We start from the raw sequence: 461,373 nt of genomic DNA, 5'->3' as shown, positions 1-461,373 counted from the left end.
ATTGGTATTGACGATGGTGTTGATCGACTCGATGACCGCCGCCGACGGGTCAATGCCGTCGACCAGGGCCAGGCAGGCTTCCTTGTAAGGCATCGACACGCCACAGCCGCGGATGCCCAGGGCACGGATACCGGCAACGGCTGCCGGAAGGTCGTCGGTAGTCATGGCCTTGTAGTAGAAATCCAGATCCAGCTGCTGATACAGATGGTTGTGAAAGCGCACGCCAAAGGTGCCCGGACGCCCGGCCAACGAGATGCACAGCTGGGTGTCTTTGCCTGGAAATGTTGCCATTGAAATCTCCTCAGGAAACGGACTGGCACTGCGCCCTCGCCCGCCGCAGACCGCTGATCGGCCCTTACATAACCTTTACTCTGAACCTGTGTGATTTTTTCGGTTCCCGCAGTCTTATAAATATCCCCGACGTCGGCGTTGTGCTGTGAGGAGTGGCTATGAACTGTCGTGGCTGATGATCACTATCAAGCGCGTTGATTTCAACCACCCGGCACTCGACGCTAAGGTAGGCCCATGACTCACGGGAGGAACCCCAATGGCCCCTATCAATATCATGTCCGTCATCGGCAGCGCCGTCCCCACCTCGCTCAGGGAGTTGGGCTTGCTGGCCTGCTGGTACCTGGTGCGCAATGGCGAAGCGATTTCCGGGCCATTGACCTCCTTGCCGGCCGCCCAGGCCCTCGCCGAGCGTCTCGAGGGCCCCGGCCTGCAAGCCTGAGGCCTGCCCACCGTTTTATCGTGCGTTGCTCCGCACAGCCCCTTGCCCCGCCCTTTGGCGGGGCTTTTTATGGGCCGCTGAAAGGCACTTGGATTAAGTTTTTTTCATCTGCACGATAGCGCTGTCCGGGCAATCGACAGCAACTAGGCCATACTCCTAAAATGCAGCGGTTTTTGGGGGAAAACCCTTGCACAGCCAACGACATAACAACTTCTAGTGAGCCTCAACGTGAAAACTTCCCTTTCGATTCTAAGCCTGCTGCTGTTGCTCACAGGTACTGCGACTGTCACGTCGACCGCTGCTGCTCAACCCCCGGCCCAGCAACAACGCGATCCAGCGAAATTGCACCTGGCCTCCGGCAGCGCCCTGCTGATCGATCTGCAAACCAACAAGGTGCTCTACGCCAACAACCCTGACCGGGTGGTGCCGATCGCTTCGGTGACCAAGCTGATGACCGGCATGGTGGTGCTCGACGCCAAGCAGAACATGGACGAGATGCTCACGGTCACCATCGCCCAGAACAAGGAAATGAAAGGGGTGTATTCGCGGGTCAAGCTGGGCAGCCAGCTCAACCGCAAGGACATGCTGCTGATCACCCTGATGTCGTCGGAAAACCGCGCGGCCTCAACATTGGCGCACAACTACCCGGGCGGCTACAACGCCTTCATCAAGGCGATGAACGCCAAGGCCCGTGCATTAGGCATGAGCCACACCCGTTATGTAGAGCCGACGGGGCTTTCGACCAGCAACGTTTCCACTGCCCGCGACCTCAGCAAGCTGCTGATGGCGGCGCGCAACTACCCGCTGCTGAGCAGCTTGAGCACCACCCGCGAGCAGACCGTGGCGTTCAAAAAACCCAACTATACCCTGGGCTTTCGCAACACCGACCACCTGGTCAACAAGAGCAACTGGGACATCAAGCTGACCAAGACCGGCTTCACCAACGATGCCGGCCACTGCCTGGTGCTGTTGACCAAGATGGACAACCGCCCGGTGGCCATGGTGATCCTCGATGCCTTTGGCAAGTACACCCACTTTGCCGACGCCAGCCGCATGCGCCAGTGGCTTGAGACCGGCAGCACCAAGCCGGCCCCGGCAGTGGCCATGCGCTACAAGTCAGAGCGCACGCAGAACCGTCAACTGGCTGACTGAAAACAAAAGGGCCTGTGCATGCACAGGCCCTTTTTCGTTTCAGGCGTTGGTGCTGACCAACGAGCCCGAGCTGCTGCCACCGGCTTCGGTCAGCGCCTTGAGCAGCGTTGCCGTGGCGCTGGCGATCGACGCCGTGGTCGCGCCCACCGCCGATTGCGCGGCAGCGACAGCGGAAGCCTTGAGGATCGGCTCCATGTCGCTGGCCAGGACTTCCTGCAAGCGTTTCTGCTGCTCGGCCAACTGCTTTTGCATTTTCTTGATCATCTCGCGCAATTGCTTGATGTGCGCCGGTTCTTCGCCGGCACTGGCCTCTTCCTTTTCCTTGGCCTCTTCGGCCTTGCCGCTATCACGCAGCTTGGACAGGTCGACGCTGACCGCGCCCGCCGCTTCCATCCCGGCCTGCCTTTCCTGGCCGGTGACGGTGATGCCGGTGTTGATGCCGCTGTTCAATGGGGTCCCGTTGATTGATACGGCGCTAAAACCTGCCATGTTTCTATCGTCCTGATGGTATTGGGGTTAACCCGGCTATCGGCCGCAGACGCTGAAACTTGAACCCGGCGCTCGCCCGGATAAATTTGCCCGCACGCCACTCGTCCCTCCTGATACCCAAGCTTTGCCCACGGCACGCCTGTGCACCGGGCAAACCGCTCCGATCAGCCTAACGTCGAGATGGCAATGACCACATCCCGTTCCCGCAAAGCCCTCTACATCGGCCTGCCCCTGGCCCTGGCAGTGGCCGCTGCCACCGCCGGCTACCTGTACTTCAAATCCCAGCACGGCTACCCGCGCCCGATCGTCGAACAGGCCAATGCCCTGCACGAGCACATGCTGTCGTTCGATAGCCATGTCACTGTGCCGCTGAACTTCGGTAACGCCGGCAACGAGATCGACAAGGACGGCCACGGCCAGTTCGATCTGGTCAAGGCCGGGCAAGGGCGTTTGTCGGGTGCGGCGTTGACCATTTTCGGCTGGCCGGAGCTGTGGAACGGCGCCAATGCCCCGCACCGCCCGACCCCGGGCTTTGTCGACGAAGCCCGGCACCAGCAGGAGGTGCGCTACAAGATCATCAGCAACATGGTCCGCGACTTCCCCAACCAGGTCGGCATTGCCTATACCCCGGATGATTTCCGGCGCCTCAATGGCGAAGGCAAGTTCGCCGTGTTCATCAGCATGCTCAACGCCTACCCGCTGGGCCACGACCTGTCACAGCTGGACCTGTGGGCCAAGCGCGGCATGCGCATGTTCGGTTTCAGCTACACCGGCAACAACGATTGGGCCGACTCCTCGCGCCCGCTGCCGTTCTTCAACGACACCGCCGACGCCCTCGGCGGCCTGTCGCCACTGGGCGAGCAGGCGGTCAAGCGCCTCAACGCGCTGGGGGTGATCATCGATGTGTCGCAGATGTCGACCCTGGCCCTGGAGGACGTCGCGCGCCTGAGCCAGGCGCCGTTCGTGGCCTCGCATTCGGCGCCGCGGGCGCTGGTGGATATCCCGCGCAACCTCAGCGACAAGGAAATGCAGCTGATCAAGGACAGCGGCGGCGTCATCCAGGTGGTCGGTTTCGGCCAGTACCTCAAACCGCTGAGCAAGCCGACCCTGGACAAGCTCGAAGCCCTGCGCCTGCGCTTCGACCTGCAACCGCTGCAAGGCCTGGCCAACGCCCTGATGCCCGGCGACGCGGTAATCGCCATCTGGCCCGAGGCACGCTTTGGCGAGTACGCCAGCAGCCTCTACGGCATCCTCGATCAAGAACCCAAAGCCACCCTCAAGGACTTTGTCGATGCCATCGACTACACGGTGAAGAAGGTCGGCATCGACCACGTCGGCATCAGCTCCGACTTCAACGACGGCGGCGGCCTGGAGGGTTTCAAGGATGTCAGCGAGATCCGCAACGTCACCGCCGAACTGCTCACCCGCGGTTACTCCGAGGCCGACATCAGCAAGCTGTGGGCCGGCAACTTCCTGCGGGTGTGGGCGCAGGTGCAAAAAACTGCCCAGCCCGTTGCCGCCACCGCCACCCCTTGAGCCGGAAGCCGCCAGCCATGACAGATCGCCGTACCTTTCTCAAGCAGGCCGGCCTGCTCGCCGCCAGCCTGCCGTTGCTACCCGAGGCGCTGGCCACCCCGACCGCGCCGCTGAGCGGCAGCGACAAATGGCGCAACCTGCGCCAGCTGTTCCCCCTGGATCCGGACTACGCCCACTTTGCCAATTTCCTGGTCACTGCCCACCCGCGCCCGGTGCAGGAAGCCATCGATTACTACCGCGCTGAAGTCGACCGCAACCCGGCCAGCCGCATGGACTGGGAGAGCCAGTACGAATGGCAGCGTGAAGGCGAGGTCCGCCAGTGGGCGGCGCGCTACCTGCAAGTCAGGCCCCGGCAGATCGCCCTGACCGGCAGCACCACCGAAGGCCTGGGGATGATTTACGGGCGCTTGCAGGTCAGCCCGCAGCAGGAAATCCTCACCACCGAACACGAGCACTATTCCACAAACCGCACCCTGGCCTTTCGCCAGCGCCACGAAGGCACCCAGGTGCGCAAGCTGCGCCTGTTCAGCCAGCCCTGGGGAATTTCCACCGACCAGGTGCTAAGCACGATCGACCAGGCCATCACCCCCAACACCCGGGTGCTGGGCATGACCTGGGTGCACTCGGGCAGCGGCGTAAAGCTGCCGGTCGGGCAGATCGGCGAACTGGTGCGCCGGCACAACCGTGACCGCGATGAAAACCAGCGGATCATTTACGTGGTCGACGGCGTGCATGGCTTCGGTGTCGAGAACAGCACCTTCGCCGACTTCAACTGCGACTACTTCATCGCTGGCACCCATAAATGGATGTTCGGCCCGCGTGGTACCGGGATCATCTGCGCCGCCTCGGAGAAGATGCAGCACCTGACCCCGACCTTCGCCACCTTCTCCGAGGACGAAGATTTCGCCACCATCATGACCCCCGGCGGCTACCACGCCTTCGAGCACCGCTGGGCACTGGGCAAGGCCTTCGAGCTGCACCTGCAACTGGGCAAGGCCGATGTCCAGGCGCGCATCCACCAGCTCAACGACCTGCTCAAGCAGCGGCTCAAAGAGCACAAGGCCATCGAACTGGTCACCCCGCTCAGCAGCGAACACTCGGCGGGCTTCACCTTCTTCAGGGTCAAGGAAGGCAACGCCGATGCCATCGCCGCCTACCTGGTGCAGAACCGGGTAATGGTCGACGCCGTGTCGCGCGACGTCGGCCCGGTGATTCGCTTCGCTCCGGGCCTGCTCAACAACGAGCAGGAAATCGATCGGGCCATGGCCCTGCTGATCAAAAAACTCTGAAAAGGCCTTCGCATGTCTTCACCACTGCTCTACCCGCTATCCGTACTCGCGCTGCTGACCAGCATCGCCAGCGCCCAGGCCGCCGACGCGGTACAACCGGGCAAGGTCTTTCGCGACTGTAAAAGCAGCTGCCCGGAAATGGTCATGCTGCCGGCCGGCCGTTACACCATGGGCACCCCGGACGACGAAGTCGGCCGCCAGCCCGACGAAGGCCCGCAACACACCGTGACCTTCGCCAAGCCGTTCGCGGTCAGCCGCTACCAGGTAACTGCCGGTGAATGGGACGCCTACTTGCGCGAGTCCGGGGCCAAGATTGCCGACGGCGACACTCGCCCGGGCCGCGAGTGCAAGGCCAGCAAGCCGCGCTACCAGCAAGGCCCGCGACAACCGGCGGTGTGCATGAGCTATCACGATGCCCAGGCCTATGCCGACTGGCTGACGAAAAAGACCGGCAAGCGCTACCAGTTGATCAGCGAAGCACAGCGCGAATACGCCGCCCGCGCCGGCAGCAACGGGCCGTTCCCGTTCGACATGGACCCGGACGGCGACTACCAGATCAGCCGCAACGCCAATGTCTACGGGCCCAAGGATGGCTTCAGTTTCAGCTCGCCGGTGGGCAGCTACCCGGCCAACGCCTTTGGTGTGTACGACATGCACGGCAACGTCTACGAATGGGTCGCCGACTGTTATCACGACAGCTACGAAGGCGCCCCGAACGACGGCAGTGCCTGGCAGCAGGCCGACTGCAAGGTGGTGGTGATTCGTGGCAACGACTGGGGCGAGGCGCCGATTTTCTCGCGCTCCGGCAACCGCAACGCCAACCTGCCAGGCAACCGCGGAGACTGGATTGGCGTACGCCTGGTCCGCGAACCGTGACGGGCCAACGGCGCTAAATTGTCCCGCAAGCCACTCGTCCTATCGTTGTAATCCCCAAGCCCCGGGGGCCGCCTTCGAGGCTATCGGCCCCGACACTGAAGGAACCGATAGCATGAGCCAGATCCATTTCCCCCAGAAGGTCCACGACCTCGTCGGCGTGGGCTTCGGCCCTTCCAATCTGGCCCTGGCCATTGCCCTGGAAGAGCTCGCGCAAACCAATGGTCACGCGCTGGATGCGCTGTTCATCGACAAGCAGCTGGACTACCGCTGGCACGGCAACACCCTGGCGACCCAGAGCGAACTGCAAATCTCCTTTCTCAAGGACCTGGTGTCGCTGCGCAACCCCACCAGCCCCTACAGCTTCGTCAATTACCTGCACCAGAAGCAGCGCCTGGTCGACTTCATCAACCTCGGCACCTTCTATCCCTGCCGCCTGGAGTACAACGACTACCTGCGCTGGGCCGCCGAGCACTTCGCCACGCAGGCCAGCTACGGCGAAGAAGTACTGCGCATTGAGCCGGTGCTCGACAGCGGCAGGATCCGCCACCTGAAGGTCATTTCGCGTGACGCACAGGGCCAGGAGCATGGCCGCCTGACCCGCTCGGTGGTCGTCGGCAGTGGCGGCACACCGAAAGTCCCCGGCATCTTTGCGGCCTTCAAGGACGACCCGCGAGTCTTCCACCATTCTCGCTACCTCAGCAGCCTGGCCGGCTTGCCCTGCACCGAAGGCAAACCCATGCGCATTGCGATCATCGGCTCGGGGCAAAGCGCCGCGGAAGCCTTCATCGATCTCAATGACAGCTTTGCGTCGGTCAAGGTCGACATGATTGTGCGTGCCTCGGCGCTCAAGCCGGCCGACGATAGCCCCTTCGTCAACGAAGTCTTCGCCCCTGTGTACACCGACCTGGTGTTCAACCAGAGCAGCCCGGAGCGCAAGAAGCTGATTGACGAATATCACAACACCAACTATTCGGTCGTTGATATCGACCTGCTCGAACGCATCTACGGCATCCTCTATCGCCAGAAGGTCGCCCATCAGTTCCGTCACGCCGTGCTCTGCCGCCGCCAGGTGCAGGCGGCCACTGCCACCGCCGATGGCATCGAGCTGACCCTGGAAGACCTCTCGACCGGGCAACAGCAGACCCATCGTTACGATGCCGTGATCCTCGCCACCGGCTACGAGCGCCGCTCGCACCGGGAACTGCTGGCACCGCTACAAGACTACCTGGAGGACTACAGCGTCGGCCGCGACTACCGCGCCCTGGCCAGTAGCGACCTGCAGGCCGCGGTGTACTTGCAGGGTTTCTGTGAAGCCACCCATGGCCTGAGCGACACCTTGCTCTCGGTGCTGCCGATTCGCGCGGCCGAAATTGGCCAGTCGCTGTACGACACCCTGGGCAAGCAGGCAGTACCTGCTTTTGCCACTTCCCATGCGCCGACTGCGCTGACCAGCGCCTGAGCCAGGAACCCTTCATGAGCAAGCAATACCGTGGCGCAATGCGCGAGCTGTTGGCGCTGTTGCGCCCTTTCTGGCCGCAGGTGGTCGTGTCGATTGTCCTGGGCATGATCGGTGGCTTGAGTGTCACCGCCTTGCTGGCGACCATCAACGATGGCCTGCACAGCCCGCAAGGCCTTGGCCCGTCGCTGATTGCCAGTTTCGCCGGGCTGTGTGTGGTGGCGTTACTGAGCTCGATTCTGTCCGATATCGGCAGCAACCGCATCGGTCAGAAGATCATCGCCAACCTGCGCAAGGAGCTGGGGGAAAAGGTCCTCAGCGCCCCGATCGGGCAGATCGAACGCTACCGCAGCCATCGCTTGATTCCGGTGCTGACCCACGACATCGATACCATCAGCTCGTTCGCCTTCGCCTTTGCGCCCCTGGCCATTTCCCTGACCGTGACCCTGGGCTGCCTGGGTTACCTGGCAATGCTGTCCTGGCCAATGTTTGTCATGATGCTGCTGGCAATCGGCATCGGCACGGTGATCCAGTACGTGGCCAGGGCTCGTGGCATCAAGGGCTTCATGGCCGCTCGCGAAGCCGAGGATGAACTGCAGAAACACTACAGTGCGATCGCCGAGGGCGCCAAGGAGCTGCGCATCCACCGCCCCCGGCGCCAGCGCATGTTCGTCGCGGGGATACAAAAGGTTGCCGAGCATATCTGCAATACCCAGATTCGCTCGATCAATACTTTCGTGATTGCCAAAAGCCTCGGCTCGATGCTGTTCTTCGTGGTCATCGGCCTGGCCCTGGCCCTGCAGTCGTTCTGGCCGAGCGCCGACAAAGCGGTAATGAGTGGCTTCGTGCTGGTGTTGCTGTACATGAAGGGGCCGCTGGAGCATCTGGTCAGCACCCTGCCCATAGTCAGCCGGGCGCAGATCGCCTTTCGCCGGATCGCCGAGTTGTCCGAGCAGTTTTCATCGCCCGAGCCGCACCTGCTGCTCAGCGACCAGGGCGCGCCGACAGTGAGCGTCGAGCGCCTGCAACTGCTTGATGTCTGTCACAGCTACCCGACCCGGGACGGCTGCGCGCCCTTTCACCTGGGGCCGGTCAACCTGGATATCCGCCAGGGCGACATTGTCTTCATCGTCGGCGAAAACGGCTGCGGCAAGACCACGCTGATCAAGCTGTTACTGGGGCTCTACCCGCCACAGCAAGGCCAGATCCGCCTCAACGGCGAGGTCATCGACGATCGCGCCCGCGATGACTACCGGCAACTCTTCACCACCATTTTTGCTGACTATTACCTGTTCGACGACCTGGTCAATGACGGCCTGCAGGTACCTGCCCAGGCCTCGCAATACCTGGAACGCCTGGAGATCGCTCACAAAGTCAGTATCCGTGACGGCGCCTTCAGCACCACCGACCTGTCGACCGGGCAACGCAAGCGCCTGGCCCTGGTCAATGCCTGGATCGAAGAGCGCCCGGTGCTGGTGTTCGATGAATGGGCCGCCGACCAGGACCCGACGTTCCGGCGCATTTTCTACACCGAGCTGTTGCCCGACCTCAAGCGCCTGGGCAAGACCATCATCGTCATTTCCCACGACGACCGTTACTTCGATATCGCCGATCAACTGATCCGGATGAAGAACGGACAAGTCGTGGCCGAACGTGCCATGGCTTGAAAAAGAAAAAAGTTTTCCGGATTTGGCCTGCTAGAGCGTCTTACAAAAAATACTAATCATTCTCACTTGTTTGCCTTCGCGCTGGAGCCTCCGTTGACCACTGCATACCGCTTGCCACCCTTCACCAGGGCTTTGCTGATTCGTCGGACTTTAACCAGGCCACTGGCACTGAGCAGCCTGGTCGGCCTCAGCGCCCTGGCTGTCACTGCCCAGGCCCATGCGCAGATGGTCGCGTTTGCAATTCCAGCGCAATCGCTGGCCAGCGCCCTGCAGGCGTTCGGCACCCAGGCCAACATCCAGATTCTCTACAGCCCCGACGACGTCGCCGGGCTTAGAAGCCGCGCACTGAACGGCACCAAGGAGCCTGCCCAGGCGATTGCCGAACTGCTCGGCGGGACCAGCGTGCGCTACAACCTGCAAGGCGATGTGCTGACCATCCATGGCAACAAGGGCGGCGCCGACCTGACCCTGGATGCCACCACGGTCAACAGCTCATCCCTGGGCCTTACCACTGAGGGCACCGGGTCCTACACCACCGGTGAAACCAGTACGGCGACCAAGATGAACCTGTCGCTGCGCAAGACCCCGCAGTCTGTCAGCGTAATCACCCGTCAGCAGATCGAAGACCAAGGGCTGTTGAGCATCGCCGATGTGCTCAACCAGACGCCCGGGGTGACGGTCAGCCAGGACAATACCGAGGTCAATACCTTTTATTCCCGCGGCTTTGAGATTTCCAACTTTCAGTTCGACGGCCTGCCCAGCCTCAGCACCAATGCCCCGTTGCGCGACAACTACGGTTTGATCGGCACCGCCATTTACGACCGTATCGAGATCCTGCGCGGCTCGGCCGGCTTGCTCAATGGCACCGGCTACCCGTCGGGCGTGGTCAACTTCGTGCGCAAAAAACCGACCGCGCAGTTCCAGGGGCATGTGACCGCCGGCGCGGGCAGCTGGGACCAGTACCGCACCGAAGTCGACCTGTCCGGCCCGTTGACCGACAGCAAGCATATTCGTGGCCGGATGGTGGCTGCCACTCAGGATGAAAAAAGCTACATCGACTACCTGCGTCGTGAAGACCACGTGTTCTACGGCATCATCGAGGCCGACCTGTCCGACAGCACCACCTTCGCTTTCGGCATGGACTATCAGAAAGGCAATGCCGACGGCTCGACCAACTCCAACCTGCCGGCGTTCTACACCAACGGCGCGACGGTCAAGCCGTCGCGTTCGACCAACTCCGGGGCAAAATGGTCGTACAGCAACACCGAAACCCAACGCTACTTCGCCAACATCGAACACCATTTTGAAAATGACTGGCTGCTCAAGGTCGAGACCAATTTCCGCCGCTATGACGTCGACAACCTCACCGCCACCGCCAACGGCCAGATCGACGCGGTCACCCACTCGGCCAACGCCTTTACCAGCAAGTACTACTCGACCTCCAAGGAAGTCGACGTAGCGGCTTACGCCACCGGCCCTTTCCAGCTGTTCGGGCGCACCCATGAGATGGTCATGGGCCTGAACTGGGCACGCAACGAAAACGAATCCGGTACCCATTCGTTCGGCAGTTACAAGATCGATGACTTTTTCAACTGGGACAACAATCCGGTCAAGCCCAGCAAACTGCTGTTCACCGTGCCTTACGACACCGTTGCCCGTGAGCGTGCCGGGTACTTTGCGACCATCCTCAAACCGACGGACCGGCTGAACGTGATTCTCGGTTCACGGGTGACCGACCACTACTGGAACCAGGATGGTTTCAACCCGTTGCTGCCCAACCCCAACACCCATTACAACTCCCGCGAAAGTGGCGTGGTCACCCCTTACGCGGGCATCACCTATGACCTGGACGACTACCACACCGTTTACGCAAGCTACGCCGATATCTTCAAACCGCAACCGTTCAACCCCGATCGCAACGGCACGCCGCTGGAGCCACTGACCGGTGAAAGCTACGAAGTGGGGATCAAGGGCGAATACTACGAGGGCCGCCTGAACGCCAGCCTCGCGCTGTTCACCTCCAAGCAGGACAACGTCGCCGAAGCCGACGGCCTGCGTGTGGACATTCCCAACGCCACGGCTTACAAGGCGGTGTCAGGCGCCACCACCAAAGGCTTTGAAATCGAAGTCTCGGGTGAACTGCTTCCCGACTGGAATGTTCATGGCGGCTACACCTACCGCACCTCCGAAGACAAGGACGGCAACAAGGTCAGCACCACCCAGCCTGAACAGATCGCCCGGTTCGCAACCACCTATCGCCTGCCCGGCCTGCTCAACCGCATGACAGTGGGTGGCAACGTCTCGTGGCAGAGCAATATCTACTACGACACCACCCTGGGCTTTGGCCCCGGCGCAATCCCCGCCCGCTTCGACCAGAAGGGCTACACCCTGGTCGGCCTGCTGGCCGGTTACGATTTCAGTGACAACCTGCGCGGCAACATCAACCTCAACAACCTGACCGATCGCAAGTACTTCAGCGGCATGGGCTCCTACGGTTCGACCTTCTACGGCGAGCCGCGCAATGTGATGGCCAGCCTCAAATATTCGTTCTGATCCAGGGCACAGGAAAAAGGGGCACTGAACGTCGGTTCAGTGCCCCTTTTTCATGGCCAGGGTGAAACCTTTGCCTCAACGCTCGAACGCCTGGCGCAGGTCTGCGCATAACTGCGTGTAGATGTCCGTGACCTGGCCAACCACCGAGCCCAGGCGCAAAAAGTCATGGGTCAGGCCGGGGTATTCCCTGAGCGTTACAGGTACGCCCTGCTCCTGCAGCCGGCGTGCATAGGCCCGGCCCTCATCAAGCAGCGGATCAAGCCCGGCCAGGGCAATGCAGGCGGGGGCAACGTTGCTCAGCTTATCTGTCAGCAACGGCGAAAAACGCCAGTCACAGCGGTCTTGCGCAGCACTCTGGTAGTGCTGGTAGAACCACTCCAGCGTCTGGCTCTCGAGCAAGTAGCCTTCGGCGAACAGCTCCATGGAGGCGCTGCGCCGGGAGGCATCCGTCACCGGATAGCACAGGAGTTGCAAGCGCGGCTGCAGCGCCGCGTCCGGCCCTGCCTGGGCAGCCTGGGTCGCCAACACGGTGGCAATGGTCGCGCCGACACTGTCGCCGGCAAACGCGACCCGGGCAAGGTCCAGCTGCAGGGCCCGGGCCTGGCCGGGCAACCAGGCCAGGACATCCTCGCCATCGAGCAGCGGCTGCGGAAAACGGTGTTCGGGCGCCAACCGGTAGCCCACCGACAGCACCGCACATTGGCCGCCTGCGGCAAACTCGCGACAAACGCCATCGTGCGAATCCAGGCTGCCCACCACGTAGCCACCGCCGTGGAAGTACACCAGCAACGGCAAGGCCCCCTCGCATTGCCGGGCACGATACAGGCGCACCGGCACCGCGCCGCCGTCGCGGCTGGTGACCGTCAGTTCCTGACAGTCGAGCCGCTGCTCGACGGGCCAGCGCAGTTGCTGGGTAGTCTGCTCGAACGCGGCCCGGGCCTGCTCCGGGGTTTGTTGATGAAAAGGCAGATCGAGCGGGCCGCGGCTTTCCTCGGCCAGGTCGAGGAAATCAGCAAGATCAGGGTGCAAAGACATTTGAGCTTCCTAAACGGTGTATCGAATCGTGCCGGCAAAGGTTTGCCGGCACACAGGTTGACGGCTCAGGCGGCCTGGGCCAGGCAATGGCTGATGATCGCCTGCAGCTCGCGCTGATAGTCGTCCATCAACTGGCGAATGGTTTCACGACGATAGCGCCGGGTACTGAACACACAACGCAAGGCCAGGCGGCCGTCGAACACCTGGCCGACAATCTCCAGCCAGTTGCCCAGCGGCGCTTGCAGGCTGTAGCACGCCCCCACGCTTTGCTCGGCCGGCACCAACAAGGCACGCTCGTCAAAGCTCTGGTCGAACTGGCCCAGGTAGTTGAAGGTCACCCTGGCCTGGGCCAGCCCGGCAAACTGCTGCCTGAGGCTGTTGCCCGCCAGGTAGCGCAACACGCCGTAACCCAGCCCCTTGTCGGGGACTGCCGCCAACTGGCGCTGAACCCCGAGCAGGCTGGCGCGGATGTCATCCTCGGCACCGGGCACCAGGCGTACCGGGTACATGCTGGTGAACCAGCCCAGGCTACGGCTCAAATCCAGCTCGTCGAACAGGTCTTCACGACCGTGACCTTCAAGCTGGATCAACGCCGCATCCTGCCCGCTCCAGCGGCACAGCACGCGACTCAAGGCGGCCAGCAACAGGTCATTGATCTGCGTCTGGTAGACCGCCGGCACCTGGGTCAACAGTTCGCTGGTGCGCTGGGCGTCGAGTTCCATGCGCTCTACCGCATGGAAGCCGACCAGGTTCTTGCCGCGGGGGTTATCGCAAGGGAAAGGCTGCCCCGAGTCTTGCAGTTGTTCGAGCCAGTACCCCAGCTCGCGCTCCACCAACAGCGGCGCTTGTTGTTCAAGACGGGTCGCCCAGGCCTGGTAGCTGCTGGTGCGAATCGGCAACGCTGGGCTGTTGCCCTGGCTGCAAGCCTCGTAGGCCAGTTGCAAATCCTGCAGCAAGATGCGCCAGGACACCGTATCAATCGCCAGGTGGTGAATGACCAGCAGCAAGCGCTGCTCGCCGGCAAAGGTGATTTGCAGGGCGCGCATCAATGGCCCTTGCTGCAGGTCCAGGCTACGTTGCACCCGGGCGGTCAAGTCTTCCAGCGCCGCCTCATCGGCCACGCTCACCTGCTCCAGCAGCGGCTTGTCGGCCTGGGCCTGCTGTGGCCGATACGCCTGATACCAACGTTCGCCCTCCTTGGCAAAGCACAAGCGCAAGCCATCATGCTGCTGCACCACAGCCTGCAAAGCCTGCTCCAGCGCCTGCGGATCGAGTGCCTGGCGCGAGCGCAGCATCAATGCCTGGTTGAAGTGGTGCGCCTCTGGCATGTTCTGGGCGAAGAACCATTCCTGGATCGGCAACAGGCTGAACCGGCCATCGCTGACCCGGTGGCTCAGGTCCTCCTGCTGCGCAGCACCGGCAAAGACCTGCTGATCGAACAGGCCGGCGATGGTCTGGTAGCGCATCAGGTCGCGCAGCTTGAGGTTGATGTCCAGCTGCGGGTGATTACGCACGCGGGAAATGACCTGCAAGCTGAGAATCGAGTCGCCGCCCAGCTCGAAGAAGTTGTCACTGATGCCAACCCTGTCGACTTGCAGCACCTCGGCCCAGACCTGCGCCAGCAGGTGTTCTTGCTCGCTGCGCGGGGCCAGGTAGCTATCGGCGCTGAAATCCGGCTCTGGCAAGGCCTTGCGGTCGAGTTTGCCGTTGAGCGAGATGGGCAGTGCCGCGAGGCAGATTACCTGTGCCGGGACCATGTAGTCGGGCAGCACCGCGCGCAGACCGCTGAGCAGCGCCGGCCCCTGATCGATGCCGTGCGGGGTGACCGCGTAGGCAATCAAGCGCTTGCCGGCGGCAAAGTCACGGGCAATGACCAGCGCATCGCTGACCCCGGGTTGCTGGCGCAGGCAGGCCTCGACTTCGCCCAGCTCGATGCGAAAGCCGCGAATCTTTACCTGGTGATCGATGCGACCGACGTAGTCGATGATGCCGTCCTCACGCAGGCGCACCAGGTCACCACTGCGGTAGGCCCGGGTTCCTGGCTGGCCGAAAGGGTCCGGTACGAAGCGCTCGGCGGTCAGGCCCGGGCGACGATGGTAGCCTCGGGCGACCCCCTCGCCAGCAATGTACAGCTCGCCGGCGAAGCCTGCAGGCAACGGGTTGAGGTCATCGTCCAGGACCTGCAAGGCGCGCAAGCCGACCGCGCGGCCGATCGGTGCATACGCAGCTTCACAGGTCGAATCGGCCGGCACTTTCCATAGCAGCGGGGTGACCACGGTCTCAGTCGGTCCGTAGCCATTGGTGAAGTACTGCGGGCGCAATGCTGCCTTGACCAGCTCGAAGGTCTGTTCGGGTACGGCGTCGCCGCCAAAGCAGTAGATGTTCACCGCAGGCGCAGGCTCGCCACACTGGCGGGCATACTCGGCAACCTGCTTGAGGTAGGCCGGCGGGAAGCAGGCGATGGTGATTGCCTGCTGCCCAAGGGCCTTGAACGTCTGCTCCGGTGTCCACAGTTCGGCGTCGCGAATGACCAGCGCCCCGCCGCTGCCGAGGACGCTCAACCAACGCTCATGGGCACCGTCGAAGGCAAACGACATAAAGTGCAGTTCGCGGGTGCTGGCGTTCATTTCGTAGCGTTCGATAATTGCCTGGCAGTGCATGCTCAAGGGCCCGCGGGTAACCGCCACGCCCTTGGGCTGACCGGTGGAACCGGAGGTGTAGATCAGGTACGCCAGGTTGCGATCATCGCCGCAGGCAAGCGCTGGCCCGACGCGCTGTTCATCGAGCGGCAGTCGATCCATCTCTACCCGTGGCAACAGCGCCGGCAGCGGCAGGCGCCCGAGCAGATCGCTGTGGGTAATGACCAGGGCCATGCCCGAGTCCTCGATCATGTAGGCCAGGCGCTCGCTCGGGTAATCGATGTCCAGCGGCACATACGCCGCGCCGCACTTGAGCACGGCCAGCAGTGCCACGATCATCTGCGGCGAACGCTCCAGGGCCACCCCGAGCAGAACTTCAGGGCCCGCGCCCTGCGCCATCAAGGTCGCGGCCAGAGCATTGCTCTGGCGCTGCAGGGCGGCATAGTCCAGGCGCTGCCCCGCACATTCCACCGCAATCGCCCCGGGCTGACGCCGGGCGTGTTCGTCAATCAGCTCGACCACCGACAGCGGACGGTACTGCCGCGCCGGCTGTGCCCCCCAGGCTTGCAGTTGCTGCCACTGCGCGGTATCCAGGCGTTGCAGGTTACCCACCCGCTGCAGCGGTGTCTCGAGCATGGCGGTCAGTAGCCCCTCCATGGCGTGACGGATGCTTTCGACGGCCTGCTCGCTGAAGGCACTGCGCAAATGCAGGTATTCGATCGACAGGCTGTCGTTGAGGTGGACGGCCAGGTCCATCGGGAAGTTGGTGACATCGTGATTGCGTGACTCGCCAAAGTGCAGGCCGCTGTCCCGGGCCTCGCCAAGCCGCTCATCGATCGGGTAGTTCTCGAACACAATGATGCTGTCGAACAACGCCTGTCCGCCCATGCCTGCCCAACGCTGGATATCCGCCAGCGGCACATGGGAATGATCGCGCACGTCCAGGTTGTAGGCTTGCAGGTCGCGCAACCAGGCATCCAGCGCTTGTTCCGGCCTGATGCGGTGAATGACTGGCAAGGTATTGATAAACAGGCCCAGCAGGGTGTCGGCATTGGCCAGGCCCTCCGGTCGCCCGGCAACCGTGGCGCCGAACACCACGGTGTCCTGGCGCGTGTAGCGTTGCAGCAAGAGCAGCCAGGCGCCCTGAATCAGGGTGTTGGGGGTGATACGCAAGTCACGGCACACCTGTTGCAACCGTGCAGTGCGCGCTGCATCCCAGCGGGTGTACAGCGCCCGGTGACCGGGCTCGCTGCTGCTGTGCCGCGGATGCACCGCCTGGCTCAGCGAAGTCGGCTCGACCAAGGCCTGCAGGCGCTGCTTCCAGAACTGTTCGAGGCCCTTGGCGTCCTGCCCCTGCAGCCAGCCGATGAAGTCGCGAAAGCGCCCGCCTGGCGCCGCAACCTGCGCGCCACAGTAGTGCTGCAGCACTTCTGCGAGCAGACGTGAATTGCTCCAGCCATCCATCAGGATGTGGTGGCTGGTCCAGATCATCCGGTATTGCCCGGGGCCGGTACCAATCAGTAACAGGCGCAGCAACGGCGCGGCGCCGATATCAAAGCCGCGGGCCCGTTCGGCGCTGGCACATTGCGCGACGCGCTGTTCATCCCAGGGTTGATCCTGCCAGTCGAGGGTCTGTACGTGCAGCTTGACCCGGCGCTGCACGACTTGCAGCGCCGGCGTCTGCCGATCGGGCCAATGAAAGCTGGTACGCAGGGCCTCGTGGCGGTCGATTGCCGCCTGCCAGGCCTGGCAGAATCGCTCGACATCCAGGCCCTGCACCGGCAACTGCACCTGGTTGATGTAAAGCGCCGACTCGTTGTCTTCCAGGGTGTGCAGGAGCATGCCCTGCTGCATCGGCGAGAGCGGGTAGATGTCTTCGATTTCGCCGGCGGCAATCGGCAGTTGGTCAAGCCAGGCCTGCGAAACCTGCGCCAGCGGGAAGTCCGAGGGGGTCACCGCGCCAACGCCCTGATCGCAGCAATGCTCGATCAGACGCTCGAGCTCCTCGCTGTACTGCGCGGCCAGGTGCGCGATCGTCGCCTCATCGAACATGCTGCGGCTGAAGGTCCAGCCTATGCTCAAGGCCGAGTCGTACACCTGGCCATTGAGGCTCAACCAGTTGCCCAGCGGCGCGTCCAGGCTGCGCTCAAGCCCTCGGTTTTCAGCGGCGGGAACGAACAGTGCCTGATCGCTGCTGAAACTGGCGTCGAACTGCCCAAGGTAGTTGAAGGTCACCCGCGGCACCGGCAATTGCGCCAGGCTTTCACGCGCCGGCTGATCACCCAGGTAACGCAGCACCCCGTAGCCGATGCCTTTGTCCGGCACCGCCCGCAGTTGCTCCTTGATCCCCTTGAGGGTGTCGCTCCACTGCTCGAAGGCCTGCAACTTGAGCGCAAACATGCTGGTGAACCAACCCAGGGTGCGGGTCAGGTCGACCTCATCGAACAGCTCTTCACGGCCATGGCCTTCAAGCTGGATCAGGCAATGGTCGGCGCCGGTCCAGCGCTGCAACACCCTGGCCAGGGCTGCCAGCAGCAGGTCGTTGATCTGCGTGCGGTAAGCCGCGGGAGCCTGCTGCAACAGCTTGCGCGTCAGCTGCGGGCTCAACTGGCTGTACAGCGTCAGCGCATCGCGACTGCGCAGCGTGCCGTCGGCGTGATCCTGGGGCAGCTCGGCGCATGCGCCCTGCAACTGCTGCTGCCAGTAGCCGAGTTGCGCCTGCAGGTTGTCGCCCCGCGCATAGGTTTGCAGACGTTCGGCCCAGGCTTTGACCGAAGTGGTCTTGGCCGGCAAGGCCACTGGCTGGCCTGCCGCCAACTGTGTGTAGGCCTGTTGCAAGTCTTCGAACAGGATGCGCCAGGACACACCATCCACGGCCAGGTGGTGGACCACCAGCAACAGCCGTTGCTGACCGTCGGCCAGGGTCGCCAACAGCGCCCGCAGCAACTGCCCTTGTGCCGGCTGCAGGCTGCGCTGGGCCTCGTCGCAGTCGACTGAAAGCGCGGCCAGGTCGACTGGCGCGGTTTGCCACAGCAGCGGGGCCTGCGCCCAGTGCGCAAGCAGGCGCTCGGGCTGCAGATAGCGCACCTGTTCGGCGCTGAAGCACGAACGCAAGACATCGTGGTGCATCACCAACGCTTGCAGCGCACGCTCCAGCAGGTCGGCCTGCAGCGGCTGCGATGGCTTGAGCAGCACCGACTGGTTCCACTGGTGACGCTGGGGGATGTCACTGGCAAAAAACGCCTGGTGGATCGGCAGCAGCAACGCCGCGCCACTGACCAGGCCCTGGTCCACTGCGTCGCCTTCGCCGACCTCGCGAGACCGGGCGACAGCCGCCAGGCTCTGCACCGTCTGGTGCTGGAACAGCTCTTTGGGGGTGAACACGATGCCCTGGCGCCGCGCGCGGCTGACCAGTTGAATGGACACGATGGAGTCGCCGCCGAGTTCGAAAAAGTTGTCGTTCAGACCCACCCGTTCAACCTTGAGCACCTCTTGCCAAAGCGCCGCCAGCGCCACTTCCACGGCACTGCCCGGGGCTACATAGGCCTGCTGCATCTGCTCTGCATCAGGCAGCGGTAGCGCCCGGCGTTCCAGCTTGCCGTTGGGGCTCAACGGCAGGCTGTCGAGGAACATCAGTTGGCTGGGTACCATGTAGTCGGGCAAGGCCGCCAGCAAGCGCGACCGCAGCAGCTCGCGCGCCTGCGCCTGGCGCTGGCGGTCGTCGCCAGGCCAGTCGCGCCGGGCCGGCACCAGATACGCCACCAGTTGCTGGCCATTGCCAGTGGCAACGGCCAGAACAACCGCCTCGTGGATTTCATCCTGTTCCAGCAAGCGTGCCTCGATCTCGCCCAGCTCAATGCGCAGTCCACGGATTTTTACCTGATGGTCGATCCGCCCGCGGTACTCGATCACCCCGTCACTGCGCTGACGCGCCAGGTCGCCGGTGCGGTACATACGCTCGCCGCTGGCGAACGGGCTGACGACAAACCGTTCGGCGCTCAGGCCCGGACGGCGATGATAGCCGCGCGCAAGCCCGATACCGGCCAGGTACAGTTCGCCCGTTACCCCCACGGGCACCGGCGTCAGCTCGTCGTCCAGCACATAGGTGCCAAGGTTGGCAATCGGCTGGCCAATCGGCACGCTGTCGCGGCCTTCGTCGCGACAGGTCCAGTGGGTAACATCGATTGCCGCTTCGGTCGGTCCATACAAGTTGTACAAGCTGGCTTGCGGCAAGCGGCTCAGAACCTGTTGCTGGGCATCCGCCGGCAACGCCTCGCCACTGCAAATCACTCGGCTCAGCGAGGTGCACAGACCCGCCTGGTCATCGAGCATGAACACCTGCAGCATCGAGGGCACAAAGTGCAACGTGGTTATCTGCTCACGGCGGATGACCTCGATCAGCCGCGCAGGATCCTTGTGATCACCCGGCGCCGCCAGCACCAGGCGTGCCCCCGTCATCAGTGGCCAGAAGAACTCCCACACCGAAACGTCGAAGCTGAACGGCGTCTTCTGCAAGACCCGGTCCTGTTCGCCGAGGCCATAGGCCTGTTGCATCCAGCACAGCCGGTTGGTCAGGGCCAGGTGGCGGTTGGCCGCGCCTTTTGGCTTGCCCGTGGAGCCGGAGGTGTAGATGACATAGGCCAGGTTCTGCGGGTGCGGGTAGCACGCCGGGTTGCTGACAGGCCAGCCATCCTGAGGTTGATCGAGCAGCAGGCATTCGACATCGGCCGGCACCGGCAAGCGCTCACGTAGCGATTGCTGGGTCAGCAGCAGGCGCATGCCGCTGTCCTGCATCATGTAGGCCAGGCGCTCCGCGGGATAATCCGGGTCCAGCGGTACATAAGCGCCGCCAGCCTTGAGCACCGCCAGCAGGCCGATAACCATTTCCAGGCTGCGTTCGGCGGCAATACCCACCAGCACATCGGGCCCGACACCTGCGCCCAGCAAGCGGTGTGCCCACTGGTTGGCGACTTCATTGAGCTGGCGGTAACTGAGCTGCGCAGCGCCCAGGACCAGGGCTACCCGGTCGGGTGTGGCCTGCGCCTGTTGTTCGATCAACTGATGCACGCAGCACGCCAAGGGGTAGTCCATCGCCGTGTCGTTCCAGCGCACGACCTGTTGCTGCCACTGATCGCTGTCGAGCAGGGGCATGGCCGCGACGCGCTGATCGGGCTGTTGCACGATCGCCTGCAACAGGCCCAGCCAGTGCGCAGCCATGCGCTCGACGGTCGCGCGTTCAAACAGGTCGCTGGCGTAGGTCAGGCCGGCGGCAAGCCCGCTCGGGCTGTCATGGGTATCGAGCATCAGGTCGAACTGAGCGGTGTGCTTTTCCCACGCCAGCGCCTCGATCGTCAGGGGCCCGCCCTGCCCCGCCAGCTGGTGACGCTTGCGCGCGTCGCTCTGGTGGTTGTACATGACCTGGAACAGCGGGCTGTGGCTGAGGCTGCGCTCCGGGCGCAACGCCTCGACCAGTTGTTCGAACGGCAAATCCTGATGAGTCTGGGCATCGAGCACTGTCTGGTGCACGGCCTGCAGCAACTGGCGGAAGGTCAGCTGATCGTCAAAGCAGGCCTTGATCACCTGGGTGTTGACGAAAAAACCGATCAGCCCCTCGGTCTCCACCCGGTTGCGGTTGGCCGAGGGTACCCCGACACGAATCTCGGCCTGGCCACTGTAGCGGTGCAGCAACAGCTCGAAGCTGCTCAGCAGCAGGGTGAACAGGGTGACATTCTCCTGCCCGGCGAAACGCTTGAGCGCATCGGCCAGGCCATCGGGCAGGCTTAGCGCCAGCCGCGCACCGCGATAACTTTGCTCAGCCGGACGCGGTCGGTCAGTGGGCAGTTCAAGCAAGGGATGCTCGCTACCCAGCTGCGCAGTCCAGTAGGCCAGTTGCCGTTCACGTTCACCTGCCTCCATCCACTGGCGCTGCCAGAGGGCGTAGTCGGCGTACTGGATCGGCAGTGGCGCAAGGTCCGGGGCCAGGCCCTGGGTGAAGGCGCTGTAGTACTCGATGATCTCGCGCAGCAGGATCTCCATGGACCAACCGTCAGAGACAATATGGTGCTGGATGAGCAGCAATACGTGTTCATCGGCATCAAGGCGCAGCAGGCAGATGCGCAACAGCGGCCCCTGGCGTAAATCGAACAGCTGGCCGACCTGCTCCTCGACGAAGGCCTTCAGCCGCGCCTCAGAACGCGCCGACGCTGGCTCGTTCGACCAGTCCAGGCAGGTGAAGTCCGCAATCATGGACGGGTGGACGACCTGCAGGGCCTGCAGGTCGTCGTCGACAAAGGTGGTGCGCAACGCTTCATGGCGCAGATGCAACGCCTCGACACTGCGCTGCAAGGCGCCAAGGTCGAGCTCGCCGCGCAGGCGCAGCGCGAGTGGAATATGGTAGTTGGCGCTGTCTGGCTCCATCTGCCAGAGAAACCACTGGCGCTCCTGCGCATAGGACAACAACAAGGGCTCGTCGGCTTTGCGCTTGAAAATCGGCGCGACATTGAAGAGGTTGATCCCTTTTTGCTTCAGCAGTATCGCCAAGGCTTTGCGTTCCTTCGACGAAAGCGCTCCAACTGCCCCGATCAGCTCTTGCACACCCAGACCCTCATTAGGAAATTAGCTTTTCAAGTTCATCTCCAGTTAAACGTTTGAGGGCCTGCAGAGATTTAGCCAATTCGTCTTCCAGCGGCGAGCTCTGCGCCTGAAGCGTTGCCACCAGCGCACAGAAAGCCTTGAAGTCGCGGGCCTGAAACAATTCACGCAACGGCACTTCGAGGTTCACCTGCTCACGGATGCGGACAATCACCTGGGTGGCCAGCAGCGAGTGCCCGCCAAGGCTGAAGAAGTCATCGTCGAGGCCAACCTGGGGCACCTGCAGTACCTCTTGCCAAACCGCTGCCAGTTGCAACTCGAGCGCGCTCTGCGGGGCGCGATAGCGGCGTGATCCCTGCAATTGGCCCGGCCCCGGCAGGGCCTTGCGATCAAGCTTGCCGTTGGCGGTCAACGGCCACGCCGCGAGGAAGACCATGTGGGTCGGCACCATGTACTCGGGCAGCGCCTGCAACAACAAGCCGCGCAAACGCTCCACGGCCTGAGCTTGATCCTCGGCGCTGGCCAGGGCGATGTCCGCGCGCGAAGCGATCAGGTAGGCCACCAGTTGTTGCCCAGCCACGCCCTGGTGCGCCAGCACCAGGGCCTGGTCGACCTCTGCCAGGGTTTGCAAACGCTCCTGGACCTCCCCCAGCTCAATGCGAAAACCACGGATCTTCACCTGGTGGTCGGCACGCCCGGCATACTCGACCGTGCCGCTGGCGGTGAAGCGCGCCAGGTCTCCAGTGCGATAGAGACGCCCGCCGGGGTTGCCGAACGGATCGGGAACAAAGCGGCTGGCACTCAAACCACCGCGATTCAAATAGCCACGGGCCAGCCCCGCGCGCCCGACATACAACTCACCCACACAGCCGTGAGGTACCGGGTTGAGGTCGCCATCGAGCACGTACCAGGACAAGTCGCCAATCGGTTCGCCAATGGGGCTGCCCTGGGCACTGCCCAGATCAGCCCTGGACAACGGTCGATAGGTCACGTGCACCGTGGTCTCGGTGATGCCATACATGTTGATCAGGCGCGGTGCCTCGTCACCAAAGCGCTCGAACCACGGCGCCAGGCTGCTGACCTCGAGGTTTTCGCCGCCAAACACCACATAGCGCAAGGCCAGGTCCAGCGTCCCGGCGGGCGCGGCGCAGGCAACCTGGGCCAGCACCTTGAACGCCGAGGGGGTCTGGTTGAGCACCGTGACCCGCTCGCGCTGCAGCAGCGCCAGGAACGCCTCGGGCGAGCGGGCAGTGTCCTGGTCGACCATGACCAGCCGGCCGCCGTGCAGCAAGGCACCAAAGATTTCCCACACCGAGAAATCGAAGGCGAATGAGTGAAACAGGCTCCACACATCGGCACTGTTGAAGGCGAACCACTGCTCGGTGGCCGCGAACAGACGCACGACGTTGGCATGCGCCAGCAAGGTGCCCTTCGGTAGCCCGGTCGAGCCCGAGGTGTAGATCACATAGGCCAGGTTGTCCGGGTCGAGCGTGAGCTGCGGGTTGCTGCAATCACCGTCATCCGCCACGTCCAGCAGCAGGGTTGGTACGCCTTCCGGCACCGGCAGCTGCGCCAGCAATTGCTCCTGCGCCAGCAACATCGACATGCCGCTGTCCTGCATCATGTAGGCCAGGCGGTCCTGCGGGTAGTTGGGGTCGAGCGGAACATAGGCGCCACCGGCCTTGAGGATGGCCAGCAGGCCGACGATCATCGGCAGGTCGCGGGTCGCCGCCAGGCCCACCCGGACATCGGCCCCCACCCCCATGGCAATCAGCCGATGGGCCAGCTGGTTGGCGCTGTTGTTGAGCTGGCCGTAACTCAAGCACTGCTCACCGCGCGACACCGCCAGCGCATCCGGGTTGCGTTCGACCTGGGCTTCGAACAGTTCATGGATGCAGTGGCGCACAGGGAACTGTTGCGGCGCCGGGTTCCAGCAGCGCAGCGTTGACTGCTGTTGCGCCGGGTCGAGCAACGCCAGCTGGCCCAGACGTGCCTGCGGGTCAGCGGCCACCGCCCGCAGCAGCGCTTGCCAATGCCCGAGCATCCGCTCGATGGTGGCCGCGTCGAACAGGTCCGTAGCGTAGTTGAGGCTGGCGCCAATGCCTTGCGCGGATTCATGGGTGGTCAGGGTGAGGTCGAACTGTGCATCCTGGCTGTCCTGGCCAACCGCCTCGACCTGCAGGGCCAGCGCGGCCTGAGGCGCCGCGCCCGGGGTATCGCTGCGGTGATTGAACATCACCTGGAACAACGGGCTATGGCTCAGGCTGCGCTCCGGGTGCAGGGCTTCGACCAGTTGTTCGAAGGGCAGGTCCTGGTGCGCCTGGGCGCCCAGCGCCCGCTCGCGAACCTGGGCCAGCAGCTCACTGAAACGCAGGTGCCCGTCAACCTCGGCACGCAGCACCTGGGTATTGACGAAAAAGCCGATCAAGCGCTCGGTTTCCGGGCGGTTGCGGTTGGCCACCGGTACTCCGACGCGAATATCCCGCTCGCCGCTATAGCGCGCCAGCAGCGCCTGGAACGATGCCAGTAACAGCATGAACAGCGTTGCACCCTGTTGTCGCGCCAGCCCTTGCAGTGCCTGGCTCAGGTCGCTGTCCAGCTGTATCTCCACACGTGCACCGCGAAAGCTCCTGCTGGCCGGGCGCGGCCGGTCGGTGGGCAGCGCCAGCACCGGCTGCTGATCGCCCAGTTGCTCAAGCCAGTAGGCCAGTTGGCGTTCGCGCTCACCAGCTTGCATCCAGTGCCGCTGCCAGATCGCATAGTCACTGTACTGCAGCGCCACTGCCGGCAGGCTGCAAGGCTGTCCTTGCAAGCGGGCGCTGTACAGGGCCACCAGCTCCTCGACCATGACCTGCATGGAGCGCGCATCCGAGACGATGTGATGCTGGGTCAGCACCAGTACGTGATCGTCGTTGCCCAGGGTCAGCAGCTTGATCCGCAACAAGGGCCCTTGGCGCAAGTCAAACAGCTGCGCGGTTTCGGCGCTGATGAACTGCCTGAGCGCCTGCTCGGCCGACTGCCCCGGTGGCACACTCAACGGCTGCACCGCAATGCGCAAATTGGCCTGGGCATCAATGACCTGGCAAGTGCCACCTTGGGCGTTCTGGACAAACCGCGTGCGCAATGTGGCATGCCGCGCGCCCAGCAGGTCGAAGGCCTGCTGCAGGCTGGCGATGTCCAGCGGGCCACGTAGACGCAGCGCGGTGGGGATGTGGTAGGCGGCGCTGTCAGGGTCCAGTTGCCAGAGAAACCACTGGCGCTCCTGGGCAAAAGACAGTGGCAGTTGTTCGAACTCGTCGCTCACCCGCGGTATCGGCAGGTTGGCGGGCGAGATGCCCTCTGCCTGCATTTTTTCCAGGTACAGCCGGCGTTTTTCCAGCGGCAGAAGAATGAAACGCTGAGCAATCTTCAAGGCGACCTGCTGATCCATCAGATGGCCTCCATTTCGTCGAGCAACGCATCGAGCCTGCTGAGTTTGTCACTGTTCAGCGAACACCCACTCTGTTCCAGCTCGGCGACCAAGGCGCCGAGGACCGGGAATTGAAAAACCGTTTGCGCTGTCAGTTTCATACCAAGCTCAAGTTGAATTCGCGACACGACGCTCACCACCAGCAAGGAGTGACCGCCCATTTCGAAGAAGTTATCGTTCATGCCAATCCGCTCGACCTGCAGCACCTGCTGCCAGATCTGCGCCACCTGACAGGCCAGCTCAGTGCCTGGCGCAATGAATTCGCTGCTGCCAACCTGGCTGTCGACTGCCGGCAGCGCCTTGCGGTCAAGTTTGCCGTTGGGGGTCAGCGGCAACTGTTCAAGGAACAGCACGTGGGCTGGAATCATGTAGTCGGGCAGGTCGGCTCGCAGCGCGTGCCTGATGGCTTCGCCGGCCTGGGCGTAGGCGCTTGGCGCGAGGTCGCCATCCACCACCAGGTAGGCCACCAGGTGCGCGCCCCGCGCCCCCTGCAGCGCCAGTACCGCAGCCTCGCGCACCTGGGCCAGGGCCTGCAGGCGTGCTTCGATTTCGCCCAGCTCGATGCGGAACCCGCGGACCTTGACCTGATGATCCAGGCGGCCGATGTACTCAAGCTCGCCGTCGTCGCGGTAGCGCACCAGGTCACCGCTGCGGTACAGGCGGGCGCCGGGCACACCGAAGGGATCCGGCACGAACTTCTCGGCGGTAAGACCCGGGCGCAACAGGTAGCCACGGGTAACCCCGTCGCCGGCCAGCAGCAACTCGCCGGCCACCCCAAGGGCGGTCGGCTGCAAGCGGCCATCGACGACGTAGGCGCGGGTGTTGGCCAACGGCCGGCCGATACTCGGTGTGCCGCCAGGGTGACGGCGCGTCCAGGTCGAGTAGGTGGTGTCTTCCGACGGTCCGTACAGGTCGTAGACGTGCTCGATGGTGCCGCTGGCATACAGCTGCTCCACCAGCGCCTGCCTGAGCGGCTCGCCGGCCAGGTTGACGATGCGCACGCCCGGCGGAATCTGCCCGGCACGCTGCAGGGCCGCGACTGCCGAGGGCACACTGTTGAGCAGACGTACCCGCTCGCGGGCCGCCAGCGTCGGCAGCTCCAGGGCATTGCGCGCCATGATCACCTGACCGCCATTGGCCAGGGTGACGAACAGCTCCCACACCGACAGGTCGAAGCAGATCGACGTCGACGCCAGCACACCCTGGATATCTTCCTGGCTGTAAACCTGCTGCGACCACTGAATCAGTGCGCCGACGTTGCGATGGGTAATCGCCACGCCCTTGGGTTTGCCGGTGGAGCCGGAGGTATAGATGACATACGCCAGGTTCTGCGCCGAGACCGCTGTCTGCGGGTTGCCAGGCGTGGTCGCCGCCTGCTCGCCATAGCCACGCTCCACCGGCACGACCTGAACGCTGGCGGGCACGCTGAGGTGCTCCAGCACCTGCTGCTGGCTCAGCAGGACGCGGGCGCGACTGTCTTCAAGCATGTAGGCCACACGCTCGGCCGGGTAGTCGGGGTCCAGCGGCACATACGCACCACCTGCCTTGAGCACCGCCAGCAAGGCCACCAGCATTTCACTCGAGCGCGGCATCGCCACGCCGACCCGCACCTCGGGGCCCACGCCAAGCTCGATCAAGGCACAGGCCAGAAGATTGGCCCGCTGGTTCAACTGGGCATAACTGATGTGCGCCTGACCGTCGATCAATGCTGTTGCGTCAGCCCTGCGCGCGGCCTGCGCTTCGATATGCTGATGGATACAGCGCTGGTGAGCAAAGGCCAGGGTATTGCTGTTGCAGGTTTCGAGCAGCAGCCCGCGCTCGTTGCCGGTTAGCATGTCCAACTCGCCGAGGACCCGTTGCGGCGCCTGGCAGAGTTGCTCGAGCAGGTTGTCCAGGTGGGTGGCGATACGCTCGATCTGGGCATCGCTGAACAACGCGCAGGCATAGTTGAACTGCAGCACCAGCTCCTCGCCCGTCGAAACCAGCAAGGTCAGCGGGTAGTGCGTTTGCTCGTGGCTGTTGAGCCGGCCGAAACGCAAGTCCTGGGTTGCGCCCTGCTCCAGGGCCTGCGACACCGGGTAGTTCTCGAACACCAGAATGTTGTCGAACAGCGATTCAGCACTGTGTCCGGCCCAGCGTTGAATGTCGAACAGCGGGGTATGTTCATGCTCGCGCAGGCTCAGGTTTTTCGCCTGCAGCGCCTGCAGGAAGCTGCCGACGCTTTGCTCCGGGCGCGGCGTGGTGGCAACCGGCAGGGTATTGATGAACAACCCCATCTGCCGTTCGGCATCAGGCAGTTCGACCGGACGTCCGGCTACCGTGGCACCGAACACGACCGTTTGCTGGCCGCTATAACTCTGCAGCAAGAGTGCCCAGGCGGCCTGAACCAGGGTGTTGAAGGTCACCTTCTGCTCGCGGGCAAACCCATGCAAGCGTTGGCTGCGCGAGCCTTCCAGCACGTGCCGGTACTCGCGCTGGTGGCGGTTGCCAGCGTCATGTGCCGTGCTTGCGGCCAGCCGGGTTGGGCCGACCAGGTCCTGCAGTTGCGCTTTCCAGAACGCTTCACTGGCCTGCTCGTCCTGAGCCTGCAGCCACTGGATATAGTCACGGTAACGGCCGTGCAGCGCAGCCGGTTGCTCGCCACGATAGCGTTGCAGCACCTCCCCCATCAGTTGTGAATTGCTCCAACCGTCCATAAGGATATGGTGGCTGGTGTAGATCAGCTGGTAGCGTTGCCCGTCGCAGTGCACCACATGCAGGCGCAGCAGCGGCGCGCAGCCCAGGTCGAAACCGCGCTTGCGCTCACTGGCCGCCAGCGCGCCCAGCGCCTCGTCCAGGTCGGCACGCTGACGCCAGTCAAGAACGGTAAAGGGCACCTCCACCGATGCTTGCACTGCCTGCAAGGGACGTGCGCCAACGCCCTGCCAGATGAAACGGGTTCGCAGGATGTCGTGGGCCTGCACAGTGGCCTGCCAGGCGGCGGCAAAAGCCTCTACATCAAGGCCGAAAACCTCGACGCTCATCTGGTTGACGTAACTGCCCTGCTCGCGACCATCGAGGGCATGGAACAACATGCCCTGCTGCATCGGTGACAGCGGATAGAGGTCTTCGACTGCGCTCAGGTCCAACTGATCGAGCTGTGCCTGAGTCAGTTGCGCCAGGGCAAAGTCCGATGGCGTGGCGCCCTGGCTGCGTGGGTCACAGCAATGGGCGACCAGCGCTGCCAGTTCCTGCTCATAGTCATCGGCCAGGCGCTGCACCGTCGAGGCAGCGAACATTTGCGTGCTGAACGTCCAGCCGATACTCAGCTCGCCATCAAACACCCGGCCATTGAGCATCAACCAGTTGGCCAGTGGAACATCAGCGCCCTGCTCGGCCCCCCGCGCCTCACCAGTCGGGGTGAACAGTGCCGCGTCGTCGGTGAAACTGCTGTCGAACTGGCCCAGGTAGTTGAACGTGATGCGCGGCACCGCCAGCCCTGTGAGCCGGGCGCGATCGCCTGGTTCACCATAATGGCCGAGCACGCCATAGCCCAGCCCCTTGTCGGGGATCGCGCGCAACTGCTCCTTGACGGTTTTCAGGGTCGCGCCCAGGTCATCACGGGCACTCAGGCGCACCGGGAACAGGCTGGTGAACCAGCCAACCGAACGGGTCAGGTCAATGTCATCGAAGAGGTCTTCGCGGCCATGCCCTTCCAGCTGGATCAGCGTATCGGCCTGCCCGCTCCAGCGCGCGATGACCCGCGCCAGCGCCGCCAGGAGCACATCGTTGACCTGCGTCCGGTAAGCATTCGGCGCCACTTGCAGCAATTGCCGGGTGAGCCCGGCATCCAGGCGAGTGACCACGCTGTGGGCGTAACGGCTATGCAGGCTGGCGTCCGGATCGTCGCAGGGTAGCGCGCTGCCCGCCACCGACAATTGCGCCTGCCAGTAGTCGACCTGCCCGCGCACGGCCTCGCTTTGGGCATAGCGCTGCAAGCGTGCCGCCCAGGCCTGCACCGAACTGGTCTTGGCCGGCAGGTTGCCGGGCGTGCCCGCCAGGGCACTGGCGTAGGCTGCCTGCAGGTCCTCAAAGAGGATGCGCCAGGAAACCCCGTCCACCACCAGGTGGTGGATGACCAGCAGCAAGCGCTGCTGCTGGTCAGGCAGGTCGAGCAGCAACGCTCTGAGCAGCGGCCCCTGTGCAAGGTCGAGGCTGCACTGGGCCCGTTCACAGGCTGCGGCCAGTTCGCTTTGGTCGTGCACGCTTGCCTGCCACAGCAGCCCTTCGCGCCGCCAGTGCTGCGCCTGTTGTTGCAGGCTGCGGTAATCGGCCCGCCATTGCCCGTCTGCCGCGCTGAAGTTCAGGCGCAACGCGTCATGATGCTGCACCAGCGCTTGCAGGGCCTGCTCCAGTGCTGGCGCCTGCAGGCGTTCGGCGGGCTTGAGCAGCACCGACTGGTTCCAGTGCTGGCGTGTCTGCATGTCTTGTTCGAAGAACTGCGCCTGGATCGGCAGCAACTGCACCCGCCCGCTGGCTGGCCCCTGATCGATCTCAAGGGCCGCGGCGCCGGTTGCCGCAACCGCCGCCAGGCTTTGCACGGTCTGATGCTGGAACAGCTGTTTGGGGGTGAAATGGATACCCGCCTGACGCGCGCGGCTGACCACCTGGATGGAAATGATCGAGTCACCGCCCAGTTCGAAAAAGTTGTCGGTCAAACCGACGCGCTCGCACTTGAGCACGCTTTGCCAGATCTGGGCAATCTGCCGCTCCAGCTCCGCCACCGGTGCCACGTACTGCTGGCTCGGTTCCAGGTCAGGCGCAGGCAGGGCCTTGCGCTCCAGTTTACCGTTGGGGCTGAGTGGCATCCGCTCGATCAACTGGATGCGAGCGGGCACCATGTAGTCGGGCAGGTTTGCCTTCAAGTGCTGGTCCAGCGCCTGGCGCCAGGTGCCTTGCTCGGCCTGGGCGCTGGCAAAGTCCGCGCTCGGTACCACATAGGCCACCAGGCGTTGGGCGGCGTTGTCGCCCACCGCCAGCACCGCGGCCTCGCGAACCGACGCGTGTTCGACCAGGCGTGCCTCGATTTCGCCCAGCTCGATACGCAGCCCGCGAATTTTTACCTGGTGGTCGATGCGACCGGCATATTCGATCACCCCATCGGCACGGTAGCGCGCCAGGTCACCGGTGCGGTACAGGCGCTGAGCAGCGTCGAACGGGCTGGCGACGAAACGCTCGGCGGTCAGTCCTGGACGCAGATGATATCCCCTGGCCAGGCCTTCGCCGCCAAGGTACAGCTCGCCTATCACCCCCGCCGGCAGCAATTGCAGGCTCGCATCGAGAATCCAGGTTTGCAGGTTGGCGATCGGCTCACCGATCGGCACGCTGTCCCCCGGCTCTTCCCGGCAGGTCCAGTGGGTGACGTCGATGGCCGCTTCAGTCGGCCCATACAGGTTGTAAAGCGCCGCACCGGGCAACAGGGCAAAAACTTGCGCCTGGGCATCCACCGGCAGTGCTTCGCCACTGCAGACTATCCGCTTGAGCGAGGTACAACAGGCCACCGCCTCGTCCTGCATGAACGCCTGCAACATGGACGGCACAAAATGCAGGGTGCTGACGCCCTGGTTGCGGATCAAAGCAACCAGCCTTGCAGGATCCCGATGATCGCCGGGCTCGGCAATGACCAGGCGGGCACCGAACATCAGCGGCCAGAAGAACTCCCAGACCGAGACGTCGAAACTGAACGGGGTCTTCTGCAGCACAACATCGTCAGGTGTCAGGCCGTAAGCCTGTTGCATCCAGTTAAGGCGGTTGCTCAGGGCCACATGGCGGTTACCGGCGCCCTTGGGTTTGCCGGTCGAGCCTGAGGTATAGATCACGTAGGCCAGGTTCTGCGCATCAGGCGTGCACGGCACTGGCGCCATGCCCTTGGCGGGCGTCAGTGCCTCGGGCCGGTCCAGCAGCAAGGTCTGCAGACTGCCCGGCAGGCTCAAGCGCTCGAGCAGTGCCGACTGGGTCAGCAACAGCCCGATACCGCTGTCCTCGATCATGTAGGTCAGGCGTTCGGCGGGGTAATCGGGGTCCAGCGGCACATAAGCGCCGCCGGCCTTGAGCACCGCCAGCAAGCCGACGACCATTTCCAGGCTGCGTTCGGCAGCGATGCCGACCAGCACCTCCGGGCCCACGCCTGCGCCAACCAGGCGCTGGGCCCATTGGTTGGCCTGCAGCTCCAGCGCCGCGTAGGACATGGCCTGACCGGCGAAGACCAGGGCAGTGGCCGCGGGCGTGCGCTGGGCCTGGTCGGCAATCACCTGGTGCACGCAGCGCGAGTCGGCATAGTGCTGCGCGGTATGGTTCCAGCCGTCGATAACCTGGCGTTGCGCGCATTCACCCAGCATCGGCAACTGGCCAAGCGGCTGATCGACCTGCTCGACAAAGCCTTGCAGCAGTTGGGTCAGATGGCCGCACAGGTTCGTCACCGCAGTGTCATCGCACAGCGCCCGGTCGTAGCTGAACTGCAAGGTCAGCACCTCGCCGAGCCCCACCGCAAGGGTCAGCGCAAAGTGCGTCTGCTCCTGCATCTGCACCTCGCCGAACTGCAGCCCTTCAGGCGCACCTTGTTGCAGCGCATCGGCAATAGGATAGTTCTCGAACACCAGGATGCTGTCGAACAGCGGCTCGCCCGCCCGTCCAGCCCACCGCTGAATATCGGCCAGCGGCACCTGCTCATGTTCACGCAGCGCCACGTTCTGCGCCTGGACCTGTTGCAGCCAGTGCCCGACGCTGAGCTCTGCAGCCGGGCTGGCAATGACCGGCAGGGTGTTGATGAACAGGCCAACCTGCTGTTCGATGCCGGCAAGCTCCGCCGGCCGCCCCGCCACCGTGGCACCCAATGCCACGGAAGGCTGGCCGGTATAGCGCTGCAGCAATACCAGCCAGGCTGCCTGTACCAGGGTATTGAGGGTGACTTTCTGTTGCCGGGCAAACTCGCTCAAGCGAGCGCTTTGCGCCGGCGTCAGGCTCGCCTGGTACTGGCCCTGACCGCTAGCGGCCTGCCCGTGCGCGCCAGCCAGGGCTGGTGCCAGCAGGGTCGGCGCGGCGAGGTCAGACAACTGCGCCTCCCAGAACACGCGGCTGCGCGCATCATCCTGCGCCTGCAACCAGCCGATGTAATCGGCATAACGCCCAGGCCGCGCTGGCACGGCGTGCCCTCGGTAACGCTGGAGCACTTCGCCCATCAGCAACGAGCTGCTCCAGCCGTCCATCAGGATGTGATGACTGGTGTGGATCAGGTGATAGTCATGCTCGCCGCTACGCACCAGCAGCAAACGCAGCAATGGCGCGCAGCTCAGCTCGAAACCCCGTGCGCGCTCAGTGTCCGCCAATTCCTGCAGGTCCTGGGCACTGCCCGGCCGCCCGCGCCAGTCAAGGACCTCAAACGGCAGCTCGACCTGTTTGAGCACCACTTGCACAGGTGTGTCGGCATCGTCAGGCCAGATAAAACCACTGCGCAGCACTTCATGGGCCTGCAGGCACGCCTGCCAGGCATCGCGGAAGCGCTGCAGATCCAGCCCGCGAATATCCACGCGCAACTGATTGATATAGTCACCCGACCCCTGCTCATAGAGGGAGTGGAAAAACATGCCCTGCTGCATCGGCGACAGTGGATAGAGGTCCTCGATATCCGCGCCATTGCACGCCAGCCGGTCCAGTTGCGCCTGGCTCAAGCGCGCCAGCGCGAAGTCGGACGGGGTAACCCCACGGTGGCGTGGATCACAGCAATGGCTGATCAGGCTGCGCAGCTCGTCGGCATACTCATCGGCCAGCGCCTGCATCTGCGCGCGGTCGAACATCTGCTCGCTGAAAGTCCATTCCAGGCTGAGCTCGCCCGCGTAGACCTGGCCGTTCAAGGTCAGCCAGTTGCTCAACAGTGCCTGCGGGCTGCGCTCCTCGCCCTTGTCCTCGGTACTGGGGACAAACAGGCCTTGCCCATCGGCAAAACTGGCATCGAACTGCCCCAGGTAGTTGAAGGTGATCCGCGGTTGCGCCAGGCCACGCAACTGCAGGCGCGTCGGCTCATCGGCCAGATAGCGCAGAAGACCGTAGCCGATGCCCTTGTCAGGCACCTGGCGCAGTTGCTCCTTGATCTGCTTGATCGATTGCCCAAGGTCGTCGCAAGCCGTCAGACGCAGCGCAAACACGCTGGTAAACCAGCCCAGGGTCCGGCTCAGATCGATATCGTCAAACAGCGCTTCACGGCCGTGGCCTTCCAGGCGGATCAAGGTATGCCGGTCGCCGGTCCAACGGCTGATGACACGGGCCAGGGCCGTCAGCAGCAAGTCGTTGATCTGCGTACGGTAGGCAGCAGGCGCCTGTTGCAGCAACTGGCGCGTCGCGGTGCTGTCGAGCCGGGTCTGGACGCTGCGGGCGTGACTGGCCAACAGGCTCGCCTGCGGGTCACGGCATGGCAAGTCGTTGGCGCAGCTCAACTGCTCACGCCAGTAAGCCAGCTCGGTGTCCATGCGCCGCTCGCGGGCTCGCACCTGCAAACGCTCGCTCCAGGCCTTGAGCGAACTGGTCTTGTCCTGCAAGCGCAGCGCTTGGCCAGCCATCAGCTGCTGGTATGCCTGCTGGATATCCTCGAGCAACAGGCGCCACGACACACCATCGACCGCCAGGTGGTGAACCACCAGCAGCAGCCGCTGCGAGCCATCGGCCAAGGTTGCCAGCAACCCGCGCAGCAGCGGCCCGTGCTGCAAGTCCAGACTGCGCTGAACCTCGTTGCAGCGCGCGGTCAGGGCCTGCTCATCCGCCACGTCAGCCTGCCACAGCAATGCCGCTGGCAGGCGCGTCAACGCACCGTAGGTGGCCTGCCAGCTACCGTCGGCCTGGCGCTGGAAGTTCAAGCGCAGCGCATCGTGATGCACCACCAGCGCTTGCAGCACCTGCTCCAGCAGCTCGGCTTGCAAGGGCGCTCGCGGTTGCAGCAGGACCGATTGGTTCCAGTGCCCAGGGGCCTGCAGTGACTGCTCGAAAAACGCCTGGGCAATCGGCAGCAATGGCACCTCACCGACCACCGGCGCTTGTTCGAAGCGCTGCACACCACCCAGCCGGGCGACACTGGCCAGGCCCTGGACAGTCTGCTGCTGGAACAGATCGCGCGGGGTGAAATGAATGCCGGCCTGGCGTGCGCGGCTCACCACCTGAATGGAGATGATCGAGTCGCCACCGAGCTCGAAGAAGTTGTCCTGACGACCAATGGCCTGGCGCTTGAGCACCGCCTCCCAGATCGTTGCAATGCGCTGCTCCAGCTCATTGGCCGGTGCCTGATAATCTTCCTGCGCGCGCTCCAGGCCGGGCTGCGGCAAGGCCATGCGGTCGAGCTTGCCATTGGCCGTCACGGGCAGTTGGTCAAGCAGCACCACGTGCGCGGGCACCATGTAGTCCGGCAGCACTGCCTGCAATTGCTCGCGCAGCTGGCTTGGCGGGGTGCCAGCGTCGGCGACCACGTAGGCAACCAGCTGTTTGCCAAGGCTGGCGTCAACGGCCAGCACCACCGCTTCGCGCACCGGTGCCAGGGCCAGCAACTGCGACTCGATTTCCCCCAGTTCGACACGCATGCCGCGGATCTTCACCTGGTGATCGATACGGGTAACAAACTGCAATTCGCCGTCAGCCCCCCGCCGCACCAGGTCACCGCTGCGGTACAGGCGTGCGCCCGGGCTGCGGCCGAACGGATCGGGGACAAAGCGCTCGGCCGTCAGCCCAGGGCGGCGGTGATAACCACGCGCCAGCGCCGCGCCGCCGATGTACAGCTCACCGATGGCCGCCGGGGCCAGCACCTCAAGACCGCCACCGAGCACGTACAAGGCGGTATCAATCAGCGGCCGGCCAATGCCTACCCGTGTATCGCTGGCGGTTGCGCGTTGGCTGTGGCTGGCATTGATGGTCGCCTCCACGGGCCCGTAACGGTTGTACAAGGCTACGTGGGGCAGGCGTTGCAGCACCTTGTGCTGCAGCTCGCGGGACAACGCCTCGCCCCCACTGAACAGATTGCGCAACGACGTACAGCCTTCAAGCCCAGGGGTTTCAATGAACGCCTGGAGCATCGAGGGAACAAAGTGCAAGGTACTGACCTGATGAGCCTGGATCAGCGCCAGCAAACGCTCCGGGTCTCGCTGGTCGCCCGGTTGCGCCAGCACCACCGGCGCACCACAGGTCAACGGCAGCAACAGCTCCCAGACCGAGACATCAAAACTGCTTGAGGTTTTCTGTAGCACCGCGTCTGCGGGGCTCATGGCATAGGTATCGCGCATCCATTGCAAGCGCCCGCTCAAGGCCCCATAGCGATTACCCGCCGCTTTCGGCCGGCCGGTGGAACCGGAGGTATAGATCAGGTAGGCGAGGTTCTCGGCCTGCTGCACAATCGGCAAAGGCTGGTCGCTACACTGCTCCAGAGACGGATCGTCAAGCAACTGCACAGGCAACGGCAGGTCGGCGGGCAGGCGCGCGAGCACCGGCGCCTGGCTCAGCAGCAGGGCAATACCGCTGTCCTCGATCATGTAGGCCAGGCGCTCGCGCGGATACTCAGGGTCCAGCGGTACATAGGCGCCACCGGCCTTGAGCACGGCAAGCACGGCCACGACCAACGCCATCGAACGCTCGACGGCGATGCCCACCAGAACGTCCGGCCCAACCCCCGACGCCCGCAGGCGCTGCGCCAGCCGGTTGGCCTGGGCGTCGAGCTGCGTATAACTCAAGGTCGCCTCGGCAAACACCAGCGCGGTTGCCTGGGGCCGGGTTGCGACCTGCTCGGCGATCAGGCTCAGCAGGCAAGCCGGGACGCTGGCTTGCGGGTCATTGCAGGCGTCGAGCAACTGACGAGTCTGGGCATCGTCGAACAGCGACTGTTCCGCCAGGCGCTGGTGCGGCTCGGCAAGGCAGCGCTCAAGCAGGTAACGCCAGTGCTCGCCGAGCCGCTCGATGGTGGCTGGCTCGAACAGGTCACAGGCATAGGCCAGCGACGCCTTGAGTATCCCGCCCTGGTCCTCGGTGTTGAGGGTCAGATCGAAACGCACCGTGTCGCTGCCTCGATCGAGCGCCTCGACGGTCAATCCCGGCAGGCGCCACTGGTCAACCGCCGGTTGCGCCACCTGGTGGTTGAACATCACCTGGAACAGCGGGCTCTGGTTCAGGCTGCGCTGCGGCTGCAAGGCATCGACCAGGTGCTCGAACGGCAGGTCCTGATGGGCCTGGGCCTCGAGCACGCGCTGCTTGGCCTGCTGCACCAGCTCGACGAACGACATCTGCCCATCGACCTGTGCCCGCAGTACCTGGGTATTGACGAAGAAACCGATCAGCGGCTCGACCTCGGCCCGTGTCCTATTGGCGATCGGCGTGCCAATGCGGATATCCGATGCGCCGCTGTAGCGATGCAGCACCGCCTGAAACGATGCCAGCAGCACCATGAACGGCGTCGCGCCCATGCTCGCGGCGAATGCGCGCACCGCTTGCGAAACGCTCTCGGACAAGGCAATCGGCACCCGTGCGCCACGTGCACTGCGCGACGCCGGGCGTGGGTAATCGAGGGGCAGCTCGAGGTTGACCGCCTCCTCTCCAAGGTTGGCTTTCCAGTACGCCAGCTGCCGTTGCGCTTCACCGGCGTCCAGCCACAGGCGCTGCCAACGTGCATGGTCGGCATATTGCACGGCCAGCGGCGCGGGTACGGCCTGCTCGGCGTCCGCGACCAGGCGCGCATAGCCGTGGGTCACTTCTTCGACCAGAATCGGCAGGGACCAGGCATCACAAACGATGTGATGGGTGCAGAACAACAGCACATGTTGCTCGGCATCCAGCCTGAGCAGCGTGGCCCGCAGCAACGGCCCCTGCTCCAGGTCGAAGGCTTGCCGGGCCTGGCGTTCAATCTCCTGATCCGCCAGTGCCTGGCCGTTCTCGCCGCTAAAGTCGAGCAGTTGCAGTTCAAAGCGCGCAACGGCCTCGACCTGCTGCAACACCTGGCCGTCCTGCAGCACAAAACGGGTGCGCAGGACTTCATGGCGGGTCACCAGCGCCTCGAAGCTTTGCCGCAGGCTTTCGACATTCAACTGTCCGCGCAAGCGCAGCACGGCCAGTTGGTTATAGGCCGTGGAGTCCGGCTCCAGTTGCCAGAGAAACCACATCCGTTGCTGGGCATGCGAGGCGGGCGTCGCCTCGCTGGGGTCTTCGCGCCGGGGAATCGGCAGGCTTTCCAGCGACAGGCCTTGCTCAAGCATGCGCGCCTGCAAGGCGCGCCGTTCAGCAGCGGAAAAACGGGTGAAGCGCTCAGCCAGCGCCAGCATTCGTTGCTCAAGCATGCTCATTGCTCCTGAGCCTCGGCAAACAGCGCTTCGAGCGCCTGGATCTTGTCTTCGCTGACCGCCTCGTCACGGTGCATCTCGATCTGCCGGGCCAGCAGCTCCACGGTTTCGCCCTCGAAGAACACCTTGAGCGGCAAGGTGACATTGAGCCGCGCCTGAACCTGAGAACGAATCCGCGTGGCCAGCAACGAATGCCCGCCCAGGGCAAAGAAGTTGTCGTTGATACCCACCCGCTCCAGTTGCAAAGCCTCCTGCCAGACCTCGGCCAACAATTGCTCGAGTTCATTGCCCGGCGCGACGTAGGCAACACCGTCCAATGCCCGCGCAGCCAGGGCGGTCCGGTCAAGCTTGCCATTGGGGGTACGGGGCAGGCTTTGCACCGCCTGCAACGTCGAGGGCACCATGTACTCAGGCAACTGCTCTCGCAACAGTCCCAGCAATTGCACGGTCCGCGGCTGCGCATCGGCCATGGCGGCCAACACCACATAAGCCACCAGTTGCTTGCCGGCGGCGGTGTCGCGGGCGATGGCCACGGCCTCGCGCACGCCCTCCTGCGAACCCAGCAGCGCTTCGATCTCACCCAGCTCGATGCGGTGGCCACGAATTTTCAATTGATGATCCAGCCGACCGAGGTAATCGACCAGGCCGTCGGCGCGCACACAGGCAAGGTCGCCGGTGCGATAACAGCGCTGGCCCGGCTCGCTGGCGAACGGATCCGGAACGAAGCGACTGGCCGTCAGCCCGGGCCTGTTGAGATATCCCCGGCTAAGCCCGGCACCGGCAACGTACAACTCACCCTCCTGGGCAACCCCCGCCCAGCGCTGTTGATCATCAAGAACATACAGGCGAGTGCCGGCAATGGGCTCGCCGATGGCGACGCGCAGTTCGTGATCAACGCGATCCTCTGGCGCCACCTGGTAGGCGCAGCACCAGACAGTGCTCTCCGAGGGCCCGTATTCGTTGACCAGCGTTACCCCCGGCAGTGCCTGGCGGTGGCGGCGCAGCAGCTCGGGAGGACAGACCTCGCCGGCAACAATGGCGCAACGCAACGCGGGCGCCGCCTGCAGATGCTCAAGCACCTGGGCGTGCAGCGACGGCAGGGCGAGAAAGTGCGAGATGGCCTGGCGCTCTATCAGTTGGGCAATGGCTTGAGGGTCCTTGTGCGCCTGCTCAAGCGGCAGGCACAGGCTGCCGCCCTGCCCCAGGGACCAGAAAATCCCCGCCACGGAGCTGTCGAACGAGAACGACGAGAGCATCAGGAAGCGTTGCACCGGCTGCTGATAGAACTGCACCCGCGCCTGGGTCGAGGCCAGCGCATTGGCGTGGCTGACCATCACCCCCTTGGGTGTGCCGGTGGAGCCTGAGGTGTAGATCACGTACGCCAGGTCATCCGCCTCGCCGCAACTGGCCAGCGGGCTGTCATCGACCTGATCGAGCGCCTCGTCATCCAGGCTGAGCAGGGTTGTCGTCGCCGGCATGGCGATAGCCGGATCAAGCGCCTGCAAGGCAATCAGGCACTCTACCCCAGCGTCCTCGAGCATGAAGGACAGGCGCTGCGCCGGATACTGCGGGTCCAGCGGCAGGTACGCCGCTCCCGCCTTGAGGATAGCCAGCAACGCCACGACGATCTCCACCGAACGTGCGCCGTAGACGCCAACAATCGCCTCACGGCCGATTCCGCGCTGGTTCAGAACGCGGGCCAGCTGGTTGGCACGGCGCTCAAGCTGGGCATAACTGACCTGCTGCTCGCCGATCTGGATCGCTGTCCGTTCGGGATGCTGCTGCGCGTGGCGCTCGAACAACTGGTGCAACTGGCGGCTGGGGCTCTCGCCCAGCGACTGGCTGCGGTCCAGTGCCTGCTGCAACGGTCGGGCCTGGGCGGCATCCACCAGGGCAACCTTTTGTGCTGCTTGCCGGGGGTCAGCCACGGCTTGAGTGACGAACTCAGCAAACTGAGCCAGCCAGGCGCGGCCCAGTTCGGCGCTGAACGAGCCGGCCGGCGACAGCAGGCGCAACAGCAGATCATCACCGCTGGGAGCTACCTGCAGGTGGAGTTTTTCCAGGCTGGGGCGATCCAGCCGGCCCCCCTCAAGCGGCTGATCAGCCCAGGAAAAACCGAAGTCCAGCCCCGCGCCCTGACCACCGAGCATGTCCAGTTCGTTAAAGCAGTCCTGCCAGGACTGGCTCAACTGCAGCTGCACGGCAAAGTGCTCGGCGTAGCCGTCCACGGACAGATCAGCCTGGCGACTGAAGGCAACCGGCAAACGCCAGGCCAGATGCCCCAGGGTAGAGTGCAACTGCTCGTTGCGCCCGCTCATTGCGCAGGCCACCAGCCAATGCTCGCGGCCACTCAGGCGACCGACGAACAGCCCCCAGAGCAACAGCAGTGATGCTGCGTCCGAGTCCAGTCGCCATTGCTGGCGCAGGGTGCGCAGCGCCGGCATAACCGCTGGCAAATGCTGCTCGTGTTGCTGCAATGCCCCCATGAACGGGGTGAGCCGTTCATAAGGCAGACGCGAGTCGACCTGCATGTCGCGGTACAGATTGCGCCAGAACTCGCCCCCCTTGCGGCCGATGTCCTCCTGCGCAAGACCGGTCTGCCAATCGGCGTAGTCGGCGTATTGCAACCCGTCGAAGGGGGCCAGCGACTGCCCCTGGTAGAGCGCGCGCAATTGCTCCTCCAGCAAGCCCAGGGCAACCTCATCCAGGCTCGCCAGGGGCGCAGCGACTCGTAAGCGGTGTGCATCCTCGCCACTGCCCAGGCCCAGCACCAGGCTGTGGCTTGCCAATTGCGCCAGGCACGCTTGACCCGCCTGTTCGAAGGTGCCCGGCGCCACCGACAGCAGGCACAGGCGCGGCTGGGCATGAATCACCTGAACCGGACGTTTCATCCCCGGCATGTTTCGGTACTCGGTGCGCAGGATCTCGTGCCGTTCACTCAGGTCAATCGCCGCCTGCTCGAGCCGCTGGCGATCGATGGGGGCATCGAACGTCATGATCAGCTGGGCGCCGAGGATCGTGCCGCGGGCTTGCTGGGCATCGAGAATGGACGCTTGCTGGGCGGAAACCTGGAAAACTTCGGAAGGGTCGACTGGAGCGTTCATGGGGAATCCTTAACCAATTGCCACATCGACGCTGTTCAGCGCGATAGCCATTGCAGTGAGTATTTTTCGCGGCCCGGTGTATTCGTTGCGCGCGTGAACCGTAAGAATGTTGTCGAGGATCACCACGTCGCCCTGCTGCCAGGGGAACTCGACCATGACCTCTCGATAGATTTGTTGCAGGTGGGTGATGTAGTGCTCGGGGATTGCCGAGCCGTCACCGAAGAAGGTGTTCTGCGGCAGGTCCATCGGCGCGAACTCGGCCAGCAGGCTGGTGCGGATACTGTCTGGCAGCGTCAGCGCATTGAAAAAGGTCGCGTGATTGAACCAGACCGTCTCGCCCGTACGCGGATGACGGACCATGGCCGGACCGCGCTGGCGCGTGCGCAGCCGGTTACCGGGCTTCCACTGCGGCTCGACGCCGATCTTGCGGCAGTAGGCTTCAACCGCCTCGCGGTCTTCGGTCTGGAACACGGTCTGCCACGGCAAGCCCATGCCATCCCCATAGTTGCGCACATACAGCACGCCTTTGCGGGCAAACGCTTCACGCACCTGAGGATCGATCCGATCGAGAATCAGCCGTGTATCACCCAAGGGCGTCTCGCCCCCGGTCTGTGACGCCAGGTCACAGTAGAAATACAGGTGCAAGGGAAAGACTGGCGAATAGGAGTGCTCGTTGTGCGGGAAGATCTTCTCCACCGCCGGGTAGTCTGTGGAGCTGTAGACATTCAACTTGCGGGTAATCTGGGTACGTGGCGAAGCCCGGAACAAATATTCGAGCGCGCCGCCGGAGATCACATCGACACAGCGGTTGAAGGTTTCAATGTCCTGTACATCGAAACCACGAAAAAGAATCGCCGCGTGCTTGTCCAGCTGTTGCTCGATCAGTTCGCGGTTTTCGCTGGCCCATTGCACCAGGCCCACGCCGGGTACGGTCGGGCGACACAGCAAGGGCATGGAGCCGCCTTCCAGCAGCGGCGAAAACGCCACCAACTGCTGGGCGCTGGCACCAAGGCTCTTTCTTCTGCCTTTGGCCAGTGCCGGTATGACGTGAGACTGGAAATCCGACATTTAACACCTTCCATTCGCTGATTCGACATTGGCGGCAAAGCCAACCGATAGATCCGTCCGGGCGCTGCTTCAATTCACCTGGTTACTGCCTGCGCGCTGAGGCGAGCGCCGGCGAATCGGGTGCTGCTGCAGCAATTGCGTTCTGCGCGCTAGCGCCTGATCCTTGCCGGCCTGCTCCTGCACGGCCCGCGAGGCGTCGAGCAGAGCCTGGAGCGGTTGCTCTGGCGCCTGAATCATCTGTTCGAGTACCAAGGCCGTCTGCGCAAACAGACAGGCCATGTCATTGCTTTCGTACAGCCCGGCAATGCATTTGAAGCCAACCCCGATGGTCGTCGACGAGTTGACGAACTCGGCGATCAGGTCCAGCTCCGCCGCCGCCTGCCCCGCGGCCCAGGGCCTGATCTGCAGCCCATCGATAGCCACCGGCTGCGCCCCTTGTTCCTGGTAGATGAATTTGATCGCGAACAACGGCGACTTGCCTGAACGACGCGGCAACCGCAGCGCCTCCACCAGGCGATCGAACGGCAGGTCCTGATGGTCCGAAGCACCGATGACCGTGGTGCGGCAGGACGCCAGGAAACTGCCGATCGTCTGTTGTTGATCCACCGAGAGTTGCAGTACCAATTGATTGACGAAGAAGCCGACCATTTCTTCAACGCCGGCGTGATTTCGGTTGGCGACATCCGTCCCCAGGCGGACCCGGGCAGCGCCACAGCGCTGGCTGACGACCAGGGCAAAGCCGGCCAGCAGGAGCATGTACAGGGTCAGGCCCTGTGCCTTGGCAAACTGACGCAAGCGCTCGCTCAAGCCCTGCTCAAGGGCAAACTCGTACACCTCGCAGTCTTGCTGCTGATCGGCGGATGCGCCGCTGCCACTGGCCGGCAAGGTAGTGAAGAAATGCTCGCTGCCCAGTTGCTGCTGCCAGTACTGCAACTGCCGGTCATGCTCCCCAGCCGCCAGCCATTGACGCTGCCACACCGCAAAATCGAGGTACTGCAGGCCTGGCGCGCTCAAGCCAGGCGCCACACCGGTGGCAAATGCCTGGTAGAGCGCGCTGAACTCGCGGATCAAAATGGCAAACGACCAGTGGTCGGCGACGATGTGATGCAGCGTCACCAGCAACACGTGGCGCTCTGGCTCGGTGCACAGCAACTGCACCCGCAGCAGCGGCCCACGCTGCAGGTCGAAGGGACGCAGGGCCTCTTGCTGCACCTGTTGCGCCAGCACCACCTGCCGGTTGGCGCTGTCCAGGGCCTGCAGATCAACACTCTCGAACGGCACGGGCAAGTGCGCCTGGACCCGCTGCCAGCTTTCGCCCTGATCCTCGAAGAACGTCGTGCGCAGCACCGCGTGGCGCGCAACCAGGGCTTCGAAGGCCAGGCGCACGGCCTCGACCTGCAATGGCCCGAGCAACTCCAGCGCGCGCGGAATGTTGTACATCGAACTTTGCGGTTCAAGTTGCCAGAGGAACCACAAGCGCTGCTGAGCATAAGACAGCGGCTGCGGCTGCGAAGCATCGACCCCATGCAAGTCCGGCAGCACGCGTCGGCTTCCGGTTGCCGGTAACTGCTCGACGAATGCCTGTAGCGACGGGCTGTCGAACAGCGCGCGCAAAGGCAGGTCCAGCTGCAGTTCATGGCGCAGTCGACTGATCACCTGGGTCGCCAGCAATGAATGGCCGCCCAGCTCGAAGAACTGGTCGTCGAGCCCGACCCGCTCAAGCTTGAGGACCTCCTGCCAGACCTGGGCGACCTGCTGCTGCAGCGCGGTGCTGGCGGGCCGATAAGGCTTGCTGGCGACGCTGCTGTCGGCCAGCGCCAGCAAGGCCTTGCGGTCGAGCTTGCCGTTCGGGGTCAGGGGCAGATGGGCAATGACGCTCAGGCGTGTCGGCAGCATGTGCGCCGGCAGGTTCAAAGCCAGGGACTGGCGCAACTCGCTGCACAGTTGCTGGCCCTGCGCCGCGTCCTCGAACAGCTGCCGGTCGGCCCCCACCAGGTAGCCCACCAACTGCTGTACACCTTGCTCTTGCTGGGCCACAACCACCGCATCACGGACCCGCGCATCGGCCAGCAAATGACGCTCGATCTCACCGGTTTCGATACGAAAGCCACGGACCTTGACTTGATGATCGGCGCGCCCGGCATACTCGATCTGCCCATCTGCCGCGTAGCAGCCCAGATCGCCAGTGCGGTACAGGCGCCCGCCAGGTTGCGCGGCGAACGGGTCCGGCACAAAGCGTTCGGCCGTCAACCCGGGCCGCGCATGGTAACCCCGCGCCAGTGCGTCGCCGGCAATGCACAACTCGCCAACCACGCCCGCAGGCACTGGCTGCAGGGCCGGCCCCAAAACCAGCAGCCGGACGTTATCGAGCGGCCGCCCGATCGGCACCATGACCCGTTCCAGCGCCCCGGTGAGCATGGCGAAGGTGACCTCGATGGTGGCTTCGGTCGGCCCGTAGAGGTTGACCAGCGTACCCGGCCAGCGCTGCAACAGCTGGTTGGCCAGGGTTGCACTCAAGGCCTCGCCCCCTGCCATCAGATAGCGCAAGCTGGCCATGCTCTGCGCCGTCGCCGCCGGCAGTACCGCCTGCAGCAGCGAAGGCGCCGCCTGGACAATGGTGATGCCCAGTGCTTCGACCCGGGCCCAGAGCCTGGACATATCGGCTGACAAGCCCGGCTCGGCAATGACCAGTTGCGCCCCGCAGATCAATGGCAGCCAGCACTCCCAGACCGAAGCGTCGAAGCTCAGGGCGGTCTTTTGCAGAACCCGGTCGGCAGGCTCCAGTTGCAGGGTGCGCTGCATCCAGTGCATGTGATTGGCCAGCGCCCCGTGCCGCACCTGCACGCCTTTCGGGGTGCCGGTGGAGCCTGAGGTGTAGATCATGTAGGCCAGGTTGTCCGGGTGCAGGCAGGTGCTGACATCGGCGATTGGCGGCCCGGCGTAGGCTGCGCTGTCGAGCACCAGGCGGGTAACGCCCGCCGGCACGTCCAGCGCAAGGCCCGGCTGAACGAGCAACAAGCGCGCGGCGCTGTCGTCGAGCATGAAGCGGATGCGCGCCTGCGGATAACCGGGGTCCAGTGGCAGATAGGCGCCACCGGCCTTGAGGATCGCCAGCAAGCCAATGATCATCTCCAGGCTTCGCTCGACAGCAATGGCGACGACCACCTCGGCCCCTACCCCAGCCTCACGCAAACGGACTGCCAACTGGTTGGCTGCGCTGTTCAATTGCTCGTAGCTCAGGCGCTGGCCGGCATACTCGACGGCACAGGCCTGCGGTGTGCGCGCCGCCTGCTGCCGCACCCAGTCATGGATAGCCAACGGCGGCACGTCCACCGGCGGCTCAGGTTGAGCCCGCTGCAACACCGCCTCGCGTTCGGCCTGCGCCAACATCTGCAGTTCGCCCAGCGGCGTCGACAACGCGTGCGGCAATTGCTCGAGCACAGTGCGCAAATGCTCGGCCAGGCCCTGCAGCGCCTGCTCGCCGATGGCGTCGCAGGCATAGTCGTAATCGAGCTGCAGCTCATCGCCCACGCTCACCGCCACCGACAACGCGTAGTGGGTCTGCTCCTGGTTCGCCACCGCACCAAACCGAGGGCCCTGCTGTTGTTGCAACGCCTCGGCCAGCGGGTAGTTCTCGAACACCAGAATATGGTCGAACAACGCATGGGCCTGATGCCCCGCCCAGCGCTGGATTTCGAACAGCGGGGTTTGCTCGTGCTCGCGCACCGCAAGGTTGAGCGCCTGCACCCGCTCCAGCCACTGCGCCAGGGTCTGCTCGGGCCGCGGGCTGGCAATGATCGGCAGGGTGTTGATGAACAGGCCAATCTGCTGCTCGATCCCCGGCAGCGGCAGGCTGCGCCCGGCCACCGTGGTGCCCACCACCACGCTGCGGCGGCCGCTATAGTGCTGCAGCAACAGCAACCAGGCCGCCTGCACCAGGGTATTGAGGGTGATTTTCTGCTGACGGGCGAAGGCACTTAGCTGCGCGGTGTGCTGCGCGTCGAAGCGCTGGACCAGGCTTGCACGCAGGCCCTGGGCCTGTGCCCGGCCCGCTTCGGGCAGGTAGCGCGCCAGGTGCAGCGGCTCGTCCAGCGCCTGCAGCTGCGCAGTCCAGAACTGCTGGGCTGCCCGTCCATCAAGACCCTGCAAATGCTCGATGTAGTCGCGGTAGCGGCTTGCCGGCAAGGCGCCAGGCTGGTCGTTGTAACGCGCCAGCACTTCGCCGAGCAGCCTGGCATTACTCCAGCCATCCATCAGGATATGGTGGTGGGTGTAGATCAAGTGATGCCGCTGCTCACCGGTGCGCACCAGATCGAAGTTCAACAAGCCCGCGACCTGCAGGTCGAAGCCGTGTTGACGCCGGCTCAGGGCCAGGCCCTGGAGCCTGGACGCCAGCCCGGCATCGCCGCGCCAGTCATGCTCGCGCAGATCAAGCCGGACCTGCTTGCAGACAAACTGCAGCGGCTGTGCCAGGCCGCCGTCCCAGATAAAACCACTGCGCAGAATATCGTGGGCCTGCACCGTCGCCTCCCACGCCTGGCGAAAGCGTTCCGGCTCCAGGCCGTCGACGTCAACCCGTAACTGGTTGACGTACTCGGCGCCGTTGTTGCTGTACAGGGCATGAAACAGCATGCCCTGCTGCATGGGCGACAGCGGGTAAAGCTCATCGACCTGGCCGAGCAGCGGCGCAAGCTGATCGAGTTGCGCCTGCCCAAGCCTGGCCAGGGGGAAATCCGATGGTGTCGCCTGCGCGCCTGGCAGCTGGCAGCAATGCCCGATCAAGCCTTGCAGCTCATCGAGGTAGGCATCGGCCAAGGCCTGGACGGTACTTGCCTGGAACATGGCTTGACTGAACGTCAGGCGCAGGCCCAGTTGCCCTTCATAGACTTGCCCCTCGATACTCAGCCAGTTGGCCAATGGCGCATCGCCGGCCTGCCCGGCGCCACCCGGCTCACTGGCCGGATACAGCAAGGCGCGCTCGTCGAACTGACTGTCAAAGCGCCCCAGGTAGTTGAAGGTGATGCGCGGTGCAAGCGCATCGCCGCCCAGGCTTGCGCGCTGCTGCGCGCTCCCCAGGTAACGCAGCACGCCAAAGCCCAGGCCTCGATCAGGCACCGCCCGCAACTGCTCCTTGATCGATTTGATCGAAGCCCCAAGATCATCCTCGGGTACCAGCCGAAGCGGGAAAATACTGGTGAACCAACCCACGGTACGGGTCAGGTCCAGGTGTTCGAACAGATCTTCGCGGCCATGGCCCTCCAACTGCAGCAACGCACTGTCATGCCCCGTCCAGCGACACACCGCCCGCGCCAGTGCGGTCAGCAGCAGATCATTGATCTGGGTGCGGTAAGCGCCCACGGCGTCCTGCAACAATTGCCGGGTGTGCTGCACATCGAGGCGGATTTCAATGCTTGCCGCGTCGCGGTTGTACAGCGTGCCCTGGCGGTTGTCACAGGGCAGGTCCGCAGCGTGTTCAAGCTGCGCTTGCCAATATGGCAGTTGCTCGCCGGCACGCTCGAGGTAATCCTGCAGCTGCACAGACCAGGCCTGATAGGCACTGGTCTTGGCGGGCAGTTGAACAGCTTGCCCGGCCTGCAACCGGGTATAGGCCGACTGCAGGTCTTCGAGCAGGATCCGCCAGGAAACCCCGTCGACCAGCAAGTGATGAACCACCAGCAACAGGCGTTGACTGCCATCGCCCATGTGCACCAACAGGGCCCGCAGCAACGGCCCCTGCTGCAGATCGAGGCTGCGCTGGGCAGCCTCGCACAGCTCAAGTAGCTGGGTCGGCGTATCGGCCTGACGCTGCCACAGCTCAAGGGCCGCTGGCGGGGCCTGGTGAAACTGGCGCCAGCTCGCGCCCAGCGGCTCAAAGCGCAAGCGCAGGGCATCATGGTGATCGACCAGCGCCTTGAGCGCCGCTTCCAGCAACGCAGGCTCCAGCGTTTGCCGCGCATTGAGCAGCAATGACTGGTTCCAGTGCGCCGGTTGCGTCAGTGACAGCTCAAAAAAGCCCTGTTGCACCGGGGTCAAGGCTACATCGCCATGCACCGGCCCCTGCTCGATTTCGCGCACCGTACCGGCTTGCGCCGCCTGCGCCAGGCTGCGCAACGTCTGGTACTGGAACAGATCGCGCGGCGCCAGCAGCAGGCCGGCCTGGCGCGCGCGGCTGACCACCTGGATGGCAATGATCGAGTCACCGCCCAGCTCAAAAAAGTTGTCATCCAGACCAATGCGTTCATGCCCCAGCAGGGTCTGCCAGATCTGCGCCAGGGCGCGTTCACGTTCACTGCCCGGGGCCTGGTAGGCGCCTTTGGGGGCAGCCTGGGGCGCAGGCAACGCCTTGCGGTCGAGCTTGCCGTTGGGTGTCAGCGGCAACGCCGGCAAGACCATCAGGTGATTGGGCAGCATGAACTCGGGCAGGCTCTGCAGCAGCCAGGCCTTGAGCCGGGCTTGCCAGTCGTCTGGCGCCTCACCTTCAAACACCAGGTACGCCACCAGTTGCTTGCCCTCCGGGGCCAGCACCACGGCCTCGCGCACCAGAGCATGCTGAACCAGGCGCGCCTCGATTTCGCCCAGTTCAATGCGCAGGCCGCGGATCTTGACCTGATGATCAAAGCGCCCCAGGTACTCGATAACCCCGTCGACCCGCTGTCGCACACGGTCGCCAGTGCGGTACAAGCGCTCGCCACTGCCAAACGGGTCAACCACAAAACGCTCGGCGGTCAACCCCGGGCGGCGGTGATAACCGCGGGCCAGGCCTTGCCCCCCGAGGTACAGCTCACCCGCAACACCGGGCGGTACGGGCGCGAGGCTAGCATCCAGCACCAGGGTACGCAGGTTGGCGATCGGCACCCCGATCGGCACGCTGTCGCGGCCCTCGTCCACACAGCTCCAGTGGGTAACATCGATGGCCGCTTCGGTAGGGCCGTAGAGGTTGTAAAGCCCGGCCTGCGGCAACCTGGCAAACACCTGTTGCTGGGCATCCACCGGCAGCGCCTCGCCACTGCAGACGATACGCTTGAGGCTGCGACAACCCTCGACACCCGGCTCATGAATAAATGCCTGGAGCATCGACGGAACAAAATGCAGGGTAGTGACCTGATAACGCTCGATCGTGGCAATCAGCCGCGCAGGCTCGCGGTGTTCGCCCGGCGCGGCCACCGCCAGGCGGGCACCGCTGAGCAGCGGCCAGAAGAACTCCCAGACCGACACGTCAAAGCTGAACGGGGTTTTTTGCAGTACCGTGTCGGCGGCCTCCAGGCCATAAGCCTGTTGCATCCAGCACAGCCGGTTGACCAGCGCCGCGTGGCTGTTGCCGGCGCCTTTGGGGCGGCCGGTGGAGCCCGAGGTGTAAATCACATAGGCAAGCTGCAGCGGGTCGACGACGATGTTCGGGTTGCTCGTGGCGTAGCCACCCAGCCAGGCACCGGCCTGGTCCAGCACCATCACCTGCACCGCCTGCAGCGGCAAGCGCTCGGTCAGCGCCGCCTGGGTCAGTACCAGGCGCACGCCGCTGTCCTCGATCATGTAGGCCAGCCGCTCGGCCGGGTAGTCGGGGTCGAACGGCACGTAGGCGGCGCCGGCCTTGAGGATCGCCAGCAGGCCGACAACCATCTGCAGCGAACGCTCGACAGCAATGCCGACCAGGCTGTCGGCACCGATGCCGGCTTCGATCAGGCAATGGGCAAGCTGGTTGGCGCGGGCGTTGAGCTCGGCATAGCTGAGCGTTTGATCGGCAAACAGCACCGCCGTGGCATGGGGGCTGCGCTCGACCTGGGCTTCGATCAGCCGGTGCAGCGGTTGCTGCAGCGGATAATCAACGGATGTCGCGTTCCAGTCGACGACGATACGCTGCAACTCTTGAACATCAAGCATGCACAACTGCTCGACAGGCGCGTGCGGTGCGGCCAGCATCGAACCCAGCAGGTTCTGCCAATGCCGGCCCATGCGCTCGATGGTTGGCGCCTCGAACAGGTCGCTGGCGTAGGTGATTACAGCCTGCAGACGCCCGCCCTGCTCAAAGGTATCCAGGCTCAGGTCAAACTGGGTGGTGCGGCTTTGCCAGTCGACCTGGCTCATCTGCAGCCCGCCCGCCAGGTGCAGCGTGGTGACGTCGGCGACCTGCGGCTGATGGTTGTACATCACCTGGAACAACGGCGTGTGGCTGAGGCTGCGCTCAAGGGCAAAGGCCTCCAGCAGTTGCTCGAACGGCAGGTCCTGGTGCGACTGGGCCCCCAACACCGTGTCCTTGACCGCCGCCAGCAGTTGGCTGACGGTCGTCTGCCCGTCGAGCCGGGTGCGCAGTACCTGGGTGTTGACGAAGCAGCCGATCAGGCCTTCGATCTCACTGCGGTTGCGGTTGGCAATCGGCACGCCAACGCGCAGGTCACCCTGACCGGTGTAGCGGTACAGGAGAATGTTGAACGCACCGAGCAGCAGCATGAACAGGGTCACGCCCTGGCTGCGGGCAAACGCGCCCAGGGCCTCGGCCAGTTGCGGGTCCAGGCTCAAGCGCTGGCGTGCACCGCGATAGCTGGGCAACGCCGGGCGCGAATGATCCAGCGCCAGTTCCAGCGGCGGGTGCTCCTCGCCCAACTGCGCGCGCCAGTAGTCGAGCTGACGCTGCTTCTCGCCCGCTTCCAGCCAGCAGCGCTGCCACAGGGCGTAATCGCTGTACTGGATGGGTAGCGCGGCCAGGGCCGGCACCTGCTTGCCCAGGTGCGCGGCGTACAACTGGCTGAACTCTTCAATCAGGACGTTCATCGACCAACCGTCGGAAACGATATGGTGCAAAGTCATCAACAGCACGTGCTCATCGGCCTTGAGCTTGAGCAGCAGCACCCGCAGCAACGGCCCCCGGGCCAGGTCGAAGGGCTGCAGCGACTGTTGCTCGGCCAGGGTCCGCACGCGCTGTTCACGTTCGGCGGCATCCAGCACACCGAGGTCCAGGTGCTCGACCTGCGGCCATTGCGCCGCCGGCATCAGCGCCAGGCGTTCATCGGCTTGCTGAACAAACACGCTGCGCAGGGTTTCGTGGCGCTGTACCAGGCTGGCAAACGCCTGCTCCAGCGCCTCGACATCCAGGTTGCCCTGCAGGCGCACGGCGCTGGGCAGGTTGTAGGCCGCGCTGCCAGGCTCCAGTTGCCACAACAGCCACATGCGCTGCTGGGCATAGGACAAGCCGCCCTGCCCGGCCACCGGCACCTGGGCCGGGATCGGGAACTGGGCAAAGTCGACCCCTTCACGGGCCAGCCCCTGAAGAAAGATGCGGCGCTTTTCCAACGGCAACTCTATGAATCGGCGGGCAAGCTTGCGGGCATCTTCGGCATTCATCGACTTTCATCCATCCAGGGGAACAACGAGCCTGCAGGCCCGGTAATTCAAGAAAAACGGATGACCGCGAATGAAAATTAAGCGCATCGGGCTGATGACCCAGCAGCTTTGAAACATTTGCTTTCAACTAACCCTGCGGGTTTTACGATTCTCGTTCGTCTTATCTATTGCAGTCCCAAGGCTGAGCATTGGCTCGACCTCAATTTCTCTGAAAAGACACCTGCAATGTCCCAGAAAGCGAAAAAGTCCAAATCCAGGCTGTGGTTCCTGGTCCATAGCTGGCTCGCCCTGCCGATCTGGTTTTTCGTCCTGATCGTCTGCGTCACCGGTACCCTGGCGGTGGTCAGCCAGGAAATCGTCTGGCTGGCCAACCCTGATGTGCGCGCCAGCAAGCCTGACGGCGACGCCGAGCGGCTGAGCTTCCAGCAGGTGCTCGATGCCCTGCACAAGGCCGAGCCGGACATGGCCGTGCGCTTTATCAGCCAGCCGGACGGTTCGCACTTTGCCCTGACCGCGGCGGTCACCTTCCCCGACGGCAGCGCCCCGACCCTGTACGTCAACCCCTATACCGGGGCGATCCAGGGCAAGAGCCCGGCGTTCAACTTCGAGGGCTTCACCCGTGCCCTGCACGGCTGGTGGCTGGTGCCGTTCACCAATGGCTACAGCTGGGGTTGGTATCTGGTGTCGCTGCTCGGCCTGCCGATGCTGGCCTCGCTGGTTACCGGGCTGGTGGTCTATAAACGCTTCTGGAAGGGATTCTTTAAGCCGACGTTGCGTTTTAACCATGGCGCGCGGATCTTCTGGGGCGACTTCCACCGCCTCAGCGGCATCTGGTCGATCTGGTTCATTGCGGTGATTTCCATCACCGGCACCTGGTTCCTGATCCAGGCGATCCTCGGTGACAACCACATCACCATTTCCACCGAACCGGTGGTGCCGGTGATTGCCCGCGAAGACGTGCCGCGCACCGAATCCGGCGCACCGGCACCGCGCATCAGCCTGGATGACGCCACGCGCATCGCCAAAGAGCAGATCCCCGGCCTTGATGTGAGCTTCGTGTCGCTGCCCGGCAACGCCTACGCCCACGTCTACCTGGGCGGGCGCGGCTGGTACCCGCTGATGTTCCAGACCGTCAACGTCAACCCGTACAACAGCAAGATCGAGGCGCAGTTCCTGATCAACGACCGCTCGACCCTGGAGTTCGTCACCGAATCCATGCGCCCGCTGCACACCGGTGACTTCGGCGGCCTGGCGATCAAGCTGATCTGGGCGTTCTTCGGCCTGGTGCTGTCGATGATGGTCTTGAGCGGCCTTCTGATCTGGACCAAGCGCACCGCCCAGGCCACCGCTGCCGCCCTCAAGCGCGAGCAACGGCCGCGCAAGCAAACCGCCAGTGCTACCGACACCGCCACGGAGGCCAGCCTATGAGCAAGGCAGCAGTTGCGCCGCAAAGCCCGTTGAGCCGCTTCTGGCACAAGTGGCGCTTTCACCTGAACATCCTGCTGTTGCTGATCCCGCTCGGCTTCATGCCCAAGTACTTTGCCGATGCCGCGCTGTTTCGCGGTGACAGCGGCCTGGGCGAGCGCGAGCTGGGCGAGATCAAGGTCGGGCCGTGGAGCGTGCAGTTGGCCGAGTTGCGCGATGAAGCACCGCGCGCCGATGGCCCTGCCGGTCACTTCAAGGCCTTCAACATTGCTCTGTGCCAGGCCTGCATTCCCGAGGTCAAGGCCGCTTACCTGCGCATCGGCAAGCCGCGCAGCCTGCGCGCCGCCGGGACGATTTTCTTCGGCACCCCGTACCGCATGAGCACCAGCCTGCCAGTGCCGGCCAAGACCCGCGCCGATGCCGAAATCTGGATCACCCTCGAAGGCTGGGACGGCAGCATGCAGCAGGCTGCCGTGCCGCTGAGCAAGGCCTCGCCGGCCACCGTCGCCTGGCTGAACAAACAAGGAGGCAAATGATGACGTTGCGCAAACTGCTGCTGGCGTTGCTGCTGCTTGGCGCAAGCGGCCAGGCCATGGCCCACAACCCGATGTGCGAATGCAAGCCGATCGATGGCGGGCAAATCGAATGCACCGGCGGCTTTTCCGACGGTAGCGGCGCACCCGGGGTAACCCTCGACGTGATCGGCTACAACGAAGAGATCCTGGTGCCGGGCAAGCTGGGGGAAAACTCCAAGCTGACCTTCAAGCGCCCTGAAGGCGAGTTCTATGTGCTGTTCGACGCAGGCCCCGGCCACGTGGTGGAAATCGACTACGCAGATATCGAGCAATGAGCCGCGTGCAGGTGGTGCGCCCGGCCGGTGCCGGGCATGAAACCCTGTACGTGCTGCTGGTCAGTTTGTTGATCCTGGCGGTGGCCGCCGGCATCGTCGCCCTGCGCGGCGAGCGCCATGACGAGGTCAGCATCGAGGCCCACCAACTGGATGCCCGCCGCGACCTGACGGCCGCCGAGCAAGGCGTGTATGCCGACCTGCGGGTGGCCTTCGACGAGATCCAGGCACGCCGCGAAGAAGCCCCACAGTTGCTGGCCGTCGAAGACCTGGCCGAAGAAGGCTTCCCGCCCTTCGTCGCCGATGCCAGCGCCGCCAGCCGCGGCCAGCACCACTGGCAACTGCTGCAGGAACGCGCCTACCTGGGCCTGAGCCAGGCCAGCACGGTGGCCGGCAGCTTCCTCTTGCTGGTGCCCGAGGCCCACGATGGTGTCGCTGATGTCTGGCTGCAGCGCAGTCCTTCCGCCAGCGCCCCTGCCGACTTCAGCCAGGCCGCGCTGATCGCCGCCGGCTGGCAACAGATCGCCGCCCACTACGACGCCGGCGTCACCCGCCAGCATCGTCACTGACACAAGGACGCCCCATGTTTCGCGCCACCCTCGCCCGTCGCCTTCTAAGTGTGTTCCTCGCCTGCGCCCTGCCCGCCCTGGCCGTGGCCGATAACGGCAAGCCGCTGCGCATCGGCATCACCCTGCACCCGTACTACAGCTATGTAAGCAATATCGTCGGTGACAAGGCCGAGGTGGTGCCGCTGATTCCGGCCGGCTTCAACCCCCATGCCTACGAGCCACGGGCCGAGGACATCAAGCGCATCGGTACCCTGGACGTGATCGTGCTCAACGGCGTCGGCCATGACGACTTTGCCGACCGGATGATCGCCGCCAGCGAAAAACCCGCCATCGCCACCATCGAATCGAACAGCAACGTACCGCTGCTGGCCGCCACCGGCGTGGCCGCGCGCGGCGCCGGCAAGGTGGTCAACCCGCATACCTTCCTGTCGATCAGCGCCAGCATCGCCCAGGTCAACAACATCGCCCGCGAACTGGGCAAGCTCGACCCGGACAACGCCAAGTACTACAGCCAGAACGCCCGCGCCTACGCCAAGCGCCTGCGCAAACTGCGCGCCGAAGCCCTGGCCCAGGTCACCGAAGCGCCGGGCGCCGAATTTCGCGTGGCGACCATCCACGCCGCCTACGATTACCTGGTGCGCGAGTTCGGCCTGGAGGTCACCGCCGTGGTGGAACCGGCCCATGGCATCGAACCCAGCCCGAGCCAGCTGAAAAAGACCATCGACCAGCTCAAGGCCCTGGATGTGAAGGTGATCTTCTCGGAGATGGACTTCCCTTCGGCCTATGTCGAAACCATCCAGCGTGAGTCAGGGGTGAAGATCTACCCGCTGACGCACATCTCCTACGGCGAATACAGCAAGGAGAAGTACGAAGTCGAGATGAAGCGCAACCTCGACACCGTGGTGCGGGCGATCAAGGAGTCCCAGGCATGACCGTGGCCCAGCCGCTGCTCAACCGCGCCTGCGGGCCGGACATTGCCTTCGCCGAGGTCGACCTGACCCTGGGCCGCACGCGCATCCTCGACAAAGTCAGCTTCAACGTTGCCGCCGGCAGCGTGCATGCGCTGGTCGGGCCCAATGGCGGCGGCAAGAGCTCGCTGATCAAGACCCTGCTCGGGCAGATGCCGCACCAGGGCCAGTTGACCCTGACCTGGCCGGGCGACCAGCAGATCATCGGCTACGTACCCCAGGCCCTGGAATTCGACCGTGGCCTGCCAATGACCGTGGACGACTTCATGGCCGCCATGTGCCAGCGCCGCCCGGCCTTTCTCGGCCTGTCAGCCAAGGTGGCGCCGGCCATCGACGCGGCGCTGCAGCGGGTGGGCATGCTCGACAAGCGCAAGCGGCGCATGGGCGCCCTCTCCGGGGGCGAGCGCCAGCGCGTGCTGCTGGCCCAGGGGCTGATCCCGGCGCCGCAATTGCTGGTGCTCGATGAGCCGATGTCGGCGCTGGACGAGGCCGGTATCCAGGTGTTCGAGCGCCTGCTGCACGAGTGGCGCGCTGCCGGCACCACGGTGCTGTGGATCGAACACGACCTGGAAGCCGTGGCACGCCTGGCCGACCGCGTTACCGGCCTGAGTCGCCGGGTGCTGTTCGATGCGCCGCCGAAACAGGCACTGACCCCGGACCGCCTGCTCAGCCTGTTCTCCATCCACCCGCGCAGCGAGAGCACCGCCTGATGAACTACGAAGAATTTCGCCTGCTGATCCAGGGCTGGGCCACTGCCGGTTACCTGCCCGAGGCCCTGGCCTACGGCTTTGTGGTCAATGCCCTGCTCGCCGGCCTGATGATCGGCCCGGTGCTCGGCGGCCTTGGCACCCTGGTGGTGGTCAAGCGCTTTGCCTTCTTCTCCGAAGCGGTCGGCCACGCGGCACTGACCGGCGTTGCCATCGGCATCCTGCTTGGCGAACCCTACACCGGTCCCTATGGCAGCCTGTTTGGCTACTGCCTGCTGTTCGGCATCCTGCTGAACTTTCTGCGCAACCGCACCGGGCTCTCGCCCGACACCCTGATCGGCGTGTTCCTCTCGGTATCCTTGGCCCTGGGCGCCAGCCTGCTGCTGATGCTGGCCGGCAAGATCAACGTGCACATCCTCGAGAACGTGCTGTTCGGCTCGGTGCTGACCGTCAGCGGCCAGGACCTGCTGGTGCTCGGCATCGTCGGCAGCCTGGTGCTGGCCCTGGCCTTGCCGCTGTACAACCGCATCATGCTGGCCAGCTTCAACCCGCAACTGGCGGCGGTGCGCGGCGTTGCGGTGAAGAGCCTGGACTACCTGTTCGTGGTGCTGGTGACCCTGGTCACGGTGGCGGCGGTGAAAGTCATCGGTGCAATTCTGGTCGGCGCCTTGCTGGTGATTCCGGCAGCGGCGGCGCGCTTGATCAGCCAGTCGCTCAAGGGCTTTTTCTGGGCTTCGGTGCTGATCGCCACCCTGAGCACTTTGGTAGGCATCCTGCTGCCGATCGTCTTCGACCTGCCGGTGCCTTCGGGTGCGGCGATCATCCTCGTCGCCGGCTGCTGCTTCGCCCTCGCCGCCCTCGCCCGCGGCCTTGTTCCACGCCTGCAAGGAAACCCGGCATGACCTTCAAACTCCAGCACCTGTGCCTGGCCCTGGCCCTGGCCGGCCTGCCGACCCTGAGCCTGGCCCAGAGCGCCCCGGCGGCGGCCAAACAACAAGCGGCCGGGGTGACCGTCCTGGCCTCGCTGCCGGTGACCAACACCTTGGCCAGCGCCCTGCTCGACGGCACCTCGGTAAAACTGCAACGGGCAGCGCCGGCGAATATTCCGGCCTCGCGCCAGCCCTCGTACTTCAGCGGCCGCGGTGGTGCCAGCCTGCAAAAGGCTGCTGTCGGCGCCGATGCGGTGATCGGCCTGCGCTCGATCTGGAGCGACGACCCGTTGTACCCGGTGGCGCGGCGCAGCAATATCCGCATCGTCGAGATCGACGCCGCGCGCCCGGTCGATGGCGCCCTGCCGGGCATCGCCGTGCAGGGCAACAATGCCTTTGCCGGCTACCCGTGGCTGAACCCGAGCAACCTCGGGCGCATGGCCGATGTGCTGGCCAACGACCTGGGGCGCTTGAGCCCGGCCGACCAACCGAAAATCCAGAGCAACCTGGCGGCGCTCAAACGCCAGTTGCTCGAGCTCAGTGCCGGCAGCGAAGCGCGCCTGGCCGAAGCGGACAACCTCAGCGTGGTCAACCTGTCGGATCGCCTGGATTACCTGGTCAGCGGCCTGAACCTGGACCTGATCGACCACCCGCAGGTGGCCGATGACCAGTGGGATGCGGCGGCGCTCAAGCGCCTGGGCGATGAGCTCAAGAACCAGGAGGTGGCGCTGGTGCTGCATCACAAGCAGCCGAGCAAGGAAGTCGCCGAGGTGATAGCAGCCTCCGGGGCCAAGCTGCTGGTGGTGGAGACCGATGCCCAGGATTCACTGGCGGGGTTGAAGGCCAGTGTCGAGCAAGTGGTGGGGGCGTTGGTGGCGGGCAATAGCTGAGGGCCTCATCGCGGGTCAAGCCCGCTCCCACAGGTCCGGTGTACGCAGATCTACTGTAGGAGCGGGCTTGACCCGCGATGCTCAACGTTTCATACAGCGCTGATAACGCTCATCAACGCGCTTGGCAAACCACGCCGTGGTCAGTTTGCGGGTGATCTTCGGGCTTTTCAGTTCGATCCCCGGTAGCTGCGCCCGCGCCACCGCCTTGCCCGCCGCACCGTCGGCCAGGGCATACACGCCCTTGTACAGGCGGGTGTCTTCGAATTCCAGGCTATCGCCCTTCTCCAGCTGGTTGCGGATGCTGACATTGCGCAAGTCCAGCTTCTGCCCCAGGCGCCTGGCCGCCTGCTCGGTGCTGCCGGGCATGATCGCCCCCGGCGCGATCAGGTCGCCGTCGAGCGCCAGCTTCACCCCGGTAGCGCGGCTCAGAGCACTCTGGAACGCCGCATTGCGGCTGGCGTACCAACCGGCATTGAAGTCGCCGAAGCGGTACAGCTGACGGTCATAGTGGGTGGGGTAACCGAGCAGGTGGGCGATGCCGAAATACATGCCGCCACGGCGGCTGAAGACCTCCTGGCGAATGGTTCCGGCATAGGTGTAGGGATAACCCTTGGCATGCTGCTCGGCAAAGTCGATGCTGACCTGCATCGGCCCGCCGGTACGCACCGGGTTCAAACCACCGAGCAGGGTCTTGCCCATGGGCAAGGCGCCGATCAGTTCGTCAAACAGGTCACTGAGCTGTTTTTCGCTGCGCACCGCATCAAGGCGCTGGCCGTAGGTTTTGCCACTTGCCGAGCGGGTCTGCAGGGTGGCGTCGATCAGCAGTTTGGGGATGTGCAGGCTGGCGGCGCGGCGGTCGATCTCTTGCCGGGCGATGCGACCCAGGCCCGGTACTTTCGGGTCGGCCTGGAAGGTTGATTCCTGCTCGGTGACCGCCAGTACCGCGCACAGGTTGCTCTTGCTGGCGCTGAGCTGCTGCGCGGCGAAGGCGCCCTGGATATCCCGCGCCCAACCTTCACGGTCGTTGGCGCTGGCCGGCAGCAGGCGCACGATCTGCGCGCGCACCTTGGCCTGGTCCTGCTCAGGGGCTTCACCCTGGGTGACGCAACCCTGAAGCGCCAGCAGCGCGCTGATCACAACCAGCCAACCAGTTACCTGCATAAGCCCTCCCGCCGCATCGGGCAATAGCTGCACAGTAGCGGCGCGCGGACACGACTGCAATCAGCAGCCTGGTTTGCTCAGTTGCGTGCCGATGGTCACCGCCGTGATCGCCACCGGCTTGAAGCTCTGCAGGGCAGCCGGATCGAAGCTGCGCTCGCAGTTGTATTGGTTTTCCATGACGAAGTCTTCGCCCTTGTGCTTCTTCATCTCGTCTGCCCACTTGCTCGAGGCGGCGATGGCTGCGTCGTCGGTGAGCATGACCTCGGCCAGGACCTGGGTGAAGCCCACCGCATGCGGCCCTTCCCACAAGGCATACACCGACGGGTCGGCGGCGTTGCCACACATCTCCAGGCAGTCGGCGTAGAACTCCAGCGGGCCACCGGTGGATTCATGCAGGGCGGCGATGGTCAGCGGCTGGTTGGCCGCTGGCGCGAAGGTGCCGATGAACGAGCTGAGGTCGGCCTTGCAGGTCGGCGACAGCTCCAGGCGCAGGTCGTTGATGCTGCCGCCGGCGGCGTCGGCAGTAATTTCGCAGCCCTGTACCTTATAGGTGTGCTTGTCACCGAAGCTGGTGCGGGCAATGCCTGCGACCGACTCGAAGTACTTGAGGTTGGTGCCGAGCATTTCACCATTGAAGACCTGGGCAACGGTGGCCTGGGCCTGGGCAAACAAGGGCAGGCAGGCCAGGGCCAGGGTCGAGCCGATAGTCAGCAATGCACGCGGTTTCATCTGAACATCCTGTAAGTAATGAAGTGGCGCGCACTGTAATGCACAGCAGCGCGCAACACCACCACCTGCGGCTCAGGACAGGATGAGGTAGTCGCTGTACTGGGCCAAGGCTGCGTGCGGCCCCGGCTGCAGCGTCACATAGCGCCCGCCGACCTGGTCGACCGCCACGCAGTCGTCGACATCCAGCAGCGCGTCAGTGTGCGGTTTGCTCCAGTGCCGGGCCATCTGCTGCTTGCCCTTGGCCTTGGCTTGCTCTTTGTTGCTGGCGACCACCAGCAGGTAGCGATGCGCCTCGCCAAAGCAGCCCGGCTCGTAACCGCCAAGGTTGATGAAGTACAGGCGCGGCTCGCCCGGCGCCGGTTGCAGGTCCGACCAGCCCAGCTTGAAGCCCTCTACCCCGTCGACCTCAAGCCAGGAGTCGATATGCAGGCCCTTGGCGCTGCCGAACCACTGCTCGCGCAACTGCGGGTAACAGGCCGCCAGCGACGGCCCGACGACAAAGGCCACATCGTGCACCTCGATCCTGGCCCGCGGGTGCTTGCCGCCGAGCATCACCACATACAGCATCGAAGGTGTAGCGCTCACGGCTGTTCGCCCACCATGTAGGTCTTGCTGATGTGGCGAAACTGTTCATGGGCCGAACTGCCCATCAATTCGAACACCACCATCTCGCGGGTGACGATCTGCGCCCCGGCGGCGCGCATGCGGGCAATGCCGGCGTCACGGTTGTGGGCACCGCGACAGTCGCAGGCATCCTCGACCACGAACACCTGCTTACCCAGCTCAAGCAGGCCGAGCACGCTTTGCAAGACGCAGATATGGGTTTCCATGCCGCAGACGATCACCTGCTCGCGGGCCAGCAGCGCTGCCGGCAGGCACTCGGCAGCCACGCAGGAAAAGTGCAGTTTCTCGACCACCGCAGCGCCGGGCGAAGCCTCCTTGAGCTGCGCCACGGTCGGCCCCAGGCCCTTGGGATACTGTTCGGAAAACACCGTCGGCAGGCCCAGGGTAGCGGTCGCCGCCAACAGCCAGCGGGTGCGTGCGAGGGTGCCGGCCGGGTCGCTGACCGCGCCAATGAGTTTTTCCTGAACATCGATGACCAGCAAGCTGGCCTGATTCGGCTTGATCAACATCCTCTGCCCCTGGGTTGCGGGTAAAGCCCAAGGCTCGCCCATCAGACCGCGCTGCGTCAATGCTCAAGCCGACAGCCGATGGGGCTCCAGAGCAGCGCTGAGCACGCCGAGCACGCGCGCTTCATGCTCGTGAATGAAGAAGTGGCCACCGGGGAAAATCTCCAGCGAGAAGTCGCCGACACTCTCCTGACGCCAGGCCAGCAGTTGCTCTTCGCTGGCCTTGTCGTCTTCCCCGCCGAGCACATGCACGGGGCAACGCAGCGGCGGGCGCTGGCGATATACGTAGCGCCCGCACAAGAGGAAATCGGCGCGCAGCACCGGCAGGGTCAGGCTCATCAGCTCCTGATTGGCCAGCACCTCTTCCGGCGTGCCTTGCAAGGTGCGCAACTCGTCGATCAATACTTCATCGCTCTTGGGCTCGCGCCACTTGCCGCCGTCGTAGTCTTCACGCCGGGTGGGCGCGGCCGTGCCGCAGGCGAACAGCGCCACCGGCGGCGGACAGCCCAGCGCCTGCAGCTCGTGGGCCAGCTCGAAGGCCAGCAAGGCGCCCAGGCTGTGGCCGAGCAAGGCATACGGCTGGCTGGCCGCCAGCCGTTGCTCGCTGGCCAGCTGGCGGGCCAGCACCTGCATGTCGGTCAACAGCGGCTCGCCCAGGCGCGCGCCGCGCCCGGGCAGTTCCACCGGGCGCACCTGCAACCAGGCCGGCAGCTTGCGCCGCCAGCGGCTGTAGACCATGGCACTGGCGCCGGAATACGGCAGGCACAGCAGGGTCAATGCAGACACGGCCGCCCCTTACTGCGCCGCAGCGGTTTCGGCCATCTTCTGGCGCAGGCTCAAAGGACGCATATCGGTCCAGACTTCGTCGATGTAGGCCAGGCATTCTTTTTTCAGGCCGCTTTTGCCCACGGTCCGCCAGCCCGCCGGGATCGCCTTGTAGTCGGGCCAGATCGAATACTGCTCTTCGTGGTTGACCACCACCTGGAACACGATGTCTTCGCGGTCGAATACCGATGTCATTGCCTGTCTCCTCGATTGATTGGGCCCGTCACGCCAATGGCGTACGGTGGCTTTCAAGAGAACGAACGACAGGTGCAATAAATTAAGTGGAGTAAACATCTCTGGATGAGATGATGGCCTTTTAGTAGCATTTATGCCTTTCATCCCCCATGGAGCGGGTTGCATGCAACAGATCGAACAAGACTTCATGACTCTGTTCAATTGCCACTGGTACAAGGACTTCCCCGTCGTCACAGGCCAGTACACCAACCCGGCAAACTGGACAGCCCATGTGGGCTTCGTGGTGCGCGAATGTGGCAGTCTGCTGGGAGCGCGCACGTTGTACGAAAAAAACGGTCGCCTCGATGCAGTAATGTCCTATCCCAATGGTCAGGTCGTCTCGCACATTGAATGGGAATGGATCGAAGCGCAGAAGGATACCGTCAACGAAATCCGCAAACTGCATGCTCGAAAAGACCAGCCGCTGTTTTCGACCTTTATCTCCTATTGCAATGCTGCGGCGCTTGAATCTGTGCTCGAAAAGGCTCAGAGCGAATGGCAACAGGCCGACGAATCACTGTTGCTGTTCATCGTTACCTTCGAGAAGGACGGCGGCGACCGCTGGTTCAAACATCTGAACAGCTATCGTCTCAGCGGGACCCGACTCGATTTGGTACGCACCCAGCCAGCGCTATCCTGGGAGCGCCCGGGAGCAGTCGAAGCCCGCCCCGAATCAATCCATCTGTAGCTACACGCCTCAACTGCGGAGTTTCAATGCCCCCTCCACTCTCGGCACCAAGTTTGCCTGCAGGCAGTTTTGTTACGCACAACGCAGGTATTTGGTCACCCAGTCCGGTGTTGGTAGACCTGCTGCTTACAGCACGCCACGGCTACGCCTGGCCGCTACACGACAGTAATGCCTGCAGCCAGCAACGCATCATCAACCTGGAGTCCCAGGTCGCCGCTTGGCTAAATCCGCTTACCCCAACAACAGCACATTTGATTGTCCTGAATGTCTCGGCCTGGGCAGGGAACCAGGCCAACATTCACCAGTTGATCGCTCAAGCTACAGCTCATGAGCGACTGCTGATGCAAAATGCCTTGCAGCTTTGCTCGTCACCAAACTCTCTAACCGCTGGCTTGCACGCGCTTTGCCAACTGCCGGGAGTAAGCCTGGTGATTGCGTCGAAAATCTACCGGTTCTGCCAGCCAGTGAAAGGTGCCGCTGTCGACCGCCATGCCTCCTACTTCACCAACTCCTTGTCCCCCCCAGGTGTGCAAACCGAATTTCTACGCAGATGGAGCACCGCAAACCATGATCGTTCCCGCCTGGAAACATTCAACGCGCCAGACCTCAACCGCAATCTGAACCACTACATCGACGCTTATCTTCCGCTGCTCGACGGTATTGCCGCTGCCATGAACGCAACCGGCCATTACTTCCAGTGCGCCGCTAGCGGGCATCTTCAGCAATGGACGCCTGCTGACGTAGAGATGGCCGCCTTCTACTGGTGGGCCTGCAACGGCGCTCAGTGATGCTACTTAAGTCACCAGCACACTGACCAGCTCACAACGCTGGAACGGTCCCGAAGCCTGGCTTTCGCCGCTGACCACCACCTGCACGCTGTAGGAGCCCGGCACCGGGGTATCGAGCCAGGTACCGAGTTGACCGGCGCCGCTGCCCAGGTGCACCACCCGTTCCTGATGGGCGAGGATGTCCAGTTCCGGCAGCAAGGTATGACGCAGCGCAGCCAGGCGCGCCAGGGGTTCGGCGATGCCCTGGGCGCGGTCGAACGGCAGCGCCTGCACGGTGTAGAGCTGGTCGTCGTATTTGATCAGGGCGTCGGCCAGGCTGATGGTCGGCCCCTGCACGATGGCATGGGCGCGGACATTGCTGAGCACTTCGCCACCGGCCTCCAGGTGCACCGTCAGCGGCAGCGGCTGGCCGGCCGTGTGCCGCGCGGCCATCTCCACGCTCAGGCGGATGTCGGCCAGGCCGCTGCGCACCGTTGCCCCGTGCTGCAACGCCCCGGCGGTGCAACTGATCGATTGCCCGCTGCCGGCGAACTCGACCTGCAGGTACCACTGCCCCGGTGCCGGCTGGGGAATATTGAAGATGACAAAACCGGCACCGATGATGCTCGGCGCCCGCGGGCTGACGGCGCCGCTGGGGTCGACCAGGCTTACTGAGAGCTGATTGCCGCGCGGGCTGGCGCTGGTGTAGCTGACTTCGCGGCGCGACCACACCAGCGACAACTGCGCAGCACCCGGGCGCTGGCCGATCACCACCGGAATCAACTGGTAGCCATGCTGGGCGATATCGCACAACTGGTTGTTCAGTAGCGCCGCCCTGGCACTGGAGGCGCGGATCTGGTTGTAGACCTTCATCAAGTCCACCGCCCGCGGCGCATAGAAGTAGCGACCACCGGTGCGTTGGGCAATTTGCTGCAACAGGTGTTGGTCTGCCTGCGGGCCGAGGGCGCAGGCCATCACCGGGTAGATCGGCAGCACCTCCAGCGGTGGAGGCCCGTCATTGTGCTGACCGTCGCTGAGCAGCACGCAGGCGCGGGACAGCCGCGAGGCGTCGAGAAAACTGCGACTGTGCTGCAGGCCCAGGCCGATGGCGCTGGACAGCCCGTCAAAGGCCAGCCCGGCGACCGCAGTGGCAGCGCTGGCGGTGATGTTGAGCAGCGGGTCGACCGTGGCCAGGCCGCCGTTGCCGGTGAACACTGTGCGCGCCTTGTGGTCACAGGCGACCACCGCGAGCTTGTCGCCGGCCTTGTGCAAGCGCAGGAACGCCTGGGTGTCGATCAGCGCCTGCTCGACGTGCCCATATTGGCTCATGCTTTCCGATATATCGATGATCGGCACAACTGAAACGGTGCTCATGCCCTGTGCTCCCTGCTCATGGGCTGTTTCTGGATCATAGCCACGGTGAATACCCTGTCAAACCGCTTAACTGACATAACGCCACCATTGGTCGCCTGAGGCTACGGCCGGCAAAAGTCGCCCGGGTAGCTATATTGAAGCGCTGAGCTTGCCCTCCGTCCGCAACCTTCAGAGGTGCCTATGTACACCATCGGATATGCAGCGCAACGGCCCGACGCGCCCCTCGCCCCCTTCCCGTTCGAACGCCGCGAACTGCGCGCCAACGATGTGGCCATGGAGATCCTCTACTGCGGGGTGTGCCACTCCGACCTGCACCAGGCCCGCGACGACTGGGGCATCAGCCGCTACCCGATCGTGCCCGGGCACGAGATCGTCGGCCGGGTCACGGCAATCGGCAGCGCAGTAAAACGCTACAAGGTCGGCGACGCCGTGGCGGTGGGGTGCATGGTCGACTCCTGCCAGCAGTGCGACCAATGCCGCAAGGGCGAAGAACAACTGTGCCGCGAGACCAACACCCAGACCTACAATGGCCTGGACCGCATCACCAGGGCGCCGACCTACGGCGGTTACTCCAAGCACCTTGTGGTGCGCGAGGAATTCGTCCTGCGCGTGCCCGAAGGCCTGGACCTGGCCAAGGCAGCGCCGCTGCTGTGCGCCGGGATCACCACCTACTCGCCGCTGCGCACCTGGAATGTCGGCCCCGGCAGCCGGGTGGCGGTGCTGGGCCTGGGCGGCCTGGGCCATATGGCGGTGAAACTGGCTGCTGGCATGGGCGCCGATGTCACCGTGGTCAGCCGCAGCGCCGACAAGCTCGCCGACGCCCTGGCCCTGGGTGCCGACAAGCTGCTGGTGTCTGCCGACGCCAAGGCCATGGCCAGCGCCCGTTCAAGCTTCGACCTGATCATCGACACCATCCCGGTGCGCCACGACGTTTCGCCCTACATGGCCTTGCTCGACATCGACGCCACCCTGGTGATCGTCGGCCAGGTCGGGCCGATCGACGAGCAACAGACCGTACCCTTGATCCTCGGCCGCCGGCGCCTGGCCGGCTCGCCGATTGGCGGGATTGCCCAGACTCAGGAGATGCTCGATTTCTGCGCCAAGAAGAACATCCTGCCCGACTGCGAAATGATCCGCATGGAGCAGATCAACGAGGCCTTCGAGCGCATGGAGCGCTCCGATGTGCGCTACCGCTTCGTCATCGACATGGCCTCATTGCAGGCGCCTGCCAAGACCTGACAGCGCCTCGGGGGCTCAGGTGTTGGACTTGAGCCTGGTCCACAGCCGTGTGCCCAGGCGGGCGATGGCCGGCGGCAGGTCTTCGACGGTGAAGAGTTTTTCCATCACGCGCTTGGGTGGGTAGATCGCCGCATCGTCCTTGACCGCCGGCGCCAGGAACGCATCCGCCGCGCTGTTAGGGTTGGCGTAGTGGATGCTGTTGCTGACGTTGGCGATCACCTGCGGGTCGAGCAGGTAGTTGAGGTAGGCGTAGGCGTTTTTCTCATGGGGCGCGCTCTTGGGGATGACCAGCATGTCCATCCACAGGGTCGAGCCCTCCTCCGGGATCGAATAGGCGATCTCGATGCCATTGTTGGCTTCCCTGGCGCTGGCCGCGGCCTGGACCACGTCACCGTTGAAGCCGATCACCGCGCAGATATTGCCGTTGGCCAGGTCACTGATGTACTTGGAGGCATGAAAGTACTGCACATAGGGGCGGATCTTCAGCAGCGCCTGTTCGGCCTGCTTGTAGTGCGCAGGCGTGTGGCTGTGGTGCGGCAGGGCCAGGTAGTTGAGGGTGATCGGCAGGATCTGCGTCGGGTTGTCGATGATCGCCACGCCGCACTGGCTGAGCTTCTTAATGTTCTCAACGTCAAACAACAGCTTCCACGAACGGGTGACGTCGGTACTGCCGAAGATCGCCTTGATCCTCTCGACGTTGTAGCCAATGCCGGCGGTGCCCCACATATAGGGGAATCCATACTGGTTGCCCGGGTCGTTGACCTCGAGCTTTTTCATCAGCAGCGGGTCGAGATTCTGCCAGTTGGGCAACTGGCTGCGGTCCAGCGGCTGGATCGCCCCGGCCTTGATCAGCCGCGACATGAAGTGGTTGGAGGGGCTGACCACGTCATAGCCGGTGTTGCCGGTCATCAGCTTGGACTCGAGCACCTCGTTGCTGTCATGAATGTCGTAGGTGGCCTTGATACCGGTCGCCTTGGTGAAGCTGGGCAAGGTGTCGTCGGCGATGTAGCCGTTCCAGTTGGAGATGTTCACTTCTTCCACGGCCTGGGCGGCAGTGGCACAGGTGGCGAGCAAGGCAACCAGGGGCAGGGTTTTGCATGACATGATCAATCACCTTTTGGCGAGCTTTGTTTTTGTTGGGCTAGGTGGGGTCAGATTTCAGTCCTGGCTCGCAGCGCTTCCACGCGCATACGCAGCATGGCACCGATGTCGAGCAGCGGCTTGGGCGGTAGCCAGCCGGGTTGCGCGCGGGCCATGACCGAGGTCAGCAGCGGTGAGCTTTGGCCGCTGGCAAGCTCTGCCAGCAAGCGCCCCCACAGGGTGCCGCGGGCGACACCCGAACCATTGCAGCCGGCCACGGCAAACACGCCCTCCTCGACCCGGGCGAAATACGCCTGGCCGGAGCGCGAGGCGCTGAGGTGGCCGCTCCAGGTGAACTGGATGTCTTCGGCGCCAAACCACGGAAAGCGCCGCTGCAGGCCGCGCAGGTGGTGCCGCTGACGCTGGGCCAGTTCACTCGGGTTGAGGTCGCGGGCACGGTATTCGGCAGTGTTGCGGATCATCACCCGGCGGTCCGGGGTCAGGCGTACTGTGGCGCCCAGCGGCCGGGTCGAGAGCACGCCCCAGGGCTCGACGTTGCCGATGGCGCGGAACTCGGCGTCGGTCATCGGCCGGGTGAGGCTGGCGCTGAGCTCCATGGCAAAGGTGGCGCTGTGATCGATGCCGGCACGCGGGATAAAAGCGTTCAGGCACACCAGCACCTGCTTGGCTTCGATACTGCCATCGGCAGTATTGGCGCGAATCCCGCCCTGGCCGAGGCGCTCAAGGCCGCTGATATCGGTGTCTTCGTACAGCGTGACACTGGCTGGCAATGCATCGAGCAAGCCTTTCACGTACTTGGCCGGTTGCAGCAAGGCATTGCCGTTGCCGCACCAGATCGCAGCCTGGTAATGACCGCTACCAAGCCTGTGCTTGAGCGCCGCGCCTTGCAGGAACTGCGCCTCGGCACCCACGGCACGCAGGGTTGCCAGCTTGGCTTCGACCTGGCTGAGTTTGTCTGGGTCGTTGACCGCAAAAAAGTAGCCGTCGTCACGAAACTCGCAGTCGATGTTGTGGCGCGCGATGCGCTGGCGCACTTCGTTGCTGGCGGCCTGGCCGATCGTGGTGTCGATTTCGTAGTCGGCAAAGCCCGGGCGCCCCAGTAGTTCGCTGTCTGCCGGGTGCTCATGGGCGACGACAAAACCGGAATTGCGCGCCGACGCGCCTTGCGCAGCGCTCTGGCGATCGACCACGACAACCCGCGCCTGCGGGTGCATCTCGGCCAGGGCATGGGCGGCGCTGAGCCCGGTGATGCCGGCGCCGATCACCAGCCAGTCGGCTTTTTGTGCGCCGCTCAGCCGAGCGCGTGCCGGTGAACTGCCCGCCAGGGCAATCCAGCCACATTGGTTTTTCATGCATTACCTCTCGACCTGTATGCACACAGCGCATGGACGTTTTATGCTGGTGGCGGTTGCCATGGCCAGAATTTAAAAGGTCTGTGCCGATTCAACCAACGTTATAAATTCATCGGGGCATTCGAAAAACGCATGGATAAAGTTCGCCACCTGCCTTCACTGCAAGCCCTGCAGGCGCTGGTCGCCGTTGCCGATGCAGGCAGCTTCACCCAGGCCGCGCACCGCCTGTGCCTGACCCAGAGCGCGGTGAGCCGCAAGATTCAGTTGCTGGAGAGCCACTTTGGCGTGGCCATGTTCGTGCGCAGCAGCCGCAGCCTGCAGCTCACTGCCGAGGGCGAGCAGGTACTGGCCAGCGCGCGGAGCATTCTCGAGCAACTGCAAAGCCTTGAACAACGCCTGTCGCCGCAACAGCGCCCGTTCCGCATCCGCATGCATGTGTCGCTGGCGGTGCGCTGGCTGCTGCCGCGGCTCAACGAGTTCTATCGCTTGCACCCGGACATCTCGCTGTCGATCGAGACCGTGGCCACAGAGCTTGTCGAGCCGGGCAGTGAAAGCGATGCCTACATCGTTTACCTGCCGGCGCCATCCAGCGATCCTGCCTGCACGACGCTGTTCGAGGAAACCCTGGTGCCGGTGTGCAAACCCGGCCTGGGGCTGGGCTCAGAGGCCGGCCTGAGCCGCTTCGCCTTGCTCCATGGCTCCACCGACCAGCAGACCTGGAGCCAATGGCTGGCGGCGCGGGGTAACAAGGCGCTGGCGGATTACCGGCACCTGCCCTTCAACCTCGACGAACTGGCCCTGGATGCGGCAGCGCGTGGCCTGGGGGTGGCGATGACCGACCTGACTCTGGCGCAGGAGTCGATCGATCGTGGCGTGCTGGTCGTGCCGTTCGGCCAGCCGCTGAAAACCGGCGGGGTCTATTCGTTGTGCCTGCAGGCGGCAGGGGCCGGGCATCCGGCGTGTGCGCTGGTGATGCAGTGGTTTGCCGAGCAGAGCGGTGGCTGATCCTGTTACATTCTGTGCCTACTCCACCTTCTAGAGCCTGAAAATGGATCTTCACGCACTGCTTGCCTTCACCCTGGTTGCCGCGATTGCCATCGCCAGCCCTGGCCCCGCCACGCTGATGGCGATCAACAACAGCCTGGCCTATGGGCCGCGTTTCGCGGTGTGGTCTTCACTGGGCAATGCCAGCGGGCTGTTCTGCCTGTCAGCGGCGGCCATGCTCGGCCTCGGTGCCCTGCTGGCCAGCTCCGAATGGCTGTTCAACGCGGTGAAGATCCTCGGCGCCGGCTACCTGTTCTACCTCGGTGCCAAACAGCTGATGAAAAAGAGCCCGATGCTGGCGAGCGACGTTGCCGCAGGCCAGGAACAGGTCAAGCCATCGCGCTTGAAGCTGTACAAATCGGCGTTCCTCACCGCTGCCACCAACCCCAAGGCAACGATGTTCTTCACCGCGCTGTTCCCGCAGTTCATCGACCAGAGCGCCGCGCTGCTGCCGCAGTTCCTGATCCTCACGGCGATCTTCATGGCCTTGTCGCTGACCTCGCTAAGCCTGTACGCCGCCCTCGCCTCGCGGGCCAAGGGCGTCCTGACCCGGCCGGCGTTCTCACGCTGGGTCAGCCGGGTGGTGGGTTCGACGTTTATCTGCTTTGGCGCGGCGATCCTGACCATGCGCCGTCAGGGCGCTTGATCCGCAGAGCAGCGTAAACCTTGTGGGCGCTGGCCTTGCCAGCGATCGAACGGGTAGCGGTCGCAAATCGGGCAATAATTGATGTGTTGACTGAAACGGCCGCCTCACACCACGCTGGCGCGCTGCAGGCTGCTGACATGCCCCACTCCGGCCGCCTGTAGGCGGCTGACCAGATCGGCACGAGCCGCGCCGCCGCCGGCGCGGATGTATTCAAGCTCCGCCGCGGTGATCAGCACCACCGGTACCAAGGTGACGGGCGATAGCGGCATGTCTTGAAGGCGGGTCGGGAAGTCTGGCGCCGGGCCGCCCAACAGTACACCGATGCTGTCGTCGTCGGTGACGAAGTGTTTGGGCACCTGACTGGCTATGTGGTGCGATTCACTGAACCCGGGCAGTTCCAGGGACAGCGCGCCGTAGCGCTCCAACTGCTGGGTGATGCCACCGGCATCGGCCACGGTCTTGGCGATGTTCTCGATCAGCTCGAAGGCCCAGCTGCGCTTGAACGGGTCGACTTCGCCCAACGGCCCACGGGCATGTTCGGGAATGTCCGGGGTTTCGACGAACAACTCCATCTCGAAACCATTGCCCTGCCCCTGGTCATCGTCGAAGGGGTCGGACAAGCCTTCGGTTGCCAGGATGATCGAGTCGCCACGGCGCACCACGCGGTAGGCCTGGCGGGTCGAGGGCCAGTGCGGGCCACCGGCAAAGCTGGGGCTGATGAGGTAGGCCAGGACATCGCGCTCCACTGTGCCGACACTGCTCCAGTGACGATCCAGGCAGGCTTCGCTGGCAAGCCTGGCGGCCTGGTTGTCGGCTTCAGCTTGCAGGATTGGCGGGGTTTCCTGGGACGCTGGCTGTTTAAATGCGTCGAGCAGTTTTTTGAAGATGTTCATCGGCGATCCTTGCTAAGTGGACAGCAATGCTAACCACTCACTAGCATCCGTACTACCCTTGGCCAACCAGCAAACCGATCTGATGCCTCCTGCGCTGAAAACCTGCTGGCCCTCAAGCTGGCGCAACGTGCCCGGCATTGACTACAGCGCGCTGACCCTCGACCTGCAGGCCCTTGTGCCGAAAGCCGGCGACAAGACCTGGGCGCAGTTCGACCGGCACGATGCTGTGCAGGCTGGCGAGACCGTGCAACTGCTATGGTGCCCGCCGCTGTCCGCCGTCAATGGCTGGAGCGAACAGCCTTCGGAAATTGCCCAGAGCTACTTGCTTAAGGCAAAGGTGCTCTGCAGCAGGGGCGACAGCCATGAACTCGACATCCTTGGTAGCGAGCAACTACTGCCCATGCTCAGGTCGCTGCCACGCGAGCAGAGCGCCTGGTCGCTGGGGCAAATCGCTACTGAACAAGGGCCGATCATTGCCCTGGAGGAAGCCTGCTGGAGTGCCAGCGCGGTGGTCGGGGGGCTGACCTACCTGAGTGCCTGCACGCCGTTTGAAGCGCATATGGAACTGCTGCTCGAGGTGACAGGCGATGAGGTTTTCGGGCTGTTCTCGGCGCATGTCGACCCGGGCGGCGCTTTCTATTCGTTTGGCCGGCGCACGCTGGAAGGTCGGGAGCTCATGGCGGTTGAGCAGGCGCTGAAGGTTGCTCGGCCACTCAAAGACCTACACGACAACTACCTGCGAAGCTAGGGTTTGTACGAAAAGTCGCCGAGCGGCGATCAGGCAAGGCGAAAACAGGCGAGGAACGGCCGGGGTCGCGCACGACTTTACGAGTTGTAAATGAGCATTCCGAGCCTGTTTTCAACGCAGCATGATCGTCGCGCAGGCACTTTTCGTACAAAGCCTAAGGGCCTACTGGCCAAGCAACTCCCGCGACATCAACCACTGCGCCTTGCCCCACGCCTCGAACTGCTCGCGCACGCTCCAGCCGCGTTTGGCGTAGTACGCGCTCTGGTCATGGGTGTGCAGGTACAGGGTGGCCACGCCGCGCTCCCGGGCCTGCTGGCAGATTCCTTCAATCAGTTTTTCCGCCAGGCCTTGCCCGCGCGCTTGCGGTTCAACCAGCACACACGCAAGCCAGGGCCCAAGCTCCGGGCGCCCGGGCAAGTCGTCGCGGGCCAGCGCGGCGCCACCGAGCAAGTGGCCGTCTTGCAGCGCCACCAGGCATTGCCAGTCGCCATTGCGCTGGCCCTCGGCAAACTCGCGCTGCCATTGCTTGAGCGGGATACCGGCGTATTCGTAGCTGAACTGCCGGTACAGCCGTTCAGCGAAGGTGTCGCAGTGCTGCATGTGCTGTTCAAGCCATTCCAGGTTCGGCATGTGATGTCCTTTTTTGTATTTTGGCTCAGGCGCCAGAGCGCTCGGGCAACAGGCTACGGTCAAACACGAACGGCGTCTCGGCTTTTGGCGTGTGTTCGAACAGTTGCTGCGGCCGGCCCATTTTCGGGAAGTTCTTTTCGCCGGTGTCGCGAATCCAGCCTTCGTCCTTCATGCGCTCCAGGCGCTTGCGCAGGGAGGTGTTGTTGACCGGGTGACCCAGGCAAGCCTGCACCGCGTTCAAGGCATCGAGCACGGTGAAGCGCTCCGGCGCCAGGTACAGCGGCAGGTTGGTGTACACCGCCTTGGAGGCCAGGCGCTCGCAGGCCAGTTGCACCAGCAGGTTGTGGTCGAACGGCAGTACCCGCTTGCGGCCGATGACGCTGGCGACGTCGACAAAGCACAGCTGCTCGCTGCCGGCCTCGACCTGCGGGCCCAGCAAGGCCAGGTAGTAGGTGCTCATCGACCAGCCGCGCGGGTCGCGAAAGGCATTGCCTTCGGTGCCCACCTGTTCCAGGTGACGCGGCAAAATCCGCGCTTTTTCGCTCATCGCCCGGTCCGCCGCGGCCGCCAGGGTGTTGTCCGGGGTGCGGCCGTTGACGATCACCCCCGGCAGCGCCCATTCACCTTCGTGGGGCGCGCGCTCGCGCCGGTACAGCAACACTTGCAGCTGTTTGCTTTCGGGATGCAGGCGCAACGCGACGATGTCGACGCTGGCCAGTACTTCTGCAGCACTCACTGTGGACTCCTATACACCTCAAACTCGTCAACGATGTCGGCCAGGCACCAGGCCGCCGGCAGCGCCTGGCCACTGCGCAGGCCGGCGCGGATCGCCGAGCTGTGCACGCCCAGTTGCTCCTCGGCTACCAGCAGGCCGAAGTCCGCCAGCAGTTCCTGGCCTCGGTAAAAGCCCGCGACATTGGCCTGGTTATCCTCGCCGATGACCAGGGCGATATCAGCGCGGGCAATACCGCTGCGCTCGCTCAAGGCACAGAGCAAATCATAGCTGTACACCGCCCCGCCCTCGCCGCCCAGCTCTCGCTCCACCGCCGAGCAACTGACCCGCGGGTTATCCAGGCGCGCGATCAGCCGCTGCAACCAGCGCCAGCGCAGGTCGAAGTCGACCATGCGCTTGCCATGGGCATGCCGGTAACTGGGCACCACGAGCACCTGCTCGGCCCACTGCAGCGCCCGGGTGATCACGCTCAAATGCCCGGGGTGCGGCGGGTCAAAGGCCCCACCGTAGACCGCCAGGCGAAACCGTACCGGAGCCGACTCATATATTTCACTATGCATACTATATCCACCATGATTGCTTGTGAAAAAGAAAAAGCGGTTGACATACATATTATACCTAGTGAATTATGTGTCCACACCCAGCGCAGGAGGCACCGCATGAAAATCGCCAGCTTCGATGTCGACGCCCAGAACGGCTTCACCGACAACGCCCCCAATGAGTTACCGGTACCCGGCGGCGCCGAGATCGCCCCGGCCCTCAACGCCATGGCCGAACGCGCCAGCCTGCGCATCGGCAGCAAGGATGCGCACACGCCAAAAGCCGCCTGGGTGGTCAGCAGCCACGCCGAGATGCTGCAGCCGCTGGGCATGGCCAACGCCGACCTGACCTGGGTCAGCCACTGCGTACCGGGCACGCCGGGCTTCGAGCTGCTGGCCGGCCTGCCCGCGCCGATCGACTACGACTTTTTCGTGTGGAAAGGCATCGAGCCCGACCTGCACCCTTACGGCGCCTGCTACCACGACCTGGCCAACCGCCGCTCCACCGGAGTCATCGAATACCTCAAGGTGCATGGCGTGCAGGCGGTGATCGTCGGCGGCCTGGCCCTGGATTTCTGCGTCAAGAACACCGCCCTGCAATTGCAGGCTGCAGGCTTGCAGGTGTTCCTCTATCAACCGGCGTGCCGGGCGATTTGTGCCCAGGGCGGCGCCGAGGCCCTGGCCGAGATGACCGGGCACGGCGTGATCGCCTGCGCCGACCTCGCCAGCCTCGACCAGCAACTGAACGCATTCAAGGGAGCATGAACATGAGCGAGAGCGTCTTCGGCCCAAGCATCATCCAGAACCTGCTGGACACCGACTTCTACAAAATCACCATGATGCAGGCGGTACTGCACAACTACCCCAACGCCGAGGTGGAATGGGAGTTCCGCTGCCGCAACAGCGAAGACCTGACCCCGTACCTGGCCGAGATCCGCTACCAGATCGAGCAACTGGCCGAGGTCTCGATCACTCAGGATCAACTGGCGTACCTGGGGCGCATCCCCTTCATCAAGCCGGACTTCATCCGCTTTCTCAGCCTGTTCCGCTTCAACCTGCGCTACGTGCACGTTGGCATCGATGACGCCGGACAACTGGCAATCCGCCTGCGCGGACCCTGGCTGCACGTGATCCTCTACGAGATCCCGTTGCTGGCAATCGTCTCGGAGGTGCGCAACCGCTACCGCTACCGCGAAGTGGTGATGGAGCAGGTCGGCGAGCGCCTGTACCAGAAACTCGACTGGCTCAAGGCCGAAGCGTCGCCAGCGGAACTGGCCGGCCTGCAACTGGCTGATTTCGGCACCCGCCGGCGCTTTTCCTACCGGGTCCAGGAGCACGTGGTACACACCCTCAAGCAGGATTTCCCGGGGCGTTTTGTCGGCACCAGCAACGTGCACCTGGCCCGCGAGCTGGACATCAAGCCGATCGGCACCATGGCCCACGAATGGTTCATGGCCCACCAGCAACTGGGCCCGCGGCTGATCGACAGCCAGGTCGCCGCGCTGGAATGCTGGGTCAAGGAATACCGCGGGTTGCTGGGCATCGCCCTGACCGATTGCATCGGCATGGACGCCTTCCTCAAGGACTGCGACCTGTACTTTGCCAAGCTGTTCGACGGCCTGCGCCACGACTCCGGCGACCCGTTGCTCTGGGCCAACAAGGCCATCGCCCACTACGAAAAACTCGGTATCGACCCCAAGAGCAAGACCCTGGTGTTTTCCGATGGCCTGAACTTCGCCAAGACCCTGCACCTGTACCGCGAGCTCAGCCCGCGGATCAACGTCAGCTTCGGCATCGGCACCAACCTGACCTGCGACATTCCAGGTGTTGAGCCGATGAACATCGTGATCAAGATGACCGCCTGCAACGGCGCGCCGGTGGCGAAGATCTCCGACAGCCCGGGCAAGACCCAATGCCGCGACGAGAACTTCGTCAGCTACCTCAAGCACGTGTTCAAGGTCGAAGGCCAGTGAAGGAGCAGCACATGAACAGTCGTCAGATCGAGATTGCCCAGGCCCTGGGCGTGGTGGCGCCCTTCGCAGACGGTGCGGCAGTGGCGAGTGAGATCCGCCAGCGCATCGACTTCATCAAGCAGACCCTGCTCGAAGCGCGCCTGAAAGTGCTGGTGCTGGGCATCAGTGGCGGCGTCGACTCGTCCACCGCCGGGCGCCTGGCACAGTTGGCGGTCGAGCAATTGCGCAGCGAACAGGCCGACAACGGCTACCGCTTCATCGCCATGCGCCTGCCGCACAACACCCAGCATGACGAGCCCGATGCCCAGGCGGCCCTGGCCTTTGTCGGCGCCGATGAGTGCGTGACGGTGAACATTGCCGATGGCGTTCAGGGCCTGGCCGGGCAACTGCCGCAACTGGCCACACTGGCTGACAGCCAGCGGGATTTTGTCCTCGGCAACGTCAAGGCACGCCTGCGCATGCTCGCTCAGTACACCCTGGCCAATGCCCGCCATGGCCTGGTGATCGGCACCGACCATGGCGCCGAAGCGGTGATGGGGTTTTTCACCAAGTTCGGTGACGGCGCCTGCGACCTGGCGCCGCTGAGCGGGCTGGGCAAAGGCCAGGTGCGGGCCATCGCCGCCGCCCTCGGTGCGCCTGAACACCTGGTACACAAGGTGCCGACCGCCGACCTTGAAGAGCTACGCCCGGGCCTGGCCGACGAGCAGGTCTACGGCGTCAGCTACGCGCAGATCGATGCCTTTTTGCACGGCGAAGAGGTCGATGACGCCGTGGCCACAACCATCATCAGTGCCTACGACAAGACCCGGCACAAGCGCGAATTGCCCAAGGCACCCAAGACAAGTTTCGCTACAATGCCGCCACCTTGAATGGACTCACCGGAGCTTGTTGTGCAACGTCTGATCATCACCACACTGGCAGCCGCGACCCTCACGGGCTGCGCGACGCCTTCCAAGGACAGCCTCGACCAGTACATCGGCAACATGCTCGCCCAGCCGCTGTCGGCCAACAGTTTGTATCGCGAAGGCGATGTGCTGAGTTTCCAGATCAAGGTACCGGCCAACAACGGCCTGAGTGATCGCAGTTTCCAGCTCGAAGCCTCGTGCATCGAGCCGAACGTGGCGATCATGTACCTGGACGCCGACCAGCGTGCCTACTTCAAAAGCACCAGCGGCTATGCCCCACCGCAGCCGATGCCGGCTCGCTACCATGCCACCCTGCTGAATAACCCCAGCTTCGCCCAGGCCTGCAAGGCTCAAGCAAAGCCCGACTGGCGCAAGCTTAAAGGTGAAGAGGGCGAGCCATGGGTGCTGGTCGAGCGCAACAGCATCGCCAAAATCGGCGACGAGGTCAGCCTGTGGGCCGCCTTCGACCAGCCGAGCATCCTCCTCGACCTGCCGTACAACGCCCCCTACGCGCAAAAGCGTGAGCATCACCGCTTCAACTGCAGCACCGGCACCTACACCCTGCTGGCCGGCTACGATGTCGATGCCGACAACCGGGTCACCGACGGCATGGTCCCGTCACTGCCCAAGCCCGCGCCTGTGGCCGGCAGCAACGCCGATTACCAGGCGCTGTACGATCTGGCCTGCGCAACGCCGGACAAACTCGCGCAACTGGCGCCGTTCAGCCCGCGCTTCAAGGCACCGATCGTCACCGGGGTGATACCGCCGGTCAGCCCGTCGGTGATGGTCGCCCTCGAGCGCCTGCAACTGCCCAAGCCGGTGCAGCCGCTAACCTACCTGGAAACCGTCGGCACCTCGACCATGAAAGGCAAGACGTCGCCCATGCGCGAAGAGCACTTTCTCTCCGTCGATGCCAACAGCCGCCAGCAAGTGCTGATCCTGCGTGGCAAAGGCTATGAGGCGCAAAAGGTCACCTGGCGCGGATTGATCCCGCTGGTAAGCAAAAGCGACTTTACCGGCATGAGTGAAAGCAGCGCGCTGACCAGCCTGAGCTTCAAGGGTGACTGGAAGACCATGGCGGTGGGCAGCAAACTCAGCTATTCACAGCAAGGTGTGACCAACAACAGCGTGATTGGCCAGTACGACAAGGATCTGAAGATCACCGAGTGCACCGTGCAACAGCAACTGCCGGCCAACACCCTCAACGCCAGCTTGAGTGGCAATGCCAAGGCACTCGACTGCAGCGTAAAGGGTGACGAGTACAAACGCGTGAATCACCTGTTCTACCTGGAAGACTACGGCTACTTCTTCAATGCCAGCACCGACAAGAACGCCTTTTACTACAGCGATCTGCGCCTGCAGACGGTGAGGTGAACCCCTTGGGGCCCTCTCACCTCCAAGGCACGAGTTGATCACAACCCTGGCACAATGATTTGCACCGACGGCGATCCTTGTACAGAATCGCCGCCTTTGCCTCGAAAGGATGCGTGCAATGAAGTTCGAAGGGACTTTCCAATACATGGGCCAACACGGGATCGTCTTCAACGTCTCGCAGATCACCCTCACCGACAGCGAACGCGGGCGCCTGCGTGAGCTGCATTTTGGCGAAGCGAAAAGCGCTCACTATGAAGTGAACAGCAAGGTGGTCGAGGTCTACGACAAGATGCTCGCCAAGAACCTGCCGTGCACCATGATGATCGGCATCTCCAAGCCGTTGACCCGCCAGCAGGGCGACGTGCTCAATGCCCAGCGCACCAAGGTCGCCAACCTCGCCGCCTCGGCCTTCGCCGGCGCCGCCAGTTCCGTCGCCTCGCCCTATGTCGGCGTCCCGGTGGGTGCCGGTGTGCGCATGTACGCCAACGAAATCCTGCCCACCTACCATGCCGGCGACGTGCTGGTCAGCATTGAAGCGCGGGTCAACGGCGGCATCGGCCCGCAAAGCACCATTTCGACCCTGATCATCAAGACCTGAGTGGAGCCGCACATGTCCGAGATTACCCAGCTGGTTCTGGCCCTGGTGCTGTTCTTTTTGCTTGATCGCTTTCTCAAGCCCTACCCGCTGCGCAAGTGGCTGGGCCTGGCGCTGGTGGCCGCTGGCGCGGTCGGCTGCGTAGCGGCAAGCCAGGCCCGCCTGCTGGGGGCCGACCTGGGGCTGCTGTCGATCTTCGCCGTCGCCCTGGGTGTAGGGCTGTTCCTCAAACGTCGTCGGTTTGCGCCGGTTGGCTGAGCGTTTCCTGGGGCTGATCGCTAATTTGGGATCGGTCCTACCTTGATACCGGAGTAGTACGACATACGCCCGAAATTGATTTGGGCATCTTTCCCTGCACGTCGATGAGGTGCGCCTGGCGCGTCTGTATTACACAGGGAAGGTTGTTGTGCAGATCGAAAAAACCTATGAGTACGCCGGCAACTTCGGCATCGTTTTCCACGTCTCGCAAATTGTGGTCCTGCCGGAAGATCGCACGAGGCTGCGCGAGTTGCATATCAGCGAGGCGAAGGGGGCACACTATCAAGTCAACACAATGCTGGTGGCGCTATACGACAGAATGCAGGCCGGTAATCGTGTTTGTGAGATGAGAGTCGCTGTTTCTCGAGCGTTGAGCCGTCAGCAGGCGGATAGATTGAACAGTCAGCGCTTTGACGTAATCGCTGTCATCGGAGGTTACTTTGGGGGCGCCGCCACTCTGCTCCTAACGCCAGTTTTCGGATCCCTCGTTGGATCCGCCGCTGCCTCCCTCACCGAACCACACCTACCGATTTATCATTCCGGCGACATAATTGTCAGCATCCAGGCATCTGTCAGTGGGGGTATCGGCCCCCAACGATCAGCGTCCTCAATGATCATCAAGAATCAAGGTTGAAGACGCCATGGCAGAATTCAGCCAGCTATTCATCGCCTTCTTCATCTTTGTTGTGGTCGAGCGCCGGCTCAAACCCAGCACACTCCGAAAATGGTTAAGCCTGACGTTATTGCTCGGCGGCCTTATCGGTAGATTCACGTTGGAAGGCAGCTACTGGCTCGACGTCGACCTGCACCTTATTGCACTTTTTGCGATTCTCGGTGGCGTGGAGTTGTTCTTCAGACGTAATCGATTCGATGAGGACGCTTGAGTGCCACTCGTGTCTGACGTTACCCAACTGTGCTACGCACTGATCCTGATTTCATTTATGGATCATTGCCTTAAACCCTATTTACTCCGCAAATGGCTGGGCCTGGCGTTGATGATAGCCGCCGTTACATTGCAGTTTGTGCCGGGCGGCCTCTATTGGCATGAGTTGAATCTGAAACTGTTCCCTTTGTTCGTACTATTCGCGGGCATGACTCTGGTCAAGGGACGTCGAAAGTTTCAACGGGGCGAATGAGAGAGCCTCTTCGACAGACCGTCATCCGCTAATTTGGGATCGGTCCTACCTTCATGCCGGAGCAATACGGCAAACGCCCGAAATTGATATGGGCATCTTTCCCTGCACGTCAATGATGAGGTGCGCCTGGCACGTCTGTATTACACAGGGAGGGTTGTTGTGCAGATAGAAAAAACCTATGAGTACGCCGGTCCTCACGGAATAGTTTTCTATGTTTCCAAGTTCGTTGTTACGGAGGGTGATCGCGGAACCTGATCATAAGCATTGAGGCTCGTGTTGACGGGGGCATCGGCCCACAATTTTCAGCTGATTCGATAATCATACCGACCGCAGGTCTGGCCCCATGAATGAGTATCTTCAGTACACAATCCTCTTGATTCTATTTTACCTGCTGTACTTCTTAGTCAAACCTTATCGCCTACGAAAGCGCTGTGGCATCGTACTGTTTTTCGGCGGCACGATTGCCAGCTACCTGCTCCCTACCCGGGCAGGTTCATTGGACATCGAATTCATCGCCATCTGCATATCTGGAGCCGGCGGTGCGCTTTTCATGACACGACGCAAGTACCTAGAGCATGGCTGAGCAGAGCACACATCATGTCTGAAGTTACCCAGCTATGTTACGCGTTGATCCTCATCGCCTTTCTGGATCACTGCCTGAAGCCCTACCTGATTCGTAAATGGCTAGGGTTGTTCCTATGGGCTGCAGGTATTACTTTACTGTTCAAACCGGGTGGTAGCTATTGGGAGGCAATGGATCTGTTCCTAGTGCCTGTGCTCGTATTCTGCGCAGGTACGACGCTGATCATCGGACGCCGCAAGTTTCAACCTGACGAATGAGTGAGTATCTTCAATACACCGACTGAATAGCTCTTTACCCGCACCGCTCTGCGCCCTAAGCTGTCCCCTCCCCCATCTCCCCGAGGTATTCGTCCAATGCGCAATTAATGCCGCCGTCTTTGCGACGGCCAGTCTTCAGCCCCTTTGCGGGGGACGTCGCGGGCATTTCTTGGAGTTTTGCATGACGAATACGTCGATCCTGACGCTGGACAGCGTCACCCTGGCCTTGCCGGATGGCCGGCTTTTGTTTTCCGATCTTGTCGAGACCTTCGACCAGCGCCGCACCGGCCTGGTCGGTCGCAATGGCGTGGGCAAGTCGTTGCTGGCGCAGGTTTTGGCCGGGCGCTTGCCGCCCAGCGAAGGCCGCTGTTTGCGTCGTGGCCGGGTGCACTATGTGGGTCAGCATCTGGCCGATGCCGATGCCACGGTGGCGGACCTGGCTCAGGTACGCGAGGTGATCGATGCCTTGCTGCGCATTGAGGCCGGCAGCACCCAAGACGCGGACTTCGATTGCGTCGGCGAGCGCTGGGACATTCGCGAACGCCTGCAGGCGCAGCTTGATCTGCATGGCCTGGGGCAACTGAACTGGACGCACTGTGCAGCGGCGCTGAGCGGTGGCCAGGCGATGCGCGTGGCGCTGCTCGGGGCCTTTGTCAGTGATGCCGATTACCTGATCCTCGACGAACCCAGCAACCATCTGGACGCCACCAGCCGGGAGGCGCTGATGACCCTGCTCGAGGGCTGGAACAAGGGCCTGCTGGTGATCAGTCATGACCGCGCGCTGCTTGAGCGCATGGAGCGCATCGTCGAACTCTCGCCCCTGGGCCTGAGCAGCTACGGCGGCAATTACAGCGTCTACGCCCAGTGCAAAAGCGCGCAGACCGAGCAGGCCGAACGCACCCTGGAACGCCTCAAGCTCGAACGCCAGCGCCAGGCCCGCGAGCTGCAGCAACAGCGCGAGCGCCTGCAGCGCCAGCAGTCACGCGCCAGCAAGGCTGCGCGTTCGGCCAACCAGGCGAAGATCCTTCTCGACCGCCAGCAGCAACGCAGCGAAACCACTGCCGGCAAACAGCAGCGTGATCATCTGGCGGCGCGTCAGGCGCTTAACGCACAGGTGCGCGATGCGGCGCAGCAGGTTGAATCTGCCAGCCCGATCGTGATCCATGCGCCCGCGCCGCTACAACCGAGCGGCAGTCAGGTAGTCGTATTTCAAGACCTGCAATTACCCTTCGCCCACCAAGGCCTGGTCGATCTCAGCCTGTATAGCGGCGAACGCCTGGGCCTGGTCGGCGCCAATGGCAGCGGTAAATCCACCTTGCTCAAGGTACTGGCCGGGCAATTGGCGCCGGCCGCGGGGACGTGTGAAGTACGCAGCGAAGTCGCCTTGCTCGACCAGCACTGCAGCCTGCTGCCCGCCGGGCAATCGGTGCTCGATTACCTGCGCAGCGCCAGCGCCAACCCGGACGAGAGCCTGCTGCGTACGCGCCTGGCGCAACTGGGCCTGGGCGCCGAGCGCATCAGTTTGCCCAGCGGCGTGCTCAGCGGCGGCGAACGGCTCAAGGCAACCCTGGCCGGGGTGCTGTACCGCGACACCCCGGTGGGCCTGCTGTTGCTTGACGAGCCGAGCAACCACCTCGACCTGCCCTCCCTCGCTGCCCTTGAAGCGATGCTGCGCCAGTATCGTGGGACCTTGCTGGTTGCGTCCCACGACCGGGTGTTCATGCAGCAACTAGAGCTGGACGGCTACCTGCAACTGGGCGAGGGCTCAGAACTGCACATCCGCGCTTGATTGCAGGCGGGCAAAGGCGCCGCCCAGGGTCAGGTTGTGGTGGGCGATGATCGCCTCGGCGGGCAAGCCTGGGGTGTCCATGCAGGTGTGGGCATCACTGACCAGTACGACGTTGAAGCCAAGCTCGCGGGCAACCCGGCAGTTGGTGTCGACGCAGTACTGGGTCTTGAGGCCGACGATGACCAGTTCATCGATAGCGGCTTCACGCAGTTGATCGGCCAGCGTGGTAGCAAAGAAGGCACTGGGCCGGGTTTTATCGAAGACCGTGTCGCGTGCGGGATCAATCGCCAGGGCCGGCAACAACTGCCACGCGGGGCTGCCGGCGGCAATCGGCGAACCTTCGGGCCCGGTGTGGCGAACCGCAAAAACCGCTGCCTGGGCGTTATGCGCAGCGCCGATCAGGCTGTTGATCCGGTTGAGCACCTGCTCACCCTGCCAGGGTTGTTCGGGGCCGTGGAACAAACCCACTTGCATATCCAGGACCAGCAGTGCGCGTTTTGCTTGCATCTTCATCTCCGTGTGATTGGCCAGCCCGGACGGAGAAAAGACAAGGCCCCGTCCATTGCTGGCGGGGCCTTGGATTACCTGCTGCCTAAGGTTATGCAGCCGTACCCGCCCCGCGTATGGCGGTGGTAGTGGTACGCGACGAGGTCAGCAGGCAAATCTTCATAGCTCGATAATGCGCCCGGGCCAGGCAGCGGTCAACGCTTGTTTTCCTCGGCCAGGCCCAGGTGATCCAGCGGCAACGGCCCGTGCGCCTTGACGGTCTGGATGGCGAAGTTGCTGCGGATATCGCTGACGCCGGGCAATTTGAGCAAGGTGTCGATGAGAAAGCGCTCGTAGCTGCGCAGGTCCGGCACCACCACTTGCAAAAGGAAGTCCGACTCGCCGGACACCAGGTGCGCGGCAATTACCTGCGGTAGCGCCAGCACCGCCTGCTGAAAGGCCTGGGCGGCTGGCTCGTGGTGGCGCTCGACCTTGACCCCGACGAACACGGTCAGGCCCAGGCCGACTTCATCGCGGTCCAGTTGCGCGGCGTAGCCCTTGATCAGCCCCGCCTCTTCCAGCAGACGCACCCGGCGCAGGCACGGCGACGGCGACAGGCCAATGGCTTCAGCCAGCTCGACATTGCTCAGGCGGGCATTGCGCTGCAAAGCTTCGAGAATCTTGCGATCAAAAGCGTCGAGGGTGAGTTTTGGCATGATCTTAATTCTGAGCGGTAGATCGTGGCAGTTTATAGCAATACAGCCAGGCAAACACGCAACAATCGCAAGCACCTGCCAGGCCTTTCGCGCTTAGAATTTTCTCGTCCCGTTATTTGCGCAGGAGCCCGTCATGTCTCAATACAGCCTGTTTTGCGCCGCCTTGCTGGTGGTCTACCTGGTGCCCGGCCCGGACATGTTCCTGCTGCTTAATACCGGCGCCAGCCAGGGCAAGCGCCAGGCCCTGGTGACCGCCTTGGGCCTGGCCCTGGCCCGCGCGGCGCACGTAAGCCTGGCGGCACTGGGCCTGGCCGCCCTGCTACGCAGCCACCCCTGGGCGTTTGACCTGCTGAGCATTGCCGGCGGTATTTACCTGGCCTGGCTCGGCTGGCAATTGCTCTGCGCCCCGGTTGCGCCGCTGCCGCCGCGTCACAGCGGGGTGCAGCAGCGCGGGCACTGGCAGGCAGCATTGCGCCAGGGCCTGTTGACCAACCTGCTCAACCCCAAGGCGCTGCTGTTCTGCTCGGTGCTGTTGCCGCAGTTCATCGACCCGCACGGCGCTGCGGTCGGCCAGCAGTTTGCCGTGCTCGGCACGGTGCTGGTGGTGGTCGGCCTGGGTTTTGACGGGCTCTATGCCCTGAGTGGCGATCGCCTGGGGCGCTGGCTGGCCGCCAGCCTCTGGAAGCAGAAACTGCAGAACCGCGTGTTCGGCACCCTGCTGATCGGCTTCGGCATGCGTCTGGCACTGCTGCGCCAGCTCGGTGGCTGAAGATTTTCACTGCGACCAAGGTCCAATCTATGACTGGGCGTTCCCGATCTGCACGGGATGTATTATCGTGGCCGAGTGCGCAATAAGAACCGCCTGCCTGAGCAGGCATCTGCAACCGAATCGAGGGTGCCATGAGTAACGAAAGCATTAACTGGGACAAGCTGGGCTTCGACTACATCAAGACCGACAAGCGCTACCTGTCCTATTTCCGTAACGGCGAGTGGGACAAGGGCACCCTGACCGAAGACAACCAGTTGCACATCAGCGAAGGCTCGACCGCGCTGCATTATGGCCAGCAATGCTTCGAGGGGATGAAGGCCTACCGCTGCAAGGACGGCTCGATCAACCTGTTCCGCCCGGACCAGAACGCCCTGCGCATGCAGCGCAGCTGCGACCGCCTGCTGATGCCGCAGGTGCCGACCGAACAGTTCATCGACGCCTGCAAGCAAGTGGTCAAGGCCAACGAGCGTTTCATTCCGCCGTATGGCAAAGGTGCGCTGTACCTGCGTCCGTTCGTCATCGGCGTGGGCGACAACATCGGCGTGCGGACCGCGCCGGAGTTCATCTTCTCGATCTTCGCCATCCCGGTCGGCTCGTACTTCAAGGGCGGCATGACCCCGCACAAGTTCCTGATTTCCGACTACGACCGCGCCGCGCCACAAGGCACCGGCGCTGCCAAGGTCGGCGGCAACTACGCGGCCAGCCTGCAACCGGGCTACAAGGCCAAGCAAGCCGGCTTTGCCGACTGCATCTACCTTGACCCGCTGACCCACACCAAGATCGAGGAAGTTGGTTCGGCCAACTTCTTCGGCATCACCGCCAACAACGAGTTCATCACGCCGAAGTCAGCCTCCGTGCTGCCGGGCATTACCCGCCTGTCGCTGATGGAACTGGCGCAATCGCGCCTGGGCCTGAAGGTCATCGAAGGCGACGTGCTGATCAACAACCTGGACCGCTTCGTCGAAGCCGGCGCTTGCGGCACCGCTGCGGTGATCACCCCGATCGGCGGCATCCAGTATGGCGACAAGCTGCACGTGTTCTACAGCGAAACCGAGGTTGGCCCGGTTACCCAGAAGCTCTACAACGAGCTGACCGGTATCCAGAGCGGCGACATCGAAGGCCCGGCGGGCTGGATCGTCAAGGTCGCCTGATGCGCTGAACCGCCATCGCGGGCCAAAGCGGATCGCGGGTCAAGCCCGCTCCCACAGGTGATCGCAAATCCTGTGGGAGCGGCGGTGCGGCGATCCGACTTGACCCGCGATGCTCTCCTCCCTAGATGAATTTTTCTTTAACCCGGGCACCGCCTATTCTTTGGCACAATCAAGTCTCTACCCGCCGCCCAGGTAAAAGCATGCCCCGCGTACTGACTATCGAAGACGACGCTGTCACCGCCCAGGAGATCGTCGCCGAGCTTTCCAGCCATGGCCTGGAAGTGGATTGGGCCGACAACGGCCGTGAAGGCCTGGCCAAGGCGATTGCCGGTGGCTACGACCTGATCACCCTGGACCGGATGCTGCCGGAAGTCGACGGCCTGACCATCGTCACCACCCTGCGCACCCTGAAGATCGCCACGCCGATCCTGATGATCAGCGCCCTTTCGGATGTCGACGAACGGGTCCGTGGCCTGCGCGCCGGCGGTGATGACTACCTGACCAAGCCGTTCGCCTCCGATGAAATGGCCGCCCGCGTCGAGGTGCTGTTGCGCCGCAACAGCGTGCCGCTGGCGCAGACCCGCCTGCAGGTTGCCGACCTTGAGCTGGATTTGATCAGCCACGAGGCCAAGCGCGGCGAGCAGACCCTCAACCTGCTGCCCACCGAGTACAAGCTGCTGGAATTTCTCATGCGTCACGCTGGCCAGGTGATTACCCGGATGATGATTTTCGAGGAAGTCTGGGGCTATCACTTCGACCCGGGCACCAACCTGATCGACGTGCACATCGGACGCTTGCGCAAGAAGATCGACGCCGCCGGCCAGACACCGCTGATTCGCACCGTGCGGGGCTCGGGCTATGCCATTGCCGAACCCGTCTAAGGGCTGGAGCTCGTCCACCAGCCGCCTGCTGGCGCTGTACAGCTTTCTGTTCGTGGCCTGGAGCAGCATCCTCATGGGGGTGCTGTACTTCGAGGTATCAGGCTACCTGAACAAGCTCACCCGCCACTCCCTGCTGCAGCGCCAGCACCTGTTCGCGCACATGAGCGGCAAGCAGCTCGATGATGCGCTGATTGCCAGCCAGGCCTTCGAAGAGCGCAGTTTTGATGCCTATGGGCTGTTCGACGCGCAGTTCAATGCGCTCGGCGGGCAGGTTCGCCAGATCCCGCCCGAACTCGGCCTGGACGGCAAGATCCACGAACTGAGCCGCTGCCTGGACGCCGACGACCCGCACCTGCCCCGTGACAGCTGCGATGCAGTGGCGATCAAGGTCCGCGATGGCCGCTGGCTGGTGCTGGTGCGCGACAACGGCTCGCTGTTCGTGGTCACCCGGATCATCCTCCACGCCCTGCTCTGGGGCCTGTCGCTGACCATCATTCCCGGCATCGCCGGCTGGTACCTGCTGCGGCGCAGGCCGCTCAAGCGTATCCGCGCGATCCAGGCCAGCGCCGAGCAGATTGTTTCCGGCGACCTGACCCGGCGCCTGCCGTTGTCGTCGCGGCGCGACGAGCTGGACATGCTGGCGGCCATCGTCAACGCCATGCTCGACCGCATCGAGCGCCTGATGCATGAAGTCAAAGGCGTCTGTGACAACATCGCCCACGACCTGCGCACCCCGCTGACCCGCCTGCGCGCCCAGCTCTACCGCATCCGCCAGCAGGCCGGCGATGATTCGCCGCAGGCCGAAGCACTGGAACAGGCGATTGGCGAAACCGACACGCTGATGGCGCGCTTTCGCGGGTTGCTGCGCATCAGCGAGCTGGAAGACCGCCAGCGCCGCGCCGGGTTTGTCGAGCTTGACCCGCACGGGCTGCTGCAGGAGCTGCACGACTTCTACCTGCCGCTGGCCGAAGACGGCGAGATTGGACTAACCCTGGAAATGCCCGAACAATTGCCGGCGCTGCACGGTGATCGCGAGTTGCTGTTCGAGGCGCTGGCCAACCTGGTCGGCAACGCGATCAAGTTCACCCCGGCCCAGGGCCAGGTGCTGATGCGCGCGTTGAGCGATGCCAAGGGCTTGCATATCGAGGTGCACGACAGCGGCCCGGGGATTCCCGTGGACGAGCGTGGGGCGGTGTTGAAGCGCTTTTATCGCAGTGAGGAAGGCCAGCGTCACCCGGGGTTCGGGCTGGGCCTGTCGATTGTGGCGGCGATCGTTGACCTGCATGGCTTTGAACTGGAGGTCGGCGAGAGTGAGCTGGGTGGGGCGAAACTGGTGTTGCACTGCAGGACGGGTGTAGTCAGTTAGGGCCTCATCGCGGGGCAAGCCCGCTCCCACAGAGGATTGCAGTCTTCTGTGGGAGCGGGCTTGACCCGCGATTACTTAGTCAGCCAAGCGCCAGGTCGTGCCGCCCTTGCCGTCTTCCAGCACCACGCCCATGGCGGTCAGCTGGTCGCGGATGCGGTCGGATTCGGCCCAGTTCTTGTCGGCACGCGCTTGCAGGCGCGCCTGGATCAAGGCTTCAACCTCGGCAGCATCGACCTTGCCTTCGGCGCCGGCACGCAGGAAGTCATCGGCGTCCAGTTGCAGCACACCGAGCAGATCACCCAGTTCGCGCAGGCGACCGGCCAGGCCGGCAGCGGCCTGTGGATCGTTCTCGCGCAGGCGGTTGATCTCGCGCACCAGGTCGAACAGCACGGCGCAGGCTTCAGGGGTGCCGAAGTCGTCGTTCATCGCCGCGGTGAAGCGCTCGACGTACTCCTCGCCACCTGCAGCCGCCACCCGTGGCAAGCCGCGCAGGGCGTGGTAGAAGCGCTCGAGGGCACCCTTGGACTCGCGCAGGCTGTCTTCGGAGTAGTTGATCGAGCTGCGGTAGTGGCTCGACACCAGCAGGTAGCGCACCACCTCCGGGTGATACTTGTCGAGCACGTCGCGAATGGTGAAGAAGTTGTTCAAGGACTTGGACATCTTCTCGCCATTGATGCGAATCATGCCGCAGTGCATCCACGAATTGGCGTACTGCTTGCCGGTGGCGGCCTCGCTCTGGGCGATTTCGTTCTCGTGGTGCGGGAACTCCAGGTCGTTGCCACCACCGTGAATGTCGAAGCTCTCGCCCAGGCAGCAGGTGGACATCACCGAGCACTCGATGTGCCAGCCCGGACGGCCCGCACCCCAGGGCGATTCCCAGCTCGGCTCGCCGGGCTTGACGCCCTTCCAGAGGACGAAGTCGAGCGGGTCCTGCTTGGCTTCGTCAACCTCGATGCGGGCGCCGATGCGCAGGTCTTCGATCTTCTTGCGCGACAGCTTGCCATAGCCGACGAACTTGCCGACCCGGTAGTACACGTCGCCGTTGCCCGGCGCGTAGGCATAGCCCTTGTCGATCAGGGTCTGGATCATCGCGTGCATGCCGGCGATATGGTCGGTGGCACGCGGCTCCTGGTCCGGCGGCAGGATGTTCAGGCGGCGCTCATCTTCGTGCATCGCGTCGATCATGCGGGCGGTCAGGGCGTCGAAGCTTTCGCCGTTTTCGTTGGCCCGGTTGATGATCTTGTCATCGATGTCGGTAATGTTGCGCACATAGGTCAGGTCGTAGCCGCTGTAACGCAGCCAGCGGGTCACCAGGTCGAAGGCGACCATGCTGCGCCCGTGGCCCAGGTGGCAGAAGTCGTAGACGGTCATGCCGCAGACGTACATCCGCACCTTGTTGCCTTCAAGCGGTTTGAAGACTTCCTTGGTCTTGCTGAGCGTGTTGTAGATGGTAAGCACGAGAGTTCCTTAGCTGCCCCACGAATCGCGCAGGGTCACGGTGCGGTTGAACACCGGGCGACCCGGCTGGGAGTCTTTCAGGTCGGCGCAGAAGTAGCCTTCGCGCTCGAACTGGAAGCGGTCTTCTGGCTGGGCCTGGCCCAGGGAAGGTTCCGCACGACAACCCGTCAGCACCTGCAGCGAATCAGGATTGATGTTGTCAAGGAAGTTGCCGCCATCTTCAGTCTTTTCGGGGTTGGCCGAGCGGAACAGGCGGTCGTACAGGCGTACTTCGCATTCGACGCTGGCCGCGGCCGGCACCCAGTGGATCACGCCCTTGACCTTGCGGCCTTCAGGGTTTTTGCCCAGGGTGTCGGGGTCGTACGAGCAGCGCAGCTCGACGATGTTGCCGTCAGCGTCCTTGATCGCCTCGTCGGCGCGGATCACGTAGCTGCCGCGCAGGCGCACTTCACCGGCCGGCTCCAGGCGCTTGTAGCCCTTGGGCGGCTCTTCCATGAAGTCGTCGCGGTCGATGTAGATTTCGCGGGCGAATGGCAGTGCGCGCACGCCCATGTCTTCTTTGGGGTGGCGCGGCAGTTCGAGGTTCTCGACCTGGCCTTCCGGGTAATTGGTAATGACCACTTTCAGCGGGCGCAGCACGCACATGGCGCGTGGCGCGGTGCGGTCAAGGTCGTCACGGATGCTGAATTCGAGCATCGACATGTCGACCACGCCGTCGGAGCGGTTGGTACCGACCATTTCGCAGAAGTTGCGGATCGACGCCGGGGTGTAGCCGCGACGGCGGAAACCCGACAGGGTCGACATGCGCGGGTCGTCCCAGCCGTTGACGTGCTGCTCATCGACCAGTTGCTTGAGCTTGCGCTTGCTGGTGATGGTGTAGTTCAGGTTCAGGCGGCTGAACTCGTACTGGCGCGGCTTGGCCGGCACCGGCAGGTTGTCGAGGAACCACTCGTAGAGCGGGCGATGGCCTTCGAACTCGAGGGTGCAGATCGAGTGGGTGATGCCTTCGATGGCATCCGACTGACCGTGGGTGAAGTCGTAGTTGGGGTAGATGCACCAGGCATCACCGGTCTGGTGGTGATGGGCATGACGAATGCGGTAGAGGATCGGGTCGCGCAGGTTCATGTTCGGCGAGGCCATGTCGATCTTGGCCCGCAGCACGCGCTCGCCATCCTTGAACTCACCGGCTTTCATGCGCGCGAACAGGTCGAGGTTGTCTGCAACCGAGCGCTCGCGGAACGGGCTGTTCTGGCCAGGGGTAGTCAGGTTGCCACGGTATTCCTTGGCCTGCTCCGGGGTCAGGTCGCAGACGTAGGCCTTGCCGGCCTTGATCAGCTCGACCGCCCAGTCGTGCAACTGGTCGAAATATTGCGAAGCGTAGCGCACCGGGCCGGTCCACTCGAAGCCCAGCCACTTGATGTCGCTCTGGATCGCGTCGATGTACTCCTGGTCCTCTTTGGCCGGGTTGGTGTCATCGAAACGCAGGTGACAGGCCCCACCGAATTCCTGGGCCAGGCCGAAGTTCACGCAGATCGACTTGGCATGGCCGATGTGCAGGTAACCGTTGGGCTCTGGCGGGAAACGGGTGACGATGCTGCTGTGCTTGCCCGAGTCCAGGTCTGCCTGCACGATCGGACGCAGGAAGTTCGCAGGGATGGCGGGAGCGCCTTTGGCAGCGGCGTTGGGAGCGGTGTCGGCAGTGGGCTTGCTCATAGGATCCTTGAATACGGGGTGCACGGCCTGGGTAGGCCGACTGAATCAAAGCGCTTATCATAGCCGAAGCGGTCGAGCTGCCGACAGGTCAAATAGCAGCTTCAAGCTACAAGCAACACGCTCCAAGACGAACGCCGTGCGCTTTTTCTTGCAGCTTGCCACTTGAAGCTTGAAGCTACACCACCGCAAAACCCCCGAACAGAGCGAGTTTCAAGCATGTCCAAAGTCAAACTGACTACCAACCACGGTGACATCGTCATCGAGCTGAACGCCGAGAAAGCCCCGATCACCGTGGCCAACTTCATCGAATACGTTAACGCTGGCCACTACAGCAACACCGTATTCCACCGTGTGATCAAGGGTTTCATGATCCAGGGCGGCGGTTTTGAGCCAGGCATGAACGAGAAGCGTGACAAGCGTGCCAGCATCCAGAACGAAGCTGACAACGGCCTGAAGAACGACAAGTACACCATCGCCATGGCTCGCACCATGGAGCCGCATTCGGCCTCGGCGCAGTTCTTCATCAACGCCTCGAACAACGACTTCCTCAACCACAGCGGCAAGAACGTGCAGGGCTGGGGTTACGCGGTATTCGGCAAAGTGACCGAAGGTACCGAGGTTGTCGACGCCATCGAGAAAGTCGCCACCGGTTCCAAGTCCGGTCACCAGGACGTGCCGAAGGACGACGTGATCATCGAGAAAGCCGAGATCATTGAGTGATACTGCTGATCTCTGATCTGCACCTGCAAGAAGAACGCCCGGACATTACCCGGGCGTTTGTTGATCTGCTCGACGGTCGTGCGCGGCACGCCGAGGCGCTGTACATCCTTGGCGATTTTTTCGAGGCATGGATCGGCGACGACGCCATGACGCCCTTCCAGACCTCGATCTGCCAGGCCCTGCGCGCCTTGAGCGACAGCGGCACGCAGGTCTTTGTGATGCACGGCAACCGCGACTTCCTGCTCGGCCAGGCCTTTTGCAAGGCCGCTGGCTGCACCCTGCTGGCCGACCCGAGCGTGGTCGAGATGGGCGGCGAGCCGGTGTTGCTGATGCACGGCGACAGCCTGTGCACCCGCGACCTGGCCTACATGAAGATGCGCCGTTACCTGCGCAACCCGTTGAGCCTGTGGATTCTTCGGCATCTGCCGCTGAGCACCCGGCAGAAGCTTGCACGCAAGCTGCGTAGCGAAAGCCGGGCACAGACGCGGATGAAGGCCAACGACATTGTCGACGTGACCGCCGAGGAAGTGCCGCGGATCATGCAGCAATACGGTGTGCGCACCCTGGTGCATGGCCACACCCATCGGCCGGCGATTCACAAGCTGGTGGTCGGCGATCAACCGGCGCGGCGTATCGTGCTGGGCGATTGGGACCGCCAAGGCTGGGCGCTGGAGGTGGACGAGCAAGGGTTTCAACTGCAGCCTTTTGCTTTTCCCTGAAGACTGATCGCGGGGCAAGCCCGCTCCTACATTCCTGGTAGGAGCGGGCTTGCCCCGCGATTATCAGTGCCCCGCCGACGCCGGCCCGGCCTTGGCCGCAAACGGCGGCTTGGCCAGCCACACCAGTAATATCAAGCCTGCGAAAATCCAGCCCATCAGGGTGAAGTAATCCACCGTCGACATCATGTACGCCTGACTGCTGAGCATCCGCTCCAGCTGCGCATACGACTGCCCGCTCGCCCCGCCCAGCTGGTTCAACGCCTCGCGGGTCGCAGGCTCGTAGTTGCTGATGCTCTCGCTCAGGTAGGCATGGTGCTGGTCTGCCCGGCGAATCCAGATCCAGGTGGTCAGCGACGCGGCAAAACTGCCGCCCAGGGTCCGCAGGAAGGTCGCCAGCCCCGAGCCGTCGGCGATCTGGTGCGGCGGCAGGTCGGAGAGCAGGATGCTCAAGGTCGGCATGAAGAACAGCGCCACGCCGATCCCCATGAACAATTGCACCAGGGCGATGTGCTGGAAGTCGACTTCGTTGGTGAAACCGGCACGCATGAAGCAACTGGTGCCAATCGCCAGGAACGCCAGCCCCGCCAGCACCCGCAGGTCAAACTTGTGCGCGTACTTGCCGACAAACGGCGACATCAGCACCGGCAACAGGCCGATCGGCGCCACCGCCAGGCCTGCCCAGGTGGCGGTGTAGCCCATCTGCGTCTGCAGCCACTGCGGCAGGATCAGATTGATGCCGAAGAAGCCGGCATAGCCGCCGACCAGCACGATGGTGCCGATGCGAAAGTTGCGGTGCACAAACAGCCGCAGGTTGACCACCGGGTGCTTGTCGGTCAGCTCCCAGATGATGAACACCGCCAGGAACACCACCGAGATCAGGCTGCCGATGACGATGAAATTCGACTCGAACCAATCCAGGTCATTGCCCTTGTCGAGCACGATCTGCAAGGCGCCGACGCCGATGATCAGGCTCAGCAGGCCAATGTAGTCCATCGGCTGGCGGCTGGTGCTGACCGGGCGCGTGCGCATCTGCTGGCGCACCACGGCGGCGGCGAACAGGCCGATCGGCACGTTGATGAAGAAGATCCACGGCCAGCTGTAGCTGTCGGTGATCCAGCCGCCGAGAATCGGCCCGGCAATCGGCGCCACCACCGTGACCATCGCCAATAACGCCAGGGCCATGCCGCGCTTGGCCGGCGGATAGACTGCGATCAGCAGGGTCTGGGTCATCGGATACAGCGGCCCGGCAACGATGCCCTGGAGCACGCGAAAGCCGACCAGCTCGGGCATCGACTGGGCAATGCCGCAGAGAAACGAAGCCAGCACGAACAGCAGCGTGGCCCAGATGAACAGCTTGACCTCACCGAAGCGCCGGCTCAGCCAGCCGGTCAGCGGCAAGGCAATGGCGTTGCTCACCGCAAACGAGGTAATGACCCAGGTGCCCTGCTCCGAACTGACGCCGAGGTTGCCGGAAATAGTCGGCAATGCCACGTTGGCGATGGTGGTGTCGAGCACCTGCATGAAGGTCGCCAGTGACAGGCCGATGGTGGTCAGCAACAGGCTTGGCGGGGTAAAGGAAGCCTGATTGGCGCTCATCGCTGCGCCGTCTTGCTGGAACCGGCACTGTTGTCATGGATCAGCCTGGTGATCAGGCGATCAGCCTCGACCAGTTGACGGTCGTACACCTGGGTGGCGAACGAGGCCTTCTGCGGCGGCTGCTGGGCCAGCACCGGGCCGCTCTGGTCATGCAGATCGACCTCGACCTGGGTCGACAGGCCGATCCGCAGCGGATGTTTGGCCAGTTGCTCGGCATTGATATGAATACGCACCGGCACCCGCTGGACGATCTTGATCCAGTTGCCGGTGGCGTTCTGCGCCGGCAACAGGGCAAAGGCGCTGCCAGTGCCGGCGCCGAGGCTGTCGATGGTGCCGCTGTACTTGACGTCGCTGCCGTACAGGTCGGCAACGATGTCGACCGGCTGGCCAATGCGCATGTTGCGCAGTTGGGTTTCCTTGAAGTTGGCGTCGATCCACAGCTGGTCGAGTGGGATCACCGCCATGGTCGCAGTGCCCGGTTGCAGGCGCTGGCCAAGCTGCACGGTGCGCTTGGCAACGTAGCCGGTGACCGGCGCCACCAGGGTGGTGCGGGCGTTGTTGAGGTAGGCCTGGCGCAGCTCGGCGGCCGCGGCCATCACCTCGGGGTGCGACGACACTACGGTGTCATCGACCAGCGCCGCTGTGGTGTTGAGCTGCTGTTTTGCATCATTCAAGGCGCTTTGCGCCGAAGACAGGTCGTCGCGGGCATGGGACAGCTCTTCTTTGGAGATCGCCCCACCGGCGGCCAGGGTTTGTCGCCGGTTGAAGTTCTCCTGCGCTTTTTTCAGCTCGGCCTGGCGCGAAGCCACCTGGGCCTTCTTGCCATCGACGTTGCTGTACAGGCCACGCACCTGGCGCACCGCACGCGCCAGCTTGGCCTCGGCGGCCTGCAGGCCGACCTCGGCATCGCTGGGGTCGAATTCGAGCAGCATCTGGCCTTCGTGGACCAGGTCGCCATCGTCCGCGCCGATGCTGACCACAGTGCCGGTGACCAGCGGGGTGATCTCCACTACGTTGCCGTTGACATAGGCATCGTCGGTCTCTTCGCTCCAGCGCCCGTAAAGCTCGTGCCAGGCCCAGACGCCAGCGCCGGCGACGACGATCAGCAACGCCAGGGCCAACAGCCAGGTCTTGCGCTTGCGCTGGTTGTTGAGGTCCTGCGTGGTGTCGTGCGCAGAAGAAGTAGTGGCCATTGCTAATACCTTGGCTGAGTGAATGGGTGAAATGGGCGCTTACTTGGCGCCCAGGCGCATGGCCGTCAGGGTGTCGCCGGCGGCCAGCAGCACCTTGCTCAGGATCGCTTCGAGGGTGGCCAGCTCACTGGGCTCGAGCACACCGACCAGCTCGTTCATCGCCGCAGCGCCGATCTGTGGCAGCAGGTCGGCGAGCTTCTGGCCTTCTTCGCTCAGACCCAGGCGAATCTGCCGACGGTCGTCCGGGCAACGGCGGCGGATGATCAGGTCTTTCTGTTCGAGACGGTCGAGCATGCGCGTCATCGAGCCGCTGTCCACCGACAGGTAGCGGCACAGCTCGGCCGGGGTGTCGACGCCGTATTGGGCGACGATGATCAGCACCTTGAACTGCGCGGCAGTCACGCCGTAAGGCTGCATGTGGCTGTCGATGATGCGGTCCTTGACCAGCGCGGTGCGGCCCAGAAGCATGCCGAGGGTGCAGTTCTGGAAGTTTTCCGGGGTGTAATGCTGCATGGACACAGATACCTGCTTAGGCAGTAAGTTACATAATGTTACTGCTTAGGCAGCTAACGTCAAGGCATTAATTAGCTAGCTTATTATTTTGTCGATAGAAGGCAATCGCGGGGCAAGTCGGGTCGCCGCACCGCGATCAGGCATTCAAAAGAAGTGAATAATCAAACCGGCACGCCGCTATGAAAACGGAACTCTTCATCCGGGCTGCTGATCAGGTCGGCCTCGACCGCCCTGACCTTCTCCACCACCCGCTCGATATCTGCGCCATCGCCGTATTGATGGGCAAGCTTGAGGTAACCCTGATAATGCCGCGCTTCGCTGTTGAGCAGGCCGTGATAGAACTTGCCCAGCTCTTCATCCAGGTGCGGCACCAGGGCGGCAAAGCGCTCGCAACTGCGCGCCTCGATAAAGGCGCCGACCACCAGGGTGTCGACCAGCTTCACCGGCTCGTGGGTGCGCACCACCCGGCGCAGGCCCGAGGCATAGCGCCCGGCCGACAACGGCCGCAGGGCGATCTTGCGCCGCTTCATCAGGCGCAGTACCTGCTCATGGTGCACCAGCTCTTCGCGGGCCAGGCGCGACATCATGTTGATCAGGTCCAGGTGCGTGTTGTACTTGGCCATCAGGCTCAGCGCGGTGCTGGCAGCCTTGAACTCGCAGTTCTTGTGATCGATCAGCAGGGTTTCCTGGTCGGCGAGCGCCGCCTGGACCCAGGCATCAGGGGTACGGCAACCAAGGAAGGCTTCGATTTCAGGGATAAGGGACATAGGCTCACAAACAGGCAGGGCAAACGGCAAGACCGGCGATTATACCGGCAGCAGCGCCGATCACCAGTGAACTATGCTTGATACATATCAACGCCCGGTGCAGTTGGCGCCGACTATAGTCAGGCATTGGCCGCCATTTATGAAGGGAGTTCACGCTCATGCAAGAAGTACGCAGCATCCTGGTGGTACTGGATCCCGATCACGCTCACAGCCGGGCGCTGACCCGGGCCAAACTGATCGCCGGGGTCACCGGCGCGCGCCTGCACTTGCTGATGTGCGACAAGAAACACGACCACAGCGCCCTGCTCAGCCTGCTGGCCAGCCAGCTGCATGATGACGGCTACAACAACGTAACCCATGAGCAGGCCTGGCACGACACCTTGCACGAGTCGATCGTCAGTGTGCAGCAGGCCGAAGGCTGCGAGCTGGTGATCAAGGAGCATCGCCCGGATAACCCACTCAAGCGCGCCCTGCTCACCCCCAGCGACTGGAAGCTGCTGCGCCAGTGCCCGTGCGCGGTATTGATGGTCAAGAGCGAGCGCCCGTGGACCGGCGGGGTGATTCTTGCCGCAGTCGACGTCGGCAACCACGACGAGGCCCATCGCCTGCTGCACACCAGCATCATCGACCATGGCTACGCGATCGCAAGCCTGGCCAAGGGCGAGCTGCATGTGATCAGCGCCCATCCGTCGCCGATGCTGTCAGCGGCAGACCCGGTGTATCAGCTCAAAGACACCATCGAGCGCAAGTACCGCGAGGAATGCGCAGCGTTCCAGGCCGAGTTCGATATCAGCAATGAGCGCCTGCATGTTGCCGAAGGGCCGGCGGATGTGCTGATTCCCTATACGGCGAAAAAGTACGAAGCGGCGGTGACGGTGATTGGCACCGTGGCCCGTACCGGGATTTCCGGGGCGCTGATCGGCAACACCGCGGAAGTGGTGCTCGATGCGCTGGAGTGTGATGTGCTGGTGCTCAAGACCGAGGAGGTGAAGGTGCAGCTGACGGAACTGGCCAGGGGCTGAGGGCCTCATCGCGGGTCAAGCCCGCTCCTACAGGAGCAGGCTTGACCACCTACCCCAAGGCATCCTTGAGAAAGCCTGGCGCGATATAGCGCTGGTAATGCGCTTCAGACAGCAGGAAGAATTCCCGATCAATGGCATCGCGCAGCTCGGGCAATTCCCAGTCGCGAAACTCCGGCAGCAGCACCATGCCGTAAGCCTCCAGCTCACGGATCACCCGTGCGCCGCGGGCAATCAGTTGATAAGCCCAGCAATATTCGGACTGATGCGCTACGAAGCGGACCTTGCGCAGCTCCAGTTGCTGGCGCAGGCGCGTGGCATCAAAGACTTCAAGTTTGGCCACCATGACCTGCACCAGCAATTGCTCCAGGCGCAGCCACACCGCACGCTTCTCATCTTCGTTGTAGCCGTTCCAGTTGATCACTTCATGGTGAAAACGCTTGCAGCCACGGCACACCAAGTCCCCGTAAACCGTGGAACAGAGGCCGACGCAAGGCGTTTTAATTGACTGATTGGACATGAAAAAACCGACAGCTTGGCGGTGGAACAGGCTGCCATGTTAGCCCTTTGTCTAACGAGGGTCACCCGCTAAAGTCATCCAGCGCGCCTTACCTTTATCGACTTTTTACCGTAGAATCATCCGGCCTTTTTAAGGCAGCAATGTCCGTTAGAAGCTGTTTTCAAAGCGTCACGAGCACAGTTCATCCGGTAGAACGGCGTTGGCCCGGGATATTCGCTTCGCGCATGTCCCGCGCCAGCCCTCATCAGCCTCCGTTCTACAGGCGTAAAACTTTGAAAGCAGCTTCTGTAAGGATTTCCTGCAACCCTGGCTACGCGGCCCAAGAAGCCGTATTGCGCATGGCTGCCGGAATTTCTGGATGAGCGTCCCGGACACCCATTTGGGACCACTGATGAGGGTAATAACTGTGCTTGAAGCCTACCGCAAACACATCGAAGAGCGTGCCGCCCAGGGTATCGTGCCCCAGCCGCTTAACGCCGAACAAACCGCAGGCCTGGTCGAGCTGCTGAAGAATCCCCCTGCTGGCGAAGAAGCAGTCCTCGTCGACCTGATCACCAATCGCGTTCCACCAGGAGTGGACGAAGCCGCCTACGTCAAGGCCGGTTTCCTTTCCGCCATCGCCAAAGGCGAAGCCACCTCGCCGCTGATCGACAAGAAGCGCGCCGTTGAGCTGCTGGGCACCATGCAGGGCGGCTACAACATCGCCACCATGGTCGAGCTGCTGGACAACGCCGAACTGGCCCCTGTGGCCGCCGAACAGCTCAAGCACACCCTGCTGATGTTCGATGCCTTCCACGACGTCGCCGAAAAAGCCAAGGCGGGCAATGCCCACGCCAAGGCCGTGCTGGAATCCTGGGCCGCCGGTGAGTGGTTCACCAGCAAGCCAGCCATCGCTGACAAGTACAGCCTGACCGTGTTCAAGGTCCCTGGCGAAACCAACACCGACGACCTGTCCCCTGCCCCGGACGCCTGGTCGCGCCCTGACATCCCGCTGCACGCCCTGGCCATGCTGAAAATGGCCCGTGACGGCATCGTGCCTGAGCAACAAGGCGCCATCGGCCCGCTCAAGCAGATCGAAGAAGTCAAAGCCAAAGGCTTCCCGGTTGCCTACGTCGGTGACGTGGTCGGTACCGGTTCCTCGCGTAAATCCGCCACCAACTCGGTGCTGTGGTTCTTCGGCGACGACATCCCGTACGTACCGAACAAACGCGCTGGCGGCTTCTGCTTCGGTTCGAAAATCGCCCCGATCTTCTACAACACCATGGAAGACGCCGGCGCCCTGCCGATCGAGTTCGACGTGTCGAACCTGAACATGGGCGACGTCATCGACGTTTACCCGCACGCTGGCAAAGTCTGCAAGCACGGCACCGAAGACGTCATCACCACCTTCGAACTGAAGACCCCGGTGCTGCTCGACGAAGTCCGCGCTGGCGGCCGTATCCCGCTGATCGTCGGCCGTGGCCTGACCGAGAAAGCCCGCGCCGAGCTGGGCCTGGGCCCAACCGACCTGTTCAAGCTGCCTGAAGCACCTGTCGACACCGGCAAGGGCTACACCCTGGCACAGAAGATGGTCGGTAAAGCCTGCGGCCTGCCGGAAGGCAAAGGCGTGCGTCCAGGCACCTACTGCGAACCGAAGATGACCACCGTCGGCTCCCAGGACACCACTGGCCCGATGACCCGTGACGAACTGAAAGACCTGGCGTGCCTGGGCTTCTCCGCCGACCTGGTCATGCAGTCGTTCTGCCACACCGCGGCCTATCCAAAGCCGATCGACGTCACCACCCACCACACCCTGCCGGATTTCATCCGCACCCGTGGCGGCGTGTCCCTGCGTCCAGGCGACGGCATCATCCACAGCTGGCTGAACCGCATGCTGCTGCCGGACACCGTCGGTACCGGTGGTGACTCGCACACCCGCTTCCCGATCGGCATCTCGTTCCCTGCAGGTTCCGGCCTGGTCGCCTTCGCCGCGGCCACCGGCGTCATGCCGCTGGACATGCCGGAGTCGGTACTGGTGCGCTTCAAGGGCAAGCTGCAGCCAGGCATCACCCTGCGTGACCTGGTCCATGCCATCCCTTACTATGGCATCCAGAAAGGCCTGCTGACCGTCGAGAAGAAAGGCAAGATCAACGCCTTCTCCGGCCGCATCCTGGAAATCGAAGGCCTGGACGAGCTGACCGTCGAGCAAGCGTTCGAACTGTCCGACGCCTCGGCCGAACGTTCGGCTGCCGGTTGCACCATCAAGCTGCCGGAAAAAGCCGTTGCCGAGTACCTGAAGTCGAACATCACCCTGCTGCGCTGGATGATCAGCGAAGGCTACGGCGATGCCCGCACCATGGAACGCCGCGCGCAAGCGATGGAAGCCTGGCTGGCCAACCCGCAACTGCTGGCTGCCGACAAGGACGCCGAATACGCCGAGATCATCGAGATTGACCTGGCCGACGTCAAAGAGCCTGTACTCTGCGCCCCGAACGACCCGGACGACGCCCGTCTGCTGTCCTCGGTACAGGGCGAGAAGATCGACGAAGTGTTCATCGGTTCGTGCATGACCAACATCGGTCACTTCCGCGCTGCCGGCAAGCTGCTGGACAAGGTCAAAGGCTCGATCCCGACCCGTCTGTGGCTGTCGCCGCCCACCAAGATGGACGCTCACCAGCTGACCGAAGAAGGCTACTACGGCATCTACGGCAAGGCTGGCGCGCGCATGGAAATGCCGGGCTGCTCGCTGTGCATGGGTAACCAGGCACGCGTTGCGGCGAACTCGACCGTAGTGTCGACTTCGACCCGTAACTTCCCGAACCGTCTGGGTGATGGCGCCAACGTCTACCTGGCCTCTGCCGAGCTGGCCGCTGTTGCCTCGATCCTGGGCAAGCTGCCAACCGTCGAAGAGTACATGGAGTACGCGAAGAACATCGACAGCATGGCTGCCGACGTTTACCGCTACCTGAGCTTCGACCAGATCGCCGAGTTCCGTGAAGCCGCTGCGAACGCCAAGATCCCGGTTGTTCAAGCCTAAGCTGACTTAGCGTTAAAAAAACCCCGCCAATTGGCGGGGTTTTTTATTGAGCCTTGTAGGAGCGGGCTTGCCCCGTGATGAGGCCCTCAGATCACAAACAAATCCACAAACCGCTGCACTGCCGTCGCTTCAAGCGCCTGCTGGTCCTTGCACAGGGCAAATATCTGCGCCGAACGCTGCCCGGTAAACCGCGTCGCCAGGTTGGCCTTGAACTTCTCTTCCAGTAGCGGAATGCCCTCGGCCCGGCGCCGGCGATGGCCGATCGGGTACTCCACCACCACCTGCTCGGTACTCGAACCATCGTTGAAGAACACCTGCACAGCATTGGCGATCGAACGCTTGTCGGCCTCCAGGTACTCGCGGGTGAATCGCGGCTCTTCGACGATCTCCATCTTCTCGCGCAGACGGTCAATGATCGGGTGCGCAGCATGGAAATCATCTTCGTACTGCTCGGCCACCAGGTTGCCGAAAATCAGCGGCACGGCGGTCATGTACTGGATGCAGTGATCACGGTCAGCGGCATTGGCCAGGGTGCCAACCTTGGAGATGATGCGGATCGCCGACTCATGGGTGGTAATGACGATACGCTCGATTTCATGCAGGCGGTTGCGCACCTGCGGGTGCAAGGTGACTGCCGCTTCGCAGGCAGTCTGGGCATGGAATTCGGCCGGGAAGCTGATCTTGAACAGCACGTTTTCCATCACGTAGCTTGCGTACTTCTGACTCAGGCTGAAAGCACGTTTGCCTTCAGGTTTGAGCGCCAGGTCCTTGTTGGTGTGGCTGAACAGCACGTCATAAAAGCCCCACTGCGGCGCCGTCAGCACCCCGGGGATACCCATCTCGCCACGCAGGGCGATATCGGCCAGGCGCACGCCACGGCTGGAGGCATCGCCCGCCGCCCAGGACTTGCGCGAGCCGGCGTTCGGCGCATGGCGATAAGTACGCAACGCCTGCCCATCGACAAAGGCGTGGGACAACGCCGCCAGCAGCTGTTCGCGATTGGCGCCCATGAGCTTGGCGCACACCGCGGTCGAGGCGACCTTGACCAGCAACACATGATCAAGGCCAACGCGGTTGAAGGAGTTTTCCAGGGCAATCACACCCTGGATCTCATGAGCCATGACCATCGCCTCAAGCACTACGCGCATGCTCAGCGGCGCTTCGCCATTGGCCACGCGTTTTTGCGAGAGGTGATCGGCGACGGCCAGGATACCGCCGAGGTTGTCCGAGGGGTGGCCCCATTCGGCAGCCAGCCAGGTGTCGTTGTAATCGAGCCAACGGACGATGCAACCGATGTCCCAGGCGGCCTTGACCGGGTCCAGGCGGTAGCGGGTACCTGGCACCCGCGCACCGAACGGCACCACCGTGCCCTCCACCAGCGGCCCCAGGTGCTTGGTGCATTCCGGGAAGCGCAGGGCCAGCAGGCCGCAGCCCAGGGTGTCCATCAGGCAGTTGCGCGCGGTGTCCAGCGCCTCCTGCGACTCGACCTTGTAGCCGAGGACGTAATCGGCGATGTCCTGCAGCACCCGGTCGTAGTCGGGACGGTTGTTCAGATCAACGTTGGCACTCATTTCACATCTCTCTGTTGACGTAGGTAACAGGGAGCCAAGCGCCGCTACTGGTTAGAAGGCATCACCGGGTACCCGTACCCAGCCCTCCATCAGTACGCGAGCGCTGCGGCTCATGATTGCTTTGGTGACAGTCCACTCACCGTTCACCTGGCGGGCTTCGGCGCCGACGCGCAGGGTGCCCGAGGGGTGACCGAAACGTACGGCCGTGCGCTCGCCACCACCGGCGGCGAGGTTGACCAGGGTGTCAGGCACTGCCGCGGCAGTACCAATGGCAACCGCAGCGGTGCCCATCATGGCGTGGTGCAGCTTGCCCATGGACAGCGCCCGTACCAATAGATCAACGTCGCCGGCGGCCACGGCTTTACCACTGGATGACTGATAAGCCGCCGCTGGCGCGACAAAGGCGACTTTCGGTGTGTGCTGGCGCTTGGCGGCCTCGTCGATATGCTCGATCAGGCCCATGCGCACCGCACCATAGGCACGGATGGCTTCGAAACGGGCCAGGGCCTGCGAGTCGCCGTTGATCGCATCCTGCAGCTCGGTACCGGTGTAGCCGAGGGCCTCGGCCTGGATGAAGATGGTCGGGATGCCGGCATTGATCAGCGTGGCTTTCAGGGTGCCGACGCCGGGCACCACCAGGTCATCGACCAGGTTGCCGGTGGGGAACATCGAGCCGCCCTCGCCGTCTTCGTCGGCGGCCGGGTCCATGAATTCGAGCTGCACTTCGGCGGCCGGGAAGGTCACGCCGTCCAGTTCGAAGTCGCCGGTTTCCTGCACTTCACCGTCAGTGATCGGCACGTGGGCAACGATGGTCTTGCCGATATTGGCCTGCCAGATGCGCACCACGGCCACGCCGTTGTGCGGGATGCGGCTGCCGTCGACCAGGCCGGCGCTGATGGCGAACGAACCAACGGCTGCCGAGAGGTTGCCGCAGTTGCCGCTCCAGTCGACGAACGCGGTGTCGATCGAGACCTGGCCGAACAGGTAGTCGACATCATGCTCGGGCTTGATGCTGCGCGAGAGGATCACGGTCTTGCTGGTGCTCGACGTCGCGCCGCCCATGCCGTCGATCTGCTTGCCGTAGGGGTCGGGGCTGCCGATTACCCGCAGCAGCAGCGCGTCGCGGGCCGGGCCCGGGATCTGCGCGCTTTGCGGCAGGTCGTCGAGGCGAAAGAATACGCCCTTGCTGGTGCCGCCACGAATGTAGGTGGCGGGGATTTTGATCTGGGGTACGTGAGCCATGGCTGAGTTGTCCTGTGAGTGCTTTGGGGGAGCTATCGCGGGTCAAGCCCGCTCCCACAGTTCAGTGGGAGCGGGCTTGACCCGCGATGAGGCCCTACCTCAAACCGCGACCGCCGATTCGAGGAAGTCCTGGGCAAAGCGCTGCAGCACCCCGCCCGCTTCGTAGATCGAGACTTCTTCGGCGGTATCCAGGCGGCAGGTCACCGGCACTTCGACACGCTCACCGTTGGCCCGGGTGATGACCAGGGTCAGGGTCGCCCGCGGGGTGCGCTCACCGAGCACGTCGAAGGTTTCAGTGCCGTCGATGCCCAGGGTCTTGCGGTTGACGCCCGCCTTGAACTCCAGCGGCAACACGCCCATGCCCACCAGGTTGGTACGGTGGATACGCTCGAAGCCTTCGGCGACGATGGCCTCGACACCGGCCAAGCGCACGCCCTTGGCCGCCCAGTCACGGGACGAGCCCTGGCCGTAGTCGGCACCGGCAACGATGATCAGCGGCTGTTTGCGCTGCATGTAGGTTTCGATCGCCTCCCACATGCGCGTGACCTTGCCTTCCGGCTCGAGGCGCGCCAGCGAACCCTGCTTGACCTTGCCGTTTTCCTGGACCATTTCGTTGAACAGTTTCGGGTTGGCAAAGGTTGCGCGCTGAGCGGTCAGATGGTCACCACGGTGGGTCGCGTAGGAGTTGAAGTCTTCCTCCGGCAGGCCCATTTTCGCCAGGTATTCACCGGCGGCGCTGTCGAGCATGATGGCGTTGGACGGCGACAGGTGGTCGGTGGTGATGTTGTCCGGCAGCACCGCCAGCGGGCGCATGCCCTTGAGCGTGCGCTCGCCGGCCAGGGCGCCTTCCCAGTACGGCGGGCGGCGGATGTAGGTGCTCATCGGGCGCCAGTCGTACAGCGGGGTGACCTTGGGCCCTGTGTCTTCCTGCACGGCGAACATCGGGATGTACACCTGGCGGAACTGCTCGGGCTTGACCGCGGCCTTGACCACCGCGTCGATCTCTTCGTCGCTTGGCCAGATGTCTTTCAGGCGGATTTCCTTGCCGTCGACCACGCCCAGCACGTCCTTCTCGATGTCGAAACGGATGGTGCCGGCAATCGCGTAGGCCACCACCAGCGGCGGCGACGCCAGGAACGCCTGCTTGGCGTATGGGTGAATCCGCCCGTCGAAGTTGCGGTTGCCCGAGAGCACGGCGGTGGCGTACAGGTCGCGGTCGATGATTTCCTGCTGTATCAGCGGATCCAGCGCGCCAGACATACCGTTACAGGTGGTGCAGGCAAAGGCGACGATGCCAAAACCGAGCTGCTCCAGCTCGTCATCCAGGCCCGCCTCTTTCAGGTACAGGGCGACGGTTTTGGAACCCGGTGCCAGCGAAGACTTGACCCACGGCTTGCGCACCAGGCCCAGCTTGTTGGCGTTGCGCGCAAGCAAACCGGCGGCAATCACGTTGCGCGGGTTGCTGGTGTTGGTGCAACTGGTGATGGCAGCGATGATCACCGCGCCATCGGGCATTTGCCCCGGTACTTCCTCCCACTGGCCGGCGATGCCCTTGCTCGCCAGGTCGCTGGTGGCGACCCGGGCGTGCGGGTTGGACGGCCCGGCCATGTTGCGCACGACGCTGGACAGGTCAAAACGCAGCACTCGCTCGTACTCGGCGTTGGCCAGGCTGTCGGACCAGAGGCCTGCGACCTTGGCGTAGGTTTCTACCAGCTTGACCTGCTGGTCTTCACGGCCGGTGAGCTTGAGGTAGTCGATGGTCTGCTGGTCGATCGAGAACATCGCCGCGGTGGCGCCGTATTCCGGGGCCATGTTGGAGATGGTCGCGCGGTCGCCCAGGGTCAGGGCGCGAGCGCCTTCGCCGTAGAATTCAAGGTAGGCGCCAACGACCTTTTCCTTGCGCAGGAATTCGGTCAGGGCCAGTACCACGTCGGTGGCGGTGATGCCCGGCTGCGGCTTGCCCGAAAGCTCGACGCCGACGATCTCCGGCAGGCGCATCCACGAGGCACGGCCGAGCATGACGTTTTCGGCCTCAAGGCCGCCGACGCCGATGGCGATCACGCCCAGGGCATCGACGTGCGGGGTGTGGCTGTCGGTGCCGACGCAGGTATCCGGGTAGGCCACGCCGCGCTCGGCATGGATCACCGGCGACATTTTCTCCAGGTTGATCTGGTGCATGATGCCGTTGCCTGGCTGAATCACGTCGACGTTCTTGAACGCCTTTTTGGTCCAGTTGATGAAGTGGAAACGGTCTTCGTTGCGGCGGTCTTCAATGGCGCGGTTCTTCTCGAACGCCTGCGGGTCGAAACCACCGCATTCCACCGCCAGGGAGTGGTCGACGATCAGTTGCACCGGCACCACCGGGTTGACCTGGGCAGGGTCACCGCCGCCTTCGGCGATGGCGTCGCGCAGGCCGGCGAGGTCGACCAGCGCGGTCTGGCCAAGAATGTCGTGGCACACCACACGGGCCGGGAACCAGGGGAAGTCGAGGTCGCGCTTGCGCTCGATCAGCTGGCCCAGCGAAGCATTGAGGCTGGCCGGGTCGCAGCGGCGCACAAGGTTTTCCGCCAGCACCCGCGAGGTATAGGGAAGACGGTCATAGGCGCCGGGCTTGATCGCATCGACAGCCGCGCGGGCGTCGAAATAATCCAGGCCAGTGCCCGGCAGGTTCTTGCGAAATTCACTATTCATGGCACAGGGACTCAATCACGGTAAGGTCGAAAGCCAGCTACAAGCCCCAAGCCACTAGCGGCAAGCAAAGCAGATGAGTGGTGCGTCAGCATTTACTGCCGGGGCACATCCCTGCTGTTACTTGCAGCTTGGCGCTTCAAGCTTGCAGCTCGGCCTGGTCTCAGCGTTGTTCGATTGGCACGAACTTGCGCTGTTCGACGCCGGTGTACTCGGCGCTCGGGCGGATGATGCGGTTGTTGGCACGCTGTTCGAACACATGCGCCGCCCAGCCGGTCAGGCGCGAGCAGACGAAGATCGGGGTGAACAGCTTGGTCGGGATGCCCATGAAGTGGTACGCCGAGGCATGGTAGAAGTCGGCGTTGGGGAACAGTTTCTTCTGCTCCCACATGGTCTTGTCGATGGCTTCGGACACCGGGTACAGCACGGTATCGCCCACCTCGTCCGCCAGCTTCTTCGACCAGGCCTTGATCACTTCGTTACGCGGGTCGGACTCTTTGTAGATGGCATGGCCAAAGCCCATGATCTTGTCCTTGCGCGCGAGCATCTGCAGCAGCTCGGTGACCGCTTCCTGCGGGCTCTGGAAGCGCTCGATCAGCTCCATCGCCGCTTCGTTGGCGCCGCCATGCAACGGGCCGCGCAGCGAGCCGATGGCGGCGGTGACGCAGGAGTACAGGTCGGACAGGGTCGAGGCACAAACCCGCGCGGTGAAGGTCGAGGCGTTGAATTCGTGCTCGGCGTAAAGAATCAGCGAGACGTTCATCACCTTGACGTGCAGCTCGCTCGGCTTCTTGCCGTGCAGCAGGTGCAGGAAGTGGCCGCCGAGGGTGTCTTCGTCGCTGCTGCAGTCGATGCGCACGCCATGGTGGCTGAAGCGGTACCAATAGCACATCACCGCCGGGAACAGCGCCAGCAGGCGATCGGTCTTGTCGTGCTGCTGCGCAAAGGTCAGCTCCTGCTCCAGGGTGCCGAGCACCGAGCAACCGGTACGCATGACATCCATCGGGTGGGCGTTGGCCGGAATGCGCTCAAGCACTTCCTTGAGGGCCTGCGGCAGGTCGCGCAGGGTTTTCAGCTTTTGCTGGTACTCGGCCAGCTGCGCCTTGCTTGGCAGCTCGCCGTACAGCAGCAGGTAGGCGACTTCTTCAAACAGCGCGTGCTCGGCCAGGTCGCGCACGTCGTAACCACGGTAGGTCAGGCCGGCACCGGCCTGGCCCACGGTCGACAGTGCGGTTTGCCCGGCCACTTGACCACGCAGGCCGGCACCGCTGAGTACTTTTGCTTCGGCCATTGTCTTTCTCCACTTTTGAAATTGTTATGGAATCTTGGCTAATCGCGGGGCAAGCCCGCTTCTACAGGTTCGAGCATTCAGCCCTTTTTCTGGGCGAACAGGGCGTCGAGCTTCTGCTCGAACACGTGGTAGTTGATGGCGTCGTACAGTTCCATGCGAGTCTGCATGGTGTCGATGACGTTTTTCTGCGTGCCGTCGCGGCGCAGCGCGGTGTAGACGTTTTCCGCGGCCTTGTTCATGGCGCGGAAGGCCGACAGCGGGTACAGCACCAGCGAGACATCGACCGAGGCCAGCTCTTCGGTGGTGTACAAAGGCGTCGCGCCGAATTCGGTGATGTTGGCGAGGATCGGGGCTTTGACCCGGTCGGCAAAGGTCTTGTACATCGAAAGCTCGGTGATGGCTTCCGGGAAGACCATGTCGGCGCCGGCTTCGATGCAGGCGGCAGCGCGATCCAGGGCCGCTTCCAGGCCTTCAACGGCCAGGGCGTCGGTACGCGCCATGATCACGAAGCTGTCGTCGGTACGGGCATCAACGGCGGCCTTGATGCGGTCGACCATCTCCTGCTGGGTGACGATCTCCTTGTTCGGGCGGTGGCCGCAGCGCTTGGCGCCGACCTGGTCTTCGATATGAATGGCGGCAGCGCCGAACTTGATCATCGACTTGACCGTACGGGCGACGTTGAACGCCGAGGAGCCAAAACCGGTATCGACGTCGACCAGCAGCGGCAGGTCGCAGACGTCGGTGATGCGCCGTACGTCGGTCAGCACGTCGTCCAGGCCACTGATGCCCAGGTCAGGCAGGCCCAGGGAGCCTGCGGCAACACCGCCACCAGACAGGTAGATGGCCTTGAAACCGGCACGCTGGGCCAGCAGCGCGTGGTTGGCGTTGATCGCACCGACCACCTGCAACGGGTGTTCGGCGGCAACTGCATCGCGAAAGCGCTGGCCGGGACTGCTTTTCTGACTCATGACTCACCTCGTGGGCTGGTAGCGTCCAGATAGTGACGCTCGATGTTGCGTTTGGAGGCGCCGATGTGCCGGCGCATCAAGAGCTCGGCCAGTTCACCGTCACGGTCGGCGATGGCATCGAGAATCCGGTGGTGTTCGGCGAACGCCTGGCGTGGCCGGTTGGGCGTGGCGGAGAACTGGATGCGGTACATGCGCACCAGTTGATACAGCTCGCCGCAGAGCATCTGCACCAGGGTGCGGTTGCCGCTGCCCTGGATGATCCGGTAGTGGAAGTCGAAATCGCCTTCCTGCTGGTAATAGCCCAGGCCGGCCTGGAAGGTGGCGTCGCGCTCGTGGGTGTCGAGCACCCGGCGCAGTTCGTCGATCTCGGCTACGCTCATACGCTCGGCGGCCAGGCGGCAGGCCATGCCTTCGAGGGACTCGCGGATCTCGTACAGCTCGATCAGCTCGGCATGGCTGAGCGACACTACCCGCGCCCCGACATGCGGTACGCGCACCAGCAGGCGCTGGCCTTCCAGGCGGTGGATGGCCTCGCGCAGCGGCCCGCGGCTGATGCCGTAGGTGCGTGCCAGCTCCGGCTCCGAGATCTTGCTGCCGGGGGCGATCTCGCCTTTGACGATGGCCGCCTGGATACGCCGGAAGACGTTTTCCGAGAGGGTTTCGCTGTCGTCTGCCACTGTGCCGGGGGCTTGGGCTGTGTCCAGCATATTGTCGACACCTCATAAATCAATGAGGGCAAAACTAGCTAAATCGGCATGCGGAGTCAAAGACAAAATGAACATTGTCGACAATCGTCTAAGAACGAACTTCAAGGTGTCCGCTGTTGTCTGAGTCCAGCCGCTGGCGCCAGCACACCAGCGTGATAGAATGCCGCGCCTCCCGACGGGGCACGAATAGTGTGTCTGTCATCTGTTTATGCAGGTGCCAGGTAAACGAGGAAGCTTGCGCAGTACTGCCAGTGGCCTTGACCCGAACATCGCACAGCACCGCGCCAGGATTTATGAGACTTACGCCCCTCCCCCTGTTGTTCAGCCTCTGTCTGTTGCCGGCCCTGGGCCAGGCTGCGGAAAAGACCGTGTACGGCCTTAATGAATACGCCCGCCTGGCCGATATCGACCTGGAAGTGGCGGCCAAACTCGACACCGGGGCCAAGACCGCCTCGCTCAGTGCCCGCGACATCAAGCGCTTCAAGCGCGATGGTGAGTCATGGGTGCGCTTCTACCTGGCAATTGACGCTGCCCACTCGCATCCGATAGAACGACCACTGGCCCGCGTCAGCAAGATCAAGCGACGCGCCGGAGATTACGACCCGGACGAAGGCAAGGCCTATACCGCCCGCCCGGTGATTGCCATGAACATCTGCATGGGTACGGCCCTGCGCAGCATCGAAGTGAACCTGACCGACCGCAGCGCGTTCCAGTATCCGCTGCTGATCGGCTCCGAGGCCCTCAAGCACTTCGACGCGCTGGTCGATCCAAGCCTTAAATACGCTGCCGGCAAACCCGCCTGCGCCACTGACGCTCACACCGCAGAGTAATCCTGATGCGCTCTCTTACCCTCCATCTGAAAGTCCTGATTACCGTCCTGGTGCTACTGGGCATCCTGGTCACGGCCTATCAGATCTTCTTTCTCGGCATTCCGGTGACCGAGGACGAAACCGATGACCTGTGGAACATCGACGCCAAGGTCGAGTTCGTCGCCAGCCCCAAGGACCCGGTCAAGGTCCAGATGTTCGTGCCGCCGCTGAGCCGCGACTATGTGAGCCTCAACGAGAGTTTCATCTCCAACAACTACGGCGTCAGCGTCAACCGCGTCGACGGCAACCGCAAGGTGACCTGGTCGGCCCGTCGCGCCAGCGGCAACCAGACCCTCTACTACCGTCTGGTGCTGACCAAGCGCTACAGCACCGAAAAAGCCAAGATCAAGGGCCCGACCTTCCGCGACAGCCTGGCGGTAGAAGGCCCCGAGAAGATCGCCGCCGAAGCCCTGATGGCGCCTATTCGCCAGCACTCGGCCGACGTCGAAACCTTCGTTGGCGAGACCATCAAGCGGGTCAACAACCTCAACGACGACAACGTCAAGCTGCTGCTGGCCGGCGATACCTCGTCGCTGAACAAGGCCAAGGTCATCGACCTGCTGCTGTCGATTGCCCACGTGCCGGTGGAGAAGGTCCACACCATCCGCCTGGTCGCCGACCAGCCGCAAACCCCTGAACTGTGGCTGCGCAGCTTCAACGGCAGCGACTGGCTGTACTTCAACCCGGACACCGGCGAGCAAGGCCTGCCGGCCGACCGCCTGCTGTGGTGGACCGGTGACGACAACCTGATCACCGTCGATGGCGGCAAGAAAGCCAACGTCAGCTTCAGCCTCAACAACAGCGAAATGAACGCCATTCGCCTGGCCAAGCTGACCGACGAGAACACCGACGCCGACTTCCTCGAGTACTCGCTGTACGGCCTGCCGCTGCAGACCCAGCAGACCTTCATGATCATGGTGATGATCCCGATCGGCGTGCTGGTGATCCTGGTGCTGCGCAACCTGATCGGCATCCAGACCCTGGGTACCTTCACCCCGGTGCTGATCGCCCTGGCCTTCCGCGAAACCCAGCTGGGCTTCGGCATCATCCTGTTCACGGTGATTACCGCGCTCGGGCTGTCGCTACGCTCCTACCTTGAACACCTCAAGTTGCAGATGCTGCCGCGCCTGTCGGTGGTGCTGACCTTCGTCGTGGTATTGATCGCCGCCATCAGCCTGTTCAGCCACAAGCTGGGCCTGGAACGCGGCCTGTCGGTCGCGCTGTTCCCGATGGTGATCCTGACCATGACCATCGAACGCCTGTCGATCACCTGGGAAGAACGCGGCGGCGGCCATGCCATGAAAGTGGCGATCGGCACCCTGTTCGCTGCCTCCCTGGCGCATCTGCTGATGAGCGTGCCGGAGCTGGTGTACTTCGTCTTCACCTTCCCGGCGGTACTGCTGATTCTGGTGGGCTTCATGCTGGCGATGGGTCGCTACCGCGGCTACCGCCTGACGGAGCTGGTGCGTTTCAAGGCTTTCGTGAAGGCTGACGCCTGATGTTCGGTCTCTGGAAAACCTGGAAAGCCCTGGAGGCCCGGGGCATCATGGGTATCAACCGGCGCAATGCGGACTACGTCCTCAAGTACAACAAGCGCCATTTGTACCCGATCGTCGACGACAAGATCATCACCAAGGAGCGTGCGATCCAGGCCGGCATCCATGTGCCGGAAATGTACGGGATCATCTCCACCGAGAAAGAGATCGACAAGCTCGGCGAGATCATCGGCGGGCGCAGCGACTTCGTCGTCAAGCCTGCCCAGGGTGCCGGCGGCGACGGCATCCTGGTAGTTGCCGATCGCTTCGAAGACCGTTACCGCACGGTCTCGGGCAAGATCATCAGCCACGAGGAAATCGAGCACCAGATCTCCAGCATCCTCACCGGCCTGTACTCCCTGGGCGGTCACCGCGACCGCGCCTTGATCGAGTACCGCGTTACCCCCGACCAGATCTTCAAGAGCATCAGCTACGAAGGCGTGCCGGACATCCGTATCATCGTACTGATGGGCTACCCGGTGATGGCCATGCTGCGTTTGCCGACCCGCCAGTCCGGCGGCAAGGCCAACCTGCACCAGGGCGCCATCGGCGTCGGCGTCGACCTGGCCACCGGCGTGACCCTGCGCGGTACCTGGCTGAACAACATCATCAGCAAGCACCCGGACACCACCAACGCGGTGGACGGCGTGCAACTGCCGAACTGGGACGGCTTCATGAAGCTTGCCGCCGGCTGTTACGAGCTGTGCGGCCTGGGCTACATCGGTGTCGACATGGTGCTGGACCAGGACAAGGGCCCGTTGATCCTCGAACTCAACGCCCGCCCCGGCCTGAACATCCAGATCGCCAACGACTGCGGCCTGACCCTGCGTACCCACGCGGTGGAAGCGCACCTGGAGCAACTGGCCAAAGACGGCCGCCAGGAAAGCCCCGAAGAACGCGTACGCTTCGCCCAGGAGCTGTTCGGCCACGTGCCGAGCTGAGTCCACATCCTGTGCGCGCCAGCCTGCCCGGCTGGCGCGCCCTGGAGCCTCTATGTCGTAGTCAGCGCTAGGAGCATTTCCTACAGAGGACTACAATCGCCTCCCCGCATTCATAGCTGTTACTTGCATGCCGACCTGTACGCTCCACCCCCTGCCCTACCAGGCCGACCCTGCGGCCTACTTCGCGCGTATTCGCCAGGCGCCCGGCGCCGTGTTGCTCGACAGCGCCCGGCCTAGCGCCGAACGCGGCCGCTTTGACCTGCTCAGCGCCTGGCCGCTGCAAACCCTCGCGCCCGCGATGGATGAACGTGGTAGCGCCTACCTGCAACGGCTGCGTGAAAGCCTGGCGCAACTGGGCCAGGCGCAGGTACCGGATGGCATCGAGTTGCCGTTTGCCGGCGGCCTGATCGGTTACCTGAGCTACGACTTTGGCCGGCGCCTGGAGCAACTGCCAAGCATCGCTGTCGATGACCTGGGCCTGGCCGATGCCAGCCTTGGCCTGTATGCCTGGGCACTGATCAGCGATCACCAGCAAAAGTGCAGCCAGCTGCTGTTTCACCCAAGCCTGGCAGCGGCCGAACGCCAGCGCCTGATTGAACTGTTCGAGGCGCCACCTGCTATCGATGCCGCCAGCTTCGCCCTGCAAGCACCGATGCGCGGCGATATCAGCGCACACAGCTACCGCCAGGCCTTCGACCGCGTGCAGCAGTACATCCATGCCGGCGACTGCTACCAGATCAACCTCACCCAACGCTTTCGCGCGCCCTGCCAGGGCGACCCCTGGCACGCCTACCAGGCCCTGCGCCAGGCCTGCCCGACGCCGTACTCGGGGTTCCAGTTGCTGGCCGACGGCAGCGCGCTGCTGAGCTTCTCGCCGGAGCGTTTCATCCAGGTCAGCAATGGCCAGGTCGAAACCCGGCCGATCAAGGGCACCCGCCCGCGCAGCAGCGATGCCGACGAAGATGCGCGCAACGCCGCCGAACTGCTGGGCAGCAGCAAGGATCGCGCAGAAAACCTGATGATCGTCGACCTGCTGCGCAACGACCTGGGGCGCACCTGCGAGATCGGTTCGGTGAAGGTCCCGGAGCTGTTCAGCCTGGAGAGCTACCCCAACGTCCATCACCTGGTCAGCAGCGTCACCGGGCGCCTGGCGGCCGGCAAGGATGCCCTGGACCTGATCGCTGACAGCTTCCCCGGCGGCTCGATCACCGGCGCACCGAAAATCCGCGCCATGCAGATCATCGACGAGCTGGAACCCAGCCGTCGGGCGCTGTACTGCGGGTCGTTGCTGTATGTGGATGTGCGCGGCGAGATGGACAGCTCGATCGCCATCCGCAGCCTGCTGGTCAAGGACGGTCAGGTGTGCTGCTGGGGGGGTGGCGCAGTGGTGGCGGATTCGGACTGGCAGGCGGAGTACGAAGAGTCGATCACCAAGGTCAAGGTGTTGCTCGAGACCTTGCAAGGCCTCTGAAAAGCATCGCGGGGCAAGTCGAGGCGTCGCCCCGCGATGAGGCCCTACAGGCTCAACGAGCGGTTCGAAGCCTTGATGAACTCTTTCTTCAGCGCCGCAAAATCATGCACCGCCGGGAACTGCGGAAACTCGCGGATCACGTTCTCCGGCGCATGGAACAGAATCCCTGCATCTGCCTCGCCGAGCATGGTGGTGTCATTGTACGAATCCCCCGCGGCAACCACCCGGTAGTACAGGCTCTTGAAGGCCAGCACCGACTGGCGCTTGGGGTCTTTCTGGCGCAGCTGGTAGCCGGTCACCCGGTCGTTTTCGTCGGTGATCAATCGATGGCAGAGCAGCGTCGGGAAGCCCAGCTGGCGCATCAGAGGCTGGGAGAACTCGTAGAAAGTGTCGGAAAGAATCACCACCTGGAAACGCTCACGCAGCCAGTCGACGAACTCGATGGCGCCGTCCAGTGGCTTGAGCGTGGCGATCACCGCCTGGATATCGGAAAGCTTCAGGCCGTGCTCATCGAGGATGCGCAGGCGCTGTTTCATCAGCACGTCGTAATCGGGAATGTCACGGGTGGTGGCCCGCAGCGATTCGATTCCGGTTTTTTCCGCGAAGGCGATCCAGATTTCCGGGACCAATACGCCTTCCAGGTCGAGACAGGCAATTTCCACAGCACACTCCTCGAACAACGCCAAAAATGGGAAGCCGCACTCTACATGCGCGGCGTCTACCCGGGCAATTTTTGTTAAGATCAGGGCATTACGAGCGCCAAGCGCCATTCAATGACCGGAAGCCGCCTGATGAGCCAACCCTTCGACGTCGCCGCCCTGGCCGCGACCTACGCCAACAAGTCGCCGCAAGACATCCTCAAGCTGGCCTTCGAGCACTTCGGCGATGACCTGTGGATTTCCTTCAGCGGCGCCGAGGACGTGGTGCTGGTGGACATGGCCTGGAAGCTCAACAAGAACCTCAAGGTGTTCAGCCTGGATACCGGCCGCCTGCACCCGGAAACCTACCGTTTCATCGACCAGGTGCGCGAACAGTACCAGCTGCCGATCGAGATCCTCTCCCCCGATCACAGCAAACTCGAGCCCTTCGTCAAGGAAAAAGGCCTGTTCAGCTTCTACAAGGACGGCCATGGCGAGTGCTGCGGCATCCGCAAGATCGAGCCGCTGCGGCGCAAGCTGAGCACTGTCAGCGCCTGGGCCACCGGCCAGCGCCGCGACCAGAGCCCGGGCACCCGCAGCCAGGTGGCGGCGCTGGAAATCGACAGCGCCTTCTCGAGCCCCGAGCACACCCTGTACAAGTTCAACCCGCTGGCACAGATGAGCAGCGAGGAAGTCTGGGGTTACATCCGCATGCTCGAGCTGCCGTACAACAGCCTGCACGAGCGCGGCTTCATCAGTATCGGCTGCGAGCCCTGCACCCGCCCGGTGCTGCCGAACCAGCACGAGCGCGAAGGCCGCTGGTGGTGGGAAGAGTCGACCCAGAAGGAATGCGGGCTGCACGCCGGCAACCTGATCACCAAGGGTTGACTTCCTCGCGCTGGCAATAGCGCTCCAGGTGCTGCTCAAGGTCGATAATCGCCTGGCGCAGCATCTGCACCAGCTGGCTGATGCGGTGGGCCGGCGCCTGTGTACTGCAGGCCTGTTCCAGCTGCACACAAACTGCCAGCACCTCATGGGCGCGGATCATCCGCGCCCCGCCCTTGAGCCGATGCACCAGGTCGGCCAACGCCACCCGATCCTTACCATCGTGCAAGCGGTCCAGACCGCGCAGGTCCTGGCGATTGCTGCTGACCAGATCGCCGAGCAGGGCCCGGACCTTGTCCTGATCACCGGCGGCCAGCACCAGCAGGCTGGAGATGTCCATGCCCGGTAGCACCGGCGCTGCCTGGGCCACCACCGGCACCGCGATACGGCCCGTCAGGCCCTCCAGCGCCTGCTGCAGGTCGTCGATGCTCAAGGGCTTGAACAGGCAGGCATTCATTCCCGCCGCCAGGCAGCGGGCACGTTCCGACGCCTGGGCATTGGCGGTCACCGCCAGCACCCGGCAAGCCTCGCGGCCGGCGCGCCGCTCATGCTCGCGGATCGCCCTGGCCAGCCGATAGCCATCGAAGATCGGCATGTTGCAGTCGGCGATGACCACATCGAACGACTCGCGCAGCCAGCAGCGCAAGCCCTCGCCGCCGTGTTCGCAGACCCGCACGCGATGGCCCAGGTAACCGAGCTGGTGCATGAGCAGGATGCGATTGGCCGGGTAGTCATCCACCACCAGCACCTTCAGCGGCTTGCTCAGGCTGGCGCTCTCCCGGCGCCGGCCCGGAGCGTCGCTGGACGCCGCCGGTGGCAGGCAGGCCAGGTTCAACTGCACCTCGACACGGGTACCGACACCGATACTGCTGTCCAGCTGCATACGCCCGCCCATCAGCTCGCACAGCATCCGGCAGATGCTCAGCCCCAGCCCGGCACCATTGCGCCCGGCCTGGCGGTTGTTGCTGGCCTGGCAATAGGGCGTACCCAGGCGTGACAAATCGGCCATGGGAATACCGACGCCAGTATCTTCCACCACCAGGCTCACCTCCACGCGGCGCAGCCGGCGCTGGGTGTGCAAGCGCACACGCACCGAGCCTTCACGGGTGAACTTGATGGCATTGCTGATCAGGTTGGAGAGAACCTGCTTGAAGCGCAGGGCGTCGAGCAGCACGTCGCTGTCCAGGGCGCCGGTAACCTCCAGGTGCAGGCGCAGGCCCTTGCCCAGGGCCTGCTGTTCAAACATGCGCACCACCCCTTCGACCTGCTGGCGCAGCTGGGTGCGGCGCGGTTCAAGGAGCAAATGGCCGGATTCGATGCGGGTGACATCCAGCACATCGCCGAGCAGTTCAAGCAGGCCACGCGCCGAGCTTGAGGCCACCTCGATAGCCAGCCGGTCGAGCACACCCTGATCGGCCTTTTCCTGGGCCAGTTCGAGCATGCCCAACAGGGCGTTCATCGGCGTGCGGATCTCGTGGCTCATGGTCGCCAGAAACGTCGTCTTGGCCTGGTTAGCCGCCTCTGCCTGTTCCTTGGCCGCTTGCAGTTCAGCATACATCTCGGTCAGGGCACGCTCGGCCCGTTCGCACTTGCGGATTGACTGGCGCAGGTAGTGAATCCACACCAGCGCCAGCGCCAGCAAGCTGCCGACCACGGCACAAGCCTGGGCAATCAGGCGCCCGTTTTCGTGCCAGAAACTGTCGACAATCGCCAGCGTGGGGTGTTGCGCCACCACCGCATGCGCTTGCGCCTCAAAGGCGTGCAGGCCGCGGATGGCATCCGGCCAGATGCCTGGCGCTACCTCTTCGGCCCCGGCCACTGTGGCCAGGCACTGCAGTACCAGCAACACCAGCGCCTGCAGCAAGCGAGCATGCACACAATTGGGCAACCTAAATGAGCAGGTTGCGCTTGGCGACATCCGCCAGGTCCACCAATGATTTGACCCTCAATTTCTCGATCAGACGGGTTTTGTACGTGCTGATAGTCTTGTTGCTCAACAGCATCGCATCGCCGATGGCCTTGTTGCTCAGGCCGCGGGCCAGTTGCTGCAGCACCAGCAGTTCACGGTTGGTCAGGCTGGCGATGCACTCGGCTTCCGAGGCGCGCACATCGACCCTGCTCACCGAGCTCAAGGCGACTTCAGGGAAGTAGGTGTAGCCGGACATGACCGCATGCACGGCCTTGCTCAGCTCGCATAAATCGTCGGTTTTCGATACATAGCCGACCGCGCCGGCCTTCATGCAGCGCAGGGAAAAATAATCAGCCTGCTGAGAGGTCAGGATCAGAATTTTCAGCGCAAGCTTCATTGCTTTGACCCGGGCAATCACCTCCAGGCCGTCCAGGCCCGGAATGCTGATATCGAGGATCATCAGGTCCGGGCTCAGCTCACGAGCCAGGCGCACGGCATCGATGCCGTTGTCGGTCTGGCCGACCACTTCGAAGCGCTCGCTGACCAGCAGCAGGTTGACGCTTGAGCGAATAAACGGGTGATCGTCCACGATCAGAACACTACTCATACCTTCCCTCATACCACGACGGTGACTCGGTCCGATTCACCCCTTGAAGGCAATTTCGCGACGTTGCTCGCCCTCGACCAGCTCAAAGCGATAGTGGCGCCCGGCCTGTTTCTCGAATGCACGGACCTTGCCCGGCAGCACATGGTGCTTGGTCGCCGGGGCGCAGTCCTTGTTGCCGGCGGCGCAATCATTGAAATGATCGAGGACGATGGTGGTGTTGCCCCGGTTGGGGACCAGGAAGCGCCCGGCCTCATGCTCGACCTCGACCTGGTAGCGGCTGGCCTGGGGCCGCACGAACAGGATCGAGCCGTAGCCGGCCAAAATGTTGACCCCGACCTTGAGGGCGTTTTCATAGCGCTCGGCTTCATCTTCGGTCACGGCAAAACCGTCGTTGACCTCCGGCAGCACCGGGATGAAACGCAGCCTGAAATAGCGCTCGTGCTCACGCTCGCCGCGATACAGCAGGCGCACCGCCTGCATGCCATTAGCGGGGATGATCAACCGCGCCGGGCTCACCACCAGGCCACGCTGCAATGCCTCGCGGCCGTCCATTTCAACCTCGCGCGCCTGGCCCTGCTCATCGTAAACCAGCTCGGCGACGCTGACCTTGACGAAGGCGGTGGTGTCGCCGCCATTGCGCACGCGCTTGAGCAACGTGCTCTTTTCACCGTCGAGGTAATCGTAGAAGGTCCCGATGTTGAGCTCGGGCCCGGCGAGCGCAGCGCTCGCCACCAGTATCCATAGCAGCGGTACCGCCAGTATTCCTTTCATGTCGTTTAGCTCCCAGCTCAACTGGCCAATTAATATCATTCTCATCCACCCGGCCTGTCCGGGCAACCGGCAGAGGCTGTAGGAAACTTCCTTAACTGACAGCGAAACTTCCAATTGCCCCGTTCGGGGGTTGTTTAAAGCGCAGCATCCAGTACCAGCGTCACATCGCCCTGGAAGGTTTCGCCCGGGTACCCGAGCATCGAGGCGGTATCGGCCTGGGACACTTCGAACAGCAGCCGCGCCTGACGGTCGAGCGTGGCCTCGACGGTATCGATGTGCAGCGCCGCCGGCGCGCCAACCGGCACCACCAGGTTGTCCACCGGCGCACCCAGGTGCCTCATGCTGGACGGCAGGGTCAGGGCGACTTTCAACGGAACCTGGTGGCCGTCGCGCCCGCGAATGCCGCAGCGCCCACCCAGGTCGTGTTCGCAGCGGGTGTGCACGCTGATCGCACCCGTGGTCCAGATCTGGAATGGCAGCACCCGGTACAGGCGCTGAGGGGGCGTGCCGCGATTGATCCAGCTTGCCCAGCCTCCAGGCGGTTCGAGTACTGCGCGTTCGGAGCCAGGCGGAAACTCGAGCTTCAAGGGGTGTTTGACGGTGAACTCGAAATTGAAGGTGAGCATGTTGGTGCTGACACTGGTGAATCGATTACCCAGGTCAAAGTCCGCCCCACTGCCACCGACGCTCAATTGCAACTGGGCCCGGTAGACGCCATTTTTCAGTGAGAGCGGCGAAGGCAACTGCAGGTCAAAAGCAAGCCCCTCGATAGTGCTATCTATATTGATAACGGTCCCGGCACTGCCGCTGCGTCCGACCATGTAACAACCGGTTGAAATAGCTGTATCGATTCGCCCCAGATACACCGTAGCGTTTCTGTCCTCGGTCGCTGCAACCCGTTCACACGCGCCATGGGTAGGCCCCGCGACCAAGACCGTCAGGCCCGGCACCATCCTCAGGCCGATATGCGTCGCTCGGAACTGGGTACTGAACGAATCCCCTTGCTCATTAACCAGATTCAACGTCTTGCTTGGGGGAAGCCTGATGAAGTAATTGTCCCGCGGATGCGGTGCACGATGGATGAACGCCGTAGAAAAGCTCAACGGCAAATTGGCCGTAAACCGATACTCGCTGCCGACGCAGGAGACCAATCCCGAACAAAAAGCCGCCCGCGGCGTGGTGTTGGTAAAGCCAGTAGGCGGCCTGCCGCTGTAACCCGGAATGTACTCGCCGGTAATGTCCACCACGCCGGCCTGGGCAACACCCGTGAAAGGTTCCGGACAGAACGCTGCGAACACCGAAAAGAGTGCCCCAAGGGTTGTGCACCGTGGTTGTTTCAGCCATCGCATCAAGCGTCCTCCTTCGATTGTTTCAGCTCAGCCCTGGCCACATTGGCCCCGGCGCAGGTCAGGTCGCCGACCAGCAGAATGTCGTTCTCGCGGGTGTACGTGCCCTGATCGAAGCTGAACAGGCACAAGGCATCAGCGCCCCGGCGAATCTCCAGGGTCGGCGTCGATTCGCTCATCTCGATGGCGAAGAAACCATCCGCCTCGCTCACGCTGCGGCTGGCGTGGTTGATTACCAGCGCGCCCCGCAGCGGCTGGCCTTTGCCATCGACCAGACGGCCGATCACGGTGACGGTCTGCATCACGCGAATCTGGTGATAATCGACCCCGCCGCGGTTGAGGTGATACTCCACCGTAGCGGGCTGGATGACCGCAGCATGGGCGTCCCTGCCTTCGAAATCGAAATGCACCTGGCCGGCCTTGTAGGCGCTGACCGGAATGACATTGCGCCCCGGGCGCAGCACGGCGCTGTGGCCGTGATGGTCGTCGGCGCGCATGCGCAGGCCCTGCAGGTCCGACTCGACATCGACAATCAGGCCGGCCTCGTGGGGCAGGTACTGCCCGGACATCGCCACCTGGCCGGCGCCGATCGCCAGCACGCTGTCGAGGTTCAAACCGGCGGTCAGTTCGCCGTTGTACGACGAGCTCTGGGCATAGGCATCGCCATGCAGCAGCGGGCTCTCGAACAGGGCGCTGCCGCCAAAGCCGGTGCCGTAGCGGTCCAGCGAAACCGTGCCGGCCAGGCTCTGCAACGCGCCGTAGTCGACATCTTGCTGATAGGTCAGCGAAGCGTTCTGATCGCGCCCGCCGTCGCGGGACGTGCGGCTGCCCAGGGTTGCCGAAATCCTGCGTCCCGGCCCGCCGAGGCTCATGCTCATGCTCAAGGTGACGCCGCGGTTGCGCGCATCACCCGAGCTGCTGGTGCCAGGGCGATCGAACACTGACAGCCGCCAGTGGGTATCGGAGTCCAGCAGCTTGCCAAAATAACCCCAGCCGACATCGAAGCCGGTGCCGTTTGCGCCAGTACCACTGCTATGGGAAACCCGTACGGTAGCGGTACTGTGGCGATCGACCCGGTGGTTCAGCGACAGTGCGCTCTGGCGCACCTCGCGCACGCTGAAGTCGCGCTGCGCGCCAGGCTGATCGTCTTCGAACCTGCGGCTGTCCAGCCATGAGCGGCTCTGGCTGAACACCAGCGAGCCCGATGCATAGTTGTAGATGCCTTGCAGGTCGTAGCCGTTACCCTGATCTTCGGTGTGAAAAACACTGCCATAGAGCTTGAACGGATCGAGCACATCCCAGTCCAGCGAGCTGCCGTACTGCATGAGTTCATCGATGCGCTGGGCCGAGAGCCCGAGCACTGCCCGCGGGTGCAACAGGTAATTGGTAAAGACCCCGGCGCTCAGGCTGTTGTCATAGTCCTTGTCCCAATTGCTCCACAAGGTGCTCTGCTGCCCGACATAAACGTTGTAGCGCCAGGGCGACTCGGCGTTGTTCCAGTTCGAGGGTTTGTAGATGAAGGCCTCGCTGCGCGAGGTTTCCTGGTTGTCTTCAATCAGGCGAACTTCTACTTCATAAATGCCTCCCGGCAGCACCCGGGTATCCAGCGCCTGCAAACCGGCCTGCACCGACTGGCTGTTGATCAGCACACCATCACGGTAGATTTCGGCGATAGCCGAGCGGTTCGGGGTGACATAGATGGGCGTGGCGCTGGCCTGGCCATTATTGACCGCCAGGCTGTCGCTGCTGCCGAGCATCAGGCCGCGGGTGGTATCGGGCAGGTTGCCGAGCAGGCGCGGCTGACGGGTCAGGCCTTGGGCGCCCGGGGTAAAGTAGCCCAGGCGAAAGAAATGCTGGTCGTGCACACGCTCGGCATAGAGCTGGTCGACACGGTGCCGGGTTTGCTCGGCGTAGTCGCTGTTGCGGTCGAACTGCGCCTCGCCAACGGCAGTCCAGTTGCCGACGCTGCCCCGCCCCTGCACGGCATAACGCCCGGTGGTTTCCAGGTCGCCCCCGACCAGGTTCAACTGGTTGCGCAACAGCAAGCCGTGGCTGCCGCGTTCCGGCAAGGTGTGGTAAAGCGCCGGCTGGTCGCTGCGCTCCGCCGCCGTGGTGAGGATCGACAACTGTGAATTGACCAGGCTGTAGTGCAAGGCCACCAGCCCCAGCGGGCAACTGGACAGGCAGTTGCCCAGCAACCTCGGCTCCTGCAACTGTTCGCGCCAGCGTGAACGCTCGCTGTCGGCGGCCTGGCTGTCGAAGGTGTCGGTAAAGTCGAGCAGTTGCACCTGCTCATCGCGCGACAGCACCACCAGCGCATCGCCCAGGTAGCGCCCATCAAGATCGACGCGAACCGCCAGGGGCACATCAAAGAAGTGCTCGCCGAACTCTTGCGGCAAGCCTTGCGCCTGGCTCAACACCCCCAAGGGCCCGGCCGCTCCCCGGGCATCGGCCCAGGCACAGGCAGAACTGCAGAGCACAACCCAACCCAGGGCCAGTCGAACGGATGCAGCGAGAGACAAGTAATTGGCCATGTCCATTTTTTCACAGGCAATATTCACCCCGTACTCATCCAAACGAAGGAGCAACGGGGTGAATAGAAGGGGACAAAAAAACGCCGGCTGGCGACTTACGGCGAAACGGTCTCGAACAGCATGTTGACGATGCCCTGGTAGTTGCCTGGCACGTAGCCGCCAGCACCGGCCGACTGCGCGGCCACATCGAAGGCCACCAGGGTGCCCGCCGCCGCTGCGGCTGCCGGCACTACCGGCACCGAGGTGGTGGTCAGGCCGGTGCCGTTGACCGCGACGTCCAGGCCGATGCTGTTGGCGCCGCTGTTGATCACTGCCGGGCTGAGCAGACGGGCAGAAATTGCCCCGGTGGTGCTCTTGACCTGCAATTGCTTGCGGATCGGCTCAAGCGATTCGCGCAGGGCGTTCCAGGCCATGTTCTGCGGTTCGTTCATCCAGTTGCCGCCCACCGGCTCGACATAAAAGTTCTCGGTCGGAACGGTGGCGGTTACGGTGACTTGTTTCTCCAGTGGGTCGGCGGCAAATACATTACCAACGGCCAGCAAGGCGAGCGGCAGGGCCAGAAAAGTGCGCTTCATGAATTGATCTCCTCGAATTGACCTGTGCAATCGTCACAGGCGACGTGCCAACGGCAAATGCCGCACCGCACAGGGCGGTTGGCGAGGAGGATTATTCGGCAGATATCCGACGCAAAAAGTCGGACCACTCCCAGCAGGATTGGGAAATTTCCCAAAGAGCGTTAACGTTCAATCGCACAAAAAAAGGTTCTTCACGGAATCCCGGGGGCTATGATTCTTGGGTTGGGTTGCGGGCTTATCCATTCGGTGTGGCGCTGCTGGCCCCACACTGAATGGATAAACTCGCAGCCTCAACATCCCAACCCGGGATTCCGTGAAGAGCCAAAAAAAAGCGCCCCTTGAAGGGCGCTTTCTGCACATCAGCTATTGAAGACGCAAATCAGTGCACTGGCAACTCGACGCCTTCAAACAGCTCTTCAAGCTCCTGCTTGTTGTGGCAGGCGATCGCCTTGGCCATCACTTCGCGGGTCAGGTGCGGGGCGAACTTCTCGATGAAGTCGCACATGAAACCGCGCAGGAAGGTGCCACGGCGAAATCCGATCTTGGTCACGCTGGACTCGAACAGCTCGCTGGCATCGAGCACCACCAGGTCATTGTCGAGCTTGGTGTCGACCGCCATCTTGGCGACGATACCGACGCCCAGGCCCAGGCGCACGTAAGTCTTGATCACGTCGGCGTCAGCGGCGGTGAACACCACTTTCGGGGTCAGGCCGCGGTGGCTGAAGGCTTCGTCGAGCTTGGAGCGGCCGGTGAAACCAAACACGTAGGTAACGATCGGGTATTCGGCCAGGGCTTCGAGGGTGAGCTTTGGCAGTTTGGTCAGCGGGTGGCCCTGAGGCACCACCACGCAGCGATTCCAGCGATAGCAGGGCATCATCACCAGGTCGCCGAACAGCTCCAGAGCTTCAGTGGCGATGGCGAAATCGACGGTGCCGTCGGCGGCCATTTCGGCAATCTGCATCGGCGAGCCCTGGTGCATGTGCAGGGCCACTTCCGGGTACTGCTTGATGAAGCTGCTGATCACCGGTGGCAGGGCATAACGCGCCTGAGTGTGGGTGGTGGCGATCGACAGGGTGCCCTTCTTCTCGTTGGAGAATTCCTGGGCAATCTGCTTGATGCTTTCGACCTTGCGCAGGATCTCGCCGGCGGTGGTGATGATGCGCTCACCGGCCGGGGTCACGCGGGTCAGGTGCTTGCCGCTGCGGGCGAACACTTCGACGCCCAGCTCGTCCTCGAGCAGGCGGATCTGCTTACTGATGCCCGGCTGGGAGGTGTACAGGCTCTGCGCTGTCGCGGAGACGTTGAGGTCGTGGTGCGCCACTTCCCAGATGTAGCGCAATTGTTGAAGCTTCATAGGTATCCCTCAAATCAGCTGGGCGTCACCGGCAGCAGCGACGATTTATAACTATATTAGTGGTTTGAAGAATAAATCTAGAACTATTTTAGCAGTCTTCAAGGAACCCACCTACGTCACCCAGTTAAGACTTCCTACGACCGAGATGTTGCGCGAGCGGCACCATGTACACCGGCACCGGCGACAGCTGCAGCAAGCGCACAGCGGTGCGGCCAATCGGAATGTCAACGCCGGCGCCCTGGCTGTGGCTGCCGAAGATCAGCAGGTCGACACTCAGGCGCTGGGCCTGTTCGAGAATCACCTGCGCCGGGTCGCCCTGGCGCACGCGCACGGCCTTGATCAGGGCAAGGTCAGCCTCCTCGCCTAATTCGTCACGAAAGTTTTCCAGGACCCGCTGCTCGATGTTGGCCATCACCGTGGTGACGCCTTCGCTATGCAGTTCATCGAGGGTCTGCTCGTCCAGGTAGCTTTGCAGCAGTGATTCGGCGAACTGGCCCATGGGCTCGACTGCATGAATGACGTAGAGCTCTGCGTTGAAGGTCCGCGCCAGCGCCAGCGCGTGTTGCATGACAAAAGGCGCGTACACACCGAGGTCAGTGGCATACAGCATGGAACGGATCATTCGACCTCCTCGACTGCCACGACGGCAGAGCAAGCTTCAGCTTAGCAGCGCCAAGACCGGCCGCAGGGCCGTCCGGCGCCGAGGTTTGCCAGTCAGCCCAGGGTCGGTTCGTTGCTGATCCCATGGGGCACATGGCCAGTGGCGACGACGCTGCGGGCCCGTTCGCAATGGCCGGCCTGATCGTCGAAGAACACATCGGCGGCGAAGGCTTCGAGGAACGCCGATTTGTCCAGGCCGCCAAGAAACAGCGATTCGTCCAGGCGAATATCCCATTCGCGCAAGGTGCGGATCACCCGCTCATGGGCCGGTGCCGAACGGGCGGTGACCAGCGCCGTGCGGATCGGGCAGGCGCCTTCCGGGAACTCCTTTTGCAAAAGGTTCAGCGCCGCCAGGAACGGCTTGAACGGCCCGCCACGCAACGGCTCACGCGCCGATTGACGCTCGCTGGCCTGAAAGGCTTCGAGGCCGCCGAGCTGGTAGACCCGCTCGGACTCATCGGAGAACAGCACCGCGTCGCCGTCAAAAGCGATGCGCAGCTCGTCACTGGCCGCACGCTGGGCGCCACCGGAGAGAATAGTGGCGGCGGCAAAGCCAGCCTCCAGGGCGCTGCGTACGTCATCGGCATCGGTGGACAGGAACAGGTGACAACCAAACGCCGCCAGATACGGATAAGGACTACGACCGCCGACGAAGGCGGCGCGGTAAATACCCAGGCCGTGATGCTCGATCGAATTGAACACCCGCAAGCCGGTATCGGCGCTGTTGCGCGACACCAGCACCACCTCGACCCGCGCCTGGCCAAGATGGGCGTTCAGGCCCAGAAGCTTTTGCACCAGCGGGAAAGCGTCACCAGGTTCAAGCACTTCGTCTTCGTGTTCGATCTGGTACTGGCGATACGCCTCAACGCCCTCGGCCAGGTACAGCCGGTGGCTCTCGCTGAGGTCGAACAGCGCCCGGGAGGAGATGGCGACGACCAGTTTGTCACCGAGGTTCTTGCTCATATGCTGCTCCTTTTGCGCTGTTCTAGCGGGCCTCATCGCGGGTCAAGCCCGCTCCTGCAGGGGCGGTGCTGTTTGCCGGTCAATAAAAGCCAAGGCCTGATACAACACCTGCATCTTCGGCAACTCACAGCCCGCCGCCCGCGCCTGGGCCAACGGCTCGGCGTAGATCGCCGCCAGTTCCAGTGGCCGCTGCTGGGCGAAATCGTGGTACATGCTCGGCCAGTAGTCGGGCATCTTCTCGGTCACCGCAAACAGGTGCTCGGCATAGCCTTGCGGCAGTTCATGGCCACAGGCACGGGCACCCTGCACTACTTCGGCCATCAGCGCCTGGATCAATGCGCGGCTGTCGGCATCGGCCATCAGCGGCGTGGTACTGGCCTTGAGCAGCACAGACAACCCGTTGTAGGGCACATTCCACACCAGCTTCTGCCAGCGCGCCTGGGCCAGGTTGCTCATAGCCTGGGAATCGATGCCGGCGCCATGGAACAGCGCCGCCCCGGCCTCGACAATCTGCTGGCGGCTGCCGTCATCGACCGCCGGGCCGCTGTGGTAGCCCAGGTTCACCGCGCCCAGCGACTGGTGGCGGATCACCCCCGGCGCTTCGCGGTTGACGCAGATAAAGCACAAGCCGCCAAGCAGGTGCAGGTTGGCCGGCAGCAAGGGCCGCAGTTGCTCTTCGACGCCCAGGCCGTTCTGCAGCAGCACCACCTTGGCATCCGGCGCCGCCGCTTGGACAATCAACGGCGCCAGTTCAGCGTTGCTGGTGGTCTTGGCGCCCACCAGCAGCCAGTCGCAGGGCGGCATGTCGGCGGCGTCGGCGTAGGCCGAAACCTTCATCTGCACGATGCCATGCACGGCGCTGTCGAGGCGCAAACCGTTGAGCTGAACGGCGTCGAACTCGCTGCGCAAGAGAAAGTGCACCTCGAACCCGGCACGCGCCAGCATCAGGCCATAGAAGCCACCAATGGCACCGGTGCCGATTACGCCGATACGCGGGCTGCTCGTGTTCATCCTGCTCTCCTCAAGCGTTCATTTTCTGTTCACATTTTTTACACGCAAATCATACGTTTTACGAACCTTCACTATACTGAGGCGAACAAGGTCAAAAAATCGACACGGAGTCGAGCATGCGTGGTTTCTTGCTGCACCCGGACGATGTTCCGGTGGAGCTGACCCTGCGTCAGTCGCCCAAACTGTTCCGCCAACGGCTGCACACTATCAGCCTGGGCGGAATCGCCTGCAACCACCCTCGGGCCTACCGACGCGGCATGGCGGTGGAAATGCTCATCCCCTCCCTCGGCGCCGAGGCGCGCTACCCAGGTTACGTGGCCTGGTGCCAGAAGCACCAGGACGGCTACCGGGTGGGTATTGCCTTTATCGACGAACAGGCGCTGTTTGGCGCACGCATGGGCGAACAGGTGTGCCAGATCCAGCACTTCTGTCAGGCCCGGGAACACGCCGCCAACCCCGATACCGATGTCGAAGCCCTCGCCCAGCAGTGGGTCAGCCTGCACGCCGGCGAGTTCTCCGAGGCCAGCCTTGAGGCAAGCCATACCCGGGAAATCCTCCTTCCGGGGTAAAAACCCCGTGGCTGTGGGCTTTTCCTTGCAGGAAAGCCGCCCTTGCCCATTGTCGAGCCACGGTGTAACGCGCTAAGGTTCGGCTCCCCGCTGCGTACAATTTTCGCTGCTCCGCCGCACGGGGATCGCTGGCGGCCGGCACCCGTGACCTGACGAGTAACACGATGGCTGATTTACCGATCGATGACCTAAACGTTGCCTCCAACGAGACCTTGATCACCCCCGATCAGCTCAAGAAGGAAATCCCCCTCAGCGCTACCGCCCTGCAGACCGTGACTGCCGGCCGCGAAGTGGTGCGCAATATCCTCGACGGCAAGGACCACCGCCTGTTCGTGGTGATCGGCCCCTGCTCGATCCACGACATCAAGGCTGCCCACGAGTATGCCGAGCGCCTCAAGGTGCTGGCGGCAGAGGTGTCCGACACCCTGTACCTGGTCATGCGCGTGTATTTCGAAAAGCCGCGTACCACCGTCGGCTGGAAGGGCCTGATCAACGACCCGTACCTGGACGACTCGTTCAAGATCCAGGACGGCCTGCACATTGGCCGCCAGCTGCTGCTGGACCTGGCGGAAATGGGCCTGCCGACCGCCACCGAAGCCCTCGACCCGATCTCGCCGCAGTACCTGCAGGACCTGATCAGTTGGTCGGCCATCGGCGCGCGCACCACCGAATCCCAGACCCACCGCGAAATGGCCTCGGGCCTGTCCTCCGCGGTCGGCTTCAAGAACGGCACCGACGGCGGCCTGACCGTTGCCATCAACGCCCTGCAGTCGGTGTCGAGCCCGCACCGCTTCCTTGGTATCAACCAGGAAGGCGGCGTGTCCATCGTCACCACCAAGGGCAACGCCTACGGCCATGTGGTGCTGCGTGGCGGCAACGGCAAGCCCAACTATGACTCGGTCAGCGTCGCCCTGTGCGAACAGGCCCTGGCCAAGGCCAGGATCAAGCCGAACATCATGGTCGACTGCAGCCACGCCAACTCCAACAAGGACCCGGCCCTGCAGCCGCTGGTGATGGAGAACGTCGCCAACCAGATCCTCGAAGGCAACCAGTCAATCATCGGCCTGATGGTCGAGAGCCACCTGAACTGGGGCTGCCAGGCAATCCCGAAAGACCTCAACGACCTGCAGTACGGTGTCTCGATCACCGACGCCTGCATCGACTGGGCGTCCACCGAGAAAACCCTGCGCAGCATGCATGCCAAGCTCAAGGACGTGTTGCCCAAACGCCAGCGCGGCTGACAGGCAGGTACAAAAACGCCGGGCAATTGCCCGGCGTTTTTGTTGGTGCGTTGAACAGCAGCGCAAAGGGCTGCCCTTCGTGATCTTCAGGCCTTGTTGGTGGCGTGCTTTTGCTGACGTTCCATGTAGCGCTCAACATAGGAGCACGACGGAATCACGGTATAGCCCATGTCTTCGGCGTACTTGAGCGCCTGCTCGGTGAGCGCCGCAGCGATACCCCGGCCACGCAACGCGTTGGGCACGAACGTGCGGTAGATATCCAGGGTCTGCTTACCCAGGTCCATGTAGGTCAGGTAAGCACGATGACCGTCCACATTGGTCTCGAACTGATGACCAGCCTGGTCATGGTGGATGGACAACGCCTCGCTCATCACTACTCCTCGCGGGTCTTGTGCTATGACCCTACCTTACCGATGTTTGTCCGGCGAAGGAACCTCTACGCCACCCCGTGCCCCATTGGACAACGAGAAGAGCATGGCTGTTCTCTGGCAAATGAGCACGTACAAATAGTAGGCGCCCGATGCCCGGATGCTCAAGGTGGCTGGTCGCAAATTTCACCCACTTGTGGCAAGCGGACACGGCGGCGAGCATCGGCCTGAACAGTTGCCGGATGTTGTAGTGCTATGACGAAGGATGACACTTTAAGTCACTTTTAGTTCAACAAATTACACACTTGCTACACTTGTTAGCACCCGCGCATGCGGCGCCTTCACAGTTTTTCTACATAAGGCTGTGGCGGACCCGGGACAGGCGCATTTTTTTGCAGTTCTTGCGCTCTGTCAGTTTACTTACTACAAGTAATGGGTACTATGTACGCCGGCCAGTTTCTCTTTCTTGAGAGATGGCTATTTAATAGAAAGTCCTTGAAGGGGAACACGATGAACAACGTTCTGAAATTTTCTGCTCTGGCTCTGGCCGCAGTCCTGGCTACCGGTTGCAGCAGCGTATCCAAAGAAACCGAAGCTCGTCTGACCGCTACCGAAGACGCAGCTGCTCGTGCACAAGCTCGTGCCGATGAAGCCTATCGCAAAGCTGACGACGCTCTGGCTGCTGCTCAAAAAGCACAACAGACCGCTGACGAAGCTAACGAGCGCGCTCTGCGTATGCTGGACAAAGCCAGCCGCAAGTAATAGTCCTTCGGGATTGTTATTGGAAGCCGACCCACTTGTGGGTCGGCTTTTTTATTGCCGCCGTGAAAGTGCAACAGCAGAAACGACGAGGCCTGCACGATGGCAGGCCTCAGGTACAGCAGGAATGGCTTACTGCATGTCGTAAGGCACGCTGGACACCATCGGCGCCGGGTTGCCAGCGCCATTGGGCACGGCGATCTCCACCGGCATGCCGTCTTCGGCGGCGACCACATCACGAACCATGTCCCAGTTCATGCGCAGGTTGTTGGCCAGGTCTTCGCGCTTGAGCAGGGCGTTGATGACCGCGGTGTGCTTGTCGACCACCGACGGATCGCCCTTGTCGTCCAGCGGCGTGTGCGCCTCGAGATAGACCTTGCCGGCACTGATACCGAACTTGTACGGCTCGTTGATGATGCGCACCGGCACACCGACCGGGGCCATCTTGGCCAGTTCCAGCACGTTGTTGTTGAACATGCGGAAGCAGCCGTGGCTGGTGCGCATGCCGATGCCGAATTTCTTGTTCGAACCGTGGATCAGATAGCCCGGCACGCCGAGGGTGAACTTGAACGGCCCCAGCGGGTTGTCCGGACCTGCCGGTACTACGGACGGGAGGATGTCGCCGTCTTCGGCGTGCTCCTTGCGGATCGAGGCTGGCGGCGTCCAGGTCGGGTTCGGGGTCTTGGCGGTGACCCTGGTGTTGGCGATCGGCGAACCCCAGCCTTCACGGCCGATGCCCAGCGGGTAGGTATGCACCACGTTCTGCCCTTTCGGGTAGTAGTACATGCGGTACTCGGCAAGGTTGATGACGATGCCTTCGCGCGGGCCCGGCGGCAGGATGAAACGGGTCGGCAGGATGATCTCGGTGCCGGCGCCCGGCAGCCACGGGTCGACGCCGGGGTTGGCGGCGATCATTTCCAGGTAGCCAAGGTCGTTGGCGGTGCCGATGTCGGCAAAGGTGTCTTCGTACTTGGCCTTGATCACCTGGACCTGGCCGATGACGTCTTCACCGGGAGGCGGCAGGGGGAACTCCAGCGCAGCAGCGGGACCTGCCGCCAGCAGGGCGGCCAGGGACAGGCAACGGGTGACGGCGGGAAAGCGCGGCAACATCCGGGAAATCCTTCGCTAATTCAATTGAGTCAAGCAATCGATTGTACACCGCCCCCCGCGGAACAGGGAGATGTCCCGGGCGCAGTTGGCGGTGCAGGGGATGAAAGGTTATATCAGCGCGTTACAGCTCGGGCCACACTGGCCGCGTGCCACGGCGCTGGGCATCGAGGATTGCCCGGCACAGCGAGCACAGGCGGCGGTCACGGTAGATGCTGCGCTCGGCCTGCGACCAGCGCGGTTGCGCCGGCAACAGGGTGCCGCAGAGGGTGCGGTCGGCCGAGCCACCGAGCTCGAGCTGGCGGGCTACCAGGTGGACGCGGATCTCCTGGCAGGCGAACAGGTCAAGCTGTTCGTCAGGCTCGATCAATTGATAGGCATACAGGGACCAGGCGGGACGCGGCATCGGGGGCTCCAAATCGGGGGCGCAACATTAGCCGAAAGCCGGTCACTATAAAAGCGTCAAAGCAGCGGTTTTAGTTGCGGCCAGGCATTTTCCAGCAACCTGGCCTGGGCGCCCTGCGCCGGATGGATGCCATCGCCCTGCATCAGCTCGGGTACACCGCCCACCCCTTCGAGGAAAAACGGCACCAGCGGCACCTGTTTTTCCGTCGCCAGGTTTTCATACACCTGGGCAAAAGCCTCGTTGTAACGCTTGCCATAGTTGGGCGGCAGGCGCATGCCCAGCAACAACACCTTGGCGCCGGCAGCCCGCGAGCGGTCGATCATCGAGGCAAGATTTTGTTGCAATTGCGTTGGCAGCTGCCCGCGCAGGCCATCGTTGCCGCCCAATTCGAGCACCACCAGCTCCGGCTTGTGCTCTGCAAGCAGCGCCGGCAGCCGCGCCTGGCCGCCGGCACTGGTGTCGCCGCTGATCGAGGCATTGATCACTTTGGCGTCGAAACCCTCGCTCTTCAGGCGTTTTTCCAGCAAGGCAACCCACCCCTCACGGGTATCCAGGCCGAAAGCGGCACTGATACTATCGCCGACAATCAGCACGGTCCCCGCGGCTGCGCCCTGGGCCAGGCACATCAAGGCCAGGCCAGCACTCAATAACCACACTCGCATCGGATTCTCCATGGGCCCCAGCATTCTCAGTGCGCGCAACCTTAGCAAAGTGGTCCCCAGCGCGGAAGGCGACCTGACCATCCTGCACGAACTCTCGCTGGAATTGAAACAAGGCGACAGCCTGGCCATCGTCGGCGCCTCGGGCTCGGGCAAATCGACCCTGCTCGGCCTGCTGGCCGGCCTCGACCTGCCTAGCGCAGGCTCCGTGACCCTGGCCGGCCACGACCTCGGCCCGCTGGATGAAGACCAGCGCGCACGGGTGCGGGCCGAGCATGTCGGCTTCGTGTTCCAGTCGTTCCAGTTGCTCGACAGCCTCAACGCCCTGGAAAACGTCATGCTGCCGCTGGAGCTGGACGGTCGCCGCGATGCCCGCGAGCACGCCCGCAGCCTGCTCGAACGGGTGGGCCTGGGCCAGCGCCTGAGCCACTCGCCGCGCCAGTTGTCCGGTGGCGAGCAACAACGGGTGGCCATCGCCCGCGCCTTTGCCGCCGAGCCTGCGGTGCTGTTTGCCGACGAGCCGACCGGCAACCTCGACAGCCACACCGGCGAGCGCATCAGCGACCTGTTGTTCGAACTGAACAAGGAGCGCGGCACCACCCTGGTACTGGTCACCCATGACGAACGCCTGGCCCAGCGCTGCCGTCGCCTGATCCGCCTGGACGCCGGCCACCTGGTCGCGCCGCTGGAGCCCTGATGAAACGCCTGCCGTTGTTCCCCCTGGCCCTGCGCCAGTTGCTGCGCGACGCCCGCGCCGGCGAGTTGCGCGTGCTGTTCTTCGCCCTGCTGGTGGCGGTGGCGGCCAGTACCGCGATCGGCTACTTCGGCGCCCGCCTCAATGGCGCCATGCTGCTGCGCGCCACCGAATTCCTCGGCGCCGACCTGGTGCTGCAGGGCAGCTCGCCGGCCGCCCCCGAGCAGATCAGCCGCGGCACCGCCCTGGGCCTGCAGCATGCCCAGGTGGTCGAGTTCTCCAGCGTGATCGCCACCGACAACGGCATCCAGCTGTCGAGCATCAAGGCGGCCAACGACCGTTATCCGCTGCGCGGTGAGCTGCGCAGCGCCGCCGAACCCTATGCCAGCGAAACCGCCGGTGGCGGCCCGGCACCGGGCGAGGCCTGGGTCGAGCCACGGCTGCTGGCAGCGCTGGAGCTGAAGATCGGCGACAGCATCGATGTCGGCATGAAAACCCTGCGCATGAGCCGGGTACTGACCTACGAGCCCGACCGCGCCGGCAACTTCTATAGCCTGACCCCACGGGTACTGATCAACCTTGCCGACCTTGAGGCCACCGGGGTGGTGCAACCGGGTAGCCGGGTCAGCTACCGCGAACTCTGGCGCGGCGAGCCCGAAGCCCTGGCCAGCTACCGTGACGCGGTGAGTAAAAACCTTGCCGCCAACCAGCGCCTGCAGGATTCGCGCGATGGCAACCAGCAAATCGGCGGCGCCCTGGGCAAGGCCGAACGCTACCTGAACATGGCCAGCCTGGTGGCAGTGCTGCTCGCTGGTGTCGCCGTGGCCCTGTCGGCCAGCCGCTTCGCTACCCGCCGTTTCGATGCCAGCGCCCTGCTGCGCTGCCTGGGCCTGTCGCGGCGCCAGGCGCTGAGCCTGTTCTGCCTGCAACTGGCGATTCTTGGCAGCATCGCTGCGCTGTGTGGCGCGGCGCTCGGCTGGCTGGCCCAACTGGGCCTGTTCCAGTTGCTGCAGGGGTTGATGCCGGCGCAGATCCCGCCTGGCGGCATCGGCCCGGCCCTGGCCGGGATTGCCACCGGCCTGGTGGCCCTGGCCGGTTTCGCCCTGCCGCCGCTGGCCGCCCTGGGCCGGGTTCCGCCGCTGCGGGTATTGCGCCGCGACCTGCTGCCGGTACCGGCCAGCAGCTGGCTGGTGTATGGCGCCGCACTGTTCGCCCTTGGGCTGATCATGTGGCGGCTGAGCCTCGACCTGCTGCTGACCTTCGCCCTGCTCGGCGGTGGCCTGGTGGCCGCCTTGCTGCTGGGCGGCCTGCTGTTGCTCGGCCTGCGCAGCCTGCGCCGCCTGCTCGCCGGCAGCCCGCTGGCCTGGCGCCTGGGCCTTGGCCAGTTGCTGCGCCATCCGCTGGCGGCGGCCGGGCAATCGCTGGCCTTCGGCCTGATCCTGCTGGCCATGGCGCTGATTGCCCTGCTGCGCGCCGAGCTGCTCGACACCTGGCAGAACCAGCTGCCCAAGGACGCCCCCAACTACTTCGCCCTGAACATCCTGCCCGACGACAAGAACAGCTTTGCCCAGCGCCTGAGCGAATTTTCCGCCGAAGCCGCGCCGCTGTACCCGGTCATCCCCGGACGCCTGACCGCAATCAACGGCGAGCCGGTGCAACAGATCGTCAGCAAGGAATCCACCGGCGACCGCGCGGTGCAGCGCGACCTGAGCCTGACCTGGGCTGCCGACCTGCCTCAGGGCAACACTCTGAGCGAAGGCCAGTGGTGGCAGGCCCAACCGCCGGCCGACGCCCTGCCCGGCGTCTCGGTGGAAGCCGAACTGGCCCTGAGCCTCAAGCTCAAACTCGGTGACCAGCTGACCTTCAGCATCGGCGGCCTGCAACGTCAGGTGCAGGTGAGCAGCCTGCGCACGGTCAACTGGGACAGTTTCCAGCCCAACTTCTACATGATCTTCCAGCCCCAGACCCTGCAGGACCTGCCGACCACCTACCTGACCAGCTTCTACCTGGCCCCCGGGCATGACCAGCAGGTGGTAGCGCTGTCGCGGGCGTTCCCGGCGGTGACCATCCTTCAGGTCGATGCGTTGCTGGAACAACTGCGCAGCATCCTCGCCCAGGTCACCCTGGCGGTGGAGTACGTGCTGTTGTTCGTGCTGGCGGCGGGCCTGGCGGTGCTGTTCGCCGGTTTGCAGGCGACCCTCGACGAGCGTATTCGCCAGGGCGCCCTGCTGCGCGCCCTGGGCGCCGGGCGCGGTTTGCTGGTCAAGGCCCGACGCATCGAGTTCGGCTTGCTCGGGGCGGCCAGCGGCCTGCTGGCGGCGATTGGCTGCGAGCTGATCACCCTGGTGCTGTACCGCTACGCCTTCGACCTGCACTGGAGCCCGCACCCATGGCTGCTGTTGCTGCCGGTCCTCGGCGCGCTGCTGGTCGGCGGTGCCGGGGTCTACGGCACGCGCCGGGCGCTCAATGCCAGCCCGCTGGCGGTACTGCGCGAGGGCTGATCAGGGTTTGACGTAGTCGATGGCGTTGACCCACCAGCACATCTCGCCGGAAGGGGTCTGGACGATGACTTCATCGCCGACCTCTTTTTTCAGCAAGGCGCGGGCCATGGGCGAGTCGATCGAGATGTAGTCCATGCGCCCGTAGATCTCGTCGTAGCCAACGATGCGAAAGCGCTTGCTCTCGCCCTCCTCGTTCTCGATTTCGACCCAGGCGCCGAAAAACACCCGGCCTTCCTGCTCTGGCGAATAGTCGACCACGCGCATGTCTTCCAGGCGTTTGCGCAGGTAGCGCACGCGGCGGTCGATCTCGCGCAAGAGCTTCTTGTTGTACTGGTAATCGGCGTTCTCGCTGCGATCGCCCAGCGACGCTGCCCAGGTGACTTTCTGGGTGACATCGGGGCGGGTGACCCGCCACAACTGATCCAGCTCCTGCTTCAAGGCGTCGTAGCCGCCACGTGTGATGATCTTCGTGCTCAACAGTGTTCTCGCTCGGTGACCGCCAGCCAGCAGCCGGCATGTGCTCAGGCTGCAACTGTGCCTCAGAGCAGGCGAACTGCGCCAGCCAGACGGTGTAAATAGCGAAAACTTGACGTGAAGCACGCCACTGCCACTAGCGCGTTGAAACATCTGGAGATATAAATAGAAATCACCTACAGCAAAAAATCACAAGGAATGTGAAGTGCCAGGGTTCTGCCAAGCCTGATACAGGTCAGCACACAGTAGAACCGTCGTTGCAAACATAGGGACCTTTTCAGTGTCTGCCGGGCAGGTCACTGAAGGTGTTTGTTCTGCGTTGGCCTGCCCAAGCGAAGCAGGCCTGAGGTGATGAAATGGACAGGATGACCGGACCTGGCGTACAACCGCCTTTTTTCAAACCACAGCGCCGGGCCATGGCGCTGGAGCAGCGGATCCTGTTCGACGGCGCCGCTGCCGCAGCGGCCGACCAGCAGCACGCTGGCGACGACAACAGCGCGGGCAACAAGGACAGCGCCCTGGCCACCCCCGCCACTCACACCGAAGCTCGCAGCGATGCCCCGGCCCAACCCTCGGCCGCGCGCCACCTGCTGGTGCTCGACAGCCGCATTGAAGGCCGCGAACAACTGCTCGCCCAGCTGCCGGCAGATGTCCAGGTACTGGTGGTCGACAGTCAGCAAGATGGCCTGGCGGCGATTTCCGCAAGCCTGGCGCAACTGGGCCAGGTCGATTCGATCCAGATCCTCTCCCACGGCGCCGCCGGCCAGTTCACCCTCGGCAGCAGCACCCTCAGCGCCGACAATATCGAGCAGTTCGCCACGCCGCTGGGCCAGTGGCGCCAGGCGCTCAGCGAGGGTGCCGATATCCAGCTGTACGGCTGCAAGGTGGGCGAAGGCAGTGCCGGGCGTACCCTGGTCGATGAACTGGCACGCTGGACCGGTGCCGACGTCGGCGCCTCGAGCAACGACAGCGGCAGCGCGCGGCTGGGCGGCGACTGGAACCTGGAGGTGCGCAACGGCAACATCGACCAGGCCATCGCCCTGTCTGCGACAGCCCTGAGCAGCTTCGACAGCCTGCTGGCCAATGCTAGCCCGACCCTGGGCATTTCGTCTGGCGGCTCGGACGTGCTGCTCGGCGGCGCATTCAGCTTTGACCTGACCTTCAGCAACCCCTCAAGCCAGGTCGGCTTCGCGCCCTATATCGACCTGTTCATGCCGGCCACCGGCAAGGATGGCGACGACGGCGTCAGCTTTGTCTCGGCCAGTTATCTTGGCCAGAACGTGCAATCGTATGTGCTTACCTTCGACGCCAATGGCAAGGCCAGCCACCCGCTGGCCAAGGACAGCAGCGGCAACGCACTGATTCTCGATGCCGCAAGCCTCGGATTGCGCGCCGGCGACCAGCTGGTGGTGCTGCAACTGCCGTACGCCAGTGTCTCCCAGGGGCAACCGGGCATCAGCGTGCAGATCAACGCACGCTTGAGCGAACTGGCCGATACCGACTTCTCCAACGGCTCGCCAGACCTGACCATTCGCGCGCGCAGCGGCTTCCAGTTCGGCAACGATGCCCTGGACAACCCGGCCAGTGACCCCAGCCTGGTGGAAGCCAGCCTGCAAAGCTTCGTGGTCCACCCCACGGTGCTGACCCAGACCCAGACCGTCACCACCCCGGAAGGCGAAACCGCGACCGGCCCCAACTACGAACGCACCCTGACCAGCACCGTCACCCCGGCGCCGGGCCAGACCCTGAGCAATGTCGTGGTGACCCAGCCGTTGCCGCCCAATGTCCAGGTCAACGCCATCACCCCCGGCCCCGGCGGCAGCCTGACCTCGATCACCCTGCACGATGGCCGGGTGATTACCGACCCCGCGCAGATCGCCACCCTGATCGCCGCCAGGGACGTGTTCATCGACGCCTACACCGTCACTTATGCCACCCTCAGCGCCGCTACCAGCACCGTGGTGGATTTCTATGTACCGGATGTCGATGCCAACGGCCAGCAGGTCATCGACCCCCTGACCGGCGACGAGCGCACCATCACCGTCGCCGGCGCCACCGTCAGTGGCAACTGGGTGCCGCTCGACCCGCGTGACGTCTCGACTCCGGGTAACGACATCGACTTTACCGCCACCGGCCAGGACACCAACTTTGTTGCCAAGTCGATCACCCTGCTCAAGCAGGTCAGCCTGATCACCGACCTCGGCCAGGCCGGCATCACCCCCGGCGACACCCTGCACTACAGCCTGAACCTGGCGATTTCCGACTATTTTGCCTTCGGCCAGACCCTGTTCCAGCAAGGCCGCTTCGTGGTCGTCGACCAGGTCGGCGATGGCCTGAGCGTCTCCGGCCCGGCCACCCTGACCATCACCTCGGCCGGTCGTACCCAGACCGTGGCGCTGGTGACCGGCACCACGCTCAATGTCGATGGCAGCACCACCTTGACCTTCGACATTGCCCAGTCGCTGCGCAATGCCAACGGCAGCCTCGGCGCCCTGCTGGGCGACCTGGCGTTCCAGGACCTGATCCGCGGCGCCACCACGGCGGTAATCGGCTACAACGCCGTGGTTGCCCAGAGCTACACCACGCCCTACCCGCCGCACAGCGAGATCAACGAAGGCGACAGCCTGGGCAACAATGCCCAGGTCAGTGCAACCCTGATCCAGGATGCCCTCAACCTGACCGGCTACGACCAGAGCGACCGCTCCACTACCACCAGTACCATCCCCACGCGCACCGTGGATATCGAACTGGTGACGGTCAACAACGGCGTGCCGCCGGCCAACGGCGAGCTGCGTCCCGGCGACCTGGTGACGTTCCGCCTGAGTTACGACCTGGTGACCGGCGACTACGAGCAGTTCAAGCTCACCGCCTACCTGCCCTTGCCACTGTTCGACCTGGGCGCCATCAATTGGAGCCAGGGCAACGGTGTCGGCCAGTGGTCGTTCGGTGCTGGCAACAGCAACCCGGACGGCGTCGACAGCGTCACCAGCGGCCCCGGCAACGCGGTAATCTTCGACTTTGGCGACTACACCACGGCGTTGACCAATGGCAGCCGGATCGAGGTGCAGTTCACCCTGCGGGTCGGCGACCAACCCTTCGCCGACCAACGTTCGCTCGACGTCCTGGCGCAATCCAGCCAGCTCACCACCATTGACAACCGGCCGCTGATTTCTTCCGATGTCGCACTGATTGCCTCGATCGCCGAGCCAGTGCTGGCCCTCACCCACGGCGTGGTGTCCAGCAGCCAGGGCAGCGTCACCGGCACCAGCGGCAGCTGGAAAGCACCGGGCACCAGCGGCGTGCCGTTCAGCGGCCAGATCACCAGCCTGAGCCAGATCGACGGCAACGTCAGCGGCATCGATGGCGGCGACACCCTGCGCCTGGCCACCGCCATCGAGAACACCGGCGGCGGCGGCGCCTTCGACGTGGTCACCGGCATCAGCCTGCCCAATGGCCTGGGCTTTGTCGGCGGCAGCCTGGGCGCCGCCAACCTGCAGGTCTATCGCGGCGATGGCAGCCTGCTGGTGCGTGGCGTTGACTACGAGGTCAACGGCAATCAGATCAGCTTCCTCGACGCCGGCGCCGTGGCCAGCCTGTTGCCCGGGCGCAGCGGGACCGCCGCCGACACCACTGGCGCCAACATCGTGGTCATCACCTACGACGTCCAGGTCGTCGCCAGCATCGAGGCCGGGCGTACCCTGCAGAGCACCGCGACTCTGAGCAACTATGCCAGCGTCAACGGCGGCAGCGACTTCACCCCCACCGACCTGCAAGACCTGGCCAACCAGCAAGTGGCCACCCCCGAGGTACGCAAGACCTTCGCCGGCGGCAGCCTCGACAACGGCGACTCCAGCGCCAGCCATACCAGCGGCAGCGACCTGGTGGTCGGCGAAAGCATGCTCTACGACATCAAGGTCACCCTGCCCGAAGGCGACACCCGCAACCTGCGCATCGACGACCTGATCCCGCCGGGCCTGCGCCTGGACACCAGCTTCAATGGCGGCCAGGGCTACCAGTTGATCACCACAGTGGCCGGCAGCGCGGCGCTGACCGCCGACTTCAATGGCAGCCTCGGCAGCCAGGCTATCTCAGCCATCGGCGGCAGCCTTGGCGGCGACGGCGTCAGCTTGCGCCTGGCCTTCAGCAATGCCGGCGCAACCGCCGACAACCGCGGCGACAACAACAGCTTTGTCATTCGCGTGCGCCTGACGGTCAGCAACGTCGACGGCAACCAGAGCAACCGTTCCCTGCAAAACAGTGCGCAAATCCACTTCAGCGACCCCGATGGCGATACCGCCAACGGCAGCAACGCCCTTGACCGTACCGTCGCCCTCAGCGGCGGACGGCCGACCGTCACCGTGCGCGAGCCGACCCTGGTGGTGGACATCGCGGCCGACTTCGGCCCGGGCCTGGGCGTCGATGAAGGCCAGCGGGTGCGCTACTTGATCGTCATCAGCAACGGTAGCAGTGCCAGCGACTTCGATGCCTTCGACATTCGCTTTCTCGACAACCTGCCCACGCAACTGAGCAACCTGCAACTGTTGTCGGTGAACTACAGCGGCGCCAGCAACAACGGCGGCGGCGATTTCGAACTGGTCGGCAACCAGTTGCGCAGCGTCAACGGTGCCAACATCGACATCGCCAAGGGCGGGCGAATCTTCATTACCGTGGTCGGCGACGTGAACGCCAGCGCCGCCAGCGTGGCCAGCTTCGACAACCTCGCCAGCGTGCAATGGAGCAGCCTCAATGGCACCGGCAACATCGGTTTCGACCCGGCCGGCGAGCGCACCGGGGCCGATGGCATGCTCAACAGCGGCGTGCTCAACGACTACCAGACCGCGTTCAGTGTTCGTGTGCCGGTCAACCAGGGCGTGGAGATATCCCGGGTCGGCGGCTTGAGCGATAGCGCCGCGCCGAACCCGACCAACAGCGAGCGCGAACAGGTCGCCATCGGCGAAATCATCCGTTACCGGGTGGTGGCGGTACTGGCCCAGGGCAGCACCAGCGACTACAGCCTGCAGGTCACCCTGCAAAACGGCCTGGGGTTTCTCAACGACGGCAACACCCGCATTGCGTTCATTTCCGACCAGGGCATCAGCAGCAGCATCGCCTCGTTGATCAACGGCGGGCAACTGAACATCAATGGCGCACAGAATGCCCAGGAAGCGCAGCCGATCAGCGCCGACCTGCTCGGCGCCGCACCCGGCGGCATTCTCAATGGCGCACAAATCAGCGTCAGCACCGATGCCAACGGCAACACGGTCATCACCTTTCACCTGGGTGATGTGGTCAACCACGACAATGACCTGGACAAAGAGCTGGTGTCGCTGGAGTTCAACGTACGGGTGCTCAACCAGGCGTCCAACGTCGCCGGCCTGTCGCTGTCGGCGGTTGCCATCGACCAGTCGCGCGGGGTGCAGTTATCGCGCAGCCAGGCGGTTTACGAGGACCTGGTCGAACCGCGCTTCAACAGCCTGGACAAACGCGTGGTCGACTTCGACCCCAACCCCTCGGGCAGCAGTGGCACGGCCACCCTGGCCTTGTCCTTCACCCACACCGGCGGCATTGCCGCCTACGACGCGCAGCTACGCGACAGCTTCCCGACCGGCAGCAGCTACAGCCTGCTCGGCATCGAGCTCAACGGCACGCTGTACACGGCCAGCAACCTGCCGGCGGGGGTGACGTTCGGCACCAGCGGCGGGCTCGGTGTCGACTTTGCCAAGCTCAATGTCGGCGACCAGGTCAAGGTCACCTACCAGGTCACCTTGCCCAACCTGGCCGCAATCGCCAGCAGCAATGCCACTCTGACCTGGACCAGCCTGCCGGAGAGTTTCAACAGCTGGGGCGGCTCCAGCGTCGGCAGCGACGGCAGCGCCGAGGGCGAACGCACCGGCGCTGGCGCCAGCCCCAACACCTATATCCTCAGCGACGCTGCGGGCCTGGGACTTATCCAGGGCACACTCTGGGATGACACCGCCTCGGCCACGACCAGCGCCATCCCCGATGGCCCGGGCCTGGCCGGCCAGACCGTGACCCTGACCTGGGCCGGCCTGGACGGCAACCTCGACAGCAGCGCCGACAACAAGGTGTTTACCACCACCACCGACGCCAATGGCCGTTACCATTTTGGTGTGCTGCCCAGCGGCGTGTTCCGTATCGACGTGCCCAGCGGCACCGTCGCCTATCCGCAGCCGCTGGGCGAGCTGCGCGTACGCATCGACTCGGATGCCGGCAGCGCGCTGGGGCGCATCGACATCAACCTGGGCGAAGGCAGCAGCGCCAACGCCGACGCCGGCTTCGTGCAGCTCAACGACGCCCCGGTCAACCAGTTGCCCGGCACCCAGAACGGCTTTGAAGACACGCCACTGGCCATCGGCGGCATTCGCGTCAGCGATGTCGATATCGGCAACGGCATCATGGACATCACCCTCAGTGTGCTGCACGGCACCTTGAGCCTGTCTGCCCTGCCCGCCGGGGTTTCGGTGGTGGGCAACGGCAGCGGCACCCTGAGCCTCTCCGGCAACCTCACAGCGCTCAACCAGGCCCTGGCCAATCTGGTCTACCTGGGCAATGCCAACTTCAACGGCATCGATACCCTCACGGTGCTCAGCAACGACCGCGGCGGCTTCGGCGATGGCGATGGCGACGGCCTGCCCGGGCAAAACCCGCAGGACGCGCGCACTGATCAGGACAGCCTGCAGATCATCCTCGCACCGGTCAACGATGCGCCACTGGCAGTTGACGATGCCATCGATGCGGTAGAAGCCGGGGGCACCAATAACCGCCTGCCGGGGGTCAACCCCAGCGGCAACCTGCTGCGCAACGACCAGGATGTCGATATCGCCACCAACGCCGACGTGCTGCGGGTCAGCGCCATCGGCCTCGAAGGCCAGCCGGCGCAGAACCTCGCCTCAGGCAGCGCGGTCGTGATCAGCGGTCGCTACGGCAGCCTGATCGTGTCCTCCAGCGGCGGATTTTTGTACCTGGTCGACAACAACAACGCCGAGGTCCAGGCCCTGCGCCTGGCCGGGCAGACCCTGGTCGAACGCTTCGTCTATACCGCCACCGACCTGGCCGGCGCCAGCAGCAGTGCAGCGCTGACGGTTACCGTGCATGGCGCCAACGACACCCCGGTGGCAGTCAATGACGAAGGCATCGCGGTCGAGGCCGGTGGCGTTGCCAACGGCACTGCCGGCAGCGACGCCACCGGCAACGTGCTGAGCAACGACACCGACGTCGATAGCCAGGCCAATGGCGAAGTGCTGAGCGTCACCGGTATCCGTTCGCTGCGCGAGAGTGCGGCCGGCACGATCACCCCGGTAGCTGCCGGTACCACCAGCAGCAACGGTACGCTGCTGGTCGGCAGCTACGGCACCCTGACCATCGGCGCCGATGGCAGTTACCGCTATGTCGTCGACAACAGCAACACGGCGGTGCAGCGCATGGTGCCCGGTGACAGCCTGTTCGAGTATTTCAGCTACCAGGTTACCGACGCCGGCGGCCTGAACGACATCGCCGAGCTGCGCATCACCATCCAGGGCGCCCAGGACAATCCGCTGGCCAGTGACGACCAGGCCGTGGCCCAGGCCGGCTCCGGCCCGAATGCCATCGGCGAGAGCAACCCCCGTGGCAACGTCATCCTCTTCCCCAGCCGCCCGGGCCCGGCCGACCAGCCGGGAGGCAACGGCATCGACCTTGACGTCGACCGCACCGACCGGCCCAACAGCCTGCTGCAGGTCAATGGCATCCGCACCGGCAGCGAACTGGCTGGCGGTGCGCTGCTTGCGGTGGCCGGCGGCACCAGTTCGAACGACGGCACCGTGCTGCTCGGCAGCTACGGTGAACTGCGCATCGGCGCCGACGGTTCGTACTTCTACGACGTCGACAGCAGCAACGCGGCGGTGCAGGCCCTGCTTGCCGGCCAGACCCTGAGCGAGGTCTTCACCTATCAGGTGGTCGACAGCAGCGGCCTGACCGACCGGGCGCAACTGGTGATCACCATTCGCGGGGTCAACGACCCGCCCGTGGCCCAGAACCACTACACCGTCGCCATTGAAAGTGGCGGCGTGGCCAACACCAGCGCCGGCTTCAACCCTTCGGGCAATGCTCTGGCGCAGGACACCGACCCCGATGGCGACCCGATCCGGGTGGTTTCGCTGCGCCACGACCAGTTAGGTACCAGTGCCATTCTCGGCCAGGCCTTCCGTGGCCAGTACGGCACCCTGACGCTCAATGCCGACGGCAGCTACACCTACCTGCTGGACAACGACAACGCCCAGGTCCAGGGCCTGCGCGATGCCTCCGACAACCTCCTGGAACGCTTTACCTTCGCCGTCAGCGATGGCACCGCCACCCCGCAGGAAGCCCAGCTGGTGGTACTGATTTTCGGCCGCAACGACAACCCGGTGGCCACCGATGACCAGGCCGAAGCGATCGAGGCCGGCGGCAGCAACAACAGCCTGCCGGGGCGGGACCCAGTGGGCAACGTGCTGACCAACGACAACGATGTCGACAGCCGGCTCAACGGTGAAACCAAAGCCGTGTCCTCGGTGCGCACCGGCAGCAAAACCGTCACCGGCACCGATGGCGTGCTGGGCACCGAGCTGCGCGGCACCTACGGCTGGCTCACGCTCAACGCCGACGGCAGCTACAGCTACCGCCTGGACAACAGCATGGCGGCGGTGCAAGCCCTGCGCAGCAGCAGCGACACCCTCGAGGACAGCTTCAGCTACACGGTAATCGACACCGCCGGCGCCGAAGACCGCGCCACCTTGAGTATCACCATCCGTGGCGCCAACGACGCGCCGCTGGCGCGCAATGACCTGGCCATCGCCGTCGAGGCCGGCGGCCTGAACAACAGCAGCGCCGGGGTCAACCCGAGCGGCAATGTGCTGGACAACGACAGCGATGTCGACGCCTATGGCGAAACCTTGCAGGTCACCCAGCTCAGCCAGGACGGCCGCATCGCCAGCCTGGGCAGCGCCTTCAAAGGCCTGTACGGCACCCTGGTGCTCAACGCCGACGGCAGCTACCACTACGAGCTGGACAACAGCAACCCGCAGGTACAGGCCTTGCGCACCCCCGCCGACCGCCTGCTGGACACCTTCACCTACAGCATCCGCGACCTGGCCGGGGCCACCAGCAGCGCCGTACTGAGCATTCGCATTCATGGCAGCAACGACAACCCGCAGGCCAATGACGACAGCGCCATTGCCATCGAAGCCGGCGGTACGGCCAACGCCACCGCGGGCCTCAACCCGCAAGGCAATGTACTGGCCAACGACAGCGATGTCGACGCCAATGACCTCAAGCGCGTCGATGGCCTGCGCCTGGGCAGCGAAGCCGCAGGCGGCAGCTTCAGCACCATCAATGGCAGCCTGAGCCTCGCCGGCCTGTACGGCACCCTGACGCTCAATGCCGATGGCAGCTATCAGTATGTGGTCAACAACAACCTGGCCGCCGTGCAAGCGCTCAAGCCCGGCGAAAGCCTGGTGGAGGTGTTCACCTACCGCATGCATGACCGCGCCGGCGCCAGCGACACCGCACAGTTGCAAGTGCAGGTACGCGGTGCCTGGGACGCGCCGGTGGCCCGCGATGATGGCGCCCTGGCCGTCGCCGAAAGCGCCAGCAGCGCCGGCATCGACCCCAGCGGCAACCTGCTGCCCAACGACAGCGATGTCGATGGCGGCGACCGCCTGGTCGTTACCGGCATCCGCGCCGGCAGCGAAGCCGCCGGTGGCAGCCTGGATGCAGTCAGCGACGGCACCGACCTGAGCAACGGCACCTTGATCAACGGCCTCTACGGCCAGTTGATCGTCGGCGCCGACGGCAGCTACATCTATCGCCTGGATTCAAGCAACCCGGTGATCCGTGCGCTGGGGCCGAACCAGTTCATCACCGAGGTGTTCACCTACCAGGTCAGCGACCTGGGCGGGCTGAGCGACCAGGCCCAACTGACCATCCTCATTCGCGGTCGCAACGACGCACCCCAGGCCCGCGACGACAGCGCCGTGGCCATCGAGGCCGGCGGCTTGAACAACAACCAGCCGGGGCTGAACCCCAGCGGTAATCTGCTGAGCAACGATACCGACGTCGACCACGACATTCTCAGCGTTGCCGCCGTACGCACCGGCGGGCGCCTGGAAGGCGGCACCGCCGGTACCCTCGGCAGTGCCTTGCGCGGCCTTTACGGCGACCTGACGGTGAATGCCGACGGCAGCTGGAGCTATGTGGTGGACAACAGCCTCGCCGCCGTGCAGGCCTTGCGCACCGGCAGCCAGACCCTCAGGGAAGTCTTCACCTACACCGTGGTCGACCGCTTCGGCGGGCAAAGCCAGGCGCAGTTGATCGTTACCCTGCAAGGTCGCAACGACACACCGATTGCCCAGGATGACCACGGCGTGGCCATCGAGGCCGGCGGTGTCGACAACGCCACCCCGGGCCAACCGGCCAGCGGCAACGTGCTCGACAACGACAGCGATGTCGACGGCGTCGAGTACGGCGAAACCCGCCAGGTACTTGAGGTGCGCAACGAAGACGGTAGCGTGGCCCTGGCCGGGCAAGTACTGCAAGGTCGCTACGGGCAACTGCTGCTGGCCAGCGACGGCAGCTATCGCTACCAGCTCGACGACAACAACCCACAGGTCCAGGCCCTGCGCACGGCCGGCGAGACCCTGCGCGAAGTGTTCACCTACCGCATGCGCGATACTGCCGGCGCGCAGTCCGAAGCGCGCCTGCACATCCTCATCCAGGGGGCCAACGACAACCCGGTCGCCCGTGACGACCATGCCGTCGCCAGCGACCAGACCGCCGCCCCGCAAGCCACCGGCAACGTATTGCCCAACGACTCCGACGTGGACGCCGCCGACCAGTTGCAGGTAGTCGGCATTCGCACCGGCAGCGAGGCCGCCACGGGCACCGGCGGCAGTGTTGGCCAGCCGCTGGCAGGGCGCTACGGCACCCTGGTGATCAATGCCGATGGCAGCTACCGCTACCAGATCGACCTGAGCAACCCCGAGGTGCTGGCCGCCGCGGGCCTGGGCCGGGTGTTGCAGGATGTCTTTACCTACACCGTCGGCGACCGGGCCGGGGCTACCGACCTGGCCCAGTTGGTCATCGACCTGGACATCGCCGCGCCGTTCATTCCGGCACCGGCTGGCCCGCACCTGGACAGCGCCGGCCGCGACCGCTTCGGGCGCCTGCCGCTGCCGACGCTAGAGCCGGCGATCTTCGTCACGCCGGTGGTCGAGCAGGACGAACGGGACCTGGAGCTGTCCGGTTGGGCAGCCGATGGCAGCGACCTGAGCCTGGGGCGCACCCCCGAAATCCGCAGTGCCACGCTCAAGGCCAGGCTCGGCCTGGTGCCCGGCCAGTTCGTTGCCAGCAGCGTGGCGCAAAGCCGCAACGACAGCGAACAGGACCTGGCCTGGATGCTCGGCCGCCATGGCCGCCTGAACCTGAGTGCCGACGGCCTGCTGGCCGATCCCTCGGTGTTTGCCAGCAGCCGCGACAACCTGACCCGTGGCGACAGCCAGCTCGCCGCAGCGGCCGAAAACCGCACCGCCCCGGGCCTGCGCGCGCAATTGCGCGAGGCCGCGCAGCGCTTGCGCGCCAGCGCCGACCTACCGACCGAACACGCAAGGACCAAGGACTGACCATGCCAAAAGCCCCCCTGAACCTGTTGAGCACCGCCATTGGCTGTGCGTTGCTGCTGGGAGCCTGTTCGGCCATGAAGCCGCATGAGTACAGCAAGGACGAACAGCGTCAGCGAATCGTTGCCGACCAGGCGCAGATGTATGCCGAGCAGGAGCCGGTGACCACCCCCATCACCCTCTATGAAGCCGCCGCGCGCGCCCTCAAGTACAACCTGGATTACCGCCTGAAACTGATGGAAGGCGCGCTGGCCGCTGACCTGCGCGATGTTTCCAGCCACGAGATGTTGCCACGCCTGGTGGCCTCGGCAGGCTACGCCGGGCGCAACAACGACTCCGGCGGCACCTCGATCGGTATCGAAGACCGCGAAGAAAGCCTGCGCGCGTCGACCTCCGAAGAGCGCTACCGCGAACTCTATGGCCTGGGCCTGAGCTGGAGCCTGCTGGACTTCGGCGTCGCCTATTACCGCACCCAGCAGAAAAGCGACCAGATCCTGATGGCCGAGGAGCGTCGGCGCAAGGTGGCGCAAAACGTCCTTCAGGACGTGCGCAACGCCTACTGGCGCGCAGTCGGCGCCCAGCGCCTGATGCCCCAGGTCGACCGACTGCTGGTGCGCACGCACCAGGCCCTGCTCTCGGCACGCCAGGCCGAAGGCAAGGGCTTGCTGCCGCGCCAGGAGGTACTGGCCTATCAACGCGCCCTGCTCGACTCCATCTACCTGCTGACGGTGCGCCGCCAGGACCTGGAGTTCGCCCAGTCGGAACTGGCCGCGCTGATGTCGCTGCCACCGGGCTCGCGGCTGATTCTCGCCGACAGCAGCGAGCCGGCGCTGCCAGTGCTCGATACCGACATTGGCCGGCTGGAGCAGCTGTCGCTGGAAAACCGTCCGGAGATCATGGAAGAGTGGTACCGCAAGCGGGTCAACGAGAACGACCTGAAGATCGCCAAGGCGCAGCTGTGGCCCAACGTCGCCGTCGATGTCGGCTACCGCTACGACTCCAACAAGTACCTGTACAACAGCAACTGGACCGAGACCGGCCTGCAGGTGTCGCTGAACCTGTTGCGCCTGCTGCAGCTGCCGTCCATTAACCGCGCCGCCGAGTCCCAGGGCAAGACCGACGACATGCGCCGGGTGGCCCTGTCGATGGCGATCCTGACCCAGGTACGGGTCGGCACCCTGCGTTACCAGCTGGCGCGCCAGGAAGTGGAATTCGCCGACCAGAGCCTGCGGGTCGACCAGAGCCTGCTCGACTACGCCCAGGCCGCGCGCAACACCACCTACGGCTCGGAACTGGAGCTGATCCGCGCCGAAGGCCGCTACCTGCTTTCGCGTTACCAGCGCGAAGCCGCCTACTCCAGTGCTCAGGCGGCCTGGGGGCGGCTGTACAACTCGGTCGGCCTCAACGTGCTGCCTGAAGAGATCGACAAACACGACATCAAGAGCCTGTCGCAGGCGCTGCAAAAAACCCTGGACACCCAGGAACACCAAAGCCTGCTGCTTAGCCAACAAGGAACCGCCAATGTCGTACGTCGTTGAGCGCCCGCTGCTCGCCCTGCTGATGGCCTGCCTGATGGCGCCGGCCACGGCGCAAGTCAATGCCGGTGACGATGCCAGCGCCATTCGCGTGCTGCTCGCCGCTGACCTGGAAACCACCCTGTCGAGCCAGATGAACGGCACCCTGGGTGAGCTCAAGGCAAGCTTCGGCCAACCGGTTGGCAAGAGCAGCGTGCTGGCCCGCTTCGACTGCGCCGAACCCCAGGCCCGGGCCAAGGTTGCCGGCGCCGAACTGACCATGGCCCGGCAGAACCTCGACGCCAAGCGCAACCTGCGCAAACTCGAGGCGGTGGGCGATCTGGAAGTGGCCATGGCCAGCACCGAGGTTAAAAAAACCGAAGGCGCCCTGGCCCTGGCACAGGCGCAGAACGCCTACTGCCAGGTGCAGGCACCCTTTGCCGGACGGGTCGCCAAGGTGCATGTCAAACCGTTCCAGACCGTGGTGGCGGGTACACCGCTGTTTGACCTGGTCAGCGATGGCGCCCTCAAGGTGCGCCTCAACGTCCCGTCCAACCTGCTGCCCGGGCTCAAGACCGGCAACCCCTTGCAAGTCAGCATCCACGAAACCGGCAAGGCTTACCCGGCGCACCTGAGTGCCATCAATGCGCGGGTCGATGCGGTCGCGCAGACCGTGGAACTGGAAGCGCGCCTGGACGCCGAATACCCGGAACTGATTGCCGGCATGAGTGGCACTGCCACCTTAAGCCCGGCCCATGACTGAACGCCTGCCACCGGCACCGCTGTTGCTGAGCCTGAGCGCCCTGCGTGACCGGGCGCTGGCGGCCGACTCGCTCAACGCCCTGGCGTTCTCCATCGCCAACGACCCCTTCCCCCTCCTGCAGCACCGCCAGGCCCTGGTGTTTGCCCAGCGCGAGCAGACGCTGGAGCTGCTTTGCGTCTCGGGCCTGGCCAAGCCCGCCGAAGATTCGCCCTACCTGGTGTGGCTGCGCCGCGCCAGCCGCTGGCTGGCCGCCCAGGTCACCGATGGCCAGCCGCGCTGGCTGGCCCGTGAAGCCGTCGCGCCGGATGCCGACATTGCCCAGGGTTGGGCCGAGTGGTGGCCGGCCGGTGCCTGGTGCATCCCGCTGAACGACCGCCACGGCACGCGCCTGGGCCTGGTGGTGTACCTGCTGGACAGTCCGCCGACCGGCCTGGCGCCGTTGATGGAAGGTGTCTGGCAGACGTGGGCCCATTGCTGGGCAGGCTTCAGCCGCCAGCCACGGCTGCTGGGCTGGCGACCGAACAAGCGCCAGGTCGGCCTGGCCTTGCTGCTCGGCGCCGGCCTGCTGCTGGTGCCGGTGCGCCAGAGCGCCCTGGCACCGGCTGAGATCGTCTCGCGCCAGGCGCAGAACATCAGCTCGCCGATCGACGGCGTGATCCAGGCCATGCAGGTGCGCCCCAACCAGCCGGTGGAGCAGGATGCGCCCTTGTTCAGCCTGGATGAAACCACTCTGCGCAGCCGTGCCGAAGTACTGGGCAAAGAGCTGGCGGTGGCCGATGCCGAGCTCATGGCCGCCAGCCAGCGTGCCTTCGACAACCCGCAAAGCAAAGGCGAGTTGACCCTGCTCAACGGCCGCGTCCAGCAGCGCCGCGCCGAGCTGGCCGCGGTACAGGCGCAGCTGCAACGTACCCAGGTGCGCTCGCCGCGCGCTGGCGTTGCCGTGTTCAGCGACCCCAACGACTGGCTGGGCAAGCCAGTGGTCACCGGTGAGCGCATCCTGCAGGTCGCCGACCCCAGCCAGCCGGCGATGCGCATCCAGCTGCCGGTGGCCGATGCCATCGCCCTGGAGCCCGGCGCTGAAGTCACCCTGTTCCTCACCGCCTACCCCTTGTCGCCACTCAAGGGCCAGGTACTGGAGACCAGCTACCAGGCCCAGGCCAGTGACGATGGCGTGGTTGCCTATCGCCTGCTGGCGAGCATCGAGGAGGCGCCCGAGCATGCCCGCCTCGGCCTGCACGGCACGGCCAAGCTGTATGGCGAGCGGGTGGTCCTTGGCTATTACCTGCTGCGCCGGCCGATTGCCGCACTGCGGGCCTGGAGCGGCTTGTGATCGCGGCGGCGGCGAGCCTGCCGACCCCCGCCCTGCGCGACGACCTGCGCCTGCATGAAGTGGCACCGGGCAAGGACGGCGAACCGGCCTGGACCCTGCAGGACACGGTGACCAACCGCTTCTACCGGATCGGCTGGCTGGAGTTCGAATGCCTGCTGCGCTGGCAACAGAGCCCGGCACAGATCTGCCAGGACATCCATGCGCGGACCGCACTGCGCCCGGACGTCGAGCAGGTGCTGGAGTTCTGCCAGTTCCTCGACCAGCACCAACTGTTGCGCCCCGGCCCGGAAGCGGTCGGGCGCCTGGCCAGCCGTAGCCAGGGCAATGCCTGGCTGACCTGGCGCTGGTGGCTGCACCACTACCTGTTTTTTCGCGTGCCGCTACTACACCCAGAGCGTTGGCTGCAACGCCTGGCCGGGCGCCTGGACTGGCTGTTCCAACCCCTGACCGCGGTACTGGTGGTGCTGCTCAGCCTGCTGGGGGTGCTGCTGGTAATCCAGCAGTGGGATACTTTCACCCACGCCCTGGTGGAGTCGTTCTCTACCGCCGGGCTGCTCAGCTTTGCCCTGGCGCTGATTCTGGCCAAGACCCTGCACGAGCTTGGCCATGCCCTGGTGGCAACCCGCCTGGGCCTGCGCGTCGGGCACATGGGCATCGCCTTCGTGGTGCTCTGGCCGATGCTCTACACCGACACCGGCGAGAGCTGGAAACTGCGCCATGCCCGGCAGCGCCTGGCCATCGCCGCCGCCGGCATCGTGACCGAACTGGGCCTGGCCGGCCTCGCCACCCTGGGCTGGGCGCTGTGCGACCCCGGCCCGCTGCGCAACGGCCTGCTGTACCTGGCCACCACCAGCTGGGTGCTGTCGCTGGCCCTCAACGCCAGCCCGTTCATGCGCTTTGACGGCTATTTCATCCTCTGCGACCTGCTCGACTTCCCCAACCTTCACGAACGCTCCTCGGCCCTGGCACGGGTAGCCTTGCGCCGCAGCGTGCTGGGCTTGCCGGAAGCCTGGCCGGAGCCCTTCGCCCCCGGCCCGCGGCGAGCCCTGATCGCCTTTGCCATCGCCACCTGGCTGTACCGCCTGGTGCTGTTCCTAGGGATCGCCGTGGCGGTCTACCTGCTGTTCTTCAAACTGCTCGGGATCATTTTGTTCATCGTGGAAATTTCCTGGTTCATCCTCATGCCGGTCGGGCGCGAAATGAAAGCCTGGTGGCAGCGTCGCAAGCTGGTCAGCAACGCCCGACGCTACAGCCTGTGGCTGCTGGCGGGGTTACTGCTGTTGCTGCTGGCGCTCCCCTGGCGCAGCCATGTCCAGGCGATCGGCGTCGCCCGCGCCGAACAGCAACTGCGCGTCTATGCCCCCTACCCGGCGCGCTTGCAAGCCGTGCACCCCAGTGGCGTAGTCGAAGCCGGCAGCACCCTGGTCAGCCTTGAGGAACCGGACATCAGCTCACGGATGAACAGCAGCGAAGCCAGCCTCAAAGGCTATCAGGCACGCCTGAACGGCCTGCTTGCCGACCCGGCCGGCCTCAGTGAAGACCTGGCCACCCGCCAGCGCCTCAACGTACAACTGGAAACCCGCCGCGCCGCCCGCCTGGAAATCGACCGCCTGCAACTGCAGGCGCCGTTTCGCGGGCACTGGCTGGACCTTGACCCGGACTGGCGACCCGGCCAGTGGCTCAACAGCCGCCAGGCCATCGGCGTGCTGGTCGACCCCAGTCGCTGGCAGGTCGATGCCTATATCGAGCAGGACGAGGTGCAGCGCCTGAGCCCAGGTGCTGCGGTGCGCTTCTACCCCGAAGGTGAGGCCAGCGCGATAGTCGGCAAGCTGGTGGCGATCGGCACTACCCGCGTCAGCCAGTTAGCCCATCCAATGCTCGCGGCGCGCTTTGGTGGCCCGCTGAACACCTCGGCAAAAAGCCAGGAGCTGATCCCGACCCCGGCGCTGTTCCATGTTCTGGTGCAACTTGAACAGGCGCCGCCACACCTGGCGCAAACCCGCGGGCGCCTGCAGATCGAAGCTGCCCGGCGCAGCCTTCTGGGCGAGGGGCTGATCCACCTGGCGGCGATTGCCCTGCGCGAAAGCGGCTTCTGAATCGGCGCCAACGTGACTCGTGCATGCCTGTTCCAGTCCCATGAGAGTGCCCTCATGGCACTGCAACAGCAGACAACCACAACAATACGGTCTGACCCGCATGCACGCCCAACGCACCGCCTTGCACAACGAGTTGCACGCCCGCCCGTCGCTGTATTTCGATGAGCCCGCGCATGTTTTCCACCTGGCGTTTCTCGGCGCCGATGCCGACTGCAATGCCCTGTTGCAGCGTTGCTGCCCGGGCGCCTTCGAGCCCGATGCCGCCCAGGGCATCACCACGCTGGACGGCCATCCGTTCAAATGGGAGCGCCATTCCGAGTTCTTCACCCTGACCCTGGTAGTGCCCGCCGCCAGCGCCGAGCTGCGCTGGAGCACTTTGCCCGCCGCCCTGGCTGCAGGTGTGGAGCCCTACCGTGAGCAGATGATCAACTCGGTGCAGGTGCTGGTGCGCGATGAACACAACCTCGACCTCAGCCGTTACGGCTTCAAAGACCCCAGCGGCTCATGCGTGGGCGGTGGCGATGCCGTGGTGTGGAGTGATTTTCGCCTGACTGCCGATGGCACCAACCGCTTCCTGTTCATCAACCGCCGGCTCAATGCCTACCGCCAAGGGCGCATGATCCGCCGCCTGCTGGAGATCGAGACCTACCGGATGATGGCGTCTTTGTCGCTGACCGCCGCCAAGGCCCTGGGCCCGCAACTGGACGCCTATGACCGCAAACTGGTGAGCCTGTCGGAGCGTAACGTCAGCAGCGACGGCGGCAACGCCAAGGCGCTGCTGGCCGATATCGCCCAGTTGTCGCGCCAGGTGGTCGGCAGCACGGTCAAACACCGCCACCGCTTCAGCGCCACCCAGGCCTATGCGCAACTGGTGTTCGAGCGCCTGGGCGAGTTGCGCGAGAGCCATGTCGGCGATTGCCAGCGCCTGGGGGTGTTCATCGAGCGGCGCTTCAAGCCCACCGTGCGTTACTGCGCGGCCAGCGAGCAGCGTCTGGAGCACCTGGCCGAAAGCGTCGCCAACCTCGGCGACCTGTTGCAGGCGCGGGTGCAGGTGGAGATGGAAGAACAGAACGCCGAGATCCTGCGCAGCCTCAACGCCCGCGCCGACACCCAGATCAGAATCCAGCGGGCAGTCGAAGGCCTGTCGATCATCGCCATCAGCTACTACCTGCTGAGCCTGTTCAAGCTCTTTTATGCCGGCCTGCACACCCTCGGCGCACAGATCACTGCCCGCGAAGCGCTGCTGGGCATGGCGCCGGTGGTGATATTGACCCTGCTGGTGATTTTGCTACGGATCAGGAAAGCCAAGGCGCATTGACGCCCGGGCCCGGGCTGCTCAGGCCCGGGTGATCAAACCCTGGCGGGCGACGCGGGTCAGGTGGCCGATAACTTCGGCAGCGTCGTCGGCGCTGGGCGACTGGATCACGGCGAGATCGAAACGGTCGTTGGCAAACTGGCCAAGGGAATCGCGGCTGTCGGCGAACTGGATAAGGAAGGCAGTGTTGCGGCTGTTGCGACGCGGCCAGCCGTCAAGGTAGCGCAGGAGGGTTGGCTGATGGCTGCCGCCCAGAAGAATACGCGGCGTGCGCGTGCCCTGGCTGGCGGGCAACGGGGTCAGGCAAACACTGGAACGTGGACAACTCATGGGGTTAGATCTCCGCCTCGCAAAACCCGCTGGGCTGCGGTGGGAGGCGTCACCGAACCAGCGTTTTAGCGGTATTTGGTGAAACCCCCGAAGAGGTAACCCTGCGCCCCGCAAGTAGCTGTTTAAATCGGCGCAAGTCAGCATCCTAGAGGCGCTGCGGGTGGAATGTCAATATGTGCCCTGCGCAGTCGTCGTACCCACAAAGCAAGAGCGAAGCGAATTGTGCTCTTGATCTTGATCTGCTTTTGATCTTGATCCACCGGCCCCGTTAACCAGAAGGGCCGAGCGCAGGTGTTGCGAAGGGGCGAGTGCGCAGCACCTTCGGCGATAGCCGAAGTTGCGAAACGTAGAGTTGCTTGCAACTCGTAGTTCGCAATGCCCCGTAGCGACACCGGAGCGAGGGGACCCGAAGCGCAGCGCAGGGCCCCTGGTGGGGCAAGAATTTTTGCTTACTTTTTTTTCGACTGAAAAAAGTAAGGCGCCGTAAGGGCGCAAAGGTGACTCAGCATCCCCGCCCCATCCGGACCCTTAATGAGCCATTCCAAACACCCCATTACTAACGCCCATTACCCTTCCCCCCTTTGGGCTCCAGCGAAGCCCGCTCCCGATCAAACGCCAGGAAGTACTTGTTGACACTGTTCACATAACTCACCGGCCCCATGCCCACCTGCTCCATGGCAATGCGCTCGGTCTGGAAAAACCACTGATTACCATTGAGCCCCCGCCGCCGGGCCTCGGCGCGCATCGCCTGGACCCGCTCCGGCCCCAGGTTGTAGGCCGCCAGAGTAAAGGCCATGCGCTCACGCTCGTTGAGCTGGTTACTGGCAAAGAACTTGCGCCGGATCAGCGCCATATAGCGGGCGCTGGCCTGAACATTGCCATCGACATTGGAAATATTGCTCACCCCGACCCGCTGGGCGGCACTGGGAGTGATCTGCATCAGCCCGTGGGCGCCACCGGCGCCGCGCGCGCTCGGGTCAAGGGAAGACTCCTTGAAGGCCACCGCCGCCAGGTTCAGCCAATCGATGTTCTGAGCGCTGGCATGGCGCTGCAGCACCGGGCGCAAGGCCTCCAGGCGCTTGCGGTCGCTACGCGCCAACGGGTTGTGCACCCGGTACAGGCGCCGGTAGATCCGCTCGAACGCTGCGTCCTGGTTGGCCGGCGCCTTGTAGCCCTGCAAAAAACGATCAACGCTGGCGTGCAGCATCACCGCATCCCGGCGCACGTACCAGCGCATGGCCTCGGGGCTGGCCAGGTGCAGTTTGCGCTCGACCCGCAGCTTGGGCATGACCTTGGCCCAGCGTTCGGCAATTGGCTGCTCGACCACGGTCAGGTGAAAGATCCCGGCCTGGACCATCTCCAGCACGTCTTCCACGGCCAGCGTCGGGTCGACCCACTCAACCTTGATCGGCGCAAGCTTACGCAGGGCCAGTTTCTGGTTAATCTCGTGCAGGGTGTCGCCGGCCGCGCTGGAGCTGGTCAGCGCCAGGGTACGCCCGGACAACTGCTCGACGCGCTGGACGCTGCGCTCGCCCTTGCGCCCGACCAGCACCAGCGGCACCTTGTCGACCACCGGATCGCTGGCGCTGAGACCGCGGGTAGAGGTCGGGTCGACCAGCTCGCCAGGCGCCACCAGGTCGGCTTCGCCGCGCTGCAAGGCGGCCAGCAACTGGTCTTTGGCGCGAGGGATGATCTTCAGGCGGATTTCCTCGCCATCGCGGGCGCGGGCATTGAGGTAATGCTCGAACGCGCGCAGGCGGTGATACTCGACCCCCACCGGCTCGCCCTTGACTTCGCCGGAGCTGTTGCGGCTCTGGTTGACCAGTACCTTCAATACCCGGCTGCTGCGAATTTGCGCAAGGTCGCGCGCCGGGGTCTTGGGCACCGCCTGTTGCGGCCCGGCCAGACGCGCGCTGGCCGGCCCGGCAGGCAGCAGCGAGAAGCTCAGCACGATCAACAAAAACAGCGCTCGGGTCATCCGTTGCGAGGTCCGCGCGTGTGGGGTTGGCGCCATAGTTTGCAGTCGTTCCATGACAATTGACCGCAAAAGACCACGACAACTCGTTGAAGTTCTTGGCTTTATCGATTTCGGTCGAGCTTTGTTATGCTGGCCGGCTTCCGGCCTGAGGTAGCACCATGCAACTCATCGACATCGGCGTCAATCTGACCAACCCAAGTTTTGCCGACAAACACCAGGCAATTCTCGAACGCGCCCTGGCCGCCGGGGTGGTGCAGATGATGGTCACCGGCACCAGCCTTGAGGGCAGCGAACAGGCCCTGGAGCTGTGCCAGCAACTCGATGAAAGCGCCCAGCACCTGTTCAGCACCGCAGGCGTGCACCCCCATGACGCCAGCAGCTGGAGCAGTGCCAGCAGCCGTCAGCTGCGGGCCTTGCTTGAACAGCCGCGGGTGCAGGCGGTGGGTGAATGCGGGCTGGATTTCAACCGCGATTTTTCGCCGCGCCCGCAGCAGGAAAAGGCCCTGGAAGAACAGCTGGCCCTGGCGGTCGAGTTGCAGATGCCGGTGTTCCTCCACGAGCGCGACGCCAGCGAACGCCTGCTGGCGATCCTCAAGGACTTTCGCGACCGCCTGCCGGCAGCGGTAGTGCACTGCTTTACCGGCGAGCGCGCAGCGTTGTTCGGCTACCTGGACCTGGACCTGCACATCGGCATCACCGGCTGGATCTGCGACGAGCGCCGCGGCACCCACCTGCACCCGCTGGTCAGCAGCATCCCCCAAGGCCGCCTGATGCTCGAAAGCGATGCGCCCTACCTGCTGCCGCGCAGCCTGCGGCCCAAACCGAAAAGCGGGCGCAACGAACCGGCGTTCCTCACCGAAGTGCTGCGTGAAGTGGCCCTGCACCGTGGCGAAAGCGTCGAGCAACTGGCCGCCCACAGCACCGCCACGGCACGGGCCTTCTTTAACCTGCCCGCGATTATTTGACGCATATCAAAACGTCTTGATGATCGAGTCGGCACAATGATGGCACCTTGCCAACAATGTTTCCGCTCAATCAGAGAAGACCTACCATGGGTGCCTGGCTTAGCAATATCTCCCTGAAATACAAGTTCTGGGCCGTGAACGCGGTCGCCTTTGTCACTACGTTGTTCCTGGTGCTCTATGCCGTGCACCTGGAACAACAGGCGCGGGCCCAGACCGCCCAAAGCAAAGCTGAAGCCGAGGCGCAGTTGCTGGCCGCCTGGCCTGCCGGGCAAACTTTGCCGAGCAACGCCCTGTGGCTGACCTACAGCCCCGGCCAGGTACCGCAATTTGAAGGGCAAAGCCTCGATGCACTGGCCACTGCCCAAGGCTGGGTCGAACTCGAAGGCTTGCCGTTGCTGGGCGAGAACCCTTTGACCGGCGCCCAGGTGATCAGCCGCGGTGACCAGCAGATTGCCGTACTCGCCCCCTCCCCCAGCCTGATCCAGGTGTTCACCGACCGCTTCACCAACTACGCCGTGTGCGTATTGATCCTGATGCTGGCGATGCTCTGTGCCTCGCAATTGTTGATCCGCTTTCTGCTCAGCCAGCTCAACACCCTCAAGGATGTGATGCTGCACGTGGAAAAAACCGGCGACCTGTCGGCCCGCGTGCCGCTGGCCTGTGGCGATGAGGTCGGGCAGATGGCCAGCGCCTTCAATGCCATGCAGACCACCTACCACCGGGTGGTCAACACCGTCGCGCGCACTGCCGCGCAGCTGGATTCCGGCGCCGCGCGCCTGGCCGCGAGCATGAACGATGTGCGCCACGGCATGCTCGGCCAACAGAGCGAAACCGACCAGGCCGCCACCGCCATCAACGAAATGACCGCCACGGTCTACCACATTGCCCAGCACGCCGGCGCCACCCGCGACCTGTCGCAGAGCGCCGACTCCCTGGCCGGCAGTGGCCAGGAGGTGGTCAGCCGGGTGCAGACCTCGATTGCCGGGCTGTCCAGCGGCGTGCAGCAGACCGCCGAGATGATTCGCCAACTGGCCGACGACAGCCAGAAGATCAACGGCGTGGTCGGGGTGATCCACAGCATTGCCGAACAGACCAACCTTTTGGCCCTCAACGCTGCCATCGAGGCCGCCCGTGCCGGTGACCTGGGCCGCGGCTTTGCCGTGGTCGCCGACGAGGTGCGCAACCTGGCCAAGCGCGTACAGGCCTCCACCGACGAAATCACCACCATGGTCTCGGCGCTGCAGGCCGGTACCCGCGACGCCGTGGACTTCATGCAGGAAAGCTCGTTCAAGGCCGACGACTGCGTACAGCAGGCCCAGGAAGCCGGCGCCGCCCTGGCGGAAATCACCAGCGCGGTGGCACAGATGCGCGAAAGCAACACGCAAATTGCCGTGGCCGCCGAGCAGCAAAGCCAGGTGGCCGAAGAAATGAACCGGGCAGTGGTAAGCATCCGCGATGTGACCGAAGAGACCGTACAGCAGACTGTCGACTCGGCCACCACCAGCAGCGAGCTGGCGACCCTGGCCGGTGAGCTGAACAAGGCCATCGGCCAGCTCAAGCTATAGGCGTCATAGCCGCCATCGATTGGCCCCTTCACCGGGGCCGCACTATTCTTCAGGCAAGACCCTGAGGAACATTTCCATGAGCAAACGCCTGCCCAACCTGCCCGCCTGGCAATGGCGTGGCTACCACCACAACCACCGCAACCCGACCAACCTGGTGCTGCACCTGATTGCCGTGCCGCTGTTCATCCTCGGCGTGCTGCTGGTGCTGTCCGGTTTGTTCTCGCTGGACCTGGGGCAACTGGCGGTGGGCATCATCGCCCTGATCGCCGGGCTCGGCCTGCAACGCCAGGGGCATCGCCTGGAGGCCCAGCAACCCGAGCCGTTCGCCAACCGCCAGGACGCCATCGGCCGCCTGCTGGTGGAGCAGTTCATCACCTTCCCGCGCTTTGTGCTCAGCGGTGCCTGGTGGCGCGCCTGGCGCGACCGCCACCGGCATTGAGTGGCGTCAGCCGAACACTGTTACGGTCTGGCGGCTGAGCGCCAGCAACTCGCCCTTGTCGCTCCACAGCGCAGCCGCCGCATGCCCGTAACCATCGCGGGCATGTTCGGTTTCGACGTGATAGCGGCACCAGTCCAGGGTGGTCAGGCTCGCCACCGGCCGGATGAACTCGATGGTCCAGGTCAGGGTGCTGCCAGCCGCCGGCTTGTTCAGGTGTGACAGCAAGGTCGGCGGCCAGGCATCGACCAGCGCCAGCAAGTGCGCCTCGCTGATCGGCTCTTCCCGTTCGCTGTCGCGAAAACGCACCCAGCCGCCCATGTCGCGGGACTTGTTGTTGCTGAACGGAATGCCGCCGATGGCCCAGCGCAGTGACACATGGCGCATGAACTCGGGGGTCACGCCCTTGATGTACGGCAGCTCCGTGCTCGACTGCTCGAGCGGCTTCATGTCTACCGCCGGCAAGGCCGGAACATCGATAAGCGAATCGCGGCCGCTGCCAAAGCTGCCCTGCATCAGGGTAACCACCTGGCCGTTCTGCACGGCGCGGCCCAGCAGCGAACTGACCGCCTTGCCTTCGCGCAGCAGTTCCACTTCAAAACTGATCGGCATTTGCGGCTCGGCCGGGCCGACAAAGGTGATGGCCAGGGAACGCACCGGGCGCCCCGGCGAGGTCTTGGCCAGCATGGCCTCATACAGCAAGGCCGCCATCAGCCCGCCGAAACAGGCGCGGCCCTGGGCCCAGCTGGAATCAATAACTACCGACTGGGGATGCTGGCGGACCGCCGTGAGCAATTGTGAGAAGTTCATGCCGACCTCAGCGATCAGGAAAAAACTGATCTTAACCAGCCAGCAAGCGGTCTACAGCACGCATTTCGGCCATTTCAGCGGGCTATCGCTGCGCAAGCTGCGCCTGCAGGCGTTCGAGGGTGGCGTCGGCGCCTTGTTCGGCTTTGGCCAACTGCGCTTGCCAATGGCTGACGCACGGCGCCAGATCGCGTTGCTGCTCGGCCTGCAGCAGCCACTGCAACAGGTCGTGCCAACTGCCCAGGTCACTCTGGGCACGCTTGAGAGCCTTTTGCAGGCGCGAGTTGGAGTGCTGCAGTTGCGGGTAGGCTTCAGCCGCGTAGCGCACCCGTTTGATCAGCAGGCGCAGACGATGGCGGTCGTGGGCCGGGTCGTCGAGGGCCTGACGCAGTTGCTTCCACTGTTTTACCAGGCGTTTGTCGATGCGCTGTTGCAGCCGGCGGATCAAGCCCTGGCGCTGGGCGGCGCGCAGGAACACCGGGAAGGCGTCGATGATCGCCAGCAGGCGCGCCAGTTCGGCACTGGCGGCAACGCTGGCGAAGGTTTGCCGGCGCTGGGCCAGGCGTGCCTGCGCCGCGGCCACTTGCTGGCGCTCAAGCAGCTGCGCGGCCAGTACCTCACGGTCACGCAACGGCGTCGTCAAGCTGCCCAGGGCCTTGGCCGCAGCTTCCAGCTGATCGACACCGGGCAGTGCCCGTAACGGTCGCAACACACTGCGCAAGCGCCGCACGCCGATGCGCAGGTCGTGCAGCGCCTCGCTGTCGGTATCGGCAACCAGGCGCGCCTGGCAGGCCAAAAGGCGCACCTGCAGGCTCAGCACCTGGGCAATGACGTGGTCGAGCATGGCCGACGACATGGTCTACTCCTGTATCAGCGCCCGGCGCGAGATTCACGAATGTAGAAGCGAGCCTTCTCGGCCTTCTTGCTGCAGCCCTCGAACGCTTCGAACTGCTGCTGGGTCTTGGCCCCGGTCAACAACGACAGGGCTTTTGAATAACTGACAGTACCGGCGAAACCTTCGGCCTTGGCCAGGTCGAGCTCCTTCCAGGCCGAGTCCAGCTGATTGGCGCAGCTGTCGCGGTAGGCTGTCTTGCCAGCGCAACCGGTCAGAACCAGGGCAATCAGGGGCAGGCAAATCCAGGCTTTCATCGGCAATACCTCAAAAGAAAAAGTTCAGGGTGGCGACTTCGACGGTAAACAGCGAGAAAAGTGCCCTGTTCAGCGTAGCCCAGTGCCAGTGACGATTGAAGCACAGACACAATTGGGCGCATTGTTAGACCATGGAAGCAGAACACCGGGGAAGCATCATGAAAAAACGCGTCGCACTGGTTCTGGGTTCGGGCGGGGCCCGGGGCTATGCACACATCGGCGTGATCGAGGAAATCGAACGCCGTGGCTATGACATCGCCTGTATCGCCGGCTGCTCCATGGGCGCGGTGATTGGCGGAATTTATGCCGCCGGCAAGCTCGATGAATACCGCAACTGGATTGAAAGCCTGGACTACCTCGACGTCCTGCGCCTGGTGGACGTGAGCTTTCGCCTGGGGGCGATCCGTGGTGAGAAAGTCTTCGGCCAGATCCGCAAGATCGTCGGCGAGATCAACATCGAAGACCTGCGCATCCCCTACACGGCGGTGGCCACCGACCTTACCAACCAGCAGGAAATCTGGTTTCAGGAAGGCTGCCTGCACCAGGCCATGCGTGCCTCGGCGGCGATCCCCAGCCTGTTCACGCCCGTGGTGCAAGGCAACCGCATGCTGGTCGACGGCGGCATCCTCAACCCCTTGCCGATCATCCCGGTGGTGTCCAGCCACTGCGACCTGATCATCGCCGTGAACCTCAACTCGACCAACCAGAAGCAGTACCAGTTGCCAGTGATCGAACGCCCGGCGGCGTTCAAGCTGCGCTTTGACAACCTGATCAACTCGCTGGGTTCGCACTTGCCGTTCCGGCGCAAACCGGCCGAACAACTGATGCGTATCGAGCAGGGCCTGCAACCGGAGGCGGCGCAAATCCCCAACCCCTGGCTCAGCGATGCTGCCGACCCCGAAGCCCAGCAACCGGCGGCAGCGCCAGAAATTGAAGGCGCGCCGAAATCGGCGACCGGTTCGTTCATCATCGACAACGTCGGGCCGGCGTCATTGCTGGACTTGATCAACCAGAGTTTCGAGGTGATGCAAACGTCGCTTGCGCAGTACAAGATTGCCGGCTACCCGCCGGATGTACTGATCAACGTGCCCAAGCGCGTGTGCCGGTTTTTCGAGTTCTACAAGGCGCCGGAACTGATCGCCCTGGGGCGGGAGATTGCCCGGGACACGCTGGATAACTATGAAGCGGAGCGGCGTTGATGACTAACAGCATCGCGGGGCAAGCCCGCTCCTACACTTGCTGTGGGAGCGGGCTTGGCCCTACTCCGGTCCGATCAGCCTGTACCCCACCCCGGGCTCAGTCACGATGAACCGCGGCGCCGTCGGGTCATCGCCAAGCTTCTGGCGCACATGGGCGACGACGATGCGCAGGTAATGGCTGTCGTCGACATGAGTCGGCCCCCAGATGTCCTTGAGCAGTTGCTGCTGGGTAATCACCCGCCCGGGATGGCTGGCGAGCTGCGCCAGCAGTGCATATTCCTTGCGCGTCAGCGCCACCTCGACGCCGTCCAGGGTCACCTTGCGAAACGCCAGGTCGACGGTCAACGGCCCGAAGCTCAGCGCCGAGGCGCTGGCTGATGCCTGCGGCGCCTGGCGCAGCAAGGCGCGTACGCGAGCGAGGAATTCCTGAATGCCAAAGGGCTTGGTGACGTAGTCGTTGGCGCCGTTGTCCAGGGCTTCGACCTTCTGGACTTCACTGGCACGCACCGACAGCACCAGCACCGGCACCGCGCTCCACTCGCGCAATTCACGCAGCACCTGCTGGCCGTCCATGTCCGGCAGGCCCAGGTCAAGCACCACCAGGTCCGGGCGCGCCAGTGCCGCCTGGGTCAGGCCCTCGGCGCCGCTGCCGGCTTCCACTACCTTGTAGCCCTGGGAGCTCAGGCTGATACGCAGGAACTTGCGGATTTGCGGTTCGTCATCGATGACCAGCAGGGTCGCGCTCTGGCTCATGGGGCTTCGCTTTCAGGCTCGGGTTGGGTCGGCAGCGGCAAGCATAGAGTGATGCAGGTGCCCTTGCCATCGATACCGTCAGCGACGCGGATGTGCCCACCGTGGGCGCCGATCATGCCCTGGCAGATCGCCAGGCCCAGCCCCGTGCCCTGCCCGCCTCGATCACCACGCGCGGCGGTATAGAACATGTCGAAAATCCGCTCGCGGTCGGCTTCGGGAATGCCCGGGCCTTCATCACTGACGGCACAGCACAGCAACTCGCCGTCGACGCTGACCTGCAGGTCCAGGCGGCCAGCCGCCGGCGAAAAGCGCGCGGCATTCTCCAGCACATTGATCAGCGCCTGCTCGATCAACGCCGCGTGCACGAACAACAGCGGCAGGTCGGCCGGCACTTCGGTGCGCAGCTGCAACGGCGCCAGCACCACCCGCAGGCGGTTCAGGGCGCTGCCGACGATGTCGCCGGGCGCCACCCAGTCGCGCGCAAGCTTGAGGCCGCCATGGCCCAGGCGGGTCATGTCGAGCAAGTTCTGGATATAGCGATCCAGGCGCTCGGCTTCATTGCGGGTGCCTTCAAGCAGTTCCTGGCGGTCGGCCTTGGGGATCGCCTCGCCGAGGGCCAGCAGGCTGTCGATGCTGCCGCGCATGGCGGTCAGCGGCGTGCGCAGGTCGTGGGACACCGAGGCCAGCAAGGCGCTGCGCAGTTGCTCGGTTTCGCCGTGCAAACGCGCCGATTCCAGCTGCTCGGCCAAGCGCGCCCGCGCCAGGGCCTGGGCCAGCGGCTGGCTCAGGGCCTTGAGCAGGCGCCGATGCTGAGCGGTGAGTTGCTCGCCCTTGTGCGGGCGCACGCCGAGCAGCGCCAGACGCGCATCGTCCACCGACAGCGGCCACCACCACCAACGACCGTTAGGCAGGGTATCGCTGCCCAGACCCGCGGCCTGGTCGTGCTGCCAGGCCCAGTCGGCGGCGGCACGCTCGTTGTCGCTGAACTGCAGGTTGCCGCCGCTGGCCACCTGCAGACGGCCTTCGGCGTCGCGCTCGAGCAGGCACACCTGCAGGTCCTGCCAGCCATCCAGGTGCTGGCCGGCGGCGGTGAATACCGCCTGGCGATCGGTGGCAGCGGTGAGCTTGCGCGACAGGTCGAGCAACTGGCTGGTCTGCTCCTGGGTTTCGCGCAAAGCCTGCAATTGCCGGCGCTGGCGCGCCGCCAGGTTGCCGGTAAGCGCCGCCATCAACAGGAAGAACAGCGAGGTCAGTACGTCTTCTTCACGCTGGATGCTGAAGGAGAAATTCGGCGGGATGAACAAAAAATCGTAGGCCAGGAACGACATCACTGCACAGGCCAATGCCGGGCCCAGGCTGCTGCGCACCGCCACCAGCAACACCGCCGCGAGGAACACCAGCGAAATGTTCGGCAGCGCCAGCACGCTGGCCACCGCCCAGGCCAGGCCGGTGGCCAGGACCGTGGCGGCGAAGGCCAACAGGTAATGACGCCAGACCCAGACCTTTTTCGCCGCTGCACTGGGCGGCTCGGGCTGAGTGTCGCGGTCGAGCACGTTGATTTCCAGGCCGTGGGCATCGCGCAGCAAGCGCGTCGCCACGCCAGCGCCGAACAACCGCCGGCGCAGGCGATCGCGCGACTGGCCGACCAGCACCAGGCTGGCGCGGCGTTCCAGGGCATGCTGGATCAGGGTCTTGGCCACCTCGCCGGCGCGCAGCAGCACCACTTCGCCGCCCAGCCGTTCGGCCAGTTGCTGGGCCGCCTGCAAGCGCTGGCGCGCGGTTTCGTCACGTAGCCGGCCGTTGTCGACGTGCACCAGGGTCCACGGCAGATGACGCCGCTGCGCCACCCGGCTGGCGTGACGCACCAGGCGTTCGGCCTGGGCATCGCCATCGACGCCAACCAGCAAACGCCCGCGCAAGGCCGGCGCATCCTGGCCAAGCTGGCGGTAACCGTGGGCCAGGTCGGCATCGACCTGGGCCGCAGCGGTTTGCATGGCCAGCTCGCGCAAGGCGGTAAGGTTGGTCTGGGTGAAGAATGCATCGATCGCCGCCCGTGCCTGCTCCGGCACGTAGACCTTGCCCTCGCGCAGGCGCTCGAGCAGTTCGCGCGGCGGCAGGTCGATCAGCACCAGCTCGAAGGCTTCCTGCAGCACCCAGTCGGGCAGGGTTTCGCGCACCTGCACACCGGTAATGCCACGCACCTGGTCGTTGAGGCTTTCCAGGTGCTGGACGTTGACCGTGGTGTAGACGTCGATGCCGGCGGCCAGCAGTTCCTGGACATCCTGCCAGCGCTTGGCATGGCGGCTGCCGGGGGCGTTGCTGTGGGCCAGCTCGTCGACCAGCACCAGTTGCGGACGGGCCTTGAGCAGGCCGTCGAGGTCCATTTCTTCCAGCAGCATGCCGCGGTATTCGCTGCGTAGCAGCGGCTGCTGGGGCAAGCCGCCGAGCAGCGCCTCGGTCTCGGCGCGGCCATGGGTTTCGACCACCGCCGCCAGCAACGCCACGCCCTGGCGCAGCTGGGCATGGGCGGCCTGGAGCATGGCGTAGGTCTTGCCTACCCCCGGTGCCGCCCCCAGAAATACCTTGAGCCGGCCGCGCCCTTCGCGCGGCAGCCCGGCCAACAACGCATCAGCGCGTTCGGAATTGCTCATGCTCACTGCCTGTCCTTATTTCGACGCCGGCGACAGCTGCTCAAGGGCGCTGTTCAGGGCCAGTACGTTGACCACCGGCGGGCCGATCAAGGGGTGCAGGGTGGACTGCTCGACCAGTACTTGCAAGGCCTCGGGGGCAACCTTGCGCGCCGCCGCCACCCGCGGCAGCTGGTAAGCCACCGCCGCCGGCGACAGGTGCGGGTCGAGGCCACTGCCGGAGGTGGTCAGCAAGGCCAGCGGCACCGGCCCCTGCGCTTCGATATACAACTGCGCGGCGCTGCTCTTGACCCGCTCGGCCAGCGCCGGGTTGCTCGGCGCCAGGTTGCTGGCGCTGCTCGATACCGTGGCGTAGTCACCGGCCGACGGCCGCGACTGGAACCAGGCGTCACCCTCGAAGCGTTGCGCGATCAACTGCGAGCCACGCACCTGGCCCTGGCCGTCGCGCAGCAGGCTGCCATTGGCCTGCTCGGGAAAGGCCAGCTGCGCCACCCCGGTGACCACCAGCGGGTACACCGCGCCGGTAATCAGGGTCATCAACAGGATCAGGCTCAGGGCCGGACGAATAGGGTTAGTCATGGTCATCTCCTTGGTTCAGACCAGCTTCAGGGCGGTGAGCAACAGGTCGATCAGCTTGATCCCGGCGAACGGCACGATCAGCCCGCCCAGGCCATAGATCAGCAGGTTGCGACGCAGCAGGTGGGCGGCGCTGGCCGCCTGTACCCGCACCCCGCGCAGGGCCAGGGGGATCAGCACGACGATGATCAGGGCGTTGAAGACGATCGCCGAGAGGATCGCGCTTTGCGGGCTGCTCAGGTGCATCAGGTTGAGCACGCCCAGTTGCGGGTAGATCGCCGCGAACAGCGCCGGGAGGATGGCGAAGTACTTGGCCACGTCGTTGGCAATCGAGAAGGTGGTCAGCGCGCCGCGGGTCACCAGCAGCTCCTTGCCGACCTGGACCACATCCAGCAGCTTGGTCGGGTCGCTGTCGAGGTCGACCATGTTGGCCGCCTCGCGCGCGGCCTGGGTACCGTCGTTCATGGCCATGCCGACATCGGCCTGGGCCAGCGCCGGGGCGTCGTTGGCGCCGTCGCCGCACATCGCCACCAGGCGGCCGTCGTTTTGCTCCTGGCGAATGCGCGCCAGTTTCTTCTCCGGGGTGGCTTCGGCGAGCACGTCATCGACCCCGGCTTCGGCGGCAATCGCGGCGGCGGTCAGCGGGTTGTCACCGGTGACCATCACCGTGCGAATACCCAGCTTGCGCAGTTCGGCAAAGCGCTCGCGGATGCCCGGCTTGACCACGTCCTTGAGGTGAATCACCCCCAGCAGGCGCTTGTCGGCGCAGACCAGCAAGGGCGTGCCGCCGCTCTGGGCGATCTTGTCCACTTCGCGGGCCAAGGGCGCGGGCATTTCCAGGCGCTGCATGGCGACGAAGGCCAGCACCGAGTCCACCGCGCCCTTGCGGTAGCGACGCTGCTGGTAGTCGATGCCGGACAGCCGGGTTTCGGCGCTGAAGGCTACAGGCGTGAACTGTTCGGCGTTGGGTTCGTTGAAGTCGTGCAACTGGCGCAGGTATTCGACAATCGATTTACCTTCGGCGGTGTCGTCGGCCAGCGACGCCAGCAAGGCGCCCTCGCCAAGCTCGCGGGCGGTGACGCCGGGCGCAGCATGCAGGGCGCTGCAGCGGCGGTTGCCGAAGGTGATGGTGCCGGTCTTGTCGAGCATCAGCACATGCACGTCGCCTGCCGCTTCTACCGCACGGCCGGAACGGGCGATGACGTTCAGGCGCACAAGGCGGTCCATGCCGGCGATGCCGATGGCCGACAGCAGGCCGCCGATGGTGGTCGGGATCAGCGTGACCAGCAGCGCCACGAGGAACACCAGAGGGATGCTGCCCCCGGCGAAATGGGCAAACGGTTGCAGGGTCACTACCACCACCAGGAAGATCAGGGTCAGGCCGATCAGCAGAATATCCAGGGCGATTTCGTTGGGGGTCTTCTGCCGCTTGGCGCCTTCGACCAGGGCGATCATGCGGTCCAGGGTCGACTCGCCGGGGTTGCTGGTGATGCTGATCAGCAGCCAGTCGGAGACCAACCGGGTGTTGCCGGTCACCGCCGAACGATCACCGCCGGACTCGCGGATCACCGGCGCAGACTCACCGGTAATCGCCGCTTCGTTGACCGCGGCGATACCTTCGAGCACCTCGCCGTCGCCAGGGATCATCTCCCCGGCCGAGACCTTGACCACATCACCCTTGCGCAGGCTGGTGGCCGGGACAATCTCGAAGCTGCCCGAGGCCGTCCGGCGGCGGGCACTGAGCCCTTGGCTGCCGGCCTTGAGACTATCGGCGCGGGCCTTGCCACGGCCCTCGGCGAGAGCTTCGGCGAAGTTGGCAAACAGCACCGTGAACCACAGCCACAGGGCGATCTGCACCGCCACGGCGGTCGGCACGCGGCTGTCGGGCACGAAGCACAGCAAGGTGGTGAAGATTGCGGTCAGTTCCACCACCAGCATCACCGGCGAGCGCTTGAGCTGGCGCGGGTCGAGCTTGACGAAGGCCTGCACCAGCGCCGGGCGCCACAGGGCGGCAAAGGTAGTGCGCGCAGCCTCGGGGGCCTGCGCCTTTACTTCAGGAATCGGCATGTTCATCAGTTGTTCCTCACAAGCCCAGGCTCAGGTATTCGGTCACCGGCCCCAGGGCCAGGGCCGGCAGGAAGGTCAGGCCACCGACCAACAGGATGGTCACCACCAGCAAGGTGACGAACAGCGGGCCGTGGGTCGGGAAGCTGTTCTGCCCCACCGGTGCGGATTTTTTCAGTGCCAGGCTGCCAGCCAGGGCCAGCACCGGCAGGATGTAGCCGAAGCGGCCAATCAGCATGCCCAGGCCGATCATCAGGTTGTGGAAGGTGGTGTTGGCACCCAGGCCGGCAAAGGCCGAACCGTTGTTGGCGCTGGCCGAGGTGTAGGCGTACAGCAACTGGCTGAAGCCGTGGGCACCGGGGTTGCTGATCGCCGCCGCAGGGCCGGGCAAACTGGCCGCCAGGGCGCCGAGCACGAGCACGCCGACCGGCATCACCAGCAAGGTCGCCACCAGCAACTGCACTTCCCGCGCCTGCAGTTTCTTGCCCAGGTATTCCGGGGTGCGGCCGATCATCAGGCCGGCGAGGAACACCGCGATCAGCACGTTGAGCAGCATGCCGTAGAGCCCGGCGCCGACGCCGCCGAAGATCACCTCGCCGACCATCATGTTGACCAGCGCGACCATGCCGCTGAGCGGGTTGAGGCTGTCGTGCATGTTGTTCACCGAGCCGTTGGAAGCGGCGGTGGTGGTCACCGTCCAGAGCACGCTGGCGGTGGTGCCGAAACGGCTTTCCTTGCCTTCGAGCGGCGCGGTCTGTTCAACCAGCGGGCTGCTCAGGTTCGGGTTGGCCTGGTACTCGCTCCACAGCGCGGTGCCGCCGCCGATCAGGAACAGCGCGAGCATGCCGGCGATGATCGCCCGGCTCTGGCGCATGTCCTTGACGTAATGGCCGAAGGTAAACACCAGGGCCACCGGAATGAGAATGATCGAGGCCACCTCGAACAGGTTGCTCCAGGCCGTCGGGTTCTCGAACGGGTGCGCCGAGTTGACGCCGAAAAAGCCACCGCCGTTGGTGCCCAGTTGCTTGATCGCGATCTGGCTGGCAGCCGGGCCCAGCGGGATGGTCTGGTCGGCGCCTTGCAGGGTCAGGGCATGAACATAATCGGCGAAGGTCTGCGGCACGCCCTGCCACACCAGCAGCAAAGCCAGCACCAGGCACAGCGGCAGCAGGCCGTAGAGCGTGGCGCGGGTCATGTCGACCCAGAAGTTGCCCAGGGTCTGTGCCGAACGGCGGGCGATACCACGGCACAAGGCAACCAGCACGGCGAGGCCGGTGGCGGCGCTGACGAAGTTCTGCACGGTCAGGCCGAGCATCTGGCTCAGGTAACTGACCGAGGCTTCGCCGCTATAGGACTGCCAGTTGGTGTTGGTGACGAAGCTCACGGCGGTATTGAACGCCAGCGACCACTCCTGCCCCGCCAGGTGCTGCGGGTTGAGCGGCAGGTAGCCCTGCAACAGCAGTACGGCGAACACCACCACAAAGCCTGCGAGGTTGAAGGCCAGCAAGGCCAGGGTGTACTGCTGCCAGCTCTGCTCTTTGCTGGCATCGACCCCGGCGAGCCGGTAGCAGCCACGCTCGACCGGCCCCAGCAGCGGCGACAGCCAGGTGCGCTGCCCCTCCATCACCTTGAAATAGAAACGCCCGAGCAAGGGTGCCGGGAGCAGTACCAGCGCAAAGAACGCCAGCAGCAACGCGTAATCGTAACTGTGCATGGTCGCTCCTAACCCCGATCGGCGCGCAGCAGCGCGACCAGCAGGTAGATCATCAAGGCCACTGCCAGCAGCAGTGACACCCCGTCCAGAATGCTCATGAAAACTCTCCGTCCTTACGGCACGTGCCGCTGACGGTCATTGTCGGTAGAGAGGCTGTAAAGGGGCGAGATCGAGAGCCAGGGCCGGGCATAAAGAATGCGTAAATAACGCGATGCGGCGGGGCCTGGATTGCGAGCGCTGCGCGCTCGATCGCGGGGCAAGGCCCGCTCCCACAGAAGGCCCGCCCCTACAGGACTTTCCACTGCGCTGGCTGCTGGTAACCGGCAACCCAGCCGATCACCTGCTCGGCCGGCATCGGCCTTGCGATGCAGTAGCCCTGGGCGATGTCGCAACCCAGGCCCATCAGCAGTTGGCCATGCTCTACCGTCTCCAGGCCTTCGGCGATTACCTGGCGGCCAAAGGCCCGGGCCAGGCCGATGACGGCGCGGGTCAGGGCCAGGTCGTCGTGGTCGTGGAGGATGTCGCGCACGAACGATTTGTCGATCTTGATGGTCCGCGTCGGCAGGCGCTTGAGGTAGCTGAGCGACGAATAGCCGGTGCCGAAATCATCCAGGGAGAACTGCACGCCCAAACGCTGGCAGGCCTCCAGGCACTGGCTGACGCGCTGGATGTTTTCGATCGCCACCGACTCGACGATCTCCAGGTCGAGCATCGCCGGCGCCACGTCCGGATGACGCCCGAGCAGCAACTGCAGGCGCTCGACAAAGTCGTCACGCTGCACATGGCGGGCAGCGATGTTGACGCTGACCGGCCACTGATGGTCCAGCGCCTGCCAGCTTTGCATCTGGCTCATGGCCTGGTCGATCACCCACTCGCCAATCTCGACGATCAAGTCGGTCTGTTCGACTTGCGGCAGAAAATCGCCGGGCAGCACCAGGCCCTTGCCCGGGTGCTGCCAGCGCAGCAGCGCCTCGAAGCCGATCACCACGCCACTGTGCATGTTGACCTTGGGTTGGTAATGCAGGCACAGCTCACCCTGGTGCAAGGCCTGGCGCAGGCGCGCCACGGTCTGGTGGGTGGCCTTGACCTCCTGGTCCAGCGACACGTCGAACAGGTGAAAGCGGTTGCGCCCGCTCTGCTTGGCCACGTACAGGGCCTGGTCGGCGTGGCGCACCAGGGTGTCGGTGTCTTCGTTGTCCTGGGGGAACAGGGTCACGCCGATGCTGGCGCTGACGCGAATCTCCTGCTCGCGAATCCGGTATGGCGCGGCGATCGCGGTCAGCACCCGGTCGAGCGCCGCCTGCAAGTGGGTGGGGTCTTGCACGTGGCGCAGAATCAGCACGAACTCGTCGCCCGACAAGCGCGCCACGGCATCGCCGCCACGCAGGATGCCCTTGAGCCGGGTGGCCACTTCGACCAGCAGCAGATCGCCGCTGGCATGCCCGTAGCCATCGTTGACCGCCTTGAAGCCGTCCAGGTCGAGCATGCACACCGCCAGCGGAATGTCCTCGCTGCGCGAGAACTCCAGGGCCTGGTTGAGCAGGTCAGACAGGTAGGCCCGATTGGGCAGGCCGGTGAGCACGTCGTGGCCGACCCGCCATTGCAGGGTATGCAGCAGCTGGCGTTTTTCGGTGACGTCAAAGCGGATCGAAACGTACTTGCGCACCTTGCCCGTGGCCGGGTCGATCAGCGGCACCATGGTGCTGTCGACCCAGTACAGCGAACCGTCCTTGGCGCGGTTGCAGATCTCGCCCTTCCACACCCGCCCGGCAACCAGCGCGCGCCACATGCCGATGAAGAACTCCGGCCCGTGCAGGCCGGAGTTGAGGATCCGGTGGTTGGCGCCCAGCAGTTCCTCGCGGCTGTAGCCGGAGATGCTGCAGAACTGCTCGTTGACGTAGGTGATCCGGCCGCTCAGGTCGGTTTCAGAAAAGATCGCGGCGGCATCGACTGCCGCGCGGTAATTATCGTCCATGAATTCCTCTGCACCCTGGTGGCTAGCGATTGAAACGCTCGACCAGGGCCCGCAGGCCCGAAGAAATGCTTTCCAGTTCGGCGCCGCGGCTGGCTGCAGCATTGGCGTTGAGCGCGGTGGCCTGCACGGTGCTGGCAACCTTGTTGATCTGCTCGGACACGTCTTCGGCCACCGAGGATTGCTCTTGCGAGGCGGCGGCCATCTGCTGGCTCATGTCGCTGATGCGTTCGACCGCGGCGCGAATACCCTGCAAGGCACGCTGCGCCTCCAGCACCTGGGCCACGCCCTGCTCGGCCTCGTTGATACCGAGGCTGGCGATGCTCACCGCCTCGTCGGCGCCGCTGCGCAGGTTCTCGATGATGCCCTGGATCTGCACGGTCGAGTGCCGGGTCTTGGCCGCCAAGGCGCGAACCTCATCGGCGACCACGGCAAAGCCACGGCCCTGCTCGCCGGCGCGGGCCGCTTCGATGGCGGCGTTGAGCGCCAGCAGGTTGGTCTGTTCGGCAATCGCGCGAATCACTTCAGCGGCGAGCATGATGTCCTGGGTCTGCCCGGCCAAGTGGGTGACCGCCTGGTTGATCTGGCTGACGGTAGTGGCCAGCAACTGGATGGCCTCGCGACTGGTGCCGGCGACCTGGCTGCCCTGCTCGGCCAACTGGTTGGCGGTCTGCGCCTGCACGGCGGTCTGCTGCACATGCTCGGCCACCTCGCCGATGGAGGCGGCCATTTCAGTCATGGCGGTGGCGGTCATGTCGGTTTCGCCGCGCTGCTCCAGCAGTGCCGTTTCAGTGTTGCGCGACAAACGGCTGGAGTCGCTGGCGGCTTCGGCCATTTGTGTGGCCAGGTCGCTCAGGCGGGTGAGCGCGGTTTTCAGCCGCGCTTCTTCGCTGATCAAAATCATCTGCAACTGCGCCGCCGGGCCCAGTAGGTCGCTGTAGGTCAGGGCGCTGATCTGGTCGGCAAAGGTGTGCGTCGAACACCCGACGATCTGCCCCAACTGACGACCCAGACGGCCATGCGCCCACAGGCCGAGCAGCGCGAACAGGCCCAGGGTGATCCCCTGGCCCGGCCAGCCCGGCAGCACCTGGTTGGCCGCCACCGCCAGCGCGCCTGCAGCCAGGGGCAGGCTCATCACCTGGCCGAGCTGAGCCAGCCGGCGCCCGCTCGCCACTGCCGGCTTGCCCTCGCGCAAGCGTGCATACAGTGCTTCGGCACGGCGCACCTGCTCGCGAGTGGGCTTGACCCGCACCGACTCATAGCCGACCAGGCGGCCGTCCTCGAGAATCGGCGTGACATAGGCGCTGACCCAATAGAAGTTGCCGTTCTTGCAGCGGTTCTTGACGATGCCCATCCAGCTCTGGCCGGCCTTGAGGTACTGCCACATCAGGGCAAACACCGCTGGCGGCATGTCCGGATGGCGCACCAGGTTGTGCGGGCTACCGATCAGCTCGGCCTGGCTGAACCCGCTCATGGCGGCGAATTCGGCGTTGCAGTAGGTAATATTGCTGGCAGTGTCGGTGGCGGAAATAAGCCGTTGATCCTCGCCGAAAGTCTGTTCGACCGAGGTAACCGGCATGTTGAGACGCACGATAAAACTCCATTTGCAGGGGTCTGCCAGGTTGTCCTGCGCAGCGCCCAAACCATTCGTCCGACACCGAGATCAGCCTTCTACCGGGGTGCTTTGCTGAATAGTCTCAGCTGGGTCAGCGCGGTTGAAACTCGATGGCTTTTGACCTGTCCAAACGATCAATTCTACGAATTACATCACATTATGCAAACAAAGGTGATGAATTGTGGCGTTGCCTCTTGCCGATAGATATCGTTAAGTTCTTGATTCTAAATGGGAATTAAGCGATGACAATTTCAAGTTTGGGTTCGGCCATCAGACGTTACCGCAAGGTAGCCGGGCTCACTCAGGCTGAACTTGGCGAGAAAACCGGTTTTGACCCCAAGACCATCAGTCGCTTCGAAACCGGCACCTACACTCCCAGCGTGGAAGCCCTGTCGAGCTTTTCCGAAGTGCTGGGGATCAAACTCAAAGCCTTCTTCGCCGAAGAGAACGACGAAGACGAGCAGCGTGCCTACCTCTTCGGCGTCGTTCACAAAACGCCCTCCCAGGACCTGGGAAAGCTGATCGCAGCGGTAGACCTGGCCTTGTCCAAGCCTTAGTGGCGGCAACCCCGAAAAGCGGCAGGTCGACCCTGCCGCTTTTTTTTGGTTCTTCACGCAATCCCGGAGTCTATGATCTTTGGGTTGGGTTGTTGCGGTTACGGCTGCGGGCTTATCCATTTGATGTGGCGCGGCTGCCGGCCCCTTCCGCCCTTACGGCGGGTCCCTTTTGTCTTGGCAAAAGGAACCAAAACCGCTCGCTCCAGCATACGGCCCTACGCTGCGCTCCGGGTTCCTTCGCTACGGTGCCTTCCAGGGGCATCGCGGCCTACGACTTGCTTCGCCAAGTCTACGTCTCGCGACTTCGGCTCAGGCCGAAGGGTGCTACGCACCAGCCCCCTCCAGACACCTACGCTCAGCCTCCTGAAGTCGCGAAGTTACGGGCGGCGCCTGCACTGACGCATCTACGAAAGCAGATGTTGGCGAAGCCATGCTGACGCAGGGGCGGGACAAGCCCGCTGATAAAACGAGCACCAACTTGTTTGGTCTTGATCTTGATGTTCATGCACGTACTTCCAGGCGCCGCGAAAAGCGACTTCAGGAGGCCGAGCGGAGGTGCCTGTAGGGGCGGTGCGCAGCACCTTCGGCGGCAGCCGAAGACGCGAGATGTAGACTTGCAAAGCAAGTCGTAGGCCGCGATGCCCCGGAAGGTGCCGTAGCGAGGGGACCCGGAGCGCAGCGTAGGGCCGTATGTAGGAGCAAGCGGTTTTGCCTACTTCTTCCCAAGAGAAAAGTAGGCCGCCGTAAAGGCGGAAGGGGCCAGCAGCAGCCCCACACTGAATGGATAAACTCACAGCCTCAACAACCCAACCCTGAATTCCGTGAAGAGCTTTTTTTGCCTGGCTATTGCACCGCAACTGGTCAGACCGGTAAAGCCAATTCTTGCCCGCTCAGCCGAAAACCCCTTGCAAACCCAAAAAAATCGCGCCTACACTGCCCACGCACTGGACATACCGGTAAGACCACAATAATTAAGTCCTCCGCTCTTTCGCCCGCCGTGGCATCGAAGCAGGGACACCGACCAGAGATCCCTCCCATGCTCAAATGGTGCTCGCGTTCGATCTTCCTCCAAGTGGTGTTGGGCCTTGTGCTAGGCATAGCCTGCGGCCTGAGCTTTCCTGAAGTTTCCCTGCAACTCAAACCCCTCGGTGACGGCTTCATCAAGCTGATCAAGATGTTGATCGGGCTGATCGTGTTCTGCGTGGTGGTCAGCGGCATCTCCGGTGCTGGCGACCTGAAAAAGGTCGGGCGCATCGGCCTGAAATCGGTGATCTACTTCGAAATCCTGACCACCATCGCCCTGGTGATCGGCCTGGTGTTCGCCTTTACCTCGGGCATCGGCAGTGGCGCCAACATTCATCTGGACCAACTGGCCAGCAGTGAAGCCAGCAACCTGGCCGAACGCGGCCAGCACATCCATGGCACTGCAGCGTTCCTCATGGACCTGATCCCGACCTCGGTGGTCGGCGCCTTTGCCGACAACAACATCCTCCAGGTCCTGCTGTTTTCAGTGCTGTTCGGCAGCGCCCTGAACCTGGTCGGTGAAGCGGCCTCGGGCATTTCGCGGCTGATCAACGAACTGAGCCACATCATTTTCCGCATCATGGGCATGATCGTGCGCCTGGCGCCGATCGGCGTGTTCGGCGCCATCGCCTTCACCACCAGCAAGTACGGCCTGGAATCGCTGCAGCACCTGGGCGGCCTGGTGGCCTTGTTCTACCTGACCTGCACCGGTTTCGTGCTGTTGATCCTGGGCACCGTGATGCGCCTGTCGGGGCTGAAGATCCTGCCGTTCATCAAGTACCTGCGCGAAGAGCTGACCATCGTCCTCGGCACCGCTTCTTCCGACGCCGTGCTGCCACAGATCATGCGCAAGCTCGAGCACCTGGGCATCGGCAGCTCGACGGTGGGCCTGGTGATTCCTACCGGTTACTCGTTCAACCTCGACGGCTTCTCGATCTACCTGACCCTGGCCATCGTCTTCATTGCCAACGCCACCGGCACGCCGCTGGCGATGACCGACCTGCTGACCATCCTGCTGGTGTCGCTGATTACCTCCAAGGGCGCCCACGGCATTCCGGGTTCGGCGCTGGTGATCCTTGCCGCGACCCTCACCGCGATTCCGGCGATCCCGGTGGTCGGCCTGGTGCTGGTGCTGGCGGTGGACTGGTTCATGGGCATCGGCCGGGCGCTGACCAACCTGATCGGCAACTGCGTGGCCACCGTGGCCATCGGCCGCTGGGAAGGCGATATCGACATGGAACGGGCCAACAATGTGCTGTCGGGCAAACAGGGCTTCGGCTTTGCCCAGCGCAAAACCCCCAACGCCCATCAACAAGAGTTCTGAGCAACAGGGCCGGCAGCAAAACTGCCGGCCACAGGAGCAAACCATGCAAGTGTTCTCATGGAGTGACCAATGATTACTTCATCAACCGTCGTCAACTCAGTGGTGGAAAAACTCCGCCAGGCCCTGGCCCGCGGCCAGTGGCGCTCCGGCGACATGCTGCCGGGCCAGCGCGAACTGGCCGAGCAACTGGGCATCAGCCGGCCAAGCCTGCGCGAAGCGGTGACCGTGCTGGAAACCCTCGGCCTGGTGCGCTCGATGCCGGGCAAGGGCGTGCTGGTACTGGACGCCGATGCGGCGCAAAGCACCTCGCCCCAGAGCGGTGTCGCCGAGGCCAGCCTCGAGGATGTGCTGCAACTGCGCTACACCCTCGAGCCGTTTATCGTCGGCCTGGTGGCGCAGTCGATCAGCAGCAAGGAAATCGGTCAGTTGCGCCTGACCCTGATGGACATGCGCGAAGCCCTCGAGGCCGAAGACAGCGAAGCCGGGGTCAACGCCTACATCGCCTTTCACGAAGAGCTGTTCACCCTGACCGCCAACCCGATCTTCCAGAGCGTGGTGCAGCAGACCAGCAACGCCCTCAAGCAAAGCGCCGCAGTGCTGCGCAACTCGCCCGAGCACCTGGCGGCGCGGCTTGAGGAAAACGAAGCGGTGGTGCGCGCCATCCGCAACAAGAACAGCGCCCAGGCCAGCGCGCAGATGCGCCACCATATCCTTCAGGAAGGCCGGCGCATGGGCATCGAACTGAACATCCCGGACGATCATCCGGGCAACTGACCCCAGGAGTGCGACCATGAACGCCAGCGCCCACGCCCATGACACCGCCCTGCCCTCGTTGCTTGCCCAGGGTGAGCGCAGGTTGTCGGCCGAGCAGATCTACCCACGGCTGTTCGATGCCATCCTCGAGCAGCGCCTGGCTCCTGGCAGCGCCCTGACCGAGCAAGCCCTGGGCGATGCTTTCGGGGTTAGCCGCACGGTGATCCGGCGGGTGCTCGGGCGCTTGTCGGACCAACAGGTGATCGTCCAGCGCCCGAGCCACACCGCACGCCTGGCTGCGCCCGACCCGCAGCATGCACGGCAGATCCTCAGCGCCCGGCGCCTGGCCGAAACCACCCTGATCAGCCTCGCGGCCAAACGCGCACGGCCGGCCAAGATCCGCCAGTTGCGCGAACTGGTGGCCCGCGAGCGCCAGCACCATGAACAGGGCCAGCGCTGCACGGCGATCCGCCTGGGCGGCGAGTTTCACCTCAAACTTGCGGACATGGCCGACAACCTGCCGCTGGCGCGTTTTCTCAACGGCCTGGTACCGCAGACTTCGCTGATCATTGCCCAGTACGAAGCACGACCATGCAGCCATTGCGCCTGGCAGGAGCATGCGGCGATCATCGATGCGCTGGAGAACGGCGATGGCGAGGCGGCGCTGGCGTTGATGCATGAGCATCTGGATCATATCGAGGCCAAGCTCGACCTGGAGGGTTGAGCATTTTCGCCTGGGAGCGGGACTTGCCCCGCGATACGATGTGGCCGACAGGACGCTATCGCGGGTCAAGCCCGCTCCTAACAGATGGACCGATGACCGCCTTGGAGGGCACCCTGATGACACCTGCGCCGCACATGACACCGCAGCAGCGCCAGCAAGTGCGCGCAGCAATGTCCGATGCCTTCGTCGACACCCACGTCGAATACCTGTGGATCGCCCGCCACCTGGTGGGTTTTGACCGCGAGCTGCTCAAGGAAATCTTCTACAGCGAAGTCGCCCCCGCCTGCTACGGCAACATCATGACGCCGGTACCGCCGGTCTGGACCGGTTTCGACGAAACCTGGCTGCAGGAGGAGATCGAAGAAACCCTCCAGGCACGCCGCGACAGCTGGTGGCGGCGCCATATCGACCGCCTGTTGAACGCCACCTGGGTGTGGTTTTTCTGCAAGGAGATCTGGGCCGACATCCTCCTGGCCCTGGACGAGGCCGAGGCCGAACAGCAGCGCGAGTGACGGCACCTATACTCAGGTAACCACACCATTCGAGCTTGCCTGACCACAGGGGGGCTGCGCTTTGATTCCGCGTTCCCCGCTCATCGCCCTGCTGCTCGCCGTGCTCCTGGCGCTGGGCGGCTGCGGCTCACGGCAAAAGGTCAGCGAGCCGCCGCCCATCCCGGTCAATGCGGCGACCTGGCAACAGATCGACCGCGAGATCATCGACGCTTCGCTGGCGGTCACCAGTTCAGTCAACGACTATGCCCGGCGCTCCATGCGGGTCTGGAAAGACCGCGTGCAGCAGTACACCGAAAGCGAGTTCATCCCCTGGTTCACCGGCTACTGGACCCAGCAATGGCTGACCATGAAAGTGGCCTGGTACAAAATGAACAGTGGCGACGGCAGCGAAACCCCGGAAAAGCGCCTGGCCCAGTACCTGCAGGAGCAGTACCACGAACGGGTGCTGGACCCGGTGGCCAAGGAGATCGACCCCGAGGCCATTCGCGACCGGGCCATGGAGCTGTATATCCAGCTGCTTGGCCAGCAACTGCAGCAGATTGCCCAGCGCTACCGGGCGCCGCCGGAGCAGTTCAACCTGCACCTGACGCGAATCCAGGCCATCGGCCTCGGCCCCCCGGCAAACAACAATGCCTCGCTCCATCAATTGCTGTTCAGCAAGCCGCTGGAACAGCAACCCGCCTACGCCGCACTGGTCAAACGCCTGCACAGCGCCGTGCGCGCCGGCACCCAGCGCGCCGACATCGGCCTGTCATCGGTCGCCCAGCAAGCCAGTGAAAAGCTCGGCGCCACCCTGGCGCCACGGGGCATCGCCAGCGCCGTGGCGGCAGCCGTCGGGCGTGCGGCGGGCACGGTGATTTCCCTGGCGGCCACCGGCATCGGGGTGATGACCCACAACCGCGAACAACCGGCTATGATCGAGCAACTGCGGGTGATCCTCAACGTCGCACTGAACGAGGAATGGCGGGAACTGATGGAGAACCGCAAGACCGGCGCCATGGCCGGGGTCTACTACCTGTCGGGTGAGATAGAAGACAGCCTGCTGGCCGCCGAAGGCCCCGAGCGCGAGCCGCAACCCGCAGCCCAGGTGATCACCCTGCCGGCCCAATAAACGCGCGGCTTATGCGGCGACGCGGTTGTCGGGCTGAGCCTGGGCCGAGGTCGGCAGGCCGAAGATGCGGTCAAACAGCCAGTTGTAGATGAAGGTGTAGCACGGGATCAGGATGATGAACGCCAGGTCGACGACAAAGGCCTCCAGCAGGCTCATGTCCAGCCACCAGGCAATCAGCGGAATCAAGTACACCACCAGGGTCAGCTGAAAACCGATGGCATGCGCCAGCCGCCGGCCAACACTGCGCCCACGCTTGGCCTGGCGGCTTTCCCAGTACTCGAACAGGGTGTTGTAGATGAAGTTCCAGGCCATGGCGATGGTGGTGATCATCACCGCCAGCGGCCCGGTATTGCTCGGCGCGCTGTCGGCCAGGTAGGCCAGGCCCAGGGTCGACATGCACAGACCGATCAGTTCATAGGCGGTCACGTAGACCAGTTTGCGTTTGACACCTTGCACGTTGCTAACCTCGGTTTTGCCGTAAAACGTCGCCCTCTTGGGCAACTGAGGCGGGCAAGCATGCGTCAATCTTCTTGACAGCCAAAGTCAGCAGCTATCAGATTAGCTGACAGGAGATTGCCATGAACTTTTCCAGCGACAACATCGAACTGTTTCTCGCCGTACTCGACCGCGGCTCGTTTTCCGCTGCCGCCCGGGCTTTGGGCCGGGTGCCGTCGGCGGTAAGCATGGCCATCGGCAACCTGGAAGCGGAACTGGGCTTCACCCTGTTCGAACGCACCCACCGGGAAACCCGCCCCACCGCCATGGCCCAGGCCCTGGAGCCGCACGCACGGATGATCGCCAACCAGCTGGGGCAATTGCAGGTGCATGCCCTGGAGCTGTCCCAGGGGCTGGAAAGCACCTTGAGCATCAGCGTGGTGCCGGACATCGACCACACCCGCCTGCTGGCGGCGATCAGAACCCTCAGCGAGCGCCACCCGTTGCTGAATGTCGAGGTGCTGAGCGCCCCGCAGGAAGATGCCCTGCAACTGCTGCACGACGGCCGCGTCAGCCTGTGCCTGGCCTTCGCCGGGCTGTCGGTGGACGCCCGCCAGCGTTTTCAGAACATCGGCATGGAGTCGCTAGTGGCCTGTATCGGCCCGCAGCACCCGGCCCTGCAACAGCGCCCCCGGCAAATCGTTTACCTCGAAGACCTGGCCAACGTCCGGCAGATCCTGGTGGCCAGCCGCGACCTGCCCCTGAGCGACACCCGCGCGCTGATCGGCAAGGCGTACTGGCGCACCGACAGCCTGGCCATGGCCATCGAAATGGTCGAAGCCGGCCTTGGCTGGGGCGACTTTCCGTTGTCGCGGGTAGCACCGTTGCTCGGCGCCGGGCGCCTGGTGCGCCTGGACTTCAGCAACACCCGCAACGAGTTGCAGTTGCCGGTGCATGCCTTCTGGCGCCAGCACCAGCCACTGCAAAAAGCTGCCCAGGCGCTGGTGCGTTTATTGGGCGTGCAATAAAGCGCCCGGCTGAAACACGCATTCCAAAGCAGGCAGTAGGAAAATCCTGTCAGCCCCTGCGGCAAAAACTCCTATCAATTTTTCAGTTTTGCGGCCGATACCCGTCTGGATAGGTACGAGCACACGCCAAAAGCGCCGCTCGGCACTCCTCTTTACTGGCACAAGGTCTCGGAACATGAACCTGAAATTTCGCCACAAGATCCTGCTGTGCGCCTGCGGCGTCGTGGTTCTGGCATTTGCACTGTTCACCCTTTACAACGATTACCTGCAACGCAACACCATCAAACAGAACATCGACTCGTCGGTCAAACAGGCCGGGGCACTGGCTGCCAGCAGTGTGCAGAACTGGATGAGCGGGCGCATTCTGGTCCTGGAAAACCTCGCCCAGGACGTCGCCCAGCAAGGCGCCAACGCCGACCTGCCGGGCCTGGTCGACCAGCCTTCGTACACCAACAACTTCCAGTTCACCTACGTGGGCCAGGCCAACGGCGTGTTCACCCAGCGCCCGGACGCGAAGATGCCTGACGGCTACGACCCGCGCCAGCGCCCGTGGTACACCGCGGCCGTCGCTGCCAACCAGACCATGCTGACCCCGCCATACATGGCTGCGGTCGGCGGCCTGGTGGTCACCATCGGCATGCCGGTGAAAAGCAAAACCAGCGGCGAACTGCTCGGCGTGGTCGGTGGCGACCTGAGCCTGGCGACCCTGGTGGACATCATCAACGCCGTGGATTTCGGCGGTATCGGCCATGCATTTCTGGTCGACCGTAACGGCCAGGTGATCGTCAGCCCGGACAAAGACCAGGTGATGAAGAACCTCAAGGACATCTACCCGGGCAGCAACCTGCACATCGCCCCCGGCACCCACGAGGTCACCCTGAACAATCAGGAGCGGATCATCTCCTTCGCCCCGGTCAGCGGCCTGCCGACGGCTGACTGGTACATCGGCCTGTCGATCGATCGCGACAAAGCCTACGCCGGCCTGAGCCAGTTCCGTACCTCGGCCATTATCGCCATGCTCATTGCCGTGGCCGCCATCGCCGGCCTGCTGAGCCTGCTGATCCCGGTGCTGATGCGTCCGCTGACCACCATGGGCCGCGCCATGCAGGACATCGCCCAGGGCGAAGGCGACCTGACCCGCCGCCTGGTCGTCGAGAACAAGGACGAGTTCGGTGAACTGGCCGGTGCCTTCAACCAGTTCGTCGAGCGTATCCATGCCTCGATTGCCGAAGTGTCCTCGGCCACTCGCCAGGTCCACGACCTGTCCGAGCGCGTGATGAGCGCCTCCAACGCCTCGATCATCGGCTCCGAAGAGCAAAGCATGCGCACCAACAGCGTGGCCGCGGCGATCAACGAGCTGGGCGCTGCCACCCAGGAAATCGCCCGCAACGCCGCCGATGCCTCGCAACACGCCAGCGGCGCCAGCGAGCAGGCCAACGACGGTCGTCAGGTGGTGCAGGAAACCATTTCGGCGATGACCTCGCTGTCGCAGAAGATCAGCGAATCGTGCGAGCAGATCGAAACCCTCAACGCCAGCACCGACGACATCGGCCAGATCCTCGACGTGATCAAGGGCATCTCCCAGCAGACCAACCTGCTGGCGCTCAACGCCGCCATCGAAGCGGCCCGTGCCGGTGAAGCCGGGCGTGGTTTTGCCGTGGTGGCCGACGAGGTCCGCAACCTGGCCCACCGCACCCAGGAGTCGGCCGAAGAGATCCACAAGATGATCACCACCCTGCAGGTCGGTTCGCGCGAGGCGGTGCACAACATGAACGCCAGCCAGGTCTCCAGCGAAGAAAGCGTGATGGTTGCCAACCAGGCCGGCGAGCGCCTGAGCAGCGTGACCCAGCGCATCGGCGAGATCGACGGCATGAACCAGTCGGTGGCCGCCGCGACCGAAGAGCAGACCGCCGTGGTGGAAAGCCTGAACCTGGATATCACCCAGATCAACGTGCTCAACCAGCAAGGCGTGGCCAACCTCAATGACACCCTGCGTCATTGCGATGCCCTGGCCCAACAGGCCGGGCGCCTCAAGCAACTGGTCGACAGCTTCAAGATCTGACCGCTGTGAAAAACAAAAGGGGCCGCTTGCGGCCCCTTTTTTCATCCCCTCGCGCTACACCGCAAGCACCTGCTTGGCCCGCCCCAGGCGCAGCCAGCCGATCAAAACCGCCAGCATCAGCACAAAACCCAGGTAACCGAAGAACGGATAGACCTGGCCGACCAGGCTGATAAAGCCGATCAGGCTGCAGACAAACGCCGCCCCCCCCGCCGCCACCGAACCCAGGCGAAAACTGCGGGTGCCGGCCGGCAACAGCCGCGCCAGAAACGAATACAGCGTGCCCACGGCGGTGTTGACGATCATGCCGAAGATGATCACGCACATGATCACGCCCAGTGCCGGGGAGATTTCGCTGGCAATCGACAGCATCGGCATCGGCAGCTCGGCCACACTGTCCAGGCGCGACAACAGCCCGGCGCTCATCACCAGCATCAGCCCGCCCAACGCCGCGCCGCCAAGAATCCCGCCCCAGATCGCGGTTTTCTCCAGGCGCGCAGAACCTCCGAGAATCGCCAGGATCGGCGCCCCGGCAACGATGTTGTACGACACATACAGGAACGCACCGAGCAGCCAATGGCGGGTGCCCGCCTCTTGCTGGCTGGCCACCTGGTCAAGCTGGGCAAAGCTCAGCTCGCGGGTAAATACCGCGTACAAGGCAATCGCCGTGGCGACCAGGATCAGGAACGGCGTCACCGCACCGATCAGCAGTATCACCTTCTGTACATCCAGGCACACCACCGCCACCACCAGAACGGTCACCAGCACACTGCCGGCCAGCGCCGGAATGCCAAACTGCTGTTCGAGCAAGGCCCCACCGCCGGCAAGCATCACCACAGTGACGGCGAACATGAAAAATGTGATCAGCAAATCGACGAACAAGCCCAGGTAACGCCCGCAGATGGCGTACACCACGTCCTTGTGCGAGGCCGCCTGCAAGCGATTGCCGAGCCTTGCCAGGGCCATGCCGAGAAAGGTGAACAACGCCGCACTGACCAGCGCCCCAAGCAGGCCCCAGAGGCCGAAGTCGACAAAGAACAGCAACAGCTCCCGCCCCGAGGCGAACCCTGCGCCGACGATCACGCCGATAAAGGCGCCTGCAATTTTCAGCTGCTCTTTCATTTTCAGCCCTCTGGTATCGATGGCCCTGCGGGACCTTTGTTGTTGTTTTTACCCAGTGTTGCCGTGCTGACTCAGTCGTTGCCGAGCCAGGCCTGCACTTCGATCTCGACATCCACGCCCAGGGCCAGACCGGCGCTGACGGTGGAACGCACCGGGTAGCCGTTGGCGAAGAAGCTTTTGTAGACCTCGTTGAAACCGGCGAAATGAGCCATGTCGGACAGCCACACGGTGGCCTTCACCACCTGGTCGAAACCGACGCCGCACTCGGCCAGGGTTTCACCGATACGCTCAAGCGCCGCCCGGGTCTGGACCTGAATGTCGCCGCGCACCACTTCACCGTCGGCGTGCAGGGGGATCTGCCCGGAAAGAAACAGAAAACCGCCGACCTTGACCGCTTTGGAAAACGGATATGGCAGGTGGCTGGGGATACGCTCGATAGTCGAACTCATGGGAAATCTCCTTCGGGAATTAACGAAAACGCGCCGGGGACAAGCGTTGCGGCTCGACCCCTTCGGCGCTCAGGGTTGCCGGTAACGGTTGCTCAAGCAACAGCGCACAGGCCAGTTGCGAAGCGCCAGCGGCGGACTGGATACCATAACCGCCTTGCGCCGCCAGCCAGAAAAACGCCGGGTTGTGCGGATCGCGGCCAATCACCAGGTCGCCATCGGCAACGAACGATCGCAGCCCGGCCCAGCTATGACTGGGGCGGCGAATCGCCAGGGTGGTGATGGCCTCGATGTTGTAGATACCGATGGCGACGTCGAGCTCTTCGGGCATCACGTCCTGGGGCTCGACCGGGTCGGCGTTGGCCGGTGAGCCGAGCAACTGCCCGGCATCGGGTTTGAAATAAAAGCTCTCATCGACGCCGATCACTGCCGGCCAGCGGCTGAAGGCCTGGTCTGGCGGGCCGTCGAAGGTAAAGGCCGAGCGCCGGCACGGCTGCAGGCCGACCGGCTGTACGCCGCAGACCGCCGCGATGTGATCGGCCCAGGCGCCAGCGGCGTTGACCAACTGGCGCGCCTGAATGCAGCTGCCGTCGGCCATCACGAGCTGCCAGTAACCTTCGTGGTAACTGCCCTCGACCACCTCGGCATTGCAGTGCAAGTGCCCGCCGGCCTGGCGGTAACCGCGCAAGAAGCCCTGGTGCAGCGCGTGTACATCCAGGTCCATGGCGCCGGGTTCGAGTACCGCGCCGGCCACCACCTCGGCGCGCAGGCTCGGCACCAGCGCCAGCGCCCCGTCGCGGTCGAGCAAGGTCACTTCGGTACCGTTGGCCTGGCTCTGTGCATAGGTGCTGGCGAGCAGCGCCTGTTGCTCCAGGGTCGCCACATACAGACAACCCCGCGGTTCGAGCAGTGCATGCTCGCAGAAGCCCGGCGGCGGCGACTCATAAAAGGCCCGGCTGGCGCGGGTCAGCGCCTGGATCTGCGGGGTGCCATAGGCCTCCATGAACATCGCCGCCGAGCGCCCGGTGGAGTGGTAGCCGGCCTGGGCTTCGCGTTCAAGCATCAGCACTTGGCGCCCTGGCGCCAGCCGATAGCCCAATGAAGCACCGGCAATACCGGCGCCGATGATCACGATGTCGAAGGTCTGTGTCATAGCCATGCAATCACCTGCGAGATGAAATTATCATTTGTGAGAATTCTAATATCTGAGAATTTCGGATTATGCAAGCGCTCACGGTAAGATGCGCATCCGTTTTACCTGACCGAGATGCTTGATGAGTGCCGACCGCCCCCCTGCCGACACCAGCCCTGGCGCGCTGCCGCTGATTGACCGCGCCGAAGTCGGCGCGCGCCTGCGCAGCGTGCGCAAGGCCCAGCAACTGACGCTCAAGCAACTCTCGGCGCTGTCCGGGGTGCCGGTCTCGACCCTGTCGAAAATGGAACTGGCGCAGGTCTCGGTGAGCTACGAAAAACTCGCGGCGGCGGCGCGGGCGTTGCAGGTGGATATCGCCCAGCTGTTTCGCGCTTCAGGCGTAAGCGATGTGCCAGTGCCGACCACCGTCGTGGTCAACTCCCTGCCCAGCGCCCCCGGCTACAGCACCGGCACCTACGACTACCACCCGATTGCCGGCGAATTCCCGCAGCGCCTGATGACCCCGATGTACGCCCGGATCATCGCTCGCGAGCGGCAACAGTTCGACGAATTCATCCGCCACCCCGGGCAGGAATTTGCCCTGGTGCTCAGCGGGCGTGTGCGCATCGTATTCGAGACCGGTGAGGCGGTGAGTATCGGCCCCCAGGAGACGGCCTACTTCAACAGCAATGTAGGGCATATTTATCTTTCCGAGACGGAAGATGGTGGGGATGCGCATGTGATGGTGGTGATGACGGATCGGTAACAGCGTTGTCTGTAACACCGCATCGCGGGTCAAGTCGGGTCGCCGCACCGCCGCTTGTGTCTTGAGGTTGGAATAGAATCAGAAGTGAGAGCGGTGAATGGCAAGCTGTACGCCGGTAGTGCTTAAAGCACGTGTGGGAGCAAAGCTGCCATTCACCTCTCCACTCTGGCCCGAGCCCGAACAGTTGATTGAGCGCCTCTCGAATCACAAGCGTGGGCCAAGCCAGAGCGCTCTCACAACTGAGTGTAAGAGGGTTCAGCCATGTTGTCTTCTGTTGGAATCGACACTGCCAAAGCCACGTTGGAAATCTGCATCAAACCTCAGAAAATCCGCTTCGAAGTAATCAATGAGCGCCCAGGCTTTGATGTGCTGATCGGGCGACTGAAGGACTTCAAGATCAGCAGAGTGTTGATTGAAGCGACCGGCGGCTACGAGAAAGAAGTGCTGATTGCATTGCGCTCGGCGGGTTTCGAAACCATCTGTATCAACCCAGCCCGTGCGCGGAAATTCGCCGAGGCGATGGGTAAAAAAGCCAAAACCGACAAGATCGACGCCGAGGTTCTTGCGGACTTCGCGGCACACCTCAGCGCTCCTCAAGGCCAACCGATCAGCCCGGAACGCGAAGAACTGCGCGAGTTGGTGAAGCAGCGCGCCCAATTTGTGCAGAGCCGTGATGACTACAAACGGCGTCGCCTGCAATGCCGCTCGGCAATGGTGATGGCCCACTTTGATGAGCACATCGAGCAGCTGAAAGTGCTGATCAAACGCCTCGACGAAGAAATTGACCAGGCGATGGTGCAACTGGACGACACCAGGGCGCGTCAGTTGTTGGCGGTGAGCGGAATTGGTCGGGTAACCGCCGCAAATCTGCTCGCCTCACTGCCAGAGCTGGGGCAATTGGACCGCCGTCAGATCGCCGCGCTAGTGGGCGTAGCGCCTTACAACAACGATAGCGGTAGCCATCAAGGGCACCGCCAGATATGGGGTGGCCGGGCGCATGTAAGGCGAGTCCTGTACATGTCGAGCTGGATCATCATCCGTCATAACACGGAATTTAAAGCACGCTACGAAGCACTTCGGGAGCGTGGCAAGTGTGCCAAGGTAGCCCTCGTGGCCTGTATGCGGGTGCTGATAGTCAGGCTGAATGCAATGCTGCGGGACAATACCCCTTGGCGAGTGCAAACAGCCTGATCAAGACAGTTGCTCCCACAGCGCTACGCGCTCAACAAGAGCGAAGCGAATTGTGCTCTTGATCTTGATCTACCGGCCCCGTTAACCAGAAGGGCCGAGTGCAGGTGTTGCGAAGGGGCTAGTGCGCAGCACCTTCGGCGTTAGCCGAAGTTGCGAAACGTAGAGTTGCTTGCAACTCGTAGTTCGCAATGCCCCGTAGCGACACCGTAGCGAGGGAACCCGAAGCGCAGCGTAGGGCCCCTGGTGGGGCAAGCCCTTTGGTTACTTTGGGGCGACTGCCAAAGTAACCCGCCGTAAGGGCGGAAAGGTGACTCCGCGCCACCATCACAACCGGATAAGCCCCTCCTCTCACAGCCACCACCGGTTATAACCTAATAACGAACAAGTCTATTTGGCTATAAAAAAACCTTTATGCTGGCTGCCATCCGATCACGGGCACGTTGGGCGTTTAGGTTACTTATGGATGTAGGTTCTTTCGGTTTCACCATTGCAGGCCTGGTAGTTGGATTCATCGTCGGCATGACCGGCGTCGGCGGCGGCTCGCTGATGACCCCGATCCTGCTGTGGTTCGGCATCAACCCCGCCACCGCCGTAGGTACCGACCTGCTCTACGCCGCCATCACCAAAGCCAGCGGCGTCTGGGTCCACGGCAAAAACAACAATATCGACTGGAAAATCACCGGCTGGCTGACCCTTGGCAGCGTCCCGGCCGCCGCCCTGACCCTGTGGTTCCTCGCCAGCCTCGATGCCGACACCCAGGCCGCCAACGCCATTATCAAGCAAGGCCTGGCCGTGGTCCTGGTGCTCACCGCCCTGGCCATCCTGTTCAAAAGCAAACTCCAGGCCTTCGCCAGCAAACACGCCGGCGACCGCTACCACCTGAGCGGCACCAGCCTCAACCTGCTGACTGTGGTCACCGGCGTGGTGCTCGGCGTCATGGTCTCGCTGACCTCGATCGGTGCCGGCGCCCTGGGCACCGTGGCGCTGTTTCTGCTCTATCCGTACCTGGTCACCCGCCGCCTGGTCGGCACCGAAATCGCCCACGCCGTGCCCCTGACCCTGGTGGCAGGTCTCGGCCATGCGAGCATGGGCAACATGGACTGGTCGCTGCTCGGCTACCTGCTGCTCGGCTCGCTGCCGGGCATCTACATGGGCAGCCACCTGACCGGGCGAATTTCCGACAGCATCCTGCGCCCGTGCCTGGCGGGCATGCTGCTGATGATTGGCTACAAGCTGGCGTTCTGATCAAGGCTATCAGGCAACACCAATCCCTGTGGAAGCCGGCCTTGCCGGCGATGGGCTACGCAGTAGCCCCAGGGTCAATCCTGCGTACGCCACAGCACCGGCCACTTGTCTGGCCAGTTCCCAGTGCAACTGCCCATGCGTGACAGCGAGCGCGGTCGCATGCGCTCCCCGTCAAAACGCCAGCTCTGTTCCATGCCGCAATCGCCAATGCCCCGCGCCAGGATGAAACTGCTGAGCACCCCGGTGTCCGGGTCATAGCCCACCGAACCGCCAAAATCGTCCCACTGCTCCTGCGCCGCAATCTTCTCCAGTTGCAGCGCCTTCGCCTGCTCGGGATGCGCCCGCGAAGTGGTGTACAGCGCGTACTCGCAGTTGTAGGCACCGCAGCCGAAACGAAAGCTGACCAGCGCCGTGTCCTTGCTCAAGGCATAGGCCTGGGCACTGTCCGGGGTCCAGTCCGCGTCGGGATCGCGCCAGTCGTTTGCGGTGGCGGTCATGACCACCTCGCTGATGCGCCTGGCCTCTGCTTCACCCATCGGCTCGGGGCGTACGAATGGCGCCAGTTTGGGCAGCACTGGCGCAGGTGGCACGGCGCTATCCGGCGCATCCCCTGTGCGCACCAAGGCGCTGCGATGCCCTGCCCGCCCCTGCACCGAATCGATCAGCAACAACGAAGCCGTCAGGCCGTTCAGAGAGCTACCGAGCTCACCATCATTGCTCTGCGAGGTCAGGCGCGCGCCGTTGCGCATGGCCTTGAGCAGGGCCATGGCCTGCTCGCCGCTGGCGTGCCAGAACACCACGCCGTCCTCCTGAGCCTCGCTCAAGGGTAGTGCCAGCGGCTGGCCATCGAGCTGCAACGGCGCCTCCAGCGAGCTGTTGCTGAAGATCGTCACCTGCAGTTGGCCATCGAGGCCGGCCCCGCGCATTACCTGGATGCCCAGCGGCATGTCCGCCCGGGTATCGGCCGCCAGCGCCGTGCACTGGCGGGTATTGTCACAGCCAACCACCCAGTCCTTGAGGGGCTGGTACAGCGGTACCGGTTCTGCCGCCGCAGCGTGGGCAGCACCGGGCAAGGCCAGCAAGGTGAAAAAAGCGGCGTGCAACGGTGCGCTCATGATGAATTCCGTTTCTGGTAAACGGCGCATTCTAACGCTGGGCATCCTGAAAGTACTGCTCCAGGGTAATGATGCTGAGTTCACCAGCGGCTGGCTGATTAGACAACCGGCTTGCCAAAAACATATGGAAATCCATATATTCGAATTTCCATATATAAAAGGCCGATTCGATGCTCAGCCCCACCGCCCTGTTCAAATGCCTCGCCGATGAAACCCGTGCCCGCGCCACGCTGCTAATCGCCCGCGAAGGTGAGCTGTGCGTCTGCGAGCTGATGTGCGCGCTCGACCACAGCCAGCCAAAGATCTCCCGCCACCTGGCGCAACTGCGCAGCTGCGGCCTGTTGCTCGACCGCCGCCAGGGCCAGTGGGTGTACTACCGGCTTAACCCGCAACTGCCGGCCTGGGTCAACCAGGTATTGCAGTTGACCCTTGAAGCCAACGGCCAGTGGCTCAGCGCCGACAGCACCCGCCTCGACGGCATGGGTGATCGCCCTGCCCGCGCAACCTGCTGCTAAGGAGTCCGCCCCATGCGAATCCTGTTCATGTGCACCGCCAACAGCTGCCGCAGCATTCTGTGCGAAGCGCTGTTCAACCACCTGGCCCCGGCCGGTTTCGAAGCGCTCAGTGCCGGCAGCTTCCCCAAGGGCCAGGTGCATCCTCGCAGCCTGTCGACCTTGCAACGCGCCGGCATCGATATCAGCGGCCTGACCAGCAAAGGCAACGACACCTTCGTCGACAACCCACCGGACATCGTCATCACCGTCTGCGACAACGCCGCTGGCGAAGCCTGCCCGCTGTACTTCGGCCCGGCACTGAAGAGCCACTGGGGGCTGGCGGACCCGTCCGAAATCCACGGCACCGACACCCAGCTCGATGCCGCCTTCGACGCCACCCTGGCGCGTATCGCGCTGCGCTGCACAACCTTCCTCGCCCTGCCCTTCGAGCGCCTGAGCCGCGATCAACTGCAGGCTGAAATCGACCGCATCGGCACCCTGTAAAAGGACTCTCCCATGAACGATCAACTGCCCAATCTCGACCTCGACCTGATCCCTGCCAACGCCGACCATGACGGGCACAAGCCGCGCATCCTGCTACTTTACGGCTCGACCCGCGAACGCTCGTTCAGCCGCCTGCTGACTGAGGAAGCTGCGCGCCTGCTGGAGCACTTGGGCGCCGAAACCCGGATTTTCAACCCCAGCGGCCTGCCCCTGCCCGACGACGCGCCCGAGGACCATCCCAAGGTGGTCGAACTGCGCGACCTCATGCAATGGTCCGAAGGCCAGGTGTGGTGCTCGCCCGAGCGCCACGGCGCCATGTCGGCGGTGTTCAAGGCGCAGATCGACTGGGTGCCGCTGGCCATGGGCGCGGTGCGTCCGACCCAGGGTAAAACCCTGGCAGTGATGCAGGTGTGTGGTGGTTCGCAATCATTCAACGTGGTCAACCAGCTGCGGGTACTGGGGCGCTGGATGCGTATGTTCACCATCCCCAACCAGTCCTCGGTGCCCAAGGCCTGGCTGGAATTCGACGGTAACGACCGGATGAAACCTTCGGCCTACTACGACCGCGTGGTCGACGTCATGGAAGAGCTGGTCAAGTTCACCCTGCTGCTGCGCGGGCGCAGCGAGCATTTGGTCGATCGCTACTCCGAGCGCAAGGAGTCGGCCGAGGCTTTGTCACAGCGGGTTGGCCAGCGTTCGATCTGAGCGCCTGACGATAGCCAGCGAATAATCGCACCGGCTGTCGTCATCCAGGCTTACCAGTTCCATGGCCAGTGCGAAGCGCTCGGTAATCCCCAGCTCATCCCCCAGCCCACGGAAAAACTCGCGCAGTACCGGCCACTGCAGCACGTCTTCGAAGCCCAGTTCACGGGCGATGCGGTGGTAGCGATCGGCGCCGGTGATGCGTATAAACACCTGCTCGGCGCCGAATTCGAGGATGTGCAGGCGGTATTCCGGACTGGAGGTAAAAATCGCCGCCACCACCAACCGGCCGAGGCCACGGGCGTCGCGCTCCAGTTGCACCTGGCTGGCCATGTGCCGCGCCGCCATGCGCCGGCCGAGGCGATAGAACATGCGCTCGGACAGGCGATTGATGTGCTCGCGGCCAAACATTTCCCCGGCCTGCTCCAGCATCAGGCCATAGAAGGCTCCGGTGATGTTCGACAGCGACTGGGCCATGCCGACCACGCTGTCGGGGAAAAACGCATGGACCAGCGCCTGCCAGTCCATATCCTCGGGGTAGCGGTCGTGCTCGCGCAGGGCGGCGGCTTGCAGGAAGGTCTCGGGAAGTCCTTTTCCGGGCGAATTCATTGCCACTGATCTCCATGAAATGGCCCCATGCATCCATTGCACAGGCGACCGATGAGTGTAGGCAAGCCTTGCTGGCGCTACCTCACCAACCGACGTCCGGCATGCTCACGGCCCATGACGAACTGCAGCAAGCGGTCCATCGGCAACGGCCGGCAGAACCAGAAGCCCTGGCCCAGGCTACAGCCCTGGGCCTTGAGGTAATCGAGCTGCTCGCGGGTTTCGATGCCCTCGGCCACCACCTGGAGATCCAGGCTCTCGGCCAGCATCAGGTAGCCATTGACGATAGCCTGGTCGATCGGGTTGCTCTGCACCTCGCTGATGAACACCCGGTCGATTTTGAGCTTCTCGAACGGCAAGGCGCGCAAGGTGCTAGGCGATGAGTAACCGGTACCGAAATCATCGATCGACACCTGCACGCCCATGCCTTGCAAGCGCAAAACGTTCTGCCGGGCCTGCTCGATATCCTTGAGCGCGACGGTTTCGGTCACTTCGATTTCCAGGCGGTTGGCCGCCAGGCCGCTGCGCTCGAGAACCGCGGCCAGTTTGCTGACAAAATCGCACTGCATGAACGAGTAGCCACTCATGTTCACCGCCACCGGCACATCCAGCAGGCCGGCTTCGATCAGCGCCCGGTTGTCGGCGCAGGCACGGGTCACCACCCAGACATTGAGCGCAGACATCAGCCCGTTCTGCTCAGCCAGGGGGATGAACACCTCGGGCGATACCGGGCCGTTGGCGCCGTCGTTCCAGCGCAGCAAAGCCTCAAGGCCGGTGATCCGTTGCGGGTCGGCCAGCTCGAACTGCGGCTGGTAATGCAGCTGCAATTGCTCGGTCTCGATCGCCTGGCGCAGACGCTCCAGGCGCTGCTGCTCGCGCTGCTGGGTGATGCGCATGGCCGGGTTGAAACAAGCGATGCGATTGCCGCCGGCCTTCTTCGCCTGGTACATGGCAAAGTCGGCATCGATGATCAGTTGATCCGGCGCCGGCGCTTGCCCTTCCCGGCAATTGGCGCAGGTACTGACGCCAAGGCTTGCGCGCACAGCCAAGGCCATGCCGTCGATCCGCAGCGGCGCCTGCAGGCACTCGAACAGCCGTGTGGCCAGGCCCATGCCACCCTGTTCGGCAAACGGCTGACGCACCACCACCACGAACTCATCGCCGCCAACCCGGGCCAGCAACCCCGCACCGGTCAGGCACTGGCGAAAGCGCTCGGCGACGCCAACCAGCACCCGGTCACCGACGTAATGACCATGGTTGTCGTTGATGATTTTCAAGCCATCGAGGTCGATGAACACCAGCACCAGTTGCTGCACCTGCGCTTGCGCCAGGGCGATCTCCTGCTGTAGGCGCGTATGCAGGGCGCTGCGGTTCATGCAGTGGGTCAGGGTGTCATGGCTGGCCAGGTGGTTGATGCGCCGGTGCATCTGCAGCTGTTCACTGATGTCATAGCACACCCCGATCAGCAGTTGCCGGCCACCCAGCAACAGCTCGCCGACACTTACGTGCAAATCGAACAACGAGCCGTCCTTGCGCTTGCCGAGCAGCTCGCGTACCAGGCCGTTGAGCTTGCGCCCGCCGCCCGCACGGTAGGACGCCAGGCACTGATCATGGTGCTCGGCGTAGGCCCTGGGCATCAGCCGGGAAATATTCGCACCGGCAAGTTCGGCGAAGCTGTAGCCGAACAGCTTCTGCGCCGCGGCATTGATCGCCTGCACCCGCCCCCATTCATCGGTGATGACAATCGCATCGGCGGCGGCCTCGAAAATCGCGTAGGGAATGCTGGTCAGCTCGCGCTCGGCGTTGGCCGCGAGCTTGTCGAAATCCTCTCGGGTCATGATCGCGGCCTAGCGGTTGAAGCGGTCCACCAGCGCATACATTTCATGCGCCGTGTGTTCAAGCTCACGGCCGATGCTGGCGGAACTGGCGGCTATGTCGACGTTCTGCTCGGACACCTGGGCGATGGTGGTGATCTGCCGGCTGATGTCTTCGGCGACATGGGCCTGCTGTTCGGAGGCGGCGGCCATCTGTTCGGTCATCTGGTGGATATGCTCGACCGCCACGCCGATGCCTTCCAGGGCGTTCTGGGTGGCGATCACCTGATCGACACCGGCATGGGCCTCGTCACTGCCCTGGCGGGCGATATCCACCGCCTGGTTGGCGGCGCTGTGCAGCGACTGGATGATGGTCTGAATGGTTTCGGTCGACTCCTGGGTCTTGAACGCCAGCGCCCGCACCTCATCGGCGACCACGGCAAAACCACGACCCTGCTCGCCGGCCCGGGCCGCTTCAATGGCGGCGTTGAGCGCCAGCAGGTTGGTCTGGTCGGCGATCTGCCGGATCATGTTCGAGGCGATCTGGATCGACTGGGTCTCGTCGGCAAAATTTTCCACCGACTGGCTGATCTGGTTCACCGTGTCCTGCAGTTTCTCGATCACCAGGCGAGTCTTGCCGGCTTCTTCGGAGCCGACCCGGGTCAGCTGGTTGACGTCGTCGGCCTCACGGGCGGTGTCGTGGATGTGGGTCGAAACCTCGGAGATAGACGCCGCCATCTGGGTCATGGCAGTAGCGGCCATGTCGGTCTCGTCGCGCTGGCGCTGCAACGACGACTCGGAGGCCTGAGCCAGCTTGCCGCTTTCGCCGGCCATGGTTTCGGTCTTCTGCGCGTAGTCGCCGGAACGGCTGAGGGCGGTGCGCACCTTGGCCTGTTCGCTGATCAGCGACATCATCAACTGCGCCACGGCGCCATGCTCGTCGGTGTAGGTGCGGGCAATCAGTTCGCTGTCGAAACTGTCGGCGGTGGCACGCCGGGCCAGGGCGAACTTGCGCTGCAGGTTCCAGTGCGCAGCCACCTGCATGCCGACAAAACCACAGGCCAGCACGGCCAGCGCCGCCCAGCTATCGAGGTACCACACGGCGGCAAGGCAAGGCACGCCAAGCGCCACCGGCGCCAGCGCCTGCTCTTTCACAGCCTTGGCCAGGTGCTTGAAGCTCCAGCTCTTTTTGCCCGTACGGATGCGCTGGTAAAGCGCGGCGGCACGCTCGATATCGGCACGCTGCGGCTTGACCCGCACCGACTCGTAGCCGACGACCGTCGCCCCCTCGAGGATCGGCGTGACATAGGCGCTGACCCAGTAGTGATCGCCGTTGCGGCAGCGGTTCTTGACGATGCCCATCCAGCTCTTGCCGGCCTTGAGGTACGACCACATGTGGGCGAACACCGCTTCGGGCATGTCCGGGTGGCGGACGATATTGTGCGGGCTGCCGATCAGCTCTTCACGGCTGAAGCCGCTGATGGCCACCAGCTCGTCGTTGCAGTAGGTCAGGTTGCCGTGCAGGTCGGTGGCAGAAATCAGCCGCTGTTGGTTCTGGAAGATGACTTCCTGCTGGGTGACCGGCAGATTGCTTCTCATGCGCTGGGTATCCGTTATTACGAGATCAATCGGGTGTAATTACCCGCATTGTAGGTGTGGCAATTGGCCATACCTCATGAATAGAGCGGCTGTAGCTATAGCGATATGGAATACCTGGTTAATTTTGCTCGCCGGGCTGGTTGGCCAGGGTCAGGCATTCACGGAACAGCCGGCTGGCCGGGTCGAGGCTGCGATTGGCCGAGTAGAAGCAGCCGATGCTGCCAAAGCTCAGCGGCTTGCCAAGGTCGAAGGCCTTTAGCTTGCCGCCCTGGGCCAGTTGCTGGGTGGTTTGCAGGGGGAAGAAGCCGACGGTCTGTTGGTCCTGCATCAATTCGTAGTTGGTCAGGGCCGCGATCGACTCGATGACGTTGGCCGGCGGGCCCAGGTCCAGTTCCTCGAACAGGCGGTCGACGGTACGCCGCAACAGGCCGCTGCGCGGCGGCAGAATCCACGGGAACGGATGCAGCTCGGCCAGGCTCAGCGGCCCGCCGCTGGCGTGCAGCGGGTGCTCGGCACCGGCGACGATGCACAATCCCTCCTCGCACAGCACATCGACTTTGAGCCGCGGCTCGTGCTCGTGCCAGCGCCAGTCATCGGGAATGCGCCCGACGACAATATCCAGCTCACCGGCCAACAGGCTTGAGAACAGCTGGTCCATATGCCCGACCCGCACCGTCACCAGCACCCCTGGCGCGCTCTCCTTGAGCAGGCGCAGGGTATGCGGCAACAGCAAGGCCGATGACGAGGTCAGCGAGCCGACCATGACCTGGCCGGTGGTGCCGCTGTGGTAGGCATTGACCTCATCGGTGAGGCTGCGCAGTTCGGTGAGCATGGCATGGGCGCGGCGCACCACCACCCCACCCAGCTCGGTGGCACGCACCCCGCGGTTGCCGCGCACCAGCAAGGCGGCGCCAAGGAAGGCTTCCATTTCGTGGATGATCTTGGTCACGGCCGGCTGGGTCAGGTTCAACGCCTGGGCCGCGCCCACCAGCGAGCCGCTACGCAGGACCTGGTCGAAGACCACCAATTGATAGAGTTTGAGTTTGCGCGCAACAGAGACAACGGTCGACTTCATGGGTAACACCGGATGATGATCGAGCGCCGTAAAAACAGCACTCAACCTAACGGGCGATTCCTTATTGTTTTATAAACTTTCACACCAGAACTTCGCAGCGTGGCGGGGAGAGTTGTTCATTCCTTTAAACTCAATATAGAGCCCGCAGGCGAGCAAAAAACTGATGTAGATCATCAATTTAGGCGAGAAAAACAGGTAGGGAGAGAGGGTGCGGCGGGGGTTATTTTCCGAGCATAACATACTTTCAGACATCGGCAAGGCAGCGGCTTCCTTGTTATTCCAAACAGCCTATAAAGCAGTCGATTAAAGTTGAAATAAAAATAACGAACACAACTATAACAACTTGGAATATCAGCAGAATTCAATATCGCTACTTGGCTCAACGATGGATTGGGCGCTTGACCCTGCCCTTGACACAGCCAAAAGCCCCCAGGCGGTGGGGTTTTATCTGCATTACGGCTTTGTTCAGACTGGCCGTTCGCCGCTGGATGGCGAAGGCCGGCCGTTCCCGTTGTTGCACATGAGCTTGCCGGCTGCAACGGCCTGAAACGGTTCTGGGTTGCCAAGCAGGAATTGGGTCAGTGCGCCAGTGACGGTTGGGTAGCGACCGAGACGGTGAAGATCAAGACAAACAGCACAACGAGTACCCAGAACACCACCACGATTGTCAGCATGACAACCTTCAGGCTTTGATAAAGCCAGCGCAACCAATGACCTTCGGGTCTTGCTGCTGAGCGGGTTCTGAGTACGCCCTTCAAATAGAAACCGAGCAGGGCCAACAGTGCGCCATCCATCAACAGCGCGGGCAGCCCGGCTACGGGAAAAATGCTTTCCCACCGATAGAATGGCGAGCGGCTCAGGAACAGCACATAACAGGTGAGGCTGCCGTAGGGGATGGCTCGCCACCCTTTACCGGCCAGCGCCCCGACCATCAGGCACATAACCACCATGAACGGGTTGAGGAGAATATCGATCATCCATTCCAGTACGTTGGGGAAGTAGCCCGGGGAACGGATGCTGCGCCAGATGTGTTCGAACAATGTTCAGGCTCCTGCCTTTTATGGACTTTCCGCAGCACGGTATCGGCGCATTGTCGGGTTACATGAGCCCTGTTCAGGGGCTGTACGAAACGCCTCTCGTCGTAGACTGCTTACGAGCGAACGCTCGGTACTCTTGGTAGACTATTGCACCTTTGTTTTTGATTAGCGCCGGCATGCTTTAGCAAACCCCGCAAAGCAAAAACACCCCTGAATGGCTGCAAATGCGTCGTAGAACATGCCCCTAGAATCTGCATCAACCCCAGTAAACCCGCGCCCTGAGCCGTCCCGCCGGTTCAGCGTTGCGCCTATGATGGATTGGAGATACTTTTCTCAAGACCTCCGTTTTTACTAGAGATTTTCAATCCAATTCGCGCCCCGTACCATTTTTTTACCACGCTCTTTGTAATTTTTTACTATCTCAATCAGGAAGGAACCTAACGCAGCGTCCTCTCGCCATGATAGTCCCGCGGGTGTGCTGATCCCTCCAAATAGTTGCACCTGTGAGCGCTTGCTATTATCTTGCCTGCAATCGCCAAGCGCCATCATTGAAGGATCCAAAATGGCCGCCACACATAAAATTGCTCCCAGCAACCCTCGCCTGTCCGCTCTCCTGTCAGACGTCGCCCGCGGAAATATTAAGATTCCTGTATTCCAACGAGAATATGTCTGGTCCGACGAGCAGATTATGAGCCTTCTGGACTCCATTTATCGGGGCTACCCAGTAGGATCACTACTACTATGGTCCACGAAAGAAAAACTAAACCATGAACGTGATGTCGGCGGTTTTAAACTACCAACGACACCGGAAGATTATCCTGTGAACTATGTCCTTGATGGACAACAGCGCCTAACTACGCTTTATGGTGTATTTAACTCCGACGCTGATACGGCCGATGCAGAGCTTGCGGCCCGCTTTGATGTCTCATTTGTGCCCGCAACAGGCGAATTCGTTCACAGCTCACTCGCCCCTGTAAGCTCAATCAACCTTCGAAATATCTTGGACACCACTAAACTCCTGCCGGAGCTAGGGCGGTTCGACCAAGCAGATAGCAAAACAATCGCGGAACTAACTGAACGATTCAAGGATTATGAGTTCCCTGTCGTCACCATCAAAGACCGCACCAATCAAGAAGTCTGCCGAGTATTCCAGAGAATCAACTCATCCGGCACCAGTCTTAGCACGCTTGAACTGCTAGCGGCTTGGACTTGGTCCGAACAATTTGATCTTCGCAATGAAATCGAGCAACTACTAGACACCTTAGCTGACAAGGGATATGAGCAAATTGAGGAATCATTGCTCATGCGATGCCTTGCGACGATCACGCTTAACCGAATTGATGCAGACGAACTGGTAGATGTGCCAGCCGACCGGCTAATTGAAGGGATGACGAAACTTAAGCAAGCTATGTTCTGCTGCACCGACTTTCTTGAAAAGCAGCTTCATATCAAAAATTTCGTATTCATCCCCTTCCCTATTATGCTTGTCCCACTCGTGACGTTTTTCTCACGCACCTTAAAACCTAGCGCCCTGCAAGTAATTGGCCTCAAAAAGTGGTTCTGGCATTGTGCGTTCACGCAAAGGTACAAGGCCGGCACTAACAAGCAGGTCTTGGCAGATATTGAGAAAATGGAAAGACTTTCTCAAGGCGAAGGCCCTTTCGACGACTTAGACGACAAAATCGAAAGCAATTTGTTCAAAAAATCATGGCGCATTAACACAACTGCTGCCAAGACCACTATTTGCTTACTGGCACAGCTGCAGCCTAAGAGCTTCCTTAATGGTCAAAACATCGAGCTGGGCACGACGTTAGCGTCCTACAACTCAAGGGAATTCCATCACATTTACCCTAAATCTTACTTGCTTGGCCAGGGCATTGGCTTTCACGAATCAAACATCATTGCGAACATCTGCCTTCTGAACTCCTCAGACAATCGGACCATATCCGATAAAGCCCCGGACATCTATTTCAGCGAGATCAATGAGCTAATCAAAGCCAATGTATTCAAAGCCGCGCTGATCCCAGAAGGATTTCACGACGGAGATAGGTCTTATGTAGACTTCATCAATGCCAGGGCAGAACTATTAACAACCGCGGCAAAAAATCTAATCAAGAATGGCTCATACCCATAATTTAAGCTAACTGCATATAGCTCAGTGTGATCTCAGCAGAAAGCCCCTCGCCCCGCAAAGTAGGCGGACTCGAGGGGCTCAAACGAAACCTCTAAGCCATGGTACTTTACATTAAATTTTAGAGTAGCATACTAATTACTCAACCCCCTACTAAACGCGAAACCGAACGACTTGAGCATATGACTAGAAGCCACGTTCGCCGCCTAGCACCAATTTAAAGCTCCGAAGTTCCTCCGAGCTTAACTTTTCTTCAAACGCACTTTGACCAACAATTCGCACCATGCGCGAGCAGATGGTTGAATATTTTTCAATCCAGTAACTTTTTTCTAATTGACCTAGCCAGTGGTTGTCTCTCTCATCAGAAGGATGGGCACCTAAAAGATCAATATAGTACCTTATGGATGTAGTCATTATTGCCATATTGTGCAGTAATGCTAATATCGCCTTATTCACGGCTTCGGTTGTAGCAATTTCATTATTTGACAGCGCATAGAGAACGAGCCTAAGCGGTTGACCATAGTACTCTGCGCCCAAGCCGACATTATTGAATGGCATCTCTAGCTTTTTCTCAACTACCAAATCCAATCTTGAAATCGACTCGCGCGCCAACAACAATTTTTGCTGATACGCACTTGAAGCGAAGCTTTTATATACCAAGTACCCTGCTAGAAGCGACGCCACAGGAGCTACAACCCCACCAATATACGAGCCAAAACCACCCCAGTCTTGATTATTTTGGCTGATACTTATATTTCCGACTGCATACATTGCAAACAGATACGTCATTGCAGCAGCCACCGATACAGCAATAAACGCCATGAGGGCAAATCTTAACTCTCTCAATATTTATCCTTTACTTATGATTACAGTTATACAACATGCCTGTTACGTCTAAACGCCAGAGCTTGTCACATAAACACTTGGCGCTCAGTATGTCGTTGTCGAGTCTTCCGATGCTCACGACATAAGCTCCAAGCCCTTTTGTCGATCACTGCAAGGATAGGCTACCGTTTGGCCACTGGGGAGTCCGCGACCGCATTTGACCAATAGCAGATGCTTAGCGAGGAACGCAGATAGGATTTGAACCTGCCTACAGCGGAGCGCAGTCCACTATTGGCTCGCATTTGCTGGACCCAGGACGCATTCTATCGGGCTGCAGCATCCTAGATGCGGACCTAGTTTTTGCCCTAAATCCCCCCCTAAGAAAGCACGCCCCAACACCCGCGTACACGCCTCGATGTAGCAGCGCCTGCCATTTTTTGCGTGGACTATCGCCAGAGCTTACACTGTATAAACATACAGCAACGCGAGAGCACCAATGCCTACAGACGAAGACGACATTCAACCTATTCGATTGGCTCTGGATGAAACACAGAAACTAACCATGGAATGGCTTATGGAGAACCTGCCACTTGGCTTTCGTGGTACCCACTGCGCCGAGGCGCGCACGATGCTTGGCTGGAGCATTGAAGCTTTGGCATTCCGTTCGGGCGTATCACCTGGAGCGATTAGGCGTCTGGAGAACGGGGCCGAGCTGCGCCGCGTCACGATGCAGGCCCTCGCCTACGCCTTGGAGGCAGAAGGATTGTTCTTCCTGCCAGGGCACCAACCAATGAAGGGAGATAATTTAAGGGGCGCTACACCGTGCCCCAGGACCAGGGATGACTTTCATTTGATCGAATGATCTTCACCCAGGGGCAATCACCCAGTGAACAAGAAGCCACCGAGCAAGCCAGAAGCCCTGGCTCGCTGGAACGGATCGCTGCGCAATGAGCACCTCAGGCTGAGCAACCCCGAGGTCTACTTGCAGGTCATGCGTATAGCCACCGCGGATCTGCAGGCTCTCGAGCTGTTCGACCCACTGGAAGTGCACGACTTATCCGAGCAAGCCCAAGCAGCCTACAGCGCTGCTCTGGAGGAGCAGTTCGCCCATGATCTGTACTGCAGAGCATCAAGCTACAACGTTGTGCCGGTGGGTGGGCATCGTCGAATCGGCTGCATCCGCCAGGGCAACTACTATAAGGAGAACCGAACGAAGGCATTCAGCTGCGACGGCATGGTGATCCAGGAGCCGGATCGCATTCGAGTCGTGCTGCGCACCTCAGGTGAGCTGGGGGTGATCCAGGGACTGCAGCTGGTTGGTGCCGAAGGCGGGGTCTACCGCCTAGTTGAGACCGCGAGGATGATTGAAGGCAGGATGCTGCAGGGTGTCGATGATCCTGATGCATACCGGGTACTGATTGATTTGGCGCAGGAAGCGTTTGAGAAGAAAGAGTGGACGTGGTACCGCCTATTGCGGGACCGGTTGAGGTACTCGCCGTTTGAATGTTGTCCGGCGTGCTGTGATTCGTTCGCTCAGCGCGAAGATTGTGAGACCTGCCATGCGCAGGGATTTGTTGCGGATAACCTAGGAGAGCCGGGATGTGCGGAAGACTGAGCCAGTACCGTGGCATTCATGACTTCGTAGACGCCTTGAGCATGAGCAACCCGCTGGCCAACTCCGTCGGCGAGCAGCCACTCGGTCGATACAATGTTGCCCCAACCACCCGCGTTGCTTTGCTGCGGCTGGATGATGGTGTGCTTCATGCCGACCTGGTGCGCTGGGGTTGGCGCCCGCACTGGGCAAAGGATCGCGCAGCTCCGATCAATGCTCGGGTGGAGAAGGTAGCCCACGGCCCCTTCTTCCGACCGATCTGGCCGCACCGCGCAATTGTGCCGATCGACAACTGGTTCGAGTGGGTCGATGAAGGTAGCCCCAAAAAGCAGCCATACCTGATAAGAAGAAAGGATGGCCGCCCTTCCCTGTGCGCAGGTATTGGCCAGTTCAGTGCCGAGCCAAATGAGCATGATGGCTTCGTGATCATCACTGCCGATAGCGTCGGCGGTATGGTCGACGTACACGACCGCCGTCCTGTAGTCCTAGCACCGGATCTGGCCAGGGAGTGGCTTGCTCCGACTACATCCAAAGAACAGGCAGAGCAAATGGCCCTGAATCTAGGCGAGCCCTCAGAGGCATTCGAGTGGTTTCGGGTTGGCGTCTCCGTAGGAAACGTTCGAAACCAAGGTACAGACTTGATTACCCCGCAGGTCGAGAATAGCCGCTGACACATAAACTCAAGCTCACCTCCACCATGGATATCCAAAGGACATCTAAAAAATAACCTTTGGATACTTAATAGATACCCTCTAGATACCTAACGATATTTAGTAATAACAATTGATATCAGAAGATATCCAGAGAATTTTTAAATCAAGAAACCTACACAGCCTACTTAGGCCAACCAGCCTACTTAACTTAAGAAGACTAGATACTTCCCCTGACGCCACCCCTTGACAACGGCGGGCTGCGGCTTAGCGGACCGCATTCAGAAAGTTTCCTGAAGAGCATTGACAGCCCGACCCAAACTTATATTTAATCGCCAAGCCATTTAAAGAAAACCATAGCCGACGCCCAATAACGCGCCGGACGGCCAAACTCATCCCGGAGAATTATATGACCTTTCAACTCATTTTGATCTTGGCAATCGAACTCATCCGATTGATCCGGATGATGGTGATTGGTTAGAACAGGCCGCCAAGTGCAGAGGGCATCCAATTCATGATTACCAGTTCACCGGTCACCTCGGCTTTGCCTTGCCGCTGGTTGGCCGTGGTGTACCGGATATCCAGCGTTTCGAAGTGAAAGCCCTCGAACGCACGTCGGATGTCCGGGTGGTCATTGATGCTGACCATGACCTTGCCCTTGCAGCACCGCATGAACTCAGCCATCCGCTCGTAGTTGTCGAAAGGAAAGTCGACTCCGTAACCGGCAGTCTGCCAGTACGGCGGATCCATGTAGTGGAAGGTGTGGGCTCGATCGTAGCGCTCGGCGCATTCCAGCCAGGAGAGGTTCTCCACGTAGGTTCCGGCCAGCCGCTGCCACGCGGCCGACAGGTTCTCTTCGATGCGCAGCAGGTTGATGGCCGGACCGGTTGTCGCGGTACCGAATGTCTGGCCCGTGACCTTGCCGCCAAAGGCATGCTGCTGCAGGTAGAAGAACCGGGCTGCACGCTGGATATCAGTGAGGGTTTCGGGTCGGGTCATCTTCTGCCATTCGAAAATCTGACGCGAGCTGAGGGCCCATTTGAACTGGCGGACGAACTCTTCCAGGTGGTTCTGCACCACCCGGTAGAGCGTCACCAGGTCGCCGTTAAGGTCGTTGAGCACCTCCACCGGGGCGGGCTGCGGGCGCATGAAGAACAGCGCAGCACCACCGGCGAAGACCTCGACGTAGCATTCGTGAGGGGGAAAGAGTGGGATAAGGCGGTCGGCTAGGCGGCGTTTGCCGCCCATCCAGGGAATGATAGGAGTCGTCATTTGATAGCAAGTCTTTACTGTATGGATAAACAGGTGTTAGGCTCGCCGCGCTTTGTGCACGGAGCAGGAGCCTCGGCTGGACTTGCAGGAAGGGTCTGCGGGTTCGGTGGGCCAGCTGGATGTTGACGCATCCTCCTGGCCCGCTCCTTTTCACTTCAGCGCGTGATAGCGCGCACGTAGGCCTGACAGGCCTTGAGGGCGATCAATCCTTTGTCGCCTCGGTCGGTGATGCTGATAATTCGTTGAGCATGTCTTGGGTCAAGGTTGGCTCGAATGGCTCCATGAACCATGCCGGCGCCGCTGGCGGTGGCTGGCACCCCACAGTCACCACCCTGGGCGGTGGCGTCGAGTAGGACTGACAACCGCAGATCAGCAGTAGCAAGGCGGTCACGCAAGCGAGCTTGAGTGTGTTGGGCATCGAGCAGTTCCTGGTAATGGGTTTGATCACTCGCCTGCAGGCGATCCTCCAGCGCCCGGCGCTGAGTTTGTTCCTGGCCGAGCCGATCGATCGCGGCGATCACGGCGTCTTCTCGCTCCCTCTGATGGTCAGTGTTCTGCAGGGCCAGCGCCTTCTCGTAGCTGTTTGCCTGCCAGACCCAGGTAGCACCGCCGCCCAGGGCAAGCCCCAGCAGCAGCGCCAGGGCCAGCAGTTGCCAATTCAGGCCCTTCACTGCAGCACCTTCAAAGCACGCTCATACAGCTCTTCGCGATCCGCCAGGCCGTTGGTACCGCCGTTGATTTTCTTGGTGATGGCGAGGAAGTCGCCCTTGTCGGCCAAGGAGTTGAGCCCCGACCGCTGCCAGAACCAGCCCGCCGACATCGCGGCATAGACCGGCTGCTCAAGCAGCTCCGGGGTGTTGAGCAATCGGCTGTCGCCAAACAGGGCTTCGCTGCAGGCCTGGTAGTTGGCACGCCCGGTGACCTGAATCAGCCCACGGCCGCGATACTTCTGGCCGTCGCCGTCAGCCTCTGGCGTGTTGCCCAGGCGCTGGGCCAGCCTGCCGGTGTCGTACTTCGCCAGGTAGGTGTCACCACCCAGCTCACGGACATAGCGCAGCTGGCCAGACTCATGGCCAATCTGGGCAATGAACGCGGCCATGCGCAGGCGGGTGATGATGGCGTACTTGCCCATGGTGGCATTGAGGCCAGGAACAAAAACGCCGGCTTGTTTGCCGGCGTTGGGGAGGATCTGCAGTAGCTGCTGCGCGGTGATAGACATCGATGTTTCTCCAGTGATGGCCACGTCAGGCCGATGGGGACAGCTCGACCACTTTCAGTGGTTTGGTTTGTTTCTTTTTCTTGCCTTTGGCCTTGGCCTTGCCCTTCTTGCCACCGTTGCACTCGACCGTGGTGCTCCACCCGGACTGGGTGAACACCTGCTCCACCGAGTCCACCAAGTACTCACCGTCGAGACCGACCTTGAAGCCCTGGGCGCTGATCATCCGTTCGGCAAACAGGTCGGTTCGCCCGGGCATCTCCAGTCGCACCCCGGCAGTGCTGCGGTTGAACGCGGCCAACCGGGCCTTGGCGGCTTGCTCGGCGGCGCTCTTGTTCGGGTAGATATGTCGATCGGTATGCACCGGCGGCAGGCCGTCCGGTGCCTCGTCGTTGCCAAGCTCGACCACCCTCAGCGCCCCGCTCTTCTTGTCCTGGTGCTTGGCTTGCACCGCCTTCTGGGTCGACTTGTCCCCCAGGCGGAACTGGTAGCGGCTGACGTCATGACGGGTGATGGTGACCGTGCCCAGGGCCTTGCCGCTCGCGCTTTGCCCGGCCTGTCGCGGCAACACCAGCAACTTGCCGTCGCCGACCTTGGCGGTGCAGTCGTACTGCTTGGCCAGGCGGGTGATGAAGTTGAAGTCCGACTCGTTGAACTGGTCGACGCGGGGCACCTTGGTGGTCACCGGGCAGACCGGCTGCCAGCCGTTGCGTGCCGCCACGTCACGAACAATCTGTTGCAGCGGCACGTCTTCCCAACTGCCACTGCGTGTGGTCTTGCCGCTCCCGCGCATGTCGCTGGCCTTGCCGCGTATGACCAAGGAATCGGGCGGGCCGGACAACTCGACCTCATCCACGGTGTAGCGGCCCAAGCGGGCCAGAGGCTGACCTGCATAGCCGAGGAACACCTCGATATGTGCGCCCCGCGAAGGCAGCGCCACGCCCTGATCGCGGTCATCGATGCGCAGCTCGAACTCATCCGACTCCATGCCGGGCTTGTCCGAGGTGCGCAACGTCAGCAGCCGGTCGTTGATCAGCGCGGTAATGTCCTTGCCGTCAGCGACAAGGCGGAAAACGGGTTGCATGGATTGCTCTCCAGAAATGCAAAACCCCGCACAAGGCGGGGCTTCGTTGGTGACCAGGTGACGGCGATCAATCCCAGAGCCGCATCAGTGCCTCGGTCGAGGTCGGCAGATCCGGCAGCACGATCAGCACCCCCGCACGGTAGGGTTGCGGTTCGTCGGCTAACCCCTGGTTGGCATTGAGCACCGCCTCGACTGCGCCATTGAGGTGGCCGTAGTGGTACTGACAGAGGGTGTCGAGCAGATCCCCGTCAGACGTTCTGCATGTCATCGCCATAGCTCACGAACTCCAGGCTGAAGGTTTGTTTACGCGGGATCCCGCCTGCCAGCAGGTTGCTCTGCTCTTCGTCTAGGCTAAGCAGGCACCAGTTACCCAGCACTTCGCCGTACCCTGTGGTCAGGCTCAGCGGCTGCAGGCGCCGACCGATACTGCGCAAGGTGTCGAGCTGTTTGAGGCCACCCTTGTGCCCTGGGAAGATCGCGCCCTTGAGGCTGAGCTTGTCTTCCCCCTGGCCGATGGCCTGCTGGGCAATGCTACGGCTCAGGCGTTCCTGCCCCGCCCATCGGAACGCGGTCTGCCGCCGTAACTCATCGAACGCGGCAGTGTCGAGGTTGAAGAAGTACGGCTGCGCATTGGCCTGTAGGGGCTGCAGGATCAGCAGGTGCGGGAAGGGTTTCACCGCCTCGGCCGCCGGGGTGGTCGACGGGGCCAGCGCGCCCGTGGGCATGATGTTGCCCAGAGACGGACTGACCTTTCCGGCCAGCCGGTTGATCTCCGCTCCGGCCTTGGACGCCTGCTCTTTGAGGGTGCCGATCCGCTCCTGGATCTGGGCGGCCGCCGCTGTGGCTTGGCCGTACTTGGCCGCGACCTCACCGACCTTTGACTGGGCCGCGTTGATACCGCGCATGGTGCGCTGCAGCTTCTCGCCCAGAGCGGGACCGATGAACGGGATGTTTTCCAGCTCTGACGCCGCACCGGTCATGTCGCTGATCGCACCGTTGAGCGGGCCCAGCATGCCATCGAGATTGCGGCGGCCCGCTTCTCCCGCCGCGACCAGGGACTTCAGCCCGGACTGCATTTGTTCCATGTAAGGCATGGCACCTCCTTATACGTGGGGAGCGTCGAACAGCTGTCGCCCCATAACTTGACGGGCAAACTCCTCGAACTGCGGCCGCAAATGGGGGGCCAGGTCGCGGGCCAATTGGTTCGCGTCCTTCACATCGCCTTGCACCGTGACCGAGAAGCTCGGCGACCAGGTGAACTGCTGGTCCACCTGCGGCTGCACCGGCTTGGCTGGCTCCGCCGCTTTGGCGATGGCCTGCACCGCTGCCGGTGCCGGAGGCGCCACGGCCATCGAGCGGACAACATCCCCCGGCGCGTTGGCCGGCGCTTTCGTGATCGGTTCTGCAGCCTTGACCGGCACGGCAGGCGATGGCGCCGTCGCGGCAATGGCACGCACAGCATCCCCGGGCACCGCTGGCTTGGCGGCTTTGTCAGGTTCGTCCGCCTTGGCCACCGCCGTGTCCTTGTCATCACTACCGAACCACGCCTTGCCCAGCATGCCACCCAAGCTGTCGCCACCCAGGCCACCGAGTAGCGCCCCTACGGCGCCACCAATGGCGGTACCGATCACCGGTACCACCGAGCCAATCGCGGCCCCGGCAGCCATCCCGGCCATGGTCCCGGCCAGTCCACCGGCCGCGCTGCCGTAACCCTCGGCTTTTTCGTCCTGGGTTTCGGCATTCATGAAGGTATCAACGGCGGTCACCCCAGCATCGATCAGGCCACCGCCCGGCACCCCCTTGGCGAACTTACTGACCTTGCCAACGGCACCGAGCATCTTGCCGAGGGCGCCCGGCGCAGCGACCGGCGGCACCACAGGCCGGGGAACCGGCGCACTCGAGGTAACTGGACGAGCGCCCTTTGAGCGAGGGCCCGCCGAGCGTTGCTGCGTGTTGGTTGATGTCCGCCCTCGGCGTTTGCGCCTCGAGGAGCGCTGACCACCTGATCGCTCGTTGCCGCCTGCGCCTCCCAATCCGCCCATGGCATTAGCATTGACCACAAACACCCGCTGCGGATCGCGGCTGTTGCCGCCATCGCCATCGTTGCTGGCCCCGAGCAGGCCGCCCAGTACCTTGAGGCCGGTATCCACCGGCTTGATACCGGTCTTCCCTCCCTTACCGGTGATGGCGTCACTGATGCGGCTCCCACCGCGTGAACCGCTACGTTCCATCATCACCCCGCGACCGATGTTGGCCAGCCCTCGGGCAATCTTCAGGCTGTTGAGCACGGTCTTGAAGGCGACGAATGCGGCACCGATGGCTGTGATCCCCAGCACCACCGATTGCGAGCCGTCCGACAGATTGGTCAGCACATGGGCGACTTTCGTGATGCCCACCGCGATCATGTCAGTTACCGGGGCAATTGCCTCGCCAAGGCTACGCATCGAATCGTTAATCGCTTGCGTTGCTTCCGCCCACTTTTGCGCCGATGCCTCCCGCCGCTCACGTAGGTTCTTGTCGAGAATGCCCTTGGCGTTCTGCGAATCCTTCTTGAGCTGTTCGTACAGGTCACGGTTGCCGGCATAGGCAGTCAGCGCCGCCTTAACCTGCATATCAGCAAAGATATCGCCGGTACGCAGCGACTGCTCCAGGGCGTTGAGCATCGCCTTGGCTTTCTCGGGGTTGGCCTCCTTGCTGATCTTGGCCTGAGCTTCGGCCATCGCGGCCGCCTTGGCGGGATCGGTCGCTTGGATGTACTCCATAGCCAAGGAAAAGCTCGACTCAAGGGTAGACATACCCTTTTGAATGCCGGTGTTGAGAGATTTTTGATAGTCAATGCCAGCGTCCTTGTAGGCCTTGACCACGTCGCCCGAACCGATTTTTTCCATCCAGTTCTTGAGGTTGTTGGCCGCCTCATCGGAACCGCCGGCGGTCTTCATCTGCACCTGCAGCATCGCACCCAGGGAACTGACCGACTCCATGCCGATGCTGCCGTTCTTCTCCATACCCGCCAACAGCTGCGGGAACCACTTGGCCATGTCGGAGGCCTCAAAGCTTCCTGCCTGACCCTGCAGGGCGATGGCTTCCAGGGCCTGCTCCATGACCTTGGGGTCGGTGATCTTGGCGTTTTGCTGCAGCGCCTGAATCATGCTCGCCGTGTCGACGCCGCTGGCCCCCTGGCCAATGGCGAACTTGGCCGCCACTGGCGCATACGACATAGCCTGGCTCAAGTCCATGCCAGCGCCGACCAACTGATTGATCAGGTCGGCTACATCGTTGCGCGCCATCCCGGTTTCTTGCGAGGTCTGAATAACCGTGCGGCTCATCTGGGCCTCTTGCGGCTGGTTGACCACATCGGCCTTGATCGCAATGTCGCGGATGATCGCCTGATAGTCCGCGCTGATCTTGCCCGCCACGCCCAAGGCACCAACGCCGACCACCGCCTGGCCGACCGTCGACTTCAGCCCTTCCTTGCCCTGCTGGATCTGCTGTTGGCCCTTGATCTGCAGATCCGTCGCCTTGGCGGTACGGCCGAGGCGCTGGTACTCCTGATTCAACTTGCCAACCGCGACCCCTTGCTTGCGCAGGCCGTCGAGGTTGCTTTCCAGCTTGCGCAACAAACCGGAGGCCGAGGCCGAGCCGCTGTCGTGCGCCTTCTTCCATTCCTCGCGCAGGCGAATGGTCTCGCCAATGGTGCTCTTGAGCACCTTGGCTTTGTTGCCCTTCTCTTCCAGCTTCTTGATATGGCCCTGGACTTCGGTGAACGCCGAACGCACCGTCGCGCTAACGGCGCCGCCGATCACCAGTCCCAGTGATAGCTTGCCTGCCATGGTCTACCCCTTGTGTGCGGGCTCAGTCCGTGAGCCACCAGACCACGCGATCAAACGGCATGGCCTCGATTTCAGCAGCCGAGAAATTCAGCTCTGCGGCCAATCGCTTGGCCGCTCGCTTCTGCACCACTGGGTCAAACGCTGTCATCCTGCACCAGGCGAAAATAGCCAGCCTGCAGGCGGTTGTAATCCTTGAGGGTCAAGCCCTCCAGGTCCTTGGTGCCAACCTCGGCCAGCGAGGCGAACAGGGCCAGCTCGCGCTGTTCGTCATCACCACCCGCAGTGGCCCCGGCAGCGCGTACATCGCGGACGGTAGGGGCCCGCAGGTGCAGCTTGTCGACCAGCACGCCGTTGGCTTCCGTTGGCTTACTCAGGGTGATGTGTACGCCCTCGGCACGCAGTTCCATCCAGACCGGGGTTTTGATTCCATTGCTCATCGATAGATCTCCTTACAGGCCCAGGGCCGAACGTTGGGCGGCGAGCTGGTCGACGCCGTTGATGACGCGTTTCATGCCAAGTGGATCGATCTCGTACACCAGGCGGCCGTCGACCTCGAGCTTGTAATAGGTGACCGCGACGTTGTGCTTGATCTCGGCCTTGTCGCCGGGCTTCCAGTCGCCCATGTCGACCTCTTTCAGTGAGCCGCGCAGGGTCACCACCACCGGCGTCACCTTGCCTTTGAGGCCCTTGAAGGCGCCCCGGAAGGTGCCGTTAAAGGAGGTGCCGTCGGCCAGGCCGAAGAACTTCAGCGACTCGCGCCGTACGCCGGTGGTAACAAAACCGGCCTCCTGCTTTTCCATGCCCTGGTCCAGCTCGATCGGCGCATCCATGCCACCGGCGCGGTGCTCTTCCATCTTCAGGGTTAGCTTGGGCAGTGTCAGGCTGGGCACATCGCCTTGAAAGCTGATGCCATCAACGAACAGGTTCAGGTTGGCCAGGGTTTCGGGAATCATTGCCATGGGTTCAGCTCCTTAGGCGTTTTGGTCGAGGACTTCGGTCAGCCACTGGTTGGTGACCTCGACGCGAAAGTTCGGGTTTTCGGCAGGCGGCACGTCGGTAAAGCGGATGTTCCAATACACCTTGCCCTGCTCCAGCTGGCTGGCCGTGTTCAGCTCGGGGTCAGCGAAGACTTCAAAGTTGATGATTGCGCCCTGGGCCTTGAGGTCGCGCATGAACGCCTGCAGGCCCTCGGTCACGTCCTTGACGTAGGTCGCGGTAATCGAGCGGTCGACCGCCCATTTGTGCCCGTACAGGATCGCGTCCATGACGATGTCCATGGTCCGCACGCGGGTAACGAACGCCCACTTAGGATCACTGCTCAGCGTGCGGTTGCCCCACAGGCGGTAGCCGTCATCACGGATGATGGTGGTGATGTTGGCGTTGTTGAGCAGGTTGGCCCGGCAGGTTTCGTCACCGTCGAGAAACTCGATCGGCCGGCCGGTACCGGTGATGCCGACGAACTCCTTGTTTGACGGCGAGGCCCAGAAGCCGTACTCGCTGTCGGTCCAGGCAAACAGACCAGCAACCCAGGCCGAGGCCGGGGCATCGACGGTCGCGTCTGCCGTGGTGTCCCAGGACTGGACGCCGGGGTCGACCAAGTAGGCGCGCTTGGCACCGAAGTTTTCCGCGTAGGCAATGGCCGCTTCGTCGGTGGTGTTCGGCCCGTCGATGATGGCGATGCCGCGCAGCTTGTCCGCCAGGGCTACCAGCGCGGTACCGACCGCCTGGGTGGCACTGTGCTTGGGCGTCACCAGTAGCCGCGGCTGCGCGTTGAACCGGCTCTTGCCGTCCAGCAGCGCTTGCAGGCCGGTGCGTTTGCCGTCGGCCAGCACACCGCCGATGATCGCCGAGGTTTGTGCTGCTGCCTCTTCGACCTTGGCCACGCCACAGGCGACGATCACGGCCTTGGCACGCATGTAGATGGCCTGGCAGGCCTTGGTGATCGCCGAGTCGGGACCGAAGGCGGCAACCGCCTCGCGCTCGCTGGTGATCAGCACCAGGTCGTTGGCCTTGGCGCTGGCCGTCGGGCCCGGGGTGAAGGTATCGACCAGGCCGATGATCGAGGACGATGGCAGGCCGATGGTGCGCGACCCGGTGTCGACGTTGGTCACGGTCACGCCGTGGAAAAAGCCACTCATAAGTGATGCTCCAGAAATGAAAAAACCCCTTACGGGGCTGGGGTTGTTGTGGGGTGGTTAACCTGCGGGGCTACTCGATCCGCGCCACGACCTCATCCATGGCCGCCGTGATCTCCTGCGCGCGCACCAGCGCATCCTCACCGTCCAGGGCGAGCACCTCGCGCTTTCGCATGCGCAGTGCCGCCAGCTGGGCGAATGCATCGGCCAGCGCCTCGGCCTGGCTGATGATGCGATCTGCAGCCGATGCCGGTTCGAGTCCGGCTACCTCGGCAAACGAGGTGATCCAGATCCCCGGCTCACCGCTGTAGCCAGCCTCGCGATAGCTGCGCGCTGCAGCTGCGCGCTCGCGGTACTCGACTTCGAACCGGTTGAGGTAGGTGTACTGGGTCACGGCGTAGGCATCGATCCGCTGCACCAGTTCTTCCGGGGTCGGCAGGCTGGTCGGACGCTCCAGCAAGCGCGGGTAGCCGTTGTCGTCGGCGACGATCTGTTTCATGTCCGACTGCCCCTGCAGCAGCGCCTGGTGATCCTCTTCGGTGATCTCGACCACATCGGCCGGCAGGGTGTCGGCATCAAACAGCGCGTCGTCAAAGAAGCCACCGGTTGAAGCACTGTAGAAAATAGTCATGTGGACTCCTTACCAGCCATAGGAAACGTATCGGGCCGCCACGACGTTGTTGACCCAGGGGCCACCTGCCGCTGCCTGCGATTGCGTGAGCAAGCGGAAAAAGTTCGTGCCCAGCTCGCCGATGTAGCAGTTGTCGATATCGCCGGTGGAGTTGTAGGCACAGACGACGGTCTGAAAGTGTTCGTTCGGGTAGGTCATGGGCAGGGTGATAAGCGTGCCGTTCACCATGTCGCCGTTGTTGGCGTAGCCCCACTGGCGAATGATTCCGCTCGGTGACTTCTCCCAGCCGTTGGGCTGCTTGAGGCTGGCGAAGCTGGCCAGCTTGTCCAGAACTGCCGTGCCGTTGACGAACCAATCACTGGTACCCACGCGGGTGAAGTACGCATCACCACCGGTGGGGATCACCACTACCGGTGTCAGCACACCCCCTACCTGCACCGTGTCAGTGCCGGCGCGACTGACAAACACCTGATTGGGCGCCATGTTCTGGAAGTGCAGCTTGCTACCCACCGGCAACGAGCTGGCCGGAGGCAGCGTCAGCGTCTGGTTTTGTGCGGAACCGGCAAAGTAGATCAGCTTGCCTGCGTCCGTCGCCGGCAATTGCGCCGATGCGGTGTATACGCCTACGCCGCCGAACTGGTTGCCGAAGCGCCGGACAAAGGCCGTCGACGCCAGCAGGCTGGAGTCGTCGAACAATGCCGCCAGCGGCGTCGTCGGGGTGCCGGTCAGGGCCGGGCTGGCCAACGGCGCCTTGAGCGACAGGTAGTAGGTCATGGTCGCGGCAAAGTTCGGGTCGTTGCCCAGGGCGGCGGCCAGCTCTTTGAGCGTGTCCAATGCGCCCGGCGCCGAGTCCACCAGCGCCGCAACCACCAGTCGGCAATAGTCCAAACTGGCCGCCTGGTCACCCGTGGCGCTGGCTGCTGCCGTGGGCACGCGGGGCACCCCGGTAAATACCGGCGATGCCAGCGGCGCCCGACTGGTGTCGGTCGGGTGCCGATGATCCTCTCGCGCTTTCTTGACCGCCGTACCGGCAGCGGCCACGCCATCCATCAGCGGGGCAGCACTGCCACGTTCGACCACCAGTTCCTGCTGGACAAAGGCTGTGCTCGCCAGTCGGCCGTCATTTGCGCCTGTGCCCACCAGCGGCATGCTGTTCAGCCGGTAAAGGGTGCCGGTGCCCTGGGCAAACCATTCGGTGGAGCTGACCCGCACCAGCTCGAGCTCGGTGCAGGGATACATTGTCAAACTGGCAACCGTACTGGCACCGACCCAGATCCGCTCAGTTCCAAACGCGGCAAGCTCACAGGGCACGCCGCTCATGCTTTGCAGGTTGAGCTTACCGCCCGTGGGGAAGTCGGCGGCGCTAGGTAAGGTCAGCACCTGGCCGGTCGCGCCACCGTAGAAGTAGATCAGCTTACCTGCCTCAGCGGTGGTAATCGGGCCACCCACATTGCGCGGAGCGATTCCGCTGTACCCGGCAGCCACGTTTTGGAACTGCAGCGGCGTGGTGCCCACCACGATGGGCGCGTCGGTGACCAGTTTCCATTGGGTATCGGCCAGCTTGGCACCTTGCTCGACCGTCACCGTCAAACCCGGAGTTACCTCGGCATTGCCATCCGCGTCTTGCGCCCGAGCCCACAGGCCAGGGCCGACGACGTACAGTCCGTTCTCCCGCCCTTGTACCTGGTCCTTGACCAGTACCCGATCACCGGCCTGCAGGGCCACCCCGTCCAGGGTGGGGATCCCGCCGAGATCAATAGGGCCGAGGGTCGCGACACGTACGCTGTTCTTGCCATCGAGCTTGCCGATCTCTTCGCTCAGGCGCAGTTCGACAAACTCCCGCGTGGCCAGCACCACGGCCGGGTCGATCTTCAGGGTAACGTTGGCGGCGCTGGTGACGATGAAGTTCATCCGCACCACCTGGGTCTTGCCAGTGCCCTGGCTCAGCAGCGGCTTGAAGCTCGGCGCGCAGTTGGCCACGGCCACCAGGTCGTTGTCTGCGTCATACAGGCCGATCTCGCGGATCCACCAGCCGCCGACGTCGGGCGGAATGATCTGCTCGGCGATAACGATGTTGGCGTTGGCTGGGTCAACCTTGACCTGGTTCAACGGCGCCCGGCGCCGCTCGTTGATCAGACGGGTTTGCGTGCGCGAGGGGATCGGCTCGGTGCCGTTGGCATCACCAACGCCCATCTGGCTGAAGGTCCAGGGCACACCCAGGGCATCGGCGTTGGCCTGCTTGGCCTCTCCTACCGCCGTGAGAATGGCAAAGAACTGGCTGTTTTGGTCGGTCATGGGTAAACGTCCAGGGTTTCAATAGTGTGTTCGCGGCCTGCAGGGCCATAGCTGCCGATGACCTCGATGTCGCGGGAGGTCGGCGGGTAAACGTCGATTTCGTCGCCTTCGTACAAACAACCCGGCAGGCGAAGGTAGCCGGTGCTGGCCAGGGTGATTGCCAGCCCCGTGAGGTGGCGGCTGACCGGCTTGGCGTCATCGATCAACCGGGTCAGCTCCTGGTACATCTCCTCGGTGATGCCGGTATCGAGCACGCCGACCTGCAACGCGAAGGTGCCAGGCACGCCCGGTGGCAAGGTCTCCCACCACTCCTGCACTTCAATCAGGTAGCCCAACGGCTCGACCACCCTGCGCAAGGCACCGATGGTGCCCTTGTGGGCATGCACGTAGAACGCAGAGCGGATCACCGAACGCTTGACCGCCTCCGTCCACTGCTCGTCCCAGCGGTCCACGGACCAGGCCCAGGCCAGCTGGTGCAACAGGTGCGCCGGGCATGTGTCGGGGTTGTACAACACCCGCAACGGCACCTCGGGGGTATTCTCGGTGGCCGTCTCGATCGCTCGCTCAAGCTGGGTACTGTTCAGGGGGAGCAGGCTTTTCATCTCAGCCACCCCGCTTGACGGTGATGTCCTCACACCAGGCCGCCTGCGACTTGGTCGGGCGAATGTCCGTCCAGTTGATCAGCTCGACCCGGCTGACACCGGCGATGTGCAGCTGGGCGTCCACACCCGAACGGGCCACCTCGACCGCCAGGCGACGCCGAGGGTTGATCCATGCCTTGAGTCGGCGGCGGCATTCGGCTAGCGTGGCTTCGATCTCCGGGCCACTGCCAGCCATGTACACCACAGCGTCGATTCGGTATCGCAGGATTTCGGCGCCCTGCACCGTCAGGCGATCACCTACCGGCCGCACGTCATCGTCGCTGAGCCGGGTGCGGACCGTCTCCAGCAGCTCTGGCCCGGCCTGGCCTTCTCCCTCCAGGCTCAACACCGTGACCACTACCACTGCTGGTGTGGGGCTTTCGGCGGTGGCATCAGCGACCAGGCCCGAGGCGTTGCGCGCATGCAGGATGTAACTGTTGCGGGGCCCTGCCGTGGTCAACCCTTCATACACCAGCTGGATCCGCTCCCGTAGAGCATCGTCCGCCTCAAGCACAGCCGGTACCGGTGGTACAGCAGCCAAGTCTTCGGCCTGAACCACCAACCGCTTAAGCCGCACGTTGGCTGCCAGGTGATCGAGGTCAGTGCCCTGGGCGTAGGCCAGCAACAAGGCCTTGGCCGCGTCGTTAACCCGCGCCCGGTCCTGCAGACGCCGGTAGGCTCCCAGCTCCAGTAGCTTGGTGACCGGATCGCTTTCGAGAAGGGCCGACCAGTTATCGCCCATGAACTGGCGAAAGACTGCCAGCTCGGCCTGGTAGACCTCTTCAAAGTCAAGATCCTCCAGCACTTGCGGCGCGGGCAGCGCCGTCAGTTCGATGGTGCTCATGCCGTTACCTCAACTATCGCGCTCTCGCCCAGATACTGGCCGGTCAGCTGCAGGGTGATCTGGCCACCGACAACGGCGGTGACCCTGACCCGCTCCAGCTTCAGGCGTGGCTCCCAGCGGCCAAGCGACCGGGCCACCTCCGCCTGCACTGCGCTCTTCCAGCCTTCGTTAACCGGCAGATCGACATAGCGGCGCAGCTGGCTGCCGTACTCCGGCCGCATACGGCGGCTGCCCAGCGGGGTGGTCAGGATGTCCTCTATGGACTGCCGCAAATGCGCCAGACCGGAAAGAGGCTGACCCAGGCGGCGGTCCATTCCGATCATGGGGTTACTCCGGCTGCAGCTTCAGGTCTGGGTGTTTGCCCAGATAGGCCTGTGCGACGGTGTCGCCTGCCTCGGCGATCACCAGCGCCCCGGTCACTGCCAGGGTGCGGCCGTCCGGCAGGATCAACACGCGGGAGGTGTAGACCGTGTCGCGGTACACCTGAGCTGCCGCTTGTGGAACGGCTAACGGGGGATCTAGCTGCTTGTTCACTTCTTTGGCCATGATGCCTCCAGGCACAAAAAACCCGCAAAAAGCGGGCATTGAAAAACTTCGATAAACAGCTCCTATGGAAGAGCGTCAGCCAACACGTACCAGAATTTGATTTCTTACCTCGCTAACGCATTCCTTCAATCGGCTTACTGTGCATCCTCTAAGGCCGTATCGGTACGCTACTTCCGTAATTGCGACCCCCTCAACCAGAACAAGACGCACCAATGTCTTCGCATCGTTGCGCCGTCCAGTTAAGGGGTGACCACCGAGATCATCTGGCCTGGTCGGGCTTAAAATCCAAGCAAGTTCAAAATCCGACGCTGTCATCTTTTCAGCCATGACTGAGTACTCAATGTTTGTGATTGGCCGTGTTGCCACCGGTATCGATGATCTTGCCGCCGCCGTTGATGTCGCCGGTAACGCGCAAAGGCCCGTTGACCTGCACCTGGCCCTCCAGGGTGATGCTCGCTGCCTTGGCGGTGATCGCGGAGTCCGTCACCACCACCGTGCTGCCACCAACCTTGACCGTCGCGGTCCCGCCCGGCAGTTCGATGGTGTAGCTGTTGGCCTGCCAGTCGTAGACCAGCGAGCCACCGTCATCGAAACGCCACACCTCGACGTGGTCGCGGTTGTCTGGCTGGGCACCGGCATTGCCGTACAACCCCGGCACGAACGTGCCCTGAGCTGGCTCACCGCTCGGGCTGATCAAAGCGCCCTGTTCGTCCAGGCTTGGCGCACGCCAGTGCCGGGCCTTGCCAGCAGCTTGGCTGTGCCAGCGGACCCAGGCGCTGGTCCATCCAGCACCGTCGGACACGCGGACCATCGCGGCAGCCAAATCGACCGCCACCACCCGGCAAGGAATGATCAGCCCCGCCAGCATACGGTCATGGGCTGCGCTCGCGTAGCTCATGTCATGGCCTCCGGGGGCTGGTAGTCACCTTCGGAGATCGGGCCGCCGTCTGGGCTGATACCCCACAGCAAACTGCCGGGGGGCTGATTGGGCCAAGGCCACTCTTCCTCGCCGAGGTAGATGCCCTGCGTCCACTCGACGACCCACACGGCGTAACTGTCCAGTTCGGGTCGGGTCCAATCCTGCGCCGAATTCACGAACTCGGCCTGGTCGACCGGCAGCCCCCACGATTGAGTGCGCAGTAGCACCGCCATTTGCGCCGCCGCGAAGGCGGCTTTCTGCTGGCATTCCACATCCTCACCAGCGACGATGAAGCGCACTTCCAATCGGGCAATCAGCGCCGTTTCCCCCGTACCTTGATCAAGGCCGGGCTCAAAACCCGCCAACTCGATCACTGCCGCTGGCAGATCTATGCGTTCCTTCATGTGCGGCATAGTGCAAACACAAGCCAAACCAGGGATTGCCCGGTCGATATGTTCCTCAATGGCTTGATAAAACAGCTCCAGGTTGAACTCATCCTCAGACACGGGCAGATCCTCGCAAGTACTTCTGCAGTTCAAAGTTCAGCTCCTGCTCAAGGACTTTCAGCAGGTGCTCATGCGCTTGCTTGGTCCAGCGCTCGAAGTATGGGCGCACGTCATCCAGGGATATCTTGGCTTTGGCCAGCGGGTAGCGGCTGCCGTTTTCACTGATCCAACCCGAACTCGCACCACCACCGCCAGAGACTTCGCTGTCGGGGTAGTCGCTGGCCTTGAAGTGCTTGCTGGCCGTGCGGATCCAGATGTCTGGCTGACCGCCATACACTCTCCGGTAGAACGCCCCCTCATAGCGGCGCCCCGCCACCGAAACGCCCGACCGGCTTTGCCGAGGTCGGCCAGCGCGGCTGGCCTCGATCGGGTTGATACCGAACCACAGCTTGCCCTGACCGTTGCTACCTACCGGGTAGGCCCGCAGACGCTGCCGGACCGCACCAACCGCAATCTTCTCCTGCCGACTGACCGCCCGGGCGACATGCGTTCGCAACCAGCGCAGGGTTTTGTTAATCGCCCGGCGCTGGGCGGCGGCGGCTGCCTTGGGTACTAAAGCAGCGAAGTCGGCAAACGCCTTCAGGTCCGACTGGTCGGCCTGCAGACTGATTAGGCCACTGCTCGCCGACTGCTTGTGATAGCTGCCAACGCTCATCAAACCTCCCGCAATATCAGGTTGATCCAGCCCGTACCGTCCGGCTCCCGCTTGCTGATGACATAGCGTCCACCGCCATCCTCAGGCGCGAGCAGGCAGACCAGGTGCTGCCCCTCCTTGATACCGTTCGCCTCTGCGATCCGTACTGCAAAGACCGGCTCGCGCACACCGGTGTTGATGCGGCCGATCTTGGGTTGCAACCAAGGTGCCGAGAAGAAACCCGGCACCGGCTCGTCACGCCCTTCGATCATCGCCTCATCGCCCAGGACCTCCAGTAGCTGCGTGTCCATCGCTGCCACTTGGTCACGGAAGGCCATGGTTACTCACCGTCGTCTTGTTCGTCCCTGGCGGGGAGCTTCCCGCGGGGCGCGATTTTGCCTTCATCGAGCAACAGCTCAAGGAGCTCCTTGTTCGGCGGCACGTAGGCTTCGCCCTTCTTGTAGATCTTGCTGCCGTCCTGAACGCAACCGTCTACCACCACGTATTCGATTTTCGCCGCCATGTCACACCACCTTCGCGTAGAGGAAAGCGTTGGGTTCCAGCATGCCGGCCAGGGCGGCGCTCTGCAGTTTCAACCAACGTGCGCTCGGATCTGGGGTGACCCAACTTTTCGGGAAGCGCACCGCCTCCACCAGGCCGCTCTCAATGGCGTCGATGTCCTGAATCGCGCCGTACAACATCGCGTTGCGCGTTGAAGTCGCGCCAAGAATCAACCCACCAGCAGGCACCATCTGCTGTTCGTCCCCGTCATCGTCCAGGTACCACTCGTCATACACATACAGGTCGATGCCCGGATCGTTCAGGTAGCCCAGGTAAGTCACGCCGTCGGGCAGCAGCTCAGGCTTGATCAAGCCCATATCTACACGGCGGCTATTGAGCTGTTTCAACACGGTTTCATTACTTTGAAACGCATCCTGAGCCTCACCGCTGAGCACCGCGACGTTGCCGGTGCGCCCGGAGTCTTTGGCGATCTGTCGCTTCCACTGCCGCAGGTTGCCGATGGGGTCAGAGTCCGAACTGTTCCAGCGGCCGGTGGCCAGGGTGACCTTGTGGCTGTCTTCCATCAGGAAGTCGATGGTGTCATCCACGCCCTCGCCAACCACACGAACCCGGCCGGTGCTCAACGCCTGAGCGCACATCCACTCTTCGCGACGGGTGATCTCATCGTCCAGCTCGGCCAGGTCACGCCCCAGTTGCTCACCCGCACGTTCCAGAGGGGTACGGGCAGAAAAGGGGTTGTCACCGGCAGCACGCTTGAGGATCTGTTCGGCGCGGGTCTTACGCTTCGGCTGAATGTACGGCGGGGTATAAGTTTCGCTGCTGAAGCCAGTACGCAGCGAGATACTCCCTGGCAGCGAAGGGTGAACAAACGGCGCCATCGTGCGTTGGCCTTTAACGATATCGATGGTCACCGCTTCGGTACCGAAGGTCACCGGGTTGGCGCCGTTGAAAAAGGTATTCATCAGGAAACGTCGCGGCAGTGTCATCTGCTCGACCGCGTCCAGCATGGTCAGGGTGTCGAAAATATCGGTCATGGGGGCTCCGGTCAGCGAATGAAGAGGCACAGAGGTCGCAGGGCGACCTTTGCGGCGGCCAGGGTCAGGCCCTCGCCGAGAGTGAGTTGACTGCCCAGCACTTGGCCGGTCAGGCGGATCGGGGCGTTCTTGGCGCCACCCGTGGTGTCGACGTCCTGGTCGAGGATCGCTGTCGGCACCTGCGACCCATCATCGGCTGCGGCCTTGCACAGCAGGTATTCCTTGGTGGCGGATACCTGGCCCAGGACGGCGCCACAGCTCAAGGTTTGGCCTGCAGCAATGACACCGGTATCCATCGCGATGGGAAAGTCGCCCGCAGACAACTGCCGTGGCTGGTAAGTAGTGCGTTTGGGGTTGCTCATGGGTGTCTCCAGTTAACGGCGCGAGGCGCCTGAAACAATGGCGCTGACGGCGGCCTTGCGCTCGCCTTGCTTGCCGTCGCCGGTTGGGGTGGTGCCGGTTACGCCCTGGGCATCGCTCTTGATGCTTGCCAGCGAAATACCGCGATCCTGTGCGGCCTTGAACATCACCAGCGCGGTCGCTTCAACAGAGCTGCCGTTATCGATGGCCGCCTCGATTTCCTTCTCGAAGCCCTTGCTGGCCAGCGCATTGATGCCTTTGATCCGCTCGCGCTCTTCGGTAGCAGCCTCGGTACGGATCGAGGCGGTGTCCGGCTGGTCAGCCTGGGCAATCTCGATGGTGTTGACGTCGGTACCGGCAGCCAGTGCCGCACGCAGGTCTGCCGTGGTCTTGACGGTGGTCATGGTGTGTATCCTTGTGGAGGTGATGGCCGGTTTGGCCAGTTCGGTGAGCAGGGCTTCCAGCGAGCCCACGCGATGGGCCAGGCCGTGCTTGACGGCATCAGCGCCGACACGCAACCCGCCGTGGTCGCCCATCTCGGGGACTGTCTCGGCATCGACACCCAGGTTGCGGGCAACCTTGCTCACGAAGACATCGCCCAGGGCGTCGATGGTCTCGCCGAGCTTGCTGCGCCCTTCCTCGGTGGAGAGGTCCAGGCGCTTGTTCGGGGCGTTGCGGCTGACGATCTGGTATCGCTTGCGGCCGCTGGCCGACTCGTTTTCGACAACCGCTTCGACAACGACGCCGATGCTGCCCGCCAGACTGGCCTCGTCGATGACGATTTCGCTGGCTGCCGAGGCGATCCAGTAACCTGCGCTCGCCCCCGTGCCGCCGATGTACGCGACGATGCGTTTGCGGGAGCGACCGGCAAAGATCATCTCGGCCAGTTCGTTGATGCCCGACGCCACGCCACCAGGGCTGTCGATGTTGAGCACAATGGCCTTGACCTTCGGGTCATCCAAGGCGCGCTGGATATCGGTGGCCAGGACCTGAGTACTGGTCGCGCCGCTGATCTCGGTGAACAAGTTGGCGTAGCGAAAGATCGGCCCTATGACCGGTACCACCGCCACGCCGTTGCGCAGGCTGACACTGCGGGTTTCTTCCAGCCGCTCGCCGCGCTTGGTCGCCAGTGCCACCGGATCGCCCATGCGATCAGAGATGGCCAACAGGTTGTCCAGGGCGTCGGGCAGCATCAGCCAGGGCTGCGAGGCAGCCAGCTCAAGTGCTCGCGGCATGTTTAATCCTCTTCGGTTTTGGGCTCAGGCGGGTTTTCCAACCCACCTTTGGGCAGGGCCTGCAGGTTGTGTTTGCGGCGCTGGTCGACCTCGCGCACACGCTGGCGGAACACCTGCTGCCAGGGCTCGCCGGTCATCGCCGCCGTTTCCAGGGTTTCGTTGCTGACGCCGATCTCGATGCGCTTGCCAGCGGCGTTGGCCTCTTTAAGCTCGTCGATGGCACCACGCGCTGGGCCAATCCAGATGGCCTGGCAGTACGCTTTGCGTTTGGCTGGATCGCCGTACCCCGGAAGATCGATCAGGCCCCTGGCCACCGCTTCATCGATGACCAACTCGCGGCTGGGCTGGCAGAAGTCGCAGGCCAGCCACCAGCGGCGCAGGCTGTAGAAACGCCATGCCTGCAGCATCGCGGCGCGGGCAGCGCTGTAGCTACTGCTGTAGTGCAACAGCAGTTCCTCCAGCGGCAGCTCCAGGGCGGCACCAATCTCTTTCACCACGGCGGTGAAGAACGGATCGAACTGGGCGTTGGGCCGACCGGGGTTAGCCACAACTGGTTCCTCGCCCACGCCGAGATCAACCACAGCGCCCTCGCCCAGGGCCAACTCTCCGTCGGTGGTGTCATCCCCGCCGGGGGCCTCTTCCGCCAGGGCACTCATCGGCAGATTGCCAGCCTGGAAGTCGCCGGTCTTTTTAATGAACACCGTAAACATGGCCGAGATCACCGCTGCCATCAGCTCGGCACTGGCGTAGCGTTCGAGCTTCTGTAGGGGTTCGAGGACCGGCGCCAGATAAGGCATGCCCCGCTTCTGGCCGGGCCGTTCCTTGTCCGCTAAGACATGCAACACACGGCGGCGGCCTGTCTCAGCGCCGAACACGCTCAGCCGTTCCCAGCTCAGAGGCTTACCGGCGAGGTGCTCGCCGACATAGCCGGTGCACGCGTGATACGCCACGGGCGAACCCAGCCCGTCGAACTCGACGCCATCGACCAGGTCAACCCGGTCCATCCCGTTATTTGGGTTGCAGACCCGGTCGGATTCGATCAACTGCAAACGGGTGCTGAAGATGCAACCGGGGCGCTCCTGGTCCGGGCTGGCCACGAACACATCGCCCGCGACCATTGACGACACCATTACCAGCGCCTGGAGCTGGTAATGGTTGAGCGTGGCTTCGGCATCGCACTCCCGTGGGTCGTCGGCGTACAACGACCACAGGCGGTCAAGCTCACCGTTCAAATCATCCGCCGCCTCTTCGCTTATGCCGAGCGCCGCATGGTCGACCTGGGCGCGGCAGACCAGACCGGTACCGACGACATTGGTACGCAGCCGTGTGATCGCCGCACGGGCGATAAGGTGGTTGCGCATGGCATCGCGTGAGCGAGCCACCAACATCCGCCGCTCACTCTGGTTGAAGTCGCGGCGCGGGCTGCCCAGGCCTGGAATCCAGCTGGCCATGCTTCGGAGCATGCGCGAGGCACCGCGCCACCGGGTTTCGACCCCGCCACCGCCGCCCTGGGCAACGATCTGCTGGCCACCCACTGTAGCCTTCGCAAGCTTCAGGGCTTCGCGCATCAGTAGGTCAGCAGCGCGCTCAGGCTTTTTGAATGGCCACATGCTCAAACCCTCACGTACGAAACGCGATTGCGGCCACGGCGCTGGAGCGCAGCCGCCTCAGCGGCGACCTGCTCGGCATACTGTTTCTCCAGCAGACGCAGGCTGTTGAGTTCGGCCATCTGGACCTCACGATCCGCCCGGCGCAGGCGCTGGCCGTTTTTCAGGACGGCCGAAATCGCCGCCCGGACTTCCGCAAGGCGTTGTTGTGCTTCTGTCATGGTGAACCTCGATTAGCTGACGCGGCTCCGAGTGCCACGCCCGCGAGTCACTGCGCGGCGCGGCACCGGCGCTACCGCCTGCTCAGTGTTGAAGAGGGTAGGCTGAAGCTGTTGCTGCTCCAGCTGGTCCCATTCGTGATCGCGCAGCAGGTGGGTCTTGAGGCTGCGCGCCGCGTGCAAGGCGTAAACCTCGCAGTCCAGGGCTTCGTTGCGCCGCCCTGCTTTCTTCTGCCAGACCATTTTGCTGGGCTGACGCGGGTGCGGCGCCAGCACCTCGTTGGTCACCTGCTCGTAGTAATCAGCGCGAATCTCGCTGTACCAGTGCATGCGGCCGGGCCCACTGCCCGAGAGCCGCATACGGCCATCGATCAGCGTCTTGGCCTTGTGGGTGCCAACGATGTAGACCCGCAGCCCGTACTTGGCAGCCTTGGTGTTGTCCTGGCTGGTGTCCGCCGACTGGGCCGGCTTGGTGAAGATCTCCCGGTCCCGGCTGTCGATCGATGCGCCCTTGATGGCCATGATATTGAAGCGCTGCCGATCCCGAACGTAGGTGTAAACCGCATCGTTAGTGTTGCCGTCGGAGCTGTCGATACTCACCGCTGACACGGCCAGCTGAGCGCCGCCCTCGGCGGGTATCGGTGTGGCGATGATCTTGTCCAACTCAGTCCATACCGGATCGTGGGGATCAATCGGATTGCCCCCCAACTCGCCCCAGTACAGCCGCCAGGACTCTTCTCCCCTGCCCCAGCCCACGATCACCAGGGCCAGGCGGTCACCTTGAACGTCCACGCCGACGGTGACCAACAGCACGCCTTTCGGCGCGGTCAACTCGGCGTAAGGTTCGGCGCGCTTCTCCAGCTCGTCCGTCTTGGGCGCATTGCTCTTGTACTCATAGCACTCGCCCATCTGGCTGTTGGTGAACGCGATCATCGGTCCGTGGTTGCCGTTCGACGCGGCGTGTTCAGCCTGGAGCTTCTTCTCCATCAGCACTTCGAATCGAGAGCCGTGGAACGTGGCATACAGCTCATTGAGGATGTAACCCGCGATACCCCGAAACTCGGCGGTAGCCTCCCAACGGCCGTGCTGGAGGTTGGCATTCTTCTGGTGGTCGTCCCAGATCTCGCCGCAATGAGGGCAGGCGTAGTACGCCGTTTCAGGCCGACGCTTGCCGTATACCTCGTGGTGATAGCTGGGGTCTTCGTCGCAATACAGGTGCTCGAAGCTCAGCGCATGCGACTGACCGCAGCCATGGCATGGCACCAGGCCAATGCGCTTGTCCGACAGCTCCAGCTCCGCGTCAATCGCCGAGAGCCCCTTGATGGTAGGCGTGCCACCGATAATGATCTTGGAGCGCCTGAACGTTTTGAGGCGCTCCTTAGCCAGCTTGATACTGTCCCCCTGCCCCCGCAGGTTGAGGTTGCAGTCATCTGGCTCCTCGACCGCGACCCGAGGCACCGGCGTGGACTTTACGCTGGAGGGGCTGTTTGATCCGACCATCTTGAGGAAGCCGCCAGGGAAGCGCTTGAAGTCCTGCCGCTGCTGCAGCTTGCGGCTGCGGAGATCGACCTTCTTACGCAAGCGCTTGGTCGCCGCGATCATCGGCTCCAGCTTTTCAGCGACGTACTGCTTGGCCGCTTCGGCCTTGGGAAACAGAATCAGGATCGGGGACGGATCAAGGTCGATCCACTTGCCGATGGCGTTACCCATCACACCCGACGTCCAGGCCACCTGGGCGGACTTGCGGCCAACGATCTCGAACACATTCGGATCGTCCAAGGCTTCCAGCGGGCCACCCGGCCAGACCAGGTGAGGCGTGACATCGAAGCGGTATTTACCAGGCTTGCCCGCCTCTTCAGTTGAGAGGTAGCGGTACTTGGTGGCCCACTCGATGATGCTCATTCGTGGTGGCGGCGCCCATTTTCGGCACGCCCGGCTGATGCCCTTACTCGCCGTCTTCTTCAGAGCCCTCCTCATCGTCCGGCTCGTCAGGATCCCATTCGGGATCATCGTCATCCTCGTCATACGCGGACAACCTCCTGAGTATTAGTTCGATGGGCTCGCGGATCAGTTGGTCGTCAACTTGGACGCCGTACTGCGCGGACAAAGTTGCGGACAACTCATCCGGCAGAGTGTTGAGCAGCTCGATCTTGGCGGCGGTAATGACAGCCTCGAAGCGGGAAACCATCTCTGCCTCGATCACGACTTCGCCCAGGTCCTTGGCCAGCGCCAGCTCTTCGCGGTCGCCGCGTAGCCTGTCTAGCCGATCCCGTGTGCTTTCTTTCTTGCCGTTCAACGCAGCCTGGCGCATGAGCCACTCGATCACCGCCTGGGTGTCGTACTGGTTTTCGTTGCCGCGCCCCACGCCAAACTCGATCACCGGCATTCCGTCCTTCTGCCAGCGGCTGAGGGTGCGCTCATCTCGACCGACGATCTCACCAAGTTCGGCCTTGCTGACTGTCCTTCCCATTGCTAAGTCCTTGAAAAGACGGACATCCCTGCACACACCTCAGCTGCAGAGATTCCGCGAGTCCCCGTACCCGTGTAGGGGGCGGCCCAGGGGGAGGACCCAGAAAATTGGCACCCCCACCCCCACCCCGCCTGGGTCACTGACCAGCACCACCGCTCGATGGCGGCACATCGCAGACACCCAGACGCTTGGCGGCCCAACGTTCGTACAAGCCGATTGCCACGTCGGCACCGGCCATGGCCGTGAGGCAACCAACAGCCCCCGCCGACCAGATCGACAACCCCAAGGAGTACAAGAGCATGATGGTCGAGAGCCCGCAGACGATGCAGGCACCCGACCGCAGGGCGATCCGCCGCACTAGTCCCCAGCCCCGAGCACCGGCCTTGTCTGCCCGCCACATCTCACCTGACACCCCGCCGACCAGGGCCAGTACGATGACCATCCAGATAGGCATATCAATCAGCGTTTGCTGTTCACTAGTCATGTCTTTAACAACTTCTCCTCATGCAGGGTGGATATGGTGCTAATGTCAAAATGCAACCACAACATAGGCTAAGGAGGCCTTATGCAGTTCTTGCACAAACGCGAACACTTGAACGAAGGCGATGTTGTCGAGGTACAGTGCTCTCACCAATGCAATGTTCGACTGACCACCGACTCTCAGTTTTCGAACTTCAAGAATGGTAAGAAGCACACGTACTACGGTGGCTTCTACAAGCAACTGCCTGCACGCATCGCTGCGCCACATTCCGGCTACTGGAACATCACTATTGACCTAGGTGGTGGGTCCGCCCAGATCCGCCACTCGATTACTATCCACCGAAATGACTAGTTCACCTCGACACTGATCAAGCGCCATCATCAGCGCTCGTTCTAAACGCTTGAGGGTTCCATCTGCTCCGTAGGTGTTGCTGGTGAAGCCGCCTACGGGGCTCCTCGACCAAATCAATTCGCCCCCCTCATCTCGTACTTCAACTCGCATCGTCATCTCCTTGCGTACTCCCAAAAGAAAACCCCGCCAAATGGCAGGGTTCTCAATGCACCTAAGACCGGAGCAATTGCATGGCACAGTGGTTGTTGGGTCAGCGCCTAAGCGCACTTTTCATATCGTGGCGCCTTTTTACATGCCACCGGAAAAACCGAAAAGAGGTGATTTTCGGTTCGCAGCCTTGACGCTACTTCGACGCATCCCCGGCGCATACTCGGCGCATTGTTAGCCGACGGACGGTATGCCGTCGATTCGGACCAGAGCGCGCTATAAGAATCGATAACACCTGCAAATGCAGCGCCTTGACCCAGTTACGGTAGGTCCGATCAGCATCTTCGGCGAGCCCCACCTGGTGCATTTGCTCGCGGATCGTTGCGCCATGCAAGTAGCGGAACTGGGCCAGCTTTGCCAACGTTGCACCACGCTGATCACGGCGCTCCAGTTCAGCGACCGCTGCATCGACTTCTGCCGCTGAGTGATCCAGACCAGCTCCGGCTACCAGGATACGCGCACCAGATGATCCGCCTCGGGGGGCTGCCCCCTTCCATTCCATGATGCTGCCCATTTGGCTGCCTAATCCAGCATCCTGCCCAAGCAGGGACCGCTGCCTGCCCCAATGACACATTAAATCCGCTACCGCTTGTAGGCGTTCAGTCTGATCCATTGTCATTGCCCCCTCACCGTAAACTGAACCCGACACACATTCACGCTACCCAACACAAACCCAACACAGTTAAAACTCAATAAAATCAATTGATTGCCTATGGTTGTGTCGAGTGTGTTGGGTTTGTTGAGTTTTTGAAGTTTCGCATGGACTTTGAATTCACCTATAGCGGCGCCACTAAAGTTGGCGCGCCTGCGCGTGCGCGTGCGCAAACCCAACACACCCGCCACGGATGCCCGCCCCCCTGCTGATTCCGGGGCTTGAGACTGTGTTGGCCTGCCAGAACGGACCCAACACCAACCCAACACACCCACCACACTTACTGACGCACTCATGCCGCGATCCCCTTGACGTGCTCCCAAGCGTCCACGTTCCAGCCGGCGAGCTTTGCCCGAGCACGCCACTCGACGACGTTCTTGCCCAGCTCGGCCGACTTCAAGGAAGGGGGCAGGGAGGGATCGCCGTCACTGGGAAAGAAGAACGCGGCGAAACGCCGGTTGTTGCCATCGGTCCAGGGGATCGCCCGCGTCTTCTCCACCGTCGCGCTGAGCATCAGCGAGAACTTGGTCTGACTCATGGAGTGCTCCTTATTGCGTGAGCACCACTCGAGGAACAGTGCATACAGATCGCTGGTGAGGCAGCAACCCCATAGGCCATGCCCCAGCTCGCCAGTACGCCAAAGGAAAAGGAAGGTTTGCCAGGCCGTGCGACTCAGGGCTACCAACCGCTGACGCGCCTCGGTATCAGGCGGACGCGTGCGCTGGTCAAACTCACCCAGGTCTACAGCCAACAGCCAGCCATACAACGCCGCCACCCCGCCGTTGGCCAGTTCATGACTGATCGCCTTTTGCCGTTCGACCGGCAGCGTCTCCATTGGCCACATAACCAGCATTCGGCGGTCAGCGTCGCTGATCGGCCACGGCATGATCTCGTTACTCAGGAAGACCGCGTTCATATGGTTGGCTTCCTCCCAACCATTGATGAACTTGGACTCCATGCGCACCGTCTTACCGGTGATCATGTGCTTGATCTTGCCCACCTGGTTGTAGCGTTGATCCCGGCTGACGACTTCTTCGAACACCGCCCATAGTTTGCGGCTTTGCCAGGCGTTGAAGCTGCCCTCCAGCTGCGTCTGCCCGACGGTCGCCGCGTATTGGCCATACAGCTGGCCGAACACATCAGCAAACAGCAAACTCTTGCCGGAACCCTCCATGATCGAATGCATCAAGACGGCGGTGTCCATCTTGGCTCCCATGTGCTGCAGCGGATACGCAAGCCACTTGACCAGCCAATCCAGCGCCTTGTTGTCATGGTTGCAGAGGAATGAGATCAACCATCGCAGGTTCTCGCATGCGGCGTCATCACGCACCGGCTCCAGGGGCAACCCGTCGAAGGTATTGATGTAAACATTCGGGTCCTTGCGCATGGTCGGGTCGAACACGATATGGTCGACGTCCACCACCCGACGATCCTGGCTGTTCAACCACCACTTGTATTCCTCGCCCAGGGCCATCTTCACAGCGCCTTCAGCGATGCGCCGTTTCTTCTCGCGGTCCCAGACGTCCTTTGTGCCGTCGATGTACACATAGCGTTCAATAGGGTCCATCTTCAACGCTGCGCCTTTTTTGGCCGACAGACGCCGCGCCTGGTCCAGCTCTTGGACCTTCTCCGACGCGATCAACTTCTTGTCGGTCCGCTCCATCCATTCCTTCGCGAGCGGCTTGCCAACCAGGGCCTCGAAACCGGTCCGCTTCATAGGCTTACCCTTGTCGAAGTCCCACACGTTGGTGGTGCTCTCGACCAGGGCGAACCGCCGCATCGCTCCGTCGATGTCCAAACCATTACCCCCCGCGCCCCCTTGGCCTGAGGAGCCGGCCGAGCTGGCTACCTCGCTATCCAATGCTTCGCGGGCCACACCTTCTTCCTGTTCAGTTGTGGCCGCACCGGCTGGCTGCCTCACGGGCTCATTTACCGATGGGGCATGGGGAAGCTCGCCGAGAGGCGGTGGGGCTGGTGGACGCGACTTAACATCCAAACCGAGGGCCTTCGCAGCCGCTCTGGTCGCTGCCCGCTGGTCACCGTCGTGCATCAGGATGCAGAAAACGTCGAAAGCGTCGTTCTTGTGGCCATTGGCAAGCGGATCGGAGCTGTGATGTGAATAGAGCTTGCCATCGATGATGGTCACTCCTGGATCGCCACTGCTGCTGTGCGGGCACAGCCACTTGTCACCTCTACGCTCGTAGCCGTGGGCCTCGATCAGCGTTGCGATGTCGTGACAACGGTTGAACTCGGGAATGACCTCTGGCAGTCGATCTCCAGAACGTTCAGCGGCTAAGTGGGGCCTCGAGGCAGGAAGGGCCGGAGCAGCTGCAGGCTTAGGCGCCCAAGGACACACCGCTTGCGCCTGAGCCTTGAGTTGATCCCATCCAAGCCAAATTGCCAACAATTCAGCTGGCAGCTCAGGCATGCCCTCAGGCGGGGGTGGATTGCGCCAAGTGTACGGCTGGCCAGTACCAGGATGAATGGATGGCGGCAGAACGTCTTGAACAGCACCACCCCGCAGTTCGAACACGGTTGTCCGTTTGAAGGGCTCTGCAGCCATGCGCAGCGCGGCTACCCTGCCCGCGTCACCCGCCTTTTTGGCTGCCACCATCTGAGCGGTGAGAGCCTTCAGAATCGAGCCATCCGGGTCCGCCTGGTTGGGCCAAGTGAGCGAGCGACGACTCAATTCAACGCCTGTAGGCACCCGAAACATAACGCGAAAACGCGCAGGGTTACCCACGGTGGTGGGATGGGCGGCGGCAAGCGCATCGAGGTCCAGCCCGAATGCCTCCTGCAGGACCTGCCGCGACATCTCTACTTCATCAACGTCCAGCGAGCACACCTGGCTTGGGCCAAGCACTACACCAAGGTTGTGGGTTGGATGAGCAGCCCAGAACGCCTCGGCCGCGTCGGCATCAGTGAAGTAACCACCGGGCTTGTTCCAGGCGTCCCCCTTGGGCCCCTTCTCTCCTGGTTCAACGGGTACCAGAGCGAGCCCGAAAGTTTCGATATAACGCCGCGACCATGCCGCAATCGAATGTCCTTTGGGCTCGCTCATCTACGCCGCTCCCGCAGCTCCTGGCAACTCACGCAGGTCTCACAACCCGCGACCAATTGCTGACGCAGCAACGGAATAGCGTCGTCGCAATCCTCACAGAACTGGGCGCTAGGTTTGCTGGGCTTTTGCGTATGGCGCTGAAGCGCCATTTGAAGGAAGTACTCGGCCTGCTCGTTTGCAACGTCGAGAGGATCTGGATGGTTAGCCATTGGTGCGGTCCTCCATGGCCTGACGAGCACCGGCCATGATGGCCAACACCTGCCGGATCACATCCATGCCGCGCTGTTCAAGATGCAGCACCTCATGCAGCTCCCAGATATTGTCCGCCGCACCATCGTGCATGCTGCTAACGAACTCGCCAGCCTCATCAAGCAGCTTGCCGACAGCTTTAAGCGCTTCATTTGTGGCAGGAACTGGCTCCGGGCGGTACCACACAACTCCCGCCGCCCTGCAAATCGCGTCGAGCACCCTTGGATCGGGCCTCAATGCCAGAAACTCTTCTAGCTCATCGGGCGAAAGCCAGCGGCGCTCTTCATTGGGGTTGAGCTTTTTCTGCAGAGCATCGACATCCATGCCCATCTCATAAGCTGCTGAAGTAATGCCGCCCTCTGGATCGCGCCCTGCACGATAGAGCGCCCGCCGAAGCCTGAGGACCACGCCTGGACGTGGAAATAGATCAATACGACTCATAACCGTTAAACCTCGATTAACGGTGTAGCCACAGGATTGGGCAAGCCCTATCCTACGACCACGACCGATGTGCCTGTTCAAGTGTGTTGTGCGACACGGCATGTCGTTCTAGTCATCCGGTGATTCTTGTGGTGAGAGGCAACCGGATGGCGGGTGTAGCGGTGCTAATACATCGTCAACGCTGAGCTGGGAGGTTCTTGTGGTGAGAGGCCCAGCTCAGCACTCCTTACTTTTGGGGCTTATTTGCGATCTTGATTTGCTCTTCGTAGAACTGCTCAACAGCCTTGCCCACCTCATAGCGGACTGCCGCCCCCTTCGTTGCGCGATAGATAGTCGGCTGGGTAACCCCCACCCGCTCAGCAATTGCCCGCTGGGAGAATCCCAACTCAATCAGTTTTTGAAGCATCTCTTGAATGGTCATTGCACCCACCGATGCGTTATCGAATTGAGCGGATAATACCCAAACGAATTAACCAGAGCAATACAATTCCGATACGCAAACGAATCGAGCAATAGCCGTGATTGGAAAACGCATAGCCCAGCGAATGCAGGAACTAGGCTGGTCGGAAGGGGAACTAGGTAGGCGTTCAGGCGTACCTCAACCCACCATCCACAGGATCCTGACAGGGACATCCGCTAGCCCTCGCCAATCGAATGTCGAGAAGCTTGCAAAAGCCCTGGGGGTTACCAGCGAGTGGCTCTGGAAAGGAGGCGAAGCTCCTGACATGACTGTTGGACCTAACTCCAACATCGAGCCAGGTCCTCGCGTTCGCGGCTTTGTCCCTCTGATTTCATGGGTCCAGGCCGGGGCGTGGTGCGAGATGCAGGACGTGCTCGAGCTGCAAGATGTGGAGACGTGGCTTCCCTGCGCCGTATCCCACAGTAGCGGTACCTTCGCGCTACGAGTAAGGGGGCTTTCGATGTTCAACCCCCATGAGCGGCGGTCATTCAGGGATGGCGACATAATCTTTGTAGATCCAGCTAAAGACTACGAGAACGGGTCACTTGTTATAGCCAAGCTACCCGACAGCCGGGAAGCGACCTTCAAGCAGATCGTCTGCGAGGGAACGCGCCAATTTCTCAAGCCACTCAATCCCTCCTGGCCCGACCCAATCATTGAGTTACCTGATAGCGCACTGATCTGCGGCGTGGTGATTTCGAAAGTGGAGATTTTCTAACCAAACCTCCTAACCGATCAATACGAACATGTATTGACCTGATAAATTCGTTTGAGTATTGTCTGGACCGCACCCCCCTCTCACCACTGAGGTCCAGACATGCAACCCATACATATCGCTAGTGAATGCAAGGTCTACTTGCATCCAACCACCTGCACTCGCCCTGCTATCGTGGACGCTTTCCAGCGTCGCACCGGGCTCCAACTGATTGTCTCTCCGACAGGAATCGTTCGCGCCATCCCCGCTGGAGGTGCCGCATGAGCGAGTACATTCTCCCCCTCAAGCGAGTCATGCTGCTTCAGCACGTTCTGGAAAATGGCGGCACAACCACCTGCCCCATGCGCCGACCTGAGACGTCCATTGACGCTCGAATCGACGTTGAGAACGATGACCGCACTCATCGGCTGAAAGTTACCTTCGGCCCTCTCACCGGCTCTCTCACACTGCAACGCGGCGACTCGGCGAAATACATCGCCTTGCGGGACTTTATGCAAGACCTGGCGAATGGCCGGACTGAGTCTGGGCAACTGTCGCAGCAGGCGTTTGCTCTTATGGAAGCACTCGACAGCGTGAACGGCGTGCTTGAAGGGGATCAGATCGCCTACATCACCCCGACTACCAACTCGGAGCGCCCCTTCGGGGTCGTTGTGACCAACGTACAAGGCGAAATCTGTGCGGCTGTCACCGGCAGATGTAAGAACCATCTTGCAGAATCCGTACGCGTCAAGCTCCGGCCCACCCAAGAGGGGGCGGGGAGCACCCATGACTGACACGCTGGCCCAGCTGCGCAAGCAGTTCACCACGCCTTGCCCAACGCTATCAGCGGTGCGAGAGCACTACTTCCCGCACATAAAGACAGACCGCCGGCTGCGCGAGTTGATCAAGACCAACCGGGTCAAACTCAAGCTCAGCAAGGTGCATAACTCGGCACGAGCGCAAACCGTGGTCTACCTGCACGACCTTGCTGACTTCCTCGACTCCCAATCGAAGCAAACGGCGTAAACGGCGGTCCCGGCCTGTTGGGACACCTTGCTCGGCATCGAACCTCACCACGGCTTCACGGCTTGGTGCCGAGCAACACCTGGAGCACAACACATGCAACAGCAACACTACATCCTGGCCCTCGCAGCCCTTTGGCTGTTCACCCTGGCATTCCTGCCTTTCCTTTTCGCAAAAGCCCGGACTCGCGCATTCGACAGCGGAAGAGCGGCAGGGCTTGAAACCCGCGACGCAATCAACTCTCAGCGGATCGCGTCGATACGCATCGAGCGAGACGAGCTCGCCATCCAGCTTGAAGCCGAACAACGAAAGCACCTCACCATCAAAGCCGCTCTCCAGGGCAGGGTCAAAGAGCTTGAAGACCGGATCATGTCCTACACCGACATGCCGGTGACCAGGGCTGACCACGACCTGCTGACCAAAACCGCCAACACTTTGAAGCTGGCCGGCCGCACCTGGAAGGCCCTGCACGTCGACCCTCAGACCCAGCACGCTAATGACCAGCAACGCTACATCGAAGAGCTCGCCGCCCGCGTACATGCCCAGTTGCGTATCACCCCCGCCAAGCCAACAGACACGGGGGAAGCGGCATGACTATCGCCCAACAGATCAGTTTGGCGGGAGCACAGCAGCACGCCCTGCCCTTCCAGCGCGAGCTTTATGTGGATCTGTTCGCCGGCGCCGGCGGGGCCAGCAGCGGCGGGGCCCGCGCCTACCGCGATCCCGACGTGGCCATTAACCACAACCCAATCGCTATCGCAGTTCACCGAGCGAACCATCGCAACACCCGCCACTACATCAGCGACATCTACGAGGTCGACCCACTGCAGGCGACCGGCGGTCAACCTGTCGGCATCCTGTGGGCATCGCCAGACTGCCGCCATTTCAGCAAGGCGAAAGGCGGCGCCCCACGCAGTAAGAGCGTGCGCTCGCTGCCTTGGGTCGTGGTTCGCTGGGTCTACGTGACCCGCCCACGCCTTTTCCTGATGGAAAACGTTGAAGAGTTCCAGGCCTGGGGCCCATTGGACGACCAGGGCAAGCCGATCAAGTCGGAAATGGGCCGTACTTTCAAGGCGTTTGTCGCCTGCCTCACTACCGGCCTCGCAGCCGATCACCCGGACATGGACGAGATCATCGACTGCATCGGCCAGTGGGTGCCAATGGATGCCTTAGTGCGCGGACTGGGCTGCGACGTGCAGTGGCGTGAGCGCCGCGCCTCGAACGCAGGATCACCCACCATCCGTAAGCGTCTGTTCCTCATCGGCCGCACCGATGGCCGTCCCATCGTGTGGACGAAACCGAAACGACACGAGAATCCCAAGTCGGGTCAACTGCCGTGGCGAACCGCCGCCGAGTGCATTGACTTCACTGACCTGGGCAAAAGCCTGTTCACCCGAAAGCGCCCGCTGGTGGACAACACCTGCCGCCGCGTAGCCAAGGGCTTCTGGCGCCATACCGTCATGGCTGAGCAGCCCTTCGTGCTCCAGCTGGACGAGCAACAGCTGGCAGCGGCGAGTCTCACTGAGTTCGCTAACGCGAGCACTCAACGAACGTTCAGTGCCGCCGAGCCGCTGCGTACTCAGGTTGCGCAGATCAAGGGCGGCCACTTCGCTCTGGCCGCAGCACACCTCACCCACCTGACCCATCACGGGGACCGCTCGGGTTACCCAATTACCGAGGCAACCCGCACGATCACCGGCGCTAACCGAGGCGAGCAGGCTTTGGTCACCGCCTCCATGATCACCCTGCGTAAAGGCTCCATCGGCAACGGGATGGGCCAGCCCGTTAATGCCCTTACCACCAGCAGCGGCCACCACGCGGTCGTAGCCTGCCACTTCGAACAGGCGAACGGCGGGTTCTACAAGGGTGATGGCCGAGCAGCCAAGGCGCCACTGAGCACGATTCTTGGGCGCGGCACCAATCAACGCCTGGCCTCTGCGTACCTGGTGAAGTACTACGGCACAGGCGGCCAATGGCAAGGCATGTACGAACCGATGCACACCTTGCCTACCAAAGAACGCATGGCATTGGTCACCGTAGTTCAGGTGCCCGCCGCGATCCTACCTCCCGAGTTGATGGAGAAGGCCCACAAGTGCGCCCGTTTCCTGCACAAGTACCTGCCGGAGCACTTCCCTGAGCCGGTCGACGTGATACTGCTGGGCGAGCACGCCCTAGTCGATTTCACCCTGCGCATGCTCAAAGCCCCCGAACTGAAGCTCGCTCAGGGATTCAGCCCTGACTACATCCTCGATCGCGGCCTGTTCGAGAACGCAGAAACTGGCCATCTGGAATGGCGCCCCATCAAGAACACTGACCAGATACGCCTGATCGGCAACAGTGTTTGCCCCGATGAGGCTGAAGACCTGATCGCCGCCAATGCGAAAGACCTGATCGACCTGTACCAGCAGGAGGCCGCATGAGCACACATAGCCACAATTGGTACACATCCGAAGGTTACGACGGCGGCCTGCATCACTGCAGAAAATGTGGTCGAGACCACCAAGGCCCCCGCCCCAAAAACCACGACTGTCCAGTGTCGGACGCCGAACACAACGCCGTCGCGTGGCTCGGCCCGGCCGGGCTTTACCGCACTCGCCTGGAAGCCCTGCAGAACGGGGAGCAGCGCATAGAGCCCGTATCAGCGGACCAACTGTTTGCATATGCCCGCGCTCTGGTCCTTATGCAGATCGAGGCCCGCCGCAATGCCTAAACCAGAACGCATCTGGCAGTTCATCAGCGTGGTACTGACAGTGGGGCTGGTTGCCGCACTCACTGCCCTATACCAGGTAGTGCCCTGTGCGCTCGCCTCTAAAGGCATGTTACCGACTGTTATCAATGCCGACGCTGCCACCGCTCTAGTGCTGAGCCCTGCAGCCCGCCGCGCTCATGAGAGGTATTCACTGTGAATACGACTATCAGCTATCAACCTGAGACCAGAACGCCCGGGGGCATGCAGTCCCTGCTTCGCCCAGCGATGTCGGCGATCTGCGACGTGTGCGGCAAGTCTCGTACTCGCCCAGGCGGCCACGACAAATGCTCAAAGGCCCGCCAAGCGGCTGGGTTCATCATCAAGCAGGAGAGCAAGGCATGAGCGTCGACATCCTGAAACTGAAGACTCTAGCCGAGGCGGCCAAGCGTGATCAGTATGACTGTTTGGTACTGAACGACTACGGCATGGCGGTACCGCCAGCGGTTGTTCTGGAACTCATCACAGAGATCGAGCGCCACCGCCTAGAAGCCGAGGGCTGTAAGCCCGAGCTCGTCAACGATCATGCTGGCCACTCCACCGCCGATGTGACGGTCGAGCACACTTTGGCGAAAGCGGAGGGCGGCACGCCCGACCACGACATCCATCCTGGCATGCATCTGGATAAGTGTATTTCTGATAGTCAACTTATTGAATGGCTTGATCAGAGAGGCACTATATGGAGCGACCCCGAAACAACTGAAATAAGATTCCCACACACCGAGTCAGAGACCGGCGAATACACGCATGTTCGTGAGGCACTAATTGAAGCGTACCGACAGGACACCTTAGAGAGGGGGTATTTATGAATACGTCCTTCGTACTGATGGCGCAATACAACGGGCTTGCTGTCATCCCTCTGGAGCAGGTGTGCAACGATTACTTCACACACCTAACTGTAAAGATGTTAGAGCGTAAAGTCTTGGCTGGTCAGATCAAAATCCCCATCACTCGACTTGAGTCCAGCCAGAAGAGCGCCAAAGGGATTCATATCGCCGACTTGGCGCTCTATCTGGACCAACAACGAGAAGCCGCATTAAAGGAATGCGCACAGCTCAACGGATACAAGAAAGCCAGCTGACTTACGCCTTGATCCGGGCGCCCAACTCTACGGGCGCCTTCTTTATTTGCTCTAACCACTTCCAATCGCGGTAATTATCACCCCGCCCCCGCAGATGCGTATAACGGCGTAGTGAGTTCCAGTCCCTATGACCCGAAACACTCGCCACTCGCGGAATATCCCAGTCCATCTCAAACAAGCGACTGACCCCCTCATGCCGCAAGTCGTGGAAGTGCAGGTCCTCGATCTCTAGGAACTGGCAAGCCCTGGTCCATGCGGCCGAGATTGAATCACTGTTGTAAGGGAATATCTCATCGCACTCCCGAGGCATGCTGTGGACAATCGCCCAGGCCTCATCCGGCAAATGGCACCAGACATCGTTACCGATCTTCTGCCCCGGGTTCTTCATGTCCCGAACCTTCACTGCCTGCCGCTCTTCATCCAGATCAGCCCAGCGGATTCGCGTGATCTCCTCCTGACGACGCGTCGAGAACAGGGCGAAGGCAAGCACCTTTGGCATGTTGATAGACGATGGCCGACGCTTCTGCATCTCGAAGAAGTGCTCAAGCAGCCTGTCCAGCTCAACCATCGCCGGCCGACGATCACGCTCACGGCTTTTCATGTTGTACCCGAGCTTCTTCAACACGGTACGGGCATCACTCATGGCGTGAGGTTCCACCTCATACCCCCAAGCAGGCCGAGCCACCGATAGCACCGATCCGAGGTGTGCGAGATCGTTGCCAGCCGTCTGCGGCTGTACAGCGCCACCTTCAGGGCTCATGCGCCACAAAGCGTAATCAACCAGGATCTGGCTGTTGATAGCAGAGTCCACTACCTCTCCGAAGTGGCTCGCAGCAATGGCGAGCAACGTAGCCTTCTTGGTTTTCCCAAGCGGCCGGACCTTGGCGCCTTCGACCAGGTAGCGGTCAATCATTTCCCGAACGGTGTGCCCCTTGCGGTTTGCTCGCTCGATCGCACCAGGTTCAGCTAGCTCTGTCTCTCGTCGCTTTGCCCACGCCTGGGCAGCCTGCTTGCGGGCGAATGTCTGGCACTCTTGGTAGACTAGGACACCCTTGTTTTTAAGACGGATCTGGACGGTGTAGCTGACCGTTCCGTCGGCCTTTTTTCGTGCTCTGATCGTTGCCATAGATTCCGGTGGTACAAAGGAGATTGTCGGTGGTACATCGTACCACCGAGGTACAAAAAACGCCTTAAAACGTCCAAAAATGGTACAAAATACGTAACCGAAAATGCCCCTAGAATCCGCATCAACCCCAGTAAACCCGCGCCATGAGCCGTCCCGCCGGTTCAGCGTTGCGCCTATGATGGATTGGACTGACCGCCACTGCCGGTTCTTCCTGCGCCTGCTGTCCAGCAACGCCCTGCTCTACACCGAAATGGTCACCACCGGCGCCTTGCTGCACGGTGATGCCGAGCGTTTCCTGCGTCATAGCGAGGCCGAGCATCCGCTGGCGCTGCAGTTGGGCGGCAGTGTGCCGGCTGATCTGGCCGCCTGCGCCAAGCTGGCCGAGGCCGCAGGCTATGACGAGGTCAACCTCAACGTCGGCTGCCCGAGCGATCGGGTGCAGAACAATATGATCGGCGCCTGCCTGATGGGCCATCCGGCGCTGGTCGGCGATTGCGTGAAGGCGATGCAGGATGCGGTGCAGATTCCGGTGACGGTCAAGCACCGCATCGGTATCAATGGCCGCGATAGCTACGCCGAGCTGTGTGATTTCGTCGGTCAGGTGCGTGATGCCGGTTGCCGCAGTTTTACCGTGCATGCGCGTATTGCGATTCTTGAAGGCTTGTCGCCGAAGGAGAACCGTGAGATTCCGCCGCTGCGGTATGACGTCGCCGCGCAGTTGAAGGCCGACTTCCCGGACCTTGAGCTGGTGCTCAACGGCGGGATCAAAACCCTGGCGGAATGCCAGGAGCACTTGAAGGTTTTCGACGGGGTGATGCTCGGGCGCGAGGCTTATCACAATCCGTATCTGTTGGCCGAAGTTGACCAGCAGTTGTTCGGCAGCAGCGCGCCGGTGATCAGCCGCAGCGAAGCGCTGGCCAAATTGCGCCCTTATATTGCTGCGCACCTGGCCTGCGGCGGCGCCATGCATCACATCACCCGGCATATTCTCGGCCTTGGCCAAGGCTTCCCGGGGGCGCGCAAGTTTCGCCAGTTGCTGTCGGTGGATATCCACAAGAGCAAGGACCCACTGGCCCTGCTCGACCAGGCCGGCGAGCTGCTGCAGGGGCGTTAACCCCGGAACCTGTGCGCGCTTTGGCACTCGAAGGCTTATCCCCTTCGCCCCGCCTGCCAGCCAGCCCTTGAGCGGCTGGCAGCGCTCGGGTAATGTCGATCCATTGCACAGGACAGAGCACGCCCATGACTTCCAAGCTGGAACAACTCAAGCAGTTCACCACTGTGGTTGCCGACACCGGTGATATTGATGCCATCAGCCGCTTGAAACCGGTCGATGCCACCACCAACCCTTCGCTGCTGCTCAAGGCCGCGGCCATGCCTGGCTATGCCGAGCTGCTCCAGCAATCGGTCGCGCACAGCAAGGGCGATGTCGGCCTCGCCTGTGACGCCTTTGCCGTGGCGGTTGGCGCCGGCATTCTCAAGGTGATTCCGGGGCGTATCTCCACCGAGGTCGACGCCCGCCTGTCCTTCGACCAACCGGCGCTGCTGGCCAAGGCCCGGCAGTTGATCGCGCTGTACGACCAGGCCGGTATCGGCCGTGACCGGGTGCTGATCAAACTGGCCTCGACCTGGGAAGGCATCCGCGCCGCCGAGGTTCTGGAAAAGGAAGGCATCCAGACCAACCTGACCCTGCTGTTCTCCTTCGCCCAGGCCCAGGCTTGCGCCGACGCCGGCGTGTTCTTGATTTCGCCGTTCGTGGGGCGCATCTACGACTGGTACAAGAAGTCCACCGGCAAGGAGTATGCCGGCGCCGAAGACCCGGGCGTGCAGTCGGTGACGCGCATTTATGACTACTACAAGACCAATGACTACAAGACCGTGGTCATGGGCGCGAGCTTTCGCAATATCGGCCAGATTGAACAGCTGGCGGGTTGTGACCGCCTGACCATCAGCCCCGAGCTGTTGCAACAGTTGAGCGATGATCAGGGCGAGCTGCCGCGCATCCTCAAGCCTGGCAAAACCGGCGAGGCGCGCCAGCAGTTGACGGAGAGCCAGTTCCGCTGGGCGTCGAACGAAGATGCCATGGCTACCGAGAAGCTGGCTGAGGGGATTCGCCAGTTTGCCCGGGATCAGGAGAAGCTTGAGGCGTTGTTGGCGGCAAAGGCCTGATACAAATCTGGGTTTGCCAGTGAGGTAGATTGCGCGGAGCATCACTCGGTTCGCGTCGTCTGCAATCGCTGGCAAGCCAGCTCCCACAGGTACTGCATGCATAGCAGGCATCCCGGATCAACCTGACCTCCCAATCTTGTGGCGCCTTCTCCGTTGTCGATAACCGATGCATCTTCTTTGCCCTTGGTACTGGCCGGCCCGTTGCTGCGCCGCCTCGAACCCACGCGGATCGTGTTCTGGCTGGTAGCCTGCGAGCCGCTGCAAGCTGAACTGCAACTGAGCTACGCAGGCGTTTGCGCCGACATCCACTGCAAGGTTGTGCCGATCGGCCGCCAGGCCTTTGTCCACCTGCTCGACATCCACCTCGACCACCCACTGCCGTGTGATGAGCAGATCGACTACGACCTGATCTTCAACAACCAGAGCATCGCCGACTACGCCCCGCACCTGCTCTACCCGGGCGCGCAACGGCCGAATTTCGTCCTGCGCTCGCACCTTGAGCACCTGCTCCACGGCTCCTGCCGCAAACCCCACCACCCGGCGGCCGACGGCCTGTTGTGCGCCGACCGCCTGTTGCTGGAACACCCCACGCCATTGCAGCGCCCGGCCCTGCTGATGATGAGCGGTGACCAGGTGTATGCCGACGATGTCGCCGGGCCCATGCTGCGCGCCATACATGCGCTGATCGAGCGCCTGGGGCTGTTTGGCGAGCACCTGCAAGGTGCGGTAGTCGATGACAGCGCCGCGCTCTACCAGCACCCGGCCAGCTATTACCACCGCGCCGACCTGCTGCCGGCACTGGAGAGCAACGAAACCCTGCGCGAGCGCTTTTTCGGCGGCACGCGCAAGCCGATCTTCACCAGCAGCAACGCCGACAACCACCTGGTGACCTTCGCCGAAGTCATGGCCATGTACCTGCTGGTCTGGTCCCCGCTGCCCTGGGGCCTGATCGACGTGCAGATGCCACCCGGCCTCAATGCCGAGCGCCAGGCCCGCTACCGCCAGGAACAGCAACTGATCGACGGCTTTGCCAGCGGCCTTGGCGGGGTGGCGCGGGTATTGGCGCATTTGCCGAGCCTGATGATTTTCGATGACCACGACATCACCGATGACTGGAACCTGTCGGCGCAATGGGAAGAAACCGCCTACGGCCACCCGTTCTCCAAGCGCATCATCGGCAACGCCCTGCTCGGCTATATGCTGTGCCAGGGCTGGGGTAACAACCCGGATGCCTTTACCGGGCTACTGGAGCATTGCCAGGCCTTCAGCCACAGTGCCGACGCCGATGACTACCTCGACACGCCGCTGCAGGATGCGCTGATCAACGAAGTACTGCGCTTTCAGGGCTGGCAGTTCGTCCTGCCCAGCAGCCCGGCGCTGCTGGTGCTCGATACCCGCACCCGGCGCTGGCGCAGTGAAAGCAACTTCAACAAACCCTCGGGCCTGCTCGACTGGGAAGCCTTGAGCGAGCTGCAACAGGCGCTGCTCGACCATCCTTCGGCGATCATCGTCTCGCCGGCGCCGATCTTCGGCGTCAAGTTGATCGAGAGCGTGCAGCGGGTATTCAGCTGGCTGGGTTATCCGCTATTGGTCGATGCCGAAAACTGGATGGCTCATCGCGGCGCGGCGCAAGTGATCCTGAACATCTTCCGCCACTCGCGCACACCGGGGCACTACGTGATTCTCTCTGGTGACGTGCACTACTCGTTCGTCTATGAGGTGCTGATCCGCCACCGCCAGCGCGCCCCGCACCTGTGGCAGATCACCAGCAGCGGCATCAAGAACCAGTTCCCCAAGCGCCTGCTGGACACCTTCGACCGCCTCAACCGCTGGCTGTACTCGCCACGCTCACCACTCAACTGGTTTACCAAGCGCCGGCAAATGCAGGTGATGCCGCGCACACCCGCGCACAGCAAGGCCGGCGAGCGGCTGTGGAACAGCGCGGGGCTTGGCCAGGTGTTTTTTAACGAAGCAGGACAGCCGACGCGGATATTCCAACTTAACGCCGATGGCTCACCGGTAACCGAGTTCCCGGCTCGACTACCCGACTAGCTGCGCCCCCCACGCCAGCCTTACTGATCATACAAGCTGCCTGACCCAGCCCTGGATGAACGACTGGCACACCTGCTCAAGTTGACTGCTGACTTTCAGCGCCTCCTGGCGCATGGCATCTGGCTGAATACCTTGAGCTGCTAGTTCAGCCGCATGCCCCACTAGCCATTGCTCAATCCTCCCCGGATCGGCCTCCAGGTGAAACTGCAATGCCAGCACGTTGCTTCCCACTGAAAAGGCCTGGTTGGTACACAAATCGCTTTCAGCCAAACGCGTGGCGCCCGGTGGAATGTCGAACTGATCACCGTGCCAATGCAATACCGGCACATCACCCAATGATGCCAGCGCCGATGCCTGTCCAGCGGCGGTCAGGCTGACCTTGTTGAAGCCGATTTCCTTACTCGCCATTGGGTAGACCTCTGCCCCGAGAGCCCGAGCAATCAACTGGGCTCCCAAGCAAATGCCCAACAGTGGCTTGCCGGATTTCAACCGTGAGCGGATTAACTCAAGTTCCTGCACCAGAAAAGGATAACTGGCCTCTTCATAGGCGCCGATGGGTCCACCCAGAACAACAACCAGATCGGCTCGCTGCGGATCAATATCGGTAAGCTCGGTGGTGCAGACATCCAGATACTGAACATGATATCCGAGCTCGACCAACACCGGCTCCAGGTTGCCAAGATCCTCGAAATACAGGTGACGCAGTGCGAGTAGCGTTTTCATCGGTAAACCTTCTATGTGCATTTTAATAAGTGCGGTACAACGTTCACGGCAATGCGACGGTCATTGACTCACCTGCCGGAAAGGTGCAGCAGGCAAGCACATAACCTGCTTTCCTCTCATGCACGCCTAGGGCGAAATCCATCTCACTTGTACAACCGCCGCGCAGCAGCTTGATACGGCAACTGCCACAGATGCCGGCACGGCATTCGTGGGCTAGCGCAATATCAGCTTCGAGCAGGTGCTCAAGAAGACTCGTACCGGGGCGCAAAGCTATTACCTCGGATAGACCCTCCACCTGCAAACAGTTCGTCGCTGATGATGTTTCTTCAGCGCCGAGCGCGCGAGCAACGGGCGAGGAAAAAGCTTCGATCATGACCTCGCTTGCAGGGTACATCTCGACCCGCTGCTGCATTGAGCGGGCAAAGTCCTGGCTACCGCAGATGACCACCGCATCGGGCAACGGCAGGGAATCAAACAACGCAGTCGTGGGACGTCCTGCGTGGAAGCTGCCGCCGTCATTTTTTTGAGGCTCGCGCGTCAAGCACAGATCGAGCGAAAACCATTGTGCACTGGCTTGCAAGGTCAACAACTCTTGAAGAAAAGGCGTCTCTTCTCTTCGAGGGGAACACAGCACCAGTCGAACCACAGGACCGCTTCCCCGAAGCTTGTGCAGCGCACTGAGCTCTTCAATCAGCGCCATAGGCAGGGTTACTCCAATACCCCCTGCAAGCATCAGTATCTGCTTGCACGACGCCAACCGGTCCACCGTAATGCTGCCAGCAGGTGGCTTGCAACTGACCAGGTCACCAATCGACAACCTGTGAAACAGAGCGTCTGCAACCTGATGTCGACCACTTTTCTGAATGGCGACCTCAAACATGTTCGGCGCCACGATGCGGACAATGGAATAGCAACGATGCTGCAACAGCCCTTCAATGTCTGGAAAACCCAGTGACACATAGCGACCGGCCTTGAATGCACACCAATCCGCTACCGTACCGACTACTCTGAAGCGGAACACTTTGACTAGCGGTGTTTTATCGACCACCGACACACAACTCAATTGCAATGATTCGCTCACGGGTCACCCCATCGATGTATTGAATGCCTGACTACGCACCACCGCAGGTGCATTCAGCCCAACACGCTCAATGAGCCTCTCTACCGAGTCCATGTAGATACCGACCTCGTTACGACTTCCCGTGTCGTGAATGATGGCATCAGCGTCGGGGAACTTGATTAGCGAGAAAGCGGCTTGCCAAGCCCCCAATTCGTTGTTCGCGAACATTTCAACCGTCTTCAACACCACCGATTTAAAATATTTCCTCTCGCGTTCTGAAAGATCCCTGAGAATATCGATAGCAGCAAAACTAAAGACACTTGAGTGACTCCACTCATCACGCGCATGGGTACTCGTCACCTCATGACAAATACTTTGAATGTGCGTGTCCTCCGCCATGACTTTCAAGTAGTCAGTGATCAGCGTTTCGCTGGCACAGGCGATTCCAAAACGGGTGAGACGTCTTTCCCACTCGGCATTACAGCCAGCAAGCAAAGAGTTTCGCCATGTCACGAGATTGAAATCAGTAAAGTCAAGATACTCAATGCCACGCATGGCGTAGATATAATTGCAGGCATCCACCGACATTTTTGTATGTAGCGCCTCATCGAGCAAGGATTCAACCATAACCGACTGCAAGGCCGGGCGATTGCGTGAGCCAACGGGAGGTGATTTGATAACATCCTCGCAGGCTGGCGTTACCACGTTACTCTCGATATAGATGGTTTTGAGGTTATAAATAATCCAGGCATACGACAGGCACTTTGACTTCATCTCATCACTTGCCACCTGCCAGGCAGGGTGATGTTTGAATGGCAGAAGCTCTTCACTGAAATCATTTTTAGCCGGGTTGAAATCCAGCAACGAATAGTCGCGCATGCCGGCATTCACTGCCGCCCGGCTTTTCCATAACACTGAAAGCTTGGACAACATCTGCCCAACCGAGCCCTCTTCAAGCTGCACAGCATTATCACCTGCCATAGGTAAATCTCCACGTGAGTTATTTATCAAAAAGCATAACTGCCACGGAGATAACCGGCACTTGAAAATATGTAAGATTTATCTAGAAACACGCACAGGAGGAAGAACCTCCTCTAGTATGAAGATATAATTATGTATGAAAAATCAAGCTGCTCAGTAGTAAATACACACCTGATAAAACGGGTACAGCGGGCTTTATCAGGTGCGCTCGAGGGCGTTGACCAGGTCGTGGAAGGCTTCGCGGTTGGAATCGTTCAGGCCCATGAGGATCTTGTGCGCCTCAAGCACCTTGGAGCGCACCACGTCTTCGTTCTGATCCTGCGACGGCAGGTCGGTCAGGCATTCCGGGCACGGGATCGGCCGGTCAACGATGTTGAACACCTGGTCGAAACCCATCGACTGCAAGAGGCGGGTGATGTCGGCGTGGGTGGTGACCACCGTCGGCAACAACCCGACCTTTTGCCGCGACAGGATCGAGAGCTTGGCCAGCAAGCCCAAGGTGGTGCTGTCGATGCTGTGGGTTTCTGTCAGATCGATGACGATCGCCGAGAAATTCAGCGCCGTGAAGATCTTTTCAATCGTCGCATCCAGCGCCGAACACAAGGTCAGGCGCACTTCACCGACAAACTTCAGCACGAAGGTGCCATTCTGCTCGGCGAACTGGATTCTACCCGTACTCATTGAAGGTTCCTGCTCAACACCAATAGGGCGATATCATCCGGCATCTCCCCAAGCGTAGCTAATCCGAATCGTTGGCGCAGCCCATCCAGACTACCGCCTGCGGCCTTGATGATTTCAGGCAGGGCCGCCTCTTTATCTTTGAGTGTGTCACCGGGCAAAAGGTCCAGAATGCCATCAGACAGCAGGGTCAGGCTGAACTGCGGCGGCAACTCCAGGACGTGGTCCTGGTAGGTGGCCTCCTCGAACAAGCCGACCGGCAATCCGCGGCCCTCCAGATAACGGCTCTGGCCCGGGGTGTACAGCACTGGCAACGGCAGGTGACCACCGATGCTGTAGGTCATGATACCGGTGTCTTCGTCGATCACGCCGCCGACCATGGTCACATGCTTGCCCAGCTTGCAGTTGATCAGGCCGCGGTTGATGTGTCCGAGTACTTCCGACGGTTTGAAGTCACGCAAGTTGCCGCCGCGCTTGAATTCGAACAGCAGGCGCGTGGTCATGAACTTCAGCAGCACGGTGACGAAGGCCGAAGACGCGCCATGCCCGGAAACGTCTGCCAGGTAAAAGGCAATTCGCCGGTCATCGACACGGAAATAGTCGGCAAAGTCGCCCGACAGGTACAGCGACGGAATAATCTGGTGCTCGAACGACAGGTCGTCGGCCACCCAGGGGCTTTCCGGCAGCATGTTCATCTGCACCTGACGCCCGGCGGTCTGGTCTTCCTGCAGCAGGTGCAGGCTGGCCTCAAGCTCGCGGTTGGCGGTTTCGAGCTTTTCCCGGTAGCGCTGGTTTTCCAGCACCAGACGCGCGCGGTCCAGGGCCCGGCGTACCGAATGCTCGAGCACCGCGAGGTCTTCGAGGGGCTTGATCAGGTAGTCGGCCGCGCCCAGGCGCAGGGCCTCGACGGCGTCGTTCATCACCCCGGCGCCCGATACCACGATCACCGGCAGTTCCGGCGCGCGCTCGGTTACCTGGCGAATCAGCTCCAGGCCGCCCATTTGCGGCATGCGCAGATCGCAGATCACCAGATCAGGATGTTCCTGTTCGAAGACCTGCAGGCCCTGCTGGCCATTGGCTGCCTGCAGGACGCTGAAACCGCTGTCTTCCAGGTAGGCGGCAAGACTCGCACGTACGACGTCGTCGTCATCGATTATCAGCAGCGTTGCACTGGTTTTCTGCATGTGGGCAAACGGCGCCAGGAATAGGTTGGGCGTAGGTGAGCATCGGCCCACGTACTGGATTCACTTCGAGCTACTCTTCTATGAGTTGTAGGACATCAAAACCTGTCCGGCAAATAGCAGAGGTGCCTTGTAAGGCGCAGACGGTACTCCCATCCGCCGGGCGTTTCAAGGGCACACCGATGGTCGCCGATGCTCTTTACAGCCGAAAGCACCGGGAGTTATAAAAACCCCTCCAACCGCAACGCAATGAAAGGATGCCGAGATGAGCTCAGGGCCCATGGACTACAGCGAGAAGCGCGATTTCATTCGCATGCGGGTGGAAGCAGATATCAGCCTGATCCACCAGGGGCAGGTCATCGCCGCCGTCTGCCTCGACCTCTCCAGCAGTGGCATGCAGGTCCAGGCGCCGCAGCCGTTCACGGTTGGCGATCAACTCGAGGTGCGTATCGACTCCGACCATCCGGCACTCAAGGGCCTGGAAGCGAGCACAGAGGTGGTGTGGATTGCCGACCAGCAAGACGGCAAGCAGAAACTCGGGCTGCGCATCCTCAGCATGAAATAATTGCAGACACAAAAAAGGCGACCTGAAGGTCGCCTTTTGTTTACCCGCTCGGATCAGAAGTCGTCGACGACGGCGCCATCCTTGACCTTGAATTCGCGATTTTGCAGGTATGCATTGCGAATGAAGATGTATTTGTCGCCATTGATCAGCTTTTCAGCCGACAGCAGGCTCGCGCGGGTGTCGACCACATCGACGGCGGCGGCGGTGTTGCGGGTCGGCACGTGGTCGATGTAGCGGTAGGGTTCGGTGTAGGTGTCCGGGTACTTGCCGATGGCATCGCGCACGGTGCTCGGGCCGAGCAACGGCAGCATTACGTACGGGCCGCTGCTCACGCCCCAATAGCCGAGGGTCTGGCCAAAGTCTTCGTCATTGCGCTGCAGGCCCATCTTGGTGCCGACATCGAAGAACCCGCCAATACCGAAGGTGGTGTTGACGATCAGCCGCGCAGTATCAACCCCGGCGGCGTGCGGCTTGAGCTGCAGCACGTTGTTGGCCAGGTTGGTGACGTCGCCCAGGTTGCGGAACATGTTGTGGATGCCGTCTTCGAGGAACTGCGGAGTGACCGCCTGGTACCCCTGTGCCAGCGGCTTGAGCGCGTAGGTGTCGAGCGTGTCGTTGAAGCGGAAGATCGGCCGGTTGATGCTTTCCCAGGGATCTTCTTCAGTGGCCGCCTGGGCCGCGACGACAGGCGCCAACAGTAGGCCGGCACAGACACAAGCCCGGGTCATCCGATCGATCAGGCCGATCCTACGCATAGTGTTACTCCTCGAACTAGGCAGACGCCGCGCGTCCTACGCCAAAAAATGAAGCAAGTATAAAGGCTCTGCTGCCGTTAAGCAGCTTGGCATAAACAACGTCGCAAAAATGTGAACAACTGTGTATCGGCAGCGTCACCAAAAAGTAACAACCCAAGCGTAGCCTGCAAAGTATTTCAGGGACGTTGCCATGCCAGACTCCCCCGCCATTACTGCCCTGCTGTTCGGCTTGCGCGGCTGCCTTGTCGAAGTGAACCCGGGCTCTGATGCCCAGGCACCCTGCCCCACTCCGGGCGCGCTGCCCACCCTTGACTGGCTGTATCAGCAAAAGGTTCCCTGTGCCTGGCTCGATGAGCTGCCGGCTGCAGACGGCAAACAAATGGCCAGCCCCTTGCCGGCCTGGCTCAATGCCTTCCCGGCCTGCAAGACCCCCTGGCCGGCACCGGATGCCTGCTGGCAGGCACTGATGAGCCTCAGGGCGGGCAAACTCGACGGTTGCGTGCTGGTCAGTGGCGAACCACGCTTGCTGCAGTCGGGCCTCAACGCCGGGTTGTGGACCATCGGCCTGGCCGCCTGCGGGCCCAGCAGCCAGTGGCAAGCCCTTGGCCCCAAGGAGCAGGAACGCCAGCGTGGCCAGGCCACCTTGCAGTTGTTTGCCCTGGGCGTGCACTCGGTGATCGACCACCTCGAAGCCCTGGCCGACTGCCTGGCAGACATCGGCCAGCGCCGGCGCAAAGGTGAAAAACCCTGAAACAGCACCTTTGATCAGGGTCATGCAAAGCGCTGGCCGGTGGATTACTCTAGTAGACAGGGCATGGACCTTTCACCCGCTAACGGGGTCCATGACTGTGCCTATTCATAGAGGGAGAACACCCATGCCTGCCCAAGAACTGCAAAAGCAACTCACTGAGCTGCGCGAGCAACTGGAGCAGAACCCGCCGCTTTCAGAAGAAGAGCGCCAACACCTGCATGAGCTGATGGAGAAGATCGAGGCCGAGATCAAGCTGGAAGCCGCGACCAAGGACAACAACCTGGTCGATGGCGTCAACCTCGCCGTGGAGCGCTTTGAAGTCGAGCACCCGGGCCTGACCGCCACCTTGCGCAATATCGTTCAGAGCCTGCAAAGCATGGGCATCTAAGCCCGCCGGAATAAAAAAGCCCCGTCATCGAACGGGGCTTTTCGTTACTGGCGAACCAGTCGCAGGTTCTGAAGGGTCACCTGGGAAGTACTGCGGTACGGGTTGATGTCCAGGCCGCCGCGGCGCACGTAACGGGCATAAACCGTCAGGTGCTCGGGGTTGAGCAGGCGCTTGAGGTCAAGGTAGATGCGCTCGACGCACTGCTCATGAAAGTCGGCATGCTGGCGGAAGCTGATCAGGTAGGTCAGCAGGCTGGCGTGATCCAGCGCCGCGCCACGGTAGTGCACGGTGACGCTACCCCAGTCCGGCTGGCCGGTGACCGGGCAGTTGGACTTGAGCAAATGGCTGTGCAGGGTTTCTTCAACAATGTTGGCGCTGTCGCAACGCAGCAACTCCGGCTGCGGTTGCTCGTAGTTGCTGATGCTGACATCCAGCTCATCGATGCACACGCCCGGCAAGCCGACCACGCCCTGCCCTTCGACCTCGGCCAGGCTGCGGACCTGCACGCCCACCGGCTTGCCGGCGGCAGCCGAGAGGTCCTTGACCAGGCATGCCTGCAGGGCAGCGGGCGATTCGAACACGGTCTGGTTCAGCGAGTTGAGGTACAGCTTGAACGACTTCGACTCGATGATGTTCGGCGAGTCGGCCGGGATGGCGAACTCACCGATTGCTACCACCGGCTTACCCGATGGCAGCAGCCAGGACAGCTCGAAGCAGTTCCAGAAGTCGACGCCCTGCCATGGCAGGGTCTGGGCGCTGACGCCCAGCTCGGCCCATTTTGCCGCCCGCGGGATCGGGAACAGCAGCGAGGGTGTGTAGGTGGAGACGTATTCGCTGGATTTACCCAGCGGAGAATGTTCGGCGGCAGGATGCATGGCTAAAACCTGTAGGAGCAAATGCGCCTAGTTTATCGGTTTTAGGCCATGCTTTGGGCAATCGGCTGTTATTGGCCGATGGTCAGCTTGCCGACCATGCCTGCTTGATAATGACCGGGCACGTTGCAGGCGAACTCGATTGGCGCCGACTGGCTAAAGGTCCAGGTCAGTTCAGCGCTTTTGCCAGGTTCGACCATCACCGTGTTCGGATCGTCGTGCTGCATGCTGGCGTGATTCATGTTGCCGTGGCCCATGGCCGAATGGTCCATCTGGCCCTGCATGGCGAGCATTTCTTTCTGGTGCCTGGCGTGCATCACAGCATCGCCGAGGCTGAACTCATGGACTACCGCGCCCTTGTTGATTAGCACGAAGCGCACGGTCTCCCCGGCCTTGACCTCAAGGCTGCGCGGCGCGTAATACATGTCGCCCATCACCACCTCGACGCTGCGGGTGGCCTTGCTCGCAGGCGCAGGCTGGCCGAAGGTGTAGGAATGCGCGGGCGACGCCAAGGCTGGAAGGCTGAACAGCGCCAGTGCGCCAATGATAAAAAGGTGTTTCATTTCAAGCCCACTCCAGGGTTGCGACGGTTCAGGCTTCACTGTAGAAAATCGCCGCTGGCAGTCACCTGACAAAAACATTACAACTTTGTCAGCTTGGCCACCCGCCACGCCCGCCGCGGTATAACCCTGCGGCAATCCACGTAAAAGAGCCAGCCGATGAAATTGTTGATCGTCGAAGACCAGACCAAGACCGGCCAGTACTTGTGCCAGGGCCTCAGTGAAGCGGGCTTTGCCACCGAGCTTGCCAGCGACGGCAATACCGGCCAGCACCTGGCCCTGACCGGCGACTATGACTTGCTGATCCTCGACGTCATGCTGCCGGGCCGCGATGGCTGGCAGATCCTTCAGGCGGTGCGCGCCGCCGGCCTGGAAATCCCGGTGCTGTTCCTCACCGCCCGCGACGCCGTCGAAGACCGCGTGCACGGCCTGGAACTGGGCGCCGACGATTACCTGGTCAAGCCGTTCGCCTTCTCTGAACTGCTGGCACGGGTGCGCAGCCTGCTGCGCCGCGGCAGCAGCCCGGCACAGGAAACCAGCCTGGGCCTGGCCGACCTGCGCCTTGACCTGATCCGCCGCCGGGTCGAACGCACAGGCCAGCGCATCGACTTGACCGCCAAGGAGTTCGCCCTGCTCGAACTGCTGCTGCGCCGCCAGGGCGAAGTGCTACCCAAGTCGCTGATCGCCTCGCAGGTGTGGGACATGAACTTTGACAGCGACACCAACGTCATTGAAGTGGCGATCCGCCGCCTGCGCCTGAAGATCGACGATGCCCACGACAACAAGCTGATCCATACCGTGCGCGGCATGGGTTATGTGCTTGAAGAGCGCAGCGCCTGATGCGCCGCCTGTCCCTCGGTAGTCGCCTGGCACTGCTGTTTGCCGCCTGCACGGCAGTGGTGTCGCTGACTGCCGGTATCCTTTTTAGCCGCGCCAGCGCCACCCACTTCATCGAGCTCGACCAGCAACTGCTCAACAGCCGCCTGTCACTGCTGCGCCAGATGCTCGAAGGCGTGGACGACCCGGCCAGCCTCGCCCCGCGCCTGCCTGCCCTGCAAACCGAACTCAGCCACCAGGCCGACCTTGCCGTGCGCATTCGCGGCCGGGACGGGCGCATCTGGTTCGACAGCCAGGCCGGCCTGCCCGAGTCGCCGCAAGTGCTCGGCCTGAGCACCCTGCACAGCAGCGGCGTCGACTTTCGCAGCCTGTGTGTCAACCTCAACGGTGGCGACGCGCAGCTGACGCTGTTTCTCGACATCACCCACCATCAGCATTTCCTCCAGCGCATGCAGCAGCTGATCTGGCTGACTGTCGGCCTTTCGGCGCTGGCGACCGCGCTGCTCGGCGCCTGGGCCGCGCGCAGCGGGCTGCGGCCACTGCGGCAGATGGGCGAGGTGGCCTCCGGGGTATCGGCACGCTCGTTGACCACGCGGCTGCCCGAAGGGCAAATGCCGGTGGAGCTGGCAGAACTGGCGCAGACCGTCAACGCCATGCTCGAACGCCTGGACGATGCCTTTCAGCGCCTCTCGGCGTTCTCTGCCGACATTGCCCACGAGCTGCGCACGCCGCTGTCCAACCTGCTGACCCACACCCAGGTAACCCTGACCCGGCCGCGCAGCCTGGATGAATACCGCGAGGCGCTGCACAGCAACCTCGAAGAGCTGCAATGGATGGCGCAACTGGTCAACGACATGCTCTACCTGGCCAAGGCTGACCACGGTTTGCTGATGCCCAGCCGCCAGCAACTGGCACTTGAAGACGAGGCCGATGCCTTGCTCGAATACTACGCACCGCTGGCTGAAGATGCCGAGGTAAGCCTGAGCCGTGAGGGCCAGGCGCCGCTTGCCGGCGACCGGCATATGCTGCGCCGGGCGCTGTCCAATTTGCTCGACAACGCCCTGCGCTTTACCCCGGCCGGCGGCGAGATACGTGTGACCATCGAGCGACACCAAGACGGAGTAAGGCTGCAGGTGGCCAACCGCGGTGAGCCGATTGACCCGGCGTTGCTGCCGAAGTTGTTTGATCGTTTCTACCGGGCAGACCCGGCACGGCGCGAAGGCAGCAGTGAGCATGCAGGGTTGGGACTGGCGATTACCCGCTCGATCGTACAGGCGCACGGCGGGCGTATTCGCGGGGAGTCGGCTGAGGGCTGGACGCGGTTCGTGATCGACTTGCCGACGGTGTGAATACCATCGCGGGGCGAGCCCGCTCCTACAGCCGGTGTAGGAGCGGGCTTGCCCCGCGATCAGCCATCACTCGTAACGCAAGGCGTACGCCGGCTCTACCTGCGAAGCCCGCCAGGCCGGGTACAGGGTGGCCAGGAAGCTCATGATCAGGCCGGCGCTACAGATCAGCGCCACGTCGCCCCATTGCAGTTCCGACGGCAAGGTACTGATGAAGTACACGTCCGAGGTGAAGATGTGCTGGCCGCTGACCCGCTCCAGCCAGCCGACGATCTGGCTGACGTTGAGCGCGGCAATCACCCCCAGCACACCGCCGATCAAGGTACCGACGATACCGATCAGGCTGCCCTGGACCATGAAGGTGCCCATGATCTGCGCCGGCGTTGCGCCGATGGTGCGCAGGATGGCGATGTCGGCGCCCTTGTCGTTGACCACCATGATCAGCGTGGCAATGATGTTGAACGCCGCCACGGCGATGATCAGCAGCAGCAACAGGCCGATCATGGTCTTTTCCATCTTCATGGCACTGAACAGGCTGCCCTGGGTGTGGGTCCAGTCATCGGCGCGGTATTGCTCGCCAAGGCTTGTGGTAATCGCCTTGGACACCTGCGGCGCCGCGTACAGGTCCTTGACCTTGAGGCGCACGCCCTGCACCTGGTTCGGCGCCCAGCGCTGCATCTGCGCGGCGTCGGCCATGTGCATCAGGCCCAGCGAGCCGTCGAGCTCGGCGCCAACCTTGAATACCCCGACCACGTTCAGGCGCTGCATGCGCGGGGTGATGCCACCCGGCGCGCTGCTGACTTCGGGCACGATCAGGGTCAGCTTGTCGCCGACATTGAGGCGAAAGCGGCGCGCGGTGATTTCACCGATGACCACGCCGAACTCACCCGGTTTGAGGTCTTCAAGGCTGCCCTGGACGATATGCTGGGCAACGATCGAGACCTTGCCCTCCTCGGCCGGGTCGATGCCGCTGACCTGGATCGGCTGCATCGAGCCCTTGTAAGAGAGCATGCCTTCCATCTCGGTCAGTGGCGCGGCGGCGATCACTTCAGGGTTTTTCAAGGCTTGCGCCGCCACCGGCCGCCAGTCGTCCAGCGGCTGGGCACCGAGCACGCTGGCGTGCGGCACCATGCCGAGGATGCGCGAGCTCATTTCGCGCTGGAAGCCGTTCATCACCGACAGCACCACGATCATCGCCAGCACGCCCAGGGACAGGCCGATCATCGAGGTCATGGAAATGAACGAGATGAAATGGTTGCGGCGCTTGGCGCGGGTGTAGCGCGCGCCGATGAAAATAGACAAGGGTCTGAACATGAACGAAAGCACCCGGGTAAAGAAAAGGAACCAGGTGCCCGCCTGACAGCGGCGGGCACGTTGCGCGGGCAATCAGATCGGTACCAGGTGCCCGTCTTCCAGGCGCAGTACGCGGTCCATCTGGCGCGCCAGGTTAAGATCGTGGGTCACCACCAGGAAGGCCGTCTGCGAAGAGCTGCTGAGCTCCTGCATCAAGTCCTGGATACCCTGGGCGGTGTGATGGTCGAGGTTGCCGGTAGGCTCGTCGAGCATCACCAGCCCCGGACGGTTGACCAGCGCCCGGGCGATGGCCACGCGCTGGCGTTCGCCACCGGACAGCTCGGCCGGCTTGTGGCTCAGGCGATGGCCCAGGCCGACGCGCTTGAGCAGCGCTTCGGCGCGCTCGCGGGCTTCGGGGATGGCGGTGCGACCGATCAGCAGCGGCATGCACACGTTCTCCAGCGCCGTGAACTCCGGCAGCAGGTGGTGGAACTGGTAGACGAAGCCCAGGGCGCGGTTGCGCAGCAGGCCACGGGCGCGTTCGCCCAATGCCGAGAGCTCTTCGCCGGCCAGCCAGACGCTGCCTTCGGTCGGGGTATCGAGGCCGCCGAGCAGGTTGAGCAAAGTACTCTTGCCTGAACCGGAGCTACCGACGATCGCCACCCGCTCGCCCGGGTGCAGCTCCAGCTGCAGGCCGGACAATACCTGGACTTTCTCCGGGCCTTCCTCGTAGGACTTGCCCAGGTTGCGGCAACTCAGCACTGCTTTATCACTCATGCCCAACTCACTCATAACGTAGCGCCTCCGCAGGCTGGGTGCGTGCCGCACGCCAGGCCGGATACAGGGTGGCGAGGAAACTCAGGACCAATGCCGCACCGCAGACCATCCACACGTCCTCGGCCATGACCTGCGATGGCAGGTAGTCGATGAAGTAGACGTCGGCATTGAGGAACTTGTGCCCGATCAGGGTCTCGATGCCGGCAATCGCGGCGCTGACATTGAGCGCGGCGAAAATGCCCACCAGCGCGCCGATCAGGGTGCCGACCACGCCGATCACCGTGCCCTGGACCATGAAGATGGCCATGATCTGCCCCGGCGTCGAGCCCAGGGTGCGCAAGATGGCGATGTCGCCCTTCTTGTCGTTGACCACCATCACCAGGGTGGAAATGATGTTGAACGCGGCCACCGCGACAATCAGCAGCAACAGCAGGCCGATCATGGCTTTTTCCATGCGGATCGCCTGGTACAGGTTGCCGTGGCTACGGGTCCAGTCGCGGGCGTAGAACTCCTGCTCGCCCAGCTTCTGGGCGATGTCCCAGGCAACCCGGGGGGCCTGGAACAGGTCGTCGAACTTCAGGCGCAGGCCCTGCACCTGGTCGGCTTTCCAGCGGTGCAGGCGCGACAGGTCCGACAGGTTGGTCAGGCCCAGGTAGCCGTCGATTTCACCGGCGCCGACATGGAAGATGCCGACCACGGTAAAGCGCTTCATGCGTGGGAACATGCCGGCCGGAGTGACGGTGACCTCGGGGGCGACGAAGGTCAGTTTGTCACCGATACCGACGCCCAGCTTGGCCGCCGCCTTGTCGCCGATCATGATGCCGAAGCCGCCAGGGGCCAGGTCATCGAGCTTACCCTCGCGGATAAAGTCGTCGATGATCGAGACCTTGCGCTCCTGGGCCGGGTCGATGCCGTTGAGCAGCACCTTCTGCACCTTGCCGTCATGGGTCAGCAGGCCCTGCATCTGGGTGAAGGGCGCCACCGCCAGAACCTGCGGGTTCTGCTTTACTTGACTGGCAAGGGCGGGCCAGTCGTTGATCGGCTGGCCGGTTTCCAGTGTGGCGTGGGGCACCATGCCCAACACCCGGGTGCGCATCTCGTGATCGAAGCCATTCATGACCGACAACACCACGATCATCACGACAACGCCCAGGGCGAGGCCGATCATCGAGGTCAGGGAAATGAACGAGACGAAGTGGTTGCGACGCTTGGCACGGGTATAACGCGTGCCGATGAATACGAAGAGAGGTCTGAACATGTCGGGGCTTGTTCGGATGAAAGAGGAACGTCCTTGTGGCGGGGCTTGATTAGCAGCTTTACACTCAGACCACCGCCGCTACCATGGGTTCGCCATGTCGACATTAGATGAAGAAGATCGCCGCGAATACTACCGTATCGAGGATCGGATCGCACTGGAAATTAGCCCGTTGAGCGCCGCCGAAGCGCTTGGCACAGACTTGTTGCAAGATACTTCACCGCTGTTCAACCTGCTCAGTGAACTGCACCTGAGCGAGTTCGAGTCCCAGCACCTGCTGCGCCAGCTCAGTGACAAGGACCGCACCCTGGCGGCCTTTCTCAAGGCCCAGAACAAACGCATCGACCTGCTCAGTGCCGTGGTTGCGCAGACCCTGCTCGGGCAATTGAGCGCGCCGCAGGCGGTAGTGCTGTCCGAGGGCGGCATCGAGTTCAACCGCGCCGAGCCGCTGGCGGCCGGCGAACGCGTGGCCGTGAAGATGGTGCTGATGCCCCAGGCCCTGGGCCTGCTGCTGCGCGCCAAGGTCACCCATTGCGACCGCCAGGCCGACGGCCAGTACGAGATCGGCACCGAGTTCGTCGACACCACCGACGCCCAGCGCCAGCTGCTGGCCCGCTACATCCTGCAACGCCAAGCGCAACAACGACGCCAGGCCCTGGAGCAGAACGACCCAAGCGCCTCCTGAGTTTCACTTATTTGTTGAAGGAACAGACGTGACCACGATTTACGGCCACCGCGGCGCCAAGGGCGAAGCCCCCGAAAACACCCTCACCAGCTTCCAGCAGTGCCTCAAGCATGGCGTGCGCCGCTGCGAGCTCGACCTGCACCTGTCGGCTGACAACCAGCTGATGGTGATTCACGACCCCAGCCTCAAGCGCACCACCGGCCGGCGCGGCAAGGTGGTTGAACACAGCGCCGCCGACCTTGCCACCTACGACGCGCGCAAGGGTGGCCCGGGCTGGGTCTCGCCCTGCCCGATCCCGCGACTTGAGGAGCTGTTTGAAAAGTGCGATTTCGAGCACTGGCAGCTTGAGGTCAAGAGCGCCTCGCGCACCCGCGCCGCCACCACCGTGCTGGCGATCCGCGAAATGGCCCAGCAGTTCGGCCTGCTCGACAAGATCACCATCACCTCAAGCTCACGGGAAGTGCTGGGCGCAGCGCTGGAGCTGACTCCGGATATTTCCAGGGGACTGGTGGCCGAGTACGCCTGGCTCGACCCGCTGAAGGTCGCCCAGAACTACGGCTGCAACTTGCTGGCGTTGAACTGGACACTGTGCACCCCCGAGCGCCTGATCAAGGCCCAGCGCCAGGGTTTGCACGTGTCGGTGTGGACAGTCAACGAGCCGGCGCTGATGCGCAGGCTCGCCGACTTCGGCGTAGACAGCCTGATTACAGACTTTCCCGGTTTGGCCAGCGCCACCCTCGAGAATCGCTGAAATCGGTCTCCCCGGCCGGCTCAGGCCACCGGCCGGAGCCGCTCAAAAAAGCCGGTTGAGGCCGTCGTAAGCCGCTACCCGATAGGCTTCAGCCATGGTCGGGTAGTTGAAGGTGGTGTTGACGAAGTACTTCAGGGTATTGCGCTCACCCGGCTGGTCCATGATCGCCTGACCAATGTGAACGATCTCCGAGGCCTGGTAGCCGAAGCAGTGCACGCCGAGGATTTCCAGGGTTTCGCGGTGGAACAGGATCTTCAGCATGCCTTGTGGCTCACCGGCAATCTGCGCCCGGGCCATGCTCTTGAAGAAGGCCTTGCCCACTTCATAAGGCACCTTGGCCTGGGTCAGCTCCTGCTCGTTCTTGCCGATCGAGCTGATCTCCGGAATGGTGTAGATGCCGGTCGGCACATCGTTGACGAAGCGCCAGCTGCCATTGTCGACGATGCTGCCGGCAGCCGAGCGGCCCTGGTCGTGGGCGGCACTGGCCAGGCTCGGCCAGCCGATCACGTCACCGGCACCGTAAATGTTCGCCACGTGGGTGCGGTAGTTTTCGTCGACTTCGATCTGGCCACGGCTATTGACCTTGATGCCGATGTTTTCCAGGCCCAGCTTGTCGGTGTTGCCGGTACGGCCGTTGCACCAGAGCAAGGCATCGGCCTTGATCTTCTTGCCGGATTTCAGGTGCAGGATCACCCCGTTGTCCAGGCCTTCGACACGCTCGTACTCTTCGTTGTGGCGCACGGTGATGTTGTTGTTGCTGAAGTGGTAGCTCAACGCCTGGGAGATTTCCGAGTCGAGGAAGCTCAGCAACTGGCCGCGGTTGTCTACCAGCTCTACCAGCACACCCAGGCCGCTGAAGATCGAGGCGTACTCGCAGCCGATCACGCCGGCGCCGTAGACGATCAGTTTGCGCGGGGTGTGGCCGAGGCTGAGGATGGTGTCGCTATCGTAGATTCGCGGGTGGTGGAAATCGATATCGGCCGGGCGATACGGGCGCGAACCGGTGGCGATGATGATGTGCTTGGCCACCAGCTTCTCGACCACGCCGTTGGCGCAGACCACTTCGATGGTCTGCTCGTCGGCGAAGCTGCCGGTGCCGAAGAACACGTCGACGCGGTTGCGGGCGTAGTAGCCGGTGCGCGAGGCCACCTGCTTGGAGATCACCTTCTCGGCGCTTTTCAGCACGTCGGGGAACGAGAACCAGCGCGGCTCACCAATGGCCCGGAACATCGGGTTGGTGTTGAACTGCATGATCTGGCGCACCGAGTGACGCAGGGCCTTGGACGGAATGGTACCCAGGTGGGTGCAGTTGCCGCCGACCTGGCGACGGCTATCGACCATCGCCACCTTGCGTCCTGCTTTGGCAGCATTCATTGCCGCCCCTTCTCCTGCGGGGCCGGAACCCAGCACCACTACGTCGTAGTTGTAGACAGCCATGCGTACTCCTTCAGAACAGGCCCACGCGCCACATCGGCGGGCGGGGCTACCTCATGTCGCCAGCGGCGCCATGCAAAAATTCGGGTGCAGTCTAATCAAGCTTGAACGCCGCGCACATTAACCCTTGGTCGCGTCGTAGGCTATTTTTCTCTGCACTACATGTATTCATTGTCAGTTCACCAGCACCTGGGCAAACGCCGGCGTACTGCGGGAGACGAAACCATCGGCAACCCGGGTCACGAACACTGCGCCAATCCCGTGTCGAAGGGCAAACTCCCAGCCGCGCTCAGGCCCGAGAATCAGCAGCAAGGTCGAATAACCATCAGCCATCAGCGTCGAGCGGTCAAACACCGTCACCGAGGCCAGCTCGTGTTTCACGGGTTTTCCCTGGCGCGCATCGAAGGTGTGTGAATAGCGCTGGCCATTCTCCTCGAAATAATTGCGATAGTCACCGGAGGTCGATACACCAAACCCGTCCACGTCCAGCACTTGCTGGGCTATCTGGCGGTCAGCGCGGGGCAGTTCCAGCGCCACTTTCCACGGGCTGCCGTCGGCCTTGCGCCCGATCGCCTTGAGTTCACCTGTCGCCTCGACCAGCAAATTCGCGACCCCCAGGGCTTTTAGCCGCTCCACCAGCAGGTCTACGGCATGCCCGGCGGCGATGCTGTTGAAGTCCACTTCCACCGGCGCATCCTTGCACAGCTGCTCGCCAACTATGCGCAAATGCCCATGCCCGACCCGCTGGCGAGTGGCAGCCAGGGCCTGGGCATCCGGTACTTTTTCCATCCGCGACTGCGGGCCAAAGCCCCACAGGTCGAGTAAGGGCTCCACGGTCAGGTCAAAAGCGCCGTCACTTTGCTGCGCCAGTTGCTCGCCGACCCGCACCAGTTGCAGTACATCGGCCGGCATCGACTGACAGCTATTGGCCGGCAGCCTGTTGAAAGCTTCGGTCAAAGAATCACTACGGTAGGTGGAAAAACGCCTGTCGACACCCTCGAGAATCCGCTCGACCTCGCGCTTGACCAGCTCCGGTGCCGGCCCCTGGGGCGTACGCACATACTGCACGGTGTAGCTGCTGCCCATGGTCGGGCCACTGATGCGCTCCAGGGTGTTGCCCTGCCCGCACCCGGCCAGGCCCAGCATCGCACCGATCAACACTGCCTTGCGCATCCAGCCTCCAGGGAAAATTCAGGCAAAAAAAACGGGAACCCTGAGGTTCCCGTCTTTCACGATCAAGCCAAGCTTAGCGTGGGAAAGCAGGCGGATTGACGCCAGCCATGTCTTCCATCACGCGCACTACCTGGCAGCTGTAACCGAATTCGTTGTCGTACCAGACGTACAGGACAACACGGTTATCGTTGCAGATGGTGGCTTCGGCATCGACCACACCGGCGTGGCGCGAACCGACGAAGTCGGTGGAGACCACTTCCTGGGAGCTCACGTAGTCGATCTGCTTGTGCAGGTCCGAGTGCATGGCCATCTGGCGCAGGTACTCGTTGATCTCTTCGCGATTGGTGGCTTTTTCCAGGTTCAGGTTGAGGATGGCCATCGACACGTTCGGCGTTGGTACGCGGATCGCATTGCCGGTCAGCTTGCCCTTGAGCACTGGCAGTGCCTTGGCGGCTGCAGTGGCGGCACCGGTCTCGGTGATAACCATGTTCAGCGGCGCGGCGCGGCCACGACGGCTGCCCTTGTGGAAGTTGTCGATCAGGTTCTGGTCGTTGGTGAACGAGTGAACGGTTTCAACGTGGCCGTTGACGATACCGAACTTGTCGTTGACCGCTTTGAGCACAGGAACGATGGCATTGGTGGTGCAGGAAGCCGCGGAGATGATCTTGTCATCAGCGCTGATTTCGCCATGGTTGATGCCGTGCACGATGTTCTTCAGCGCGCCCTTGCCAGGTGCGGTGAGGATCACGCGGGCCGCGCCCGGGCAGGCCAGGTGCTGGCCCAGGCCGTCGGCGTCGCGCCATACACCGGTGTTGTCGACGATCAGGGCATTCTCGATGCCGTACTGGGTGTAGTCGACTTCACTCGGGTTCTTGGCGTAGATAACCTGGATCAGGTTGCCGTTGGCGGTGATGGTGTTGTTGGCTTCGTCGATGGTGATGGTGCCATCGAACGGGCCGTGCACCGAGTCACGACGCAGCAGGCTGGCACGCTTGACCAGATCGTTCTCGGCGCCTTTGCGCACGACGATGGCGCGCAGACGCAGGCCGTCGCCACCACCGGTTTTTTCGATCAGGATGCGCGCCAGCAGGCGGCCGATACGACCGAAGCCGTACAGCACGACGTCGGTGCCTTTGCGTGCCGAAGCGTTTTGCTGGCCAACCACGTCAGCCATTTCTTCACGCACGAACTGCTCGGCAGTACGGCCGTTGCCTTCTTGCTTGAACTTGTTGGCCAGCTTGCCCAGGTCGACCGAGGCGGCGCCCAGTTTCAGCTCGCTCATGGCTTTGAGCAGCGGGAATGTCTCGTGTACAGACAGTTCGGTTTCGTCGGTCTGGCGATGACGGGCAAAGCGGTGTGCTTTGAGGATCGAGATCACCGAGCGGTTGATCAGGCTACGGCCATAGATCGAGCTCACCACATTGTTATTGCGGTAGAGCTGACCGATAAGCGGGATCATCGCTTCTGCAAGCGCTTCACGATCAATCCACTCACCAAGACACTGGTCGGGCTTCTGAGTCACGGGAACCTTCCACATGTAGGGACAGAAAAAAGGGGCTACATTATGACGCCCCGCAGCCCATCGGGCAATGAGCGCCTGTCGCCAGCATCGCACTACATGCTTTTAGCCTGCACAAACCTGACAGCGCGGGCCTGCGCCCGGTACAATTGGCGTCTTTGTCGCAACGCTTGGAGCTCGACCTCCCGTGCCTGTTCTGCGTCTACCGCACCTGCCGGCCACTGCCGGCAAACAAACCTGGGGCAACCTGCCGGGCGCCGCCCTGAGCCTGGCCATTGCCGAAGCGGCCAGCGCCGCCAAACGCTTCACCCTGCTGCTGACCGCCGACAGCCAGAGCGCTGACCGCCTCGAGCAGGAGCTGCGCTTTTTTGCGCCCGAGCTGCCGGTGCTGCCGTTCCCCGACTGGGAAACCCTGCCCTACGACCTGTTCTCGCCGCACCAGGACATCATCTCCCAACGCATCTCCAGCCTGTACCGGCTGCCGGAGCTCGATCACGGCATTCTCGTGGTGCCGATCACCACCGCCCTGCACCGCCTGGCGCCGACGCGCTTCTTGCTCGGCAGCAGCCTGGTGCTGGACATCGGCCAGAAGCTCGATGTCGAGCAGATGCGCACGCGTCTTGAAGCCAGCGGCTACCGCTGTGTCGACACGGTCTACGAGCACGGCGAATTTGCCGTGCGCGGCGCCTTGATCGACCTGTTCCCGATGGGCAGCAAGCTGCCGTACCGCATCGACCTGTTCGATGATGAAATCGAGACCTTGCGCACCTTCGACCCGGAAACCCAGCGCTCGATCGACAAGGTCGAGTCGGTGCGGCTGCTGCCGGCCCGCGAGTTCCCGCTGCAAAAAGATGCGGTGACGCGTTTCAAGGCGCGCTTTCGCGAGCGCTTCGACGTTGATTTTCGCCGCTGCCCGATCTTCCAGGACCTTTCCAGCGGCATCACTCCGGCCGGCATCGAGTACTACCTGCCGCTGTTCTTCGACGACACCTCGACCCTGTTCGACTACCTGCCCCAGGACACCCAGGTGTTCTCCCTGCCCGGTGTCGAGCAGGCCGCCGAACACTTCTGGAGCGATGTACGCAACCGTTATGAGGAGCGTCGCATCGACCCGGCGCGGCCGCTGCTGCCGCCGGCCGAGCTGTTCATGCCGGTGGAAGACTGCTTTGCCCGGCTCAAAAGCTGGCCGCGGGTGGTGGTCAGCCAGGATGACCTCGACAGCGGGGTCGGCCGCGAACGCTTCCCGGCCCAGGTCCTGCCCAACCTTGCCATCGAAGCCAAGGCCAACCAGCCATTGGCGGCGCTGTCGGGGTTTCTCGAGACGTTCCCTGGCCGCGTGCTGTTCACCGCCGAATCGGCGGGGCGCCGCGAAGTATTGCTGGAACTGCTCGAACGCCTGAAGCTGCGCCCGCAGACCGTCGACAGCTGGAGCGCTTTCGTCGCTGGCAAGGCGCGCCTGGCGATCACCATCGCCCCGCTGGACGAAGGCCTGCTGCTGGACGACCCGGCCATTGCCCTGGTCGCCGAGAGCCCGCTGTTCGGCCAGCGGGTGATGCAGCGCCGGCGCCGCGACAAGCGCAGCGACGCCAACAACGATGCGGTGATCAAAAACCTCACCGAGCTGCGCGAAGGCGCGCCGGTGGTGCATATCGACCATGGCGTGGGCCGCTACCTGGGCCTGGCGACCCTGGAAATCGACAACCAGGCCGCCGAGTTCCTCACCCTCGAATACGCCGAGGGCGCCAAGCTCTATGTGCCGGTAGCCAACCTGCACCTGATCGCCCGCTACACCGGCAGCGACGACGCCCTGGCGCCGCTGCACCGGCTCGGCTCCGAAGCCTGGCAGAAAGCCAAGCGCAAGGCTGCCGAACAGGTGCGCGACGTGGCCGCCGAACTGCTCGACATCTATGCCCGCCGCGCCGCGCGCAAGGGCTATGCCTTCGCCGACCCGTCGGTGGACTACGCCACCTTCAGCGCAGGCTTCCCCTTCGAGGAAACCCCCGACCAGCAGAGCGCTATCGAGGCGGTGCGCGAGGACATGCTCGCGGCCAAGCCGATGGACCGCCTGGTGTGCGGCGACGTCGGCTTCGGCAAGACCGAAGTGGCCATGCGCGCAGCCTTCATTGCCGTGCATGGCGGTCGCCAGGTGGCGATCCTGGTGCCCACCACCCTGCTCGCCCAGCAGCACTACAACAGTTTTCGCGACCGCTTTGCCGACTGGCCGGTAACGGTTGAAGTGATGAGCCGCTTCAAGTCGCCCAAGGAAGTCGCTGCCGCGGTGGCGGACCTGGCCGAAGGCAAGATCGACATCGTCATTGGCACCCACAAGCTGTTGCAGGACGACGTCAAGATCAAAGACCTGGGCCTGGTGATCATCGACGAAGAACACCGCTTCGGTGTGCGCCAGAAAGAACAGCTCAAGGCCCTGCGCAGCGAGGTGGACATCCTCACCCTGACCGCCACGCCAATCCCGCGCACCCTGAACATGGCCGTGGCCGGCATGCGCGACCTGTCGATCATCGCCACGCCGCCGGCACGCCGGCTGTCGGTGCGCACCTTTGTCATGGAGCAGAACAAGAGCACGGTCAAAGAGGCGTTGCTGCGTGAGCTGCTGCGCGGTGGCCAGGTGTACTACCTGCACAACGATGTGAAAAGCATCGAGAAATGCGCCGCCGACCTCGCCGAACTGGTGCCGGAGGCCCGCATCGGCATCGGCCACGGGCAGATGCGCGAACGCGAACTCGAACAGGTGATGAGCGACTTCTACCACAAGCGCTTCAACGTGCTGATCGCCTCGACCATCATCGAGACCGGCATCGACGTGCCGAGCGCCAACACCATCATCATCGAGCGCGCCGACAAGTTCGGCCTGGCCCAGTTGCACCAGTTGCGCGGCCGGGTCGGGCGCAGCCACCACCAGGCCTACGCCTACCTGCTCACCCCGCCGCGCCAGCAGATCACTCCGGACGCCGAGAAGCGCCTGGAAGCCATCGCCAACACCCAGGACCTGGGCGCAGGTTTCGTCCTGGCTACCAACGACCTGGAAATCCGCGGCGCCGGCGAGCTGCTCGGCGAAGGCCAGAGCGGGCAGATCCAGGCAGTCGGCTTCACCCTGTACATGGAAATGCTCGAGCGCGCGGTCAAGGCCATCCGCAAGGGCGCCCAGCCGAACCTCGACCAGCCGATGGGCGGCGGCCCGGAAATCAACCTGCGCCTGCCGGCGCTGATTCCCGAGGACTACCTGCCGGATGTCCATGCGCGGCTGATCCTCTACAAGCGCATCGCCTCGGCGGTGGATGAAGACGGCCTCAAGGACCTGCAAGTGGAGATGATCGACCGCTTCGGCCTGCTGCCGGAGCCGACCAAGAACCTGGTGCGCCTGACCCTGCTCAAGCTGCAGGCGGAAAAACTCGGGATCAAGAAAGTCGATGCCGGGCCCAACGGCGGCAAGATCGAATTCGAAGCCGAGACCCCGGTCGATCCGCTGGTGCTGATCAAGCTGATCCAGGGCCAGCCCAAACGCTACAAGTTCGAAGGCGCCACCCAGTTCAAGTTCCTGGTGCCGATGGAGCGCCCAGAAGAACGCTTCAACAACCTTGAGGCGCTGTTCGAGCGCCTGACCCCACAATCTGCGTGAAGGAAGATCCATGCGTGCAACGCGTAGCCTGACCCTGCTGCTGGCACTGATTGCCCCGACGGCATTTGCCAACGGCACCTATCAGGTCGAAATGATCCTGGTACGGCAGAACGCCGTGCCGGCGATTACCAGCAAGTCGGCCCCGGAAGACTGGCGCAATGGCGCCCAGATCGTCGCCGAGGGTGACCTGCGCCAACCAGCGCTCACCGACGAGGCGGCCAAGCTTGCCGCCGACCCGAACCAGTACACCGTGCTGCTGCACAAAGCCTGGAAACAGGATGCCGGCACGGTGGCGATCAGCGACGGCGAAGAACACTTCGGCCAGTTCCCCATCGAGGGCAACCTGACCGTCAAGGAAGAACGCTTCATCGCCGTTGATGCCAGTTTCTGGGTCAACCAGTTCGACGGCAATGGCAGCGTGACCTTGAGCGAACCGCTCAAGCAGAGCAACAGCACCATCAAGAATGGAGAACTGACCTTCCTCGACGGCGGCCACCTGGCCCTGCTGCTCAAGGTCACGGCCAACCGGCCAGCCAGCGCTCCCACTGCGCCTGCGGAGATGATGGAGCAGTAACCCGATGCCTAACGATGGTATTGCCCCCACGCCTCACCTGATTCTGGGCAGCCACGAGTTCAGCGCCTACGTGCCGCAAACCGGCAGGATGCAGCGCCAGCACCAGCACCGGGCGGCGCTGTCGTTCAACTATGACGGCATTCGCGCCAGCGGCAGGCAAGTCAAGGACGTCAGCCGCCTGGAGAGTACTGGCAGCCAACGTCTGCAGCGCCACGCCGAGGCCGAAAGCCAAATCCGCCAGACGCTCCAGCGCCTGGGCTTCAAGATCGCCACCCGGCAGAGCAAAGCCCTGCCGGAGAGCGCCGGCGACCTGCTTGAGCTGGCTTCCGAAGCAGCCTGGCTACGCTTCATGCTCAATGACCTGCCGTCCCTGCGCGAACAAGGCTGGGAGATCGAGTACACCGACGACTTCGCCTTCAATCTTGCCGAGGTCGACAACTGGTACGCACAGATCGACGAGGCCAGCGGCCGGGACTGGTTCGACCTGGAACTGGGTATCGAGGTCAATGGCCAGCGCCTGAGCCTGCTGCCGATTCTGCTCAACGTGCTGCGCAGCCACCCGGAACTGCTCAACCCTGCGCAGTTGCACAAGCGCCGGGACGACGAACAATTGCTGGTGCAGATTCCCGCGCCCGTGGGTGAAGTGCGGCGCAACCTGCAAGTGGCCCTGCCCTACGGTCGCCTCAAGCCGGTATTGGCAACCCTGGGCGACTTTTACCTGCGTGAACCCGGCGAAACCAGCGTGCGCCTGCCGACACTGGACGCCACGCGCCTCAATGCCCTGGAAGAGCTGCCGTTGAGCTGGCAAGGCGGTGAGCAGGTGCGCAGCCTGGCCGAGCGCCTGCGCGATATCCGCCTGCAACCGGCGCAAACGCCTGAAGGCCTGAACGCCACCCTGCGCACCTATCAACTCGAAGGCCTGAGCTGGATGCAGGCCCTGCGTGAGCTGGAGGTCGGCGGCATCCTCGCTGACGACATGGGCCTGGGCAAAACCCTGCAAACCCTCGCTCACCTGCTCAGCGAAAAAAATGCCGGACGCCTGACCCGCCCGGCCATGGTGGTGATGCCCACCAGCCTGATCCCCAACTGGCAGGACGAAGCCGAACGCTTCGCCCCCGGCTTGCGCGTGCTGGCCCTGCAAGGCATCGGCCGACGCAAGCATTTCGGCAGCCTGCAGGACTACGACCTGCTACTGACCACCTATGCCCTGCTGCCCAAGGACCTGGCGCACTTCAAGGGCCTGATGCTGCATGTGCTGATCCTCGATGAGGCGCAGTACATCAAGACCCCGGGCAGCAAGGCGGCCCAGGCGGCGCGCCAGCTCGACGCACGCCAGCGCCTGTGCCTGAGCGGCACCCCGCTGGAAAACCACCTGGGTGAGCTGTGGTCGCTGTTTCACTTCCTGCTGCCGGGCTGGCTGGGCGACGCCAAAGCGTTCAACCGCGACTACCGGGTGCCGATCGAGCGCCAGGGCAACGATGAGCGCCTGCAACACCTCAATGCACGGATCAAACCTTTTTTGCTGCGCCGCACCAAGGAGCAAGTGGCCACCGAGCTACCGGCCAAAACCGAGATGATCCACTGGGTCGAGCTCAGCGATGCGCAGCGTGACGTGTACGAAACCATGCGCCTGGCCATGGACCAGAAAGTACGCGCGGAGATCACCCGCAAGGGCGTGGCGCGCAGCCAGATCATTATCCTCGAAGCGCTGTTGAAGCTGCGCCAGGTCTGCTGCGATTTGCGCCTGATCAACAGCCAAGCCTCGACCGCGCGCGGCGCCCACTCCGGCAAACTCACCAGCCTGATGGAAATGCTCGAAGAACTGCTGGCCGAAGGGCGACGCGTCCTGCTGTTCTCGCAGTTCACCAGCATGCTGCGGCTGATCGAGGCCGAACTGCAGCACCGCGGTATCGCCTATGCCCTGCTGACTGGCGAGACCCGCGATCGCCGCTCGCCGGTGCATGACTTTCAGAGCGGCCAGCTGCAAATCTTCCTGATCAGCCTCAAGGCCGGTGGTGTGGGCTTGAACCTGACCGCTGCGGACACCGTGATCCACTACGATCCGTGGTGGAACCCGGCCGCGGAAAACCAGGCCACCGACCGTGCCTATCGCATCGGCCAGGAGAAGCCGGTGTTCGTCTACAAGCTGATTACCCGGGGCACGGTGGAAGAAAAGATCCAGCAGTTGCAACTGGAGAAATCGGCGTTGGCGGCGGGTGTGCTGGATGGGCGTCAGGCGGGGGACTGGCGTTTGGCGGCGGAGGATATCGATGCGTTGTTTGCGCCGTTGCCGGGGAAGCGGCACGGCTCTAGATCCGGTTGAATTCATCGCGGGTCAAGTCGGGTCGCCGTACCGCCGCTCCCACAGAAGATTGCGATCCTCTGTGGGAGCGGGCTTGACCCGCGATTGCCATCAATCGACCAGTTGCGCTTCCTTGAGCGCCCCCAGGGCCTCCAGCCAGCGCGGCTGCTGACGGTAGTCGGTACGGGCAAAGCCCTGCCCACGCATCTGCGCAATCCGCGGCGAAGGCTTGACCTTCAGGCGCTGGGCCGCGCTCAGGGCAAGTTCCGCCGCCGCACGGTCATTGCACACCAGGCCCATGTCGCAGCCGGCACTCAGCGCCGCTTCGATGCGGCTGGCCGCATCGCCGACCACGTGGGCGCCAGCCATGGACAGGTCATCACTGAAGATCACCCCGTTGAAACCCAGCTCGCCACGCAGGATGTCCTGCAACCAGCGGCGGGAGAAACCGGCCGGCTGGTTGTCGACCTGCGGGTAGATCACGTGGGCCGGCATTACTGCCGCCATTTGCCCGCTCAAGCGGGTGAACGGCACCAGGTCGGCTGCGCGGATCTGCTCCAGGCTGCGCTCGTCGGTAGGGATCGCCACATGGGAATCGGCCTCGGCCCAGCCATGACCGGGGAAATGCTTGCCGCAAGCGGCCATGCCCGCAGCGTTCATGCCGCGGATAAAAGCACCGGCAAGCAACGTGGCGCGCTGTGGATCGCCTTCAAAGGCACGGCTGCCGACCACCGCGCTGCGCTGGTGATCGAGGTCCAGCACTGGCGCAAAGCTCAGGTCCAGGCCCACCGCCAGCACCTCGGTGGCCATCAGCCAACCGCACTGTTCGGCCAGATAGTCGGCGTTGTCGTTGTCGGCAATCGCGCGCATCGCCGGCAGGCGCACAAAGCCCTGGCGCAGGCGCTGGACCCGACCGCCCTCCTGGTCCACCGCCAGGATCAGTTCCGGGCGAATGGCGCGAATCGAGGCACACAGCTCACGCACCTGGCGCGGGCTTTCAATGTTGCGGGCAAAGATGATCAGGCCGGCCACTTCGGGCTGGCGCAAAAGCTGGCGGTCCTCGGCGGTCAGCCAGGTACCGGCGATGTCGACCATCAGGGAGCCTTGCAGGCTGGCACTCATAATTGATCCTTCAGTTGACGCTGATGTGAGCCCATTGGGGGCACGCGGCTTCGTCGATCTGCACCGGGCAATGCACCGGCACCTGGTCGAACAGGCTCAGCAGGTCGGCGTTGCGCAAGCGCACGCAACCATGGGACAACGGCACACCCATAGGTTCGCTATCGGGCGTGCCATGCAGGTAGATGTAACGACGAAAGGTGTCGACTGGCCCCAGGCGATTGACGCCCGGCTCGCAACCGCTGAGCCAGAGAATGCGCGTGAGGATCCAGTCGCGACCGGGAAATTGTTCATGCAGCTCGGCCGACCAGGTCTCGCCAGTCCAGCGCCGCCCGCGCAGCACCGCGCCTTGCGGCAGGCCGGCGCCGATCTTGGCACGCACCTGGTGGCGCCCTCGCGGCGTGCAACCTGAACCATTGAGCTCGCCCGCGCCATTGCGCGCGGTGGAGATCTCGAGGCGCAGGCGCAACTGCCCCTGGGCGAACCCATAGAGGCATTGATCAGCGAGGGAAATATGCAGGAAATCGAGACTGGCCATGGGGCGCTAGCTTAGCCGATGCGGCCCGCCGCGCCCAGCCGTGGCATCAGGCCTTGGCGGCGACCGGAGCGCTGGAGGACTTGCTGCGCGGGCGCAGCTGCGCGGCAGCCATGGCCTCGTCGGTGACGCCGCTGTCGGCGCGCATGCCGGCGGCCAGGAACGGCACCATCAGGCGCATGACCTGCTCGATCGAGGTATTGATGCCGAAATCGGTTTCGGCAATGGCGCGCAGGGCCTTGATCCCGGACATGCTGAACGCCGCAGCGCCGAGCATGAAGTGCACGCGCCAGAACAGCTCGATTGGCGGAATGCGCGGCGCGGCTTCGTTGACCAGCAGCATGTAGCGGCGGAATACCTTGCCGTACATGTCTTCAAGGTAGCGGCGCAGGTGACCCTGGCTCTGGCTGAAGGCCAGGCCCAGCAGGCGCATGAAGATCGACAGGTCGTTGCCACTGCGTGGCTGTACCACCAGGGCCTGTTCGACCAGCATCTCCAGCAGCTCTTCAAGGGTGGGCTTTTGCTCGGGGCGAGCCTGGCGACGCTCCAGCTCGCGCTCAAGGCTTGCGCAGAACGGCCCGAGGAAACGCGAGAAAACCGCCTGGATCAGGGCCTTCTTTGAACCGAAATGGTAGTTCACCGCCGCCAGGTTGACGCCGGCCTTGCTGGTGATCAGCCGTAATGAGGTTTCGGCAAAACCTTTTTCCGCGAACAGCTGCTCGGCAGCATCGAGAATGCGCTCTACGGTTTCCGACTGGGCCATGACTTCTCCGCCTGACAAACACTTGTTTGAAACATACGTTTCAAAGTGGTGATTTGTCAAGTCCGCGCAGCCGTTTTGCGGCCATATGGTCACGTATTAAACCATAGCTGCAAGCCACAAGCTGCAAGCTGCAAGAACGCCCCTGTGCCGTTTCTTGAAGCTTGGCGCTTGCAGCTTGCCACCCACTGTATATAATCCCAGTCACTGTATAAAAAGACAGAGCGATCGACATGCTAAAACTGACGCCACGCCAAGCTGAGATTCTGGCTTTTATCAAACGCTGCCTGGAAGACAACGGCTTCCCGCCGACCCGCGCAGAGATCGCCCAGGAGCTGGGCTTCAAATCGCCCAACGCCGCCGAGGAGCACCTCAAGGCCCTGGCCCGCAAGGGTGCGATCGAAATGACCCCCGGGGCGTCACGGGGCATTCGCATCCCGGGCTTCGAAGCCAAGCCCGACGACAGCGGCCTGCCGATCATCGGCCGGGTAGCAGCCGGTGCGCCGATCCTCGCCCAGCAACACATCGAGGAGTCCTGCAACATCAACCCGGGGTTCTTCCATCCGCGTGCCGACTACCTGCTGCGCGTTCACGGCATGAGCATGAAGGATGTCGGCATCGTCGACGGCGACCTGCTGGCGGTACACACCTGCCGCGAAGCCCGTAACGGCCAGATCGTCGTCGCCCGCATCGGCGATGAAGTCACGGTCAAGCGCTTCAAGCGCGAAGGCAGCAAGGTCTGGCTGATTGCCGAGAACCCCGAATTCGCCCCTATCGAAGTCAACCTGAAAGACCAGGAACTGGTGATCGAGGGCTTGAGTGTCGGCGTCATACGCCGGTAAAGGAGGCATCATGCAGTTCCCCCCTGCGTCACAGAACGTACCGCTGCAAGCACAATTGCCACTGTTCGAAGCATTCCTGGCCCAGCCGGTACTGCCCGGACTGAAAAACTCCAGGCCTGCACCCCACCCCGGCGCGGCCCAGGTTTTCAGCGAGCTGTCCTTGCGTGGCGCACTGGGTAGCTGCCAGAGCCTGCTGGCACCGATGCTGCGTGAACTGAGCGAGTTGAGCGAAGAACATGACGCCCGCTGGCTGACCCTGATCGCTCCACCCGCCAGCCTGACCCAGGCCTGGCTGCGCGAGGCCGGGCTGAACCGCGAGCGCATCCTGCTGCTGCAACCGCGCGGCAACCAGAGCGCCTTGCAACTGGCCTGCGAAGCCCTGCGCCTGGGCCGCAGCCACACTGTGGTCAGCTGGCTCAATACCGTCAGCAGCAGCACCCGTCAGCAACTGAGCAATGCCGCCCGTGCAGGAGACGCACAAAGCCTGAACATCCGCCTCGGCTGATATTCAGGTCTGTTTCAAATGTTGATTTCGCCAGGCTTCCTCAGGACGAGGAAGCCATGCAGGCGATCAGTGCAGAACCCGCGGCCCGTCGTCGCGCTCGATCTCGCCTTCCACCAGCTTGCCAGCCATCTGCACGCCAACACTGAGCATGGCCTTGGCCACTTCCACGTGTTGACCCTGCAAAAAGGCTTTGGCGTCCTCGGAGAAATCCAGGGTTACCAACGAACCCTCGTCCTCGGCACGGCGCAGCTCGATCCGGCCATCAGGCAACTCGACAATTTCTAGAAAGGACGTTGGCATAAGGGGCTGTTCTCCACGAAAGGCCGGCATTGTACCAGCCGTTGCCCCAATCAGCACTCACTCAAACCCTCGCGAAAACGAACCGTAAGGCGCTTGAGATTTTGCCGCCAGCTTTCCAGCTCATCGCGCGACAGCGCTGGCGCCTCGGGTTCGTCGAGGCTCACCGCCTGGATCAGCGGCTGGGTGACGTCGGTTTTTGCTGCTTTTTTCGCGACCGGCGGTCGGAACAAATCGGCATAAGCGTCAAGCAGTTGCGCCAGCCAGGTTTCGCGCTGCTCAGCCAGTTCGACCAGTTCGGCCATCTCTGGAATGGCAATGGCCTCAAGCACTTCGCGGGTCAGCAGCAGCTCGGCGCGGGGTGCGCCGGCCTGGGGCAAACGATAGAACCCGGCAATCTCGTGACACAAGCCCAGCAACGCGCCGTACAGGTGGAACAGCGCCGATTCGCGCTCGGCCTGGATCAGCGCCTGGGCGTTCATGGCCCGGCTCTCCTGCGCCTTGCCAAGGGCTTCGAGGGCCAGGCCTGCGAAGTAAATCTTCTGGTTGGTGCGGGTGTAGAGTTCCTGGGCCATCTGGGTGCCCTCCGAAAGGCTGCAAGGCGGTCTATCAATCTACACTAGTGCAGGCCTGAAAAGCATCGCGGGGCAAGCCCGCTCCTACAGACTGTAGGAGCGGGCTTGCCCCGCGATTTTTACCTGACCTGGCGATCAGCGCTTGTCTTCGACCTTCCAGGCATTGCCGTCGTAGAACGCACGCCAGCCAGTCGGCTTGCCGTCAACCTCGGTCTGCACGTACTGCTCCTTGGTCTTGCGGCTGTAGCGAATGACTGCCGGGCGACCGTCCGGGTCCTTCTTCGGCGCTTCGCAGAGGAAGTGGTACTTCGGATCGATCTCGTCCTTGTGCGGGATGATTTCGATCACCAGCGGTGCGCGGGTCTCGCGGTTTTTCGGGAACTGGCTGGCAGCCAGGAACAACCCCGAAGCGCCGTCACGCAGCACGTAGGTGTCGTTGACCTTCTCGCACTTGAGCTCCGGCATCTTCACCGCGTCCATCTTCGGCGGCGCCGCCTCGCCGCTCTTGAGCAGCTTGCGGGTGTTCTTGCATTCGGCGTTGGTGCAACCGAAGAACTTGCCGAAACGGCCGGTCTTGAGCTGCATCTCGCTGCCGCACTTGTCGCACTCAAGGCTCGGCCCTTCGTAGCCCTTGATGCGGTAGTTGCCTTCTTCGATTTCGTAGCCGGTGCAATCCGGGTTGTTACCGCAGATGTGCAGCTTGCGCTTCTCATCGAGCAGGTAGGCATCCATGGCGGTCGAGCAGATCGGGCAACGGTGCTTGTTGAGCAGCACGCGCGATTCCGATTCACCCTCGTCATCGGCGGCGATCTCATCGCCAGGGACCAGGTTGACGGTGGCCTTGCAGCGCTCTTTCGGTGGCAGGCTGTAGCCCGAGCAGCCGAGGAACACGCCGGTGGAGGCGGTGCGGATCATCATTGGCCGGCCACATTCCTTGCAGGCAATGTTGGTCAGGGTCGGCTGGTTGGCACGCATGCCCTTCTCGCCGTCCTCGGCCAGCTTGAGCTTGTTGCTGAAGTCGCCGTAGAACTCGTCGAGCACGTTTTTCCAGTCGCGCTCGCCCTGGGCCACGTCATCGAGGTTCTCTTCCATGCCGGCGGTAAAGCCGTAGTCCATGAGGTTGGAGAAGCTCTCGGACAGGCGCTCGGTGACGATGTCGCCCATCTTCTCGGAGTAGAAGCGGCGGTTGTGCAGGGTCACGTAACCGCGATCCTGGATGGTCGAGATGATCGCCGCGTAGGTCGAAGGACGACCGATGCCGCGTTTTTCCATCTCCTTGACCAGGCTGGCTTCGGAGTAGCGCGCCGGCGGCTTGGTGAAGTGCTGGCTCGGGTCGAGCTGGATCAGCTTGAGCACTTCGCCCTGGTTCATTTCCGGCAGCACATCGTCATCGCCCGGCTTGCTCTGCTGCGGCAGTACCCGGGTGTAGCCGTCGAACTTGAGGATACGGCCCTTGGCGCGCAGTTCGAAGTTGCCGGCGGTGACGCTGACGGTGGTCGACAGGTACTGCGCAGGCGGCATCTGGCAGGCCAGGAACTGGCGCCAGATCAGCTCGTACAGACGCTCGGCGTCACGCTCCATGCCGCTGAGCTTGGTCGGATGGGTGTTAACGTCGGACGGACGAATCGCTTCGTGCGCCTCCTGGGCACCCTCTTTGCTGCCGTAGACGATCGGCGCTTCGGGCAGGTACTTCTTGCCGAACTCGCTTTCGATGTAGCTGCGGGCCATTTCCACCGCATCGACCGAAAGGTTGGTCGAGTCGGTACGCATGTAGGTGATGTAGCCGGCTTCGTACAGACGCTGGGCCATCATCATGGTTTTCTTCACGCCGAAGCCCAGGCGGTTGCTCGCGGCCTGCTGCAGGGTCGAGGTGATGAACGGCGCCGACGGCTTGCTGCTGGTCGGGCGGTCTTCACGCTTGGCCACGGTGTAGCTGGACGACTTGAGCTGCGCAAGCGCTGCCATGGCCTGGGCTTCGTTCAGCGGCTTGAAGGCTTCGCCGTTCTCGCGGGCCACTTCGAAACGCACCTTGGCGTCCTTGGCGGTACCCAGGTCGGCGTGCACTTCCCAGTATTCTTCAGGGATGAAGGCGCGGATTTCGCGCTCACGCTCGACCACCAGCTTCACCGCCACCGATTGCACCCGGCCGGCAGACAGGCCGCGGGCGATCTTGGCCCACAGCAGTGGCGAAACCATGTAGCCCACCACGCGGTCGAGGAAGCGCCGCGCCTGCTGGGCGTTGACCCGGTCGATATCCAGCTCGCCAGGCTGCGAGAACGCCTCCTGGATGGCTTTCTTGGTGATTTCGTTGAACACCACGCGCTTGTAGCGGCTGTCGTCCCCACCGATGGCTTCGCGCAGGTGCCAGGCGATGGCTTCCCCCTCGCGATCCAAGTCGGTTGCGAGATAGATGGTGTCGGCATCCTTGGCCAGGCGACGCAGCTCGTCGATGACCTTCTCCTTGCCCGGGAGAATCTCGTACTTGGCCTTCCAGCCGTGGTCAGGGTCGACGCCCATGCGCGCAACCAGCTGCTTGCGCGCCTTCTCTTTCGGCGACAGGGCCGGCGCTTCGCCCGCGGCGGCCTTGCCGCGCTTGGCGGCAGGCTCCTTGCTGGCGCTGGCCGAACCGCTGGTGGGCAGGTCTCGGATATGGCCGATACTCGACTTCACCACGTACTGGCTGCCCAGGTACTTGTTGATGGTCTTGGCCTTAGCCGGGGATTCCACAATGACCAGCGATTTGCCCATGGATCGGAAAATTCCTGAATACTGAAAATAAAAACACGGCAGGTACCTGACGCGGCACCGCTATATATAGTGGCAACAGAGTGAGGTCAAGCGCGGGGCTTTAGCCACCCTCGGCATCGGAGCGGGAAAACAGCTCGGTTTCAGCCTTGACCAAAGCAAAGCGCGGCACTTGCTCGCCGTCAACCTCGACCGACTCCAGAAACATCGAAAGCGGTCGCACCCACAGGCCGAATTCGCCGTACAGGGCTTGGTAGAACACCACCCACTCCTCGGTTTCGGAATGGCGCGCGGTGCCGAACACACGATACTCAGGCCCCTTGTAATGCCGGTATACGCCTGGTTGTATCTGCATGTTGCTCACCCTCTTGAAAAAAATTTGCTGCAAAAACAAAAACCGGGGCACCAGGCCCCGGTTTCCGTCCAGCGAAGCGTTAAACGCGTTCGAAGACGGTGGTGATGCCTTGGCCCAGGCCGACGCACATGGTCGAAACGCCGAAGGTCCCGCCATTCTGCTTCATGACGTTGAGCAGAGTGCCGGAAATCCGCGCACCGGAGCAACCGAAAGGATGGCCCAGGGCGATGGCGCCGCCGTGCAGGTTAACCTTCTCATCCATCTTGTCGAGCACTTTCAGATCCTTCAGCACTGGCAGGGCCTGTGCGGCGAAGGCTTCGTTGAGCTCGAAGAAGTCGATATCGGCGATCGACAGGCCCGCGCGCTTGAGCGCTTTCTGGGTTGCCGGAACCGGACCGTAGCCCATGATTGCCGGGTCGACACCGGCCACGGCCATGGAACGGATCACCGCCAGAGGCTGGATACCGAGGTCCTGGGCACGCTGGGCCGACATGACGATCATGCACGAGGCACCGTCGGTGATCTGCGACGAAGTACCGGCAGTCACGGTACCACCTTTGGGGTTGAAAGCCGGCTTGAGGGCCGCCAGGCTTTCCAGGGTGGTGTCCGGGCGAATGGTTTCGTCGTAGTCGAAGACCTTGAGGAAGCCGTTCTCGTCGTAACCCTGCATCGGGATGATCTCATCCTTGAACTTGCCTTCGACCGTCGCCTTGTGGGCGAGCTGGTGCGAACGCAGGCCGAACAGGTCCTGCTGCTCACGGCTGATGCCGTGCATCTTGCCGAGCATTTCGGCGGTCAGGCCCATCATGCCCGAGGCCTTGGCGGCGTACAGCGACATGTGCGGGTTCGGGTCGACGCCGTGCATCATGCTGACGTGGCCCATGTGCTCGACACCACCGACGACGAAGACATCACCGTTGCCGGTCATGATCGCCTGGGCGGCGGTGTGCAGCGCGCTCATCGAGGAGCCGCACAGGCGGCTGACGGTCTGGCCGGCAGCTGTGTGCGGGATCTGGGTCATCAGGGAGGCCATGCGGGCGATGTTCCAGCCCTGCTCCAGGGTCTGGTTGACGCAGCCCCAGATGACGTCTTCGACTTCGCTCGGATCGACCTTGGTGTTGCGCTCCAGCACCTTGCTGATCAGGTGCGCAGACATGTCTTCGGCGCGGGTATTGCGATGCATGCCACCCTTGGAGCGGCCCATCGGGGTGCGACCGAAGTCGACAATCACCACGTCTCTTGGATTCAGGCTCATATATTCACTCTCGCTCTATATCGTTGGGCGCTTAACCGAAGAAGCTCTGGCCGTTCTTGGCCATTTCACGCAGCTTCGCGGTGGGGTGATACAGCGGACCCAGATCGGCGTATTTGTCGGCCAGGGCAACGAATTGGGCTACACCGATCGAGTCGATGTAACGCAGCGCGCCGCCACGGAAGGGAGGGAAACCGATACCGTAGACCAGGCCCATGTCGGCCTCGGCCGCGGTGTCGACGATGCCGTCTTCCAGGCAGCGAACGGTTTCCAGGCACAGCGGGATCATCATCCAGTTGATGATGTCTTCGTCGCTGACTTCACGCTGCTCGTAGACGATCGGCTTGAGCACTTCGAGGACTGCCGCGTCAGCGACCTTCTTCGGCTTGCCGCGCTTGTCGGTCTCGTAGGCGTAGAAGCCCTTGCCGTTCTTCTGACCCAGGCGCTTGGCTTCGTAGAGCACATCGACGGCCGAACGACGGTCGTCCTTCATGCGGTCCGGGAAGCCCTCGGCCATGACGTCACGGCCGTGGTGGCCGGTGTCGATGCCGACCACGTCCATCAGGTAGGCCGGGCCCATCGGCCAGCCGAATTTTTCCATGATCTTGTCGATGCGCACGAAGTCGACACCGGCGCTGACCAGCTTGGCGAAGCCGCCAAAGTACGGGAACAGTACACGGTTGACCAAGAAGCCCGGGCAGTCGTTGACCACGATCGGGTTCTTGCCCATCTTCTTGGCGTAGGCCACGGTGGTGGCGACGGCCACTTCGCTGGACTTCTCGCCACGGATGACTTCGACCAGCGGCATCATGTGCACCGGGTTGAAGAAGTGCATGCCGACGAAGTTTTCCGGACGCTTGAGGGCCTTGGCCAGCAGGTTGATGGAGATGGTCGAGGTGTTGGACGCAAGGATCGCGTCTTCCTTGACCTGGCCTTCCACTTCAGCCAGTACGGCCTGCTTGACCTTGGGGTTCTCGACCACGGCTTCGACGACGATGTCGACGTTGCCGAAGTCGCCGTAGGACAGGGTCGGGCGAATCGCGTTCAGCGCTTCGGCCATTTTCGCCGGGGTCAGGCGGCCTTTTTCAACGCGCTTGCCGAGCAGCTTGGAGGCTTCGTTCAAGCCCAGCTGGATGGCGGCTTCGTTGATGTCCTTCATCAGGATCGGGGTGCCCTTGACCGCCGACTGGTAGGCGATGCCGCCGCCCATGATGCCGGCGCCGAGTACGGCGGCCTGCTTCACGTCGTGAGCGATTTCGTCGTGGGCCTTGGCTTTGCGCTTGAGCTCCTGGTCGTTGAGGAACAGGCCGATCAGGCTCTCGGCGACCGAGGTCTTGGCCAGTTTGACGAAACCTGCGGCTTCGACTTCCAGGGCCTTGTCACGACCGAAGTTGGCGGCCTTCTGGATGCTCTTGATCGCTTCGACCGGCGCCGGATAGTTCGGGCCAGCTTGACCGGCGACGAAACCCTTGGCGGTTTCGAACGACATCATCTGCTCGATGGCGTTGAGCTTGAGTTTTTCCAGTTTCGGCTGGCGCTTGGCCTTGTGGTCGAGCTCGCCGCTGATGGCGCGCTTGATCAGGTCCAGGGCCGCAGCCTGCAGCAGCTCGGGAACCACCACAGCATCGACGGCGCCGACCTTCAGCGCGTCTTCAGCACGGTTTTCCTTGCCGGCGGCAATCCACTCGATGGCGTTGTCGGCACCGATGATGCGCGGCAGGCGCACGGTACCGCCGAAGCCCGGGTAGATGCCCAGTTTGACTTCCGGCAGGCCGATCTTGGCGCTGCTGGCCATGACGCGGTAGTCCGCCGCCAGGCACATTTCCAGGCCGCCGCCCAGGGCGATGCCATTGATCGCGGCAACGGTCGGCACGGCCAGGTCTTCGAAATCGCTGAAAATCCGGTTGGCTTCCAGGTTGCCGGCGACCAGTTCGGCCTCGGGCAGCTTGAAGTTGTCGACAAACTCGGTGATGTCCGCGCCGACGATGAACACGTCCTTGCCACTGCTGACAATCACGCCCTTGATCGATGCGTCGGCTTTGATGGTGTCTACGGCCTGACGCAATTCGTTCAGGGTAAGACGGTTGAACTTGTTGACGGACTCACCCTTGAGGTCGAACTTCAGTTCGACGATGCCGCTTTCAAGAGCCTTAACCGTGATGGCTTTACCTTCGTAAATCATCAACTGATCTCCACGATATGGAAGCTGAACTGTACACGCCGATCGCTGGTGAAAGGCCCGGCCGGCCAATGGCCGTTGTTGCCGAACCCTTGCGCCAGGCACACCCGCCAGCGCGATAGTCGGGATTCTGTAAGAGCCGTCTGACAATACAAACGCTCAATTCATACGCCCGTTTGATTTGGGTATGCACACATTCAACGAAAAGATCGCCGTTGTCAAATACCCAAAAGCAGCGGCAAAACGCGACTTTCCGGTCATTTTCTGCTGAGCGCGGATAAACCGCCGTGGCGGTGATGCTGAGCCATTCACTGGCGCGATAGTGTTCAACGGCTTACACGCCGTTACTATTGATCAACACGGAAAAAGTTGGAATTTGCAGCAGATAGCCGCGAGATGGCTACACTGGGAGAGATTGAACCTTAAGCCGGCCTGCCTGGCCTGTCCGCCCGATCTGTGAATCGGGCTTTTTATTGATGATGATCAGGCCAGCGCCTTGAGGACCTCGGCAATATCCTGCAATACAGCCGTTTCACCGCGCTCTCCCCAGTACAGGGCAACCATCTGCGGACCCGCCTCGACCTTGTAGACGCTTTCTGGCAAGCGTGCCAATTGACCGGCATGCACAGCATCGGTGCACGGCTCGCGCCACTGGTTGAGCCATACCCCAGGAGTGGTCTGCCAATAGCTCCAGCTGTCGCTACGGCCCGGGCGCCGCGGTCGCAGGTACTGGGCACAGGGGCTTGGCGGCTCTTTGGGCAGCCAGTGCGGCCACTCCTGGGGCGCCAGTTGCATGGCCAGGCCCATGCGCCGGGCTTCCATGCGCAAGGCCATCTGGCCGCTCTGCTTGCGTGAAGGACGCAACCAGGCCAAAGGGCTGAGAATCAGCGCAAGGATTGACACCACTACCCAGACCGTCATATCTGTTGTTCCCATAAAGCTTTGCAAATGAGCTGGTTAGCCGTGGTTCGAAGCGATCAGCCTGAAACCGACCATACTTTAACTATCGCGACTGTCAGGAGAGCTTCTCATGCCCTACGAACACATACTGGTTGCCGTCGACCTGACCGAAGAATGCGACCCGGTCATCAAGCGCGCCATGAAGCTGGCTGAACCTACCCGCGCCAAGGTTTCCCTGGTGCATATCGTCGAACCCATGGCCATGGCCTTTGGCGGCGACGTGCCGATGGACCTGTCGCAGCTGCAACAGCAGCAGTTCGACCAGGCCAAGGAGCGCATGGAGCGCCTGTACAACAAGTACCCCGACATCAACCGCGGCGATTCGCACCTGACCTACGGCCAGCCGCGCCAGGAAATCCACCAGTTGGCCAAGGAGCAGAAATGCGACCTGATCGTGGTCGGCAGCCATGGCCGCCACGGCCTGGCCCTGCTGCTGGGCTCGACCGCCAATGACGTGCTGCATGGCGCACCGTGCGATGTGCTGGCGGTACGCCTGCAGAAAAAAGCCGAGTAAACCTCTGGCGGACCCGGCGCACTTTCAAGCGCCGGGCCCTGCCCCTCAGCTGTCGAGCTCAGCCCAGCGCTCGACCAGCACGTCCAGTTCGCCCTGCATCTTCTCCAGGCTTGCCAGTACGGCGCTGGTCTGCTCGATCGGGCGCTGGTAGAAGGCCGGGGCAGCAATTTCTTCCTGCACCGCAGCCATCTTCTGCTCCAGTGCGTCGATCTGGCCCGGCAGGGCTTCGAGCTCGCGCTGCAGCTTGTAGCTGAGCTTTTTCTTCGGCGCGTCAACCGCTGCTGGTGCTGCTACCGACGCAGGTGCCACGGCCTCGACCACTGCCGTGTTGAGCTCGGACTTGCCCGACTTGCTTTCGGTGACGCCGAGCAGCTTCGGCGAACCGCCCTGGCGGATCCAGTCCTGGTAGCCACCGACGTATTCGCGCACCTTGCCCTCGCCTTCGAACACCAGGGTGCTGGTGACCACGTTATCGAGGAAGGCCCGGTCGTGGCTGACCATCAGCACGGTGCCCTTGAACGCCGACAGCACTTCTTCGAGCAGCTCGAGGGTCTCGACGTCGAGGTCGTTGGTCGGTTCGTCGAGCACCAGCAGGTTGGCCGGCTTGCTGAACAGTTTGGCCAGCAGCAGGCGCGCACGCTCACCACCGGACAAGGCCTTGACCGGCGTGCGGGCACGCTGCGGGCTGAACAGGAAGTCGCCCAGGTAGCTCAGCACGTGACGGCTCTGGCCGTCGATGTCGATGAAATCGCGACCTTCGGCGAGGTTGTCGATCACGGTCTTTTCCAGGTCCAGCTGATGGCGCAGCTGGTCGAAATAGGCCACTTCCAGACGGGTGCCGGACTCGACCTTGCCGCTGGTGGGCTCAAGATCGCCGAGCATCAGCTTGAGCAGCGTAGTCTTGCCGGTGCCGTTGGCGCCGAGCAGGCCGATGCGGTCTTCGCGCTGCAGGACCATGGAGAAGTCCTTGACCAGCTGCGGGCCGTTGGGGTGGCTGAAGCTGACATTTTCCAGGACCATCACCTGCTTGCCGGATTTCTCCGCGACATCAAGCATGATGTTGGCCTTGCCCTGGCGCTCGCGGCGTTCGCTGCGCTCAACACGCAGGGCCTTGAGGGCGCGTACGCGACCTTCGTTGCGGGTACGCCGGGCCTTGATGCCCTGGCGGATCCACACTTCTTCCTGGGCCAGCTTCTTGTCGAACAGGGCGTTGGCGGTTTCTTCGGCCGCCAGCGCCGCCTCCTTGTGCACCAGGAAGCTTGCGTAGTCGCCGTTCCAGTCGATCAGGCCGCCGCGGTCCAGCTCGAGGATGCGCGTGGCCAGGTTCTGCAGGAAGGAACGGTCGTGGGTGATGAACAGCACGGCGCCGCCGAAACCACTGAGGGCATCTTCAAGCCAGGCAATGGCGCCGATGTCCAGGTGGTTGGTCGGTTCGTCGAGCAGCAGCAGGTCAGGCTCGGACACCAGCGCCTGGGCCAGCAGCACGCGGCGGCGCCAGCCACCGGAGAGCTCGGCCAGGGTCTTGTCGGCCGGCAATTGCAGGCGGCTCAGGGTGCTGTCAACCAGTTGCTGCAGGCGCCAGCCATCGCGCGACTCAAGGTCGTGCTGGACATGCATGAGCTTTTCCAGGTCGGCATCGCTATGGATGTTCTGGCTCAGGTGGTGGTATTCGGCCAGCAAGGCGCCGACGCCATCGAGACCTTCGGCTACCACGTCGAACACGGTACGGCCGTCAGCCACCGGCAACTCTTGCGGCAGCTCGCCGATCTTCAGGCCCGGGGCACGCCAGACGTCGCCTTCATCAGGCTTCTGATCGCCCTTGACCAGGCGCAGCATGCTCGACTTGCCAGTGCCGTTGCGGCCGATGATGCACACCCGCTCACCACGGGCGATCTGCCAGGACACCTTGTCCAACAACGGCGTGGCGCCGAACGCAAGGGACACATCGCTTAATTTGAGCAGGGTCATGATCTTCTCCAAAAACCGGGCGCGCATTCTACCCGACTTGGGCCGGCTTCACATTAAGCAGCGCGTCCTACTGTACCTTCCGACGACGGGCCGCTTCTTTACAACCAGATACAAGCACAATGCTTTCATCCGCCTGTTGCAACCGGCTAAGCTAAGGCAATGCAACTCCAACAGTGCTGGCTTCGCCGTCACTTTTCATGGTCAAACTGCCCGGAAGTCTCATGCGCAGCCGCCTGTTCTGCCTCGTATCCAGCCTGCTTCTCACTGCCTCGGCAGTGGGTGTCGCCCAGGCCACCGACATCACCCAGCAACGTCAATACTACGATGAAGCCAAACGCGCCCTGGCCAAGGGCGACAAGGGCCCGTACCTGCGTTACGCCGATGCCCTGCGCGATTATCCGTTGACGCCTTACCTGGCCTACGACGAACTCACCGCCCGGCTTAAAACTGCCAGCAACGACGAAATCGAGAAATTCCTCGCCGCCCACGGCGACCTGCCCCAGGCTAACTGGATGAAGCTGCGCTGGTTGCGCTGGCTGGCCGAGCGCGGCGACTGGGCGACCTTCACCAAGTACTACGATCCAAAGCTCAATTTCACCGAGCTGGACTGCCTCAACGGCCAGTACCAGCTCAGCCACGGCCTGCGCGCCGAAGGCTTCGCCAGCGCCGAGAAACTCTGGCTGGTCGGCAAGTCGCAACCGGCTGCCTGCGATGCCCTGTTCGAACGCTGGGCCGCCGAAGGCCAGTTGACCGAGCAAAAACGCTGGGAGCGCGCCAAGCTGGCGGCCCAAACCCGCAACTATGCGCTAGCCAACACCCTGGTCAAGAGCCTCAACACCCTGGCGCCGCAGGGCCGCCTGCTGATCGACGTGGCGCAAAAGCCCGAGTTGCTCAACCAGCCTGGGCGCTTCACTCCGGTCAACGAGGCGATGTCCGACGTGGTCAGCCTCGGCCTGCGCCGCTTGGCCCGCCAGGACCCGGAGCGGGCCATGAGCCTGCTCGATGACTACGCCAACCGCATGCATTTCTCCCGCGACGAAAAGGTCGCCATCGCCCGCGAAATCGGCCTGACCCTGGCGCGCCGCTACGACCCGCGGGCGCTGGATCTGATGACCCGCTACGACCCTGAGCTGCGTGACAACACCGTCACCGAATGGCGCCTGCGCCTGCTGCTGCGCCTGGGCCGCTGGGAAGATGCCTACGAGCTGACCAAGCGCCTGCCCCAGGACCTGGCCAGCAGCAACCGCTGGCGCTACTGGCAGGCGCGCAGCCTGGAGCTGGCGCAGCCGAAGAACCCGCAGATCCCGCTGCTGTACAAAACCGTGGCCCGTGAGCGCGACTTCTACGGCTTCCTCGCCGCCGACCGCGCGCAAACCCCCTACCAGTTGAACAACAAGCCGCTGGTACTCAGCCAGCAGCTCATCAACAAGGTTCGCAACACCCCTGGGGTCAAACGTGCACTGGAGTTCCACGCCCGCGGGCAGATCGTCGACGGTCGCCGCGAGTGGTATCACGTCAGCCGGCACTTCAACCGTGACGAGATGGTCGCCCAGGCCAAGCTGGCCTATGACATGCGCTGGTACTTCCCGGCCATTCGCACCATCAGCCAGGCCAAGTACTGGGACGACCTGGACATCCGCTTCCCGATGGCCCACCGCGACACCCTGGTGCGCGAGGCCAAGGTGCGCGGCCTGCATTCGAGCTGGGTGTTTGCCATCACCCGCCAGGAAAGCGCGTTCATGGACGATGCCCGCTCAAGCGTTGGCGCCAGTGGCCTGATGCAACTGATGCCGGCCACCGCCAAAGAGACCGCGCGCAAGTTCAGCATCCCGCTGGCCTCGCCGGCGCAGGTGTTCAACCCGGACAAGAACATCCAGCTGGGCGCTGCCTACCTGAGCCAGGTGCACAGCCAGTTCAACGGCAACCGCGTGCTCGCCTCGGCCGCCTACAACGCCGGGCCAGGCCGGGTACGCCAGTGGCTAAGGGGAGCCGACCACCTGAGCTTTGACGTTTGGGTCGAGTCGATCCCGTTCGACGAGACACGCCAGTACGTGCAGAACGTGCTGTCGTATTCGGTGATCTACGGGCAAAAGCTCAATTCGCCGCAGCCGCTGGTGGACTGGCATGAGCGGTACTTTGACGATCAGTGATTGATGCCATCGCGGGGCGACGCCTCGACTTGCCCCGCGATAGAAGTCCACAGCCGAACTACTCCAGCACCGTCACTGCCATCCCCACCTCAAGCCTTCCTACCCCATCGGCCACCAGGTTCTGGCCAAACAGCACATCGCCTTCCTTCTGCCGGTAGGTTTGCAAAGTCGCCAGTGGTTCACGGTCCGGACTGCGTTCGCCGGTCTGCGGGTCGATGGTGGTCATGATGCAGCGCTCGCAGGGCTTGAGCACCCGGAACTCGACCTCGCCGATACGGATGCGCTTCCAGCCATCCTCGGCAAAGGCAGCACTGCCCTCCACCACCAGGTTGGGACGAAAGCGCAGCATCTGCAGCGGCCGCCCGACCTTCGCTACCAGGTCATCCAGCGATGCCTGGCCAATCAGCAGCAAGGGAAAACCATCGGCGAACGCCACACGGTCGCTGTTCAGGCCATACCCACTGGGCAGGAAGCGTGCACGTTGATCGGGCACGTAAACCAGGCGCACGTCCTTGCCGATAAATGCACTAAGCCACTGCGCGGCCGCATCGCCGGCATCGGGTACGCGAAAGGTGTCGCGCCAGATAGTGATACCGCGCAGGTCGTTTTCGGGCTCGGGTACGGCCACATGCAGCGTGGGATGGCCCGGCGCCTCAAGGGTGAGGCTGCCATCGGCGTTGTGCAGCGCGGCCAGCTGGGTCATCTGCGGGTACATGCGCTGGGTCAGGAAGCGCCCGTTGGCGCGCTCCACGAGCAGCCAGCGGCGGTCCCCGCTCAACCCCAGAAGGTCCAGCGAGGAAGTCTGCAGCGCCTCACCGCGCGCTGATTTGAGCGGGTATCGGTACAACGCACTGAGGCGCATCATGACCTGCCTTGTGTCGGTTAAAGCCCTAGCTTATACCGACTCAGGCCGTGGCTTCATCCAGCATCAGCCGCTGGCGCACGACATCGACCAGCTTGTCGGGCTGGAACTTGGAAAGGAAGTTGTCGCAGCCGACCTTCTTCACCATCGATTCGTTGAAGCTGCCCGACAGCGACGTGTGCAGCACCACGTACAACGAACGCAGGCGCGGGTCGTTGCGGATTTCAGTGGTCAGGCGGTAGCCGTCCATTTCCGGCATTTCGGCATCGGTGAAGACCATCAGCAGCTTCTCGCAGACATCCTCGCCGGCATCGGCCCAGCCCTTGAGCATGCGCAGCGCCTTGAGGCCATCGCTGGCCACATGCATTTTCACTCCCAGTTGCGACAAGGTGTCGCGCAACTGCGCCAGGGCCACGGTAGAGTCGTCGACCAGCAGTACTTCGCGGCCGCGGGCACGGGCCAGCACCGGGTCTTCGAGTTTGTCGCGCGAGACCTTGGCGCTGTACGGGACGATTTCCGCCAGAACCTTCTCGACGTCGATGATTTCCACCAGTTGCTCGTCGACCTTGCTGATCGCCGTCAGGTAGTGCTGGCGACCGGCGCTGGTCGGCGGCGGCATGATGGCTTCCCAGTTCATGTTGACGATACGGTCGACGCCGCCGACCAGGAAGGCCTGCACCGAGCGGTTGTATTCGGTGACGATGATGGTGCTGCCCGGGCCTGGCTCCAGCGGGCGCATGCCGATGGCCTGGGACAGGTCGATCACCGGCAGGGTCTGGCCGCGCAGGTTGACCACGCCGCAGACGTACGCATGGCGCTGCGGCATCAGGGTCAGCTTGGGCATCTGCAGCACTTCCTGGACCTTGAACACGTTGATCGCGAACAGTTGCCGGCCAGCCAGGCGGAACATCAGGATTTCCAGGCGGTTCTCGCCCACCAGCTGCGTTCTTTGGTCTACCGTGTCGAGAATGCCAGCCATCGAAGAGCCCCCAAGGTGTGTCGAAAATGATCCCAATGGCCCTGTATCGGCCGTTTGCCGCAGAGCTTGACCCTGTGAAGAAAATGCTCCGCAGCCCATTGATGTCATTTTACCATCATGCTTTACTGCGCTCACCTCTCCGCTGTCGCAAACACCCGCAAAGGGTCGTATCGAAAACACCGCATCAGGGAATCCCCTAGTGACAATCGGGTGAGACCTGATGTTCGCAATATCCATTAGCCATTAATGTGACGCCATTCTCATTGCATGAACGGAGTCAGGCTTTTGTCAGCGATCGCCTCATGGTGGCCAGCCCCTGCTCCAGCCTTACGCGCTGGAGCCAAATGATGGCTAACGACGCACTGCACAACAGCGCCCTGCAGGATTTCCTGATCGACGCCCAGGTGCTGCTGACCAAGGCAGAGGAATGCCTGCTGCACCTGCAACTGATCGACAACGATCCGGATGCCTGTTACTGCCTCAACGATACCCTGGCCACCCTGGTAGAACGCGCACAGGCCCTTGGCCTGGTCGAGGTCGCAAGCTACAGCCAACATCTGCAGGCACTGCTGGAACCCGCACAGGCGCAACCGGCATTGCAAGGTGAAGCCCTGCAAGCCCTGGAAAGCTGCCTGACCCTGCTGGCCTGGCAGCTGGAGTTGATCGATCCGCACACCGGCCGCCTGAGCCTGGATACCGAGGAACAGGTGCAGTTGCTCGACACCCTGGCCACCGCTCTGAGCCCGCAGGAGGCTCTGGCCTGCGACTCTTGCATCGAAACCCGGCACACTTGCGAACACCCCGCCCCTTCAATGGCTGCGCCCACCAGCGCGAACGCCACTGCACTTTCTTCGCCAACCAGGGGCAACTAAGGGACATAACAATACTGCCCCGGCGAGATTAACCAAGCCTGTGACGAGTGCACACTAAGACCCAACTTAGTGTATTTCCAGGTCTCTCTAATTATCTGCAACAAACATTTCGTTTAATTGATTTCGGGCAAAATCCCAGCCCCGCAAACTGATGGCAAAATGCTAGATTCGAAGACAATCGGAACCGTCGTACCAGCCCGTAAAATCTGGCTATTCAGTCAGTTATCAGAGTTCGCGACCAATTGTATTTGAAGTGATACCATGCGCGCTGATGGACACATGCACCTTACCCGGATCTCCCCAGACACCGCGTGCAGACTTTCATCGCGGTTACCCCGGCGCCGGCATTTAAACGTTATTGAAGGCAATTCGACAAACGCCTCTAGTTCGACCTTTGCAAGGCTTTCAACAGCGATATTTCAGTGGCTTCAATTTCTATGTTCTCAAGCCTCAAGACACTCAAGCGCTGGCACCCCGGAGCCTCTCTGTTGCGCTGGGCAACCGCCCTGCTGTGCCTGGCTTCGGTTGCCGTCAACCTGGCCTTGTACCTGCTTGAGCAACCGCTGCCAGGCATCGCCCTGGCCCTGCAACTGGTTGCCCTGTCGAGCATTGCCTGGCAACTGCGCCAGTGGGCGCGCTCGATTGCCCTGCGCCCGGCGGAACTGGCCGACCGCCTGCTCAAAGTGCAGGAAAGCGAACGCCAGCGCCTGAGCCGCGAACTGCACGACGATATCGGCCAGTTGCTGACCGCCGCCAAACTCCAGGCCGACTGGCTCGCGCGCCGCGCCCCGAGCGAGCTGCAGGAGCACTGCAAAACCTTGCGCAGCACCCTGGACGACACCCTGGCCAGCGTGCGCGATGTTTCGGCCATCCTCAACCCAAGACAACTGTCCAGCCTGGGCCTGGAAGCCAGCCTGCGCGCGCACCTGCTGCGCGCCCTGGAAAACACCGAGGTGCACTGGAGCCTGGAATGCCGCCAGCGCCTGGGCGGCCTCCCGGAAGATATGGCCATCGCCGCCTTTCGCATTACCCAAGAGGCGGTGACCAACATCCTGCGTCACGCCAAGGCAAAGAACCTGGTGGTGCGCATTCAGCGCCAGCCCGAAGGCCTGGCGTTGTCGATCAGCGATGACGGCCTGGGCTTTTCGCCCGCCAGCAGCCCAGCCGATGAAGGCCAGCGCGGCATGGCCGGAATGCTCGAGCGCGTCGGCCTGCTCAATGGCACACTGTCGGTCAACAGCCAGCCCGGCCTGGGCACCCAGATCGACGCCCTGTTCCCCTGGCCTGCGCGCACCCTCGAACGCGCCAAGACAAGTAACGTCCCATGACCTGTACATTGCTGTTGGTCGATGACCATTCACTGATTCGCGCAGGTGTGCGCGCGCTGGTGTCCGACATTCCCGGCTATGCCGTGATCGGCGAAGCCAACGACGGCAGCCAGGTGCCGGAACTGGTCATGCAACTGGACCCGGACATTGTCCTGCTGGATATCTCCATGCGCTGCACCAGTGGCCTGGATGCCCTGACCCGCCTGCGCGCCCTGGGCTGTCGCAGCAAGGTACTGATCCTCTCCATGCACACCGACCCGGAGCTGATCATGCAGGCCCTGGAAAGCGGCGCCCATGGCTACCTGCTCAAAGACACCACCGCCACCGAGCTTGAGCAGGCACTGGCAGCACTGCGCGGCAACGAGCGCTACCTGAGCCCGGCGATTGCCCACACGGTAATCAACCAGGCCCTGCTGCGCGCCCAGTCGGGCAAGCCGGAGACAGCGGAAAAGCACAACCTCACCGCCCGCCAACTGGAAATCCTGCGCCTGATCGTACGCGGCAAGTCGACCCGGGAAATCGCCCAGGGCCTGGGCTTGAGCATCAAGACCGTGGAAACCCACCGCTCGCAGATCATGAAACGCCTGCAGATCTACGACGTCGCCGGCCTGGTGCTGTTTGCCGTGCGCGAGCAAATCATCAGCCTCGACGACTGAGCAGCGGCGAGTCGACCGGCAGGTGCACGCGCAAGGCCGCAGGCAGCACTTCAAAACGCAGGTTGTCGCCCTGCAGGGGCTCACCATCGAGGTTGATGTCCAGGCCTTGCGAGCTTCTGATCTCGACCCATGGCAAGCGCGCACGGACAAACATGCTGTCCAGCCCCAGGCCATCGCTGAGCAGGCCGCGCAAGGTGCCGACCACTTCCTGGGGTGCCGGCAGGATGCTGATGTCGAGCAAGCCATCATCAACCTGCGCCTGGGGGCACAGCGCATGCCCGCCGCCGGCCTGCCGCCCGTTGCCGATGCCCAGCGCCAGCAACTCACCCTGCCACTGGAAATCCGGGCCGTGCAGTTCGACCGACGCCGCGCGCAGCTCGCTGAAGCGCGACAGGCCGGTGAACAGGTAGGCTGCCGCACCCAATACCTTTTTCAGGTCTTCGGAGGTATTGGCGGTAACCTGGCTGCCGAAGCCACCGGTGGCCATGTTCAGGAATACCTGCCCACCCACCTCGCCCAGGTCAATGGCCCGGGCCGGTACTTCCAGCAGCATCAGCGCCTGCGCCGGCTCCAGCGGCACGCCGGCAGCCTTGGCAAAATCGTTGGCGGTACCCAGCGCCAGCAACACCAGGCTGGCGTCAGCGTCGGCACGCACCATGGCCTCGGCGACATCGCGCAGGGTGCCATCGCCACCCGCAGCCACCAAGTGCGGGTAGCCGGCGGCCAGCGCTTCTTCGACCAGGCGCTGGGCGTCGCCCCCCTCCCAGGTCAGGCGCACGTCCAACTGCCAGCCGCGCTCTCGCATGCCGGTCACCGCAGCACGCACCTCTTCGTTCATGGCCTGCTTGCCATGCAGGATCATCAATGCCTTTTGCTGCGCCATGTGTGCGTTCCCCGATGAATTGAGCGTCGAGTATCTCGACCGTTTCCGGCGTCCCTTTACTGCATTGCAGGTAACGTTTCAGCAGAGTTTCGCATGCCATTCACACAAATATCATTGAAAGCTTCGTCGCCGAGGGGCATCATTCGACAAATATTTGGCCTTCATGGACGATGCCGGTGGTAAAAGTCATTTTATTGACTCATTGCGCAAAAGCCTGCCAGGTTGCTCTGTTTACTTTTGCTGCACTGCCCAGGCAGTGCCCCTGACTCGAGGCTGTGAGATGAGTGTTCTGATCCCTTGCATCATCGCTGGCGGCGCCGGCACCCGCCTGTGGCCGGTATCGCGCGAAACCATGCCCAAGCCGTTCATGCGCCTGCCCGACGGCCAGAGCCTGCTGCAGAAGACCTTCGCCCGCGCCAGCCGCCTGGCCGATGTCGAACGGATCCTGACGGTGACCAACCGCGAGGTGTTCTTCCGCACCCAGGACGAATTCCGCCAGCTGAACAAGGCCAACCTGGCCCTGGACTACATCCTCGAACCCTTTGGCCGCAATACCGCCGCCGCCATTGCCGCTGCCGCCCTGCACTGCGCCCGGCTGTACGGTGAGGATGCGCAATTGCTGGTGCTGCCAGCCGATCACCTGATCAACGACCTCAGCGCCTTCGACCAGGCCGTCAGCCAGGCCCGCTTGCTGGCTGCCCAGGGCTGGCTGACCACCTTCGGCCTGCTGCCGACCCGTGCTGAAACTGGTTTTGGCTACATCGAAAAAGGCCAGGCCCTGGATGCCCACGGCTTCAGGGTTGCCCGCTTTGTCGAAAAGCCCGACGCCGACACCGCCCAGCAGTACCTCGATGGCGGCCAGCACCTGTGGAATGCCGGGATGTTCTGCATGCGTGTCGACGCCATCCTGCATGAGCTGGAACAGCACGCCCCGCAACTGCTGGCGGCGGTCAATCACTGCCTGGCCCTGAGCCCGTGCAAGGAAGGCGCCCGCGAGTGTCAGGTGGAACTGGACCCGGACAGCTTCGCCCTGGTGCCAGACATTTCCATCGACTATGCCGTGATGGAGACCTCGCAACAGGTCGCGGTACTGCCCAGCCAGCTGGGCTGGAGCGATATCGGCAGCTGGGAGGCGGTGCGTGAGCTCAAGGCCGGTGATCATCAGGGCAATCGCTGCACCGGCGAAACCGTGCTGCACGATGTGCACAATTGCTATATCGACTCGCCACGGCGCCTGGTCGGCGCGGTGGGCCTGGACAACCTGATCATCATCGATACCCCCGATGCCCTGCTGATTGCCGATGCCGCGCGCAGCCAGGAGGTCAAGGTGATTGCCCAGCAGCTCAAGCGCCAGGGCCACGACGCGTTCCGCCTGCACCGCACGGTCAACCGCCCGTGGGGCACCTACACGGTGCTCGAGGAAGGCCCGCGGTTCAAGATCAAGCGCATCATGGTCCGCCCCGAGGCTTCGCTGTCGCTGCAGATGCATCATCACCGCAGCGAGCACTGGATCGTGGTCAGCGGCATGGCCTGTGTGACCAATGGTGAAGAGGAATTTCTGCTCGATACCAACGAATCGACCTTCATCAAACCCGGCCGGGTACACCGCCTGACCAACCCGGGGGTGATCGATCTGGTAATGATTGAAGTACAAAGTGGCGAATACCTGGGCGAGGATGACATCGTGCGCTTTACTGATATCTATGGACGCGCCCCGGAGCCAGCCGCAAGCTGATTCCCCCGGCGCGTCCATTTTTATCTGCATGCCGTTACCCGCCTGAACACAGAGGAAAGGGGTCATGCGCGTACTCTGGACACTACCCTACCTGCCCTGGCCCACCACCAGCGGCGGTAAAACACGGCAATACCACCTGCTGCGCAGCCTGGCGCAGCGGGGTCACCGCATCACCCTGCTGGTGCAATCGAAAATCCCGCCCAGCGACGCGGCCCGACAGGCCTTGGAACCTTTGCTCGAACGCCTGATCGTGCTACCCAGGCGCCCCTTCCACAGCCCCCTGAACCTGCTGGCGGCGATCTACCCCAGCTATCCGATGCGCGCCAGCATCAATGGCCTGGCGCCGCACCTGCGCCACTGCTTCGAGCAATTGCTGGAAGAGCCCTGGGATGTCATCCAGATCGAGCACAGCTACAGCTTCCAGCCGTTCGAAAAGGCCCTGCAGGCTCGCGGGCTGCCGTTCGTGCTCAGCGAGCACAACATCGAATCGGTCAATGGCGCCGCTTGCCACGACCGCTTGCCACTGTGGCTGCGACCGTTCAATGCCTTTGATCGCTGGCGTTACCGGCGCTGGGAAAACCGCGTGCTCAGCCAGGCCCATGAAGTGGTAGCGGTCAGCCCAACCGACGCCGAACACATCAGCCAGGCGACCGGCGCTGCGGTGTCGGTGGTGATCAATGGCGTGGATTGCGCGCATTACCAGGATATCCAGCCGTCGCTGTGCAGCCAGCGCCTGCTGTTCGTCGGCAATTTCGAATACGGCGCCAACCTTGAAGCCATCGAATGGGCCCTGGAAGACATTCTGCCGCAAGTCTGGCTGAGCAACCCCGCAGTACGCCTGGCCGTGGTTGGCCACGCCTTGCCGCCCAGCTGGAAACTGCGCTGGAGCGACCCGCGAATCGAATGGATTGGCTACCTGCCTGACCTGCGCGAGCTGCAACGCAACTCGGCGATCTTCTTTGCGCCGCTACGTTATGGCGGCGGCTCGAAGATCAAGATACTGGAAGCCATGGCCGCCGGGCTGCCGGTGGTAACCACGGCCAAGGGCGTGTCAGGCCTGCAGGTGACCCATGGCGAGCACTACCTGGCCAGTGACGACGGCGACCAGCTGGCGTTGATGATTAACCAACTGCTCAATCAGCCCTGGCGCCTGCGCCAGCTGTCGCAAGCGGCGCGGGAGTTTGTCTGCAGCCGCCACGACTGGAGCATCGCCGCTGCCCAGCTGGAAAGCGTGCATGCGCGCCCCAGCCTGCGCGCGCCGAGCGGTGCCACCCTGGTGGGCGACACCCTGCTCAGCCGTTCAACCAAGTAGCTCGCTCAAGGGAATGAACTGCACGATATCGCCCTTGCCCGGGGTCTGGCCCTCACGGACTTCGACCAGGCCCTCGGCCCAGGCGGCGCTGCGCAGCACCCCCGAACTCTGGTTCTTGTAGATCAATGCGCTGCCCTGCTCCAGTCGCCCGCGCAGGTATTCGCGGCGAGTGCCAGCCTTGGGCCAGTCGAACCCGGCCGGCACCGCGAACTGCAGCGGCGTGACCTCGGTAACGCCCTGGCGGCGCAACAGGTAGGGGCGGGTCAGCAGGCCGAAGGTCACCAGGGTCGAAGCCGGGTTACCCGGCAAGCCAATGACCGGCACGCCCTTGTAATGACCGAAGGTCAGCGGCTTGCCCGGCTTGATTGCCAGCTTCCACAGCGACAGTTCGCCCTCTTCACGCAGGGCGATGCCCAGGTAATCGGCCTCGCCCACCGAAACACCGCCAGTGGAAAGAATCAGGTCGACATCATGCAGGGCGGCCAGGCATTTGCGGGTTTTCTCCAGGTCATCGGCCAGAATGCCAGCGTCGATCACCTCACAGCCCAGGCGTTGCAGCCAGCTGCCGAGCAGCCGCCGGTTGCTGTTGTAGATCTGCCCGGGCCCCAGGGGCAAGCCGGGCTCGACCAGTTCGTCGCCGGTCGACAGCACAGCGACCTTGACCCGCCGCACGACGCTCAGCTCGGCGCACCCCAAGGAAGCCGCCAGGCCCAGCTCGATCGGCCCCAGGCGCGTACCCGCGGCCAAAACCGCCTCGCCAGCGCGGGTTTCCTGCCCTTGCGGGCGAATGTTCTGACCGACGCGCAGCGCCTCGGTAAAGCGCACGCGCTGATCGTCCAGGACGTCGGCGTTTTCCTGCATCTCAACGCAATCCGCCCCCACCGGCACCGGCGCCCCGGTAAAGATCCGCGCACAGGTACCCGGCTGCAACGGCTCGGGTGAATGCCCGGCGAATACCCGCTGGCTGACCGTCAAGGGCTCGCCCGTCCAGTCGGCCAGGCGCAGCGCGTAGCCGTCCATGGCGCTGTTGGGCCAGGGCGGCAGGTCGAGGCTCGAGACCAGCTCATGTGCCAGCACGCGGCCCTCGGCGTCGGCCAGGGCGACCTGCTCGGTAGCGGTGATAGGCGCGGCTTCGGCCAGCGCCAGCAGTTTTGCCAGGGCGTCTTCGACCGGCATCAGTTGAGTGTGCATGGGCGCCTCAACCACGGCTTTCGCAGGGCGCGGCCTGCTTGAGGTGGGTGACGAAGTTGCACGGGCGATGACGGGCGTCGAGCTGCTCGGCAAGGATGCCGTCCCAGCCGGTGCGCACGGCGTTGGTCGAGCCCGGCAGGCAGCACACCAGGGTGCCGTTGGCCAGCCCGGCCAGGGCCCGGGACTGCACGGTGGAGGTGCCGATATCGGCCAGGGAGATGTGCCGGAACAGCTCGCCAAAGCCATCGACCTGCTTGTCCAGCAGGCAGGCCACGGCTTCCGGGGTGCTATCGCGCCCGGTAAAGCCGGTACCGCCGGTGATCAGCACCACCTGCACCTGCTCATCGGCGATCCAGGTGGCGACCTGGGCGCGAATCTTGTACAGATCGTCCTTGAGCAGCACCCGCGCCGCCAGAGCGTGGCCGGCCTCGCTCAGGCGGTCGACGAACACCTGGCCGGAGGTGTCGGTTTCCAGGGTGCGGGTATCGCTGACCGTCAGGACGGCAATGTTCAGCGGCACGAAAGGTACATCTGCCTTGGCTTTCATGGGACCTTGAATCCATTGATAGGAACGAATGAGCGGTGTTATATCACAGCCCTGCCTGCCTCGCGCCCGCCAGCGGCCCAGGCATTGTTGCCGGTCAATAATGCTAGATTGCCGCTATGCTGAAATCTGCATGGAACTTGCGCAGGCGCCATGCGTCTCAAGAAACATTACGCACCATCCTTTACTGGAGAAACACAATGATTCAACGGACTCTTCCCGCTTTCCTGCTCGCCCTGGGTCTTGGCACTCTGGCTGGCTGCGCTTCGCCGACCGTCATTACCCTGAACGACGGCCGCGAAATCCAGGCGGTCGATACTCCGCAATACGACGAAGACTCGGGCTTCTACGAATTCGAACAACTGGACGGCAAACGCACCCGCATCAACAAGGACCAGGTCCGTACCGTCAAGGACCTGTGAGCTGATCGACAGGCCGCCTCTGGGGGCTTGTCGAGGAGAAGATTTTGAGTAATATTTTCTCCATCGGAGTGTAGCGCAGCCAGGTAGCGCGTCTCGTTCGGGACGAGAAGGCCGCAGGTTCGAATCCTGTCTCTCCGACCACTTTACTCAGCAAAAAGCCCGCCCTCGCGCGGGCTTTTTCGTGCCTGGCAGACGAGCAGCAGTGGCCAGCATTGCGCGGCGGCGACGCTGCCAGCAGAATGCGCGCCTTTTTGAACATTAAGGTTGATTCACATGCGTAAGACTCTTGCCGCCCTGACCCTGGGCCTTTTGTGCGCACAAGGCGCCATGGCCGGTGATGGCCAGACCGCTGTAGGCGGTGGCCTGGGTGGTGTTCTGGGTAACGTGGTCGGGCAGAAGCTTGGCGGCAGCACCGGTGCGGCCATTGGTGCCGGCGTCGGCGGCGCGGCAGGCAGTGCCATGGGCGCGAAAAAAGGCAACAAGACCAAGGCGGCCATTGGTGGCGGCCTGGGTTCGGCCGGTGGCTCGCTGGTCGGCGGCAAGCTCGGTGGCAGCACCGGCTCGGCAATTGGCGCAGGCCTGGGCGGCGCGGCTGGTGGTGCGTTGGGTAACAACCTGGCGGACAGTCATCGCAAGAAACGCCACTGATCCGCAACCGAGTAGCCGGCGATATTTTTGCCAGGCCAGAAACAAACAAGCCCCTGAACAGGGGCTTGTTTGTTTCTGGCAAAGCGAAAGCTTACAGCGCAGGCTCAGCCTGTACCGCAGCCGCTTCTTCCGGCAGCACCGGAACGTACAGCAGGTTCAGACGCGAACTGCTCCACTCACGGGTCTTGTTGGTCAGCTCAAGGTTGTTGTTGAGCTTCTGGCCGTAGGTCGGCACGATTTCCTTCAGCTTGGCCTGCCACTCAGGGGTCTTGATGCGATCCTTGAAGGTCTTTTCCAGCACGCTCAGCATGATCGGCGCAGCGGTCGAAGCACCTGGCGAGGCGCCCAGCAGCGCGGCAATGGTGCCGTCCTGGGCAGCAACGACTTCGGTACCGAACTGCAGGATGCCGCCGTGCTCAGGGTCCTTCTTGATCACCTGGACGCGTTGACCGGCCTGCAGCAGTTTCCAGTCTTCGTTCTTGGCGTTCGGGAAGTACTCGCGCAGGGCCGCCATGCGGTCATCGAAGCTCAGCATCAACTGACCCATCAGGTAGGTGCTCAGGTCGATGTTGTCGATACCGGCGTGGGTCATCGGCATGATGTTGTGGGTGGTCAGCGCAGCGAACATGTCCAGCAGCGAGCCGTTCTTCAGGAACTTGGTCGAGAAGGTGGCGAACGGGCCGAACAGCAGCACTTCCTTGCCGTCGATCACGCGGGTGTCCAGGTGCGGAACCGACATTGGCGGCGCACCAACCGAAGCCTTGCCGTACAGCTTGGCTTTGTGACGGGCAACGATGTCCTGGTTGTCGGTCATCAGGAACTGGCCACCGACCGGGAAGCCGGCATAGCCGTCAGCTTCAGGGATGCCCGATTTCTGCAGCAGCTTCAGCGCGCCACCACCGGCACCGATGAAGACGAACTTGGCCTTGATGCTGCTCTCGACGCCCTTGTTGGCCAGGTCAGCGACGACCACGGTCCAGGTGTTGTCGGCGTTACGGACGATGTCACGGACTTCGTGCTGGACGTGCAGCTTGACGTTGTCGTGCTTGGTCAGCGAGGCGAACAGCTGGCGGGTGATCTCGCCGAAGTTGACGTCGGTGCCGATCGGCATGCGGGTGGCGGCGATCTTCTGGTCGGCAGCGCGGCCTTCCATCACGATCGGTACCCACTTCTTGATCTGCTCGTGGTCTTCGGAGTACTCCATGCCACGGAACAGCGAGCTGTGCTGCAGGGCTTCATGACGCTTCTTGAGGAACTCGACGTTCTTGTCGCCCCAGACGAAGCTCATGTGCGGCACGTTATTGATGAACGAGGTCGGGTTGCTCAGCACTTTCTGCTCGACCTGGTAGGCCCAGAACTGCTTGGAGATCTCGAACTGCTCGTTGACGCCAACGGCCTTGCTGATGTCGATCTTGCCGTCGGCACCTTCGCTGGTGTAGTTCAGCTCGCAGAACGCGGAGTGACCGGTACCGGCGTTGTTCCAGGCGTTGGAGCTTTCTTCGGCGACCTTGTCCAGGCGCTCGTAGATGTCGATCGACCAACCGGGCTCCAGCTCATTGAGGTAGGTACCCAGGCTTGCACTCATGATGCCGCCGCCGATCAGCAGCACGTCTACGGTTTTCTCGGGCTCACTGGGCTTGGAGCAACCGATGACACTCAGGCACAGGAGCGTCAGCAGGATTTTTTTCATAGTTCAATCCAATTGAAGTGAAGTAATTGGCAATGACCGCAGGTCCCGTAGTGCACGCCCGGATTCTTGTTGTTGCTCGCGCAGTCCAAGGCTTAGCGTAGCTGGTGCTCGGGCAATCGGCCCGGACACCCGCGCACTGGATGGCGGCTGGGGTTGTTCGATGGATCGGGAACGGTCGTCACGCCAGACGCGGGGCATGGCCGCCGCTGTCAGGGTGGGTCGCCTTAAAGCAGGAAGCGGGCCAACTTTTACAAGACCAACGGCTAATAGCTAGGACGTGTCGTCGCACCCCAACTTTAACGGTTTAGCTGGCGATAATCCGCCACATTGCCGGGCCTTTACCGCTGGATGTGGCGGATTTCCCCCGCTTTTGCTCAAGCACTCAGGCGCGCAGTGACCTCCCCCAACTGCCCGGACAAGCCGTGCAAGTGCTGCCCGGCCTGCTCGGTCTGCTGCACCGCCTGCTGGTTGGTGGTGGCAATCCGGGTAATTTCCACCAGGTTGCGCGAGATGTCCTCGGCAACACTGGTCTGTTCTTCCGCCGCCGTGGCGATCTGCCGGTTCATGTCGCGGATAGCCTCGACGGCAACGGTGATGCGCTGCAGCATCTGCCCGGCCTGCTGCACCTGCTCGGCGCCCTCCTCGCTGCGTTGCTGGCCGCTCTCGATGGCTTTTACCGCCGCCACGGCGCCGGACTGCACGGCGCTGATGATCTGGTTGATCTCGGCAATCGACGCGGCCGTACGCTGGGCCAGGCTGCGCACCTCATCGGCGACCACGGCAAAGCCGCGTCCGGCCTCACCGGCCCGTGCCGCCTCGATGGCGGCGTTGAGCGCCAGCAGGTTGGTCTGCTCGGCAATCGCGCGGATCACTTCCAGCACCTTGCCGATGCGGTCGCTGTCGGCTTCCAGATGGCGAATCACCTTGGCGGTGTCGGCAATTTCCTGGTTGACCCCGGCAATGGTGGCAATGGTTGCCTGCATCACCTGCTCGCCGGCCTGAGCGCTGTGGTCGGCTTCATCGGCGGCGCGCGCGGCGTCGGCGGCATGGCGGGCGACTTCCTGGGCGGTCGCCGACATTTCATGCATGGCCGTAGCGACCTGGTCGGTACGCTGGAACTGGTCGTCGGTGCCGCGGGCCATGTTGCCGGCAATGCCGCGCAGCTCGCCGCTGGCACTTTCCAGCTCACCGGCATTGCGCTGCAGGCGGCTGAAGGTGTCGGCAAGAAAGTCGCGCAGAGTATTGGCCGCCACCGCCAGCCGCCCCAGCTCATCCTGGCGATCGCTGGCGACCCGCGCGGCGAAGCGCCCCTGGCTCAACTGCGCGACATAATCGATCAAGCCACGGATCGGCTCGATCAGGCTGCGGTTGACCAGCCACAGACTGAACAGCCCGACCAGCAACGCCGAGCCGAACATCACCAGCAGCCCCAGCCAGACCGTACGCTCTGCCGACTGGTTGATGGTCTGGGCACGCGCCTGGGCATCGCTGCGCAACTGGCTGACCAACTCACTCATTTGCTCGCTGGCAGCGCGGTCAACACCTTTGACTGCCTGATCGCCTACAACAGGATCAGCGCCCGCCGCCAGAAACGCCTGACGCCCCTGTGCGTAAGCCTGACCCAACTGTCGGTGGCTGGCCTTGAGTTGCTCGGCACGGCCCTTGAGCGGCTGCTCGCTGCGGGCGATCAACTGGTCAAGGATGCCCTGCACCTGCTGCTCACGGGCCAGGAACTGCTGCCAGTACTTGTCCAGCTCAGCGGGCTGCTTGCCGCGCAGCAGCACGTTCTTCCACTCCTGGACCTGGACCTTGAACTGCAGGTTGGCTTCATCGATCAACTGCGACGCCTGCAATGGCCCGTCGATCAGCTGGCCGTAGCCGCGCACGCTGGAGGACAGCAACTGAAAGCACACCAGGGCGATCAGCAGGATCGCCGCCAGGCTGCCGCCGAGCAGGGCGAGAATTTGCACTCTGAGGGATTTACGCAACATCGAAAGAAGTCCCGGAACAAGGAATAAGGGAGCGGCGCCACTCGGCGCCAACCAGGCAAAGACGTCCCTGTCCTCGTTCGCTGGCCACTGACGGCAGGCCAAAAAAAAGCTGCCATCGATCGATAGCAGCCAGGTTCGAGCATTACGCAACAGCTGGAACAGATAGTCTCAAGGGATTGCTACAGAAATGTGACAGTCTGTAGGACGCTGTCACATTTCCGTCACGTTATTGAACTGCAACGCCGCCAGCCGCGCATACAAGGGGCTCTGGGCAATCAACTGGCGATGCGTGCCGATGGCCACCAGCCGGCCCTGATCAATCACCGCAATGCGGTCGGCATGCTGCACCGTGGCCAGGCGATGGGCGATCACCAGGGTGGTGCGCCCGCTCATCAGGGTCGGCAGCGCCTGCTGGATCAAATGCTCGCTCTGCGCGTCGAGGGCGCTGGTGGCTTCGTCCAGCAACAGAATCGGTGCATCCACCAGCAAGGCCCGGGCAATCGCCAGGCGCTGGCGTTGACCGCCCGAGAGGCCAAGGCCGGCGTCACCCAAGTGAGTCTGATAGCCCTTGGGCAACTGCAAGATGAACTCATGGGCATGGGCGCTGCGGGCAGCAGCCTCGACCTGTTCGGCCGTGGCATCGGCGCGCCCGTAGCGGATGTTGTCCTCCACCGTGCCAAAGAACAGCGCCGGGTTCTGCGCTACCAGGGCGAAGTGGCGGCGCAGGTCCTGCGGATCGAGGCACCTGATGTCCTGACCATCAAGCAGGATGCGCCCTTGCTGCGGGTCGTAAAAACGCAGTAACAGGTCGAACAGGGTCGACTTGCCCGCCCCCGACGGCCCGACCAGGGCCAGGGTTTCGCCGGGCTCGACGGTAAGCTTCAGGTCATCGATGGCCGGCGGTGTTGGCCGTGATGGATAAGCAAAACGGATGTTCTGCAACTCGACCCGGCCACTGACCCGCGGCGCCGAGCGCTGCAGGTCAGCAGGCGCGACTATCTCGCTGCGCGCTGCCAGCAGCTCGGCAATCCGCTCGCCGGCACCGGCAGCGCGCTGCAGCTCGCCAATCACTTCGCTGAGGGTGCCGAAGGCGCTGCCGACGATCAGGCTGTAGAACACGAAGGCGGCCAGCTCACCGCCGGAAATACGCCCGGCGATCACGTCCATGCCACCGACCCAGAGCATTACCCCGACCGCACCCAGCACCAGCACGATCACCAGGGTGATCAGCCAGGCGCGCTGGAGGATGCGTTTGCGCGCCACCTCAAGGGCCGCCTCGACCGTGGCGCCGAAGCGCTGCTGGTCGCTGGACTGGTGGTTGTAGGCCTGCACGGTCTTGATCTGGCCGAGGGTCTCGGCCACATAGCTGCCGACGTCGGCGACCCGGTCCTGGCTCTGCCGCGACAGGTTGCGCACCCGGCGGCCGAAAATCAGGATCGGTGCCAGCACCAGCGGCAAGGCCAGCACCACGATGCTGGTGAGCTTGGGGTTGGTGACAAACAGCAGGACGATGCCGCCCAGCACCATCAGCGCGTTGCGCAGGAACAGCGACAGCGACGAGCCGATCACCGATTGCAACAAGGTTGTGTCGGCGGTCAGCCGCGACTGGATCTCCGAACTGCGGTTACTTTCGAAAAAACCCGGGTGCAGGTAGATCAGATGATCGAACACCTGCTGGCGGATATCGGCCACACAGCGTTCGCCAATCCACGACACCAGATAGAAGCGGCTGAAGGTACCGATCGCCAGGGCCAGCACCAACAGCAGGAACAGGCCGATGGACTGGTTGAGCAGGTGCGGCGACTGGGTCATGAAGCCCTGGTCCACCAGCAGGCGAATACCCTGGCCCATGGACAGGGTAATCGCTGCGGTAACGATGAGTGCCAGCAAGGCCAGCAGCGCCTGCGTGCGGTAAGGACGGATAAAACGCCAGCCCAGGCGCAGGGCCTGGCGCTGGCGTGAAGAAAACCGGTTGAGCATGGAGTACGCCGTTTGTCCGCTATTTACAGCAGCCTACACCGGACCGTTGATCAAGCGCCAAGGAACTGCGGGCAATGATTGGGCGTCGGAACCAGAACCTGGGCATATAAGACCCAGGCCACAGCCGGCTAGACCGTTTCGGTCTAAAGTACTACTGGAGGTTTACTCGGCTTTCTGATGGACTGGACACGTCGCACAGTGATAACCGAAGGAGCTGTCACAGGCCGGTCACGAGGCGATTCTAGTCTGAGCTTGCAACCTGATGAGGAGACAGGAAATGAGCTTGCAACATCAAGGCAACACCCAGGAAAAACCCGCGCCTAACCCGCAGGCATCGGTAGGCGGCACGATCATCGACAAGGATGGCAATGAGATCACCATCACCGAGGAGATGATCCAGCAGGCCTGCGAGAAGCTGGAAAAAAGCCGGGTAGAACTCGCCAAGAAAGACTGACCCACCCGAATTCTTCAACCCGGCGCACGCGCCGGGTTTTTATTGCCCGCTATTTACACCAGCACGCCGCCCAAGGCGCGGACCAGCTGTGCCAGTTGCGGCGCTTCACCGTGCAGGCGCACGGCCAGGCCTTCGATTTCACGGCGCGGTGGGTAGTGCTTGCGCAAGTTGTCGAAGGCGGCCTTCTGCTGCGCCGGGTCGCGGCTCAAGCTGCGGCGAAAATCGGCATCGTCACGGCGCGGGTCATACACCGCACGGCACAGGGTCGCGAGGGCCCAGGCCGGATCGGTCTCGGCCTGCAAGGCGATTTCGGTCAGCCACGGCTGTGGCAGCAGGTCGCTCAGTTGCACCTCGGCAGGTTCGCCACGCCAGGCGCAAAACGCCTGGTAGATCTGCGCGGTGCCGCGCTGCTTGCCGTCCAGGCTGTAGCCGGCAATATGCGGGGTGGCGATCACGCAGAGGTCGGCCAGGGCCAGGTCGACCTGGGGCTCGCCCTCCCAGACGTCGAGCACCGCCTGGATATCGTCGCGCTCACGCAGCAACTGGCGTAAAGCCTGATTGTCGACCACCGGGCCGCGGCTGGCATTGATCAGCCAGGCGCCGGGGCGCAGGCGGGCCAGTTGCGCCTGGCCCAGCAGGTGCCAGGTCGGCAGCTCGCCGCTACGGGCCAGCGGGGTGTGCAGGCTAATGACGTCGCACTGCTCGATGATCTGCTCCAGGCTCACATAGTCGCCGCCTTCGCGCGCCTGGCGCGGCGGGTCGCACACCAGCACCTGCCAGCCAAGGTCGCGCAGCACCTCGACCAGACGCCCACCGACTTCCCCGGCGCCGACCACCCCATAGGTGCGCGCAGGCAAGCTGGCGCCGTCGAGCTCGGCCAGGGTCAGCAGGCTGCCGAGCACATAGTCGACCACCCCGCGGGCGTTGCAGCCTGGCGCGCTGGACCAGTGAATACCAGCCTCGGCGAAATAATCCAGGGCCAGGTGATCGGTGCCGATGGTGCAGGTGCCGACAAACTTCACCTGGCTGCCTTCGAGCAAAGTGCGATCGACCTTGGTCACTGAACGCACCAGCAGCACATCGGCATCCTTGACGCAGGCGGCATCGATCGCTCGCCCGGGGTAGCGGCGGATTTCGCCAAAACCGGCAAAGAAGGCATCGAGCAGCGGGATATTCTCGTCAGCAACAATCAGCATGGCGCTCTCCTATCGGGGTGCGCAGTGTAGGCCGATACGGGTGGGGCGATCCACAGGCAGGCGAGGTTCCTGACTGCCGCGTCAAGGCGTAGACTAGCCGGCTTTGCCCATCTTTCCTGTGGACGCCTGCCTTGTGACACCGATGACCGCCGAGACCCAAACCCCCGCCCTGTCGCGCCCGACGCGGATCCGCAGCGAGCTGCGCGGCCTGCTGATGCTGGCCACGCCAATCATCATTGCCCAGTTGGCGACCACCGCCATGGGTTTTGTCGATGCGGTGATGGCCGGCCGGGTCAGCCCCCGCGACCTGGCAGCCGTGGCGCTGGGTAACTCGATCTGGATTCCGGTGTACCTGCTGATGACCGGCATCCTGCTGGCGACCACGCCCAAGGTTGCCCAGCGCTATGGCGCCGGCCAGCATGCCGAGATCGGCCCGCTGGTGCGCCAGGCATTGTGGCTGGCACTGTGCGTCGGCCTGATCGCCAGTGGCCTGCTGCTCAGCGCCGAACCGATCTTGCAGGTGATGAAAGTCGACCCGCAACTGGTGGCGCCGAGCATGGGCTATTTGCAGGGCATTGCCTTCGGCTTCCCCGGTGTCGCCCTTTATTACGTGTTGCGCTGCTACAGCGATGCCCTGGGCCGGACCCGGCCGAGCATGGTCATCGGCTTGTCCGGGCTGCTGCTGAACATTCCGCTGAACTATGTACTGATTTACGGCCACTTCGGCATGCCGGCTCTGGGCGGCGTCGGTTGCGGCTGGGCCAGCGGCATCGTCATGTGGTTCATGGCCTTGAGCATGGCCGCCTGGACCCACTGGGCCCCGGCCTATGCCCGCCAGCGCGTGCTGGTGCGCCTGGACAAGCCGCAATGGCCGGTGATCAAGCGCCTGGTCGGCGTCGGCCTGCCGATCGGCATCGCGGTATTCGCCGAGTCGAGCATCTTCGCAGTGATTGCCCTGCTGATCGGCAGCCTCGGCCCGACCGTGGTGGCCGGGCACCAGATTGCCCTGAACATCAGCTCGCTGCTGTTCATGATTCCGTATTCGCTGGGGATGGCGGTGACCGTGCGGGTTGGCCAGGCGATCGGCGCCGGGCTACCGCGCCAGGCGCGCTTCGCCGCCCTGGTGGGCCTGGGTGCGGCGCTGGTGTTTGCCTGCTTCTCGGCCAGCCTGATCCTGCTGATGCGCGAGCCCATCGCCTCGATCTACACCCCGGACACGGCGGTGATCCAGATTGCCGCGATGCTGATCGTGTATGCCGCGCTGTATCAGTTCTCCGACGCCATCCAGGTGATTGCCGCCGGCGCCCTGCGCGGTTACCAGGACACCCGGGTGACCATGATCCTGACCCTGTTCGCCTACTGGGGCATCGGCTTGCCGGTGGGTTACGTGCTCGGCCTGACCGACCTGTTCGGCCCGGCAAGCGGCCCTAACGGCCTGTGGGAAGGCCTGATTGCCGGCCTCACCTGCGCGGCGCTGATGCTGGCGATTCGCTTGGCGCGCAGCAGCGCCAAGCACATTCGCCGCGCTGAAAAGCGTTAACCGAGCTTCTTGCGGATCCAGTACAGGTAAGTGCCCGCCTCTTCCTGCTGCTGGACCAGTTCATGGTCGAGGAACACGCAAAACTTGGGGATATCGCGACGGGTCGAGGGATCGGTGGCGATCACCTTGAGCAGGCCGCCGGGGGCCAGGTCGCGAATGTACTGGTGCAGCATCATCACCGGCTCCGGGCAGTTCAGGCCGGTGGCGTCGAGGATGGCATCTGGGGTGAAGTCAGTCATGTAGAACTCCGGAAACAATCAGCTATTGTCGCTCAAGCCGCTCCCGCAGCCTCAGCGCGGTTTCAGATCCAGGCGCCGCAGGTGGCAGGTCACTTCCTCACGGTCGTGATACAGCTGCTTGCAGCCGATCGAGACCTTGACCTTGCGCGCCTTGAAGCCCTCTTCGATGCGCTCGAGCAGGCGCCGCACTTCGGCGTAACGCTGCTTCATCGGCAGCTTGAGGTTGACCACCGCCTCGCGGCACAAGCCCTCGCCGAGCCAGGTTTCGAGCAGGGCGGCACTGCGCGCCGGCTTCTCGACGATGTCACAGACCATCCAGTCCACGGTCTGCCTGGGCTTGTAGGTAAAGCCGTCGGCCATCAGGTGCTGGACCAGGCCAGTGTCCATCAGGCTCTCAGCCATCGGCCCGTTGTCGATGGCGGTCACCAGCATGCCGCGCTTGACCAGTTGGTAAGTCCAGCCGCCCGGCGCAGCGCCCAGGTCTACCCCGGTCATGTCGTCGGACAGGCGCGCATCCCACTGATCGCGAGGGATGAAGTGGTGCCAGGCCTCTTCCAGCTTGAGGGTCGAACGGCTCGGCGCTTCGCGGGGGAACTTCAGGCGCGGAATACCCATCGGCCACATCGCCGAGTTATCCGCCGCCGCCAGGCCGACAAACACCCGCCGGCCGCTGACGAAGGTCAGCAGCAATCGTGGTTTGTGCGCATCCTCAACCAGGCGCCCGGCCTTGCTCAGGGCCTTGCGCAGCGGCACTTCGAACTTGCGACAGAAGGTCGACAGTTCTTTGCCATCGTTGGTGTCCATCACCTCCAGCCACAGGCTGCCACACTGCGGGTAATCGGCCAGGGCCTCGAGCAGAACGCTGATGCGGTCGGTTTCCGGCAGCTCGATGAACGCGCCGCGGGCCCATTGCCGGGGGAAGATCAGTTGGGCAAAACGCAGCTCGCGCATCAGTTGCTCGGCACCTTCGGCGTCGTTGCAGATGAACTCGGCGCAGGCGCTCTGCGGCTTGGCCTTGGCATAGCCGGCGACATTCAGGCGCGCGGCGTGCTCGGCGATTTCGGCACAGACTTCGCTCTCGAAACCGGGCCGGCAATGCATAAACAGGGTATTCATCTTCACTCCAGGACGGCTGACGGCCATTACCGCCAACCCTGACCGGGCGCAATACGCAGCGCCGGTAAATCGGCGAATGATAAAGGAAGATCGGAACCTGCGACACTTCCGGCCGGTCCAGTACATGGTCAGGTCCGCCAAACAGGGCTACCCTGACCGTTCAGCCAGGTCCGTGCCGTGCGGACTGTCACAGAGGCGGTGAACCGGCGACAGCAGGGAAGATTGCCGATCACCGGCGCAGAAGGAGTTGGTAATGCCCTCGCTCGATAGCCTGAAAACCCTCAAGACCCTGACGGTCGATGATCGTCTCTACCACTATTACAGCCTGCCCGACGCCGCCCACAGCCTCGGCGACCTGCAGCGCCTGCCGATGTCGCTGAAAGTGCTGCTGGAAAACCTGCTGCGCTGGGAAGACGGCAAGACCGTCACCAGCGGCGACCTTTCGGCGCTGGCCAACTGGCTCAAGGAGCGGCGTTCCGACCGCGAAATCCAGTACCGCCCGGCGCGGGTGCTGATGCAGGACTTTACCGGCGTACCGGCGGTGGTCGACCTCGCCGCCATGCGCGCGGCCATGGCCAAGGCCGGCGGCGACCCGCAGCGGATCAACCCGTTGTCGCCGGTGGACCTGGTCATCGATCACTCGGTGATGGTCGACCGCTACGCCAGCCAGCAGGCCTTTGCCCAGAACGTCGACATCGAAATGCAGCGCAACGGCGAACGCTACGCCTTCCTGCGCTGGGGCCAGAACGCCTTCGACAACTTCAGCGTGGTGCCGCCGGGCACCGGTATCTGCCACCAGGTCAACCTCGAGTACCTGGGGCGCACCGTCTGGACCCGTGAAGAAGACGGGCGCACCTACGCCTTCCCCGACACCCTGGTCGGCACCGACTCGCACACCACCATGATCAACGGCCTGGGCGTGCTCGGCTGGGGCGTCGGCGGTATCGAGGCGGAGGCTGCAATGCTCGGCCAGCCGGTGTCGATGCTGATCCCGGAAGTGATCGGTTTCAAGCTGACCGGCAAGCTGCGCGAAGGCATCACCGCCACCGACCTGGTGCTGACCGTCACGCAGATGCTGCGTAAAAAAGGCGTGGTCGGCAAATTCGTCGAGTTCTACGGCGACGGCCTGGCCGACCTGCCCCTGGCTGACCGCGCCACCATCGCCAATATGGCACCGGAGTATGGCGCCACCTGCGGCTTCTTCCCGGTCGACCAGATCACCCTCGATTACCTGCGCCTGTCGGGCCGTCCTGAAGCCACGGTGAAACTGGTCGAGGCTTACTGCAAAGCCCAGGGCCTGTGGCGCCTACCCGGCCAGGAGCCGGTGTTCAGCGACGCCCTGGCCCTGGACATGAACGAAGTCGAAGCGAGCCTGGCCGGGCCCAAGCGCCCGCAAGACCGTGTCGCCCTGGGCAATGTCAGCCAGGCCTTCGATGACTTCATCGGCCTGCAACTCAAGCCCTCGAGCAAGGAAGAAGGTCGCCTTGAAAGCGAAGGCGGTGGCGGCGTGGCGGTGGGCAATGCCGACCAGGCCGGTGAAGTCAGCTATGAATACCAGGGCCAGCAACACCTGCTCAGAAACGGCGCGGTGGTGATCGCGGCGATCACCTCCTGTACCAACACCTCCAACCCCAGCGTGATGATGGCAGCCGGGCTGGTGGCGAAAAAGGCAGTGGAAAAAGGCCTGCAGCGCAAGCCCTGGGTCAAGAGCTCGCTGGCCCCCGGCTCCAAGGTGGTTACCGACTACTACAAGGCCGCCGGCCTGACCCAATACCTCGACGCCTTGGGCTTCGACCTGGTGGGCTATGGCTGCACCACCTGCATCGGCAACTCCGGCCCGCTGGACGACGCCATCGAAAAAGCCATCACCAGCGCCGACCTCACCGTCGCCTCGGTGCTCTCGGGCAACCGCAACTTCGAGGGCCGCGTGCACCCGCTGGTGAAAACCAACTGGCTGGCCTCGCCACCGCTGGTGGTCGCCTATGCCCTGGCCGGCAGCGTGCGCGTGGATATCAGCCGCGAACCGCTGGGCGTCGGCAAGGATGGCCAGCCGGTGTACCTGCGCGACATCTGGCCCAGCCAGAAAGAAATTGCCGACGCCGTGGCCAGCGTCGATACCGCGATGTTCCACAAGGAGTACGCCGAGGTGTTTGCCGGCGACGCCCAATGGCAAGCCATCGAAGTACCGCAGGCGGCCACCTATGTCTGGCAGGACGATTCCACCTACATCCAGCATCCGCCGTTCTTTGACGACATTACCGGGCCGCTGCCGGTCATCGAGGATATTCACGGCGCCAGGGTCCTGGCCCTGCTGGGCGATTCGGTGACCACCGACCACATTTCCCCGGCCGGCAACATCAAGGCAGACAGCCCGGCCGGACGTTACCTGCGGGAAAAAGGCGTCGAGCCGCGCGACTTCAACTCCTACGGCTCACGCCGGGGCAACCATGAAGTGATGATGCGCGGCACCTTCGCCAATATCCGCATTCGCAACGAGATGCTCGGCGGTGAAGAAGGCGGCAACACTCTCTATGTGCCCAGCGGCGAGAAGATGGCGATCTACGACGCGGCCATGCGCTACCAGGCCGATCGCACGCCACTGGTGGTGATTGCCGGCCAGGAATACGGCACCGGCTCCAGCCGCGACTGGGCCGCCAAGGGCACCAACCTGCTGGGGGTCAAGGCGGTGCTGGCGGAGAGCTTCGAACGCATCCACCGCTCCAACCTGGTGGGCATGGGCGTGTTGCCGTTGCAATTCAAGCCCGGGCAGAACCGCAAGAGCCTGGCCCTGGACGGCCGCGAGCGTATCGACATTCTTGGCCTGAGCCATGCAAAGGTGCAGCCGCACATGACCCTGAACCTGAAGATCACCCGCGAGGACGGTCGCCAGGAGCAGATCGAAGTGCTGTGCCGCATCGATACCCTCAATGAAGTGGAGTACTTCAAGGCCGGCGGGATTCTTCACTATGTACTGCGGCAATTGATCGCAGCCTGAAGTAACGGCCCGGTCCCTGTGACCGGGCCTTTGCCTGATGGAGCAGACCACGTACGATAAGCAGTAATGGCCAAAGGATGGCCGAGTGGCGTGTCCTCGATTGTAAAAGCGCAGTCGAAGGTTTCACGTTTTGCTTTTCAAAGGATGTCTCATGCTTGCCCCGCAATGGATCGGCCTGGCGCTGCTCGGCCTCGGTTACCTCTTCGCCCTGCTCAAGGGCAACCTCGGCCTGCTGGCCCTGCCCACCCTGATTGCCCTGCTGTGTGCAGGCTTGCTGGTACGCCGCGCGAGCCTCTGGCAAAAGCTGGTCGGCCATGCCCTGTTCGTGCTCCTGGCCTTTGCCCTGGCCCTGCACATGCTGCCCGGTTTCAGCGGCGCCAAGGTCATCGACAAGGTGCGTTTTAGCAGCGAAGCCCTGCCCTTCTCCATGTACCTGAACCTCGACAAGCCGCTGATCGGCTTCTGGCTGCTGCTGGCGTGCCCCTGGGTGCTGGCCCTGAAGAACAAGCGCCCACTGGCGAGCCTGGCCTGGACCTTGCCATTGGTCATCGCGGTCTGCCTGGGCGGCGCCTGGCTGCTGGCAATGATCGCCTGGGCGCCGAAGTGGCCTGAACAGGCGTGGATCTGGGCCATGAACAACCTGCTGCTGGTGTGCCTGACCGAAGAGCTGCTGTTTCGCGGCTACATCCAGGGCGGCCTGCAACGCCTGCTGAAAAACCAGAACCTGGCCCTGCTGCTGGCCGCCAGCCTGTTCGGCCTGGCCCATCTTGGTGGCGGCTGGCAATGGGTGCTGCTGGCTGGGCTTGCCGGTGTCGGCTACGGCCTGGCATACCGTCATGGCGGCATTTTCGCCGCAGTACTCTGCCATTTCGGCCTGAACCTGGCGCATTTCGCCGGTTTCAGTTACCCGATGCTGGCGCCGTTGTGAACTTGCGGTCATTAGCTGACTTTTGTGTCAAAAACATGAAAGAATGCAGCTAATTTGTTGAACTTTGCACGAGTGACTTAGCGCAGGTCAGATCAGGACTCATTGATCGAAATCAAGCCCTGCAAATATTCATTCAACAAAACCCCCGGCGTGCCGATACCTCTCGAAAGCCTTGCGGATTGAACAGCTAATGCGTAACAACCAGCCGATTACCCAGCGCGAACGGACTTTCCCAGCTCAGCAACGGTTGATTTCGACCACTGATGCCAAGGGCGTTATCACTTACTGCAACGACGCCTTCGTCGAAATCAGCGGCTTCTCCCGCGAGGAGCTGATGCGCGCACCGCACAACCTGGTCCGCCACCCGGATGTGCCGCCTGCTGTGTTTGCGCATATGTGGACCACGCTCAAGCAAGGCCTGCCATGGATGGGCATCGTCAAGAACCGCTGCAAGTCGGGTGACCATTACTGGGTCAACGCCTATGTTACGCCGGTGTTCGAGAGCAACCAGGTGGTGGGCTTCGAATCGGTGCGGGTCAAGCCCACCGCCGAACAGGTACGCCGCGCCGAAGCGCTGTACCAGCGCATCAACCAGGGCAAGCCGGCCATTCCGCGCCGCGACAAGTGGCTGCCGGTGGTGCAGGACTGGCTGCCGTTCATCCTCATCAGCCAGATCGGCTTCCTGATCGGCAACTGGCTCGGCCATTCCTGGGGCTTTGCCCTGGCCGCCGGCCTTTCGGTGCCGCTCGGCCTGCTTGGCCTGAGCTGGCAGCAACGCGGCCTCAAGCGCCTGCTGCGCCTGGCCGAACAAGCCACTTCCGACCCGCTGATCGCGCAGATGTACACCGACAGCCGCGGCGTGCAGGCGCGCCTGGAAATGGCCATGCTCAGCCAGGATGCGCGGATGAAAACCTGCCTGACCCGCCTGCAGGATACCGCCGAGCACCTCAACGAGCAGGCGCGCCAGTCCGACACCCTGGCCCACAACAGCTCCTCGGGCCTGGAACGCCAGCGCGTGGAAACCGAACAGGTTGCCGCCGCCGTCAACCAGATGGCCGCCACCACCCAGGAAGTGGCCAACCACGTGCAGCGCACGGCCGATGCCACTCAGGAAGCCAATCGCCTGACCGGGCGCGGCCGTGACATCGCCGGGGAAACCCGCGAAGCCATCCAGCGCCTGTCGGCTGCCGTCGGCGAGACCGGCCTGACCGTGACTCAGCTGGCTCGCGACAGCGACGAAATCGGTGGCGTGGTCGATGTGATCAAGGGCATTGCCGACCAGACCAACCTGCTGGCCCTGAACGCCGCCATCGAAGCGGCCCGGGCCGGTGAGATGGGCCGCGGCTTTGCCGTAGTGGCCGACGAAGTGCGCCAGCTGGCGCAACGCACCGCCGAATCCACCGGGCAGATCCACGGCCTGATCGCCAAACTGCAACAGACTGCCAACAGCGCCGTGCAGACCATGGAAAGCGGTCATCGCCAGGCTGAAGAAGGCGTTGCACGGGTGATGGAAGCCGACCAGGCATTGGTCGGCATCAGCGAAGCGGTAGCCAACATCACCGACATGGCCACGCAAATTGCTGCTGCCACTGAAGAGCAGACTGCGGTGGCCGACGAGATCAGCCGCAACATCAGTACCATCGCCCAACTGGCCGACCAGACCTCGGAACAGGCCCAGCACTCGGCGCTGCTCAGCGAAGAACTGACCCGCACCGCCACCAGCCAGTACTCGCTGGTGGAACGCTTCAACCGCTAAGCCCGGCCGCGCATCGCCATTGGCGGTGCGCGGCTCCCCGCCTTACCAGTCGAGCGTCAGCCGGCTTTCAAAGTATCGCTCTGCACCGCTCAACGGGTCATTGAAACGCAGGCTGTGCGCCAGCAGTTTCAGCGGCTTGCTGTAGTCGTCCGGCCCCTGAACGATGTCCGGATAGAACGGATCGTTGCAAATGCTCGCGCCCAGGGCGGTCATGTGCACGCGCAGCTGGTGCGTCTTGCCGGTCACCGGCGACAGCCCGTAGCGCCACAGCTCGCCATTCTTCTCCAGCACCTGGGCGAGGGTTTCGCTGTTGCTCACCCCTTCCACTTCCTGCATGCGGAAGAACGGCTCGCCATTGACCAGGCGACTTTTGTGCACCAGTGGAAAATCACGCGCGGGCAAGGCGCGGGCGATGGCCTGGTAGCGCTTGTCGATCTGCCGGTTTGGAAACAGCGACTGATAGGCCGAACGGCTCTGCGGGTTGGCCGAGAACAGCACCAGCCCGGCGGTGTGCCGGTCGATGCGGTGCAAGGGCACCAGGTGGGGATTGTCCAGGCGGCGGATCAGCCGGCGCAGCAAGGTCTGCTCGACATACTCGCCGGTCGGGGTGACTGGCAGGAAATGCGGCTTGTCGGCAACCACCAGGTGCTCATCGATGTGCAGGATGGCCTCTTCGACCGGGATCGGTTTTTCGTTCGGCACTTCACGAAAGTAGTGAATGCGCAGGCCCGGACGGTAGGCAAGCGCGGCATTGATCGGCGCACCCTGGGCATCGAGCACCCGGCCGCGGGCGATACGATCGAGCCACTGCTCGCGACCGATGGCCTTGAAGTGCTCGCTCAGGCAATCGACCACCGTCGCCCAGTTGCCGGGCGGCAGGCAGACAGTACTGGCTTGATGCTGTGCCGGATCGAAGGGAGGCGTGGCCATGGGAACACTCAGGACGAAAGGACCGGGCATTATCGCCCATGCCCGCCCGCTCAGCCAGCTTCGGTGGCTGCAGCCTCGGTGAACTCCTTGAGCCAGCGCAGCACCTCGACCGCCTCCCAGCGGCCGGGGTCGTAAAGGGCGTACAACAACCCCTGGTAACCGACCACATCCAGCGGCCGGTGGTAACCCGCGCGCTGGAACAGCGCCTCGATCTCGGCGAAGCAGGTATTGAAATGCACTTTATTGAACGGCGTCTTGCCTTCCAGCACCAGGCCGTCAAGGCGCAACTCGAGCACCGCTTCACTCACGACCTCGACAGCCATGCGATTGACGGAGTATTTCAGTTGTTCGACATTGACCATTGATCCGGACCCTCGACGCAAGCGCCATCCCTTTACTGTATTTATATACAGCATATTCAGAGAAGTCGCCTGCGTCAATCAGACGACAGCTGTCAGACCAGACCCGGCAGGTAGCCACTACCGCGGCGAATGGTCAGCACCTGACGGCGTGGCACTTGCGTGCTGAGGCCAAAGTGCACCCACTGGTCGTATTCGAGGATCAACTGATCGAACATCACCTCACTGTCCTTGATTCGCCTGGCCAGTTCGCTCGGCGCCAGCCCGGTCACATTGATATCCACCGCCAGGCCGAGGGTATGCGCACTCCTGGGCGAGCCACCGATTGCCTTGTTGAGGGCCTGCGAACGGTAGCCGCTGCTGACTCTAATCGGCCGGCCGACCAGGCGGCGAACCTCTTCAAGCACAGTGCACAGTCGTTGCAGGTTACTGATGACCTGCGCTTCGGGGGTATTGTCGATACCACGACGAGCGGCAGTCTCCGAGGTAATCATCTCGGCGAGGGAAAAATGTGCGGACAGCTGCATGGGACCATTCCTTGGCATTGTGTATTCGCCAGGGATTGTCCTCGCACCCTTGAATCAACGCACGACAGGAAGCCGCTCCCCGCGCCCCCTGCTTTACTGCAAGAAGGTCACCACCTGTTCAGGGTCAAACGGCCAGTTCAACTCTGCACCGGTATCACATCTACGCAGCACCGGAATGCGCAGGCCATAGGTGTCGATCATCCCCTCGTGCTCGGCGATATCGACCAGTTCGACCATCAGGCCATGCTCGACAAACGGCATCAGCAGCGCCTCGGCCACTTCGCACAGGTGACAGCCCAAGGTGCCGAACAATTGGCATTCAGGAGGCATTTACGGGTACCAGCATCTGTAGGAACGGATCATTATTCTAGGTCTGCAATCGGGGCCAGTCGAGCGCCGCCCCTGAAGCCGGCCAACGGCAATGAAGTGCTGATGTACATCAACGGCCAAATCGCGTAAGTCGTTCAGACTTAATGGTTTTTCCGCTGTTTTCGCAAGGGAGTGTTTTGTGTTTGCCAACCTGTTGATCATCCTGGCCTCATCGCTGGTCGTCATCGCGTTCTTCCGGCGCCTGAAGTTGCCACCGGTACTTGGCTATTTGTGTGTCGGCCTGTTCGTCGGCCCTACCGCCCTGGACTGGGTCAACGAAAGCGAAGAGCTGCCGGACCTGGCTGAAATGGGTGTGGTGTTTTTGCTGTTTTCCCTGGGACTGGAATTTTCCCTGTCGAAAATGCTCGCCTTGCGCAAGGTGGTGTTTGGCCTCGGCAGCCTGCAGGTGATCTGCACCAGCATCCTCCTCGCCGGCCTGCTGGTGCTGCTCGGTATGCAACCCAACGTCGCCCTGATGCTCGGCGCAGGCCTGGCGCTGTCGTCGACGGCGATCGTCAGCAAGGAGCTGACCAGCCTTGGCGAAATCTTCAGCAGCCATGGCCAGAATGCCATCGGCGTGCTGCTGTTCCAGGACGTGGTGGCGGTGCTGCTGCTGACCCTGGTCCCGGTGTTTGCCGGTCAAGGCGGCCAGGCCTGGTACTGGGCTTTGCCGCTGACCCTGGGCAAGACCGTGATCCTCTTCTTCGGCCTGCTGCTGGCCAGCCGCTGGCTGCTGCCGCGGCTGTTCCATGAGGTGGCCAGCTCGCACTCAGCTGAGCTGTTCGTCTTGCTGGCGCTAGTGATCGTGCTGTTGACCGCCTGGCTGACCCACCTGCTGGGGTTGTCCCCGGCCCTGGGCGCGTTTCTCGCTGGCATGTTGCTGGGTGAAAGCAATTATCGCCATCAGATCGAAGCCGATATCCGCCCGTTCCGCGACATTCTGCTCGGGCTGTTCTTCGTCAGTATCGGCATGCTCATCGACCTGCAGTTGTTCGCCAGCCACGGCTGGCAACTGCTTGCCCTGACCCTCGCCCTGCTGCTGATCAAAGGTGTGGTGGTGGCCGCCCTGGTGCGCTTGCGCGGCAGTGATGCCGAGACCGCCTGGCGCAGCGGCCTGGCCCTGGCCCAGGGTGGCGAGTTCTGTTTCGCCCTGATGGCGCAGATGCAACAGACCCGCCTGCTGCCAGAAGAGCTGGGCAACCTGCTGCTGGCCGCGACCTTCTGCTCGATGCTGGTCACCCCGCTACTGCTGCGCGCAGCGCCGAGCATCGCCGCCCGCCTGCACCGCAAGCCCAACCAGGAGATCCACCTGGAAGAGATCGAAGCGCAAAGCGCGGCAATGAATGGCCACGTGCTGATCTGCGGCTACGGCCGCGTCGGCCAATCGATCGGACGATTCCTGCGGCGCGAGAACATCGCCTTCATTGCCCTGGATGACGACCCGGTGCGCGTTCAGGAAGCTGCCGCCGGGGAAAACTGCGTGCATTACGGCGACTCGCGGCGCGGCGAACTGCTCACCGCCATCGGCCTTGAACGCGCGCGCCTGCTGGTGATTGCCGTGGACAAGACCGACATTGCCCTGAGCGTGTTGAAAGCCGCCCGCGAGCGGCACGCCCAGGTGCAGATCCTGGTGCGCACCCGTGATGACAGCCAGCGTGAAGAACTGCGCGCCGCCGGCGCCACGGCGGTGGTCCCGGAGCTGCTTGAATCCAGCCTGATGCTGGCCTCCCACGCCCTGGTCATGCTCGGCCTGCCGCAAGAGCAGGTGCAGCAGCGTGTCGATGAAGTACGCAAGACCCGCTACCGCTTGCTGCATGCCTTCTACCATGGCGCCCAGACCAGCCCGGTCGACAGCGAGGGCCTGCCCAAGGCGATGATGCACGCAGTCAACCTCGGCGCCGAAGCCTACGCCTGCGGCCGTCCCTTGAGCGAGCTGGGCCTGGAGCAACTGGGCGTTGAGTTGCAGGCGGTACAGCGCCAGGGCGAGGAGCTGAATGTCGACACCGGCACCTGCCTGCACGCCGGCGATGCCGTATTGGTCAGCGGCCCATTGAGCGCGGTAGAAGCCTGTGAGGCGCGCTTGCTCGCCGGGCGCTGAGCCGTTCAGTCCTGACTGGTGGCGCCGATCTTGTGAATCGACAGGTCGGCGCCGTAGTACTCCTGCTCCTGACTCAGGCGCAAGCCGTGCAGCAACTTGATGCTGCCATATACGGCAAAGCCACCGAGCAACGCCACCAGCACCCCGGCCAGGCTGCCGATCAGCTGGCTGGCCAGGCTCACCCCACCCAAACCACCCAGCGCGCTCTGACCGAAGATTCCACAGGCGATCCCGCCCCATACCCCGCACAAACCATGCAGCGGCCACACGCCCAGTACGTCGTCGATCTTCCAGGTGTTCTGCGCGGCAATAAAACACCAGACAAACAAGGCCCCGGCAATCGCCCCGGTGGCCAGCGCCCCCACCGGGTGCATCAGGTCAGAACCTGCGCACACCGCTACCAGCCCGGCCAGCGGGCCGTTATGCAGGAAGCCCGGGTCGTTACGCCCGACCAGCAAGGCGGCGACAGTACCGCCGACCATGGCCATCAAGGAATTGACCGCCACCAGGCCACTAACCCCTTGCAGGGTTTGCGCGCTCATGACGTTGAAGCCGAACCAGCCGACAATCAGAATCCACGAACCCAGGGCAAGAAACGGAATATTCGACGGCGCAAAGGCCACCAGCTTGCCGTCGCGATAGCGGCCGTTGCGCGGCCCCAGCAACAATACCGCCGCCAGCGCCAGCCAGCCGCCCATGGCATGCACCACCACGGAGCCGGCAAAGTCATGAAAGCCTGCGCCAAAGCGTGCCGTCAGCCAGGCTTGCAGGCCGAAGTTGCCATTCCAGACGATGCCTTCGAAAAACGGATAGACGAAGGCAACGATCAGCACCGTGGCGCACAATTGCGGGGCAAAGCGCGCCCGCTCGGCAATGCCACCGGAGATAATCGCCGGAATGGCTGCGGCAAAGGTCAACAGGAAGAAGAACTTCACCAGGCTATAGTCATGCTCCTGGCTCAATACCTGGGCCGGCTGGAGAAAACTCACGCCATAGGAAATCCAGTAGCCGACAAAAAAGTACGCCAGGGTCGAGACGGCAAAGTCGCTGAGAATCTTCGACAAGGCGTTGACCTGGTTCTTGTGCCGCACCGTGCCCACCTCGAGGAAGGCGAAGCCTGCGTGCATGGCCAGGACCATCACCGCCCCCAGCAGGATGAACAGCGTGTTGGAACCGTGGACCAGGGTGTCCACCGCGCTTTGCAAATTTTCCATGGAGTCGGCAGGCCTGCAAAAAAAAAGCACCAAGACAGCCCAGAAGTACTCCTTGGTGCACCAGCCTGGATCGTTGTGACGGCCACCTCCCTGGCCGATCCGGGTGATACGGGAGTTTTTCCTTGGGTTTGTCGTGGATTGGGTTAAGGTTTACAGGTCCGGTAAGGGCCCGCGCCCACAATCGGCGCGGGCACCGGTCCTGGCGCACCAAGGCAAAGCAAAAGCTGTACCAGCCAATTGCACTTGAACCTTCGCCCGCGCCCACGACTCGAAATAGCCACACACACTGTTAGGGAGAGCCCCATGGCCAGCAAATCGGCAAAGACTGCTCAAGACATATTGATGGCTGACTTCCAGGCCCTGGTACGCGATACCGAGAAGCTGCTGGAACACACTGCAACCCTGGCCGGTGATCAGGCCGACGACCTGCGCGAGCAGATCCACGACAGCCTGCTGCGCGCCCGGGAAACCCTGCAACTGACCCAGGACTCGGTCCGCGAGCGCGGCCAGGCGGCCCTGAGCGCCACCGAAGACTACGTGCAGAGCAACCCCTGGCAGTCGATCGGCATTGCCGCCGGCGTAGGGTTTCTGATCGGCCTGTTGGCCACCCGCCGCTGAGGACCGAGCATGGAAAGCGAACCACTGGCCGGTGCCGGCCCCTCCAGCAAGCGCCTGGGCGCGGCAGTGCTGGGCCTGTTGCATGGGCATGTCGAATTGTTCGGCATCGAGCTGCAGGAGCAGAAAGCCCGAACCCTGAGCCTGCTGCTGTTCGCCGGGCTGGCCCTGGTGTTTGCCCTGCTGCTGTTGACCGCCCTCTCCGGCCTGGTGCTGGTGATGCTCTGGGACAGCTACCGCCTGGCCGGCATCATCGGCCTGTGCGTGTTTTACGGGCTTGCCGCAGTGTTTTGCGGCCTGCGCCTGAAGGCAGCGGTGTTCGATGAATCGTCGCCGTTCAGCTCGACCCTCGAAGAACTTGCCAAGGACCGGGAGCGCCTGTTGCCATGAGCCTGCCAGAACTGCCGCAAACCACCAACCGCCGCGAATTGCGCAAGGCCCTGGTACGCCTGCGCCTGGAGATGCACCGCCAGGAAATTCGCCACGAATCCGGGCAACTGCTCAACCCCCTGACCCGCTTGCGCGCCATGGGCGATTCGCTGCAAGGCGGCCTGGGCATCAAGCACGCGCCGCTGTGGGGCATTGGCGCCGTGGTCCTGCTGGGCTTCCTGACCGGCAAAGGCGCCCGCAGCGGCAGCGTCAGCCGCCTGGTGCGCCTGGGGACCAGCTTGATTCCATTGTTGAAGCTGGCCATGCAAGGGGCTGGTAGCAAGCGTTAAGTGCAGCGCCTGAACTACGACCGCTGCGCGCTCGATCGCGGGTCAAGCCCGCTCCCACAGAAGTACACGCTTAGCAAGAGCGAAGCGCATTGCGATCTTGATCTTGATCTTGATCTTGATCTGATCTTGATCCACCGGCCCCGTTAACCAGAAGGGCCGAGTGCAGGTGTTGCGAAGGGGCGAGTGCGCAGCACCTTCGGCGTTAGCCGAAGTTGCGAAACGTAGAGTTGCTTGCAACTCGAAGTTCGCAATGCCCCGTAGCGACACCGGAGCGAGGGAACCCGAAGCGCAGCGCAGGGCCCACTGGTGGGGCGAGAATTTTTGCTTACTTTTTTTTCGACTGAAAAAAGTAAGCCGCCGTAAGGGCGGAAGGGGCCCGCAGATCCCCCACCCCAAACGGATAAGCCCACCAAGCCACTTGCACCCCCAGCGCCAAACCCCGAAGCTACCCCCCTGCCCCCCGCACCGGAGAAATGGCCTTGGATTGGCACACCCTGCTCACCCGCGAACGCCTCGGCAAACCCCTGCACAGCCCCGAAGAACTCGGCCGCAGCCCGTTCCACAAAGACCACGACCGGATCATCTTCTCTGGCGCCTTCCGCCGCCTGGGGCGCAAAACCCAGGTTCATCCGGTGTCCAGCAACGACCACATCCACACCCGCCTGACCCACTCCCTGGAAGTCAGCTGCGTCGGCCGCTCATTGGGCATGCGCGTCGGCGAAACCCTGCGCGCCAGCCTGCCGCAATGGTGCGAACCCAGCGACCTGGGCATGGTCGTGCAGTCCGCCTGCCTGGCCCATGACATCGGCAACCCGCCGTTCGGCCACTCCGGCGAAGACGCCATCCGCCACTGGTTCCAGCAGGCCGCCGGGCGTGGCTGGCTCGACGCCATGAGCGAGGCCGAACGCGCCGACTTCCTCAACTTCGAAGGCAACGCCCAGGGCTTTCGCGTGCTTACCCAGCTCGAATACCACCAGTTCGACGGCGGCACCCGGCTGACCTATGCCACCCTCGGCACCTACCTCAAGTACCCCTGGACCGCCCGCCATGCCGACGCCCTGGGCTACAAGAAGCACAAGTTCGGTTGCTACCAGAGCGAACTGGCGCTGCTTGAACAGATCGCCCGCAAGCTCGGTCTGCCGCAGCTTGAAGAGCAACGCTGGGCGCGTCATCCGCTGGTGTACCTGATGGAGGCCGCCGATGACATCTGCTATGCGCTGATCGACCTCGAGGACGGCCTGGAAATGGACCTGCTCGACTATGCCGAGGTCGAGTCGCTGTTGCTCAGCCTGGTGGGCGACGACCTGCCGGAAACCTATCGCCAGCTGGGCCCCGACGATTCGCGCCGACGCAAACTGGCGATCCTGCGTGGCAAGGCCATCGAACATCTGACCAACGCCGCCGCGCGTGCCTTTGTCGAGCAACAGGACGCCCTGCTGGCCGGCACCCTCGGCGGCGATCTGGTCGAACACATGCACGGCCCGGCCAAACGCTGCGTGCTGCAGGCCAAGGACATTGCGCGCAAGAAAATCTTCCAGGATAAACGCAAGACCCTGCACGAAATTGGCGCCTACACCACCCTGGAGATTTTGCTCAACTCGTTCTGTGGGGCGGCCCTTGAGCAACATGGCGGACGCACGCCGTCGTTCAAGAGCCGGCGCATCCTCGACCTGCTCGGCAAGAACGCACCCGACCCTGACGCCTCGCTGCACAGCTCGTTCCTGCGCATGATCGACTTCATCGCCGGGATGACCGACAGCTATGCCAGCGAAATGGCCCGCGAAATGACCGGCCGCTCAAGCCCGACCTGATCGCGACCACAGCGTACTGCCCGGCATTCGGGCAGTACGATTTCGCCGATAAGATGTGAGAAACCACCTACACACTGCAAACAACAATAAACTTACCTTATCCTTCGCAACATCAACTTACTATCAACACTATTGACACTGCCACCATACAGAAACCCCTGTAATCCTACATTTCAAAACCAGTAGGACTTTTCCTATATATCATTTAACTCCCCTTGAGTTCATGTGCGACCTGTTCTATCTGCGCTAAGGTGCCGTTTCTCCCTCTGGCACCTTTATGGAAACTTCACCATGTACTCTGTATTCATCGTCGACGATCACCCGGTCATCCGCCTGGCGGTGCGCATGCTTCTGGAGAATGAGGGCTATCGCGTCGTCGGCGAATCGGACAACGGCGTAGACGCCATGCAAATGGTCCGCGAATGCCTGCCGGACCTGATCATCCTCGACATCAGCATCCCCCGGCTCGATGGGCTGGAAGTGCTCTCACGCTTTCACGCCATGGGCATCCCGCTGAAAATCCTGATATTGACCGCACAATCGCCGGCACTCTTTGCCATTCGCTGCATGCACTCCGGTGCTGCCGGCTATGTGTGCAAACAAGAAGATCTCAGTGAACTGCTCAGTGCGATAAAAGCGGTGCTTTCCGGTTATAACTACTTCCCCAGCCAAGCGATCAATCCGCCACGCAAACACGAAGATTGCGCCTCGGAACTGGACCTTTTCAAACAGGTCAATGACCGCGAGTTAATGGTGCTGCAACTATTTGCCCAAGGCCGAAGCAATAAGGAAATTGCCCAGGGCATGTTTCTCAGCAACAAAACTGTCAGCACCTACAAGAAACGGCTGATGCAAAAGCTCAAGGCCAGCTCGCTGGTCGAACTGATTGAAATGGCCAAACGCAATGCACTGGTGTGAGGCCACTCATGCTTAGGCAGCGCCTGACCCTGTTGTTGTGCGGCGTATTGGCCTGCCTGAGCCATGTCACGCAGGCAGACGAAGTCGCCGCCAGCCCGTTCACCCTGTTCAGCCGGGCCGGGCCGATTGCCATGCAACTGTCGCTGACCCCGGCCCAGCGCCTGTGGATCAAGGGCAAGGGCCAGCTGGTGCTGGGTACTTCAGCGCCGGACTACCCGCCGTTCGACATGACCGCCAGCGGCCGTGACTACGAAGGCCTGACCGCCGATTTCGCCGGGTTGATTGGCTCAGCCCTGGACCTGCCCATCCAGGTAAAGCGCTTCGCCACCCGCCAGGATGCGGTCAAGGCCCTGGCCCAAGGGCAGATCGACCTGCTGGGCAGCACCAACGGCTACGAGGCGGCAACTCCCGGCATTGCCCTGTCCAAGCCCTACGCGGTCGACCAGCCGGTGCTGGTCACTCGCGAGAACGAGGCGCGCCCGCTCGACATGGGCCTGGCCGGCCTGCGCCTGAGCATGGTCTATCACTACCTGCCGATGGACGAGGTACTGGCCAGTTACCCGGACGCCACCATCCAGTCCTACCCCTCCTACCAGAACGCCCTCAACGCCGTGGCCTTCGATCAGGCCGATGTGTTTCTCGGTGACACCATCTCGACCCATTACCTGATCAACCAGGGCCATTTGCAGAACATCAAGATGGCCAATTTCGGCAAGCACGAACCGGTCGGTTTCAGCTTTGCCGTGCAGCGCAACAACCAGCCTTTGCTGGAACTGATCAACGCCACCCTCGACAGCGTCTCCAGCAGCACCCGCGAAAGCATCTTCAAACGCTGGAGCGCCGGCAGCGACGTGCTGCTCACCGACCGCAAGCTGCAGCTGTCGCAACGCGAAGAGCGCTGGCTCAGCGGCCACCCGGTGGTGCGCGTGGTGGTCAACGAAACCGCCGCGCCGCTGACTTTTTTTGACAGCGCCGGCAATTTTCGCGGCATCGCCGCCGATCTGCTGGAGCTGATCCGCCTGCGCACCGGGTTGCGTTTCGAGGTACAACGGGCCAGCGGCATCAGTGACATGATCGACCGCCTCAACCATGACCAGGCCGATGTCATTGCGGCAATTTCCCCCAGCCCGCGGCGCGCGGGCACCCTGGCGATCAGCCGCCCCTACCTGGAAAACTCCTACGTCCTACTGACACGCAAAGGCAGCGACCAGCCGGACTCGCTGGAGCAGATGAACGGCCGGCGCCTGGCCCTGACCCGCGACAGCCCGCTGTTCGAAGACTTGCGCCAGCGTTTTCCCGGCATCCAGCTGATCGAAACGGAAAGCACCTTCTTCTCAACCTCGCTGCTGGCCAGCGGGCATGTCGATGCGGCCATCACCGCGCTGATCAACGCCAACTTCAGCCTGGCCTCCCAGCGCGACCTGACGATCCGCGCCTCGGTCGGCGCCGAGCCTGCGACCTTCGCCATGGCCACGGCGCGAGGCGCCCAGGAGCTGGCGTCAATCCTCGACAAGGCGTTGCTGAGCATCGCCCCGGAAGAGCTGGGCATCATCAACAGCCGCTGGCGTGGCTACAGTACCGAAACCGACGCCTATTGGCAGAAGTACCAGCGCCTGATCCTCCAGGTTGTACTGGGCACCAGCCTGCTGTTGCTGCTGTCGCTGGCCTGGAACGCCTGGATGCGCCGCCAGATCAAGCAGCGCGAGGCCGCCGAGCGCGCCCTCAACGACCAGCTCGAGTTCATGCGCGCACTGCTCAACGGTACCCCCCACCCGATGTACGTTCGCGATCGTGCCGGGTTGCTGCAAAGCTGCAACGACAGTTACCTGGAAGCGGTGCAGGCGCGCCTTGAGGACGTCCTCGGCAAGCGCATCCAGGACAGCACCCTGGGCGACAGCTGCTATGCCAGCCAGATCCAGGCCGATTACCAGAAGGTCATGCGCGAAGGCATTCCGCTGATCGTTGACCGGCCCCTGCTGCTCAGGGAACGGGAACTGACCATCTACCACTGGATCCTGCCTTACCGCGACTCGCTTGGCGAAGTACAGGGCATCATTGGCGGCTGGATCGACATCAGCGAGCGCCGCCAGCTGATCCAGGACCTGCGCCTGGCCAAGCAACGCGCCGACGATGCCAATCGCGCCAAAAGCGTGTTCCTGGCGACCATCAGCCACGAAATCCGCACGCCGATGAACGCCATCATCGGCATGCTCGAACTGACCCTCAAACGGGGCGACCAGGGGCATATCGACCGACCGGCCATCGAAGTGGCCTACAACTCGGCGAGAGAACTGCTGGCCTTGATCGGCGACATTCTCGACATGGCCCGTATCGAGTCCGGCCACCTGAGCCTGGCACCAGAGCCCGTTAACCTGGCCGAGCTGGTCGAGTCGGTCGGGCGCGTGTTCGATGGCGTGGCCCGCCAGAAAGACCTGCGCCTGAACCTGGACATCGCCACGCAAGCACGCTGCGAAGTATTGCTCGACCCGCTGCGGTTCAAGCAGATTCTTTCCAACCTGGTCAGCAATGCGATCAAGTTCACCGAACAGGGTCAGGTCACCGTGCACCTGGTTCTGGAGCCCGGCCCGCAAGCGGATCACCCGACCCTGAAGATAACGGTCGAGGACAGCGGCATCGGCATTCGCCCGCAAGACCAGCAGCGCCTGTTCCTGCCCTTCGCCCAGGCCGATCCGGACAGCAACCTGGCCCGCAGCGGCACCGGCCTGGGCCTGGCCATCAGCCGCGACCTGTGCCAGTCGATGGGCGGCAACCTGAGCTTGCACAGCGTGTTCGGCCAGGGCACCCGTGCGTGCATCAGCATGCCCCTGACCCTGCTGGCTGAAACTGCCAAGCCGGACTCCCCCGTAGCGGTGCCCTGTGCGGTGCTGCCAGCGCTGCGGATCCTGGTGATCGATGACCATCCGGCAAACCTGCTGCTGATCGCCCAGCAGTTGAACTTTCTCGGGCTCGAACACGCCAGTACCGACAATGGTTTCAGCGGCCTCAATGCCTGGCGTCAGGCGCACTTCGATGTGGTAATCGTCGACTGCAACATGCCGCAAATGAATGGCTACCAGTTCACCCAGGCGTTGCGCGACCACGAGCGACAGTACCAATGGTCACCCTGCACCATTCTCGGCTACACCGCCAATGCCCAGCCGGAAGTGCGCGAACGTTGTCGCCAGGTCGGCATGGATGATTGTTTGCTCAAGCCTATCAGCCTCAACGCCTTGGGCCAGCGCCTGGCCCGGGCGCCACTGATGAGCGCCCGGCCGGCGCCCCCTGCGCAGTTGCCGTTCGATCTGCAAGGGCTGGAGCCTGTGGTCGGCAACAGCATCAACGACCTGCGCCAGTTGCTTGAAGAACTGCTGCGCAGCTTCAAGCGCGACGGCGCCCAACTCAAGGCGCTCGACCCTGGCCGCGATGTAGCGCAAATGATGAGCCAGGCGCACAAGATTCTCGGCCCGGCGCGGATCATTCAGGCCAACGGCCTGATCCACGCCTGCGAACAGCTCGAGGCCGATTGCCAGGCCAACCTGGCGCCGGCCATGCTGGAGCGTCGGCAACGGCAGATCCTGCACATCCTCTCGGTGCTTGAGCAGGCATTACAGGGGTATTTGCACGATCACTTGCCGGAACAACGCTGTTCCAGCGGCACCACCTGAGCAGGCGGCGGGGGAGCAGAAACGAAAACGGCGACCACTGGGGCCGCCGTTTCAGCAGGATCAGGAAGCCGGGATGACCGGTTTTTCCGGATACCAGGCGTCCAGCAACGGGCTGACTTCAATCTTGGTCAGTTCGCTGCGGCCCTTGAGCCAGGCTTCAACAGCAGCGCGCTGCTCTTCAGTGACCGAACCACGGGTGGCCTTGCAGACCAGACCGAAGTCGTCGCCGCCAACATAGTCCAGACCATTGGCATCCATGGCGTCAGCCAGGAATGCATCGAGGAAGGCGTCAATGGCTTCGTCGGACAGATCTTCCTTGAAATCCAGGTTCAGCTCAAAACCCAGCTCCTGGAATTCATCCACGCAGAGTTTTTTGCGCAGACGGCGGGAACGGTTAGTGGCCATGAAACAATCCTCTTGAGTATTAACGCGCGGCACTTTACCAGTTTCACCGCGCGATTGCCGGAATAAAAGCCGATAAGCTGTTGTTTGATCCTGTATTCACAGGCCCATGGGCGTTCTGCTTGGGGCATAATGCGCGCTATATTTTTCCGTATCGGGGCCTTCACCTTTTTTCGCTCCGTTTTTTTCACCCCTCGCTCGCAGGGTTTTATCGCACATGATCAGATCTCTTCGCCCTCTTCTGCTTGCCGGCCTGCTGATGCCCCTGGCGCTTTCCAGCCACGCCGCCGCGGTCAACACCACGCTTTCGCCAAAAGTGCAGCAGGCGCTGAAAACCAACAAATTGCAGGACTCGGCCCTGTCGCTGGTCATGCTGCCGCTCAACGGCCCGGGCACACCGACCGTGTTCAATGCCGATGTCTCGGTCAACCCGGCCTCGACCATGAAGCTGGTCACCACCTACGCCGCCCTGGAAATGCTCGGCCCCACCCACCAGTGGAAAACCGAGTTCTATAGCGACGGCCCGCTGCGCAACGGCGTGCTGCAGGGCAACCTGTACCTCAAGGGCGGCGGCGACCCGAAGCTGAACATGGAAAAGCTCTGGCTGCTGATGCGCGACCTGCGCGCCAATGGCGTACAGACCATCAGCGGTGACCTGGTGCTCGACCGCAGCCACTTCATCCAGCCACAACTGCCGCAGTTCAACGATGATGGTGGCGACGAAAACAAACCCTTCCTGGTCAAGCCCGACTCGCTGCTGATCAACCTCAAGGCGCTGCGCTTCGTCGCCCGCAACGATGGGGGCAAGGTGCTGGTGTCGGTCGAGCCGCCGATTGCCAACATCCGCATCGACAACCAGGTCAAGGCGGTCAACACCAAGCAGTGCAGCGGCGACGTGCGTTACAACCCGGTGGCGCAAGCTGACGGCGTCAGCGTCGTGGTCAGCGGCCAGCTGGGCGATGGCTGCAACTCGCAGACTTACCTGTCGCTGCTCGACCACCCGACCTACGCCGCCGGCGCCGTGCGCGCCATCTGGAACGAACTGGGGGGTAGCATCCAGGGCCGTGACCGGGTCGACAACGTGCCGAAAAGCGCGCGTCTGCTGGCCCGCGCCTACTCCCCGGACCTGGTGGAGATCATCCGCGACATTAACAAATACAGTAACAACACCATGGCCCAGCAGCTGTTCCTGAGCCTGGGCGCGCAGTTCCGTACCGACGCCGACGGCGACGACGCCCGCGCCGCCCAGCGCGTAGTACGCCAGTGGCTGGCGAAAAAGGGCATCACCGCGCCGCACCTGATCATGGAAAACGGCTCGGGCCTGTCCCGCGCCGAACGGGTCAGCACCCGGGAAATGGCCGCCCTGCTGCAAGCGGCCTGGAACAGCCCGTACGCTGCCGAGTTCATCAGCTCGATGCCGCTGGTGGGCATGGACGGCACCATGCGCAAGCGCCTCAAGCGCACCGCCATGACCGGTGAGGCGCACATCAAGACCGGCACCCTGAACACCGTGCGCGCCATCGCCGGCTTCAGCCGCGACAGCAACGGCAACACCTGGGCGGTCGCGGCGATCCTCAACGATCCGAAACCCTGGGGGGCTTCGGCCGTGCTCGACCAGGTCCTGCTCGACCTGTACCGCCAGCCGAAACTGGTCAACAGCACCGCCGCCGTTCAGCCCTGAGCCTGACTCAGGGCAGTTCGCCCTCGACCCGGTCGCGGCCAGCCTGCTTGGCCGCGTAGACCCCCGAGTCGGCGCGTAGCAGCAAGGCATCGGCGCCCTCCCCCGGGCGCCAGCCGGCCACGCCGAAACTCGCCGTGACCATCCCCACCCCGTCCACCGGCACGCTACGCAGGCCCTGCCAGAGCTCCATGGCCAGGCTGTAGGCCTGCTCGGCATTGCTGCCCGGGCACAACACCATGAATTCCTCGCCACCCAGGCGGCAGAACACATCGGTACGGCGCAGGCGGTGATTGATGCGCTGGCACAGGCTGCGCAGCACATGATCGCCCACGGCATGGCCGTACAAGTCGTTGATGCGCTTGAAGTGGTCGATATCGAGCATGATCACCGCCAGGTCCTGGCTGTCGCGCTGGGCCCGCTCAAGCTCGGCCTTGAGCCGCTCCTGAAAGTAGCGGCGGTTGTGAATGCCGGTCAGTGAGTCGGTTACCGACAACGCCCGCAGCTCCTCCTCGACGCGCTTCAGATCGGAGATATCAGTCAGGTAGCCGTGCCACAGAGTACCGCCCTGCTCGGCCGGCTCCGGCGTGGCTTCGCCGCGGATCCAGCGCATCCCGGCCACCGGCAGCAGCACCCGGTACTCTTCGCGCCAGGGCGTGAGGTGATCAGCGGAATAGCGGATCGAGGCGCGCACCCGTTCCAGGTCATCGGGGTGGATACGCTCGAACACGGCCGTGGCGTCCTCGCGCAGGCGCTGCGGTTCGATCTCGTAGATATCGCGCAAGCCCTCGCTGGCATAGCTGAAGCACGAGCTGCCGTCGGGGTCGAGGCGAAACTGGTAAATGCCGCCGGGCACCTCGGCGCTGAGCTTTTCCAGCAACCGGTCGCGGGCCGCCAGGGCCTCATGCACGCGCTTGCGCTCGGTAACGTCGATGCAGATGGCCAGGTGGCCGACCCACAGGCCGTGCTCATCGAGCACCGCGCTGACCATCATGTTGGCCAGCAGGTGGCTGCCATCCTTGCGCAACAGGGTCCACTCACCAGGCTCGCTCTCACCCTCCTGGACGGTCTCGGCGAACATCGCCTGGGCCGGGCTGACCTCGCGCCCATAACGCTGGCTCAAGGCGCGGGCCCGGGCCTGCAGCTCCTCTGGCGAGACCAGCTCTTCCAGGGTCAGGCGGCCGATGACTTCAGCGCTGTGGTAGCCGAGCATGCGTTCGGCGCCGGCGTTAAAGGTACTGATCACCCCGCGCAGGCTGGTGGCAATGATCGCCACCTGGGTGGCGGCATCGAGCACGCTGCGCAGCTGGTTGTGGGTATCGCGCAGCGACTGTTCGCTGACGCGCAACTCGGCGGTGCGCTGCTCGACCAGGGTCAGGGCACGCTGGCGCTGGCCGAACAGGCTGAACAGCAAGGCGCTGAGCAACAGGCTGAGCAGGCCGCCAAGCAGCACCACGGCAACGACCGCCGAGGAGCGATTGGCGTCCATGAAGGCAAGGCTGGGCTGGATATCCAGTTGATAGTCGTGATCGGCCAGGCGCAACAGATGGGTGGCGGTCAGATCGGTGTCGGCCCCCTGGTTGCCGGATTGGAACAACACCTCATGCTGGCCCTGCCCGGACAGGTCAAGAATGCGCACCACCAGGTTGTCCTCGCTCGGGTTGGGCAGCCCCTCGGCCATCAGCTGCTGCAGGCTGATCACCGCCAGTACGTAGCCATCTGGTGGGGCGGCGGCGCTGCCCGGGGCAAAAACGGGCGCCACCATCAATACCCCGCGGGCGAAGGCCGGGTCGACATGGGTCAGGTTCAAGGGTGCCGACACCGCCATGCTGCCGGGCTGGCGGGCACGGTCGAGGGCCGCCTGGCGCAGCGGCTGGGAGAGCATGTCCAGGCCCAGGGGCTGGACCTGGTGGCTGGAGGCCTGGGTGTACAACAGTGGGTAATAGAGCGCACGCTCAGCCGCTACCTGCAGGCTGCCAGCGTCATTCAGTTCGTGGATGGCAAAGGGCTTGCCGAGGAGTTGCGCGGCGCTGCGCTCAAACGCTTGACGCTCATCGCCCGCTACCCGCGGCGCCCAGGCGTAGGCCTGGGTCCGGTACAACAGGGGCTTGGCGTAGCCGTTGAACTCGGCGAGAGTGACGCTTTCGGAGAACACGAAGAAGCGGCGCAGGCCATCGAGACGCTGCACCTGGTCCTCGAAACGCTCTTCGATACGGCTGTAACGCTCACTGGCAAGCAGTTCGAAGCGTTGACGCAACTGCTGGCGGTACAGGTCATGGGTGGCCAGCGCCAGCAGCGCAGTCAACAAGCCGCCGGCGACAAATGCCACGCCGGCCACCAGCCAGGCGGACACTTCCTCGCTGACAAAGCCGAGCATCTTCGGACGAGCGGCGTGCATCGACATAGAAAGCACTCAAAACGCCAGCGTCCAGCGGATCGCGGGCTCTGATTGAGTTATAGCCATTAGCCATTAACGTAGCAATCATCACCCGCGACAATCAGCCAATCAGCGCGCCTGAATTTTCCAGGCCCGGTGAATCTTGCTGTTACGGGCAAAGTCCGGGTCCAGGGTCTGGGCACTGATCTCTTCCACCGCGTAGCGCTCAGCCAGGTTTTCGTCGAGCTGGAACTTGCGGAAGTTGTTCGAGAAGTACAGCACACCGCCCGGCGCCAGGCGCGCCACGGCCAGGTCAAGCAACTCGACATGATCGCGCTGCACGTCAAACACGCCTTCCATACGCTTGGAGTTGGAGAAGGTCGGCGGATCGATGAAGATCAGCTCGTATTCCTCGCGACAGGCTTGCAGCCAGGCCATGACATCGCCCTGCTCCAGGCGATTCTTGTCCGAGAAGCCATTGAGCGACAGGTTGCGCCGCGCCCAGTCCAGATAAGTCTTGGACAGGTCAACACTGGTGGTGCTGCGCGCGCCGCCCTTGGCCGCATGCACACTGGCGGTGGCGGTGTAGCAGAATAGGTTGAGGAAGCGCTTGCCGGCAGCCTCGCGCTGAATGCGCAGGCGCATCGGGCGGTGGTCGAGGAACAGCCCGGTGTCGAGGTAATCGGTGAGGTTGACCAGCAGCTTGACGCCGCCTTCCTGCACTTCGAGGAACTGCCCCTGGGCGCTCTGGCGCTCGTACTGGCGGGTACCGCTCTGACGCTCGCGACGCTTGACCACCACGCGGCTCTGGTCGATGCCCAGGGCCTGAGGGATCGCTGCCAGGGCGTCGAATAGACGCGCCTGGGCCTTTTCCGGGTCGATCGAGCGCGGGGCGGCGTATTCCTGCACGTGCACCCAGTCCTGGTACAGGTCGATGGCCAGGGCGTACTCGGGCATGTCGGCATCGTACAGGCGGTAGCAGCTGACGTTCTCGCGCTTGGCCCACTTGCCCAGTTGCTTGAGGTTCTTCTGCAGGCGGTTGGCGAACATCTGCCCGCCCTCGCTCAGGCGTGCCGGCTCACTGGCCACGGCGGCCGGGGTACGCGGTTCGGCAGCTTCGCCATTGCGCTCGGGCTGACGGCGCTCGCCGGTGACGAACTGGTCGGGCTGAACCTTGATCAGCAGCAGCTTGCACGGCAAGGCGCCGTTCCAGAAGGCATATTGCTTGTGGCTGCGGATGCCCATGCGCTTGCCCAGGTCCGGGGCGCCGGTGAACACCGCCGCTTCCCAGTTCAGGCAGGCCTGACGCAGGCGCTCGCCGAGGTTCTGGTAGAGGTACAGCAGGCTCGCTTCGTCGCCCAGGCGCTCGCCGTACGGCGGGTTGCAGATCACCAGGCCTTTCTGGTTCTGGTCCGGGCGCGGCTCGAAGCTGCCGACTTCGCCCTGGTAGATCTTCACCCAGTCACTCAGGCCGGCGCGCTCAACGTTGTTGCGGCCCGGCTGGATCAGCCGCGGGTCGGCCTCATAGCCGCGAATCCACAGCGGCGGGCGGGCCAGGCCGGCTTCGGCACGGGCCAGCGCCTCATCATGGAGTTTGCGCCAGAGGGCCGGCACGTGGCCGAGCCAGGCGCTGAAGCCCCAACGCTCGCGGCGCAGGTTCGGTGCGATATCGGCGGCGATCATTGCGGCTTCGACCAGGAAAGTCCCCACACCACACATCGGGTCGGCCAGGGCGCCGCCCTCGGCAGCGATGCGTGGCCAGCCAGCGCGGATCAACACCGCGGCCGCGAGGTTTTCCTTGAGCGGCGCCGCACCTTGCTGCAGGCGGTAGCCGCGCTGGTGCAGGCTGTGGCCGGACAGGTCCAGGGACAGGATCGCCTCGCCACGCTCCAGGCGCAGGTGCACGCGCAGGTCCGGGTTGAGCTTGTCGACCGACGGGCGCTCGCCGCTGCTGGTCCGCAGTTTGTCGACGATCGCATCCTTGACCTTCAAGGCGCCGAAGTGGGTGTTGTCGATACCCGAGCCGTGGCCGCTGAATTCCACCGCCAGCGAGCCGCTGGCCTCCAGGTGATCCTGCCACTCGACTTCGTTGACGCCGTCGTAGAGGTCGTCGGCGTTCTTCATGTTGAAGCGCTTGAGCACCAGCAGTACGCGGTTGCCCAGGCGCGACCACAGGCACAGCCGGTAGGCGGTTTCCATGTCGGCCGTGCCGCGGATCGCCGAAGTGTGCTCGCGCACTTCTTCAAGGCCGAGGCCGCGGGCTTCTTCGGCAAGCAGGCCTTCAAGGCCTTTGGGACAGGTGAGGTAAAGTTCGAAACGGTCCGACATGGGGTATCCAGAGCCTTGAGCAATAAAGTGGAGAGGCAAGCGCATCGCCCTTCCGATGTTTAATCGAACGCCTTTCCACAGCGTTCGAGTGGCGCTTTATCTCGCGCCGGGCCGCCCGCCAATCCGACTTTTGCCGAGGGCTGAAAAGTCTTTGATTGCCGGGCAGAACGAAAAATTCAGGCAAAAAACCGGGAAAAATGACCCTTCGTCGTTTTGCCGCTGTTGTTACAAATTATCACACAGCGATGGCCAGATGACTTTGCAGCAGGTCAAACCCTGATCATAGCGGGCTTTGCGCCAGATCCTAATCAGACGCATTTATTTACTTATCCTGTGACCCTATGAAAGGTTACGTCCTTATGACAAAACGATCATTCACACTGTGTCCTGCATTGGTTAGAACTGGTCTCAGGTTGTCACCGCAACGGGGCAACACATCCGCTCGCGACGCCGGCAGCGAGCGCAAACCGGCAGAACGATTCTGCCCGACCTTCTAGAGGTCGACGGGACATTACAGTCAACAAGTGAGGGCAACACCCTATGAGAAGACTTAAGCGTGATCCGTTGGAACGAGCTTTTTCACGTGGCTACCAATATGGGGTCACCGGCAAATCCCGCGAGCTTTGCCCCTTTACTCTACCGTCTGTACGCCAGGCATGGATCAATGGCTGGCGCGAAGGACGCGGCGACAACTGGGACGGTATGACCGGCACTGCGGGTATCCATAGACTCAACGAACTTCACGCCGTTGGCTGAACGAGGAACTGAATCCGATTACCATGCGCGCCCTATCCGGGCGGCGGGCTGAGGCCCAGGGGCCCCTTGAGGGGGCCCTTTTTTATGCCTGCGGTTTCAGCGCCCCATGGCGGCGATGGCGTCCACTGCCTCGCGAATCAGGGCCGGGCCCTTGTAGATGAACCCCGAGTAGATCTGTACCAGGCTGGCACCGGCAGCAATCTTCTGCGCCGCATGCTTGCCTTCGGTAATCCCGCCTGCGGCGATGATCGGCAACTTGCCACCCAGCTCGCCAGCCAGCACCTTGACGATATGGGTGCTTTTTTCCAGCACCGGCGCGCCCGACAGGCCGCCTGCTTCGTCACCATGCTGCAGGCCTTCGACGCCTTCACGGCCGAGGGTGGTGTTGGTGGCGATCACCGCGTCCATACCCGACTCGACCAGGGCTGCGGCGACCAGCGCGGTTTCTTCGTCGCTCATGTCCGGGGCGATCTTGATCGCCAGCGGCACATGCTTGCCGCGTTCGGTCACCAGTTGCGAGCGGCGCTCGGCCAGGGCGTCGAGCAGTTGCTTGAGCGAATCACCGAACTGCAGGCTGCGCAGGCCCGGGGTGTTCGGCGAGCTGACGTTGACGGTGATGTAGCTGGCCTGGTCGTAGACCTTGTCGAGGCAGATCAGGTAATCGTCGACCGCGCGCTCGACCGGCGTGTCGAAGTTCTTGCCGATATTGATGCCGAGGATGCCGCTGTATTTGGCGGCGCGCACACGGTTGAGCAGGTTGTCGACACCCAGGTTGTTGAAGCCCATGCGGTTGATGATCGCTTCGGCTTCCGGCAGGCGGAACAGGCGCGGCTTGGGGTTGCCCGGCTGTGGACGCGGGGTGACGGTGCCGATCTCGACAAAACCGAAACCCAGCTGGGCAAAACCGTCGATGGCCGCGCCGTTCTTGTCCAGACCCGCCGCCAGCCCGACCGGGTTGGCGAAGTTCAGGCCCATGACAGTGACCGGCAAGGAAGCCGGCGCCTTGGTCAGCAAGCCGTTGAGGCCCAGACGGCCACCGGCGCCGATCAGGTCCAGGGACAGGTCATGGGAGGTCTCCGGGGAGAGCTTGAACAGCAGCTGGCGGGCCAGGGTATACATGGGCGGGTTTAGCTCGACGTGAGTGAGGGGGCGATTATAGCGGTGGCGTCGCCCGGGGGACAGGGCCGCCTTGGCATATGCGTTGCTTGCACCCTGATCAAACGCCTGCCACGCGAGCGGTACGGCCTGACCTTCGACACAGGCGCAATGACGTGACCAACCCTATTCCCGCAACCTCGCTGGCCTGGGTCAACGGCAGCGATGCCCCGGAAAAGCCCTGCCTGAATCTCGGTTTCATGGCCCTGAGCGATTGTGCCTCGGTGGTGGTGGCCGCGACCCAGGGTTTCGCCCAGACCTACGGCCTGACCCTGAACCTGCAGCGCCAGAGCTCCTGGGCCGGCCTGCGCGACAAGCTGGCCAGCGGCGAGCTGGATGCCGCGCATAGCCTGTACGGCCTGATCTACGCGCTGCAACTGGGCATCGGCGGTAGTCCGGCCGCCGACATGGCGGTGCTGATGGGCCTGAACCAGAACGGCCAGGGCATCAATCTGTCCGCTGCGCTGCAACGTCAGGGCGTGACCAGTCCCGAGGCATTGGAGCGCTTCGTGCACCAAAGCAGGACAAAACTGACCTTTGCACAGACTTTCCCTACCGGCACCCATGCCATGTGGCTGTATTACTGGCTGGCCAGCCAGGGCATCCACCCCTTGCATGACGTCAACAGCGTGGTGGTGCCGCCAGGCCAGATGCTCGCACACCTGCAAGCCGGACGCATCGACGGATTTTGCGTCGGCGAACCCGGGTCGGCGGGCGCCATCGAACAGGGCCAGGGCTTCACCCTGGCCACCAGCCAATCAATCTGGCCGGATCACCCGGAAAAAGTCCTGGGTTGCACCCGGGCCTTTGTCGAACAGTATCCGAACAGTGCGCGGGCCCTGGTGATGGCGGTGCTGACCGCCAGCCGCTTTATCGAGCAGAGCCGCGAAAACCGCCGCAGCACCGCGCAACTGCTCAGCAGCAAGGCCTACCTGGATGCGCCGTTGTCGAGCATCGAGCCGCGCCTGCTCGGCCACTACCAGGACGGCCTGGGCAACCAGTGGCAGGATCGCCACGCCTTGCGCCTGTATGACCAGGGCCGGGCCAACTTGCCGTACCTGTCCGATGGCCTGTGGTTCATGACCCAATTCCGCCGCTGGGGCCTGCTGCGTGAAGACCCCGATTACCTCGCCGTAGCCCGCCAGGTGCAGCAACTGGCGCTGTACCGCGACGCCGCCACGGCGGTCGGCGTGCCCTGCGCAGGTTCCGACATGCGTAGCAGCCAGCTGATCGATGGCAGCCGCTGGGATGGCAGCGACCCGCACGGCTACGCCCGCAGCTTTCGTCTGCACGCGCTGGCCGAGCCGCCCGCCGCCCTCGCCCGACGCTGAACGGAGACGCTCTCATGCTGCGAATCCTGCTAATCGACGACACCGCGAAAAAAGTCGGTCGGCTAAAGGCTGCGCTGGTCCAGGCCGGCTTCGAAGTGATCGAAGAGTCGGGCCTGACCATCGACCTGCCGGCACGCGTCGAAACGGTGCATCCGGACGTGGTGCTGATCGATACCGAGTCACCGGGCCGTGATGTCATGGAGCAAGTGGTGCTGGTCAGCCGTGACCGGCCGCGACCGATCGTCATGTTCACCGACGAGCACGACCCCGGGGTGATGCGCCAGGCGATCCAGGCCGGGGTCAGCGCCTACATTGTCGAAGGCATCCAGGCTACGCGCTTGCAGCCGATCCTCGATGTGGCCATGGCCCGCTTTGAAAGCGACCAGGCGCTCAAGGCCCAACTGCAGGCCCGCGACCAGCAACTGGCGGAGCGCAAGCGCATCGAACTGGCCAAGGGCCTGTTGATGAAAATGAAGGACTGCAACGAAGAACAGGCCTACACCCTGATGCGCCGCCAGGCCATGAGCAAGCAGCAGAAGCTGATCCAGGTGGCCGAGCAGATCATTGCCATGAGCGACCTGCTCGGCTGAAGCACTCTGGCCCGGCTCTTGCTATCACCACAGCACAGGTAGCCAACGGCGGTTGCCCCCTTCACGACAAAGACGTCGCACCCCCACTCGCGCCAGCGGGTCGGGTGGCGACGTCTTTTTCGTTTCCGTCCCTGTTCAACGAGGTGTTCGATGAATACGAGTTTCTGGAAGTCCGGGCATGTCCCCACCCTGTTCGCCGCCTTTTTGTATTTCGACCTGAGCTTCATGGTCTGGTACCTGCTCGGCCCGCTGGCGGTGCAGATTGCCGCCGACTTGCAACTGACCACCCAGCAGCGCGGGCTGATGGTGGCCACGCCGATCCTGGCCGGGGCGATCCTGCGCTTTGTCATGGGCCTGCTGGTGGACCGCCTGTCACCCAAGACCGCCGGGCTGATCGGCCAGGTGATTGTCATCGTCGCACTGTTCTGCGCCTGGCGCCTGGGCATTCACAGTTATGAGCAAGCCTTGTTGCTCGGGGTGTTCCTCGGCGTTGCCGGCGCCTCGTTTGCCGTGTCGCTGCCGCTGGCCTCGCAGTGGTACCCGGCGCAGCACCAGGGCAAGGCCATGGGCATCGCCGGTGCCGGCAACTCCGGCACGGTGTTCGCCGCCCTGCTGGCCCCGGCCCTGGCCGCAGGCTTTGGCTGGAACAACGTGTTCGGTTTTGCCGTGATCCCGCTGCTGCTGACCCTGGTGCTGTTCAGCCTGCTGGCGCGCAACGCCCCCGAACGGCCCAAACCGAAAGCTGCGGCCGACTACCTCAAGGCCCTGGGCGATCGCGACAGCTGGTGGTTCATGTTCTTCTATAGCGTCACCTTCGGTGGCTTTATCGGCCTGGCCAGTGCCCTGCCCGGCTACTTCAACGACCAGTACGGCCTGAGCCCGGTGACCGCTGGCTACTACACCGCCGCCTGCGTCTTTGCCGGCAGCCTGATGCGCCCGTTGGGCGGCGCCCTGGCCGATCGCTTCGGCGGCATCCGCACCCTGCTGGCGATGTACAGCGTTGCCGCCATCTGCATTGCCGCCGTCGGCTTCAACCTGCCCAGCGCAGTGGCTGCCCTGGCCCTGTTCGTCAGCGCCATGCTCGGCCTGGGTGCCGGCAACGGCGCGGTGTTCCAACTGGTGCCGCAACGCTTTCGCCAGGAAATCGGCGTGATGACCGGGCTGATCGGCATGGCCGGCGGCATCGGCGGCTTTCTGCTCGCTGCGGGCCTGGGGGCGATCAAACAGCACAGCGGCGACTATCAGCTGGGCCTGTGGCTGTTCGCCAGCCTGGGCATTCTTGCCTGGTTCGGCCTGCACGGCGTCAAGCAGCGCTGGCGCACCACCTGGGGCTCGGCAGCGGTGACTGCGGCGCGGGTTTGAGGATGACAACATGAGCCTGCAACTGAGCTTTGCCCAGGCCAGCGCCAGCGGCCCCCGGGAGGAAAACCAGGACGCCCTGCGCCTGGTCACCCCCAACCCGGAACTGGCCGCCAGCAAAGGCTACCTGTTCGCCCTCGCCGACGGCGTCAGCCAGTGCGCCGATGGCGGCCTGGCGGCGCGGGCCAGCCTGCAGGCGCTGGCCCTGGACTATTACGCCACGCCGGCCACCTGGGGCGTGGCCCAGGCCCTGGACCGCCTGCTACTGGCGCAGAACCGCTGGCTGCGTGCCAATGGCGGCGGCCAGCCGCTGCTGACCACGCTGAGCGCACTGGTGCTGCGTGGTCGGCGTTTTACCCTGGCGCATGTCGGTGATTGCCGGATCTACCGCTGGGCCGCCGGGCAACTGCAGCGCATCAGCGAAGACCACGTCTGGGACCAACCCGGCATGCAGCACGTGCTCAAGCGCGCCCTGGGCCTGGACCAGCACCTGCAGGTCGACTACCTGGAGGGCGAGCTGCAGGCCGGTGAGTGTTTCGTACTGCTCAGCGACGGCGTCTGGGCCAGCCTCAGCGAAGCGCAGATTCGCGCGGTGCTGCGCGAGCAGATCGACCTGCAGGACGCCGCCCAGACCCTGGTCAGCTCGGCTCACTACAGCGGCAGCCAGGACAATGCCAGCGCCCTGCTGGTGCGGGTCGAACAACTGGGTGCGAGCAACCTCGGTGATTCGCTGGCGCAATTGCAGCAATGGCCACTGCCGCCCGCCTTGCGCAGCGGGCAGACAATCGACGGCTGGCAGGTCGAGCGGGCGCTTGGCCACAGCCGCCAATCCTTGCTGTATCGCGTGCGCGACCCGCAGCAACAGGCATGGCTGCTGAAAACCCTGCCGGCCGAACGCAAAGATGAACCCGGCGCGCAGCAAGGCCTGCTGCTTGAAGAGTGGTTCCTGCGCCGGGTGGCCGGGCGCTACTTCCCCGAAGTGCACCCGGCCAGCCAGCGCCAGCACCTGTATTACCTGATGCGCGAGTACTCCGGGCAAACCCTGGCGCAACGGTTCGCCGCCAGCGGCCCCCTGCCGTTGGCGCAATGGCAGGCGCTGGCCCGGCAACTGTTGCAGGCGGTAGGCGCGCTGCACCGACGCAACATCCTCCATCGCGACATCAAGCCCGAGAACCTGCTCCTGGGCGATGACGGCCAGCTGCGCCTGCTGGATTTCGGCCTGGCGTTCTGCCCGGGGCTTTCCGAGGACCGCGCCCATGAACTGCCGGGCACGCCCTCGTTTATTGCGCCGGAAGCCTTCGACGCCGAGCCGCCCAGCCCGCAACAGGACCTCTACAGCGTGGCGGTAACGCTGTACTACCTGCTCACCGGACATTACCCCTATGGCGAAATCGAAGCCTTCCAGCGCCCGCGCTTCACCCAGGCGATCAGCGCCGCCCGCTATCGCCCGGACCTGCCCGAATGGCTCGAGCACAACCTCGCTCAGGCACTGCTCGCCGACCCACGGCAACGCTTTGAAACCGCCGAGCAATGGCTGTTGCTGCTTGAACAGGGCGACCGCCAGGCGCTCAGCGTGCGCCCGCGGCCGCTGCTTGAGCGCGAGCCGCTGAAAGTCTGGCGCACCCTGGCGCTGCTGTCCCTGCTGCTTAACCTGATCCTGCTGATCAGCCTGCTAAAAGGCTGACAGCCCCTATGCCGATGAGGAAAACCCGATGCATGCGAAAGTCTGGCTGATTGGTGCGGGCCCCGGTGATCCGGAGCTGCTGACCCTCAAGGCGGTACGCGCCCTGGGGGAAGCCGAAGTGGTGCTGATCGACGACCTGGTCAACCCGCACATTCTTCAACACTGCCCGCAGGCGCGGGTGGTTGCCGTGGGTAAGCGCGGCGGATGCCGCTCCACGCCGCAAGCCTTCATTCAGCGCCTGATGCTGCGCTATGCCCGTCAGGGCCGCTGCGTGGCGCGGCTCAAGGGCGGTGACCCGTGCATCTTTGGCCGCGGCGGCGAAGAGGCGGCCTGGTTGCAGGCTCATGGCGTCGAAACCGAGCTGGTCAATGGCATTACCGCAGGCTTGGCCGGCGCGACCCAATGCGGTATCTCGCTGACCTTGCGCGGCGTCAGCCGTGGCGTGACCCTGGTCACCGCCCACACTCAGGACGACAGCCCGTTGAACTGGCAGGCGCTGGCCCAGGGCGGAACTACCCTGGTGGTGTACATGGGCGTGAGCAAGCTGGAGGACGTGCAGCAGGGCTTGCTGGCAGGTGGCCTGGCGGCGCAGACGCCGGTGGCCATGATCGAGAATGCCTCGCTGCCTCAGCAGCGCGAGCAACGCAGCACGCTGGCGCAGCTGTGCCAGGACGCCGCCCGCTTCAAGCTGTGCAGCCCGGCGATTGTGGTGATCGGCGAGGTGGCAGCAGCGCACAGCGCAGTGCTGCAGCAACTGACAGCCTGAATCGCAGGCAAAGAAAAGCCCGGCCTAGGCCGGGCTTTTCAGTAGCGCCTGGACCAATTACTTGGCTTGGGCTTCTACTTGTGCTTCTACGCGACGGTTAACAGCGCGACCAGCGTCGGTGGCGTTGTCAGCAACCGGACGGGTTTCACCGTAGCCAACCGACTCAACGCGGTTCGACTCAACACCGTACTGGTTGGTCAGAACTTGCTTAACGGCGTTTGCACGACGCTCAGACAGTTTCTGGTTGTAAGCGTCAGGACCGACGGAGTCAGTGTGACCTTCAACAGTGGTGGTGGTCTGTGGGTACTGCTTCATGAAGTCAGCCAGGTTCTTGATGTCGCCGTAGCTGTTTGGCTTGACGACCGACTTGTCGAAGTCGAACTTGACGTCCAGCTCAACACGGACGACTTCAGCAACAGCTGGGCAGCCATCAGCGTCAACGGTAACGTTGGCTGGGGTGTCAGGGCACTTGTCGACGTTGTCGCAGACGCCATCGTTGTCGCTGTCGGAGCAGACTTCAGCGACTGGAGCAGGAGCGGCTTCAACCTTGCCACCGCTACCACCGAAGTTCAGACCCAGACCAACGGTCGGACCCCACTCGGTGTTGCCGTTGTCGATGTTGTACATGGCTTCAACGCCAGCACGGGCGAAGAACATGTCGGTGATGTACCACTTGGCGCCAGCGCCAACGTTGGCGAAGGTGGAGTGGTCACGGCCGTTACGGGTAGCTTGACCCAGGCTTTCGTGAGCGAAACCAGCCGAAACGTATGGACGCAGAGCGTCGCCGACGGTACCGAAGTGGTAGGTAGCGTCCAGCTTGGCCTTGGAACCTTTGATGTCTTTGTTGAAGACTTCGCCACGAGCGTTGTGAGTCTCGTTGTAGCCCAGGTCCAGGGACAGGTCGTCGGTCAGGAAGTAACCGAGGCGAACACCAGGATTGGTGCCGTCGTTCTTGAAGTTACGTTCGCTGTCGTAGTACTGCTTGGTGACGTTGCCTTCAATTTCGACTGCGCCTTGGCCTTGTGCCAGAGCGCCGAAGGAAGTTGCGGCTACAAGAGAACCAATGGCCAAGCCCAAGGTGTTTTTCAATTTCATCCGTTAAATCCCCATCTGGTGATAGTTAAGCAGTCCCACCAACATCCGGGGGACAACTCGACGGCAAGTCTAGCAGAACTTGCCGGTACGTTAGAGATATTTGCGCGCTACTAAGTTTCAGCAAGGCCCGCAAATTTCTCACGTAGCTTGTCAAGCGCACGCTTGTACCGCATTTTCGTTGCGCTCAGGCCCATGTGCATGATATCGGCGATTTCCTGAAATTCCAGTTCTGCGACAAATCGAAGCACCAGAATCTCGCGGTCAATCGGATTGACATGCACTAGCCATTTGTCCAGCCCGCCTTTCTCTTCCGGTTTTGGCGCCTTCTCTTCCGAGGCCTCCTCGAGTGGATCAAGACTCAAGGCATCCATCAGTCGACGTTTGCGCCGCTCCTTGCGGTACTGGGTGATGCATTCGTTGTAGGTGATGCTGTAGAGCCATGTCTTGAACTTCGATTTGCCCTCGAAGTTCTTCAGCCCATAGAGCACCTTGAGCATCACCTCCTGACAGACATCGTCAGCATCCCGATCGTTCCCTAAATAACGTGCACAGACGTTAAAAAGGGTCCGTTGGTAGCGGCGCATGAGCTCCTCATACGCGCGAGTAACATGAAACAGCTCCTCATGCGAACGCGCCACCAACTCCTCATCAGTGAGCTCGCGGGGGTCGTAACGCATGGGCAGCGAGTGAACTTTATTCAAAACGGATCTGGCCGACAGTCAGGTCAATGTCGCCGCATACCCCTGCCTGGGGCATTTTTGCGGCGGCATACATTAGCAGGATTTGCCCGGTTAGCGGCTATTGACTCGCTGCTCAAGCAGAATCCGGTTGGACAACGACACTAGTTCGCCATCATCGGTCAGCAGGGTCGTCTTGACCGTGCCGATCTCTTCGATCTGCCCTTCGACCTCGCCAATCCGCACTTGTTGGCCCACTTGATACAGTTCACGCACGTAAATTCCGGCCAGGATCTGCCCGGCGATTTCCCGGCTGCCCAGGCCCATGGCCAGCGCTACGGCCAGACCAACGGTAATCAAACCGATGACGATCACATGGTTGAGCAGGTCGGTCTTGACCTCAAGCTGGCTGATTGCCACCGAGATACTGATGATAATCACCAGGCCCTGGGCGATGCGCCCGACGCCTGCGGCATATTCCAGGCCGATGCCTTCGGCGGCGCCGCGTACCAGGCCGTTGACCAGTTGCGCCAGCAACACACCGGCCAGCAGTACCAGCGCCGCACCGAACACCTTCGGCAGGTACAGGGCGAGCATGTCGAGGGTCGCCGAGACGCGCTCAAGGCCCAGGGATTCAGCGGCAGAAACCAGGAAAATCAGCAGCACGAACCAGTAGACGATCTTGCCGATCAGGGTCGAGATCGGCACCTGGATGCCGACCCGGCTGAGCATCTTGGTCAGGCCGGTGCCGCCCATCAGGCGATCCAGGCCGAGCTTGGCCAGCAATTTCGACAACAGGGTGTCGAGCAGCTTGGCCACGACGAAACCGAGCAGCACCACAACCAGGGCGCCGAACAGGTTGGGGATGAAGTTCGCCACTTTGGTCCACAACGCTGTCATCGCGGTGACCAGGCTCTGGGTCCAGAGATCAAGTTCCATATTCAATCGGCCTTATCAGCTTTACGGGCGGTAGCGTTACGGCGCACCGGCGCGACATGCGCCGAGCCATTGTTCACGGCAATCATCAGCGCCTGGCTCCAGCGGCCCAGCAGGCTGAACAGATCGCCCGCGCCAACCTGGCGGTTGGCGGTTTTCAGGACCCGGCCCAGGCAGGCGTCGTCGTCGCGGTCCTGACCGGACGGCGATGCCTTGAGCAGGTCTCGCAGGGATTCTTCAAACGGATCGTGCATAGGCACCTCGCGCAATATCTGTCAAAGACGAGGTCGCCAGACAACGGGTCACATGAACCGCCCAGGCAGTTTGTGACTGCATGTTCACAGATTTCATCTTCACACCCAGCGCAGGCGGCGGAACAGCCACCATTGCCCCAACGCCAGGGCCAGTACCAGCAGGCTGGCGAACAGAAAGCCGTAGGGGCTGTCGGAGCCGGGAATGCCGCCGACGTTGATGCCCAGAAGCCCGGTGACGAAACTCATGGGCAGGAAGATGCAGGTGATGATACCGAAGCGGTACATGGTCCGGTTCATCCGCTCGCTGCGGCGCCGGTCCTCGCTCTCGAGCACCAGGGCGGCGCGCTCACGGGTGAGATCCAGCTCTTCGAGGTAGCGGGTCAGGCTGTTGTTGAGCTCGTTCCAGTAGTCGGCATCGTCGGCGGCGAACCAGCTCCACTTGTTGCGCGCCAGTTGTGCGTAGATTTCCCGCTGCGGGTTGAGAAACCGCCGCAGCCCCGCCGCACGCCGGCGGATCTGCTGCAGGCTGCCCTGGTCCGGGGCATAGCGCTTGTCGGCTTCAAGCTGCTCTTCTTCGCCGTCAACCACTTCCGAGAGGTCGCTGATCAGCGCCTGGACCTTTTCGGTCAGCAGTTGGGCCATGCTCAGCAGCAGTTCGGAGGCGGTCTTCGGCCCTCGATTTTCGGCCAGTTGCTGGAGCAGCTCGTCACTGGCGCGCAACGGCCGCAGGCGCAGCGAGATCACCCGCTGGGCCTCGGCGAAGATGCGCACCGAGACCATGTCTTCGGGTTCAGCGCCGGGGTTTAAGTTGACCCCGCGCAAAAACAGCAGCATCTGCGCATCCGGCAGGGGCAGCAGGCGTGGACGGGTGTTTTCTTCCAGCAACAGGTCGCAGGCAAACTCGTTCAGGCCGCTGTCGTGGCGCAACCAGGTGCGGGTTTGCGGGTGGCTGCGGTCCCAGTGCAGCCACAGGCTTTCCTGGGGCTGCAACGCAAGGGCGTCCAGTTCAGTTCGGGCGATCGCACGGGCACCGCCTTTTCCATCCAGCACCAGGGCATGCACCAGCCCCCATTGCGCGTTTTCTTCCTCGAACATCCCTACCCCACTGACCGGTTTCAGAGCTTTACTCAGGCATTTTCAACGGGCTTGGCGAGACGATCACGCCATTGTTGTCGGCGTAGATGTATTCGCCCGGACGGAAGGTCACGCCGGCAAAGGTCACGGGGATGTTGAGTTCGCCAACACCGCGGCGTACCGATTTGAGCGGGTGGCTGGCCAGGGCCTGGACGCCAACGTCGGTCTGTGCCAGGACATCGACATCACGCACGCATCCGTAGATCACCAGGCCTTGCCAGTGATTCTTCGCCGCCTTTTCGGCGAGCATGTCGCCGAGCAGGGCATGGCGCAGCGAACCGCCGCCATCGACCACCAGGACCTTGCCGGTGCCATCGAGCTCGACCTGCTCTTTTACCCGCGAGTTGTCCTCGAAGCACTTGATGGTGACGATCTCACCCCCGAAGGAGTCGCGGCCGCCGAAGTTGCTGAACATCGGCTCCAGCACCTGCACCAGTTCCGGGTAGGCGTCGCACAGATCGGGGGTGATGTAATGCATGGGAAACTCCTGTCGATTATCGAGACGATGAATGTCGCAGTTTCACTCAGTGAACGAGGCCCGGCGATGCGGCTTTAGGCCCAAGGCTACACGTCACTGCCGTTGCGGTCACCTTGGGCAAGGAATCAGCGAACAGATGCTCGCTGAAAAACCCAAAAATGACCAAAACCTTCACAATCGTCATATCTTAACGGCATCAGCTCGCCGGCGAAACGGCCTGCGCCGCCTCCGGCAGCAACGCCGCCAGCGGATCCTGCAACCAACGCTCGACCAACGGCCACACCTGCGCCTGCGCCGGCTTGCTGACCAGCATGTCGACATGACCAAAGTTGTCGAAGCCCTCCTCACGGCCCAGGCGGACAAACTGCTTGTGCTCGCTGCCCAGTTGCTCGAACAGCTTGCGACAGGCCCACACCGGGTCCTGGTGATCACCCGCGCCGGCCACCGCCAGCACTGGCACATCAACTTCGGCCAGCCCCGCCCACCAGTCGCGATCCTTGTCGCCAAAGCGGCCAAACAGACCGAACCAGCGCATGCTTTCCAGCGCCAGGCCAATCGGCTCGTCTTCCGGGCCGCGCTTGAGCCGCGAGCCGGAAATCTGCGCAAAGCGCTTGAGCAGCAGGCGCCCGCCCCACTCCACCGGCGGCAGCTTCAGTGGCCAGTAGGTTCGGCTGACCTGGGTACCGAAGAACGCCACGCCGGCCACCTGCTCGGCGCCCAGGTACTGGCCACCGAGGGCCGCCGCCAGGGTGGTACCGCCCAGCGAGTGACCGATCCAGTGCGCAGGCCTGCCGGCCTGCTCGCAGACGAACGCGGCAATTACCGGCAGGTCGTAACGGGCATAGTCAGCCACGCGGTTGTTGCGATAGCCATGGTTGCGCGGCGACAGGCCGTGGCCGCGCATCTCCGGGATCCACACATCGAAACCGGCGCGCGCCAGGTAGGCGCCCAGGCCAATGCCCCGGGGCGAATACCAGAAGCGCCGGTTGGAAAAGCTGCCGTGCAGCAGAATGACCGGGGTGCCACGCACCTCGGCTTGATCGGCCATGCCCAGGCGGGTGAGCGCCAGCTCGACGCTGCGATCCGGGCTGTTACCGGCTTTGATCCGGTACACGTCCTCGCTCAGGTCGCCACGGCGCTCGGCACTGAGCAAGGCCACGGGAAAAAGGGTACTGCTGCTTTGCATAGGGTTCTTGCACAAAAAAGGGCGAGATCCATCACTGGAACACGCCCTGGAATACGGTCGGAACCCTCACCGGCGTAACCGCCAGGTGAAGGCTCCGGTTCAGCGCATCAGTTCGCGGCCTGGCCTTCAGCCAGGAAGAACCAGGTCTCGAGGACCGAGTCCGGGTTCAGCGAGACGCTTTCGATGCCCTGTTCCATCAGCCATTTGGCCAGGTCCGGGTGGTCGGATGGGCCCTGGCCGCAGATGCCGATGTACTTGCCAGCCTTGTTACAGGCCTGGATGGCATTGGCCAGCAGCTTCTTGACAGCAGGGTTACGCTCGTCGAACAGGTGCGCAATGATCCCCGAGTCGCGGTCCAGGCCCAGGGTCAGCTGGGTCAGGTCGTTGGAGCCGATGGAGAAGCCATCGAAGTACTCGAGGAACTCTTCGGCGAGGATGGCGTTGGACGGCAGTTCGCACATCATGATCACGCGCAGGCCGTTGTCACCGCGGGCCAGGCCGTTTTCGGCAAGCAGGTCGACAACCTGGCTGGCCTCGCCCAGGGTGCGCACGAACGGCACCATGATCTCGACGTTGGTCAGGCCCATCTCGTTGCGCACGCGCTTGAGGGCGCGGCATTCGAGCTCGAAGCAGTCACGGAAGGTTTCACTGATGTAGCGCGAAGCACCGCGGAAACCCAGCATCGGGTTTTCTTCTTCCGGCTCGTAGAGCTTGCCGCCGATCAGGTTGGCGTATTCGTTGGACTTGAAGTCCGACAGGCGCACGATGACCTTCTTCGGCCAGAACGCCGCCGCCAGGGTGCTGATGCCCTCGACCAGTTTCTCGACGTAGAAGCCGACCGGGTCGTTGTAGCCGGCAATACGCTTGTCGACGCTCTCTTTGAGCTCGGCAGGCAGGCCTGCGTAGTTGAGCAGCGCCTTGGGGTGCACGCCGATCATGCGGTTGATGATGAATTCCAGGCGCGCCAGGCCGACACCGGCGTTGGGCAGCTGGGCAAAATCAAAGGCGCGGTCCGGGTTGCCGACGTTCATCATGATCTTGAACGGCAGCTCCGGCATGGCGTCGACGGAGTTCTTGCGCACGTCAAAGCCCAGCTCACCTTCGAAGATGAAGCCGGTATCGCCTTCGGCGCACGACACGGTCACGCCCTGGCCATCCTTGAGCAGCTGGGTGGCGTTGCCGCAACCAACCACCGCCGGAATACCCAGTTCACGGGCAATGATCGCCGCGTGGCAGGTACGCCCGCCACGGTTGGTGACGATGGCGCTGGCGCGCTTCATCACCGGCTCCCAGTCCGGGTCGGTCATGTCCGAAACCAGTACGTCGCCGGGCTGGACCTTGTCCATCTCCGAGACGTCCTTGATGATCCGCACCTTGCCGGCGCCGATGCGCTGGCCGATGGCGCGGCCTTCGACCAGCACGGTGCCGGTCTCTTTGAGCAGGTAACGCTCCATGACGTTGGCCTGGGCGCGGCTTTTCACGGTTTCAGGGCGGGCCTGAACGATGTACAGCTTGCCGTCGTCACCGTCCTTGGCCCATTCGATGTCCATCGGGCACTTGTAGTGCTTCTCGATGATCATCGCCTGCTTGGCCAGCTCGCTGACTTCGGCGTCGCTCAGGCAGAAACGGGTGCGGTCGGCCTTGTCGACATCGACGGTCTTGACCGAACGACCGGCCTTGGCTTCTTCGCCATAGACCATCTTGATCGCCTTGCTGCCCAGGTTGCGGCGCAGGATCGCCGGGCGGCCGGCTTCCAGGGTGCCTTTGTGCACGTAGAATTCGTCGGGGTTGACTGCACCCTGAACGACGGTTTCACCCAGGCCGTAGGCGCCGGTGATGAACACCACGTCACGAAAGCCCGACTCGGTGTCGAGGGTGAACATTACGCCGGCAGTGCCGGTTTCCGAGCGGACCATGCGCTGCACGCCGGCCGACAGGGCCACCAGCTTGTGGTCGAAGCCCTGGTGCACGCGGTAGGAAATGGCACGGTCGTTGAACAGCGAGGCGAACACTTCCTTGGCGGCGCGGATGACGTTGTCGACGCCGCGGATGTTCAGGAAGGTTTCCTGCTGGCCGGCGAACGAGGCGTCCGGCAGGTCTTCGGCAGTGGCCGAGGAGCGCACGGCCACGGCCATGTTCGGGTTGCCCTGGGACATTTCGGCGAAGGCAGTGCGGATTTCGGCGTTCAGGCGCTCGGGGAACTCGGCCTCCATGATCCACTGGCGGATCTGCGCACCGGTCTTGGCCAGGGCGTTGACGTCGTCAACGTCCAGCGCGTCGAGGGCAGCGTGGATCTGGGCGTTCAGGCCGCTCTGCTCGAGAAAGTCACGATACGCCTGAGCCGTAGTGGCAAAGCCGCCGGGGACCGAGACACCGGCGCCCGCGAGGTTACTGATCATCTCGCCGAGGGATGCGTTCTTGCCCCCCACATGCTCTACATCATGGACGCCGAGCTTATCGAGGGAAACTACGTACTCTACCAAGGTGATCTCTCCACTAACTGTGTTGGAAAAGCTCAGGTCGCCCGCCTGCCAGCTCTGGCTTGGCCGGGCGCTTGTGGCCTGGACCTGGAAAATAAGTGAGAATGCCGAACGCAGTGTTCGGTAAACCGAACCTATCATATCCAAGATTCGTCACCAGCTTAAGGCCCAAGGCGCAAATGAAACGATCTGCTTTCTTTATCTCCGATGGCACCGGCATTACCGCCGAGACGCTGGGACAGAGTCTTCTAGCGCAGTTCGATACCATTCCGTTCAATAAATTCACGCGTCCGTACATCGACAGCGTAGAAAAAGCGCGGGTGATGGTACAACAAATCAATAGCGCCGCTGAGAAAGACGGTGTCCGTCCGATCATCTTCGACACCATCGTCAATCAGGATATCCGCGAGGTCCTCGCCACCTCCAACGGCTTCATGATCGACATCTTCTCGACCTTCCTGGCCCCGCTGGAACAGGAACTGACCGCCCATTCGTCCTATTCGGTGGGCAAATCCCACTCGATCGGCGGCAATTCCAACTATATGGAACGCATCGAGGCGGTCAACTTCGCTCTCGACAACGACGATGGCGCGCGCACCCACTACTACGACAAGGCCGACTTGATCCTGGTAGGCGTGTCGCGTTGCGGCAAGACCCCGACCTGCCTGTACATGGCCATGCAATTCGGCATCCGTGCGGCCAACTACCCGCTGACCGAAGATGACATGGAGCGTCTGCAACTGCCCCAGGCCCTGAAAAACCACCAGCACAAGCTGTTCGGCCTGACCATCGACCCCGACCGCCTGACCGCCATCCGCCACGAGCGCAAGCCCAACAGCCGCTACGCAAGCTTTGCCCAGTGCGAGTTCGAAGTGCGTGAAGTGGAGAACCTGTTCCGCCGCGAGAACATTGCGCACATCAACTCCACGCATTTCTCCGTGGAAGAGATTGCGGCGAAGATTCTGGTCGAGAAAGGTGTAGAGCGAAGGTTCAAATAAAATTCACCGGCCTCATCGCGGGTCAAGCCCGCTCCCACAGGTACAGCACGATCCACCCTGTGGGAGCGGCGGTGCGGCGACCCGACTTGACCCGCGATGAGGCCGGGACAGGCACAAAAAAAACCCCGGCAAATGCCGGGGCTTTTTCATTTCAGCTCACGCTCAGGACGGCATCACCGTTGCCTGGCCACTCAGGGCCAGGTCCACCAGTTCGCGGTTGGCCACCGCGTACATGGCGTAGTCGGTGCCGGTAGCGGCACGCAGCTCGTCGAGCATGGCGCGCCAGCGCTCGACCATGACCCGGTGCTGATCCAGCCACAGGGCCACGCGGGCGTCCATGTCCTCGGGTGCGTCGATCATCTGCAGCACCGAGATGGTGATCGCCCGTTGCTGCAGGTCGATATCATCGCGGAAGGCTTCACGGGCCAGGGCCTGCCAGTTGTTTTCCACCGGCAGGTTGCTGATTTCCTGCAGGTACCAGGTCAGGTCCAGGGCGCTGCCAACGGCGAAGAAGGCCTTGGCCACTTCGGCCGGGTCCTGGCCGGTGACGTCGGAAGCCTCGATGATCGGCAACAGGGTGTACAGGTGCGTAGTACCGGCCACCATGCGTGCCAGCAGCTCCGGCACGCCGGCTTCGACAAAGCCCTGGTAACGGGTCATCCAGCGCTCGCGGGTCGGCCCTTCCAGCAGTTCGTCAAGCTTGAGCCCCAAAGCAGCGATCTTCGGCCCGAAGTGCGCCACGTCACGCCCGGCATCCTGCTCGTTGCGACGGCTGCGCAGGAACCAGCGGGTCGCACGGCGGCCCAGACGCATCAGCTCGTCCATCAGGGTCAACTGGATTTCAGCCGGGACCTGGTAGTCCAGCGCCTCGATCTGACGGAACCAGTGCGGCAGGTGGAAGATGTCGCGCACGATCACGTAGGCGCCAGCGACGTTCGCCGGGCTCATGCCGGTGGACTCTTTCAGGCGCTGAACGAAGGTGATGCCCATGTTGTTGACCAGATCGTTGGCGATCTGGGTGCTGACGATCTCGCGTTTCAGGCGATGGCGGCGCATGGCCTCGGCGAACTTGCTCACCAGCGACGGCGGGAACGCGGTTTCCATGTCGCGGGTCAGGTAGTCATCGTCCGGCACCAGCGACTTGAGCAGCTGCTCCTTGAGGTCGATCTTGCTGTACGAGATCAGCACCGACAGCTCGGCACGGGTCAGGCCCTGGCCGGCGGCCAGGCGCTCGGCCAGTTGCTCTTCGGTCGGCAGGAACTCGATGGCGCGGTCCAGCTTGCCACGGCCTTCAAGGTCGGCCATCAGGCGCTTGTATTCAGCGATGCGCTCCTTGGCCCGACGCGCAGCCAGCGACAACGCCTGGGTCTGCTTGTAGTTGTTGCCCAGCACCAGGCCGGCCACTTCGTCGGTCATGCTGCCCAGCAGCTGGTTGCGCTGCTTCTCGGTCATGTCGCCAGCCTGCACCACTTCGTTGAGCAGGATCTTGATGTTGACCTCGTGGTCGGAGCAGTCCACGCCACCGGCGTTGTCGATGAAGTCGGTGTTGGTGGCGCCGCCGTTCAAGCCGAACTCGACCCGGCCCAGCTGGGTCATGCCGAGGTTGCCGCCCTCGCCCACCACCTTGCAGCGCAGCTCGTTGCCGTCCACGCGCAGGGCGTCGTTGGCCTTGTCGCCGACGTCAGCGTGGCTTTCCTCACTGGACTTGACGTAGGTGCCGATACCGCCGTTCCACAGCAGGTCGACCGGCGCCTTGAGCAGTGCGTTGAGCAGCTCGGTCGGGGTCAGCTTGTCGGCTTCGATGGCGAAGCGCTCTTTCATCTGCGCGGTGATCGCGATGCTTTTCGCACTGCGCGGGAAGATCCCGCCGCCTTCGGACATGATGCTGGTGTCGTAGTCGCTCCAGGCCGAACGCGGCAGGTCGAACAGGCGCTGGCGCTCGGCGAAGCTGCTGGCCGGCTCCGGGTTCGGGTCGATGAAGATGTGCAGGTGGTTGAACGCCGCCACCAGTTGCAGCTTGTCGGACATCAGCAGGCCGTTGCCGAACACGTCACCGGCCATGTCGCCGACGCCGACCACGGTGATCGGGTCTTCCTGGACGTTGATGCCGCGCTCGCGGAAGTGACGCTGCACGCCAACCCAGGCGCCACGGGCGGTAATGCCCATTTTCTTGTGGTCGTAACCGGCCGAGCCACCGGAGGCGAACGCATCGCCGAGCCAGAAGCCGTAGTCGATGGCAATGCCGTTGGCGATATCGGAGAAGGTCGCGGTGCCTTTGTCGGCAGCCACCACCAGGTACGGGTCATCGTCGTCATGCCGGACGACGTTGGCCGGCGGCACCAGGGCGCCGTCCTTGAGGTTGTCGGTGATGTCCAGCAGGCCGGAAATGAAGATCCGGTAGCAGGCGATGCCTTCGGCCTGGATATCGTCGCGGCTGCCGCCCAGCGGCAGGCGACGCGGCAGGAAACCGCCCTTGGCGCCGACCGGCACGATCACCGAGTTCTTCACCTGCTGGGCTTTTACCAGGCCCAGCACTTCGGTGCGGAAGTCTTCTTCACGGTCCGACCAGCGCAGGCCGCCGCGGGCGACGTTGCCAAAGCGCAGGTGCACACCCTCGACCCGTGGCGAGTAGACGAAGATCTCGAACTTCGGCACCGGTTTGGGCAGCTCGGGGATCAGCTTGGGGTTGAACTTGAAGCTGAAGTACGACTTGTTATGGCCCTGGGCATCGGTCTGGTAGAAGTTGGTGCGCAGGGTGGCCTTGATCAGGTCCAGGTAGCGACGCAGGATGCGGTCTTCGTTGAGCACCTGAACGTCGTCCAGGGCGGTGAGGATCGCCTGTTCCAGACGCTGCTGCTTGTCGTCGAGGTCTTCGCTGGTGAGCTTGCGCGCCAGGTAGAAGCGGGTCTTGAACAACCGGGTCAGCTCGCGGGCGATGTCGGTGTGGTTGTTCAGGGTGCTGGCGATGTAACCGAGGTCGAAGCCCAGGCGGATCTGCTTGAGGTAGCGGGCGTAGGCACGCAGCAGCGCCACGTCGCGCCATGGCAGGCCGGCGGTCAGCACCAGGCGGTTGAAGGCGTCGTTCTCGGCATCGCCATTGACGATGTGCACGAATGCATCCTGCAGGGTGTCGTTGAGCTGCTGGATGTCGAGGTTCAGGCCTTCGGCGGCGGTGAAGGCAAAGTCATGAATCCAGTACTCGCGGCCATTGGCGTGGCGCAGGCGGTAGGGGAACTCGCCGAGCACGCGCAGGCCGAGGTTTTCCAGGATCGGCAGCACATCTGAAAGCGCCAGCGGTGTATCGGCGTGGTACAGCTTGCAGTGCAGCTGCTGTTTGCCGGCCTGGGTCAGCGGCTGGTAGAAGCTCATGACCAGCGGCTTGCGCTCGGACAGGGTCAGCAGGTGCTGCATGTCGACCACCGCCGAATGGGCGGCGAAACGCTCGCGGTAACCGGCCGGGAAGCCTTTCGGGAAATCGGCCAGGACGTTGGTGCCCTGGGCTTCGCCGAAGCTTTCGACGGTCAGGCTGGCGTAGTCGTCCTGCCACGAACGGCAGGCCTGGATCACTTCGTTTTCCAGTTGCTGCGGGTCGATGTCGATGCGGTTTTTCGGGTCGACGCGCAGAATCAGCTGCACGCGGGCCAGTACCGACTCGGAGAAGAAGGTCCAGAACTCGCAGTCGCTGGCCTTGAGGCGCTCCATCAGCACCTGCTGGATCTTCTGCCGCACTTCGGTGGAGTAGATATCACGCGGCACGTAGGCCAGGCAGTAGCAGAAGCGGCCGTACGGGTCCTTGCGCAGGAACACGCGGATCTTGTTGCGCTCCTGGATCTGCACGATCGACATGACGGTGCTGAACAGCTCGTCGACCGGGGTCTGGAACAGGTCGTCGCGCGGCAGCACTTCCAGGACCTGCGCCAGCTCCTTGCCCAGGTGGGCCTTGGGGTCGAAGTGCGAGCGGCGCTCGACTTCGGCGACCTTGCCACGGATGTAGGGGATCGCGCGCACGCTCTCGCCATACACCGAGGAGGTGTACAGGCCCATGAAGCGGCATTCCTTGATGACCTTGCCGTCGGCGTCCAGCTGGCGGATCGACACGTAGTCCGGGTAGGCCGGACGGTGCACGCGGCTTGGGTGCGCGGCCTTGGCGAAGGACAGCAGCAGCGGCTCTTGCAGGTAATTGACGGCGTAGTCTTCGATGCGCAGGTCTTCGGCGGTGAGACCGACGCGCAGCATGCGGGTCAGGCCGAGGAACGACTGCTCGTCGTATTGCAGCTGGCCGCCCTGGGCGTCGCCATGGACAACGAACTCTTCGTAGCCGAGGAAGGTGAAGTGGTTGCCCAGCAGCCACTCGAGGAACGCCTTGACCTCGGCCTTTTCATTTTGTGCCGGGGCGTAGGCGGTTTGTTCAACCAGCGCCACGACCTCGCGCAGCTTGGCTTTCATCGGCTCGAAATCGGCGACGGCGACACGCACTTCAGCCAGCACCTGCTCAAGCTCGCGGGTCAGCAGGTTGAGTTCGGCGGTGTTGGCGCAGCGGTCGATTTCCAGGTACATCAGCGATTCTTGCAGCACGCCTTCGCCCTGGGTGCCCTTGGGCAGGATTTCCAGCAGCTCGCCTTTCGGCCCGCGACGCACGCTCAGTACGGTGGTCTGCAGGGTATGGATGCTGTAGCCGCGGCGGTTGAGCTCGGTGCGCACCGAGTCGACCAGAAATGGCAGGTCATGGTGCAGGACTTCGACCGCGGTGTGGGTCGACTGCCAGCCATGACGCTCGTAATCGGGGTTGTAGACGCGAACCTGAGGCTGGGAGTGATCGAAACGCTCGATGATGCGCCACGCAGAGAGGGTGCAACCGGCCAGGTCCGACATACGGCGCTGGGTGAGTTCGTCCAGAGAGATGATGCCGAAGAACTGCTCGGCGAACAGCGCCACTTGTGGCAGTGCCTGTTCGCTGATGTGCTGCGCCAGGGCCGCTTGCAGTTGATGCTGGAAGTCGGCTTTGCTGGCTGCGGTGAAAAACGCCATCTGTGGTACTCCGCTTGGGCTTTATTATTGAGTGAAGCGTCGCGCGCGTCCGCCGTTTACGGATCAACGATAGCCAACCCGTAGCAGGAGGACGGTAAAACCATAGAAACAGGCGCTCAAGGTGACCCGCAAGTCACATCTTCCCGCTCCACGGATGGGCATCTGCAAAAACGACTGCCAGCGCGGCTGTGTCTTTACGGGTGTCCATCGACAGCGCAGCTTAACGAGTGCCCGCCCGCCCCTGCTTGCGGTGCTGCGACATATTCGGTCATTGAGGTGCAACCGTACGTTTATCCACAGGCCGAACACTGGCAGAATCGTGTTTCAACTTATTGATCGAGCCGCTCATGCAATTCAAGACCGCCCTGCTCTTCGCCACCCCCTGCGATGATGAAGAAGACAACATGGCCACCCTGTGCTGCCACAGCGACAAGGGCCAGATGTTCCTCATGACGCGCTATCCGGACGAAGACACGGTGGACATCACCCTGGATGACGAGCCAAGCACCCTCGACGGCCTCAAAGTGACCTTCAGTGCCAAACGCTTGATGATCGAAGTGGCAGCGGGCGATACCGATGCGCTCAATGGCGACGACTTTCTGGAAATCCTGCTTACCGCCGACGGCACCGACCTCGCCGAAGTCGAAGAAACCCTGCAGAACATCCTCAAGGGCACCGGTACCTACGTCAGCGAGCTGTAATCGCCCACGCGGTTTCTTGACAAGGAACCGCTGCAAAAGGCATTGTCTGACAACCTGATTAATGAGCCACCCTCATGCTTGAGCTTCAGCGCCCCGACACCCTGGTCGAACGGGTTGTCGGCGCCATCCGCGCCGAAATCGATTCCGGTCGCCTGGCGGCCGAATCGCGCCTGCCCACCGAACAGCAACTGGCCGAGCAATTGAACGTCAGCCGCTCGGTGGTACGCGAGGCAGTGGCCCAGCTCAAGGCGGACGGGGTGCTGATCGCCCGCCGCGGCCTGGGTTCGTACATTTCGCAAACCCCGACCGGCACGGTCTTCCGCTTCCCTGCTGCGCAAGGCCGCAGCCCGGACCTGGTGCAGATGTTCGAAGTGCGCCTGTGGATCGAGACCCAGGCCGCCTCGGTAGCCGCCCAGCGCCGCGACGCCGCTGACCTGGCGCGCATGGGCAAGGCCCTGCAGGAGATGCTCGACAAGCGCAGCGAGTTTGCCGTGGCCGCCGCTGCCGACGTGGAGTTCCACCGGGCCATCGCCGAGGCCAGCAAGAACGATTATTTCGTCGCTTTCCATGATTTTCTGCGTGGCCAGCTGGCCGCAGCCCGTCGCACCGCCTGGGAAAACTCGGCGGCGCATTCGGTCGGCGGTTCGGCCGATGCCCATCGCGAGCACCAGGCGCTGTACCAGGCCATCGCCGATGGCGACCGGCTTGGCGCCGCAGCCTGCGCCGAAGCGCACCTGCGGGCCTCGGCCAAACGCCTGAAACTGGACCTGCCGAGTATCGACTGAACACCCTATAGAACGGGCGCTGCGGCATGGCGCCCTTTTGTTTGACCTACTTAGTCTGACAACCTGATAAGCAGACTCTCTGATAAGAACAAGCCAAGGTGACACCTGCATGATCTACGACTACTGCATCATCGGCGGCGGCATCGTCGGCCTCGCCACCGCCATGGCGCTGCTGGAACGCCAACCGGGCGCCTCCTTGCTGATCCTGGAAAAGGAAAGCAGCCTGGCCAAGCACCAGACCGGGCATAACAGCGGCGTGATTCACGCAGGTATCTACTACGCGCCGGGCAGCCTCAAGGCCGACCTGTGCAAGCGCGGCGCCCAGGCCACCAAAGCGTTCTGCAGCGAGCACCAGATCAAGTTCGAAGTCTGCGGCAAGTTGCTGGTGGCCTCGACGCCGCTGGAAGTCGAGCGCATGCGTGCCCTGTACGAGCGCTCGCAGCAGAACGGCCTGAAGGTCGAACAGTTGGATGCCAAGGAGCTGCAACGCCGCGAGCCGAACATCGTCGGCCTCGGCGGCCTGTTCCTCGATGCCACCGGCATTGTCGACTACCAGCAGGTCTGCGAAGCCATGGCCCGGGTCATCCAGCGATTCGGCGGCGAAGTGCAGCTGCAAACCACCGTGCGCGCTATTGTCGAAACCGCCGACAAGGTCACCATCAGCAGCGACGACAAGGTCTGGAGCGCCCGCCAGCTGGTGGCCTGTGCCGGCCTGCAATCGGACCGCCTGGCAACCATGGCCGGGGTCAAGATCGACCACCAGATCATCCCCTTCCGCGGCGAATACTTCCGCCTGCCTGCGGCCAAGAACGACATCGTCAACCACCTGATCTACCCGATCCCCGACCCGGAGCTGCCGTTTCTTGGCGTGCACCTGACGCGGATGATCGACGGCAGCGTTACCGTCGGGCCGAACGCGGTACTGGGGCTGGGCCGGGAAAACTACCGCAAGTTCTCGGTGAACTGGCGTGACGTTGCCGAATACGCGCGTTTTCCGGGGTTCTGGAAAACCATCTGGAACAACCTTGGTTCCGGCACCGCCGAGATGAAGAACTCACTGTTCAAAGGCGGCTATCTGGAGCAATGCCGCAAATACTGCCCGTCGCTGAATGTCGAAGACCTGCTGCCCTATGAGGCCGGGATCCGCGCCCAGGCGGTGATGCGCGACGGCACCCTGGTGCACGACTTCCTGTTCGCCGAGACGCCGCGCATGGTGCACGTCTGCAACGCGCCCTCGCCGGCGGCCACCTCGGCCATCCCGATCGGCCAGATGATCGCCGAAAGGATCTTCAAGGCCCGCTGAATCCTGCTGCACACCTAACTACAAAGACAAAAAAGGAACACCCCACATGTCGGTACATGAGGCGGCTGCGGCCGCGAGCGAAACCCCGGAACAAAAACGCAAACGCCTGCGCAAGGTCGCCGCCGCGACCATCTTCGGCTCGATGCTGGAGTGGTACGACTTCTACCTGTACGCGACCATGGCGGCGATCGTCTTCTCGAAGATCTTCTTCGACCCGAGCAACCCGGCGGTGGCGTCGCTGCTGGCGTTCTCCACCTTCGCCATCGGCTTTATCGCCCGCCCCTTCGGCGGCGTGCTGTTCGGCTACCTGGGCGACCGCTTCGGGCGCAAGCAGGTACTGGTCATCACCTTCTGCATGATGGGCGTGTGCACTACCCTGATCGGCCTGATCCCCAGCTACGCCTCGATCGGTATCTGGGCGCCGATCATCCTCGTGCTGGTACGCATCATCCAGGGCCTGGGTGCCGGTGCCGAGTTGTCTGGCGCGGCGGTGACCTCTTATGAACACGCCAGCGAAGGCAAGCGCGGCAGCCAGGGCGCCTGGCCGGCGCTGGGCCTGAACCTGGGCCTGCTGCTGTCGTCGCTGACCGTCTACCTGCTGACCATGAACGGCAACGAGTTCCTGCTCGCCGGCGGCTGGCGCATCCCGTTCATCTGCAGCATCGTGCTGGTCGGCGTCGGCCTGTGGGTGCGTAAAAGCATCCCGGAAACCCCGGACTTCAAAGAGCTCGACAAAACCCCGGCCAAGGACCAGGTATCGCCGCTCAAACTGCTGTTTCGCAACGACCTCAAAGGCCTGGCCGTGGTGTTCTTCGTGGCCATCGGCTACAACGCCCTGAGCTACATCTTCAAGACCTTCTCGCTGGCCTACCTGACCCAGTACAAAGGCGTCGAAGCCCATGTCACCTCGCTGTCGGTGACCATCGCCAGCCTGGTGGCGATTATCGCCGTGCCGTTCTTCGGCTGGCTGTGCGACAAATGGAGCAGCAAGACCGTGCTGATGCTTGGCGGGCTGTTCTCGGTGCTGTTCGCCTACCCGTTCCTGAGCCTGCTCAACACCGGCGAGCCGATGATGATCTACCTGGCGATTGCCATCGGTACCGGCATCCTCGCACCGATGATGTTTGCCCCGCAGGGCTCGTTCCTCAGCCGCCAGTTCCCGACCCAGACCCGCTCTTCGGGCTTTGGCACCGGGCGCGAGATCGGCACCGCCGTGGCCGGCGGCCTGGCACCGCTGGGCGGCCTGGCGCTGGTGGCCAACTCGGCGACCCACTCCACCGACGGCGTGGCGCTGATTCTGGTGGTGGCGGCGGTGTTCGTGGTGGTGTTTGCCCTGTGCGACCAGGGCCGCAAGCATTCCAGCTTCAAGAACTGACACCCCGGGTCCCACAGGGTCAGCGCGATCCCTGTGGGAGTTGGCGTTGCCGACGATGGGCTGCACAGCAGCCCCGACTTCACGATTTGAACAATTTTCCCTGCTGCCGTTAGTCGCAAGCCCCCGGATGGATTAAAGTATCAGCCCCCGCCCGGGCGCTTTTACGCCGCACGCCCTGGCTTTTTTCCAGGAACCGTCAACGATGGAACACCGTGAGGCGCTGATCGCGCTGCGCACCTTTCTTTCAACCCAGATCCTGGGCCAGGAAAAACTCGTCGAGCGCTTGCTCATCGTGCTCCTCGCCGACGGCCACATGCTGGTCGAAGGCGCCCCGGGCCTGGCCAAGACCAAGGCCATCAAGGAACTGGCCGAAGGCGTCGAAGCCGAGTTCCATCGTATCCAGTTCACCCCCGACCTGCTCCCGGCCGACATCACCGGCACCGAGATCTATCGCCCGGAAACCGGCAGCTTCGTGTTCCAGCAGGGGCCGATCTTCCACAACCTGGTATTGGCCGACGAAATCAACCGCGCCCCGGCCAAGGTTCAGTCGGCGCTGCTCGAGGCCATGGCCGAACGCCAGGTCAGTGTCGGGCGCAGTACCTACGAGCTGTCGCCGCTGTTCCTGGTGATGGCCACGCAGAACCCGATCGAGCAGGAAGGCACCTACCCGCTGCCCGAAGCCCAGCTCGACCGCTTCCTCATGCACGTCAAGATTGGTTTTCCCGATGCCGCCGTCGAACGGCGCATCCTCCAGCAGGCCCGGGGCGAGGCGCTCAACGGCGAGACCAAGCCGGAACGACGGGTCAGCCAGCAGGCGATCTTTGCCGCACGCAAGGAAATCCTCGGCCTGTACATGGCCGACGCGGTAGAGGAATACCTGGTGCAACTGGTGATGGCCACCCGCACCCCGGCCAAGTTCGACCTGGAGCTGGCCGACTGGATCGCCTACGGCGCCAGCCCGCGCGGCTCGATTGCCCTCGACCGCTGCGCGCGGGCTCATGCCTGGCTGGCCGGACGCGACTTCGTCAGCCCTGAAGACATCCAGGCGGTGCTGTTCGACGTACTGCGCCACCGCATCATTCTTTCCTTCGAGGCCGAGGCCGCCGGGATTGACCAGGACCGGGTGATCCAGCGCATCCTCGACGTCGTCGCCGTCGCCTGAACCCATGCCCAATCGCCTGCTGGCCGTGCCCGGAATCCGCATCAGCCTCGCCGAGCTGATCGAGATGCGCCATCGCGTGCGCGAAGTGCAGTTGTTCTCCCGGCCCGGCCAGCGCAGCCCGCTGGTCGGCCTGCACCACTCGAAACTGCGCGGACGCGGGGTCGACTTCGACCAGGTGCGGGTGTACCAGGCCGGCGACGATGTGCGCAACATCGACTGGCGGGTGACCGCGCGCACCCAGGAGCCGCATACCAAGCTGTTCCATGAGGAGCGGGAGCGGCCGATCTTCATCCTCGTCGAACAAAGCCAGCGTCTGTTCTTCGGTTCCGGGCTGATGTTCAAGTCGGTGCTCGCCGCCCAGGCCGCCGCCCTGATCGGCTGGGCTGCGCTGGGCCACAACGACCGCATTGGCGGCCTGGTGTTCGGCGACAACGAGCACTACGAAATCAAGCCACGGCGCAGCAAGCAGAGCCTGTTGCAGTTGCTCAACCGCCTGGCACGGGTCAACCAGTCGCTGCACACCGAAGCCGTGCCCCAGGCCGACAGCCTCGGTATCGCCCTGCGCCGCGCCCGCGAAGTGCTGCGCCCGGGCAGCCTGGCAATCATCATCTGCGACGAGCGGGCGCTGACGCCTGCGGTCGAGCAGCAATTGAGCCTGCTTTCGCGTCATTGCGACCTGCTGCTGTTGCCGCTGTCCGACCCGCTCGACCATGCCCTGCCGGCCGCCGGCCTGCTGCGCTTTGCCCAGCACGGTGCGCAACTGGAGCTCGACACCCTCGACCCGACCCTGCGCAAGAGCTACCGCCAGCAAAGCGAGGCGCGCATCGAACGCTGGGAGCTGCTGGCGCAAAAGCTGCGGGTGGTGCTGATGCCGCTGAGCACCCAGAGCGAGATGATCGAGCAACTGCGCGAGTACCTTAACGCGCAACGACCGGGGAAAACCTCGTGAACCCGCTCGATCAATTGCAGCCGCTGCTGGCCCCACCGCCGATCGGCTGGTGGCCGCTGGCGCCAGGCTGGTGGGCACTGCTGTTGCTGCTGCCGCTACTGGCTTGGGGCCTGTGGCGCCTGCGCCATTGGCGCCCGGGCAAAAAGCCCATCGTGCGCGCCGAACTGCCTCTGGACCCGGTACGCATCGAGGCCCTGGCCGAACTCGCGCGCCTGCCCAAACCCTACGACGGTGCCCCGGCCGGGGCCTGGCTGCAGCAGATCAACGCACTGCTCAAGCGCCTGTGCCGCAACCATTACCCGGGCAGCCACAGCCATACCCTCAACGGCCGCCAATGGCTGGCGTTTCTTGATAACCGCTGCCCGGCCGCCGGCCTGACCCGCTGGATGGTACTGGTCGAAGGCGCCTACAAGCCCGAATGCAAACTCGACGACAAAGCCATCAACGGCCTCAACCAGTCGGTCGAAACCTGGATCCGCAAACATGTTTGAACTGGCCTGGCCGTGGATCTTCGTGCTGCTGCCGCTGCCCTGGCTGGCGCGCCTGCTGCTGCCGGCCGCCGACAGCGGCGAGCCGGTGCTCAAGGTCAGTTTCCTCGATGAACTCGAAGGCCTGGCCGGGCGCCGCGCGCGCCTGAACCTGCCGACCTGGCGCCAGCAGGCGCCGTTCGTATTGGTCTGGCTGTTGCTGCTGTTTGCCGCCGCCCGCCCGCAGTGGCTGGGCGAACCGCTGCCGGTGGCCGCCAGTGGCCGCGACCTGCTGGTGGCGGTGGATGTTTCCGGCTCCATGGACTTTCCCGACATGCAGTGGCAAGGCGACGACGTCAGCCGCCTGACCCTGGTCAAGGCCCTGCTCGGCGACTTTCTCGAAGAGCGCCAGGGCGATCGCGTCGGCCTGATCCTGTTCGGCAGCCAGGCCTACCTGCAGGCACCGCTGACTTTCGACCGGCGCACCGTACGCACCTTCCTCGACGAAGCGCAGATCGGCATCGCCGGCAAGAACACTGCCATTGGCGATGCCATCGGCCTGGCGCTCAAGCGCCTGCGTCAGCGCCCGGCGCAGAGCCGGGTGCTGGTGCTGGTCACCGACGGCGCCAACAACGGCGGGCAGATCCACCCGCTGACCGCCGCGCGCCTGGCCGCCCAGGAAAACGTGCGCATCTACACCATCGGCATTGGTGCCGACCCGGAGCAGACCGGCACCGCCGGCTTGCTGGGCATCAACCCGAGCCTGGACCTGGACGAAGCCTCGCTCAAGGAAATCGCCGAACTGACCGGCGGCAGCTACTTCCGCGCCCACGACGGCGAAGAACTGCAAGCCATCGGCGACGCCCTCGACCGCCTGGAGCCTGTGGCCCAGCAGCCGACCCAGGCGCGCACCGCCGAGCCGCTGTACAGCTGGCCGCTGGCCCTGGCGTTGGTGCTCAGCGTGCTGCTGGTGGTCGAACAGCAATGGCCCGATAACCTGTTGCAGCGCCTGCTGCGCCGCCCACGCTTTTTGCAGCCGCACCCGGAATGGCGCCAGCGCCTGCAACGGCTGCGCTTGAGGAGGCGGCGATGAACGAACTGTGGCCGCAATGGCTACGCCCGCTGTGGCTGGTCGTCCTGCCGCTGCTGGCCTGGTTGCTGTGGAAGCTCTGGCATCGGCAAAAACGCGCCGGGCGCTGGCAGATGATCCTGCCCGCGGCCTTCCATGCCGTGCTGCTCGGTGGCGGCAACGGTCGCGACAGCAAACTGCCGTGGATCGCGTTGGGCCTGGCCTGGCTGATCACCGTGCTGGCCCTGGTGGGCCCAAGCTGGCAGCGCCTGGAGGACACCCGCCAGCGCCCGGCCGACCCGCTGGTGGTGCTGCTTGAGCTGACCCCGCAGATGCTTGCCGACGACGCCGCGCCAAACCGCCTGGAACAGGCCCGACGCAAGATCCTCGACCTGCTCGAGCACCGCCGCGACAGCCAGACCGCGATCATCGTCTACGCCGGCAGCGCGCACACCCTGGTGCCGCTGTCCGACGACCTGGCCACCAGCCGCAACCTGCTCGAAGCCTTGGACCCGGCGATCATGCCGCAAGCCGGCCAGCGCGCGGATCTTGCCGTGCGCAAGGGCCTGGCCCTGCTCGCCCAGGCAGGCATCGGCCAGGGCCGGCTGCTGTTGATCGGCTCATCGCTCGATACCCAGGAGCGCCAGGGCATCGTCCAGGCGCTTGGCCGCCAGGGCCCGAGCCTGTTGATGCTCGGCGTCGGCAGCGCCGAGGGGGCGCCGGTCAGGCAGGCCAACGGCGAGTTCCTCAAGGACGATCAGGGCGGCATCCTCTTGCCGCGCCTTGACAGCGCCAGCCTCAAAGCCTTTATCACCAGTACCGGCGGGCGTTATCGCAGCGCCCGCATCGACGACCTCGACCTGCGCGGCCTGCGCCTGTTCGACAACCCGCGCAGCCTGCGAGACGATGGCCAGACCGTGCAGCTCGACAGCTGGGCCGACCAGGGCTATTGGCTGTTGCTGCCACTGTTGCTGCTGGCCGCCTGCGCCGGCCGCCGTGGCTGGCTGTTCTGCCTGCCGTTGCTGCTGGCCCTGCCGCAACCAAGCTACGCCTTCGAGTTCAACGACCTGTGGCTGCGCCCCGACCAGCAAGGCCAGCGCCTGCTTGAGCAGCAGCGCCCGGCCGAAGCTGCGCGGCACTTCGAAGACCCGCAATGGAAAGGCCTGGCCTTGTATGAGGCCGGCGACTACAACGGCGCCGCGCGCCAGTTCGCCCAGGGCAACCGCGCCGCCGACCATTACAATCGCGGCAACGCCCTGGCCCGCAGCGGTGAACTGGAAGCCGCAGTGGATGCCTACGAGCAGGCTCTGGAGCGCCAGCCGGAACTGCAACCGGCGCTGGCCAACAAGGCCCTGGTCGAGCAATTGCTGCAACAACGCCAGGCCGAACAGACGCCTGAGCAGCCGCCCGAAGACAACCAGCAAAGCGACCCCAACAGCAGCAGCGACGCTGCCAGCAGCTCGCAGAACGCCCAGGACCAGGCCGCAGCAAAACCACCGCAAGAGGCCGATGAAGCGGGCAAACCTGCAGACAACGCCAACGAGCAGGCACAAAACCAGGCCAGCGGCGCGGACGACGAAGACACCACCCGCCCGCCCCAGCGCCCGACCGACAGCAGCCTTGATGCCGAACAGCGCCAGGCCCTGGAACAATGGCTGCGACAGATTCCGGACAACCCGGCCGAGCTGTTGCGGCGTAAATTCTGGTATGAACAGCAACAACATCAGGAAACCCATCGATGAGTCGCGTCTGCGTCCTGGTCTTCAGCCTCTTTATCGCCCTGCAGGTGCAGGCGGCGGCGCTGCTCGCCAGTGTCGACCGCACCCGCCTGAATGCCGGCGAAACCCTTGAGCTGACCCTCGAGACCCAGGATGTCACCCAATTCGGCAAGCCCGACCTGACGCCGCTCGATGCCAGCTTCGAAGTGCGTGGCACCCGCCAGGTCAACAGCCTCAACAGCCTCGACGAGAACAGCGCCAACACCCGCTGGATCATCACCCTGTTGCCACGCCAGAGCGGCAGCGTGGAAATTCCCGCTCTGCAACTGGGCGAGGTGCGCAGCCAGCCGATCAGCCTGCAGATCCAGGCCAACGAGATCAGCAGCGAAAACCACGGGCCGGTGTTCATCGACGCCAGCCTCGACCAGCCCGAGGTTTACGTCCAGGCCCAGGCGGTGCTGACCCTGAGCATCTATCACTCGGTGCCGCTGTACGACGACAGCAGCCTCAGCCCGCTGCAGCTGGACAACGCCAGGGTCGAGCCGCTGGGTGAGTCGCGCACCTTCGAAAAAGTCATCGACGGTGTGCGCCACGGCGTGATCGAGATGCGCTATGCAATTTACCCGCAGCAAAGCGGCGACCTGAAAATCCCGGCCCTGACCTTCAGCGCCACCGCCGCGCAGAACGACGCCGAGCAGGAACTCAACACCCCGCGCGCCGGCAAGCAGGTGCAGGTCAGCTCGACGCCGCTGGTGTTGACGGTCGACCCGATCCCGGCCGATTACCCAGCCGATACACCGTGGCTGCCGGCCAACAGCCTGACCCTGGAAGAACACTGGAGCCCGGACCCGGCCCAGCAACAGACGCAAATCGGCGACTCGCTGACCCGCACCGTGATCCTCCAGGCCGAGGGTTTGTCCAGCGCCCAGTTGCCACCACTGCCCGGCACTGAAGTGAGCGGCCTGCGTCGCTACCCGGACCAGCCGCAACTGCGCAACCAGGTCAATGACCGCGGCCTGCTCGGGGTGCGTGAAGAGCGCGAAGCGCTGGTACCGACCCACGCCGGCAGGCTGGAACTGCCGAGCCAGGAAGTGGTCTGGTGGAACACCCGCGAAGATCATCTGGAACGCAGCAATCTGCCGGCGCGCAGCCTGCAGATCGAGGACAACCCGGCGCTGAGCGCCGACAAGCCGGCCAGCGTCGACCCGGTCACGGTGCACACCTACCTGCTCTGGCCCTGGCAACTGAGTACCCTGGTGCTGGCCCTGACCACCCTGCTGGGCTTTGCCCTGTGGTGGCGGGCGCGCTCGCAACCGGCGGTGCTACGCGCGGCGCAAAGCGGGCCGAGCCCGCGCACCCTGCTAGATGACCTCAAGCGCGCGTGCCAGGCCAACGACCCTCAAGCGACGCGCCAGGCCCTGGATGCCTGGGCGCGCCAGCAACCGGAAACCCTGGCCGAGATGGCCGCGCGTTTCGTGCCGCTGTCCGATGCCCTCGATGGCCTCAACGGCGCGCTGTACAGCGAAAGCGGGCAGTATTGGCAAGGCGAAGAATTATGGCGGGCCATCGGTACCATCCCGGCCGCCGAGCAGGTCCAGCCTGCACAAAGCGAGAACGGCAGCTTGCCGCCGCTGTACCCCAAATAACCTCAAGGCGTGACGCCCCGGGCGCCACGCCGGCACACTGCGGAACCCTTCATGCGTCTGTTTCACACCTCCGACTGGCACCTGGGTCAAACCCTGCACGGCCAGGAACGCGACTTCGAACACGCCTGCTTTCTCGAGTGGCTGCTCGGCCAGCTCAAGCTGCGCCAGCCCGATGCCCTGCTGATTGCCGGCGACATCTTCGACACCGTCAACCCGCCGGTCAAAGCCCAGGAACGGCTCTACGACTTCATCGTCCAGGCCCACGAACAGCAGCCCAAGCTGACCATCGTGATGATTGCCGGCAACCATGACTCCGGTTCGCGCATCGAGTTGCCGGCGCCGCTGATGCGCAGCCTGCGCACCCACGCCCTGGGCCGTGTGCAATGGCTGGATGAAGGCGAGCTGGACAGCGAGCGCCTGCTGATTCCGCTGACCAACGCCAAGGGCAAGGTCGCCGCCTGGTGCCTGGCGCTGCCGTTTTTGCGCCCGGCAGAAGTCACCGGTGCGCACCTGGGCGATGACTACCTGCGCGGCATCGCCCAGGTCCACGAAAAACTCATCGCCGCCGCCCTGCAACGACGCAAAAACGGCCAGGCGCTGATTGCCGTGAGCCATGCCCACATGGCCGGCGGCTCGATCTCGGAAGACTCCGAACGCAGCCTGATCATCGGCAACGCCGAAGCCTTGCCGGCGCGGCTGTTCGCCCCGGAGATCAGCTACGTCGCCCTCGGCCACCTGCACAAACCGCAGAAGGTCAACCGCGAAGAGCGCATCCGCTACAGCGGCTCGCCGATCCCGCTGTCGTTCTCGGAAATCGGCTATCAGCACCAGGTTCTGGAAATCGAACTGGACGGCGCCAAGCTTGCCAGCGTCGAATCGCGCCTGGTGCCGCGCGCCGTGCACCTGCAACGCCTGGGCCCGGCGCCGCTGGCCGAGGTGCTGGAGCAACTGGCCGAGCTGCCGGTGGTCGACCTGCTCGACGACCCGCAGCGCCAACCCTGGCTGGAGATCCGCGTACGCCTGGACGAACCCCTGCCCGACCTGCGCGCGCAACTTGAAGGCGCCCTGCACGGCAAGGCCGTGCGCCTGGTGCGCATCGCCGCCGAGTATGCCGGCAACGGCCGTAGCGCAGACGACAGCAGCGCCGACCTGCTGGAACTCGGCCAACTGACCCCGCACGAGCTGTTCAGCCGCGCCTGGGAGCAGGCCTACGGCAACGCCGTCGATGAACAGACCCTGGCCGACTTTGCCCTGTTGCTGCAGGACGTCCAGCAGGAGCAAGAACAGCCATGAAGATTCTCGCCATCCGCCTGAAGAACCTGGCCTCCCTGGAAGGCCCGATCGAGATCGACTTCAGCGCCGAGCCGCTGGCCAGCGCCGGCCTGTTCGCCATTACCGGACCTACCGGCGCCGGCAAGAGCACCCTGCTCGATGCCCTGTGCCTGGCGCTGTTCGGCGCGGTGCCGCGGCTGAGCAACATCGGCCGCGAAACCAAAGTGCCGGAAGTCGACAGCGACATCCTTACCAGCGACCCGCGCACCCTGCTGCGTCGGGGTTCGGGCAGCGGCTTTGCCGAGGTGGATTTCGTCGGCATCGACAGTCGTCGCTACCGCGCCCGCTGGGAAACCAACCGCGCCCGCGACAAGGCCAACGGCAAGCTGCAAGGCAGCCGCCAGAGCCTGCATGACCTGGACAGCGAGCAACTGCTGAGCAACCAGAGCAAGGCCGAATACAAGCAACTGATCGAGTCGCGCCTGGGACTTAATTTCGAGCAGTTCACCCGTGCCGTGATGCTCGCCCAGAGCGAGTTCAGCGCCTTCCTCAAGGCCGATGACAAAGAGCGCAGCGAGCTGCTGGAAAAGCTCACCAACACGGCGATCTACAGCCAGTTGGGGCGCCGCGCCTACAGCAAGAGCAAAGAAGCCGAAGAGGCGCACAAAGCCCTGCAGGACCAGGCCAGCGGCGTGCTGCCCATGGCCGCCGAGGCTCGCGCCGAACTGGACCTGCACTACACCCAAGCGCTCGACGGGTTCAAGGCCGAACAGGCGCAACTGCGCCTGCTCGAACAGCAACGCAGCTGGCTCAGCGAGCTGCTGCAACTGCAAGAGCAAGTGCAGGCCGCCAGCGCGCAACTGCACAGCGCCCAACACCACCACGATAGCCTGCACGGTGAGCGGCTGAAGCTTGCGCGCCTGGAACAGTTGGCGCCGCAGCGTCACCAGTTCGCCCGCCAGCAGGCGCTCAATGCCCAGCTCAGCCCGCTGGCCGCGAGTATCGCCGCGCAGCGCCAGCAACATGAGCAGTTGCAAGGCCGTCAGCAGCAGCTGCAGGACGAACAGGCCAAGGCCCGCGAAGCCCTGGGCCTGGCCCTGGCACAACAAAGCGACAGCGCACCTGCGCTACGCCAGGCCTTTGCCGAACAAAACACCCTGACCCGTTTGCAGCAGGAGCTGACCAACAGCACAGGGCTCAAGCAGCAGGCCGAACAGGCCAGTGCCGAAGGCCAGCAACAGCTGCTGAGCCTCAATGAGCAGCAACGCCTGAGCGAACAACGCTTGCAGCAGATCGGCGCGCAGCTTGAGCAAAGCGTGGCGCTGGCTGGCTTGAGCGAAGCCTGGAATGCCTATCGCCACCGCCTGCAGCAACTGATGCAACTGGGCAACCGCCTAAACCAGGGCCGTGCCGAACTGCCGGGCCTGCAGCAACGCGCCAGCGAGGCCCACGCCCAGCTTGAAACGCAACGCGCCGCCCTGGCCCTGCTCTACCGCGAAGCCGAGGCCGAACCCGAGGCACTGGCCGAACAGATCGGCCTGCTTGGCGAGCTGTTGCAGAAAAACCGCCAGCAGCAACGCCAGGTCGAAGAACTGAGCCGGCTGTGGAGCAACCAGCAAGAGCTCGAACAGCGCCTGCAAGCCCTGCGCGAACGCCAGCAAGCTGCCCTGCAACAACGCGAACAGCTGATCAGCGAAGGCCTCAATAGCAAAAACCAGCTGACCGCCGCCGAACAGGCGCTGAACCTCACTCGCCAGTTGCTCGAACGCCAGCGCCTGGCCCGCAGCCAGAGCGTCGAAGAACTGCGCGCGCAATTGCAGGACGACCAGCCCTGTCCGGTCTGCGGTAGCCAGGAACACCCTTACCATCAGCCCGAAGCCCTGCTGCAAAGCCTCGGCCGCCACGACCAGAACGAAGAAGCCAATGCCCAGCAGGTGGTCGACGGGCTGAAGAAGCAACTCGATGAGCTGCGCACGCAACTGGGCGGGGTCAACGGCCAGATCAAGGAGTACCTGCACCAGCAGGAGCAACTGGGCAGCCAGCAACAGGCGCTGCTGCCCAGCCTCCAAGCGCACCCGCTGTACCCGTCGCTGGCCGCTCAGGACGCAAGCCAGCGCAGCACCTGGCTGGACTTGCAGGCACGCAACCTGAACCACGACATCGGTCGTGACGAGCAGCGCCAGAACGCCCTGCTGACCCTGCAAAAAGACGCCAGCCGCCTGCAACAGCAGCTGCAGGCAGCCCAAGAAGCCAGCCAGCAGGCCAGCCAGCACCTGAGCCAGCAGCAAACAGCGCTGGCCAGTGACGAAGAACGCCTGGAACAGGAACTGGGCAGCTTCGCCAGCCTGTTGCCCGCTGACATCCTCAACGACCTGCGCCAGGAGCCGGCCGCCGCCTTCATGCGCCTGGACCAGCAACTGGCCCTGCGCCTGGATCTTTTGCAACGGCAAAAGGACGAACAGCAGGAACATGCCGAGCGCCAGCAGAGCCTGGACAAAGCCCAGCTGCAGCAACAGGCGCGGGTACAAAAACACGAAGAGCTGCAACAACAGTGCACTGAGCTGGAACACCAGCATCAAAGCAGCCGCGACAGCCTCACCGCCCTGCTCGGCGAACAGGCCAGCGCCGAACACTGGCAGCAGCATCTGGAACAGGCCGTGGAGCACGCACGCCAGGCTGAAACCCAGGCGCTGCAACAACTGCAGCAAACCCAGGCGCAACTGATCGAACTGGCCGCCGAGCTCAAGGCCAAAGACGAACGCCTGAGCAACCTGGAACAGGAACACAACGAGGTTCGCGCGCAGATCGAACAATGGCGCCAGGGCCACCCGGAACTGGACGATAGCGGTCTGGAGCAATTGCTGGCACTGGACGACAACGCCGTAGCGCAGCTGCGTCAGGGTCTGCAGGACGCCGAAAAAGCCATCGAACAGGCCCGTACCCTGCTGCAGGAGCGCCAGCAGCGCCTGGACCAGCATCAGGCCCAGGGCAACGCCGAGCTCACCCGCGAAGCCCTGGAGCAGGTAATCGACAGCCTGCAGCTACAGCTGGCGGCCAGCGAACAGACCTGCGCCGAACTGCGTGCCGCCCAGGCTGAAGACCAGCGCCGGCAACTGGCGCACCAGGCCCTGGCCGAACGGATCGCCAGCGCCTACGGCGAATGGCAGCGCTGGGCGCGGCTCAACGCCCTGATCGGCTCGGCCACCGGCGACACCTTCCGCAAGATCGCCCAGGGCTACAACCTCGACCTGCTGGTGCACCACGCCAACGCCCAATTGCGTCAGCTGGCCCGGCGCTACCGGCTCAAGCGCGGTGGCAGCCTGCTCGGTTTGCTGGTGCTGGACACGGAAATGGGCGACGAGCTGCGCTCGGTGCATTCGCTGTCGGGCGGTGAAACCTTCCTGGTCTCGCTGGCCCTGGCCCTGGGCCTGGCATCGATGGCCTCAAGCACCTTGCGCATCGAGTCGCTGTTCATCGACGAAGGCTTCGGCAGCCTTGATCCGGAGTCGCTGCAACTGGCCATGGACGCCCTCGACGGCCTGCAGGCCCAGGGCCGCAAGGTCGCGGTGATCTCCCACGTACAGGAAATGCACGAGCGTATCCCGGTGCAGATCCAGGTGCGTCGCCAGGGCAATGGCCTGAGCACGGTGGAGGTCAGCGGATGATCCTCTACTCGTTCCGCCGCTGCCCGTGGGCCATGCGTGCGCGCCTGGCGCTGCGCTATGCCGAGTGTCCGGTAGAAATTCGCGAAGTCAGCCTCAAGGCCAAACCTGCCGAGCTTCTGGCACTGTCGCCCAAGGGCACGGTACCGGTGTTGAGTGCAGACGGCCTGGTGCTGGAGGAAAGCCTGGAGATCATGCGCTGGGCCCTGGCCCGGCATGATCCGCAAGACTGGCAACTGGCGGCCGACCCGCAGGCGGCGCAGGCCGCCGAGGCGCTGATCGAGCGCAATGATCGCCAGTTCAAGGTGCAGGTCAATCTGTACAAGTACGCTGAACGCTACCCACAGCACTCGCGTGAGGAGTACCGGGCACAGGCTGAACCCTGGCTGGCCGAGCTGAATGAGCGACTGGCGCACCAGGCCTACCTGTTCGCTGACCATCCAAGCCTGGCGGATGCGGCGTTACTGCCATTGATGCGCCAGTTCGCCGGGGTCGAGCCTGAATGGTTTGCCCAGGCGCCCTACCCGCACTTGCGGGCGTGGCTGCAGGGTTGGCTGGAGTCGGCGCTGTTCAAGGCGATCATGGCGCGCTAGTGCTGCGACTTGTGGTCCAGCGCGGCGTAGAAGTTGGCGCTTTGTTGCAGGTATTTCTGGGTGTAGCTCTGGGTCGACGATTTGCGCTCGCTGAGCTCGACGTGGGCGTTGGCCGGCAGGACCACCGAAGCAGAAATGGCGGAAGCGGCGATGACCGGGAAAAGGTTGAAGTTCATGGCGCTGACCCTCGAAGTCTGTGGTTTGAAGTGGCCGTCTGGGGCCGTGGTTCAAACTTACGCCGCTGGCGCGGCGCACAGAAATTCATTGCAGCAGTAGCAAACATCAGCGCAATTGATAGTCAGTTGACGAACTTCAGGTCCGAGGGCGCATCCTGGGCCAGCTTCTGCACGGTTTCACCGAGCAAGCCACTGCGCGGATCACGGCGGATCACCACGATCTGGTTACTCTTCTGATTGGCCACCAGCAGGAACTTGCCGCTCGGGTCGAGGGTGAATTCCCGAGGATGATCACCTTCGACACTGCGCCGCTGCACCTGCATCAGCTTGCCGGTCTTGTCATCGACGGCAAACACCAGCAGCTCGTTGGCCGTACCGCGGTTGCTGACATACAGAAAGCGCCCGTCAGCCGACAGGTGCAAGGCCCCCGCCGCGCGGGCCGAGGCATCACCCTGTTCGGTCAAGGGCAGGCGCTGCAGCTCCAGCAGCTTGCCGTCCTGGTAATCGAACGCCACCACTTGCGCGCTCATTTCCAGGGTCAGGTAGGCATGCTTGCCGTCGCGGTCAAACAGCAAATGGCGCGGCCCGCTGCCCGGCGGCAGGCTTACCGGCTCGACCGCGCTCAGGGGCTGGGTGGGGCTGGCACCGTCGTAACGGTAGACAAACACCTTGTCGGCGCCAAGATCACTGGCGAACACGTACTTGCCGTCGTCCGAGGACACCACCGAATGCACGTGCGGCCCGGTCTGGCGCTCCGGATTGACGCCGCTGGGCTTGTGCCGGTCTTGCTGCACCGAGGCCTGCAAGTGGCCGTTGCGGTCTACCGGCAACACACTGAGGCTGCCGCCCGGGGCGGGCAACACGCCGTAGTTGGCGACGAACAGGTAGCGCTGGTCATGGCTGAGGCTGGAATGAGTCGGCTCGTCGCCCAGGCTGGGCACCTGGCTCAAGGCCTTGAGGCTGCCGTCCTTGCCGATGGCAAAACTGCTGACCTGGCCGCTGCCGGCGCCATTCTCGTTGACCGCGAACAGCAGGCGCTTGTCGACCGAGAGGGTCAGCCAGGACGGGTTTTCACTGTTGAGCACCTGCAGAGGCGTGGGGTCGATCTGGCCGCTGTCGCTGTTGAAGCGGTAACGGTAGATGCCCTCGCTGCTGCCTGCGGTGTAGCTGCCGACCAGCAGCTCATGGGCCTGGGCGGTGAGCATCAGGCTCATGCTACTGGCGATCAGCAGGTTCTTCAGCAGGCGCGTCATCGTCATCCTCTTCGCGGGCACTAAAGGCACTCATACAGACTAGCCGATGCTCGCCGGTGTCGGCCGTGATCAGCCAGTCGGTACCTTCGAGCCGGGCGGCGCCGATCTGCTCGGGGGAGAACGCGTATTTTTTCAAGGCGCGGCCGTCCATCAACTCGATGCGCAGGCCGGTTTCGTCGAAGCTGAAGTCAAAGGCGTGCAGGCCGTCGACCAGGAGCATGTTGCAGGATTCGAGGGCTTGGGAGAGGGTTGTCATTGCAGGGATATCACTGGCGGGAAACCCCCATGATACCTGAAAGCATCGCGGGTCAAGTCGGATCGCCGCACCGCGGCTCCCACAGCCAGGGTGGGAGCGGCGGTGCGGCGATCCGACTTGCCCCGCGATTGCCGCATCAATGGGCGAAAATCGAACCGCCCTGCTTGCCCGCCATTTTTTCCGGCTTGATCAGGAACCGCGCCAGTGCCGGCAGCAGCCACAACGCGCCGAACATGTTCCACAGCAGCATGAAGGTCAGCATCAGGCCCATGTCGGCCTGGAACTTGATCGCCGAGAAGATCCAGGTGCACACGCCGATGGCCAGGCACAGGCCGGTGAACAGCACCGCCTTGCCGGTGGACTTGAGGGTCTGGTAGTAGGCTTCCTGCAGCGGCAGCCCGGCACGCAGGAAACTCTCCAGGCGGCTGTAGATGTAGATGCCGTAGTCCACGCCGATACCCACGCCCAGCGCCACCACCGGCAGGGTCGCGACCTTGACGCCGATGCCCATGAAGGCCATCAGGGCGTTGCCCAGCACCGAGGTCAGCACCAGCGGCAGGACAATGCACAAGGTTGCGGCAAACGAGCGGAAGGTGATCATGCACATCACCGCCACGCAGATGTACACCAGGATCAGGATGGTCAGCTCGGCCGACTTGATCACCTCGTTGGTGGCCGCCTCGATACCGGCGTTACCGGCCGCCAGGAGGAACTCCAGGCCTTCCTTGTTGTGGGTGTCGGCAAATTCCTGCACCGCCTTGACCGCGCGGTCGAGGGTCTCGGCCTTGTGGTCGTTGAGGAAGATCAGCACCGGCGCCAGCGAGCAGTCGGCGTTGTACAGGCCGTCGGCTCGGGAGATCGAGCTGTTGAGCACGTCCGGGTTGCGCGACAGGCTTTCCCATTTCAGGTTGCCCTCGTTCATGCCCTTGATCATCTGCTTGGACACAGTCACCAGGGAGATCGCCGATTGCACCCCCTGGGTGTTCTCCATCTTCCACATCAGCTCGTCGATCGGCGCCATGGTCGAGTGCACCGAGCAGCCTTCGGTCGGGGTCTTGACCATGACCACCAGCACGTCGGAGCTGGTCGAGTAGTTGTTGATGATGAAGGCGTTGTCCTGGTTGTAGCGCGAGTCCGGACGCAGCTCCGGCGCGCCCTGGTCGAGGTCGCCGATCTTCAGGTTCTGGCTGTACCAGAGGCCGCCACCGAAGGCCAGCAAGGCCAGGACGATGGACACCGGCGCGACCTTGGCGCTGGCAAAATTGGACAGCAGGCGCCAGAACGGATGCTCGCGGGTGGCGTCCTTCTTGCTGCGCTCGATGGCCTTCTTGCTGATGCCGACATAAGAGATGGCGACCGGCAGCAGGATCAGGTTGGTAAAGACGATTACCGCCACACCGATCGAAGCGCCGATGGCCAGCTCGCGGATCACGCCGATGTCGATGATCAACAGGGTGATGAAGCCCACGGCGTCGGCCAGGATGGCGATCATCCCCGGCAGGAACAGCTGGCGGAAGGTGCGCCGGGCCGCGGTCAGGGCGTTGTCGGCATCACTGGACTGCAAAGCGATGCCGTTGATCTTCTGCACCCCGTGGGAGATGCCGATGGCGAAGATCAGGAACGGCACCAGCATCGAGTACGGGTCAAGACCGAAACCCACCGCATGCATCAGGCCCAATTGCCAGACCACCGCCACCAGGGTGGTGATCAGCACCGCGATGGTGCTGCGGATACACCAGGTGAACCAGTACAGCAGCACCCAGGTGATCACCAGGGCGATGCCGAAGAACATCGCCACCATCATCAGGCCGTCGATCAGGTCACCGACCTTCTTGGCGAAGCCGACGATGTGCACCTTCACGTTGGGGTTCTGGGCCTGGAACTTGTCGCGGATCTTCTCTTCGAGCTGATGGGAGAATTGCTGGTAGTCGAGCTTGATCAGCCTGCCCTGGTCCTGCGGGTCGGGGTAGGACTCCAGCAGCGGGATGTCGATGATGCTCGACTTGAAGTTGTTGGCCACCAGGCGCCCGACCTGCCCGGACTTGAGCACGTTGTTGCGCAACTGGTCGAGGCTGTCGGCCGAGCCGTCGTAGGTCTGCGGGATCACCTCGCCGCCGGCGAAGCCCTCTTCGGTCACTTCGGTCCAGCGCACGCTGGGGCTCCACAGCGACTTAAGCCCGGAGCGGTCGACGCCGGGGATGTAGAACACCTCGTCATGCACCTGACGCAGGGTTTCCATGTAGTCCTTGCTGAAGATGTCGCCGTCGGTGGCCTCCACCGAGATGCGCACGGTGTTGCCGAGGTTGGCCAGGTCGTTGCGGTGTTCGAGCATCTTCTCGATGAACGGATGCTCGAGCGGGATCATTTTTTCGAAGCTGGTGGACGGACGAATCTGCGTGGCCTGCCAGAACAGGAACACGCTGACCAGCAGGCAGATGAGGATCACCACCGGGCGGTTATTGAAGATCAGGCGCTCAAGCAAGGTCGCCTTGTCCTGATGGTGTTGCTGCTGGTTCATGTTGAACTGCTCCTGACGGGTCATGGCTGCACTCCTTCGGCGCCCTGGGCCGAAGCCAGGTGCACGCCACCCTGGCCCACCAGCACCAGGCGCCCTTCATTCAGCCCGCTGACGCCGGCCAGGGCAATGCGATCGGCCCGGTTGAACACGCTGAAGCTCTGACCGTCGTCGCTGCTGCGCAGCACGCTGCCGCCATTGCCCACGAGTACCAGGCTGCCATCATCGAGAAGCGTAGCGCTTGCCAGACCAAATTCGAGGTTGCCGCGCGCGGCTTTCAATTTGATCTGTTGCCAGGTGTCGCCAAAATCGCTGGAACGGTAGAGGTTGCCGCGCAAGCCGTAGGCCAGCAAAGTGCGTGGCTGGGCGGTACCGGTGACGCCGAACAGCGAGCCTTCATAAGGGCCTTCGAGCTTTTCCCAGGTCTGGCCGTCGTCGCTGGAGCGGAACATGCTGCCCTGCTCGCCAACGATGAACAGGCCGGCGTCTTTTACCGCGGCGATGCCGTTGAGGTGGAACTGGTCATCGTTATGCAGCCGATCGCCAACATCGTTCCAGTGCTTGCCACCGTCGGTGGTTTCCAGCAATGCGCCATAGGCGCCCACGGCGATGCCGTGCTGGGTGTCCTTGAACCAGACATCGAGCAGCGGCGCTTCACGCGCCAGGTCTTCGAATTGTTTATTCCAGGTGGCGCCGCCGTCGGTGCTGGCGAGGATCTGCGCATCGTGGCCGACCGCCCAGCCGTGCTGGTCGTCGACAAAATAGACAGCGGTGAGCAGTTGCCGGGTCGGCACCTTGGCCTGGGTCCAGGACTTGCCCTGGTCATCGGAAAACAGGATATGGCCGCGATCACCCACGGCGACCAGGCGTGCGCCGGCCTTGGTGACGTCCAGCAGCAAGCTTTTTACCGCCTTGGACGATTGGGTGGAGTAGTCATCGGTTTGCGCGGCTGCGGCTTCGGCCGTATTGGCCCACAGCCCGATTGCCAAGACCAGCAAGCCGCTGGCGGCCAATGCCCAAGGGCGATTGCCGGCTTTACGCGCAGCAGCGCCGAGACCCGCCATGACAGGCTCAGTCATAGATCTATCCCCCGTTTATTGTTATTTGGGTCAATCTATATGCAGGTACTGCAAAAACCGTGTTCCAGAGCCCCGCAATAGCTGAGAGCCATCCTATCGGGGTTTGCAAAGGGCTGACAACGAACGGGACGTTATCTTTTGTTAAGCGCAGGATTTGCGGGGAAGCAATCGCGGGTCAAGCCCGCTCCCACAGGGTCGGTGCATGCAATTCCCTGTGGGAGCGGCGGTGCGACGCCTCGACTTGACCCGCGATAGGGTCTTCAGGCCAGACTTTTGCTCACAACTTCATACACATCGCTGGACAGCGAACCCGATGCCAGAATCCGCTCCAGCTCGCCTTTCATCAACGCCTGACGGGCGCTGTCGTATTTGCGCCAGCGGGTCAGCGGCGCCAGTTGGCGCGAAGCGATCTGCGGGTTGAGGGCGTTGAGTTCGATCACCAGGTCCGCCAGGAAGCGATAGCCCGAACCATCGCCGGCATGGAAGTTGACCAGGTTCTGCCCGGCGAAGGCACCGATCAGGGCGCGGACCTTGTTCGGGTTCTTCATGGTGAAGGCCGGGTGCTGCATCAGCGCCTTGACCCGCGCCAAGCCGCCCGGCAGGGTGCTGGCCGCCTGTACGCTGAACCATTGGTCCATGACCAGCGGGTTGTCCTTGAAGTGCTCGGCAAAGCTTTCCAGGGCCTTGGCCCGCTGCGTCTCGAACGGCGAGTTGACCAGCACGGCCAGGGCGGTGAGGCGCTCGGTCATGTTGTCACAGGCGTCAAACTGCTCCAGGGTTGCAGCTAGCACTTCGGGCCGGGCGCTGAGCATCAGGTACGAGAGCACGATGTTCTGCAGGCTGCGACGGGCAAAGTGCTCGGCTTCGGCAACGTACTCGGTGCCACGCGATAGCGCGCGGTTGGCCTGGTAGCGTGCGTTGAGGGCATCGAACAGCTGCTCGGCGATCTGCTTGCGGGCGAACTCGCGGGCGGCGTGGATGGCATCGACGTCAGCCACTTCGCTGATTTCGGTGAGGTAGGCTTCGCTGGGCAGCGAGAGCATCTCGGCGACCATGGCCTGGTCCAGTTGCTCGTTGGCCAGCACCGTACCCAACGCGGTCACCAGGCGCTGATCCAGCACTAGCTTGGCGCCCTGCTGGTGCTGGGCGATCAGTTCCTGCAGCACCTGTACCGACAGTTGCTGGCCGGCTTCCCAGCGATTGAAACCATCGCTGTCGTGCTGCATGAGGAACATCAGCTGGTCGCGGTCATACGGAAAGCTCAGCTTGACCGGGGCACTGAAGCCACGCAGCAAGGAGGGTAGCGGCTTGGCAGCGATGCCCTCGAAGGTGAAGGTCTGCTCGGCTTCGGTGACCGACAACACCCGCGAGGTGCCGTCTGCTGCCGCTTCACCTTGCAGGCGCAGGGCAATGTCGTTGCCCTGGGCATCGAGCAGGCCCAGTTCCACCGGGATCACGAATGGTTTTTTCTCGACCTTGTCCGGGGTGGCCGGGCAGCTCTGGCGGAACGTCAGGCTGTAAGTCTGCGTGGCGCTGTCGTAAGCCTCGCTGACTGCCAGGCGCGGCGTGCCGGCCTGGCTGTACCAACGCTTGAACTGGGTCAGGTCGACGCCGTTGGCGTCTTCCATGGCCTTGATGAAGTCATCGCAGGTCACGGCCTGGCCGTCATGACGCTCGAAGTACAGGTCGCTGCCTTTACGGAAACCCTCGGCGCCCAGCAGGGTGCGGACCATGCGCACCACTTCCGAGCCCTTCTCGTACACGGTCAGGGTGTAGAAGTTGGAGATCTCGATGAAGCTGTCGGGGCGCACGGCGTGGGCCATGGGCCCGGCGTCTTCGGCGAACTGGTGGGTGCGCAGGTAGGCGACGTCCTCGATACGCTTGACCGTGCGCGAGTTCATGTCGGCGCTGAACTCCGAGTCACGAAACACCGTGAAGCCTTCCTTGAGCGACAGCTGGAACCAGTCGCGGCAGGTCACGCGGTTGCCCGACCAGTTGTGGAAGTATTCGTGGGCGACCACCGCCTCGACCCGCTGGTGCGCAGCGTCGGTGGCGGTTTCGGCGCGGGCCAGCACGCAGCTGGAGTTGAAGATGTTCAGGCCCTTGTTTTCCATGGCGCCCATGTTGAAGTCGTTGACCGCGACGATCATGAAGATGTCCAGGTCGTACTCGCGGCCATAGACTTCCTCGTCCCAGCGCATGGACTTCTTCAGGCTGGTCATGGCGTGCTGGCACTTGTCGATGTTTTCCGGCTCGACATAAATGCGCAGGGTCACGTCACGGCCCGACTGGCGGGTGAATTTGTCTTCGACGCACCACAGGTCACCGGCGACCAGGGCGAACAGGTAGGCCGGTTTCATGAACGGGTCTTCCCAGGTTGCCCAATGCCGGCCATCTTCCTGCGGGCCAGTACCGACCGGGTTGCCGTTGGACAGCAGCACCGGATAGCGATGCTGCTCGGCGATCACCGTGGTGGTGAACTTGCTCATCACGTCCGGGCGGTCGAGGTAGTAGGTGATCTTGCGAAAACCCTCGGCCTCGCACTGGGTGCAGAACATGCTGCCGGACTTGTACAGGCCTTCGAGGGCGGTGTTGCGCTCGGGGTGGATCTTCACGCTGGTGTCGAGGGTGAAGGTCGCAGCCTTGGGCTGTACTGTCAGGTGGCTGTCATCGAGCTGGTAGTCGCCGGCGGCCAGGGCCTGGTCGTCCAGGGCGACGCTGAGCAGCTCCAACTGCTGGCCGTCGAGCACCAGCGGCGGCAGGCCGGCACCACGGGCCGGATTGCGGCGCATGACCAGCTGCGCGTGGACCAGGCTGTGGTCCTCGAACAGTTCGAAGGTCAGGTGGGTCTCGTCGATCAGGTATTCGGGGGCCTGATAGTCCTTGAGGTAGATCACTTGCGGCTGTTCGGTACGCATGTGGCGGTCCTTTTTTACTGATGCACGGCGAGCTGGTACGCCGTGTATTTGCGAATATTGATCACGCCGGTGTCGAAGATCAGGTACTGGCCCTTGATGCCCAGCAGCGTGCCTTCAGCCACGGGATTCTTATCCAGGTTAAAGCTGACGATCTTGCTCGGGTAGGCCTCGACCGGGTAGCGGATTTCCAGCACTTCACCATCATTCAACGGCTGCACGGCCTGTAGGCCGAATCGCGCCTGCAGGGCAGTCAGGCCCTCGGCGCAGCTGTCGAACAGTTGATCGCGCACGGCAAGCAGGTCGACCGCCTCGGCATCGCCCTTGAGCAAGGCGCGCCAGTTGGTGCGGTCGGCCACCTGGCTGCGGAACAGGTCTTCGACCAGCCCCGACTGCTGGCGGGTGGCAACCCGCACGATCGGCAGCGCCTGGCTGGCGCCCTGGTCTAGCCAGCGGGTGGGCAACTGGGTCGCCCGGGTAATGCCGACCTTGATGCCTGAGGAGTTGGCCAGGTACACCACATGATCGGTCATGCAGAACTGCTCGCCCCACGAAGGTTCGCGGCAGGTGCCCTGATCGTAGTGGCATTTTTCCGGGGCCATGATGCACACGTCGCACTGCGCAAGCTTGGTCATGCACGGGTAGCAATAACCCTGGCTGAAGCTGGTCTTGGTCTTGCGCCCGCAGTGGCTGCAATGGATGGCACCGAGGTATTCCAGGCGCAGGGTCTTGCCGATCAAGGGGTTGACCGGCACTTCCTGCTCGCCCAGACGAAAAGCGTACTGCACCACCGGCGCATCGAGACGCGCCGACATTTTACTGATGGAGCCGCGGCCGAGTTCGATCAATGGATCGCATCCGACTTGAACAGGATGTTCGGCACCGGTGCCGACTTCGAGGCGCATTCCTGCGGGCCCATGTAACCGGTACGCTGTTCTTCCGGCAGGTTCTGCAGCTCCCAGGCGATCACCGCCTGCAGCGACAGCTCTTTCTGCTCGGTGGTGAGCTTGCGCCCGTCTGCCCATTTGCCCAGCTCTACCGCCAGTTTCAGGCTCTGGTAGATTTCCGGGGTGATGTTTTCAATCATTTGCGCAAAAGTGGACATAAGGTCTCCCAAAATCAAGCGGTCAGTTTACGCCGGGCCAGCGCCCCGCCCAAGAGCCCGCTGAGGCAACCGACCAACAGCCCGCCGACATGGGCGGCGTTGGCGATCTGGCCGAAGCCGAGCAGGCTGATCAAACCGGACAGGCACAGCAGCAGCCACACCAGCATCATCACCAGCACGCCGCGCGGCATGCGATACACCGGGTTGGGCGCCAGCCACTGGTACAGCCAGATGTGTCCGAGCAAACCGTAGAGCACCCCCGACAAGCCGCCGAACAGGCTCGGGCCGCCAAACAGGTACTGCGCAGCGTTGGACACCAGGCTGAACAGCAAGGTCAGGCCGAGCAGGTTCCATGGCCCCTGGCGCAGTTCGATGCGCCGGCCCAGTTCCCAGTACCAGAGGCCGTTCATGGCCAGGTGGAGGATGCCGAAATGCACCAGCATCGGCGTGAACAGGCGCCACCACTGGCCATCGGCAAGGCTGGCGGCCAAGGGGGTGAAGTACAGGTAGTCGCCCTGCACGCGAAAATCGAGGAAGGTCAGCCAGCTCAAGGTCGCGAAGTTGTCGCCAAGGCCAGTAAGGCCGGCGACGATCAGGCACAGCAGGAGGATCGCCGCCGTGGCCTTGCTGGCGCGCAACTGCTCGCCGATGCTCGGACGCGCCGGCGGCGCCAGGGCGGCATCGGCCGGCAGTTCGAACTCGGCATTGCCCTCGGGGAAACGCTGGTAAAGCTGGCGTACGTCTTCGGCGAGGTTCTCGGCCACCCACAACACCTGGTCACCGCCCTCCTCGCTGACCCGGTGCGGCACCTGCAGGCGCCGCAACAGGCCGACAAAGCCGCTGAGATCGGTACTCAACGGCATGCGTAATACCACCACTGCAGTCATTGGCTGGCCTCCGGCCGGTCGACATCAACCCAGACGAACTTGCGCGGGTCGATGCGGGTTTCAGCATCCAGGCGGTAAGCGACCAGTTTGCCGTACAGCACCGCACTGTAGTCCAGGCAGGCCAGGTTGACGCGGATCGGCGCTGGTTTGCCGCTGCGCCAGTAATGGCCGACGAACAGCATCGGCTCGTCCTCGCTGTAGCGCAGCAAGGCGTTCTTCTGGCTGTGGCTGAGCGGCGCACTGGCCACCTGCTCGGGCAACGCATCGGGCTGGAAGACGATATCGCCGTAGGTCTGCGGGTCTTCTTCCCAGAACTTGGTGCGGAAAAACGCCCGGGTCAGGCCGTCGCCGCCAGTCAGGGTCAAACCGTCCGGCAGGCGCATGTCGGTGCCGCGCAACAGGCGGTTGCAGACTGTGGCGGCAAAGCTCTCAGGCACTGCCGAAGCCTGGATGAAATGCTCGTCGATGCGCCCGTCCGGGTACTGCTGGCGCAGGGGGTCGATCAGCCGCGCATCCCAGCAGGCATGGACAACGCGAAAACGCCCGGCGTCGATGAACAACGGCAGTTCGTAGAACCACTCGAGAAAGTCATGCCAGTCGCCTGGATGCTGTTCGAACTGGGTCAAGGTTTCGTAGATCAGCCGGCCGTGGCGCGGGGTGTGCTCGCGCACGTAGTGCTTGCCGCTCTCGGGCAACGCCGGGGTGTTCCAGCCCAGGGCGTTGTACTCGTGGTTGCCCATGATGCAGTGGGCCTGGCCGGCCTCGACCATGTCATGGACGATGTGCAGCGCTTCGCGAATCCGCGGGCCACGGTCGATGATGTCGCCAAGGAACACGGCCTGGCGCGACGGATGCCGCCAGACGCCACCCTGGCGCTTGTAGCCGAGGGCGTCGAGCAGGCGTTCGAGGGTATGTGCACAGCCGTGCACGTCACCGATCAGGTCGAAACTGCGAGCGGGATCGAGCATCACTCGCCTCCACCACCCAGGCGGCTGCCCCAGCCGAGCTTGGTCCGGCATACCTCGTAGTAATTGTGATCCAGCGGATGGATCAGGCGCAGCTTCTGCGGCTTCTTGTTGACCGTGATGGTATCGCCAGGCGCGCAGGTGAAATGGTTCTGGCCGTCGCAGGAAATCTGCGGGTAGATCTGCAGGTCCTTGGACACGACGATCTTCAGCTCACTGTTGCCGTCAACCACGATCGGCCGCCCCGACAGCGTGTGCGGGTACATCGGCACGATGACGATGGCGTCGAGCTTGGGGTGCATGATCGGCCCGCCCGCCGACAGCGCGTAGGCGGTCGAGCCGGTCGGCGTGGCGACGATCAGGCCGTCGGCCTTCTGGCTGCAGACGAACTGGCCATCGATGTAGATTTCGAACTCGATCATTCGCGTCGACTTGCCCGGGTGCAGCACCACATCGTTGAGGGCGTCGCCCTGGCCGATGGCTTCGGCGTGACGGCGCACTTCGGCCTGCAGCAGGAAGCGGTTTTCCACCAGGTAGTGGCCGTCGAGCACCTCGGCGACCTTGACCTCCAGCTCATCGGGGCGGATGTCGGTCAGAAAGCCCAGGCTGCCACGGTTGATGCCCAGTACCGGAATGTTGTGCCGGGCCAGGGCGCGGGCGGCGCCGAGCAGGCTGCCGTCGCCACCGACGACGATCACCAGGTCGCAGACCTCGCCCAGCAGCTTGCGGGTCGAAGTTTGCAGGCCGTGGCCGGGCAGGACTTCGGCGATGGTGTCCTCGAGGATCACGTGCAGATGCCGCGCCAGCAGGAATTTTTTCAGTCGGCGAATGGTATCGAGCACCTGGGAGCTGCCCAGACGTCCGATGATACCGATATTGCGAAATTGCTCCATGGGGCTCCAGGGCTCTGCGGCGGGTAAAGAGGCGATGCTCGCCAAAGAGTTCGATTATGGGCGAAAGCGCCGGGCAGCGGCAAACGCCGGAGAAATTCAGCAAGCGCGCAGGCTGAGCGGCTATGCTCGCAGAATGAACCCGTTTCCCAGCCTGACCGACCTGCCCCGCCAGTTGCGCCAGCCCCAGGTGCGCGACCTGGCCTGGGTGATCCTGGCGCCGCCGATGCTGCGCGACACGCCGTGGCCGCAGCGCCACCCGCTGGCGGCCAGCCGCTGGGTAGCCGAGCCTGAACAACTGCGCCAGTGGCTGCTGGCACAAGACCGCGACAGCCAGCCCCTGCTGCACTGGCTGGCCCAGGCCAGCACCCGGCGCCTGGGTTTGTACTACGAACGTCTATGGCAGTTCGTCCTCCAGCATGCTCCCGGCGTTACCCTGTTGGCTGCCAACCTGCCGATCCGCAATGGCGGGCACACCCTCGGCGAGCTGGACCTGTTGCTGCGCGACAGCGACGGTGTGCACCACCTGGAGCTGGCGATCAAGCTGTACCTGGGGCCGCAGAACGGCACGGGAGAGAACCCGGCGCAGTGGCTGGGGCCGGGTTGCCATGACCGCCTGGACCGCAAGCTTGCCCACCTGGCCGAACACCAGTTGCCGATTTCGGCGCGCGCGGAAAGCCGCGAAGCGCTGGCGGCGCTGGAGATCGAGCAGTTCAGTGCGCAATTGTGGCTGGGCGGTTACCTGCTCTACCCCTGGCCGGGGCAGGCGCAAGCGCCGCGTGGGGCCAACCCGCAGCATTTGCGCGGGCTCTGGTTGCATCAGCGGGACTGGGCGTCATTGCGGGCGCAAAGCGCGGCTGGTCGCTGGCAGCCGCTACCGCGCCATGCCTGGCTGGCGCCGGCCTGTTATCCGGCGCAGGACTGCTGGTCGGTGCAGCGCTTCGAAACCTGGCTGCAGGCCCTGGACCCGCTGGCACCGGCGCAATTGCTGGTAAGGCTGGTCGAGGGCGAGCGTGGCGAGTGGGAGGAAGCCGAGCGCTTGTTCCTGGTCTCTGACCTTTGGCCCAATCTTCCCGGGTAAATGGTTTTGTGGGAGCGGCGGTGCGACGCCTCGACTTGCCCCGTGATCAGGCCAGCCCTAAACCACCGTCAAGCGCAACGCCAGCGCCACCAGCGTCAGCAGCAACACCGGCAGCGTCAGCACAATCCCGACCTTGAAGTAATACCCCCAGCCAATCTTCACCCCCTTGCGCTCCAGCACATGCAACCACAACAGGGTCGCCAGGCTGCCGATCGGGGTAATTTTCGGCCCCAGGTCACTGCCGATCACGTTGGCGTAGATCATCGCTTCCTTGACCACCCCGGTGGCGGCACTGGCATCGATCGACAAGGCGCCGATCAGCACCGTCGGCAGGTTGTTCATGATCGACGACAGCACCGCGGTCAGCAGCCCGGTACCCAGCGCCGCACCCCACACCCCGCCGCTGGCGAATGCGTTGAGCCAACCGGCCAGGTAATCGGTCAGCCCGGCGTTGCGCAGGCCATAGATCACCAGGTACATCCCTAAGGAGAACACCACGATGTGCCAGGGCGCTTCTTTGAGCACCTTGCGCGTGGAAATCCTGTGCCCGCGTGCCGCCACCAGCAGCAACACCAGTGCACACACCGCCGAAATCGCGCTGATGGGGATGCCCAGCGGCTCAAGGGCAAAACAGCCGAGCAGCAGGATCGCCAGCACCAGCCAGCCGGCAACAAACGTCGCCGGGTCTTGCACCACGCTGCGCGGCGCATCCAGTTGCAGCGGGTCGTAGTCTGCCGGGATATCACGGCGGAAGTACCACAACAGCACCGCCAGGGTTGCCGCCACGGCAACCAGGTTGACCGGCACCATCACCGCCGCATAACGGTTGAAACCAATACCGAAGAAGTCGGCGGAGACGATGTTGACCAGGTTCGACACCACCAGCGGCAAGCTCGCGGTATCGGCTATAAAACCTGCGGCCATGACAAAAGCCAGGGTCGCCGCCGGGCTGAAGCGCAGGGCCAGGAGCATGGCCACCACGATCGGGGTGAGGATCAGCGCCGCGCCGTCGTTGGCAAACAACGCCGACACCAGTGCCCCCAGCAGTACGATGAAGCAGAACAGCCGCTGGCCACTGCCGCGCCCCCAACGCGCCACGTGCAGCGCCGCCCAGGCAAAAAAGCCAGCAGCATCGAGCAACAGGCTGATGATAATCAGGGCAATGAAGGTGCCGGTGGCGTTCCAGATGATCTGCCAGACCACCGGAATATCGCTCCACTGCACCACCCCGCAGAGCAACGCCAGCAGCGCCCCGCCCGTGGCACTCCAGCCAACGCCCAGGCCGCGGGGCTGCCAGATCACCAGGGTAATGGTCAGGAGGAATATCAGCGATGCCATCAGCATGAAGTACAAGCCTTGTAGAAATGGGGCACAAGCGCCGGATTCTAGCGACAGATCAAGGCCTGCGTGACCAATTTCTGCTGCAATGGCCGGGTAATCGGCTGGCAAGCGGTTACAGTTAGCTGACTGCGCCACAAGAGCGCGGACTTCGACCTGATGATGAGGAATACCCATGACGTTGAGCCAAAACCAGGCCCGCTATGGCGGTCTGTCGATTGCCCTGCACTGGCTGATGCTGGTGCTGCTGGCGGCGGTCTACGCCTTTATCGAACTGCGCGGCATGTTCCCCAAGGACAGCGCCGAGCGCGCGCTGATGAAAGACCTGCACTTCATGCTCGGCCTGACGGTATTCGTGCTGGTCTGGCTGCGCCTGGCCCTGCGCCTGGGCCGCCCGACCCCGCCGATCATTCCGGCGCCGCCGGCCTGGCAGACCGGCCTGGCGCACCTGATGCACCTGGCCCTGTACCTGCTGATGATCGGCCTGCCGCTGGCCGGCTGGCTGCTGCTCAGCGCTGCCAACAAGCCGATCCCGTTCTATGGCTTCGAGCTGCCGGCGCTTATAGCCCCGGACCCGGACCTGGCCAAGTTCATCAAGGGCTGGCACGAGCGCATCGGCACCTGGGGCTACTGGTTGATCGGCCTGCATGCTGTTGCCGGCCTGTTCCATCACTATGTGCAGCGCGACAACACCTTGCTGCGCATGTTGCCACGCAATAACTAGGCGAACCCGCGGCGGCCCTGCAGGCCGCCGCTGTGCAAAAAGATCAGCCGGGTGCCGGCGGCAAAAGCCCCCGCTTCGACTTCCCGGCGCAGCGCCAGCAAGGCCTTGGCGGTGTACAGCGGCTCCAGCGGCATGCCCGTTTCAGATTCGCAGTCGGCCATAAACGCCAGCAGCTCGTCATCGACCTTGGCAAAGCCGCCACGGCAGGCCTCATGCAGCCTGTAACCTGCCTTGCCAACCAGTGTTTCTACAGACTCGGGCACGCCGTGGTCCAGCGGTACGGCCAGGGCGCCATGCACCTCACGCCGGCCCGCCTCGGCCAACACCAACCCGGCCAGGGTGGTGCCGGTGCCGGCCGCCAGCCACCAGCCGTGGTAATCCGCCCAGCCCAGCGCCGCCAACTGCGCTTGCGCCTGCTCGACGATCAACGCACAACCCTTGGCGCCCAACGCCCCGCCACCGCCTTCAGCGACACACTGCCAACCCGGATAAAGCGCCTGCCACGGCTGCCAGAACCCCGGTTGATGACGCTCGCGATAACCGCCATAACCCAACCAGTGCAGCTGCATGCCAAAGGCTTGCAGGTCGCGCACGGTCGGGGTGTCCTGGGCATGGCCACGCAACAGCCCGGCGGTAGCAAAGCCGAAGCGCTTGCCCGCCGCCGCCAGGGCATGCAGGTGATTGGAATGGGCGCCGCCAAGGCTGATCACTCCGGGCGCCCCTTGGGCCTGGGCGATTCGCAGGTGTTCGAGCAGCTTGAACCACTTGTTGCCACTGATCAGCGGGTCGATCAGGTCCAGGCGCAACACCGCGAGCTTCACGCCATGAGGGCGTAGCCAGTTCAGCGGCAAGGGTTGCAGGGGGGCGAGCGGAAGGTCGTCGAAATTGCCAATCATGGGCGGGGCACAACAGGGTTGCCAGGGCAACGCAGTGTAACAGCGCGACGGGCCGGGCGGCCCGCCGCGCTGCGCCGGTCAGAGCTCGGCGGCCAGACGCGAGCCCTGGTTGATGGCGCGCTTGGCGTCCAGCTCGGCAGCGACATCGGCGCCACCGATCAGGTGCACCGACTGCCCGGCGGCGAGCAGGCCGTCCTGCAGTTCGCGCAGCGGATCCTGGCCGGCGCAGATGACGATGTTATCCACAGGCAGCACCTGCGGCTCGCCCTCGGCGATACGGATGTGCAGGCCGGCATCGTCGATGTTCAGGTATTCGACGCTGTTGAGCATCTGCACCTGCTTGTTCTTCAAGCCCGTACGGTGAATCCAGCCGGTGGTCTTGCCCAGGCCGTCGCCGACTTTGGTTTTTTTCCGTTGCAGGAGGAACACCTGGCGCGCCGGCGCATGCGGCTCGGCCTTGATCCCGGCCACGCCGCCGCGGGCTTCAAGCCGGGTATCGATGCCCCACTCCTTCCAGAACGCTTCACGGTCCTGGCTGGTGGCCACGCCCTGGTGCACCAGGTACTCGGAGACGTCAAAGCCGATACCGCCAGCGCCGATCACCGCGACCTTCTGCCCTACCGGCTTGCGCTGCAGCAGCACGTCCAGGTAGCTCAACACCTTGGCGTGCTCGATGCCAGGGATGGCCGGCAGGCGCGGGGCGATACCGGTGGCGAGGATGATCTCGTCAAAACCGCCCGCCGCCAGTTGCTCGGCATCGACGCGGGTGTTCAGGCACAGCTCGACACCGGTGGTCTGCAGCTTGCGCTTGAAGTAGCGCAGGGTTTCATAGAACTCCTCTTTGCCCGGCACGCGCTTGGCCACGTTGAACTGGCCGCCGATTTCGCTGGCCGAATCGAACAGGGTCACTTCATGGCCGCGCTCGGCCGCCACGGTGGCAGCCGCCAGGCCGGCGGGGCCGGCGCCGACCACGGCGATACGCTTGACCTGGGTTACCGGCAAGTAATTGAGCTCGGTTTCGTGGCAGGCGCGCGGGTTGACCAGGCAACTGGTCAGCTTGCCGCCGAAGGTGTGGTCCAGGCAGGCCTGGTTGCAGCCGATGCAGGTGTTGATCTCGTCGCCACGCCCGGCGGCGGCCTTGTTGACGAACTCCGGGTCGGCGAGGAACGGCCGCGCCATCGAGACCATGTCGGCATCGCCCTCGGCAAGGATCTGCTCGGCGACTTCCGGGGTGTTGATGCGATTGGTGGTGATCAGCGGGATCTGCACTGCACCGCGCAGCTTGGCGGTGACCTTGCTGAACGCCGCGCGCGGCACCTTGGTGGCGATGGTCGGGATCCGCGCTTCGTGCCAGCCGATACCGGTGTTGATGAGGGTCGCGCCGGCCTGCTCCACGGCCTTGGCCAGCTGCACGATCTCTTCCCAGCTGCTGCCGCCCTCGACCAGGTCGAGCATCGACAGGCGGAAGATGATGATGAAGTTCGGCCCTACCGCTTCGCGCACCCGGCGCACGATCTCCACCGCCAGGCGCATGCGGTTCTCGTAGCTGCCACCCCAGCGATCGGTACGCTGGTTGGTGTGGGCGGCGAGGAACTGGTTGATGAAGTAGCCTTCCGACCCCATGATCTCGACGCCGTCGTACTCGGCGCTTTGCGCCAGCAGCGAGCAGGTGACGAAGTCCTGGATCTGCTTCTCGATGCCCTCTTCGTCCAGCTCACGCGGCTTGAACGGGTTGATCGGCGCCTGGATCGCGCTCGGCGCTACCGATTTGGGGCTGTAGGCATAGCGCCCGGCGTGAAGGATCTGCATGCAGATCTTGCCACCGGCTTCATGCACCGCTTTGGTGACGATGCGGTGTTTATCGGCTTCTTCCGGCGTGCTCAGCTTGGCGGCGCCGGAATACACCCCGCCCTCCACGTTCGGGCCGATGCCGCCGGTCACCATCAGGCCGACGCCGCCACGGGCACGCTCGGCAAAATAGGCCGCCATGCGCTCGAAACCGCCGGGCTTTTCTTCAAGGCCGGTGTGCATCGAGCCCATCAGGGTGCGGTTGCGCAAGGTGGTGAAACCCAGGTCCAGCGGGGCGAGCAAATGCGGGTATTGAGCGGCGGCCATAGTGAACTCCACAACAGGCGTAATCACGGAATGCGGGCGCCTCGCCAAGGCTGGCGGGGCCCGTCAGTTATCTGAGGCCGACATTAAAGAGCCAGCGGGCGCGGCTCAATGACCGAAAGTGACAAGTTATTGATCCTGCTGCACTCGGGGTCTACCCTAGGGGCCGAATCCCTTTTCGGCGCTGTCCCGTTTCATGCGAAAACTTCTGTTGAGCGCCCTGGCGCTGGTTGTCATTGCCGTCCTCAGTGGCTACGGCTTCTGGACCGAGCAGCGCCCGGCCGGGCACTACCTGTCGGACCTGCGCATCGAGCTGGCCCTGAGCGAAGGCGTGCCGGCCGATCACGGCAACCTGCTGGGCGTCGAGCCGCAGCTGTTCCCCGGTGACTACCAGAGCCTGCAGCGCCTGCACCGCAAGCTGGCCGCCTACCTTGAACACGCCCGCGCCCAGGGCCTGGTCAACGCCAAAACCATCGTCATCCTGCCCGAACACATCGGCACCTGGCTGTGGGCCCGAGGCGAGAAGAGCGAGCTGTACCAGGTCACCCAACGCCGCGAAGCCCTGCAATGGCTGGAACTGAGCAACCCGCTGCGCTACGGCCTGGCCCTGCTCGGCGCCGAGGGTGACGACCGCCGTGCCGACGCCCACCTGCGGATGAAAGCCGGGCAGATGGCCGAGGATTATCAGCAGCTGTTCGGCGGCCTGGCCAAGGAGTTCGGCGTGACCCTGGTGGCCGGCTCCATCGTCCTGCCTGAACCTTACGTCGAGCGCGGTACCCTGCGCATCGGCTCCGGCGCCCTGTACAACGCAAGCCTGGTGTTCGCCAGCGACGGCTCGGTGCTCGGCCAGCCGCAACGCCAGCAGCACCCGGACAGTGAAGTGCGGCGCTTTATCAGCAGCGGCACCGATCAACCGCCACAGGTGCTGCAAACCCCGGCCGGGCGCCTGGGCGTGTTGATCGGCAGCGACAGCTGGTACCCGAGCAACCAGCAGCAACTGGCCAACCAGTTTGCCCAGATCGTCGCCAACCCGGTGTTTCTCAGCGGCCATGACAGCTGGAACGCGCCGTGGCGCGGCAACCGGCATCAACCCCTGGCCTCGTCGCTGGCGCTAAAGCCCGGTGAGGTGAGCGAACACGAAGCCTGGCAACGCCTGACCCTGAACGCCAACGCCGCCAGGGTCAGCAGCATGAGTGTGTTCCTGCGCGGGCGCTTCTGGGACCTGGCCGCCGATGGCCAGGGCTTTGCCCAGCTCAACGGGGTGAACCTGGGCGGCACGTCCAGCCCCGGTGCGCGCCTGCTGAACCTCTGGTTGTAGGGCATGAACCGTCCCCGCGTGCGCCTGGGCGACCTGTCGGTCGGTTTTATCCAGCCGCTGAGCGAAACCCTGCAGCAACGCGGCATCGATCCTACGGCCCTGCTCGCCCGCTACGGCCTGGAGCCAGCGCGCCTGGCCGAAGCCGGCGCGCGCCTGTCGATCCCGCGCTATATGCACCTGGGCCATGCCGCCATCGAACTGACCGGCGACCCGGCCCTGGGCCTGCGCATGGGCCACATCAGCCGCCTGGGCCAGGCCGGCCTGGCCGGCGTCACTGCGGCACAAGCACCCACCGTGGGCGAAGCGGCGCGCACCTTGTTGCGCTTCGAGCCACTGTACGCGGCCAACTACCGCGGGCACTCAAGCTTTCATGAAGACAGCAGCGGCGCCTGGCTACGGTTCTATTCGATTAGCCCGTACAACGCCTATAACCGCTTCGTGGTGGATTCGCTGCTGGCCGGCTGGCTGGCGCAGCTGTCGAGCCTGGCGGGTACGATGCTGCTGGCCGAACGGGTCGAGATCGAGTTCGAGGCGCCCGCCTACGCCGCCCACTACCAGGCCTTGAGCTGCAACCCGGTGCAGTTTGGCGCCGCCACCAATCAACTGCGCCTGAGCCGCGCCAACCTGGCCCTGCGCAACCCGGCGCACTGTCCGAGCACCTGGCAGCACCTGCTGCAGCTGTGTGAGGCCGAGCTTGAGCAACGCACGCGGATACGCAGCCTGGGCGAGCGCATCGCCCACCTGCTGGGGCCGCTATTGAATGGCGGACGGGAACCGGATCTGGAGGAAGTGGCCAGGCACCTGCAATTGCCGACCTGGACCCTGCGGCGCAAGCTGGCCGAGGAAGGCACGCAGTTTCGCGCCATCCTCAACGATACCCGGCGCGATCTGGCCATGACCTATATCCGTGACACGGAACTGGCCTTTGGCGAGATTGCCTACTTGCTCGGGTTTGCCTCGGCGGAGGCGTTTCAGCGTGCGTTCAAGCGCTGGAACGGCATCACCCCGGGCGAGTTTCGCCGCAGCCAGCGGCGTACCGGCTGATTACAGCTCGGTAGCGTCTTCGGCCGGCTCGACCGGGTCGAGCTCAATGGCGCGGTATTCGAGTAGTTCTTCTTGATAGTCGTCCATCGTCTGCTCCGTTGTTTCTCATTCATGTCATTGATTCATCAACGAGCCTAAAGTGCCGCGATGAAAGAAAAATGACAATGACGCTTATCAAAACAACGTAGCAGAGACGGGCGAATTTACAGCGGCGCCTGCTCGCTGCTGGCCGGTGCTACCGGGGCGATGGTCGGGGTCGGCTCTACGGGTGCCGGTGTGCTGCTGTCCTGGACGCTGATCGGCGCAGCTTCGGCGGGCGGCGGCACCGGCTGCGAGCCACTGCTGTCATCCACCACCGGCGCGGCCGGCACTTCGGCAGCCGGGGCCGGCGACGGTTCGCTGACCGGTACGCCAGCCGCTGGTGCTTCAACCGGAGCCGGAGCCAGGGCGGCCGCTGGTGCTGCCGGCGCGGTCTCGGGCACACCCAGCTCCACCGCTGGCTTGGCTGCAGGCTTTGCCTCAGCCTTCTTCTTGGTTTCCTTGGGCAGGAAACTTTCCACCAGGGCGAAGTAACGCTCGTAGAACTTGGCCGAGGTCACGGTCTCGCTGGCAACCTTGACCATCGAATCGTCACTGGAGCCGATCGGCATCGACACCGAACCCAGCACGCCAACGCCGAGGCTGGCCGAGGTGTTGGATTTTTTCAGCGCATAGCGATCCTGCAGGGCGTTGGCGAACATGGTCGAGCGCTGCTCGTCGCCGCTGTCGCGGGCACAGACCACGTTGAAGCTGATCTGCAGGTGCGAATCGCCAGTCTGCTGGAAGCTCTTGTTGCCATTGACCTGGCCAGCGTCGCTGCTGGTGATGATATAGCCCTGGCTGAGCAAGGCACGGCGCGCCGCTTCGCAGGTACCGGCTTCACTCACCGCAAAGCTGCGCGAGAAGGTACCCGAGTCGTCGAAATTCTCGTGTTCGTAAATGGCAGCTTTCTTCGAAGAACAGCCGGAAACACCCGCCAGCACAAGGGCCAGCCCGAGCGCACCGCAGACGGTTGACTTTGACATTGCAAATCCTGAGGAAACGGTCGGCGCCTATTGTGCAACACATCGACGGAATGCTGAAACCACAGGCGGGCAATCACCGCAGAAAATTCATACAAGGGGCCAGTGATCGCCCCTGATGCCGGGGTTTGACCATTGGTCGATAAACCCACAAATCCTTCGCTCAAGCCCTACGAACAGATCGGACCCATCCGACTTTTGCCCTGCCCATTCTACGACTACGCTGGCAACTAGCCATCACCGCCTACCGGTCGACAGGAGTTATCTCGGTGAAAAACCTATCTGTGAAAATCAAGTTGCTGCTTGGCTTTGCGCCCATTCTGGTACTGATGGTGCTACTCGCCATTACCGCCATCAACAGCTTGAACACCCTGACCCAGCGCGCCGATCGCCTGGTGTCGGTCAACTACATCCTCGACAACCTCAATGAAATGCGCGCCGCCCAGCTGAGCTTCGAGCAACGCCGCGAAGGCAGCTTCGCCAGCCAGCTGGTACAGGCCCACCAGGAGGCCAGCCGCCTGGTCGAGGAAAACCTCGGCGCCCTGCCCGATGCCGACTCGCAGCGCCTGCTCAAGGCCACTGGCGATGATCTCAAGCAGTACCTGCAACAGTTCGAGCAACTCAAGGCGGCCAGCGGCGGCACCCTGCTGCAGAGCAAGCTGCATGACCAGTTGCTGCAGACCGTGCATCAGGGCCTGGAGGCGATCAACCAGTTGATCACCCTGCAGAACCAGAAGAGCACCGAGGAATCCAGCGACAGCCGCAGCCTGATGCTGGGCTTGCTGTTCGCAGCCCTGGTGCTGGGCGTGCTGATCAGTGCGCTGATCATCCGCCAGGTCACCCAGCCGCTGCGCCAGGCGGTGGAAATTGCCCGGCGCATTGGCCAAGGCGACCTGACCAACACTGCCAGCGAACCACGCCGCGACGAATTCGGCCAGCTGTTGCAGGCGCTGGCGCAAAGCGGCGAGAACCTGCGCGAGATGCTTGGCCAGGCCGGGCATGTCACCCGCCAGCTGTCGACCGCCGCCGAGGAGCTGTCGACCATCACTGAACAGACCAGCGCCGGCATCACCAGCCAGAAGGTCGAAACCGACCAGGTGGCCACGGCAATGAGCGAGATGGTTGCCACCGTCCAGGAAGTCGCGCGTAACGCAGAAGAAGCCAGCGAAGCCACGCACCAGGCCGACAGCCAGGCCAAACAGGGCAACCGCGTAGTGCAGCAGGCCCTGAGCCAGATCGGCCAGCTGGCCGACGACATCGGCAATTGCGCCAGTGCGGTCAGCCAATTGTCGGAAGAAAGCGAGCGCATCGGCACCGTGATGACGGTGATCAACGCCATTGCCGAACAGACCAACCTGCTGGCTCTCAACGCCGCCATCGAGGCGGCGCGCGCGGGTGAGGCCGGGCGCGGCTTTGCCGTGGTCGCCGATGAAGTGCGCGGGCTGGCCCAGCGCACACAGCAATCAACAGCGCAGATCGAGACGCTGATTCTGTCGTTGCAACAAGGCGCGCAGAAAGCCGCCGAAATGATGCAAGCCAACCAGCAACAGGTCGGCGGTACTGTGGAATTGGCCAACCAGGTCGGTATCGAGCTGCAGGCCATCACCCAGACCGTGACCGGCATCCAGACCATGAACCTGCAGATCGCCACCGCCGCCGAACAGCAGAGCAGCGTCGCCGAATCGATCAACCGCAGTGTGCTCAGCGTGCGCGACGTTGCCGAACAGTCGTCCACCGCGTCGCAGCAGACGGCGGCTTCGTCGGTGGAACTGGCGCGCCTGGGCAGTGAACTGCAACAGCTGGTGGCGCGCTTTCGGGTGTAACCGGTAAGTCAGCCGAACAGGCCGCCGTCGTCGCTGTCGATAACGATCGACGACAGGCTCACATGCCGCGGCCGGGTCACGGCAAACAGCACGGCCTCGACCACGTCACGGTTGGTGCCGCGCTCGCCCTTCTGGCGCTGGGCGGCGGCCTCCCAGGCCGGTTGCGTCGGGCAGATGTCGTCCAGGTACGGCGGGTGCACGCACAGCGAACGGATCGGCGTACCGGCCAGTTGCTGACGCAACCCCTCTGCCAGTGCACGCTGGGCCTGCTTGGCGGCGTAGAACGGCACTGAGACGCTGTGCAAGGCGGCATTGGGCAGCGCGCTGATCGAGCCTATGGTGACGATGTCCGGGCGCTGAGAGCGGCGCAGAGAGGCCAGCAAGCCCTGGGTGAAGAGGAAGGTACCGGTGACCGCAGCGTTGATCACGCCGTGGACCTCTTCAGGAGAATAACCTTGCTCGTTGTGCTCCAGCCACATGGCGCCGTTGTTGATCAGCAGATCGATAGTGGGGAAGCGCTGGCTGATGGCCTGCGTTGCCTGGGTAACGCTGGCGCTGTCGGCGAGATCGACCTGGACAGTCAATGGCAGTTGAGCGGTGCGGGTTTCGATCGTGGCAGCGACTTGGGCCAGGGCTGCTTCGTTGCGGCCACAGAGCACGACCTTGCAACCAGCGTCGGCCAGGGAGATGGCCAACGCGGCACCCAGGCCGCGTCCGGCACCGGTGATGACCGCGATCGAGTCTTGAAGATTGTTCATCCTGAACCTCAGTGGAAGACTTGAGGCGCTAGCATACCGGTTGTGCGGACTGGATGCAGACCAAGCAGGCCTGAAAAGCATCGCGGGTCAAGCCGGCTCCCACAGAGTGGGAGCCGGCCTTGCTGGTGATGAACGTACCACGGTGCCAAAATTTCGGCACAAAAAAAGCGACCCGAAGGTCGCTTTCTCTGGTACTGCAATATGGCGCAGCGGACGGGACTCGAACCCGCGACCCCCGGCGTGACAGGCCGGTATTCTAACCGACTGAACTACCGCTGCGTGTCGTGCTCACCCGGGCTGCGCAAAGGCTGCAAATCCCGGGCACAAAAAAAGCAACCTCAGGTCGCTCTCTTTGTTGCTTCGAGGAGTTCAAGGGCCTCGAAGCGAAGATGGCGCAGCGGACGGGACTCGAACCCGCGACCCCCGGCGTGACAGGCCGGTATTCTAACCGACTGAACTACCGCTGCGTATCGTACAGGCTTGCGCCCGCTTGAAACTGGGATCTGGCTACAAGGCTGTTTGGCCCTGGAACCTCAAACCGGTCGTTAAACCGATCTGGAGAAAAGTGGCGCAGCGGACGGGACTCGAACCCGCGACCCCCGGCGTGACAGGCCGGTATTCTAACCGACTGAACTACCGCTGCGCATATGGACTTGCGTCCGGTTCCTCTCTGGTAACACCTTCTTGCGAAAGTGTCGGGTCAGGAACATCTCAGGAAGTGGTGGGTGATGACGGGATCGAACCGCCGACCCTCTGCTTGTAAGGCAGATGCTCTCCCGGCTGAGCTAATCACCCGTGTGCTTCGCTGAGGTGGCGAAATTTACGCAGGTATCGAACCTAAGTCAATAGCCTGATTGAAGTTTTTTTCACGGAGGTGGAAAAAACAGCTTCAAGGTTCAAGCTGCAAGCTACAAGAAAAAGCAAAATCAAAAGCACAACGCGGACGTCTTGTCGCTTGCCGCTACCGATAAATCATCTTCTTGGTCATGCCGCCGTCGACCACGAATTCCTGGCCGGTGACGAAGCCGGCGTTGCGCGACAGCAACCAGGCCACCATCGCCGCCACGTCTTCTACCGTCCCTACCCTGCCCGCCGGATGCTGAGCATGGTCGGCTTCGGTCAGCGGCTCGGCACGGCGCTGGGCTGGATCACGGGCGTCGATCCAGCCGGGGCTGACGGCGTTGACGCGAATCTCCGGGCCCAGGCTCATGGCCAGGGCATGGGTCAGGGCCAGCAGCCCGCCCTTGCTCGCGGCATAGGCCTCGGTGTCGGGCTCCGATTGCCCGGCGCGCGTTGACGCCAGGTTGACGATCGCCCCGCAATGGGCGCGCAGGTACGGCGCACAGTGCTTGGCCAGCAGCATCGGGCCGCCGAGGTTGACCGCCAGCACCCGGTTCCAGTGGGCCAGGCTCAGGCTTTCGAGGGTGGTGTTGTGCGGGTCGGCAATCGCCGCGTTGCATACCAGGGCGTCGAGCCGGCCAAACTGGCCCAGCACTTCGGCCACGCCGGTCATTACCTGGGCTTCGTCGGCGACATCCATGCCGACGAACCAGGCGTTGTCACCCAGCACCTTGGCCACTTTCGCGCCACGGGCACGGTCGAGGTCGGTGAGCACCACCTGCCAGCCTTCGCTGATCAGCCAGGCGGCAATGCCCAGGCCGATGCCCCGCGCCGCGCCGGTGACCAGGGCGACGCGGCCGTTATGGCTGCTGTCGCCCACCGACCAGTCGATCACAGTGCCGCCAGCCCGCGGGCCAGGTCGGCCTTGAGGTCAGCGACGTCTTCCAGCCCCACGGCAACCCGGATCAGGCTGTCGCGAATGCCGGCGGCCTCACGCTCCTGCGGCGACAGGCGGCCGTGGGAGGTGGTGCCCGGGTGGGTGATGGTGGTCTTGCTGTCACCCAGGTTGGCGGTGATCGAAATCAGCCGGGTGGCATCGATGAAGCGCCAGGCGCCCTCTTTGCCGCCCTTGACCTCAAAGCTCACCACTGCACCGAAGCCGCTCATCTGCTGCTTGGCCAGCTCGTGCTGCGGATGGCTGTGCAGGCCCGCGTAGTGGACCTTGTCGATACCGTCCTGCTGCTCCAGCCATTCGGCCAGGGCCTGGGCATTGGCGCAGTGGGCGCGCATGCGCAGGTTGAGGGTCTCAAGGCCCTTGAGGAAGATCCAGGCGTTGAACGGGCTCAGGGACGGCCCGGCGGTGCGCAGAAAGCCCACCACTTCTTTCATCTGCTCGCTGCGCCCGGCAACCACGCCGCCCATACAACGGCCCTGGCCGTCGATGAACTTGGTCGCCGAATGCACGACGATGTCGGCGCCCAGCTTCAGCGGCTGCTGCAAGGCCGGGGTGCTGAAGCAGTTGTCGACCACCAGCTGCGCGCCCTTGGCATGGGCGATTTCAGCCAGGGCAGCAATATCCACAAGCTCCGCCAACGGGTTGGACGGTGACTCGACGAACAGCAGCTTGGTGTTGGCCTTGATCGCCTGGTCCCAGCCGGCCAGGTCGGTCAGCGGCACGTAGTCGACCTGCACGCCAAAGCGCTTGAAGTACTTCTCGAACAGGCTGATGGTCGAACCGAAGACGCTCTGCGACACCAGCACATGGTCGCCGGCGCTGCACAGGGCCATGACGGTCGAGAGAATCGCCGACATGCCGGTGGAGGTGGCAACCGCTTGCTCGGCGCCTTCAAGGGCGGCGATGCGCTCTTCGAACGCGCGTACGGTGGGGTTGGTGTAGCGTGAATAGACGTTGCCTGGAACCTCGCCGGCGAACCGCGCGGCGGCATCGGCCGCCGTACGGAACACATAGCTGGAGGTGAAGAACAGCGGATCGCTGTGCTCACCTTCCGGCGTGCGATGCTGGCCGGCGCGTACCGCCAGCGTGTCGAAAGCGACCCCTTCGAGGTCGCTGTCCAGGCGCCCGGCATCCCATTCCTGTGTCATGCCGCTGCTCCTAACTTAGTTGTTGTAGAGGTCGATGATCGCGCTGACCGCCTGGTTCTTGACCTTGGAGGCGTCGTTGCGCGCCTGCTCGATCTTGTCCAGGTAGGCTTCGTCGATGTCGCCGGTGACGTACTTGCCGTCGAACACCGCGCAATCGAAATGCTCGATCTTGATCTTGCCACCGCCGACCGCTTCGATCAGGTCCGGCAGGTCCTGGTAGACCAGCCAGTCGGCGCCGATCAGCTCGGCGACATCCTGGGTGCTGCGGTTGTGCGCGATCAGCTCGTGAGCGCTCGGCATGTCGATGCCGTAGACGTTAGGGAAGCGCACCGCCGGGGCGGCCGAGCAGAAGTAGACGTTTTTCGCGCCGGCTTCGCGGGCCATCTGGATGATCTGCTTGCAGGTGGTGCCGCGCACGATCGAGTCGTCGACCAGCATCACGTTCTTGCCGCGGAACTCCAGCTCGATGGCGTTGAGTTTCTGGCGTACCGATTTCTTGCGCGCGGCCTGGCCGGGCATGATGAAGGTACGGCCGATGTAGCGGTTCTTGACGAAGCCTTCGCGGAACTTGACGCCCAGGTGGTTGGCCAGCTCCAGCGCTGCGGTGCGGCTGGTGTCGGGAATCGGGATGACCACGTCGATGTCGTGGTCAGGGCGCTCGCGCTGGATCTTCTCGGCCAGCTTCTCGCCCATGCGCAGGCGCGCCTTGTACACCGAGACGCCGTCGATGATCGAGTCAGGCCGGGCCAGGTAGACGTGTTCGAAGATGCACGGCGACAGTTGCGGGTTGGTCGCGCACTGACGGGTGTGCAGCTTGCCCTCTTCAGTGATGTACACCGCTTCGCCCGGCGCCAGGTCACGGATCAGGGTGAAGCCCAGCACGTCCAGAGAAACGCTTTCGGAAGCGATCATGTACTCGACGCCTTCGTCGGTGTGACGCTGACCGAAGACGATCGGGCGGATACCGTTGGGATCGCGGAAACCGACGATGCCGTAGCCGGTGATCATCGCCACCACCGCGTAACCGCCAACGCAACGGTTGTGCACGTCGGTGACCGCGGCGAACACGTCTTCTTCGGTCGGTTGCAGCTTGCCACGCACCGCCAGCTCATGGGCGAAGACGTTGAGCAGCACTTCCGAGTCAGAGCTGGTGTTGACGTGGCGCAGGTCGGACTCGTAGATCTCCTTGGCCAGCTGTTCGACGTTGGTCAGGTTGCCGTTGTGCGCCAGGGTGATGCCGTAGGGCGAGTTGACGTAGAACGGCTGGGCCTCGGCCGAGGTCGAGCTGCCCGCGGTCGGGTAGCGCACGTGGCCGATACCCATGTGACCGACCAGGCGCTGCATATGGCGCTGCTGGAATACGTCACGGACCAGGCCGTTGTCCTTGCGCAGGAATAACCGGCCATCATGGCTGGTCACAATACCGGCAGCGTCCTGGCCGCGGTGCTGGAGGACGGTTAGCGCGTCATACAGCGCCTGATTGACGTTCGACTTACCGACGATACCGACGATGCCACACATGCGACGCAACCCCTACTTAATGAAACTGGATTGAAAAGCGCTCAAGGCGTTTTGGGCCCCAGCAGCTGTTCCTGGAACGGGAGATCAGCCGGTGCGCTGATCCCGCTGGCTAGCCACTGACTGGTGAACCCCAGAATGAGGTTTTTCGACCAGTCAGCCACCAATAGAAATTGTGGCAGGAGGCGAGACTCCTGCCACCACTGATCCTGTTGTACCGGCCCCAGGCTCAACAGCCCGACCGCCACGACCACCAGCAAGGCCCCGCGGGCGGCGCCGAAGGCCATGCCCAGGAAGCGATCGGTCCCGGACAGCCCGGTGACGCGAATCAGCTCGCCGATGAGAAAGTTGATCATGGCCCCCACCAGCAGGGTGGCGACGAAAAGAATGGCGCATCCGGCGATGACCCGGGCCGAAGGCGTCTGGATATAAGCTTCCAGGTACTGCGACAGCGAGCCACCGAACATCCAGGCCACGGCACCGGCGATGATCCAGGTAAGCAGCGACAAGGCCTCTTTGACAAAGCCGCGCTTGAGACTGATCAGCGAAGAAATGGCGATGATCGCGAGAATCGCCCAGTCGACCCAGGTAAATGCCACAGTGTTGCCTGCAAACGGATAAGGCGGCGCATTTTACCAGAGCAACGGGCTGTCGGTAAGCAGTGATTTACCGCCCGGTACGGGCCGGGCGGCAAGGGTTCAACTGCGCTCGGGCTGGAAGCGTACGACAAAGCCCTTGAGCTTCTGCTGGCGGTTGATCACATCGCGCAGGCGCTCGGCCTCGGCGCGCTCGATCAACGGTCCGACATACACCCGGTTCATGCCTTCGGCCGAACGGATATAAGCGTTGTAGCCCTGGCTGCGCAGGGTTTTCTGCAGGTTGTCGGCGCTGGCGCGGTTGGCCAGGCTGGCCATCTGAATCGACCAGCTGACCGGCAGGCCATTGGCGTCGATCTTGCCCGCAGCAGGCTTGGTCGCAGCGGCGACGGTGGCTGCCGGCTTGGCTTCTACCTTGGCGGGCGCCGGCGTCGCCGGTTTTGCCGCGACAGCCGGTGCGGCCGGGGCCGGTGTCGGCAGCGGCGTGGCGGCCGGCGCCGGGGCAATCGGCGTGCTTGGCGCCTGCACCGGTGCCGTGGCCTGCTCGACGATCAGCGGCTCTTCAGGCACTACCTGCGGCTCGGGGACCTGCACCGGCTCTACCTGCACTTGCGGCAGGGTCGGCGCAGCCGGTGCCTCGGGGGCTTCGACGCGCACCTGGCGCATTTCGTCTTCGCGCGAGAACAGCATCGGCAGGAAGATCACCGCCAGCGCCACCAGCACCAGCGCCCCGACCATGCGTTGCTTGACCACTTTATCCAGCAATGCCATTTGCCCCGTCCTCCGTGGCCTGCCGGTCGAGCCACTGCAGGGCTTCGCCGACACAGAAAAATGATCCGAACAGCAGGATTTCGTCATCCGCCGTTGCCTGCGCGCACTGCCCTTCCAGGGCCGCGGCGACGCTGGGGTAAGACTGCACCGCAGCGCCAAGGTTCGTCAGCGCCGCCTGCAACTCGCCAGCCGGCCGGCTGCGGGCGGTGTCCAGCGGCGCCACGGCCCAGGCCTGAACCTGGTGCTGCAGCGGCTTGAGCACACCGTCGAGGTCCTTGTCGGCGAGCAAACCGAACACCGCCAGGCGCTTGCCCTGCGGCGGCCGGGTGGCCAGGCGCTGAGCCAGGTACTCGGCAGCATGCGGGTTGTGCCCGACATCCATGAGGATAGTCAAAGGTTTGCCTTGCCAGGTAAAGGCTCGCCGATCGAGGCGGCCGACCATGCGCGTGCTGCGCAGGGCCTCGGCAATCTGCCCGGCATCCCACGGCAGGTCGAGCAACAGGTAGGCCTGCAATGCCAACGCGGCGTTTTCCATCGGCAGGTCGAGCAGCGGCAAATCCTGCAGCTCAACCACCTCGCCACGGGCATTGACCCCACGCCACTGCCAGTACTGGTCAGTGCTGGCCAGGTCGAAATCGCGACCGCGCAAAAACAGCGGGCTGTTCAGGGCACGGGCCTTGTCCAGCAACGGCTGCGGCGGATTGAGGTCACCACACAGGGCCGGCTTGCCCTGGCGGAAGATCCCGGCCTTCTCGAAGGCCACCAACTCACGGGTGTCGCCCAGGTAGTCGACATGGTCAACGCCGATGCTGGTCACCAGCGCCAGGTCGGCATCGACGATGTTGACGGTATCCAGGCGTCCGCCCAGACCGACTTCGAGCACCACGGCGTCGAGCGCCGCCTGCTTGAACAGCCAGAACGCCGCCAGGGTACCGGCTTCGAAGTAGGTCAGGGAGATGTCGCCACGGGCCGCTTCAACCGCGGCGAAGGCTTCGCACAGCTGCTCATCGCCGGCTTCAGCGCCGTTGATCTGCACCCGCTCGTTGTAGCGCAGCAGGTGCGGCGAGCTGTAGACGCCGACCTTGAGGCCCTGGGCGCGCAGCAACGCGGCAACGAAGGCGCAGGTCGAACCCTTGCCGTTGGTGCCGGTCACGGTGATTACCCGTGGCGCCGGCTGGCCCAGCCCGAGCCGCGCAGCGACCTGTTGCGAACGCTCCAGGCCCATGTCGATGGCCGACGGATGCAACTGCTCGAGGTAGGCGAGCCAGTCGCCAAGGGTACGTTGGGTCATACGGTGGCAGGCGCCGGCGGCACGACGATCGGCTCGATCACCGGGGCGACGAACGTGGGCGTCGGCAGGCCCATCATCTGGGCCAGCAGGTTGCCCAGGCGCTGACGCAGCTCCTGACGCGGGATGATCATGTCGATGGCGCCGTGCTCCAGGAGGAACTCGCTGCGCTGGAAGCCTTCTGGCAGCTTCTCGCGTACGGTCTGCTCGATCACCCGCGGGCCGGCAAAGCCGATCAGCGCCTTGGGCTCACCGACGATGACATCACCAAGCATCGCCAGGCTGGCAGAAACGCCGCCGTAGACCGGATCGGTCAGCACCGAGATGAACGGGATGCCTTCTTCGCGCAGGCGTGCCAGTACTGCGGAGGTCTTGGCCATCTGCATCAGCGAGATCAGCGCTTCCTGCATGCGCGCACCACCGGAGGCCGAGAAGCAGACCATCGGGCAGCGGTTTTCCAGGGCGTAGTTGGCGGCACGGACGAAACGCTCGCCGACGATGGCGCCCATCGAACCACCCATGAAGGAGAATTCGAAGGCGCTGACCACGATCGGCATGCCCAGCAGGGTACCGCTCATGGAGATCAGTGCGTCTTTCTCGCCGGTCTGCTTCTGGGCAGCAGTCAGGCGGTCCTTGTACTTCTTGCCATCGCGAAACTTCAGGCGGTCGACCGGTTCCAGGTCAGCGCCCAGCTCGGCGCGACCTTCGGCATCGAGGAAGATGTCGATACGGGCGCGGGCGCCGATACGCATGTGATGGTTGCACTTAGGGCAGACATCCAGGGTCTTTTCCAGCTCCGGACGATACAGCACGGCCTCGCAGGACGGGCACTTGTGCCACAGGCCTTCAGGGACCGAACTCTTCTTCACCTCGGAACGCATGATCGAAGGGATCAGTTTGTCTACTAACCAGTTGCTCATGCTTTCTTTCTCCAGTAGCGGCGACCGGCAGGCTATGGCTGCCGGCTCGCGCGTATGCCCTTGAGCTCAATTCGTGTATGACGCGATGAAGATGCGGCTCCGGCGCCCGCCTGCAGCGAGCCACCCCGATACCGCACCCTCGTCAACCTGTAAGGGCGACGCCCGTGGCGTCACCCGCTAATTTCGACCGCCCCATGGGCGCGATCCGGCAGCACCGGGCTGCGAAAGCTATGGACGATGGCGCGCGGCCAGCCGTCACATCCGCAGCATGCAGCGCTTTCACGCCTGCTTGACCGCGCGGATAAACGCCTCGATCCGCGCCGGGTCCTTGATGCCCTTGGCCTGCTCCACGCCGCCGCTGACATCCACCGCATAAGGCCGCACCTGCGCAATGGCCTGGGCGACGTTATCCGGCGACAGGCCGCCGGCGAGGATGATTGGCTTGCTCAGTTGCGCAGGCACCAGCGACCAGTCGAACGCCTCGCCGGTACCGCCGGGCACGCCGGCCACGTAGGTATCGAGAAGAATGCCGCTGGCACCGCTGTAGCGCTTGCAGCTGGCCTCCAGGTCGTCGCCCGGGCGCACCCGCAAGGCCTTGATCCATGGACGGTTGTGACCTGCGCAATCGGCCGGGGTTTCATCGCCATGGAACTGCAGCAGGTCGAGCGGCACCGCTTCGAGGATTTCCGTCAGCTCGCAACGGCTGGCGTTGACGAACAGGCCGACGGTGGTGACGAACGGCGGCAAGGCGGCGATGATCGCCCGCGCCTGCTGCACATCGACCGCCCGCGGGCTCTTGGCATAGAACACCAGGCCGATGGCATCGGCGCCCGCCTCGGCTGCGGCCAGCGCATCCTCGATGCGGGTAATGCCGCAGATTTTGCTGCGAACGGCGCTCATGACCTGTGAACCTCAGCAGAAAGCGGAAAGTCCCGGATGTTAGCAAATGGCTTGCGGGCCGTCAGCCCGTCAATGCCTCGTAGCCGGTAATGAAGTGTGGGCCGATGTAACGCTCGGGCAGTTCGAACTCGTCGTGGTACTCGACCTGCACCAGGTACAGCCCATACGGATGCGCGGTCACCCCGCCGGCGCGCCGCTCGCGGCTTTGCAGCACTTCCAGGGCCCACTCCGGCGGGCGCTCGCCAGCGCCGATGGTCATCAGCACGCCGGCAATGTTGCGCACCATGTGGTGCAGGAAGGCGCTGGCGCGGATGTCGAGGACGATCATCTGGCCGTGGCGGCTAACACGCAGGTGATGGAGATTCTTGACCGGCGACTTGGCCTGGCACTGGCCGGCGCGAAAGGCACTGAAATCGTGGGTGCCGACCAGGTACTCGGCGGCCAGGGCCATGCGCTCGGCGTCCAGCGGCCGGTGGTTCCAGGTCACCTCTTCGCCCAGGTGCGCCGGGCGGATCTGGTCGTTGTAGATCACGTAGCGGTAACGCCGGGCAATGGCCTTGAAGCGCGCATGGAAGTGCGCCGGCATCTGCTTGGCCCAGGACACGCTGATGTCGTGCGGCAGGTTGATGTTGGCGCCCATGGTCCAGCCCTTCATGCTGCGCACCGCCTGGGTGTCGAAATGCACCACCTGGCCGCAGGCATGCACGCCGGCATCGGTGCGCCCGGCACAGTGCAGGGTGACCGGCGAATCGGCCACCCGCGACAAGGCTTCTTCGAGGGTTTGCTGCACGCTTGCCACGCCACTGGCCTGGCGCTGCCAGCCGCGGTAGCGCGAACCTTTGTACTCAACGCCCAGGGCGATACGAAAGAAGCCTTCGGCGGCCACTTCGGCAGCCGCGTTATCAATGATTTCCAAGGGGATACAGCCTGTCGGTTTAGCAGATGGCGGCAATTATAACGACAACGGCAGCCACTTGGGCTGCCGTTGGTTTTACACAGGGTGAACTCAGACCAGGCGCGAGAGCAGCTCGTCGGCTTCCTGGCGCTGGGCATCGCTGCCGTCCTTGCGCACTTCGTCGAGAATGTCGCGGGCGCCGTCATGGTCGCCCATGTCGATATAGGCCCGGGCCAGGTCGAGCTTGGTGGCCACTTCGTCGGCGCCGCCGAGGTAGTCGAAATCATCGTCGAGGTCGTCGCTGATCGCGGCGTCCGCTTCGCTGAAGTGCGGCTCGATCGACGGCTGCTCCAGGCTTTGCGACAGCTTGTCGAGTTCGGCGTTGACGTCATCGAGCTCCGAGGCAAAGTTTTTATCCGCCTGCGAGTCCTCCAGTGACAGCGACAGGTCGAAGTCTTCCGGCAGGTCCAGCTCGCTCAACGGGTCGAACTCGGGCATGGTTTCATCGAACGCCGCCAGCTCTGCGGCGATATCGACGGTCTCGCTGTTCGGCGCCAGCGCCGGCTCGTCGCCAGCGACGTCGAGGTCGAAATCGGCGAGGTCGTCCAGGGCCTGCTCAGGCTCGGCAAGATGCTCTGCGAGCAAGGCGTCGAAGTCCGGTTGCGCCGGGCTGGCTTCGCTCGCGACTGCTTCGGCTTGTGGCGCTTCAACAGCCAGCGAGGGCTCGTCGAGCAGTGGCGGCGCGTCCAGCTCCAGGCCTTGCAGGTCGTCATCCAGGCTCAGGTCGAAGGCACTGTCCAGGTCGTCTTCAGGAACAGGCTCAGGCTCGGCCAGCGATTCTTCAACCACAGGTTCAGGTTCAGGTTCAGGTTCAGGTTCAGGTTCAGGTTCAGGTTCAGGCTCAGGTTCAGGCTCGGCCCCTGCTTCTGGCTCAACGGCTGGCTCGACGGCTGGTTCGGCTTCTGCCAGCGGTTCGGCTGGCACCTCGTCCTGCAGCAGCTCCTGGACATACTGGGCATCCAGTTCGGCCGCCAGCGCCGCCGCGCTGACGCCCGCCGCCGCGACGGCGAGCATGGCCGGGAAGCGGTTTTTCAGGGCTTCGACATCGGCATGGTTCTGGCCGGTGGCAATCAACTGCCGCTCGTGGCCGACAAAGGCATCGCGATCGCCCTGGCGGGCATAGACTTCCATCAGCTTCAGGCGCAGGTCGCTGCGCTCAGGGGCTGCGGTAACCGCAGGCTCGAGCAGTTCGGCGGCGTGATTGAGGCGACCACGGGCAATGCTCAGCTCTGCTTCGTCGAGCACAGCGTCGCCGGTCGGGGCTGCCGGGCTGGCCGCCGGAGCAACCAATGGCGCGGCAATCGGGCCTTGCACCGGCTTGCTCGGCGCTGGCTCCGCCACCACAGGCGCCGGCTCTTCGGCAGGCAAGGCGGCGGCTGTGGCGGCGGCGGCAGATGCCGCGACCACTGCCGGTGCCAGGGTCACGCTCGGCGGCGCGATGTCCAGGCCTTCAAAACTGCTTGGCGGCAGGTCCAGGTCTGGGGCGCGCTCGCCCTCTTCGGCCAGGGCGCGGGCCATGCGCAGGTGTTTTTCCGCTTCCTGGTCGGCCTTGCGCTTGCGTGCCAGCAACAGCAGCAGAAGCAACAGCACCAACAACGCGGAACCGGCGATCAGCGCCAGCAACAACGGGTTGCCGAGCAGATCGTCGAGCATCTTGTTCGAGTCGGCCGGTGCCTGGTCGGCAGCAGGCTGCGCCGGATCAACCGGTGCGGTATCGACCGCAGCCGGTGCCGGGGTGACCACCGGTTCGGCAGGAGCCGGCTGCAACTCGGCGGCAATGGCCGGCGGCTGGGCCGCGGCAGCTTCAGGCGCCGGCGCGCCAGCGGCGCCCTGGGCTTCAAGCTTGGCCAGTTGGTCGTTTTTCAGCGCGATCAGGCGCTGCAGTTTGTCCAGCTGGCTCTGCAGGTCGGCCATGCGACTTTTCAGTTCTTCGTTGTCACGACGGCTGGTGTCCAGGCTTTCCTGGGCCACAGCCAGCTTGTCGTTGAGACCTTTGCCGTCCGCAGCGCCCTTGCTGCCGGGGGCAACCAGCTTGAGGTTGTCCTGGTTGGCGATGCGTGCCGGCGCCGCCTCGGTGCCGCTGCGCCGGGTGGCGTCCAGCTGGCGTGCGCGCGGGCCCAGGCGCCGGCCTTCGCGCCAGGCAGCATACTGCTCGGCCACTTCGGTAACGGCCTGGGCCTGGGGAATACTGGTGATCTGCTGTTGATCGGGCAGGCGCAAGACCTGGCCGGTTTTCAGCAGGTTGATGTTGCCGTTGATGAAGGCATCCGGGTTCAGCGCCTGAATGGCCAGCATGGTCTGCTGCACCGACCCGCCCTGACGGGCTTTCGAGGCGATTTCCCACAGGGTGTCGCGACGCACGGTGGTGTAGTTGGCCGCGGTTACCGCAGGCGCAACGCCGGCCGGCGCCGGTTGCCCGGCCGGAGCGTTGAACTTGGCCGCGTCAATCAGCACGCTGTAGTCGCGCAGCAGGCGACCGCTCGGCCACATGACCTGGACCAGGAACTTGACCATCGGCGCCGGCAGCGGCTGGCTCGAGGTCACCCGCAACACGCTCTTGCCGTTGGGGTTGATCACCGTGGTAAAGGTCAGGTCATTGAGAAACGCCTGGCGCTCGACACCGGCCTTGGCGAACTCTTCGGCCGGCGCCAGGCTCGGCGCTACTTCGGCCGCGGTCAGGTCGCGGACATCGAGCAGTTCGATCTCGGCATCCAGGGGCTGGTTCTGCGCTGACTTCAAGGTCAGCTCGCCCAACCCGAGGGCATGCGCCATACCGGACGACAGCGCCGACGCCGCGGCTATTGCTAAGACCAGTTTGCGAATTCGAAGCATGACCTCTTCCTTTGAATGAACCTTCCCCGGCAAGCGAGAACAAGTGGAGCAAATTGTCGGCAAGTATCTTTTACACAAGGCCTTTTATCAACAATTGCGCCAGCTGGACCGCGTTCAGGGCCGCACCTTTGCGCACATTGTCGGTGGTCAGCCAGAGGTTGAGCTGCTCAACCTCGTCGATTCCACCCCGTACCCGTCCAACATAGACCACGTCCTGGCCCACTGCGTCACCCACCGGCGTCGGATAATCACCCTCCTCCACCAGTTCGATGCTGTCAGCGGCTTCCAGTGCGGCGTTGACCGCCGCCAGGTCGACCGGCGTGCGGCTTTGCACGGACACACTGTAGCTATCGCCGAAAAACACCGGGACTTGAACGCAGGTCACCGAAATCTTCAGTGAAGGCAAGCCGAGCACTTCGCGCAACTCACTGACCAGGCGGCGTTCAAGGGCGCCATGGCCGTCAGCATCGCTGGCACCGACCTGGGCCAACAGGTTGAAGGCCATCTGCCGGTCGAAGAAGCGCGGCTCCAGCGGGCGGGCGTTGAGCAGCTCGGCGGTCTGCCGGGCCAGCTCGTTGACCGCCTCGCGACCCTGGGCCGAGACCGCCAGGCACGCGGTGACATTAATGCGCTCAAGTTCCAGCAAGCCCTTGAGGGGCGCCAAGGTTACCGCCAGGGCAATCGCTGCGGCGCTTGGGCTGCTCAGTTGCTGCGGCGCCTTGAGGCTGTCGAGCACTGCCGGGTTGGCTTCCGGCACCACCGCCGGCGCCTGCTCGGCCGGCAAGCCGCCGGACAGGTCGATGACTGCGCAACCAGCCGCCTGGGCCCGTGGCGCGAAGCTGCGGGTCACTGCCGGGCCGGCGGCGAAGAAGGCCAGCTTGACCTTGCTGAAGTCGAAGCTGTCGACCTCGCGCACGCGCAGGCTCTTGCTGCGAAACATCACGCCGCTGCCCGCCGATTCGTTGCTGGCCAGCAGGTGCAGGGTGCCGACCGGGAAATCGCACTCGTCAAGGATCTGCACGAGGGTTTCACCGACAGTACCGGTGGCACCGATAACGGCGATATCAATAGGCTGGCTCATGGAAAAATCCTCTGCTGAAACGGCGGGAGCGGCACTTTACTTGGATTCTCATGCGCGGAACACCTGAATCGCGGGTCAACCCCGCTCCCACAGCGTGGACCACCCACAAAAAAGCCCGTGCTGTTTCCAGCACGGGCTTGGGTTCAACACTGCCTGGCGATCAACGCTCCAGGAGGATGCGCAGCATGCGCCGCAGTGGCTCGGCCGCGCCCCACAGCAGCTGATCACCAACGGTGAAGGCGCCCAGGTACTGGGAACCCATGTTCAGCTTGCGCAGGCGACCCACCGGGATGTTCAGGGTACCGGTGACGTTGGTCGGGCTGAGCTCCTGCATGCTGATTTCACGCTGGTTCGGCACCAGCTTCACCCAAGGGTTGTGCTGGCTGATCATGCCTTCGATGTCGGCAATCGGCACGTCCTTGTTCAGCTTGATGGTCAGTGCCTGGCTGTGGCAACGCATGGCGCCGATGCGCACGCAGATGCCGTCGACCGGGATCGGGCTCTTGAAGCGGCCGAGGATCTTGTTGGTCTCGGCCTGGGCCTTCCACTCTTCACGGCTCTGGCCGTTAGGCAGCTCTTTGTCGATCCACGGGATCAGGCTGCCGGCCAGCGGCACGCCGAAGTTCTCGGTCGGGTAGGCGTCGCTGCGCATGGCCTCGGCAACCTTGCGGTCGATGTCGAGGATGGCGCTGGCCGGGTTGGCCAGGTCATCGGCGACCGCGGCGTGGGTCGCGCCCATCTGGCGAATCAGCTCGCGCATGTTCTGCGCACCGGCGCCGGAGGCTGCCTGGTAGGTCATGGCGCTCATCCACTCGACCAGGCCGGCTTCGAACAGGCCACCCAGGCCCATCAGCATCAGGCTGACGGTGCAGTTGCCGCCGATGTAGTTCTTGGTACCGGCGTCGAGCTGCTGGTCGATGACCTTGCGGTTGACCGGGTCGAGAACGATGACCGCATCATCCTGCATGCGCAGGCTGGAGGCGGCGTCGATCCAGTAGCCCTGCCAGCCGGCTTCGCGCAGCTTGGGGAAGACTTCGTTGGTGTAGTCGCCGCCCTGACAGGTCAGGATCACATCGAGGGTCTTGAGCTCTTCAATGCTGTAAGCGTCCTTGAGCGGAGCAATATCCTTGCCCACTGCCGGACCCTGGCCACCGACGTTGGAGGTGGTGAAGAACACCGGCTCGATAAGATCAAAATCCTGCTCTTCCAGCATCCGCTGCATGAGCACGGAACCGACCATACCGCGCCAACCGATCAGACCTACACGTTTCATCGCAACTACACCTTTGCTAAAAAGTGGGCCGCTGCTTCACTAGGAAAAACAGCAGCGGGCCCGAGAGATTACAGATTCCGCAGCGCTGCGACTACTGCGTCGCCCATTTCCTGCGTACCTACCTTGCTGCAACCGTCCGACCAGATGTCGCCGGTACGCAGCCCCTGATCCAATACCAGGCTGACGGCCTTTTCAATGGCCTCGGCTGCCGCCTGCTGGTTGAAGCTGTAACGCAGCATCATCGACACCGACAAGATGGTCGCCAGCGGGTTGGCGATGCCCTGGCCGGCGATGTCCGGTGCCGAGCCGTGGCAAGGCTCGTACATGCCCTTGTTGTCGGCATCCAGCGACGCTGATGGCAGCATGCCAATGGAGCCGGTGAGCATGGAAGCCTCATCCGACAGGATGTCGCCGAACATGTTGTCGGTGACCATCACGTCGAACTGCTTGGGCGCACGCACCAGTTGCATGGCGGCGTTGTCGACGTACATGTGGCTGAGTTCGACGTCCGGGTAGTCCTTGGCGACTTCCTCGACGATCTCGCGCCACAGCTGGCTGGAGGCCAGGACGTTAGCCTTGTCGACCGAGCAGAGTTTTTTACCGCGCACGCGGGCCATGTCGAAACCGACCCGGGCGATACGGCGGATTTCGCTCTCGCTGTATGGCAGGGTGTCGTAGGACTGACGCTCGCCGCCTTCCAGCTCGCGGGTGCCGCGGGGTGCGCCGAAATAGATGCCGCCGGTCAGCTCGCGAACGATGAGGATGTCCAGGCCGGCGACGATTTCTGGCTTGAGCGACGAAGCGTCGGCCAGTTGCGGGTAGAGAATCGCCGGACGCAGGTTGGCGAACAGGCCCAGTTGCGAGCGGATTTTCAGCAGGCCGCGTTCAGGGCGAATGTCGCGCTCGATCTTGTCCCACTTCGGCCCGCCAACGGCGCCGAGCAGCACGGCATCGGCCTTGCGTGCGCGTTCCAGGGTCTGGTCGGCCAGCGGCACGCCGTGCTTGTCGATGGCGGCGCCGCCGATGACGTCGTGCTCCAGGCTGAAACCGAGCTGGAACTTGTCGTTGGCCAGTTCCAGCACCTTGACCGCCTCGGCCATGATTTCCGGACCGATGCCATCACCTGGAAGAATCAGAATCTGCTTGCTCATGCTTTCCTCTATTCAATTCAAGCGGCACGCCCTGTTGGCCTGCCGGAAAAAACCTAGCGTTCGGCCCAGAGCACCACGACATCGGTGCTGAACGAGCCGTCGGCTTCAATCTGGTAATACTGCCGTACTTCTTCGCCCATCGCCTGCTGCAATTGGCGGATGGCGCCACGCATCACCTCGGGGGTGCGCATGCGCTCGACCCACGAGCTGTACTCCAGGCGCAGGCGCTGGCGGCTGTGGCTGCGGGTGAACAGGCCGGCTTCGCTGACCTGCTGCAGCCATTCGCTGGCCGAATAATCGCGTACATGGCTGGTGTCGCGCAGCACCTCGACGCTCTGCAGGTAAGTGTCGAGCAGCGGGCTGCCCGGCGACATGACGTCGATGAAGGCTGCCACGCCGCCGGGCTTGAGCACCCGCTTCACTTCCCGCAGCGCCAGGCCCAGGTCGCTCCAGTGGTGCGCCGAGTAGCGGCTGAAGACGAAATCGAACGATGCGTCAGCGAACGGCAGGCGCTCGGCGGCGCCGCGTTCGGTGACGATGTTCTCGAAGCCACGTTCGCTGGCAGCGGCGGCGACCACATCCAGCATCTGCTGCGACAGGTCGTAGGCCACCACTTCACGCACCAGCGGGGCAACGTGGAAACTCACATGGCCGGCGCCACAGCCAAGGTCCAGCAGGCGTGCCCGGCCTTGGCCGGCAAGTTCGGCCTGCAACAGGGCGAACTCGCTGCCCTGGGCATGCACGGCGCTGCTCAGGTAGGCACTGGCCTGTTCGCCGAACTGGCGCTGGACGACGTCCTTATGGGTGGTGCTGGTCATCTGCATCTCCTGGGACCTTATCGCGGGGCATGTGAGAGCGGGCTTGCCCCGCGATTGGCATCAATCAAGCGTCACGAAACAACCAGGGCTGGCTGGCCCGGTGCTTGGCTTCAAAGGCGGCAATCGCATCGCCATCCTGCAAGGTCAGGCCGATGTCATCCAGGCCGTTGAGCAGGCAGTGCTTGCGAAATGCATCGATCTCGAAGGTCAGCACCTTGCCGTCCGGGCGGGTCACGGTCTGAGCCTGCAAGTCGATGCTCAACTGGTAACCCGGATCGGCTTCAACCTGCTTGAACAGCTCGTCGACTTCCTCATCGCTGAGGATGATCGGCAGCAAGCCGTTCTTGAAGCTGTTGTTGAAGAAGATGTCGGCATAGCTCGGCGCGATGATGCTGCGAAAGCCGTACTCTTCCAGGGCCCACGGCGCATGTTCACGGCTCGAGCCACAACCGAAGTTCTCGCGGGCGAGCAACACGCTGGCACCTTGATAACGCGCGTGGTTGAGCACGAAATCCGGGTTCTGCGGGCGCTTGCTGTTGTCCTGGTACGGCTGGCCGACATCCAGGTAACGCCATTCATCGAACAGGTTGGGGCCAAAGCCGGTGCGCTTGATCGACTTCAGGAACTGCTTGGGAATGATCTGGTCGGTGTCGACGTTGGCACGGTCCAATGGCGCGACAAGGCCGGTGTGCTGGGTAAAGGCTTTCATGCTGCGCTCCCTTGGATCAACTCGCGTACATCGACAAAACGGCCGGTAACGGCGGCGGCGGCGGCCATGGCCGGGCTCACCAGGTGGGTACGGCCACCGGCGCCCTGACGCCCTTCAAAGTTGCGGTTGGAGGTCGAGGCGCAATGCTCGCCACTCTCCAGGCGGTCGGGGTTCATCGCCAGGCACATCGAGCAACCCGGTTCACGCCACTCAAAGCCCGCTTCGAGGAAAATCTTGTCCAGGCCTTCTTTCTCGGCCTGGGCCTTGACCAGGCCCGAGCCCGGCACCACGATCGCCTGCTTGATGGTCGCGGCCACCTTGCGGCCCTTGGCGATCTCGGCGGCGGCGCGCAGGTCTTCGATGCGCGAGTTGGTGCAAGAGCCGATAAACACCCGGTCGAGCTGGATGTCGGTGATCGCCTGGTTGGCATTCAAGCCCATGTACTTCAACGCCCGCTCGATCGAGCCACGCTTGACCAGATCGGCCTCGGCAGCCGGGTCCGGTACGCGCTGGTCGACGGCCAGGACCATCTCCGGCGAGGTGCCCCAGCTGACCTGCGGCTTGATCTGCGCAGCGTCCAGCTCGATCACCGTGTCAAACACCGCATCGGCGTCGGAGACCAGGTCTTTCCAGGCTTCGACCGCTTGCGCCCACTGCTCGCCCTTGGGTGCATAGGGGCGGCCCTTGACGTACTCGACGGTTTTTTCATCGGTGGCCACCAGACCTACCCGGGCGCCGGCTTCGATGGACATGTTGCAGATGGTCATGCGCCCTTCGACCGACAACTCGCGAATCGCGCTGCCGGCGAATTCCATGGCATGGCCGTTGCCGCCGGCGGTGCCGATCTTGCCGATCACGGCGAGGACGATGTCCTTGGCAGTGACGCCGAACGGCAATGTGCCTTCAACGCGCACCAGCATGTTCTTCATCTTTTTGGCCACCAGGCACTGGGTAGCGAGCACGTGCTCGACCTCGGACGTACCGATACCGTGGGCCAGGGCGCCGAAGGCACCGTGGGTCGAGGTGTGCGAGTCGCCGCAGACCACGGTCATGCCCGGCAAGGTCGCACCCTGCTCCGGGCCGATGACGTGGACGATGCCCTGACGCACGTCATTCATCTTGAATTCGACGATGCCATACTCGTCGCAGTTTTCATCGAGGGTCTGAACCTGCAAACGCGAGACCTGGTCGACAATGGCGTCGATACCGCCCTTGCGCTCCGGGGTGGTCGGCACGTTGTGATCAGGCGTGGCGATGTTGGCATCGATGCGCCAGGGTTTGCGATTGGCCAGACGCAGGCCTTCGAAGGCTTGCGGCGACGTCACTTCGTGAATGATGTGACGGTCGATGTAGATCAGCGCCGAACCATCGTCGCGCTGCTTGACCAAATGCGAATCCCAGAGCTTGTCGTAAAGCGTTTTGCCGGCCATCAGACTGTTCCTCATCAGCGTCTTTCTATGCCAATAACCCCTTGGCTTGTACGGACGATGCTATGCCGGTAGATTGAATAACTCAAATTCATAATTTTTATGCTTTGGATAACCAAAAGGAATTCGAGTAGTGGACCTGGCCAACCTCAATGCCTTTATCGCGATTGCCGAGACCGGCAGTTTCTCTGGGGCCGGCGAGCGCTTGCACCTGACCCAGCCGGCAATCAGCAAACGTATCGCCGGCCTTGAGCAGCAACTGGATGTGCGCCTGTTTGACCGCCTCGGCCGCGAGGTCAACCTGACCGAGGCCGGGCGCGCCCTGCTGCCGCGCGCCTACCAGATCCTCAATGTGCTGGACGACACCCGCCGGGCGCTGACCAACCTCACCGGGGAAGTCAGCGGGCGCCTGACCCTGGCCACCAGCCATCACATCGGCCTGCACCGCCTGCCGCCGCTGCTGCGAGCCTTTACCCGCCAGTACCCGGCGGTGGCGCTGGATATCCAGTTTCTCGATTCGGAAGTTGCCTACGAAGAAATCCTCCATGGCCGCGCAGAGATCGCCGTCATCACCCTGGCCCCGGAGCCGCACCATCTGGTGCGTGCCGTGCCGGTATGGGACGATCCGCTGGACTTCGTCGCCGCCCCAGAGCACCCGCTGGCACGCAAAGGCGCGGTCAGCCTGGCCGACATTGCCCACCATCCGGCGGTGTTCCCCGGTGGTAACACTTTCACACACCATATCGTCCAGCGCCTGTTCGAAGCCCAGGGCCTGACGCCGAACATCGCCATGAGCACCAACTATCTGGAAACCATCAAGATGATGGTCTCCATCGGCCTGGCATGGAGCGTGCTGCCGCGTACTATGCTCGACGAGCAGGTTGCGCCCATCGCCTTGCCGGGCATACAGCTGTCGCGCCAGCTAGGCTACATTCTGCACACCGAACGAACGTTATCGAATGCCGCCAGGGCCTTTATGGCATTGCTCGACAGCCATGCAAGCCCCTTGAACCACTGAGGTAGTACCCGGGCACACCTGCCCGCTCAAGGACGCGTTATCTGCCAAAGGTCTGGTATCGATGCCCAAATCAGCAAACCGTTTTCCGCGCATGCCCCGAATTCATGCAGCGGACCCCCAGGAATCGGAGCAAACCTGGGAAAACGCCCCGCAACTGTTGGCGGCGCTTAACGGTGCGCGCCTGGGTGCCTGGTTCTGGGATGTCGAGACCGGGCAGATCAGCTGGTCGCGCGGCACCCAGGCGCTGTTCGGCTTTGACCCGCACCAGCCGCTGCCCAATGACCTGGACTACCTGGAACTGGTGCCCATGGAAGACCGCGCCCGCGCCCTGCAGGCCTTTCATGCGGTGGTCAACGGCGAGCCGGTCGAGCAAGCCCTGCGCCATCGCATCCGCTGGCCCGACGGCAGCCTGCACTGGCTGGAAATCAACGGCAGCATGACCAAGGACCGCAACGGCCGGCGACAGATGGTCGGGGTGATTCGCGAAATTACCCGCCAGCGTGAACGGGAAGCGGCGCTGATCAACTCGGAAAAGCGCTTTGCCACGCTCTTCCACCTGAGCCCCAATGTCATCCTCCTGACCCGCCGCGCCGACGGCATGATCTACGAGGTCAACCAGCACTTCGAGAACATCCTCGGCTGGCCGGGCCACCAGATCATCAACAAAAGCACCCTCGAACTTGGCCTGTGGGTGCATCCACAGCAGCGCCTGCAGGTGCTGGCGGCGACCAGCGGCACCAGCGGCCCGGTGACCCTCGAAGTGCAGTTTCGCGGCAGCAGCGGCGAAGTTCACGACGGCCTGCTCTGTACCCAGAACATCGACCTGGAAGGCACCGCCTACCTGCTCAGCACCTTCGTCGACACCAGCGAGCGCAAACGCGCCGAACAAGCGCTCAAGGACAGCCAGGAACGCCTGGACCTGGCCCTGGACTCGGCACAACTGGGCACCTGGGACTGGCACATCCCCAGCGGCATGCTCTATGGCTCGGCGCGCGCCGCCGAACTGCACGGCCTTGAGCCGGTGCCGTTTCACGAATCCTTCGAGTCGTTTTTCGAAGGCGTGCCGGAAATGGAGCGCAGCAGCATGCGCCAGGCCTACCGCAGCCTGCGCGAAGGTCCGGCCGGCAATTACCAGATCACCTACCGCATCCAGATGGAAGACGGCAGCTCGCGCTTCATTGAAAGCCGCGCGCGCCTGTACCGCGATGAACAGGGCAACCCGCTGCGCATGGCCGGCACCTTGCTGGACATCACCGAACAAGTGGAGCGCGAGCAGCGCCTGACCAGTTCCGAAGAAAAGTTCGCCAGCCTGTTCCAGGCCAGCCCCGACCCGATCTGCGTGACCCGCCAGGACAGCGGCCAGTTCATCGAGATCAACCCGGCCTTTACCCAGGTGTTTGGCTGGAACGCCGAGCAGGTACTGGGCAACACCGCCGAACAGATCGGCCTGTGGGCCGAGTCGGCCGAACGCGCCCGGCGCATCGAACGGGTGATCCGCGACCAGGCCTTGAACAACGTCGCCGTGGTGGTCAACCACAAGGACGGGCAGCCGCTGACCTGCGTGATTTCCAGCCGCCTGATCAAGGTCGACAACCAGCCCTGCAGCGTCACCACCCTGCGCGACATCACCCAGCAGCAGCGCGCCGAAGCGGCGCTCAAGGCCAGCGAAGAGAAGTTCGCCAAGGCCTTCCATTCAAGCCCCGATGCCATCACCATCACCGAACGCGACAGCGGCCGCTACCTGGAGGTCAACGACGGTTTCTGCCGCCTGACCGGCTACAGCGCCGCTGAAGTGATCGGCCAGACTGTGCACGACATCGGCATCTGGGCTGACGACAAACAGCGCGCCGCGCTGCTCAACGAATTCCACGACAAAGGCCGCGTGCATCACCGGGAAATGCTCGGGCGCAACAAGCGTGGCGACATTCTCACCGTCGAGGTTTCGATCGAGCCGATCAACCTCAACGAAACCGAGTGCCTGCTGCTCACCGCCCGCGACGTCAGCCAGTTGAAGAATGCCCAGGCGCAGATCCGCCACCTGGCCTACCACGACCCGCTGACCAACCTGCCCAACCGCGCCCTGTTGATGGACCGCCTGAGCCAGCAGATCGCCCTGCTCAAGCGCCACAACCTGCGTGGCGCCCTGCTGTTTCTCGACCTCGACCACTTCAAGCACATCAACGATTCGCTTGGCCATCCGGTCGGCGACACGGTGCTGAAGATCATCACCGCGCGCCTGGAAGCCAGCGTGCGCCTGGAAGACACCGTCGCGCGCCTGGGTGGTGACGAGTTCGTGGTGCTGCTCAGCGGCCTTGAAGGCAGCCGCGAGGAAGTCACGGAAAAAGTCCGCGAACTGGCCGACACCCTGCGCGAACTGCTGGCCGAGCCAATGTCGCTGGACGGCCAGCGCCTGCAGGTGACGCCGAGCATCGGCGTGGCGCTGATCCCCGACCACGGCTCGACCCCGGCCGATTTGCTCAAACGTGCGGACATCGCCCTGTACCGGGCCAAGGACTCCGGGCGCAACACCACGCAAATGTTCCACACCACCATGCAAAAGGCTGCCAGCGAGCGCCTGCGCATGGAGAACGACCTGCGCCTGGCCCTGGCCCGCGGCGAACTGGCCCTGCACTTCCAGCCCCAGGTCGACGCCCGCGACAACCGCATCGTCGGCGCCGAAGTGCTGTTGCGCTGGCACCACCCGCAACTGGGCCAGCAGCCGCCGGCGCAGTTCATTCAGGTACTGGAAGAAAGCGGGCTGATCCTCGAAGTTGGCAGCTGGATCCTCGACGAAGCCTGCGACGCCTGCGCCGGTATGCTGCGCGACGGCCTGATCGACCCCGACGACTTCAGCCTGTGCGTGAACATCAGCCCGCGCCAGTTCCGCCAGAACGACTTCGTCGAACGGGTAATGCGCAGCCTTGACGACTACCGCCTGCCGCACAAGATCCTCAAGCTGGAAATCACCGAGGGCATCGTCATCCAGAACCTCGAAGACACCATCAGCAAAATGCGCGAACTCAAGGCCTTTGGCGTGAGCTTTGCCATGGATGATTTCGGCACCGGCTACTCCTCGCTGACCTACCTCAAGCGCCTGCCGGTGGATGCCCTGAAGATCGACCAGTCCTTCGTCCGCGACGCCCCGATCGACCCCAACGACGCCGAAATCGTCCGCGCCATCGTCGCCATGGCCCGCAGCCTGGACCTGGCGGTGATTGCCGAAGGGGTGGAGCTGTCGGAGCAACTGGAGTTTCTTGAGCGGCTGGGCTGCCACTTGTACCAGGGCTACCTGCATAGCCGGCCGTTGCCGCTGGGGGAGTTTCGGGCGATGTTGCTTGAAGCGCCGGCGGGCTACTGAAGCTTTCGAAAATGTAGAAGCGGGCTAGCTCCGTGATATCGTCCCGCCCGCCACATCGCATCGCGGGTCAAGCCCGCTCCCACAAAAGCAACTCGAATCGTGCTCTTGATCTGCTTTTGATCTTGATCCACCTGGCCCCGTCAACCAGAAGGGCCGAGTGCAGGTGTTGCGAAGGGGCTAGTGCGCAGCACCTTCGGCGTTAGCCGAAGTTGCGAAACGTAGAGTTGCTTGCAACTCGTAGTTCGCAATGCCCCGTAGCGACACCGGAGCGAGGGAACCCGAAGCGCAGCGTAGGGCCCACTGGTGGGGCGAGAATTTTTGCTTACTTTTTTTTCGACTGAAAAAAGTAAGCCGCCGTAAGGGCGGAAAGGTGACTCAGCACCACCAAAACAATCGGATCAACACCCAAATCTCAGAGCCAAAAAAGGGTGCCCGAAGGCACCCTTTCCTGAACAAACAACAATCAATTCAGAGCAGGCTTGCTCTCCCACAAGAGCAACGCGAATTGTGCTCTTGATTTTGATCTGCTTGTGATCTTGATCTACCGGCCCCGTTAACCAGAAGGACCGAGTGCAGGTGTTGCGAAGGGGCTAGTGCGCAGCACCTTCGGCGTTAGCCGAAGTTGCGAAACGTAGAGTTGCTTGCAACTCGTAGTTCGCAATGCCCCGTAGCGACACCGGAGCGAGGGAACCCGAAGCGCAGCGTAGGGCCCACTGGTGGGGCGAGAATTTTTGCTTACTTTTTTTTCGACTGAAAAAAGTAAGCCGCCGTAAGGGCGGAAAGGTGCCTCGGCAGCACCCTCGCCAATGGATAATCACCAAAGACAAAAAGGGCACCCGAAGGTGCCCTCATTCAAATCAAACAATCAATTCAGAGCAGGCTTGCTCTCACCATTGATAGGAATCCGCTTGGCCTTGGCCTCTTCCGGCACAATCCTCAGCAAATCAATGCTCAGCAGCCCGTTCGCCAGACCAGCCGCCTTGACCTCGATATGGTCAGCCAACCGGAACGACAACTTGAACGCCCGTTGGGCGATGCCCTGATGCAGATAGGTAACGCTATCAGCGTTGCTGTCACGCTTGCCGCCAGTCACGGTCAAAACGCCTTTCTCCACCTGCAGGTCCAGATCCTGCTCCTGGAAACCGGCCGCAGCAACGACGATTCGATAATGGTCATCGCCATGTTTTTCAACGTTGTAGGGAGGGTAGCTGCTACCCGCCTCATTACGCGCCGCAGATTCGAACAGGTCATTGAAACGGTCGAAACCCACGGAATGGCGGAACAGTGGAGCCAGAGAAAAAGCAGTAGTCATGATGCATCTCCTGAAAATCAGCGAGGTTGTGTAGTAACGCGACCCGACTTCGGCATCGCGTACTCCCTAGATAAGGACCCTCGCCTGCTTTTCAAGCAACCCTGCAAAAATTTTTTCAGGCCGCCTCGCTGACCGGTACACCAATCAACTGCCCGACCCGATCGCAGTCGGTTTCCCGACGCAATTCGGTGAACAGCGCCACCGCTTCGGGGTAGGTGCGGGTCAGCATCGCCACCCATTGCTTGAGACGCCCCGGCGCCTGGCGCGGGGTCATCTGCGCGCGGGCCTGGCCCCAGAAGTCCTGGATCAGCGGCAGCAAGCTCTGCCAGTCCATGGGCACGAACTCGACGCCATCGCGTTCGGCGGCAATCTGCCGGGCCAGGTCCGGGCGCGAAACCAGGCCACGCCCCAGCATGATGTCTTCAACGCCACTGACTTCGCGGCAGCGCCGCCAGTCTTCCAGGGTCCAGACCTCGCCGTTGGCATACACCGGCACCTTGACCACCTCTTGCACCCGCGCCACCCACTCCCAATGGGCCGGCGGCTTGTAGCCGTCAACTTTGGTCCGCGCGTGCACCACCAACTGCTCGGCGCCGCCTTCGGCCAGGGCCCGGGCACAGTCCAGGGCGCCGTCGGGGCTGTCGAAACCCAGGCGCATCTTGGCCGTGACCGGGATATGCGCAGGCACCGCGCGACGCACTTCACGCAAGATCGCGTGCAGCAGTTCCGGCTCCTTGAGCAGCACCGCCCCGCCCCGCGACTTGTTGACGGTCTTGGCCGGGCAGCCAAAATTGAGGTCGATCACCGGCGCGCCCAGCTCACAGGCCAGCACTGCGTTCTCGGCCAGGCACACCGGGTCGGAACCGAGCAATTGCACCCGCAACGGCACCCCGGCTGCAGTGCAGGCGCCCTGGCTCAGCTCCGGCGCGAGCTTTTCGAAGGTCGCCGCCGGCAGCAGGCGGTCGCAGACCCGAATGAACTCGGTGACACACCAGTCGATGCCGCCCACCTGGGTCAGTACGTCGCGAAGAATGTCGTCGACCAGCCCCTCCATCGGGGCCAGGGCAATTTGCATGGGTTGCATCTCGGCTGGAAAAGGCCGGCAGTCTAGCAAAATCCGCGGCTTACAGCGCTCCGGCCATCAGCGCCGGGCCATAGCCGTCGATAAACTCGGCCGGCATGCGCTTGGGTCGCCCTGTGGATAACTCGATGCAGACGAAGGTGGTTTGCGCACGCAGCAAGGTGGTGCCGTCGCTGGGGCGGACCAGCTGGAAGCGCCGGGTCATTTTCAGCCGCTGGTCCCAGTCGACGATCCAGGTTGCCAGTTGCAGCTCGTCGTCCTCGTAGGCAGCGGCCAGGTAGTCGATTTCGTGGCGGACCACCGCCATGGCCCGGTCCAGGCGCCGGTATTCGGCCAGGTCCAGCCCCAGGCGCTGGGAGTGGCGCCAGGCGCAGCGCTCGAGCCAGGTGACGTAGACCGCGTTGTTGGCGTGGCCGAGGCCGTCGATGTCGTCGGCAGCGACCCGCAGGTCGATGATGAACGGTGTTGCCAGGTCCCAACTCATGCCCGCTCCAGATCCGTGGTTAACGGGCAGAGTGTACCGGATGCTCAGGCCGATTGCCGGGCCGGTGAACTGCTGCGCTGCAGCAGCGCCAGCACCCCTTCGCGCACTTGTGGGTCAGCCAGCACCCGCAGGTGACCACCGTCGGGCAGGCGCAGCAGGCGGCTGTCGAACCAGGCGCGGTGGATGGCGTCGGACTCGTCTACCGGTACCAACTGGTCGTCCTCGGCATGCACGATCAAGCCGGGCAGCTCCAGTTGGTAGCCGCTGACATCCAGGCGAGAAATCTGCACGCCGACATCGCGCTCAATCTGGCGAATGAACGCCGCCCGCGCCCGCGCCGGCATGCCCAGGTGACGAGCGAAACCGCGGATCACGCCAAGCAACTGCGCCGGCGCGGCGATGCTCACCGCCACTTCGGCGCGCAGCCCCCACTGCAACGCCAGGAGCATGCTGGCGCCGCCCATGGAATGGCCAACCACGGCCTTGAGCGGCGGCAGTTCGGCGGCGGCTTCCAGCAAGGCACGGGCGAACAGCACCACGTTAGCTTCGTTGCCCGGCGAGCGGCCATGGGCCGGGCCTTCCAGGGCCACGGCGGTGTAACCGGCGTCGACCAGGCTGTCGATCAGGTGGGCGAACTGGGTCGGGCGCCCTTCCCAGCCGTGCATCAGCAGCACGGTCGGGCCCTGGCCCCAGCGCAGTGCCGAGAGGCCGAAACGCAAGGTGATGCGCTCGGCGCGGGCCAGCAGCGGCAGCTCCCAGTCTCGCGGCGGCCGGTTGCGCGGGGTCATGAAGGCACGGCGCATCTTGCGTGCGATATGTTCCGGCGCCAGATGCCCGAGGGTGCCGTTAACACTACGAATCCAGCTCAAGGTATTCATCGCTTCACTCCGGTGGATATCGCGTAGTTCAGACAACCGCCGACTTGGCGGCGCGCAGGATGCGGTCAGACAGCTCGTCAGTGCCCAGGGCCCGGGCCAGGGCCAGGCCACCGATCATCAGGGCCATGTCGGCGAGCACCTTGTCGGCCTCTTCCGGGCTGTCGGCGAGGTTGGCCATCATCAGTTCAATGTGTTCGGCCAGCACTTCGCGGAAGGCTTCCGGAAGGCGCGCCATTTCGCCCAGCGAGGTGGGCAGCGGGCAGGCACGCTCGGTGGCGTCGCGGTGCTTGCGCGAGAGGTAGAAGGCGGCAACCAGAGCCCGGCGCTCCTCGCCGCTCATGTTCGGGTCTACTTCGGCGAGCAGCGCCCGACGCTCGCCCAGCAACTGGCGAAAGGCTTCGAGCATCAACGCGTCCTTGCTGTCGAAATGGGCGTAGAAGCCACCGACGGTCAGGCCGGCGGCGCCCATCACCTGATTGACGCTGGGCTCGGCGGGGCCATGCTGGATCAGCGCACTGCAGGCAGCATCGAGAATCCGTTCGCGGGTCTTGGCCTTTTTGTCGTTCATGCTCGCCTCCAAAATATTATGGTTAGAATATTATTCTCATCATATTTTTTAGCAAGCAGAAATTGCTGCCGCTGGTCGCGTCAGGCAAGAAAGGCGTGAGGAGAAGTTTTTTCAAGACAAAAACAAAAGGCTCATTCAATAATCGAATGAGCCTTGAAATCCCACAAAGTGGGTAAAATGGCGTCCCCTAGGGGACTCGAACCCCTGTTACCGCCGTGAAAGGGCGGTGTCCTAGGCCACTAGACGAAGGGGACTTGTAACCTTCGTGCAGATCCGTTTTCACGAATCCTGGCAAAATTGGTGGAGCTAAGCGGGATCGAACCGCTGACCTCCTGCATGCCATGCAGGCGCTCTCCCAGCTGAGCTATAGCCCCAGATTTCTAGCCTCGCGGCCCAGCGACTTCTTTCGATGTCGCTTGTGTAAAACTGGCGTCCCCTAGGGGACTCGAACCCCTGTTACCGCCGTGAAAGGGCGGTGTCCTAGGCCACTAGACGAAGGGGACGAACCTTCTTACCTTACCAACCCGGTCGCTGGAACCCGGTTGATTCCGCAGTCAGTCTAGCTGACTGCGAATCGGAATTTGGTGGAGCTAAGCGGGATCGAACCGCTGACCTCCTGCATGCCATGCAGGCGCTCTCCCAGCTGAGCTATAGCCCCACAATGTCGCTTTGAACTTGAATCGCTTGGCTGGGTGCTTCGCGTTTCGTTTTCGTTCATCGCTGTGGACGGGGCGCATATTAAGATCGGATGGCGAACCTGTCAAATATATTTTCAACAAAATTCAAAAAAAATTTCCGAGATAACAAACACTTACCGCCCGAGCGGATGAAACACCCCGGTTTTACAGGGGTTTGCGGGCTTCTTCGCGGGGCAAGCCCGCGCCTACTGAACAGGTAGGAGCGGGCTTGCCCCGCGAAGTTTTACCAAGGTCAGGCAATCAGGCGATGGTGCCCAGGAGCTTTTCCCACTCTTTGTTTTCTTTCTTCGACACACCACCGAGCAGGTCCAGAGCCTGGCGCAGGCGGTAGCGGGTCAGGTCCGGGCCGAGGATTTCCATGGCATCGAGCACCGAAACCGAGCTGGCCTGGCCGGTGATGGCGGCAAACATCAGCGGCATGGCATCACGCAGCTTCAGCTCCAGGGCTTCGACCACCGCCTGGATGCAAGCGGTGATCCGCTCTTTTTCCCACTGGCGCAGGCTTTCGAGCTTCCACAGGATCAGCTGGATCACCTGGCGTACCTGGTCGGCCGAGAGCTTTTTGCTTTCGAACAGCTTGGCGTCGAGCTTGAGCGCACCTTCAAAGAAGAAGCCGCCCAGCGGCACGACCTGGCTGAAGGTCTCTACCCTGCCCTGCACGTGCGGCGCGATCTGCATCATGTAGTCGCTGTTGAACGCCCATTTCTGCAGGCGCGCAGCGAATTCCTCTACCGGCAGCTCGCGCAGCCACTGGCCGTTGAGCCACGACAGCTTCTCGATGTCGAAGATCGGCCCGCCGAGGGACACCCGCGACAGGTCGAAGTGCTCGACCATCTCGGCCAGGGAGAATTTCTCGCGCTCGTCCGGCATCGACCAGCCCATGCGGCCCAGGTAGTTGAGCATGGCTTCGGGCATGAAGCCCATGCGCTCGTAGAAGGTCACCGAGGTCGGGTTCTTGCGCTTGGACAGCTTGCTCTTGTCCGGGTTACGCAGCAGCGGCATGTAGCACAGGGTCGGTTGTTCCCAGCCGAAGTACTCGTACAGCTTGATCAGCTTGGGCGCCGACGGCAGCCATTCTTCACCGCGCAGCACGTGAGTGATGCCCATCAGGTGGTCATCGACGACGTTGGCCAGGAAGTAGGTCGGCAGGCCGTCGGTCTTCATCAGCACCTGCATGTCCATGCGGTCCCACGGGATTTCGACGTCGCCACGGAGCATGTCCGGGACCACGCAGACGCCTTCGCTCGGCACCTTCATGCGGATCACGTGCGGCTCGCCAGCGGCCAGGCGGCGCTGCACTTCTTCAGCCGACAGCAGCAAGGCGCGACCGTCGTAGCGCGGGGTTTCGCCGCGGGCCATCTGCTCGGCACGCATCTGGTCGAGCTCTTCGGCGGTGCAGAAGCACGGGAAGGCGTGGCCAAGGTCGACCAGTTGCTGGGCGTACTGCTTGTAGATATCGCCCCGCTCGCTCTGCCGGTAAGGGCCATGCGGGCCGCCGACGTCCGGACCTTCGCTCCACTCGATGCCGAGCCAGCGCAGGGCGTCGAAGATTTGCTGTTCCGACTCGCGGGTCGAGCGCAGCTGGTCGGTATCTTCGATACGCAGGATGAACTCGCCGCCGTGCTGCTTGGCAAAGCAGTAGTTGAACAAGGCGATGTAAGCGGTGCCGACGTGGGGATCGCCAGTAGGCGAAGGCGCGATACGCGTGCGAACGGTGGTCATGGACAGTCTCGAACTAGAGATGAAACAAAGGCTGGATGTTAACAGGGAGCGGGCACCGGGCTCCAGCAATGGGCGCGATCGGCACTTGTAAGCACGGCTGCAAACGCTGTTAAATTTGCTTACATTTTTACAACGATCGTACCCATGCCTGCCCAACTCAAGCGTCGCCTGCTGATTTTTCTTGCCCTTGTACTGCTGATTGCCCTCGCCTTCCTGGCCCACTGGTACTTCAAGGGACGCTTCTATGAAAGCACCGACAACGCCTACGTGCAGGGCGAAATAACCCGGGTTTCCAGCCAGCTGAGCGCGCGCATCGATCAAGTGCTGGTACAGGACAACCAGCACGTGGCCAAGGGCGACCTGCTGGTGCGCCTTGAGCCCGAAGATTTTCGCCTGGCCGTTGAACGCGCCCGCGCCGCCCTTGATACCCGCGAAGCCGAACGCCTGCAGGCCGAAAGCCGGCTCACCCAGCAAGCCAGCCTGATTGCCGCAGGAAAAGCGCAGGTTGCCGCTAACCAGGCCACCCTCGGCCGTGCGCAACTGGACCTGAACCGCGCCGAGGCCCTGCGCAAACCGGGCTTTGTCTCGGAAGAACGGGTCACCACACTGTCAGCCGAAAACCACGTCGCCCGCTCCCAGGTGAGCAAGGCCCAGGCCGACCTGCAAGGCCAGCGCCAGCAGGTCAACGCCCTGGCCGCCGAGATCAAGCGCCTCGATGCGCAGATCGTCAACGCCCGCGCCGACCTGGCCCAGGCCGAGCTGAACCTGACCCGCAGCGAAATCCACGCCCCGATCAGCGGCATCATCGGCCAGCGCGCCGCGCGCAATGGCCAGGTGGTCCAGGCCGGCGCCTACCTGCTGTCGATCGTCCCCGATGAAGACATCTGGATTCAGGCCAACTTCAAAGAAACCCAGATCGGCCACATGCAGCCCGGGCAAAAGGCTGAACTGCTGTTCGACAGCTACCCGGACACCCCGATCGAAGCGCGGGTCGACAGCCTGTTCGCCGCCTCCGGCGCGCAGTTCAGCCTGCTGCCGCCCGACAACGCCACCGGCAACTTCACCAAGGTGGTGCAGCGCATTCCGGTAAAACTGACCTTCGCCGCCAACAACCCGCTGCACGGCAAGATCCGCCCGGGCATGTCGGTAACCGCCACCGTTGATATCCGCGACAACGCCGACCATGGCCGGTGACCAGTTGATCCGTCCCGCCGGCGAACCCAGCCGGCGCGACTGGATCGCGGTAATGAGCGTGATGCTCGGCGCCTTCATGGCGGTGCTGGACATCCAGATCACCAACTCCTCGCTCAAGGACATTCAGGGCGCGCTGTCGGCAACCCTGGAGGAAGGCTCGTGGATTTCCACCTCCTACCTGGTGGCCGAGATCATCATGATCCCGCTCACCGCCTGGCTGGTGCAGCTGCTGTCGGCGCGGCGCCTGGCGGTGTGGGTGTCGCTGGGCTTTCTGGCCTCATCGCTGCTCTGCTCCATGGCCTGGAACCTGGAGAGCATGATCGTCTTCCGCGCCATGCAGGGCTTTACCGGCGGCGCGCTGATCCCCCTGGCCTTCACCCTGACCCTGATCAAGCTGCCCGAGCACCACCGGGCCAAGGGCATGGCCATGTTCGCCATGACCGCCACCTTCGCCCCCTCGATCGGCCCGACCCTGGGTGGCTGGCTGACCGAGAACTGGGGCTGGGAGTACATCTTCTACATCAACATCCCGCCGGGGCTGATCATGATCGGCGGCTTGCTGTACGGCCTGGAGAAGAAAGAAGCCCATTGGGAACTGCTGAAAAGCACTGACTATGCCGGTATCGTCACGCTCGGCGTCGGCCTTGGCTGCCTGCAGGTATTTCTCGAGGAAGGCCACCGCAAGGACTGGCTGGAATCGAGCCTGATCGTCACCCTGGGCAGCATCGCCCTGCTCAGCCTGATCACCTTCGTGATCCTGCAGTTTTCCAAACCCAACCCGCTGATCAACCTGCGCATCCTTGGCAACCGCAACTTCGGCCTGTCGAGCATTGCCAGCCTGGGCATGGGCGTGGGTTTGTACGGTTCGATCTACCTGCTGCCGCTGTACCTGGCGCAGATCCAGAACTACAACGCCCTGCAGATCGGTGAAGTGATCATGTGGATGGGCATTCCGCAGCTGTTCCTGATTCCGCTGGTGCCGCAGCTGATGAAGGTGATTTCACCGAAGATCCTCTGCACCCTGGGTTTCGGCCTGTTCGGCCTGGCCAGTTTCGGCTCCGGGGTGCTCAACCCGGACTTTGCCGGCGAGCAGTTCAACCATATCCAGATCATCCGCGCCCTCGGCCAACCAATGATCATGGTGACCATCTCGCTGATTGCCACCGCGTACATCCAGCCGCAGGACGCCGGCTCGGCCTCGAGCCTGTTCAACATCTTGCGCAACCTGGGTGGCGCCATCGGCATCGCCTTGCTGGCGACCTTGCTGGATGCACGTACCAAGGTGTATTTCGATTACCTGCGCGAGTCGATCGTGCCGAGCAACCCGCAAGTCGCGGAGCGTCTGGCGCAACTGGCAGAGCGACTGGGTAGCGATGCGGCGGCGCTGGGCAAGCTGAGTGAAATCACCCACCAGCAGGCGATGATCATGGCCTATAACGATGCCTTCCACTTTGTCGGCATCGGCTTGGCGATCAGCATGCTGGCGGTGGTGATGACGCGCAAATTGCCGCAGGGGTTGAAGGCTGGGGAAGCGCACTAATCGCGGCGCCTTATCGCGGGTCAAGTCGAGGCGTCGCACCGCCGCTCCCACAGGTATGGCAATCATAGGGCCAGCGATAAGGCCCTCAGGTGGTGATCATCCGCTCGCGCAGCGCGGTAATCTCGTCGCGCAACTGCGCCGCCGCTTCGAACTCCAGGTCCCGCGCCAGCTGGTACATTTTCTCTTCCAGCTGCTTGATGCGCTTGGCGATCTCGCCCGGTGAGCGCAGTTCGGCTTCGTAACGGGCGCTCTCCTCTGCCGCCTTGGCCATGCCCTTGCGCTTCTTGCTGCGCGAGCCGGGCACGTTGGCGCCTTCCATGATGTCGGTGATGTCCTTGACCACGCCCTTGGGCACGATGCCGTTGGCGGCGTTGAAGGCGATCTGCTTGTCGCGGCGCCGCTCGGTCTCGCCAATCGCCCGCTGCATGGAGCCGGTCATGTTGTCGGCATAGAGGATCGCCCGGCCATTGAGGTTACGCGCCGCGCGGCCGATGGTCTGGATCAGCGAGCGCTCGGAACGCAGGAAACCTTCCTTGTCGGCATCGAGAATCGCCACCAGCGATACCTCCGGCATATCCAGGCCTTCACGCAGCAGGTTGATGCCCACCAGCACATCGAAGGTACCCAGGCGCAGGTCGCGGATGATCTCGACCCGCTCCACTGTATCGATGTCCGAGTGCAGGTAGCGCACGCGCACATCGTGGTCGGCCAGGTAGTCGGTGAGGTCCTCGGCCATGCGTTTGGTCAGGGTGGTGACCAGCACGCGCTCTTCGACCGCCACGCGCTTGCGGATCTCCGAGAGCAGGTCGTCGACCTGGGTGGTGGCCGGGCGCACTTCGACCTGCGGATCGACCAGGCCGGTTGGGCGTACTACCTGCTCGACCACCCGGCCAGCATGTTCGGCCTCGTAGTTGCCGGGGGTCGCAGAAACGAAGATGGTCTGCGGGCTGACGTTTTCCCACTCGTCAAAGCGCATCGGCCGGTTGTCCAGCGCCGAGGGCAGGCGAAAGCCGTACTCGACCAGGGTTTCCTTGCGCGAGCGGTCGCCCTTGTACATGGCGCCGACTTGCGGAACGCTGACGTGGGATTCGTCAATTACCAGTAGGGCATCGTCCGGCAGATAGTCGTAAAGAGTCGGTGGCGCTGCCCCGGCCGGGCGCCCGGAGAGGTAGCGCGAGTAGTTTTCGATGCCGTTGCAGTAACCCAGCTCGAGGATCATCTCCAGGTCAAAGCGGGTGCGCTGCTCCAGGCGCTGGGCCTCGACCAGCTTGTTGGCCTTGTGCAGGTATTCAAGGCGCTGGGCCAGTTCCTCCTTGATGCCGTCCACGGCCTCGAGCAGGGTCTCGCGCGGGGTCACGTAGTGGCTCTTGGGGTAGAAGGTGAAACGCGGCAGCTTGCGGATCACCTCGCCGGTCAGCGGATCGAAGGCGGCGATGTTCTCGACCTCGTCGTCGAACAGCTCGACGCGGATGGCTTCCAGGTCCGATTCGGCCGGGAAGATATCGATCACATCACCGCGCACGCGGAAGGTAGCGCGGGCAAAGTCCATTTCGTTGCGGGTGTACTGCAGGTCGGCCAGGCGGCGCAGCAGCGCACGCTGGTCGAGCTTGTCGCCGCGGTCCACGTGCAGGACCATCTTCAGGTAGGTTTCCGGGCTGCCCAGGCCATAGATGCAGGACACCGTGGTGACGATGATCGCATCACGGCGCTCCAGCAGCGCCTTGGTCGCCGACAGGCGCATCTGCTCGATATGATCGTTGATCGAGGCGTCCTTCTCGATAAAGGTGTCCGAGGACGGCACGTAGGCTTCGGGCTGGTAGTAGTCGTAGTAGGAAACGAAGTACTCGACGGCGTTGTTCGGGAAGAATGACTTGAACTCGCCATACAGCTGCGCCGCCAGGGTCTTGTTCGGCGCCAGTACCAATGTCGGGCGCTGCACCTGGGCGATCACGTTGGCAATGCTGAAGGTCTTGCCTGAGCCTGTCACCCCGAGCAGGGTCTGGTGCGCAAGGCCCGCCTCGATTCCTTCGACCATCAGGCGAATGGCCTCGGGCTGGTCGCCGGCCGGCTGGAAACGGGTGACGAGCTGGAACTCGGACATGACAAACCTCTGTGTGATCGCGATGGTTTCATCGCTGGCGCGGGCAACTGTATTTATAGACAGTAGTTATACCGAATTAAGGGCCCCTTGCGCCAGTTTCAACTGAGTAACCCGGGCATTTCTGAGTATGGACCGGTGAAATCGACTAACGGTCGAAAAATATTCGGTCAAACAGCAGGAAAAGCTGCGACAGACTGTCGCCGTGACCGAGCGGTATCACTATACTGACTCCCCGTTTGTGCACCGCTCTAGTGCAAGCGACTGGAGCGTGCGACCTCTTCCACTCTCCATTCAGAGCCAAGGTAATAATGAGCCTGTTTTCCGCTGTCGAGCTGGCACCACGCGATCCCATTCTGGGCCTCAACGAAGCTTTCAACGCCGATACCCGTAGCAACAAGGTCAACCTGGGTGTAGGTGTTTACTGCAACGAAGAAGGGCGTATCCCACTGCTGCGTGCAGTGATCGAAGCCGAAACCCAGCGCGCTGCCCAGCACGCTTCCCGCGGTTACCTGCCGATCGACGGTATCGTCGCTTACGACCAGGCCGTACAGAAGCTGCTGTTCGGTGCCGAGTCGCCACTGCTGAGCGCCGGTCGCGTAATCACCACCCAGGCCGTCGGCGGTACCGGCGCCCTGAAGATCGGTGCCGACTTCCTCAAGCAGCTGTCGCCGAACGCCGTCGTCGCCATCAGCGACCCGAGCTGGGAAAACCACCGCGCACTGTTCGAAACCGCTGGCTTCCCGGTCCAGAACTACCGCTACTACGACGCCGCCACCCACGACGTCAACCGCAGCGGCATGCTCGAAGACCTCAACGCCCTGCCGCCTGGCTCGATCATTGTGCTGCACGCCTGCTGCCACAACCCGACCGGTGTCGACCTGACGCCAGAAGACTGGAAAAACGTCCTCGAAGTGGTCAAGGCCAAAGGCCACGTGCCGTTCCTCGACATGGCCTACCAGGGCTTTGGCGCCGGCATCACTGAAGACGCCGCCGCGGTACGCCTGTTCGCCGAGTCGGGCCTGGACTTCTTCGTCTCCAGCTCGTTCTCCAAATCCTTCTCGCTGTACGGCGAGCGCGTTGGCGCCCTGTCGATCGTCACCGAGTCCAAGGAAGAGGCCACCCGCGTGCTGTCGCAAGTCAAGCGCGTGATCCGCACCAACTACTCCAACCCGCCGACCCACGGCGCGACCATCGTCGCCACCGTGCTCAACAGCCCAGAGCTGCGCAAGATGTGGGAAGACGAGCTGGCCGAGATGCGCCAGCGCATCCACGGCATGCGCAAGCAGATGGTCGAGCTGCTGGCCGAGTACGGCGCCAAGCAGGACTTCAGCTTCGTCGGTCGCCAGTGCGGCATGTTCTCCTACTCGGGCCTGACCGTTGAGCAGGTCGCGCGCCTGAAGAACGAGTTCGGTATCTATGCTCTGGATACCGGTCGCATCTGCGTCGCCTCGCTGAACCAAAGCAACATCCATGTGGTGACCAAGGCGATCGTCGAGGTCCTGTAATTTACTCAATTGCATAGGGGAGGCTTGACTTCCCCTTAGCAATCAGTAAGATACGCCACAGATTCCGCGATAGCTCAGTCGGTAGAGCAAATGACTGTTAATCATTGGGTCCCAGGTTCGAGTCCTGGTCGCGGAGCCAAACACCTGAAAAACCTCCAGTTGCCCTGAGCACTGGAGGTTTTTTCGTTTCTGGCAGATTAAATCGCGCAGCCCGGTCACCCCTCAGGGAAAACCGGGCGGACGATCAGGTCCGGCCGATGGGGTAGAAACAGCCACCACTCCAGACGCCCAGCCACTGCTGGCCATCGATCTGTCTGGGCACCGCCAGTTCGACCAACTGGTAGAAGACATTGCGATGGATCAACGCTTCGAGGTTGCTACGCATGTGCACGTACGGCGAAGGCTCCTGGGTCTGCGCGTCGATTTCAACGCGCAGCGGATGCTCGGGGCCGGCCTCGACCTGGTCGTCGACATTGCTGGTAAAGCGCAACAATTGCTGCTCACCCTCGCCCTGCACCTCCAGGCTGACCGCAACAAAGGGCGCGTCATCGACCTTGATGCCGACCTTCTCCACTGGCGTCACCAGGAAGTAGTCGTCACCGTCGCGGCGGATGATGGTCGAGAACAGCCGCACCATCGGCTTGCGCCCGATCGGCGTACCCAGGTAGTACCAGGTGCCGTCACGGGCGATGCGCATGTCGATGTCGCCGCAAAAATCCGGGCTCCACAGGTGCACGGGCGGCAGGCCCTTTTCTGCCTTGGGAATCTGCGCCAGCAGATCATTGGCCTTGCCGGTGTCTTGCATCACCCTCTCCTTAACGACTCATGCCCAACAGACTGCGAGCGTAATCCTCGAGTGGCGGGCGGAGCAAATCTTCCGGCTTGTTGTCGTGGAACGTCAGCAAACCGCCGCGGCTTTTGATCCGCGCGGTGTCGATCAGGTAACGGGTGCTGGTTTCAATCAGCATCAGCTGCACCACGCCAGTATCGATGCCCAGACGATCGACCGCCTGCTCGTCATACCACTCATCGCCATTGCCGATGCGATCGTCGGTGCGGGCAAAACGGGTGTACAGCAAGTAATGGGCGCCGACTTCACGCGCTTCGATCAGCGCTTGCTCAAGGCCCAGCGGCGCAGGGGCACGGCGAACCAGCGGGAAGTACTCGACAAAGCCCTTGAAGGCTTCTTCAGCCACGACGTTGGGCCGCGGGTACGGGCCCTTGCCTGATGGCACGAAAGCACCCTGGCCAATGTAAATGAATGAATCAGGCTGCAGGCGCACCGACAGCGAACGACGGGTGTCGCTGTGATCGAGCAGACCGGCATCGCTCATGTGATAACGGGCACCCTCGCCCATATCGCTGACATTCATGCAGCCGCCCAGCGCCGTCAGCGCCAGCAGCAAAACCAGGCTACGCATCTATCCTCCAGTGGCCGGTGACGGAAAACCGGCGAACAGCTGGCAGATGCAGCTTTTGCGCCAGTCTTAGCCGCCGATGATTTTCATCACCGTCGCGCCACCGGAAAACGCCACCGACTGCTTGTCGCCAAGGGCTTTGACCAGCAAGCCCTGTAGCGCCGGCAAGGCCTGGTGGCGCGGTTTGTCGAGCAGGTCGCCGATATAGTGACGGTTGCTCGACGACAGGCAACCGTGCAGCCAGCCGGTGGAGGACAGGCGCAAACGCGAACAGGTACGGCAGAACGGCACGCTCTCGTTGGCGATCACGCCAAAATAACCCTGGCCCGGGATCTGGTAGCGCAAGGCGGTGGCATCCACCGGCGCGTTGGCCTGCAGGTACTCGTACTGCTCGCCGATCAATTGCAGCAAGTGCTCAAGGCTGACGAACTGCTGCAAGAAGGCATTGCTGTCGCGCGCCAGGTGCCCCATGCGCATCAGCTCGATGAAGCGCAGCTCGTAGCCGTGGGCCAGGCAGTACTCCAGCAGCGGCAGCACCTGGTCGAAGTTCTGCCCGCGCAACGGCACCATGTTGACCTTGATCTGCATGCCGGCGGCGCTGGCCTGGCGCATGCCGTCGAGCACAGTGGCCAGGTCGCCGCCACGGGCAATGCGCCGGAAGGCATCCGGATCAAGGGTGTCGAGGGAAACGTTGAGGCGACGGATACCCGCTGCGCGCAGCAACGGCAGCTTGCGCGCCAGCAACTGGCCGTTGGTGGTCAGGCTGATTTCATCCAGGCCCAGATTGGCAATGGAGCTGAGGAAGGTTTCCAGCTTGGGGCTGACCAGCGGCTCGCCGCCGGTGACGCGCACCCGCTCGATACCGGCGGCCTCGACCAGATAAGCCACGCCGCGGGCCATGGCCTCGGCCGAGAGCTCGTCCTGGGCCGCGACCAGACGCTTGCCGTCGGGCACACAATAGGTACAGGCGTAGTTGCAGGCAGCCGTGAGGCTGACACGCAAATTGCGAAAACGCCTGCCTTGGCGGTCGACGATCATGGGTGACTCCGGCATGGGTGAATCGGGCTTGCAAAACCTGACTCAAAAATCAGGTTTTTGCAAGCCTCATACCTGAGTATATTCCTCGCCACCCAATCCCAGTAGCGCCATGGTTTGGCTGAATGTCTCAGCTACCGGCGGTATCCGGGTCGCGCTTGCGCTTGTTGCCCATGCGCACGCCAATGTCCATGAGGAACTGGAAGAAGCCTTCCTGATCTTCCAGGACGTTGCTCCAGAACGGCGAGTGGTAGAGCGCCACGGCCCCATGCACAAGGGCCCAGGCCGCGCAGTAGTGGAAGTACGGCGGTACGTCCTCAAGCTTGCCTTCGCTGATGCGACCCTTGATCAGCAGGGTCAGGCGGTCGAAGTTGGAGGCGCGGATCTTGTGCAGCTCCTCGACCATCTCCGGCACCTGGTTGCCCTTGACCACCTTCTCTTCGAGACGGTCGAACAGGCGGTAGCGCTGCGGATCACGCATGCGGAATTCGAAGTAGGCGCGCGACAGGGCTTCCTTGTCGCGGTCGACGTCGGCAGAGTGCAGCAGTTCGTTCAAATCGCGCTCGTAGTCGAGCATCAGGCGCAGGTAGATCTCCGCCTTGGATTTGAAATGCTTGTAGATCGTGCCTTTGCCGATACCGACGGCATCAGCGATCATCTCGACGGTGACACTGTCTTCACCCTGTTCGAGAAACAGCTTGAGCGCGGTATCGAGAATTTCTTGCTCTCGGCGACGAAACTCACGGACCTTACGAGGTTCTTTCTGCATAAGAAGGACTGGATCAAAATCGAAGCCCGTTATTATGCCTAACTTGCGCCAAAATGCACGGATCATCCAACCATGTCTATGTTTCTTGATGAGTTTGAACAGGCCCCGGGGCTTCGTTATCTGAACCATGCCGCGGTCGCACCCTGGCCCAAACGCGCCAGCCAGGCGGTTTCGCGCTTCGCCAGCGAGAACGTTTTGCTCGGTGCAAGGGACTATCCGGACTGGATGGCCATGGAGCAGCGTTTACGTGAACGCCTGATGCGCCTGACGAATGCACCGTCGACGGATGACATCGCATTGGTCAAGAACACCTCCGAAGCGCTGTCTTTCGTCGCCTTCGGTATCGACTGGCAGGCCGGCGACCAGATCGTCATCAGCGACGAGGAATTCCCCTCCAACCGGATTGTCTGGGAAGCCCTGGCCGACAAAGGCGTCAGCGTCATCCAGGTAAGCCTCAAGGGCAGCGACCCGGAGGCGGCCTTGCTCGCGGCCTGCGGCCCCAAGGTGCGCCTGCTGGCAATCAGCGCCGTGCAGTTTGCCAGCGGCCTGCGCCTTGACCTGGTGCGTCTGGGCCAAGGCTGTCGTGAGCGTGAGGTGTTGTTCTGCATCGACGCCATCCAGCAATTGGGCGCCCTGCCCTTCGACGTCCAGGCCTATCAGTGCGACTTTGCCATGGCCGATGGGCACAAATGGATGCTCGGCCCGGAAGGCCTCGGGGTGTTCTATTGCCGCGCCGAGGTACGCCCGCTGCTCAAGCTCAGCGAGTACGGCTGGCACATGCTCGAACACATGGGCGACTACAGCCGCAGCGAATGGCAGCCGGCCCACAGCGCCCGGCGCTTTGAATGCGGCAGCCCGAACATGCTCGGTGCAGCGGCGCTGGAGGCAAGCCTGGCGCTGCTCGAAGAAGTGGGCATGGATCAGGTGGCCACAGCGCTGCTGGAGCGGGTGCACTGGCTCAACGAAGGCCTGGCAGCGATCCCTGGGGTCCGCGTACACAGCCCGCAGGAGCCTGCGCGTCGCTCAGGGATCGTGTCCTTCAGCATTGAGGGCGTCGAGAACGCCCAGGTTTGTCAGCGCCTCAAGCAGGAACAGGTGATCTGCATTCCGCGTGGCCCCGGGGTGCGATTTTCCCCGCACTTCTACACACCCAGGCAGATAATCGACGAAACTCTGGCCATTGTGCGCGAGATCGCAGAGCGATGAGTGCTCAGCAGCGGCAGGCGTATTCCAAATCTGTTTAAAAAACGACCAGCTGTGGCTGGCGGCGCGTCAATCCTGGCCAATACTTCAGGTGTTGGCGCAGCGCATCCCCCCATGTGGCGCGCCGATAAAGGTGCTCAGGGACCGCGTGCCTTTGTTTTACTCCTAATGGTCTTAACCCGGATTCACCCCCCAGAACCCGGGTTTTTTTTGCCTGCGGTTTTTACCGCCCGCAGGCTCAGGCCACCCGCGCCAACGGAAACAGGCGCTTGAAGTTGGCCGTGGTCTGTTCAGCCAGTTGCTCATAACTTTCACCGCGCACCATCGCCACGAACTCCGCCACTTCACGCACGTACTCTGGCAAGTTGGCCTTGCCGCGGTAGGGGATCGGCGCCAGGTACGGCGAGTCGGTCTCGACCAGTAGCCGATCGGCAGGCACCTGGCGGGCCACATCGCGCAACGCATCGGCATTACGGAAGGTGACGATGCCCGACAGCGAAATGTAGTAGCCCAGATCCAGCGCCGCCCTGGCCATGTCCCAGTCTTCAGTGAAGCAATGCAGAACGCCGGCCTGCTTGAGGTCCGCTTCACGCAGCAAGGCCAGGGTGTCGGCGCGCGCCGCGCGGGTATGGATGATCACCGGCTTGCCGGTTACCCTGGCTGCCTCCAGGTGCAGGCGGAACGAGTCCTGCTGCACCTGAGCCGCGTCCGGCTCGTAGTGATAGTCCAGGCCGGTCTCGCCAATCGCCACCACATGCGGGTGCTCCAGCTCCTTGAGCAGCCAGTCCAGCGGCGGAGCGCCATCGGGGGTGAGGTCGAGCGGGTGGATGCCCACCGAGCAGTCGACATCACTGTAACGCTCGCTCAGGTCCTTGACCGCCTGGGCGTTGTCGGCGCTGATGCCGATGCACAGGAAGTGGCCGACGCCGCGCGCGCGGGCAGCGTCCAGGGCCGCATCCAGGGAGCCCTGGTGGGCGGTGAGGTCAAGACGGTCGAGGTGGCAATGGGAATCTACAAGCATGGGTACATGACAACGCTGAAAAGAAATGAAGGAACGGCACAGCTCAACGCTGGCCCGGCAACATCGCCCAGGACGCCAGCAGCGCCTCGAGCAACAGCACCCGATTGAGGTTGGCCTTGCCCAGGACCTTCTGGCGCTGGGCCAGAATCCAGTCCTGGATCTCCAGGACCCTGGCCTGGCTGCTCTTCTGCGCCAGGTACTGGACCACCTTGCGCATATCGCTCAAGCCTAACCCCTCCTCGTCCTGGGTCAACTGATAACGCAGGACCAGGTTGGACCAGTCGCAGAACCAGTCGAACAGTTGCAGCAAGGGAATGGCATTCCAGGCGTCGGCCAGCTGGCTAGGCGATTGCTGCTGCTTGAGCAGCTTCTTCACCCCATCGACCACCAGCGCGCGCTGCTCGCGCACACCCTGGGCCTGCAGACTGACGGCCGCCAACGGCGAGCCGGCGGCCAGGCTGAGCAACTCCAGGCGCTCCTGCTCGTCGCAGTCGGGCAAGGCCTGTTCGAGCCAGGCCAGGCTTTGCTCGCGGCTCGGCAGCGGGCAGGCCTGCTGCTGGCAGCGGCTCTTGATGGTTGGCAACAGGCGGCTGGGCTGATGACTGACCAGCAGCAGAACAGTATTGCCCGAGGGCTCTTCAAGGCTTTTGAGCAAGGCGTTGGCGGCGTTGACGTTCATCGCCTCGACCGGCTCGATCAAGATTACTTTGCGCCCACCCAACTGCGCAGTCTGCACCACGAAAGACACCAGCTCGCGGACCTGGTCGACCTTGATCGGCTTGTCGGCCTCTTCCGGCTCCAGCACGTAGTTGTCCGGGTGGCTGCCGGCTGCGAGCAACAGGCATGACTTGCACTGCCCACACGCCTGCAGCCCTTGCACACGCTGGCACAGCAGCAAGGCCATCAGGCGCTCGGCCAGGGCCCGCTTGCCAATGCCTTGCGGACCGTGCAGCAGATAGGCATGGGCATGCTGGGTGCGCCCGGCCAGTTGCTGCCACAGCGCCTGCTGCCAGGGAAAGGCCTCAGCCACGGCAACGCTCCAGAATCTGCGGCAGCAAGGCGTCCAGCGCCTGCTGTACCTGGGCCAGCGGCAAAGCGGCATCAATCAGCCGGTATTGCTGCGGCGAAGCCTGGGCGCGAGCCAGGTAGGCCTGGCGCACGGCCTCGAAGAAGGCCTGGCCTTCCTGTTCGAAACGGTCCAGGCGGCCGCGGGCGGCAGCGCGCGACAGACCGATCGCCACCGGCAGATCGAACACCAGGGTCAGGTCCGGGCGCAGATCGCCCTGGACGAAATTCTCCAGGGTGGCGATGCGCTCCAGCGACAGGCCGCGCCCGCCGCCCTGATAGGCGTAGGTGGCATCGGTAAAACGGTCGCACAACACCACCGCGCCACGGGCCAGGGCCGGGCGAATGACTTCGGCCAGGTGCTGGGCACGGGCGGCAAACACCAGCAGCAGCTCGGTGTCGGCATCCATCTTCTCTTCACTGGGGGCCAGCAGCAGTTCGCGGATTCGCTCGGCCAGCGGCGTGCCGCCCGGCTCGCGGGTCAGCACGACATCCAGGCCGGCGCCGCGCAGGTGCTCGGCGAGGTACTCGCGATTGGTGCTTTTGCCCGCGCCTTCAGGGCCTTCCAGGGTGATAAACAAGCCGCTCACAGGCAGTCCTTACAGTGGGTCATTGCGGGGAGGCCGCGTCGCTGGCCGGCGCCGCTTGCTCGGTCGCCGGCTCAGGGCTGACATCCGGCGATTGCGGCGCCGACGGCTGGGCCTCGGGTTCAGGTTCGGTAACCGGGGCCGGGCTCGAACGGTAGTCGGCACGGCGCTTGATCTGGTACTCGCGCACGGCCGAATTGTGCGCATCGAGGTCATCGGAGAACACATGGCTGCCATCGCCACGCGCCACGAAATACAGGCTGCTGCCCGGCGTCGGGTTCAACGCGGCATGAATGGCTTCGCGGCCAACCATGGCAATCGGCGTCGGCGGCAGGCCGGCGTTGGTGTAGGTGTTGTACGGCGTCGGCTCGCGCAGGTCGGCGCGGGTGATCTTGCCGTTGTAGCGTTCGCCCATGCCGTAGATCACCGTCGGGTCGGTCTGCAGCAGCATGCCGATGCGCATGCGCCGCACGAACACCCCGGCAATTTGCCCGCGCTCTTGCGGTACGCCGGTTTCCTTCTCGACCAGCGACGCCATGATCAGCGCCTGGTACGGGTCGCGATACGGCACATCGCTGGAGCGCTCAGCCCATTCCTTGGCCAGCACTTCTTCCAGGCGCGCGTAGGCCTGCTGGAGGAACTCGACATCGCTCATGCCACGCACGAAGCGATAGGTATCGGGGAAGAACCGACCTTCAGGGAACACCCCCGGATGGCCGAGCTTGTCCATGACCTCGGCATCACTCAGGCCGTCGATGGTTTTCTTGATCTTCTCGTGCCTGGCCAGCGCCGCACGCACCTGGCGGAAGTTCCAGCCCTCGACCAGCGTCAGGGTGTACTGCACCACATCACCGCGACGCCAGACCTCGAACAGCTCGCGCACGGTCATGCCCGGGGTCATGCGGTACTCGCCGGTATGCAGCGGCACGCCAGCCATGTTGAAGCGCCAGTACAGGCGTAGCCAGAAGGCGTCTTCCAGCACCCCGTCGTTCTGCATGCGGTAGAACATGCGGTTGGGGGTGGTACCGGTGGGCACGTCGAGCAACTGCTCCTGGGACACGTGCAGGGTCTGCTCCAGCGCCGATTTTACCTTCCAGGCCGAATAGCCCAGCGTCAGGCCGGCCAGGATCAAGCCGATCTCCAGCAGCACCAAGAATTTACGTCTCACAAATCAGGCATCCAGTAGCGTACGGGCAATGGCCTGCAGTTTACGGGTGAGCGGCCCCGGCGGCCAGTTCAGCGATGTAAAAGCCTGTACCGGCCAGATGCCGTAGACGCTGTTGCAGACAAACACTTCGTCAGCTTGCTGCAGGTCCTGCAGGCTCAGGTCGGTAATCTGCACAGCGATTGCGGCGTCCCTGGCGTGATCGAGCAAGGCTGCGCGCATGACCCCGGCCACGCCGCAGCGGCTCAGGTCGGCAGTCTGCAGTTGGCCGTCGCGCACCAGGAACAGGTTGCTGTACACCCCCTCGATGATGCGCCCGGAAACATCGCGCATCAAACCTTCGGCGTGCGCGGCATCCTGCCACTCGGCACGGGCCAGCACCTGCTCGAGGCGATTGAGGTGTTTCAAGCCTGCCAGCAAGGGTTGCTCGGCCAGACGGGTCTGGCAATCGAACAAGCGAACGCCCTGTTCGGCATGCCCTGCGGGATAGGTGGGCAAGGGATTGCCCTGGAGAATTCGTCGTGGCGCCACGCCAGCGGCCGGCGCGTAGCCGCGCTGGCTGTCGCCGCGGGTAACAATGAGCTTGAGCACGCCGTCACCCAGCAAGCTGGCATAACGGCATAGCTCGTCGCGAATCAGGCCGTGATCGGCGCTGATCGCCAGGCGCTGGCAACCCAGCGCCAGGCGCTCGAGGTGGTACTCGAGCAACGATGGCCGACCGGCGCGCACGGCGATGGTCTCGAACAGACCATCGCCATAGGCCAGCCCCCGGCTTTGCAGGGTTAGTGCATCTGCCGGCAGGCCATCGACCCAGCTGTGCATCAGCCGGCGAACCGGCGGAACACCAGCGAGCCGTTGGTGCCACCAAAACCGAAGGAGTTGGACAGCACCACCTCGATCGGCATGTTGCGCGCCTGGTGCGGCACGAAGTCGAGGTCGCAACCTTCGCTCGGCTCGTCCAGGTTGATGGTCGGTGGCGCCACCTGGCTGTTGATCGACAGCACGCTGAAGATCGCCTCGACGGCACCGGCAGCGCCAAGCAGGTGCCCGGTCATCGACTTGGTCGAGCTGACGGCCAGCTTGTAGGCGTGATCGCCAAACACCGACTTGATCGCCGAGCTTTCTGCCAGGTCGCCGGCCGGCGTCGAGGTGCCGTGGGCGTTGATGTAATCGACTTCGCCGGGGTTCAGGCCGGCATCACGCAGGGCGTTGGCCATGCAGCGCGCGGCACCGCTGCCATCTTCTGGCGGCGAGGTCATGTGGTAGGCATCGCCACTCATGCCAAAGCCTACCAGCTCGGCATAGATGGTCGCGCCGCGGGCCTTGGCGTGCTCGAGCTCTTCGAGTACCAGCGCACCGGCACCGTCGGCGAGGACGAAGCCATCACGGCCCTTGTCCCACGGACGGCTGGCGCGGGTCGGGTCGTCGTTGCGGGTCGACAGCGCCCGCGACGCACCGAAACCACCCATGCCCAGGCCACAGGCGGCCATTTCCGCACCGCCGGCGATCATCACGTCGGCTTCACCGAAGGCGATGTTGCGCGCAGCCATGCCGATACAGTGGGTACCGGTGGTGCAGGCGGTGGAAATAGCGTAGTTAGGCCCCTGTACACCCAGGTGGATCGACAGGAAACCGGAAATCATGTTGATGATCGAACCCGGCACGAAGAACGGCGAAATACGCCGCGGGCCCTGGTCATGCAAGGTCCGGCTGGTTTCTTCGATGTTGGTCAGGCCACCGATACCCGAGCCCATGGCCACGCCAATGCGCTCGCGGTTGGCATCGGTCACTTCCAGGCCGGCGTTACGCACTGCCTGAAAACCGGCTGCCAGGCCGTACTGAATGAACAGATCGAGCTTGCGGGCTTCCTTGACCGACAGGTACTGCTCGACTTCAAAGCCCTTTACCGAGCCGCCAAAACGGGTGGAGTAGGCAGACAGGTCAGTATGCTCGATCAGACCTATGCCACTGCGGCCAGCCAGAATGCCCTGCCAACTGCTCGGCACATCCGTACCCAGTGGCGACAGCATACCCATACCGGTGACCACGACGCGTCTACGCGACACAGCACTCTCCTTATTCAATTGACTACATCTCTTGTAAAGAAAAAACCGCACGCCGGCGAAGGCAGTGCGGTTTTTCCATGACAAGAAGCGACGACTACAACGTCTTAGGCCTGGTGGCTGGTGACGTAGTCGATAGCAGCTTGAACAGTAGTGATCTTCTCGGCTTCTTCGTCAGGGATTTCGGTCTCGAATTCCTCTTCCAGAGCCATCACCAGCTCAACGGTGTCAAGGGAATCGGCACCCAGATCTTCGACGAAGGAAGCAGTGTTCACTACTTCTTCTTCTTTAACGCCCAGTTGCTCGGCGACGATTTTCTTGACGCGTTCTTCGATGGTGCTCATACCTTGTTTTCACTCCTAATGGACATATGTCAGGCAGCTGGCCGGTGTGTAAGTGTATAGAAAGACGTCTGCTTTTCAAGCGCAACACGCCTTGCAAGACCACACCTGCCAACCGACTAGAATCTGGTTGCAGCTTTATAACGGATTTTAGACAGCTCGTATGACATTTTTTTGATGCAATCCGTCACATTCAATTTTACATGTACATGCCGCCGTTGACCGGAATGGTCGCGCCGGTGACATAACCTGCACCTTCGGAGGCCAGGAAAGCCACCACATTGGCGATCTCCTGAGCCTGGCCCAGACGCCCCAGGGGGATCTGGGTCTGCAGCGCTTCACGCTGAGCTTCAGGCAGCTCGCGAGTCATGTCGGTGTCGATGAAGCCCGGGGTCACCGAGTTGACGGTGATCGCGCGGGAGCCGACTTCACGCGCCAGGGCGCGGCTGAAGCCCTCCAGGCCGGCCTTGGCGGCAGCGTAGTTGACCTGGCCGACGTTACCCATGGCACCGACCACCGAGCCGATGCTGATGATACGACCCCAGCGCGCCTTGGTCATGCCGCGCAGCACGCCCTTGGACAGACGGTAGAGGCTGTTCAGGTTGGTGTCGATGACGTCGAACCACTCGTCGTCCTTCATGCGCAGCATGAGGTTGTCGCGGGTGATGCCGGCGTTGTTGACCAGAATGGTCGGCGCACCGAACTGCTCCTGGATCTTGGCCAGGGTAGCGGTGACCGACTCGTCGCTGGTCACGTTCAGCTCAAGGCCAGTGCCGGTGATGCCGTGCTCCTTGAGGGTCGCGGCGATACGCTCGGCGCCCGAAGCGGAGGTGGCGGTACCGATCACGGTAGCGCCCAGACGGCCCAGCTCCAGGGCGATAGCCTGGCCGATACCACGGCTGGCGCCGGTAACCAGGGCAACTTTACCTTGCAGGCTCATGCAAGTTTCTCCTAAATCAGGCCAGCGCCGCACGAGTGGCGGCGACAGCATCTGGGGTATTGAGGTTGTAGGTGGTCACGCCATCGGCGCAACGCTTGTTCAGACCGGCCAGAACCTTGCCCGGGCCGCATTCGACCAGGTTGACCGCACCCTTGGCGGCCAGGGTCTGCACGCACTCGACCCAACGCACTGGCTTGTACAGCTGCTCCAGCAGATCGCGCTTGAGGGTGTCGAGGTCCGCGGCAACGGCAGCGCTGACGTTTTGCACCAGCGGGATTTGCGGGGCCTGCCAGTCGATGGCATTGACCGACTCGGCAAAGCGCTCGGCTGCCGGGCGCATCAGCTCACAGTGCGACGGCACGCTGACCGGCAGTGGCAGTGCGCGCTTGGCGCCAGCAGCCTTACAGGCTTCCATGGCACGCTCAACGGCGGCCTTGGCACCGGCGATGACTACCTGACCTGGCGAGTTGAAGTTCACCGCGCTGACCACTTCGCCCTGGGCTGCTTTTGCGCAGATATCCACGACAGCGGCATCGTCCAGACCCAGGATTGCCGCCATGGCGCCCTGCCCGGCCGGTACGGCCTCTTGCATGAGCTCGCCGCGGCGCTTGACCAGTTTAACGGCGTCACCCAGGCTCAGGCTGCCGGCGGCGACCAGGGCGCTGTACTCACCCAGGCTGTGACCGGAAACGAACGCCGGACGCGCGCCGCCCTCAGCCAGCCACAGGCGCCACAAGGCGATCGAGGCGGTAAGGATGGCCGGCTGGGTTTTGTCGGTTTGGTTGAGTTGCTCTTCCGGACCGTTCTGGGTCAGCGCCCAGAGGTCATAGCCCAGAGCCTCGGAGGCCTCACGGAAGGTATCAATGACCAGCGGATGCTGGCCGCCCAGCTCGGCGAGCATGCCGAGGGACTGCGAACCTTGACCGGGAAAGACGAATGCGAGGGATGCAGACATTGAACAAGCCCCTAGTGATCTTGTCGTCGGAAATTAAGCGCCCAGCACCAGGCTGAGCACAAGAAACTGAAGAGTTGGATGGTAGCGAGGACCAAGCGGTCACATTTAACCACTTCCTGAGGCATATGCCTAAAGCAACAGGTCTTCCAGGCGCCCGTGCAAACGTTGCGGCAGGTTCTCCTGGATCTCGATCAAAGCGCGCTGGATGGCGCTCTGCAAGCCCTGCACCCCGGCAGAGCCATGGCTCTTGATGACAATGCCCTGCAGGCCGAGAAAGCTTGCGCCATTATGTCGCGCCGGCGCCAGGTCAGCCTGCAGGCGGCGCAGCAGGGGCATGGCCACGGCGCCGGCCAGGCGCGCGCCGAGCCCGCCCTTGAACAACGCCTCGATGCGCGAGCCGATCATGGTCGCCAGGCCCTCGCTGGACTTGAGCAGGATATTGCCGACAAAACCGTCGCACACCACCACATCCGCCTCGCCACGGTACAAGCCGTCACCTTCGACGAAACCGATGTAGTTCAGGCCGCGGGCGTTCTGCAGCAGGCTGGCCGCAAGCTTGACCTGCTGGTTGCCCTTGATGTCTTCAGTGCCAACATTGAGCAAGGCTACGCGCGGGCGCGAGATACCCAGGGCCTGGGCGGCCACCGAGCCCATCACGGCAAACTGATAGAGGTTTTCTGCACTGCAGTCGACATTGGCGCCCAGGTCGAGCAGCTGGCAATAGCCGGTCTGGGTGGGAATGGCGGCAACCATGGCCGGGCGATCGATACCGGGCAGGGTTTTCAGCACATAGCGCGAAAGGGCCATCAGCGCACCGGTGTTGCCGGCACTGACGCAGGCCTGAACCTTGCCATCACGCAATAATTCGAGGGCCACGCGCATGGACGAATCGGGCTTGCTGCGCAGCGCCTGTGACGGCCGCTCGTCCATGCCGATCACTTCGCTGGCGGCCACGATCTGCAGGCGCGCGCGATCCGCTGCCGACTGGCCAGCGATCAGATCTTCAAGGAGGGAGGGTTGACCGACAAGGGTCAGGTGCAGCGAGGGGGTAGCCGACAGGCAAGCAATACTCGCCTGAACAATGCTGCGGGGACCGAAGTCCCCGCCCATTGCGTCAATCGCGATGATCTGAGCGGACAAGGATTACTCGTCAGCGCCCTTGTCGATCACTTTACGACCACGGTATACGCCTTCTGGCGATACGTGGTGACGCAGGTGCACTTCACCAGTGGTTTTCTCTACGGACAGAGCGTTTTCCGAGAGGGCGTCGTGCGAACGGCGCATGTCACGGGCAGAGCGGGATTTTTTGTTCTGCTGAACAGCCATAATTGATTAACTCCTAAACGTTTGGGTCACGCTTTAACTGCGCCAATACACTGAACGGGTTGGACCGTGTTACCTCGTCCTTGCTCGGTTCGGGCTCATCGGCGCCCGCCGGCTGCTGGCATTCTTCCGGATGATGAGCAGGCACGATAGGCAAGGCGAGCAGAAGCTCTTCCTCGACCAAGGCCTGCAGATCCAAAGGATCTTCGCCCAGTTCCAGCACGTCATAACCTTTCGGCAACGACTGGGTATTCGCACCCTCCTTCACCACGGCGTAAGTACATTCGCTGTGGATCGGCAGGGTGACCAGCTCAAGACAACGCTGGCAAACCATCTTGACCTCGACGCGCAGGTCGGTGTGGATAACCACAGCCTTCTGCTCGTCGCGCTCAAAATCGAATTTAGCCTGCACCGTACCGACAGTGTCGGAAAGCGGGTCGCAGAGTCTCTCCAAATCGGCGAGCTGCAGTGTTCCTTCGAGGGAAACACCACGATCGGCCAATTTGCGCGGGTCAACGTGAGGTGGAATCGGGTCATTCAACATAGGCGCAGCATTCTAGGGATGACCCCCGCCCCTGTCAAAGGAAATTCGGCTCCGTTCAGCATGTTAGAATCGTTTCACCTGTTCAGGAGTCTATCATGCTGCCTTTATTACTGGCTTCCAGCTCACCCTACCGACGCGAACTGCTCGAGCGTCTGCGCCTGCCCTTCAGTTGGGCATCGCCGGATATCGATGAACATCGGCTGGACGAAGAGCCCGCCCTTGAGCTGGTCAAGCGCCTGGCCCGGGAGAAAGCCCAGGCCCTGGCCGGCAGCCATCCCGGGCACCTGATCATCGGCTCCGACCAGGTCGCGGTGCTCGGCGAGCAGATCCTCGGCAAGCCGCACACCTTCGAGCGCGCCTGCGAGCAACTGCTGGCAGCCAGCGGCAACCATGTGACCTTTCTCACCGGCCTGGCGCTGCTCAACAGCGCCACCGGCCACTGCCAGGTCGACTGCGTGCCGTTCACGGTAAACATGCGCGAACTGGACCTGCCACGCATCGAGCGCTACCTGCGCGCCGAACAGCCCTACGACTGCGCCGGCAGCTTCAAGGCCGAAGGCCTGGGCGTCAGCCTGTTCCAGAGCACCCACGGCGTGGATGCCACCAGCCTGATCGGCCTGCCACTGATCCGCCTGGTAGACATGCTGCAGGCCGAAGGCGTCAGCCTGCCCTGACGCGCACAAAAAAGCCGACCTCGACGGTCGGCTTTTTCAATGCATCAGGCAATCAACGCAGCGATGGCCCCTGAAAGCCCATCCACATCGCCAGGTGCTCGGCCACACTGGCCCCCAGGCGCTTGGAGAAGCGATCGAACGGCGACTCCTCGACGGTAAAGTCAACCAGCTCCTTCTCCCCTACCACCTCGCGTGCCACGTAACCGGCGCTGCCCAGGCCATCCACCAGGCCCAGGGCCATGGCTTGCTCGCCCGACCAGATCAGACCACTGAACAGCTCAGGGTGCTCCTTGTCCTTGAGGCGCTCGCCACGACCCTGCTTGACACTGGCAATGAACTGCTTGTGGGTGGTTTCCAGCACGCCCTGCCAGAACGCCGTCTCTTCAGGCTTTTGCGGCTGGAACGGATCAAGGAAGGCCTTGTGCTCACCCGCGGTATAGGTACGACGCTCGACGCCGAGCTTTTCCATGGTGCCGACAAAACCGTAACCGGCCGCCGTTACACCGATGGAGCCCACCAGGCTGGCCTTGTCGGCGTAGATCTGATCAGCGGCACTGGCGATGTAGTAAGCGCCGGAAGCGCCGAGATCGCTGATCACCGCATACAGCTTGATCGTCGGGTATTCGGCACGCAGGCGGCGGATTTCATCGTAGATGTAACCTGACTGCACCGGACTGCCGCCCGGGCTGTTGATACGCAGGATCACCGCCTTGGTTTTCGGGTCCTTGAACGCTTCGCGCAGGCCGCTGACGATATTGTCGGCACTGGCCGGCTCCTGGTCGGCGATCATGCCGCGCACCTCGACCAGCGCGGTATGGCTGACGCTGCGCGAGGCCGCCTTGTCCATGTTCATCAAAGGCGTGAACAGGGCAAAAATGCCGAACAGGTAAACAAAGGTCAGCAGCTTGAAAAAGATCCCCCAGCGCCGCGCCCGACGCTGCTCCTGAACACCGGCCAGGAGGGTTTTCTCCAGCAGCTTCCAGCTCTTCTGTTCTTCGTTGCTGTCGTTACTTTCGGCGCTGGGCGCCTTCCACTCGTCAGCCATGCTCACCTACCCTGGAATGTACTGCTGCAGGCGTGCAGCGAAGCCAGGCCTGCAACTGTGAAAAATGATCGATACACACCTGTGGCCCGAAGGCACTCAAGGCCTCAAGCGACATGGCGCCGTAACCCACCGCCACCGAATGCATGCCGGCATTGCTGGCCATCAACAAGTCGAAGGAAGAATCTCCGACCATCAATGCACGCTGCGGTTCGACCTGGCAATGGGCAAGAATCTCCTCAAGCATCTGCGGGTGCGGCTTGCCGCGGCTTTCGTCGGCTGCACGGGTGATATCGAAGTAATCTTCCCAACCATTGGCGCGTAACACCCGATCAAGCCCGCGCCGGGCCTTGCCGGTGGCTACCGCCAGGCGATAACCCTCGGCACGAAAGGCCTCCAGCGACTCGACCACGCCCTCGAACAGCGGCGAAGGCTGGTCATCCAGGGCCATGTAGACGTCGGCATAGTGCTGGCGAAACTGCACGATCTGCTCGGCATCCAGCTGCGGATACAACACGCTGATGGCCTCGGGCAACGCCAGGCCAATGATACCTTTGACCGCGTCATCCGCGCAGATGGCATAGCCGGCGCGACCGGCGGCCAGGTGCATGGCCTCGACGATACGGCCAATGGAGTCGGCGAGGGTACCGTCCCAGTCGAAGATCAGCAGGTCGTAATTACGCTGCACCCAGGCGCTCCACGGTCTTGGCCCACATTTCGTCTACCGGCGCTTCGAGCTTGAGCTCGCCGCCATCGGGCAGCGGCACGGTCAGGGCATAAGCATGCAGAAACAGGCGCTTGCCGCCCAGGTCGCGGATTTCACGGGTGAAATCTTCATCGCCATACTTGCTGTCGCCAGCAATGCAATGCCCGGCATGCAGGGCATGCACGCGGATCTGGTGGGTACGACCGGTGATCGGCCGCGCCTCGACAATGGTGGCAAATTCGCCAAAACGGCGCAGCACGCGGAAGATCGTCAGCGCTTCCTTGCCTTCGTCGTTGACCTCGACCATGCGCTCGCCGGAGCGCAGGTTGCTCTTGAGCAACGGCGCATTGACCTGCTTCTTGGCGGTGGCCCAATGACCGCGGACCAGGGCCATGTAGCGCTTGTCGACACCGTCGCCGCGAAGGGCAGCGTGCAAATGGCGCAACATGCTGCGTTTCTTGGCAATCATCAACAGACCCGAGGTGTCGCGGTCCAGGCGATGGACCAGCTCCAGCTCCTTGGCGTCCGGGCGCATCTGACGAAAGGCTTCGATCACGCCGAAATTCAGGCCGCTGCCACCGTGTACGGCGATGCCGGCCGGTTTGTTGAGCACAATCAGGGCCTTGTCTTCATAGACAATCGCCGCCTCAAGGCGCTGAAGCAAGCCCTGAGCCACCGGTACCGGCTCGTCGCGCTCGGGCAGACGAACGGGCGGCACGCGCACGATGTCGCCCGCCTGCAGCTTGTACTCGGGCTTGATCCGGCCCTTGTTCACGCGCACTTCGCCTTTACGCAAAATGCGGTAAATCAAGGTCTTGGGAACACCCTTGAGCTTCGTTACGAGGAAATTATCGATTCGTTGGCCGGCAAGTTCCGGCGCGACCTCGATCAGCTGGACGCCGGAGGTCGGAGGGGCAGTAGTCGTCATTTGCCAATCATAACAATTTTTTATGGATTTGAAGCACTTAATGATTGCTGCTATAGTCGCGAACGCCGCCAAAAGCGGCTGGCCAGCGGACTCACGGCTTTCAGCCGGCCCTGACCGACGCAATTCTCGAGGACGCGAGGCCGTCCGACGGGGCTTTCGCCAGTTTACAGAAATGCCTGGAATCGCCACCAGCGCCGTGCAGAGAAGACCGATAAAAAACTACAAGAGCGGTATTTCACCCTCCCCCACGTTTTTTTCGCTGCCACTCTGTCAGTGCCGTCAATTTCACGCAGTCATGGCGACGGCTTCGGAAATACCAGCCTTGGACATAAAAGGCGCGGGCTCCCGTATGGAGCTGGCGAAAATGCAACCCGTTGCGGATTCAGCGCGCGGCAGCACCCGAATTATCAGGGATACGTGTAGGGTGGAGATGCACAACCGTCGGACCGTGTAGTACTGCGTCCAGTCCACCGGCCTATTGGCCAGGCGACCGGACCCGGTCTTGATCAAGATGCCCCACGGGCGTCCACGGCCGAAGGCTGATTCCTCCTCCTGACTGAGTGCATTTGACACCACAGCAAGCAGGACGCGTCGTCGCGACTTCGGCAGTACTGGGTGACCAGTCGGACTCGAAAGTTGCTGGACACGGGGGTGGCCCGCCACCCCTTGCGCACCTGACACCGACCGTGAGAAGTCGTGTGTGCCGAACGCCGTTTCCGGCAGCCCGGAAACCGACGGTATTACATGAAAAGAATGCTGATTAACGCGACTCAACCCGAAGAGTTGCGTGTAGCTCTGGTGGACGGCCAACGTCTCTACGACCTGGACATCGAGTCCGGCGCGCGTGAGCAGAAAAAGGCCAACATCTACAAAGGCCGGATCACCCGGATCGAACCTAGCCTGGAAGCCGCTTTCGTCGACTTCGGCTCCGAGCGTCACGGCTTCCTGCCGCTGAAGGAAATCTCCCGCGAATACTTCAAGAAGTCGCCAGAAGGCAGGGTGAACATCAAGGAAGTGCTCAGCGAAGGCCAGGAAGTCATCGTCCAGGTCGAGAAAGAAGAGCGCGGCAACAAGGGCGCCGCCCTGACCACCTTCATCAGCCTGGCCGGTCGCTACCTGGTGCTGATGCCGAACAACCCGCGTGCCGGCGGCATCTCCCGTCGTATCGAAGGCGAAGAGCGCAACGAACTGCGCGAAGCCCTCAACGGCCTGGTCGCCCCTGCCGACATGGGCCTGATCGTGCGCACTGCCGGCCTTGGCCGCAGCAGCGAAGAAATGCAGTGGGACCTCGACTACCTGCTGCAGCTGTGGACCGCGATCAAGGAAGCTTCCCAGGACCGCGCCGCGCCATTCCTGATCTACCAGGAAAGCAACGTCATCATCCGCGCCATCCGTGACTACCTGCGTCAGGACATCGGCGAAGTACTGATCGACAGCATCGACGCCCAGGAAGAAGCCCTGACCTTCATCCGCCAGGTCATGCCGCAGTACGCCAGCAAGATCAAGCTGTATGAAGACAGCGTGCCGCTGTTCAACCGCTTCCAGATCGAAAGCCAGATCGAGACCGCCTTCCAGCGCGTCGTCGACCTGCCGTCCGGCGGCTCGATCGTTATCGACCCGACCGAAGCCCTGGTCTCCATCGACATCAACTCGGCGCGCGCCACCAAAGGCAGCGACATCGAGGAAACCGCCCTGCAGACCAACCTGGAAGCGGCTGAGGAAATCGCCCGCCAGCTGCGCCTGCGTGATATCGGCGGCCTGATCGTGATCGACTTCATCGACATGACCCCGGCCAAGAACCAGCGCGCCGTGGAAGAAAAAGTCCGCGAATGCCTGGAAGCCGACCGTGCCCGCGTACAGGTTGGGCGCATCTCGCGCTTCGGCCTGCTGGAAATGTCCCGTCAGCGCCTGCGTCCTTCGCTGGGCGAAAGCAGCGGCATCGTCTGCCCACGCTGCAGCGGCACCGGCATCATCCGTGACGTCGAATCGCTGTCGCTGGCCATCCTGCGCCTGATCGAAGAAGAAGCCCTGAAAGACCGCACCGCCGAAGTCCGCGCGCAAGTGCCGATTCCGGTTGCCGCCTTCCTGCTCAACGAGAAACGCAATTCGATCACCAAGATCGAGCTGCGCACCCGGGCGCGTATCGTCATCCTGCCGAACGACCACCTGGAAACCCCGCATTTCGAAGTCCAGCGCCTGCGCGACGACAGCCCGGAAGCCCTGAGCAGCCAGTCCAGCTACGAAATCGCCGCCGCCGAGACCGAAGAAGTCCAGCCGACTGCCGCTACCCGCACCCTGGTGCGCCAGGAAGCTGCGGTCAAGACCGCTCCGGCCCGCGCCAACGCTCCAGTACCTACCGAAGCTGCCGCGCCAGTGGCTGCTCCAGTCCACGCTCCTGAGCCAAGCCTGTTCAAAGGCCTGGTGAAGTCGCTGGTCAGCCTGTTCGCCGGCAAGGACGAGCCTGCCGCCGCCCCTGTGGTTGCCGAGAAGCCCGCCACCGAACGCCCGCAGCGCAACGAAGAGCGCCGCAACGGTCGCCAGCAGAGCCGCAACCGCAACGGACGTCGCGACGAAGACCGCAAGCCGCGTGAAGAGCGTGCCGAGCGCGCCCCGCGTGAAGAGCGTCAGCCTCGCGAAGCCCGCGAAGAAGCACCGGCCCGCGAAGAACGTGCACCACGTCAGCCGCGCGAAGAGCGTCAAGCTCGCGCCCCACGTGAAGAGCGCCGCTCCCGTGAAGAGCGTCCGGTCCGCGAACTGCGCGAGCCGCTGGACGCCGCTACCCCGGCGGTCCGTGAAGAACGCCCTGAGCGCGCCCCACGTGAAGAGCGCCAGCCTCGTGAAGAACGTGCTCCACGCGAAGAACGCGCCCCACGTGAAGAGCGCGCACCGCGCGAAGAACGTGCACCGCGTGAAGAGCGTGCCCCACGCGAAGAGCGCGCTCCGCGCCCACCGCGTGAAGAACGCCAGCCGCGCCCGGCCGAACAGGCTGCCGACGCTGCTGAAGAGCAACTGCCGAACGAAGAGCTGCTGCAGGATGACAACCAGGAAGGTACCGAAGGCGAACGCCCTCGCCGCCGCTCCCGTGGCCAGCGTCGTCGCAGCAACCGTCGTGAGCGTCAACGCGATGCCAACGGTAACCTGGTAGAAGGTTCGGAAGACGGCAGCGACGAGCAGCCTCAAGCCAGCGAACTGGGTGCTGAACTGGCCGCAGGCCTGGCCGTGACCGCCGCTGTTGCCACCAGCAACATCAGCGCCGCTGCCGAAGCCCAAGCCAACCAGCAGGCTGAACGTGCCACCGCTACTGTCGAAGAGCAGGCGGTTGTTGAAGTCGCGGCCAGCGAAACCGTCGTCGAAGCAACTCAGCCAGTCGTTGAAGCGGCTGAAGTCGCCGAAGTGGTTCAAGCAACTGAAGCAACCGAAGTGGTAGAAACTGCCCAGGTCGCTGAAGTCACTGCCGCGCCGGTTGTCGAACAGCCCTTCACTGCCCGGGTCGAAGCAGCAGAAGCCGTAGAAACCAGCATCGCGCCGGTTATCGAAGCCCCTGTTGCTGCCCCGGCTGAAGTGGTCGAGCCGGTTGCTGCGGTCGAGCCAGCACCTGAAGTCCTGGCACCTGTAGTGGCCGAGCCGGTAGTCGTTGCTGAAGTGGTCGAAGCGCCTGCGCCAGTAGTTGCCGAGCCTGCAGCGGTTGAAGAGCCAGCGGTTGAAGCTCCTGCCAGTGCTCTGACCAGCAACGGTCGCGCACCGAACGACCCACGTGAAGTACGCCGTCGCAAGCGTGAAGCCGAAGCTGCCGCAGCCGCTGCTGCAGTGGCCGCCGCCGAAGCCAGCGCTGCTGTAGTCGCTGAAGAGGCGCCTGCTGCACCGGCTGAAGAAGTGGTTGAAGAAAAAGAAGAGCACAAACCGCTCGTCTGATCTTCCAGGCTGAAAAAAAGCCCCGCCAGGTAACTGGCGGGGCTTTTTTATTGCCGTTGGGAGCGGTTAATAAAGGTTTGGCTCCATCTCCAGCTCAACCCCGAAACGCTCGAGGATATCGGCCTGGATCTTCTGCGCCAGCTGATGCAACTGCACACCGGTGGCCTGGCCATAGTTGACCAGCACCAGCGACTGCAATCGGTGCACCCCGGCATCGCCTTCGCGATGGCCCTTCCAGCCCGCCTGTTCGATCAGCCAGCCGGCAGCCAGCTTGAACTGGCCATCAGCCTGTGGATAAGCCACCAGCCCCGGATACTGCAAACGGATCTTGTCGGCCAGCACAGCTGCCACCACCGGGTTCTTGAAGAAACTTCCGGCATTGCCCAGCTCGACCGGGTCAGGCAGTTTTTCCCGGCGGATGCTGCAAATCGCATCACTGACATTTTGCGCCGTCGGCTGGCTGATGCCTTGCTCGTTCAGGCGCTGGCGCACCGGACCGTAGTCCAGGTGGGCATGCATGAGCCGGCTCAAGGCAAAGCGCACCCGCAGGATCAACCAGCGCCCCGGGTTGCGCTTGAACAGGCTGTCGCGGTAGGCGAAGGCGCACTCTTGCAGGCTGAAGTCGCGCAGCTCACCCGTCTGGCGATCCAGTGCGGTGAGCCCGGCGAACACGTCCTTGATCTCGACGCCATAGGCGCCAATGTTCTGCATCGGCGCGGCGCCGACCGTGCCCGGAATCAGGCTGAGGTTCTCAAGCCCGGCCAGGCCTTGGGCCAGACTCCATTGCACAAACGGGTGCCAGGGTTCGCCAGCTTCGGCCTCGACCACCACCCGCTCACCATCGTCAGACAAGATGCGCAGGCCACGGCTGGCCATGCGCAGCACCAGCGCCTGGATATCGGCAGTCAGCAACAAGTTGCTACCGCCTCCCACCACCAGCACCGGTACTCCCTGATCAGCCGCCTGGGCCAAGGCCTGACGAGCCTCTTCGTCGTTGTGGGCTTCAGTGAAAAACTGGGCCTTAACGTCGATACCGAAGGTGTTAAATGGCTTGAGCGAAACTTGTTGCTGCCACTGCCCGCTCATAGACGACCCTTGAGTTCGGTGACCAAACGGCTGCAGGCGATTTCGATCAGGTCGAGGACCTGTTCGAAATCCTCCTCGGCGCCGTAGTAAGGATCCGGCACCTCATCCAGCGCGCCGTCATAGCGGCGCAGGAACAGGTCCAGCTCGGCTTTGGCCGTGGCCGGGCGCATGCCCTGCAGATGGCCAAGATTGCTCTTGTCCATAGCCAGGATCAGGTCGTAGTCATTGAAGTGCGCGGCCTTGATTTGCTGCGCACGCTGCTGCGACAAGTCATAGCCACGAATGCGCGCGGTGCGGCAGGTGCGCGCATCAGGCTGCTTGCCGACATGCCAGTCGCCAGTGCCAGCCGACGCCACTTCGACCAGTTCGGCCAGGCCTTCGGCGCGCAATTGCTGACGCAGCACGCCTTCGGCGGTAGGCGAGCGGCAGATATTGCCCAGGCACACGAACAAAACCCGCATCAGGCCTCCAGCAAGCGCCGTACGCGCTCCAGGTCTTCAGGGGTATCGACGCCCACGGGCGGCGCATCGATGGCATCGGCAACGTGAATACGCACGCCATGCCAGAGCGCCCGCAACTGCTCCAGCGATTCGGTCTTCTCCAGCCAGCACGGGCCCCAGGCGACGAAGTCCTGCAGGAAGCCGGCGCGATAGGCGTACATGCCGATGTGGCGACGGTACGGCACGCCTTGCGGCATCTGCTCACGGTTCTGGGCAAAGGCATCCCGCGCCCAGGGCAACGGTGCGCGGCTGAACGTCAGGGCCAGACCATTGCAATCGCTGACCACCTTGACCGCATTGGGATTGAACAGCGCTTCGACGTCACTGATCGGCTCGGCCAGGGTGGCGATGCCGGCCTCGGGATGGGCCGCCAGGTTGGCCGCCACCTGATCGATGATCACCGGCGGAATCAGCGGCTCGTCACCCTGCACGTTGACCACGATGGCATCGGCAGCCAGGCCCAGCTTGGCGGCGACTTCAGCCAAACGGTCGGTACCGGAGTCATGGTCTTCGCGGGTCATCAGCACTTCAGCGCCAAAGGCCTCGCAGGCCTTGAAGATATCCGCGTCGTCGGTGGCGATTACCACACGGTTGGCGCTGCTTTTGCGAGCCTGTTCCCAGACGTGCTGGATCATCGGCTTGCCGGCAATCGGCAGCAACGGCTTGCCGGGCAAGCGCGTGGAGCGCAGCCGCGCCGGAATCACAACGGTAAAGGCCAGGCTCATTTGTCCAGACGCTCGTCATCGGTCAGGGTACGGGCTTCGCTTTCGAGCATCACCGGGATACCGTCGCGGATCGGATAGGCCAGACCCGCGCCCTTGCTGATCAGCTCGGTCTTGTCGGCGCTGAGCTTGAGCGGGCCCTTGCAGATCGGGCAGGCAAGGATATCGAGCAGTTTGGTGTCCATGGAAATTCCTCAGGCCAGTGGCCGGAAAAAGAAACGAATCAGGAGGGCCGCGACCCGGGCAGCAAGCGTGCAAGCTGTGTGTCGAACCAGGCCTTGAAGGCCGGCGAAGGCACAGCATCGACCGCAAGGTACCACCAGTCGTCGGCAGCGAAGGCGCGGCATTTGACCGCGTCCTTCTCGGTCATGACCAGGGGCAGCGCAGGGCTGAAGCTCAGGGCCTGGGCGCTGTATTGGGCATGATCGGCAAAAGGGTGTGGCACAGGTCGCCAGTTTAGCCCCTGCAAGGTATTGAAGAAACGTTGCGGGTTGCCAATGCCGGCCACCGCGTGCACGGCCTGGCCTGGCTCAAAGAAGTCGAGGCCACGGCGCTCGCCACTGCGCAGGTTGACCAGTGCAGTAGGTTGCAGGGCAAAGGCAAAACCGTCTTCGCGGTCGGTCGTGGCGCCGTTGTAAAGCACCGCGTCGACGTCCTGCAGGCGTTCCACCGGCTCGCGCAGGGGGCCGGCCGGCAGGCAGCGGCGGTTACCCAGGCCACGGGCGGCATCGATCAACACCAGTTCCAGGTCGCGGGCCAGCCGGTAATGTTGCATGCCGTCGTCACACAGGATCAGGTCCAGCGGCTCGCTGGCCAGCAATGCCTGAACCGCACGCGAACGGTCCGGGTCGATCATCAGCGGCACGCCGCTGCGCTGGACGATCAGCAAAGGTTCATCACCCGCCTCAGCCGCGCTTTGCTCGGCACGTACGCGCCACGGCAACTGTGGCGGCCTGGCGCCATAGCCACGGCTGACCACGCCGACACGCAGGCCCTGCTGGCGGCAATGCTCGATCAACCAGAGGATCATCGGTGTCTTGCCGGTGCCGCCGACGGTGATGTTGCCCACCACGATGACCGGCACCGGCGCGCGGTAGCTGGGGCTCTCGCCACTGAGAAAGCGCGCGCGCTTGCCCAGCACCACGCGACGATAGAGGGCTTCGAGCGGACGCAGCAGCGCCAGGGCCGGATGCCCGGCGTACCAGGCATCGAGCAGACGATCGGCAAAGGCCATCAGGGCGTCCCCTGAGCCGCCTCGACCGTGGTCATGCGCAACTGGCTGAAACCGAGCTTGCCGGCCGCATCCATGGCAGTCACCACCGCCTGGTGCGGGGTCTTGCCGTCGGCGCTGATCGACAACGGCAGTTTGGTGTCCCCTGCGGATTCCTGCTGCAGGGCTTCAATGAGGGTCGCCAGGTCGCTCTTGGGCAACAGGTGGTTGTTCACCGAATAGACGCCGTCGGCGCTGATGGTGATGTCCAGTTGCTTGAGCTCCGAATCCGGTGCCGGCGCGCCGCTGACCGACTCCGGCAGCTCGACACGCAACTGGGTTTCGCGAGTGAAGGTGGTGGTGACCACGAAAAACAGCAGCAGGATGAACACCACGTCGATCAGCGAGGCCAGGTTGATGTCCACGGTCTCCCGTGGCTTGCGCCGGAATTTCACGCCTTGCCCTCGGCCAGGTCGACATCACGGTCGCCCTGCACCACTTCGACCAGCTTGATCGCTTCCTGCTCCATACCGACCACCAGCTCGTCGATACGACGCTGCAGGAAACGGTGGAAGAACACCGACGGAATACCGACCATCAGGCCGGCCGCGGTGGTGATCAGTGCCTTGGAGATACCGCCGGCGAGCACTGCAGCATTGGTGGTCATGCCGGTACCCATGAAGGCGCTGAAGATGTCGATCATGCCCAGCACGGTGCCGAGCAAGCCCAGCAGCGGCGCCATGGCGGCGATGGTGCCCAGGGCATTGATGTAGCGCTCCAGCTCGTGAATGACACGCGCTGCGGCCTCTTCGATGCATTCCTTCATGATTTCGCGGCCATGGCGCGAGTTGGCCAGGCCTGCGGCAAGGATCTCGCCCAGCGGCGAATCGGCGCGCAGGGCCTTGAGCTTGTCACTGGTGAGCTGTTTGTCCTTGATCCACATCCACACCTGGCCCAGCAGGTGCGGTGGCGTAACCCGGCTGGCGCGCAAGGTCCAGAGACGCTCGGCGACGATCGCCATGGCAGCGATGGAACTCAGAATGATCGGCAGCATCATCCAGCCACCGGACTTGACCAATTCCCACACAGTAAGCATCCCCTCGAAAAAGTCCGCCACTTTACCATAGGACCCCAGGGGGCTCATCTGCCGAAGGTCGTCATCTCGGTTCACGCCAGAAACGCCGCTGGGCACGCAACCCCTCAGGCTCGCCGAACACACCCAGGCGCAGGCGCAAGGCACCGTGGTCGACATTGTCATAGGCCTGGATACCATGCGTCCGATAGCGCGCCATGACCTCCGGGTGCGGATGCCCGAAGGCGTTGTAGCGCCCGCGCGAAATCAGCACGCCGCGCGGGGTAGCAGCCTTTAACAAGGCCTCGCTGGAGGAGCTGCGACTGCCGTGATGGGGCGATTGCAGCCAGTCGACCGTGGTCGCC

Annotated in this window: 390 protein-coding genes, 10 tRNA genes and 6 pseudogenes (2 of these 406 running past the window's edge); 163 read left to right on the top strand and 243 right to left on the bottom strand. The window is 63.2% G+C overall.

Features of this window, described 5'->3' with window-relative positions:
- Positions 1-291: the beginning of a shikimate 5-dehydrogenase gene (locus JYG36_RS10430; RefSeq protein WP_213603827.1), read on the bottom strand. The gene continues 528 nt to the left of window position 1, outside the view; 291 of the gene's 819 nt are visible here — the first part of the coding sequence; its start codon is at positions 289-291; its stop codon lies off the left edge, out of view.
- A 256-nt stretch (positions 292-547) separates the two neighbouring features.
- Here JYG36_RS10430 and JYG36_RS10425 point away from each other — a divergent pair, with 256 nt between their 5' ends.
- Both JYG36_RS10425 and pbpG read left to right on the top strand, forming a co-directional pair.
- Complete coding sequence (locus JYG36_RS10425) at positions 548-730, top strand: hypothetical protein (protein ID WP_093381111.1); 183 nt, start codon at positions 548-550, stop codon at positions 728-730.
- 228 nt (positions 731-958) lie between these two features.
- Positions 959-1,882, top strand: a complete 924-nt coding sequence (gene pbpG / locus JYG36_RS10420; protein ID WP_082075415.1) for a D-alanyl-D-alanine endopeptidase — start codon at positions 959-961, stop codon at positions 1,880-1,882.
- Positions 1,883-1,921: 39 nt separating this feature from the next.
- On the opposite strand, the gene JYG36_RS10415 is transcribed toward pbpG, so the two are convergent.
- The gene (locus JYG36_RS10415; RefSeq protein ID WP_249744418.1) at positions 1,922-2,371 is read right to left on the bottom strand and encodes a hypothetical protein; all 450 of its coding nucleotides are present in this window, start codon (positions 2,369-2,371) and stop codon (positions 1,922-1,924) included.
- A gap of 186 nt (positions 2,372-2,557) precedes the next feature.
- Here JYG36_RS10415 and pvdM point away from each other — a divergent pair, with 186 nt between their 5' ends.
- The 6 genes from pvdM (at position 2,558) to JYG36_RS10385 (ending at position 11,748) form a co-directional block, all read left to right on the top strand.
- Positions 2,558-3,907, top strand: a complete 1,350-nt coding sequence (pvdM, locus tag JYG36_RS10410) for a pyoverdine-tailoring dipeptidase-like protein PvdM (RefSeq protein WP_213603825.1) — start codon at positions 2,558-2,560, stop codon at positions 3,905-3,907.
- A gap of 17 nt (positions 3,908-3,924) precedes the next feature.
- Positions 3,925-5,196: a pyoverdine-tailoring periplasmic protein PvdN gene (gene pvdN / locus JYG36_RS10405; protein ID WP_213603823.1), complete on the top strand. Its 1,272-nt coding sequence runs from the start codon at positions 3,925-3,927 to the stop codon at positions 5,194-5,196.
- A gap of 12 nt (positions 5,197-5,208) precedes the next feature.
- Positions 5,209-6,072, top strand: a complete 864-nt coding sequence (pvdO, locus tag JYG36_RS10400; RefSeq protein WP_213603820.1) for a dihydropyoverdine dehydrogenase — start codon at positions 5,209-5,211, stop codon at positions 6,070-6,072.
- A gap of 112 nt (positions 6,073-6,184) precedes the next feature.
- The gene (locus JYG36_RS10395) at positions 6,185-7,531 is read left to right on the top strand and encodes a lysine N(6)-hydroxylase/L-ornithine N(5)-oxygenase family protein (protein WP_045194596.1); all 1,347 of its coding nucleotides are present in this window, start codon (positions 6,185-6,187) and stop codon (positions 7,529-7,531) included.
- Between the two features lie 14 nt (positions 7,532-7,545).
- Positions 7,546-9,195 carry a cyclic peptide export ABC transporter gene (locus JYG36_RS10390; RefSeq protein WP_123565538.1) on the top strand — a complete coding sequence of 550 codons (1,650 nt, stop codon included), beginning with the start codon at positions 7,546-7,548 and terminating at the stop codon, positions 9,193-9,195.
- 93 nt (positions 9,196-9,288) lie between these two features.
- Entirely contained in the window at positions 9,289-11,748 is a 2,460-nt protein-coding gene (locus JYG36_RS10385; protein WP_052676483.1) for a TonB-dependent siderophore receptor, read from the top strand.
- 75 nt (positions 11,749-11,823) lie between these two features.
- Here JYG36_RS10385 and JYG36_RS10380 read toward each other — a convergent pair whose 3' ends face one another.
- The 7 genes from JYG36_RS10380 to JYG36_RS10350 all read right to left on the bottom strand — a co-directional run bounded on the left by JYG36_RS10380 (position 11,824) and on the right by JYG36_RS10350 (position 51,325).
- Positions 11,824-12,783: an alpha/beta hydrolase gene (locus JYG36_RS10380; protein WP_045194601.1), complete on the bottom strand. Its 960-nt coding sequence runs from the start codon at positions 12,781-12,783 to the stop codon at positions 11,824-11,826.
- Positions 12,784-12,848: 65 nt separating this feature from the next.
- Positions 12,849-22,016 (bottom strand): amino acid adenylation domain-containing protein, encoded by a 9,168-nt coding sequence (locus JYG36_RS10375; RefSeq protein WP_502937507.1) that lies wholly within the window; start codon positions 22,014-22,016, stop codon positions 12,849-12,851.
- A 13-nt stretch (positions 22,017-22,029) separates the two neighbouring features.
- Positions 22,030-25,443, bottom strand: coding sequence for a non-ribosomal peptide synthetase (locus tag JYG36_RS10370; RefSeq protein WP_213603818.1), 3,414 nt, complete (start codon positions 25,441-25,443; stop codon positions 22,030-22,032).
- Positions 25,443-37,814, bottom strand: coding sequence for a non-ribosomal peptide synthase/polyketide synthase (locus tag JYG36_RS10365; protein ID WP_213603817.1), 12,372 nt, complete (start codon positions 37,812-37,814; stop codon positions 25,443-25,445). The genes JYG36_RS10370 and JYG36_RS10365 overlap by 1 nt, the downstream gene beginning before the upstream one ends.
- A 2-nt stretch (positions 37,815-37,816) precedes the next feature.
- The gene (locus JYG36_RS10360) at positions 37,817-40,921 is read right to left on the bottom strand and encodes a non-ribosomal peptide synthetase (protein ID WP_213603816.1); all 3,105 of its coding nucleotides are present in this window, start codon (positions 40,919-40,921) and stop codon (positions 37,817-37,819) included.
- Positions 40,922-40,930: 9 nt separating this feature from the next.
- Positions 40,931-41,989 carry a TauD/TfdA family dioxygenase gene (locus tag JYG36_RS10355; protein WP_045194609.1) on the bottom strand — a complete coding sequence of 353 codons (1,059 nt, stop codon included), beginning with the start codon at positions 41,987-41,989 and terminating at the stop codon, positions 40,931-40,933.
- A 69-nt stretch (positions 41,990-42,058) separates the two neighbouring features.
- Positions 42,059-51,325, bottom strand: a complete 9,267-nt coding sequence (locus JYG36_RS10350; protein ID WP_213603815.1) for a non-ribosomal peptide synthetase — start codon at positions 51,323-51,325, stop codon at positions 42,059-42,061.
- A gap of 225 nt (positions 51,326-51,550) precedes the next feature.
- Here JYG36_RS10350 and JYG36_RS10345 point away from each other — a divergent pair, with 225 nt between their 5' ends.
- Genes JYG36_RS10345 through JYG36_RS10310 form a run of 8 tightly spaced genes read left to right on the top strand, consistent with a single transcriptional unit; the run spans position 51,551 to position 57,660 of the window.
- The gene (locus JYG36_RS10345; protein WP_045194614.1) at positions 51,551-52,753 is read left to right on the top strand and encodes a PepSY-associated TM helix domain-containing protein; all 1,203 of its coding nucleotides are present in this window, start codon (positions 51,551-51,553) and stop codon (positions 52,751-52,753) included.
- A complete protein-coding gene (locus JYG36_RS10340) occupies positions 52,750-53,286 on the top strand; it encodes a PA2404 family protein (protein WP_213603814.1) in 537 nt (178 codons plus the stop codon). Before JYG36_RS10345 ends, JYG36_RS10340 begins: the two co-directional genes overlap by 4 nt.
- The gene (locus tag JYG36_RS10335; protein WP_045194616.1) at positions 53,286-53,600 is read left to right on the top strand and encodes a hypothetical protein; all 315 of its coding nucleotides are present in this window, start codon (positions 53,286-53,288) and stop codon (positions 53,598-53,600) included. The genes JYG36_RS10340 and JYG36_RS10335 overlap by 1 nt, the downstream gene beginning before the upstream one ends.
- The gene (locus JYG36_RS10330) at positions 53,597-54,166 is read left to right on the top strand and encodes a DUF6162 family protein (RefSeq protein WP_213603813.1); all 570 of its coding nucleotides are present in this window, start codon (positions 53,597-53,599) and stop codon (positions 54,164-54,166) included. Before JYG36_RS10335 ends, JYG36_RS10330 begins: the two co-directional genes overlap by 4 nt.
- Positions 54,167-54,180: 14 nt before the next feature.
- Positions 54,181-55,098 (top strand): metal ABC transporter substrate-binding protein, encoded by a 918-nt coding sequence (locus JYG36_RS10325; protein WP_045194619.1) that lies wholly within the window; start codon positions 54,181-54,183, stop codon positions 55,096-55,098.
- Complete coding sequence (locus tag JYG36_RS10320) at positions 55,095-55,844, top strand: metal ABC transporter ATP-binding protein (protein WP_045194621.1); 750 nt, start codon at positions 55,095-55,097, stop codon at positions 55,842-55,844. Before JYG36_RS10325 ends, JYG36_RS10320 begins: the two co-directional genes overlap by 4 nt.
- Complete coding sequence (locus tag JYG36_RS10315) at positions 55,844-56,743, top strand: metal ABC transporter permease (RefSeq protein WP_045194622.1); 900 nt, start codon at positions 55,844-55,846, stop codon at positions 56,741-56,743. The genes JYG36_RS10320 and JYG36_RS10315 overlap by 1 nt, the downstream gene beginning before the upstream one ends.
- Positions 56,740-57,660, top strand: a complete 921-nt coding sequence (locus JYG36_RS10310; protein WP_213603812.1) for a metal ABC transporter solute-binding protein, Zn/Mn family — start codon at positions 56,740-56,742, stop codon at positions 57,658-57,660. Before JYG36_RS10315 ends, JYG36_RS10310 begins: the two co-directional genes overlap by 4 nt.
- Positions 57,661-57,741: 81 nt before the next feature.
- Here JYG36_RS10310 and JYG36_RS10305 read toward each other — a convergent pair whose 3' ends face one another.
- The 6 genes from JYG36_RS10305 to JYG36_RS10280 all read right to left on the bottom strand — a co-directional run bounded on the left by JYG36_RS10305 (position 57,742) and on the right by JYG36_RS10280 (position 61,700).
- A complete protein-coding gene (locus JYG36_RS10305; protein WP_213603811.1) occupies positions 57,742-58,821 on the bottom strand; it encodes a DUF1615 domain-containing protein in 1,080 nt (359 codons plus the stop codon).
- A 60-nt stretch (positions 58,822-58,881) separates the two neighbouring features.
- Positions 58,882-59,550, bottom strand: coding sequence for a hypothetical protein (locus JYG36_RS10300; RefSeq protein ID WP_213603810.1), 669 nt, complete (start codon positions 59,548-59,550; stop codon positions 58,882-58,884).
- 72 nt (positions 59,551-59,622) lie between these two features.
- Entirely contained in the window at positions 59,623-60,117 is a 495-nt protein-coding gene (locus JYG36_RS10295) for a DUF1543 domain-containing protein (protein ID WP_213604386.1), read from the bottom strand.
- Between the two features lie 14 nt (positions 60,118-60,131).
- Positions 60,132-60,683, bottom strand: a complete 552-nt coding sequence (locus JYG36_RS10290) for a hydrolase (protein ID WP_045194633.1) — start codon at positions 60,681-60,683, stop codon at positions 60,132-60,134.
- Between the two features lie 63 nt (positions 60,684-60,746).
- Positions 60,747-61,466, bottom strand: coding sequence for a thioesterase II family protein (locus JYG36_RS10285; protein ID WP_045194635.1), 720 nt, complete (start codon positions 61,464-61,466; stop codon positions 60,747-60,749).
- A gap of 9 nt (positions 61,467-61,475) precedes the next feature.
- Positions 61,476-61,700 (bottom strand): MbtH family protein, encoded by a 225-nt coding sequence (locus tag JYG36_RS10280; protein ID WP_038994517.1) that lies wholly within the window; start codon positions 61,698-61,700, stop codon positions 61,476-61,478.
- Between the two features lie 163 nt (positions 61,701-61,863).
- Here JYG36_RS10280 and JYG36_RS10275 point away from each other — a divergent pair, with 163 nt between their 5' ends.
- Positions 61,864-62,427 (top strand): hypothetical protein, encoded by a 564-nt coding sequence (locus JYG36_RS10275; protein ID WP_213603809.1) that lies wholly within the window; start codon positions 61,864-61,866, stop codon positions 62,425-62,427.
- Positions 62,428-62,453: 26 nt separating this feature from the next.
- Complete coding sequence (locus JYG36_RS10270) at positions 62,454-63,215, top strand: hypothetical protein (protein ID WP_213603808.1); 762 nt, start codon at positions 62,454-62,456, stop codon at positions 63,213-63,215.
- A gap of 6 nt (positions 63,216-63,221) precedes the next feature.
- Here the strand turns inward: JYG36_RS10270 and JYG36_RS10265 are convergent, their stop codons facing one another.
- Positions 63,222-64,568, bottom strand: a complete 1,347-nt coding sequence (locus tag JYG36_RS10265) for a vWA domain-containing protein (RefSeq protein ID WP_213603807.1) — start codon at positions 64,566-64,568, stop codon at positions 63,222-63,224.
- A gap of 180 nt (positions 64,569-64,748) precedes the next feature.
- Here JYG36_RS10265 and JYG36_RS10260 point away from each other — a divergent pair, with 180 nt between their 5' ends.
- Positions 64,749-65,807 (top strand): NAD(P)-dependent alcohol dehydrogenase, encoded by a 1,059-nt coding sequence (locus JYG36_RS10260; RefSeq protein WP_093381058.1) that lies wholly within the window; start codon positions 64,749-64,751, stop codon positions 65,805-65,807.
- A gap of 15 nt (positions 65,808-65,822) precedes the next feature.
- On the opposite strand, the gene JYG36_RS10255 is transcribed toward JYG36_RS10260, so the two are convergent.
- Both JYG36_RS10255 and JYG36_RS10250 read right to left on the bottom strand, forming a co-directional pair.
- The gene (locus tag JYG36_RS10255) at positions 65,823-66,911 is read right to left on the bottom strand and encodes a polyamine ABC transporter substrate-binding protein (RefSeq protein WP_093381055.1); all 1,089 of its coding nucleotides are present in this window, start codon (positions 66,909-66,911) and stop codon (positions 65,823-65,825) included.
- A 47-nt stretch (positions 66,912-66,958) separates the two neighbouring features.
- On the bottom strand, positions 66,959-68,260 hold the full coding sequence (locus tag JYG36_RS10250; RefSeq protein WP_213603805.1) for an NAD(P)/FAD-dependent oxidoreductase: 1,302 nt from the start codon (positions 68,258-68,260) through the stop codon (positions 66,959-66,961).
- Positions 68,261-68,392: 132 nt separating this feature from the next.
- Between JYG36_RS10250 and JYG36_RS10245 the strand changes: the two genes are divergently transcribed.
- Together JYG36_RS10245 and JYG36_RS10240 are read left to right on the top strand one after the other, a co-directional pair.
- Positions 68,393-69,265, top strand: coding sequence for a LysR substrate-binding domain-containing protein (locus tag JYG36_RS10245; protein WP_213603803.1), 873 nt, complete (start codon positions 68,393-68,395; stop codon positions 69,263-69,265).
- A gap of 43 nt (positions 69,266-69,308) precedes the next feature.
- Complete coding sequence (locus JYG36_RS10240; protein WP_045194649.1) at positions 69,309-69,950, top strand: LysE family translocator; 642 nt, start codon at positions 69,309-69,311, stop codon at positions 69,948-69,950.
- 104 nt (positions 69,951-70,054) lie between these two features.
- On the opposite strand, the gene JYG36_RS10235 is transcribed toward JYG36_RS10240, so the two are convergent.
- Positions 70,055-70,843 carry a suppressor of fused domain protein gene (locus JYG36_RS10235; RefSeq protein ID WP_045194651.1) on the bottom strand — a complete coding sequence of 263 codons (789 nt, stop codon included), beginning with the start codon at positions 70,841-70,843 and terminating at the stop codon, positions 70,055-70,057.
- Between the two features lie 82 nt (positions 70,844-70,925).
- Here JYG36_RS10235 and JYG36_RS10230 point away from each other — a divergent pair, with 82 nt between their 5' ends.
- A complete protein-coding gene (locus JYG36_RS10230) occupies positions 70,926-71,591 on the top strand; it encodes a hypothetical protein (protein WP_249744416.1) in 666 nt (221 codons plus the stop codon).
- A 162-nt stretch (positions 71,592-71,753) separates the two neighbouring features.
- Here the strand turns inward: JYG36_RS10230 and JYG36_RS10225 are convergent, their stop codons facing one another.
- Genes JYG36_RS10225 through JYG36_RS10215 form a run of 3 tightly spaced genes read right to left on the bottom strand, consistent with a single transcriptional unit; the run spans position 71,754 to position 73,514 of the window.
- On the bottom strand, positions 71,754-72,221 hold the full coding sequence (locus JYG36_RS10225) for a GNAT family N-acetyltransferase (protein ID WP_213603801.1): 468 nt from the start codon (positions 72,219-72,221) through the stop codon (positions 71,754-71,756).
- Positions 72,222-72,246: 25 nt separating this feature from the next.
- A complete protein-coding gene (locus tag JYG36_RS10220; RefSeq protein ID WP_093381042.1) occupies positions 72,247-72,957 on the bottom strand; it encodes an NrtR DNA-binding winged helix domain-containing protein in 711 nt (236 codons plus the stop codon).
- A complete protein-coding gene (locus tag JYG36_RS10215) occupies positions 72,954-73,514 on the bottom strand; it encodes an adenylyltransferase/cytidyltransferase family protein (RefSeq protein WP_093381040.1) in 561 nt (186 codons plus the stop codon). The genes JYG36_RS10220 and JYG36_RS10215 overlap by 4 nt, the downstream gene beginning before the upstream one ends.
- 99 nt (positions 73,515-73,613) lie before the next feature.
- On the opposite strand from JYG36_RS10215, the gene JYG36_RS10210 reads away from it, so the two are divergent.
- The 12 genes from JYG36_RS10210 (at position 73,614) to JYG36_RS10155 (ending at position 82,363) form a co-directional block, all read left to right on the top strand.
- Positions 73,614-74,258: a nicotinamidase gene (locus JYG36_RS10210; protein ID WP_213603799.1), complete on the top strand. Its 645-nt coding sequence runs from the start codon at positions 73,614-73,616 to the stop codon at positions 74,256-74,258.
- 2 nt (positions 74,259-74,260) lie between these two features.
- On the top strand, positions 74,261-75,466 hold the full coding sequence (gene pncB, locus JYG36_RS10205) for a nicotinate phosphoribosyltransferase (protein ID WP_045194661.1): 1,206 nt from the start codon (positions 74,261-74,263) through the stop codon (positions 75,464-75,466).
- A gap of 11 nt (positions 75,467-75,477) precedes the next feature.
- Positions 75,478-76,335 carry an NAD(+) synthase gene (nadE, locus tag JYG36_RS10200; RefSeq protein ID WP_045194663.1) on the top strand — a complete coding sequence of 286 codons (858 nt, stop codon included), beginning with the start codon at positions 75,478-75,480 and terminating at the stop codon, positions 76,333-76,335.
- A gap of 21 nt (positions 76,336-76,356) precedes the next feature.
- On the top strand, positions 76,357-77,745 hold the full coding sequence (locus JYG36_RS10195) for a hypothetical protein (protein WP_213603797.1): 1,389 nt from the start codon (positions 76,357-76,359) through the stop codon (positions 77,743-77,745).
- A 118-nt stretch (positions 77,746-77,863) separates the two neighbouring features.
- A complete protein-coding gene (locus tag JYG36_RS10190) occupies positions 77,864-78,343 on the top strand; it encodes a hypothetical protein (protein ID WP_045194668.1) in 480 nt (159 codons plus the stop codon).
- 12 nt (positions 78,344-78,355) lie between these two features.
- The gene (locus JYG36_RS10185; RefSeq protein ID WP_093381029.1) at positions 78,356-78,598 is read left to right on the top strand and encodes a hypothetical protein; all 243 of its coding nucleotides are present in this window, start codon (positions 78,356-78,358) and stop codon (positions 78,596-78,598) included.
- Between the two features lie 148 nt (positions 78,599-78,746).
- Entirely contained in the window at positions 78,747-79,232 is a 486-nt protein-coding gene (locus tag JYG36_RS10180; RefSeq protein WP_213603795.1) for a hypothetical protein, read from the top strand.
- Between the two features lie 7 nt (positions 79,233-79,239).
- Positions 79,240-79,482: a hypothetical protein gene (locus JYG36_RS10175; protein WP_213603793.1), complete on the top strand. Its 243-nt coding sequence runs from the start codon at positions 79,240-79,242 to the stop codon at positions 79,480-79,482.
- A 9-nt stretch (positions 79,483-79,491) separates the two neighbouring features.
- Positions 79,492-79,734: a hypothetical protein gene (locus tag JYG36_RS10170; RefSeq protein WP_213603791.1), complete on the top strand. Its 243-nt coding sequence runs from the start codon at positions 79,492-79,494 to the stop codon at positions 79,732-79,734.
- Positions 79,735-80,077: 343 nt separating this feature from the next.
- Positions 80,078-80,317 carry a hypothetical protein gene (locus JYG36_RS10165; protein WP_045194676.1) on the top strand — a complete coding sequence of 80 codons (240 nt, stop codon included), beginning with the start codon at positions 80,078-80,080 and terminating at the stop codon, positions 80,315-80,317.
- A gap of 14 nt (positions 80,318-80,331) precedes the next feature.
- On the top strand, positions 80,332-80,574 hold the full coding sequence (locus tag JYG36_RS10160) for a hypothetical protein (protein ID WP_045194678.1): 243 nt from the start codon (positions 80,332-80,334) through the stop codon (positions 80,572-80,574).
- 181 nt (positions 80,575-80,755) lie between these two features.
- Entirely contained in the window at positions 80,756-82,363 is a 1,608-nt protein-coding gene (locus JYG36_RS10155; protein WP_213603789.1) for an ABC-F family ATP-binding cassette domain-containing protein, read from the top strand.
- On the opposite strand, the gene JYG36_RS10150 is transcribed toward JYG36_RS10155, so the two are convergent.
- On the bottom strand, positions 82,340-82,870 hold the full coding sequence (locus JYG36_RS10150) for a cysteine hydrolase family protein (protein WP_093387444.1): 531 nt from the start codon (positions 82,868-82,870) through the stop codon (positions 82,340-82,342). The two genes, JYG36_RS10155 and JYG36_RS10150, sit on opposite strands and share 24 nt — an antisense overlap.
- 194 nt (positions 82,871-83,064) lie before the next feature.
- Positions 83,065-83,565: an Lrp/AsnC family transcriptional regulator gene (locus JYG36_RS10145; protein ID WP_045194685.1), complete on the bottom strand. Its 501-nt coding sequence runs from the start codon at positions 83,563-83,565 to the stop codon at positions 83,065-83,067.
- A 133-nt stretch (positions 83,566-83,698) separates the two neighbouring features.
- Between JYG36_RS10145 and JYG36_RS10140 the strand changes: the two genes are divergently transcribed.
- The 4 genes from JYG36_RS10140 to JYG36_RS10125 all read left to right on the top strand — a co-directional run bounded on the left by JYG36_RS10140 (position 83,699) and on the right by JYG36_RS10125 (position 87,732).
- Positions 83,699-84,334 (top strand): LysE family translocator, encoded by a 636-nt coding sequence (locus JYG36_RS10140; RefSeq protein WP_213603787.1) that lies wholly within the window; start codon positions 83,699-83,701, stop codon positions 84,332-84,334.
- A gap of 131 nt (positions 84,335-84,465) precedes the next feature.
- Complete coding sequence (locus JYG36_RS10135) at positions 84,466-85,485, top strand: branched-chain amino acid aminotransferase (RefSeq protein WP_093381010.1); 1,020 nt, start codon at positions 84,466-84,468, stop codon at positions 85,483-85,485.
- 200 nt (positions 85,486-85,685) lie between these two features.
- The gene (locus JYG36_RS10130) at positions 85,686-86,366 is read left to right on the top strand and encodes a response regulator transcription factor (RefSeq protein WP_045194691.1); all 681 of its coding nucleotides are present in this window, start codon (positions 85,686-85,688) and stop codon (positions 86,364-86,366) included.
- Positions 86,344-87,732 carry a sensor histidine kinase gene (locus tag JYG36_RS10125; protein WP_213603785.1) on the top strand — a complete coding sequence of 463 codons (1,389 nt, stop codon included), beginning with the start codon at positions 86,344-86,346 and terminating at the stop codon, positions 87,730-87,732. Before JYG36_RS10130 ends, JYG36_RS10125 begins: the two co-directional genes overlap by 23 nt.
- 75 nt (positions 87,733-87,807) lie before the next feature.
- Here the strand turns inward: JYG36_RS10125 and cysS are convergent, their stop codons facing one another.
- Together cysS and JYG36_RS10115 are read right to left on the bottom strand one after the other, a co-directional pair.
- Positions 87,808-89,190: a cysteine--tRNA ligase gene (gene cysS / locus JYG36_RS10120; protein ID WP_045194695.1), complete on the bottom strand. Its 1,383-nt coding sequence runs from the start codon at positions 89,188-89,190 to the stop codon at positions 87,808-87,810.
- A gap of 9 nt (positions 89,191-89,199) precedes the next feature.
- Complete coding sequence (locus tag JYG36_RS10115) at positions 89,200-90,903, bottom strand: glutamine--tRNA ligase/YqeY domain fusion protein (RefSeq protein ID WP_045194697.1); 1,704 nt, start codon at positions 90,901-90,903, stop codon at positions 89,200-89,202.
- A 216-nt stretch (positions 90,904-91,119) separates the two neighbouring features.
- Here JYG36_RS10115 and JYG36_RS10110 point away from each other — a divergent pair, with 216 nt between their 5' ends.
- The gene (locus JYG36_RS10110; protein ID WP_045194699.1) at positions 91,120-91,623 is read left to right on the top strand and encodes a peptidylprolyl isomerase; all 504 of its coding nucleotides are present in this window, start codon (positions 91,120-91,122) and stop codon (positions 91,621-91,623) included.
- On the top strand, positions 91,620-92,342 hold the full coding sequence (gene lpxH / locus JYG36_RS10105; protein WP_045194702.1) for a UDP-2,3-diacylglucosamine diphosphatase: 723 nt from the start codon (positions 91,620-91,622) through the stop codon (positions 92,340-92,342). The genes JYG36_RS10110 and lpxH overlap by 4 nt, the downstream gene beginning before the upstream one ends.
- A 63-nt stretch (positions 92,343-92,405) precedes the next feature.
- Here the strand turns inward: lpxH and JYG36_RS10100 are convergent, their stop codons facing one another.
- The 4 genes from JYG36_RS10100 to JYG36_RS10085 all read right to left on the bottom strand — a co-directional run bounded on the left by JYG36_RS10100 (position 92,406) and on the right by JYG36_RS10085 (position 96,411).
- Positions 92,406-93,938: a DHA2 family efflux MFS transporter permease subunit gene (locus tag JYG36_RS10100; RefSeq protein WP_213603784.1), complete on the bottom strand. Its 1,533-nt coding sequence runs from the start codon at positions 93,936-93,938 to the stop codon at positions 92,406-92,408.
- The gene (locus JYG36_RS10095; protein WP_093381006.1) at positions 93,935-95,131 is read right to left on the bottom strand and encodes an HlyD family secretion protein; all 1,197 of its coding nucleotides are present in this window, start codon (positions 95,129-95,131) and stop codon (positions 93,935-93,937) included. The genes JYG36_RS10100 and JYG36_RS10095 overlap by 4 nt, the downstream gene beginning before the upstream one ends.
- Positions 95,132-95,170: 39 nt before the next feature.
- Positions 95,171-95,644, bottom strand: coding sequence for a MarR family winged helix-turn-helix transcriptional regulator (locus JYG36_RS10090; protein WP_093381004.1), 474 nt, complete (start codon positions 95,642-95,644; stop codon positions 95,171-95,173).
- Positions 95,645-95,805: 161 nt separating this feature from the next.
- A complete protein-coding gene (locus JYG36_RS10085) occupies positions 95,806-96,411 on the bottom strand; it encodes a MiaE family protein (protein WP_213603782.1) in 606 nt (201 codons plus the stop codon).
- 158 nt (positions 96,412-96,569) lie between these two features.
- Here JYG36_RS10085 and JYG36_RS10080 point away from each other — a divergent pair, with 158 nt between their 5' ends.
- Positions 96,570-97,433 (top strand): universal stress protein, encoded by an 864-nt coding sequence (locus JYG36_RS10080; protein ID WP_045194712.1) that lies wholly within the window; start codon positions 96,570-96,572, stop codon positions 97,431-97,433.
- Between the two features lie 49 nt (positions 97,434-97,482).
- On the opposite strand, the gene JYG36_RS10075 is transcribed toward JYG36_RS10080, so the two are convergent.
- On the bottom strand, positions 97,483-97,950 hold the full coding sequence (locus JYG36_RS10075) for a DUF1289 domain-containing protein (protein ID WP_093381002.1): 468 nt from the start codon (positions 97,948-97,950) through the stop codon (positions 97,483-97,485).
- A gap of 406 nt (positions 97,951-98,356) precedes the next feature.
- On the opposite strand from JYG36_RS10075, the gene acnB reads away from it, so the two are divergent.
- Positions 98,357-100,966, top strand: coding sequence for a bifunctional aconitate hydratase 2/2-methylisocitrate dehydratase (acnB, locus tag JYG36_RS10070; RefSeq protein ID WP_045194717.1), 2,610 nt, complete (start codon positions 98,357-98,359; stop codon positions 100,964-100,966).
- An 86-nt stretch (positions 100,967-101,052) separates the two neighbouring features.
- Here acnB and prpD read toward each other — a convergent pair whose 3' ends face one another.
- The 6 genes from prpD to JYG36_RS10040 form a co-directional block, all read right to left on the bottom strand.
- Complete coding sequence (gene prpD / locus JYG36_RS10065; protein ID WP_045194719.1) at positions 101,053-102,537, bottom strand: 2-methylcitrate dehydratase; 1,485 nt, start codon at positions 102,535-102,537, stop codon at positions 101,053-101,055.
- A 51-nt stretch (positions 102,538-102,588) separates the two neighbouring features.
- On the bottom strand, positions 102,589-103,779 hold the full coding sequence (gene prpF, locus JYG36_RS10060) for a 2-methylaconitate cis-trans isomerase PrpF (RefSeq protein WP_213603780.1): 1,191 nt from the start codon (positions 103,777-103,779) through the stop codon (positions 102,589-102,591).
- Positions 103,780-103,878: 99 nt separating this feature from the next.
- Entirely contained in the window at positions 103,879-106,470 is a 2,592-nt protein-coding gene (gene acnD / locus JYG36_RS10055) for a Fe/S-dependent 2-methylisocitrate dehydratase AcnD (RefSeq protein ID WP_213603778.1), read from the bottom strand.
- Positions 106,471-106,630: 160 nt separating this feature from the next.
- Positions 106,631-107,758, bottom strand: coding sequence for a bifunctional 2-methylcitrate synthase/citrate synthase (gene prpC, locus JYG36_RS10050; RefSeq protein ID WP_213603776.1), 1,128 nt, complete (start codon positions 107,756-107,758; stop codon positions 106,631-106,633).
- A gap of 77 nt (positions 107,759-107,835) precedes the next feature.
- Positions 107,836-108,726, bottom strand: coding sequence for a methylisocitrate lyase (prpB, locus tag JYG36_RS10045; protein ID WP_045194726.1), 891 nt, complete (start codon positions 108,724-108,726; stop codon positions 107,836-107,838).
- Positions 108,723-109,433 carry a GntR family transcriptional regulator gene (locus tag JYG36_RS10040; RefSeq protein WP_045194728.1) on the bottom strand — a complete coding sequence of 237 codons (711 nt, stop codon included), beginning with the start codon at positions 109,431-109,433 and terminating at the stop codon, positions 108,723-108,725. Before JYG36_RS10040 ends, prpB begins: the two co-directional genes overlap by 4 nt.
- 293 nt (positions 109,434-109,726) lie before the next feature.
- Here JYG36_RS10040 and rloA point away from each other — a divergent pair, with 293 nt between their 5' ends.
- The 4 genes from rloA to pabB all read left to right on the top strand — a co-directional run bounded on the left by rloA (position 109,727) and on the right by pabB (position 114,249).
- Entirely contained in the window at positions 109,727-110,263 is a 537-nt protein-coding gene (rloA, locus tag JYG36_RS10035; RefSeq protein WP_213603774.1) for a retropepsin-like aspartic peptidase RloA, read from the top strand.
- Between the two features lie 5 nt (positions 110,264-110,268).
- On the top strand, positions 110,269-111,801 hold the full coding sequence (gene rloB / locus JYG36_RS10030) for an osmotic stress tolerance membrane protein RloB (protein WP_045194736.1): 1,533 nt from the start codon (positions 110,269-110,271) through the stop codon (positions 111,799-111,801).
- A complete protein-coding gene (locus JYG36_RS10025) occupies positions 111,801-112,778 on the top strand; it encodes an alpha-L-glutamate ligase-like protein (RefSeq protein WP_045194737.1) in 978 nt (325 codons plus the stop codon). The genes rloB and JYG36_RS10025 overlap by 1 nt, the downstream gene beginning before the upstream one ends.
- A gap of 127 nt (positions 112,779-112,905) precedes the next feature.
- Positions 112,906-114,249, top strand: a complete 1,344-nt coding sequence (gene pabB, locus JYG36_RS10020; RefSeq protein WP_213603772.1) for an aminodeoxychorismate synthase component I — start codon at positions 112,906-112,908, stop codon at positions 114,247-114,249.
- A gap of 44 nt (positions 114,250-114,293) precedes the next feature.
- On the opposite strand, the gene thrH is transcribed toward pabB, so the two are convergent.
- Positions 114,294-114,911: a bifunctional phosphoserine phosphatase/homoserine phosphotransferase ThrH gene (gene thrH, locus JYG36_RS10015; RefSeq protein ID WP_213603770.1), complete on the bottom strand. Its 618-nt coding sequence runs from the start codon at positions 114,909-114,911 to the stop codon at positions 114,294-114,296.
- A gap of 129 nt (positions 114,912-115,040) precedes the next feature.
- Between thrH and JYG36_RS10010 the strand changes: the two genes are divergently transcribed.
- Entirely contained in the window at positions 115,041-115,775 is a 735-nt protein-coding gene (locus JYG36_RS10010) for a phosphoadenylyl-sulfate reductase (RefSeq protein WP_093387442.1), read from the top strand.
- Here JYG36_RS10010 and JYG36_RS10005 read toward each other — a convergent pair.
- From JYG36_RS10005 to JYG36_RS09990, 4 genes are all read right to left on the bottom strand, one after another.
- Positions 115,762-117,648: an ATP-binding protein gene (locus JYG36_RS10005; RefSeq protein WP_213603768.1), complete on the bottom strand. Its 1,887-nt coding sequence runs from the start codon at positions 117,646-117,648 to the stop codon at positions 115,762-115,764. The two genes, JYG36_RS10010 and JYG36_RS10005, sit on opposite strands and share 14 nt — an antisense overlap.
- A 13-nt stretch (positions 117,649-117,661) precedes the next feature.
- Positions 117,662-118,288 carry a response regulator transcription factor gene (locus JYG36_RS10000; protein WP_195884647.1) on the bottom strand — a complete coding sequence of 209 codons (627 nt, stop codon included), beginning with the start codon at positions 118,286-118,288 and terminating at the stop codon, positions 117,662-117,664.
- Positions 118,289-118,324: 36 nt separating this feature from the next.
- Positions 118,325-119,059: a fimbrial biogenesis chaperone gene (locus JYG36_RS09995; protein WP_213603766.1), complete on the bottom strand. Its 735-nt coding sequence runs from the start codon at positions 119,057-119,059 to the stop codon at positions 118,325-118,327.
- A gap of 134 nt (positions 119,060-119,193) precedes the next feature.
- Positions 119,194-119,880 carry a hypothetical protein gene (locus tag JYG36_RS09990; RefSeq protein WP_213603764.1) on the bottom strand — a complete coding sequence of 229 codons (687 nt, stop codon included), beginning with the start codon at positions 119,878-119,880 and terminating at the stop codon, positions 119,194-119,196.
- A gap of 259 nt (positions 119,881-120,139) precedes the next feature.
- Here JYG36_RS09990 and JYG36_RS26680 point away from each other — a divergent pair, with 259 nt between their 5' ends.
- A complete protein-coding gene (locus tag JYG36_RS26680; RefSeq protein ID WP_258594211.1) occupies positions 120,140-120,274 on the top strand; it encodes a hypothetical protein in 135 nt (44 codons plus the stop codon).
- 133 nt (positions 120,275-120,407) lie between these two features.
- Here JYG36_RS26680 and JYG36_RS09985 read toward each other — a convergent pair whose 3' ends face one another.
- The 6 genes from JYG36_RS09985 to JYG36_RS09960 form a co-directional block, all read right to left on the bottom strand.
- The gene (locus JYG36_RS09985) at positions 120,408-122,939 is read right to left on the bottom strand and encodes a CS1-pili formation C-terminal domain-containing protein (RefSeq protein ID WP_213604382.1); all 2,532 of its coding nucleotides are present in this window, start codon (positions 122,937-122,939) and stop codon (positions 120,408-120,410) included.
- Positions 122,940-123,034: 95 nt separating this feature from the next.
- Positions 123,035-123,514 carry a CS1 type fimbrial major subunit gene (locus JYG36_RS09980; protein WP_045194743.1) on the bottom strand — a complete coding sequence of 160 codons (480 nt, stop codon included), beginning with the start codon at positions 123,512-123,514 and terminating at the stop codon, positions 123,035-123,037.
- A gap of 379 nt (positions 123,515-123,893) precedes the next feature.
- The gene (gene cysB, locus JYG36_RS09975; RefSeq protein ID WP_010222540.1) at positions 123,894-124,868 is read right to left on the bottom strand and encodes an HTH-type transcriptional regulator CysB; all 975 of its coding nucleotides are present in this window, start codon (positions 124,866-124,868) and stop codon (positions 123,894-123,896) included.
- A gap of 124 nt (positions 124,869-124,992) precedes the next feature.
- Positions 124,993-125,490 (bottom strand): universal stress protein, encoded by a 498-nt coding sequence (locus JYG36_RS09970; protein ID WP_045194744.1) that lies wholly within the window; start codon positions 125,488-125,490, stop codon positions 124,993-124,995.
- A gap of 92 nt (positions 125,491-125,582) precedes the next feature.
- Positions 125,583-126,491 (bottom strand): 5'-nucleotidase, encoded by a 909-nt coding sequence (locus JYG36_RS09965; protein WP_093380979.1) that lies wholly within the window; start codon positions 126,489-126,491, stop codon positions 125,583-125,585.
- A 42-nt stretch (positions 126,492-126,533) separates the two neighbouring features.
- On the bottom strand, positions 126,534-127,502 hold the full coding sequence (locus JYG36_RS09960; RefSeq protein ID WP_213603763.1) for a putative 2-dehydropantoate 2-reductase: 969 nt from the start codon (positions 127,500-127,502) through the stop codon (positions 126,534-126,536).
- A gap of 116 nt (positions 127,503-127,618) precedes the next feature.
- Here JYG36_RS09960 and JYG36_RS09955 point away from each other — a divergent pair, with 116 nt between their 5' ends.
- Complete coding sequence (locus JYG36_RS09955; RefSeq protein WP_045194748.1) at positions 127,619-128,071, top strand: PilZ domain-containing protein; 453 nt, start codon at positions 127,619-127,621, stop codon at positions 128,069-128,071.
- Between the two features lie 164 nt (positions 128,072-128,235).
- Positions 128,236-129,312 (top strand): 3-deoxy-7-phosphoheptulonate synthase, encoded by a 1,077-nt coding sequence (locus tag JYG36_RS09950; RefSeq protein WP_045194753.1) that lies wholly within the window; start codon positions 128,236-128,238, stop codon positions 129,310-129,312.
- A gap of 86 nt (positions 129,313-129,398) precedes the next feature.
- Here JYG36_RS09950 and JYG36_RS09945 read toward each other — a convergent pair whose 3' ends face one another.
- Positions 129,399-129,683, bottom strand: coding sequence for a GNAT family N-acetyltransferase (locus tag JYG36_RS09945; protein WP_010222546.1), 285 nt, complete (start codon positions 129,681-129,683; stop codon positions 129,399-129,401).
- Positions 129,684-130,190: 507 nt separating this feature from the next.
- Here JYG36_RS09945 and oprI point away from each other — a divergent pair.
- Positions 130,191-130,442 carry an outer membrane lipoprotei OprI gene (gene oprI / locus JYG36_RS09940; RefSeq protein ID WP_003259780.1) on the top strand — a complete coding sequence of 84 codons (252 nt, stop codon included), beginning with the start codon at positions 130,191-130,193 and terminating at the stop codon, positions 130,440-130,442.
- Positions 130,443-130,571: 129 nt separating this feature from the next.
- On the opposite strand, the gene JYG36_RS09935 is transcribed toward oprI, so the two are convergent.
- The 3 genes from JYG36_RS09935 to JYG36_RS09925 form a co-directional block, all read right to left on the bottom strand.
- Positions 130,572-131,549 (bottom strand): L,D-transpeptidase family protein, encoded by a 978-nt coding sequence (locus tag JYG36_RS09935; RefSeq protein WP_093380972.1) that lies wholly within the window; start codon positions 131,547-131,549, stop codon positions 130,572-130,574.
- A gap of 121 nt (positions 131,550-131,670) precedes the next feature.
- Positions 131,671-131,952: a hypothetical protein gene (locus JYG36_RS09930; RefSeq protein ID WP_010222548.1), complete on the bottom strand. Its 282-nt coding sequence runs from the start codon at positions 131,950-131,952 to the stop codon at positions 131,671-131,673.
- Positions 131,953-132,008: 56 nt separating this feature from the next.
- A complete protein-coding gene (locus tag JYG36_RS09925) occupies positions 132,009-132,614 on the bottom strand; it encodes an arylesterase (RefSeq protein WP_176794241.1) in 606 nt (201 codons plus the stop codon).
- Positions 132,615-132,624: 10 nt separating this feature from the next.
- Between JYG36_RS09925 and JYG36_RS09920 the strand changes: the two genes are divergently transcribed.
- Both JYG36_RS09920 and JYG36_RS09915 read left to right on the top strand, forming a co-directional pair.
- On the top strand, positions 132,625-133,308 hold the full coding sequence (locus JYG36_RS09920) for an ABC transporter ATP-binding protein (RefSeq protein ID WP_045194762.1): 684 nt from the start codon (positions 132,625-132,627) through the stop codon (positions 133,306-133,308).
- Positions 133,308-135,806 (top strand): ABC transporter permease, encoded by a 2,499-nt coding sequence (locus tag JYG36_RS09915; RefSeq protein WP_045194764.1) that lies wholly within the window; start codon positions 133,308-133,310, stop codon positions 135,804-135,806. The genes JYG36_RS09920 and JYG36_RS09915 overlap by 1 nt, the downstream gene beginning before the upstream one ends.
- Here the strand turns inward: JYG36_RS09915 and greB are convergent, their stop codons facing one another.
- The gene (gene greB / locus JYG36_RS09910; protein ID WP_045194766.1) at positions 135,807-136,283 is read right to left on the bottom strand and encodes a transcription elongation factor GreB; all 477 of its coding nucleotides are present in this window, start codon (positions 136,281-136,283) and stop codon (positions 135,807-135,809) included.
- 362 nt (positions 136,284-136,645) lie between these two features.
- Here greB and JYG36_RS09905 point away from each other — a divergent pair, with 362 nt between their 5' ends.
- The 6 genes from JYG36_RS09905 (at position 136,646) to JYG36_RS09880 (ending at position 154,952) form a co-directional block, all read left to right on the top strand.
- Positions 136,646-147,934, top strand: coding sequence for a cadherin-like domain-containing protein (locus JYG36_RS09905; RefSeq protein WP_502937515.1), 11,289 nt, complete (start codon positions 136,646-136,648; stop codon positions 147,932-147,934).
- 2 nt (positions 147,935-147,936) lie between these two features.
- Positions 147,937-149,469, top strand: a complete 1,533-nt coding sequence (locus JYG36_RS09900; RefSeq protein ID WP_045194770.1) for a TolC family protein — start codon at positions 147,937-147,939, stop codon at positions 149,467-149,469.
- Entirely contained in the window at positions 149,453-150,208 is a 756-nt protein-coding gene (locus JYG36_RS09895) for an efflux RND transporter periplasmic adaptor subunit (protein WP_045194772.1), read from the top strand. Before JYG36_RS09900 ends, JYG36_RS09895 begins: the two co-directional genes overlap by 17 nt.
- Positions 150,201-151,538 carry an efflux RND transporter periplasmic adaptor subunit gene (locus tag JYG36_RS09890; protein WP_045194774.1) on the top strand — a complete coding sequence of 446 codons (1,338 nt, stop codon included), beginning with the start codon at positions 150,201-150,203 and terminating at the stop codon, positions 151,536-151,538. Before JYG36_RS09895 ends, JYG36_RS09890 begins: the two co-directional genes overlap by 8 nt.
- A complete protein-coding gene (locus JYG36_RS09885; protein ID WP_213604380.1) occupies positions 151,538-153,634 on the top strand; it encodes a site-2 protease family protein in 2,097 nt (698 codons plus the stop codon). Before JYG36_RS09890 ends, JYG36_RS09885 begins: the two co-directional genes overlap by 1 nt.
- 100 nt (positions 153,635-153,734) lie before the next feature.
- On the top strand, positions 153,735-154,952 hold the full coding sequence (locus JYG36_RS09880) for a DUF3422 domain-containing protein (protein WP_213603761.1): 1,218 nt from the start codon (positions 153,735-153,737) through the stop codon (positions 154,950-154,952).
- 18 nt (positions 154,953-154,970) lie between these two features.
- On the opposite strand, the gene JYG36_RS09875 is transcribed toward JYG36_RS09880, so the two are convergent.
- Positions 154,971-155,279 (bottom strand): hypothetical protein, encoded by a 309-nt coding sequence (locus tag JYG36_RS09875; protein WP_045194777.1) that lies wholly within the window; start codon positions 155,277-155,279, stop codon positions 154,971-154,973.
- 556 nt (positions 155,280-155,835) lie between these two features.
- The gene (locus tag JYG36_RS09870) at positions 155,836-157,257 is read right to left on the bottom strand and encodes an MltF family protein (RefSeq protein ID WP_213604378.1); all 1,422 of its coding nucleotides are present in this window, start codon (positions 157,255-157,257) and stop codon (positions 155,836-155,838) included.
- A gap of 158 nt (positions 157,258-157,415) precedes the next feature.
- Here JYG36_RS09870 and JYG36_RS09865 point away from each other — a divergent pair, with 158 nt between their 5' ends.
- The 3 genes from JYG36_RS09865 to JYG36_RS09855 all read left to right on the top strand — a co-directional run bounded on the left by JYG36_RS09865 (position 157,416) and on the right by JYG36_RS09855 (position 160,226).
- Positions 157,416-158,222, top strand: a complete 807-nt coding sequence (locus JYG36_RS09865) for a TatD family hydrolase (protein ID WP_045194781.1) — start codon at positions 157,416-157,418, stop codon at positions 158,220-158,222.
- 86 nt (positions 158,223-158,308) lie between these two features.
- Positions 158,309-159,787, top strand: a complete 1,479-nt coding sequence (locus tag JYG36_RS09860) for a methyl-accepting chemotaxis protein (RefSeq protein WP_045194783.1) — start codon at positions 158,309-158,311, stop codon at positions 159,785-159,787.
- Between the two features lie 76 nt (positions 159,788-159,863).
- Positions 159,864-160,226: an Mpo1-like protein gene (locus JYG36_RS09855; RefSeq protein WP_045194785.1), complete on the top strand. Its 363-nt coding sequence runs from the start codon at positions 159,864-159,866 to the stop codon at positions 160,224-160,226.
- Positions 160,227-160,232: 6 nt separating this feature from the next.
- Here the strand turns inward: JYG36_RS09855 and JYG36_RS09850 are convergent, their stop codons facing one another.
- The 3 genes from JYG36_RS09850 to JYG36_RS09840 all read right to left on the bottom strand — a co-directional run bounded on the left by JYG36_RS09850 (position 160,233) and on the right by JYG36_RS09840 (position 162,179).
- Positions 160,233-161,033 carry an acyl-CoA thioesterase gene (locus tag JYG36_RS09850; protein ID WP_213603760.1) on the bottom strand — a complete coding sequence of 267 codons (801 nt, stop codon included), beginning with the start codon at positions 161,031-161,033 and terminating at the stop codon, positions 160,233-160,235.
- Between the two features lie 82 nt (positions 161,034-161,115).
- Positions 161,116-161,886: a CHAD domain-containing protein gene (locus tag JYG36_RS09845; RefSeq protein ID WP_249744415.1), complete on the bottom strand. Its 771-nt coding sequence runs from the start codon at positions 161,884-161,886 to the stop codon at positions 161,116-161,118.
- A gap of 14 nt (positions 161,887-161,900) precedes the next feature.
- Positions 161,901-162,179: a hypothetical protein gene (locus JYG36_RS09840; RefSeq protein ID WP_028941416.1), complete on the bottom strand. Its 279-nt coding sequence runs from the start codon at positions 162,177-162,179 to the stop codon at positions 161,901-161,903.
- Between the two features lie 158 nt (positions 162,180-162,337).
- Here JYG36_RS09840 and JYG36_RS09835 point away from each other — a divergent pair, with 158 nt between their 5' ends.
- Positions 162,338-163,378 carry a patatin-like phospholipase family protein gene (locus JYG36_RS09835; protein WP_045194791.1) on the top strand — a complete coding sequence of 347 codons (1,041 nt, stop codon included), beginning with the start codon at positions 162,338-162,340 and terminating at the stop codon, positions 163,376-163,378.
- Positions 163,379-163,438: 60 nt separating this feature from the next.
- On the opposite strand, the gene JYG36_RS09830 is transcribed toward JYG36_RS09835, so the two are convergent.
- The 9 genes and pseudogenes from JYG36_RS09830 to JYG36_RS26795 all read right to left on the bottom strand — a co-directional run.
- The gene (locus tag JYG36_RS09830; RefSeq protein ID WP_213603759.1) at positions 163,439-164,131 is read right to left on the bottom strand and encodes a response regulator; all 693 of its coding nucleotides are present in this window, start codon (positions 164,129-164,131) and stop codon (positions 163,439-163,441) included.
- Positions 164,128-166,782, bottom strand: a complete 2,655-nt coding sequence (locus tag JYG36_RS09825) for a DUF4118 domain-containing protein (protein WP_093380958.1) — start codon at positions 166,780-166,782, stop codon at positions 164,128-164,130. The genes JYG36_RS09830 and JYG36_RS09825 overlap by 4 nt, the downstream gene beginning before the upstream one ends.
- Before the next feature lie 15 nt (positions 166,783-166,797).
- Positions 166,798-167,358, bottom strand: a complete 561-nt coding sequence (kdpC, locus tag JYG36_RS09820; RefSeq protein ID WP_093380956.1) for a potassium-transporting ATPase subunit KdpC — start codon at positions 167,356-167,358, stop codon at positions 166,798-166,800.
- A 15-nt stretch (positions 167,359-167,373) separates the two neighbouring features.
- Positions 167,374-169,428 (bottom strand): potassium-transporting ATPase subunit KdpB, encoded by a 2,055-nt coding sequence (gene kdpB, locus JYG36_RS09815; RefSeq protein ID WP_213603758.1) that lies wholly within the window; start codon positions 169,426-169,428, stop codon positions 167,374-167,376.
- A gap of 10 nt (positions 169,429-169,438) precedes the next feature.
- Entirely contained in the window at positions 169,439-171,133 is a 1,695-nt protein-coding gene (gene kdpA, locus JYG36_RS09810) for a potassium-transporting ATPase subunit KdpA (protein ID WP_213603756.1), read from the bottom strand.
- Between the two features lie 8 nt (positions 171,134-171,141).
- A complete protein-coding gene (gene kdpF, locus JYG36_RS09805) occupies positions 171,142-171,231 on the bottom strand; it encodes a K(+)-transporting ATPase subunit F (RefSeq protein WP_036996387.1) in 90 nt (29 codons plus the stop codon).
- Between the two features lie 188 nt (positions 171,232-171,419).
- Positions 171,420-173,108, bottom strand: a complete 1,689-nt coding sequence (locus JYG36_RS09800; RefSeq protein WP_213603754.1) for a putative bifunctional diguanylate cyclase/phosphodiesterase — start codon at positions 173,106-173,108, stop codon at positions 171,420-171,422.
- Between the two features lie 22 nt (positions 173,109-173,130).
- Positions 173,131-174,240, bottom strand: coding sequence for a methyl-accepting chemotaxis protein (locus tag JYG36_RS09795; protein WP_371128675.1), 1,110 nt, complete (start codon positions 174,238-174,240; stop codon positions 173,131-173,133).
- Positions 174,241-174,414: 174 nt separating this feature from the next.
- Positions 174,415-174,579: pseudogene (locus JYG36_RS26795) on the bottom strand (PAS domain-containing protein); the annotation flags it as partial.
- Between the two features lie 383 nt (positions 174,580-174,962).
- Here JYG36_RS26795 and JYG36_RS09790 point away from each other — a divergent pair.
- Entirely contained in the window at positions 174,963-175,277 is a 315-nt protein-coding gene (locus tag JYG36_RS09790; RefSeq protein ID WP_213603752.1) for a helix-turn-helix domain-containing protein, read from the top strand.
- Between the two features lie 355 nt (positions 175,278-175,632).
- On the opposite strand, the gene JYG36_RS09785 is transcribed toward JYG36_RS09790, so the two are convergent.
- A complete protein-coding gene (locus tag JYG36_RS09785; RefSeq protein WP_213603422.1) occupies positions 175,633-175,782 on the bottom strand; it encodes a hypothetical protein in 150 nt (49 codons plus the stop codon).
- A 531-nt stretch (positions 175,783-176,313) separates the two neighbouring features.
- Between JYG36_RS09785 and JYG36_RS09780 the strand changes: the two genes are divergently transcribed.
- The 5 genes from JYG36_RS09780 to JYG36_RS09760 all read left to right on the top strand — a co-directional run bounded on the left by JYG36_RS09780 (position 176,314) and on the right by JYG36_RS09760 (position 180,724).
- Positions 176,314-177,624, top strand: coding sequence for a C4-dicarboxylate transporter DctA (locus tag JYG36_RS09780; protein ID WP_038994418.1), 1,311 nt, complete (start codon positions 176,314-176,316; stop codon positions 177,622-177,624).
- Positions 177,625-177,693: 69 nt separating this feature from the next.
- A complete protein-coding gene (locus tag JYG36_RS09775) occupies positions 177,694-178,398 on the top strand; it encodes a FadR/GntR family transcriptional regulator (protein WP_045194809.1) in 705 nt (234 codons plus the stop codon).
- 16 nt (positions 178,399-178,414) lie between these two features.
- Positions 178,415-179,101 carry a GntR family transcriptional regulator gene (locus JYG36_RS09770; RefSeq protein ID WP_045194811.1) on the top strand — a complete coding sequence of 229 codons (687 nt, stop codon included), beginning with the start codon at positions 178,415-178,417 and terminating at the stop codon, positions 179,099-179,101.
- 92 nt (positions 179,102-179,193) lie between these two features.
- Positions 179,194-179,613 (top strand): DUF7079 family protein, encoded by a 420-nt coding sequence (locus JYG36_RS09765; RefSeq protein WP_082075396.1) that lies wholly within the window; start codon positions 179,194-179,196, stop codon positions 179,611-179,613.
- Between the two features lie 64 nt (positions 179,614-179,677).
- Positions 179,678-180,724 carry a hypothetical protein gene (locus tag JYG36_RS09760; RefSeq protein WP_213604374.1) on the top strand — a complete coding sequence of 349 codons (1,047 nt, stop codon included), beginning with the start codon at positions 179,678-179,680 and terminating at the stop codon, positions 180,722-180,724.
- Between the two features lie 9 nt (positions 180,725-180,733).
- On the opposite strand, the gene JYG36_RS09755 is transcribed toward JYG36_RS09760, so the two are convergent.
- Positions 180,734-181,180 (bottom strand): PACE efflux transporter, encoded by a 447-nt coding sequence (locus tag JYG36_RS09755; protein WP_045194813.1) that lies wholly within the window; start codon positions 181,178-181,180, stop codon positions 180,734-180,736.
- Positions 181,181-181,302: 122 nt separating this feature from the next.
- Here JYG36_RS09755 and JYG36_RS09750 point away from each other — a divergent pair, with 122 nt between their 5' ends.
- From JYG36_RS09750 to JYG36_RS26785, 3 genes and pseudogenes are all read left to right on the top strand, one after another.
- Entirely contained in the window at positions 181,303-182,187 is an 885-nt protein-coding gene (locus JYG36_RS09750) for a LysR family transcriptional regulator (protein ID WP_213603750.1), read from the top strand.
- 175 nt (positions 182,188-182,362) lie between these two features.
- Positions 182,363-183,346, top strand: a pseudogene (locus JYG36_RS26790) (cache domain-containing protein); the annotation flags it as partial.
- Positions 183,347-183,463: 117 nt separating this feature from the next.
- Complete coding sequence (locus JYG36_RS26785; RefSeq protein WP_371128674.1) at positions 183,464-184,249, top strand: methyl-accepting chemotaxis protein; 786 nt, start codon at positions 183,464-183,466, stop codon at positions 184,247-184,249.
- A gap of 54 nt (positions 184,250-184,303) precedes the next feature.
- Here the strand turns inward: JYG36_RS26785 and JYG36_RS09740 are convergent, their stop codons facing one another.
- From JYG36_RS09740 to JYG36_RS09730, 3 genes are all read right to left on the bottom strand, one after another.
- Positions 184,304-185,368, bottom strand: a complete 1,065-nt coding sequence (locus JYG36_RS09740; protein ID WP_213603748.1) for a YkvI family membrane protein — start codon at positions 185,366-185,368, stop codon at positions 184,304-184,306.
- A gap of 71 nt (positions 185,369-185,439) precedes the next feature.
- Complete coding sequence (locus tag JYG36_RS09735) at positions 185,440-185,817, bottom strand: RidA family protein (RefSeq protein ID WP_213603747.1); 378 nt, start codon at positions 185,815-185,817, stop codon at positions 185,440-185,442.
- 19 nt (positions 185,818-185,836) lie between these two features.
- Positions 185,837-186,967, bottom strand: a complete 1,131-nt coding sequence (locus JYG36_RS09730) for an NAD(P)/FAD-dependent oxidoreductase (protein ID WP_093380933.1) — start codon at positions 186,965-186,967, stop codon at positions 185,837-185,839.
- A gap of 121 nt (positions 186,968-187,088) precedes the next feature.
- Here JYG36_RS09730 and JYG36_RS09725 point away from each other — a divergent pair, with 121 nt between their 5' ends.
- The 3 genes from JYG36_RS09725 (at position 187,089) to JYG36_RS09715 (ending at position 190,148) form a co-directional block, all read left to right on the top strand.
- A complete protein-coding gene (locus tag JYG36_RS09725) occupies positions 187,089-187,712 on the top strand; it encodes a helix-turn-helix domain-containing protein (RefSeq protein ID WP_213603746.1) in 624 nt (207 codons plus the stop codon).
- 261 nt (positions 187,713-187,973) lie between these two features.
- Positions 187,974-188,903 (top strand): IS110 family transposase, encoded by a 930-nt coding sequence (locus tag JYG36_RS09720; RefSeq protein ID WP_213601769.1) that lies wholly within the window; start codon positions 187,974-187,976, stop codon positions 188,901-188,903.
- Positions 188,904-189,362: 459 nt separating this feature from the next.
- A complete protein-coding gene (locus tag JYG36_RS09715; RefSeq protein ID WP_045194827.1) occupies positions 189,363-190,148 on the top strand; it encodes a sulfite exporter TauE/SafE family protein in 786 nt (261 codons plus the stop codon).
- Between the two features lie 74 nt (positions 190,149-190,222).
- On the opposite strand, the gene JYG36_RS09710 is transcribed toward JYG36_RS09715, so the two are convergent.
- Positions 190,223-191,263: a DUF1176 domain-containing protein gene (locus JYG36_RS09710; protein ID WP_213603745.1), complete on the bottom strand. Its 1,041-nt coding sequence runs from the start codon at positions 191,261-191,263 to the stop codon at positions 190,223-190,225.
- Between the two features lie 170 nt (positions 191,264-191,433).
- Here JYG36_RS09710 and JYG36_RS09705 point away from each other — a divergent pair, with 170 nt between their 5' ends.
- The 3 genes from JYG36_RS09705 to arsH are packed head-to-tail and all read left to right on the top strand — an operon-like array spanning position 191,434 to position 192,966.
- The gene (locus JYG36_RS09705) at positions 191,434-191,778 is read left to right on the top strand and encodes a metalloregulator ArsR/SmtB family transcription factor (RefSeq protein WP_045194829.1); all 345 of its coding nucleotides are present in this window, start codon (positions 191,434-191,436) and stop codon (positions 191,776-191,778) included.
- Between the two features lie 12 nt (positions 191,779-191,790).
- Complete coding sequence (locus JYG36_RS09700; RefSeq protein ID WP_213603744.1) at positions 191,791-192,261, top strand: arsenate reductase ArsC; 471 nt, start codon at positions 191,791-191,793, stop codon at positions 192,259-192,261.
- Positions 192,262-192,273: 12 nt separating this feature from the next.
- Entirely contained in the window at positions 192,274-192,966 is a 693-nt protein-coding gene (arsH, locus tag JYG36_RS09695) for an arsenical resistance protein ArsH (RefSeq protein WP_213603742.1), read from the top strand.
- On the opposite strand, the gene JYG36_RS09690 is transcribed toward arsH, so the two are convergent.
- The 5 genes and pseudogenes from JYG36_RS09690 to JYG36_RS09675 all read right to left on the bottom strand — a co-directional run bounded on the left by JYG36_RS09690 (position 192,937) and on the right by JYG36_RS09675 (position 198,057).
- Positions 192,937-193,572: a hypothetical protein gene (locus JYG36_RS09690; RefSeq protein ID WP_045194835.1), complete on the bottom strand. Its 636-nt coding sequence runs from the start codon at positions 193,570-193,572 to the stop codon at positions 192,937-192,939. The genes arsH and JYG36_RS09690 overlap by 30 nt on opposite strands.
- Before the next feature lie 77 nt (positions 193,573-193,649).
- On the bottom strand, positions 193,650-195,407 hold the full coding sequence (locus JYG36_RS09685) for a putative bifunctional diguanylate cyclase/phosphodiesterase (RefSeq protein WP_213603740.1): 1,758 nt from the start codon (positions 195,405-195,407) through the stop codon (positions 193,650-193,652).
- A gap of 9 nt (positions 195,408-195,416) precedes the next feature.
- Positions 195,417-196,364 (bottom strand): annotated as a pseudogene (locus JYG36_RS26780) (methyl-accepting chemotaxis protein); the annotation flags it as partial.
- A 357-nt stretch (positions 196,365-196,721) separates the two neighbouring features.
- Positions 196,722-196,982, bottom strand: a pseudogene (locus JYG36_RS26775) (PAS domain S-box protein); the annotation flags it as partial.
- A gap of 118 nt (positions 196,983-197,100) precedes the next feature.
- On the bottom strand, positions 197,101-198,057 hold the full coding sequence (locus tag JYG36_RS09675; RefSeq protein ID WP_213603738.1) for a LysR family transcriptional regulator: 957 nt from the start codon (positions 198,055-198,057) through the stop codon (positions 197,101-197,103).
- 421 nt (positions 198,058-198,478) lie between these two features.
- Here JYG36_RS09675 and JYG36_RS09670 point away from each other — a divergent pair.
- Positions 198,479-198,604: pseudogene (locus JYG36_RS09670) on the top strand (GNAT family N-acetyltransferase); the annotation flags it as partial.
- Positions 198,605-198,635: 31 nt separating this feature from the next.
- On the opposite strand, the gene JYG36_RS09665 reads toward JYG36_RS09670, so the two are convergent.
- The gene (locus tag JYG36_RS09665) at positions 198,636-199,097 is read right to left on the bottom strand and encodes a hypothetical protein (RefSeq protein WP_045194846.1); all 462 of its coding nucleotides are present in this window, start codon (positions 199,095-199,097) and stop codon (positions 198,636-198,638) included.
- Positions 199,098-199,656: 559 nt separating this feature from the next.
- Here JYG36_RS09665 and JYG36_RS09660 point away from each other — a divergent pair.
- Positions 199,657-201,228, top strand: a complete 1,572-nt coding sequence (locus JYG36_RS09660) for a DUF262 domain-containing protein (RefSeq protein WP_213603736.1) — start codon at positions 199,657-199,659, stop codon at positions 201,226-201,228.
- A 183-nt stretch (positions 201,229-201,411) separates the two neighbouring features.
- Here JYG36_RS09660 and JYG36_RS09655 read toward each other — a convergent pair whose 3' ends face one another.
- The gene (locus JYG36_RS09655; RefSeq protein WP_249744414.1) at positions 201,412-202,047 is read right to left on the bottom strand and encodes a protein-tyrosine phosphatase family protein; all 636 of its coding nucleotides are present in this window, start codon (positions 202,045-202,047) and stop codon (positions 201,412-201,414) included.
- Positions 202,048-202,546: 499 nt separating this feature from the next.
- On the opposite strand from JYG36_RS09655, the gene JYG36_RS09650 reads away from it, so the two are divergent.
- From JYG36_RS09650 to JYG36_RS09640, 3 genes are read left to right on the top strand one after another with little or no spacing between them, the layout of a single operon-like run.
- Positions 202,547-202,912 carry a helix-turn-helix domain-containing protein gene (locus tag JYG36_RS09650; RefSeq protein ID WP_213603732.1) on the top strand — a complete coding sequence of 122 codons (366 nt, stop codon included), beginning with the start codon at positions 202,547-202,549 and terminating at the stop codon, positions 202,910-202,912.
- Between the two features lie 24 nt (positions 202,913-202,936).
- Positions 202,937-203,665 carry a hypothetical protein gene (locus JYG36_RS09645; protein WP_213603730.1) on the top strand — a complete coding sequence of 243 codons (729 nt, stop codon included), beginning with the start codon at positions 202,937-202,939 and terminating at the stop codon, positions 203,663-203,665.
- Positions 203,650-204,333 carry an SOS response-associated peptidase family protein gene (locus JYG36_RS09640; protein ID WP_213603728.1) on the top strand — a complete coding sequence of 228 codons (684 nt, stop codon included), beginning with the start codon at positions 203,650-203,652 and terminating at the stop codon, positions 204,331-204,333. Before JYG36_RS09645 ends, JYG36_RS09640 begins: the two co-directional genes overlap by 16 nt.
- A 456-nt stretch (positions 204,334-204,789) precedes the next feature.
- Here JYG36_RS09640 and JYG36_RS09635 read toward each other — a convergent pair whose 3' ends face one another.
- From JYG36_RS09635 to JYG36_RS09495, 29 genes are all read right to left on the bottom strand, one after another.
- Positions 204,790-205,584, bottom strand: a complete 795-nt coding sequence (locus JYG36_RS09635; RefSeq protein ID WP_213603727.1) for a DNA adenine methylase — start codon at positions 205,582-205,584, stop codon at positions 204,790-204,792.
- A gap of 155 nt (positions 205,585-205,739) precedes the next feature.
- Positions 205,740-206,255: a lysis system spanin subunit gene (locus JYG36_RS09630; RefSeq protein WP_213603726.1), complete on the bottom strand. Its 516-nt coding sequence runs from the start codon at positions 206,253-206,255 to the stop codon at positions 205,740-205,742.
- Positions 206,252-206,803 carry a glycoside hydrolase family 19 protein gene (locus tag JYG36_RS09625; protein WP_213603725.1) on the bottom strand — a complete coding sequence of 184 codons (552 nt, stop codon included), beginning with the start codon at positions 206,801-206,803 and terminating at the stop codon, positions 206,252-206,254. Before JYG36_RS09625 ends, JYG36_RS09630 begins: the two co-directional genes overlap by 4 nt.
- Positions 206,804-206,828: 25 nt before the next feature.
- Complete coding sequence (locus JYG36_RS09620; RefSeq protein ID WP_213603724.1) at positions 206,829-207,884, bottom strand: phage late control D family protein; 1,056 nt, start codon at positions 207,882-207,884, stop codon at positions 206,829-206,831.
- 67 nt (positions 207,885-207,951) lie between these two features.
- Positions 207,952-208,158 carry a tail protein X gene (locus tag JYG36_RS09615; protein ID WP_213603723.1) on the bottom strand — a complete coding sequence of 69 codons (207 nt, stop codon included), beginning with the start codon at positions 208,156-208,158 and terminating at the stop codon, positions 207,952-207,954.
- Positions 208,133-208,978: a phage tail protein gene (locus JYG36_RS09610; RefSeq protein WP_213603722.1), complete on the bottom strand. Its 846-nt coding sequence runs from the start codon at positions 208,976-208,978 to the stop codon at positions 208,133-208,135. Before JYG36_RS09610 ends, JYG36_RS09615 begins: the two co-directional genes overlap by 26 nt.
- A gap of 9 nt (positions 208,979-208,987) precedes the next feature.
- Positions 208,988-211,714 (bottom strand): phage tail tape measure protein, encoded by a 2,727-nt coding sequence (locus JYG36_RS09605; RefSeq protein ID WP_213603721.1) that lies wholly within the window; start codon positions 211,712-211,714, stop codon positions 208,988-208,990.
- Between the two features lie 134 nt (positions 211,715-211,848).
- Positions 211,849-212,151: a phage tail assembly protein gene (locus JYG36_RS09600; RefSeq protein WP_213603719.1), complete on the bottom strand. Its 303-nt coding sequence runs from the start codon at positions 212,149-212,151 to the stop codon at positions 211,849-211,851.
- A gap of 12 nt (positions 212,152-212,163) precedes the next feature.
- On the bottom strand, positions 212,164-212,673 hold the full coding sequence (locus tag JYG36_RS09595; protein ID WP_213603717.1) for a phage major tail tube protein: 510 nt from the start codon (positions 212,671-212,673) through the stop codon (positions 212,164-212,166).
- A 12-nt stretch (positions 212,674-212,685) separates the two neighbouring features.
- Positions 212,686-213,852, bottom strand: coding sequence for a phage tail sheath subtilisin-like domain-containing protein (locus JYG36_RS09590; RefSeq protein ID WP_213603716.1), 1,167 nt, complete (start codon positions 213,850-213,852; stop codon positions 212,686-212,688).
- 70 nt (positions 213,853-213,922) lie between these two features.
- Positions 213,923-214,480: a hypothetical protein gene (locus JYG36_RS09585; protein WP_213603715.1), complete on the bottom strand. Its 558-nt coding sequence runs from the start codon at positions 214,478-214,480 to the stop codon at positions 213,923-213,925.
- Between the two features lie 9 nt (positions 214,481-214,489).
- The gene (locus tag JYG36_RS26590; protein WP_249744413.1) at positions 214,490-216,775 is read right to left on the bottom strand and encodes a phage tail protein; all 2,286 of its coding nucleotides are present in this window, start codon (positions 216,773-216,775) and stop codon (positions 214,490-214,492) included.
- Complete coding sequence (locus JYG36_RS09575) at positions 216,772-217,377, bottom strand: phage tail protein I (RefSeq protein ID WP_213603714.1); 606 nt, start codon at positions 217,375-217,377, stop codon at positions 216,772-216,774. The genes JYG36_RS26590 and JYG36_RS09575 overlap by 4 nt, the downstream gene beginning before the upstream one ends.
- A 1-nt stretch (position 217,378) precedes the next feature.
- Positions 217,379-218,260 carry a baseplate assembly protein gene (locus tag JYG36_RS09570; RefSeq protein ID WP_213603713.1) on the bottom strand — a complete coding sequence of 294 codons (882 nt, stop codon included), beginning with the start codon at positions 218,258-218,260 and terminating at the stop codon, positions 217,379-217,381.
- Entirely contained in the window at positions 218,257-218,583 is a 327-nt protein-coding gene (locus tag JYG36_RS09565) for a GPW/gp25 family protein (RefSeq protein WP_213603712.1), read from the bottom strand. Before JYG36_RS09565 ends, JYG36_RS09570 begins: the two co-directional genes overlap by 4 nt.
- 4 nt (positions 218,584-218,587) lie before the next feature.
- Positions 218,588-218,806, bottom strand: a complete 219-nt coding sequence (locus tag JYG36_RS09560) for a hypothetical protein (RefSeq protein ID WP_213604510.1) — start codon at positions 218,804-218,806, stop codon at positions 218,588-218,590.
- Positions 218,807-219,143: 337 nt separating this feature from the next.
- The gene (locus JYG36_RS09555) at positions 219,144-219,704 is read right to left on the bottom strand and encodes a phage baseplate assembly protein V (RefSeq protein ID WP_213603711.1); all 561 of its coding nucleotides are present in this window, start codon (positions 219,702-219,704) and stop codon (positions 219,144-219,146) included.
- Positions 219,701-220,231, bottom strand: a complete 531-nt coding sequence (locus tag JYG36_RS09550) for a hypothetical protein (RefSeq protein WP_213603709.1) — start codon at positions 220,229-220,231, stop codon at positions 219,701-219,703. Before JYG36_RS09550 ends, JYG36_RS09555 begins: the two co-directional genes overlap by 4 nt.
- On the bottom strand, positions 220,224-220,886 hold the full coding sequence (locus JYG36_RS09545) for a hypothetical protein (protein ID WP_213603707.1): 663 nt from the start codon (positions 220,884-220,886) through the stop codon (positions 220,224-220,226). Before JYG36_RS09545 ends, JYG36_RS09550 begins: the two co-directional genes overlap by 8 nt.
- Positions 220,886-221,203 (bottom strand): head-tail joining protein, encoded by a 318-nt coding sequence (locus tag JYG36_RS09540; RefSeq protein WP_213603705.1) that lies wholly within the window; start codon positions 221,201-221,203, stop codon positions 220,886-220,888. The genes JYG36_RS09545 and JYG36_RS09540 overlap by 1 nt, the downstream gene beginning before the upstream one ends.
- Positions 221,204-221,205: 2 nt before the next feature.
- Positions 221,206-221,388: a hypothetical protein gene (locus tag JYG36_RS09535; RefSeq protein ID WP_213603703.1), complete on the bottom strand. Its 183-nt coding sequence runs from the start codon at positions 221,386-221,388 to the stop codon at positions 221,206-221,208.
- Between the two features lies 1 nt (position 221,389).
- Positions 221,390-222,421: a major capsid protein gene (locus JYG36_RS09530; RefSeq protein ID WP_213603701.1), complete on the bottom strand. Its 1,032-nt coding sequence runs from the start codon at positions 222,419-222,421 to the stop codon at positions 221,390-221,392.
- Positions 222,422-222,432: 11 nt separating this feature from the next.
- The gene (locus JYG36_RS09525) at positions 222,433-222,783 is read right to left on the bottom strand and encodes a head decoration protein (protein WP_213603699.1); all 351 of its coding nucleotides are present in this window, start codon (positions 222,781-222,783) and stop codon (positions 222,433-222,435) included.
- 12 nt (positions 222,784-222,795) lie between these two features.
- Positions 222,796-224,016 (bottom strand): S49 family peptidase, encoded by a 1,221-nt coding sequence (locus tag JYG36_RS09520; RefSeq protein ID WP_213603697.1) that lies wholly within the window; start codon positions 224,014-224,016, stop codon positions 222,796-222,798.
- A 2-nt stretch (positions 224,017-224,018) separates the two neighbouring features.
- On the bottom strand, positions 224,019-225,626 hold the full coding sequence (locus tag JYG36_RS09515; protein WP_213603695.1) for a phage portal protein: 1,608 nt from the start codon (positions 225,624-225,626) through the stop codon (positions 224,019-224,021).
- A gap of 2 nt (positions 225,627-225,628) precedes the next feature.
- Positions 225,629-225,844, bottom strand: a complete 216-nt coding sequence (locus JYG36_RS09510) for a hypothetical protein (RefSeq protein ID WP_036994575.1) — start codon at positions 225,842-225,844, stop codon at positions 225,629-225,631.
- A gap of 12 nt (positions 225,845-225,856) precedes the next feature.
- Positions 225,857-227,743, bottom strand: a complete 1,887-nt coding sequence (locus JYG36_RS09505) for a phage terminase large subunit family protein (RefSeq protein ID WP_213603693.1) — start codon at positions 227,741-227,743, stop codon at positions 225,857-225,859.
- 43 nt (positions 227,744-227,786) lie between these two features.
- Positions 227,787-228,311, bottom strand: a complete 525-nt coding sequence (locus tag JYG36_RS09500) for a DUF1441 family protein (protein WP_036994573.1) — start codon at positions 228,309-228,311, stop codon at positions 227,787-227,789.
- Between the two features lie 136 nt (positions 228,312-228,447).
- Positions 228,448-228,795 carry a phage holin family protein gene (locus JYG36_RS09495; protein WP_213603691.1) on the bottom strand — a complete coding sequence of 116 codons (348 nt, stop codon included), beginning with the start codon at positions 228,793-228,795 and terminating at the stop codon, positions 228,448-228,450.
- Between the two features lie 81 nt (positions 228,796-228,876).
- Between JYG36_RS09495 and JYG36_RS09490 the strand changes: the two genes are divergently transcribed.
- Complete coding sequence (locus JYG36_RS09490; RefSeq protein WP_213603688.1) at positions 228,877-229,143, top strand: DUF1883 domain-containing protein; 267 nt, start codon at positions 228,877-228,879, stop codon at positions 229,141-229,143.
- A gap of 1,151 nt (positions 229,144-230,294) precedes the next feature.
- Here the strand turns inward: JYG36_RS09490 and JYG36_RS09485 are convergent.
- From JYG36_RS09485 to JYG36_RS09470, 4 genes are all read right to left on the bottom strand, one after another.
- Complete coding sequence (locus JYG36_RS09485; protein ID WP_213603686.1) at positions 230,295-233,063, bottom strand: bifunctional DNA primase/polymerase; 2,769 nt, start codon at positions 233,061-233,063, stop codon at positions 230,295-230,297.
- Positions 233,060-233,212 carry a TraR/DksA C4-type zinc finger protein gene (locus tag JYG36_RS09480; protein ID WP_502937514.1) on the bottom strand — a complete coding sequence of 51 codons (153 nt, stop codon included), beginning with the start codon at positions 233,210-233,212 and terminating at the stop codon, positions 233,060-233,062. The genes JYG36_RS09485 and JYG36_RS09480 overlap by 4 nt, the downstream gene beginning before the upstream one ends.
- A 52-nt stretch (positions 233,213-233,264) precedes the next feature.
- The gene (locus JYG36_RS09475; RefSeq protein ID WP_213603682.1) at positions 233,265-233,753 is read right to left on the bottom strand and encodes a phage regulatory CII family protein; all 489 of its coding nucleotides are present in this window, start codon (positions 233,751-233,753) and stop codon (positions 233,265-233,267) included.
- A gap of 226 nt (positions 233,754-233,979) precedes the next feature.
- The gene (locus tag JYG36_RS09470) at positions 233,980-234,174 is read right to left on the bottom strand and encodes a helix-turn-helix domain-containing protein (protein ID WP_213603680.1); all 195 of its coding nucleotides are present in this window, start codon (positions 234,172-234,174) and stop codon (positions 233,980-233,982) included.
- Between the two features lie 124 nt (positions 234,175-234,298).
- Here JYG36_RS09470 and JYG36_RS09465 point away from each other — a divergent pair, with 124 nt between their 5' ends.
- The 7 genes from JYG36_RS09465 (at position 234,299) to JYG36_RS09435 (ending at position 239,757) form a co-directional block, all read left to right on the top strand.
- Complete coding sequence (locus JYG36_RS09465; RefSeq protein WP_249744436.1) at positions 234,299-234,931, top strand: LexA family protein; 633 nt, start codon at positions 234,299-234,301, stop codon at positions 234,929-234,931.
- A 257-nt stretch (positions 234,932-235,188) separates the two neighbouring features.
- On the top strand, positions 235,189-235,701 hold the full coding sequence (locus JYG36_RS09460; protein ID WP_213603675.1) for a hypothetical protein: 513 nt from the start codon (positions 235,189-235,191) through the stop codon (positions 235,699-235,701).
- On the top strand, positions 235,694-235,933 hold the full coding sequence (locus JYG36_RS09455) for a pyocin activator PrtN family protein (protein ID WP_213603673.1): 240 nt from the start codon (positions 235,694-235,696) through the stop codon (positions 235,931-235,933). The genes JYG36_RS09460 and JYG36_RS09455 overlap by 8 nt, the downstream gene beginning before the upstream one ends.
- Positions 235,934-236,026: 93 nt before the next feature.
- Positions 236,027-236,524: a hypothetical protein gene (locus JYG36_RS09450; protein ID WP_213603671.1), complete on the top strand. Its 498-nt coding sequence runs from the start codon at positions 236,027-236,029 to the stop codon at positions 236,522-236,524.
- A complete protein-coding gene (locus JYG36_RS09445; protein WP_213603668.1) occupies positions 236,521-238,350 on the top strand; it encodes a DNA cytosine methyltransferase in 1,830 nt (609 codons plus the stop codon). Before JYG36_RS09450 ends, JYG36_RS09445 begins: the two co-directional genes overlap by 4 nt.
- A gap of 667 nt (positions 238,351-239,017) precedes the next feature.
- Positions 239,018-239,485, top strand: a complete 468-nt coding sequence (locus tag JYG36_RS09440) for a hypothetical protein (protein WP_213603666.1) — start codon at positions 239,018-239,020, stop codon at positions 239,483-239,485.
- Positions 239,482-239,757: a pyocin activator PrtN family protein gene (locus JYG36_RS09435; RefSeq protein WP_213603664.1), complete on the top strand. Its 276-nt coding sequence runs from the start codon at positions 239,482-239,484 to the stop codon at positions 239,755-239,757. The genes JYG36_RS09440 and JYG36_RS09435 overlap by 4 nt, the downstream gene beginning before the upstream one ends.
- A 1-nt stretch (position 239,758) precedes the next feature.
- On the opposite strand, the gene JYG36_RS09430 is transcribed toward JYG36_RS09435, so the two are convergent.
- Positions 239,759-240,883 (bottom strand): tyrosine-type recombinase/integrase, encoded by a 1,125-nt coding sequence (locus JYG36_RS09430; RefSeq protein WP_213603663.1) that lies wholly within the window; start codon positions 240,881-240,883, stop codon positions 239,759-239,761.
- A gap of 103 nt (positions 240,884-240,986) precedes the next feature.
- On the opposite strand from JYG36_RS09430, the gene dusA reads away from it, so the two are divergent.
- The 3 genes from dusA (at position 240,987) to JYG36_RS09415 (ending at position 245,101) form a co-directional block, all read left to right on the top strand.
- Positions 240,987-241,997, top strand: a complete 1,011-nt coding sequence (gene dusA, locus JYG36_RS09425) for a tRNA dihydrouridine(20/20a) synthase DusA (protein ID WP_213603662.1) — start codon at positions 240,987-240,989, stop codon at positions 241,995-241,997.
- Positions 241,998-242,122: 125 nt separating this feature from the next.
- The gene (gene tal / locus JYG36_RS09420) at positions 242,123-243,049 is read left to right on the top strand and encodes a transaldolase (RefSeq protein ID WP_213603661.1); all 927 of its coding nucleotides are present in this window, start codon (positions 242,123-242,125) and stop codon (positions 243,047-243,049) included.
- A gap of 159 nt (positions 243,050-243,208) precedes the next feature.
- Positions 243,209-245,101 carry an alkaline phosphatase D family protein gene (locus JYG36_RS09415; protein ID WP_213604372.1) on the top strand — a complete coding sequence of 631 codons (1,893 nt, stop codon included), beginning with the start codon at positions 243,209-243,211 and terminating at the stop codon, positions 245,099-245,101.
- 27 nt (positions 245,102-245,128) lie between these two features.
- On the opposite strand, the gene JYG36_RS09410 is transcribed toward JYG36_RS09415, so the two are convergent.
- The 5 genes from JYG36_RS09410 to rssB all read right to left on the bottom strand — a co-directional run bounded on the left by JYG36_RS09410 (position 245,129) and on the right by rssB (position 249,727).
- The gene (locus tag JYG36_RS09410) at positions 245,129-245,824 is read right to left on the bottom strand and encodes a glutamine amidotransferase (RefSeq protein WP_213603660.1); all 696 of its coding nucleotides are present in this window, start codon (positions 245,822-245,824) and stop codon (positions 245,129-245,131) included.
- Between the two features lie 43 nt (positions 245,825-245,867).
- Complete coding sequence (locus tag JYG36_RS09405; protein ID WP_213603659.1) at positions 245,868-246,905, bottom strand: 2Fe-2S iron-sulfur cluster-binding protein; 1,038 nt, start codon at positions 246,903-246,905, stop codon at positions 245,868-245,870.
- A gap of 3 nt (positions 246,906-246,908) precedes the next feature.
- A complete protein-coding gene (locus JYG36_RS09400; RefSeq protein ID WP_249744412.1) occupies positions 246,909-247,865 on the bottom strand; it encodes a diiron oxygenase in 957 nt (318 codons plus the stop codon).
- 198 nt (positions 247,866-248,063) lie between these two features.
- Entirely contained in the window at positions 248,064-248,546 is a 483-nt protein-coding gene (gene rssC / locus JYG36_RS09395; protein WP_038994382.1) for an anti-sigma factor antagonist RssC, read from the bottom strand.
- The gene (gene rssB, locus JYG36_RS09390) at positions 248,543-249,727 is read right to left on the bottom strand and encodes a two-component system response regulator RssB (RefSeq protein WP_045194857.1); all 1,185 of its coding nucleotides are present in this window, start codon (positions 249,725-249,727) and stop codon (positions 248,543-248,545) included. The genes rssC and rssB overlap by 4 nt, the downstream gene beginning before the upstream one ends.
- A gap of 262 nt (positions 249,728-249,989) precedes the next feature.
- Here rssB and JYG36_RS09385 point away from each other — a divergent pair, with 262 nt between their 5' ends.
- Entirely contained in the window at positions 249,990-250,289 is a 300-nt protein-coding gene (locus tag JYG36_RS09385; RefSeq protein WP_045194861.1) for a PilZ domain-containing protein, read from the top strand.
- 53 nt (positions 250,290-250,342) lie between these two features.
- Here JYG36_RS09385 and JYG36_RS09380 read toward each other — a convergent pair whose 3' ends face one another.
- A complete protein-coding gene (locus tag JYG36_RS09380) occupies positions 250,343-251,044 on the bottom strand; it encodes an MlaA family lipoprotein (RefSeq protein ID WP_045194864.1) in 702 nt (233 codons plus the stop codon).
- 190 nt (positions 251,045-251,234) lie between these two features.
- Between JYG36_RS09380 and pcrP the strand changes: the two genes are divergently transcribed.
- Together pcrP and JYG36_RS09370 are read left to right on the top strand one after the other, a co-directional pair.
- Entirely contained in the window at positions 251,235-251,795 is a 561-nt protein-coding gene (pcrP, locus tag JYG36_RS09375) for an HAD superfamily inactivated hydrolase PcrP (protein ID WP_045194865.1), read from the top strand.
- A gap of 124 nt (positions 251,796-251,919) precedes the next feature.
- A complete protein-coding gene (locus JYG36_RS09370) occupies positions 251,920-252,183 on the top strand; it encodes a DUF4404 family protein (RefSeq protein WP_045194866.1) in 264 nt (87 codons plus the stop codon).
- A 44-nt stretch (positions 252,184-252,227) separates the two neighbouring features.
- Here JYG36_RS09370 and queF read toward each other — a convergent pair whose 3' ends face one another.
- The gene (queF, locus tag JYG36_RS09365; protein WP_195884678.1) at positions 252,228-253,058 is read right to left on the bottom strand and encodes an NADPH-dependent 7-cyano-7-deazaguanine reductase QueF; all 831 of its coding nucleotides are present in this window, start codon (positions 253,056-253,058) and stop codon (positions 252,228-252,230) included.
- Between the two features lie 68 nt (positions 253,059-253,126).
- Complete coding sequence (locus tag JYG36_RS09360) at positions 253,127-253,618, bottom strand: cupredoxin domain-containing protein (RefSeq protein ID WP_093380782.1); 492 nt, start codon at positions 253,616-253,618, stop codon at positions 253,127-253,129.
- Positions 253,619-253,774: 156 nt separating this feature from the next.
- Here JYG36_RS09360 and JYG36_RS09355 point away from each other — a divergent pair, with 156 nt between their 5' ends.
- Positions 253,775-254,455: a heavy metal response regulator transcription factor gene (locus JYG36_RS09355; protein WP_045194874.1), complete on the top strand. Its 681-nt coding sequence runs from the start codon at positions 253,775-253,777 to the stop codon at positions 254,453-254,455.
- Positions 254,452-255,801 carry a heavy metal sensor histidine kinase gene (locus JYG36_RS09350; protein ID WP_195886031.1) on the top strand — a complete coding sequence of 450 codons (1,350 nt, stop codon included), beginning with the start codon at positions 254,452-254,454 and terminating at the stop codon, positions 255,799-255,801. Before JYG36_RS09355 ends, JYG36_RS09350 begins: the two co-directional genes overlap by 4 nt.
- Positions 255,802-255,867: 66 nt before the next feature.
- Here the strand turns inward: JYG36_RS09350 and JYG36_RS09345 are convergent, their stop codons facing one another.
- The 3 genes from JYG36_RS09345 to JYG36_RS09335 all read right to left on the bottom strand — a co-directional run bounded on the left by JYG36_RS09345 (position 255,868) and on the right by JYG36_RS09335 (position 259,126).
- On the bottom strand, positions 255,868-257,112 hold the full coding sequence (locus JYG36_RS09345) for a lipoprotein-releasing ABC transporter permease subunit (RefSeq protein WP_093387417.1): 1,245 nt from the start codon (positions 257,110-257,112) through the stop codon (positions 255,868-255,870).
- 72 nt (positions 257,113-257,184) lie between these two features.
- On the bottom strand, positions 257,185-257,868 hold the full coding sequence (gene lolD, locus JYG36_RS09340; RefSeq protein ID WP_176794235.1) for a lipoprotein-releasing ABC transporter ATP-binding protein LolD: 684 nt from the start codon (positions 257,866-257,868) through the stop codon (positions 257,185-257,187).
- Positions 257,869-257,875: 7 nt separating this feature from the next.
- Entirely contained in the window at positions 257,876-259,126 is a 1,251-nt protein-coding gene (locus tag JYG36_RS09335; RefSeq protein ID WP_213603658.1) for a lipoprotein-releasing ABC transporter permease subunit, read from the bottom strand.
- A gap of 94 nt (positions 259,127-259,220) precedes the next feature.
- Here JYG36_RS09335 and JYG36_RS09330 point away from each other — a divergent pair, with 94 nt between their 5' ends.
- Together JYG36_RS09330 and JYG36_RS09325 are read left to right on the top strand one after the other, a co-directional pair.
- Positions 259,221-259,808: a PilZ domain-containing protein gene (locus JYG36_RS09330; RefSeq protein WP_045194879.1), complete on the top strand. Its 588-nt coding sequence runs from the start codon at positions 259,221-259,223 to the stop codon at positions 259,806-259,808.
- A gap of 28 nt (positions 259,809-259,836) precedes the next feature.
- The gene (locus JYG36_RS09325; protein ID WP_045194882.1) at positions 259,837-260,559 is read left to right on the top strand and encodes a glycerophosphodiester phosphodiesterase; all 723 of its coding nucleotides are present in this window, start codon (positions 259,837-259,839) and stop codon (positions 260,557-260,559) included.
- 42 nt (positions 260,560-260,601) lie between these two features.
- On the opposite strand, the gene sthA is transcribed toward JYG36_RS09325, so the two are convergent.
- The 3 genes from sthA to JYG36_RS09310 all read right to left on the bottom strand — a co-directional run bounded on the left by sthA (position 260,602) and on the right by JYG36_RS09310 (position 264,703).
- The gene (gene sthA / locus JYG36_RS09320; protein WP_038994353.1) at positions 260,602-261,996 is read right to left on the bottom strand and encodes a Si-specific NAD(P)(+) transhydrogenase; all 1,395 of its coding nucleotides are present in this window, start codon (positions 261,994-261,996) and stop codon (positions 260,602-260,604) included.
- A 171-nt stretch (positions 261,997-262,167) separates the two neighbouring features.
- Positions 262,168-263,166, bottom strand: coding sequence for an FAD:protein FMN transferase (locus tag JYG36_RS09315; protein WP_045194886.1), 999 nt, complete (start codon positions 263,164-263,166; stop codon positions 262,168-262,170).
- 73 nt (positions 263,167-263,239) lie between these two features.
- A complete protein-coding gene (locus JYG36_RS09310) occupies positions 263,240-264,703 on the bottom strand; it encodes a glyceraldehyde-3-phosphate dehydrogenase (protein ID WP_045194887.1) in 1,464 nt (487 codons plus the stop codon).
- Positions 264,704-264,872: 169 nt separating this feature from the next.
- Here JYG36_RS09310 and mfd point away from each other — a divergent pair, with 169 nt between their 5' ends.
- The 3 genes from mfd to JYG36_RS09295 are packed head-to-tail and all read left to right on the top strand — an operon-like array spanning position 264,873 to position 271,219.
- Positions 264,873-268,322, top strand: coding sequence for a transcription-repair coupling factor (mfd, locus tag JYG36_RS09305; protein WP_213603656.1), 3,450 nt, complete (start codon positions 264,873-264,875; stop codon positions 268,320-268,322).
- Between the two features lie 10 nt (positions 268,323-268,332).
- Complete coding sequence (locus tag JYG36_RS09300; protein ID WP_213603654.1) at positions 268,333-268,896, top strand: CsiV family protein; 564 nt, start codon at positions 268,333-268,335, stop codon at positions 268,894-268,896.
- Between the two features lie 4 nt (positions 268,897-268,900).
- Positions 268,901-271,219, top strand: coding sequence for a DEAD/DEAH box helicase (locus tag JYG36_RS09295; protein WP_213603652.1), 2,319 nt, complete (start codon positions 268,901-268,903; stop codon positions 271,217-271,219).
- 90 nt (positions 271,220-271,309) lie between these two features.
- Here JYG36_RS09295 and nagZ read toward each other — a convergent pair whose 3' ends face one another.
- From nagZ to JYG36_RS09280, 3 genes are read right to left on the bottom strand one after another with little or no spacing between them, the layout of a single operon-like run.
- A complete protein-coding gene (gene nagZ / locus JYG36_RS09290) occupies positions 271,310-272,308 on the bottom strand; it encodes a beta-N-acetylhexosaminidase (protein WP_176794328.1) in 999 nt (332 codons plus the stop codon).
- A 22-nt stretch (positions 272,309-272,330) separates the two neighbouring features.
- The gene (locus JYG36_RS09285) at positions 272,331-272,855 is read right to left on the bottom strand and encodes a L,D-transpeptidase (protein WP_123565451.1); all 525 of its coding nucleotides are present in this window, start codon (positions 272,853-272,855) and stop codon (positions 272,331-272,333) included.
- A 46-nt stretch (positions 272,856-272,901) separates the two neighbouring features.
- Positions 272,902-273,615 (bottom strand): TetR/AcrR family transcriptional regulator, encoded by a 714-nt coding sequence (locus JYG36_RS09280; RefSeq protein ID WP_045194900.1) that lies wholly within the window; start codon positions 273,613-273,615, stop codon positions 272,902-272,904.
- A 230-nt stretch (positions 273,616-273,845) separates the two neighbouring features.
- Between JYG36_RS09280 and lexA the strand changes: the two genes are divergently transcribed.
- The gene (lexA, locus tag JYG36_RS09275) at positions 273,846-274,454 is read left to right on the top strand and encodes a transcriptional repressor LexA (RefSeq protein WP_045194902.1); all 609 of its coding nucleotides are present in this window, start codon (positions 273,846-273,848) and stop codon (positions 274,452-274,454) included.
- A 10-nt stretch (positions 274,455-274,464) separates the two neighbouring features.
- On the top strand, positions 274,465-274,959 hold the full coding sequence (gene sulA, locus JYG36_RS09270; protein WP_213603651.1) for an SOS-induced cell division inhibitor SulA: 495 nt from the start codon (positions 274,465-274,467) through the stop codon (positions 274,957-274,959).
- A gap of 66 nt (positions 274,960-275,025) precedes the next feature.
- On the opposite strand, the gene JYG36_RS09265 is transcribed toward sulA, so the two are convergent.
- The 7 genes from JYG36_RS09265 to JYG36_RS09235 form a co-directional block, all read right to left on the bottom strand.
- Entirely contained in the window at positions 275,026-275,259 is a 234-nt protein-coding gene (locus JYG36_RS09265; RefSeq protein ID WP_045194907.1) for a hypothetical protein, read from the bottom strand.
- A 50-nt stretch (positions 275,260-275,309) separates the two neighbouring features.
- A complete protein-coding gene (locus JYG36_RS09260; protein ID WP_213603650.1) occupies positions 275,310-275,831 on the bottom strand; it encodes a DUF6586 family protein in 522 nt (173 codons plus the stop codon).
- 135 nt (positions 275,832-275,966) lie between these two features.
- A complete protein-coding gene (gene topA, locus JYG36_RS09255; RefSeq protein ID WP_010226976.1) occupies positions 275,967-278,579 on the bottom strand; it encodes a type I DNA topoisomerase in 2,613 nt (870 codons plus the stop codon).
- A 100-nt stretch (positions 278,580-278,679) separates the two neighbouring features.
- On the bottom strand, positions 278,680-278,931 hold the full coding sequence (locus JYG36_RS09250; protein WP_045194911.1) for a DUF1653 domain-containing protein: 252 nt from the start codon (positions 278,929-278,931) through the stop codon (positions 278,680-278,682).
- Positions 278,932-279,010: 79 nt separating this feature from the next.
- Positions 279,011-280,186, bottom strand: coding sequence for an acetyl-CoA C-acyltransferase FadA (gene fadA / locus JYG36_RS09245; RefSeq protein ID WP_045194913.1), 1,176 nt, complete (start codon positions 280,184-280,186; stop codon positions 279,011-279,013).
- 31 nt (positions 280,187-280,217) lie between these two features.
- Entirely contained in the window at positions 280,218-282,365 is a 2,148-nt protein-coding gene (fadB, locus tag JYG36_RS09240; RefSeq protein ID WP_213603649.1) for a fatty acid oxidation complex subunit alpha FadB, read from the bottom strand.
- 480 nt (positions 282,366-282,845) lie between these two features.
- Positions 282,846-283,283 (bottom strand): hypothetical protein, encoded by a 438-nt coding sequence (locus JYG36_RS09235; protein WP_045194916.1) that lies wholly within the window; start codon positions 283,281-283,283, stop codon positions 282,846-282,848.
- 109 nt (positions 283,284-283,392) lie between these two features.
- Between JYG36_RS09235 and JYG36_RS09230 the strand changes: the two genes are divergently transcribed.
- On the top strand, positions 283,393-283,836 hold the full coding sequence (locus JYG36_RS09230) for a universal stress protein (RefSeq protein ID WP_045194918.1): 444 nt from the start codon (positions 283,393-283,395) through the stop codon (positions 283,834-283,836).
- 45 nt (positions 283,837-283,881) lie between these two features.
- On the opposite strand, the gene JYG36_RS09225 is transcribed toward JYG36_RS09230, so the two are convergent.
- The gene (locus JYG36_RS09225) at positions 283,882-285,804 is read right to left on the bottom strand and encodes an ATP-binding cassette domain-containing protein (RefSeq protein WP_213603648.1); all 1,923 of its coding nucleotides are present in this window, start codon (positions 285,802-285,804) and stop codon (positions 283,882-283,884) included.
- Positions 285,805-286,025: 221 nt separating this feature from the next.
- Here JYG36_RS09225 and JYG36_RS09220 point away from each other — a divergent pair, with 221 nt between their 5' ends.
- Positions 286,026-287,954, top strand: a complete 1,929-nt coding sequence (locus JYG36_RS09220; RefSeq protein ID WP_093380758.1) for a transglycosylase SLT domain-containing protein — start codon at positions 286,026-286,028, stop codon at positions 287,952-287,954.
- A 58-nt stretch (positions 287,955-288,012) separates the two neighbouring features.
- Here JYG36_RS09220 and JYG36_RS09215 read toward each other — a convergent pair whose 3' ends face one another.
- Both JYG36_RS09215 and JYG36_RS09210 read right to left on the bottom strand, forming a co-directional pair.
- The gene (locus tag JYG36_RS09215) at positions 288,013-288,819 is read right to left on the bottom strand and encodes an MOSC domain-containing protein (protein ID WP_082075398.1); all 807 of its coding nucleotides are present in this window, start codon (positions 288,817-288,819) and stop codon (positions 288,013-288,015) included.
- Positions 288,820-288,859: 40 nt separating this feature from the next.
- Entirely contained in the window at positions 288,860-289,795 is a 936-nt protein-coding gene (locus JYG36_RS09210; protein WP_038994319.1) for a chemotaxis protein CheV, read from the bottom strand.
- Between the two features lie 347 nt (positions 289,796-290,142).
- On the opposite strand from JYG36_RS09210, the gene JYG36_RS09205 reads away from it, so the two are divergent.
- The 3 genes from JYG36_RS09205 to JYG36_RS09195 all read left to right on the top strand — a co-directional run bounded on the left by JYG36_RS09205 (position 290,143) and on the right by JYG36_RS09195 (position 292,651).
- The gene (locus tag JYG36_RS09205) at positions 290,143-290,667 is read left to right on the top strand and encodes a histidine kinase (protein ID WP_213603647.1); all 525 of its coding nucleotides are present in this window, start codon (positions 290,143-290,145) and stop codon (positions 290,665-290,667) included.
- A 488-nt stretch (positions 290,668-291,155) separates the two neighbouring features.
- Complete coding sequence (locus tag JYG36_RS09200; protein WP_371128641.1) at positions 291,156-291,995, top strand: sensor histidine kinase; 840 nt, start codon at positions 291,156-291,158, stop codon at positions 291,993-291,995.
- Positions 291,992-292,651: a response regulator gene (locus tag JYG36_RS09195; RefSeq protein ID WP_045194934.1), complete on the top strand. Its 660-nt coding sequence runs from the start codon at positions 291,992-291,994 to the stop codon at positions 292,649-292,651. The genes JYG36_RS09200 and JYG36_RS09195 overlap by 4 nt, the downstream gene beginning before the upstream one ends.
- On the opposite strand, the gene yegS is transcribed toward JYG36_RS09195, so the two are convergent.
- Positions 292,635-293,534, bottom strand: coding sequence for a lipid kinase YegS (gene yegS, locus JYG36_RS09190; RefSeq protein WP_045194936.1), 900 nt, complete (start codon positions 293,532-293,534; stop codon positions 292,635-292,637). The genes JYG36_RS09195 and yegS overlap by 17 nt on opposite strands.
- A gap of 280 nt (positions 293,535-293,814) precedes the next feature.
- Between yegS and JYG36_RS09185 the strand changes: the two genes are divergently transcribed.
- Together JYG36_RS09185 and JYG36_RS09180 are read left to right on the top strand one after the other, a co-directional pair.
- Positions 293,815-295,269, top strand: coding sequence for a mannose-1-phosphate guanylyltransferase/mannose-6-phosphate isomerase (locus tag JYG36_RS09185; RefSeq protein WP_213603646.1), 1,455 nt, complete (start codon positions 293,815-293,817; stop codon positions 295,267-295,269).
- Positions 295,270-295,333: 64 nt separating this feature from the next.
- Entirely contained in the window at positions 295,334-296,581 is a 1,248-nt protein-coding gene (locus tag JYG36_RS09180) for a glycosyltransferase family 4 protein (protein WP_045194940.1), read from the top strand.
- Here JYG36_RS09180 and JYG36_RS09175 read toward each other — a convergent pair.
- The gene (locus tag JYG36_RS09175; RefSeq protein ID WP_213603644.1) at positions 296,570-297,772 is read right to left on the bottom strand and encodes a molybdopterin molybdotransferase MoeA; all 1,203 of its coding nucleotides are present in this window, start codon (positions 297,770-297,772) and stop codon (positions 296,570-296,572) included. The genes JYG36_RS09180 and JYG36_RS09175 overlap by 12 nt on opposite strands.
- 7 nt (positions 297,773-297,779) lie before the next feature.
- On the bottom strand, positions 297,780-298,319 hold the full coding sequence (gene moaB, locus JYG36_RS09170) for a molybdenum cofactor biosynthesis protein B (RefSeq protein ID WP_045194944.1): 540 nt from the start codon (positions 298,317-298,319) through the stop codon (positions 297,780-297,782).
- 197 nt (positions 298,320-298,516) lie between these two features.
- Between moaB and JYG36_RS09165 the strand changes: the two genes are divergently transcribed.
- The 3 genes from JYG36_RS09165 to JYG36_RS09155 all read left to right on the top strand — a co-directional run bounded on the left by JYG36_RS09165 (position 298,517) and on the right by JYG36_RS09155 (position 299,386).
- Positions 298,517-298,738, top strand: coding sequence for a YgdI/YgdR family lipoprotein (locus JYG36_RS09165; protein ID WP_010223359.1), 222 nt, complete (start codon positions 298,517-298,519; stop codon positions 298,736-298,738).
- A 64-nt stretch (positions 298,739-298,802) separates the two neighbouring features.
- Positions 298,803-298,879, top strand: a tRNA-Pro gene (locus tag JYG36_RS09160).
- Between the two features lie 132 nt (positions 298,880-299,011).
- The gene (locus JYG36_RS09155) at positions 299,012-299,386 is read left to right on the top strand and encodes a bacteriocin (protein WP_038994310.1); all 375 of its coding nucleotides are present in this window, start codon (positions 299,012-299,014) and stop codon (positions 299,384-299,386) included.
- 91 nt (positions 299,387-299,477) lie between these two features.
- On the opposite strand, the gene mqo is transcribed toward JYG36_RS09155, so the two are convergent.
- From mqo to JYG36_RS09140, 4 genes and pseudogenes are all read right to left on the bottom strand, one after another.
- On the bottom strand, positions 299,478-301,076 hold the full coding sequence (gene mqo / locus JYG36_RS09150; RefSeq protein ID WP_045194946.1) for a malate dehydrogenase (quinone): 1,599 nt from the start codon (positions 301,074-301,076) through the stop codon (positions 299,478-299,480).
- 374 nt (positions 301,077-301,450) lie between these two features.
- Positions 301,451-302,155, bottom strand: coding sequence for a methyl-accepting chemotaxis protein (locus tag JYG36_RS26770; protein ID WP_371128672.1), 705 nt, complete (start codon positions 302,153-302,155; stop codon positions 301,451-301,453).
- A gap of 228 nt (positions 302,156-302,383) precedes the next feature.
- Positions 302,384-302,494 (bottom strand): annotated as a pseudogene (locus tag JYG36_RS26765) (hypothetical protein); the annotation flags it as partial.
- A gap of 783 nt (positions 302,495-303,277) precedes the next feature.
- The gene (locus JYG36_RS09140; protein ID WP_213603642.1) at positions 303,278-305,047 is read right to left on the bottom strand and encodes an ABC transporter transmembrane domain-containing protein; all 1,770 of its coding nucleotides are present in this window, start codon (positions 305,045-305,047) and stop codon (positions 303,278-303,280) included.
- Positions 305,048-305,324: 277 nt separating this feature from the next.
- On the opposite strand from JYG36_RS09140, the gene JYG36_RS09135 reads away from it, so the two are divergent.
- Positions 305,325-305,501, top strand: coding sequence for a PA1571 family protein (locus JYG36_RS09135; RefSeq protein WP_176794234.1), 177 nt, complete (start codon positions 305,325-305,327; stop codon positions 305,499-305,501).
- A gap of 53 nt (positions 305,502-305,554) precedes the next feature.
- Here the strand turns inward: JYG36_RS09135 and pdxB are convergent, their stop codons facing one another.
- Positions 305,555-306,697 carry a 4-phosphoerythronate dehydrogenase PdxB gene (pdxB, locus tag JYG36_RS09130; protein ID WP_213603640.1) on the bottom strand — a complete coding sequence of 381 codons (1,143 nt, stop codon included), beginning with the start codon at positions 306,695-306,697 and terminating at the stop codon, positions 305,555-305,557.
- Between the two features lie 142 nt (positions 306,698-306,839).
- Between pdxB and JYG36_RS09125 the strand changes: the two genes are divergently transcribed.
- Positions 306,840-308,237, top strand: coding sequence for an MATE family efflux transporter (locus JYG36_RS09125; protein ID WP_045194955.1), 1,398 nt, complete (start codon positions 306,840-306,842; stop codon positions 308,235-308,237).
- Here JYG36_RS09125 and tusA read toward each other — a convergent pair.
- Both tusA and rlmM read right to left on the bottom strand, forming a co-directional pair.
- A complete protein-coding gene (gene tusA, locus JYG36_RS09120) occupies positions 308,234-308,476 on the bottom strand; it encodes a sulfurtransferase TusA (RefSeq protein WP_045194957.1) in 243 nt (80 codons plus the stop codon). The genes JYG36_RS09125 and tusA overlap by 4 nt on opposite strands.
- A 51-nt stretch (positions 308,477-308,527) precedes the next feature.
- Positions 308,528-309,592, bottom strand: coding sequence for a 23S rRNA (cytidine(2498)-2'-O)-methyltransferase RlmM (rlmM, locus tag JYG36_RS09115; protein ID WP_045194959.1), 1,065 nt, complete (start codon positions 309,590-309,592; stop codon positions 308,528-308,530).
- Between the two features lie 253 nt (positions 309,593-309,845).
- On the opposite strand from rlmM, the gene acnA reads away from it, so the two are divergent.
- The 3 genes from acnA (at position 309,846) to JYG36_RS09100 (ending at position 315,271) form a co-directional block, all read left to right on the top strand.
- Complete coding sequence (gene acnA / locus JYG36_RS09110; protein ID WP_213603638.1) at positions 309,846-312,587, top strand: aconitate hydratase AcnA; 2,742 nt, start codon at positions 309,846-309,848, stop codon at positions 312,585-312,587.
- 151 nt (positions 312,588-312,738) lie between these two features.
- Positions 312,739-313,515 (top strand): CPBP family intramembrane glutamic endopeptidase, encoded by a 777-nt coding sequence (locus JYG36_RS09105; RefSeq protein WP_045194963.1) that lies wholly within the window; start codon positions 312,739-312,741, stop codon positions 313,513-313,515.
- Between the two features lie 190 nt (positions 313,516-313,705).
- A complete protein-coding gene (locus JYG36_RS09100; protein ID WP_045194965.1) occupies positions 313,706-315,271 on the top strand; it encodes a methyl-accepting chemotaxis protein in 1,566 nt (521 codons plus the stop codon).
- A gap of 42 nt (positions 315,272-315,313) precedes the next feature.
- Here JYG36_RS09100 and JYG36_RS09095 read toward each other — a convergent pair whose 3' ends face one another.
- From JYG36_RS09095 to JYG36_RS09080, 4 genes are all read right to left on the bottom strand, one after another.
- Positions 315,314-316,201 carry a pseudouridine synthase gene (locus JYG36_RS09095; protein ID WP_213603636.1) on the bottom strand — a complete coding sequence of 296 codons (888 nt, stop codon included), beginning with the start codon at positions 316,199-316,201 and terminating at the stop codon, positions 315,314-315,316.
- 50 nt (positions 316,202-316,251) lie between these two features.
- The gene (locus tag JYG36_RS09090) at positions 316,252-316,563 is read right to left on the bottom strand and encodes a hypothetical protein (RefSeq protein ID WP_045194969.1); all 312 of its coding nucleotides are present in this window, start codon (positions 316,561-316,563) and stop codon (positions 316,252-316,254) included.
- Between the two features lie 92 nt (positions 316,564-316,655).
- Positions 316,656-317,087, bottom strand: coding sequence for a D-Ala-D-Ala carboxypeptidase family metallohydrolase (locus JYG36_RS09085; RefSeq protein ID WP_213603634.1), 432 nt, complete (start codon positions 317,085-317,087; stop codon positions 316,656-316,658).
- A gap of 93 nt (positions 317,088-317,180) precedes the next feature.
- Positions 317,181-317,417, bottom strand: a complete 237-nt coding sequence (locus tag JYG36_RS09080) for a glutaredoxin family protein (protein ID WP_093380717.1) — start codon at positions 317,415-317,417, stop codon at positions 317,181-317,183.
- Between the two features lie 178 nt (positions 317,418-317,595).
- Here JYG36_RS09080 and JYG36_RS09075 point away from each other — a divergent pair, with 178 nt between their 5' ends.
- Positions 317,596-319,554 carry a monovalent cation:proton antiporter family protein gene (locus JYG36_RS09075; RefSeq protein WP_093380714.1) on the top strand — a complete coding sequence of 653 codons (1,959 nt, stop codon included), beginning with the start codon at positions 317,596-317,598 and terminating at the stop codon, positions 319,552-319,554.
- Between the two features lie 5 nt (positions 319,555-319,559).
- On the opposite strand, the gene JYG36_RS09070 is transcribed toward JYG36_RS09075, so the two are convergent.
- A complete protein-coding gene (locus tag JYG36_RS09070; RefSeq protein WP_213603632.1) occupies positions 319,560-320,768 on the bottom strand; it encodes an ammonium transporter in 1,209 nt (402 codons plus the stop codon).
- A gap of 303 nt (positions 320,769-321,071) precedes the next feature.
- On the opposite strand from JYG36_RS09070, the gene JYG36_RS09065 reads away from it, so the two are divergent.
- From JYG36_RS09065 to JYG36_RS09040, 6 genes are all read left to right on the top strand, one after another.
- Positions 321,072-321,386 carry an ElaB/YgaM/YqjD family protein gene (locus JYG36_RS09065; protein ID WP_045194981.1) on the top strand — a complete coding sequence of 105 codons (315 nt, stop codon included), beginning with the start codon at positions 321,072-321,074 and terminating at the stop codon, positions 321,384-321,386.
- Positions 321,387-321,395: 9 nt separating this feature from the next.
- Entirely contained in the window at positions 321,396-321,773 is a 378-nt protein-coding gene (locus tag JYG36_RS09060; RefSeq protein ID WP_045194982.1) for a phage holin family protein, read from the top strand.
- Positions 321,770-322,102 carry a hypothetical protein gene (locus JYG36_RS09055; protein WP_045194984.1) on the top strand — a complete coding sequence of 111 codons (333 nt, stop codon included), beginning with the start codon at positions 321,770-321,772 and terminating at the stop codon, positions 322,100-322,102. Before JYG36_RS09060 ends, JYG36_RS09055 begins: the two co-directional genes overlap by 4 nt.
- Before the next feature lie 479 nt (positions 322,103-322,581).
- Positions 322,582-323,913 (top strand): deoxyguanosinetriphosphate triphosphohydrolase, encoded by a 1,332-nt coding sequence (locus JYG36_RS09050; protein ID WP_093387412.1) that lies wholly within the window; start codon positions 322,582-322,584, stop codon positions 323,911-323,913.
- Between the two features lie 291 nt (positions 323,914-324,204).
- The gene (locus JYG36_RS09045; protein WP_045194987.1) at positions 324,205-324,831 is read left to right on the top strand and encodes a response regulator transcription factor; all 627 of its coding nucleotides are present in this window, start codon (positions 324,205-324,207) and stop codon (positions 324,829-324,831) included.
- 8 nt (positions 324,832-324,839) lie between these two features.
- Positions 324,840-328,496 (top strand): transporter substrate-binding domain-containing protein, encoded by a 3,657-nt coding sequence (locus JYG36_RS09040; RefSeq protein WP_213603630.1) that lies wholly within the window; start codon positions 324,840-324,842, stop codon positions 328,494-328,496.
- A gap of 60 nt (positions 328,497-328,556) precedes the next feature.
- On the opposite strand, the gene JYG36_RS09035 is transcribed toward JYG36_RS09040, so the two are convergent.
- Complete coding sequence (locus JYG36_RS09035) at positions 328,557-328,901, bottom strand: YggL family protein (protein WP_213603628.1); 345 nt, start codon at positions 328,899-328,901, stop codon at positions 328,557-328,559.
- Between the two features lie 214 nt (positions 328,902-329,115).
- On the opposite strand from JYG36_RS09035, the gene dacB reads away from it, so the two are divergent.
- Entirely contained in the window at positions 329,116-330,579 is a 1,464-nt protein-coding gene (gene dacB, locus JYG36_RS09030) for a D-alanyl-D-alanine carboxypeptidase/D-alanyl-D-alanine endopeptidase (RefSeq protein ID WP_213603625.1), read from the top strand.
- A 7-nt stretch (positions 330,580-330,586) separates the two neighbouring features.
- Here the strand turns inward: dacB and JYG36_RS09025 are convergent, their stop codons facing one another.
- Both JYG36_RS09025 and rlmKL read right to left on the bottom strand, forming a co-directional pair.
- Positions 330,587-332,980 carry a sensor domain-containing diguanylate cyclase gene (locus JYG36_RS09025; protein WP_093380699.1) on the bottom strand — a complete coding sequence of 798 codons (2,394 nt, stop codon included), beginning with the start codon at positions 332,978-332,980 and terminating at the stop codon, positions 330,587-330,589.
- Positions 332,981-333,082: 102 nt separating this feature from the next.
- Complete coding sequence (rlmKL, locus tag JYG36_RS09020; RefSeq protein WP_093380696.1) at positions 333,083-335,281, bottom strand: bifunctional 23S rRNA (guanine(2069)-N(7))-methyltransferase RlmK/23S rRNA (guanine(2445)-N(2))-methyltransferase RlmL; 2,199 nt, start codon at positions 335,279-335,281, stop codon at positions 333,083-333,085.
- A 540-nt stretch (positions 335,282-335,821) separates the two neighbouring features.
- Between rlmKL and rmf the strand changes: the two genes are divergently transcribed.
- Positions 335,822-336,037, top strand: coding sequence for a ribosome modulation factor (gene rmf, locus JYG36_RS09015; protein WP_010223328.1), 216 nt, complete (start codon positions 335,822-335,824; stop codon positions 336,035-336,037).
- 96 nt (positions 336,038-336,133) lie between these two features.
- Here the strand turns inward: rmf and JYG36_RS09010 are convergent, their stop codons facing one another.
- Positions 336,134-337,156 (bottom strand): quinone-dependent dihydroorotate dehydrogenase, encoded by a 1,023-nt coding sequence (locus tag JYG36_RS09010; RefSeq protein WP_045195001.1) that lies wholly within the window; start codon positions 337,154-337,156, stop codon positions 336,134-336,136.
- 152 nt (positions 337,157-337,308) lie between these two features.
- On the opposite strand from JYG36_RS09010, the gene JYG36_RS09005 reads away from it, so the two are divergent.
- From JYG36_RS09005 to cobA, 5 genes are all read left to right on the top strand, one after another.
- On the top strand, positions 337,309-338,523 hold the full coding sequence (locus JYG36_RS09005; protein ID WP_213603623.1) for a CmpA/NrtA family ABC transporter substrate-binding protein: 1,215 nt from the start codon (positions 337,309-337,311) through the stop codon (positions 338,521-338,523).
- Positions 338,524-338,537: 14 nt separating this feature from the next.
- Positions 338,538-339,113 carry an ANTAR domain-containing response regulator gene (locus tag JYG36_RS09000; RefSeq protein ID WP_010223325.1) on the top strand — a complete coding sequence of 192 codons (576 nt, stop codon included), beginning with the start codon at positions 338,538-338,540 and terminating at the stop codon, positions 339,111-339,113.
- A gap of 150 nt (positions 339,114-339,263) precedes the next feature.
- Positions 339,264-340,475 carry a nitrate/nitrite transporter gene (locus JYG36_RS08995; RefSeq protein ID WP_123567336.1) on the top strand — a complete coding sequence of 404 codons (1,212 nt, stop codon included), beginning with the start codon at positions 339,264-339,266 and terminating at the stop codon, positions 340,473-340,475.
- A 10-nt stretch (positions 340,476-340,485) separates the two neighbouring features.
- Complete coding sequence (locus JYG36_RS08990) at positions 340,486-342,156, top strand: bifunctional protein-serine/threonine kinase/phosphatase (protein WP_093380688.1); 1,671 nt, start codon at positions 340,486-340,488, stop codon at positions 342,154-342,156.
- Between the two features lie 28 nt (positions 342,157-342,184).
- Positions 342,185-342,922: a uroporphyrinogen-III C-methyltransferase gene (cobA, locus tag JYG36_RS08985; RefSeq protein ID WP_045195011.1), complete on the top strand. Its 738-nt coding sequence runs from the start codon at positions 342,185-342,187 to the stop codon at positions 342,920-342,922.
- Positions 342,923-342,979: 57 nt separating this feature from the next.
- Here cobA and JYG36_RS08980 read toward each other — a convergent pair whose 3' ends face one another.
- The 8 genes from JYG36_RS08980 to ppsA form a co-directional block, all read right to left on the bottom strand.
- Positions 342,980-344,017, bottom strand: a complete 1,038-nt coding sequence (locus JYG36_RS08980; protein WP_045195013.1) for an OmpA family protein — start codon at positions 344,015-344,017, stop codon at positions 342,980-342,982.
- Between the two features lie 110 nt (positions 344,018-344,127).
- A complete protein-coding gene (gene sigX, locus JYG36_RS08975) occupies positions 344,128-344,694 on the bottom strand; it encodes an RNA polymerase sigma factor SigX (RefSeq protein ID WP_036990388.1) in 567 nt (188 codons plus the stop codon).
- Positions 344,695-344,808: 114 nt separating this feature from the next.
- On the bottom strand, positions 344,809-345,633 hold the full coding sequence (locus JYG36_RS08970) for a mechanosensitive ion channel family protein (protein WP_038994250.1): 825 nt from the start codon (positions 345,631-345,633) through the stop codon (positions 344,809-344,811).
- Between the two features lie 2 nt (positions 345,634-345,635).
- Positions 345,636-345,890 (bottom strand): CrfX protein, encoded by a 255-nt coding sequence (locus tag JYG36_RS08965; protein ID WP_371128640.1) that lies wholly within the window; start codon positions 345,888-345,890, stop codon positions 345,636-345,638.
- Positions 345,891-345,983: 93 nt separating this feature from the next.
- Positions 345,984-346,979 carry a divalent cation transporter CmaX gene (gene cmaX / locus JYG36_RS08960; protein ID WP_045195019.1) on the bottom strand — a complete coding sequence of 332 codons (996 nt, stop codon included), beginning with the start codon at positions 346,977-346,979 and terminating at the stop codon, positions 345,984-345,986.
- A 28-nt stretch (positions 346,980-347,007) separates the two neighbouring features.
- Positions 347,008-347,496 carry a ribonuclease E activity regulator RraA gene (rraA, locus tag JYG36_RS08955; RefSeq protein WP_038994247.1) on the bottom strand — a complete coding sequence of 163 codons (489 nt, stop codon included), beginning with the start codon at positions 347,494-347,496 and terminating at the stop codon, positions 347,008-347,010.
- A gap of 196 nt (positions 347,497-347,692) precedes the next feature.
- Positions 347,693-348,682, bottom strand: a complete 990-nt coding sequence (locus JYG36_RS08950; protein ID WP_213603621.1) for an alpha/beta fold hydrolase — start codon at positions 348,680-348,682, stop codon at positions 347,693-347,695.
- Between the two features lie 107 nt (positions 348,683-348,789).
- Positions 348,790-351,165 carry a phosphoenolpyruvate synthase gene (ppsA, locus tag JYG36_RS08945; protein ID WP_045195023.1) on the bottom strand — a complete coding sequence of 792 codons (2,376 nt, stop codon included), beginning with the start codon at positions 351,163-351,165 and terminating at the stop codon, positions 348,790-348,792.
- A 176-nt stretch (positions 351,166-351,341) separates the two neighbouring features.
- Here ppsA and ppsR point away from each other — a divergent pair, with 176 nt between their 5' ends.
- Positions 351,342-352,160 (top strand): posphoenolpyruvate synthetase regulatory kinase/phosphorylase PpsR, encoded by an 819-nt coding sequence (ppsR, locus tag JYG36_RS08940; RefSeq protein WP_045195025.1) that lies wholly within the window; start codon positions 351,342-351,344, stop codon positions 352,158-352,160.
- Positions 352,161-352,322: 162 nt separating this feature from the next.
- Here the strand turns inward: ppsR and JYG36_RS08935 are convergent, their stop codons facing one another.
- On the bottom strand, positions 352,323-357,188 hold the full coding sequence (locus JYG36_RS08935) for an NAD-glutamate dehydrogenase (RefSeq protein ID WP_045195028.1): 4,866 nt from the start codon (positions 357,186-357,188) through the stop codon (positions 352,323-352,325).
- Positions 357,189-357,535: 347 nt separating this feature from the next.
- Here JYG36_RS08935 and JYG36_RS08930 point away from each other — a divergent pair, with 347 nt between their 5' ends.
- The 13 genes from JYG36_RS08930 to JYG36_RS08870 all read left to right on the top strand — a co-directional run bounded on the left by JYG36_RS08930 (position 357,536) and on the right by JYG36_RS08870 (position 373,890).
- Positions 357,536-357,889, top strand: a complete 354-nt coding sequence (locus tag JYG36_RS08930; RefSeq protein ID WP_045195029.1) for a hypothetical protein — start codon at positions 357,536-357,538, stop codon at positions 357,887-357,889.
- A gap of 74 nt (positions 357,890-357,963) precedes the next feature.
- Positions 357,964-358,674 carry a FadR/GntR family transcriptional regulator gene (locus tag JYG36_RS08925; RefSeq protein WP_045195031.1) on the top strand — a complete coding sequence of 237 codons (711 nt, stop codon included), beginning with the start codon at positions 357,964-357,966 and terminating at the stop codon, positions 358,672-358,674.
- A 109-nt stretch (positions 358,675-358,783) separates the two neighbouring features.
- On the top strand, positions 358,784-359,977 hold the full coding sequence (gene lhgD / locus JYG36_RS08920) for an L-2-hydroxyglutarate dehydrogenase (RefSeq protein WP_195884709.1): 1,194 nt from the start codon (positions 358,784-358,786) through the stop codon (positions 359,975-359,977).
- Between the two features lie 46 nt (positions 359,978-360,023).
- Positions 360,024-361,352, top strand: a complete 1,329-nt coding sequence (locus tag JYG36_RS08915) for an MFS transporter (protein ID WP_045195035.1) — start codon at positions 360,024-360,026, stop codon at positions 361,350-361,352.
- Between the two features lie 202 nt (positions 361,353-361,554).
- A complete protein-coding gene (locus JYG36_RS08910) occupies positions 361,555-362,514 on the top strand; it encodes an AAA family ATPase (protein ID WP_038994235.1) in 960 nt (319 codons plus the stop codon).
- Positions 362,515-362,518: 4 nt separating this feature from the next.
- Positions 362,519-363,463 carry a DUF58 domain-containing protein gene (locus JYG36_RS08905; protein WP_093380676.1) on the top strand — a complete coding sequence of 315 codons (945 nt, stop codon included), beginning with the start codon at positions 362,519-362,521 and terminating at the stop codon, positions 363,461-363,463.
- Positions 363,460-363,954 (top strand): DUF4381 domain-containing protein, encoded by a 495-nt coding sequence (locus tag JYG36_RS08900; RefSeq protein ID WP_093380674.1) that lies wholly within the window; start codon positions 363,460-363,462, stop codon positions 363,952-363,954. The genes JYG36_RS08905 and JYG36_RS08900 overlap by 4 nt, the downstream gene beginning before the upstream one ends.
- Complete coding sequence (locus tag JYG36_RS08895; protein WP_045195041.1) at positions 363,947-365,023, top strand: vWA domain-containing protein; 1,077 nt, start codon at positions 363,947-363,949, stop codon at positions 365,021-365,023. Before JYG36_RS08900 ends, JYG36_RS08895 begins: the two co-directional genes overlap by 8 nt.
- Positions 365,020-366,741 carry a tetratricopeptide repeat protein gene (locus JYG36_RS08890; protein ID WP_213603619.1) on the top strand — a complete coding sequence of 574 codons (1,722 nt, stop codon included), beginning with the start codon at positions 365,020-365,022 and terminating at the stop codon, positions 366,739-366,741. Before JYG36_RS08895 ends, JYG36_RS08890 begins: the two co-directional genes overlap by 4 nt.
- Positions 366,738-368,363: a BatD family protein gene (locus JYG36_RS08885; RefSeq protein WP_093380669.1), complete on the top strand. Its 1,626-nt coding sequence runs from the start codon at positions 366,738-366,740 to the stop codon at positions 368,361-368,363. Before JYG36_RS08890 ends, JYG36_RS08885 begins: the two co-directional genes overlap by 4 nt.
- Positions 368,364-368,414: 51 nt before the next feature.
- Positions 368,415-369,656, top strand: a complete 1,242-nt coding sequence (locus JYG36_RS08880) for an exonuclease SbcCD subunit D C-terminal domain-containing protein (RefSeq protein WP_213603617.1) — start codon at positions 368,415-368,417, stop codon at positions 369,654-369,656.
- Positions 369,653-373,300 (top strand): AAA family ATPase, encoded by a 3,648-nt coding sequence (locus JYG36_RS08875; RefSeq protein ID WP_213603615.1) that lies wholly within the window; start codon positions 369,653-369,655, stop codon positions 373,298-373,300. Before JYG36_RS08880 ends, JYG36_RS08875 begins: the two co-directional genes overlap by 4 nt.
- Positions 373,297-373,890 (top strand): glutathione S-transferase, encoded by a 594-nt coding sequence (locus JYG36_RS08870; RefSeq protein WP_213603613.1) that lies wholly within the window; start codon positions 373,297-373,299, stop codon positions 373,888-373,890. The genes JYG36_RS08875 and JYG36_RS08870 overlap by 4 nt, the downstream gene beginning before the upstream one ends.
- On the opposite strand, the gene JYG36_RS08865 is transcribed toward JYG36_RS08870, so the two are convergent.
- The 11 genes from JYG36_RS08865 to JYG36_RS08815 form a co-directional block, all read right to left on the bottom strand.
- Positions 373,887-374,066: a hypothetical protein gene (locus JYG36_RS08865; RefSeq protein WP_010223291.1), complete on the bottom strand. Its 180-nt coding sequence runs from the start codon at positions 374,064-374,066 to the stop codon at positions 373,887-373,889. The two genes, JYG36_RS08870 and JYG36_RS08865, sit on opposite strands and share 4 nt — an antisense overlap.
- A 122-nt stretch (positions 374,067-374,188) precedes the next feature.
- Positions 374,189-375,319 carry a lactonase family protein gene (locus tag JYG36_RS08860; protein WP_249744411.1) on the bottom strand — a complete coding sequence of 377 codons (1,131 nt, stop codon included), beginning with the start codon at positions 375,317-375,319 and terminating at the stop codon, positions 374,189-374,191.
- Positions 375,282-375,575, bottom strand: coding sequence for a DUF5629 family protein (locus JYG36_RS08855; RefSeq protein WP_093380652.1), 294 nt, complete (start codon positions 375,573-375,575; stop codon positions 375,282-375,284). The genes JYG36_RS08860 and JYG36_RS08855 overlap by 38 nt, the downstream gene beginning before the upstream one ends.
- Positions 375,576-375,711: 136 nt before the next feature.
- On the bottom strand, positions 375,712-378,093 hold the full coding sequence (locus tag JYG36_RS08850; RefSeq protein WP_093387402.1) for an efflux RND transporter permease subunit: 2,382 nt from the start codon (positions 378,091-378,093) through the stop codon (positions 375,712-375,714).
- A 20-nt stretch (positions 378,094-378,113) separates the two neighbouring features.
- Positions 378,114-379,169 (bottom strand): YCF48-related protein, encoded by a 1,056-nt coding sequence (locus JYG36_RS08845; protein ID WP_213603611.1) that lies wholly within the window; start codon positions 379,167-379,169, stop codon positions 378,114-378,116.
- Positions 379,170-379,429: 260 nt separating this feature from the next.
- Positions 379,430-382,087, bottom strand: a complete 2,658-nt coding sequence (gene pepN, locus JYG36_RS08840) for an aminopeptidase N (RefSeq protein WP_213603609.1) — start codon at positions 382,085-382,087, stop codon at positions 379,430-379,432.
- A gap of 14 nt (positions 382,088-382,101) precedes the next feature.
- Complete coding sequence (locus JYG36_RS08835; protein WP_045195062.1) at positions 382,102-382,932, bottom strand: DUF2797 domain-containing protein; 831 nt, start codon at positions 382,930-382,932, stop codon at positions 382,102-382,104.
- Positions 382,929-383,189: a YeaC family protein gene (locus JYG36_RS08830; RefSeq protein ID WP_045195064.1), complete on the bottom strand. Its 261-nt coding sequence runs from the start codon at positions 383,187-383,189 to the stop codon at positions 382,929-382,931. Before JYG36_RS08830 ends, JYG36_RS08835 begins: the two co-directional genes overlap by 4 nt.
- 14 nt (positions 383,190-383,203) lie before the next feature.
- Positions 383,204-384,076, bottom strand: coding sequence for a rhomboid family intramembrane serine protease (locus JYG36_RS08825; protein WP_045195066.1), 873 nt, complete (start codon positions 384,074-384,076; stop codon positions 383,204-383,206).
- A complete protein-coding gene (locus tag JYG36_RS08820) occupies positions 384,073-385,044 on the bottom strand; it encodes a metallophosphoesterase (RefSeq protein ID WP_213603607.1) in 972 nt (323 codons plus the stop codon). Before JYG36_RS08820 ends, JYG36_RS08825 begins: the two co-directional genes overlap by 4 nt.
- Complete coding sequence (locus JYG36_RS08815) at positions 385,044-385,934, bottom strand: NAD(+) kinase (RefSeq protein ID WP_045195070.1); 891 nt, start codon at positions 385,932-385,934, stop codon at positions 385,044-385,046. The genes JYG36_RS08820 and JYG36_RS08815 overlap by 1 nt, the downstream gene beginning before the upstream one ends.
- Before the next feature lie 133 nt (positions 385,935-386,067).
- Between JYG36_RS08815 and JYG36_RS08810 the strand changes: the two genes are divergently transcribed.
- The gene (locus JYG36_RS08810) at positions 386,068-387,012 is read left to right on the top strand and encodes a DUF1853 family protein (protein WP_093380641.1); all 945 of its coding nucleotides are present in this window, start codon (positions 386,068-386,070) and stop codon (positions 387,010-387,012) included.
- Between the two features lie 57 nt (positions 387,013-387,069).
- Here JYG36_RS08810 and JYG36_RS08805 read toward each other — a convergent pair whose 3' ends face one another.
- A complete protein-coding gene (locus tag JYG36_RS08805; protein WP_213603606.1) occupies positions 387,070-388,356 on the bottom strand; it encodes an arsenic transporter in 1,287 nt (428 codons plus the stop codon).
- Between the two features lie 169 nt (positions 388,357-388,525).
- Between JYG36_RS08805 and JYG36_RS08800 the strand changes: the two genes are divergently transcribed.
- The gene (locus tag JYG36_RS08800; RefSeq protein WP_093380638.1) at positions 388,526-389,074 is read left to right on the top strand and encodes a cytochrome b; all 549 of its coding nucleotides are present in this window, start codon (positions 388,526-388,528) and stop codon (positions 389,072-389,074) included.
- On the opposite strand, the gene JYG36_RS08795 is transcribed toward JYG36_RS08800, so the two are convergent.
- The gene (locus JYG36_RS08795; RefSeq protein WP_093380635.1) at positions 389,071-389,970 is read right to left on the bottom strand and encodes a 1-aminocyclopropane-1-carboxylate deaminase/D-cysteine desulfhydrase; all 900 of its coding nucleotides are present in this window, start codon (positions 389,968-389,970) and stop codon (positions 389,071-389,073) included. The genes JYG36_RS08800 and JYG36_RS08795 overlap by 4 nt on opposite strands.
- Positions 389,971-390,048: 78 nt before the next feature.
- Positions 390,049-392,085 (bottom strand): NADPH-dependent 2,4-dienoyl-CoA reductase, encoded by a 2,037-nt coding sequence (locus tag JYG36_RS08790; protein WP_213603605.1) that lies wholly within the window; start codon positions 392,083-392,085, stop codon positions 390,049-390,051.
- A gap of 193 nt (positions 392,086-392,278) precedes the next feature.
- Here JYG36_RS08790 and JYG36_RS08785 point away from each other — a divergent pair, with 193 nt between their 5' ends.
- Together JYG36_RS08785 and JYG36_RS08780 are read left to right on the top strand one after the other, a co-directional pair.
- The gene (locus JYG36_RS08785; RefSeq protein ID WP_213603604.1) at positions 392,279-393,400 is read left to right on the top strand and encodes a carbon-nitrogen hydrolase family protein; all 1,122 of its coding nucleotides are present in this window, start codon (positions 392,279-392,281) and stop codon (positions 393,398-393,400) included.
- Positions 393,401-393,403: 3 nt separating this feature from the next.
- A complete protein-coding gene (locus JYG36_RS08780) occupies positions 393,404-394,444 on the top strand; it encodes an AraC family transcriptional regulator (RefSeq protein WP_093380628.1) in 1,041 nt (346 codons plus the stop codon).
- Between the two features lie 203 nt (positions 394,445-394,647).
- On the opposite strand, the gene JYG36_RS08775 is transcribed toward JYG36_RS08780, so the two are convergent.
- Positions 394,648-395,508, bottom strand: a complete 861-nt coding sequence (locus JYG36_RS08775; RefSeq protein ID WP_093380626.1) for a DUF2242 domain-containing protein — start codon at positions 395,506-395,508, stop codon at positions 394,648-394,650.
- A 266-nt stretch (positions 395,509-395,774) separates the two neighbouring features.
- On the opposite strand from JYG36_RS08775, the gene JYG36_RS08770 reads away from it, so the two are divergent.
- The gene (locus JYG36_RS08770) at positions 395,775-397,328 is read left to right on the top strand and encodes a methyl-accepting chemotaxis protein (protein WP_249744410.1); all 1,554 of its coding nucleotides are present in this window, start codon (positions 395,775-395,777) and stop codon (positions 397,326-397,328) included.
- 8 nt (positions 397,329-397,336) lie between these two features.
- Here the strand turns inward: JYG36_RS08770 and JYG36_RS08765 are convergent, their stop codons facing one another.
- The 21 genes from JYG36_RS08765 to leuC form a co-directional block, all read right to left on the bottom strand.
- Positions 397,337-398,086, bottom strand: coding sequence for an SDR family oxidoreductase (locus JYG36_RS08765; RefSeq protein ID WP_213603603.1), 750 nt, complete (start codon positions 398,084-398,086; stop codon positions 397,337-397,339).
- Between the two features lie 202 nt (positions 398,087-398,288).
- Positions 398,289-398,365 (bottom strand) — tRNA-Asp (locus JYG36_RS08760).
- 111 nt (positions 398,366-398,476) lie between these two features.
- Positions 398,477-398,553, bottom strand: a tRNA-Asp gene (locus JYG36_RS08755).
- Positions 398,554-398,652: 99 nt separating this feature from the next.
- Positions 398,653-398,729, bottom strand: a tRNA-Asp gene (locus JYG36_RS08750).
- Between the two features lie 76 nt (positions 398,730-398,805).
- Positions 398,806-398,881: transfer RNA gene (locus JYG36_RS08745), tRNA-Val, on the bottom strand.
- A gap of 166 nt (positions 398,882-399,047) precedes the next feature.
- The gene (locus tag JYG36_RS08740) at positions 399,048-399,806 is read right to left on the bottom strand and encodes an SDR family oxidoreductase (RefSeq protein ID WP_174242333.1); all 759 of its coding nucleotides are present in this window, start codon (positions 399,804-399,806) and stop codon (positions 399,048-399,050) included.
- 11 nt (positions 399,807-399,817) lie between these two features.
- The gene (locus tag JYG36_RS08735) at positions 399,818-401,029 is read right to left on the bottom strand and encodes an O-succinylhomoserine sulfhydrylase (protein ID WP_093380622.1); all 1,212 of its coding nucleotides are present in this window, start codon (positions 401,027-401,029) and stop codon (positions 399,818-399,820) included.
- Positions 401,030-401,044: 15 nt separating this feature from the next.
- Positions 401,045-402,550 (bottom strand): amidophosphoribosyltransferase, encoded by a 1,506-nt coding sequence (gene purF, locus JYG36_RS08730; protein WP_010223267.1) that lies wholly within the window; start codon positions 402,548-402,550, stop codon positions 401,045-401,047.
- 41 nt (positions 402,551-402,591) lie between these two features.
- On the bottom strand, positions 402,592-403,146 hold the full coding sequence (locus tag JYG36_RS08725) for a CvpA family protein (RefSeq protein WP_045195095.1): 555 nt from the start codon (positions 403,144-403,146) through the stop codon (positions 402,592-402,594).
- Between the two features lie 99 nt (positions 403,147-403,245).
- On the bottom strand, positions 403,246-403,914 hold the full coding sequence (locus JYG36_RS08720) for an SPOR domain-containing protein (protein ID WP_213603602.1): 669 nt from the start codon (positions 403,912-403,914) through the stop codon (positions 403,246-403,248).
- On the bottom strand, positions 403,898-405,205 hold the full coding sequence (gene folC, locus JYG36_RS08715) for a bifunctional tetrahydrofolate synthase/dihydrofolate synthase (protein WP_093380618.1): 1,308 nt from the start codon (positions 405,203-405,205) through the stop codon (positions 403,898-403,900). Before folC ends, JYG36_RS08720 begins: the two co-directional genes overlap by 17 nt.
- A complete protein-coding gene (gene accD, locus JYG36_RS08710; RefSeq protein ID WP_045195100.1) occupies positions 405,202-406,122 on the bottom strand; it encodes an acetyl-CoA carboxylase, carboxyltransferase subunit beta in 921 nt (306 codons plus the stop codon). Before accD ends, folC begins: the two co-directional genes overlap by 4 nt.
- Positions 406,123-406,401: 279 nt before the next feature.
- Positions 406,402-407,022 carry a phosphoribosylanthranilate isomerase gene (locus JYG36_RS08705; protein ID WP_045195103.1) on the bottom strand — a complete coding sequence of 207 codons (621 nt, stop codon included), beginning with the start codon at positions 407,020-407,022 and terminating at the stop codon, positions 406,402-406,404.
- A 61-nt stretch (positions 407,023-407,083) separates the two neighbouring features.
- Positions 407,084-407,908 carry a tRNA pseudouridine(38-40) synthase TruA gene (gene truA / locus JYG36_RS08700; RefSeq protein WP_045195741.1) on the bottom strand — a complete coding sequence of 275 codons (825 nt, stop codon included), beginning with the start codon at positions 407,906-407,908 and terminating at the stop codon, positions 407,084-407,086.
- A 120-nt stretch (positions 407,909-408,028) separates the two neighbouring features.
- Positions 408,029-410,809, bottom strand: coding sequence for a motility hub landmark protein FimV (locus tag JYG36_RS08695; RefSeq protein ID WP_213603601.1), 2,781 nt, complete (start codon positions 410,807-410,809; stop codon positions 408,029-408,031).
- Positions 410,810-410,879: 70 nt separating this feature from the next.
- Entirely contained in the window at positions 410,880-411,890 is a 1,011-nt protein-coding gene (locus tag JYG36_RS08690; RefSeq protein ID WP_045195107.1) for an aspartate-semialdehyde dehydrogenase, read from the bottom strand.
- Between the two features lie 160 nt (positions 411,891-412,050).
- Positions 412,051-413,163 carry an aspartate-semialdehyde dehydrogenase gene (gene asd / locus JYG36_RS08685; protein ID WP_045195108.1) on the bottom strand — a complete coding sequence of 371 codons (1,113 nt, stop codon included), beginning with the start codon at positions 413,161-413,163 and terminating at the stop codon, positions 412,051-412,053.
- A 68-nt stretch (positions 413,164-413,231) separates the two neighbouring features.
- Positions 413,232-414,314, bottom strand: a complete 1,083-nt coding sequence (gene leuB, locus JYG36_RS08680) for a 3-isopropylmalate dehydrogenase (RefSeq protein ID WP_045195110.1) — start codon at positions 414,312-414,314, stop codon at positions 413,232-413,234.
- A 53-nt stretch (positions 414,315-414,367) separates the two neighbouring features.
- Positions 414,368-415,132, bottom strand: coding sequence for a class I SAM-dependent methyltransferase (locus tag JYG36_RS08675; RefSeq protein WP_123567286.1), 765 nt, complete (start codon positions 415,130-415,132; stop codon positions 414,368-414,370).
- A gap of 64 nt (positions 415,133-415,196) precedes the next feature.
- Positions 415,197-415,841 (bottom strand): 3-isopropylmalate dehydratase small subunit, encoded by a 645-nt coding sequence (gene leuD, locus JYG36_RS08670; protein ID WP_045195114.1) that lies wholly within the window; start codon positions 415,839-415,841, stop codon positions 415,197-415,199.
- Positions 415,838-417,271, bottom strand: a complete 1,434-nt coding sequence (leuC, locus tag JYG36_RS08665) for a 3-isopropylmalate dehydratase large subunit (protein ID WP_045195116.1) — start codon at positions 417,269-417,271, stop codon at positions 415,838-415,840. Before leuC ends, leuD begins: the two co-directional genes overlap by 4 nt.
- A gap of 130 nt (positions 417,272-417,401) precedes the next feature.
- Between leuC and JYG36_RS08660 the strand changes: the two genes are divergently transcribed.
- Together JYG36_RS08660 and JYG36_RS08655 are read left to right on the top strand one after the other, a co-directional pair.
- A complete protein-coding gene (locus JYG36_RS08660) occupies positions 417,402-418,286 on the top strand; it encodes a LysR family transcriptional regulator (protein ID WP_093380610.1) in 885 nt (294 codons plus the stop codon).
- 61 nt (positions 418,287-418,347) lie between these two features.
- Entirely contained in the window at positions 418,348-421,644 is a 3,297-nt protein-coding gene (locus JYG36_RS08655) for a PAS domain S-box protein (RefSeq protein WP_045195120.1), read from the top strand.
- Between the two features lie 865 nt (positions 421,645-422,509).
- Here JYG36_RS08655 and JYG36_RS08650 read toward each other — a convergent pair.
- The 10 genes from JYG36_RS08650 to gltX form a co-directional block, all read right to left on the bottom strand.
- The gene (locus tag JYG36_RS08650) at positions 422,510-422,956 is read right to left on the bottom strand and encodes an Hsp20 family protein (protein ID WP_045195122.1); all 447 of its coding nucleotides are present in this window, start codon (positions 422,954-422,956) and stop codon (positions 422,510-422,512) included.
- A 115-nt stretch (positions 422,957-423,071) separates the two neighbouring features.
- Positions 423,072-424,031, bottom strand: a complete 960-nt coding sequence (locus JYG36_RS08645) for a tRNA dihydrouridine synthase (protein WP_213603599.1) — start codon at positions 424,029-424,031, stop codon at positions 423,072-423,074.
- Positions 424,032-424,080: 49 nt separating this feature from the next.
- Complete coding sequence (locus JYG36_RS08640; RefSeq protein WP_045195126.1) at positions 424,081-424,521, bottom strand: acyl-CoA thioesterase; 441 nt, start codon at positions 424,519-424,521, stop codon at positions 424,081-424,083.
- 44 nt (positions 424,522-424,565) lie between these two features.
- Positions 424,566-425,399 (bottom strand): alpha/beta fold hydrolase, encoded by an 834-nt coding sequence (locus tag JYG36_RS08635; protein ID WP_123567284.1) that lies wholly within the window; start codon positions 425,397-425,399, stop codon positions 424,566-424,568.
- A 28-nt stretch (positions 425,400-425,427) separates the two neighbouring features.
- Positions 425,428-425,967: a TetR/AcrR family transcriptional regulator gene (locus tag JYG36_RS08630; protein ID WP_045195130.1), complete on the bottom strand. Its 540-nt coding sequence runs from the start codon at positions 425,965-425,967 to the stop codon at positions 425,428-425,430.
- A 178-nt stretch (positions 425,968-426,145) separates the two neighbouring features.
- A tRNA-Glu gene (locus JYG36_RS08625) sits at positions 426,146-426,221 on the bottom strand.
- Positions 426,222-426,265: 44 nt separating this feature from the next.
- Positions 426,266-426,341: transfer RNA gene (locus tag JYG36_RS08620), tRNA-Ala, on the bottom strand.
- Between the two features lie 53 nt (positions 426,342-426,394).
- Positions 426,395-426,470: transfer RNA gene (locus tag JYG36_RS08615), tRNA-Glu, on the bottom strand.
- A 79-nt stretch (positions 426,471-426,549) separates the two neighbouring features.
- Positions 426,550-426,625, bottom strand: a tRNA-Ala gene (locus tag JYG36_RS08610).
- A gap of 280 nt (positions 426,626-426,905) precedes the next feature.
- Entirely contained in the window at positions 426,906-428,387 is a 1,482-nt protein-coding gene (gene gltX, locus JYG36_RS08605) for a glutamate--tRNA ligase (protein ID WP_045195132.1), read from the bottom strand.
- Positions 428,388-428,531: 144 nt separating this feature from the next.
- Between gltX and JYG36_RS08600 the strand changes: the two genes are divergently transcribed.
- Together JYG36_RS08600 and JYG36_RS08595 are read left to right on the top strand one after the other, a co-directional pair.
- Positions 428,532-429,581, top strand: coding sequence for an HlyD family secretion protein (locus tag JYG36_RS08600; RefSeq protein WP_045195134.1), 1,050 nt, complete (start codon positions 428,532-428,534; stop codon positions 429,579-429,581).
- Entirely contained in the window at positions 429,571-431,121 is a 1,551-nt protein-coding gene (locus JYG36_RS08595) for an MDR family MFS transporter (RefSeq protein WP_045195135.1), read from the top strand. The genes JYG36_RS08600 and JYG36_RS08595 overlap by 11 nt, the downstream gene beginning before the upstream one ends.
- An 85-nt stretch (positions 431,122-431,206) precedes the next feature.
- Here the strand turns inward: JYG36_RS08595 and uvrB are convergent, their stop codons facing one another.
- Positions 431,207-433,222, bottom strand: coding sequence for an excinuclease ABC subunit UvrB (gene uvrB, locus JYG36_RS08590; protein ID WP_213603597.1), 2,016 nt, complete (start codon positions 433,220-433,222; stop codon positions 431,207-431,209).
- A gap of 308 nt (positions 433,223-433,530) precedes the next feature.
- Here uvrB and JYG36_RS08585 point away from each other — a divergent pair, with 308 nt between their 5' ends.
- Both JYG36_RS08585 and JYG36_RS08580 read left to right on the top strand, forming a co-directional pair.
- Entirely contained in the window at positions 433,531-434,727 is a 1,197-nt protein-coding gene (locus JYG36_RS08585) for an amino acid aminotransferase (protein ID WP_213603595.1), read from the top strand.
- Positions 434,728-434,790: 63 nt separating this feature from the next.
- A tRNA-Asn gene (locus JYG36_RS08580) sits at positions 434,791-434,866 on the top strand.
- 105 nt (positions 434,867-434,971) lie between these two features.
- Here the strand turns inward: JYG36_RS08580 and JYG36_RS08575 are convergent.
- From JYG36_RS08575 to JYG36_RS08560, 4 genes are all read right to left on the bottom strand, one after another.
- Complete coding sequence (locus tag JYG36_RS08575; RefSeq protein WP_093380600.1) at positions 434,972-435,532, bottom strand: DUF1285 domain-containing protein; 561 nt, start codon at positions 435,530-435,532, stop codon at positions 434,972-434,974.
- Positions 435,533-435,542: 10 nt separating this feature from the next.
- Positions 435,543-436,148, bottom strand: a complete 606-nt coding sequence (locus JYG36_RS08570) for a DUF4823 domain-containing protein (RefSeq protein WP_045195142.1) — start codon at positions 436,146-436,148, stop codon at positions 435,543-435,545.
- Positions 436,149-436,214: 66 nt separating this feature from the next.
- Positions 436,215-437,183: a GTP 3',8-cyclase MoaA gene (locus JYG36_RS08565; protein ID WP_213603593.1), complete on the bottom strand. Its 969-nt coding sequence runs from the start codon at positions 437,181-437,183 to the stop codon at positions 436,215-436,217.
- Between the two features lie 127 nt (positions 437,184-437,310).
- The gene (locus tag JYG36_RS08560) at positions 437,311-437,949 is read right to left on the bottom strand and encodes a TetR/AcrR family transcriptional regulator (protein ID WP_045195146.1); all 639 of its coding nucleotides are present in this window, start codon (positions 437,947-437,949) and stop codon (positions 437,311-437,313) included.
- A gap of 72 nt (positions 437,950-438,021) precedes the next feature.
- On the opposite strand from JYG36_RS08560, the gene JYG36_RS08555 reads away from it, so the two are divergent.
- Positions 438,022-439,155, top strand: coding sequence for an aminotransferase class V-fold PLP-dependent enzyme (locus JYG36_RS08555; protein ID WP_213603591.1), 1,134 nt, complete (start codon positions 438,022-438,024; stop codon positions 439,153-439,155).
- Between the two features lie 235 nt (positions 439,156-439,390).
- On the opposite strand, the gene JYG36_RS08550 is transcribed toward JYG36_RS08555, so the two are convergent.
- The 12 genes from JYG36_RS08550 to JYG36_RS08495 all read right to left on the bottom strand — a co-directional run bounded on the left by JYG36_RS08550 (position 439,391) and on the right by JYG36_RS08495 (position 449,156).
- Positions 439,391-440,173: a TatD family hydrolase gene (locus JYG36_RS08550; RefSeq protein ID WP_093380593.1), complete on the bottom strand. Its 783-nt coding sequence runs from the start codon at positions 440,171-440,173 to the stop codon at positions 439,391-439,393.
- Positions 440,174-440,216: 43 nt separating this feature from the next.
- A complete protein-coding gene (locus JYG36_RS08545) occupies positions 440,217-441,203 on the bottom strand; it encodes a DNA polymerase III subunit delta' (RefSeq protein ID WP_213603589.1) in 987 nt (328 codons plus the stop codon).
- Positions 441,196-441,828 carry a dTMP kinase gene (tmk, locus tag JYG36_RS08540; protein WP_045195155.1) on the bottom strand — a complete coding sequence of 211 codons (633 nt, stop codon included), beginning with the start codon at positions 441,826-441,828 and terminating at the stop codon, positions 441,196-441,198. The genes JYG36_RS08545 and tmk overlap by 8 nt, the downstream gene beginning before the upstream one ends.
- Positions 441,829-441,847: 19 nt before the next feature.
- Entirely contained in the window at positions 441,848-442,993 is a 1,146-nt protein-coding gene (gene mltG / locus JYG36_RS08535; RefSeq protein ID WP_093380587.1) for an endolytic transglycosylase MltG, read from the bottom strand.
- Positions 442,994-442,996: 3 nt separating this feature from the next.
- Positions 442,997-443,812, bottom strand: coding sequence for an aminodeoxychorismate lyase (pabC, locus tag JYG36_RS08530; RefSeq protein WP_093380584.1), 816 nt, complete (start codon positions 443,810-443,812; stop codon positions 442,997-442,999).
- On the bottom strand, positions 443,812-445,056 hold the full coding sequence (gene fabF / locus JYG36_RS08525) for a beta-ketoacyl-ACP synthase II (RefSeq protein ID WP_045195160.1): 1,245 nt from the start codon (positions 445,054-445,056) through the stop codon (positions 443,812-443,814). The genes pabC and fabF overlap by 1 nt, the downstream gene beginning before the upstream one ends.
- A gap of 104 nt (positions 445,057-445,160) precedes the next feature.
- The gene (acpP, locus tag JYG36_RS08520; RefSeq protein WP_003175607.1) at positions 445,161-445,397 is read right to left on the bottom strand and encodes an acyl carrier protein; all 237 of its coding nucleotides are present in this window, start codon (positions 445,395-445,397) and stop codon (positions 445,161-445,163) included.
- 196 nt (positions 445,398-445,593) lie between these two features.
- Complete coding sequence (fabG, locus tag JYG36_RS08515) at positions 445,594-446,334, bottom strand: 3-oxoacyl-ACP reductase FabG (RefSeq protein WP_038994156.1); 741 nt, start codon at positions 446,332-446,334, stop codon at positions 445,594-445,596.
- A gap of 16 nt (positions 446,335-446,350) precedes the next feature.
- On the bottom strand, positions 446,351-447,289 hold the full coding sequence (gene fabD, locus JYG36_RS08510) for an ACP S-malonyltransferase (protein WP_213603587.1): 939 nt from the start codon (positions 447,287-447,289) through the stop codon (positions 446,351-446,353).
- Between the two features lie 129 nt (positions 447,290-447,418).
- Positions 447,419-448,429, bottom strand: coding sequence for a phosphate acyltransferase PlsX (gene plsX, locus JYG36_RS08505; RefSeq protein ID WP_082075402.1), 1,011 nt, complete (start codon positions 448,427-448,429; stop codon positions 447,419-447,421).
- 3 nt (positions 448,430-448,432) lie between these two features.
- Positions 448,433-448,615 carry a 50S ribosomal protein L32 gene (gene rpmF, locus JYG36_RS08500; RefSeq protein WP_010223221.1) on the bottom strand — a complete coding sequence of 61 codons (183 nt, stop codon included), beginning with the start codon at positions 448,613-448,615 and terminating at the stop codon, positions 448,433-448,435.
- A 13-nt stretch (positions 448,616-448,628) separates the two neighbouring features.
- Positions 448,629-449,156, bottom strand: coding sequence for a YceD family protein (locus tag JYG36_RS08495; RefSeq protein ID WP_045195168.1), 528 nt, complete (start codon positions 449,154-449,156; stop codon positions 448,629-448,631).
- 95 nt (positions 449,157-449,251) lie between these two features.
- On the opposite strand from JYG36_RS08495, the gene JYG36_RS08490 reads away from it, so the two are divergent.
- Complete coding sequence (locus JYG36_RS08490) at positions 449,252-449,830, top strand: Maf family protein (protein ID WP_213603585.1); 579 nt, start codon at positions 449,252-449,254, stop codon at positions 449,828-449,830.
- A gap of 52 nt (positions 449,831-449,882) precedes the next feature.
- On the opposite strand, the gene JYG36_RS08485 is transcribed toward JYG36_RS08490, so the two are convergent.
- Genes JYG36_RS08485 through rluC form a run of 3 tightly spaced genes read right to left on the bottom strand, consistent with a single transcriptional unit; the run spans position 449,883 to position 452,506 of the window.
- Positions 449,883-450,875: a S49 family peptidase gene (locus JYG36_RS08485; protein WP_213603583.1), complete on the bottom strand. Its 993-nt coding sequence runs from the start codon at positions 450,873-450,875 to the stop codon at positions 449,883-449,885.
- Positions 450,868-451,560 carry an HAD family hydrolase gene (locus tag JYG36_RS08480; protein WP_045195174.1) on the bottom strand — a complete coding sequence of 231 codons (693 nt, stop codon included), beginning with the start codon at positions 451,558-451,560 and terminating at the stop codon, positions 450,868-450,870. The genes JYG36_RS08485 and JYG36_RS08480 overlap by 8 nt, the downstream gene beginning before the upstream one ends.
- The gene (gene rluC / locus JYG36_RS08475; RefSeq protein ID WP_045195176.1) at positions 451,550-452,506 is read right to left on the bottom strand and encodes a 23S rRNA pseudouridine(955/2504/2580) synthase RluC; all 957 of its coding nucleotides are present in this window, start codon (positions 452,504-452,506) and stop codon (positions 451,550-451,552) included. The genes JYG36_RS08480 and rluC overlap by 11 nt, the downstream gene beginning before the upstream one ends.
- A 744-nt stretch (positions 452,507-453,250) precedes the next feature.
- Here rluC and rne point away from each other — a divergent pair.
- Positions 453,251-456,418, top strand: a complete 3,168-nt coding sequence (gene rne / locus JYG36_RS08470; RefSeq protein WP_213603581.1) for a ribonuclease E — start codon at positions 453,251-453,253, stop codon at positions 456,416-456,418.
- Between the two features lie 66 nt (positions 456,419-456,484).
- Here the strand turns inward: rne and murB are convergent, their stop codons facing one another.
- From murB to JYG36_RS08430, 8 genes are all read right to left on the bottom strand, one after another.
- Entirely contained in the window at positions 456,485-457,504 is a 1,020-nt protein-coding gene (gene murB / locus JYG36_RS08465) for a UDP-N-acetylmuramate dehydrogenase (RefSeq protein ID WP_213603579.1), read from the bottom strand.
- Entirely contained in the window at positions 457,501-457,965 is a 465-nt protein-coding gene (locus tag JYG36_RS08460) for a low molecular weight protein-tyrosine-phosphatase (protein ID WP_045195182.1), read from the bottom strand. The genes murB and JYG36_RS08460 overlap by 4 nt, the downstream gene beginning before the upstream one ends.
- The gene (gene kdsB / locus JYG36_RS08455) at positions 457,965-458,729 is read right to left on the bottom strand and encodes a 3-deoxy-manno-octulosonate cytidylyltransferase (RefSeq protein ID WP_045195184.1); all 765 of its coding nucleotides are present in this window, start codon (positions 458,727-458,729) and stop codon (positions 457,965-457,967) included. Before kdsB ends, JYG36_RS08460 begins: the two co-directional genes overlap by 1 nt.
- Positions 458,726-458,911 (bottom strand): Trm112 family protein, encoded by a 186-nt coding sequence (locus JYG36_RS08450; RefSeq protein ID WP_038994143.1) that lies wholly within the window; start codon positions 458,909-458,911, stop codon positions 458,726-458,728. The genes kdsB and JYG36_RS08450 overlap by 4 nt, the downstream gene beginning before the upstream one ends.
- Before the next feature lie 38 nt (positions 458,912-458,949).
- On the bottom strand, positions 458,950-459,960 hold the full coding sequence (gene lpxK, locus JYG36_RS08445) for a tetraacyldisaccharide 4'-kinase (protein ID WP_093380565.1): 1,011 nt from the start codon (positions 459,958-459,960) through the stop codon (positions 458,950-458,952).
- Positions 459,960-460,391 (bottom strand): flagellar polar localization protein PocB, encoded by a 432-nt coding sequence (gene pocB / locus JYG36_RS08440; RefSeq protein WP_045195189.1) that lies wholly within the window; start codon positions 460,389-460,391, stop codon positions 459,960-459,962. Before pocB ends, lpxK begins: the two co-directional genes overlap by 1 nt.
- Positions 460,388-461,023 carry a flagellar polar localization protein PocA gene (pocA, locus tag JYG36_RS08435; protein WP_176794233.1) on the bottom strand — a complete coding sequence of 212 codons (636 nt, stop codon included), beginning with the start codon at positions 461,021-461,023 and terminating at the stop codon, positions 460,388-460,390. Before pocA ends, pocB begins: the two co-directional genes overlap by 4 nt.
- A gap of 70 nt (positions 461,024-461,093) precedes the next feature.
- On the bottom strand, positions 461,094-461,373 hold the 3' end of the coding sequence (locus tag JYG36_RS08430) for a DNA internalization-related competence protein ComEC/Rec2 (protein ID WP_213603577.1). The gene runs 1,943 nt beyond the window's last position; 280 of the gene's 2,223 nt are visible here — the last part of the coding sequence; the start codon falls outside the window, past its right edge; it ends in the stop codon at positions 461,094-461,096.

Source organism: Pseudomonas sp. SORT22, from assembly GCF_018417635.1.
Classification (GTDB): domain Bacteria; phylum Pseudomonadota; class Gammaproteobacteria; order Pseudomonadales; family Pseudomonadaceae; genus Aquipseudomonas.
This window is presented reverse-complemented; position numbering and strand designations above follow the sequence as displayed.

Coding starts and splice junctions, on each gene's coding strand:
- acnD (WP_213603778.1), bottom strand. CDS start 106,470: ATGAATAGTGAATTTCGCAAGAACCTGCCGGGCACTGGCCTGGATTAT.
- fabG (WP_038994156.1), bottom strand. CDS start 446,334: ATGAGCCTGCAAGGTAAAGTTGCCCTGGTTACCGGCGCCAGCCGTGGT.
- JYG36_RS08980 (WP_045195013.1), bottom strand. CDS start 344,017: ATGAAATTGAAAAACACCTTGGGCTTGGCCATTGGTTCTCTTGTAGCC.
- JYG36_RS09830 (WP_213603759.1), bottom strand. CDS start 164,131: ATGAGCCAGAGCGCGACCCTGCTGGTCATCGATGACGAACCGCAAATC.
- JYG36_RS09280 (WP_045194900.1), bottom strand. CDS start 273,615: ATGGCCCAGTCGGAAACCGTAGAGCGCATTCTCGATGCTGCCGAGCAG.
- JYG36_RS09715 (WP_045194827.1), top strand. CDS start 189,363: ATGGATGTAGGTTCTTTCGGTTTCACCATTGCAGGCCTGGTAGTTGGA.
- JYG36_RS08650 (WP_045195122.1), bottom strand. CDS start 422,956: ATGACTACTGCTTTTTCTCTGGCTCCACTGTTCCGCCATTCCGTGGGT.
- JYG36_RS08830 (WP_045195064.1), bottom strand. CDS start 383,189: ATGTCCACTTTTGCGCAAATGATTGAAAACATCACCCCGGAAATCTAC.
- pabC (WP_093380584.1), bottom strand. CDS start 443,812: ATGCACAGCTGGGTCGATGGCCTGCCGGCAGATGCACTAACCCTGCAA.
- JYG36_RS09840 (WP_028941416.1), bottom strand. CDS start 162,179: ATGAAAGCCTGGATTTGCCTGCCCCTGATTGCCCTGGTTCTGACCGGT.
- JYG36_RS09035 (WP_213603628.1), bottom strand. CDS start 328,901: ATGGCCACTAACCGTTCCCGCCGTCTGCGCAAAAAACTCTGCGTGGAT.
- JYG36_RS10310 (WP_213603812.1), top strand. CDS start 56,740: ATGACCTTCAAACTCCAGCACCTGTGCCTGGCCCTGGCCCTGGCCGGC.
- JYG36_RS09525 (WP_213603699.1), bottom strand. CDS start 222,783: ATGAGCAACCCCAAACGCACTACTTACCAGCCACGGCAGTTGTCTGCG.
- JYG36_RS08990 (WP_093380688.1), top strand. CDS start 340,486: ATGAGCCTGCAACTGAGCTTTGCCCAGGCCAGCGCCAGCGGCCCCCGG.
- JYG36_RS09530 (WP_213603701.1), bottom strand. CDS start 222,421: ATGACCGATATTTTCGACACCCTGACCATGCTGGACGCGGTCGAGCAG.
- JYG36_RS09710 (WP_213603745.1), bottom strand. CDS start 191,263: ATGAGCGCACCGTTGCACGCCGCTTTTTTCACCTTGCTGGCCTTGCCC.
- JYG36_RS09360 (WP_093380782.1), bottom strand. CDS start 253,618: ATGAAACACCTTTTTATCATTGGCGCACTGGCGCTGTTCAGCCTTCCA.
- JYG36_RS09080 (WP_093380717.1), bottom strand. CDS start 317,417: ATGCCTCCTGAATGCCAATTGTTCGGCACCTTGGGCTGTCACCTGTGC.
- JYG36_RS09100 (WP_045194965.1), top strand. CDS start 313,706: ATGCGTAACAACCAGCCGATTACCCAGCGCGAACGGACTTTCCCAGCT.
- JYG36_RS08795 (WP_093380635.1), bottom strand. CDS start 389,970: ATGATTGGCAATTTCGACGACCTTCCGCTCGCCCCCCTGCAACCCTTG.
- JYG36_RS09300 (WP_213603654.1), top strand. CDS start 268,333: ATGCGTGCAACGCGTAGCCTGACCCTGCTGCTGGCACTGATTGCCCCG.
- JYG36_RS10290 (WP_045194633.1), bottom strand. CDS start 60,683: ATGTTGATCAAGCCGAATCAGGCCAGCTTGCTGGTCATCGATGTTCAG.
- JYG36_RS09860 (WP_045194783.1), top strand. CDS start 158,309: ATGGGTGCCTGGCTTAGCAATATCTCCCTGAAATACAAGTTCTGGGCC.
- JYG36_RS09235 (WP_045194916.1), bottom strand. CDS start 283,283: ATGACGGTCTGGGTAGTGGTGTCAATCCTTGCGCTGATTCTCAGCCCT.
- JYG36_RS09930 (WP_010222548.1), bottom strand. CDS start 131,952: ATGCCGCGTCCCGCCTGGTCCCTGTATGCCTATCAATTGATCGAGCCT.
- JYG36_RS09010 (WP_045195001.1), bottom strand. CDS start 337,156: ATGTATACCCTGGCCCGCCAGCTGCTGTTCAAGCTCTCCCCGGAGACC.
- JYG36_RS09175 (WP_213603644.1), bottom strand. CDS start 297,772: ATGCACACTCAACTGATGCCGGTCGAAGACGCCCTGGCAAAACTGCTG.
- JYG36_RS08560 (WP_045195146.1), bottom strand. CDS start 437,949: ATGCAGAAAGAACCTCGTAAGGTCCGTGAGTTTCGTCGCCGAGAGCAA.
- JYG36_RS09700 (WP_213603744.1), top strand. CDS start 191,791: ATGCGAATCCTGTTCATGTGCACCGCCAACAGCTGCCGCAGCATTCTG.
- JYG36_RS09865 (WP_045194781.1), top strand. CDS start 157,416: ATGCAACTCATCGACATCGGCGTCAATCTGACCAACCCAAGTTTTGCC.
- JYG36_RS09505 (WP_213603693.1), bottom strand. CDS start 227,743: ATGAGCATCATCGAGTGGGCCACCAAGTACCGCTACCTCTCAACTGAA.
- JYG36_RS08895 (WP_045195041.1), top strand. CDS start 363,947: ATGTTTGAACTGGCCTGGCCGTGGATCTTCGTGCTGCTGCCGCTGCCC.
- cysB (WP_010222540.1), bottom strand. CDS start 124,868: ATGAAGCTTCAACAATTGCGCTACATCTGGGAAGTGGCGCACCACGAC.
- rlmKL (WP_093380696.1), bottom strand. CDS start 335,281: ATGTCGGACCGTTTCGAACTTTACCTCACCTGTCCCAAAGGCCTTGAA.
- sigX (WP_036990388.1), bottom strand. CDS start 344,694: ATGCGTTACGACCCCCGCGAGCTCACTGATGAGGAGTTGGTGGCGCGT.
- JYG36_RS09470 (WP_213603680.1), bottom strand. CDS start 234,174: ATGACCATTCAAGAGATGCTTCAAAAACTGATTGAGTTGGGATTCTCC.
- rraA (WP_038994247.1), bottom strand. CDS start 347,496: ATGCATTACATCACCCCCGATCTGTGCGACGCCTACCCGGAACTGGTG.
- queF (WP_195884678.1), bottom strand. CDS start 253,058: ATGCATCCTGCCGCCGAACATTCTCCGCTGGGTAAATCCAGCGAATAC.
- JYG36_RS09880 (WP_213603761.1), top strand. CDS start 153,735: ATGCACGCCCAACGCACCGCCTTGCACAACGAGTTGCACGCCCGCCCG.
- fabD (WP_213603587.1), bottom strand. CDS start 447,289: ATGTCTGCATCCCTCGCATTCGTCTTTCCCGGTCAAGGTTCGCAGTCC.
- JYG36_RS10275 (WP_213603809.1), top strand. CDS start 61,864: ATGCAACAGATCGAACAAGACTTCATGACTCTGTTCAATTGCCACTGG.
- JYG36_RS09610 (WP_213603722.1), bottom strand. CDS start 208,978: ATGCCTTACATGGAACAAATGCAGTCCGGGCTGAAGTCCCTGGTCGCG.
- JYG36_RS09345 (WP_093387417.1), bottom strand. CDS start 257,112: ATGTTCAGACCCTTGTCTATTTTCATCGGCGCGCGCTACACCCGCGCC.
- JYG36_RS09495 (WP_213603691.1), bottom strand. CDS start 228,795: ATGACTAGTGAACAGCAAACGCTGATTGATATGCCTATCTGGATGGTC.
- JYG36_RS10280 (WP_038994517.1), bottom strand. CDS start 61,700: ATGACATCGGTATTCGACCGCGAAGACATCGTGTTCCAGGTGGTGGTC.
- kdsB (WP_045195184.1), bottom strand. CDS start 458,729: ATGAGCCTGGCCTTTACCGTTGTGATTCCGGCGCGGCTGCGCTCCACG.
- JYG36_RS09545 (WP_213603707.1), bottom strand. CDS start 220,886: ATGAGCGTTGGCAGCTATCACAAGCAGTCGGCGAGCAGTGGCCTAATC.
- JYG36_RS10225 (WP_213603801.1), bottom strand. CDS start 72,221: ATGCCGAACCTGGAATGGCTTGAACAGCACATGCAGCACTGCGACACC.
- JYG36_RS08450 (WP_038994143.1), bottom strand. CDS start 458,911: ATGGACACCAAACTGCTCGATATCCTTGCCTGCCCGATCTGCAAGGGC.
- JYG36_RS10330 (WP_213603813.1), top strand. CDS start 53,597: ATGAGCCGCGTGCAGGTGGTGCGCCCGGCCGGTGCCGGGCATGAAACC.
- JYG36_RS09850 (WP_213603760.1), bottom strand. CDS start 161,033: ATGAACTTCTCACAATTGCTCACGGCGGTCCGCCAGCATCCCCAGTCG.
- dusA (WP_213603662.1), top strand. CDS start 240,987: ATGCCCCTAGAATCCGCATCAACCCCAGTAAACCCGCGCCATGAGCCG.
- JYG36_RS08815 (WP_045195070.1), bottom strand. CDS start 385,934: ATGGAGCAATTTCGCAATATCGGTATCATCGGACGTCTGGGCAGCTCC.
- JYG36_RS09260 (WP_213603650.1), bottom strand. CDS start 275,831: ATGGCCCAGGAACTCTACACCCGCACCAACCAGAAGATTTACTTCGCA.
- JYG36_RS09000 (WP_010223325.1), top strand. CDS start 338,538: ATGCTGCGAATCCTGCTAATCGACGACACCGCGAAAAAAGTCGGTCGG.
- JYG36_RS08870 (WP_213603613.1), top strand. CDS start 373,297: ATGATCCTCTACTCGTTCCGCCGCTGCCCGTGGGCCATGCGTGCGCGC.
- JYG36_RS10365 (WP_213603817.1), bottom strand. CDS start 37,814: ATGCTTGAGCAACGAATGCTGGCGCTGGCTGAGCGCTTCACCCGTTTT.
- JYG36_RS09045 (WP_045194987.1), top strand. CDS start 324,205: ATGTACTCTGTATTCATCGTCGACGATCACCCGGTCATCCGCCTGGCG.
- JYG36_RS08935 (WP_045195028.1), bottom strand. CDS start 357,188: ATGGCGTTTTTCACCGCAGCCAGCAAAGCCGACTTCCAGCATCAACTG.
- JYG36_RS10210 (WP_213603799.1), top strand. CDS start 73,614: ATGAAAATCGCCAGCTTCGATGTCGACGCCCAGAACGGCTTCACCGAC.
- leuB (WP_045195110.1), bottom strand. CDS start 414,314: ATGAGCAAGCAGATTCTGATTCTTCCAGGTGATGGCATCGGTCCGGAA.
- JYG36_RS09490 (WP_213603688.1), top strand. CDS start 228,877: ATGCAGTTCTTGCACAAACGCGAACACTTGAACGAAGGCGATGTTGTC.
- rlmM (WP_045194959.1), bottom strand. CDS start 309,592: ATGAATACCCTGTTTATGCATTGCCGGCCCGGTTTCGAGAGCGAAGTC.
- prpF (WP_213603780.1), bottom strand. CDS start 103,779: ATGGCTCACGTACCCCAGATCAAAATCCCCGCCACCTACATTCGTGGC.
- JYG36_RS09510 (WP_036994575.1), bottom strand. CDS start 225,844: ATGACAGAAGCACAACAACGCCTTGCGGAAGTCCGGGCGGCGATTTCG.
- JYG36_RS08925 (WP_045195031.1), top strand. CDS start 357,964: ATGCTTGAGCTTCAGCGCCCCGACACCCTGGTCGAACGGGTTGTCGGC.
- JYG36_RS09945 (WP_010222546.1), bottom strand. CDS start 129,683: ATGAGCGAGGCGTTGTCCATCCACCATGACCAGGCTGGTCATCAGTTC.
- kdpB (WP_213603758.1), bottom strand. CDS start 169,428: ATGAACATGCCGATTCCTGAAGTAAAGGCGCAGGCCCCCGAGGCTGCG.
- JYG36_RS08495 (WP_045195168.1), bottom strand. CDS start 449,156: ATGTTGAATGACCCGATTCCACCTCACGTTGACCCGCGCAAATTGGCC.
- JYG36_RS09295 (WP_213603652.1), top strand. CDS start 268,901: ATGCCTAACGATGGTATTGCCCCCACGCCTCACCTGATTCTGGGCAGC.
- purF (WP_010223267.1), bottom strand. CDS start 402,550: ATGTGTGGCATCGTCGGTATCGTCGGTAAGTCGAACGTCAATCAGGCG.
- JYG36_RS08860 (WP_249744411.1), bottom strand. CDS start 375,319: ATGACGCGCCTGCTGAAGAACCTGCTGATCGCCAGTAGCATGAGCCTG.
- JYG36_RS09970 (WP_045194744.1), bottom strand. CDS start 125,490: ATGATCCGTTCCATGCTGTATGCCACTGACCTCGGTGTGTACGCGCCT.
- JYG36_RS09875 (WP_045194777.1), bottom strand. CDS start 155,279: ATGAGTTGTCCACGTTCCAGTGTTTGCCTGACCCCGTTGCCCGCCAGC.
- JYG36_RS10390 (WP_123565538.1), top strand. CDS start 7,546: ATGAGCAAGCAATACCGTGGCGCAATGCGCGAGCTGTTGGCGCTGTTG.
- JYG36_RS10125 (WP_213603785.1), top strand. CDS start 86,344: ATGCCATTGCCGAACCCGTCTAAGGGCTGGAGCTCGTCCACCAGCCGC.
- dacB (WP_213603625.1), top strand. CDS start 329,116: ATGATCAGATCTCTTCGCCCTCTTCTGCTTGCCGGCCTGCTGATGCCC.
- JYG36_RS09125 (WP_045194955.1), top strand. CDS start 306,840: ATGACCGCCGAGACCCAAACCCCCGCCCTGTCGCGCCCGACGCGGATC.
- JYG36_RS08565 (WP_213603593.1), bottom strand. CDS start 437,183: ATGATCGTCGACCGCCAAGGCAGGCGTTTTCGCAATTTGCGTGTCAGC.
- JYG36_RS09265 (WP_045194907.1), bottom strand. CDS start 275,259: ATGCCAACGTCCTTTCTAGAAATTGTCGAGTTGCCTGATGGCCGGATC.
- JYG36_RS08875 (WP_213603615.1), top strand. CDS start 369,653: ATGAAGATTCTCGCCATCCGCCTGAAGAACCTGGCCTCCCTGGAAGGC.
- JYG36_RS09595 (WP_213603717.1), bottom strand. CDS start 212,673: ATGGCAATGATTCCCGAAACCCTGGCCAACCTGAACCTGTTCGTTGAT.
- JYG36_RS08995 (WP_123567336.1), top strand. CDS start 339,264: ATGAATACGAGTTTCTGGAAGTCCGGGCATGTCCCCACCCTGTTCGCC.
- pcrP (WP_045194865.1), top strand. CDS start 251,235: ATGCCAGACTCCCCCGCCATTACTGCCCTGCTGTTCGGCTTGCGCGGC.
- JYG36_RS08885 (WP_093380669.1), top strand. CDS start 366,738: ATGAGTCGCGTCTGCGTCCTGGTCTTCAGCCTCTTTATCGCCCTGCAG.
- pabB (WP_213603772.1), top strand. CDS start 112,906: ATGCCGACCTGTACGCTCCACCCCCTGCCCTACCAGGCCGACCCTGCG.
- JYG36_RS09790 (WP_213603752.1), top strand. CDS start 174,963: ATGACAATTTCAAGTTTGGGTTCGGCCATCAGACGTTACCGCAAGGTA.
- JYG36_RS10025 (WP_045194737.1), top strand. CDS start 111,801: ATGTTCGGTCTCTGGAAAACCTGGAAAGCCCTGGAGGCCCGGGGCATC.
- JYG36_RS09485 (WP_213603686.1), bottom strand. CDS start 233,063: ATGAGCGAGCCCAAAGGACATTCGATTGCGGCATGGTCGCGGCGTTAT.
- lpxK (WP_093380565.1), bottom strand. CDS start 459,960: ATGGCCTTTGCCGATCGTCTGCTCGATGCCTGGTACGCCGGGCATCCG.
- JYG36_RS10320 (WP_045194621.1), top strand. CDS start 55,095: ATGACCGTGGCCCAGCCGCTGCTCAACCGCGCCTGCGGGCCGGACATT.
- JYG36_RS10345 (WP_045194614.1), top strand. CDS start 51,551: ATGTCCCAGAAAGCGAAAAAGTCCAAATCCAGGCTGTGGTTCCTGGTC.
- JYG36_RS09795 (WP_371128675.1), bottom strand. CDS start 174,240: ATGAGCCTGCCCCTGGCTGCAGGCGCGCTGGCGGTGGCGGCCAACCAG.
- JYG36_RS09450 (WP_213603671.1), top strand. CDS start 236,027: ATGCAACAGCAACACTACATCCTGGCCCTCGCAGCCCTTTGGCTGTTC.
- JYG36_RS10040 (WP_045194728.1), bottom strand. CDS start 109,433: ATGCTGGACACAGCCCAAGCCCCCGGCACAGTGGCAGACGACAGCGAA.
- pvdN (WP_213603823.1), top strand. CDS start 3,925: ATGACAGATCGCCGTACCTTTCTCAAGCAGGCCGGCCTGCTCGCCGCC.
- JYG36_RS09620 (WP_213603724.1), bottom strand. CDS start 207,884: ATGCAACCCGTTTTCCGCCTTGTCGCTGACGGCAAGGACATTACCGCG.
- pvdO (WP_213603820.1), top strand. CDS start 5,209: ATGTCTTCACCACTGCTCTACCCGCTATCCGTACTCGCGCTGCTGACC.
- JYG36_RS09845 (WP_249744415.1), bottom strand. CDS start 161,886: ATGTCGTCGGCCATGCTCGACCACGTCATTGCCCAGGTGCTGAGCCTG.
- JYG36_RS08640 (WP_045195126.1), bottom strand. CDS start 424,521: ATGAGTTGGGACCTGGCAACACCGTTCATCATCGACCTGCGGGTCGCT.
- JYG36_RS08825 (WP_045195066.1), bottom strand. CDS start 384,076: ATGACTGCAGTGGTGGTATTACGCATGCCGTTGAGTACCGATCTCAGC.
- JYG36_RS10295 (WP_213604386.1), bottom strand. CDS start 60,117: ATGCTGTATGTGGTGATGCTCGGCGGCAAGCACCCGCGGGCCAGGATC.
- JYG36_RS08930 (WP_045195029.1), top strand. CDS start 357,536: ATGCAATTCAAGACCGCCCTGCTCTTCGCCACCCCCTGCGATGATGAA.
- JYG36_RS09195 (WP_045194934.1), top strand. CDS start 291,992: ATGACCTGTACATTGCTGTTGGTCGATGACCATTCACTGATTCGCGCA.
- JYG36_RS09985 (WP_213604382.1), bottom strand. CDS start 122,939: ATGGCCAATTACTTGTCTCTCGCTGCATCCGTTCGACTGGCCCTGGGT.
- JYG36_RS09575 (WP_213603714.1), bottom strand. CDS start 217,377: ATGAAAAGCCTGCTCCCCCTGAACAGTACCCAGCTTGAGCGAGCGATC.
- JYG36_RS10130 (WP_045194691.1), top strand. CDS start 85,686: ATGCCCCGCGTACTGACTATCGAAGACGACGCTGTCACCGCCCAGGAG.
- JYG36_RS09315 (WP_045194886.1), bottom strand. CDS start 263,166: ATGCGCAAGGCAGTGTTGATCGGTGCGATGCTGGGCCTGGCCGGGTGC.
- JYG36_RS10240 (WP_045194649.1), top strand. CDS start 69,309: ATGGATCTTCACGCACTGCTTGCCTTCACCCTGGTTGCCGCGATTGCC.
- mqo (WP_045194946.1), bottom strand. CDS start 301,076: ATGAAAAAAATCCTGCTGACGCTCCTGTGCCTGAGTGTCATCGGTTGC.
- JYG36_RS10110 (WP_045194699.1), top strand. CDS start 91,120: ATGTCCAAAGTCAAACTGACTACCAACCACGGTGACATCGTCATCGAG.
- JYG36_RS10255 (WP_093381055.1), bottom strand. CDS start 66,911: ATGTCATGCAAAACCCTGCCCCTGGTTGCCTTGCTCGCCACCTGTGCC.
- JYG36_RS09205 (WP_213603647.1), top strand. CDS start 290,143: ATGGCTAACGACGCACTGCACAACAGCGCCCTGCAGGATTTCCTGATC.
- kdpF (WP_036996387.1), bottom strand. CDS start 171,231: ATGAGCATTCTGGACGGGGTGTCACTGCTGCTGGCAGTGGCCTTGATG.
- prpC (WP_213603776.1), bottom strand. CDS start 107,758: ATGGCCGAAGCAAAAGTACTCAGCGGTGCCGGCCTGCGTGGTCAAGTG.
- JYG36_RS09600 (WP_213603719.1), bottom strand. CDS start 212,151: ATGAGCAATGGAATCAAAACCCCGGTCTGGATGGAACTGCGTGCCGAG.
- pncB (WP_045194661.1), top strand. CDS start 74,261: ATGAGCGAGAGCGTCTTCGGCCCAAGCATCATCCAGAACCTGCTGGAC.
- JYG36_RS09355 (WP_045194874.1), top strand. CDS start 253,775: ATGAAATTGTTGATCGTCGAAGACCAGACCAAGACCGGCCAGTACTTG.
- JYG36_RS10090 (WP_093381004.1), bottom strand. CDS start 95,644: ATGCAGCATTACACCCCGGAAAACTTCCAGAACTGCACCCTCGGCATG.
- JYG36_RS08690 (WP_045195107.1), bottom strand. CDS start 411,890: ATGAGCCAGCCTATTGATATCGCCGTTATCGGTGCCACCGGTACTGTC.
- murB (WP_213603579.1), bottom strand. CDS start 457,504: ATGAGCGGGCAGTGGCAGCAACAAGTTTCGCTCAAGCCATTTAACACC.
- JYG36_RS08950 (WP_213603621.1), bottom strand. CDS start 348,682: ATGCAAAGCAGCAGTACCCTTTTTCCCGTGGCCTTGCTCAGTGCCGAG.
- rne (WP_213603581.1), top strand. CDS start 453,251: ATGAAAAGAATGCTGATTAACGCGACTCAACCCGAAGAGTTGCGTGTA.
- JYG36_RS10135 (WP_093381010.1), top strand. CDS start 84,466: ATGAGTAACGAAAGCATTAACTGGGACAAGCTGGGCTTCGACTACATC.
- JYG36_RS08585 (WP_213603595.1), top strand. CDS start 433,531: ATGAGCCTGTTTTCCGCTGTCGAGCTGGCACCACGCGATCCCATTCTG.
- JYG36_RS08810 (WP_093380641.1), top strand. CDS start 386,068: ATGAACCCGTTTCCCAGCCTGACCGACCTGCCCCGCCAGTTGCGCCAG.
- JYG36_RS09460 (WP_213603675.1), top strand. CDS start 235,189: ATGAGCGAGTACATTCTCCCCCTCAAGCGAGTCATGCTGCTTCAGCAC.
- JYG36_RS08570 (WP_045195142.1), bottom strand. CDS start 436,148: ATGCGTAGCCTGGTTTTGCTGCTGGCGCTGACGGCGCTGGGCGGCTGC.
- JYG36_RS10380 (WP_045194601.1), bottom strand. CDS start 12,783: ATGTCTTTGCACCCTGATCTTGCTGATTTCCTCGACCTGGCCGAGGAA.
- JYG36_RS09090 (WP_045194969.1), bottom strand. CDS start 316,563: ATGGTCAATGTCGAACAACTGAAATACTCCGTCAATCGCATGGCTGTC.
- JYG36_RS10395 (WP_045194596.1), top strand. CDS start 6,185: ATGAGCCAGATCCATTTCCCCCAGAAGGTCCACGACCTCGTCGGCGTG.
- JYG36_RS09965 (WP_093380979.1), bottom strand. CDS start 126,491: ATGAGCAAGAACCTCGGTGACAAACTGGTCGTCGCCATCTCCTCCCGG.
- JYG36_RS08645 (WP_213603599.1), bottom strand. CDS start 424,031: ATGCAAATTGCCCTGGCCCCGATGGAGGGGCTGGTCGACGACATTCTT.
- JYG36_RS09105 (WP_045194963.1), top strand. CDS start 312,739: ATGCTTGCCCCGCAATGGATCGGCCTGGCGCTGCTCGGCCTCGGTTAC.
- JYG36_RS26770 (WP_371128672.1), bottom strand. CDS start 302,155: ATGTCGGCGACCGCCCAGGAAGTCGCCCGCCATGCCGCCGACGCCGCG.
- JYG36_RS08695 (WP_213603601.1), bottom strand. CDS start 410,809: ATGCTTCGAATTCGCAAACTGGTCTTAGCAATAGCCGCGGCGTCGGCG.
- JYG36_RS09515 (WP_213603695.1), bottom strand. CDS start 225,626: ATGTGGCCATTCAAAAAGCCTGAGCGCGCTGCTGACCTACTGATGCGC.
- JYG36_RS09250 (WP_045194911.1), bottom strand. CDS start 278,931: ATGCAGATACAACCAGGCGTATACCGGCATTACAAGGGGCCTGAGTAT.
- acnA (WP_213603638.1), top strand. CDS start 309,846: ATGCCCTCGCTCGATAGCCTGAAAACCCTCAAGACCCTGACGGTCGAT.
- JYG36_RS09905 (WP_502937515.1), top strand. CDS start 136,646: ATGACCGGACCTGGCGTACAACCGCCTTTTTTCAAACCACAGCGCCGG.
- JYG36_RS09385 (WP_045194861.1), top strand. CDS start 249,990: ATGAGCTCAGGGCCCATGGACTACAGCGAGAAGCGCGATTTCATTCGC.
- JYG36_RS10325 (WP_045194619.1), top strand. CDS start 54,181: ATGTTTCGCGCCACCCTCGCCCGTCGCCTTCTAAGTGTGTTCCTCGCC.
- JYG36_RS08460 (WP_045195182.1), bottom strand. CDS start 457,965: ATGCGGGTTTTGTTCGTGTGCCTGGGCAATATCTGCCGCTCGCCTACC.
- topA (WP_010226976.1), bottom strand. CDS start 278,579: ATGGGCAAATCGCTGGTCATTGTGGAATCCCCGGCTAAGGCCAAGACC.
- rloA (WP_213603774.1), top strand. CDS start 109,727: ATGAGACTTACGCCCCTCCCCCTGTTGTTCAGCCTCTGTCTGTTGCCG.
- rmf (WP_010223328.1), top strand. CDS start 335,822: ATGAGAAGACTTAAGCGTGATCCGTTGGAACGAGCTTTTTCACGTGGC.
- JYG36_RS08765 (WP_213603603.1), bottom strand. CDS start 398,086: ATGAACAATCTTCAAGACTCGATCGCGGTCATCACCGGTGCCGGACGC.
- JYG36_RS09215 (WP_082075398.1), bottom strand. CDS start 288,819: ATGATGCGCCTCAGTGCGTTGTACCGATACCCGCTCAAATCAGCGCGC.
- JYG36_RS09410 (WP_213603660.1), bottom strand. CDS start 245,824: ATGAAAACGCTACTCGCACTGCGTCACCTGTATTTCGAGGATCTTGGC.
- rluC (WP_045195176.1), bottom strand. CDS start 452,506: ATGACGACTACTGCCCCTCCGACCTCCGGCGTCCAGCTGATCGAGGTC.
- JYG36_RS09040 (WP_213603630.1), top strand. CDS start 324,840: ATGCTTAGGCAGCGCCTGACCCTGTTGTTGTGCGGCGTATTGGCCTGC.
- JYG36_RS08630 (WP_045195130.1), bottom strand. CDS start 425,967: ATGAACGACAAAAAGGCCAAGACCCGCGAACGGATTCTCGATGCTGCC.
- JYG36_RS10235 (WP_045194651.1), bottom strand. CDS start 70,843: ATGAACATCTTCAAAAAACTGCTCGACGCATTTAAACAGCCAGCGTCC.
- JYG36_RS09925 (WP_176794241.1), bottom strand. CDS start 132,614: ATGCGAGTGTGGTTATTGAGTGCTGGCCTGGCCTTGATGTGCCTGGCC.
- tal (WP_213603661.1), top strand. CDS start 242,123: ATGACTTCCAAGCTGGAACAACTCAAGCAGTTCACCACTGTGGTTGCC.
- moaB (WP_045194944.1), bottom strand. CDS start 298,319: ATGAAAGCCAAGGCAGATGTACCTTTCGTGCCGCTGAACATTGCCGTC.
- JYG36_RS09685 (WP_213603740.1), bottom strand. CDS start 195,407: ATGACCCGAGAGGATTTCGACAAGCTCGCGGCCAACGCCGAGCGCGAG.
- acpP (WP_003175607.1), bottom strand. CDS start 445,397: ATGAGCACCATCGAAGAACGCGTCAAGAAAATCGTCGCCGAGCAACTG.
- JYG36_RS09890 (WP_045194774.1), top strand. CDS start 150,201: ATGACTGAACGCCTGCCACCGGCACCGCTGTTGCTGAGCCTGAGCGCC.
- JYG36_RS09960 (WP_213603763.1), bottom strand. CDS start 127,502: ATGAACACGAGCAGCCCGCGTATCGGCGTAATCGGCACCGGTGCCATT.
- JYG36_RS09445 (WP_213603668.1), top strand. CDS start 236,521: ATGACTATCGCCCAACAGATCAGTTTGGCGGGAGCACAGCAGCACGCC.
- JYG36_RS09625 (WP_213603725.1), bottom strand. CDS start 206,803: ATGTCTATCACCGCGCAGCAGCTACTGCAGATCCTCCCCAACGCCGGC.
- JYG36_RS09095 (WP_213603636.1), bottom strand. CDS start 316,201: ATGGCCACGCCTCCCTTCGATCCGGCACAGCATCAAGCCAGTACTGTC.
- JYG36_RS09950 (WP_045194753.1), top strand. CDS start 128,236: ATGGCTGATTTACCGATCGATGACCTAAACGTTGCCTCCAACGAGACC.
- JYG36_RS09870 (WP_213604378.1), bottom strand. CDS start 157,257: ATGACCCGAGCGCTGTTTTTGTTGATCGTGCTGAGCTTCTCGCTGCTG.
- JYG36_RS09775 (WP_045194809.1), top strand. CDS start 177,694: ATGATTACTTCATCAACCGTCGTCAACTCAGTGGTGGAAAAACTCCGC.
- JYG36_RS09085 (WP_213603634.1), bottom strand. CDS start 317,087: ATGCAGCTGTCCGCACATTTTTCCCTCGCCGAGATGATTACCTCGGAG.
- JYG36_RS08555 (WP_213603591.1), top strand. CDS start 438,022: ATGTCTATGTTTCTTGATGAGTTTGAACAGGCCCCGGGGCTTCGTTAT.
- JYG36_RS08705 (WP_045195103.1), bottom strand. CDS start 407,022: ATGAGCGCCGTTCGCAGCAAAATCTGCGGCATTACCCGCATCGAGGAT.
- JYG36_RS09560 (WP_213604510.1), bottom strand. CDS start 218,806: ATGGCCAAAGAAGTGAACAAGCAGCTAGATCCCCCGTTAGCCGTTCCA.
- JYG36_RS10360 (WP_213603816.1), bottom strand. CDS start 40,921: ATGAACGCTCCAGTCGACCCTTCCGAAGTTTTCCAGGTTTCCGCCCAG.
- JYG36_RS09540 (WP_213603705.1), bottom strand. CDS start 221,203: ATGGCCTTCCGTGACCAAGTGGCAGCGATGGACACGCAGCTACTGGAG.
- JYG36_RS09370 (WP_045194866.1), top strand. CDS start 251,920: ATGCCTGCCCAAGAACTGCAAAAGCAACTCACTGAGCTGCGCGAGCAA.
- JYG36_RS08550 (WP_093380593.1), bottom strand. CDS start 440,173: ATGCTTGTAGATTCCCATTGCCACCTCGACCGTCTTGACCTCACCGCC.
- JYG36_RS10215 (WP_093381040.1), bottom strand. CDS start 73,514: ATGCATAGTGAAATATATGAGTCGGCTCCGGTACGGTTTCGCCTGGCG.
- JYG36_RS09740 (WP_213603748.1), bottom strand. CDS start 185,368: ATGAAAGAGCAGCTGAAAATTGCAGGCGCCTTTATCGGCGTGATCGTC.
- folC (WP_093380618.1), bottom strand. CDS start 405,205: ATGACCCAACGTACCCTTGGCGACTGGCTCGCCTACCTCGAGCAGTTG.
- lexA (WP_045194902.1), top strand. CDS start 273,846: ATGCTAAAACTGACGCCACGCCAAGCTGAGATTCTGGCTTTTATCAAA.
- JYG36_RS10305 (WP_213603811.1), bottom strand. CDS start 58,821: ATGCAGGTAACTGGTTGGCTGGTTGTGATCAGCGCGCTGCTGGCGCTT.
- JYG36_RS09660 (WP_213603736.1), top strand. CDS start 199,657: ATGGCCGCCACACATAAAATTGCTCCCAGCAACCCTCGCCTGTCCGCT.
- rloB (WP_045194736.1), top strand. CDS start 110,269: ATGCGCTCTCTTACCCTCCATCTGAAAGTCCTGATTACCGTCCTGGTG.
- JYG36_RS09565 (WP_213603712.1), bottom strand. CDS start 218,583: ATGATCGGAATGGACCGCCGCCTGGGTCAGCCTCTTTCCGGTCTGGCG.
- JYG36_RS09825 (WP_093380958.1), bottom strand. CDS start 166,782: ATGAGCAATTCCGAACGCGCTGATGCGTTGTTGGCCGGGCTGCCGCGC.
- JYG36_RS09185 (WP_213603646.1), top strand. CDS start 293,815: ATGAGTGTTCTGATCCCTTGCATCATCGCTGGCGGCGCCGGCACCCGC.
- JYG36_RS09135 (WP_176794234.1), top strand. CDS start 305,325: ATGAGCTTGCAACATCAAGGCAACACCCAGGAAAAACCCGCGCCTAAC.
- JYG36_RS09140 (WP_213603642.1), bottom strand. CDS start 305,047: ATGCTCAACCGGTTTTCTTCACGCCAGCGCCAGGCCCTGCGCCTGGGC.
- JYG36_RS10080 (WP_045194712.1), top strand. CDS start 96,570: ATGCAAGAAGTACGCAGCATCCTGGTGGTACTGGATCCCGATCACGCT.
- JYG36_RS09705 (WP_045194829.1), top strand. CDS start 191,434: ATGCTCAGCCCCACCGCCCTGTTCAAATGCCTCGCCGATGAAACCCGT.
- ppsR (WP_045195025.1), top strand. CDS start 351,342: ATGAAACGATCTGCTTTCTTTATCTCCGATGGCACCGGCATTACCGCC.
- JYG36_RS09615 (WP_213603723.1), bottom strand. CDS start 208,158: ATGGCGATGACATGCAGAACGTCTGACGGGGATCTGCTCGACACCCTC.
- JYG36_RS09180 (WP_045194940.1), top strand. CDS start 295,334: ATGCGCGTACTCTGGACACTACCCTACCTGCCCTGGCCCACCACCAGC.
- JYG36_RS10355 (WP_045194609.1), bottom strand. CDS start 41,989: ATGTCGGATTTCCAGTCTCACGTCATACCGGCACTGGCCAAAGGCAGA.
- sthA (WP_038994353.1), bottom strand. CDS start 261,996: ATGGCTGTCTACAACTACGACGTAGTGGTGCTGGGTTCCGGCCCCGCA.
- JYG36_RS09725 (WP_213603746.1), top strand. CDS start 187,089: ATGAGTGCCGACCGCCCCCCTGCCGACACCAGCCCTGGCGCGCTGCCG.
- JYG36_RS09720 (WP_213601769.1), top strand. CDS start 187,974: ATGTTGTCTTCTGTTGGAATCGACACTGCCAAAGCCACGTTGGAAATC.
- JYG36_RS08775 (WP_093380626.1), bottom strand. CDS start 395,508: ATGTCAAAGTCAACCGTCTGCGGTGCGCTCGGGCTGGCCCTTGTGCTG.
- JYG36_RS10425 (WP_093381111.1), top strand. CDS start 548: ATGGCCCCTATCAATATCATGTCCGTCATCGGCAGCGCCGTCCCCACC.
- JYG36_RS08915 (WP_045195035.1), top strand. CDS start 360,024: ATGTCGGTACATGAGGCGGCTGCGGCCGCGAGCGAAACCCCGGAACAA.
- JYG36_RS08865 (WP_010223291.1), bottom strand. CDS start 374,066: ATGAACTTCAACCTTTTCCCGGTCATCGCCGCTTCCGCCATTTCTGCT.
- arsH (WP_213603742.1), top strand. CDS start 192,274: ATGAACGATCAACTGCCCAATCTCGACCTCGACCTGATCCCTGCCAAC.
- JYG36_RS10075 (WP_093381002.1), bottom strand. CDS start 97,950: ATGTCCAATCAGTCAATTAAAACGCCTTGCGTCGGCCTCTGTTCCACG.
- JYG36_RS09835 (WP_045194791.1), top strand. CDS start 162,338: ATGAAAAAACGCGTCGCACTGGTTCTGGGTTCGGGCGGGGCCCGGGGC.
- JYG36_RS10095 (WP_093381006.1), bottom strand. CDS start 95,131: ATGGCCACTACTTCTTCTGCGCACGACACCACGCAGGACCTCAACAAC.
- prpB (WP_045194726.1), bottom strand. CDS start 108,726: ATGAGTCAGAAAAGCAGTCCCGGCCAGCGCTTTCGCGATGCAGTTGCC.
- JYG36_RS09285 (WP_123565451.1), bottom strand. CDS start 272,855: ATGGCCAGTCTCGATTTCCTGCATATTTCCCTCGCTGATCAATGCCTC.
- JYG36_RS09955 (WP_045194748.1), top strand. CDS start 127,619: ATGCGTGGTTTCTTGCTGCACCCGGACGATGTTCCGGTGGAGCTGACC.
- JYG36_RS10165 (WP_045194676.1), top strand. CDS start 80,078: ATGAATGAGTATCTTCAGTACACAATCCTCTTGATTCTATTTTACCTG.
- JYG36_RS10085 (WP_213603782.1), bottom strand. CDS start 96,411: ATGTCCCTTATCCCTGAAATCGAAGCCTTCCTTGGTTGCCGTACCCCT.
- JYG36_RS09920 (WP_045194762.1), top strand. CDS start 132,625: ATGGGCCCCAGCATTCTCAGTGCGCGCAACCTTAGCAAAGTGGTCCCC.
- JYG36_RS10190 (WP_045194668.1), top strand. CDS start 77,864: ATGAAGTTCGAAGGGACTTTCCAATACATGGGCCAACACGGGATCGTC.
- JYG36_RS09520 (WP_213603697.1), bottom strand. CDS start 224,016: ATGCCGCGAGCACTTGAGCTGGCTGCCTCGCAGCCCTGGCTGATGCTG.
- JYG36_RS09055 (WP_045194984.1), top strand. CDS start 321,770: ATGAGCCTGCCAGAACTGCCGCAAACCACCAACCGCCGCGAATTGCGC.
- JYG36_RS08655 (WP_045195120.1), top strand. CDS start 418,348: ATGCCCAAATCAGCAAACCGTTTTCCGCGCATGCCCCGAATTCATGCA.
- JYG36_RS08600 (WP_045195134.1), top strand. CDS start 428,532: ATGCCTGCCCAACTCAAGCGTCGCCTGCTGATTTTTCTTGCCCTTGTA.
- JYG36_RS09555 (WP_213603711.1), bottom strand. CDS start 219,704: ATGAGCTACGCGAGCGCAGCCCATGACCGTATGCTGGCGGGGCTGATC.
- JYG36_RS09455 (WP_213603673.1), top strand. CDS start 235,694: ATGACTGACACGCTGGCCCAGCTGCGCAAGCAGTTCACCACGCCTTGC.
- JYG36_RS09785 (WP_213603422.1), bottom strand. CDS start 175,782: ATGAACATCAAGATCAAGACCAAACAAGTTGGTGCTCGTTTTATCAGC.
- JYG36_RS10160 (WP_045194678.1), top strand. CDS start 80,332: ATGTCTGAAGTTACCCAGCTATGTTACGCGTTGATCCTCATCGCCTTT.
- JYG36_RS10185 (WP_093381029.1), top strand. CDS start 78,356: ATGTCCGAGATTACCCAGCTGGTTCTGGCCCTGGTGCTGTTCTTTTTG.
- JYG36_RS09855 (WP_045194785.1), top strand. CDS start 159,864: ATGAGCAAACGCCTGCCCAACCTGCCCGCCTGGCAATGGCGTGGCTAC.
- JYG36_RS10115 (WP_045194697.1), bottom strand. CDS start 90,903: ATGAGCAAGCCCACTGCCGACACCGCTCCCAACGCCGCTGCCAAAGGC.
- JYG36_RS10150 (WP_093387444.1), bottom strand. CDS start 82,870: ATGCAAGCAAAACGCGCACTGCTGGTCCTGGATATGCAAGTGGGTTTG.
- JYG36_RS08675 (WP_123567286.1), bottom strand. CDS start 415,132: ATGACCAGCACCACCCATAAGGACGTCGTCCAGCGCCAGTTCGGCGAA.
- pdxB (WP_213603640.1), bottom strand. CDS start 306,697: ATGCTGATTGTTGCTGACGAGAATATCCCGCTGCTCGATGCCTTCTTT.
- JYG36_RS08800 (WP_093380638.1), top strand. CDS start 388,526: ATGACGTTGAGCCAAAACCAGGCCCGCTATGGCGGTCTGTCGATTGCC.
- yegS (WP_045194936.1), bottom strand. CDS start 293,534: ATGGCGCAGCAAAAGGCATTGATGATCCTGCATGGCAAGCAGGCCATG.
- JYG36_RS09675 (WP_213603738.1), bottom strand. CDS start 198,057: ATGAAGTCGACCGTTGTCTCTGTTGCGCGCAAACTCAAACTCTATCAA.
- JYG36_RS09440 (WP_213603666.1), top strand. CDS start 239,018: ATGAGCGTCGACATCCTGAAACTGAAGACTCTAGCCGAGGCGGCCAAG.
- JYG36_RS10370 (WP_213603818.1), bottom strand. CDS start 25,443: ATGGATCAGCAGGTCGCCTTGAAGATTGCTCAGCGTTTCATTCTTCTG.
- gltX (WP_045195132.1), bottom strand. CDS start 428,387: ATGACCACCGTTCGCACGCGTATCGCGCCTTCGCCTACTGGCGATCCC.
- JYG36_RS09155 (WP_038994310.1), top strand. CDS start 299,012: ATGCGTAAGACTCTTGCCGCCCTGACCCTGGGCCTTTTGTGCGCACAA.
- JYG36_RS10315 (WP_045194622.1), top strand. CDS start 55,844: ATGAACTACGAAGAATTTCGCCTGCTGATCCAGGGCTGGGCCACTGCC.
- JYG36_RS09430 (WP_213603663.1), bottom strand. CDS start 240,883: ATGGCAACGATCAGAGCACGAAAAAAGGCCGACGGAACGGTCAGCTAC.
- JYG36_RS08880 (WP_213603617.1), top strand. CDS start 368,415: ATGCGTCTGTTTCACACCTCCGACTGGCACCTGGGTCAAACCCTGCAC.
- JYG36_RS08970 (WP_038994250.1), bottom strand. CDS start 345,633: ATGGAACTTGATCTCTGGACCCAGAGCCTGGTCACCGCGATGACAGCG.
- JYG36_RS09900 (WP_045194770.1), top strand. CDS start 147,937: ATGCCAAAAGCCCCCCTGAACCTGTTGAGCACCGCCATTGGCTGTGCG.
- JYG36_RS26785 (WP_371128674.1), top strand. CDS start 183,464: ATGAGCGCCTCCAACGCCTCGATCATCGGCTCCGAAGAGCAAAGCATG.
- JYG36_RS09780 (WP_038994418.1), top strand. CDS start 176,314: ATGCTCAAATGGTGCTCGCGTTCGATCTTCCTCCAAGTGGTGTTGGGC.
- JYG36_RS10155 (WP_213603789.1), top strand. CDS start 80,756: ATGACGAATACGTCGATCCTGACGCTGGACAGCGTCACCCTGGCCTTG.
- JYG36_RS09060 (WP_045194982.1), top strand. CDS start 321,396: ATGGAAAGCGAACCACTGGCCGGTGCCGGCCCCTCCAGCAAGCGCCTG.
- JYG36_RS08855 (WP_093380652.1), bottom strand. CDS start 375,575: ATGACAACCCTCTCCCAAGCCCTCGAATCCTGCAACATGCTCCTGGTC.
- rssB (WP_045194857.1), bottom strand. CDS start 249,727: ATGCAGAAAACCAGTGCAACGCTGCTGATAATCGATGACGACGACGTC.
- JYG36_RS09730 (WP_093380933.1), bottom strand. CDS start 186,967: ATGACACAGACCTTCGACATCGTGATCATCGGCGCCGGTATTGCCGGT.
- JYG36_RS10175 (WP_213603793.1), top strand. CDS start 79,240: ATGGCAGAATTCAGCCAGCTATTCATCGCCTTCTTCATCTTTGTTGTG.
- JYG36_RS10140 (WP_213603787.1), top strand. CDS start 83,699: ATGTCTCAATACAGCCTGTTTTGCGCCGCCTTGCTGGTGGTCTACCTG.
- JYG36_RS09750 (WP_213603750.1), top strand. CDS start 181,303: ATGAACTTTTCCAGCGACAACATCGAACTGTTTCTCGCCGTACTCGAC.
- JYG36_RS08850 (WP_093387402.1), bottom strand. CDS start 378,093: ATGAACCAGCAGCAACACCATCAGGACAAGGCGACCTTGCTTGAGCGC.
- JYG36_RS09585 (WP_213603715.1), bottom strand. CDS start 214,480: ATGACTATTTTCTACAGTGCTTCAACCGGTGGCTTCTTTGACGACGCG.
- JYG36_RS09435 (WP_213603664.1), top strand. CDS start 239,482: ATGAATACGTCCTTCGTACTGATGGCGCAATACAACGGGCTTGCTGTC.
- fadA (WP_045194913.1), bottom strand. CDS start 280,186: ATGAGCCTGAATCCAAGAGACGTGGTGATTGTCGACTTCGGTCGCACC.
- JYG36_RS10340 (WP_213603814.1), top strand. CDS start 52,750: ATGAGCAAGGCAGCAGTTGCGCCGCAAAGCCCGTTGAGCCGCTTCTGG.
- JYG36_RS10270 (WP_213603808.1), top strand. CDS start 62,454: ATGCCCCCTCCACTCTCGGCACCAAGTTTGCCTGCAGGCAGTTTTGTT.
- JYG36_RS08595 (WP_045195135.1), top strand. CDS start 429,571: ATGGCCGGTGACCAGTTGATCCGTCCCGCCGGCGAACCCAGCCGGCGC.
- JYG36_RS08635 (WP_123567284.1), bottom strand. CDS start 425,399: ATGAATACCTTGAGCTGGATTCGTAGTGTTAACGGCACCCTCGGGCAT.
- JYG36_RS09770 (WP_045194811.1), top strand. CDS start 178,415: ATGAACGCCAGCGCCCACGCCCATGACACCGCCCTGCCCTCGTTGCTT.
- JYG36_RS09330 (WP_045194879.1), top strand. CDS start 259,221: ATGTCGACATTAGATGAAGAAGATCGCCGCGAATACTACCGTATCGAG.
- JYG36_RS09800 (WP_213603754.1), bottom strand. CDS start 173,108: ATGGACGATAATTACCGCGCGGCAGTCGATGCCGCCGCGATCTTTTCT.
- cmaX (WP_045195019.1), bottom strand. CDS start 346,979: ATGTTCGAGGAAGAAAACGCGCAATGGGGGCTGGTGCATGCCCTGGTG.
- JYG36_RS09465 (WP_249744436.1), top strand. CDS start 234,299: ATGCAGGAACTAGGCTGGTCGGAAGGGGAACTAGGTAGGCGTTCAGGC.
- JYG36_RS09480 (WP_502937514.1), bottom strand. CDS start 233,212: ATGGCGCTTCAGCGCCATACGCAAAAGCCCAGCAAACCTAGCGCCCAG.
- JYG36_RS09400 (WP_249744412.1), bottom strand. CDS start 247,865: ATGGCAGGTGATAATGCTGTGCAGCTTGAAGAGGGCTCGGTTGGGCAG.
- JYG36_RS09935 (WP_093380972.1), bottom strand. CDS start 131,549: ATGTTGCCGCGCTTTCCCGCCGTCACCCGTTGCCTGTCCCTGGCCGCC.
- JYG36_RS09535 (WP_213603703.1), bottom strand. CDS start 221,388: ATGGCGGCGAAAATCGAATACGTGGTGGTAGACGGTTGCGTTCAGGAC.
- tusA (WP_045194957.1), bottom strand. CDS start 308,476: ATGACTGACTTCACCCCAGATGCCATCCTCGACGCCACCGGCCTGAAC.
- JYG36_RS08490 (WP_213603585.1), top strand. CDS start 449,252: ATGCTGCCTTTATTACTGGCTTCCAGCTCACCCTACCGACGCGAACTG.
- JYG36_RS09380 (WP_045194864.1), bottom strand. CDS start 251,044: ATGCGTAGGATCGGCCTGATCGATCGGATGACCCGGGCTTGTGTCTGT.
- JYG36_RS10250 (WP_213603805.1), bottom strand. CDS start 68,260: ATGAAAAACCAATGTGGCTGGATTGCCCTGGCGGGCAGTTCACCGGCA.
- JYG36_RS09025 (WP_093380699.1), bottom strand. CDS start 332,980: ATGTCGATGCACGCCGCTCGTCCGAAGATGCTCGGCTTTGTCAGCGAG.
- JYG36_RS10010 (WP_093387442.1), top strand. CDS start 115,041: ATGAGCCAACCCTTCGACGTCGCCGCCCTGGCCGCGACCTACGCCAAC.
- JYG36_RS08785 (WP_213603604.1), top strand. CDS start 392,279: ATGCGAAAACTTCTGTTGAGCGCCCTGGCGCTGGTTGTCATTGCCGTC.
- JYG36_RS10100 (WP_213603784.1), bottom strand. CDS start 93,938: ATGAGCGCCAATCAGGCTTCCTTTACCCCGCCAAGCCTGTTGCTGACC.
- JYG36_RS08780 (WP_093380628.1), top strand. CDS start 393,404: ATGAACCGTCCCCGCGTGCGCCTGGGCGACCTGTCGGTCGGTTTTATC.
- JYG36_RS09980 (WP_045194743.1), bottom strand. CDS start 123,514: ATGAAGCGCACTTTTCTGGCCCTGCCGCTCGCCTTGCTGGCCGTTGGT.
- JYG36_RS09210 (WP_038994319.1), bottom strand. CDS start 289,795: ATGGCTGGCATTCTCGACACGGTAGACCAAAGAACGCAGCTGGTGGGC.
- lhgD (WP_195884709.1), top strand. CDS start 358,784: ATGATCTACGACTACTGCATCATCGGCGGCGGCATCGTCGGCCTCGCC.
- JYG36_RS09070 (WP_213603632.1), bottom strand. CDS start 320,768: ATGGAAAATTTGCAAAGCGCGGTGGACACCCTGGTCCACGGTTCCAAC.
- JYG36_RS08905 (WP_093380676.1), top strand. CDS start 362,519: ATGCCCAATCGCCTGCTGGCCGTGCCCGGAATCCGCATCAGCCTCGCC.
- JYG36_RS10245 (WP_213603803.1), top strand. CDS start 68,393: ATGGATAAAGTTCGCCACCTGCCTTCACTGCAAGCCCTGCAGGCGCTG.
- JYG36_RS08805 (WP_213603606.1), bottom strand. CDS start 388,356: ATGCTGATGGCATCGCTGATATTCCTCCTGACCATTACCCTGGTGATC.
- JYG36_RS26680 (WP_258594211.1), top strand. CDS start 120,140: ATGAACGCCGTAGAAAAGCTCAACGGCAAATTGGCCGTAAACCGATAC.
- JYG36_RS10300 (WP_213603810.1), bottom strand. CDS start 59,550: ATGAAACCGCGTGCATTGCTGACTATCGGCTCGACCCTGGCCCTGGCC.
- JYG36_RS08790 (WP_213603605.1), bottom strand. CDS start 392,085: ATGGCCGCCGCTCAATACCCGCATTTGCTCGCCCCGCTGGACCTGGGT.
- JYG36_RS26590 (WP_249744413.1), bottom strand. CDS start 216,775: ATGACCGACCAAAACAGCCAGTTCTTTGCCATTCTCACGGCGGTAGGA.
- nadE (WP_045194663.1), top strand. CDS start 75,478: ATGAACAGTCGTCAGATCGAGATTGCCCAGGCCCTGGGCGTGGTGGCG.
- JYG36_RS09895 (WP_045194772.1), top strand. CDS start 149,453: ATGTCGTACGTCGTTGAGCGCCCGCTGCTCGCCCTGCTGATGGCCTGC.
- JYG36_RS08485 (WP_213603583.1), bottom strand. CDS start 450,875: ATGGCTGACGAGTGGAAGGCGCCCAGCGCCGAAAGTAACGACAGCAAC.
- JYG36_RS08890 (WP_213603619.1), top strand. CDS start 365,020: ATGAACGAACTGTGGCCGCAATGGCTACGCCCGCTGTGGCTGGTCGTC.
- sulA (WP_213603651.1), top strand. CDS start 274,465: ATGCAGTTCCCCCCTGCGTCACAGAACGTACCGCTGCAAGCACAATTG.
- JYG36_RS09570 (WP_213603713.1), bottom strand. CDS start 218,260: ATGAGCACCATCGAACTGACGGCGCTGCCCGCGCCGCAAGTGCTGGAG.
- JYG36_RS09915 (WP_045194764.1), top strand. CDS start 133,308: ATGAAACGCCTGCCGTTGTTCCCCCTGGCCCTGCGCCAGTTGCTGCGC.
- JYG36_RS10230 (WP_249744416.1), top strand. CDS start 70,926: ATGCCTCCTGCGCTGAAAACCTGCTGGCCCTCAAGCTGGCGCAACGTG.
- JYG36_RS09990 (WP_213603764.1), bottom strand. CDS start 119,880: ATGGTCGGACGCAGCGGCAGTGCCGGGACCGTTATCAATATAGATAGC.
- JYG36_RS09225 (WP_213603648.1), bottom strand. CDS start 285,804: ATGACCCTGCTCAAATTAAGCGATGTGTCCCTTGCGTTCGGCGCCACG.
- JYG36_RS08720 (WP_213603602.1), bottom strand. CDS start 403,914: ATGGCATTGCTGGATAAAGTGGTCAAGCAACGCATGGTCGGGGCGCTG.
- JYG36_RS09690 (WP_045194835.1), bottom strand. CDS start 193,572: ATGAATTCGCCCGGAAAAGGACTTCCCGAGACCTTCCTGCAAGCCGCC.
- JYG36_RS09165 (WP_010223359.1), top strand. CDS start 298,517: ATGATTCAACGGACTCTTCCCGCTTTCCTGCTCGCCCTGGGTCTTGGC.
- pvdM (WP_213603825.1), top strand. CDS start 2,558: ATGACCACATCCCGTTCCCGCAAAGCCCTCTACATCGGCCTGCCCCTG.
- JYG36_RS10350 (WP_213603815.1), bottom strand. CDS start 51,325: ATGAATGCCGAAGATGCCCGCAAGCTTGCCCGCCGATTCATAGAGTTG.
- pepN (WP_213603609.1), bottom strand. CDS start 382,087: ATGCGTACCGAACAGCCGCAAGTGATCTACCTCAAGGACTATCAGGCC.
- JYG36_RS10145 (WP_045194685.1), bottom strand. CDS start 83,565: ATGCCAAAACTCACCCTCGACGCTTTTGATCGCAAGATTCTCGAAGCT.
- JYG36_RS08820 (WP_213603607.1), bottom strand. CDS start 385,044: ATGCTCGATCCCGCTCGCAGTTTCGACCTGATCGGTGACGTGCACGGC.
- leuD (WP_045195114.1), bottom strand. CDS start 415,841: ATGAAAGCCTTTACCCAGCACACCGGCCTTGTCGCGCCATTGGACCGT.
- kdpC (WP_093380956.1), bottom strand. CDS start 167,358: ATGACTAACCCTATTCGTCCGGCCCTGAGCCTGATCCTGTTGATGACC.
- lolD (WP_176794235.1), bottom strand. CDS start 257,868: ATGAGTGATAAAGCAGTGCTGAGTTGCCGCAACCTGGGCAAGTCCTAC.
- JYG36_RS10415 (WP_249744418.1), bottom strand. CDS start 2,371: ATGGCAGGTTTTAGCGCCGTATCAATCAACGGGACCCCATTGAACAGC.
- fadB (WP_213603649.1), bottom strand. CDS start 282,365: ATGATTTACGAAGGTAAAGCCATCACGGTTAAGGCTCTTGAAAGCGGC.
- accD (WP_045195100.1), bottom strand. CDS start 406,122: ATGAGCAACTGGTTAGTAGACAAACTGATCCCTTCGATCATGCGTTCC.
- uvrB (WP_213603597.1), bottom strand. CDS start 433,222: ATGTCCGAGTTCCAGCTCGTCACCCGTTTCCAGCCGGCCGGCGACCAG.
- JYG36_RS08910 (WP_038994235.1), top strand. CDS start 361,555: ATGGAACACCGTGAGGCGCTGATCGCGCTGCGCACCTTTCTTTCAACC.
- JYG36_RS09310 (WP_045194887.1), bottom strand. CDS start 264,703: ATGTGGAAGGTTCCCGTGACTCAGAAGCCCGACCAGTGTCTTGGTGAG.
- JYG36_RS09605 (WP_213603721.1), bottom strand. CDS start 211,714: ATGGCAGGCAAGCTATCACTGGGACTGGTGATCGGCGGCGCCGTTAGC.
- JYG36_RS10335 (WP_045194616.1), top strand. CDS start 53,286: ATGACGTTGCGCAAACTGCTGCTGGCGTTGCTGCTGCTTGGCGCAAGC.
- JYG36_RS09635 (WP_213603727.1), bottom strand. CDS start 205,584: ATGACGACTCCTATCATTCCCTGGATGGGCGGCAAACGCCGCCTAGCC.
- JYG36_RS09590 (WP_213603716.1), bottom strand. CDS start 213,852: ATGAGTGGCTTTTTCCACGGCGTGACCGTGACCAACGTCGACACCGGG.
- JYG36_RS09065 (WP_045194981.1), top strand. CDS start 321,072: ATGGCCAGCAAATCGGCAAAGACTGCTCAAGACATATTGATGGCTGAC.
- cobA (WP_045195011.1), top strand. CDS start 342,185: ATGCATGCGAAAGTCTGGCTGATTGGTGCGGGCCCCGGTGATCCGGAG.
- kdpA (WP_213603756.1), bottom strand. CDS start 171,133: ATGCACAGTTACGATTACGCGTTGCTGCTGGCGTTCTTTGCGCTGGTA.
- JYG36_RS09655 (WP_249744414.1), bottom strand. CDS start 202,047: ATGGCGTTTATTGCTGTATCGGTGGCTGCTGCAATGACGTATCTGTTT.
- JYG36_RS09500 (WP_036994573.1), bottom strand. CDS start 228,311: ATGGGAAGGACAGTCAGCAAGGCCGAACTTGGTGAGATCGTCGGTCGA.
- JYG36_RS09735 (WP_213603747.1), bottom strand. CDS start 185,817: ATGAGTTCGACTATCGAGCGTATCCCCAGCCACCTGCCATATCCGTTT.
- JYG36_RS08845 (WP_213603611.1), bottom strand. CDS start 379,169: ATGACTGAGCCTGTCATGGCGGGTCTCGGCGCTGCTGCGCGTAAAGCC.
- JYG36_RS10265 (WP_213603807.1), bottom strand. CDS start 64,568: ATGAGCACCGTTTCAGTTGTGCCGATCATCGATATATCGGAAAGCATG.
- JYG36_RS09475 (WP_213603682.1), bottom strand. CDS start 233,753: ATGAGTCGTATTGATCTATTTCCACGTCCAGGCGTGGTCCTCAGGCTT.
- JYG36_RS09765 (WP_082075396.1), top strand. CDS start 179,194: ATGACCGCCTTGGAGGGCACCCTGATGACACCTGCGCCGCACATGACA.
- JYG36_RS09995 (WP_213603766.1), bottom strand. CDS start 119,059: ATGAAAGGAATACTGGCGGTACCGCTGCTATGGATACTGGTGGCGAGC.
- JYG36_RS09220 (WP_093380758.1), top strand. CDS start 286,026: ATGCGCAGCCGCCTGTTCTGCCTCGTATCCAGCCTGCTTCTCACTGCC.
- leuC (WP_045195116.1), bottom strand. CDS start 417,271: ATGGCCGGCAAAACGCTTTACGACAAGCTCTGGGATTCGCATTTGGTC.
- JYG36_RS09335 (WP_213603658.1), bottom strand. CDS start 259,126: ATGTTCAGACCTCTCTTCGTATTCATCGGCACGCGTTATACCCGTGCC.
- rssC (WP_038994382.1), bottom strand. CDS start 248,546: ATGAGTACGGGTAGAATCCAGTTCGCCGAGCAGAATGGCACCTTCGTG.
- JYG36_RS09650 (WP_213603732.1), top strand. CDS start 202,547: ATGCCTACAGACGAAGACGACATTCAACCTATTCGATTGGCTCTGGAT.
- JYG36_RS09640 (WP_213603728.1), top strand. CDS start 203,650: ATGTGCGGAAGACTGAGCCAGTACCGTGGCATTCATGACTTCGTAGAC.
- oprI (WP_003259780.1), top strand. CDS start 130,191: ATGAACAACGTTCTGAAATTTTCTGCTCTGGCTCTGGCCGCAGTCCTG.
- asd (WP_045195108.1), bottom strand. CDS start 413,163: ATGAAACGTGTAGGTCTGATCGGTTGGCGCGGTATGGTCGGTTCCGTG.
- JYG36_RS08575 (WP_093380600.1), bottom strand. CDS start 435,532: ATGCAAGACACCGGCAAGGCCAATGATCTGCTGGCGCAGATTCCCAAG.
- rpmF (WP_010223221.1), bottom strand. CDS start 448,615: ATGGCTGTTCAGCAGAACAAAAAATCCCGCTCTGCCCGTGACATGCGC.
- prpD (WP_045194719.1), bottom strand. CDS start 102,537: ATGAGTGCCAACGTTGATCTGAACAACCGTCCCGACTACGACCGGGTG.
- JYG36_RS08735 (WP_093380622.1), bottom strand. CDS start 401,029: ATGACACAGGAATGGGATGCCGGGCGCCTGGACAGCGACCTCGAAGGG.
- JYG36_RS09230 (WP_045194918.1), top strand. CDS start 283,393: ATGCCCTACGAACACATACTGGTTGCCGTCGACCTGACCGAAGAATGC.
- JYG36_RS10000 (WP_195884647.1), bottom strand. CDS start 118,288: ATGAGTAGTGTTCTGATCGTGGACGATCACCCGTTTATTCGCTCAAGC.
- JYG36_RS10260 (WP_093381058.1), top strand. CDS start 64,749: ATGTACACCATCGGATATGCAGCGCAACGGCCCGACGCGCCCCTCGCC.